449 protein-coding genes, 7 tRNA genes and 7 pseudogenes (2 of these 463 running past the window's edge) are annotated in these 448704 nt (G+C 66.0%); 229 read left to right on the plus strand and 234 right to left on the minus strand.

Annotation, left to right across the window (positions count from 1 at the left end):
- The 8 genes from BOO69_RS08810 to BOO69_RS08845 all read left to right on the plus strand — a co-directional run.
- Window positions 1-934, plus strand: partial view of a methyltetrahydrofolate cobalamin methyltransferase gene (locus BOO69_RS08810; protein ID WP_071971827.1) — the 3' portion only. The gene continues 149 nt to the left of window position 1, outside the view; the window shows 934 of its 1083 coding nt (coding positions 150-1083); its start codon lies beyond the left edge, outside the window; it ends in the stop codon at window positions 932-934.
- A gap of 195 nt (window positions 935-1129) precedes the next feature.
- Window positions 1130-1405: an STAS domain-containing protein gene (locus BOO69_RS08815; RefSeq protein ID WP_172839518.1), complete on the plus strand. Its 276-nt coding sequence runs from the start codon at window positions 1130-1132 to the stop codon at window positions 1403-1405.
- Window positions 1402-1767: a response regulator gene (locus tag BOO69_RS08820; protein ID WP_071971829.1), complete on the plus strand. Its 366-nt coding sequence runs from the start codon at window positions 1402-1404 to the stop codon at window positions 1765-1767. Before BOO69_RS08815 ends, BOO69_RS08820 begins: the two co-directional genes overlap by 4 nt.
- Before the next feature lie 11 nt (window positions 1768-1778).
- Entirely contained in the window at window positions 1779-3947 is a 2169-nt protein-coding gene (locus BOO69_RS08825) for a chemotaxis protein CheA (protein WP_083545481.1), read from the plus strand.
- The gene (locus BOO69_RS08830; RefSeq protein ID WP_071971830.1) at window positions 3944-4399 is read left to right on the plus strand and encodes a chemotaxis protein CheW; all 456 of its coding nucleotides are present in this window, start codon (window positions 3944-3946) and stop codon (window positions 4397-4399) included. Before BOO69_RS08825 ends, BOO69_RS08830 begins: the two co-directional genes overlap by 4 nt.
- A complete protein-coding gene (locus BOO69_RS08835; protein WP_237267594.1) occupies window positions 4396-5244 on the plus strand; it encodes a CheR family methyltransferase in 849 nt (282 codons plus the stop codon). The genes BOO69_RS08830 and BOO69_RS08835 overlap by 4 nt, the downstream gene beginning before the upstream one ends.
- A 49-nt stretch (window positions 5245-5293) precedes the next feature.
- Window positions 5294-5680, plus strand: a complete 387-nt coding sequence (locus BOO69_RS08840; RefSeq protein WP_071971831.1) for a response regulator — start codon at window positions 5294-5296, stop codon at window positions 5678-5680.
- The gene (locus BOO69_RS08845; RefSeq protein ID WP_071971832.1) at window positions 5680-6060 is read left to right on the plus strand and encodes a hypothetical protein; all 381 of its coding nucleotides are present in this window, start codon (window positions 5680-5682) and stop codon (window positions 6058-6060) included. Before BOO69_RS08840 ends, BOO69_RS08845 begins: the two co-directional genes overlap by 1 nt.
- Window positions 6061-6100: 40 nt before the next feature.
- Here the strand turns inward: BOO69_RS08845 and BOO69_RS08850 are convergent, their stop codons facing one another.
- Both BOO69_RS08850 and cheB read right to left on the minus strand, forming a co-directional pair.
- Complete coding sequence (locus BOO69_RS08850) at window positions 6101-6619, minus strand: chemotaxis protein CheD (RefSeq protein ID WP_071971833.1); 519 nt, start codon at window positions 6617-6619, stop codon at window positions 6101-6103.
- Window positions 6616-7707 (minus strand): chemotaxis-specific protein-glutamate methyltransferase CheB, encoded by a 1092-nt coding sequence (gene cheB, locus BOO69_RS08855; RefSeq protein WP_083545482.1) that lies wholly within the window; start codon window positions 7705-7707, stop codon window positions 6616-6618. Before cheB ends, BOO69_RS08850 begins: the two co-directional genes overlap by 4 nt.
- 232 nt (window positions 7708-7939) lie before the next feature.
- On the opposite strand from cheB, the gene BOO69_RS08860 reads away from it, so the two are divergent.
- A complete protein-coding gene (locus tag BOO69_RS08860; protein ID WP_071971834.1) occupies window positions 7940-8203 on the plus strand; it encodes a hypothetical protein in 264 nt (87 codons plus the stop codon).
- A complete protein-coding gene (locus tag BOO69_RS08865; protein ID WP_071971835.1) occupies window positions 8203-8979 on the plus strand; it encodes an HpcH/HpaI aldolase family protein in 777 nt (258 codons plus the stop codon). The genes BOO69_RS08860 and BOO69_RS08865 overlap by 1 nt, the downstream gene beginning before the upstream one ends.
- A 107-nt stretch (window positions 8980-9086) precedes the next feature.
- Here the strand turns inward: BOO69_RS08865 and BOO69_RS08870 are convergent, their stop codons facing one another.
- Genes BOO69_RS08870 through BOO69_RS08880 form a run of 3 tightly spaced genes read right to left on the minus strand, consistent with a single transcriptional unit; the run spans window position 9087 to window position 13189 of the window.
- A complete protein-coding gene (locus BOO69_RS08870; RefSeq protein WP_071971836.1) occupies window positions 9087-11288 on the minus strand; it encodes a PAS domain-containing hybrid sensor histidine kinase/response regulator in 2202 nt (733 codons plus the stop codon).
- 4 nt (window positions 11289-11292) lie between these two features.
- Window positions 11293-12465, minus strand: a complete 1173-nt coding sequence (locus BOO69_RS08875) for an FIST N-terminal domain-containing protein (protein WP_071971837.1) — start codon at window positions 12463-12465, stop codon at window positions 11293-11295.
- A gap of 31 nt (window positions 12466-12496) precedes the next feature.
- Window positions 12497-13189 carry a response regulator gene (locus tag BOO69_RS08880; protein WP_071971838.1) on the minus strand — a complete coding sequence of 231 codons (693 nt, stop codon included), beginning with the start codon at window positions 13187-13189 and terminating at the stop codon, window positions 12497-12499.
- 236 nt (window positions 13190-13425) lie between these two features.
- Here BOO69_RS08880 and BOO69_RS08885 point away from each other — a divergent pair, with 236 nt between their 5' ends.
- Window positions 13426-13938 carry a CoxG family protein gene (locus tag BOO69_RS08885; RefSeq protein ID WP_071973737.1) on the plus strand — a complete coding sequence of 171 codons (513 nt, stop codon included), beginning with the start codon at window positions 13426-13428 and terminating at the stop codon, window positions 13936-13938.
- Between the two features lie 8 nt (window positions 13939-13946).
- Here BOO69_RS08885 and BOO69_RS08890 read toward each other — a convergent pair whose 3' ends face one another.
- Genes BOO69_RS08890 through BOO69_RS08910 form a run of 5 tightly spaced genes read right to left on the minus strand, consistent with a single transcriptional unit; the run spans window position 13947 to window position 20373 of the window.
- Window positions 13947-14528: an amino acid synthesis family protein gene (locus BOO69_RS08890; protein WP_071971839.1), complete on the minus strand. Its 582-nt coding sequence runs from the start codon at window positions 14526-14528 to the stop codon at window positions 13947-13949.
- Window positions 14521-15351 carry a UPF0280 family protein gene (locus BOO69_RS08895; RefSeq protein ID WP_071971840.1) on the minus strand — a complete coding sequence of 277 codons (831 nt, stop codon included), beginning with the start codon at window positions 15349-15351 and terminating at the stop codon, window positions 14521-14523. The genes BOO69_RS08890 and BOO69_RS08895 overlap by 8 nt, the downstream gene beginning before the upstream one ends.
- Window positions 15348-16781, minus strand: a complete 1434-nt coding sequence (locus tag BOO69_RS08900) for a 6-hydroxynicotinate reductase (protein ID WP_071971841.1) — start codon at window positions 16779-16781, stop codon at window positions 15348-15350. The genes BOO69_RS08895 and BOO69_RS08900 overlap by 4 nt, the downstream gene beginning before the upstream one ends.
- Window positions 16778-19525: a molybdopterin-dependent oxidoreductase gene (locus tag BOO69_RS08905; RefSeq protein ID WP_071971842.1), complete on the minus strand. Its 2748-nt coding sequence runs from the start codon at window positions 19523-19525 to the stop codon at window positions 16778-16780. Before BOO69_RS08905 ends, BOO69_RS08900 begins: the two co-directional genes overlap by 4 nt.
- The gene (locus tag BOO69_RS08910; RefSeq protein ID WP_071971843.1) at window positions 19522-20373 is read right to left on the minus strand and encodes an FAD binding domain-containing protein; all 852 of its coding nucleotides are present in this window, start codon (window positions 20371-20373) and stop codon (window positions 19522-19524) included. The genes BOO69_RS08905 and BOO69_RS08910 overlap by 4 nt, the downstream gene beginning before the upstream one ends.
- Window positions 20374-20441: 68 nt before the next feature.
- On the opposite strand from BOO69_RS08910, the gene BOO69_RS08915 reads away from it, so the two are divergent.
- Window positions 20442-20873, plus strand: coding sequence for a MarR family winged helix-turn-helix transcriptional regulator (locus BOO69_RS08915; protein WP_071971844.1), 432 nt, complete (start codon window positions 20442-20444; stop codon window positions 20871-20873).
- A 3-nt stretch (window positions 20874-20876) separates the two neighbouring features.
- Here the strand turns inward: BOO69_RS08915 and BOO69_RS08920 are convergent, their stop codons facing one another.
- The 7 genes from BOO69_RS08920 to BOO69_RS08950 form a co-directional block, all read right to left on the minus strand.
- The gene (locus tag BOO69_RS08920) at window positions 20877-21296 is read right to left on the minus strand and encodes a VOC family protein (RefSeq protein ID WP_071971845.1); all 420 of its coding nucleotides are present in this window, start codon (window positions 21294-21296) and stop codon (window positions 20877-20879) included.
- A gap of 31 nt (window positions 21297-21327) precedes the next feature.
- Window positions 21328-22023 (minus strand): ABC transporter ATP-binding protein, encoded by a 696-nt coding sequence (locus BOO69_RS08925; protein WP_071971846.1) that lies wholly within the window; start codon window positions 22021-22023, stop codon window positions 21328-21330.
- Complete coding sequence (locus tag BOO69_RS08930) at window positions 22023-22715, minus strand: ABC transporter ATP-binding protein (protein WP_071971847.1); 693 nt, start codon at window positions 22713-22715, stop codon at window positions 22023-22025. Before BOO69_RS08930 ends, BOO69_RS08925 begins: the two co-directional genes overlap by 1 nt.
- Window positions 22712-23656 (minus strand): branched-chain amino acid ABC transporter permease, encoded by a 945-nt coding sequence (locus BOO69_RS08935; protein ID WP_071971848.1) that lies wholly within the window; start codon window positions 23654-23656, stop codon window positions 22712-22714. The genes BOO69_RS08930 and BOO69_RS08935 overlap by 4 nt, the downstream gene beginning before the upstream one ends.
- Window positions 23653-24579, minus strand: coding sequence for a branched-chain amino acid ABC transporter permease (locus tag BOO69_RS08940; RefSeq protein ID WP_071971849.1), 927 nt, complete (start codon window positions 24577-24579; stop codon window positions 23653-23655). The genes BOO69_RS08935 and BOO69_RS08940 overlap by 4 nt, the downstream gene beginning before the upstream one ends.
- A 47-nt stretch (window positions 24580-24626) precedes the next feature.
- Complete coding sequence (locus BOO69_RS08945) at window positions 24627-25907, minus strand: ABC transporter substrate-binding protein (RefSeq protein WP_071971850.1); 1281 nt, start codon at window positions 25905-25907, stop codon at window positions 24627-24629.
- Window positions 25908-26021: 114 nt separating this feature from the next.
- Window positions 26022-27398, minus strand: a complete 1377-nt coding sequence (locus BOO69_RS08950; protein ID WP_071971851.1) for a hypothetical protein — start codon at window positions 27396-27398, stop codon at window positions 26022-26024.
- Window positions 27399-27427: 29 nt separating this feature from the next.
- On the opposite strand from BOO69_RS08950, the gene BOO69_RS08955 reads away from it, so the two are divergent.
- The 4 genes and pseudogenes from BOO69_RS08955 to BOO69_RS08965 all read left to right on the plus strand — a co-directional run bounded on the left by BOO69_RS08955 (window position 27428) and on the right by BOO69_RS08965 (window position 31981).
- Window positions 27428-28198 carry a copper chaperone PCu(A)C domain-containing protein gene (locus tag BOO69_RS08955; RefSeq protein WP_071971852.1) on the plus strand — a complete coding sequence of 257 codons (771 nt, stop codon included), beginning with the start codon at window positions 27428-27430 and terminating at the stop codon, window positions 28196-28198.
- A gap of 125 nt (window positions 28199-28323) precedes the next feature.
- Window positions 28324-29669 (plus strand): annotated as a pseudogene (locus tag BOO69_RS08960) (hydantoinase/oxoprolinase family protein); the annotation flags it as partial.
- 39 nt (window positions 29670-29708) lie between these two features.
- On the plus strand, window positions 29709-30311 hold the full coding sequence (locus tag BOO69_RS23410; protein WP_237267607.1) for a hydantoinase/oxoprolinase family protein: 603 nt from the start codon (window positions 29709-29711) through the stop codon (window positions 30309-30311).
- A complete protein-coding gene (locus tag BOO69_RS08965; RefSeq protein ID WP_071971853.1) occupies window positions 30308-31981 on the plus strand; it encodes a hydantoinase B/oxoprolinase family protein in 1674 nt (557 codons plus the stop codon). The genes BOO69_RS23410 and BOO69_RS08965 overlap by 4 nt, the downstream gene beginning before the upstream one ends.
- Here BOO69_RS08965 and BOO69_RS08970 read toward each other — a convergent pair.
- The 4 genes from BOO69_RS08970 to BOO69_RS08985 are packed head-to-tail and all read right to left on the minus strand — an operon-like array spanning window position 31969 to window position 35901.
- On the minus strand, window positions 31969-32700 hold the full coding sequence (locus BOO69_RS08970; RefSeq protein ID WP_071971854.1) for a proteasome-type protease: 732 nt from the start codon (window positions 32698-32700) through the stop codon (window positions 31969-31971). The two genes, BOO69_RS08965 and BOO69_RS08970, sit on opposite strands and share 13 nt — an antisense overlap.
- Window positions 32701-32732: 32 nt before the next feature.
- On the minus strand, window positions 32733-33533 hold the full coding sequence (locus BOO69_RS08975) for a transglutaminase family protein (RefSeq protein WP_071971855.1): 801 nt from the start codon (window positions 33531-33533) through the stop codon (window positions 32733-32735).
- Window positions 33534-34475 (minus strand): alpha-E domain-containing protein, encoded by a 942-nt coding sequence (locus BOO69_RS08980; RefSeq protein WP_071971856.1) that lies wholly within the window; start codon window positions 34473-34475, stop codon window positions 33534-33536. It lies immediately after the preceding gene.
- Between the two features lies 1 nt (window position 34476).
- A complete protein-coding gene (locus tag BOO69_RS08985) occupies window positions 34477-35901 on the minus strand; it encodes a circularly permuted type 2 ATP-grasp protein (protein ID WP_071973738.1) in 1425 nt (474 codons plus the stop codon).
- Window positions 35902-36103: 202 nt separating this feature from the next.
- Here BOO69_RS08985 and BOO69_RS08990 point away from each other — a divergent pair, with 202 nt between their 5' ends.
- Window positions 36104-36589, plus strand: coding sequence for a flavodoxin family protein (locus BOO69_RS08990; RefSeq protein WP_071971857.1), 486 nt, complete (start codon window positions 36104-36106; stop codon window positions 36587-36589).
- A gap of 27 nt (window positions 36590-36616) precedes the next feature.
- Here the strand turns inward: BOO69_RS08990 and BOO69_RS08995 are convergent, their stop codons facing one another.
- Entirely contained in the window at window positions 36617-37108 is a 492-nt protein-coding gene (locus BOO69_RS08995; RefSeq protein ID WP_071971858.1) for a MarR family winged helix-turn-helix transcriptional regulator, read from the minus strand.
- Between the two features lie 19 nt (window positions 37109-37127).
- A complete protein-coding gene (locus BOO69_RS09000; RefSeq protein ID WP_071971859.1) occupies window positions 37128-38288 on the minus strand; it encodes a mandelate racemase/muconate lactonizing enzyme family protein in 1161 nt (386 codons plus the stop codon).
- A gap of 140 nt (window positions 38289-38428) precedes the next feature.
- Here BOO69_RS09000 and BOO69_RS09005 point away from each other — a divergent pair, with 140 nt between their 5' ends.
- The 4 genes from BOO69_RS09005 (at window position 38429) to BOO69_RS09020 (ending at window position 42175) form a co-directional block, all read left to right on the plus strand.
- Window positions 38429-39385: a Bug family tripartite tricarboxylate transporter substrate binding protein gene (locus BOO69_RS09005; RefSeq protein ID WP_071971860.1), complete on the plus strand. Its 957-nt coding sequence runs from the start codon at window positions 38429-38431 to the stop codon at window positions 39383-39385.
- Between the two features lie 61 nt (window positions 39386-39446).
- Window positions 39447-40190 carry an arylmalonate decarboxylase gene (locus BOO69_RS09010; RefSeq protein ID WP_071971861.1) on the plus strand — a complete coding sequence of 248 codons (744 nt, stop codon included), beginning with the start codon at window positions 39447-39449 and terminating at the stop codon, window positions 40188-40190.
- Between the two features lie 30 nt (window positions 40191-40220).
- A complete protein-coding gene (locus BOO69_RS09015; protein WP_083545483.1) occupies window positions 40221-40688 on the plus strand; it encodes a tripartite tricarboxylate transporter TctB family protein in 468 nt (155 codons plus the stop codon).
- Window positions 40688-42175, plus strand: a complete 1488-nt coding sequence (locus BOO69_RS09020) for a tripartite tricarboxylate transporter permease (RefSeq protein WP_071971863.1) — start codon at window positions 40688-40690, stop codon at window positions 42173-42175. Before BOO69_RS09015 ends, BOO69_RS09020 begins: the two co-directional genes overlap by 1 nt.
- A 29-nt stretch (window positions 42176-42204) precedes the next feature.
- Here BOO69_RS09020 and BOO69_RS09025 read toward each other — a convergent pair whose 3' ends face one another.
- Window positions 42205-44364 (minus strand): CHASE2 domain-containing protein, encoded by a 2160-nt coding sequence (locus tag BOO69_RS09025; protein ID WP_216637013.1) that lies wholly within the window; start codon window positions 44362-44364, stop codon window positions 42205-42207.
- Between the two features lie 127 nt (window positions 44365-44491).
- Here BOO69_RS09025 and BOO69_RS09030 point away from each other — a divergent pair, with 127 nt between their 5' ends.
- Genes BOO69_RS09030 through BOO69_RS09040 form a run of 3 tightly spaced genes read left to right on the plus strand, consistent with a single transcriptional unit; the run spans window position 44492 to window position 47715 of the window.
- A complete protein-coding gene (locus tag BOO69_RS09030; protein WP_071971865.1) occupies window positions 44492-45631 on the plus strand; it encodes a tetratricopeptide repeat protein in 1140 nt (379 codons plus the stop codon).
- Between the two features lie 11 nt (window positions 45632-45642).
- A complete protein-coding gene (locus BOO69_RS09035) occupies window positions 45643-46584 on the plus strand; it encodes a FecR family protein (RefSeq protein ID WP_071971866.1) in 942 nt (313 codons plus the stop codon).
- Between the two features lie 6 nt (window positions 46585-46590).
- Window positions 46591-47715: a nucleotide disphospho-sugar-binding domain-containing protein gene (locus tag BOO69_RS09040; RefSeq protein ID WP_071971867.1), complete on the plus strand. Its 1125-nt coding sequence runs from the start codon at window positions 46591-46593 to the stop codon at window positions 47713-47715.
- On the opposite strand, the gene BOO69_RS09045 is transcribed toward BOO69_RS09040, so the two are convergent.
- The 4 genes from BOO69_RS09045 to BOO69_RS09060 form a co-directional block, all read right to left on the minus strand.
- Entirely contained in the window at window positions 47712-48440 is a 729-nt protein-coding gene (locus BOO69_RS09045; RefSeq protein ID WP_071971868.1) for a DUF6065 family protein, read from the minus strand. The two genes, BOO69_RS09040 and BOO69_RS09045, sit on opposite strands and share 4 nt — an antisense overlap.
- Window positions 48437-50158 carry a patatin-like phospholipase family protein gene (locus BOO69_RS09050; protein WP_071971869.1) on the minus strand — a complete coding sequence of 574 codons (1722 nt, stop codon included), beginning with the start codon at window positions 50156-50158 and terminating at the stop codon, window positions 48437-48439. Before BOO69_RS09050 ends, BOO69_RS09045 begins: the two co-directional genes overlap by 4 nt.
- 325 nt (window positions 50159-50483) lie before the next feature.
- Entirely contained in the window at window positions 50484-51245 is a 762-nt protein-coding gene (locus BOO69_RS09055; RefSeq protein ID WP_335743939.1) for an NAD(P)-binding domain-containing protein, read from the minus strand.
- Window positions 51246-51273: 28 nt separating this feature from the next.
- Window positions 51274-53319 (minus strand): NADH:flavin oxidoreductase, encoded by a 2046-nt coding sequence (locus BOO69_RS09060; RefSeq protein ID WP_071971870.1) that lies wholly within the window; start codon window positions 53317-53319, stop codon window positions 51274-51276.
- Window positions 53320-53433: 114 nt separating this feature from the next.
- Between BOO69_RS09060 and BOO69_RS09065 the strand changes: the two genes are divergently transcribed.
- Window positions 53434-54069 (plus strand): TetR/AcrR family transcriptional regulator, encoded by a 636-nt coding sequence (locus BOO69_RS09065; RefSeq protein WP_071971871.1) that lies wholly within the window; start codon window positions 53434-53436, stop codon window positions 54067-54069.
- Between the two features lie 219 nt (window positions 54070-54288).
- Window positions 54289-56016 (plus strand): sensor histidine kinase, encoded by a 1728-nt coding sequence (locus tag BOO69_RS09070; RefSeq protein ID WP_071971872.1) that lies wholly within the window; start codon window positions 54289-54291, stop codon window positions 56014-56016.
- Between the two features lie 111 nt (window positions 56017-56127).
- Here BOO69_RS09070 and BOO69_RS09075 read toward each other — a convergent pair.
- From BOO69_RS09075 to BOO69_RS09165, 19 genes are all read right to left on the minus strand, one after another.
- A tRNA-Ser gene (locus BOO69_RS09075) sits at window positions 56128-56217 on the minus strand.
- Window positions 56218-56287: 70 nt separating this feature from the next.
- Window positions 56288-57007, minus strand: coding sequence for an alanyl-tRNA editing protein (locus BOO69_RS09080; protein WP_071971873.1), 720 nt, complete (start codon window positions 57005-57007; stop codon window positions 56288-56290).
- Window positions 57004-59463 carry a DUF3772 domain-containing protein gene (locus BOO69_RS09085; RefSeq protein ID WP_071971874.1) on the minus strand — a complete coding sequence of 820 codons (2460 nt, stop codon included), beginning with the start codon at window positions 59461-59463 and terminating at the stop codon, window positions 57004-57006. Before BOO69_RS09085 ends, BOO69_RS09080 begins: the two co-directional genes overlap by 4 nt.
- Window positions 59463-60497: a cysteine synthase A gene (locus BOO69_RS09090; protein ID WP_071971875.1), complete on the minus strand. Its 1035-nt coding sequence runs from the start codon at window positions 60495-60497 to the stop codon at window positions 59463-59465. The genes BOO69_RS09085 and BOO69_RS09090 overlap by 1 nt, the downstream gene beginning before the upstream one ends.
- 15 nt (window positions 60498-60512) lie before the next feature.
- A complete protein-coding gene (locus BOO69_RS09095) occupies window positions 60513-61646 on the minus strand; it encodes an NUDIX domain-containing protein (RefSeq protein WP_071971876.1) in 1134 nt (377 codons plus the stop codon).
- Window positions 61647-61650: 4 nt separating this feature from the next.
- Window positions 61651-62091, minus strand: coding sequence for a TrgA family protein (locus BOO69_RS09100; protein ID WP_071971877.1), 441 nt, complete (start codon window positions 62089-62091; stop codon window positions 61651-61653).
- 15 nt (window positions 62092-62106) lie between these two features.
- Window positions 62107-63318: an SAM-dependent methyltransferase gene (locus BOO69_RS09105; RefSeq protein WP_071971878.1), complete on the minus strand. Its 1212-nt coding sequence runs from the start codon at window positions 63316-63318 to the stop codon at window positions 62107-62109.
- 57 nt (window positions 63319-63375) lie between these two features.
- Window positions 63376-64800: a cryptochrome/photolyase family protein gene (locus BOO69_RS09110; protein ID WP_071971879.1), complete on the minus strand. Its 1425-nt coding sequence runs from the start codon at window positions 64798-64800 to the stop codon at window positions 63376-63378.
- A gap of 67 nt (window positions 64801-64867) precedes the next feature.
- Complete coding sequence (locus BOO69_RS09115; protein WP_071973740.1) at window positions 64868-66094, minus strand: aminotransferase class V-fold PLP-dependent enzyme; 1227 nt, start codon at window positions 66092-66094, stop codon at window positions 64868-64870.
- 93 nt (window positions 66095-66187) lie between these two features.
- Window positions 66188-67834, minus strand: a complete 1647-nt coding sequence (locus BOO69_RS09120) for a BCCT family transporter (RefSeq protein WP_071971880.1) — start codon at window positions 67832-67834, stop codon at window positions 66188-66190.
- 117 nt (window positions 67835-67951) lie between these two features.
- A complete protein-coding gene (locus BOO69_RS09125) occupies window positions 67952-69616 on the minus strand; it encodes a BCCT family transporter (protein ID WP_071971881.1) in 1665 nt (554 codons plus the stop codon).
- 255 nt (window positions 69617-69871) lie between these two features.
- On the minus strand, window positions 69872-70291 hold the full coding sequence (locus tag BOO69_RS09130; RefSeq protein WP_071971882.1) for an HIT family protein: 420 nt from the start codon (window positions 70289-70291) through the stop codon (window positions 69872-69874).
- Between the two features lie 51 nt (window positions 70292-70342).
- The gene (locus tag BOO69_RS09135; protein WP_156874901.1) at window positions 70343-70831 is read right to left on the minus strand and encodes a hypothetical protein; all 489 of its coding nucleotides are present in this window, start codon (window positions 70829-70831) and stop codon (window positions 70343-70345) included.
- The gene (acuI, locus tag BOO69_RS09140; RefSeq protein WP_071971883.1) at window positions 70828-71811 is read right to left on the minus strand and encodes an acryloyl-CoA reductase; all 984 of its coding nucleotides are present in this window, start codon (window positions 71809-71811) and stop codon (window positions 70828-70830) included. Before acuI ends, BOO69_RS09135 begins: the two co-directional genes overlap by 4 nt.
- Before the next feature lie 151 nt (window positions 71812-71962).
- On the minus strand, window positions 71963-72472 hold the full coding sequence (locus BOO69_RS09145; RefSeq protein ID WP_237267595.1) for a DinB family protein: 510 nt from the start codon (window positions 72470-72472) through the stop codon (window positions 71963-71965).
- Window positions 72469-73176: a DUF1326 domain-containing protein gene (locus BOO69_RS09150; protein WP_071971884.1), complete on the minus strand. Its 708-nt coding sequence runs from the start codon at window positions 73174-73176 to the stop codon at window positions 72469-72471. The genes BOO69_RS09145 and BOO69_RS09150 overlap by 4 nt, the downstream gene beginning before the upstream one ends.
- Window position 73177: 1 nt before the next feature.
- On the minus strand, window positions 73178-73978 hold the full coding sequence (locus BOO69_RS09155) for a DUF2182 domain-containing protein (RefSeq protein ID WP_071971885.1): 801 nt from the start codon (window positions 73976-73978) through the stop codon (window positions 73178-73180).
- A 92-nt stretch (window positions 73979-74070) separates the two neighbouring features.
- Window positions 74071-75081 carry an LCCL domain-containing protein gene (locus BOO69_RS09160; RefSeq protein ID WP_071971886.1) on the minus strand — a complete coding sequence of 337 codons (1011 nt, stop codon included), beginning with the start codon at window positions 75079-75081 and terminating at the stop codon, window positions 74071-74073.
- Between the two features lie 92 nt (window positions 75082-75173).
- Window positions 75174-76586 (minus strand): aminotransferase-like domain-containing protein, encoded by a 1413-nt coding sequence (locus BOO69_RS09165; protein ID WP_071971887.1) that lies wholly within the window; start codon window positions 76584-76586, stop codon window positions 75174-75176.
- A gap of 99 nt (window positions 76587-76685) precedes the next feature.
- Here BOO69_RS09165 and BOO69_RS09170 point away from each other — a divergent pair, with 99 nt between their 5' ends.
- The gene (locus tag BOO69_RS09170; protein WP_071971888.1) at window positions 76686-76916 is read left to right on the plus strand and encodes a DUF1127 domain-containing protein; all 231 of its coding nucleotides are present in this window, start codon (window positions 76686-76688) and stop codon (window positions 76914-76916) included.
- 85 nt (window positions 76917-77001) lie between these two features.
- Here BOO69_RS09170 and BOO69_RS09175 read toward each other — a convergent pair whose 3' ends face one another.
- Window positions 77002-77430: a PaaI family thioesterase gene (locus BOO69_RS09175; RefSeq protein ID WP_071971889.1), complete on the minus strand. Its 429-nt coding sequence runs from the start codon at window positions 77428-77430 to the stop codon at window positions 77002-77004.
- 57 nt (window positions 77431-77487) lie between these two features.
- Between BOO69_RS09175 and BOO69_RS09180 the strand changes: the two genes are divergently transcribed.
- The 5 genes from BOO69_RS09180 (at window position 77488) to gluQRS (ending at window position 82760) form a co-directional block, all read left to right on the plus strand.
- Window positions 77488-78273, plus strand: a complete 786-nt coding sequence (locus tag BOO69_RS09180; RefSeq protein ID WP_071973743.1) for an enoyl-CoA hydratase — start codon at window positions 77488-77490, stop codon at window positions 78271-78273.
- A 98-nt stretch (window positions 78274-78371) separates the two neighbouring features.
- On the plus strand, window positions 78372-79685 hold the full coding sequence (locus BOO69_RS23595; protein WP_071971890.1) for a cytochrome-c peroxidase: 1314 nt from the start codon (window positions 78372-78374) through the stop codon (window positions 79683-79685).
- A 262-nt stretch (window positions 79686-79947) separates the two neighbouring features.
- A complete protein-coding gene (gene trmFO / locus BOO69_RS09190; protein WP_071971891.1) occupies window positions 79948-81300 on the plus strand; it encodes a methylenetetrahydrofolate--tRNA-(uracil(54)-C(5))-methyltransferase (FADH(2)-oxidizing) TrmFO in 1353 nt (450 codons plus the stop codon).
- Between the two features lie 9 nt (window positions 81301-81309).
- A complete protein-coding gene (locus BOO69_RS09195) occupies window positions 81310-81924 on the plus strand; it encodes a class I SAM-dependent DNA methyltransferase (protein ID WP_071971892.1) in 615 nt (204 codons plus the stop codon).
- Entirely contained in the window at window positions 81921-82760 is an 840-nt protein-coding gene (gluQRS, locus tag BOO69_RS09200) for a tRNA glutamyl-Q(34) synthetase GluQRS (protein ID WP_071971893.1), read from the plus strand. Before BOO69_RS09195 ends, gluQRS begins: the two co-directional genes overlap by 4 nt.
- A gap of 32 nt (window positions 82761-82792) precedes the next feature.
- Here the strand turns inward: gluQRS and hisI are convergent, their stop codons facing one another.
- Window positions 82793-83149: a phosphoribosyl-AMP cyclohydrolase gene (hisI, locus tag BOO69_RS09205; protein ID WP_071971894.1), complete on the minus strand. Its 357-nt coding sequence runs from the start codon at window positions 83147-83149 to the stop codon at window positions 82793-82795.
- 74 nt (window positions 83150-83223) lie between these two features.
- Here hisI and BOO69_RS09210 point away from each other — a divergent pair, with 74 nt between their 5' ends.
- Window positions 83224-83685: an iron-sulfur cluster assembly scaffold protein gene (locus tag BOO69_RS09210; RefSeq protein WP_071971895.1), complete on the plus strand. Its 462-nt coding sequence runs from the start codon at window positions 83224-83226 to the stop codon at window positions 83683-83685.
- Between the two features lie 195 nt (window positions 83686-83880).
- Here the strand turns inward: BOO69_RS09210 and BOO69_RS23555 are convergent, their stop codons facing one another.
- From BOO69_RS23555 to sciP, 5 genes are all read right to left on the minus strand, one after another.
- Window positions 83881-84009 (minus strand): hypothetical protein, encoded by a 129-nt coding sequence (locus tag BOO69_RS23555; protein ID WP_257786734.1) that lies wholly within the window; start codon window positions 84007-84009, stop codon window positions 83881-83883.
- 96 nt (window positions 84010-84105) lie between these two features.
- Window positions 84106-86196, minus strand: coding sequence for an ATP-dependent DNA helicase RecG (recG, locus tag BOO69_RS09215; protein WP_071971896.1), 2091 nt, complete (start codon window positions 86194-86196; stop codon window positions 84106-84108).
- The gene (gene ligA / locus BOO69_RS09220) at window positions 86193-88307 is read right to left on the minus strand and encodes an NAD-dependent DNA ligase LigA (RefSeq protein WP_071971897.1); all 2115 of its coding nucleotides are present in this window, start codon (window positions 88305-88307) and stop codon (window positions 86193-86195) included. The genes recG and ligA overlap by 4 nt, the downstream gene beginning before the upstream one ends.
- Before the next feature lie 87 nt (window positions 88308-88394).
- The gene (gene ctrA / locus BOO69_RS09225; protein WP_071971898.1) at window positions 88395-89102 is read right to left on the minus strand and encodes a response regulator transcription factor CtrA; all 708 of its coding nucleotides are present in this window, start codon (window positions 89100-89102) and stop codon (window positions 88395-88397) included.
- Between the two features lie 96 nt (window positions 89103-89198).
- Window positions 89199-89477 carry a CtrA inhibitor SciP gene (gene sciP / locus BOO69_RS09230; protein WP_071971899.1) on the minus strand — a complete coding sequence of 93 codons (279 nt, stop codon included), beginning with the start codon at window positions 89475-89477 and terminating at the stop codon, window positions 89199-89201.
- A 119-nt stretch (window positions 89478-89596) separates the two neighbouring features.
- On the opposite strand from sciP, the gene mnmA reads away from it, so the two are divergent.
- Complete coding sequence (mnmA, locus tag BOO69_RS09235) at window positions 89597-90739, plus strand: tRNA 2-thiouridine(34) synthase MnmA (protein ID WP_071971900.1); 1143 nt, start codon at window positions 89597-89599, stop codon at window positions 90737-90739.
- Window positions 90740-90833: 94 nt separating this feature from the next.
- Here the strand turns inward: mnmA and lpxB are convergent, their stop codons facing one another.
- From lpxB to frr, 12 genes are all read right to left on the minus strand, one after another.
- Window positions 90834-91979, minus strand: a complete 1146-nt coding sequence (gene lpxB / locus BOO69_RS09240; protein WP_237267596.1) for a lipid-A-disaccharide synthase — start codon at window positions 91977-91979, stop codon at window positions 90834-90836.
- Complete coding sequence (locus BOO69_RS09245; RefSeq protein WP_071971902.1) at window positions 91976-92776, minus strand: LpxI family protein; 801 nt, start codon at window positions 92774-92776, stop codon at window positions 91976-91978. The genes lpxB and BOO69_RS09245 overlap by 4 nt, the downstream gene beginning before the upstream one ends.
- On the minus strand, window positions 92773-93555 hold the full coding sequence (gene lpxA, locus BOO69_RS09250) for an acyl-ACP--UDP-N-acetylglucosamine O-acyltransferase (protein WP_071971903.1): 783 nt from the start codon (window positions 93553-93555) through the stop codon (window positions 92773-92775). The genes BOO69_RS09245 and lpxA overlap by 4 nt, the downstream gene beginning before the upstream one ends.
- Window positions 93552-94022: a 3-hydroxyacyl-ACP dehydratase FabZ gene (gene fabZ / locus BOO69_RS09255; protein WP_071971904.1), complete on the minus strand. Its 471-nt coding sequence runs from the start codon at window positions 94020-94022 to the stop codon at window positions 93552-93554. Before fabZ ends, lpxA begins: the two co-directional genes overlap by 4 nt.
- Window positions 94023-94087: 65 nt before the next feature.
- Window positions 94088-94666, minus strand: coding sequence for an OmpH/Skp family outer membrane protein (locus BOO69_RS09260; protein ID WP_071971905.1), 579 nt, complete (start codon window positions 94664-94666; stop codon window positions 94088-94090).
- Between the two features lie 4 nt (window positions 94667-94670).
- Window positions 94671-96920: an outer membrane protein assembly factor BamA gene (gene bamA / locus BOO69_RS09265; RefSeq protein WP_083545658.1), complete on the minus strand. Its 2250-nt coding sequence runs from the start codon at window positions 96918-96920 to the stop codon at window positions 94671-94673.
- 251 nt (window positions 96921-97171) lie between these two features.
- Window positions 97172-97297 carry a hypothetical protein gene (locus BOO69_RS23560; RefSeq protein ID WP_257786735.1) on the minus strand — a complete coding sequence of 42 codons (126 nt, stop codon included), beginning with the start codon at window positions 97295-97297 and terminating at the stop codon, window positions 97172-97174.
- A 109-nt stretch (window positions 97298-97406) separates the two neighbouring features.
- Window positions 97407-98756 (minus strand): RIP metalloprotease RseP, encoded by a 1350-nt coding sequence (gene rseP / locus BOO69_RS09270; RefSeq protein ID WP_071971907.1) that lies wholly within the window; start codon window positions 98754-98756, stop codon window positions 97407-97409.
- A 4-nt stretch (window positions 98757-98760) separates the two neighbouring features.
- Complete coding sequence (dxr, locus tag BOO69_RS09275; protein ID WP_071971908.1) at window positions 98761-99936, minus strand: 1-deoxy-D-xylulose-5-phosphate reductoisomerase; 1176 nt, start codon at window positions 99934-99936, stop codon at window positions 98761-98763.
- A 3-nt stretch (window positions 99937-99939) separates the two neighbouring features.
- Window positions 99940-100734: a phosphatidate cytidylyltransferase gene (locus tag BOO69_RS09280; protein WP_071971909.1), complete on the minus strand. Its 795-nt coding sequence runs from the start codon at window positions 100732-100734 to the stop codon at window positions 99940-99942.
- Window positions 100735-100750: 16 nt separating this feature from the next.
- On the minus strand, window positions 100751-101488 hold the full coding sequence (uppS, locus tag BOO69_RS09285; RefSeq protein WP_071971910.1) for a polyprenyl diphosphate synthase: 738 nt from the start codon (window positions 101486-101488) through the stop codon (window positions 100751-100753).
- Window positions 101489-101638: 150 nt separating this feature from the next.
- Complete coding sequence (gene frr, locus BOO69_RS09290; protein WP_071971911.1) at window positions 101639-102202, minus strand: ribosome recycling factor; 564 nt, start codon at window positions 102200-102202, stop codon at window positions 101639-101641.
- 244 nt (window positions 102203-102446) lie between these two features.
- On the opposite strand from frr, the gene BOO69_RS09295 reads away from it, so the two are divergent.
- Window positions 102447-103487, plus strand: coding sequence for a PAS domain-containing protein (locus tag BOO69_RS09295; protein WP_083545486.1), 1041 nt, complete (start codon window positions 102447-102449; stop codon window positions 103485-103487).
- 8 nt (window positions 103488-103495) lie between these two features.
- Here BOO69_RS09295 and pyrH read toward each other — a convergent pair whose 3' ends face one another.
- Window positions 103496-104224, minus strand: coding sequence for a UMP kinase (gene pyrH, locus BOO69_RS09300; RefSeq protein ID WP_071971912.1), 729 nt, complete (start codon window positions 104222-104224; stop codon window positions 103496-103498).
- Window positions 104225-104337: 113 nt separating this feature from the next.
- Between pyrH and miaA the strand changes: the two genes are divergently transcribed.
- From miaA to BOO69_RS09325, 5 genes are all read left to right on the plus strand, one after another.
- A complete protein-coding gene (miaA, locus tag BOO69_RS09305; protein WP_071973745.1) occupies window positions 104338-105204 on the plus strand; it encodes a tRNA (adenosine(37)-N6)-dimethylallyltransferase MiaA in 867 nt (288 codons plus the stop codon).
- A gap of 86 nt (window positions 105205-105290) precedes the next feature.
- Window positions 105291-106085, plus strand: coding sequence for a helix-turn-helix domain-containing protein (locus BOO69_RS09310; RefSeq protein ID WP_071971913.1), 795 nt, complete (start codon window positions 105291-105293; stop codon window positions 106083-106085).
- 295 nt (window positions 106086-106380) lie between these two features.
- Complete coding sequence (locus tag BOO69_RS09315) at window positions 106381-107466, plus strand: ABC transporter permease (RefSeq protein WP_071971914.1); 1086 nt, start codon at window positions 106381-106383, stop codon at window positions 107464-107466.
- 12 nt (window positions 107467-107478) lie between these two features.
- Window positions 107479-108945 (plus strand): ABC transporter permease, encoded by a 1467-nt coding sequence (locus BOO69_RS09320; RefSeq protein WP_071971915.1) that lies wholly within the window; start codon window positions 107479-107481, stop codon window positions 108943-108945.
- 145 nt (window positions 108946-109090) lie between these two features.
- On the plus strand, window positions 109091-111181 hold the full coding sequence (locus BOO69_RS09325) for a dipeptide ABC transporter ATP-binding protein (protein WP_071973746.1): 2091 nt from the start codon (window positions 109091-109093) through the stop codon (window positions 111179-111181).
- A gap of 111 nt (window positions 111182-111292) precedes the next feature.
- On the opposite strand, the gene BOO69_RS09330 is transcribed toward BOO69_RS09325, so the two are convergent.
- Together BOO69_RS09330 and BOO69_RS09335 are read right to left on the minus strand one after the other, a co-directional pair.
- Window positions 111293-111820 carry a hypothetical protein gene (locus BOO69_RS09330; protein ID WP_071971916.1) on the minus strand — a complete coding sequence of 176 codons (528 nt, stop codon included), beginning with the start codon at window positions 111818-111820 and terminating at the stop codon, window positions 111293-111295.
- A gap of 158 nt (window positions 111821-111978) precedes the next feature.
- Window positions 111979-112575 carry a lytic transglycosylase domain-containing protein gene (locus BOO69_RS09335; protein WP_071971917.1) on the minus strand — a complete coding sequence of 199 codons (597 nt, stop codon included), beginning with the start codon at window positions 112573-112575 and terminating at the stop codon, window positions 111979-111981.
- Between the two features lie 206 nt (window positions 112576-112781).
- Between BOO69_RS09335 and ssb the strand changes: the two genes are divergently transcribed.
- Window positions 112782-113285, plus strand: coding sequence for a single-stranded DNA-binding protein (gene ssb / locus BOO69_RS09340; RefSeq protein ID WP_071971918.1), 504 nt, complete (start codon window positions 112782-112784; stop codon window positions 113283-113285).
- Window positions 113286-113337: 52 nt separating this feature from the next.
- On the opposite strand, the gene aroB is transcribed toward ssb, so the two are convergent.
- Both aroB and BOO69_RS09350 read right to left on the minus strand, forming a co-directional pair.
- A complete protein-coding gene (gene aroB, locus BOO69_RS09345; RefSeq protein WP_071971919.1) occupies window positions 113338-114444 on the minus strand; it encodes a 3-dehydroquinate synthase in 1107 nt (368 codons plus the stop codon).
- Window positions 114437-115012 (minus strand): shikimate kinase, encoded by a 576-nt coding sequence (locus BOO69_RS09350; protein WP_237267597.1) that lies wholly within the window; start codon window positions 115010-115012, stop codon window positions 114437-114439. Before BOO69_RS09350 ends, aroB begins: the two co-directional genes overlap by 8 nt.
- Window positions 115013-115113: 101 nt before the next feature.
- On the opposite strand from BOO69_RS09350, the gene BOO69_RS23235 reads away from it, so the two are divergent.
- The 6 genes and pseudogenes from BOO69_RS23235 to BOO69_RS09375 all read left to right on the plus strand — a co-directional run bounded on the left by BOO69_RS23235 (window position 115114) and on the right by BOO69_RS09375 (window position 120824).
- Complete coding sequence (locus tag BOO69_RS23235) at window positions 115114-115263, plus strand: hypothetical protein (RefSeq protein ID WP_172839521.1); 150 nt, start codon at window positions 115114-115116, stop codon at window positions 115261-115263.
- Window positions 115264-115303: 40 nt separating this feature from the next.
- Window positions 115304-116851, plus strand: coding sequence for a hypothetical protein (locus BOO69_RS09355; RefSeq protein ID WP_071971921.1), 1548 nt, complete (start codon window positions 115304-115306; stop codon window positions 116849-116851).
- A 5-nt stretch (window positions 116852-116856) separates the two neighbouring features.
- Entirely contained in the window at window positions 116857-117831 is a 975-nt protein-coding gene (locus tag BOO69_RS09360; protein ID WP_071971922.1) for a site-specific tyrosine recombinase XerD, read from the plus strand.
- A 92-nt stretch (window positions 117832-117923) separates the two neighbouring features.
- Window positions 117924-119230, plus strand: a pseudogene (locus BOO69_RS09365) (HlyC/CorC family transporter).
- Between the two features lie 207 nt (window positions 119231-119437).
- Complete coding sequence (gene pssA / locus BOO69_RS09370; RefSeq protein WP_071971923.1) at window positions 119438-120202, plus strand: CDP-diacylglycerol--serine O-phosphatidyltransferase; 765 nt, start codon at window positions 119438-119440, stop codon at window positions 120200-120202.
- A gap of 1 nt (window position 120203) precedes the next feature.
- Window positions 120204-120824 (plus strand): class I SAM-dependent methyltransferase, encoded by a 621-nt coding sequence (locus tag BOO69_RS09375; RefSeq protein WP_071971924.1) that lies wholly within the window; start codon window positions 120204-120206, stop codon window positions 120822-120824.
- Between the two features lie 31 nt (window positions 120825-120855).
- Here the strand turns inward: BOO69_RS09375 and BOO69_RS09380 are convergent, their stop codons facing one another.
- Both BOO69_RS09380 and BOO69_RS09385 read right to left on the minus strand, forming a co-directional pair.
- Complete coding sequence (locus BOO69_RS09380) at window positions 120856-123279, minus strand: GcvT family protein (RefSeq protein WP_071971925.1); 2424 nt, start codon at window positions 123277-123279, stop codon at window positions 120856-120858.
- A gap of 116 nt (window positions 123280-123395) precedes the next feature.
- Window positions 123396-124748, minus strand: coding sequence for a DUF2254 domain-containing protein (locus BOO69_RS09385; protein ID WP_071971926.1), 1353 nt, complete (start codon window positions 124746-124748; stop codon window positions 123396-123398).
- Window positions 124749-124911: 163 nt separating this feature from the next.
- Between BOO69_RS09385 and BOO69_RS09390 the strand changes: the two genes are divergently transcribed.
- Together BOO69_RS09390 and BOO69_RS09395 are read left to right on the plus strand one after the other, a co-directional pair.
- The gene (locus BOO69_RS09390; protein WP_071971927.1) at window positions 124912-127329 is read left to right on the plus strand and encodes a GcvT family protein; all 2418 of its coding nucleotides are present in this window, start codon (window positions 124912-124914) and stop codon (window positions 127327-127329) included.
- A 52-nt stretch (window positions 127330-127381) separates the two neighbouring features.
- Window positions 127382-127990, plus strand: a complete 609-nt coding sequence (locus BOO69_RS09395) for a nucleotidyltransferase family protein (protein ID WP_237267432.1) — start codon at window positions 127382-127384, stop codon at window positions 127988-127990.
- A 15-nt stretch (window positions 127991-128005) separates the two neighbouring features.
- Here BOO69_RS09395 and BOO69_RS09400 read toward each other — a convergent pair whose 3' ends face one another.
- The 3 genes from BOO69_RS09400 to BOO69_RS09410 form a co-directional block, all read right to left on the minus strand.
- Entirely contained in the window at window positions 128006-128380 is a 375-nt protein-coding gene (locus BOO69_RS09400) for a nuclear transport factor 2 family protein (RefSeq protein ID WP_071971929.1), read from the minus strand.
- 156 nt (window positions 128381-128536) lie between these two features.
- On the minus strand, window positions 128537-131422 hold the full coding sequence (locus BOO69_RS09405) for a Hint domain-containing protein (protein WP_071971930.1): 2886 nt from the start codon (window positions 131420-131422) through the stop codon (window positions 128537-128539).
- Between the two features lie 860 nt (window positions 131423-132282).
- Window positions 132283-132366: transfer RNA gene (locus BOO69_RS09410), tRNA-Leu, on the minus strand.
- 118 nt (window positions 132367-132484) lie between these two features.
- Between BOO69_RS09410 and BOO69_RS09415 the strand changes: the two genes are divergently transcribed.
- Together BOO69_RS09415 and BOO69_RS09420 are read left to right on the plus strand one after the other, a co-directional pair.
- Window positions 132485-133063 carry a YqaA family protein gene (locus tag BOO69_RS09415; RefSeq protein WP_071971931.1) on the plus strand — a complete coding sequence of 193 codons (579 nt, stop codon included), beginning with the start codon at window positions 132485-132487 and terminating at the stop codon, window positions 133061-133063.
- Window positions 133060-133527: a disulfide bond formation protein B gene (locus tag BOO69_RS09420; RefSeq protein WP_071971932.1), complete on the plus strand. Its 468-nt coding sequence runs from the start codon at window positions 133060-133062 to the stop codon at window positions 133525-133527. Before BOO69_RS09415 ends, BOO69_RS09420 begins: the two co-directional genes overlap by 4 nt.
- Here BOO69_RS09420 and BOO69_RS09425 read toward each other — a convergent pair.
- Window positions 133519-133944, minus strand: a complete 426-nt coding sequence (locus tag BOO69_RS09425; RefSeq protein ID WP_071971933.1) for an Lrp/AsnC family transcriptional regulator — start codon at window positions 133942-133944, stop codon at window positions 133519-133521. The two genes, BOO69_RS09420 and BOO69_RS09425, sit on opposite strands and share 9 nt — an antisense overlap.
- 109 nt (window positions 133945-134053) lie before the next feature.
- Here BOO69_RS09425 and rocF point away from each other — a divergent pair, with 109 nt between their 5' ends.
- Both rocF and BOO69_RS09435 read left to right on the plus strand, forming a co-directional pair.
- The gene (rocF, locus tag BOO69_RS09430; RefSeq protein ID WP_071971934.1) at window positions 134054-134974 is read left to right on the plus strand and encodes an arginase; all 921 of its coding nucleotides are present in this window, start codon (window positions 134054-134056) and stop codon (window positions 134972-134974) included.
- Between the two features lie 10 nt (window positions 134975-134984).
- Window positions 134985-136031 carry an ornithine cyclodeaminase gene (locus BOO69_RS09435; RefSeq protein ID WP_071971935.1) on the plus strand — a complete coding sequence of 349 codons (1047 nt, stop codon included), beginning with the start codon at window positions 134985-134987 and terminating at the stop codon, window positions 136029-136031.
- Between the two features lie 15 nt (window positions 136032-136046).
- Here the strand turns inward: BOO69_RS09435 and BOO69_RS09440 are convergent, their stop codons facing one another.
- Together BOO69_RS09440 and dksA are read right to left on the minus strand one after the other, a co-directional pair.
- Window positions 136047-137207 carry an FAD-dependent monooxygenase gene (locus BOO69_RS09440; RefSeq protein WP_071971936.1) on the minus strand — a complete coding sequence of 387 codons (1161 nt, stop codon included), beginning with the start codon at window positions 137205-137207 and terminating at the stop codon, window positions 136047-136049.
- A 69-nt stretch (window positions 137208-137276) separates the two neighbouring features.
- Window positions 137277-137732 (minus strand): RNA polymerase-binding protein DksA, encoded by a 456-nt coding sequence (gene dksA / locus BOO69_RS09445; protein ID WP_083545487.1) that lies wholly within the window; start codon window positions 137730-137732, stop codon window positions 137277-137279.
- A 135-nt stretch (window positions 137733-137867) separates the two neighbouring features.
- On the opposite strand from dksA, the gene BOO69_RS09450 reads away from it, so the two are divergent.
- Window positions 137868-138707, plus strand: coding sequence for an AAA family ATPase (locus BOO69_RS09450; protein ID WP_071971938.1), 840 nt, complete (start codon window positions 137868-137870; stop codon window positions 138705-138707).
- 37 nt (window positions 138708-138744) lie between these two features.
- Here the strand turns inward: BOO69_RS09450 and BOO69_RS09455 are convergent, their stop codons facing one another.
- Entirely contained in the window at window positions 138745-139545 is an 801-nt protein-coding gene (locus tag BOO69_RS09455) for a hypothetical protein (RefSeq protein ID WP_071971939.1), read from the minus strand.
- Between the two features lie 348 nt (window positions 139546-139893).
- Between BOO69_RS09455 and BOO69_RS09460 the strand changes: the two genes are divergently transcribed.
- The 4 genes from BOO69_RS09460 to BOO69_RS09475 all read left to right on the plus strand — a co-directional run bounded on the left by BOO69_RS09460 (window position 139894) and on the right by BOO69_RS09475 (window position 143254).
- Window positions 139894-141261: a DUF2927 domain-containing protein gene (locus BOO69_RS09460; protein ID WP_071971940.1), complete on the plus strand. Its 1368-nt coding sequence runs from the start codon at window positions 139894-139896 to the stop codon at window positions 141259-141261.
- 16 nt (window positions 141262-141277) lie between these two features.
- Entirely contained in the window at window positions 141278-141448 is a 171-nt protein-coding gene (locus BOO69_RS09465; RefSeq protein ID WP_071971941.1) for an apolipoprotein acyltransferase, read from the plus strand.
- A gap of 3 nt (window positions 141449-141451) precedes the next feature.
- A complete protein-coding gene (locus BOO69_RS09470) occupies window positions 141452-142639 on the plus strand; it encodes a vWA domain-containing protein (protein ID WP_071971942.1) in 1188 nt (395 codons plus the stop codon).
- A 186-nt stretch (window positions 142640-142825) separates the two neighbouring features.
- On the plus strand, window positions 142826-143254 hold the full coding sequence (locus tag BOO69_RS09475) for an OsmC family protein (RefSeq protein ID WP_071971943.1): 429 nt from the start codon (window positions 142826-142828) through the stop codon (window positions 143252-143254).
- A gap of 15 nt (window positions 143255-143269) precedes the next feature.
- On the opposite strand, the gene BOO69_RS23240 is transcribed toward BOO69_RS09475, so the two are convergent.
- Both BOO69_RS23240 and BOO69_RS23245 read right to left on the minus strand, forming a co-directional pair.
- Window positions 143270-143572 carry a YetF domain-containing protein gene (locus BOO69_RS23240; protein WP_172839522.1) on the minus strand — a complete coding sequence of 101 codons (303 nt, stop codon included), beginning with the start codon at window positions 143570-143572 and terminating at the stop codon, window positions 143270-143272.
- 14 nt (window positions 143573-143586) lie between these two features.
- Window positions 143587-143772 (minus strand): DUF421 domain-containing protein, encoded by a 186-nt coding sequence (locus tag BOO69_RS23245; RefSeq protein WP_172839523.1) that lies wholly within the window; start codon window positions 143770-143772, stop codon window positions 143587-143589.
- Window positions 143773-143866: 94 nt separating this feature from the next.
- Here BOO69_RS23245 and BOO69_RS09485 point away from each other — a divergent pair, with 94 nt between their 5' ends.
- Together BOO69_RS09485 and BOO69_RS09490 are read left to right on the plus strand one after the other, a co-directional pair.
- Window positions 143867-145015, plus strand: a complete 1149-nt coding sequence (locus tag BOO69_RS09485; protein WP_071971944.1) for a cytochrome P450 — start codon at window positions 143867-143869, stop codon at window positions 145013-145015.
- 64 nt (window positions 145016-145079) lie between these two features.
- Window positions 145080-145763: a M48 family metalloprotease gene (locus tag BOO69_RS09490; protein WP_071971945.1), complete on the plus strand. Its 684-nt coding sequence runs from the start codon at window positions 145080-145082 to the stop codon at window positions 145761-145763.
- A 57-nt stretch (window positions 145764-145820) separates the two neighbouring features.
- Here BOO69_RS09490 and BOO69_RS09495 read toward each other — a convergent pair whose 3' ends face one another.
- The 5 genes from BOO69_RS09495 to BOO69_RS09515 all read right to left on the minus strand — a co-directional run bounded on the left by BOO69_RS09495 (window position 145821) and on the right by BOO69_RS09515 (window position 151516).
- A complete protein-coding gene (locus BOO69_RS09495) occupies window positions 145821-146363 on the minus strand; it encodes an RSP_2648 family PIN domain-containing protein (RefSeq protein WP_071971946.1) in 543 nt (180 codons plus the stop codon).
- Window positions 146363-147598 carry an RSP_2647 family RNA methyltransferase gene (locus BOO69_RS09500; RefSeq protein ID WP_071971947.1) on the minus strand — a complete coding sequence of 412 codons (1236 nt, stop codon included), beginning with the start codon at window positions 147596-147598 and terminating at the stop codon, window positions 146363-146365. The genes BOO69_RS09495 and BOO69_RS09500 overlap by 1 nt, the downstream gene beginning before the upstream one ends.
- Window positions 147599-147642: 44 nt before the next feature.
- Window positions 147643-148308 carry a DUF6778 family protein gene (locus tag BOO69_RS09505; protein WP_071971948.1) on the minus strand — a complete coding sequence of 222 codons (666 nt, stop codon included), beginning with the start codon at window positions 148306-148308 and terminating at the stop codon, window positions 147643-147645.
- 137 nt (window positions 148309-148445) lie between these two features.
- The gene (locus BOO69_RS09510; RefSeq protein ID WP_071971949.1) at window positions 148446-148718 is read right to left on the minus strand and encodes a hypothetical protein; all 273 of its coding nucleotides are present in this window, start codon (window positions 148716-148718) and stop codon (window positions 148446-148448) included.
- Window positions 148715-151516 carry a [protein-PII] uridylyltransferase family protein gene (locus tag BOO69_RS09515; protein WP_071971950.1) on the minus strand — a complete coding sequence of 934 codons (2802 nt, stop codon included), beginning with the start codon at window positions 151514-151516 and terminating at the stop codon, window positions 148715-148717. Before BOO69_RS09515 ends, BOO69_RS09510 begins: the two co-directional genes overlap by 4 nt.
- 28 nt (window positions 151517-151544) lie before the next feature.
- On the opposite strand from BOO69_RS09515, the pseudogene BOO69_RS09520 reads away from it, so the two are divergent.
- Window positions 151545-151877 (plus strand): annotated as a pseudogene (locus tag BOO69_RS09520) (YbaK/EbsC family protein); the annotation flags it as partial.
- A gap of 632 nt (window positions 151878-152509) precedes the next feature.
- Entirely contained in the window at window positions 152510-153073 is a 564-nt protein-coding gene (locus BOO69_RS09525) for a hypothetical protein (RefSeq protein WP_071971951.1), read from the plus strand.
- A 2-nt stretch (window positions 153074-153075) separates the two neighbouring features.
- Here the strand turns inward: BOO69_RS09525 and BOO69_RS22835 are convergent, their stop codons facing one another.
- Window positions 153076-153741, minus strand: a complete 666-nt coding sequence (locus BOO69_RS22835) for a S24 family peptidase (RefSeq protein ID WP_083545489.1) — start codon at window positions 153739-153741, stop codon at window positions 153076-153078.
- 87 nt (window positions 153742-153828) lie between these two features.
- On the opposite strand from BOO69_RS22835, the gene BOO69_RS09535 reads away from it, so the two are divergent.
- From BOO69_RS09535 to BOO69_RS09750, 45 genes are all read left to right on the plus strand, one after another.
- On the plus strand, window positions 153829-154080 hold the full coding sequence (locus BOO69_RS09535; protein WP_071971953.1) for a hypothetical protein: 252 nt from the start codon (window positions 153829-153831) through the stop codon (window positions 154078-154080).
- Window positions 154077-154331: a hypothetical protein gene (locus BOO69_RS09540; RefSeq protein ID WP_071971954.1), complete on the plus strand. Its 255-nt coding sequence runs from the start codon at window positions 154077-154079 to the stop codon at window positions 154329-154331. The genes BOO69_RS09535 and BOO69_RS09540 overlap by 4 nt, the downstream gene beginning before the upstream one ends.
- Window positions 154328-154639: a hypothetical protein gene (locus tag BOO69_RS09545; RefSeq protein WP_071971955.1), complete on the plus strand. Its 312-nt coding sequence runs from the start codon at window positions 154328-154330 to the stop codon at window positions 154637-154639. The genes BOO69_RS09540 and BOO69_RS09545 overlap by 4 nt, the downstream gene beginning before the upstream one ends.
- A complete protein-coding gene (locus BOO69_RS09550) occupies window positions 154639-154878 on the plus strand; it encodes a helix-turn-helix domain-containing protein (RefSeq protein WP_071971956.1) in 240 nt (79 codons plus the stop codon). The genes BOO69_RS09545 and BOO69_RS09550 overlap by 1 nt, the downstream gene beginning before the upstream one ends.
- A gap of 37 nt (window positions 154879-154915) precedes the next feature.
- On the plus strand, window positions 154916-155791 hold the full coding sequence (locus tag BOO69_RS09555) for a ParB/RepB/Spo0J family partition protein (RefSeq protein ID WP_071971957.1): 876 nt from the start codon (window positions 154916-154918) through the stop codon (window positions 155789-155791).
- A complete protein-coding gene (locus BOO69_RS09560; RefSeq protein WP_071971958.1) occupies window positions 155791-157914 on the plus strand; it encodes a transposase domain-containing protein in 2124 nt (707 codons plus the stop codon). Before BOO69_RS09555 ends, BOO69_RS09560 begins: the two co-directional genes overlap by 1 nt.
- Before the next feature lie 67 nt (window positions 157915-157981).
- Window positions 157982-158725 carry an AAA family ATPase gene (locus tag BOO69_RS09565; RefSeq protein WP_071971959.1) on the plus strand — a complete coding sequence of 248 codons (744 nt, stop codon included), beginning with the start codon at window positions 157982-157984 and terminating at the stop codon, window positions 158723-158725.
- A 41-nt stretch (window positions 158726-158766) separates the two neighbouring features.
- Window positions 158767-159276 (plus strand): hypothetical protein, encoded by a 510-nt coding sequence (locus tag BOO69_RS09570; RefSeq protein ID WP_071971960.1) that lies wholly within the window; start codon window positions 158767-158769, stop codon window positions 159274-159276.
- Window positions 159273-159647, plus strand: coding sequence for a hypothetical protein (locus tag BOO69_RS09575; RefSeq protein WP_071971961.1), 375 nt, complete (start codon window positions 159273-159275; stop codon window positions 159645-159647). The genes BOO69_RS09570 and BOO69_RS09575 overlap by 4 nt, the downstream gene beginning before the upstream one ends.
- Entirely contained in the window at window positions 159644-159979 is a 336-nt protein-coding gene (locus BOO69_RS09580; protein WP_071971962.1) for a hypothetical protein, read from the plus strand. Before BOO69_RS09575 ends, BOO69_RS09580 begins: the two co-directional genes overlap by 4 nt.
- Complete coding sequence (locus BOO69_RS09585) at window positions 159972-160187, plus strand: hypothetical protein (protein ID WP_071971963.1); 216 nt, start codon at window positions 159972-159974, stop codon at window positions 160185-160187. The genes BOO69_RS09580 and BOO69_RS09585 overlap by 8 nt, the downstream gene beginning before the upstream one ends.
- A gap of 3 nt (window positions 160188-160190) precedes the next feature.
- Entirely contained in the window at window positions 160191-160841 is a 651-nt protein-coding gene (locus tag BOO69_RS09590; RefSeq protein ID WP_071971964.1) for a DUF3164 family protein, read from the plus strand.
- A 3-nt stretch (window positions 160842-160844) separates the two neighbouring features.
- Window positions 160845-161084 (plus strand): hypothetical protein, encoded by a 240-nt coding sequence (locus BOO69_RS09595; RefSeq protein ID WP_071971965.1) that lies wholly within the window; start codon window positions 160845-160847, stop codon window positions 161082-161084.
- Complete coding sequence (locus BOO69_RS09600; protein WP_071971966.1) at window positions 161081-161716, plus strand: HNH endonuclease signature motif containing protein; 636 nt, start codon at window positions 161081-161083, stop codon at window positions 161714-161716. The genes BOO69_RS09595 and BOO69_RS09600 overlap by 4 nt, the downstream gene beginning before the upstream one ends.
- Window positions 161713-161892 carry a hypothetical protein gene (locus BOO69_RS09605; RefSeq protein ID WP_071971967.1) on the plus strand — a complete coding sequence of 60 codons (180 nt, stop codon included), beginning with the start codon at window positions 161713-161715 and terminating at the stop codon, window positions 161890-161892. The genes BOO69_RS09600 and BOO69_RS09605 overlap by 4 nt, the downstream gene beginning before the upstream one ends.
- Window positions 161892-162305 carry a helix-turn-helix domain-containing protein gene (locus tag BOO69_RS23680; RefSeq protein WP_071971968.1) on the plus strand — a complete coding sequence of 138 codons (414 nt, stop codon included), beginning with the start codon at window positions 161892-161894 and terminating at the stop codon, window positions 162303-162305. The genes BOO69_RS09605 and BOO69_RS23680 overlap by 1 nt, the downstream gene beginning before the upstream one ends.
- On the plus strand, window positions 162242-162745 hold the full coding sequence (locus tag BOO69_RS09615; RefSeq protein ID WP_335743916.1) for a gp16 family protein: 504 nt from the start codon (window positions 162242-162244) through the stop codon (window positions 162743-162745). The genes BOO69_RS23680 and BOO69_RS09615 overlap by 64 nt, the downstream gene beginning before the upstream one ends.
- Window positions 162745-162996 (plus strand): hypothetical protein, encoded by a 252-nt coding sequence (locus BOO69_RS09620; RefSeq protein ID WP_071971970.1) that lies wholly within the window; start codon window positions 162745-162747, stop codon window positions 162994-162996. The genes BOO69_RS09615 and BOO69_RS09620 overlap by 1 nt, the downstream gene beginning before the upstream one ends.
- The gene (locus tag BOO69_RS09625; protein WP_071971971.1) at window positions 162993-163418 is read left to right on the plus strand and encodes a hypothetical protein; all 426 of its coding nucleotides are present in this window, start codon (window positions 162993-162995) and stop codon (window positions 163416-163418) included. Before BOO69_RS09620 ends, BOO69_RS09625 begins: the two co-directional genes overlap by 4 nt.
- Window positions 163419-163542: 124 nt before the next feature.
- Window positions 163543-164406, plus strand: a complete 864-nt coding sequence (locus BOO69_RS09630) for an N-acetylmuramoyl-L-alanine amidase (RefSeq protein ID WP_071971972.1) — start codon at window positions 163543-163545, stop codon at window positions 164404-164406.
- Between the two features lie 27 nt (window positions 164407-164433).
- Window positions 164434-164643, plus strand: coding sequence for a hypothetical protein (locus BOO69_RS09635; RefSeq protein ID WP_083545492.1), 210 nt, complete (start codon window positions 164434-164436; stop codon window positions 164641-164643).
- 3 nt (window positions 164644-164646) lie between these two features.
- Window positions 164647-165063 carry a hypothetical protein gene (locus BOO69_RS09640; RefSeq protein ID WP_071971973.1) on the plus strand — a complete coding sequence of 139 codons (417 nt, stop codon included), beginning with the start codon at window positions 164647-164649 and terminating at the stop codon, window positions 165061-165063.
- Complete coding sequence (locus BOO69_RS09645) at window positions 165039-165416, plus strand: DUF2730 family protein (protein WP_071971974.1); 378 nt, start codon at window positions 165039-165041, stop codon at window positions 165414-165416. Before BOO69_RS09640 ends, BOO69_RS09645 begins: the two co-directional genes overlap by 25 nt.
- Window positions 165413-165730, plus strand: coding sequence for a VpaChn25_0724 family phage protein (locus BOO69_RS09650; protein WP_071971975.1), 318 nt, complete (start codon window positions 165413-165415; stop codon window positions 165728-165730). Before BOO69_RS09645 ends, BOO69_RS09650 begins: the two co-directional genes overlap by 4 nt.
- A 4-nt stretch (window positions 165731-165734) precedes the next feature.
- Window positions 165735-166295: a DUF3486 family protein gene (locus BOO69_RS09655; protein ID WP_071971976.1), complete on the plus strand. Its 561-nt coding sequence runs from the start codon at window positions 165735-165737 to the stop codon at window positions 166293-166295.
- Complete coding sequence (locus tag BOO69_RS09660) at window positions 166292-167947, plus strand: hypothetical protein (RefSeq protein ID WP_071971977.1); 1656 nt, start codon at window positions 166292-166294, stop codon at window positions 167945-167947. The genes BOO69_RS09655 and BOO69_RS09660 overlap by 4 nt, the downstream gene beginning before the upstream one ends.
- On the plus strand, window positions 167941-168234 hold the full coding sequence (locus tag BOO69_RS09665) for a ubiquitination-like system serine protease family protein (RefSeq protein ID WP_071971978.1): 294 nt from the start codon (window positions 167941-167943) through the stop codon (window positions 168232-168234). Before BOO69_RS09660 ends, BOO69_RS09665 begins: the two co-directional genes overlap by 7 nt.
- Window positions 168234-168374, plus strand: a complete 141-nt coding sequence (locus tag BOO69_RS23020) for a hypothetical protein (protein ID WP_156874904.1) — start codon at window positions 168234-168236, stop codon at window positions 168372-168374. The genes BOO69_RS09665 and BOO69_RS23020 overlap by 1 nt, the downstream gene beginning before the upstream one ends.
- Window positions 168371-168712, plus strand: a complete 342-nt coding sequence (locus BOO69_RS09670; protein ID WP_071971979.1) for a DUF7694 domain-containing protein — start codon at window positions 168371-168373, stop codon at window positions 168710-168712. The genes BOO69_RS23020 and BOO69_RS09670 overlap by 4 nt, the downstream gene beginning before the upstream one ends.
- Window positions 168712-168915 (plus strand): hypothetical protein, encoded by a 204-nt coding sequence (locus BOO69_RS09675; protein WP_071971980.1) that lies wholly within the window; start codon window positions 168712-168714, stop codon window positions 168913-168915. The genes BOO69_RS09670 and BOO69_RS09675 overlap by 1 nt, the downstream gene beginning before the upstream one ends.
- A gap of 9 nt (window positions 168916-168924) precedes the next feature.
- A complete protein-coding gene (locus BOO69_RS09680) occupies window positions 168925-170475 on the plus strand; it encodes a DUF935 domain-containing protein (RefSeq protein WP_071971981.1) in 1551 nt (516 codons plus the stop codon).
- Between the two features lies 1 nt (window position 170476).
- Window positions 170477-171853: a phage head morphogenesis protein gene (locus BOO69_RS09685; RefSeq protein ID WP_071971982.1), complete on the plus strand. Its 1377-nt coding sequence runs from the start codon at window positions 170477-170479 to the stop codon at window positions 171851-171853.
- Window positions 171854-172171: 318 nt separating this feature from the next.
- Complete coding sequence (locus BOO69_RS09690) at window positions 172172-173239, plus strand: phage protease (protein ID WP_071971983.1); 1068 nt, start codon at window positions 172172-172174, stop codon at window positions 173237-173239.
- A 3-nt stretch (window positions 173240-173242) separates the two neighbouring features.
- Window positions 173243-173632: a hypothetical protein gene (locus BOO69_RS09695; RefSeq protein WP_071971984.1), complete on the plus strand. Its 390-nt coding sequence runs from the start codon at window positions 173243-173245 to the stop codon at window positions 173630-173632.
- A gap of 15 nt (window positions 173633-173647) precedes the next feature.
- Window positions 173648-174541: a Mu-like prophage major head subunit gpT family protein gene (locus BOO69_RS09700; protein ID WP_071971985.1), complete on the plus strand. Its 894-nt coding sequence runs from the start codon at window positions 173648-173650 to the stop codon at window positions 174539-174541.
- A 72-nt stretch (window positions 174542-174613) separates the two neighbouring features.
- On the plus strand, window positions 174614-174895 hold the full coding sequence (locus tag BOO69_RS09705; RefSeq protein ID WP_071971986.1) for a hypothetical protein: 282 nt from the start codon (window positions 174614-174616) through the stop codon (window positions 174893-174895).
- A 141-nt stretch (window positions 174896-175036) separates the two neighbouring features.
- Complete coding sequence (locus BOO69_RS09710) at window positions 175037-175468, plus strand: gp436 family protein (RefSeq protein ID WP_071971987.1); 432 nt, start codon at window positions 175037-175039, stop codon at window positions 175466-175468.
- Complete coding sequence (locus BOO69_RS09715; RefSeq protein ID WP_083545494.1) at window positions 175468-175965, plus strand: phage virion morphogenesis protein; 498 nt, start codon at window positions 175468-175470, stop codon at window positions 175963-175965. Before BOO69_RS09710 ends, BOO69_RS09715 begins: the two co-directional genes overlap by 1 nt.
- Window positions 175962-176420: a phage tail terminator protein gene (locus tag BOO69_RS09720; protein ID WP_071971988.1), complete on the plus strand. Its 459-nt coding sequence runs from the start codon at window positions 175962-175964 to the stop codon at window positions 176418-176420. Before BOO69_RS09715 ends, BOO69_RS09720 begins: the two co-directional genes overlap by 4 nt.
- Window positions 176421-176431: 11 nt before the next feature.
- Window positions 176432-177364 carry a phage tail tube protein gene (locus BOO69_RS09725; RefSeq protein ID WP_071971989.1) on the plus strand — a complete coding sequence of 311 codons (933 nt, stop codon included), beginning with the start codon at window positions 176432-176434 and terminating at the stop codon, window positions 177362-177364.
- A gap of 11 nt (window positions 177365-177375) precedes the next feature.
- The gene (locus BOO69_RS09730) at window positions 177376-177741 is read left to right on the plus strand and encodes a hypothetical protein (RefSeq protein ID WP_071971990.1); all 366 of its coding nucleotides are present in this window, start codon (window positions 177376-177378) and stop codon (window positions 177739-177741) included.
- A 47-nt stretch (window positions 177742-177788) separates the two neighbouring features.
- Complete coding sequence (locus BOO69_RS09735; RefSeq protein WP_071971991.1) at window positions 177789-178103, plus strand: hypothetical protein; 315 nt, start codon at window positions 177789-177791, stop codon at window positions 178101-178103.
- Window positions 178100-180706 carry a phage tail tape measure C-terminal domain-containing protein gene (locus BOO69_RS09740; protein WP_071971992.1) on the plus strand — a complete coding sequence of 869 codons (2607 nt, stop codon included), beginning with the start codon at window positions 178100-178102 and terminating at the stop codon, window positions 180704-180706. Before BOO69_RS09735 ends, BOO69_RS09740 begins: the two co-directional genes overlap by 4 nt.
- Complete coding sequence (locus tag BOO69_RS09745; RefSeq protein WP_071971993.1) at window positions 180703-181122, plus strand: hypothetical protein; 420 nt, start codon at window positions 180703-180705, stop codon at window positions 181120-181122. Before BOO69_RS09740 ends, BOO69_RS09745 begins: the two co-directional genes overlap by 4 nt.
- The gene (locus BOO69_RS09750; protein WP_071971994.1) at window positions 181119-181643 is read left to right on the plus strand and encodes a hypothetical protein; all 525 of its coding nucleotides are present in this window, start codon (window positions 181119-181121) and stop codon (window positions 181641-181643) included. Before BOO69_RS09745 ends, BOO69_RS09750 begins: the two co-directional genes overlap by 4 nt.
- A 63-nt stretch (window positions 181644-181706) precedes the next feature.
- On the opposite strand, the gene BOO69_RS09755 is transcribed toward BOO69_RS09750, so the two are convergent.
- A complete protein-coding gene (locus BOO69_RS09755) occupies window positions 181707-182126 on the minus strand; it encodes a hypothetical protein (RefSeq protein WP_071971995.1) in 420 nt (139 codons plus the stop codon).
- A 77-nt stretch (window positions 182127-182203) separates the two neighbouring features.
- Here BOO69_RS09755 and BOO69_RS09760 point away from each other — a divergent pair, with 77 nt between their 5' ends.
- The 9 genes from BOO69_RS09760 to BOO69_RS09795 all read left to right on the plus strand — a co-directional run bounded on the left by BOO69_RS09760 (window position 182204) and on the right by BOO69_RS09795 (window position 193267).
- Window positions 182204-182620: a C40 family peptidase gene (locus tag BOO69_RS09760; protein WP_071971996.1), complete on the plus strand. Its 417-nt coding sequence runs from the start codon at window positions 182204-182206 to the stop codon at window positions 182618-182620.
- Window positions 182617-185928, plus strand: a complete 3312-nt coding sequence (gpJ, locus tag BOO69_RS09765; RefSeq protein WP_083545496.1) for a TipJ family phage tail tip protein — start codon at window positions 182617-182619, stop codon at window positions 185926-185928. The genes BOO69_RS09760 and gpJ overlap by 4 nt, the downstream gene beginning before the upstream one ends.
- Window positions 185929-185937: 9 nt before the next feature.
- Window positions 185938-188673 carry an exo-alpha-sialidase gene (locus BOO69_RS09770; protein ID WP_071971997.1) on the plus strand — a complete coding sequence of 912 codons (2736 nt, stop codon included), beginning with the start codon at window positions 185938-185940 and terminating at the stop codon, window positions 188671-188673.
- A gap of 12 nt (window positions 188674-188685) precedes the next feature.
- A complete protein-coding gene (locus BOO69_RS09775; protein WP_071971998.1) occupies window positions 188686-189582 on the plus strand; it encodes a hypothetical protein in 897 nt (298 codons plus the stop codon).
- A gap of 167 nt (window positions 189583-189749) precedes the next feature.
- On the plus strand, window positions 189750-190586 hold the full coding sequence (locus BOO69_RS09780; RefSeq protein WP_071971999.1) for a DNA adenine methylase: 837 nt from the start codon (window positions 189750-189752) through the stop codon (window positions 190584-190586).
- A 576-nt stretch (window positions 190587-191162) separates the two neighbouring features.
- Window positions 191163-191312: a YbaK/EbsC family protein gene (locus BOO69_RS23325; protein WP_156874905.1), complete on the plus strand. Its 150-nt coding sequence runs from the start codon at window positions 191163-191165 to the stop codon at window positions 191310-191312.
- A gap of 127 nt (window positions 191313-191439) precedes the next feature.
- Window positions 191440-191850, plus strand: a complete 411-nt coding sequence (locus tag BOO69_RS09785; protein WP_071972000.1) for a DUF2852 domain-containing protein — start codon at window positions 191440-191442, stop codon at window positions 191848-191850.
- 82 nt (window positions 191851-191932) lie between these two features.
- Window positions 191933-192358, plus strand: a complete 426-nt coding sequence (locus BOO69_RS09790; protein ID WP_071972001.1) for an RDD family protein — start codon at window positions 191933-191935, stop codon at window positions 192356-192358.
- An 87-nt stretch (window positions 192359-192445) separates the two neighbouring features.
- On the plus strand, window positions 192446-193267 hold the full coding sequence (locus BOO69_RS09795) for an arginyltransferase (protein ID WP_071972002.1): 822 nt from the start codon (window positions 192446-192448) through the stop codon (window positions 193265-193267).
- A 139-nt stretch (window positions 193268-193406) separates the two neighbouring features.
- Here the strand turns inward: BOO69_RS09795 and BOO69_RS09800 are convergent, their stop codons facing one another.
- From BOO69_RS09800 to BOO69_RS09810, 3 genes are all read right to left on the minus strand, one after another.
- A complete protein-coding gene (locus tag BOO69_RS09800; RefSeq protein WP_071972003.1) occupies window positions 193407-195761 on the minus strand; it encodes a TRAP transporter large permease subunit in 2355 nt (784 codons plus the stop codon).
- Between the two features lie 27 nt (window positions 195762-195788).
- Window positions 195789-196679: a TRAP transporter small permease subunit gene (locus BOO69_RS09805; RefSeq protein ID WP_071972004.1), complete on the minus strand. Its 891-nt coding sequence runs from the start codon at window positions 196677-196679 to the stop codon at window positions 195789-195791.
- A 129-nt stretch (window positions 196680-196808) separates the two neighbouring features.
- Window positions 196809-197900 carry a TRAP transporter substrate-binding protein gene (locus BOO69_RS09810; protein WP_071972005.1) on the minus strand — a complete coding sequence of 364 codons (1092 nt, stop codon included), beginning with the start codon at window positions 197898-197900 and terminating at the stop codon, window positions 196809-196811.
- Window positions 197901-198552: 652 nt separating this feature from the next.
- On the opposite strand from BOO69_RS09810, the gene BOO69_RS09815 reads away from it, so the two are divergent.
- Together BOO69_RS09815 and ilvN are read left to right on the plus strand one after the other, a co-directional pair.
- Window positions 198553-200307 (plus strand): acetolactate synthase 3 large subunit, encoded by a 1755-nt coding sequence (locus BOO69_RS09815; RefSeq protein ID WP_071972006.1) that lies wholly within the window; start codon window positions 198553-198555, stop codon window positions 200305-200307.
- Window positions 200308-200385: 78 nt separating this feature from the next.
- On the plus strand, window positions 200386-200946 hold the full coding sequence (ilvN, locus tag BOO69_RS09820; RefSeq protein ID WP_071972007.1) for an acetolactate synthase small subunit: 561 nt from the start codon (window positions 200386-200388) through the stop codon (window positions 200944-200946).
- A 39-nt stretch (window positions 200947-200985) separates the two neighbouring features.
- Here ilvN and BOO69_RS09825 read toward each other — a convergent pair whose 3' ends face one another.
- Entirely contained in the window at window positions 200986-201339 is a 354-nt protein-coding gene (locus tag BOO69_RS09825) for a hypothetical protein (RefSeq protein WP_071972008.1), read from the minus strand.
- A gap of 223 nt (window positions 201340-201562) precedes the next feature.
- Between BOO69_RS09825 and BOO69_RS09830 the strand changes: the two genes are divergently transcribed.
- The 3 genes from BOO69_RS09830 (at window position 201563) to BOO69_RS09840 (ending at window position 203858) form a co-directional block, all read left to right on the plus strand.
- Window positions 201563-202360, plus strand: a complete 798-nt coding sequence (locus tag BOO69_RS09830; RefSeq protein WP_071972009.1) for a helix-turn-helix domain-containing protein — start codon at window positions 201563-201565, stop codon at window positions 202358-202360.
- Between the two features lie 98 nt (window positions 202361-202458).
- A complete protein-coding gene (locus BOO69_RS09835) occupies window positions 202459-203619 on the plus strand; it encodes an aromatic ring-hydroxylating oxygenase subunit alpha (protein ID WP_071972010.1) in 1161 nt (386 codons plus the stop codon).
- Window positions 203616-203858, plus strand: a complete 243-nt coding sequence (locus BOO69_RS09840; protein ID WP_172839524.1) for a hypothetical protein — start codon at window positions 203616-203618, stop codon at window positions 203856-203858. Before BOO69_RS09835 ends, BOO69_RS09840 begins: the two co-directional genes overlap by 4 nt.
- Here BOO69_RS09840 and BOO69_RS09845 read toward each other — a convergent pair.
- The 5 genes and pseudogenes from BOO69_RS09845 to BOO69_RS09865 form a co-directional block, all read right to left on the minus strand.
- A complete protein-coding gene (locus tag BOO69_RS09845; protein ID WP_071973751.1) occupies window positions 203851-205260 on the minus strand; it encodes an amidase in 1410 nt (469 codons plus the stop codon). The two genes, BOO69_RS09840 and BOO69_RS09845, sit on opposite strands and share 8 nt — an antisense overlap.
- 94 nt (window positions 205261-205354) lie before the next feature.
- Window positions 205355-206479, minus strand: coding sequence for a peptide chain release factor 2 (gene prfB, locus BOO69_RS09850; protein ID WP_071972011.1), 1125 nt, complete (start codon window positions 206477-206479; stop codon window positions 205355-205357).
- A gap of 103 nt (window positions 206480-206582) precedes the next feature.
- Window positions 206583-209135, minus strand: coding sequence for a penicillin-binding protein 1A (locus BOO69_RS09855; protein WP_071972012.1), 2553 nt, complete (start codon window positions 209133-209135; stop codon window positions 206583-206585).
- A gap of 137 nt (window positions 209136-209272) precedes the next feature.
- A pseudogene (locus BOO69_RS09860) lies at window positions 209273-210486 on the minus strand (N-acetylmuramoyl-L-alanine amidase).
- 62 nt (window positions 210487-210548) lie between these two features.
- On the minus strand, window positions 210549-211691 hold the full coding sequence (locus BOO69_RS09865; protein WP_071972013.1) for a pyridoxal phosphate-dependent aminotransferase: 1143 nt from the start codon (window positions 211689-211691) through the stop codon (window positions 210549-210551).
- Between the two features lie 78 nt (window positions 211692-211769).
- Between BOO69_RS09865 and BOO69_RS09870 the strand changes: the two genes are divergently transcribed.
- Entirely contained in the window at window positions 211770-212513 is a 744-nt protein-coding gene (locus BOO69_RS09870) for a DsbA family protein (protein WP_071972014.1), read from the plus strand.
- A 3-nt stretch (window positions 212514-212516) separates the two neighbouring features.
- A complete protein-coding gene (locus BOO69_RS09875) occupies window positions 212517-213008 on the plus strand; it encodes a thioredoxin domain-containing protein (RefSeq protein ID WP_237267434.1) in 492 nt (163 codons plus the stop codon).
- Here BOO69_RS09875 and ispG read toward each other — a convergent pair whose 3' ends face one another.
- The 3 genes from ispG to hemA all read right to left on the minus strand — a co-directional run bounded on the left by ispG (window position 213009) and on the right by hemA (window position 216832).
- Window positions 213009-214136, minus strand: coding sequence for a flavodoxin-dependent (E)-4-hydroxy-3-methylbut-2-enyl-diphosphate synthase (ispG, locus tag BOO69_RS09880; protein WP_071972015.1), 1128 nt, complete (start codon window positions 214134-214136; stop codon window positions 213009-213011).
- A gap of 78 nt (window positions 214137-214214) precedes the next feature.
- Window positions 214215-215486, minus strand: a complete 1272-nt coding sequence (locus tag BOO69_RS09885; RefSeq protein WP_071972016.1) for a helix-turn-helix domain-containing protein — start codon at window positions 215484-215486, stop codon at window positions 214215-214217.
- Window positions 215487-215608: 122 nt separating this feature from the next.
- Window positions 215609-216832: a 5-aminolevulinate synthase gene (gene hemA, locus BOO69_RS09890; protein ID WP_071972017.1), complete on the minus strand. Its 1224-nt coding sequence runs from the start codon at window positions 216830-216832 to the stop codon at window positions 215609-215611.
- Between the two features lie 215 nt (window positions 216833-217047).
- Here hemA and BOO69_RS09895 point away from each other — a divergent pair, with 215 nt between their 5' ends.
- A complete protein-coding gene (locus BOO69_RS09895; protein ID WP_071972018.1) occupies window positions 217048-218244 on the plus strand; it encodes a multidrug effflux MFS transporter in 1197 nt (398 codons plus the stop codon).
- Window positions 218245-218313: 69 nt separating this feature from the next.
- Complete coding sequence (locus BOO69_RS09900; RefSeq protein ID WP_071972019.1) at window positions 218314-219684, plus strand: M20/M25/M40 family metallo-hydrolase; 1371 nt, start codon at window positions 218314-218316, stop codon at window positions 219682-219684.
- 213 nt (window positions 219685-219897) lie between these two features.
- Here the strand turns inward: BOO69_RS09900 and BOO69_RS09905 are convergent, their stop codons facing one another.
- Together BOO69_RS09905 and BOO69_RS09910 are read right to left on the minus strand one after the other, a co-directional pair.
- Complete coding sequence (locus BOO69_RS09905; RefSeq protein WP_071972020.1) at window positions 219898-220152, minus strand: DUF1127 domain-containing protein; 255 nt, start codon at window positions 220150-220152, stop codon at window positions 219898-219900.
- Window positions 220145-220375 carry a DUF1127 domain-containing protein gene (locus BOO69_RS09910; RefSeq protein WP_083545497.1) on the minus strand — a complete coding sequence of 77 codons (231 nt, stop codon included), beginning with the start codon at window positions 220373-220375 and terminating at the stop codon, window positions 220145-220147. Before BOO69_RS09910 ends, BOO69_RS09905 begins: the two co-directional genes overlap by 8 nt.
- 136 nt (window positions 220376-220511) lie before the next feature.
- Here BOO69_RS09910 and BOO69_RS09915 point away from each other — a divergent pair, with 136 nt between their 5' ends.
- Entirely contained in the window at window positions 220512-221432 is a 921-nt protein-coding gene (locus BOO69_RS09915; protein ID WP_071972022.1) for a LysR family transcriptional regulator, read from the plus strand.
- Here BOO69_RS09915 and BOO69_RS09920 read toward each other — a convergent pair.
- Window positions 221415-222371, minus strand: a complete 957-nt coding sequence (locus tag BOO69_RS09920) for a DMT family transporter (protein WP_071972023.1) — start codon at window positions 222369-222371, stop codon at window positions 221415-221417. The genes BOO69_RS09915 and BOO69_RS09920 overlap by 18 nt on opposite strands.
- A 71-nt stretch (window positions 222372-222442) precedes the next feature.
- On the opposite strand from BOO69_RS09920, the gene BOO69_RS09925 reads away from it, so the two are divergent.
- On the plus strand, window positions 222443-223324 hold the full coding sequence (locus tag BOO69_RS09925) for an alpha/beta fold hydrolase (protein WP_071972024.1): 882 nt from the start codon (window positions 222443-222445) through the stop codon (window positions 223322-223324).
- A 74-nt stretch (window positions 223325-223398) separates the two neighbouring features.
- On the opposite strand, the gene BOO69_RS09930 is transcribed toward BOO69_RS09925, so the two are convergent.
- The 3 genes from BOO69_RS09930 to BOO69_RS09940 all read right to left on the minus strand — a co-directional run bounded on the left by BOO69_RS09930 (window position 223399) and on the right by BOO69_RS09940 (window position 225368).
- Window positions 223399-223475: transfer RNA gene (locus tag BOO69_RS09930), tRNA-Asp, on the minus strand.
- 141 nt (window positions 223476-223616) lie between these two features.
- Complete coding sequence (locus BOO69_RS09935) at window positions 223617-224555, minus strand: pirin family protein (RefSeq protein WP_071972025.1); 939 nt, start codon at window positions 224553-224555, stop codon at window positions 223617-223619.
- A gap of 111 nt (window positions 224556-224666) precedes the next feature.
- Complete coding sequence (locus BOO69_RS09940) at window positions 224667-225368, minus strand: VIT1/CCC1 transporter family protein (RefSeq protein ID WP_071972026.1); 702 nt, start codon at window positions 225366-225368, stop codon at window positions 224667-224669.
- A 192-nt stretch (window positions 225369-225560) separates the two neighbouring features.
- Here BOO69_RS09940 and BOO69_RS09945 point away from each other — a divergent pair, with 192 nt between their 5' ends.
- Window positions 225561-225980 carry a hypothetical protein gene (locus tag BOO69_RS09945; RefSeq protein ID WP_172839525.1) on the plus strand — a complete coding sequence of 140 codons (420 nt, stop codon included), beginning with the start codon at window positions 225561-225563 and terminating at the stop codon, window positions 225978-225980.
- Window positions 225981-226039: 59 nt separating this feature from the next.
- On the opposite strand, the gene ureG is transcribed toward BOO69_RS09945, so the two are convergent.
- The 8 genes from ureG to BOO69_RS09985 form a co-directional block, all read right to left on the minus strand.
- Complete coding sequence (ureG, locus tag BOO69_RS09950) at window positions 226040-226681, minus strand: urease accessory protein UreG (RefSeq protein WP_071972028.1); 642 nt, start codon at window positions 226679-226681, stop codon at window positions 226040-226042.
- On the minus strand, window positions 226678-227325 hold the full coding sequence (locus BOO69_RS09955; protein WP_071972029.1) for an urease accessory protein UreF: 648 nt from the start codon (window positions 227323-227325) through the stop codon (window positions 226678-226680). The genes ureG and BOO69_RS09955 overlap by 4 nt, the downstream gene beginning before the upstream one ends.
- Complete coding sequence (locus BOO69_RS09960; RefSeq protein ID WP_071972030.1) at window positions 227315-227800, minus strand: urease accessory protein UreE; 486 nt, start codon at window positions 227798-227800, stop codon at window positions 227315-227317. The genes BOO69_RS09955 and BOO69_RS09960 overlap by 11 nt, the downstream gene beginning before the upstream one ends.
- Window positions 227801-227816: 16 nt before the next feature.
- Window positions 227817-229526 carry an urease subunit alpha gene (gene ureC, locus BOO69_RS09965; protein ID WP_071972031.1) on the minus strand — a complete coding sequence of 570 codons (1710 nt, stop codon included), beginning with the start codon at window positions 229524-229526 and terminating at the stop codon, window positions 227817-227819.
- 69 nt (window positions 229527-229595) lie between these two features.
- Window positions 229596-229901, minus strand: a complete 306-nt coding sequence (locus BOO69_RS09970; protein WP_071972032.1) for an urease subunit beta — start codon at window positions 229899-229901, stop codon at window positions 229596-229598.
- Entirely contained in the window at window positions 229898-230083 is a 186-nt protein-coding gene (locus BOO69_RS09975) for a hypothetical protein (protein WP_071972033.1), read from the minus strand. The genes BOO69_RS09970 and BOO69_RS09975 overlap by 4 nt, the downstream gene beginning before the upstream one ends.
- 12 nt (window positions 230084-230095) lie before the next feature.
- A complete protein-coding gene (locus BOO69_RS09980; protein WP_071972034.1) occupies window positions 230096-230398 on the minus strand; it encodes an urease subunit gamma in 303 nt (100 codons plus the stop codon).
- A 1-nt stretch (window position 230399) separates the two neighbouring features.
- Window positions 230400-231377, minus strand: a complete 978-nt coding sequence (locus BOO69_RS09985) for an urease accessory protein UreD (protein ID WP_156874906.1) — start codon at window positions 231375-231377, stop codon at window positions 230400-230402.
- 38 nt (window positions 231378-231415) lie between these two features.
- Here BOO69_RS09985 and BOO69_RS09990 point away from each other — a divergent pair, with 38 nt between their 5' ends.
- Window positions 231416-232378 carry an aldose epimerase family protein gene (locus tag BOO69_RS09990; protein ID WP_071972035.1) on the plus strand — a complete coding sequence of 321 codons (963 nt, stop codon included), beginning with the start codon at window positions 231416-231418 and terminating at the stop codon, window positions 232376-232378.
- Window positions 232379-232654: 276 nt separating this feature from the next.
- Window positions 232655-233071, plus strand: a complete 417-nt coding sequence (locus BOO69_RS09995) for a DUF4112 domain-containing protein (protein WP_071972036.1) — start codon at window positions 232655-232657, stop codon at window positions 233069-233071.
- 85 nt (window positions 233072-233156) lie between these two features.
- Here the strand turns inward: BOO69_RS09995 and ndk are convergent, their stop codons facing one another.
- The gene (gene ndk, locus BOO69_RS10000; protein WP_071972037.1) at window positions 233157-233579 is read right to left on the minus strand and encodes a nucleoside-diphosphate kinase; all 423 of its coding nucleotides are present in this window, start codon (window positions 233577-233579) and stop codon (window positions 233157-233159) included.
- Window positions 233580-233685: 106 nt separating this feature from the next.
- On the opposite strand from ndk, the gene BOO69_RS10005 reads away from it, so the two are divergent.
- From BOO69_RS10005 to BOO69_RS10015, 3 genes are all read left to right on the plus strand, one after another.
- Window positions 233686-235545 (plus strand): ABC-F family ATP-binding cassette domain-containing protein, encoded by a 1860-nt coding sequence (locus tag BOO69_RS10005; RefSeq protein ID WP_172839526.1) that lies wholly within the window; start codon window positions 233686-233688, stop codon window positions 235543-235545.
- Window positions 235546-235630: 85 nt separating this feature from the next.
- Window positions 235631-236263 carry a MarC family protein gene (locus BOO69_RS10010; protein ID WP_071973754.1) on the plus strand — a complete coding sequence of 211 codons (633 nt, stop codon included), beginning with the start codon at window positions 235631-235633 and terminating at the stop codon, window positions 236261-236263.
- Between the two features lie 61 nt (window positions 236264-236324).
- A complete protein-coding gene (locus tag BOO69_RS10015) occupies window positions 236325-236906 on the plus strand; it encodes a TIGR02281 family clan AA aspartic protease (RefSeq protein WP_071972039.1) in 582 nt (193 codons plus the stop codon).
- A gap of 119 nt (window positions 236907-237025) precedes the next feature.
- Here BOO69_RS10015 and BOO69_RS10020 read toward each other — a convergent pair.
- From BOO69_RS10020 to BOO69_RS10030, 3 genes and pseudogenes are all read right to left on the minus strand, one after another.
- A pseudogene (locus BOO69_RS10020) lies at window positions 237026-237483 on the minus strand (DNA polymerase III subunit chi).
- Complete coding sequence (locus BOO69_RS10025; protein ID WP_071972040.1) at window positions 237483-237881, minus strand: VOC family protein; 399 nt, start codon at window positions 237879-237881, stop codon at window positions 237483-237485. Before BOO69_RS10025 ends, BOO69_RS10020 begins: the two are co-directional and overlap by 1 nt.
- A 33-nt stretch (window positions 237882-237914) precedes the next feature.
- Window positions 237915-239390: a leucyl aminopeptidase gene (locus BOO69_RS10030; RefSeq protein ID WP_071972041.1), complete on the minus strand. Its 1476-nt coding sequence runs from the start codon at window positions 239388-239390 to the stop codon at window positions 237915-237917.
- A 144-nt stretch (window positions 239391-239534) separates the two neighbouring features.
- Between BOO69_RS10030 and lptF the strand changes: the two genes are divergently transcribed.
- The 7 genes from lptF to BOO69_RS10065 are packed head-to-tail and all read left to right on the plus strand — an operon-like array spanning window position 239535 to window position 247528.
- Window positions 239535-240662 carry an LPS export ABC transporter permease LptF gene (gene lptF, locus BOO69_RS10035; RefSeq protein ID WP_071972042.1) on the plus strand — a complete coding sequence of 376 codons (1128 nt, stop codon included), beginning with the start codon at window positions 239535-239537 and terminating at the stop codon, window positions 240660-240662.
- The gene (lptG, locus tag BOO69_RS10040; protein WP_071972043.1) at window positions 240659-241756 is read left to right on the plus strand and encodes an LPS export ABC transporter permease LptG; all 1098 of its coding nucleotides are present in this window, start codon (window positions 240659-240661) and stop codon (window positions 241754-241756) included. The genes lptF and lptG overlap by 4 nt, the downstream gene beginning before the upstream one ends.
- The gene (locus BOO69_RS10045) at window positions 241740-243884 is read left to right on the plus strand and encodes an LPS-assembly protein LptD (protein ID WP_083545498.1); all 2145 of its coding nucleotides are present in this window, start codon (window positions 241740-241742) and stop codon (window positions 243882-243884) included. The genes lptG and BOO69_RS10045 overlap by 17 nt, the downstream gene beginning before the upstream one ends.
- Window positions 243872-245113 (plus strand): peptidylprolyl isomerase, encoded by a 1242-nt coding sequence (locus tag BOO69_RS10050; protein ID WP_071972045.1) that lies wholly within the window; start codon window positions 243872-243874, stop codon window positions 245111-245113. Before BOO69_RS10045 ends, BOO69_RS10050 begins: the two co-directional genes overlap by 13 nt.
- A complete protein-coding gene (gene pdxA / locus BOO69_RS10055; RefSeq protein ID WP_071972046.1) occupies window positions 245110-246111 on the plus strand; it encodes a 4-hydroxythreonine-4-phosphate dehydrogenase PdxA in 1002 nt (333 codons plus the stop codon). The genes BOO69_RS10050 and pdxA overlap by 4 nt, the downstream gene beginning before the upstream one ends.
- Window positions 246108-246950: a 16S rRNA (adenine(1518)-N(6)/adenine(1519)-N(6))-dimethyltransferase RsmA gene (gene rsmA / locus BOO69_RS10060; protein ID WP_071972047.1), complete on the plus strand. Its 843-nt coding sequence runs from the start codon at window positions 246108-246110 to the stop codon at window positions 246948-246950. The genes pdxA and rsmA overlap by 4 nt, the downstream gene beginning before the upstream one ends.
- Complete coding sequence (locus tag BOO69_RS10065) at window positions 246947-247528, plus strand: hypothetical protein (protein WP_071972048.1); 582 nt, start codon at window positions 246947-246949, stop codon at window positions 247526-247528. The genes rsmA and BOO69_RS10065 overlap by 4 nt, the downstream gene beginning before the upstream one ends.
- A 21-nt stretch (window positions 247529-247549) precedes the next feature.
- On the opposite strand, the gene BOO69_RS10070 is transcribed toward BOO69_RS10065, so the two are convergent.
- The 3 genes from BOO69_RS10070 to prfA all read right to left on the minus strand — a co-directional run bounded on the left by BOO69_RS10070 (window position 247550) and on the right by prfA (window position 250343).
- The gene (locus BOO69_RS10070) at window positions 247550-248248 is read right to left on the minus strand and encodes a DUF4167 domain-containing protein (protein WP_071972049.1); all 699 of its coding nucleotides are present in this window, start codon (window positions 248246-248248) and stop codon (window positions 247550-247552) included.
- Window positions 248249-248454: 206 nt separating this feature from the next.
- Window positions 248455-249291 (minus strand): peptide chain release factor N(5)-glutamine methyltransferase, encoded by an 837-nt coding sequence (prmC, locus tag BOO69_RS10075; protein WP_071972050.1) that lies wholly within the window; start codon window positions 249289-249291, stop codon window positions 248455-248457.
- Window positions 249288-250343, minus strand: coding sequence for a peptide chain release factor 1 (prfA, locus tag BOO69_RS10080; protein ID WP_071973755.1), 1056 nt, complete (start codon window positions 250341-250343; stop codon window positions 249288-249290). The genes prmC and prfA overlap by 4 nt, the downstream gene beginning before the upstream one ends.
- A 61-nt stretch (window positions 250344-250404) precedes the next feature.
- On the opposite strand from prfA, the gene BOO69_RS10085 reads away from it, so the two are divergent.
- Window positions 250405-250692 (plus strand): hypothetical protein, encoded by a 288-nt coding sequence (locus BOO69_RS10085; RefSeq protein WP_071972051.1) that lies wholly within the window; start codon window positions 250405-250407, stop codon window positions 250690-250692.
- On the opposite strand, the gene BOO69_RS10090 is transcribed toward BOO69_RS10085, so the two are convergent.
- Genes BOO69_RS10090 through BOO69_RS10105 form a run of 4 tightly spaced genes read right to left on the minus strand, consistent with a single transcriptional unit; the run spans window position 250639 to window position 254180 of the window.
- On the minus strand, window positions 250639-251052 hold the full coding sequence (locus BOO69_RS10090; protein ID WP_237267435.1) for a DUF1499 domain-containing protein: 414 nt from the start codon (window positions 251050-251052) through the stop codon (window positions 250639-250641). The genes BOO69_RS10085 and BOO69_RS10090 overlap by 54 nt on opposite strands.
- A 46-nt stretch (window positions 251053-251098) precedes the next feature.
- Window positions 251099-252046, minus strand: coding sequence for an agmatinase (gene speB, locus BOO69_RS10095; RefSeq protein ID WP_071972053.1), 948 nt, complete (start codon window positions 252044-252046; stop codon window positions 251099-251101).
- Window positions 252043-253008: an agmatinase gene (speB, locus tag BOO69_RS10100; RefSeq protein WP_071972054.1), complete on the minus strand. Its 966-nt coding sequence runs from the start codon at window positions 253006-253008 to the stop codon at window positions 252043-252045. Before speB (BOO69_RS10100) ends, speB (BOO69_RS10095) begins: the two co-directional genes overlap by 4 nt.
- A gap of 2 nt (window positions 253009-253010) precedes the next feature.
- Window positions 253011-254180 (minus strand): M20 aminoacylase family protein, encoded by a 1170-nt coding sequence (locus BOO69_RS10105; RefSeq protein ID WP_071972055.1) that lies wholly within the window; start codon window positions 254178-254180, stop codon window positions 253011-253013.
- 64 nt (window positions 254181-254244) lie between these two features.
- Here BOO69_RS10105 and mazG point away from each other — a divergent pair, with 64 nt between their 5' ends.
- The 4 genes from mazG to BOO69_RS10125 are packed head-to-tail and all read left to right on the plus strand — an operon-like array spanning window position 254245 to window position 257921.
- Window positions 254245-255066: a nucleoside triphosphate pyrophosphohydrolase gene (gene mazG, locus BOO69_RS10110; protein ID WP_071972056.1), complete on the plus strand. Its 822-nt coding sequence runs from the start codon at window positions 254245-254247 to the stop codon at window positions 255064-255066.
- Between the two features lie 58 nt (window positions 255067-255124).
- Complete coding sequence (locus tag BOO69_RS10115) at window positions 255125-256066, plus strand: nucleoside hydrolase (protein ID WP_071972057.1); 942 nt, start codon at window positions 255125-255127, stop codon at window positions 256064-256066.
- Window positions 256063-256512 carry a GNAT family N-acetyltransferase gene (locus BOO69_RS10120; protein WP_071972058.1) on the plus strand — a complete coding sequence of 150 codons (450 nt, stop codon included), beginning with the start codon at window positions 256063-256065 and terminating at the stop codon, window positions 256510-256512. The genes BOO69_RS10115 and BOO69_RS10120 overlap by 4 nt, the downstream gene beginning before the upstream one ends.
- Window positions 256509-257921, plus strand: coding sequence for a protein adenylyltransferase SelO (locus BOO69_RS10125; protein WP_071972059.1), 1413 nt, complete (start codon window positions 256509-256511; stop codon window positions 257919-257921). Before BOO69_RS10120 ends, BOO69_RS10125 begins: the two co-directional genes overlap by 4 nt.
- Window positions 257922-257931: 10 nt before the next feature.
- On the opposite strand, the gene BOO69_RS10130 is transcribed toward BOO69_RS10125, so the two are convergent.
- Window positions 257932-258819, minus strand: coding sequence for a DMT family transporter (locus BOO69_RS10130; RefSeq protein ID WP_071973756.1), 888 nt, complete (start codon window positions 258817-258819; stop codon window positions 257932-257934).
- 136 nt (window positions 258820-258955) lie between these two features.
- Between BOO69_RS10130 and BOO69_RS10135 the strand changes: the two genes are divergently transcribed.
- Complete coding sequence (locus tag BOO69_RS10135; protein ID WP_071972060.1) at window positions 258956-259783, plus strand: DUF533 domain-containing protein; 828 nt, start codon at window positions 258956-258958, stop codon at window positions 259781-259783.
- A 134-nt stretch (window positions 259784-259917) separates the two neighbouring features.
- Here the strand turns inward: BOO69_RS10135 and BOO69_RS10140 are convergent, their stop codons facing one another.
- A complete protein-coding gene (locus BOO69_RS10140; RefSeq protein ID WP_071972061.1) occupies window positions 259918-261177 on the minus strand; it encodes a DEAD/DEAH box helicase in 1260 nt (419 codons plus the stop codon).
- A gap of 379 nt (window positions 261178-261556) precedes the next feature.
- On the opposite strand from BOO69_RS10140, the gene BOO69_RS10145 reads away from it, so the two are divergent.
- Window positions 261557-261970 (plus strand): Fur family transcriptional regulator, encoded by a 414-nt coding sequence (locus BOO69_RS10145; protein ID WP_071972062.1) that lies wholly within the window; start codon window positions 261557-261559, stop codon window positions 261968-261970.
- 81 nt (window positions 261971-262051) lie between these two features.
- Window positions 262052-262753: an NYN domain-containing protein gene (locus BOO69_RS10150; RefSeq protein ID WP_071972063.1), complete on the plus strand. Its 702-nt coding sequence runs from the start codon at window positions 262052-262054 to the stop codon at window positions 262751-262753.
- A gap of 140 nt (window positions 262754-262893) precedes the next feature.
- On the opposite strand, the gene BOO69_RS10155 is transcribed toward BOO69_RS10150, so the two are convergent.
- Complete coding sequence (locus BOO69_RS10155) at window positions 262894-263973, minus strand: AbrB family transcriptional regulator (RefSeq protein WP_071972064.1); 1080 nt, start codon at window positions 263971-263973, stop codon at window positions 262894-262896.
- A 100-nt stretch (window positions 263974-264073) separates the two neighbouring features.
- On the opposite strand from BOO69_RS10155, the pseudogene BOO69_RS10160 reads away from it, so the two are divergent.
- Together BOO69_RS10160 and eno are read left to right on the plus strand one after the other, a co-directional pair.
- Window positions 264074-264942: pseudogene (locus BOO69_RS10160) on the plus strand (DMT family transporter).
- A 106-nt stretch (window positions 264943-265048) separates the two neighbouring features.
- On the plus strand, window positions 265049-266323 hold the full coding sequence (gene eno / locus BOO69_RS10165; protein ID WP_071972065.1) for a phosphopyruvate hydratase: 1275 nt from the start codon (window positions 265049-265051) through the stop codon (window positions 266321-266323).
- A gap of 57 nt (window positions 266324-266380) precedes the next feature.
- Here eno and BOO69_RS10170 read toward each other — a convergent pair whose 3' ends face one another.
- The gene (locus BOO69_RS10170; RefSeq protein WP_071972066.1) at window positions 266381-266806 is read right to left on the minus strand and encodes a PRC-barrel domain-containing protein; all 426 of its coding nucleotides are present in this window, start codon (window positions 266804-266806) and stop codon (window positions 266381-266383) included.
- A gap of 87 nt (window positions 266807-266893) precedes the next feature.
- Between BOO69_RS10170 and BOO69_RS10175 the strand changes: the two genes are divergently transcribed.
- Both BOO69_RS10175 and BOO69_RS10180 read left to right on the plus strand, forming a co-directional pair.
- Window positions 266894-267418, plus strand: a complete 525-nt coding sequence (locus tag BOO69_RS10175) for a GNAT family N-acetyltransferase (protein ID WP_071972067.1) — start codon at window positions 266894-266896, stop codon at window positions 267416-267418.
- 16 nt (window positions 267419-267434) lie between these two features.
- Entirely contained in the window at window positions 267435-267851 is a 417-nt protein-coding gene (locus BOO69_RS10180) for a cupin domain-containing protein (RefSeq protein WP_071972068.1), read from the plus strand.
- Between the two features lie 239 nt (window positions 267852-268090).
- On the opposite strand, the gene BOO69_RS10185 is transcribed toward BOO69_RS10180, so the two are convergent.
- Window positions 268091-269212, minus strand: coding sequence for an anhydro-N-acetylmuramic acid kinase (locus BOO69_RS10185; protein WP_071972069.1), 1122 nt, complete (start codon window positions 269210-269212; stop codon window positions 268091-268093).
- Window positions 269213-269289: 77 nt separating this feature from the next.
- On the opposite strand from BOO69_RS10185, the gene tyrS reads away from it, so the two are divergent.
- The 4 genes from tyrS (at window position 269290) to BOO69_RS10205 (ending at window position 272799) form a co-directional block, all read left to right on the plus strand.
- Window positions 269290-270540 carry a tyrosine--tRNA ligase gene (tyrS, locus tag BOO69_RS10190; RefSeq protein WP_071972070.1) on the plus strand — a complete coding sequence of 417 codons (1251 nt, stop codon included), beginning with the start codon at window positions 269290-269292 and terminating at the stop codon, window positions 270538-270540.
- A gap of 61 nt (window positions 270541-270601) precedes the next feature.
- Window positions 270602-271417 carry a GNAT family N-acetyltransferase gene (locus BOO69_RS10195; RefSeq protein WP_071972071.1) on the plus strand — a complete coding sequence of 272 codons (816 nt, stop codon included), beginning with the start codon at window positions 270602-270604 and terminating at the stop codon, window positions 271415-271417.
- Window positions 271418-271492: 75 nt separating this feature from the next.
- A complete protein-coding gene (locus tag BOO69_RS10200) occupies window positions 271493-272248 on the plus strand; it encodes a 3-hydroxyacyl-CoA dehydrogenase (RefSeq protein ID WP_071972072.1) in 756 nt (251 codons plus the stop codon).
- Between the two features lie 5 nt (window positions 272249-272253).
- Window positions 272254-272799, plus strand: coding sequence for a sugar O-acetyltransferase (locus BOO69_RS10205; protein WP_237267436.1), 546 nt, complete (start codon window positions 272254-272256; stop codon window positions 272797-272799).
- Here BOO69_RS10205 and BOO69_RS10210 read toward each other — a convergent pair whose 3' ends face one another.
- From BOO69_RS10210 to BOO69_RS10225, 4 genes are all read right to left on the minus strand, one after another.
- Complete coding sequence (locus tag BOO69_RS10210; protein ID WP_071972073.1) at window positions 272800-273117, minus strand: DMT family transporter; 318 nt, start codon at window positions 273115-273117, stop codon at window positions 272800-272802.
- Window positions 273118-273164: 47 nt separating this feature from the next.
- A complete protein-coding gene (locus BOO69_RS10215; protein WP_071972074.1) occupies window positions 273165-274973 on the minus strand; it encodes an ABC-F family ATP-binding cassette domain-containing protein in 1809 nt (602 codons plus the stop codon).
- Window positions 274974-275038: 65 nt separating this feature from the next.
- A complete protein-coding gene (locus BOO69_RS10220) occupies window positions 275039-275764 on the minus strand; it encodes a GNAT family N-acetyltransferase (protein ID WP_071972075.1) in 726 nt (241 codons plus the stop codon).
- Between the two features lie 66 nt (window positions 275765-275830).
- The gene (locus BOO69_RS10225; RefSeq protein ID WP_071972076.1) at window positions 275831-276286 is read right to left on the minus strand and encodes an outer membrane protein assembly factor BamE; all 456 of its coding nucleotides are present in this window, start codon (window positions 276284-276286) and stop codon (window positions 275831-275833) included.
- Between the two features lie 91 nt (window positions 276287-276377).
- Between BOO69_RS10225 and BOO69_RS10230 the strand changes: the two genes are divergently transcribed.
- From BOO69_RS10230 to BOO69_RS10265, 8 genes are all read left to right on the plus strand, one after another.
- On the plus strand, window positions 276378-276929 hold the full coding sequence (locus BOO69_RS10230) for a YceD family protein (RefSeq protein ID WP_071972077.1): 552 nt from the start codon (window positions 276378-276380) through the stop codon (window positions 276927-276929).
- 220 nt (window positions 276930-277149) lie between these two features.
- Window positions 277150-277356 carry a 50S ribosomal protein L32 gene (gene rpmF, locus BOO69_RS10235; protein WP_071972078.1) on the plus strand — a complete coding sequence of 69 codons (207 nt, stop codon included), beginning with the start codon at window positions 277150-277152 and terminating at the stop codon, window positions 277354-277356.
- 44 nt (window positions 277357-277400) lie between these two features.
- On the plus strand, window positions 277401-278477 hold the full coding sequence (gene plsX, locus BOO69_RS10240; protein WP_071972079.1) for a phosphate acyltransferase PlsX: 1077 nt from the start codon (window positions 277401-277403) through the stop codon (window positions 278475-278477).
- On the plus strand, window positions 278474-279445 hold the full coding sequence (locus BOO69_RS10245) for a beta-ketoacyl-ACP synthase III (RefSeq protein WP_071972080.1): 972 nt from the start codon (window positions 278474-278476) through the stop codon (window positions 279443-279445). The genes plsX and BOO69_RS10245 overlap by 4 nt, the downstream gene beginning before the upstream one ends.
- 109 nt (window positions 279446-279554) lie before the next feature.
- Complete coding sequence (gene ihfA / locus BOO69_RS10250; protein WP_071972081.1) at window positions 279555-279857, plus strand: integration host factor subunit alpha; 303 nt, start codon at window positions 279555-279557, stop codon at window positions 279855-279857.
- A gap of 4 nt (window positions 279858-279861) precedes the next feature.
- Window positions 279862-281121: a MerR family transcriptional regulator gene (locus tag BOO69_RS23425; RefSeq protein WP_071972082.1), complete on the plus strand. Its 1260-nt coding sequence runs from the start codon at window positions 279862-279864 to the stop codon at window positions 281119-281121.
- Between the two features lie 65 nt (window positions 281122-281186).
- Window positions 281187-281263: transfer RNA gene (locus tag BOO69_RS10260), tRNA-Pro, on the plus strand.
- Window positions 281264-281339: 76 nt separating this feature from the next.
- On the plus strand, window positions 281340-282416 hold the full coding sequence (locus BOO69_RS10265; protein WP_071973758.1) for a 2'-deoxycytidine 5'-triphosphate deaminase: 1077 nt from the start codon (window positions 281340-281342) through the stop codon (window positions 282414-282416).
- Window positions 282417-282458: 42 nt separating this feature from the next.
- Here BOO69_RS10265 and BOO69_RS10270 read toward each other — a convergent pair whose 3' ends face one another.
- From BOO69_RS10270 to BOO69_RS10300, 7 genes are all read right to left on the minus strand, one after another.
- On the minus strand, window positions 282459-282719 hold the full coding sequence (locus BOO69_RS10270; protein ID WP_071972083.1) for a hypothetical protein: 261 nt from the start codon (window positions 282717-282719) through the stop codon (window positions 282459-282461).
- Window positions 282720-282805: 86 nt separating this feature from the next.
- Window positions 282806-283411 carry an SMC-Scp complex subunit ScpB gene (gene scpB, locus BOO69_RS10275; protein WP_083545667.1) on the minus strand — a complete coding sequence of 202 codons (606 nt, stop codon included), beginning with the start codon at window positions 283409-283411 and terminating at the stop codon, window positions 282806-282808.
- Between the two features lie 40 nt (window positions 283412-283451).
- The gene (locus tag BOO69_RS10280; protein WP_071972085.1) at window positions 283452-284249 is read right to left on the minus strand and encodes a segregation and condensation protein A; all 798 of its coding nucleotides are present in this window, start codon (window positions 284247-284249) and stop codon (window positions 283452-283454) included.
- A complete protein-coding gene (gene nagZ, locus BOO69_RS10285; protein ID WP_071972086.1) occupies window positions 284242-285249 on the minus strand; it encodes a beta-N-acetylhexosaminidase in 1008 nt (335 codons plus the stop codon). The genes BOO69_RS10280 and nagZ overlap by 8 nt, the downstream gene beginning before the upstream one ends.
- Window positions 285249-286268, minus strand: coding sequence for an SPOR domain-containing protein (locus tag BOO69_RS10290; protein WP_083545669.1), 1020 nt, complete (start codon window positions 286266-286268; stop codon window positions 285249-285251). Before BOO69_RS10290 ends, nagZ begins: the two co-directional genes overlap by 1 nt.
- A 76-nt stretch (window positions 286269-286344) precedes the next feature.
- Entirely contained in the window at window positions 286345-288090 is a 1746-nt protein-coding gene (argS, locus tag BOO69_RS10295; protein ID WP_071972087.1) for an arginine--tRNA ligase, read from the minus strand.
- Window positions 288091-288172: 82 nt separating this feature from the next.
- Window positions 288173-289345 (minus strand): deoxyguanosinetriphosphate triphosphohydrolase, encoded by a 1173-nt coding sequence (locus BOO69_RS10300; protein ID WP_071972088.1) that lies wholly within the window; start codon window positions 289343-289345, stop codon window positions 288173-288175.
- Between the two features lie 93 nt (window positions 289346-289438).
- On the opposite strand from BOO69_RS10300, the gene BOO69_RS10305 reads away from it, so the two are divergent.
- Entirely contained in the window at window positions 289439-289762 is a 324-nt protein-coding gene (locus BOO69_RS10305) for a HesB/IscA family protein (RefSeq protein WP_071972089.1), read from the plus strand.
- 67 nt (window positions 289763-289829) lie between these two features.
- Window positions 289830-290612 carry an exodeoxyribonuclease III gene (gene xth, locus BOO69_RS10310; protein WP_071972090.1) on the plus strand — a complete coding sequence of 261 codons (783 nt, stop codon included), beginning with the start codon at window positions 289830-289832 and terminating at the stop codon, window positions 290610-290612.
- 237 nt (window positions 290613-290849) lie between these two features.
- Here xth and BOO69_RS10315 read toward each other — a convergent pair whose 3' ends face one another.
- The 4 genes from BOO69_RS10315 to BOO69_RS10330 form a co-directional block, all read right to left on the minus strand.
- A complete protein-coding gene (locus BOO69_RS10315; protein ID WP_071972091.1) occupies window positions 290850-291434 on the minus strand; it encodes an HNH endonuclease in 585 nt (194 codons plus the stop codon).
- A 125-nt stretch (window positions 291435-291559) separates the two neighbouring features.
- Window positions 291560-292225 carry an alpha/beta hydrolase gene (locus BOO69_RS10320; protein ID WP_071972092.1) on the minus strand — a complete coding sequence of 222 codons (666 nt, stop codon included), beginning with the start codon at window positions 292223-292225 and terminating at the stop codon, window positions 291560-291562.
- A complete protein-coding gene (locus tag BOO69_RS10325; RefSeq protein ID WP_237267437.1) occupies window positions 292222-292857 on the minus strand; it encodes a DNA-3-methyladenine glycosylase family protein in 636 nt (211 codons plus the stop codon). Before BOO69_RS10325 ends, BOO69_RS10320 begins: the two co-directional genes overlap by 4 nt.
- Window positions 292854-293582, minus strand: coding sequence for a precorrin-6A/cobalt-precorrin-6A reductase (locus BOO69_RS10330; protein WP_071972094.1), 729 nt, complete (start codon window positions 293580-293582; stop codon window positions 292854-292856). The genes BOO69_RS10325 and BOO69_RS10330 overlap by 4 nt, the downstream gene beginning before the upstream one ends.
- Window positions 293583-293685: 103 nt before the next feature.
- Here BOO69_RS10330 and BOO69_RS10335 point away from each other — a divergent pair, with 103 nt between their 5' ends.
- Window positions 293686-294954 carry an MFS transporter gene (locus BOO69_RS10335; protein WP_071972095.1) on the plus strand — a complete coding sequence of 423 codons (1269 nt, stop codon included), beginning with the start codon at window positions 293686-293688 and terminating at the stop codon, window positions 294952-294954.
- A 17-nt stretch (window positions 294955-294971) separates the two neighbouring features.
- Here BOO69_RS10335 and BOO69_RS10340 read toward each other — a convergent pair whose 3' ends face one another.
- Genes BOO69_RS10340 through cysS form a run of 5 tightly spaced genes read right to left on the minus strand, consistent with a single transcriptional unit; the run spans window position 294972 to window position 300469 of the window.
- Window positions 294972-295736, minus strand: a complete 765-nt coding sequence (locus BOO69_RS10340) for a squalene/phytoene synthase family protein (protein WP_071972096.1) — start codon at window positions 295734-295736, stop codon at window positions 294972-294974.
- A complete protein-coding gene (locus BOO69_RS10345; RefSeq protein WP_237267438.1) occupies window positions 295736-296485 on the minus strand; it encodes a class I SAM-dependent methyltransferase in 750 nt (249 codons plus the stop codon). Before BOO69_RS10345 ends, BOO69_RS10340 begins: the two co-directional genes overlap by 1 nt.
- Window positions 296475-297455, minus strand: coding sequence for an alpha/beta hydrolase (locus tag BOO69_RS10350; RefSeq protein WP_071972097.1), 981 nt, complete (start codon window positions 297453-297455; stop codon window positions 296475-296477). The genes BOO69_RS10345 and BOO69_RS10350 overlap by 11 nt, the downstream gene beginning before the upstream one ends.
- A 3-nt stretch (window positions 297456-297458) precedes the next feature.
- Window positions 297459-299072: a citramalate synthase gene (cimA, locus tag BOO69_RS10355; RefSeq protein WP_071972098.1), complete on the minus strand. Its 1614-nt coding sequence runs from the start codon at window positions 299070-299072 to the stop codon at window positions 297459-297461.
- A gap of 11 nt (window positions 299073-299083) precedes the next feature.
- On the minus strand, window positions 299084-300469 hold the full coding sequence (gene cysS / locus BOO69_RS10360) for a cysteine--tRNA ligase (protein WP_071972099.1): 1386 nt from the start codon (window positions 300467-300469) through the stop codon (window positions 299084-299086).
- A gap of 276 nt (window positions 300470-300745) precedes the next feature.
- Here cysS and BOO69_RS10365 point away from each other — a divergent pair, with 276 nt between their 5' ends.
- Window positions 300746-301924, plus strand: coding sequence for a pyridoxal phosphate-dependent aminotransferase (locus BOO69_RS10365; RefSeq protein WP_071972100.1), 1179 nt, complete (start codon window positions 300746-300748; stop codon window positions 301922-301924).
- Window positions 301925-302012: 88 nt separating this feature from the next.
- On the opposite strand, the gene BOO69_RS10370 is transcribed toward BOO69_RS10365, so the two are convergent.
- On the minus strand, window positions 302013-302612 hold the full coding sequence (locus tag BOO69_RS10370) for an outer membrane protein (RefSeq protein WP_071972101.1): 600 nt from the start codon (window positions 302610-302612) through the stop codon (window positions 302013-302015).
- A 429-nt stretch (window positions 302613-303041) separates the two neighbouring features.
- On the opposite strand from BOO69_RS10370, the gene BOO69_RS10375 reads away from it, so the two are divergent.
- A complete protein-coding gene (locus BOO69_RS10375) occupies window positions 303042-304580 on the plus strand; it encodes a trimethylamine methyltransferase family protein (RefSeq protein WP_071972102.1) in 1539 nt (512 codons plus the stop codon).
- A 105-nt stretch (window positions 304581-304685) separates the two neighbouring features.
- Here the strand turns inward: BOO69_RS10375 and BOO69_RS10380 are convergent, their stop codons facing one another.
- Window positions 304686-304943, minus strand: a complete 258-nt coding sequence (locus BOO69_RS10380; RefSeq protein WP_071972103.1) for an EF-hand domain-containing protein — start codon at window positions 304941-304943, stop codon at window positions 304686-304688.
- A 256-nt stretch (window positions 304944-305199) separates the two neighbouring features.
- Here BOO69_RS10380 and BOO69_RS10385 point away from each other — a divergent pair, with 256 nt between their 5' ends.
- A complete protein-coding gene (locus tag BOO69_RS10385; RefSeq protein ID WP_071972104.1) occupies window positions 305200-305685 on the plus strand; it encodes an RNA polymerase sigma factor in 486 nt (161 codons plus the stop codon).
- A gap of 350 nt (window positions 305686-306035) precedes the next feature.
- Here BOO69_RS10385 and BOO69_RS10390 read toward each other — a convergent pair whose 3' ends face one another.
- The 5 genes from BOO69_RS10390 to pdxH all read right to left on the minus strand — a co-directional run bounded on the left by BOO69_RS10390 (window position 306036) and on the right by pdxH (window position 312238).
- Window positions 306036-309686, minus strand: coding sequence for a vitamin B12-dependent ribonucleotide reductase (locus BOO69_RS10390; protein ID WP_071972105.1), 3651 nt, complete (start codon window positions 309684-309686; stop codon window positions 306036-306038).
- Window positions 309687-310383: 697 nt separating this feature from the next.
- Window positions 310384-310460: transfer RNA gene (locus tag BOO69_RS10395), tRNA-Pro, on the minus strand.
- A gap of 54 nt (window positions 310461-310514) precedes the next feature.
- Window positions 310515-311015 (minus strand): DUF192 domain-containing protein, encoded by a 501-nt coding sequence (locus BOO69_RS10400; RefSeq protein ID WP_071972106.1) that lies wholly within the window; start codon window positions 311013-311015, stop codon window positions 310515-310517.
- A complete protein-coding gene (locus BOO69_RS10405; protein ID WP_418361289.1) occupies window positions 310973-311548 on the minus strand; it encodes a cold-shock protein in 576 nt (191 codons plus the stop codon). The genes BOO69_RS10400 and BOO69_RS10405 overlap by 43 nt, the downstream gene beginning before the upstream one ends.
- An 81-nt stretch (window positions 311549-311629) precedes the next feature.
- Window positions 311630-312238, minus strand: a complete 609-nt coding sequence (gene pdxH, locus BOO69_RS10410) for a pyridoxamine 5'-phosphate oxidase (RefSeq protein ID WP_071972107.1) — start codon at window positions 312236-312238, stop codon at window positions 311630-311632.
- Window positions 312239-312448: 210 nt separating this feature from the next.
- Between pdxH and fabI the strand changes: the two genes are divergently transcribed.
- The 9 genes from fabI (at window position 312449) to gap (ending at window position 321894) form a co-directional block, all read left to right on the plus strand.
- Window positions 312449-313255, plus strand: a complete 807-nt coding sequence (fabI, locus tag BOO69_RS10415) for an enoyl-ACP reductase FabI (protein ID WP_071972108.1) — start codon at window positions 312449-312451, stop codon at window positions 313253-313255.
- Between the two features lie 9 nt (window positions 313256-313264).
- The gene (locus tag BOO69_RS10420; RefSeq protein WP_071972109.1) at window positions 313265-313870 is read left to right on the plus strand and encodes a LysE family translocator; all 606 of its coding nucleotides are present in this window, start codon (window positions 313265-313267) and stop codon (window positions 313868-313870) included.
- 4 nt (window positions 313871-313874) lie between these two features.
- Window positions 313875-314393 carry a xanthine phosphoribosyltransferase gene (gene gpt / locus BOO69_RS10425; protein WP_071972110.1) on the plus strand — a complete coding sequence of 173 codons (519 nt, stop codon included), beginning with the start codon at window positions 313875-313877 and terminating at the stop codon, window positions 314391-314393.
- 98 nt (window positions 314394-314491) lie between these two features.
- On the plus strand, window positions 314492-315670 hold the full coding sequence (locus tag BOO69_RS10430) for an aminotransferase (protein ID WP_071972111.1): 1179 nt from the start codon (window positions 314492-314494) through the stop codon (window positions 315668-315670).
- 119 nt (window positions 315671-315789) lie between these two features.
- Window positions 315790-317598 carry a peptidyl-prolyl cis-trans isomerase gene (locus BOO69_RS10435; RefSeq protein WP_237267439.1) on the plus strand — a complete coding sequence of 603 codons (1809 nt, stop codon included), beginning with the start codon at window positions 315790-315792 and terminating at the stop codon, window positions 317596-317598.
- A 12-nt stretch (window positions 317599-317610) separates the two neighbouring features.
- Window positions 317611-319122 (plus strand): anthranilate synthase component I, encoded by a 1512-nt coding sequence (trpE, locus tag BOO69_RS10440; protein WP_071972113.1) that lies wholly within the window; start codon window positions 317611-317613, stop codon window positions 319120-319122.
- Window positions 319122-320165 carry a succinylglutamate desuccinylase/aspartoacylase family protein gene (locus tag BOO69_RS10445; RefSeq protein ID WP_071972114.1) on the plus strand — a complete coding sequence of 348 codons (1044 nt, stop codon included), beginning with the start codon at window positions 319122-319124 and terminating at the stop codon, window positions 320163-320165. The genes trpE and BOO69_RS10445 overlap by 1 nt, the downstream gene beginning before the upstream one ends.
- Before the next feature lie 55 nt (window positions 320166-320220).
- Window positions 320221-320721 (plus strand): hypothetical protein, encoded by a 501-nt coding sequence (locus BOO69_RS10450; protein ID WP_071972115.1) that lies wholly within the window; start codon window positions 320221-320223, stop codon window positions 320719-320721.
- Window positions 320722-320889: 168 nt separating this feature from the next.
- Window positions 320890-321894, plus strand: coding sequence for a type I glyceraldehyde-3-phosphate dehydrogenase (gap, locus tag BOO69_RS10455; protein ID WP_071972116.1), 1005 nt, complete (start codon window positions 320890-320892; stop codon window positions 321892-321894).
- Between the two features lie 2 nt (window positions 321895-321896).
- On the opposite strand, the gene coaD is transcribed toward gap, so the two are convergent.
- The 3 genes from coaD to BOO69_RS10470 form a co-directional block, all read right to left on the minus strand.
- On the minus strand, window positions 321897-322388 hold the full coding sequence (coaD, locus tag BOO69_RS10460; RefSeq protein WP_071972117.1) for a pantetheine-phosphate adenylyltransferase: 492 nt from the start codon (window positions 322386-322388) through the stop codon (window positions 321897-321899).
- Between the two features lie 101 nt (window positions 322389-322489).
- On the minus strand, window positions 322490-322924 hold the full coding sequence (locus tag BOO69_RS10465) for a CBS domain-containing protein (RefSeq protein ID WP_071972118.1): 435 nt from the start codon (window positions 322922-322924) through the stop codon (window positions 322490-322492).
- 60 nt (window positions 322925-322984) lie between these two features.
- The gene (locus BOO69_RS10470; RefSeq protein WP_071973762.1) at window positions 322985-323860 is read right to left on the minus strand and encodes a LysR family transcriptional regulator; all 876 of its coding nucleotides are present in this window, start codon (window positions 323858-323860) and stop codon (window positions 322985-322987) included.
- A gap of 134 nt (window positions 323861-323994) precedes the next feature.
- On the opposite strand from BOO69_RS10470, the gene BOO69_RS10475 reads away from it, so the two are divergent.
- From BOO69_RS10475 to BOO69_RS10505, 7 genes are all read left to right on the plus strand, one after another.
- Complete coding sequence (locus BOO69_RS10475) at window positions 323995-325494, plus strand: CoA-acylating methylmalonate-semialdehyde dehydrogenase (RefSeq protein WP_071972119.1); 1500 nt, start codon at window positions 323995-323997, stop codon at window positions 325492-325494.
- Window positions 325495-325566: 72 nt separating this feature from the next.
- Window positions 325567-326724: a tetratricopeptide repeat protein gene (locus BOO69_RS10480; RefSeq protein WP_071972120.1), complete on the plus strand. Its 1158-nt coding sequence runs from the start codon at window positions 325567-325569 to the stop codon at window positions 326722-326724.
- 63 nt (window positions 326725-326787) lie between these two features.
- Complete coding sequence (locus BOO69_RS10485; protein ID WP_071972121.1) at window positions 326788-327930, plus strand: acyl-CoA dehydrogenase family protein; 1143 nt, start codon at window positions 326788-326790, stop codon at window positions 327928-327930.
- Between the two features lie 8 nt (window positions 327931-327938).
- Window positions 327939-328964, plus strand: coding sequence for an enoyl-CoA hydratase/isomerase family protein (locus BOO69_RS10490; protein WP_071972122.1), 1026 nt, complete (start codon window positions 327939-327941; stop codon window positions 328962-328964).
- Window positions 328965-328975: 11 nt separating this feature from the next.
- On the plus strand, window positions 328976-329860 hold the full coding sequence (gene mmsB, locus BOO69_RS10495) for a 3-hydroxyisobutyrate dehydrogenase (protein WP_071972123.1): 885 nt from the start codon (window positions 328976-328978) through the stop codon (window positions 329858-329860).
- A gap of 116 nt (window positions 329861-329976) precedes the next feature.
- Window positions 329977-331074, plus strand: a complete 1098-nt coding sequence (locus BOO69_RS10500) for a hypothetical protein (RefSeq protein ID WP_071972124.1) — start codon at window positions 329977-329979, stop codon at window positions 331072-331074.
- 245 nt (window positions 331075-331319) lie between these two features.
- On the plus strand, window positions 331320-331754 hold the full coding sequence (locus BOO69_RS10505) for a hypothetical protein (RefSeq protein WP_071972125.1): 435 nt from the start codon (window positions 331320-331322) through the stop codon (window positions 331752-331754).
- A gap of 60 nt (window positions 331755-331814) precedes the next feature.
- On the opposite strand, the gene uvrA is transcribed toward BOO69_RS10505, so the two are convergent.
- The 8 genes from uvrA to BOO69_RS10545 form a co-directional block, all read right to left on the minus strand.
- Entirely contained in the window at window positions 331815-334691 is a 2877-nt protein-coding gene (gene uvrA, locus BOO69_RS10510; protein ID WP_071972126.1) for an excinuclease ABC subunit UvrA, read from the minus strand.
- Between the two features lie 80 nt (window positions 334692-334771).
- Window positions 334772-335932 (minus strand): MFS transporter, encoded by a 1161-nt coding sequence (locus BOO69_RS10515; protein WP_071972127.1) that lies wholly within the window; start codon window positions 335930-335932, stop codon window positions 334772-334774.
- 3 nt (window positions 335933-335935) lie between these two features.
- Window positions 335936-336496 (minus strand): class I SAM-dependent methyltransferase, encoded by a 561-nt coding sequence (locus BOO69_RS10520; RefSeq protein WP_071973763.1) that lies wholly within the window; start codon window positions 336494-336496, stop codon window positions 335936-335938.
- A gap of 275 nt (window positions 336497-336771) precedes the next feature.
- Window positions 336772-338166 (minus strand): dihydrolipoyl dehydrogenase, encoded by a 1395-nt coding sequence (lpdA, locus tag BOO69_RS10525; protein WP_071972128.1) that lies wholly within the window; start codon window positions 338164-338166, stop codon window positions 336772-336774.
- A gap of 86 nt (window positions 338167-338252) precedes the next feature.
- Window positions 338253-338840, minus strand: a complete 588-nt coding sequence (locus tag BOO69_RS10530) for a DUF924 family protein (protein ID WP_071972129.1) — start codon at window positions 338838-338840, stop codon at window positions 338253-338255.
- Between the two features lie 119 nt (window positions 338841-338959).
- Entirely contained in the window at window positions 338960-340219 is a 1260-nt protein-coding gene (locus tag BOO69_RS10535; protein ID WP_071972130.1) for an MFS transporter, read from the minus strand.
- 74 nt (window positions 340220-340293) lie between these two features.
- Window positions 340294-341358 (minus strand): tRNA preQ1(34) S-adenosylmethionine ribosyltransferase-isomerase QueA, encoded by a 1065-nt coding sequence (gene queA / locus BOO69_RS10540; protein ID WP_071972131.1) that lies wholly within the window; start codon window positions 341356-341358, stop codon window positions 340294-340296.
- A 9-nt stretch (window positions 341359-341367) separates the two neighbouring features.
- Window positions 341368-344736, minus strand: a complete 3369-nt coding sequence (locus BOO69_RS10545; protein ID WP_071972132.1) for a YhdP family protein — start codon at window positions 344734-344736, stop codon at window positions 341368-341370.
- Between the two features lie 95 nt (window positions 344737-344831).
- Between BOO69_RS10545 and BOO69_RS10550 the strand changes: the two genes are divergently transcribed.
- From BOO69_RS10550 to BOO69_RS23035, 5 genes are all read left to right on the plus strand, one after another.
- The gene (locus BOO69_RS10550) at window positions 344832-345293 is read left to right on the plus strand and encodes a peroxiredoxin (protein ID WP_071972133.1); all 462 of its coding nucleotides are present in this window, start codon (window positions 344832-344834) and stop codon (window positions 345291-345293) included.
- Window positions 345290-346099: a ferritin-like domain-containing protein gene (locus BOO69_RS10555; protein WP_071972134.1), complete on the plus strand. Its 810-nt coding sequence runs from the start codon at window positions 345290-345292 to the stop codon at window positions 346097-346099. The genes BOO69_RS10550 and BOO69_RS10555 overlap by 4 nt, the downstream gene beginning before the upstream one ends.
- 194 nt (window positions 346100-346293) lie before the next feature.
- Window positions 346294-347622 (plus strand): M23 family metallopeptidase, encoded by a 1329-nt coding sequence (locus BOO69_RS10560; RefSeq protein WP_071972135.1) that lies wholly within the window; start codon window positions 346294-346296, stop codon window positions 347620-347622.
- Window positions 347612-348121: a bactofilin family protein gene (locus BOO69_RS10565; RefSeq protein ID WP_071972136.1), complete on the plus strand. Its 510-nt coding sequence runs from the start codon at window positions 347612-347614 to the stop codon at window positions 348119-348121. Before BOO69_RS10560 ends, BOO69_RS10565 begins: the two co-directional genes overlap by 11 nt.
- Before the next feature lie 372 nt (window positions 348122-348493).
- Entirely contained in the window at window positions 348494-349378 is an 885-nt protein-coding gene (locus BOO69_RS23035) for a DUF6236 family protein (protein ID WP_156874907.1), read from the plus strand.
- Window positions 349379-349590: 212 nt separating this feature from the next.
- Here BOO69_RS23035 and BOO69_RS10570 read toward each other — a convergent pair whose 3' ends face one another.
- Both BOO69_RS10570 and BOO69_RS10575 read right to left on the minus strand, forming a co-directional pair.
- Window positions 349591-350142 (minus strand): peptidylprolyl isomerase, encoded by a 552-nt coding sequence (locus tag BOO69_RS10570; protein WP_071972137.1) that lies wholly within the window; start codon window positions 350140-350142, stop codon window positions 349591-349593.
- Window positions 350135-350641, minus strand: a complete 507-nt coding sequence (locus tag BOO69_RS10575) for a peptidylprolyl isomerase (RefSeq protein WP_071972138.1) — start codon at window positions 350639-350641, stop codon at window positions 350135-350137. The genes BOO69_RS10570 and BOO69_RS10575 overlap by 8 nt, the downstream gene beginning before the upstream one ends.
- A gap of 129 nt (window positions 350642-350770) precedes the next feature.
- Between BOO69_RS10575 and BOO69_RS10580 the strand changes: the two genes are divergently transcribed.
- From BOO69_RS10580 to BOO69_RS10610, 7 genes are all read left to right on the plus strand, one after another.
- On the plus strand, window positions 350771-351958 hold the full coding sequence (locus tag BOO69_RS10580) for a phosphoglycerate kinase (RefSeq protein WP_071972139.1): 1188 nt from the start codon (window positions 350771-350773) through the stop codon (window positions 351956-351958).
- Window positions 351959-352017: 59 nt separating this feature from the next.
- Window positions 352018-352800 (plus strand): SDR family NAD(P)-dependent oxidoreductase, encoded by a 783-nt coding sequence (locus BOO69_RS10585; RefSeq protein ID WP_071972140.1) that lies wholly within the window; start codon window positions 352018-352020, stop codon window positions 352798-352800.
- 87 nt (window positions 352801-352887) lie between these two features.
- Window positions 352888-353187, plus strand: a complete 300-nt coding sequence (locus tag BOO69_RS10590) for an FtsB family cell division protein (RefSeq protein WP_071972141.1) — start codon at window positions 352888-352890, stop codon at window positions 353185-353187.
- Between the two features lie 152 nt (window positions 353188-353339).
- Entirely contained in the window at window positions 353340-354359 is a 1020-nt protein-coding gene (gene pdhA, locus BOO69_RS10595; protein ID WP_071973764.1) for a pyruvate dehydrogenase (acetyl-transferring) E1 component subunit alpha, read from the plus strand.
- Between the two features lie 177 nt (window positions 354360-354536).
- Window positions 354537-355937 (plus strand): pyruvate dehydrogenase complex E1 component subunit beta, encoded by a 1401-nt coding sequence (locus BOO69_RS10600; protein WP_071972142.1) that lies wholly within the window; start codon window positions 354537-354539, stop codon window positions 355935-355937.
- 9 nt (window positions 355938-355946) lie between these two features.
- Window positions 355947-356204: a hypothetical protein gene (locus BOO69_RS10605; protein ID WP_071972143.1), complete on the plus strand. Its 258-nt coding sequence runs from the start codon at window positions 355947-355949 to the stop codon at window positions 356202-356204.
- A complete protein-coding gene (locus BOO69_RS10610; protein ID WP_071972144.1) occupies window positions 356204-357586 on the plus strand; it encodes a pyruvate dehydrogenase complex dihydrolipoamide acetyltransferase in 1383 nt (460 codons plus the stop codon). The genes BOO69_RS10605 and BOO69_RS10610 overlap by 1 nt, the downstream gene beginning before the upstream one ends.
- Window positions 357587-357687: 101 nt before the next feature.
- Here the strand turns inward: BOO69_RS10610 and cysE are convergent, their stop codons facing one another.
- The 27 genes from cysE to fabD form a co-directional block, all read right to left on the minus strand.
- Window positions 357688-358500, minus strand: a complete 813-nt coding sequence (gene cysE / locus BOO69_RS10615) for a serine O-acetyltransferase (RefSeq protein WP_071972145.1) — start codon at window positions 358498-358500, stop codon at window positions 357688-357690.
- 72 nt (window positions 358501-358572) lie between these two features.
- Window positions 358573-358896 carry a DUF7742 family protein gene (locus BOO69_RS23720; RefSeq protein WP_071972146.1) on the minus strand — a complete coding sequence of 108 codons (324 nt, stop codon included), beginning with the start codon at window positions 358894-358896 and terminating at the stop codon, window positions 358573-358575.
- Window positions 358896-362825 carry a baseplate multidomain protein megatron gene (locus BOO69_RS10625; protein WP_071972147.1) on the minus strand — a complete coding sequence of 1310 codons (3930 nt, stop codon included), beginning with the start codon at window positions 362823-362825 and terminating at the stop codon, window positions 358896-358898. The genes BOO69_RS23720 and BOO69_RS10625 overlap by 1 nt, the downstream gene beginning before the upstream one ends.
- The gene (locus tag BOO69_RS10630; protein WP_071972148.1) at window positions 362825-363259 is read right to left on the minus strand and encodes an NlpC/P60 family protein; all 435 of its coding nucleotides are present in this window, start codon (window positions 363257-363259) and stop codon (window positions 362825-362827) included. The genes BOO69_RS10625 and BOO69_RS10630 overlap by 1 nt, the downstream gene beginning before the upstream one ends.
- Window positions 363256-364143, minus strand: a complete 888-nt coding sequence (locus tag BOO69_RS10635; RefSeq protein WP_071972149.1) for a DUF2163 domain-containing protein — start codon at window positions 364141-364143, stop codon at window positions 363256-363258. Before BOO69_RS10635 ends, BOO69_RS10630 begins: the two co-directional genes overlap by 4 nt.
- Window positions 364143-364775: a DUF2460 domain-containing protein gene (locus BOO69_RS10640; protein ID WP_071972150.1), complete on the minus strand. Its 633-nt coding sequence runs from the start codon at window positions 364773-364775 to the stop codon at window positions 364143-364145. Before BOO69_RS10640 ends, BOO69_RS10635 begins: the two co-directional genes overlap by 1 nt.
- A 15-nt stretch (window positions 364776-364790) precedes the next feature.
- On the minus strand, window positions 364791-365447 hold the full coding sequence (locus BOO69_RS10645) for a phage tail tape measure protein (protein WP_071972151.1): 657 nt from the start codon (window positions 365445-365447) through the stop codon (window positions 364791-364793).
- Window positions 365440-365652 (minus strand): rcc01693 family protein, encoded by a 213-nt coding sequence (locus BOO69_RS10650; RefSeq protein WP_257786719.1) that lies wholly within the window; start codon window positions 365650-365652, stop codon window positions 365440-365442. Before BOO69_RS10650 ends, BOO69_RS10645 begins: the two co-directional genes overlap by 8 nt.
- Window positions 365649-365963, minus strand: coding sequence for a gene transfer agent family protein (locus BOO69_RS10655; protein ID WP_071972152.1), 315 nt, complete (start codon window positions 365961-365963; stop codon window positions 365649-365651). The genes BOO69_RS10650 and BOO69_RS10655 overlap by 4 nt, the downstream gene beginning before the upstream one ends.
- Window positions 365964-365965: 2 nt before the next feature.
- Window positions 365966-366400, minus strand: coding sequence for a phage major tail protein, TP901-1 family (locus BOO69_RS10660; RefSeq protein WP_071972153.1), 435 nt, complete (start codon window positions 366398-366400; stop codon window positions 365966-365968).
- A gap of 35 nt (window positions 366401-366435) precedes the next feature.
- Complete coding sequence (locus tag BOO69_RS10665) at window positions 366436-366846, minus strand: DUF3168 domain-containing protein (RefSeq protein ID WP_071972154.1); 411 nt, start codon at window positions 366844-366846, stop codon at window positions 366436-366438.
- Window positions 366843-367181 (minus strand): head-tail adaptor protein, encoded by a 339-nt coding sequence (locus BOO69_RS10670; protein ID WP_071972155.1) that lies wholly within the window; start codon window positions 367179-367181, stop codon window positions 366843-366845. The genes BOO69_RS10665 and BOO69_RS10670 overlap by 4 nt, the downstream gene beginning before the upstream one ends.
- On the minus strand, window positions 367178-367771 hold the full coding sequence (locus BOO69_RS10675) for a head-tail connector protein (RefSeq protein ID WP_071972156.1): 594 nt from the start codon (window positions 367769-367771) through the stop codon (window positions 367178-367180). Before BOO69_RS10675 ends, BOO69_RS10670 begins: the two co-directional genes overlap by 4 nt.
- Before the next feature lie 171 nt (window positions 367772-367942).
- The gene (locus BOO69_RS10680; RefSeq protein ID WP_257786720.1) at window positions 367943-369130 is read right to left on the minus strand and encodes a phage major capsid protein; all 1188 of its coding nucleotides are present in this window, start codon (window positions 369128-369130) and stop codon (window positions 367943-367945) included.
- On the minus strand, window positions 369123-369695 hold the full coding sequence (locus tag BOO69_RS10685) for an HK97 family phage prohead protease (RefSeq protein WP_071973766.1): 573 nt from the start codon (window positions 369693-369695) through the stop codon (window positions 369123-369125). Before BOO69_RS10685 ends, BOO69_RS10680 begins: the two co-directional genes overlap by 8 nt.
- A gap of 76 nt (window positions 369696-369771) precedes the next feature.
- Window positions 369772-369993, minus strand: coding sequence for a GTA head formation protein, RCAP_rcc01685 family (locus tag BOO69_RS10690; RefSeq protein ID WP_071972158.1), 222 nt, complete (start codon window positions 369991-369993; stop codon window positions 369772-369774).
- The gene (locus BOO69_RS10695; RefSeq protein ID WP_071972159.1) at window positions 369986-371164 is read right to left on the minus strand and encodes a phage portal protein; all 1179 of its coding nucleotides are present in this window, start codon (window positions 371162-371164) and stop codon (window positions 369986-369988) included. The genes BOO69_RS10690 and BOO69_RS10695 overlap by 8 nt, the downstream gene beginning before the upstream one ends.
- Window positions 371165-371348: 184 nt before the next feature.
- A complete protein-coding gene (locus tag BOO69_RS10700) occupies window positions 371349-372719 on the minus strand; it encodes a DNA-packaging protein (RefSeq protein WP_172839527.1) in 1371 nt (456 codons plus the stop codon).
- Complete coding sequence (locus tag BOO69_RS23040) at window positions 372631-372972, minus strand: hypothetical protein (RefSeq protein ID WP_071972161.1); 342 nt, start codon at window positions 372970-372972, stop codon at window positions 372631-372633. The genes BOO69_RS10700 and BOO69_RS23040 overlap by 89 nt, the downstream gene beginning before the upstream one ends.
- A 173-nt stretch (window positions 372973-373145) precedes the next feature.
- A complete protein-coding gene (mltG, locus tag BOO69_RS10710; RefSeq protein WP_071972162.1) occupies window positions 373146-374330 on the minus strand; it encodes an endolytic transglycosylase MltG in 1185 nt (394 codons plus the stop codon).
- A gap of 3 nt (window positions 374331-374333) precedes the next feature.
- Entirely contained in the window at window positions 374334-375590 is a 1257-nt protein-coding gene (fabF, locus tag BOO69_RS10715) for a beta-ketoacyl-ACP synthase II (protein WP_071972163.1), read from the minus strand.
- Between the two features lie 106 nt (window positions 375591-375696).
- On the minus strand, window positions 375697-376107 hold the full coding sequence (locus BOO69_RS10720; RefSeq protein WP_071972164.1) for a hypothetical protein: 411 nt from the start codon (window positions 376105-376107) through the stop codon (window positions 375697-375699).
- A gap of 112 nt (window positions 376108-376219) precedes the next feature.
- Complete coding sequence (locus tag BOO69_RS10725) at window positions 376220-376753, minus strand: GNAT family N-acetyltransferase (protein ID WP_071972165.1); 534 nt, start codon at window positions 376751-376753, stop codon at window positions 376220-376222.
- A 164-nt stretch (window positions 376754-376917) separates the two neighbouring features.
- A complete protein-coding gene (locus BOO69_RS10730; RefSeq protein WP_025048350.1) occupies window positions 376918-377151 on the minus strand; it encodes an acyl carrier protein in 234 nt (77 codons plus the stop codon).
- Between the two features lie 210 nt (window positions 377152-377361).
- Window positions 377362-378099 (minus strand): 3-oxoacyl-[acyl-carrier-protein] reductase, encoded by a 738-nt coding sequence (fabG, locus tag BOO69_RS10735; protein WP_071972166.1) that lies wholly within the window; start codon window positions 378097-378099, stop codon window positions 377362-377364.
- 18 nt (window positions 378100-378117) lie between these two features.
- On the minus strand, window positions 378118-378693 hold the full coding sequence (locus BOO69_RS10740) for a COG3904 family protein (protein ID WP_071972167.1): 576 nt from the start codon (window positions 378691-378693) through the stop codon (window positions 378118-378120).
- Window positions 378693-379625 (minus strand): ACP S-malonyltransferase, encoded by a 933-nt coding sequence (gene fabD, locus BOO69_RS10745; protein WP_071972168.1) that lies wholly within the window; start codon window positions 379623-379625, stop codon window positions 378693-378695. The genes BOO69_RS10740 and fabD overlap by 1 nt, the downstream gene beginning before the upstream one ends.
- A gap of 158 nt (window positions 379626-379783) precedes the next feature.
- On the opposite strand from fabD, the gene BOO69_RS10750 reads away from it, so the two are divergent.
- Window positions 379784-380989 (plus strand): cytochrome b/b6 domain-containing protein, encoded by a 1206-nt coding sequence (locus BOO69_RS10750; protein WP_071972169.1) that lies wholly within the window; start codon window positions 379784-379786, stop codon window positions 380987-380989.
- A 64-nt stretch (window positions 380990-381053) separates the two neighbouring features.
- Here the strand turns inward: BOO69_RS10750 and BOO69_RS10755 are convergent, their stop codons facing one another.
- Window positions 381054-381632 (minus strand): YceI family protein, encoded by a 579-nt coding sequence (locus BOO69_RS10755; RefSeq protein WP_071973767.1) that lies wholly within the window; start codon window positions 381630-381632, stop codon window positions 381054-381056.
- A 155-nt stretch (window positions 381633-381787) separates the two neighbouring features.
- Window positions 381788-382279 (minus strand): hypothetical protein, encoded by a 492-nt coding sequence (locus BOO69_RS10760; RefSeq protein WP_156874908.1) that lies wholly within the window; start codon window positions 382277-382279, stop codon window positions 381788-381790.
- 317 nt (window positions 382280-382596) lie between these two features.
- Between BOO69_RS10760 and rpsF the strand changes: the two genes are divergently transcribed.
- The 6 genes from rpsF (at window position 382597) to BOO69_RS10790 (ending at window position 386388) form a co-directional block, all read left to right on the plus strand.
- Window positions 382597-382950 (plus strand): 30S ribosomal protein S6, encoded by a 354-nt coding sequence (gene rpsF / locus BOO69_RS10765; protein WP_071972171.1) that lies wholly within the window; start codon window positions 382597-382599, stop codon window positions 382948-382950.
- A gap of 28 nt (window positions 382951-382978) precedes the next feature.
- On the plus strand, window positions 382979-383206 hold the full coding sequence (rpsR, locus tag BOO69_RS10770; RefSeq protein ID WP_005852865.1) for a 30S ribosomal protein S18: 228 nt from the start codon (window positions 382979-382981) through the stop codon (window positions 383204-383206).
- A gap of 11 nt (window positions 383207-383217) precedes the next feature.
- Window positions 383218-383892: a 50S ribosomal protein L9 gene (gene rplI, locus BOO69_RS10775; RefSeq protein WP_071972172.1), complete on the plus strand. Its 675-nt coding sequence runs from the start codon at window positions 383218-383220 to the stop codon at window positions 383890-383892.
- 217 nt (window positions 383893-384109) lie between these two features.
- Complete coding sequence (locus BOO69_RS10780) at window positions 384110-384592, plus strand: transglycosylase SLT domain-containing protein (RefSeq protein WP_071972173.1); 483 nt, start codon at window positions 384110-384112, stop codon at window positions 384590-384592.
- Between the two features lie 82 nt (window positions 384593-384674).
- Complete coding sequence (locus BOO69_RS10785; RefSeq protein WP_071972174.1) at window positions 384675-385343, plus strand: alternative oxidase; 669 nt, start codon at window positions 384675-384677, stop codon at window positions 385341-385343.
- 118 nt (window positions 385344-385461) lie between these two features.
- Entirely contained in the window at window positions 385462-386388 is a 927-nt protein-coding gene (locus BOO69_RS10790; protein WP_071972175.1) for a calcium/sodium antiporter, read from the plus strand.
- A 3-nt stretch (window positions 386389-386391) separates the two neighbouring features.
- Here the strand turns inward: BOO69_RS10790 and BOO69_RS10795 are convergent, their stop codons facing one another.
- From BOO69_RS10795 to BOO69_RS10810, 4 genes are all read right to left on the minus strand, one after another.
- Window positions 386392-387069 carry a nitroreductase gene (locus BOO69_RS10795; protein ID WP_071972176.1) on the minus strand — a complete coding sequence of 226 codons (678 nt, stop codon included), beginning with the start codon at window positions 387067-387069 and terminating at the stop codon, window positions 386392-386394.
- A gap of 171 nt (window positions 387070-387240) precedes the next feature.
- Entirely contained in the window at window positions 387241-388572 is a 1332-nt protein-coding gene (tig, locus tag BOO69_RS10800; protein WP_071972177.1) for a trigger factor, read from the minus strand.
- Window positions 388573-388671: 99 nt separating this feature from the next.
- A complete protein-coding gene (locus BOO69_RS10805) occupies window positions 388672-389553 on the minus strand; it encodes a type IV pili methyl-accepting chemotaxis transducer N-terminal domain-containing protein (protein ID WP_216636985.1) in 882 nt (293 codons plus the stop codon).
- A gap of 134 nt (window positions 389554-389687) precedes the next feature.
- On the minus strand, window positions 389688-389972 hold the full coding sequence (locus BOO69_RS10810) for a DUF2312 domain-containing protein (protein ID WP_071972179.1): 285 nt from the start codon (window positions 389970-389972) through the stop codon (window positions 389688-389690).
- A gap of 104 nt (window positions 389973-390076) precedes the next feature.
- Between BOO69_RS10810 and BOO69_RS10815 the strand changes: the two genes are divergently transcribed.
- Entirely contained in the window at window positions 390077-390316 is a 240-nt protein-coding gene (locus BOO69_RS10815) for a hypothetical protein (RefSeq protein WP_172839528.1), read from the plus strand.
- Between the two features lie 49 nt (window positions 390317-390365).
- On the plus strand, window positions 390366-390788 hold the full coding sequence (locus BOO69_RS10820; RefSeq protein ID WP_071972180.1) for a protein tyrosine phosphatase family protein: 423 nt from the start codon (window positions 390366-390368) through the stop codon (window positions 390786-390788).
- 15 nt (window positions 390789-390803) lie between these two features.
- Here BOO69_RS10820 and BOO69_RS10825 read toward each other — a convergent pair whose 3' ends face one another.
- From BOO69_RS10825 to BOO69_RS10845, 5 genes are all read right to left on the minus strand, one after another.
- On the minus strand, window positions 390804-391964 hold the full coding sequence (locus tag BOO69_RS10825) for a FliM/FliN family flagellar motor switch protein (protein ID WP_071972181.1): 1161 nt from the start codon (window positions 391962-391964) through the stop codon (window positions 390804-390806).
- 60 nt (window positions 391965-392024) lie between these two features.
- Entirely contained in the window at window positions 392025-394733 is a 2709-nt protein-coding gene (locus BOO69_RS10830) for an ATP-binding protein (RefSeq protein ID WP_071972182.1), read from the minus strand.
- Between the two features lie 2 nt (window positions 394734-394735).
- Window positions 394736-395023, minus strand: a complete 288-nt coding sequence (locus tag BOO69_RS10835; RefSeq protein ID WP_071972183.1) for a hypothetical protein — start codon at window positions 395021-395023, stop codon at window positions 394736-394738.
- Window positions 395024-395031: 8 nt separating this feature from the next.
- Window positions 395032-395403: a response regulator transcription factor gene (locus BOO69_RS10840; RefSeq protein WP_071972184.1), complete on the minus strand. Its 372-nt coding sequence runs from the start codon at window positions 395401-395403 to the stop codon at window positions 395032-395034.
- A gap of 110 nt (window positions 395404-395513) precedes the next feature.
- Window positions 395514-396809, minus strand: coding sequence for a short-chain fatty acyl-CoA regulator family protein (locus BOO69_RS10845; protein ID WP_071972185.1), 1296 nt, complete (start codon window positions 396807-396809; stop codon window positions 395514-395516).
- A 227-nt stretch (window positions 396810-397036) separates the two neighbouring features.
- Between BOO69_RS10845 and BOO69_RS10850 the strand changes: the two genes are divergently transcribed.
- The 9 genes and pseudogenes from BOO69_RS10850 to aat all read left to right on the plus strand — a co-directional run bounded on the left by BOO69_RS10850 (window position 397037) and on the right by aat (window position 405575).
- On the plus strand, window positions 397037-398380 hold the full coding sequence (locus BOO69_RS10850; RefSeq protein ID WP_071972186.1) for a substrate-binding protein: 1344 nt from the start codon (window positions 397037-397039) through the stop codon (window positions 398378-398380).
- A 90-nt stretch (window positions 398381-398470) separates the two neighbouring features.
- The gene (locus tag BOO69_RS10855; protein ID WP_071972187.1) at window positions 398471-399499 is read left to right on the plus strand and encodes a branched-chain amino acid ABC transporter permease; all 1029 of its coding nucleotides are present in this window, start codon (window positions 398471-398473) and stop codon (window positions 399497-399499) included.
- 4 nt (window positions 399500-399503) lie between these two features.
- A pseudogene (locus BOO69_RS10860) lies at window positions 399504-400711 on the plus strand (branched-chain amino acid ABC transporter permease).
- Window positions 400712-400722: 11 nt separating this feature from the next.
- The gene (locus tag BOO69_RS10865) at window positions 400723-401487 is read left to right on the plus strand and encodes an ABC transporter ATP-binding protein (RefSeq protein ID WP_071972188.1); all 765 of its coding nucleotides are present in this window, start codon (window positions 400723-400725) and stop codon (window positions 401485-401487) included.
- Between the two features lie 22 nt (window positions 401488-401509).
- Window positions 401510-402262, plus strand: coding sequence for an ABC transporter ATP-binding protein (locus tag BOO69_RS10870; protein ID WP_071972189.1), 753 nt, complete (start codon window positions 401510-401512; stop codon window positions 402260-402262).
- Window positions 402263-402357: 95 nt separating this feature from the next.
- On the plus strand, window positions 402358-402903 hold the full coding sequence (locus tag BOO69_RS10875) for a superoxide dismutase family protein (RefSeq protein ID WP_071972190.1): 546 nt from the start codon (window positions 402358-402360) through the stop codon (window positions 402901-402903).
- Window positions 402904-403058: 155 nt separating this feature from the next.
- On the plus strand, window positions 403059-403571 hold the full coding sequence (gene accB / locus BOO69_RS10880) for an acetyl-CoA carboxylase biotin carboxyl carrier protein (RefSeq protein ID WP_071972191.1): 513 nt from the start codon (window positions 403059-403061) through the stop codon (window positions 403569-403571).
- Between the two features lie 10 nt (window positions 403572-403581).
- Entirely contained in the window at window positions 403582-404934 is a 1353-nt protein-coding gene (gene accC, locus BOO69_RS10885) for an acetyl-CoA carboxylase biotin carboxylase subunit (protein WP_071972192.1), read from the plus strand.
- A gap of 5 nt (window positions 404935-404939) precedes the next feature.
- Window positions 404940-405575, plus strand: coding sequence for a leucyl/phenylalanyl-tRNA--protein transferase (aat, locus tag BOO69_RS10890; protein ID WP_071972193.1), 636 nt, complete (start codon window positions 404940-404942; stop codon window positions 405573-405575).
- On the opposite strand, the gene BOO69_RS10895 is transcribed toward aat, so the two are convergent.
- The gene (locus tag BOO69_RS10895; RefSeq protein WP_071973769.1) at window positions 405539-405892 is read right to left on the minus strand and encodes a DUF2155 domain-containing protein; all 354 of its coding nucleotides are present in this window, start codon (window positions 405890-405892) and stop codon (window positions 405539-405541) included. The two genes, aat and BOO69_RS10895, sit on opposite strands and share 37 nt — an antisense overlap.
- A gap of 26 nt (window positions 405893-405918) precedes the next feature.
- Window positions 405919-406302 carry an NADH:ubiquinone oxidoreductase subunit NDUFA12 gene (locus tag BOO69_RS10900; protein ID WP_071972194.1) on the minus strand — a complete coding sequence of 128 codons (384 nt, stop codon included), beginning with the start codon at window positions 406300-406302 and terminating at the stop codon, window positions 405919-405921.
- A 164-nt stretch (window positions 406303-406466) separates the two neighbouring features.
- On the opposite strand from BOO69_RS10900, the gene BOO69_RS10905 reads away from it, so the two are divergent.
- Entirely contained in the window at window positions 406467-408233 is a 1767-nt protein-coding gene (locus tag BOO69_RS10905) for an FkbM family methyltransferase (protein ID WP_071972195.1), read from the plus strand.
- On the opposite strand, the gene BOO69_RS10910 is transcribed toward BOO69_RS10905, so the two are convergent.
- The 3 genes from BOO69_RS10910 to BOO69_RS10920 all read right to left on the minus strand — a co-directional run bounded on the left by BOO69_RS10910 (window position 408230) and on the right by BOO69_RS10920 (window position 410727).
- On the minus strand, window positions 408230-408586 hold the full coding sequence (locus BOO69_RS10910) for a RidA family protein (protein WP_237267441.1): 357 nt from the start codon (window positions 408584-408586) through the stop codon (window positions 408230-408232). The two genes, BOO69_RS10905 and BOO69_RS10910, sit on opposite strands and share 4 nt — an antisense overlap.
- 99 nt (window positions 408587-408685) lie before the next feature.
- Window positions 408686-409951, minus strand: coding sequence for an ATP-dependent Clp protease ATP-binding subunit ClpX (gene clpX, locus BOO69_RS10915; protein WP_071972196.1), 1266 nt, complete (start codon window positions 409949-409951; stop codon window positions 408686-408688).
- Between the two features lie 131 nt (window positions 409952-410082).
- A complete protein-coding gene (locus BOO69_RS10920) occupies window positions 410083-410727 on the minus strand; it encodes an ATP-dependent Clp protease proteolytic subunit (RefSeq protein ID WP_071972197.1) in 645 nt (214 codons plus the stop codon).
- A 167-nt stretch (window positions 410728-410894) separates the two neighbouring features.
- Here BOO69_RS10920 and BOO69_RS10925 point away from each other — a divergent pair, with 167 nt between their 5' ends.
- The gene (locus tag BOO69_RS10925) at window positions 410895-412037 is read left to right on the plus strand and encodes an FAD-binding domain-containing protein (protein ID WP_237267442.1); all 1143 of its coding nucleotides are present in this window, start codon (window positions 410895-410897) and stop codon (window positions 412035-412037) included.
- 30 nt (window positions 412038-412067) lie between these two features.
- Here the strand turns inward: BOO69_RS10925 and BOO69_RS10930 are convergent, their stop codons facing one another.
- Window positions 412068-413561 carry a bifunctional UDP-sugar hydrolase/5'-nucleotidase gene (locus BOO69_RS10930; RefSeq protein WP_156874910.1) on the minus strand — a complete coding sequence of 498 codons (1494 nt, stop codon included), beginning with the start codon at window positions 413559-413561 and terminating at the stop codon, window positions 412068-412070.
- Window positions 413562-413741: 180 nt separating this feature from the next.
- On the opposite strand from BOO69_RS10930, the gene BOO69_RS10935 reads away from it, so the two are divergent.
- Complete coding sequence (locus BOO69_RS10935; protein WP_071972199.1) at window positions 413742-415769, plus strand: PhoX family protein; 2028 nt, start codon at window positions 413742-413744, stop codon at window positions 415767-415769.
- 53 nt (window positions 415770-415822) lie between these two features.
- Here BOO69_RS10935 and BOO69_RS10940 read toward each other — a convergent pair whose 3' ends face one another.
- The 9 genes from BOO69_RS10940 to BOO69_RS10980 all read right to left on the minus strand — a co-directional run bounded on the left by BOO69_RS10940 (window position 415823) and on the right by BOO69_RS10980 (window position 426371).
- Entirely contained in the window at window positions 415823-417052 is a 1230-nt protein-coding gene (locus tag BOO69_RS10940; RefSeq protein ID WP_071972200.1) for an aminopeptidase P family protein, read from the minus strand.
- Between the two features lie 203 nt (window positions 417053-417255).
- Entirely contained in the window at window positions 417256-418446 is a 1191-nt protein-coding gene (kynU, locus tag BOO69_RS10945; protein WP_071972201.1) for a kynureninase, read from the minus strand.
- The gene (locus BOO69_RS10950) at window positions 418447-419274 is read right to left on the minus strand and encodes a tryptophan 2,3-dioxygenase (protein ID WP_071972202.1); all 828 of its coding nucleotides are present in this window, start codon (window positions 419272-419274) and stop codon (window positions 418447-418449) included.
- The gene (locus tag BOO69_RS10955; RefSeq protein WP_071972203.1) at window positions 419271-420890 is read right to left on the minus strand and encodes an AMP-binding protein; all 1620 of its coding nucleotides are present in this window, start codon (window positions 420888-420890) and stop codon (window positions 419271-419273) included. The genes BOO69_RS10950 and BOO69_RS10955 overlap by 4 nt, the downstream gene beginning before the upstream one ends.
- 1 nt (window position 420891) lies before the next feature.
- Window positions 420892-422040, minus strand: coding sequence for an acyl-CoA dehydrogenase family protein (locus BOO69_RS10960; protein ID WP_071973771.1), 1149 nt, complete (start codon window positions 422038-422040; stop codon window positions 420892-420894).
- Between the two features lie 57 nt (window positions 422041-422097).
- Window positions 422098-422898, minus strand: a complete 801-nt coding sequence (locus BOO69_RS10965) for an enoyl-CoA hydratase family protein (protein ID WP_172839529.1) — start codon at window positions 422896-422898, stop codon at window positions 422098-422100.
- Window positions 422888-423352 carry a MarR family winged helix-turn-helix transcriptional regulator gene (locus BOO69_RS10970; protein WP_071972204.1) on the minus strand — a complete coding sequence of 155 codons (465 nt, stop codon included), beginning with the start codon at window positions 423350-423352 and terminating at the stop codon, window positions 422888-422890. The genes BOO69_RS10965 and BOO69_RS10970 overlap by 11 nt, the downstream gene beginning before the upstream one ends.
- Window positions 423349-424083 (minus strand): SDR family NAD(P)-dependent oxidoreductase, encoded by a 735-nt coding sequence (locus BOO69_RS10975; RefSeq protein ID WP_071972205.1) that lies wholly within the window; start codon window positions 424081-424083, stop codon window positions 423349-423351. Before BOO69_RS10975 ends, BOO69_RS10970 begins: the two co-directional genes overlap by 4 nt.
- Window positions 424080-426371 (minus strand): bifunctional salicylyl-CoA 5-hydroxylase/oxidoreductase, encoded by a 2292-nt coding sequence (locus tag BOO69_RS10980; RefSeq protein WP_071973773.1) that lies wholly within the window; start codon window positions 426369-426371, stop codon window positions 424080-424082. The genes BOO69_RS10975 and BOO69_RS10980 overlap by 4 nt, the downstream gene beginning before the upstream one ends.
- A gap of 152 nt (window positions 426372-426523) precedes the next feature.
- Between BOO69_RS10980 and BOO69_RS10985 the strand changes: the two genes are divergently transcribed.
- The gene (locus BOO69_RS10985) at window positions 426524-427405 is read left to right on the plus strand and encodes a 2-dehydro-3-deoxygalactonokinase (RefSeq protein WP_071972206.1); all 882 of its coding nucleotides are present in this window, start codon (window positions 426524-426526) and stop codon (window positions 427403-427405) included.
- Window positions 427406-427473: 68 nt separating this feature from the next.
- Window positions 427474-428889, plus strand: coding sequence for a pyridoxal phosphate-dependent decarboxylase family protein (locus BOO69_RS10990; protein ID WP_071972207.1), 1416 nt, complete (start codon window positions 427474-427476; stop codon window positions 428887-428889).
- Here the strand turns inward: BOO69_RS10990 and BOO69_RS10995 are convergent.
- Entirely contained in the window at window positions 428879-429754 is an 876-nt protein-coding gene (locus BOO69_RS10995; protein ID WP_071972208.1) for a hypothetical protein, read from the minus strand. The genes BOO69_RS10990 and BOO69_RS10995 overlap by 11 nt on opposite strands.
- A 226-nt stretch (window positions 429755-429980) precedes the next feature.
- Here BOO69_RS10995 and BOO69_RS11000 point away from each other — a divergent pair.
- Window positions 429981-430056 (plus strand) — tRNA-Thr (locus BOO69_RS11000).
- A gap of 94 nt (window positions 430057-430150) precedes the next feature.
- Here BOO69_RS11000 and BOO69_RS11005 read toward each other — a convergent pair.
- From BOO69_RS11005 to BOO69_RS11020, 4 genes are all read right to left on the minus strand, one after another.
- Window positions 430151-431695 carry an acetolactate synthase large subunit gene (locus BOO69_RS11005; protein WP_071973774.1) on the minus strand — a complete coding sequence of 515 codons (1545 nt, stop codon included), beginning with the start codon at window positions 431693-431695 and terminating at the stop codon, window positions 430151-430153.
- An 11-nt stretch (window positions 431696-431706) separates the two neighbouring features.
- Window positions 431707-433281 carry a class I adenylate-forming enzyme family protein gene (locus BOO69_RS11010; protein WP_071973775.1) on the minus strand — a complete coding sequence of 525 codons (1575 nt, stop codon included), beginning with the start codon at window positions 433279-433281 and terminating at the stop codon, window positions 431707-431709.
- A 5-nt stretch (window positions 433282-433286) separates the two neighbouring features.
- The gene (locus BOO69_RS11015) at window positions 433287-435278 is read right to left on the minus strand and encodes a TRAP transporter permease (protein ID WP_156874986.1); all 1992 of its coding nucleotides are present in this window, start codon (window positions 435276-435278) and stop codon (window positions 433287-433289) included.
- A gap of 79 nt (window positions 435279-435357) precedes the next feature.
- On the minus strand, window positions 435358-436494 hold the full coding sequence (locus tag BOO69_RS11020; RefSeq protein ID WP_071973776.1) for a TAXI family TRAP transporter solute-binding subunit: 1137 nt from the start codon (window positions 436492-436494) through the stop codon (window positions 435358-435360).
- Window positions 436495-436732: 238 nt separating this feature from the next.
- Between BOO69_RS11020 and selA the strand changes: the two genes are divergently transcribed.
- The 5 genes from selA (at window position 436733) to BOO69_RS23565 (ending at window position 442347) form a co-directional block, all read left to right on the plus strand.
- Entirely contained in the window at window positions 436733-438127 is a 1395-nt protein-coding gene (gene selA, locus BOO69_RS11025) for an L-seryl-tRNA(Sec) selenium transferase (protein ID WP_172839530.1), read from the plus strand.
- A complete protein-coding gene (selB, locus tag BOO69_RS11030) occupies window positions 438124-440031 on the plus strand; it encodes a selenocysteine-specific translation elongation factor (RefSeq protein ID WP_071972210.1) in 1908 nt (635 codons plus the stop codon). The genes selA and selB overlap by 4 nt, the downstream gene beginning before the upstream one ends.
- 13 nt (window positions 440032-440044) lie before the next feature.
- Window positions 440045-440139 (plus strand) — tRNA-Sec (locus tag BOO69_RS11035).
- Window positions 440140-440198: 59 nt separating this feature from the next.
- Window positions 440199-441803, plus strand: a complete 1605-nt coding sequence (locus tag BOO69_RS11040) for a TlpA family protein disulfide reductase (RefSeq protein WP_071972211.1) — start codon at window positions 440199-440201, stop codon at window positions 441801-441803.
- A gap of 22 nt (window positions 441804-441825) precedes the next feature.
- A complete protein-coding gene (locus tag BOO69_RS23565) occupies window positions 441826-442347 on the plus strand; it encodes a UGSC family (seleno)protein (RefSeq protein WP_257786721.1) in 522 nt (173 codons plus the stop codon).
- Window positions 442348-442393: 46 nt separating this feature from the next.
- Here the strand turns inward: BOO69_RS23565 and BOO69_RS11055 are convergent, their stop codons facing one another.
- Window positions 442394-443164: an SDR family oxidoreductase gene (locus BOO69_RS11055; RefSeq protein ID WP_071972214.1), complete on the minus strand. Its 771-nt coding sequence runs from the start codon at window positions 443162-443164 to the stop codon at window positions 442394-442396.
- 116 nt (window positions 443165-443280) lie between these two features.
- Between BOO69_RS11055 and BOO69_RS11060 the strand changes: the two genes are divergently transcribed.
- Together BOO69_RS11060 and BOO69_RS11065 are read left to right on the plus strand one after the other, a co-directional pair.
- Complete coding sequence (locus tag BOO69_RS11060) at window positions 443281-444201, plus strand: SMP-30/gluconolactonase/LRE family protein (protein WP_071972215.1); 921 nt, start codon at window positions 443281-443283, stop codon at window positions 444199-444201.
- A 67-nt stretch (window positions 444202-444268) separates the two neighbouring features.
- Entirely contained in the window at window positions 444269-444808 is a 540-nt protein-coding gene (locus BOO69_RS11065; RefSeq protein ID WP_071972216.1) for a histidine phosphatase family protein, read from the plus strand.
- A gap of 5 nt (window positions 444809-444813) precedes the next feature.
- On the opposite strand, the gene BOO69_RS11070 is transcribed toward BOO69_RS11065, so the two are convergent.
- The 4 genes in view from BOO69_RS11070 to BOO69_RS11085 are tightly spaced (at most 10 nt apart) and all read right to left on the minus strand, a layout consistent with a single transcriptional unit that may run on beyond the window.
- The gene (locus tag BOO69_RS11070; protein ID WP_071972217.1) at window positions 444814-446169 is read right to left on the minus strand and encodes an aspartate aminotransferase family protein; all 1356 of its coding nucleotides are present in this window, start codon (window positions 446167-446169) and stop codon (window positions 444814-444816) included.
- A 10-nt stretch (window positions 446170-446179) separates the two neighbouring features.
- Entirely contained in the window at window positions 446180-446983 is an 804-nt protein-coding gene (locus BOO69_RS11075; protein WP_071972218.1) for an IclR family transcriptional regulator, read from the minus strand.
- A complete protein-coding gene (locus tag BOO69_RS11080) occupies window positions 446983-447705 on the minus strand; it encodes a type 1 glutamine amidotransferase (RefSeq protein ID WP_071972219.1) in 723 nt (240 codons plus the stop codon). Before BOO69_RS11080 ends, BOO69_RS11075 begins: the two co-directional genes overlap by 1 nt.
- A 1-nt stretch (window position 447706) precedes the next feature.
- On the minus strand, window positions 447707-448704 hold the 3' portion of the coding sequence (locus BOO69_RS11085) for a type I glutamate--ammonia ligase (protein ID WP_071972220.1). The gene runs 295 nt beyond the window's last position; only the last 998 of its 1293 coding nucleotides appear in the window; its start codon lies off the right edge, out of view — the gene reads right to left on this strand; it ends in the stop codon at window positions 447707-447709.

Genomic DNA, 448704 nt, shown 5'->3' on the forward strand with positions numbered 1-448704 from the left:
GGATGCGGTGGCGCAGACCAACGCGGGTGCCAACATCCTCGACGTGAACTCCGGTGCGGTGTTTTCCAACAAGATGGCCGAAGACCCGCGCTACGCCGACAACAACTTCGTCGAACCGACGCTGATGCCGAAACTCATCAAGCGGGTGCAGGCGGTATCCGACCTGCCGATCTGCATCGACAGTTCCGTGCCCGGCGCCCTCGAGAATGGCCTTGAGGCCTGCGAGGGCCGCCCGCTGCTGAACTCCGTCACCGGCGAGGAAGAGCGTCTGGAACTGGTGCTGCCGCTGGTCAAGAAGTACAACGTGCCGGTCGTCGCGATCTCCAACGACGACACGGGCATTTCGGAAGACCCCGAGGTGCGCTTTGCCGTGGCCAAGAAGATCGTGGAGCGCGCGGCCGACTTCGGCATTCCCGCCCATGACATCGTGGTCGACCCGCTGGTCATGCCGATCGGTGCGATGGCGACCGCTGGCCACCAGGTGTTCACGCTGGTGCGCCGTCTGCGCGAAGAACTGGGCGTGAACACGACCTGCGGCGCGTCCAACATCAGCTTCGGCCTGCCGAACCGGCACGGCATCAACAACGCGTTCCTGCCCATGGCCATGGGCGCGGGCATGACCTCTGCCATCATGAACCCGGTCGCGCTGCCCGTGAACCAGGCCAAGATCGCCGAGAAGAAGGCCGAGCTCGACGCCCTCGGCGTGGTGCTGCCCGAAGGCATGGACGACGAGACCTTCGTCCAACTGTTCGGCATGGGCTCCACCCTGCCCCGTCCCGGCAAGGAGATGGAGGCGATCCGCGCCGCGAACTTCCTGTTCGACCGCGATCCGCATGGCGGCGCCTGGATCGAGTTCAACAAGCAGGCCCCGAAGGCCGGTCAGGAAGGTCGCGGGCGTGCGGGCCGCACCGGCGGACGCCGCCGCCGCGGCTGATCCTTCCGCGCCTTGAACATCCAGAGAGCCCCGAAGGACATCCTCCGGGGCTCTTTTCGTCTGCCTGCCCGATTTTGCCGCACCGGTGGCCGCCGGTAACGCGGTCTTAACGCACCGCGCGCTAGACCCTCCCCACGTAGCTGAAGCGGAGGTGCACGATGTTTTCCGTCTACTCTTCATATGGCCGGGTCACAGATGCCTGAGCCGCTGATCCCGCAGAGCCGTCTGAACGTGTCGCAGGCCGCCGGCCTCCACGCCGCGCTGCTAGCACGCAAGGGTCAGGATCTGACTGTCGACATGGGCGGCGTCACCCAACTCGGTGCGCTGTGCCTGCAGGTATTCATCGCGGCGGGGAAATCCGCCAGGGCCGCCGGAACCGCGCTGACCTTCGTGAACGTGCCGGATCGCATCCTCGACCAGATGAAGGTCATGGGGCTGTCGCCCGAGGCGATATCGGAGGGGGCGGAATGAGCCTCGCCATCCTCGCGGTGGACGACAGCCGCACCATGCGCGACATGATCCGCCTCGCCCTGTTGCCGGCCGGTTTCACCGTCCACACGGCGGACGACGGCCTTCACGGGATGGAGGTTCTGGAAGGGATCGATCCCGATGCCATCATCACCGACATCAACATGCCCCGGATGGACGGTTTCGGTTTCATCGACGCGGTGCGTGGCCAGGACCGGCACCGCGCCACCCCGATCCTCGTCCTGACCACCGAGGCCGCGCCGGAACTGAAACAGCGTGCCCGCGCGGCCGGGGCAACCGGCTGGATCGTGAAACCCTTCGACCCCGATAAGCTGGTCAAGGCGCTTCGGATGGTCGCAGGTTAGGGAGCCACGGGATGAGCGAACAGAACGATCCGATGGCGGAAATCCGCGCCTCCTTTTTCATCGAGTGCGAGGAACTGCTGGAAGCCCTGCAGGATGGCCTGCAGATCATGTCGGACGACGCCGATGACAGCGAAACGATCAATGTGGTCTTCCGGGCCGTGCATTCGATCAAGGGCGGTGCCGGCGCCTTTGGCCTGGAATTCCTTGTGCGCTTTGCGCACCGCTATGAAACCGTACTTGACGAGGTGCGCGCGGGCCGGCTTGACGTCACGCCTGATGCGCTCAAGGTCTTCTACCGGGCCGCGGACCATCTGTGGGACCTCGTCCGTATCAGCCGCGATGGCCTGCCGGAACCCGAGGCGCACACCGCGGACCTGCTGACGGCGCTCGACGGCCTTCTCGGAGACCGGGGCCCGGCGGATGAGGCGGAGGAAGATGCGCAGATCGACTTTCAGCCCCAGGCCCTGTCGCTGACCCTCGACCTCGCCGGGGGCGGCGATCTTCCCTCTCTCGATCCGCACGGGCCAGGCTGCCTCAGGATCAGGTTCACGCCTCTGGCTGAACTTTTCGAATCCGGCAACGAGCCCGCGCTACTGCTGCGCAACCTGTGCGAGTTGGGACGCGCCACCGTACGATGCGACACCTCGCGGGTGCCGCCCCTCGCCGAACTTGCGCCGGGCGCGCCGCATCTTGGCTGGGAAATCACGTTGGAGACCGACGCGGACGAGAGCGAGATCGCATCGGTCTTCGAATTCGTCGAAGGGCTGTGCCATCTGGAAATCTCGGCGGAAAACGCAGCCGACGACCCTCCGCAACCGCAGGAATTGCCACGGTTCGATCCGGTGTCGGATCTGGATGCGAGCCCCCCGCTTGCCGACGCAGCAAACCCGGCGCCTCGCCCCCTGTCGCCAACGCCTCGCGAGCCGACCGCGCCGGTTTCGCCGAAACCGGCGGCCAGCGCGTCGCGAACCGTCGTCCGTGTCGATCTCGAACGCATCGAAAGGCTGGTGAATCTCGTGGGCGAACTGGTCATCAACCAGGCAATGCTGAGCCAGAGCCTGGAGCGGTCGGGCCTGTCACCACATTCCGACGCGATGAACGGGCTGGAGGAGTTCCAGCGCCTCACCCGCGACATTCAGGATTCGGTGATGATGATCCGGGCCCAGCCCGTCAAATCCCTGTTCCAGCGCATGTCCCGCATCGTCCGCGAGGCCTCCGCCGCGGTGGACAAGGATGTGCGTCTGGTGGTTCACGGCGAGGATACAGAGGTGGACAAGACGGTGATCGAACGCCTTGCCGATCCGTTGACCCACATGATCCGAAACGCCGTGGATCACGGGCTTGAAAGCCGCGCCGCCCGGTTGGAAGCGGGCAAGCCCGAACAGGGACAGGTGCATCTTTCCGCCGCGCACCGGTCGGGCCGCGTGGTGATCGAGATTTCGGACGACGGGGCAGGCATCAACCGGGCCCGGGTTCAGCAGATTGCCATTGAAAAGGGCCTGATCCCCGCCGATGCGGTGCTCAGCGATTCAGAAATCGACAACCTGCTTTTTCTGCCCGGATTCTCGACCGCGCAGCAAATATCCGACCTGTCCGGGCGCGGTGTGGGGATGGACGTGGTACGCACCGCCATTCAGGCGCTCGGCGGGCGGATCACCACGACCTCGCAGCCCGGCGCGGGGACGACGTTCTCGATTTCGCTGCCGCTCACGCTTGCCGTCCTTGACGGCATGGTGGTTGACGTCGCGGGCGAGACTCTGGTCCTGCCCCTGAACCTCGTGGTCGAAACCCTGACGCTGGGCGCCGGCGACGTGCAGATGCTGCGCCCCGGCCGTAACGTCGTGCGGGTACGCAGCGGCTTCGTGCCGCTTCTCGATCTCGGTGCGGCGCTCGGCTATCGGGACCCGCTGACCGATTTCAACGGCTCGGTCGTGCTTCTGATCGCACAGGAGGACGGCAGCACGGCCGCCCTGCTGATCGACAACATCGTCGACCAGCGCCAAGTCGTGATCAAGGGGCTGGACGAGAGCTTTCACCGTGCCCCCGGCATCGCCGCCGCCACCATCCTCGGCGACGGCCAGATCGCGCTGATCCTGGACCCATCCGACATAATCTCGAACGCCATGTCGCCGCACCAGCCCATGGCGACACTGCATCGCGCCGAAGGAGCCATCGCATGACCGATACGACCACGCCAAGCAGCATCGAACTGCTGACCTTTCAACTGGCCGACCAGGAATATGCCATCGACATCATGTCGGTGCGCGAGATCCGGGGCTGGACGAGGGCCACCCCCCTGCCCCAGGCCCCGCGCTACATGAAGGGGGTCATCAACCTGCGCGGCACCGTCCTGCCGGTGATGGACCTTGCCCAGCGGCTGGGCCTGGCACCCCGCGCGCAGGGTGACCGCGCCGTGATTATCGTGGTCAAGCACGAGGACAGCATGACCGGGCTGCTTGTCGATGCCGTATCGGACATCGTCGCCCTGACGACCGACAACCTCCAGGTGCCGCCCGACGGTGCTGCCGGGGCCGGTGGGGTCGTCAGCGCCCTGACCCTGATCGACGACCGGATGATCCGTGTCCTCGACCTCGGCGCGACCGTCAACGTCAGCGAAAGCCTTGCCGCGTGATCGCGGCACGGCTTGCCCAGACCACCCTCGACCCGGACAGTTTCCGCGCCATCGCGGAACTGGCCTACCGGGAAAGCGGCCTGACGCTCGCCGACAAGAAGGCCACGATGATCCAGTCGCGCCTGCGACATCGGTTGCGGGCGCTGGGGCTGCCGGATTTTCCCAGCTACTGCAGTTACCTGAAGTCCGATCAGGGGCGACAGGAACACCGGCACCTGATCTCGGCGCTGACCACCAATGTGTCCCACTTCTTCCGCGAGCGGCACCATTTCGACACGCTCCGCGCCTTGGTGACCCAGCGGTTGCCCGCGCTGCGCGCCGGTGCCAGCCTGCGGATCTGGTCGGCAGGCTGCTCGAACGGGCAGGAGCCGCTGTCGATCGCCATGACCCTTCTGGAATGTGCGCCGGACATGCACGGCCTTGACCTGCGCATTCTGGCGACCGACATCGACCCCAAGGTGATCGCCTTTGCCAAGCGGGGCGTCTATTCCGACCGCCTGATGGAAGGCGTGCCCACGCCGCTGCGCGCCCGCTACTTCACCCATGCGATCTGTCCCGAAACGAACGAGCCCGGCCATGCAGCCGGTGCGCAGATCAGAAAGCTGATCCGCTACAACCCGCTGAACCTGCTGGCGCCCTGGCCGATGCGCGGCCGGTTCGATGCCATCTTCTGTCGCAACGTGGTGATCTACTTCGACCTGCAAACCCAATGCGGCCTCTGGCCCCGCATGCACCAGGTGCTGCACCGGGACGGCGTCCTGTTCCTGGGCCACTCGGAACGCATATCCCCACCGGAGCACTTCGGCTTTCGCGTGGGCGAACCCACGACCTACCGCCCCGCCTGACACCGCACCGCACCGACCGAACCGCGCCACCACAATCGAGGATACCCAAATGGCCCTGCGTGACCAACTCCACATCATGGTTGTCGATGACATGTCCACCAGCCGGGGGCTCATTACGCAGGCGCTGGATTCCTTTGGCGTGCGCCATGTCTTTACCGCCGACAACGGCAAGCAGGCGTTGCAGAACCTCAATGCACGACCGGTCCACCTCGTCATCTCGGACTACAACATGCCGGAGATGGACGGGCTGAACCTGCTTCACAACCTGCGCGCCGGCGCGCGGACAAAGGGGATCGGGTTCATCCTGATCACGGGCCGCGCCGAACAGCAGATCATTGATCACGGCAAGAAGCTGGGCATGAACAATTATCTCAAGAAACCGTTCGAACCCGCGGATCTGCGGAGGTGCATCGAGCAGGTGGTCGGACGCCTGTGATGGAACACGCACCCGTGCAGAACCCGGACCTTGATACCGTCCTGTGCCGGCTTTCCAACCACGCCTCGGTGCTGGCCGGACTGGTCGCGCGGGCCGAGGAAGCGGTCGGTGAGTCTTTTGACCGACATGACGGCGAAAGCCCCGGCACCGTCATGTTCGCGGAACTGCAAACGCTCGATTATCTGCGCCAGTCTCTGGAGGATATGGCGAGGCTGTTGAGTGGACTGGCACCGCCCGAGGGAACGGAAACGGGCGTAATCGCGGCGCACCTTGCCGCGACGCTGAGGCTCGCCGACACGCGCGCCCTTCTCGCCCCTGTCCGCGCGGCCACCTGCCGGCCAGGCTTCCTCGACGGCGGGGGCGCGATCGACCTTTTCTAGGCGCAGGTCCGGGGGGGACGACCCCGGCGCTGAAGCGCGGTCAAAACAATTCGACGTCCTGTCCGGCGGTCTGCCGGGCCCTTTGCGGCATCGCGTCGATCACGGTCGTCCGCGGCTTGGTCTTCTGGCGCGCGACCCCGCTCGCGGGGAGATAGACGACATGCCGCGCCGCATCGCCGCCGACGGATCGCGACAGACAGGGGATGTTTTCGCTCTCGAGGAAGTCGAGCACAAAGGTGACATTGGCCCGGCCGATCTCGGACAGGCCGGAGACCATCTTGGCGCCGCCGAAGACCTTGGCCTGCATGCGCATCTTCTGCGCCCCGAGCTTGAGCATGTCGTTGATGAGCAGTTCCATGGCATACAACCCCTCGGGATCGTACCGGGTCGAAGACTTGGCGTTGGTGGCGATCAGGATGTGATTCATGCCCCCGATCCGGGCCACGGGGTCGTGCAGGCAGCAGGAAACGCAGGATCCCAGCAGGGTCGAGATCACGGCGTCTTCCGCACCCGACACGGCATGTTCACCTTGGGTGATGACGGTTGTTTTCGTGGTCATCGCCCGGGCTCCCCCTGCCGTTGCCGGTACCGTCTCTCGGCGTCGTTGATCCTGCCTGCAAGATCGTCGAGGGCGACCTGTTCCGAGGCCGCGCCGATTTCCCACGCGACGCGGGGCATGCCGTAGACCGTGCTGCTCTCCTCGTCCTGGGCAAAGGTGAGCGCACCTGCATCGCGCAGGGCCTTCAGGCCCCGTGCGCCGTCACGTCCGAGACCGGTCAGGATGGCGGCGATCACATGCGGCGCCCAAGGGACCGCCGAGTGGAACAGCCTGTCGACCGAGGGGCAGTGCAAAGACCGCTCCACGTCCGGGGCGAGGCGGATCTCCCACCTGCCCGATCGGCGGACCACTTCGGCATGTTGGCCCAGGGCGGGTGCCAGCGCCACCTGCCCCGGTGACAGGCTCATGCCCTGTTGCGCAAGGCTCACCTGCCGATGAAAGGTCCGGTCCAGCAGGTTCGAGAAACTGACGAGGTAGGGTCCGGGCATGTGCTGAACGATCACCACGGGCGGCCCCCACGGATCGAGCCCGCCGATCAGGGTATCCAGCGCGGCCACCCCGCCGGTTGAGGCGCCGATCAGGATCACCGGTTCGTTCCCCGGTGATCGGGTCGCGGAGGGTCTGACCGGGGTGTGGGGCGGATGCGGCCGGGATCGCAAACGGCTGAAGGCCGCGGCAAAGACGCGCCGCGCGATCATCGCGCGCTGGCGCGCGTCGGTGCCCGTCATCGGCTTTTCGATGCAATCGACCGCACCGAGCATGAGCGCCCTGACGGTCGCATCGGAATTCGCGCTGGTCATGCCGGAGACCATCACCACGGGCAGAGGATTGAGGCGCATCAGCCGCTCGAGAAAGCCGAGCCCGTCCATTCCCGGCATCTCGATATCCAGTGTGACCACGTCGGGGCGGGTCGCCTTGATCACCTTGCGGGCTGCCTGCGCATCTTCCGCTTCTCCGACGACACTCAGTCTGGGGTGAGCTTCCAGAACCACCCTCAGCCAACGACGTATCAACGCTGAATCGTCCACGATGACCACGCGGCGAGGCCGCTGTGGGCGCGCAGGGCCCTGCCCGTTGGCATGCGGCATCTCCGTCACCGCACGTGTTCCACGAAGCGTCTACTCATCAACCCGTCCTGCTGGATACCTTACCAAACCCTGCGCGATCCGGCGGGATCACACCCCCTCTATGCCTGCAGGGAGTGAACAGGCCTTTAAGGCGGCAGAAACGATGCCCGGCAGGCTGCGGCGCAGGCGAAAAAGGGTGGCATCGGCGGACCGTGTATGAAACCTCTGGGATGCGAAACGAACTGGAATCAGAATGACACTTTCACCGGCCCGGCTGGGCGTGGATATCGGCGACATCAATACACCGGCTGCATGCAACGAGGTCGGCCATGGCCGCCTTGCCGGCATGACGGACGAATTCGGCTCTCCCGATCTCGTGGCTGTGGCGGGGTTCATGGTCGATACCTCGCGCCGGGCCGGGGTGCTGACCTTCAGTGCCGCCGGTGCGGGATACGGACCCGTCGCAGAACACATCGCGACCGTGGAAGAAGTGGGACGCAGGGGGGAGCCTGTCTGATGGAGATGCCGCGCAACCTGTTCACCCACGCCCTTGTAGCGGGCCAAAGCCAGCTTGGGCTCTGGATCACGCTTTCCAGCCCCTTTGCGGCGGAAGTCACCGCGCCATCGGGGTTTGACTGGGTGCTGATCGACATGGAGCACAGCCCGAACGACTATTTCAGCGTGCTGGGTCAGTTGCAGGCCTATGCACCGACACGGACCACGCCCATCGTAAGGGTCGAATGGAACGACCCCGTCGCGGTCAAGCGGCTGCTCGACCTCGGTGCGTCCGGCTTGCTGTTTCCGATGATCCAGAATGTCGAGGAGGCCGAGAAAGCCGTGGCCTCAACCCGCTATCCGCCCCGTGGAACGCGCGGATTCTCGGGCGCGTCCCGCGCGACCAAGTTCGGGCGCATTACCGACTATGCCACGCAGGTGGAGCGGGAAACGACCGTTCTTCTGCAGGTGGAAACCGCCGCGGCCGTGGACCGGGCGGAAGAGATCGGTGCGGTGGACGGTGTTCACGGCATCTTCTTCGGGCCCGGTGACATCGCCGCCGACATGGGCAAGGTCGGCAAGCCGATGGACGAGGACGTGTGGTCGCTGATCCGGCCCGCGGCGGAAAAGCTGATGGCGCAGGGCGTCCCCGTGGGCACGCTTGTGCAGGATCCCGCCTTTGCCGCCGACCTGTTGCGCGAAGGCTTCTCCTTTGTTGCCTGCGGGTCGGATGCCGTGTTGCTGGCGCGGGCGGCGGATGGCCTGCTGGCGGACATGAAGGACCGGACCGGACAATAGGCGTTCCACCGCCGGACAGTGGGACTACGTCCGGCGCGGCGCGCCCTGCAGAGAACCGCGAGGCGACGATTGTGCCAGTGCCCCGGTGGCGGACCGGGTCTGCCGCGTCAGTCCGCGCGGTGCGGGCCGTTCAGAAAGGCGAACAGCCCCTTCTTGTCGATGGGTTTCGGAAGCACGGTCACGTTCAGTTCACGGCACGCGCGTTCGAGGTCCAGCCCGCGGTTTGCCGAAATCAGCCGTGCGGGGATATCGCCGTAGCGCGCGCGGATCTGCTCGATAAGATCGAGGCCGGACATGCCCTCCCCCAACTGGTAATCGACCACCAGAGCGTCTGGCCTGAGGTCGATGTCATCAAGCAGTTTCATCGCCTCCTCGCCGTTGACGGCGTGGATCACCTCCGCGCCCCAGCTTTCCATCATCAGCGTCAACGCGTTGGCCAGCGTGTCGTCATTCTCGACCAGAAAGACGACGTCGCCCCTGCGGGTCAGGTTGGCAGCGTCGGCGTGGTCCTGCTCCTGCGTCTGCGGTGCCTGCCCGCCCTCGACGATCGGCAGGTCCACCCGGAACAGGCTGCCCCGACCCACCGAGGAACTGAGGCCCAGCCGGTGACCGAGCGATTTGCAGGCCCGTTCCACGATGGCCAGTCCCAGCCCGAGGCTATGCTCTGCCCGGTGCACGGACAGGCGTCTGAATTCCTGAAAGATCGCCTCCTGGTCGGTCTCCGCGATACCAGGCCCGGTGTCCCACACCTGAAGCTGCGCCACGCCGCCGCGGCGGCGCACCCCCACCAGCACCCTGCCCGTCTGGGTATACCGCACCGCGTTCGAGACAAGGTTCTGCACGATCCGCCGCAGGTAGCCCGGATCGCTGCGCACGGACAGGCCGCAGTCGACGAACCGCAGGTCGATCCCCTTGGCCTCCGCCACGGGTGTCAGTTCGTCCCGCAGCGGGCCCAGAACGGCCGCAAGCGCGACCGGCTGGATGTCGAAGGTCGGGCGATGGGCGTCGAGCCTCGAGATGTCCAGCAGCGCTTCGATGATCTGCTCGACAGAGGACAGCGCGGTTTCGGCCTTTTCGACGATCCCGCGCTGATCCGGCCCCGCCACCTGGTCCGAAAGGGCGGAAATGAAGAGCTTGGCCGCCGACAGCGGCTGCAGCAGGTCGTGGCTGGCCGCGGCGACGAAACGCGACTTGGAGGCATTGGCGCGCTCCGCCTCGGACAGCGCGATCCCCAGTTCGTGGGTCCGGCTCTGGACACGGCGCTCCAGCATCTCGTTCATCTCGGACAGCGCGCGCGCGGCTGCGCGTTCCGCACTGACATCCGTGAAACTGATCACGAAGCCCCGGTCGGGCATTTCCTGGGCGAAGATGCTCAATACCTGTTGATCGGTGCCCGTCACCTCGAAGGCGATGGGCTGCCGCCCTCCCTCCTGCATCGCCCAGTCGATCAGCATCCGGCTGTCGAAACTGTCGTGGAAGGTCAGTTGCCGGTTCAGCAGTTCCAGCAGCACCACGAAACTCCTGCCAAGGGCGGCGTCACGGGGCGGCAGATCCAGCAGGCGGTCCATTCGCCGGTTCCACCCGATGAGCTTGCGGTCCCGGTCAAAGATGCAAACCCCCTGATCCAGATGATCCAGCGTCGCGCGCAGGATCTGGGCCTGCTCGTCCCGCACTTTCTGGCGCTCTTGCCGTTCCAGCCGGATGATGTTGGTCACGTCCGTTTGCAGGATGACAGTGCCACCGCGCGCGGTGCGGTGCTCGCTGACCTGCAGCCAGCGATCGTGGATGAGACTGACATTGAAGACCACGTGGTCGTCGCGGTGCCGCCCCGTGCGCTGCCGCGCCCAGCCTTCCGGGCTCTGGCCGGGCGGGAGTGACAGAACCCGGCTGCCCGAGACGAGGCTTACATAGGCGTCAAAGGTCAGTCCCTCGCGCAGTTGCGGCACGATATCCGACAGATCGCGGCAGAACCGGCTGTTGAACAGAACCAGCCGGTCGCCGGGATCGAACAGCGCAAAGCCTTCGCTGATGGTCTCGATCGCCTCCGTCAGGTTTTCGCGCGCTATGGCGGTCTCGCGGTTCGCGACCTCCAGCCGGGCATTGGATTCCTGCAGCAGGTCCAGCGTGCGCTCAAGGTCGATGGTCCGCTCCCGCACCTGCACTTCGAGCAGCGCGGCACGTTCGAACTGGGCGTAGGCGGCGCCGGATTGCTCGTTCTTCTGCTCTACCTTGCGCATCAGCGCCCGCGTGATCTGCAGCAGTTTCTCGTTCTGCCGTTCAAGCGAATCCGCCGGATTGATCACCGACATGGGATCAGTCCGTATCGGGCTGGGGCGCGTAGATCGCGACGCCGGTCATCGTGTGATTGACGTGCAGCGCACCGATCTGTTCGCCGTAGGTGGAGAAGCCGATCACCCGGTGATCCGACAGGACAGCCGACATCGCACGGGTGGTCTGCTTCTGCTCCGCCTCGATCCGGCGCAGGACGCAGTCGCAGCCAACGATGTCCGTGAGCGGCCCGGCCGCTTCCAGTTCTTCCAGCTTGCCGCGCAGGTGCGCCACCATGTCCTGCGGTTCGGCCAGGGTCAGGACCATCCCCTCGTCGATGGCCGAGAAGAAAAGCAGCTCTCCGCCCTGTCTTACCTGCTGGATGGCGCGCACGTGGTGATCGCTTCCGATGCGCACGACCACCGGATGCGAGGCAAAGGTGAACTGGTCGAGCTGTTCGGGATCCTTGCCGACAAGGCGCGCGTACTCCCGCGCTGCGGGTTCGGCGTTGATCGACTTGACGATGCGCTTGTCCGGGTCGGCGCCCGTCACGACCATCTGGGTATCCGTCGGCACCAGATGATCGATGCTGAAGACCTTCACCCTGAGGTCCGACTGGATCAGCGTCAGCACGGCGGCGTTCTCGCACGACCGGCCGTTCAGCGCGACACGGGTGTGGCCAAAGTCCATCCCGTCTCCCGCGGAACCGCCGAACAGCGCCATGTCCCGCAATGCGGGTGCGATCGCGACGGTCAGCATGTCCTCGCGCAGCGACAATCCGTCCACCAGCAGAAAGGCGAAGCCATGCCGCTTGTCCGGACAGGACTTCTGCAGCGCGACGCGGTCCAGTGCGATGCGGTCCAGCACCGTCTGCGAGGAATGGTCCTGCAATTCCTCGATCAGGATGGATGTGGTGGCGAAATGCCTCCGGGGAAACCCGATGGCGATGATGGTGCCCTGGGCATAGCCGCCTGCCCCGATCTCGCCTGCCGTGGTGCAGGCGACGACGTCGGCACCGCCGAAGGCTGCGTGCGCCTCGCTCACCAGCCGGTCGAAATCGGCCGCAGGTGACAGGAACAGGGCAACCATTGCCAGCGGCTCGGTGCCCAGTTCCCGCGCCAGCGTGCCGACCGGATCGGCATGATCGGCGTCGACCTGGGCGCGGCGCAACGCGTGCCGTGACCCCGCTTGCGGTTCCAAGTCCTGCTGAATTGCCAAATGAAGTCTCCCTCGCGCCAGAATAGCGGGGCTATCCGTCGCTTGGCAACTGGGATGTGAACCGCGCCTCGTGTGCGACGAGAACCGCCTGTGTCCGGCTTTGGACACCCAGTTTCCGCATAATCGCGGTGACATGCGCCTTGACCGTGGTTTCCGCGATGGAAAGGTCATAGGCGATCTGCTTGTTCAGCTTTCCGGCACAGATGAGTTCCAGTATTCTGGCCTGCTGGTTGGTCAGGGACGACAGGTTTCGCAGGGTCGCGTTTTTTTCGGGCGCGGCTTCGCCGGGAACGAACCCGACCGGCGTATAGACCTGCCCGGCGCGGATGGCGGCGATGGCGTCCTTGAAGATGCCGCGCCGGCTGTGTTTCGGCACGAACCCCGAGGCGCCCGCGGCTATGGCACCGTTGATGACCGTGTTGTCCGTGACCGATGTGACGATGATCACATGCGCGCCAGCCGCCTGCCGCTTGAGCTTGAGAAGACCGTCCAGTCCGCTGACGTCGGGCAGGTTCAGGTCCAGCAGCACGAGGTCCGGCGGCGGTGATCGGTCCAGTTCCGCCAGCGCGCCGGAAAGTGAATTGGCGGTGCGGACATCGCGGTAGTCGGCGACCGAGCGCAGGGTCAGTTCGAGCGCGTCGCAGAACAGGGGATGGTCGTCGACGATCAGCGCCCAGTTGCTGTCGTTCGCAGGTCCGCTCGTCGTGAAATCGTGTGGTATCATACGAATACGCTAGCAGGATTCCGCCTCCGGGTATCTAGCCAAAAAGTCTCACCCCGCCGATGGACCTTCCCCGGTTCTGCGCTTCGTTTGGACGAACGGGATACCCACCAAAGTCGAATTTCGCCGTCGCGGCCCCCCTCCTACAAACAGGGAAAGCCCGGCCGGCCTCTCGGGGGTCGGCACACATGACACCGCTGGCGGTCGAAAACCGTGCCGGCAAGGAAAGGATCAGCGACATGAACCTGAGCGACCAGAAGACGATAGAGGCTGACCGCGAGACGGTGTTCGCGGCGCTGCTGGATCCCGAAGTCCTGAAAGCCTGCGTGCCGGGCTGTCAGGAAATGTCAGGCTCGCCCAAGGACGGTTTCGAGGCGACGGTGGTGCAGAAGGTCGGCCCGGTCAAGGCAACTTTCCGTGGTGCCGTGCAACTGAGCGACATGCACAGGCCCCAGCGGTTGACCATCACGGGCGAAGGCAAGGGCGGCGCCGCGGGTTTCGCCAAGGGCGGCGCGCAGGTCCGGCTGGAGCAGGACGGCCCCCGGACGGTCCTCCACTACGAGGTGGAAGCCAAGGTGGGCGGCAAGTTGGCGCAACTTGGCAGCCGGATCATAGACGGGTTCGCCAAGAAGATGGCGGACCAGTTCTTTTCCAACTTTCAGGATGTCGTGGGCGAAACCGAACCCGATGCGTCCGCCGAGACTCCGGACCAACCGGCCAAAAAGCGGTGGTTTGGCCTCAGCAAGGCGTAAGGCGGCGCTCAGCGAAGCCCGTCCTCGCCCTTCACCTGCCATGTCTCAAGGCCACCCATCCGCGCGTGGACCCGACCGCCGCAGGACATGGCAAGGGCAAACACGATCTCGTCCGCGCGGGGGCCGTCCGGCAGGCCCACCTCGATCCCGTCGAAATGGCTGCGCACGTAGGCCGCATTGATATGGCCCAGCGGAATGTCGAGCCGGCTGCCCACACCGCCGCGCTTCATGCAGGAGGGCACGATGGCGTTCGACTGCCCCAAGAGCCCGCGCATGGCGTAGCCGCCGGGAACATGCCAGAGCGCGCCATGTTCGAGCTCGCCGTTCTCTCCGACGATCGCACCCTTGCCATAGCCGTCGATGCCGTCCGCGCCGCCCAGTGCCGCGATCAGGCGTTCGCTCATCTCCGTGCCCAGTGGCTTGAGGTCCTCCATCGCCGGTTGCAGGTCCGGTTCGTAGCGCCCTGCGAACGGGTTTGATACGCAGGCCAGGATCGCGCCCAGCCTGCGCGGCCGGTCCGGTGCGGGGCCGCCGTCGTGCTGTACCTCTTCCAGGACAAGTTGCATCTTGCGGATGGGAAAGTCAGGCATCGATCATGGCTCCTTGGGAATGGGTGACGTGGACAGTGCGGCCCGCAAGGCAGAGCACGGCCTCGCGGATCAGACCGCGTGTGCACATCGCGCTGGCGAGCGCCTGTCCCCTTGCGAGGGCGGTCGCGATCTCGACCGGGTCGAGCGCCCCGACATAGGTTGTCACGCGCCGATCCCCCAGATCGCTGTCCGGGTCGAGAACCCGGGCAGGCGCCCGGCGGATGGCCGGATGATCGGGCAGATCGACCGCGTTGGCGATCAATGTCGCGGCGACATCAGCGTCGGCGGCAGTCGCGGCGGCGACGGTGACCGCATCCGCGATTCCCAGAGAGTGGCTGCGGCCCTGCCACCCCGAGGTCGCGATGCCGCGCACCGGGTCATCGGCGGTTATGCGGATGGCCCCCGCCGGGCCCTGCGCCATGATCTCCTGCCCCGGTCCGAGGTGGAACGCGACGTCGCCGCCGTTGTTGACGTAGACCTTGCCGGGATTCTGTGCGTCCAGTATCGCCGCCAGCACTTCGTCCGCGACCGATCCCGCGACAGCGGCCATGGGCGTGACGAACACGCCCGAATGGGCGCCGACGGCCCGGACCATGCGGCGGGCCACCGGATCGTTGACGCGGGTGTCCCGATCGACCGGCCTGCGCAGCATCGGCAGTTCGGCCGCAAGTCCGGTCAGGATCGTGCCGAAACGCGCCGTCGCCGCCCTGTAGCATGCCGTGACATCGCCCCCGGTCACCTCGATGATCAGGTCGATGGGACCGTGGTGCAGGTGCAGGCGCCGTCCGTCGGCGAGGATATGTGCCTGTGGTCCGGCGCTCACGACCCGTCCCCTATGACCCGCGCCGCGCGGCCGTAGTCTCCGCCCCTGGCCAGCACATCGTCGAGGTCGCGCACCTTTCCGCTGTGTCCGCCCAAGGCCTCGTAGTCGGCGCGGCGCACGGTGAATTCCAGCGGGGCGACCAGCGCGGGCGTGGGGACATGGCCGAAGGCCCCGGCAGGCACCTGTGTCACGTCCACCATCACCGTGATCCCGCCCCCCGGCCAGCGGTACGTGGGCGCGCCGCCGATTGTGACACGGGTCTGGTCCAGCTTCACCGAGTTGGTCAACTGGATCGGGTTGCGCGTCACCCCCGAGCGCAGCGATCCCCCCGCGCCCCCCATGAAGAGCACGGTGCAGAGCGCCGGTTCGCAATTCTCGGCGATGAGATCGACGGAGGGTTTCAAGGCATCCGGCATCGGCCGTGGTTTCGGCACCAGATCGTCGTTCAGTACGTAGTAGGCCGCGTGCTCGCCCGTGGTCGACACCATGAGCAGCGTCAACCCCGGCCGGGCTCCCTTTTCCGCGCGCCATGGGCCTAGAATGGTCAGGGGATCGTCGATGTCGGTGCCGCCCCAGCCGAGGCCCGGTTCGGCCACCTTGAAATAGCGGCCCGGCGTGGACCGCCTGCCCTTTATCCGGATGCCGGTTTCCGGCCAGTCGATCACCTTGCCCGCCTGGTGTTCCGACACGACGCCGGTGATGTGGTCGTCCACCACCACGACGTCATCGACCAGCCCCTGCCACTGGACCGCGAACATGCCTATGGTAGCGGAACCGCAGCCGACACGCATCCGGTGCTCCTGCTGGCCGTCCACGATGGGCGCCTTGCCCGCCTGCACCACCACGGTCGAGCCGCCGTCGATGGCGAGCTCGACCGCCTCGCCGTTGCACAGCCGCAGGAGCGTGTCGCAGGTCACGCGGCCTTCGGCCTTCTCGCCCCCGGTCAGATGATCGACACCGCCCAGCGACAACATCTGCGAACCGTATTCCGAGGTCATGACGTGGCCCACGGCCTCGCCCTGCACGCGCACGGTCGCGGCTTCGGGGCCGAGGTGCCGGTCCGTGTCGATCTTCACCTTGACGCCGCAATAGGAAAAGATCGCTTCGGTCACCACGGTGACGAAGTCCACCCCCTTGATCTCGCGGCTCACGATGAAGGGCGCCGGTTTGTAATCTGGGTAGGTCGTGCCGGCCCCGATGGCGGACACGATGACGTCATCGCCCGATGCGGTTGTCCCGTCCCAGTCGGCGGCAAGGAACGGTTTGATGGCGTCGCCCTTGGCGATGCGCCGGTCAAGGATGGTCAGCGGATCGCAGCGGATGATCTGGCCGCCGGCGTTCGCGTACCGGTCGCAGGCCCCGGCGCGGCCCTCGGCGATGTAGCACATGACCGGACAGGCATCGCATCGGATCTTGTCCGCGGCGGTCATGCGCGGGCCGCCTGGATCGCGGCCAGCACCCGGTGCGGCAGCGCCGGCACCTTGGTGATCTTCGCCCCGGAGGCATCCCTGATCGCGTTCAGGATCGCGGGTGCGGTGGGGATCAGCACATGTTCTCCCAGCCCCTTCGCCCCGAACGGTCCTTCGGGATCCGGCTTTTCGATCAGGATGGACGTCACCGGCGGCATGTCCCCGATCGTGGGAACGAGATAGTTGTGCAGGTTTTCCGTCAGGCCGGGCAGGTATTCCTCCATCAGCGCGAGGCCGAGACCCTGCGCGATGCCCCCCTCGATCTGGCCCTCCGCCAGCAGTGGGTTGATGGCGCGGCCCACGTCATGGGCGGCCACGATCCGGCGCACCCGCACCGTGCCGAGCGCCATGTCCACCTCCACTTCCGCCATCTGCGCGCCGTAGCCGTAAAGCGCGTAGGGCGTGCCCTGCCCCTCGGCGTCGAGCGCCGTGGTGGGCGGATCGTAGGTTTCTTCCGCCGCGATGACGTAGCCGTTGGCATCCACGGGCATGCCGGACAGGTCGATCTCGCGGTTCTGGCCGCCCTTCGAGACGGACAGCCGCCCCGGTGAGAGCGTGATGGCATCCGCGTCGGCCAGGTTGGTCAGGCGCAGGATCGCCTTGCGAAGCGCGACGCCGGCGGCTTCGGCGGCGCGGCCGGTGATGAAGGTCTGCCGCGAGGCGGAGGTCTTGCCGCAGTCGGGCGTCAGCGCGGTGTCAGGGCCGATCAGGTCGATCGCGCCCAGGGCGACACCAAGCGCGTCGGCGGCGATCTGGGTGATGACCGTGTTCGACCCCTGCCCGATGTCCGTGGCGCCCTGATGCAGCTTTAGCCGTCCTTCGGCGGTGATGCCGATGCGGATGGTGGACGGGTTCGGCAGGGCCGTGTTGCCGCACCCGTACCAGCAGGAGGCGACCCCGATCCCCCGCTTGAGCACGGAGGACCCCGCATTGAAGGCGGCGACGGCTTCCTTGGCTTCCTGCCAGTGCGGCTCCAGCGCCTCGAGGCATTCGACCAGCCCGACGGCCTTCATGACCTGCCCGCAGGGAGACCTGTCTCCGTCCCGCAGGGCGTTTCGGTGCCGGAAGGCCAGACGATCCATGCCGCAGGCCAGCGCGAGGTCGTCGTACAGCATCTCCTGCGTGATGGCCGCCTGCGGCACGCCGAAGCCGCGAAAGGCGCCCGACGTGGGGCCGTGCGTATGAACCGCCCGGCTTGTGGCGCGATAATTGGGCGTTAGGTACGGTCCCGACGCATGGACGGGCACGCGGGTCGCCACCGTCGGGCCCCAACTGGCATAGGCGCCGGTATTGAACTCGCCGTGAAAGATCATCGCGGTGATGCGCCCGTCGGCATCTGCGCCGATGGTGGCCTCCATGGTACCGGGATGGCGTTTCGTGCTCGCCTGCATCGACTCGGTGCGGCTGAACACCATGCGGCAGGGTTTGCCGGTCTTCAGCACCGCCAGGCCGAGCAGCGGTTGCAAGGTGATATCCAGTTTCGAGCCGAACCCGCCGCCCGCCGCCGCGGGAACGATCCGCAGGCGATCCTGCGGCAGGCCCAGCACCCTCGCGGTATCCTCGAGGTCCATGACAGGTGCCTGCGTGCAGGCCTGGATCACCAGCACTTGGCCGTCCATCCATGCGGCCCCCGCCTCGGGTTCGATATAGGCATGCTCGACGTAGGACGTCTCGAACCGGCCCGTCACCACGTGGGCGGCCGCCGCCAGTGCGGCGTCGGGCGCCCCGCAGGCGACCCGGCCCCGGATCAGCGTGTTCTCGGGGCGATCGGCGTGCAGTTGCGGGGCGTCCGGCGTGGCGCCTTCCGCTTCGGTGAGGACATGGGGCAGCGGTGTCCAGGTCACGGGGAACGTCCCCAGGTCCAGCGGTTCGACCGCTTCGGGGTCTCCGACGACCAGCGCCACCGCCTCGCCGCGGTACCGGGCGACCTTCTCTGCCAGCGCGGGCTGGTCGGCCAGCGGCGGGATCACGCCATACCGGTTCTCGCCCCGGATATCGGCCGCGGTGATGACGCAGGCAACACCGGGCGTGTTCGCGGCCCACGCGTCGATGTCGCCCAGTTCGAACGCGGCATGGTAATGGAGGCTGCGTACCGCCCTGACCAGCAGGGCCCCGTCGGGCACGTGATCCGCCCCGAAAACCTCGGTGCCGTCCACCTTGCGCTGCCCGTCGAGCCGGGGCACGGCCCGGCCCACCGACCGACCGGCCGACACCGGTTCCGGCGGCTCTTCGGGCGCATGGACGGACATGACCGCCGAGATGATCTTGCGGTAGCCGGTGCAGCGGCACAGCACCCCGGCAAGCGCGTCCTCGACCTGCGCCGCATCGGGGCGTGGTGTCTCGCGCAGCAGTTCCATCGCAGCCATCATCAGCCCCGGCGTGCAGATGCCGCACTGTGCGGCACCCTTCGACAGAAAGGCCCGTTGCAGCCGGCCCCGCAACGCCGGCTCGGCGGTTTCAAGGGTTTCGATCCGTCTGCCATCCGCCTGCCGCGCCGGCACGAGGCAGGCGCATTCCTGGCGTCCGTCGATGAGGACCGTACAGGCGCCGCAGTCACCCGCATCGCAGCCGACCTTGACGCTTTTGAGGTTCAGATCTTCGCGCAGCACCTCGGACAGGCGTCGCCCCGGCGCGGTCCGGACGCGCCGCGGCGCGCCCTCGATCATCAGCGTGATCGCGTCATGCCCTGTCCGCTGAACGTTCATGCCGCCTCCGCGCAGGTCCGAAGCGCCGCAAGGCACCGGCGCAGCAGTTCCGGCGCACCGATGCCCCGGTATCCGGCGGCGGCGCGCATGTCGTCCATGGGGCGCAGCGCGGCGGCGACATCGGCATCCGTGACGACCGCCGGATCCAGCGGCTTGCCGATCAGCGCGGCCTCGACCCGGGGCAGCCGCACGGCCACCGGTCCGCAGGAACCGACCGCGAGAGCCGCCTGCGCCACCACCCCATCCCGCAGCGCGATCCGGGCGGCGGTCATGGCAATCGAGATCACGAGGTAACGGCGCGCGCCGAGTTTCAGGAAATGGCCCCGCCCCTCCAGCGCCGCCTGCGGGATCAGCACCGCGGTCACGATTTCGCCCGGTGCAAGCGCGGTCAGGCGCGGACCGGTGATGAAATCGGACAGTGGCAGGCAACGTGTGCCGTTTGCGCCGGCGATTTCGACCTGCGCATCCAGCGTCAGCAAGGGCGGTACGCCGTCGGCGGCGGGCGAGGCGTTGCAGAGGTTGCCCGCGATCGTACCCCGGTTCTGAATCTGCCGCGCGCCCACCTCCCGTGCGGCCAGCTTCAGCCCATCGCAGGCGGGGGGCAGATTGGCGCGGATCAGGTCGGTCCAGGTCGTGGCGGCGCCGATGCGCAAACCCGCGTCGTCGCGGTGGATGCCCCGCAGACCGGCGATGCCCGTGATGTCGAGAACCTCGCCCAGCAATGTCTTGTGGTGGCTCAGGGGGAACAGGTCCGTACAGCCCGCGGCGATGCGACAATCCCCTGCCGCCAAATGCGCGAGCGCCTGTTCGAGCGTGTCAGGTCGGTGATATAGGGCGGTTTCGGTCATGGCAGCCCTGATTGCTGGTACACAAGCAGATGTTGCGGGAGGCCACGCAAACTGTCAATAATTTCCCTATGGGTGAAACAGAGATCACGAACGACATCTACCAACTGTCCACGCAGGTCGGATTCAACCTGCGCCGGGCGAACCAGCGGCATGTCGCGATCTTTGCCCGCCATGTCGACGGGCTGACGCCCACGCAGTTCGCCGCGCTCGCCCGGCTTTTTGAACAGGGACCGCTGTCACAGAACCTGCTGGGGCGCGAAACGGCCATGGACAGCGCCACGATCAAGGGCGTGGTGGAGCGGCTGAAAGCCAAGGGGTTCGTCAGTTCGCGGCCCGACATGAACGATCAGCGTCTGCGCCTTGTAGAGCTGACGGACGCGGGCCGCGCACAGTTCCGGAGAGCCGAGGCGCAGGCACTGGCCGCGCGGGCCGAAACGGTTGCGCCCCTTTCCGACGAGGAAGCGGCGCTTTTCGAGCACTTGCTGGCCAAGCTGGTCTGACCGTTACGCGTCATCCCGTCCGGGCTCGTCCGGATCATCCGAAAACAGCGCGATCTTGTTGCCCTGCGGATCCCGCAGGTAGCTGACGTAGAAATGCGGACCATAGGCGGCCCGGAAACCCGGTGCGCCCTCGTCCGTCCCGCCCGCCTGCAGGGCCGCCGCGTGAAGCGCGCGCACCTGCGACTGGCTGCGCGCCTGGAAAGCCGTCATGGTCCCGTTGCCCGCACTGGCCGGTCTGCCGTCGAAGGTAGGCTTGACGTAATAGTCGGGCAGCACGGGGCGCTGCCCGGCCTCGACCGGTAAGGCGTAGCTCAGTCCTTCGGGGCCTTCGCTGACCCCGTACCCCAGGGCAGGCAGAAAGGCGTCGTAGAACCGGCGCGCGGCAGCCATGTCATCCGCCCCGACCGTGACATAAGCAATCATTGAACATTCACCTTTCCCTGACGACCGGGCGTCAGACTCCCACGTATTGCTCGAACAGCCGTCTGTCGGCCCGAAGCCTGTCCGTCGCGACGACCTCGCGGCCATGCCCGTTCTCGATAAAGGCGACACGGTCCGCGATGGACAGGACCGCTTCGATCCGCTGTTCGACCAGGATGATCGCGACGCCTTCGGCGCGCAGCCGTTCGACGGTATCCCGGATCAGCCGGATCATGGAGGGTTGCAACCCCTCGGTCGGTTCGTCGAGCAGCAGCACCTTGGGTTCAAGGCACAGCGCGCGGGCCGTCGCCAGCATCTGCTGCTCGCCGCCCGACAGGGTCTCGGCCCGCTGGTCGAGGCGTTCACGCAGGCGCGGGAACATGTCGAGCACGCGTTCGCGGGTCTCGGCCCCCCGCCCGCGCGCCATCAGGCCGATCTGGATGTTCTCGGCCACCGTCATCTCGGTGAACAGCCTCCGGCCCTGCGGAATGTAGCCGATCCCGTGGCGCGGCACCTCGTGCGCAGGCAGGCTGCTGATCGGCGTGCCATCCAGCAGGATCTGGCCGCCGCCGAGGGGCAGCAGGCCCATGATCGCCTTCATCGCGGTGGACTTGCCCGCGCCGTTGCGCCCCATCAGGCACAGGACTTCGCCCGCGCGCACTTCGAGGCCGAAGTCGAACAGCACCTGAACGGGACCGTAGCCGGTGGATATGCGATCCAGTGTCAGCATCAGCCGGTCCCCAGGTAGGCATCCTGAACGGCCCGGTTCCCGTGAATGTCCGCCGGGGTGCCGGAGGCCAGGATACGGCCCATGTCCAGAACGGTGATCCGGTCGGCCAGTGCCATCACCACGTTCATGTTGTGCTCGATCAGCAGGATGGTGGTCTGGCCCCGAAGCTCACGGATCAGGGCGTTGAAGCCTTCTATCTCGCTTTCGGCGAGACCCTGTGTCGGCTCGTCGAGGATCAGCAGGCGGGGCTTTTGCGCGACACCCATGGCAATCTCCAGCAGGCGCTGGTGGCCATAGGCCAGATCCCCGGTCATCTGGTCGGCGCGGTCGGCCAGCCCGACCCGGTCCAGCGCGGCCAGTGCCGCCGCCCGGTCGCGGCTGCGCAGCGCCAGCGCGAGGTTGTCCGCGAGCGACAGACGCGCATAAACGGCCGTGATCTGGAAGGTATAGGCCATGCCGCGCCTGATCCGGGCATGCGCGGGCAGTGCGGTGACGTTCCGGCCTTCGAACCAGACTTCTCCCGAACTGGCCGGGATCCGCCCCGAGATCATGCCCACAAAGGTCGACTTCCCTGCCCCGTTCGGACCGATCAGCGCGTGAACCTCACCCTGCGGGAGCGAGAAATCGACACCGTCGACCGCTGTCAGCCCGCCGTAGATCCGCGTCAGCGCCTTTGTCTCAAGCAAAATCATGGCAGCCACGCCACCCAGCGCTTGCGGATCTCGCCCACCAGACCGGCCCGCGCAAAGAGCGTCAGCAAGACCAGCACGACCCCCGCGATCAGCATGTAGGCATTGGTCAGCCCGCTGGAATAGTCGATCAGGTAGAACATGAACAACGTTCCGACCAGCGGGCCGATCGTGGTGCCCGCCCCGCCCAACAGAACCCAGAGCAGCGGAAAGATGGAGTACTGCACCGAGGTGAAGGTCGCGCCGACATACCCGAAAAGCACGGCATACCCCGCGCCCGCCGCGCCCGAGATCGTACCCGATATCACGACCGCCGCCAGCTTGTGCCGAAAGACGTCATACCCCAGCATCCTGGTGCGTTCCTCGTTCTCGCGCACGCCGATCAGCACGCTGCCGAAGCTGACCTGCATCATCCGCGCGGTGATCAGCAGCGCGGCGGAGAAGAGTACGAGCGCGGCGAGGTAACGGGTCGTGGGGTCGGTCAGATCGAGGCCGCCGATGGCCCGCGCCGATTGGGCTATGACGAAGCCTTCGTCCCCCCGGGTCCAGGCGCCGAAATAGAGCACGGTCAGATACCCCGCCTGCGCGAACATCAGCGTCACGATCATGAAGGCGACCCCGATGGTGCGAAGGGCTAGCAGTGCCACCACGGTGGACAGGACGGCGGCGCAGATCAGGCCAACGGCAAAGGCGGGGATCACGCCGAGGCCGCCGTACTGCATCGCCAGCCCAAGCCCGTACATGCCGGCGCCAAAGAACATGGCGTGCCCGAGGCTCAGCAGCCCGGCATAGCCGAACAGCACGTTGTACCCGATGGCGTAGGTCGCCAGCACCATGATCCGCGCAAGGTTGCCCTGATGATAGCTGGGCAGCGCGAACGCCAGCACGAACAGCAGCGCAATGAGGCCGAGGTGAAGAAGCGTGGATCTTGCGCCGCTGCTCATGCCGGCTTCTTTCCGAACAGGCCCTGTGGGCGGAACACCAGCACGAGGGCCACCAGCAGGGTCGCGATGATCTTGGACAGGGTCGGGCTGAGAAAGACCGAGATGATGCCGTCGGACATGCCGATCAGCACCGCCGCCAGCACGGTGCCCCGGATCGAACCCAGACCGCCGATGATGACGACGATGAAGCTCAGCAGCAGCGGGTCGTGTCCCATCAGGTAATGCGCCTGCTGGATCGGCACGATCAGCACCGCGGCCAGCGCGGCCAGCCCGGCCCCCAGACCGAACACGACGGAATAGACCCGCGATACGGGTATGCCAAAGGCCAGCGCGGTTTCGCGGTCCAGCTGCGTGGCGCGCATCAACAGGCCTGCACGGCTGCGCGTCATCACCAGCCAGAACACCAGCAGGATCACGATGGCGGCAGCGATCACGAACAATTTGTAGCTGTTCGTGCTCAGCCCCCAGGGATAGAACATGGCGAACCCGTTCTCGCCCCATTCGAACCAGGGCAGCGCGATGCGGTGGCTGAAGGGCGGCTCGACCGGCCGCGCCTCGGGGCCGTAGGTCATCAGTGCCGTCTGCTGCAGGATGTAAAGCACGCCGATGGTCCCGACGATGGTCGCCTCGGGGTCGTACTTCACCGGTTTCAGGATCAGCCGGTCCACGAGGACCGCCACCAGCCCCGCGATCAGCGGCGCAACGGCCAGCGCGGCGACAAAGCCGACCGCCGGTTGCCCGCCGAAGGAGGTGGCGACGAACCACGCGATCACCGCGCCCAGCATGAAGAATTCGCCATGCGCCACGTTGACCACCCGCATGACGCCGAAAACGAGGCTGAGGCCGAGCGCCGTCAGCGCCAGTACCGCAGCACCGACCGCGCCCTCCAGCACGGCAAGAAGCAGGTGAGGTCCGAATTCCATATGTCAGATTGCGCCGGGCCGGGATGCGCACCCGGCCCGAAGTTTCCTCAGAAGGACATGGTCGTGTAGTCGACCTCGTCCGGATAGAGCGTATCCTCGATCGAAGTCGTGTGGACCTTGACCAGTTTCCCGTTCTCCACGCGCGAGATGTACTGCACGCCGAACACCTGGTGGGTCTTGCCGTTGAACCTTTTCGGCCCCTGCGGATGGGCGTCGCTCTCGGGCATGTCGGTCATCGCCTCGACCGCCTCGATCAGCTTGGCCCGGTCCTCTGGCCCCTGGTAGTTCGCGGCCTCCATGCCGGCCTTGATGATATGCAGCGTCTCCCAGCAGCCGAACATGTGCGCATAGGTCGACACATCCTTGGGGTCGGAAACCGACGCGCCGTTGGCATCGACGCCGACCGCCTCGCGGAACAGCTTGTCATGGCTGGTCTGGTCTTCCTGCGCGTAGCGGGGATTACCCTCCCAGAAATAGGTGCCTTCGAGGAATTCCAGCCCCGGCGACGCCAGATCGACCGCTTCGAGCGAGTCGATGAAACCGAAAATCTCGGGCCGCGAGGGGCCAAAGAATTCGCCCAGTTCCTTGACGAAGGTCAGAACGGCGGGGCCGACCATCACGTGATAGACCACTTCGGTATCGCGTGGGATCTTCGGGAAATACTTGGTGAACGAGGTTTCCGTCGGCGGGATCGCGATCATCTCCAGCACCTCGCCGCCCTGTTCCTTGATCGCCGCCGAGAAATAGTCGCGGTGGTCGTGACCGAAGGCGAAGTCGGGATAGATCATCGTGACCTTCTTGCCCAGGTTTTCAGACACGTAGGGGGCCATTGCCTGCACCTGGCTCTTCACGTCGGTGATGCCCGGTTGCAGGGTGTAGCGGTTCAGCATCCCGCTGGCCACGTGGTGCCCTTCGGAGACCACGAAATAGGGCAGCTTCAGCTCGCCCGCCGCGGGCGCCGAGCCGATCACCACGTGGCTGAACAATGTGCCGAATGCCACGTCGCAGTTCGACTGGTTGGCGAATTTCTCCAGCACTTCCGCGCCGCGCTTGGGGTCGGTGCCGTCATCCTCTGCCACGATTTCCACCGGGCGGCCATTGATGCCCCCCGCGTCGTTGATCATCTTGACGGCGGCCTCGGTGGTGCGCCCGTACCAGCGGCCATAGGCGGCGCCGATACCCGTCGAATGCTGCTGAAAGCCGATCCGGATCGGCGCGGCGGACTGAGCACTGGCAAAGCGGGCGGCGAGCGGCGCGGCGGCCAGCAGGCCCCCGGCGGCCGCACCCTTGAGCAAGGTCCGGCGATTGGTCATCGTTCTTGGTGTCATTCCAACTCTCCCTGTTGGGCGGGACCGCTTTCGGTTTCCCATGTGCCCCGAATGTTGTTTGCACACATGCAGTTTGTCCAGAATTTTCTGGGGCGCCGGGGGCAAAGCGGCCGCTCATGCCCCTTTCGGCGCTGCAAGAAGCCACAGACCGAGCATCGTGTAGGCGATCATGAACACGGACAGCGGCAGGGTTGCAAGGGCCGTGCGCGGCCCGTCGCCGAAGAGCCGCAGCGCGATGCGATGGGACAGCAGCACCGACCAGACATGGCCCAGCACGACCACGCCGGCCTGCGTCGTCCAGATCACCCGCACGCTGTCGATGCTGTTGAAGAACCCGGTCGTGACGCGGAAGGGTTCGATGCCCAGCCAGTCCGCCCCGCGTGCGAAGGGATCGCTGAGCGCCGCGACGCTGTACTGGATCTGGACCAGAAACGACGTGAGGTAATGGGCGATGTGATAGGCCAGCGCGATGGGCAGAACGCTCAGGGCCAGCCAGCCGAAAGCAGTGCCGAACCCGGTATCGGCCCGTGCCAGCCGCAGGCCCATCCAGACCGTCAGCGCGAACACCGCGACAAGTGCCTCGCAGGCCAGCAGGAGTCCGGCAAGGGTCTGGCCCACGACGGCAGACCGGCCGGGAAACTCCAGCGGGTTCACCCCGATGGTCCCCAGCCACCAGAACGTCTCGTTCAACCCGTCGAAGCTGCCCACGCCCAGGAGGCAGAGTGCGAAGATGCCTGCCGCGGGCATCGGCTTTTCTGCCAGAAGCCGCCACCCCGGTCCGCCCGCCCCGGCCGGATCGGAAAATCGCACAGGCGCAAGGCTGGCATAGGCGGAAAAGACGGCGGTTCCCAGTTCACCGTGGCGCAGCCAGCCGGGCCCGCACAGCATCATCCCGGCAAAGGTCGCGACCCAGTAGATCGCCACGAAGCGGGCCAGCCGGGCGGGATCGTCCGGCGCGATGTCCGCCAGCTGAAATGCGGCAAATCCCATCAGCAGGACAACCGCGGGCCACATCCCCACCCTTTCGGGCAGCGCGACGATCGGGCGCAGCGGTCCCAACACGCGGTAGAGACCGGTCCAGGGGTTGATCCACGACCACAGGTTGCCCACCACCGGGGCAAGGCTGACCGCGGCCATCCAGCCCAGGGTCCAGAAGCCCAGCGACATGAGGTTCGACAACGGATCGCGGGGGCCGAAGAACCCGAGGTAGACCAGAAAGATCAGGACAGCGAGCGCCGCGAGGCTCGTGATCTGGCGCGTCCGGGCGAAGGCGCGTGCGGCCAAGGCGCGATGCGCGAACAGATCCCGAACCGTCGCGCCGGGCAGCACGAAAAGCGCAAGCACCGTCAGCGCGACCGCCGCCACGCCCGCCGCGGAATAGACCCCGGTGGGCAGCAGCAGGACAAAGCCCTGTTCCGATACATGCGCCTGCGCCGGCAGCGGCAGACACGCCGCCAGCTTGACGGTTATGGCGATCTCACGCAGTCTCATGTGGGCACTCTGGCGACGGGAAAAGGGATTTGAAAGCGGCTTTTGTTCTCATAGGGCTGGCGCTGCTGACCGGCGCGATCTGGATGACCGGCGCAGGCGCGCCGTCCTCCCGTCTGCTGATCGGAAACGCCTTGGGTCAACCGATGGAAAACGGACAGATCGGCGCGTTCCTGAGCATCGACAACCAGGGCGCGCCCGATCGGCTGTTGTCGGTGTCCAGTCCCGTGGCGGATGCAAGCCTGTATTCTCCGGCGGCCGAGGGCGGGCTGCCGGTGCCGACCGGCACCTCCTCCCTCGCCCTCGATGCGGCGCACGTGCGCATCGCGCTGCCGGAAACAGCCGTCGCGCACGGCGACCTGATCCCTCTGACGCTGCGGTTCGAGACGGCGGGCGACGTGGCGGTCAAGGCGCGCGTTTCGGATCCCGCGCAGACCGGCGCCGCCGCAGAGGTCGGGCTGTTCGGCATGGGCGACATCTGCATCGTCGGCGACGGGGAGCCTGCGCCCGAGATCGCCATAGATACCGTGCGCGACGGCGACGGTTGGCTCTTGCGCATCACGGCGCAGGACTTCACCTTTTCCGAAGACCTCATGGGGCTTTACCACGTGCCGGGCATGGGCCATGGCCATGTCTACGTGGGCGGGATGAAACTGGGCCGGGTGTTTGCGCCGACCTACCGGATCGGGGCGCTGCCCCCGGGCGCCCACGAGGTCCGGGTCACGTTGAACACGAACGATCATCGCGCGTACGTGGTGGGCGATGTTCCGGTGACCGCGAGCACGATCATTACGGTTGACTAGACGGGCCGACTTCCGATCTTATTCGTATACAAGCGAGTTTGGCGAAAGGCGGCGGCGTGGTACAGTCCGGCATCAGGGGCAGCATCATCGGCGTGGATGTGGGCGGCACCTTCACCGACCTTGTCATGGTGGACGGTGCAAGCGGCGCCATGCGCATCGCCAAGACACCGACGACACTTGACAACCAAGCCTTCGGCGTGCTGGCGGCGCTCGACGAGGCGCAGGTCGGACTGGCCGGGGTCGGGCTGATCGTCCACGGCACCACCACGACCACCAACGCAGTTCTGGAACGCAAGCTGTCGCGCACCGGGCTGATCACGACGGCGGGTTTCCGCGACGTGCTGGAACTTGGCCGCCGGACCCGGCCCCAGGCCTACGGCATGACCGGGCAGTTCACCCCGATCATTCCCCGCGACCTGCGGCTGGAAGTTCCCGAACGCATGGATGCCCAGGGCAACGTGCTGGTCCCGCTCGACGAGGGCGCTCTGCGCGCGGCGCTGGAACGGCTGGTCGCGGCGGGCTGCGAGGCGCTTGTCATCCATTTCCTGCACGCCTACGCCAATCCCGCGCACGAGCGTCGCGCGGCCGAGATCGCGGCGGAGGTCTGGCCGAACGCTTACGTCACCACCGGCCACAGCCTGTTGTCCGAAAGCCGCGAATTCGAGCGGGGCGTGACGGCGGCGGTCAATGCCTCGGTCCAGCCGCTGCTGGAACGCTACGTGGCGCGCCTGCGCGATGAACTGGCGGCCAAGGGCTATCGCGGCGACGTGCTGGTGATGAACGGCAACGGCGGCATGGTGTCGTCCAGAGTGGTCGCGCAGGAGGCCGCGAAGACCGTGATGTCCGGCCCGGCCTCCGGCGTGATGGCGGCTGCCTATACCGGACGGCGGGCGGGCGAGTTGAACCTGCTGACCTACGACATGGGCGGCACGAGCACGGATGTGGCCCTGATCCGCGACGGCACGCCACCGGTGTCGAACGAGATCGAGGTCGAATACGCCATGCCGATCCATGTCCCGATGGTGGACGTGCGGACCGTGGGCGCCGGGGGCGGCTCGATCGCGCGGGTGAATGCCGCCGGTCTGCTGGAGGTCGGGCCGGAAAGCGCCGGGGCCGATCCCGGTCCGATCTGCTATGGCAAGGGCGGCACCCGGCCGACGATCTCGGATGCGAACATGCTGCTGGGCCGGCTGGACACGGCCAAGCTGAACGCCGTCGCCGGGGGCGTGGGGATGGATGAACTGGCCGCGATCTTTGAGCGCCAGCTCGGCGCGCCGCTGGGCGTCGATGCCTTTGGCGCCGCGGAGGCCGTGATCCGGATGGCGAATGCCAAGATGGCGGGCGCGATCCGAATGGTGTCGCTCTCGCTGGGGGCCGATCCGAGGGACTTCGCGCTCTTCGCCTTCGGGGGGCGGGGCCGCTGCACGCGGCGGCACTTGCCCGTGAACTGGGCGTCCCGCGTGTGCTGGTCCCTGCCCGGCCCGGCATCACCAACGCGCTGGGATGCGCGGTGGCCGACCTGCGCCACGACTTCGTGCAGACCCTGAACCAGCCGCTGGATGATCTGGACGCGGGCGCGCTGCACGCGGTGTTTGCAGACCAGTTGGCCAAGGGCGAGGCCGCGCTGGCGCGGGAGAACGTCACCGTCACGAAAGTCGCGCATCACTTCAGCCTCGACATGCAGTTTCTCGGGCAAAGTCACGTGGTCCGTGTCCCGCTGGAGGACGCGACCCCTTCCGTGGAAACCGTGCGGGAACGCTTCAACGCGGTCTACTGGCAGCGGTTCAAGGTGGATCTGCCGGAGATCCGCGCGAGAATCGTCAACGCGAACTGCTCGGTGATCGGGGTCTGTCCGCCGGTCGACCTCGGGCTGCTGATCGACGACGCCGGTCGCAGAGCGACCGCCGAGGCCACGGGCCGGCGCAGCGTGCGCTTCGATGGTGCCGCGGTTGATACCCCCGTCTTCTGGCGCGATCATCTTCCGGCGGACGTGACGCTCGACGGGCCAGCCATCATCGAGCAGCTGGACTGCACCACCCTGATCCCCCCCGGCGACCGGGTGGTCGGCGGCGTGGACGGCAACCTGACGATCCTGATCGGAGAAGCTCAATGACCGGCACCATCGACCCGATCACCCTGTCGGTCATACAGGCGGGCCTGCAACAGGTCTGTGACGAGATGGACCTGAGTTTTTCCCGCGCCGCCTTTTCCCCGGTGATCGCCGAGGCGAACGACCGGTCCGACGGGATCTATGCCGCCGAAGATGGCGCGCTGATCGCGCAGGGCGCCGGCGGGCTGCCGGTTTTCGTGGGCACGATGCAGTATTCCACCCGGACCCTGATCGAGATGATCGCGGCGGGCACGGCGCCTGCCCCGCAGCCCGACGACATCTACATCGTCAACGACCCCTACCTGGGCGGAACGCACCTGATGGATGTCCGTTTTGCCCGGCCCTTCTACCGCAAAGGCGAAATCTTCTGCTGGCTCAGCAATACCGGCCACTGGCCGGATACCGGCGGTGCGGTGCCCGGCGGGTTTTCCGCCTCCGCTACATCGGTCGAGCAGGAAGGGCTGCGCCTGCCGCCCGTGCGGCTGTTCAAGCAGGGCAAGCTGGACCCGGAGATTTATGCGATCATCTGTTCGAACATCCGGGTGGCCGACCAGCGGATCGGCGACGTCAAGGCGCAGGCCGCCGCCCTGATGGTGGGCGAAGACCGGCTGAACGCGCTTCTGGACCGGTACGGCGACGACGTGGTCCGCGAGGCGATCGCCGAACTGCGCACCCGGGCAGAGGCGCAGATGCGCAGCCTGATCGACGAGGTCGCGGACGGGACCTATTCGTCGACCGCATGGATCGACAGCGACGGGGTCGTGAACGCGCCGCTTGCGATCCGGCTGAAGATCACCAAGACACCGGGGCACATGACCTTTGACTTCGCAGGCAGCAGCCCGCCCTGCGCGGGGCCGATGAATTCGGTCCTCGCGACGACGCTGTCCTCGGTCTACCTCGCGATGCGGCATATCTTTCCGCAGGTGCCGATCAGCGCCGGCGCCTTCGCGCCGCTGGAGGTCATCCGCCCCGTCGGCACGTTCCTCGATGCGCAGTACCCCCGCCCGGTGTCGGGCTGCGCGGCGGAAGTCAGCCAGCGCATCGCCGAAGCGGTGTTCGGTGCGCTGGTGGAGGCGCTGCCGCACCGCGTCACCGCCGCCCCGGCAGGCACCAGCGGCAACTTCGCGCTGGGGGGTCACGACCCGCTGACCGGGCGCGACTTCGTCATGTATCAACTCTCGGGCGGCGGCTACGGCGGCAACGCGGATCACGACGGAATCGCCAACGGCTGTTCGACCATCGGCATTTCCAAGGCCCCGCCGGTCGAGATCATGGAACAGAACTTTCCGGTGCTCTACCATCGCTACGCGCTGCGGGAGGGGTCGGGCGGCGCCGGGCGTCACCGCGGCGGGCTCGGGCTGGATTACGAGCTGGAATTGCGCCGCGGCACGGCGCGCGCCAGTTTCGTCATGGATCACGGCCGGTTCGGCCCGCCGGGGGCCCTTGGCGGCGAAGACGGCGCGGTGAACGAGGTCGAAGTCTGGCGCGGCGGGGTGAAGTACACGCCCGAACACCTGTCGAAGGAACAGGACATCCCCCTGCAGGCCGGCGACCGCGTGCGCGTCAGGACCCCCGGCGGCGGCGGTTTCGGTCCACCGTCGGAGCGTGACGCCGCCCTCGCCCGCGAAGACCTCCGGCTGGGCCGGACCTCACGGTCGGCTCAGACGGAATAGCTGGGAAGCAGCTGGAAGGCGTCGCGCAGCGCATCGCCCCAGCCCGTGGAAATGGACTGGTAGACCGGGTCATCCTGTTCGATCCGCTTTTGTCGGGAGGTGTCGAAGGAGTCGGTCTCGTAGACCATCAGGTCGAACGGCAGGCCCACGGACAGGTTCGACTTCACCGTGGAGTCGAACGACACGAGCAGCAGCTTGATCGCTTCCTCGAAGCTCATTTCCTTGTCGTAGGTCCGCACGAGGATGGGCTTGCCGTACTTGGTCTCGCCGATCTGGAAAAACGGCGTGTCGTCGGTGATTTCGATGAAGTTGCCCTGCGGATAGACCAGATAGACGGTCGGACGCCCCTCGCCGATCTGGCCCCCGACGATGACAGACGCCGAGAACTGGTCGTCCGAGGTCTGGCCGTTGGGCGAACTGTCGGCGATCACCTCCTTGAGGGTGGATCCCACGAGGCGCGCGACCTGGAACATCGTGCTCTGACGCAGGATGCTGGGATCACGTTCCTCCTGCGACTTGGACCGCTCCTCCAGCAGGCTGATCATCGCCTGCGTCGTCGCGAGGTTCCCCGCCGTCATGATGGTGACGACCCGTTCGCCGGGCGTGCACCAGGTGAACATCTTCTTGCTGGTCGCGAAATTGTCCACGCCCGCGCTGGTGCGGGTGTCCGACATGAAGACCAGCCCCCTGTCGATCCTCATCCCGATGCAGTATGTCATCCGATTTTCCGAAAATGGTGTGCGACGCAGGATTACTGCTGCACCTGCAAAGATACAATCAGTTCTTCCTCGGCGCTGCCCATCCGCAGGCCTTCGATCGGCGAAGCATCGCGCGCGTCCCGCCCGATGGCGATGCGGACATAGCGTTCGTCCGGCGAATACCCGTTAGAGATGTCGAAGCCGACCCACCCCAGCCCGTCCACGTGCGCTTCGGCCCAGGCATGGGTCGCGACCTGGTCCACGCGGTCGTTCATCATCAGGTAACCGCTGACGTAGCGCGCGGGGATGCCCGCCACCCGCGCCGCCGAGATGAAGATCTGCGCGTGGTCCTGGCAAACGCCGCCCCCGCCGCCGGTCAGCGCCTGCTCTGCCGAGGTGTGGCTGTGCGTCGCCCCCAGCACGTAGGGAACGCGTTCCAGAATGGCGGCGGACAGCCCGTGCAGCGCCGCAAGCTGGTCCTCCTGCCCCAGGAACTTCGCGGCGATATCGCGGATCGCGGGCCCGGGCGCCGTCGGCGCGGTGGCCTCGCGAAAATGCCAGAGTGGCGCGCGGGTATAGACCTGACCCACGATGCCGTCGGCGCTCAGCGTCTCGACCGTCCCGGTGGCCCTGATCGACAAATCGCTGCCGCCCGGATCGAGGCTGACAAGATCCACGTGGTTCCCGTAATGATCGGTGTACTGGTTCTCGATCTTGCCGCCGCTGACCACGATGGTCCAGTCGACCACGTTCTGCATGGACGAGGTGAGCGGGCGCAGGCGTGCCTTCTGCAGCGCGTAGCCGACCGGCGCACTGTAGCGATACTGGGTGGTGTGGCTGACGTGAAGCTGCATCTATCCGGTGAACCTGTAATCCTGCTCGATCTGCTGGGCGAGCCGTCCGGTATCCACGATCAGCCCGTTGACGAACTGGTGAAGCCCCTCTTCGAAGATCGCGCCGATGTCCCTCCCCTTGAGCCGCGCCAGCATCTGCTCCGCCATGTCGTTGGAGGGCTTGGTGCTGCGATACTCTTCGGACAACAGCGACAGGTTGGCGGCGATCTGGCTGGCACAGAAGTGCAGCGACCGGGGCATTCGCGGATCGAGGATCAGGAAATTCGCGATGGCGGGCGCGGTGAAATCGTCCTCCACGGCCCAGCGGAAAGACCGGTGCGCCGACACCGACCGCAGCACGGTCTCCCACTGGACGTTGTCCATCCTGCTGCCGACGAAGGACGGCGACGGCAGCAGCGAATAGTATTTCACGTCGATGATCCGGGCGGTGTTGTCCATCCGTTCGACGGCGATGCCGAGGCTGCAGAAATCGTAGATGTCGTTGCGCAGCATGGTGCCGTGCAAAGCGCCCCGTACAAGCGCGGCCTGTTGTCGTATCACCGCCAGCACGCCGGGCACTTCGGTTTCCGGCACCGGTTCCTTCAACAGGTCGGAGAACATCATCCAGGTGTCATTGACCGCGTACCAGACCTCTGTCGTCAGCGCGGTACGGGTCAGCCGGGCATTGTCGCGCGCGGCCTTGATGACGGACAGCACGGAACTGGGATTCTGCGGTTCGCGCAGCAGGAAGTTGATGACCCGGGAACTGTCGTAGCCGTCGTGCACGGCTTCGTACGTGCCCTGCACCGCGGAGGTGACGATGACCGACTTCCATTCCGCCTCCGCATCGCTGGAGCGGGTCAGCGCGATCCGGAAGCCCGCCTCGATCAGCCGTGCGATGTTTTCCGCCCGTTCAAGGTAGCGAAACATCCAGTACAATCCGCCTGCGGTCTTTCCCAGCATATCAGTCGTCCAGAACCCAGGTGTCCTTGGTCCCGCCGCCCTGGCTGGAGTTCACGACCAGAGACCCCGGTTGCAGCGCGACACGGGTCAGCCCGCCCGGCGTGATGTCGATCCCCTTGGGCGAGACCAGCGCAAAGGGGCGCAGATCCACATGGCGCGGGGCCAGACCGCTTTCGGTGAAGATCGGCACCGTCGAAAGCGCAAGTGTCGGCTGCGCGATGTAATTGTTGGGCCGGGCACGGAGTTTCTCGGCGAAATCCGCGATTTCGGCCTTGGTGGCGGCGGGCCCCACCAGCATCCCGTAGCCGCCCGACCCGTGTACTTCCTTGACCACCAGGTCGGCGAGGTTGTCGAGCACGAATTTCAGGCTGTCGGGTTCGGAGCAGCGGTGGGTTTCGACGTTCTTCAGGATCGCCCGCTCTCCGGTATAGAATTCGACGATATCGGGCATGTAGCTGTAGATCGCCTTGTCGTCGGCGACGCCTGTGCCGGGCGCATTGGCGATGGTGATGTTTCCCGCGCGGTAGACGTCCATGATCCCGGGCACCCCCAGCATGGAACTGGGATTGAAGGTGAGCGGGTCGAGAAAGTCATCGTCCACACGGCGATACAGAACGTCGATCACCTTGTAGCCCTGGGTCGTGCGCATGGCGATATGCCCATCGACCACGCGCAGGTCGTGTCCCTCCACCAGTTCGACACCCATCTGGTCGGCGAGGAAGCTGTGTTCGTAGTAGGCGGAATTGAAGATGCCCGGTGTCAGCACCGCCACCCTCGGACGCCCGACGCAGGACGCGGGCGCCGATGCCTCCAGCGCGCGGCGCAGGTTCTTGGGGTAATCGCTGACCGGCTGCACCCGGATCGTGCTGAAGAGTTCGGGAAACATCTGCAGCATGGTTTCGCGATTCTCGAGCATGTAGCTGACACCCGAGGGGGTCCGCGCGTTGTCCTCCAGCACGAAGAAGTCGTCCTCCCCGGTGCGGACGACGTCCGTGCCCACGATGTGCGTGTAGACCCCGCCCGGCGGCGTGAAGTCCATCATCTGCGGCAGGAAGGCGTCGTTCCTAGCGATGAGTTCGGTGGGGATGATGCCGGCGCGCAGGATTTCCTGCCGGTTGTAGATGTCGTGCAGGAAGGCATTGAGCGCGGCAACACGCTGTTCGATGCCGCGTGCGAGCCGTGTCCACTCCCGGCTGGAGAGGATACGGGGGATCAGGTCGAAGGGGATCAGCCGTTCTTCGGCATCGGCCTGCCCATAAACGTTGAACGTGATGCCGGTGCGCCGGAAGAAGGCTTCGGCCTCCGCGGCCTTCTGTGCCAGCCGCTGGTTGTCCTGTGCCGCGAACCAGGCGTGATAGTAGTCGTACGGGGCCCGGGCACCCGCGCCTGATTGCATTTCGTCAAAGGCAGAAACCTGTTTCGTCATGAGAATACGATAGGTCAAGGCCGGTGTCGGACAATCCCCGATGCTTGCGGCCGCGGTCACGGCCGCCCAATTCGTGCCCACTTCGGGGCATTTGCCCAAAATACAGGCATCGCGCCCCGGCATCGCGCCGATTTTTCAGGTTGCACCCGGCCCGGTGGCATACCAGCCTCGGGGCGCGGTCCCCGATTAGGAAAGGAATTCCATGCCGAGCCTGCTTGTCGTCTATCATTCCAAGACCGGCGGCAGCCGCCAGATGGCGGAAGCGGCGGCCGATGCGGCCCGCGAGGAGATCGAGACAACGCTGCTGCTAGCTGCCGATGCGGGTCCGGACGACCTTCTGTCGGCCGATGGCTACATCTTCTGCGCGCCCGAGAACCTCGCCGCCATCGCGGGCGTGATGAAGGATTTCTTCGACCGCAGCTACTACCCGGTGCTGGGCCGGATCGAAGGAAGGCCCTATGCGCAAATGGTCTGCGCCGGATCGGACGGCGCGAACGCGGTGCGCCAGACCGCGCGGATCGCACAGGGCTGGCGGCTGAAGCAGGTGCAGGAAGCATTGATCGTCTGTACGCACGCCCAGGGTCCGGAGGAGATCCTTGCCGACAAGACCATACCGGAGGACGACCTTGCGAAGTGCCGGGAAATCGGCGCGGCGATGGGTGCCGGACTGAGCATGGGCATGTTCTAGGTCACCGCCGCCACGCCGGGTGTCGGCTCAATCGGAGGATCCGGCCTCGGGCAACCGCTCGACGATCTCCCTCAGCGTCTCGATGAAGGCCTCCCGGCGGTCGGACCCGATGGTGGCATTGAGCGCCGCGAGATGTTCGCGGCCACGCGCCTCCATCCGGCGTTGCAGCGCGTAACCTTCTTCGGTCGCTTCGCTCAGGTGCGTGCGCCTGTCGTGATTTGGCCGCAGGCGGGTCACGAGGCCGTTGTCCTCCATCCAGCGCAGGGCCTTTGCCACGCTGGACTTGTCGCGCCGCGCGGTGCGGCCGATCTCCGTCTGGCTGATGCCGGGGTTGTTCACGATCAGGGTAAGGATCGTGAAGTAGCCGGGCCGCAGGCGGTCTTCTCCCAGCCGGTCGGCAAAATCCGTGAAGGCGGCTTCGTAGGCCGCACGCAGGTACATGCCGACGAAGTCGTTCAGCACGCCGAGCTTGATCTCGCGCCCGTTCGGGCCGTCGCTGTCCGCCTGCTGATCCTTCACCGTGCCGGTTTCCTTCCGATCATGCCTTGCCGGTGCCCCCGGACAAGGGTCGCTTTGCCAGTTCCTTGACCGCCGCGAGGTCGAGGTCGAATCCGAGACCGGGACGGTCGGGTACCCTGAGCGTCTCGCCGTCGGCTTCGGGCAGGTTGGTGAAGATGGCCTTGCACATCTCGACGGCCACCAGGTGCCACTCCACCAGCCCACCGTGCGCCATGCCCGCGTGCAGGTGCATGTTATGATAAGGAAAAGCGCCGCCGTTGGCGAGCGTGACGTTGCGCGTCTCGGCCAGGGCAGCCACCTTTGCCGCCGCCGTCAGACCGCCGCAGATGACCGCGTTGGGCTGCAACACGTCCACCGCGCCCGCGTCCAGCAGCGACTGGAATCGGAAGAGCTGACCTTCGTTCTGGCCAGCGGCGATGCGCAGGCCGGTGGTGCGGCGCAGTTCGGCCATCTGCGCGGGATCGTTGTCGCGCACCGGCTCCTCGAAGAAGGCGATCTTGCAGTCCGCGATCCGTTCCGCAAGCCAGCGGGCGGACGACGGATCGAGGCTGCAATTGGCGTCGATGTACAGCTCCCCCTCCTCGCCGATGGCGTCGCGGACAGTGCGGACGCGTTCGATATCTTCCCGCAGGATCGCGCGCAGATCCTGTCCCTTGATCCGCTTGTGCAGCCCGTGGTGGCCGACAACCATCTTGAAACGGGTGGTCCCCTCCGCCTTCAGGTGCCGCGCCACGTCACCCAACTGGTCGCGGTCGAAGGCGCCGAAGCCGAAGGTGACATAGAGCGGCACCTCGCGCCGGGCCCCGCCCAGCAGCGCCCAGCAGGGCAGATTGGCCACCTTGCCGAGAATATCCCAAAGCGCGAGGTCGATGCACGAGACCGCGTGGCTGGCGTAGCCGGTCTGCCCGCGCGGCGTCATCAGCCAGTAGAGTTCCTCGGCGATTCGCTCGCGGTCGAGGGCGTTCAGACCCTTGAGCGCGGGCGCCGCGATCGCGTTGACCGCCTCGGCGACGACCTCTTCTTCGGTGATCGCGGTAAAGCCATGGCCGACCACGCCATCGACCGTCTCGATCTCGACCACGACACAGGAAAGACCGGTCTGCGCGCGCGCGCCGGCGATGGTGAAGTCCACCGGAATGTTGATCGGATAGGCCGTGACCTTGGCGATTTCTGTGTTCATCTGTCTCTCACTTTAGGGTCTTTGCGCCGCCGCGCGGTGCGTTGTCTTCCCGTCATGTTAGATTCCCAGCGAACAGTTGACAAGGAAACCTTCTTAACTGAGAGTATTAGGTGGGAGATCATTTTCTGGGAGGAAAAAGAATGTTAAGAACGTTGATCGCGGCGGTTGCCGCCGTATCGCTGCAGACGGGCGGCGCCCTGGCGCAGGACGATTATCCAAACAAGCCCGTGACGATGGTGGTCGGCTTCAGCGCCGGCGGCGGCATGGACACGCTGGGCCGGCTGGTCGCCGAACGCCTGGGCGAGGAACTGGGCCAGCAGGTCGTGGTGGAGAACCGCCCCGGCGCCGGCGGGACCATCGCGCCGGGATACGTCGCGACCGCCAATGCCGACGGCTACACCCTGTACCTTGGCGAAACCGCCGCGATGATCGCGCCCGCCGTCATCGGTGACGTGGCGTATGACCCGCTGGGCAGCTTTGTTCCGGTCGCGCAACTGGCCGTCGCCCCGCTGGCGCTGGTGGCGAACAACGATGTGCCTGCCAGCAACATGCAGGAATTCGTGGACTTGCTGAAATCCAAGCCGGACGAGTATTTCTACGCCTCCTCGGGCGTCGGCACGCTGCAGCACCTTGCGGGCGAAAAGCTCAAGAACGACGCGGGCATCGAGATGGAAGTCGTGCATTTCCAGGGCGGTGCCCCTTCCGTCAAGGCCGTGATCTCGGGCGAGGTCGCCTTTGGCATCACCAGCCTGAACGCCGCGTCCGCGCAGGCGGAGGGCGGGAACCTCAAGGTGCTGGGTGTCACCACGCTGGACCCCGTACCGGGCTTCGAGGACATCGACACCATCAGTTCGGTCGCGGACGGCTTCGATGCGGCGCCGCGCCAGTTCATCATGGCCCCCGCGGAAACACCTCAGGCCGTTCTCGACAAACTGGGCACCGCGATCGAGGCCAGCATGCAGGACGAGCAACTGCGCGCCGACCTGTCGTCCCGCGGCCTTGTGCCGACCTACCTGACCGCGCAGGAACTGGGTGACCAGTTGCCGCAGGTGATCGAGACATGGTCAGAGGTTGCCGGCACGGCGCTGGCCAACTGAACCCCTTCGCCGCCCCGCCGGTGCGGGGCGGCACCCCATTCTCCTGATCGAAGGAAACGTCATGGTGACCCCCGTGATCGGAATGATCGTGCCGCCCGCCGCGGGCGACGTGCCGCCCGAAGCCTACGGGCTTTACCCAGAAGGTGTGCGTTTTGCCGCGCGTGGACTGGCGCTGAACCGGATGGCGATGGACAATTACGCCACGGCGGTGGAACGTGTGCGCGAACTGGCGCGAGACCTGCAACGGCAGGAAGGCGCACAGGCGCTGTCGCTCATGGGAACGTCGCTCAGCTTTTTCCGCGGCGGATCCTTCAACGCGGAACTGGTCGATATCATGCAGCAGGAAACCGGATTGCCCGCTACGACGATGAGCAACTCGGTCCGCGATGCCCTGCACGCGCTCGGTGCGAAGCGGATCGCGGTCGGCACCGCGTATTCCGACGAGGTCAACGAAAAGCTGAGGCTGTTTCTCGAGGCCAGCGGTTTCGAAGTCGCGGCGTTGACGGGCATGGGGATCGTCGGCGTGGCCGACGTTCAGCGCACGACACCCGGCGATGTGACCGAACTGGGCTTGCGTGCGTTCGAGATGGCCGATGGCCCCGTGGATGCGGTCTTCATATCCTGCGGCGGTCTTCCCGCCCTACACCTGAGCGATGCCCTTGAAGCGGAACTGAGCGTCCCCGTGGTCGCGAGCTCGACCGCCGGTGTCTGGGGCGCGGTGCGTCTGCTGGACATTCCGGGCACGGCCCCTGCCCTTGGCGCGCTCGCACGGACAGACGCCTCGGTGGAACCGGCACATCCATGACCAACGGACGACGCGAACGGGAGCCTTCGCATGGCTGAGACACGAGACAGGAAACAGATGGATGCCGCGGCCCTGCTGACCGGTTTGGCCATCGCCGCCGGATGCGCATGGGTCGCATGGGAATCCTGGAGCTACGGGCTGGGATCGCTGCGACGCATGGGCCCGGGTTTCTTCCCCTTCTTCGCCGGGATCGCGGGGGCGGCGATCGGTCTGGTGATCGCGTGGCGCGCCCTGCGCGCGGAAGATGACGCCGGCCAGAGCGTGCCGCTGCGGCGGCTGCTGTTCATCGGGGCGGCCTTCGTCTTCTTCGCGCTGGCGGTGCAGCCGCTGGGGCTGCTCGTGACACTGTTCATCACAACCCTGATCGGCGCCTATGCCGACGCCGAAGCACGTCTGGGCCAGACGCTCGTTCTCGCCACCTGCCTGAGCGGCGGCATCTGGCTGATCTTCGTCCGGCTTCTGGGCGTGTCCATCCCGGCCTTTCCGTCGGGGTTCTAATGGACACCCTGTCGAGCCTTCAGTCCGGCTTCATGGCGGTCCTGACCGTTCAGAACCTGTTCTATTGTTTCGCCGGCGTCACGATGGGCACCTTCATCGGCGCCTTGCCCGGCCTTGGCGCGATGCTGGGGATCGCGCTGCTTCTGCCGGTCACCCTGTACCTACCTGCGGAAGCCTCCATCATCATGCTGGCCGGCATCTACTACGGCGGGGAATACGGCGGTTCGATCTCGGCGATCCTGATCAACGTGCCCGGCACGCCGTCGTCGACCGTGGCAACGCTCGACGGGCACCAGATGGCAAGGCAGGGGCGCGCCGCCGTGGCGCTTTTCGCCTCCGCGCTGGCGTCATTCCTCGCCGGGTCCGTCGGCATCGTCCTGATGATGCTCTTCTCGCCGATCATCGGGCGTTTCGCGCTCAATTTCGGGTCGGTCGAATATTTCGCGGTGATGCTGGTGGGGCTTCTCGGCGCCGCCTCGGTGTCCAGCGGGTCGCGGCTCAAGGCTTACCTGGCAGTCCTGCTGGGGCTGATCTTCGGCACCATCGGGGCCGACGTCAGCACCGGCACGCAACGCTTCACGCTGGGCTTTCCGGAATTCATTTCGGGGATCAGCCTCGTGGCCCTCGCGATGGGGTTCTTCGGTTTCGCGGAAATCGTCTGCGCCCGGACCAAGACGATTTCAGACAAGGCACAAAGCCGGGTGCGGATGCGCGACATGATGCCAAGCCGGGCGGAATGGCGGCGCAGCTTCGGCCCCTTCTGGCGCGGCACCGGGCTGGGTGCCCTGCTGGGGGCGCTGCCGGGTACCGGACCCACCATCGCGTCCTTCATGGCCTACAGCCAGGAAAAGAAGCTCTCGCGCGATCCGGCAAAGTTCGGAACCGGGACGATCGAGGGGCTGGTCGCACCGGAATCGGCCAACAACGCCGCGGCCCAGACAGCTTTCATCCCGACGCTGACGCTCGGCATTCCCGGCACCGCCACCATGGCGTTGATCCTTGGCGCCCTGATCGTGCAGGGCATCCAGCCCGGACCCCGCATGATGGCGGAGAACGCAGATCTCTTCTGGACCCTCATCGCGAGCTTCTGGGTCGGCAACCTGTTCCTGCTGGTCCTCAACATCCCGCTGGTCGGCCTTTGGGTGAAACTGGTGAGCGTGCCCTACCGGTTCCTTTTCCCCTGCATCATCTGCCTGATCTGCGTGGGCATCTACAGCATCGAGCTCAGCGCCTTCAACGTCTGGGTGATCCTGGCGACGGGGCTGTTGGGCTGCGCCATGCGGGCGACCCAGATTCCCGCGGCACCCCTGCTGATGGGCTTCATCCTCGGCCCCCTCATGGAGGAAAACCTCAAGCGGTCGTTGCAACTGGCGCGTGGGGACGCGACGGTGTTTCTCACCTCGCCGATCTCGGCCATCTGCATCGTGCTGGCAGTGGCGATCGTGGTGCTGCCCCTGATCGGAGGCTGGCGGGCGCGCCTGCGCTAGCAACGCGGCCGGGCGGGCCCTGCTGAGGCTCAGGCCGGCGCGGTGGGCGATTTTTCACCCGGGTCGTAGACTCCTGACCAGTCGCCGGGCCGTTGCGCGGCGGCCATTCGCGCCGTCCGCGCGCGCTGCAGCGCCAGAAGCCCCGGCGGCAGCCCGTCAAGGCGCGCGAGCGCCGATTGGGCACCCGCCGCGTCCCACGCCCGCCAGGCACGCAGCCAATCCTCCTGGGCAGTCCCGAGGACCTGAAACGAAGAGGTCCGCGCAAGGTCGGCGTCGCCGATCACCGCGTGCAGTTCCACCGGCTGTTCGCGCCCCTTGACCCGCACGAGATCGACTTCGAGCGTGGCCAGCCCCTGCCCCCGCGCGGTGTCCGCCGCTGCCAGCGTCTCGACCCCGTAGAACCGCGTCAGCGCCTCGATCCGCGATGCGACGTTCACCGGATCGCCGATGGCGGAATAGGCGAACCGCTGGGCGGAACCGAGGTTGCCCACGCAACAGGTGCCCGTGTTCAGACCGATCCCGATCGACAGGGGCGGATGGTCGGCCCCGCGGTTGAGCGCATCCAGCGCGCGCCCCATCGCCACGGCGGCCTCGGCCGCGCGGCGGCGGTGTTCCTCCACCGGCAGCGGGGCATTCCAGAACGCCATGATCGCGTCCCCGATGAACTTGTCGATGGTCGCGCCATGGGCCATCAGAATATCCGTCATCGGGGTGAGAAAACCGTTCAGAAGGGCCGTCAGCGCCACCGGGTCCATGCCTTCGGACAGGCCGGAAAAGCCGCGCAGATCGCAGAACAGGATCGTGATCTCGCGCGCTTCGCCGTCGAGCCGCGCGGCCGACGGGTCGTCGGCCAGCTTCTCGACCACGGTGGGCGCGAGGTAGAGCGAAAAGGTGCGGCGCACGCTCTGGCGCTCCCGTTCGGTCAGCAGCGCCAGCGCAGTCGCACCGGCGAGAAAGGTAGCCAGAATGGCCAGCGAGGGCACGACCGGGTCCAGTACCAGACCCCGCTCGAAGCCCGTCCAGGCGAGCCACAAGGCGCCGACCGCCGCCCCGCCCGAGACAAGCGCCGCCCAGCCCGCGCCGACCAGCGGGATCACCGCCGCCAGAACCGCTGCCGCCAGAACGGCCCCCGTGATTTCCGCGCCGGGCGCCCAGCCCGGCCGCACGAGGCTGGTGCCCGACACGATCTGGTCGATCGCCTCGGCGTGGGCTTCGACTCCCGGCACCACGGTCCCGATGGGCGTCGCGACAAGGTCGCGCAGGCCGGCGGCAGAGGTGCCCACCAGCACGATGCGCCCCGCGATGTCCGATGCCATGGCGCCGGGGTCGCCGAGGATCAGGTCCGCCGCCGAAAGGCGGGGCATGCCCGGCAGCCCGGACCAGTGCAGCCACAGCCGCCCGTCTGGCCCCGTCGCACTTTCGAACTGGCCCACGCGCAATGCTTCGACCCCCGGCCGGGCCTCGCCCTCGCTCACCCGGAGTTGCAGCGCCCCCGCCCCCTGCGCCACGCGCAGGGCCTCCACCGACAGCGCCGGAAACAGCCCGGCCTCGGTCGCGTAGACGAGGGGCACACGGCGGACCACGCCGTCCGGTTCCGGCAGCAGGCTGAAACTGCCGATACCGGCAGCCGCGTCGCTCAGCGCGTCGAGATTGGTAACCGCCCCCCCCAGCCGGGGTAGGAAGCCCGCGGGATCGGCCCCCCTGACGGCGAAACCCGCTTTGACCGCCGGGGGCTGGCCGCGCGCTTCGGGTGTCAGGATCACCCCGGCCACGACCGGGCCCGCCGCAAAGGCCTCAGCCAGCCGCGCGTCGCCATCGCGGACACCGCCCGGAAGCTCGACCGCCCCGCCGGCCTGCCGGACGATCCGGGCTGCCGCCTCGGCAGACAGGCGATCCGGTTCCGCAAAGACGATGTCGAACACGATCGCCGCCGCCCCCAGATCGGTCAGGCGTTCGACCATCAGGGCAATGTCGCTGCGGGGCCAGGGCCACTGCCCGAGGCGCGCGATGGCGCCTTCGTCGATATCGACGATGGCAACGGGCGGGTCCACCGAAACGCGCGGGGCCATGCGCTGGAAGGCGTCGACCACCAGTGTCTGGGCCCGCTCGGCCACGCCGGGCGCGGCAAGAAGCAACCCGATGACCAGAAAACCGGCAACCACACCGCTCGCCGCCGCTTTTCTGCGCACCCTGCCGTGAATGGGTTGTTGCCGCCGCGACACGGGATGCCTCATTTCAGTCCAGATTCATTTTTTACATAATGACACTCGCAGGACGAGTCATAATGCAACCGATTCGTCCATTTCGTTGAGTCCCATGCGTATATTTTATCTTGCCGCGGCCTTTTCCATCGCCGCCGGATCCGTCGCCGCTCAGGCGGTATCAGATCTCGACCATGCCCGCGCGCAGATTGCCGCCGGGCAGACACAGGCGGCGCTCGCGCCGCTCGAACGCCTCCTGCTGACCGACCCCAACGATGACCAGGCCCGCCTGCTCTATGCCCGGACGTTGTACGACCTCGGGGATTACGAGGGCGCCGAACGGGAACTGGCCCTTCTCCAGGGCCGGCTGGGTGCGGGGCAGTCAGCCTATGCCGCCGATCTGCTCGCGAAGTCCAGGGCGCGGTCCAAACCCTTTCGCGGCAGCGGCACGCTGCGCACCGGCCTGCGGTACGCCACAGATCCGACGCTGGGCGCCGGGGCAGCAGCCACCAACGAGGACGACGTGACCGCCTTTGTCGGGATCGACATCCGGTTGCAGCACGATATCGCGGGCACCGGCGGCGGCGCGGCCTTCGCCGAATTCGACCTGCGCGGAGAAGCCCATTCCGAGGCCGATGCCTTCGACGGTTTCTACGGCGGCCTGCGCTTCGGCCTCGAACTGCCGCAGGCCGACATCACCTTCGTCCCCTACCTGACGGCCTACTCCGACCGGACCTTCGATGGCGGTCGGCAGAACAATTACGGCGGCGGTATCGCGCTGCGCCACGCGCTCAGCCGCCGGACCGAGATCACCGCCGGCATCGAAATGCTGGAACGGGACTACGACAACACCGCGCTCTACTCCGACGGGTCGGCCGTCAGGGCCAGTTTCGGGGTCCGCTACAAGGCCAGCGCCGGTCTGACCCTCGGGGCCGCCATCGCGCACGAGGCGCTTGACGCGGATATCGTCGGCGCGGGCTACGATGCGCCCGAACTCACGCTTGAGGCGGCCTATGCGCTGCCGGGCAGCGGGCTGCTTTTCGGGCGGATCGTCCTGATCGACAGGGATTACGACAACGGACGCAGCGAGAAGATCGACGACTTCTTCGTGGGCTACAGCCGCCCGTTGACGATCGGCGGCCTGCGCGACGTGTCGTTGCAGGCCGGGGTGCGGCATGAAAGACGCCGTGGCACGGCATTCGACGGCGACAACACCTCCGTCGAGCTGAGCCTCGTACGCGGCTTCGAGTTCTGAGGATCAGGCAGATGACCGACAAGAAACGACTTGCCCTTGCACTTGCCGCTTCAGCCAGCGCCTTTGCCCTGACCCCGGCTGCCGCCCAGCAGATCGGCACCTCAAGCGCCGTGCGCGGCAGCGTGGTGCTGACACCGGCAGCCCAGCCCACGCCCCGCCCCGCCACCGTCGGCGCGGGGATCGCGCTTGCCGACAGGGTGGAAACCCGTGCGGCCAGCACCCTTCAGGTCCTGTTGCTGGACCGGTCGACCTTCACGGTCGGCGAGAATGCCGCGCTTCTGATCGACAGGTTCGTCTATGACCCCGATCAAAGCCGGGGCGAGATCGCCGCCGAGGTCACGCGCGGGGCGTTCCGCTTTGTCTCCGGCGCGGTTTCGCGGCGCGGGACCGGCGCGCGGATCGCCACGCCGGCGGCCACCATCGGCATTCGCGGCACCTTCCTCGAAGGGATCGTGGGGCGGCGCGCCGTCGAAGCGGCCCGCGCCGCCGGTCTAGACGTGAGCGGATGCGCCGATCCGGATCTCGCGCTCTTCGTGGCCCTGCGCGGCCCCGCGGGCAATCCGGGACGGGGCGGCCAGATCACGGTGACCAGCCGCATGGGCAGCCGTACGCTGTCGCGCCCGAACCAGGCCGTTTTCGTGGGCGGGCCCGACTGCGAGGTGACCTCGCCCACCCGGTATGGCGGCACCGCGCGCGAGATCCTCGACGAGTCGCTGCGCACTGTGCCGACCGGCCGCGCGACGGGACGGATCACGGGCGGTAGCGCCACCGAGACGATCGGCGGCGCACCGGTAGCGCCCGGCCGCCCGGAGCCGGGCGGACTCACGGTCGATCTGGAGGACTTGCCGCCTCCGCCTCCTCCTCCGCCGCCACCACCACCTCCGCCGCCGCCGCCTCCACCGCCGCCGCCTCCGCCACCACCGCCGCCCGGCAGCGGTGTGCCGCAGAACTAGGGGCGCATGTCGCAACGGTCGGTCCTTCTGGGCACCGAAGCTTGGCCGAACGCCGGCCGTGGGCACCATGCCCGGCTGGCCACCGTCGGCGATGCGCTGCGCGCACGTGGTTGGCAGGTCATCCAGCCACCTGCGGACAGCACGCCGCGGCTTGCGCCCCGCACCGACCGGCTGGGTGATGGCAGCTTTGCCGAAACGATGGCGGGGTTCGGGCTCGACGATACCGAGGGCATGAAAGCCCGGATGGAAGGCTGGATGCTGCATCTTGGCGCGGCGCTGCCCGACCTCGTGATCGCCGACCTTTCACCGCACCTGGTCCTCGCGGCGCGGGACCGCTTTCCTGTCCTCACGGTGGGCAACGGGTTCTTCCTGCCGCCGCCCGGCCTGTCACCACTGCCTGCGCTGCCCGGTCTGGGCGCACCACGTATCGATCAGGACCGCCTGCTTGCCGGAATCAACACCGTGCTGGACGATTTCGGTCGGCCCGCCCTTTCGCGCCTGTCCGAGGTGATGTCGGGCGATCGCCCCATGGTCATGGTGCCGGAGCCGCTCGACCCGTATCGGGGGCAAAGGGCGATCCCACGCCACGACGTGATCCTGCCTCCCGGCGTCCATGGGCGGGGCACAGGCGGGTCCGCGATATTTGCCTATGCCTCGGGGTCCACGCCGATGGCCCAACGCGTCCACATCGCCGAGGCCATGACACTTCTGTCGCAGCCGCGCATCGCCGTCCTGCCGGACCTGCCGGCGCAGGTCGCCGGACGGCTTCACGACAGCGGCACGCGGCTCATCCAGCACAACCTGCCGCTGGCCGACATCGCCGCGCAGGCGCGGCTGGTGGTTCACACCGGCAGCCTTGGCCTTGCGGCGGCGATGCTGCACGCGGGCGTGCCGCAACTGGCGCTGCATACAGACGGGGAAAAATCGCTGACCGCCGCCGCACTGGCGGAAATCGGGGTGGGAAAACAGATGCGGCTGGACACGATGCCGCCCGTGCCGGAGGTCGCCGAGGCGATCCGCAAAGCCAGCATGGATAGGTCGATGCAGGCCGCGGCGGCGGCGCAGGCCTGCGCGCCCTGGACCGATCCGATCCCGGCCCTCGTTGCCGCCGCGGAAGACCTCGCCGCCTAGTCGGCAGGCGGCTTGGGACGCAGCCGGGTCCGATGCGGCGGGTCCACCGGCCGTTCGGGGCCACGCATGTAATCCCTCTGCCAACCCGCGCGCCGTGCGTCGCTGCCTTCCTCGCCAAGGTCCGCGATGAACCTTTCGCGGTCCCTTGCCCATGCACGGTGCGCCTGCTGGTCGGGATCGCCGGCGTCCTGCGCCATCACGCGTGGGGTCACCGCTTCGATCAGACCGCGCGGCATCGGAAAGAGATGCGCAAACGGCTCTCCGGCCTCGAAAGCGACTGTCGCCCCCACGGTGGTAAAGCGCCAGTTCATCGTCAGGCCGAACGGAGACCAGTCCGTCTCCACCACGCCGGTCAGGCCCTGTATATGCGGCTTGGGCCGGTTCACCGGACCCTGAAGCCAAAGATCGTACCCCGGCGATGTGCGGATCAGGCCGGGCACCTGAAAGGTCAGGATGCCCGCCCCGAAATGGCTGACGGCCAGCGGGGACCGGGCGTCGTCGAAACCCGCGACCACCACGTCGTCGATCCCCTGCCCGCCTGTCCAGGTCGCCACGAAACGCGTGGGGTTGAGCAGTTCCCAGCCGTGGGCATTCGCGATGGTCAGAGGCAGGCACCGGTTGGCGTAGCCCTGCGGCGTCGCATCCATCCAGTCCCGCCGCGCCGGGGCGGGGCGCAGTTCAATGCCCCACGCGGGGTCGAGCGCGAGCCGCAGGTCGATGCTCATGTCACGATCTCCTCCAGCAGCCCGGCGTCGATCTGGGCCCGCATGTGGGCGTAGCCGATCTCGGCCAGCCGTTCCCCGGCATGCCAGTCCATCAGGCCGAGCTCCGGCGGGATCGGCGGCACCACCAGCACGTTGCCCTGCATGCAGGCCGCGGCATGGGCGCGCCGGCTGGTGACGGCCATCGACTTTTGCAGCAGTTGCATGATGCGCGGGAAATCCTGCGGATCGCGCCGCCGCAGCACGAGATCCCTCGCAAGGTCAAGCCGACCCGGCAGGCTTTCGTAGCGGCTTTGCAACCGCCATTCCTGAAGCTGCGACAGGCCGACCACGATGTTCGGGCCGAGCTTCAGCTCCTGCATCGGGGCGATGGGCAGGTTATCGACGATGCCGCCATCGATCAGCACCTCGCCGCTGTCCGTCACGACGGGGGGCAGCAGCCCCGGCAGGGAGCCGGAGGCCCGCACCGCCTTCCAGGCGTCGCCCGTGCGGTGCAGGTAGATGCCGTTGCGGGTGAGCGACGTCGAGACCGCCAGCACCGGCACCGGCAGGTCCTCGAGCAGGTACATCCCGTAATGTTCCTGCAGCCGCGAGTCGAAGGGATGGTGGTCCAGCAGCGCGTGGATCGGGATCGTGAGCTTCTTCAGCGCGCCCGACCGGACAAAGATGTCCTGTGACCGGCGCAGGACCTCCATCGGGTCCAGCCCCGCCGCCAGCGCGATGGCCATTGCCGCCCCGCCGCTGGTGCCGCCGTACATGTCGATCTGCACCCCGGCTTCGTCGAGCGCACGGGCGATCCCGAGATGGGCACAGCAGAGCGCCCCGCCCCCGGCAAGGATCAGGCCGAGCCCCCGCCCCGACACGAGCCGGCCGGCACGCGAGATGTCCGCTTGCGTGGCCACATGGTGGTGCAGATGCGGTGCACGCGGTTCGATCCAGGCGGCGGTTCCCGAGATCGGTGCCTCCGGCTCCCGCAAAAGGACGAGGTGTCGCGCTTCGGGTCGATAGAGCGTCAGCGCCAGCCGTTCCAGACCGTTGAGCGCGGAGGCGGACCGGACATCGCCGACCAGCATGCAGAGATCGGACTGGCGCAGTGCGGCGACGGCGAACGCGGTCTCCTCCAGCCCTTCGATCCAGATCACACGGGTATCGGCCTCCCCCTCGCGGGCCAGCAGCCATCGTGCGATCCCGCGGGGGTCATCGCGCAGGTCGGCGGGAATGTCCCGCGCGCGCAGGGGGGCCGCGCCCGACAGGGCCTTGGCAAAAGGCTTGGCGAAATCCGCCTCCACCGCTTTGCCGCCCGCCGGGACCAGTACGACGACCTTGGGCGGGGCCGCAGCGAGACGCGGGACATGGGGCACGGCGGCGCCCAGACGCTCCGACAGGGACTTGAGCACGCCGTCCACCACGCCCGGCATTTGCGCCGCGCCCTCCCATGCCGTCCGGTCCAGCGCCAGCACCTCGGAATCCCGGGCCGCGACCACGTCGGCCGTGCGGCGCGCGCCCGAGAAGAAGGCGATTTCCCCGATCGGATCGCCTTCGGAAATTTCCGCGATGACCGCGCCGCCGACGACGACATGAAACCGCCCCGACCGGACGAAATAGAGCGTATCCGCCGCCTCGCCCGCCGCAACGAGGCGCTCTCCCCGCTCGAGGTGTCGTATCTCGCCATGCTGCGCCAAGCGCGTTTCAGCCGCATCGTCGAAAATATTGAGGGTCATTATGATCCCGTCCCGGATTGCGGCGCTCGGCGCAATGGTCAATAAACAATAAAAGTAATCGCCGCGCTCACGGCCAGTCGGTGCAAACACGATAAATGGCGCGACCGTGAAATCAAGCCCGGTGGCGCCACAATGCGGACACACCGGTTCGGGGTCGTATTTTCGGGCATGTGGCGGCGGTGTCAGACGACGTCGCGTCCGTCTCTGCGTCGGCAGGAGAGTCGTCCCTCATTCCGCAAGACACCACGTCACCCGGCCAGGGCAGCGGCGCGCGGACAGGATCGCAATTCGGGCTCGTTTTGCGGCTGTGGTCCGGGCTTCAGGGTCATTCCCCACTCTCCAGACGATCCAGCCCGGCGCGCAGCGTCTCGCGCATTCCGCCCTGTTCGAGCGTCAGACGCAAGCGCTGGTTGTACCCGCCGGGCGTGTTCAGCGCCTCGACCAGCGCACCGACCGCGCTGCTTGCAAGGCTGGAGGAGATCAGGTGCCGCAGGAAGGCCTCGCCCGCCTGCCGGTCCGCGACCCGCGTGCCAAGCCAGCCCGCCGCATCCTCGGCCAGCCGCGCGACGGGGGACAGGACCGCCTGCGCGCAAAGATAGGCCGCGAGTTCCTCTTCCGTATCCACCGCGTAAACCGTGTTGGCAGACGCCACGATATCCTGCACCAGCGCGATGTCGCCCTGCGCGATCACCGGGGAACCGCCCGTCGCGATGCCGGGAAACGGCACCATGATCGCCGCCGCCTGCGCGGGTGCGACCATCGTGGCCACCTGCCCCAGCGTCGCCCCGGCCATCATCGAAATCACCTGCTGATCCGGGCGGAAAGAGAGCGGTGCAAGGATATCGGCCGCCACCTCCGCCATCAGGCCCAGAAGGACGACGTCGCTCCGGTCGATCACGCCCTGGTTGTCGGCAACGGTCACATTCCCGAATGCCTCCGCCAGCGCCTGCGCGTGGCGGGCGCTGCGCTCGGACACCGTGATCAGGTGTCCCTGTCCCGCGATGCCCCGCACCACGGCAGACGCGATCGTGCCCGTTCCCATCACGCCAATCCGCATCACCTGCCCCCCTGTCTGTCCGATGTTCATACCCTGCCCGGCACCCGCCTGAGCGCCCTCAGATGTCCTTCACCAGCCTCAGTGCGTCATAGATCGCGGCATGGGTATTGCGCGCGCTGACGGCGTCGCCGATCCGGTAAAGGGCGAAGGCCCCGTCGGGGTTGCGCGTAACCTCCTGCGGTCGGCCATCGATCAGCGCGTCGTAGTCCACTTCCCCGCCGTTCGACGACAGCGGCTTCAGGTCGAAATAGAGATCGTCCATCGGCAGGGTGCCGTAATTCACCACCACCTGATCGTAGGTCTTGTCCGTCTTCAGGTCGCTGTAATCGGTGCCGATCACCGCCCTGAGCCTGTTGCCGTCCCGCTGCACATCCAGCAGGCGGCGGGTGACGGTAAAGGTCACGTCCTTGTCCTGCAGCGACCGCATGTAGGGCACGAGGTTCATCGCCATGATGTCGGGGGCAAAGGTCCGGTCGGGGGTCATGATCTCGACCGTGCTGCCGGCATTGGCGGCAACCTCGGCTGCCATGAGGCCGGGGTGATCCCCGCTTTCGTCATAGACCAGCACGTTCTGGCCGGGCTTCACATCTCCGGAGATGATGTCCCAGGCGGTCACGACCAGGTCCTGTTCCTTGCCGGTTTCAAAAAGCTCTGTGTTCGGCAGGCCGCCAGTGGCGACGATCACAACGTCCGGGTTCAGGTCGGTAACCTCCTCGACTTCGGCCCAGGTGTTGAAGCGGAACTCGACATCGCGCGCGGCGCATTGCGCCATGCGCCAGTCGATGATGGAGATCATGTCGCGGCGGCGCGGGTTCTGCGCGGTCAGGCGAACCTGCCCGCCCGGATCGGGCTGCGCTTCGAACACGGTCACCTGATGGCCCCGCTCGGCGGCGACGCGCGCGGCCTCGAGCCCCGCGGGACCGGCGCCGACGATCACCACCTTCCTGCGCGTTCTGGCAGGCGCGATGGTGTGCGGCATGGTCAGTTCCCGGCCCGTCGCCGCGTTGTGAATGCATAGCGCATCACCCGCCTGATAGATGCGGTCGAGACAGTAGGTCGCGCCGACGCAGGGGCGAATGTCATCCTCGCGCCCTTCCATGATCTTCCTGACCACGTGCGGATCGGCCATATGCGCCCGCGTCATGCCGACCATGTCGAGCAGGCCTGCCGCGACGGCGTGGCGCGCGGTGGCCACGTCGGGGATCTTGGCCGCGTGGAAGGTGGGCATGCCGGTGGCCTGCTTCACCCGGCCCGCAAAATCCAGATGCGGCGCATTCTTCATACCCTGGACCGGGATCACGTCGGTCATCGCCGGATCGGTATGGATACGCCCCCGCACCACGTTCAGGAAATCGACCATGCCCGACGCGGCAAGCCGTTTCGAAATCTCGATACCGTCTTCTTCGGTGATGCCCCCGGCCTCTGCCTCGTCCGCCGTGTAGCGTAGCCCGACGATGAAGTCGTCCCCGACCCGCTTGCGGATGCCGCCAAGCACATCCATCAGCAGCCGCATCCGGGTGTCGAGCGTCCCGCCGCCATAGGGCCCTTCCAGGTCGTTGGTCAGAGGTGACCAGAACTGATCGAGCAGGTGGCCATAGACCTGCAGTTCGATCCCGTCCATGCCGCCCGCCTTCATCCGGTCGGTCGCATCGGCGAAATCGGTGATGATGCGTTCGATATCCCAGTCTTCGGCGCGCTTGGGAAAGGCACGGTGCGCCGGTTCGCGATGCTTGGACGACGACACGGAGGGCAGCCAGTCGCCCTTGTTCCACGCGGTGCGGCGGCCCAGATGCGTCAGCTGGATCATCACCGCGCAGCCGTGGTCGTGGCAGGCATCGGTCAGCTTCCTGATCCACGGCACGACCTCGTCCTTGTAGGCCAGAATGTTGTTGAATACCGGCGGGCTGTCCTTGGACACCGCCGCCGAGCCTGCCGTCATCGCCAGCGCCACACCCGCCTTGGCACGTTCCGCGTGATAGGCGGCATAGCGTTCCTTCGGCATGCCGTCTTCCGGATAGGCGGGTTCGTGGCTGGTGGTCATGATGCGGTTGCGCAGGGTCAGGTGCTTCAGCTGGTAGGGCTGCAGAAGGGGATCTTTGGACATGGCGTGGCTCCGGTTGGCAGGCGGACGATTCCAGAAATGTTCACATACGTCAATTTAATGTTCACCAGTGACGATTTTCTTGCCCGGAACGACGTGGCGCGGTAAAACGGCGACATGGATGCCAAGGTCGAACAGAACGACAGAAAAGGCGGGTGGCGCGGCTCGCGAGAGGTCTGGCTCGACGCGGCGCGCGAGGCTTTTGTCACGTCCGGGATCGATGCGGTGAAGATCCAGCCACTGGCCTCGCGGCTGAACCTGTCGCGGACGAGCTTTTACTGGTTCTTTCCGGATCGCGCGGCGCTGCTGGATGCCATTCTCGCCGATTGGGAAGCCACCAACACTGAAAGCATCGAACGCGCGACGCAGGAATATGCGGAAACCATCGCGGAGGCCGTGCTCAACCTGATCGGGGTCTTTCTGGATGGCGGCCCCTTCGAGACGCAGCTCGACCTTGCGGTGCGCGGCTGGGCCCATCAGTCCGATGAGGTCGCCGCCCGTGTGCAGGCCGCGGACGCCACCCGGCTGCAGGCCATCCGCACCATGTTCGACCGCTTCGGCTATGCCGCTGGCGACGCCGATGTGCGCGCCCGCACCGTCTATTTGACGCAGATCGGCTATATCTCGATGCACGTGCAAGAGACCATGAACGAACGGCTGGCCCGCGCGCCGGACTACGTTGCGACATTTACGGGGCGGACGCCGACCGGGCCGGAGATCGCCCGGTTCCGCGCACGTCACGAGGACCGATAATCAGCGCATCGCCACTGTTCGAGTTGTCAGAGGGATTGCACGTTCCGAACCACACCGATGGCGCGCGTGCATGCGCAGCAGCGCCCTTTATTCGCCATAATTGCCTGATTACCTGGCTGCGGCGCATTTTGGCCGTTCACGCATCGACGTGTTCTTCAGTAACGGCTTGTCACCACTTTAAACAGGTGAGTGAAACGCACGCAGAGGCGGATCTATGTAATGTTGACCAGGAGAAGCAAGCTTTCGTCGCAGATCTTCGCTTCCTTGTTGATCGTCTTCGGGGCGAGCCTGCTGGGCCTTGTCCTTGTCGGCCAGAACGCGATCAGTCTGGCGGACGGGACGTCCCTTGCACGGCAGGAGCGTTTCGCCGCCCGGCAACTCGAAACAGCGATCGAGGCCATTCCGCAACAGCAGCGCAGTTCGACCGTTTGGGACGAGGCCGTCGAGAAGACCCTCGAACGTGACGAAACCTGGCTCGACGAAAACCTCGGTGCGTGGATGCAGGACTATTTCGGGCACCACGAGAATTACATCCTCGATCAGACAGGTGCCCCCGTCTTTGCCTCCGTCTCGGGAGAAATACGGGTTCCCGCAAGCTACGCCGCCCGCGCAGAGGTCATCGCGCCCGTCGTCGCCCGGCTTCGCGATATCATGGCCCAGGTCAGCGTCGGGGAAGACGACCCTTACAAGTCGCTGGCCGAAGTTGCCGTCGTGACCCCCCTGCGGCTCAGCGACAAGGTGGCCATCGTCAGCGCCGTGCCCATCATCTCCGACTCGGGCGACATCAGACAGGTGCCCGGAACGGAAGCGGTGCATGTCGCCGTGCGCTACGTCGATGCGAAACTGGCCGGGGAAATAGGCCTGCCAATCGAACTTCCGGGTGCGGCTTTCCAAGCGTCACTCGCCAAGGGCCTGGCGGGCATTCCCGTCATCGGACCGACAGGCGACGTCCTTTCCTGGCTGACCTGGAAACCGGTGCGCCCGGGGACGGACCTGCTCATGACCATGCTGCCCGTGTTGCTGGCCGTGGGTCTGGCAAGTGCCACCCTGTTCCTCTGGATGGTCCGACGACTGCTGCGGGTTTCGAACCAGTTGCAGGCCAGAGAAGCGCAGGCACTTCTGGACGTCGCCGCCCTGAAACGGGCGAACCAGGCAGCCGAAGCCGCGGATCGCGCCAAGATGAACTTCATGAGCATCGTCAGTCACGAACTCAGGACACCGCTGACTGTAATCCTCGGCTACGCCCGTCTTGGCAAGAACTTGCGCCAGATGACATCCGCGCGGCGATTGGCAGACCAGCTTCAGCAGCGCCCTGTCGACGCAAACATTGTAAAAAGCGGGATCCATGAGGTTCTCCACTCCGCGGAAACCTCGATGGAAAAGATCGAAAGGTCAGGTGAACACCTTCTGTTCCTCGTCAATCAGCTGCTCGACTACGCCAAGATGGAGACGGGCCGGCTGGAGGTCGATCCCGAGATTTGCGACGTGCGGGACGTTCTCGAGCCTGTGGTGGAGCAGATGAGAATCCTGACCGAACAAAAGGATCTGCACCTGGAAACGCAGATCCCGCCCTGCCTCATGTTGGCGGATGTGACGCGCACGCGGCAGATCCTCATCAATCTGATGGGCAATGCCATCAAGTTCACCGACAGAGGCAAGGTCTCCGTCGTCGTCACGGAATCCAGCGAAAAGGTTCACATCGCCGTAAGGGACACGGGCGTGGGGATCGAGCCGCGAGAACTGGAGAAGATCTTCGAGGCGTTCCACCAGGCCGATCTCACGCTTTCGCGGAGTGCCGCCGGGACCGGCCTGGGCCTGTCCGTGGCAAAGGAACTTGCCCGCCTCGAAGGTGGAACCATCGACGTGCGCAGTGAAGTCGGCGTCGGCAGCACATTCACCCTTTCGTTGCCAAAGGAAACGCCGGCTGTCTGCGAACAGGCAGCCTGATAGTCGGGCCCAAGGCTCCGCATCGGGCGGCCTGGTTCTTTGACTTTGATGTAAGGCCGAAACCGACAGGGCCACGTCATCTCGAAGACTGCCGGAGCGCGGGATGGATCGTGGCGGAGAGACAGGGATTCGAACCCTGGAGACGGTTTCCCGCCTACACACTTTCCAGGCGTGCGCCTTCGACCACTCGGCCACCTCTCCGTGAGGCGCGGTTTAACGTGCGGAGCTACCGGGGTGCAAGAGATAAATCGCGGTTTTCCGGCCCCCGCCCTCAGGAGTCGAGGTGCAGGTATACCCGCCGGTTCTGACGGCCCTTGTTTTCGATCCGACCGAGGCGTAGCGCGCCGATCTCGCCGGTGCGGGCCACATGGGTGCCGCCGCAGGGTTGCAGGTCGATCGGGTCGGCCTCGTCGCCCACGCGCACCAGCCGGATCAACCCCGCGCCGCGCGGCGGCCGGACCGCCATCGTCTTGACGAGTTCGGGATGTGCATCCAGTTCCGCGCCGGTGATCCACCCATCGCTGACCCTGACGTCCCGGGCCACGTAGTCGTTCAGCGCCGCTTCGACGGCGTCCCTGTCCTGGGCCATTTCGGGCATGTCGAAATCCAGCCGGCCATGGGTCGCCGCGATCTGGCCGCCCGTGACGCCATAGGGGATCACGGCGGTCAACAGGTGCAGCGCCGTGTGCAGCCGCATGTGTCGGTGGCGCCGGTCCCAGTCCAGCACCTGAACCACATGCGCGCCCAGCGGGGGGAGCGGCACCGGTTCCGACGGCACAAGCACGATGCTCTCGCCCCGGCCCTTGATCGCGGTGGCCAGCGGGAGCCGCTGACCGTCCCAGTCAAGCCATCCGCTGTCGCCCGGCTGACCGCCACCCGTGGGATAGAACAGCGATCGGTCGAGCACGAGCCCGCCCTCTTCGGTGATCGCCTCGACGCGTGCCTTGGCTTCGCGGGCATAGGCGTCCCGCTGGTAGAGCGGTTCCGTCATGCGATCTCGTCGCCGGTGGCCGCGTCCCGCCCGCTGTCGGGGTCGTCAAGGTCGTCGGCGCGTGGCCGGTCGTTGGCGGTCGGCTCGCCCTGCCTCTCGGCGCCCTTGGACCCGGCGCCGTCATCGCGGGTGCGCAGCACCTCGGGGTTGCGCAGCCACAGGTCGCGCTGGGCAAAGGGAATCTCGATCCCTTCCTCGCGGAAACGTTCCGCGATGGCATGGTTGATGTCGTTCTTGACCAGCATCATCCAGTTCACGTCACGCAGGAAGCACCGGATCTCGAATTCCAGCGCGTCAGCCCCGAAATTCATGAAAAGGACGTTGGGTGGCGGGGTTGTCAGCACCATCGGCTGGTCCTCGGCGATCTCGCGGAGGATGGCGTCGATGCGCCGCGTGTCGGTGCCGTAGGCCACACCGACGGGCACGATCAGGCGGCCCACCGTGTTGCCACGGGTGAAGTTCGTCACCGTGCCGGACACGAGGTCGGCGTTGGGAACGATCACGTCGGTCCGGTCGAATGTCTCGATCCGGGTGGACCGTACCGAGATGTCGCGCACGTAGCCCATCTGGCCGCCGACCTCGATCCAGTCGCCTTCGGAAATCGGCCGCTCGATGAGCAGGATGATGCCCGACACGAAGTTCGACACGATGTTCTGGAGGCCGAAACCGATCCCGACCGACAGCGCCCCGGCCACGATGGCAAGCGAGCTGAGGTCGATCCCCGCCCCGGTGATTGCCGCCAGCGCGGCGAGGAAGATACCGATGTAGCCCAGACCCGACACGATGGCGTTCTGGCCCCCGATGTCGATCTTGGTCTTGGGCAGCACGTTGCCCCGCAGCGCGGATTGAACCAGCCGCGTCAGCACGTAGCCGATGGCAAAGATCACGGCGAACGTCAGGAAATCGACCGGCGAAATCCGGGTTTCGCCGACGGCAAAGCCACGGCCGAATGCCTGCCAGAGTTCGGTGAGGTCGGTGACACGCGCGCCCCAGACCAGCGCCAGCAGCGGCAAAACAAGCAACAGCAGCACGAGACCGAACAGCACGGCCATCAGCGTCTCGCGCGCCGCCTCGCCCTGCCCCGTCAACGCCCCGTAGAGATCGGCAAAGAAACGTTGCAGCACCATCACGAGGCCCAGCAGAACGAGGGTCATGATGTAGGGCGGCATCAGCGCATCCACCGCCTGGAAATATCCCGCCGCAAGCAGAACCGGCGACACGCAGCCGATCACCACGGCACCGGTGCCCAGCCCCCGCACCACGCGGCCAAGAGTGCTCGTGCGGACTTCGGTCAGCGTGCCGTCCGTGGCCGACGACGGTTCGGAATAGCCGCGCAGCAGGACACCGATGCGGTAGAGCATGAGGCTGGAGATCACCAGCCATGGGAATTCCAGCACGGACAGGGTGACCGGGGCGCTTTCGCCGGTCTTGAGGATCTGGCTGATCAGTTCCGTGATGATGATCATCACGGTGATCATCCCGATGTGGAAGCGCGCTTCCTTGCGTTTCTTCTGCGACAGCAGAAGCAGCGCCTCGTCGTCGTCGCGCGAGAAGATCCTTTCGGAAACCCAACGCACACCCAGCATGATCCCGCCAAGAAGGCTGATGATCAGCAGGATGTTCTCGCCCTTGGGGCCCAGCACCTCCGACGAAATCACCGCGAAGGCGAGTGCGACAAGCCCCGCTGCGGGCAGGAAGATCCGCAGCAGCGAAACCACGAAACGCCAGATGCCGAAGCCCCGCGCCCCGTGGCTTTGCAGCGAACGCACGATCATTTCCGCCCAGAAGCGGCCGCGCAGGATCAGGATCAGGCCAAGGACGAAAAGCGCCGCCACGACCGGCAGGTTGTCCCGCAACGCGGACCATGTTCGCGCATTCGCGGCATTGGGTGTCTCGTTGCGCAGCCCCGCGACGGCGGTCGTGAAGTCGGCAAGCGCCGGCTGCCAGTAAGCGGGGTTCAGCGGGGACGGCGTGACCGTCAGCAACTGCTGGGCCTGACGGTCGCGCAGAATGGTATCGATCTGGCCGATCAGACTGTCCGCGCGGACGAATTCCGTCTCGGCGCGCTGGACAGGCACCTGAAGCCGGCTCAGTTCCTCGTTCAGCGCATCGCGCTGGGCCGCGACATCGGGCGGCTCGGCGGGCGCGTTCTCGCCCTCGGGCGGGGGACCGAGCGCCGCGAGCTGCTCGCGGACCGTGCGGATGCGCGCGGAATTGATGCTGCGTGCGTTGTCGAACGCAGTGCGGAACTCGGCGATGCGGTTGCGCATCGCCATCAGCGTCTCGTCTGTGCCGCTGTTCTGATCGATCGCGTTCTCGGCTTCGCGCGCGATTCCTTCCCACCTGTCGAAGGACGGCACCGCGGACTCGAGTGTCGTTTCCTGCGCCTGCACCGTGCCCGTCACGAGGCACAGAACGACAGCCAGAAGCGTGAGGAATCGGGTCAGGAAAGGCATCAGATGTCCTCGAAGACACCCGGAATGGAGGCGGGTGCGCGATCGAGCCAGTCCGGCGTGGGCAGACCCTTTTCCCGAAGGAAGTCGGGGTTGAACAGCTTGGACTGGTAGCGTGTGCCGAAGTCGCAGAGGATCGTGACGATGGTGTGCCCCGGTCCCATTTCCCGCGCCAGCCGCATGGCGCCGGCCACGTTGACGCCCGACGACGCGCCCAGGCACAGGCCCTCGTGCTGCAGCAGGTCGAAGACGACCGGCAACGCTTCGGTATCGGGGATGTTGTAGCTGTAATCGGGCGTGAACCCTTCGAGATTGCGGGTGATGCGCACCTGCCCGATGCCTTCGGCGATCGAACCGCCCTCGGCTTCCAGCTCGCCCGTGGTGTAGTAGCTGTGCAGCGCCGCGCCGTCGGGGTCGGCAAGCGCGATCTTGACGCCCTTGGGCTGCAGCGCCATGGCGACACCCGCCAGCGTTCCGCCGGAACCCACGGCACAGCAGAAACCGTCCACCTTGCCGCCCGTCTGTTCCCAGATCTCGGGGCCGGTCGTTTCGATGTGCGCCTGCCGGTTCGCCACGTTGTCGAACTGGTTGGCCCAGATCACGCCTTCGTTCGTGGACTTGGCCAGCTCGTTGGCAAGGCGTTCCGAATAGCGGACGAAGTTGTTGGGATTGCGGTAGGGGGCCGCGGGCACCTGCACCAGTTCCGCGCCCGCAAGGCGCAGCATGTCCTTCTTTTCCTGGCTCTGTGTCTCGGGGATGACGATGACGGTCTTGAAGCCCATGGACGCGCCGACCAGCGCAAGGCCGATGCCGGTGTTCCCGGCCGTGCCCTCGACGATCGTGCCACCCGGCTTGAGCTCGCCGCGCTCGATCGCGTCGCGGATGATGAAGAGCGCCGCCCGGTCCTTTACCGACTGGCCGGGGTTCATGAACTCGGCCTTGCCGTAGATCTCGCACCCGGTCTCCTCGCTTGCCCTGCGCAGCTTGATGAGCGGTGTGTTCCCGATGGCCTGCGCCAAATCAGATGCAACGTGCATGGATGCCCCCAGTGGTTATGTCCCCTCCGGTGTATCCCCCGGGTCTGGCAACCTCAAGCGGTCCCTGTGCCGCGCCAGCCAGAAGGCCGCCAGCCCCAGGGGGGCATTCGCAGCGCCGAACCCCTCGACCAGCGTCATCAGCGCGTCGAAGGACAGCACGTGCGCGCGAATGTCCTCGCCTTCCTCCGGCAGGCCGCCGATGCCCTCGGCGGCATCCGGCAGATCCGCGATGCCGAGGAAAATATAGTAGAATTCCGTGGAGTTGCCGGGGCTTGCGTAAACCTCCGCGATCGGTTCGATCGCCTCCAGGGTCAGGCCCGCCTCCTCCTGAGCCTCCCTGATCGCGGCCTCGCGCGGGGTTTCGCCGGGATCGACATGCCCGGCGACCGGCTCAAGCTGCCAGACCCGCCGGTCGCCGCGCGCCAGAGGCCCCATGCGCATCTGTTCAACCAGCAGCACCCTGTCGCGGACCGGGTCGTAGGGAAGAACGATGGCGGCATCGGCAGAGATGAAGACCGCCCGGTCCTCCACTGGCGACATTCCGCCGTCGAAATGTTCGAACCGGACCTTCATGTCGTCGAGAGCGAAGAAATGCGCGTAGGACCGCCGACGGTCCTCCACCACCGTGCGCCCCGCTTTCGTCAGCGCGCCGTGCCGCGAGCGTGCCGCGTTCAGGCGGGACTGCGCCCGTTTGCGGATCATCGGAAACATCGCCGCGACCTCTGCCCGGTCCCGCTGGCCGAAGTACCCCATGACCTCGCGCGCCGCCTCGCAGCTCAGAGCGGCCCACCTGGCTTCCCAGGCATCGAGCGACCAGGCGCCGCGCGGTGTCCAGCGGTCCGGCTCGGGCAGGTAGACCTCGGCGCTCTGTCCGTCGGCCAGCATCATCTCGACCAGATCATAGGCGAAACTGCCTTCGTAGAAATCCAGCCGGGCGATGTCCGCATCGGTCAGGCCGCGCACCAGAAGACCTTCCGCCGCGCCGTCGGTGCTGGGAACGATCAGCGGGAAAGGCCCTTCGGCCGCGGCAAAGGTCGCGTAACCCGGCAGGACGGCGGCTTCGGTGTCCAGCCTGTCGGCGGGACGGCCGAGCACGATCGCAAGCAAGGGTTGATGACGCAGGCTGCCATAGAAGAACAGGCTTCTCATCTGGTCACTTCCACCGGTTGCCGGCAAATTCCGTGACCAGTCCGACCACGACGGCACCGATCACGAGCGCCACGCCGATCTGCACGGTCGCGATGATGACCGCGTATTCCGCGCCGATCTGGAACACGGCCACGATGGCCTCGAACGCGTTGTCGTAGCGGTTGCGCATCGCGAGGCGCACCATTTCATTCGCGGCCTGCACGCCGATCCCCCACAGCATCAGGACGAAGACCCCCGTCAGCCCGTTGTTGATGGCGGCGGTCGTGCCCCGGCCCGCGCGGGGGCCCATCACGATCCATCCGCACGCAAGCCCGAGGAAGATGTTGACGGGAATGAAGTATCCGAAATCCGTGCTTTCCGGCATGAGGGGCATCACCATGACCGAAATCACGTAAGCCAGAACCGCGAGCGAAAAGGCGGCGACAAGTCGTGCGGCGGTCGGCATTTCGGTTCCTTCAGATCACCCCGGTCGCCTGATCGTAATCTGCGTCACGTCGCAATTGCCACTGTCAAATGTCGCGGCGCAGGAGGTGAGGTAAAAATTCCACATCCGCCGGAACCGCTCGTCAAAGCCCATCGCCTTGATCTCATCCCACTTCTGGTTGAATGTCTCGTGCCACCGGCGCAGCGTGATGTCGTAGCTCTTGCCGAACTCGACCGACTTGTCGACGATCAGGCCCGCTTTCTCGACCTGTTCGCGCAGGATCGGGGGGCTGGGCAGCATCCCGCCCGGAAAGATGTACTTCTGGATGAAGTCGACGCCGCGTTTGTAGACCGGCCAGCGGCGGTGATCGACGGTGATGATCTGGAGCGTCGCCGCCTTGCCGGGTTTCAGCCTGTCGCGGACGGTGCGGAAGTAGACCGGCCAGTATTTCTCGCCCACCGCCTCGAACATCTCGATGCTGGCGATGCCGTCGTAATGGCCCCGCTCATCCCGGTAGTCCTGAAGCTTGAACTCCACGAGGTCCGAAAGACCCGCCTTTTCAATGCGTTCCTTGGCATACTTGAACTGCTCCGCGCTGATCGTCAAACCGGTCACGCGCAGCCCACGCTCCTTTGCGGCGTACTCCGCGAAACCGCCCCAGCCGCAGCCGATCTCGAGCACGTGATCGCCGGGCTGAACGCCCATCTGGTCCACCATGCTGCGGTACTTTTCGATCTGGGCCGCTTCCAGCGAAGCCTGCGCGCCGTCCTGGAACAGGGCCGATGAATAGGTCATCGTGTCGTCGAGCCAGAGCGCGTAGAAATCGTTGCCCAGATCGTAGTGATAGCTGATGTTCTTGCGGGCCTGGCCCCGGTGGTTGCGTTGCAGCCAGAAGCGGAACTTCTCGAACGCCCGCACCAGCCCCTGACCCGGAAAGCCGTCATAGACATTCTCGTTGCCCGCATGGACAAGGTCCATGAAGGCCTGCAGATCGGGCGTGGACCAGTCCCCGTCGAGGTAGGCATCGCAAAAGCCCAGGTCTCCTTCGCGGATCAGCCGGGCGAAAAGCTCGTCGCTGTGAATGTGCAGTTCAGCCACCGGACCGGGGTTTGCGCCCTCGGCGCGGAACACGCGGCCGTCCGGCAGGTGAAAATCACACCGTCCGTTCTGCATCTGCTGTGCCATGCCGAAAACATGGGCGAAGTATCGTGGCAGGCCTTTCTGGCCCTCGGTACTTGTATGGATCATGTCCACTCCACCGGATTGACCGTCCGATATTAGCCGGAGCGGCGGGATTCACAATTGCTAAAAGTCTCGGTTCTCATAGGCTTGCAGGGCGCGATGGCGTCCGTCAGAGGCGCTGACGATGGGCTCGGGATAATCGTCGTCGGGTGACAACCCCCAGTGGCGCGGCATCGCGTCGAAGAACTTCAGCGCGTCTTCGTGCGGGTTGGCGCGCCCTTCGGCGATCCAGCGGCTGACATAGCTGCGATCCTTGTCGAAACGGTCGATCTGCGTTTCCGGGTTGAACACGCGGAAATAGGGTGTGGCGTCCGGCCCCGAACCGGCCGACCATTGCCACCCCATCGCGTTGCTTGCCGGGTCCCAGTCGATCAGGCAATCCTCGAACCAGTCGAGGCCGATGCGCCAATGCGTCAGGAGGTGCTTGGTCAGGTAGCTTGCCACGATCATCCGGCCCCGATTGTGCATCCGTCCGGTCACGTAGAGTTCCCGCATGGCCGCATCGACGAAGCGGATGCCCGTGCGCCCCCTCTTCCAGGCCCAGACATCCCCCGCGCGGGCATCGTCCTGCCACGGAAAGGCGTCCCAGTCCTCGCGCCAGTTATCGGTCAGGATGCGCGGTGTATGGTGCATGAGGTGATAGGCGAACTCGCGCCAGACCAGTTCCTTGAGAAAGGTCTCCGCCCCGGCCTTGCCCTCTTCGCGGGCGCGCAGACCCGCGTGCCAGCACTGGTAGGGCGAAATCTCTCCCAACGACAGGTTTTCCGAGAGGTTCGATGTGCCGTCCGCGCCGGGGATGTCGCGGCTTTCGTCGTAGCCTTCGACGATATGCGCCATGAAGCTGCCCAGTCGGGATTGCGCAGCACTTTCACCCAGCCGGACGAAGGGCCTGACGACATCCGTGCCCCGGTCCATCGCGGCGCCCATGTTCCAATCCTCGAGCGCATCACTGTCGGGCCAGCTGTCGGGGGCGGGAATCGTGCCCGGCGTGCTGCGGGGCGCGTCGACGTCCCTGCCCTTCACGTTGTTCCAGAACGGCGTGTAGACCTTGTAGAAGTCGCCCTGCTGCGTCTCCACAGTCCAGGGTTCGAACATCAGGTGACCTCCAAAGGAGCGCGCCTCGACGCCCTTCTGCTTGAGCGTGTCCTTGATGCGGCTGTCCCGCGCCACGCTGTCGGGGTCGTAGAGCCGCGACCAGAAGACGGCCCCGGCGCCGGTCTGCTCTATCAGCTTGTCCAGTGCCGCCTGCGCGTCGCTTTCCCGCCGCAGGATCAGGCGGCTGGACTTGTCCCTGAGGGTTTCGGCCAGATGGCCCAGCCCCAGTCCCAACCGCCATTTCGGCGCGGCCTTCAGCCCTTGGGAGAGGGAATCGTGGATGAACACGGGGATCACGGGCCGCCCGCTTTCACAGGCAGCCGTCAGGGCCGCGTGATCGCTCAGCCGCAGGTCGCGGCGGAACCATACCAGGATCGGGGTCTTGTCGCTCATGTCACCGTTCGTGTTGTTCGCTCTCTGGGAGAGTTAGGTCAGACACGGGTGAAGCAAGGCTTTGGTTTCACAAAACATCGTCGAGCGCGTTCAGCAGTTGATCCATCTCGGCCTGCGACGTGTAGTGGGTGAAGCTCAGCCGCAAGACGCCCTTTTCCGAGTCGACGCCCATCGCGCGCAGCGCGCGACCGGCATAGAAGTCACCGCCCCCCGCCATGATGCCGTGCCGCGCGAGATCGGCGGCCACCTCGGCCCCCGGACGGTTCAGGGCCAGCGCCACGGTCGGCGCGCGGTGCGCCGCGGTATCCGGTCCGATCAGGCGCACGGAATTGCGGCTTTTCACGGCGTCCAGCAGCGGTTGCAGCAGCGCGGTCTCGTGCCCGCGCATCAGGTCGTGCACCGCCCCGGCCCGCTTGACCGGTTCGGCGTCGCCGCCCAGATGGTGGCGATACGCGGCATCGACATAGTCCGCCATTCCGGCGCAGGCCGCGATCTGCGCGTGGTCCGGCCCGGCGGGCGTGAAGCGTTTGTAGAGCGTGCCGCCGTTGAAGGCATGGCCCTGATTGGGCAGCAGGTTGCCCAAGGCCCGGCGGATCACCATCAGGCCCTGGTGCGGGCCGAAAGTCTTGTAGGCCGAGAACAGGTAGATATCGGGCCCCAATGCGCCGACGTCGACAAAGCCGTGCGGCGCGTAGGACACGCCGTCGACACAGACGAAGGCACCGGCGGCATGGGCCAGCGCGGTGATCTCGACCACGGGGTTCACCTGCCCCACGACATTGGAACAATGCGGAAAGCAGACCAGCCTGACCTTTTCGTCCAGCAGGGTCTCAAGGTCGTCGGGGTTCAGCGCGCCGGTTTCCGGATCGACACACCATTCGCGAACCTCGATGCCGCGGTCGGCCAGTCGCCGCCATGGGCCTGAATTCGCCTCGTGGTCCTGGTTGGTGACCACGATCGCCTCTCCTGCGTCCATCAGCTGGCCGAAGGCCTGCGCCAGCACGTAGGTGTTCTGTGATGTCGAGGGACCGAAGCTCAATTCGTCGGTGTCCACGCCCAGAAGTGCTGCGAGCCGTTGGCGCGCCTCGTCCATCTCGGCGCCGGCAAGCTGGCTGGCCTCGTAGGGCGCGTAGGGCTGCACTTTGCGCTGGGTGTAATACCGCGTCAGTCGGTCGATGACCAGCTGGCAGGTATAGGACCCGCCGGCATTCTCGAAAAAGGCCTGCCCCTGCAGCGAAGGTTCTGCAAAGGCGGGAAATTGTGCGCGCACCCAGGCGGTATCAAGTCTTGTCATGGGCGCAGAGTTCGCCGCAGGCGTCCCCGAGGTCAAGCCAAAAGAAAAGGGGCGCCCCGAGGGGCACCCCTTCCGTCACGGCGCGTTGCGCGCTCAGCGCGTTTCGGCGCGTTCGCTTTGCAGGCCGCGGAAGATGCAGAAACACATCAGCAGCAGCACGATGGTGAACAGCAGGCCCGTGGAAATGACCATGGACTGCAAGGCAGCCAGCCCGCCCCCGAGAAGCAGCGCGATGGCGACTGCGCCCTCGAAGATGCACCAGAAGACCCGTTGCGGCATCGGCGCGTCGATCTTGCCCCCTGCCGTGATCGTGTCGATCACCAGACTGCCCGAGTCCGACGAGGTGACGAAGAACACGATGACCAGCACGATGCCGATGAACGAGGTGATTGACGCCAGAGGCAGTTGCCCCAGCATCTGGAACAGCTGGCGCGGCAGTTCCGCGTCCTGTGCACCGGTGAAGCCATCGGTCAGCACCTGGTTGATCGCCGTGCCGCCGAAGATGGACATCCACACGACGCAGACCATGGAAGGGATCAGCAGCACGCAGATCACGAATTCACGCACCGAACGGCCACGGCTGACGCGGGCGATGAACATCCCCACGAACGGCGACCAGCTGATCCACCATGCCCAGTAGAAGGCCGTCCACCCTTGGGAGTAGTTCACGTCTTCCCGGCCGAACGGGTTGGACAGCGCCGGCAGGTATTCGACATAGGCCTTGAGGCTGTCCCAGAAGAACGCCAGCAGGAAGGCCGTGGGCCCGACCAGCAGCGTGAACACCGCCAGCAGGAAGGCAAGCCCCATGTTGACCTCGGACAGGATCTTCACCCCGCCATCAAGGCCCCGCACGACCGAAACCAGGGCGACGGCCGTGATCGCGGTGATCAGGATCACTTCCGTCGTGTTCCCGATCGGGATGCCAAACAGCTCGTTCAGGCCGGCGTTGGCCTGGGTCGCCCCGAAACCAAGTGAGGTGGCGAGACCGAAGAGCGTGGCGAAAACCGCGATGATGTCGATCACGTGGCCCGGCCAGCCCCAGACACGCTCGCCCAGCAGCGGATAGAACGCCGAACGGATGGTCAGCGGCAGACCCTTGTTGTAGGTGAACAGCGCCAGGGCCAACGCGACGGTCGCGTAGATCGCCCAGGGGTGCAGAGCCCAGTGATAGATCGTGGCGGCCATCCCGAGGCGCACCGATCCGGGCTCATCGCCGGTGGCGGCACCTAGCGGGGCCCAGTCCGTTCTCAGCCCGTTCTCGCCGACCGCGGTTTCCCCGAAGGATGTCGAGAAGTGGGTCAGCGGCTCGGACACGCCGTAGAACATCAGGCCGATGCCCATGCCCGCGGCGAACAGCATCGCGAACCAGCCGAGATAGGTGTAGTCGGGCGTCGCGTCGACGCCACCCAGCCGGACCGAGCCGAAAGGCGTGACGATCAGCAGAAGCGCGAAAATGACCACGAGGTCCGCCGATCCGATGAGGAACCAGTCGAAGTTCTTGGTGGTGAAATCGAACATCGCGGAGAATGCGCTCGCGGCCTGATCGGGCAAAGCCAGCGTAAAGAACACGAATGCGACGATCGCGATCGCGGATACCGCGAAAACCGGGTTGTGGATGTCGAATCCGAAGCGCCCGAACGAGCCGTCGATGTTATCCTGACCGATCTCGTACTCGGTCTCGATCACATCCGCTGCGCCCTCGGGCACAGGAATGCCGTGGTTTGTGGTTTCATCAACCATCTTGGTCCCCCTTTTTCCTTTTGAACCGGAATGAGTAGCAGGCAGAGCCTGAAAGGCAACCCGGTTTCCTGGCGGCGGGCCTGCCCACCGGGCAGACCCGCCTTTGGTTTCAATGTTTTACTCGGCCGGCATCGCGTCCACGTCGTCCGAGTAGGTATCCACGCCCGAGGCCAGCCGCTTGCTGTCGTTGTAGATCGCCTTGATCAGAGAGATCGCCATCAGCACCATCACGAGCGAGAACGGCAGTGCCCCGATGACCATCGCGGTCTGGATCGCGCCGATGCCGCCGATCAGCAGCAACGCCGCCACCACCGCCCCGAGGGCCACCCCCCAGAAGATGATATGCGGGCGGGCCTTGGGCCCTTCGTCCCCGGCCGCGTTGATCGTGTTCACGATCAGCACCGCCGAGTCCGCCGAGGTCACGAGGTAGGTCATGAGCAGGACCACGATGATCACGGCCATGAGCCACCCCAACGTGCCGCTGCCCAGCAGGATGTCGGTCATGGCAAAGATCTTGCCGCCGTCGGTCGCCTCGAAGATGCGGCCTCCCGCCTCGCCGGTCAGCTCAAGGTCGATGGCCGTACCGCCCGCCCATGCGAACCACACGAAGCACATCAGCGCCGGTACGATGACCGCACCCAGCACGAATTCGCGGATCGTGCGCCCCCGGCTGATGCGGGCAAGGAAGAGCCCCACGAAGGGCGCAAAGGCAACCCACCACGCCCAGTAGAACACCGTCCAGGACCCCTGCCACCCTGCCAGATCCATATCCACGGGGTTCTCTCCGCCGTAGACGGTGAACATCATGCTCGGCAGGGCGATGACGTATTCCCACGTTCCGACGAAAAGCGCCCAGAGCCCGAAGAATGTGGAGCCGAAGATCAGCAGGAAGCCCAGAAGGAAGATCGACAGGACCATGTTGATGTTGGAGAGCCACTTGATCCCCTTGCCGACGCCCGACAGCGCCGAAAGGGTCGAGGCCCCCATGATGACGACGATGGAAAAGATGATCCCCGTCGAGGACGGCTGCCCGTCCACATCGGTCAGCCAGTCGCCGATGCCGATCCGGCTCATCCCGTCGACGAACTGGTTCACCCCGAAGCCGAGCGTCTGCGCGACACCGAGAATGGTCGCCACGACCGCCACGATGTCGATGATGTGGCCCGCCGGACCGGACAGTGATTTGCCGAACAGGGGCGTCAGCGACGACCGGATGGTCAGGGGCAGCCCCCGCCGGTAGGCGAAGTAGCCCAGCCCCAGCCCCGCGATGGCATAGGAGGCCCAGGCGGTGAATCCCCAGTGCAGGTAGGACCACTTGTAGGCGTTCAGGATGTTGTCTTCTCCCCGCGCGCCCGCGAAGCCCTGGATCACGTCGGGGTTGTTGCCGAAATGATAGATCGGTTCCGCCACCGCCCATGTCAGCATGCCCACCCCGATGCCCGCGCCGAACATCATCGAAAACCACGAGAAATTGTCGAATTCCGGCTTGTCGTCCGGCAATCCCATCTTGAGCCTGCCCGCCGCCGGCCATGCCGCCAGCACAATGCAGGTGATCACGAACAGCGCCATGACCCACACGTACCAGGTGGCAAAGTTCGTCAGGATGAAGCCGTTGAAGTCGGACAGGATCCGTCCGGCCTGCTCGGGGAGGGCGACGGCCCAGATCACGAGCAGACCGATGATGATCTTTGCCGTTACCGTCACGTCAACGCTGAAGCCCCGATAAAAACCGCTGTCGGCGGTCTTGATCGGCAGCTTCATCAATGGAGGTTTGAGTGCCATTTAATGTATCCCTGTCATATTGTTATGAGTCAAAGCCTATGATCCGCGACCAAATCGGCAAAGCAAAAGGAATCATTTCAAAACAGGGGCTTGCCGCGAACGCCCCCGTCCGGGCGATGTCGTGTCGCCGGTTTCGGCCTTCGCGCCATAGGTGTGGGGAAGGACGAAGCCGGTTTTCGGCCCCGTCCCTTGCCGCATCTGTCACGAATAGGGTCGCGAATGGTGTGCGATTCGCGGGATCCGCGGGCGCGCCGCCTAGTCCAGTGCCGCCGCGATCCGTTCGGCGTGGCCCTTGATCGCGTCCATGTCGCCCTGCTGACCCGGCGGGCGCATCTGCACGCCCTCGTGGCGCGGATGGACGTGGAAGTGCAGATGGAACACCTCTTGGCCGCCCGCGGTTTCGCTGAACTGCTGGAGGGTGATGCCATCGGCGTCGAACGCCTTTTTCACGGCATTCGCCACCTTGCTGACCGTCGCCATGCAGGCCGCAAGCTGGGCCGGGGTCGCATCGAGAATGTTGCGGCAGGGTGTCTTGGGAATCACGAGGCAATGGCCGTCGGTGCGCGGCATGATATCCATGAAACACAGGGTCTCATCGTCTTCGTACACCTTGAAGCTCGGGATCTCGCCACGCAGGATCTTGGCAAAGATGTTCTGGTCGTCGTAGGCCGTCATCGGGGTCTCCTGAAGTCGTTCGCCATGTTGTAGGATGATCGGCCCGCCGCGTCACCCCTTGCGCAACTTCCATTCGGCGAGACGCAGCAGACCCCGTGCGTAGACCCGATGCAGCGGCGTGAAAAGGTGGACGGCGCGCGGCAGCCCGTCAGGACCGTGCGCCACGACGGCGGAGCCGAACAGAAGTCGGGTCACCCCGCCCTCCTTGGGTGCTACGGCAAGCCACGATCGTGTCGCACCACGGGTATCGCACAGCAGGATCTGCCCTTCGCCGCGCGTCTCCACCTGCCAGACGGCAAAGCTGTCGGCGCCCGCCGCAAGCGCGGCCACCTCGGCATCGCGGATCGGGCGGCGCAGCACCGCGGCGAGCACCAGCCGCTCCAGCCGGAACAGCCATGTGGTGTAGAAGGCGGTGATGAACTCGCCCAGGTCGGCACGGCCCGGAAACATCACCTCGTAGCAGTCGGTATAGGTGGCGCCCTGCCCCACGTAGCGGGACAGGGACGAGTCGCGCGGCACCGGGACCGCGCGCGGAATCATGCCTTCACGTCAACGACGACCCGGCCCTTGACCTGGCCCTTCAGGATGTCTGCGCCAAGCTTGGGCAGATCACCCAGTGTCGCGGGCTGAACCATGGACTCGAGCTTGTCCATCGGCAGATCCTTGGCGATCCGTTGCCACGCACGCAGGCGGTTGTCATAGGGCTGCATCACGCTGTCGATGCCCAGCAGGTTAACGCCGCGCAGCAGGAAGGGAATGACCGTCGCGGGCAGAGCCGCGCCGCCCGCCAGACCCACGGCGGCGACGCTTGCGCCGTATTCCATCTGGCCCAGCACCCGGGCAAGCATGGCGCCCCCTACCGCGTCGACGCAACCGCCCCATGTTTCGCCCTCGAGCGGGCGCTTGGTGGTTTCGTTGATCTCCTCGCGCGGCACGATCCGGCTGGCACCAAGGCTCTTGAGGTATTCTTCGGTTTCCGGACGGCCCGTGACGCCCGCGACCTCGTGGCCGAGATTGGCCAGGATCGCCGTCGCGACCGAGCCGACGCCGCCCGCCGCACCGGTGACGAGCACGGGGCCTTTCCTGATGCCGTGATCCTCCAGCGCCATGACCGCCAGCATCGCGGTAAAGCCGGCAGTGCCCACCGCCATGGCCTGACGCGTGTCCAGTCCGTCGGGCAGCGGCACCAGCCAGTCGGCCTTGACCCGCGCCTTCTGGGCATAGCCGCCCCAATGCGCCTCGCCCACGCGCCATCCCGTCAGGACAACCTTGTCACCCGGCTTGTAGCGGTCGTCGTCCGACGCCTCCACCGTGCCGGCAAAGTCGATCCCCGGCACGTGCGGATAGTTCCGCACCAGCCCGCCGCCCGGCCCGATGCACAGACCGTCCTTGTAGTTCACGGTGGAATATTCGACCGAAACCGTCACTTCGCCTTCCGGCAGATCGTCGATGCCGATCTGCTCCACCGCGGCAGAGGTCTTTCCTTCGTCGTCCTTGCTGACGATCAGTGCATTGAACATGTTACGTCCTTTCCGGGCATTTCACCCTGTCTGAGCCAGGTTTGGCTGGCCTGCGTCCACGCGGCCCCGATGCGGGCTCAGGGCGACAGATTGGCCCTTGCATCCCATCCCGAGGGGCGGATCGCAAGGGGTTTGACCGGCACCGGGCCGCTCAGGCGTCCTCCGGCATGAAGGCGAGGTCGCTCACCGGGGCCGGATGGCCGCCTGCCGTCAGCATGGCGTGAACCTGACCCCGGTGGTGGGTCTGGTGGTTGAACAGATGCGCGATGCAAAGCGCTCTGGGCTTTGACATTTCCGACTTGGTCAAGCCCGAATACCAGGTCAGATCGCCCAGCAGGTCGACGTTCGACAGGGTTTCCGACCAGATCCGGATACGCCCGTCCATCCGGAACCTCTGCGCCTGCCAGACGCCCGTCGTCTCGGTATAGGTGGTGGATTGGTCGCCCCCCACTTCCGGCTTCGCGACATCGTCGCAAAAACGGCTCATCCACATGGTATCGCCCCAGAGCAGATGGTTCAGCGTGCCCCTGATGGTGCTGAAGAATGCTCCATGGTCATGGTCGAGCGCCGCGTCGTCCATCTGCTTGACGATCTCCGTCAGCTGCCGGTTCTGCCAGGCGTTGTAGCGCGCCATCAGCTGAACGAAGCCCGAATCGATCACGGTTTGGGGCCTTTCCAGTCGATCGGGCAGATCTCGGCCGACATGCCGTCGAAGTCCCAGACCCGGCCATAGTCGCGCACCTTGCTGCGCAGGCCACGGGCCGCGATGATGTCCGGCCCCATCCAGTACTTGGAGTTGGAGACCATCACCGGATGCTCCGGATCCTTGCCCGCAAGCGTCTCGATCTCGCCCTGGACCTTGCGGCCGATCTGGATGGCGCGCCGGTTTCCGTCGCGGGTGATCTGGACCGGCGCACGTTCCGCGCCGATGATTTCCGACACCAGCATGGTGAACAGCCCGGTGGTGCCGCCCGCCTGTCCGGAGAATATCTGCAGCAGTCCGTTGTAGGCCTTGCCGCTGGCACGCTCGTCCACGTAGGCGGCGACCTTCCAGTTGCCCTCGCCCATGCGCCCGGGAATGTCGACGAGCAACCCGACGTTCAATCCCGACAGATCCTCGCCCTCGTAATGGCCCGTATCGATCGCGATGGCCATCCAGGCGTGGCAGTGCCCCTCGGTCGGGGGATGCGCGCCGAGGCTGACCACACAGGGGCAGAAGACCGTGCAGGAGCAATTGAGAAACAGCTCTCCCTTGATCGCCCAGTCGGTCGGCGACATCCTGCGCCGTCCGGGGTTCGGCATCCGGCTGTCGATGCGCTGCGAGATCGGCAGGCGATCCGCCTCGGGTCGTCTGGTGAGGGCCATTCTAAATTCCTTGCAGTCCTGTGGTGACCAGGGGCCAGCCGGCAACGACGCAGGCGCCGCATACCAAGGCCAGCCCGAGGGGCTTGGTCACACGATGTCCGATTTGCGGCAGCTTTTCCAGCACCATGAACAGCGTCGCCAGCCCCATCCATGCGAGGTTCATCACGCCCCCGGCGAAGCCGAGCACCATGAAGCCCCAGCAACATCCCACGCAGAATGCCCCGAGGCCCAGCCCCATGCGCAGACCGCCCCCGAACCCGGTGCGCCACCGGCCGAGGAAATACATCATCGGCGAATGGCAGACGCCGTGGCAGAGTTCCTTGGTCCGGGTGAACTGGAACAGGCCGACCGCCAGCAGGAGACCGGCAGCGACCCAGCGCGAACGCGCGATGCCCAGCATGTCGATCACCCCGGCAAAGAGCAGCGCAAGCTGGACGCCCGCGATCAGCGCGGCGAAGGCAAGCCAGACGGCGAAATAGCCCATGAGCACCCCGAGCCAGCCCGCCCGGGTGCCGTCGGCGCTGATCATCAGGTCCTCGTAGCTGCGCAGGGTCGGCACCATCGTGGGAAGCATCATCGCCGCCATCATCGCGCCCCACATCACGAACAGCGGCCAGAAGCTGGCCATGGGCATGAACATGTCCATGCGCGGGTCCATGCGGCGCATCATCTCGCCCGCCTGGCCGGGGCGGCCCAGCAGGTCGAGGTCCATGTCCATCGCCATCATGTACATCGTGACCCACGCCATCAGCACGAGGCCGAAGAACGCCAGCCAAAGGGTAGAACGCACCACAGGATTCATCGCCACACCGTGTCGGGTATCTGTCGTTTCATTTCAGATCCGGCACGCCGGGGCAATCCTGCCGCCCCGACACGCCTGCGGTCGCCGCGCGTTCAGTTGCGATCAAAGGTGATCGACCCTTCGAAGCTGCCCCATTTCGACGAGGTGACACCGTTGGCCGCGCTGCCGGCATAGCTGTCCAGCCCTTTGAGCCGGATCGCGGTGACACTGCCACCCGCCGCGTCGATGACCCCCGCATGGCGCGCGGCGCTGCAGATGTCGCTGTCCGCGGTATAGGGGCCGCTGCCCCAGACCGACTTGCTCACGGGTCCGTTTTCCGGGCAGACGCAAATCAGGCTTTCGGTATCCGGGGGCATGACATCGCAAGTGGCCTGAAGGGTCGTCGACGTCGTCGTAGCCGCCGCGACCTCGAAGCTTTGACCGTAGCTGCCCCAGCGGCTGGTCGTCACGCCGTTTCGGCTGGAGCCTTCGTAGGCCTCCAGCCCGGGTGCCGCGCTGACCCGGACCTGACCGCCGGTCGGCGGGATCGCACCCGCATGCACCGCGGCGCGGCAGACGTCGCTGTCGCCGGTGTAGGGGCCGCTGCCCCAGACGGACCCGCCGCTGTCGCTGCCCGCGGGGCAAGAACAGGTGTAGGGCGCGACGTCGGCGGAAAAGCCCGTGCAGGCGAGGACCGGCCCGCCGGAAGGCTCGGGCGCTGTCCCCTGCCCGGCCACCTGCGCCTGCATCACGTCGAAGCTGGACTGGTAGAGGCCCCAGCGCTTGGTCGAGATCCCGTTCGCCTCGGACCCTTCGTACGCGGTCTGTCCGGGACGGCCGGTCACGGCAAGCGTGCCGCCCTCGTCGCCGATGACACCCGCATGGCGCGCGGCTGTGCAGACGTCGGAATGGCCGGCGTAGGGGCCGCTCCCCCAGACGAAACGCTTGAAGGTCGTGGGCTTGCAGCTGCACAGCTGAACCGTGCCCTCCTCGATCCCGCGCCCCTTGCCGCAGGCGGGCGCGGCGGCGATTTCGGCCTCGGTGAAAACGGCGGCCTGCTGTGCAAAAGCGGGGGCGGATACGGCCGCAAGCACTCCGCCAAGGGCTAGGACGATGGTTCGCATGGCAAATTCCTTTTTGCTGAATGAGGAAAATCTAGCCAGCGCCGGCCCTTCTGCCAAGAAATATCGGTGCCGCGGCCCGCCGCACGCCCGCGTCAGACATTGATCTGTTCGGGAGGATGCTCCAGCAGGTGGCGCAGCCGCTCCATCGCGGCCTCGAAGCTTTTGAGCGACACGCCCGCGTTGATCGCCATGCGCAGGGCATGGGGCGCGTTGGCGTCGCGTGCCGCGAACTCCTCCGCCGCGCGGACCTGCACGCCGACCTTCTCCGCGGCCTGGCAGAAGGCACTGGCACGCCAGCCTTGCGGCAGGTTCAGCCAGACGAAGGGCACGTCGCGTCGCCAGTGCAGGTCGAAGCCGCCCAGCGTGTTGACGGCCACCTTGACGTATCGTTCGACGCCTTCGCGCGATGCCGCCATGATTTTCGGAAGGTCGGGGTGCCGCAGCAGCTTGGCGGTCAGGTCGATCATGGGCGTGGCAAGCCCGAAGAAGCTGTGTTCCGCGGTTCGGTGCAGCGCGCCCGCCATCCCCTTGGGCGGCACCACGCAGCCGATGCGCAAGGCGGGGGTGATTGATTTCGACAAGGAGGAGACATACCAGCCGCGTTCCGGCGCAAGCTGCCTGTACCCTTCCCCTTCGGCCCGCCCCATGCGGTAGCAGTCGTCCTCCAGTATCTGCAGGTCGTACCGGCGGGCCACCGCGAGGATCTCGGCCCGCCGTTCCATCGGCGTGAACCGGCAGGTCGGACTGTGCACTTCGGGAGACGTGCACAGCACCTGCGCCTCGGGGTGGCGCTCCGCCGCGGCGGCCAGTGCCTCGGGGAGAACCCCGTGCCCGTCCATCTCGATCGAGACCACGTCGGCGCGCAGCGCCTCCGCGGCGCGGCGGAAACCTGGATAGCAGAGCGACTCAACGAACACGGTGGGGCGTCGGCCCCGGAGCACGGTCTGGAATGCCAGCATGATTCCGTTCTGCCCGCCCAGGCTCAGCACGATGTCACCTTCGTCGACCGGACCGATCGGAGTGCCCTGCAGCCAATCCGCCATCGCCTCGCGCGCCGCCTGCGCACTGCGACGGGAGGGGTAGTGCATGACCCCCGAAGGCGGATCCTGCGCCACCTCGATCAGCAGCCGGCGTATCAGCTCCGCCTGCCCGCCGTTCGGCAGATGCGGGGAATAGAGATTGACCTCGTCCGTATCGCCGCCGGTGTTGTGCCGGACCGGATCAATCTCGATCAGGTTCAGGGGGCGCCCGACGACCTTGGGCGCCGCGACGAAGGTGCCACGCCCGACCTCCGCGCGCAGGGTGCCGTCATCCGTGAGGATGTTGTAGGCGCGCGCCACCGTACCGGGCGTGATCCCGAGCCGCCACGCCAGATCGCGCACGGGCGGCAGCCTGTCGTCCACCTGCAAAGCCTTTGTCGCGATGTGGTTACGGATCATTGTTACAACCGCTTTGTACTTCGGACCGGCCGATCCCAGCCCCTCCGGCGCCCAAATTGTATCCATTACAATGTTTCCCTAGCGTCCGCTTTCGACGTTTTGTATCAAAATAATGCAGCAATTACCCATATTGTGTCAATACAATAGATCGGAAGGAGTTTTTCCATGGCACAGACGAGACAGATGACACCCGATGCGCTGAGCCTTCTTGCGCAACCCGGCACGCCGATCGCGGCAAAGCTGGCGGTGGCCTTCGCTGTCCGCGTCACGGTATGGGCCACCCGTCGTCGCACCCGGCTCGCCCTCTCGCGGCTGGAGCCATGGCAGCTGACCGACGTGGGACTGACACCCGGGCAGGCCGAGATCGAGGCCTCCCGCGTGTTCTGGCGGGCCTGACGTCCCTGTGGGGCCAGCCAGACCTCTTCACTGGGCCGGAGCGATCCGGCCCATTTTTTTCGGCATATCGTAGGATTGTACCCGCTCAGGCCGCCTTGCGCGGCGGGATGGCGTAGGTCAGCGTCGCCCGCGCCACGGGTTCCGCCATGCCCGAGGAATAAAGCATCACGTCGGTCACCGACAATTGCTTGCCCAGTTTCAGCAGCCGCGCCTCGGCGACAAGATCGACCCCCGCCTTGGGCTTGCGCATGAAATCGATGGAACAATTCGTGGTCACGGCCAGCGCCTGCGGCCCGATCATCGCCAGCGTCGCCAGATAGGCAGACACATCCGCCAGCGCGAACATGGACGGCCCCGAGATGGTGCCCCCCGGCCGCAGGTGCCGGTCCTGGGTCAGCAACCGCATGGTCAATGTCCCCTCGCCCACCTCGTCCACGGCAAAGTCGTCGGCAACCTGCGCGAAGACCTCCTTCATGAAACGGCTCAATTCTTCTGCGGTCATGACGGCGGGCATACTTGTTCTCTCCTGCTATGCAGGGCAAAGTTGTCCCGATTGAGTGCGGAGGGCAAGATGGCAATTCTCGAGACGCGGCGTGACGGCGCGGTGATGAACCTGACGATGAACGCGCCCGAACGGCTGAACGCCCTGTCGGACGAGATGCTGGCGGCGCTCACCGATACGCTGGACGACTGCGCCTCGGATCCGGATATCCGGGTGATCACGCTTGCAGGCAGCGGCAAGGCCTTCTGCGCGGGACACGATCTGCGCCAGATGACTGCCATGCGGCAGGCGGAGGACGGCGGTGCCGCCGCTTTCAAGGACCTGTTCGACCGGTGCAGCCGGGTCATGGCCCGTATCCAGTCCATGCCGCAGCCGGTCATCGCGCAGGTTCACGGCATCGCCACGGCGGCGGGGTGCCAGCTCGTCGCCACCTGCGATCTGGCCGTCGCGGCCGAAGACACCCGGTTTGGCGTGAACGGCGTCAACATCGGGCTGTTCTGCTCGACACCCATGGTTGCGCTCAGCCGCAACATCCCGCGCAAGCAGGCGTTCGAGATGCTGACGACCGGTGATTTCATCGACGCCGACCGCGCCCGCGATCTGGGGCTGGTAAACCGCGTGGTGCCGGCGGAAGCGCTGTCCGACGAGACCGCAGCGCTCGCCGACAGGATTGCGGCCAAGCTCGGTGCCGCCGTCAAGATCGGCAAGGAGGCCTTCTATGCGCAGCTTCAGATGCCGGTGGCCGAAGCCTATGCCTACACCGGGGACGTCATGGTGCGGAACATGCTGCGCGACGATACCGCCGAGGGGATCGACGCGTTCCTGACCAAGCGGAGCCCGAACTGGGACCAGTGACCGTTTCCGCGCCCGCCACGCGTTGTTTCGCCAAGTTCCGGTGGAATCGGGGGTGGAAATTGGGCAGGCTCTTCCCGTAGGCCAAAAAGGGGAAAGCCGTGCGCGCGACCCTCGCGACAGTCCTGAGCGTCCTGCTGGCACAGGCGGTGCCGGCCGACCCCTTGCCGCCCCCTGTCACCGACGCCGACTTTCCCGCCTTTCCGATGGCGCAGGTTCTGCTGGGACGCGATCTATTCTTTGATCCGGTACTGTCGGGCAACCGCAACATCGCATGCGCCACTTGCCACCACCCTACACTCGGCACCGGCGATGGCATGTCGCTGTCCATCGGCGAAGGGGGCCTCGGACTTGGCATCCGGCGCCGCGAGGACGAAGCCAACCGGCCTCACGCCCGCATCCCCCGCAACGCCCCGGCCCTGTTCAACATCGGGGCGCGGGAATTCACCGTGATGTTTCACGACGGCCGGGTGGAGCGCGACCCAAGCGCGATGTTCGGCATCCGCATGCCCGAGGGGCGCACGCTGGAAAAACCCGTCGCTTCCGTTCTCGCGGCGCAGGCCCTGCTCCCGATCCTGTCGGCGGATGAAATGTCGGGCCAACCGGACGAGAACGACGTGGCCGGCGCGGTTGCGGCCGGGCGGATCCACGGCACCGACGGCGCATGGGCACGCCTGACCGCGCGGATCGCGGCGATCCCGGCATACCGCAGTCGGTTCGCCGAAATCGGCGTGCCGGAGTTGCACATCACCGACATCGGGCAAGCTCTTGCCGCCTTCATCACCCAAGAATTCCGCGCCACGGAAAGCCCGTTCGACCGCTATCTGCGCGACGGCACGCCGCTGACGCCGGGCCAGACCGCCGGCATGGCGCTGTTCTACGGCAAGGCGCGCTGCGCCGAGTGTCACAGCGGGCCGTTCCAGACCGATCACGGGTTCCACGCCATCGGCATCCCACAGTTCGGACCGGGCAAGAATACCGACAGCGCCTACGCGCGTTACGCGGATCTGGGCCGGGGCGCGGTTACGGGTGTCGCGGCGGACCATTACCGCTTTCGAACGCCGTCGCTTCGCAATGTCGCGCTGACGGCACCCTACGGCCACAACGGCGCCTTCGCCAGGCTGGAGGACATCCTGCGCCACCACCTCGATGCGCTTGCCGGGCTGACGGGCTACGACCGCAGCGCAGCGATCTTGCCCGGCGCCGCGCGGGATGACGATTTCGCGGCTCTCGACGACACCGAAGAGATGATTCGCATCGCTGCCGCGATCGAGATCGAGGACGTGACCCTGACCGACCCTGAAATCGCGGCGCTCCTGAGTTTCCTTGACGCACTGACGGACGACAGGCCGCCCGAAAGCGCCCTTGGCGCCCCCCTCCGTGTGCCATCGGGTCTCCCGATGGACCAGCCATAGACGGTGTTTCGCAATTCCGGGCATTGTTTCCGAAACGCCCCGTATTGTTGATGGTCTTTTTCCTTTCAAATCTGGCCGAATTGGGGCATAAATCTGACAGCGCACGAAAGTGCCCCTGTATTTGGGTCGCCGCCGGCGGAAGGTCCCTCCAGGTCAGCCTCTCACTGACCGACCATTCCCGCAGCGGCGACCCCAAATCCCCGACATCTTCCACCTTGCGACAGCCATTGCGTGCTGCGTCCGCCTGTCCTACATCCCTGCCATGACACAGACACTTCATATCGTGGGCGGCGGCATGGCCGGGTCCGAGGCCGCATGGCAGGCCGCAAACGCGGGCATCGACGTGGTTCTGCACGAAATGCGGCCCGAGGTCGGCACCTTTGCGCACCAGACGGGCCTCCTGGGCGAAATGGTGTGCTCCAACTCCTTCCGGTCGGACGATGACGAACAGAACGCCGTGGGCCTGCTGCACTGGGAAATGCGCGCCGCGAACGGGCTCGTCATGTCCTGTGGCGACAAGCACAAGCTGCCCGCCGGCGGCGCTCTGGCTGTGGATCGCGACCCCTTTGCCCAGTCGGTCACCGACGCGCTGATGGCGCATCCCAACGTCCGCGTGGAATACGGAGAGATCACCGATCTGCCCACGGAAGGGCACTGGATCATCGCGACCGGGCCGCTGACCTCGGGCAAGCTGGCGCAGGCCATCGCGCAGCGCACCGGTGCCGAGGCGCTGGCCTTTTTCGACGCCATCGCGCCGATCGTCTATTTCGACAGCATCGACATGAGCAAGGCGTGGATGCAGTCGCGCTACGACAAGGGCGAGACGGAGGAAGAGCGGACCGCCTACCTCAACTGCCCGATGGACCGCGACCAGTACGAAGCCTTCATCGACGCGCTGCTGGCCGCCGAGAAGACGGAATTCCGGGAAGGCGAAACGGCCGGCTACTTCGACGGGTGCCTGCCGATCGAGGTGATGGCCGAACGGGGCCGCGAGACGCTGCGCCACGGTCCGATGAAACCGGTGGGCCTGACCAATCCGCACCAGCCCGACGTCAAGGCGCATGCCGTTGTCCAACTGCGTCGCGACAACAAGCTCGGGACGCTCTACAACATCGTCGGCTTCCAGACCAAGATGAAGTACGGGGCGCAAACATCTGTTTTCAAGATGATTCCCGGCCTTGAGAACGCCAGCTTCGCGCGGCTGGGCGGCATTCACCGCAACTCCTTCATCAACTCGCCCACGCTCCTCGACGACCAGATGCGGCTGAGAACCCAGCCCAACCTGCGGTTTGCGGGGCAGATCACCGGCGTCGAAGGCTACGTGGAAAGTGCCGCAATGGGCCTTCTGGCGGGGCGTATGGCGACCGCCGAGATACTGGGCCGTGACATCGCACCGCCACCGGCGACGACCGCGATGGGTGCTCTGGTGACCCATATCACCGGCGGAGCCGAGGCCAAGACCTTCCAGCCGATGAACGTCAACTTCGGGCTGTTCCCCCCCGTCGAAGGGCTGCGCAGCGGCCGGCGCGGGCGCAAGGACCGCTACAAGGCCTATACCGATCGCGCCAAGGTCGACTGGCAAGGCTGGCTGGACAGCATGGCGGTCCCGGCTTAACCTTCGTGCATGGCGAAGACATTTCTCGACAAGGCATACGGCGGCCGGGACACGGCTGACACGCGCCAATTGTACGACGACTGGGCGGCAACCTACGAAGCCGAGATCGGCGAGAACGGCTATGCCACGCCCGGCCGCTGCGCCGAGGCGCTCAGGCGGTTCGCACCCGATCCCTGTGCCGCGATTCTCGATTTCGGCTGCGGCACCGGATTGTCCGGGCTGGCCCTGAAACTTGCCGGTTTCACCACGATCGACGGCATGGACCTTTCCGGCGAAATGCTGGCCGTGGCCCAAGAGAAGAACATCTATCGTGACCTTGTGCTGATCGACGGAACCGGCGCGCCGCCGGTCGCAAAGGGGCAATACGCCGCGATCGCGGCCATCGGCGTGATCGGTGTCGGCGCCGCACCGGTCGGCGTGCTGGATCACCTGATGCATGCCTTGCCCAAGGGCGGCCATTGCGTTTTTTCCTTCAATGACCACGCCTTGCAGGATCCGGTGCATGAAGCGCGCGTGATGGACTGGACCGATTGCGGCGCGGCGCGACTCCTGTTTCGCGAACACGGCGAGCACCTGCCGGGGACCGGTGTGAAGTCCAACGTCTACGTCCTTGAAAAATCGTGACATTCAGGACGAGGTTCGCCCCATCCCCAACCGGGCCCCTGCACCTGGGCCATGCCTATTCGGCCATACTTGCGCATGACATGGCCGTTGCGGCCGGCGGCGATTTCCTGCTCCGGATGGAGGATACCGACATGCAACGCAGCAAGCCGGAATGGGAGGCGCTGATCCTCGAGGATCTTGCCTGGCTCGGTCTTGCCTGGAAAGGGCCGGTTCTGCGCCAGTCGGACAGGCTGGAAAGTTACGAGCCCGCTCTGGACGACCTGCGTCGGATGGGGTTGCTCTACCCCTGCAGCTGCTCACGCAAGGATATCCGCGCCGCCGCCGCCGCCCCGCAGGAAGGCGCGATGCCCGATGTCTATCCGGGCACCTGCAAGCACCGCGACATGGCGTCGTGGCGCCCCGGCGACGCGCTTCGGCTTCACATGGATCGCGCCCTGACCGTCTTTGGCGATGACCTGCCGGGGTTCAGCGAAACCGGCACGAAGCACGCGGGATACCACCGTGTCTCGGCCGACCACGCGCTGTCGCGGATCGGGGATGTGGTCCTGTTTCGCAAGGATGACGGCATCATCGCCTATTTCCTGGCCTCCGCACTGGATGACGTGGCGCAGGACATCAGCCATGTGGTGCGCGGCGAGGATCTGTTCGATTTCACCCCGATCCAGGTGCTGCTGCTTTCCCTGCTGGGGTTACCGGTGCCCGCGTATCATCATCACGGGCTAATCCGGGATGGGAATGGCAGAAGACTGGCAAAGCGCGACGACGCGCGGGCCATCTCCCTGTTTCGCGCAGATGGCAAAACGCCGCAAGATATTCGTTCAATGATAGGGCTTTAGGCGACAGCCTTTATCTTCTGCATGAAGGCCGTTCACATCGGTTCCGCGATCTCGACCACCTCGCCATCTCTTACCGCGCGGTAAAAGCAGTTGCGCCGCCCGGTGTGGCAGGCGGGACCGGACTGGCGCACCATGACCAGCAGACAGTCTGAATCGCAGTCAAAGCGCAGCTCCACAAGCTCCTGCACGTTGCCGCTGGTCTCGCCCTTGACCCAGAACGCCTGACGCGACCTGCTCCAGTACGTCACGCGCCCGGTCGCCAGCGTGCGCCGGATGCTGTCCGCGTTCATCCAGGCCATCATCAGGACTTCGCCCGTCTCGGCCTCCTGCGCGATCGCGGGGATCAGGCCGGCGTCGTTGAAGGTCAGCGCATCGGGACTAAAGGACATGGGCACCTCGCGTAAAATTTTTTGCATCCTGGCTTTCGGTGTTTATGTAAGGACTGAGCGGCAAAGGGAACAGCATGTCGGACGAAACGGACCTGATCAAACTTTACTCCGCACGGATTCTGGCGCTTGCGGCGGATATTCCTCACCTCGGCCGGCTGGACGCGCCGGATGCCACGGTCAAGCGGCGCTCGCCGCTGTGCGGCTCCACCGTGACGGTGGACGTGGTGATGAAGGACGGTCGTGTTGCCCAGCTGGGTCAGGACGTGAAGGCCTGCGCATTGGGTCAGGCCGCGGCAGCCGTGACCGGCGCATCCGCCATGGGCGCGACGCCCGACCAGTTGGCCAAGGCGCGCGATCAGCTGCGCGCGATGCTGAAGGAGAACGGGCCCGTCCCGGAAGCGCCTTTCGACGGGTTCGAAGTGCTGACGCCGGCGACGGCCTACAAGAACAGGCACGCGTCCATTCTGCTGTCCATCGAAGCGTTGGCCGAAGCCGCCCAAAACGCCACAGAGGCCGAGCCGATCAGCGGCGCCTGACCCCCTTCCATCATCTGCAACGAAAAAAAGCGCCGCACATCCGAAGGATGGCGGCGCAGGGATCGCGTTACTCGCGTGGGACCCGGGTACGTTCGGCGGGGTGGCAAACCCCAGGCTGGCAGGACAGGCAAAGCCGCCAGCCGCATCTATTGGGACGGATGCGACGAACGTCCGGCGCGAGAGCGCAGGCAGTAATCAGATGAAAGACGGAAGATGCAGCCCCACGACCAGCATGACGACAAGGGCAGCGGCCCCCAGCGCATCCTGCAGCAGCGTGTCCTGTGACCGTGCGGCGATGGATTTGAGTGTCTTCAGCGTGGTCATCGGTGCCTCCGTCTCTGTTGCCTCTTTGTTCTCATTTTCTTCACGCCAAGTAAAGAACTTTTTAAGAACATTAGCGAACAAAAACGGGGTTTCTTGCTAACCTACTGAAATCAAACGGATCGCTTCATCCTGCCGCATCAGCCAGAGCAGAACACGCGCCGCCCGTCCCCTTGCGCCCTCGAGCGTTGGGTCTTCCGCCAGGAGCTTGCGGGCGTCCGACTGGGCAACCGCCATCAGCCCGGCCTGCCGCTCGAGGTCCGCGACCCGGAACTTCGGCACGCCGGATTGTGCCGTGCCGATCAGGTCGCCCGTCCCGCGCATCTTGAGGTCCGTTTCCGCGATCACGAAGCCGTCTTCCGTCTCGCGCAGCACTTCGAGACGCTGGCGGCCCGTCTCGCTCAGCGGGTTCTGGAACATCAGCAAGCAGGTGGACGCCCCCTGCCCGCGGCCGACCCGTCCGCGCAACTGGTGAAGCTGCGCCAGACCGAAGATCTCAGCACGCTCCACCACCATAATGGTCGCATTCGGAACGTCCACGCCCACCTCGATCACGGTGGTGGCCACCAGAACCTGCGTATCGCCTTGCTGAAAGGCGCGCATCGCCGCGTCCTTGTCCGCCGGCGGCATCTGGCCATGGACCAACCCCACGACCCCTTCACCAAGCGCCGCGCGCAGGCGTTTGAACCGCTCCTCCGCCGCGATCAGGTCGCTGACCTCGCTCTCTTCGACCAAGGGGCAGACCCAATAGCACTGCCGCCCCTCGGCGATGGCCGCGCGGAGCCTGCCGACCACTTCGTCGATCCGGTCGGTGCTGATCAGCGCGGTCTTGATCGGCTGCCGCCCCGGGGGCTTTTCATCAAGGATGGAAACATCCATGTCGCCGTATTGCGCCAGCGCCAGCGACCGCGGTATCGGCGTGGCGGTCATCACCAGCACGTCCGGCCGCTGCCCCTTGCGGCCCAGTTCGAGCCGCTGACGCACCCCGAACCGGTGCTGTTCGTCCACCACCGCCAGCCGCAGATCGGCAAATGCGACATCGGGCTGGAAGACCGCATGCGTCCCCACCAGCACCTGAATCGCTCCATCCTGCAGCGCCGACAGCTTGGCTTGCCGTTCGGCGCCCTTGTCGCGGCCCGTCAGGATTTCCAGCACCACGCCTGCCTCCTCCGCGAGGGGGCGCAGGCCCTGCAGGTGCTGCCGGGCAAGGATCTCGGTCGGTGCCATCAGCACGCCCTGACCGCCCGCTTCGACCGCGCAGAGCAGCGCGAGAAACGCCACGAGCGTTTTGCCCGCGCCCACATCCCCTTGCAGCAGGCGGTTCATACGGTGTTCGCTTGCCATGTCCTCGGCGATCTGGGCCACCGCACGCGTCTGCGCGCCGGTTGGCGCAAAGGGCAAGGACGCCAGCACGCGGGCCCTCAGTCGCCCGTCGCCCCGTGTCACGCGCCCCTTGGTGCGACGTTCCTTCTGCCGGGCCAGGGCAAGGGTGATCTGGTGCGCCAACAGCTCGTCATAGGCCAGACGCGCCCGCGCGGGTGCTGTGGCGGCAATGTCGGCGGGCGACTGTGGCGCATGGGCCATCTCGACGGCCGCGCGAAAGGCAGGCCAGTCCTCGCGGGCCATCTGCCCCGGATCGATCCATTCGACGAGGTCCGGCGTCCGGGCCAGCGCGGCGCGGGTCGCCTTGTACATCAGTTTCTGGGTGAGCCCGCCGGTCAGGGGATAAACGGGTTCGAACGCGGGTATGCCGGCCGCCTCCTCCTCGGGCACGGCGAAATCGGGATGCACCATTTGCGGAATGCCGTCGAAGAGTTCGACACGGCCCGACACGACACGCCGCGCGCCCGGCGGCAACTGGCGTTTCCAGTAGTCGCCGCGCGCATGGAAGAACACCAGTTGAAAGCTGGTCTCGGCATCCGCGACGTGAATCCGGTAGGCACCCCCCTTGCTGCGCGGGGGGTGGTGCGCCCCGACCGTGACCGCCACCGTCACGACGCCGGGCAGGACCGCGTCCCTGACCGTTCGGCGCAGGCTGCGATCGATCCCGGAATGGGGCAAGGTGAACAGCAGGTCACGGGGGGCGATGACAGAGATCTGCGCGAGGGTCTGCGCGGTCTTGGGGCCCACGCCCTCCAACGTTTCCAGACCGGCAAAAAGCGGAAACAGGGCTTCTGGCCTGCCCTTCATGAAGCGCCGATCAGCGTCAGCCACCCGTCCTCGTCGAGCGTTTCGACACCCAGTTCCGCCGCCTTCTTCGCCTTGGATCCGGCGCCGGGCCCGGCGACGAGGATATCCGTCTTGGCGCTGACCGATCCGGCCACCTTGGCGCCCAGCCTTTCGGCGCGGGCCTTGGCTTCGGCGCGGGTCATCTTTTCGAGCGTCCCGGTAAAGACCACCGTCTTGCCCGCGACCGGGCTGCCGGTGGTGTCGGCGCGCTTTGCCTCCTTCACGTCGAGATGGTCCACCAGACGGTCGATCGAGGCGCGCTCGCGCTCTTGCGCGAAGGTCTTGACCAGTGATCCGGCCATGACAGTTCCCACGCCATCAATGCCGATCAGGTCTTCCCAGGCGGCGCCGGTCCGGTCGGCGGCTGCATCCATCGCCTGCACGAAAACCGGCCAGTTGCCGTAATGCAGCGCGATCAGGTTGGACGCGGATTCGCCGACATGCCGAATTCCGAGGGAAAAAAGGAGCCTGCCGAAGGGAATTTCGCGCTTGTCCTCGATCGCCTGGAACAGGTTGCCGGCCGATTTCTCGCCCCAGCCTTCACGGTTCTTGAGCTGTTGCACACCGGAGCCGTAGCGCGCCTTGAGCGTGAAGATGTCGGCCGGCTCCGCGATCCAGCCGTCGGCATAGAACTGCTCCACCTGTTTCGCGCCCAGACCTTCGATGTCAAAGGCCGCGCGGGAAACGAAATGCTTCAGCTTCTCGACCGCCTGCGCGGGGCAGATCAGGCCGCCAGTGCAGCGCCGCACCGCATCGCCGGGTTCGCGCACGGCATCGGACCCGCATTCGGGGCAGGTGTCCGGAAACGTGAATGGCGCGCTGTCCTTCGGGCGCTTGGACAGATCGACGTCGGCGACCTTGGGGATAACGTCGCCCGCCCGATAGACCTGCACCCAGTCGCCCACACGGATGTCCTTGCCGCCGCGGATTTCGCCGCCCTTGCTGTCGAGCCCGCGGATGTAGTCTTCGTTGTGCAGAGTCGCGTTCGACACGACCACCCCTCCGACCGTGACCGGATGCAACCGCGCCACCGGAGACAGGGCGCCCGTCCGGCCCACCTGTATGTCGATGGCTTCGAGCCGGGTCCAGGCCAGCTCTGCGGGGAACTTGTGCGCGGTGGCCCAGCGGGGCGTGGTCGAACGATAGCCCAGCCGGTCCTGCAGCGCCAGGTCGTCGACCTTGTAGACCACGCCATCGATGTCGTAACCCAGTGTCGCGCGCTGTTCCTCGATCAAGGCATAGTGCGCCAGCATTTCCTCGGGCCCGTCGCACAGCCGGGTCAGCGGATTGGTGGCAAAGCCCAACTTTTCCAGCCGGTCGATTCCGCCCATCTGCGTATCGGCCAGCGGGGCACTCAGCGCGCCCCAGGCATAGGCGAAGAACCGCAGCGGACGCGCCTTGGTGATGGCGGAGTCCAGTTGGCGGAGCGATCCTGCGGCGGCATTGCGCGGGTTGGCAAAGGTCTTGGCCCCGGCCTCCGCCTGCCTGTCGTTCAGCGCCTCGAAATCCGCGTGGCTCATGTAGACCTCACCGCGCACCTCGAGCAGGTCGGGTGCGCCTTCGAGGGTCACGGGGATGTCGTCGATGGTGCGCGCGTTGGCGGTCACGTTCTCGCCCACGGCACCGTCGCCGCGGGTCGCCGCCTGCACCAGCCTGCCCCCCTCGTAGCGCAGGGACAGCGACAGCCCGTCGATCTTGGGCTCAGCGGTGTAGCGCAGGGGGTCGGAAGCCCCCAGGCCGAGATACTTGCGGACCCTCGCGTCAAACTCCGTGACCTCTTCGTCGTCGAACACGTTCGAGAGCGACAGCATCGCCACCGCATGGGTGACCTTGGAAAAGCCTTCCGCCGGGGCGGCTCCCACCCGGTCGGACGGGCTGTCCTCGCGTTTCAGATGGGGAAAGCGCGCCTCGATCCGGGCGTTGCGCTGCTTGAGGCGATCGTAGTCGGCGTCGGACATCTGCGGCGCGTCCTCGCCGTGGTATGCCGTGTTGGCATCGGCCAGGGCGCGGGCCAGCTCCGCAAGCGCCTCGCGCGCCTCGTCTTCCGTCAGTGTCTCGATGTCGGATGCCAAACGACCTGCCCCCCGGAACGTCCCCGTGTCCCGCACTAGATAGGTCGACCCGAAAGGCAGGTCTAGAAGATTTCGGACTTCGGCGGCTCAGCCCGTTGCGGCCAGGCTCCGCTGCGTCGGTTCGGGGTCGCGCAGGACGTACCCCCTGCCCCATACCGTCTCGATGTAGTTCTGCCCGCCGGTCGCCGTGCTGAGTTTCTTGCGCAGCTTGCAGATGAAGACATCGATGATCTTCAGTTCGGGCTCGTCCATCCCGCCGTAGAGATGGTTGAGGAACATCTCCTTGGTCAGGGTCGTGCCCTTGCGCAGCGAAAGCAGCTCGAACATCTGGTATTCCTTGCCGGTGAGGTGAACGGCCTGATCGTTCACCGTGACGGTCTTGGCATCCAGGTTCACCTTGATCTGGCCCGTCTCGATCACCGATTGGGAATGGCCCTTGGAGCGGCGGATGATCGCATGGATGCGCGCCACAAGCTCCTCGCGGTGGAAGGGCTTGGTCAGGTAATCGTCCGCGCCAAAGCCGAAACCCTTGATCTTGTTCTCCGTGTCGTCGGCGCCGGAAAGGATGAGAATGGGCGTGTCGATCCGGCTGACGCGCAGTTGCCGCAGCACGTCGTGCCCGTTCATGTCCGGCAGATCGAGATCGAGAAGAATGAGGTCGTAGTCATACAACTTGGCGAGGTCGATCCCCTCTTCCCCCAGATCGGTCGCATAGACGTTCAGATTTGCATGTGTCAGCATCAGTTCGATGCTGCGCGAGGTTGTAGGATCGTCTTCTACTAGCAAGACACGCATTCACAATCTCCGGCTCTGGCTCTTCATTCAGGAATGGATCGTGAACAAGAAAGGTTAACCACACGTTACCGCTTACTGCAGTTTACACCGAACAACTTAAAGTTGTCTATACTTTTGGACCGAGGTCGCCTTCAGCGCCGCCTCCCCGTGGCGGGTGATCGCGCGCAGCCATTCGATGAACTCTTCCTCGCTCAGATTGTAGCGTTCCAGCGCCTCGTCCCGACTGATCAGGCCGTACACCACGCCCCGCACTACCGCAGCCTTGCGGGACGCCACCCAGCGCCCGGTCCCCGGTGGCGGCAGATCTGCGCGGGACATGACCGAACCGTCAGGCAGCGTGATCGCGCGCGGTCCATCGACTTTCTTGAGATACATCTGCGTTTCCCTCGTTACACAGGCTCTCTGTGCCCCGATCCGGTTTAACGCGCAGTGAAGCGCCCCCTTGTGGGTTGGTCGCATTTTCCTATATTCCCCCCGAAACTCCGGAGAACCCGATGCCCCTCGACCAGACCCCGCCCCTCAATTCGCTCGGCTTTGCGAAGGCGCCCGCCGACACGCGCGTCGTGGTCGCGATGTCGGGCGGCGTGGACAGTTCCGTCGTGGCAGCGATGCTGGCCGAAGAAGGCTACGACGTCGTCGGGGTCACGCTGCAGCTTTACGACCATGGCGCGGCCTTGGCCAAAAAAGGCGCCTGCTGCGCCGGGATCGACATTCACGATGCCCGGCGCGTGGCAGAGGACATGGGGTTCCCCCACTACGTCCTCGACTACGAGAACGTCTTCAAGGATGCGGTCATCGACGAGTTCGCCGACAGCTACCTGGGCGGTGCGACGCCGGTGCCCTGCATCCGCTGCAACGAGAGGGTGAAGTTCAAGGATCTCCTGGAAACCGCCAAGGATCTCGACGCCGACTGCATGGCGACGGGCCATTACATCCAGCGCAAGATGGGGCCCAACGGACCCGAACTGCACGCCGCCGCGGACGCGAGCCGCGACCAGAGCTATTTCCTGTTCTCGACCACCCCCGAACAGCTGTCCTATCTGCGATTTCCCCTGGGCCACCTGCCCAGCAAGGACGACACCCGCGCCCTGGCGGCGAAATACGGGCTGGGCGTGGCGTTGAAACCCGATAGCCAGGACATCTGCTTCGTGCCGAACGGCGACTATGCCAGCGTGATCCGCAAGCTCCGTCCCGAGGCCGCCGACCCCGGCAATATCGTGGACATGGACGGAAATGTGCTGGCCCGGCACGACGGGGTGATCAACTACACCATCGGCCAGCGCCGCGGCCTAGGGATCGGCGGACTGGTCGATCCGCTCTACGTGGTAAAGCTGGATCCCGAGCGCAAGGAAGTCGTCGTCGGTCCCAAGGCGATGCTGGCCACGCGGACCGTCCCCGTCAAGGAGATCAACTGGCTTGGCGACGAGCCGCTGACCAGCCGGAAGGAATGGCCGATTGCCGTGCGCGTCCGATCCACCCGGCCGCCGCAGGACGCCATCCTGCGTCCCTTGTCGGAAACGACCGGCGAAGTGGAACTGGTCACGCCAGAGGAAGGCGTGTCTCCGGGTCAGGCCTGCGTGTTCTACGATCCCGACAGCAGCCGCATCTTCGGCGGGGGCTGGATCCACAAGGGCTGACGCCTGCGAGGCGTTGGCCCGCAGCCATCCGCGGGATCGATGGCGCCGCGCATCCGGCATCTCCGGGGTGCCCGCCTACATCGACACGACAGGTTCAGATCGCCGCAAGCACCGAGCGCGCCGCCCGCAGCCCCGGCGGCACGCCGCGGCGGCCGAGACGATCCATGGTGACCGCCATCGCGGCCTCCTGCGCTTCGGGATGCGCCAGCACGGCGCGCAGGCCTTCGGCGATACCCTCCGCCGTGCAGTCACGGCCCAGGTATTCCGGCACGACCCGCGTCTCGCTCACGAGATTGACCAGCGTCACCGTGTCGATCAGCGCGATCGCCTTGACGATGGCGAAGGTCAGCCAGTTCACCTTGTAGGCGATGACCATCGGCGTCGATGCCGCCGCCAGTTCCAGCGAAACCGTGCCGGAGGCTGCCAGCGCCACGTCGGCGGCGCGGAAAGCCGCGCGTTTGCGTGCCTTGGCATCGCCCGGATCGCGCGGATCGAGGACAAGAGGATCGCCCGGCCACCCGGCCACGGCCGCCCGCACGTCGTCGGCCACGGCATGGGCGGCCGGCACGACCACACGGATATCGGGCCTGCGCGCCAAGAGAAGCGTCAGTGCGTCGCCGAAGATGTCGGCGAGCCGCGCCACTTCGGCCTTGCGGGATCCGGGCAGCACCAGAAGGATCGGCGCGCCGCCGATGCCGTTTTCCTCGCGAAAGTCGTTGGCGTCGTCGTCGGAGGCCACGGGATCGGCGACCACCGGGTGCCCAACGAAATCACAGGTCATGCCGGCGGCTTCCATCAACGAAGGCTCGAACGGCAGCAACGCGAGGACGTGGTCGATATAGGCCGCCATGCGCTTGGCCCGCCCCGGGCGCCAGGCCCAGACCGAGGGGGCGACGTAATGCACCGTGCGGATATCGCTGCCCGCCTTGACCAGCTTTGCGACCCGGAAGGAAAAGTCGGGGCTGTCGATGGTGATCAGCACGTCGGGCTGCGCATCCAGTACCGCCTGCGCGGTCTGCCGGATACGGGCCTTGAGCGCGCGGTATTTCGGCAGGATCTCAGCCAGCCCCATGACGCTCAGCTCCGACATGTCGAACAGGCTCTCCAGTCCCTCGGCCTGCATCTCGGGGCCGCCCACCCCTTTAAAGGTGACGTCCGGGCGCAGCGCCTTCAGCCCCGCCATCAGGTCACCGCCCAGCCTGTCGCCCGATGGCTCCCCCGCGACGAGAAAGACTTTCACCCCTCGCCCCCACGGCGGGACCACAGCACCATGCCGAACTGATCCGCAAGGCGCACGCATTCCTCGCGGTCGAGGATGATCACGTCGCCCGCGTCCACGATCACCCCTGCCAAGCCTGCCTCGTGAGCCGCGCGGAGCGTTTCGGGACCGATGGTCGGCATGTCGATCTCCCGGATCTGGCCGGTCTTGGGGCCCTTGCAGAGGATCGCATCCATGTCCCGCGCGCGCGATGGCAAGGTTTCCAGCAGGTGCGCCGTGCCGCCCAGGGCCTCGACCCCCAGAACCTGCTCTGCCCCGATGACGCAGGCCTGCCCGATGTCGAGCGGCGCCAGTCCCGCCAGCACCGCCTCCCCCTTGGCCGCGTCCCGGCGCATCTGCGCACTGGGCCACGACTCAGAAAGGACACCGGGCATGGCGACAAGGTCCGGCACCAGCGTATCGGCACCGACCACGTCAAAGCCGGTCTGTTCAAAGATTTCCTTGATCACCTGCAAAGCGCCGTTGTCGCCAGCGGCAAGGGCGCGTTCGAACATCAGTATCAACGGTTTCGTCTCTTCATCCAGCGCCGTCGGGTCCAGCACGGGCCGGTCCACGCCGCCGCAGAAACAGACGCGCGTCACGCCCCTCTCGCCCAGGGCGATCAGCAGCGACCCCAAGGTTTCGAGCCGGAACGACAGATCAACGGCCATGCTTTCCGGCTCGGACCCCTGCAATGCGCAGATAATCGGCAACCGGTCCTGCGCTTCGGCCACCTGCGCCGGCAGCCTGCCGCGCCCCGCGATCAGCGCCAGTGTCATTTCGGCGTCAGGAAATGGCGGTCGGTTTCCGCCGTGATGAACTCGGCGATCTGACGCACGTAGTCACTTTCCGTTTCCTCGCCCAGCCGGACCGCACGGTCCTGGAACGTGCCCTCGCCCTGTGCCAGCATCTGGTAAGCGGCCCTGAGCGCGGTGATATCTGACCGCGATACCCCCTTGCGCTTGAGCCCGATCAGATTCAGCCCTTCGAGTTCGCCCTTGGGCGCCTGCACCAGCGCATAGGGGATGACATCGTTGGTGATCTTGGTCATCGCACCGATGATGGCGCCACGGCCCAGCCGGACCCATTGGTGCACGCCCGACAGGCCGCCAAGGATCACGTCGTCCTGAACGACGCAGTGCCCCGCGAGGCCGGAATTGTTCACCATGACCACCCGGTCGCCCACGATGCAGTCGTGCGCCACGTGGCAACCCGCCATGAAGAGCCCGTCGTTGCCGACGCGGGTCACCCCGCCGCCGGCTTCCGTGCCACAGTTCATCGTCACGTGTTCGCGGATGCGGTTGCGTTCCCCGATCACCAGCGCGGTCTTCTCGCCCCGGAACTTGAGATCCTGCGGGATCTCCCCGATCACGGCGAAGGGAAATATCACGGTGCCCGCGCCGACCTCGGTGTTGCCGGTCACGACCGCGTGGCTTTTCAGGACCACGTCGGCCTTGAGCACGACCTCGGGACCGACCATGCAGTAGGGGCCGATCTGAACCGACGGATCGATCTGCGCGCCGTCCTCGATGATCGCGGATGGGTGGATGTTGCTCATGATGCCTCTTTCGGAAGATCGACCATCGCCATGAATTCGGCCTCTGCGGCCATTTCGCCGTCCACGGTCGCCACGCCACCGAAGCGCCAGATCTTGCCGCCCGCCTTGCCGCGCAGCGTCCTGACGTCCATCCGCAGCACATCGCCCGGCACCACCTTGCGCCGGAACTTGCAGTTGTCGATGGACATGAAATAGATCAGCATGTCGCGGTCCATGATATCCAGCGCAACGCCGAGCATCACCCCTGCGGTCTGCGCCATCGCCTCGACGATGGTGACACCCGGCATGATCGGCGTGCCGGGAAAATGGCCCTGGAAATGCGGCTCGTTCATCGTCACGTTCTTGAATCCCACGGCAGACGATGTGCCGTCGATGTCCGTCACCTTGTCTACCAGCAGAAAGGGATAGCGGTGCGGCAGGATGCGCTGGATGGTCTGGATATCAGCGCTTTGTTTTTCTTGGCTCATTCGGTGTCCTTCACGTGACGTGCCGGTAAGGGCTAGCAATTCTGCACGAGGGGGGCAACATCGGCTCAACGATCTTCGGCGGCGGTCCCGTCGCCCAGCGTCTCGTTCAGGAGTTCGATCGCCTCTTCCGTGATTTCCACCACGGTCGCGCTGGCAAAGACCGATCTGCGTTCAAGGATGACGGCCGCCCCCGCCTCGCGCATCAGCTGCTCGAACACGGGCGCCGCGGCCTGCTGGAACTTGACCCGCTCGCGGTCGAATTCCGCGCTCATCTCTCGCAGCTTGGTATCCTGCGCATTGCGGGTTTCCTGCACCTTGGCATCGAAGGCGTCGGCGAGAACGCGAAATTCTTCGGGGCTCATCTGCGACCGCCGTTCCGTCAGCGCGCGCTCTTCCTGCTCAAGCTGGGCCTCGATCTCGCGGTTTTCCGCCTCGAGCGCCGACAGCTTCTCGCGCTCTTCCGCCGCGACGCGCTGGCCGAAATCGCTTTGCTGGAAGATGCGCTCAGAGTCGATGGTCAGAACGGGGCTCACGACAGAGCCGCGCTCGGACGTGCTGCCACCCTGCGGCGCCTGCTGCGCAGCCAGAGGCGCGGCGCAGAAAAGCGCCAGCGCCACGGCCACCGTATGGGCCAGCCGCCCCATCAGCTTAGAATTCCGTGCGCAGCGTAAGCTCGAAACTCTGTTCCTTGTCGAAGACTTCCTTCTTGAGCGCCTTGGAGAAGTTGAACTGCAACGGGCCCACGGGCGTGTCCCAGAACAGCGAAACGCCGATGACGTGGCGGAACGAACCGCTCTCGCCGACGACCGTACCGCCGTTGTAGTTCACATCGCTGAGATCCCACAGGTTGCCCACATCGTAGAACAGGCCGCCGGAGATGCCGTATTCCTCCGGCAGACCCAGCGGGAACTCGACGTCGAAACGTGCCGCGATGTACAGGTTCCCGCCCAGCGGATCATCCGCTGCCCCCCCGATATCACGCGGCCCGATGCCGCCCGGCTCGAAACCCCGTAGGACGGAGGGCGACAGCACGAAACGGTCCACCACGCGGTTGTTGCCGCTGCGCCATGCGAGCGCGCCGCCTTCGAGGGTCGCGCGCAGGGTCACTTCCTCGTTCAGGATGCGTTTTTCCCCGATCACCTTGGCGGTGGTCTTGATGTATTCGTTGTCGCCACCGATGCCCGCGAAATCCTGCCCGAACTGCAACAGGACACCCGACGTCGGATCAAGCCCGGTCAACCGGGTGTCGTAGGTGTAGGTATACCCGATGGAGGAGGTGAACTGCGGCCCCGCCGCGATGTCGTCCGCGATGACGAGCCCGTTGGTCGGCGTTTCGCGCTGCAACATCTCGAGCTCTTCCGCCGTGTAGCGCACCTGCATCCGGCTGTTCTCGGACAGCGGGAATGTCAGCGACGGCCGGAAGATGAGGCGGTTGGTGTCGAACGACGTGTAGGACGAGTTCGTCTCGGCGTAGTCGAGGGTCAGGCCGAAGGAAAGGTCACGGCCCAGAAGCCGCGGCTCGACGAAGTTGATCCCGTACCGCGTCGCGTCCTCGGCGGTCGAGACCGTCAGCGACAGCCGCTGGCCCCGTCCCAGAAAGTTCTGCTCGGCAAAGCTGATGGCCACACCGATGCCGTCGTTGCTGGAGAAGGAGCCGCCGAAATTCAGCGAGCCGGTGGGCTTTTCCTCGACGTCCACGTCGACGACGACCTGTTCGCCGCTGCTGCCCTCGCGGGCGTTGACCTCTGCGGTCTCGAAGTACCCGAGCGCGCGGATACGCTCGGCCGCCTGCCGGATCTCACGCGGGTTGAAGGGGTCGCCTTCGACGCTGTCGAACTCGCGGCGGATCACACGGTCGAGGGTCGTGGTGTTGCCCTCGATGTCGATCCGTTCGACAAAGACGCGGGGGCCGCGGCTGATGACATAGGTCACGTTGAGGGTCAGATCGCGGTCATTGCGGTCGATTCGCGGCTCGACGCGCAGGAAATCGACGCCGTCGCGGATCGCCTGGCGTTCGATGCGGGCGATATCGTTCTCGACCAGCGTGGGCGAATAGACGACGCCGGGCCGGACCTTGATGATGTCGCGGTACGCCGCGGCGTTCACGCCGTTCATCTCGGATACCACGTTCACGTCGCCGAACCTGAACTGCTGGCCTTCCGTGATATTGTAGGACACGAAATAGCCGTCACGCTCTTCCGTCAGTTCCCCGTTCACGGCGGTGGTGCGCATGTCGACGTAGCCGCGCGACAGGTAGAAATCCCGCAGCATCTGCTTGTCGGCTTCGACCCGCCCTTCCACGAAGGTGTCACGCTTGACCAGCCGGCGGAAGAGGCCTGCCTGCTTGGTGCCGAGAACCCGGCGCAGACGCCGGTCGGAATAGACGCGGTTGCCGACGAAGCTCAGCCGCTCGATTTCGACGTTGTCGCCCTCGAAGATTTCGAACACGAGGTCGACCCGGTTCTGGTCGCGGCGGATGATCCGCGGCTCCACCCGTGCGGACAGACGGCCCTCGTTGCTGTAGGCTTCGGCGATGGCGGCGGCGTCCGCCTCCGCCTGCGTCGGGTTGAAGACGCGGCGCTCCTGCGACTTGACGATCTGGGTCAGGGTCTCGTCCTTGATGCGCCGGTTGCCCTCGAAGCTCACGCGGTTCAGCGTGGGCAGTTCCGTTACCGTGATGACCAGCGTCCCGCCCTGCGGTTCGATCGCGACGGACTCGAACAGCCCGGAATCCTGAAGCGCCTGGTAGGCGTCGTTCAACTGGCCGCCGCTGACGGTCTGGCCACGTCTGATTCCGGTCCGCGCGATAATGGCGCTGTCGCCGATACGCTCGTTCCCGTTGATCACGACGGAATTGAATTGATATTCCTGTGCGGCCAATTCCGCAGCGGGCGCCATCCAAGCCGCTGACAAGAGGGCATAAACCGATGCACCCCGCATGAACGCCCCAAAGCGCCCCGCCCTTGTCCGCTTTTCAGGACCACCGCCCTTGATCCTCAGTCTCATGGTTCAAACCCAATCTTGCGACATCATTGGGAACCTGAGTACGTAGATTATCCGCCTTTGTCAAAAGCGCAGAACCAAAAAATGCACCACATCATGCAGTGCATTTCAAACTTGTAACATCATTCAGTTGTGGATTGTTCCGCTCAGAGCGAGCCGACAAAGGCGCCGGCCGCCAGGGCGAGCGTGATCGTGCCCACATACAGCGCGCGGTCCCAGTTGAGGTCCAGCAAAAGGCTCAGGCCGCGGTAGGATCTTTGGATGGCTTGCATGGTGCATTCCTCTGGTTACGCCTGACACGTAACAAGGGAATACGGCGCTTTTCTGACGAATTGCGGCTTTTTCGTGGCAAGGCCCCCTTTTTACGCGGGCGCCCTGCCTTCAGGGGCAGAAAAGGTCGTTCCCGAGGGCAAAGACCATCAGCGACAGCACCAGCGCCAGCCCGATCGTCATCAGCACGCGCAGCGCACCGTCGCTGGGCGGTTTGCCCGCGACCGCCTCGTAGGCATAGAAGGTCAGATGTCCCCCATCCAGCGCGGGGATCGGAAAGAGATTGAGCAGACCGACCGCGGTGCTGAGTACCGCGATGAAGTAGATGAAGGACGTCGCCCCCTGGCTGGCCATCGCGCCCGACGCCTGCGCGATACCCACCGGACCGCTGAGGTTGCAGGTGCTGATGTTCCCGACGATCATCTGCTTGAGGCCCGATATGGACCCCGTGATGATCCGCCACGTGTTGGCGACGCCCGCGCTCAGCGCCGCGCCCAGTCCCGGCTTTTCGGTAGCCGGTTCAAAGGACATGCCGCCGGCGATTCCGATGCGCAGGTTGCGCACGAAGGTGCCGTCCGGCTGCGGTTCGTCCGTGGCCTTGGGCGTCATAGTGAAATCCAGCATCTCGCCGTCGCGCCAGACCGTCAGCGCCAGCGCGGCGCCATCCGATCCCTCGACCGCGTCCTTCAACTGGTCGAAGGCGAACACCGGCTCCGAGTCGATCGCGGTGATGACGTCACCGGCCTTCAGCCCGGCGTCGTATGCCGCGGACTGCGGAAGGACCTGGTTGACCAGCGGCGGCAGGATGAAGGGCCCCTCGACGCTGCGTTCGGTGCCGTCGCGCACCACGTCGTATGTCAGCCGCGGCTGGACCGGCAGGTTGTCGAAGAAGGCCCCGTAAGCCGCCGGATCGTCCTGCGGCAGCGCGGTGCCGTTGATGCCGATGATCTCGTCGCCCGGTGCCAGCCCCCGTTCCGCCTGCGGCAGCGGCCGCAACTCTCCCACCGTGAGAGGGGTACGCTCGACCCCGGTCGAGTAGGCGACAGCGAAGAACACGAGGATGGACATCGCGAAGTTGAACGCGGGACCGGCGGCGACGGTCAGGGCCCGCGCCCAGAGCGGCGCACCGTGCATCGTGTGGCGCAGCGCCGCGGGGTCGTCCGCCAGTGCCGCCATCGCCGTTTCGTCCTTGCCCGAGGCCGCGTTGGCATCGCCCGCGAACTTGACGTAGCCGCCGAAGGGCAGCGCGGCGACCTGCCACTTGGTCCCTCTCCGGTCCGTACCGGACCAGAGCACCGGACCGAAGCCGAGGCTGAAGACATCCGCCTTGATCCCGCACCAGCGCCCGACGATGTAGTGACCGTATTCATGGACCGCCACGATCACGGACAGCGCCACGACAAAGGCAAGCAACGTCCAGATCAGCCCGCCGAATTGCGGTATCAGCGCCATAATGTCCAAAACGTCACCCTGCTCTCTTGTCCATCGCGGCTTTTGCCGCCTCTCGTGCCAGATGGTCAACCCGCAGGACGTTATCAAGTGACATCGTGGCACCAATGAGGCCATCTGACGCATTCTTGTCCTCTAGGGTTCGCGCGACGACATCGGCCATCTCGGTGAACCCGATACGGCCCGCGATGAAACCGTCCAGCGCGGTTTCCTTGGCCGCGTTGAAGACCGCCCCGGTCAGCCCGCCCGCTTCGATGGTCTCTCTCGCCAGCCGCAGCGCGGGCCAGCGCCGCTCGTCCGGGGCGCGGAAATCGAACCGGCCGATGGCGGCGAGGTCCAGACGCTCGACCGGAAGATCCCGCCGCTGCGGATGATGCAGCGCGAAGCCGATGGCGTGGCGCATGTCCGGTGGCCCCACATGGGCCATGAGCGCCCCGTCGTTGAACCCGACCAGTGCATGGATCATCGACTGGGGGTGCACCAGAACCTCGATCCGGTCCGCCGCGATGTCGAAGAATTCGTGGGTCTCGATGACCTCCATCGCCTTGTTGAACATCGACGCGCTGTCGATCGTGATGCGCTGGCCCATGTCCCAGTTGGGATGGCTCGACGCCTGCTCCGGCGTCGCCTCGGCCAGCCGCTCGAGCGGCCAGTCGCGAAAGGCGCCGCCGGACGCGGTGATGATGATCCGCTCGACCGTGGCGGTGTCCTCGCCGATCATGGCCTGAAAGATGGCCGAGTGTTCGCTGTCGACCGGCAGAATGCGCGCCCCGTGGGCGTGCGCTGTCCGCAGCATCAACGCCCCGGCGCAGACCAGTGATTCCTTGTTGGCCAGTGCCAGCGTGGTGCCGTTGCGCAGCGCCGCGAGCCCCGGCGCCAGCCCCGCCGCACCGACGATGGCCGACATGGTCCAGTCTGCCGGGCGCGCCGCCGCCTCGCAGATGGCAGCCGCGCCCGCCGCCGCCTCCACCCCGCTGCCTGCCAGCGCGTCACGCAGTTCCGGCAGCAGGTCCTCGCGGCCCGTGACCGCGATCTCGGCCTTCAGGTCGATGGCATCCCGCGCCAGTTGCGCCACGTTTCCCGCGCCCGTCAGCGCCACGACGCGGTATTCCGAAGGCGCTCGGCGGATCAGATCGATGGTGTTCTGCCCGATGGAGCCGGTGGCCCCCAGGATCGAGACTCGCCGGACCACGCGTCAGCTCACACCGAACGGCAGACCGATGAACTGTCCGATCACCAGCAGGAACATGGACGCGCCCAGCATGCCGTCGAAACGGTCCATCAGGCCGCCGTGGCCGGGAATGAGGTTGGAACTATCCTTGACGCCCATCTTGCGCTTCATGCCGGATTCGGCCATGTCGCCCATCTGCGACGCCATGGACAGCGCGACGGAAACACCCACCAGTTCCAGCCCGATGCCGGTGTTGAAGGAGAACAGGAACCCGACGACCGCGGCCCCCACCCAACCGCCGGCTGTGCCGGACCAGGTCTTCTTGGGGCTCACACGGGGCCAGAACTTGGGCCCGCCGATGGCGCGGCCGGCGAAGTAGCCCACGACGTCGGTGGTGACCACAACGACCACCAGCCACAACAGCCAGCCGACGCCGAAATCGTCACGGACCATCATCAGCCCGTAGCCCGCCAGCAGGATCATGGCCGTGAAACTGAGATAGATCGTCCGGTGCTGAGTCAGCTGGCCGAACCCGACCAGCGCGGGCGCCAGCAGGATCGGCAGGGCGAAACCGACTGGCAGATAGACGGATATCAGCACGGCGATACCTGTCAGCCCCCCCAGCTTGAGCGGCAGCCAGCCATCGCCCGGTCGCAGCATGCCGACGAGTTCCCACACCATGATGCCGCAGATCAGCGCCACCAGCAGGTGGAAGACGTGCCCGCCCAGCCAGATGCCGATGATGCCGATCAGGACCATGACGGCACCCGCGCCCATCCGCGCTTTCAGATCAGACCATTGATCGCTTCTGTCGGCCATGTCTTGTTTCCTCGTATCAGGTTTTCACCGCGCCGAAGCGCCGGTCGCGGCCGCCGTAGGCGGCGCAGAGGCTGCCGAATTCGGCCTTCGTGAAATCGGGCCACAGCGTATCAATGAATTCGTATTCCGCATAGGCCGATTGCCACAGCAGGAAGTTCGAAATGCGGGCCTCGCCGCTCGTGCGTATCACCAGGTCCGGGTCGGGCAGGACATAGGTGTCGAGATAGCGCGGCAGGGTTTCCTCGTCCACGTCGGCGGGATCGAGCCGCCCCTCCGCCACGTCCCGCGCCAGACGCTGGGTGGCGCGCGCCACCTCGTCGCGACCGCCGTAGTTCAGGGCGATGGTCAGGTGCACGCGGGTGTTGTGGGCCGTGGCCGCCTCCAGTTCGTTCATCAGGCGGATCAGCTTGGCATCGAGCCGGACACGGTCGCCGATGAACCGGACCCGCACCCCGAACTCGCTCAGGCTCCGGGTTTCCTTGGAGATATAGCGCCGGAACAGGCTCATCAGCCCGGCGACCTCGACCTGCGTGCGCTTCCAGTTTTCCGTGGAGAAGGCAAAGATGGTCAGGTACTCGACGCCGAAATCGGGGCAGGACTCGACGATCTCGCGCACCCGCTTGGCCCCCGCGTGGTGCCCGAACAGGCGCGGCCGGCCGCGCTGCGTCGCCCAGCGTCCGTTCCCGTCCATGATGATCGCGACGTGGCGCGGACCGCCCGTGGCGGGTGATGCTGGTTGCGGCTGGCCGATCATGCGCGGGCTTTCATGGGTTGGTCCTCGTGCTCAAGCCGCGGTGCGCCTCGGTCGTCTGGTGTGATCCTGAGCGGCGCCCTCGCGGCGCCGCCTTTGACACGGCGGGCCCATCCGGCAGGCCCGTGCGATGCCGCTCTCGACGCCCCGGCGTCAGACCTGCATGATCTCCGTCTGCTTGGTCTCCAGCGTTTCGTCGATCTGGGCAATGTACTTGTTCGTCAGATCCTGCATCTCGCTTTCCCAGAGTTTCTGGTCGTCTTCCGACATGCCGTCGGCCTTGGCCTTCTTGATCTGGTCCATCCCGTCGCGGCGGATGTTCCGGATGGAGACACGGGCATGTTCGGCGTAGGTGCCCGCGACCTTGGTCAGCTCGCGGCGGCGCTCCTCGTTCAGTTCGGGAATCGGCAGCATGATGATCGTGCCGTTCATCTGGGGATTGATGCCCAGCCCGCTCTCGCGGATCGCCTTCTCGACCTTGTTGACCAGCGCCTTGTCCCAGACGTTGATGGTGACCATGCGCGGTTCGGGAACGTTCACGGTACCGACCTGGTTGATCGGCGTGGACTGCCCGTAGGCATCCACCATCACGGGTTCCAGCATGGAGGCAGACGCGCGGCCGGTGCGCAGAGAGGCGAATTCGGTTCTCAGCGACGCGATGGCGCCCTTCATGCGGCGCTCAAGATCGTCGGTGTCGAGCATAAAGTCGTCGGACATGTGGTCTCCGGTGGTGGATGGGTCAATTCTCGGTTCGGACCCGATATAACGTCAACCGCCGCGGATTGTATAGATGCGGCATCCGCCGACGGCCATGCCGATGCGATCGGCTGGAAATCCGGCAAACATGTGCCATATTACCCGCAATTGCATTTTTGCGTGAATTAGTTAGCAAGTCTTGACGACGCCAGCCGGGTCAACCACTGGCGACAGCCGATACGCCCAGCGAGGAGAACGCAGCGACATGGCCGATGGCGAAAAGGTCCCCGTAAGCGAAATGCCGACGAACGTGGCTGTCGCCGCGATGACGCGCGCGCCCTTCGCCCTCGTTTTGACCAACCCCCAGTTGCCCGACAATCCCATCGTCTACGTGAACCGCGCGTTCGAGGAGATGACGGGATACCACAGCGATGTGGTGCTTGGGCGGAATTGCCGCTTTCTGCAGGGCGACGACACCGACCAGCGTGGGGTCGCCAAGCTTCGCGAGGCCATCGAGAAGCGGGAGGAAGTGACCGTCATCCTGCGCAACTACCGCGCCGACGGCACCAAGTTCCTGAACCGCCTGATGATCGCCCCGCTTTACGATCAGGAGGACGAAGTCCCCTACTTCATGGGGGTCCAGACTCTCTACGATGACGGCGAACCAGAGGACGAAGATACGCTCGAGGCGCTGGAGGAAGTCCAGCACCGGGTCAAGAATCACCTGTCGATGATCGTCGGGATGATCCGGATGCAGGCCCGCGACTCGAAATCCACCCCGAACCGCGAGTTCGACACGCTCGCGCGCCGGATCGAGACGCTGCAATTGCTCTACGAGGAAATGAGCGCCGACACCGGGGGCAAGAACGCCGGCAAGGACAGGATCAACCTTGGCGCGTACCTGACACGCGTCGCGAACGCTATCGCCTACATCGACGGGCGCAGTGGCGTGCGGGTCAACATCGACGCGGACGAGATGGACGTGCCGCTCAATACCGCCACCCAGCTGGGCCTTGTGCTGTCCGAGATCATGACCAACTCGATGCAGCATGCCTTTGACGGACGCGAGTCCGGGCTCGTGGAAGTCAGGATCAAGAACCTGAGCGAGGGAGTGATGCGGCTTCAGGTGGCGGATGACGGCACGGGCATCCCCGAAGGCGTGGAATGGCCCAAGAGCAACTCGCTGGGGGGGCGCATCGTGTCGCAGCTCGCGCGCAGTCTCGACGCGAAGATTTCGGTGGAAAGGGCCTTGTCGGGGACGATGATCGTGATCGACATCCCCGGCAATCACACCGTGACGGAGTGATCCGCGTCTCAGCCCTGGACGCGGGTGTAGGTGCCCTGCCCGGCCAGAATGCCGCGGAACCCGCCCGGCTCGTCCAGTGAAAAGACGATGATGGGCAAGTTGTTGTCCCGCGCGAGGGCGATGGCGGACGCGTCCATGACGCCAAGCCGCTTCTGCAGCACGTCGTCGTAGCTGACGGTGTCGTAGCGGGTGGCGTCGTCGAACCTTGCCGGGTCCTTGTCGTAGACGCCGTCGACCTTGGTGCCCTTGAAGATCGCCTCGCAGGACATCTCGTTCGCCCGCAGCGTCGCCGCCGTGTCGGTGGTGAAATAGGGGTTGCCCGTGCCCGCGGCAAAGATGCAGACCCGCTTCTTCTCCAGGTGTCGAACCGCGCGGCGGCGGATGTAGGGCTCGGCGACCTCGTTCATCGTGATGGCCGAGATCACCCGCGTGTGGATCCCGAGGCTCTCCAGCGCGGACTGCATCGCCAGCGCGTTCATCACCGTCGCCAGCATCCCCATGTAGTCCGCCGTCGTCCGTTCCATCCCCTGTGCCGAGCCCTGCAACCCGCGAAAGATGTTGCCGCCGCCGATCACCATGCAGATCTCCACACCCAGGTCGTGCACGCTTTGCACTTCGCGGGCGATCCGCTCCACCGTCGGGGGATGCAGGCCGAAGCCGAGGTCGCCCATCAGGGCCTCACCCGAGATTTTCAGCATCACGCGTTTGAAGGTGACGTTGGGCGCGTCCTGGGGCATGAGCGGAACCTTTCGGGAGGGGGTATGGCATTGTCGGTTTTACTTCGCCGCAAAATGTCGCAAATGGAGGGAAGGATCAATGCACGGCGGAAGGGTTCAGACAAGAAATGTCCATGACCGACGCTTTGAATGACCTGCCCGCGGACATGCCCGTGCTGATCGCCGGCCCGACCGCGAGCGGCAAATCCGCCCTGGCGCTGCGGATCGCCCGGGAACAGGGCGGCGTGATCGTCAACGCCGACGCGAGCCAGGTTTTCGACTGCTGGCGTATCATCACGGCCCGTCCGGACCCGGCGGAAGAGGCGTTGGCGCCGCACATGCTGTACGGCCACGTGGCGCCGACCCAGCCCTATTCCACCGGTCACTGGCTGCGCGAGGTCGCGGCGATCCTCGACGGCGGCGCAAGGCCGATCATCACCGGCGGGACCGGGCTGTACTTCAAGGCGCTGACGGAAGGACTGGCCGAAATCCCCCCGACGCCACCGGCCATCCGCTCGGCGGGCGACAGGCTGTCGCTCGACGCGCTGCTGGCGGCGCTGGATGCGCCCACCGCCCGGACCCTCGACACCCGCAACCGCGCCCGCGTCCAGCGCGCGTGGGAGGTGCTGAAGGCCACCGGACGCGGGCTGGTGGCCTGGCAGGCGGACACGCCCGCGCCGCTGCTCCCCGCCAAACGCGCCCGCCGGATCGTCTTTGACGTGGACCGCGACTGGCTGAACGACCGGATCGCCGACCGCTTCGATCAGATGCTGGAGGCAGGTGCGCTCGAAGAAGTGCGCAAGGAGGCCCCCCACTACGACCCGGCCCTGCCCGCTCATCGGGCCATCGGCGTGCCGGAACTGATGGCGCATCTCGCCGGCGACATGACGCTGGACGCGGCCCGCGCGCGCGCCGTCATCGCCACCCGCCAGTTCGCCAAGCGACAGCGCACCTGGATGCGATCCAAGATGGCGGACTGGATACGTGTCACACCCGGTTGAAAACGGCGTGACTTTACATTTTTCAACTTTGCAGGATCCCGACCGGGTGCAAGACTGGGCCCTACCGAAACAAATGCGATAGCACGATGAGCTTTGCCGCCGCCGACATCAACGTGATCACCCTGCCGCAGCTGACCGGCGGACAGGACTGGCGACTGCACCTCGCGCAGGACCGTCCGCACCACCTTCTGATCTGGGTGACCCGTGGTCAGGGCCGTGCGCTGCTGGACGGCCTGCGGCGCGGGGTCGGCACGCACAACGCGCTCTGGGTGCCGCAGGGGTCGCTCTTTGCGCTGGACCTCGGGCGTCAGGGCATGGCGCAGGCCGTGGTGATCCCGCCCGGCACCCCGCTGCGCCTGCCCGAGATGCCGCGCCACCTGCGCATCCGCGACGTGGCGGTCCAGTCGGAACTCAGCGGCCTGATCGAGGCCGCCGCGCGCGAACAGCAAAAGCACCGCCCCCTGTCGCAGGACGCCGCCGAAGCACATGCGGCGCTGATCTCGGTCTGGCTGCGGCGGCAGATCATGCTGGACGAACACGTGCCTCCCCGCCGGAACGCGGCCGGGCGTCTGAGCAAGCTGTACTGCGATCTTCTTCCACACCGATACCGCAGCGGGGCACCGATGGCGGCCTACGCGGAAACGCTCGATGTCACCCCCACGCATCTCACCCGCGCGGTCAAGGCCGCGACCGGCAAGACCGCGGCGGAACTTCTGACGGAACGCGTGCTGGCAGAAGCGCGGCGCCTGCTTCTGGAAACACGGCAGCCGGCTCAGGATATCGCGCGCCACCTCGGGTTCGGCTCTGCCGCCTATTTCACCCGCTTCATGCAGCAGCACACCGGACAGCCGCCCACCGGCCTGCGGGGCCCCGCGCGCTAGGGCCCGTTTTCCGGCATCCGAAGGTCGCATTTGGCAAAGGGTCATGTCGCAAAAAGAGCGCGAAGCGGCGGAACACGACATTGACCTTTCGGTCGCCTTCATGCCTTCATGACTTTGTGGACTAACCGCGAAAGACAGCAGGAACGGGCGGAACGCGTCCTCGCGCCGGGGAAAAGACCCGAGGGAGATTCGTCCCCCACTGGCGTGAAACGGACGGTCCGAACGCCGGACAGGCCGCAAGGCCAAAACAAGAACCGGTGGGGCAAACCCGCCGCGCCACCAACAGGGGCACCAAATGGGACTTTTTATCTTACGTCGTCTGGGCGTGATGTTGCTGACGGCGCTGTGCCTGACCTTTATCGTGTTCTGGCTCACCAACCTCTACCCGAACCTCGAAAAGCTGGCCAAGACCCAGGGCAACTTCCGCATGTCGGACGAAGCCGTGACGTCCTACCTCGAGAACCGCGGCTATCTGCAGCCCTTGCCGGTGAAATTCGGCCAATGGCTGGGCGTGCTGCCCGGCTGGGTCACCGAACGGCCCGACGGCGAAACCTTCGGCCGCTGCTTTGCCGCCGGCACGCCCGAACTCGCCCGCCCCACACGCTGCGGCATCCTGCAGGGAGACTGGGGGTTTTCCACCGTGTTCAAGGAGCCGGTGGGCTCGACGGTGCTCACGCGGCTCGCCCTGACCGGAAAGCTGATGCTCTGCGTGCTGCTTCTGATGGTGCCCTCCGCGCTGCTGGTCGGCGTGCTTGCCGGGATGCGCGAGGGATCCAAGCTGGACCGATCCCTTTCGACCTTTTCCATCGCCACGACGGCGACCCCCGAATACGTCTCGGGCGTCATCTTCATCGCCGTCCTTGCCTCGTCGCGCTTCGGCCTGTCGCCGTTGCTGAACGAATGGGGTTTGATGGAAAGCAAGACTTTGTTCCTCGGCTCCGCCACATCGGCCATGGACGACGCGAATTTCTGGAACTTCTTCCTCCCGGTGCTCACGATCTCGCTTTACGGGATGGGCTACATCGCGCGGATGACGCGCGCGTCGATGACCGAGGTGATGACGGCACAGTACATCCGCACCGCCCGGCTCAAGGGGGTCAAGTTCAGCGACATCGTTCTGAAACACGCGCTGCGCAATGCGCTGATCGCGCCCTTCACCGTGATCATGCTCCAGATCCCATGGCTGCTGAACGGCGTGGTGATCGTGGAAACACTGTTCAACTACAAGGGCTTCGGCTGGCTTCTGGTGCAGGCGGCAGGCAACAACGACATCGAATTGCTGCTTGCGGTCTCGGTGGTTTCGGTGGCGGTGGTGCTGCTGACGCAGCTGATCTCCGACATCGGCTACGTCTATCTCAACCCGCGCATCCGCATCTCGTGAAGGAGCTTTGACATGGAACCATTGACATGGACGGGCGCTCTTTCGGGTCTCAACATCGTCTTCTACCTTCTGGTCGGCCTGCTGGCGCTGGCGATTGTCGTCCAGATCCTCGTCTCCTTCGTGCCGGACAGTTCGGCGCGCGCGGTCAGCGCCGACGGGACGCTGGCGGGGACCACCGGCATCGCGGGAGCCCTGAACCGATTGATCGGCTGGCTTTTCTACGGGGTGATCGCGCTGATCCTCGTCTACCTCGTCGGGGGTATCTTCATGGGGCCCGCGGCCGGCATCTTCGGCGGCATGGCACAACAACTGATCCCTGTCTGGATCGCGCTGGTCCTCACCTTTGCAGTTTCCATCACCTACAAGCGCAAGCTGGGTCTCTATGGCAAGCTGTTCGACAGCACCGTGGGCATGATCGGCTTTGCCATCGTGATGTTCTGGGTCTTCACCGGGGTCTTCGGCGGCGCCTTCGACATGCTGGTCACCCATGACAGCCTGAGCCAAGTCTCGGGCATGAAGAACGAGTTGCCGGGCACGCCACTGGCCCGCGCCGAGGAAGGCGATTACCCTTGGTTCCTGCTGGGCGGGGACAATCTGGCCCGTGACGTGTTCTCGCGCCTGATCAAGGGGTCCTGGGTGGTGGTGAAGATCGCGCCTTTCGCCACCCTCTTCGCCTTCATGGTCGGCATCACGCTGGGTCTGCCCGCCGGCTACTATGGCGGCAAGCTGGACACGATCCTGAGCTTCCTCGCCAACCTGATCCTGGCCTTCCCCGTGATCCTGCTGTTCTACCTTCTGGTGACGCCCGAGATCGTGCTGACCGGCATCCCGAACTACATGGCGCTGTTCCTGTTCATCTTCCCGCTGATCTTTCTCACCGTCTTGCTGAACTCGCGCTACTACACGCAGCCGTCCTTCCGTACGCCGCTGCTGATCGTCGTGCTGGGTGTCGGCGCGTGGTTCTATCTTGCCATGGTGTCGAGCAACGGAACGATCGTGGAAACGCCGACCTACACCATTCCGGGCCTGCCCACCTTCCTCGATCCCTTCGATCTGGGGCCGGGTATCCTCGTGGTCTTCGTCTCCGTGGTCTTCGTGAACGCCCCGACGGTGTTCCGGATCGTTCGGGGCCTCGCGCTCGATATCAAGACGCGGGACTACGTGGCGGCGGCGCAGACCCGGGGCGAAGGGCCGTGGTACATCATGCTGTGGGAAATCCTGCCGAACGCGCGCGGTCCGCTGATCGTCGATTTCTGCCTGCGGATCGGCTACACCACGATCCTTCTCGGCACGCTCGGCTTTTTCGGGCTGGGTCTCGAATCCGAGAGCCCGGATTGGGGCAGCACGATCAACGCGGGCCGGCGGCTTCTGTCGCTCTATCCGCACGCAGCCATCGCACCGGCGCTTGCCCTGCTGACGCTGGTGCTTGGCCTGAACCTGCTGGCGGACGGGCTGCGTGAAGAGAGCTTGAGGGATTGATTGAAACGGTGGGACCAAGGGTTCTACCCGTCGCGCCCGAGGCGCGCATGACAATACGGGAGGATGCGCCGCAGGCGCGACCCCCCGGGCATATTTCCGGAACAGTGAATGCAGGGCGAAGCCGCCCGGCGAGCGGGAGATGAAGATGGCGAAAGAAAAGTATGACGGGCCGATCCTCGAGATCGACAAGCTGTCGATCTCGTTTTTCACCCGGCTGCGCGAGATCCCCGCGGTGATGGATTTCTCTGCCAGTGTCATGCCGGGCGAGGCTTTGGGGCTCGTGGGTGAATCCGGTTGCGGCAAATCCACCGTGGCGCTGGGCGTGATGCAGGATCTGGGAAAGAACGGCCGCATCGTCGGCGGTTCCATCAAGTTCAAGGGCCGCGACCTCGGCGAGATGAGCGATGACGAACTGCGCGACATCCGGGGCAGCGAAATCGCGATGATCTACCAGGAACCCATGGCGAGCCTCAATCCCGCCATGCGGATCGGCAAGCAGCTGATGGAAGTGCCGATGATCCACGCCGGCATGTCCGAAAAGGACGCATATGCGCGGGCCCTTCAGGTGGTGACCGACGTGAAGCTGCCCGACCCGGAGCGCATCCTCAAGGCCTATCCCCACCAGCTTTCGGGTGGTCAGCAGCAGCGCATCGTGATCGCCATGGCATTGATGAGCGAACCCTCGCTCCTGATCCTGGACGAGCCGACCACCGCGCTCGATGTGACGGTCGAGGCGGCGGTCGTGGAACTGGTCAAGGACCTGGGCAAGAAATACGGCACCTCGATGCTTTTCATCAGCCACAACCTCGGCCTCGTTCTGGAAACCTGCGACAGGATCTGCGTCATGTATTCCGGCGAGGCGGTGGAACGCGGCACCATCGGGGACGTCTTCGACAAGATGCAGCATCCCTACACGCAGGCGCTGTTCCGCTCGATCCCCCTGCCCGGCGCGGACAAGAACGCCCGCCCGCTGGTGGCCATTCCCGGCAACTTCCCCCTGCCGCACGAACGTCCGCCGGGGTGCAACTTCGGCCCGCGCTGCGACTACTTCGAGGCCGGCCGTTGTGACCAGGGCTATATCCCGATGGAAACCGTACCGGGGAACGACCGACACGAAACCCGCTGCCTGCGCTTTGACGAGATAGACTGGTCCTCGCCGCCTCAGGCCGCGCAGACCAAACAGAAGGGCGAGGTCGGGGACGTCATCCTGAAGATGGACAAGCTCAAGAAGTACTACAAGGTCGCGGCCAACGCCATGTTCGGCGGCGGCGACACCAAGGTGGTCAAGGCGAACGAGGAACTGAGCTTCGAGGCGCGCGAGAGCGAGACCCTCGCCATCGTGGGCGAATCGGGCTGCGGCAAGTCCACTTTCGCGAAGGTCCTGATGGGTCTGGAGACCGCGACGGAAGGCCAGATCCTGCTGGACAACCAGAACATCGGCGACGTGCCGATCGAGGAGCGAAGCACGAAGAACGTCGCGGACGTGCAGATGGTGTTCCAGAACCCCTTCGACACGCTCAACCCGTCCATGACGGTGGGGCGTCAGATCGTCCGCGCGCTCGAAATTTTCCGTGTGGGCAAGAACGAGAAGGACCGCTGGCAGCGCATGCTGGAACTGCTCGACCTCGTGAAATTGCCCCGCGAGTTCGCTACGCGGATGCCGCGCCAGCTTTCCGGTGGCCAGAAGCAGCGCGTCGGCATTGCCCGTGCCTTCGCAGGCGACGCGCGGATCGTCGTGGCGGACGAACCGGTTTCGGCGCTCGACGTCTCGGTACAGGCCGCCGTCACCGACCTGCTGATGGAAATCCAGCGCAAGCAGAAGACCACGCTGCTTTTCATCAGCCACGACCTGTCGATCGTGCGCTACCTCAGCGACCGCGTGATGGTGATGTACCTCGGCCACGTTGTCGAACTGGGAACCACGGAACAGGTATTCTCGCCGCCCTATCATCCCTACACCGAGGCGCTGCTTTCCGCCGTGCCCATTGCCGATACGCGCGTGAAGAAGAAGCACATCGTGCTCGAAGGCGATGTGCCTTCGGCCATGAATCCGCCGCCGGGATGCCCGTTCCAGACGCGCTGTCGCTGGAAGAGCAAGGTGCCCGGAAACCTGTGCGAGACAGAGGTGCCACCCCAGCGCCGGATGGCGAACGGCCATCAGATCAAGTGCCATCTCTCCGACGCGGAGTTCGATGCGATGGAACCGGTGATCGAGGTGGGCGTCGCCGCGGAATGACCGCAAAAAAATGGCGCGAACCGGGGGGAGACGGTTCGCGCCTGAGGCTTGGGAAAGCCCCTGATCAGGCAGGCGCGGGGAACATGCGCCGGTCTGAATGGCATTGCGGCGTTACTTGGTGACGGTGTCGCCGCTGGTGTTCACGTTGCCGAGCTCGATCGCCACGCGATCAGCGAAAGCCGCGATCATGACGTCGTAGAAATCTTCGGTCGACGGCTGGATCACGTAGGTGCCCTCCGGCACGGGCGTGTCGGCCGCCAGCGCGGCGATGCTCACCGGGAAGGACCGGTTGCTGCTGCTCGTGGTCGGATCCATGATCGACACGACACCCTCAAGCTCGTTGAATTCGCCTGCTTCGTTCAACATCATGTTGCCGTTGAGGGAGATCTTGCGGATGTCGACCTTGATGCGGGGGTCGCCTGCATCGGTGGAGGTGGGCACGCGTTCCGCGATGGCGGCCTGCAGGTCCGTCGTGATCTCGGGGAATTTCTCGGCGGCGTTGGTGTCGGTCGCGGCGGCATAGGTCGTACCCACGTCGATCTCGGAAATGAGCGGCAGCTCGGCTGCGGTGACGCTGCTGGTCAGGGCGAACAGGCTGACGCCGGCGGCAAGACCGAATTTTTTCATGTTGTTGAACATCTTGTGCTCCTATTGTTGTTGCGCGGTGCGAACCGGGACATCCGGACCCGCGGCGCTCTGAGCAGACAACACCGGCATGATCGCAAAGGTTCCCCGAGCGGGGGCCTTTCGCGTTTCAGCTTTGAAACAATTGGTAAAAGCGCAGGTTTAACAGCCAGTTACTGGCCGTAGATCACCTTGACGTAGTTCAGCGTCTCGGCGTAGGGCGGCACGCCACCGTACTTTTGCACCGCACCGGGGCCGGCATTGTAGGCCGCCAGCGCCAGCCGCCAGTCTCCGAAGGTGCTGTATTGCTGCTTGAGATAGCGTGCGCCGCCCTCGAGGTTCTGCGCCGGATCGGCCGGGTCCACGCGCAGGCGCGCGGCCGTGCCCGGCATGAGCTGCGCCAGTCCCAGTGCGCCCTTGTGCGACACCGCGTTGTGGTTCCATCCGCTTTCCTGCTGAACGAGGCGCAGGAACAAGTCCACGGGCACGCCATGCCGGGTCGCCGCGTCGCGCGCGACGGCGAGGAACTGGCCCTTGTACTTGCCGGTATACTTCGGCGTGTCCCACTTTGTCGGCGTGTTGACGGTGGGCGGCTGCAGCCGAACCGAGGCCGAGTACTGCTTGGCCGCGCGGTTATCCAGAAGGCTCTTTTGCGACTTGAACAGCGCGCGCCGGTTGCTGGAAGAAAAGACATCGGCACTCGCCAGCGGCACATTGCCAATCACAAGGGCGGCGGCGCCGAGCGCGGCCACAAAGATCGTTCTGCGCATTCCCCCGCGCTCCCGCCTGTTTGTTTGGGGAACCCTATACCAAAAAACGACCCTCGTGCCAGTCCCTCTTTCAAGGGAAACCGGACCGGCCCGGCGTCGGAAACCTGATGTTAACCATGGCGCACCCAGTTTATAAGCGTCCCGTTGCCCCCTTGCGGATTCGCGCGTGGGCATGCGAAACAGGCTGCGACAACAAAGGGGGCAACATGGCCGGCTCAGTGAACAAAGTGATACTCATCGGCAATCTCGGGCGCGATCCCGAGGTGCGGTCGTTCCAGAACGGCGGCAAGGTGTGCAACCTGCGGATCGCCACCTCGGAAACGTGGAAAGACCGCAATACCGGCGAGCGCCGCGAACGCACGGAATGGCATTCCGTCGCCATCTTTTCCGAACCGCTGGCCCGCGTGGCCGAGCAGTACCTCAAGAAGGGCTCGAAGGTGTACATCGAAGGCCAGCTCGAGACGCGCAAGTGGCAGGATCAGTCCGGGCAGGATCGCTACAGCACCGAGGTCGTTCTGCGCCCCTACCGGTCCGAACTGACGATGCTCGACGGTCGCGACGGCGGCGGGTCGGGCGGCGGCGGCTATGGCGGCGGATCCTCAGGCGGGGACTACGGCGGCGGCTACGAGGGCGGCAATTACGACAGCGGCCCGTCCTCGGGTGGCGGCGGCGGTTCCTCGCGCGATCTGGACGACGAAATTCCGTTCTGAACACAGGCGCCGTTCGCGCCGGGCGGCGCGGGCGGCCCTCCCGGCCGCAGTTCTAGCGCAGGCCGTCTTCCAGCAGCTTCAGCACGCTCTCCCGCGGCACCTCCGCCGTGACAAAGGCATCGCCGATGCCACGGGCGAGGATGAAACGCAGCTGGCCATCCACCACCTTCTTGTCCTGGCCCATCAGGTCCAGCAAGGCGTCCGCGCCCGGCAGTTGCCCCGGTATGTCCGCCATGTCGGTCTTCATCCCCATCTCGCGCAGGTGCGCGCGCACACGGCTGGGATCTTCCTGCGGGCAGATCCCCAGCCGCGCCGACAGTTCGAACGCCAACGCACAACCGATCGCGACACCTTCGCCGTGCAGCAGCCGGTCGGAATACCCCGTCGCCGCCTCGAGCGCGTGACAGAAAGTGTGGCCGAGATTCAGCAGGGCGCGGTCGCCCTGCTCGGTCTCGTCCCGGATCACGATATCTGCCTTCATCTGCACCGCACGGCGGACCGCCTCGACCCGTGCCGCGCCATCGCCGCGCGCCAACGCGGGGCCCTGCGTCTCCAGCCAGCCAAAGAACGCGGCATCGCCCAGCAGCCCGTATTTCACGACCTCGCCATATCCTGCGAGGAAATCGCGCGGCGGCAGTGTCTCCAGCAGCCCCGTGTCGGCCAGCACCAGTGACGGCTGGTGAAAGGCACCGACAAGGTTCTTGCCATGGGCCGTGTTGATGCCGGTCTTGCCCCCGACGGAGCTGTCCACCTGAGCCAGCAGCGACGTGGGGATCTGGACGAAGCGCACGCCACGCCGCAGCACGGCGGCGGCGAAACCGACGAGATCCCCGATCACGCCGCCGCCGAAGGCGATCACCACGTCCTGCCGTTCGACCTTCTGATCCAGCAGCCAATCGACGCAGCGGGTCAGGTTGGCCCAACTCTTGGTCCCCTCGCCCGGCGGCAGCGCCAGCGCCTCCATCGCGATTCCGGCAGCCGAAAGGCCCGCGCGCAAGGCATCCAGATGCAGCCCCGCCACCGTCTCGTCCGAGATGACGGTGACCCGCGGGCGTCGCAACAGCGGCCCGACCAGCGCGCCGGCCTCATGGATCAGGCCGGGCCCGATGACCACGTCGTAGGACCGCCCCGGCAGGGCGACATTCACGGTCTCATGCATCGGGAACCTCCAAAACATCGGGCCGGGCGGCAAGCGCGTCAAGCACCCTCGACGCCGTCGCGTCGATGCTCAGGGACGGATCGCAAATGACCGAGACATCGGCCTGCCGGTAGATCGGCACCCGTGCGCGGTAGATTTCCGCCAGCGTCCCGTAGGGATCGGCGGTGCGCAGCAGCGGACGGCTGTCCTTGTGACGCACCCGCTGCCACAGCAACGACAGCTCGGCGTTGAGCCACACCGAAACGCCATGACGGCTGATCTGAGCGCGGTTTTCCTCGGCCAGGAAGGCGCCGCCGCCCGTGGACAGGATGCAGCGCTCCTGCCGCAGGAGCCGTGCGATCACCTCGGATTCGCGCTTGCGAAAGAATACCTCGCCGTCGCGCTCGAATATCTCGGGCACGCTCAGGTTGGCGGCGGCCTCGATCTCCGCATCGCTGTCCAGAAACGACACGCCCAGACGTGCCGCGAGCGCCCGCCCCACGGCCGTCTTGCCCGCGCCCATCATGCCGACCATCACGACGGTCTTCTTCAGTCGGTATTCGGTGTGGTTCCTCTCGCCGTCGGCCATGCTTTGCTCAATTCCGATCATTTTTCCTTGAATGACGTGATCTCGGCCAAAAGGCCATATATAGATTGCACAACAAATCGGGAACCGAGCGGGCAGAACACATGGGCAGATTGATCAAGTTTTTGATATTCCTACTGATTGTCGGATTTATCGGGCTGGTTGGTTATGCCTACGTCGGTCCTTTCTTCGGCGCCGAGTTCGCACCACCGCAGGTAGAAACCCGTGAACCGGTCACTCTCTCAGGTGAGTAGCCCCGTCCAACGCGGCAGGGTTTCGCGCATCGCCCTGGGCATGACCGCTCTTGTTGTCGCGGCGCTGGGAACGGCGCCGGCCATGGCGCAGACGGCGACGCAGGAGTCGCCATTGTCCGTCATCGATTGGCTGGGCACGCAGCTGAACCCCCAGCCCGCAACGCGCGAACCCGCCCCGCGGCGTGACCCGAACGAAGCGCCGGTGGCCACGTCCGCCCTGCCGCCCAAGGTTACTGTCTCGCCCCTGGGCGAGGGATCGCCGCGCGCCATCGGGCTGGTCCCCGGCACCGTCACCGGCCTGCCGCAGGATCTGTGGTCGGGCAGTCCGGCGGACGCGCTGATCGACCGGATCGAGGCGCTGCCGGAACTGCGCCTGCCCGCGGCGCAATCGCTGCTCTACACCGTGCTGCTGGCCGAGGCATATGCCCCGCAGGGCGGCATCGGGGCGGGCGACGCACTGGCGCGGGCGCGGGTGGAAAAGCTGATGCGCCTCGGGGCGCTGGACCCTGCCCTGTCGCTGATCGAACAGGCCGGCGTGACCACATCGCCCGATCACTACGACCTGTGGATGGAAATCAGCCTGCTGACCGGAACCGAGGATCGGGCCTGCGACGTGCTCGGATCCTCGCCCCACCTGACCCGCAGCTACGGCGTCCGCATTTTTTGCGCCGCCCGCGCGGGCAACTGGGACAACGCCGCGCTCACCTTCGGCTCCGCCCAGGCGCTTGGGCTGCTCCCGCAGGAGCAGCTGGCCCTGCTCGACCGGTTTCTTCATCCCGAAACCTTCGAGGGGCTCGCGCCGCTGCCCGTGCCGCGCAGCATGGATCCGCTCAGTTTCCGCCTGTTCGAAAGCATCGGTGAACCGATGCCCACCGGCACGCTCCCCCGTGCCTTCGCGGTCGCGGACCTGCGCGACATCGCAGGCTGGAAGGCGCAGCTCGAAGCCGCGGAACGGTTGACCCGCGCCGGCGCCCTTCCCGACAATCGCCTGCTGGGCCTTTACACCGATCGCGCACCGGCAGCCTCTGGCGGGGTCTGGGACCGGGTGCGCGCCCTGCAGAGGTTCGAAACCGCCCTCGACACGGGCAGCCCGGATGCCGTGGCCAAGACCCTGCCGACCGCGTGGATCGCGATGCAGGACGCGGGACTGGAGGTCGCCTTTGCCGGGCTTTTCGCGGAACGTCTTGCAGACCTGCCGCTGGAAGGGCGGGCAGCGCGTATCGCCTTCGAGGTCTGCATGCTGTCGCCCTTCTACGAGGCCGCCGCCGCCGACCCTTCAAAGGAGGTGGCGAATACCGACCTGCTGCGTGCCATCGCCCGGGGCGAGGTGCCGCAGACCCGACCCGAAGGCGCCCTGCCCGGCGCGATCTACGACGCCTTCAACGGCGCGGCCCCGCGGGAACACATGGTCGCTGCCGCGCGCGACGGTCAGCTCGGAGAAGTCATCCTGCAGGTGCTGGCCATGCTGCAGAAGGGCTCCCAGGGCGATACCACGGCCATGCGGGATGCCCTGTCCACGCTGCGTGCCCTCGGGCTCGAAGACACGGCCCGCCGCGCGGCGCTCCAGACCATTCTGCTTGAGCGGTGACCGCCATGCCCACACCGACCTTTCACTGGATATCCACCTTTCTCGAGGCTCAGGCCGCTGAACTGGGGGCCGCGACCAACACGCAACTTGCCTACGGGCGCGATCTCAAGGATTTCGACGGCTTTTTGGCCCGCAAGCACCTCGATTTCGCCTCTGCCAACCGGTCGGCGGTGGAAGACTATCTCGTGTACTGCGATTCCCAGGGGCTGGCGAAATCGACCCGCGCACGCCGCCTGTCGGCGATCAAGCAGCTTTATCGTTTCGCCTTCGAGGAAGGGTTGCGCAGCGACAATCCCGCGATCCAGATTTCCGGCCCCGGTCAGGAAAAGCGGCTGCCGAAAATCCTTTCGGAAACCGAAGTTGACGCCCTGCTGGAAGCCGCCCGCGCGTCGGGCCGGTCGCAGTCAGACCAGACCCGCAACACCTGCCTCATGGAACTGCTCTATGCCACCGGCATGCGGGTCAGCGAACTGGTGAGCCTGCCCATCGCGGCGACCCGGGGCGATCCCCGCCTTCTGCTCATCATGGGCAAAGGCGGCAAGGAGCGCATGGTGCCGCTTTCGCCGCCGGCGCGGGCGGCGCTTGCGGAATGGCTGGTCCTTCGCGACGTGCTGGACGAACAGGCGCGCGCCCGCAGGCAGCCGCCTTCGCGCTTTCTGTTCCCGTCGCGCGGCAAGCTGGGTCATCTGACCCGGCATCGGTTCTACCTGCTGATCAAGGAATTCGCCGTGTCCGCCGGCGTGGATCCCAAGAAGGTGACCCCGCATACCCTGCGCCATGCCTTCGCCACCCACCTGCTGGCGAACGGTGCCGATCTGCGGGCCATCCAGACGATGCTGGGCCATGCGGACGTCGCCACCACGGAAATCTACACGCACGTTCTCGAGGAACGGCTTTCCGAACTGGTGCTGGAGCATCATCCGCTGGCCGACGCCGGCACGCCCGGATCGGGGCGCAAGGTGCGTGGCGACGGCCACTAGACGTTTCTTCGACAACCTTGTCTGACGCCCTTGAATGGGGCATGGCGGACCATCATACTTCGACAAACGCATTTTATTGGACACCGACCGACATGGACACCGGCACGACGCTGCTTGACGGCGCATTCTGGGCAAGCTGCGGCATCATCCTGTTTCTGCTCGTGCTCTCGGGCTTCTTCTCCGGCTCCGAAACCGCGCTCACCGCGGCCTCGCGCGGCAAGCTGCGGGCGCAGGCGGACAAGGGTTCGCGGGGGCGGAACGCGCGCTCAAGATCACCGAGGACAACGAACGCCTGATCGGGTCGGTTCTGCTGGGCAACAACCTCGTCAACATCCTCGCGGCATCGCTGGCCACGGCGCTGTTCACCCGGCTGTTCGGGGAAAGCGGTGTCGCGCTGGCCACGTTGGTGATGACGCTTCTCGTGCTCGTTTTCGCCGAGGTGCTGCCCAAGACCTATGCGATCACCAATGCCGAGACAGCCGCCGCGCTGGTGTCGCGGCCCATCGCGCTGGTGGTCCTTGTCTTCTCGCCCATGGTGACCGCCGTGCGTTTCTTCGTGCGCGGGGTTCTCAGGTTGCTTGGCGTGCAGGTGGACCCCGACAGCAACATCCTTGCCGTGCGCGAGGAAATCGCGGGCGCGCTGCAACTGGGTCATTCCGAGGGCGTGGTCGAAAAGGAGGACCGGGACCGCATCCTGGGTGCGCTGGACCTGCGCGAACGCGTGGTCGAGGAGATCATGCTGCACCGCTCGGGGATCGAGATGATCGACGCGGACATGCCGCCCGAGGAGATCCTCAAGCAATGTCTTGCCTCCAGCCATACCCGGCTGCCGGTGTTCCGTGACGATCAGGAGAACATCATCGGCGTGATCCACGCCAAGGATCTGCTGCGGTCGATGTACAAGCTGATCGGCGGCCCGGAAGGCGATGCATCGGCGCTGAAGAACTTCGATGTCGCCACTGTCGCCATGAAGCCCTACTTCGTGCCCGAAACCTCGACCCTCGACGAACAGATGCGCCAGTTCCTGCGCCGCCGGACGCACTTTGCGCTGGTGGTGGATGAATACGGCTCGCTTCAGGGGCTCATCACGCTCGAGGACATTCTCGAGGAAATCGTGGGCGAGATCACCGACGAGTTCGATCCCGATGCGGAACACCCGCTGGCACCGGGCGAAGACGGTCATTATTACGTCGATGGCGCGATGACGATCCGGGACCTCAACCGCGCGACGGACTGGTCGCTGCCCGACGACGAGGCGAACACGCTGGCCGGGCTGGTCATCCACGAGGCGCAGATGATCCCGACGCCGGGCCAGGTCTTCTCCTTCCACGGGTTCCGCTTCGAGGTCATGGGCCGCGACGGGAACCGGATCACGCAGCTCAAGATCCGCCCGCTCTAGAAAATCACGGCCGCGCCGCCGCGTGCCTTAGGCGGGGACCGGGCGGGGCGCGCGCCGGACCCGGAATTGGGGTTGCCCCCGGCGGCGGACGCGATAGGTCTCCCCCCGAAGGCAAGGGGACGGCGCGATGACCGGGGCGGACATCTTCAAGATCAGCAGGCCGGGCCGGTGTCGCCTGTCCCACCGCCCGGACGGGTGGTGCGCGCCATGAGCGAACCGTCCCCTCCTCCGTCCCGCGATGTTTCCCTGCTTCAGCTTCTGCCGAACATTCTGACGATCACGGCGATCTGCGCGGGCCTGTCCGCGATCCGGTTCGGCGTGCAGGGCAATTACGTGCTCGCGGTCCAGTTGATCGTGGCGGCCTGCGTGCTGGACGGCGTGGACGGTCACCTCGCGCGGTTGCTCAAGAGCGACAGCAAGATCGGTGCCGAGCTCGACTCCCTCGCCGATTTCGTGAACTTCGGCGTGGCCCCGCCGCTGGTGCTGTACTTCTGGGCCCTGCAGGATCTGCGCAGCGCCGCATGGCTCGCCGTGCTGTTCTACGCGATCTGCTGCGTGCTGCGGCTGGCCCGGTTCAACGTGGCCTCGCGCGAGCCGCCGTCGTCCGAAGCGCAGGTGCCGCCGGGATATTTCACCGGCATCCCCTCGCCCGCGGGCGCGCTGCTGGTGCTGCTGCCACTGTCGATCTCCTTCGCGTTCGCGAACGGGCCGCTGCTGCCCGATCTCGTGATCTGCCTGCACATGGTGGTGATCGGGCTGCTCATGATCAGCCGCGTGCCCACGTGGTCGATCAAGGCGCTGCGCATCCGTCGTGCGCAGGCGCCCTATGTCACCCTTTGCGCGGTGCTGCTGGCCGCCGCGCTGCTGACCTTCGCCTGGATCACCCTCGTGATCCTCTGCCTTGCCTACATCGCCATGGTGGTCTGGACGCTGATCGCCGCCGCCCCCCGCTTTTCTCGAAAGGACAGTTGAAATGGAACTCGACGCAGTCACCCGCTCCTACGCCCGCTGGGCCCCGGTCTATGACCGGACCTTCGGCGCCATCACGCAGGCGGGACGCAAACGCGCGGTCGCCCATATCAACCGCCGCACCGGCAGTGTGCTCGAGGTCGGCGTCGGGACCGGGCTGTCCTTGCAGAACTACGCGTCGCACCTGTCGGTCACCGGCATCGATTTCTCGGACGAGATGCTGGACAAGGCCCGCGCCCGCGTGAAGGCGCAGCGGCTCGACCACGTCACCGAACTGCGTCAGATGGATGCGCGGCAACTGGATTTTCCGGATGCGTCCTTCGACACCGTGGCGGCGATGCACGTGCTCTCTGTCGTTCCCGAGCCGGAACAGGTCATGGCGGAAATCGCACGGGTGCTGAAGCCGGGGGGCCAGGTGGTCATCACCAACCACTTCACACGGGAAAAGGGCGTGCTGGGCAAGATCGAGCGGCTGTCCGCACCCTTTGCGGACACGCTGGGCTGGCATTCGGATTTTTCCATCGACACCGTGCTGCAACAGCCCACCCTGCGCATCGTCGCGCAGGGCGGGCTGCCCCCGCTGGGCATGATGACATTCCTCGTCCTCGAGAAGGCGGTGAGCTGACCCGAGCCGGGCCACGCCGTCCCGGCGCGGCTCAGGCGCGCAGGCGGCTGCCCTCGGGATCGAAGGGCGGCTGCGCCAGAACGGTCGCGCGGTGCGGGCGGCCCAGTACCATGACCTCAACCGTGTCGCCCGGTGCCGTATCGCGGACAAACCCCAGCGCCAGCGACATTCCCACGGAATAGCCGTAGGCGCCCGAGGTGACGCGCCCGATGCCCTTGCCTTCGTGAAAGATCGGCTCGCCCCCCGTGGCGTCGGCGTTCGAGGCATCCGTCTCGGCGCTGTCCAGCGCCAGCATCACCAGCCTTTCACGCGGTTCCTTTGCCAGCGTCGCGGCCGCGGCGTCGCGGTTGAGAAAGGCCTTGTCCATCTTGCACAGCCTGTCGAGCCCGACTTCCTGCGGCCAGTACTCGGGCGAGTATTCGCGGCTCCATGACCCGTACCCCTTTTCGATGCGCAACGACATGAGCGCGCGGCTGCCCACCGGACCGGCGCCCATATCCCGGCCTGCCTCGAGCAACAGGTCGTAGAGGCGCGGCTGGTCCCGCGCGGCGCAGTGCAGTTCCCAGCCCAGATCGCCGGTAAAGGACACCCGCAGCGCCAGCACCTCGACCCCGCCGATCGTGATCCACTGCGACCGCATGAACGGAAAATCCTCGGTGGCCAGCGACGTGTCGGTCAGGCGCTGAAGCAGTTCGCGCGACCTCGGGCCCGCCACGTTGAACCCGCACCACGCGTCGGTGAGGCTATCGAAGGTCGTTCCTTCCGGCAGGGGAACCTCGCCGAAGAACCGCCGGTGGTAGCGTTCGGCCATGCCGGACCCGATGATCCAGAAGGTATCCCCGGCGGTCCGGGTCACGGTGAAATCCCCCGCGATGCCGCCGCGTCTGCCGATCAGCGGCGTCAGGCACGACCGGCCCACGCTGCGCGGCATCGTGTTGGCGAAGACCGCATTCAGCCAATCCTCGGCCCCCGGTCCCTTGCAGCGGTATTTGGCGAAGTTCGAGATGTCGATGATGCCCGCCGACGTCCGCAGCATCCGCGCCTCGGTGCCGACCTGATCCCACCAGTCCTGCCGGGTAAAGCCATGGGTCTGGTCCAGTGCGCCGACGGGCTGGCCGTAGTACAGCGGATGCTCCCAGCCGTAGTTCAGACCGAAAACCGCGCCCAGTTCGCGCTGGCGGTCATACGCGGGGCGCGTGCGCACCGGGCGGCCCGCGCTGCGTTCTTCGTTCGGGAAGTGGATCTTGAACCGGTTGGCGTACTGGTCGCCCACCCGCGCCCTCGTAAAGGCCGCGTCAGCCCATGCGCCGAAGCGGGCCACGTCCCAGGCGAACATGTCGTACCGGCTTTCTCCCGTCACGATCCAGTCGGCCGCCAGAAGGCCCATGCCGCCGGACTGCGAGAAGCCCGGTATGATTCCGTTACAGCAGAAATAGTTGCGCAGTTCGGGCACCGGGCCGAACAGCACGTTGGAATCGGGAGACCAGATCATCGGACCGTTGATGACCCGCTTGATCCCCGCCTCTCCCACTGCAGGAACGCGGGCGATGGCCCGCATCATGTTCGGTTCGATCCGCTCCAGATCATCGGCGAACAATTCGTGGCCGAAGCCCTGGGGCGTGCCGTCCACGGCCCAGAACCGCATGTCCTTCTCGTAGGCTCCCACCAGCAGGCCCTTGCCTTCCTGTCGGAGGTAGTATTCGCCATCGCGGTCCGCGACCGAAGGCAGCCTGCGGTCCATGCCCGCGATTTCCGCGATCGTCTCCGTCACGAAGTACTGGTGTTCGGTGGGTTGCAGCGGCAGGGCGATTCCCGCCAGCGCCGCGACCTCCCGCCCCCACAGACCGGCGGCGTTCACCACCCATTGCGTGTGGATGTCCCCCTTGTCGGTCCGCACGATCCAGCTGCCGTCCGGCTGCTGTTCCGTCCCGGTCACGGGGCAGAAGCGGATGATCTCGGCCCCGTTCTGCCGCGCACCGACAGCGTAGGCGTTGGTCACGCCGGAGGGGTCCACGTTGCCGCCGTTCTCCTCGAACATGATGCAGCGGATGCCGTCGAAATCGACGAGCGGGTGCAGCGCCTCCGCCTCGGCGCGGTCGATCTCGCGGAAAGGAAGACCGTAGTACCTTGCCTTGGCCGCCTGCAGCCGCAGCTGGTGTTCACGCGCCTCAATCTGGGCAAGATAGAGCGAGCCGGGCTGGAACACGCCGCAACTCTGGCCTGTCTCGGCCTCCAGCGCATTGTAGAGGTCCATCGTGTAGTTCTGGATGCGCGTGATGTTGTTGTTGTCATGCAGCCCGTGGATGTTCGCCGCCGCGTGCCATGTGCTGCCGCTGGTCAGCTCCGATCGTTCCAGCAGCACCACGTCGGTCCAGCCCAGCTTGGTCAGATGATAGAGGATGGAGCAGCCGATGACGCCGCCCCCGATGATGACTGCCTGGGCATGGGTGCGCATGGGTCCGTCCTGCACTTGGGGGTTTCGCCCCCTAGCCTTAGCGGCTGTCGGCCCGGACAATTGCCCGCCAGCGACAAAAGCCGTCGCCCGGTGACATGGGAGACACCGCGAGGGTGTCAACGCTCCATCTCGACCCCGTCATGCGGCGCGTCGCGCCGTTCAAGCTTCTCGGCCACGGCGTCGCGCACACGACGGGCGGCGCTGCGCATCAGCCGGTCGCGGTCCGGCTCGAACGAGATTTCGCTCAGCGCGCGTTCCAGATGGATTTCGGCGGCTTTCGCCGCGGCGTCCCGCAATCCGTCGTCAGGGTGCTGCATCAGCCCCGCCAGTGTCGCCTGAAGGGTCTGCTGCACCTCGACCACGCTGCTGCCGTCGCGCGCCAATGCGCCGAAGGCGTCCTGGATCAGGTCGGCCGGGTCGAGCGGCGCGACGTATATATTGTCGAGCTTCTCGTCGCGATCCTGCGCGATCTCGTCCTTGTAGTTCGTCAGGATCCGGCCGATCCGGGAAATCACGTCGATCGCGGTGCCGGGATCGTTCACACCCGGCGACAGCGCCTTGGATGCGACCTCGCCCATCACGATCAGGCCAAAGCGCGGATCCTGGTCATAGGTGCGCAGATCGCCGATGTTGATGCTGTCCCGGATCCCCCTCTCGAGCGTTGCGTCGGTGTGTTCCTCGTCCACCGGCTCGCCCACCCGCACAAGGCTGAGAAGCGGCTCGTTGATGAAGACGAAACTGCCCACGTTCCGCGTCAGGTAAAGCTCGACGCCATGGTTTTCCGCCACGCGGTTCAGCGCCTCCGGGTAGATCAGCTGCACGTAGCCCGATTGTTCCGCCCGGATCACCTCGGCGTCGTCCGGCACACCATCCGTCAGCGCCCGAGCGCCGAGGCACGGGTTTTCGAGCCTGTCGGTGAACTGCCTGCGGGTCACCTCTTCGATCTGGCGGGTCGTGTCGATCAGGCTGCCGAAACTCTGCAAATGGAGCGTCCAGCGGATCAGGTAGATCACGATGACGGCCAGCACGATCACCGTCATGATGAACAGCACGAAGGCGCGTTCGTCCACGTAGATGCCCAGTTCGCGCATGATGATGGCGATCAGCGCATAGACGTAGGCCCCGATGAAGACCGCCAGAGTGTTCTGCGTGGTCCGGTCCTGTATGATCAGCCGATGGACCCGTGGGGTCCATTGCGTAGAAGACGCGCGGTATACCGACACCATCACCGTCAGCGAGAATGTCGTGACCGCAAGCATGGCGTTGGCGATGATCGACAACAGCCGGTCCGCCGCGCTCCCGGTCAGGGAGGTCGCGAGCTCGTCGGGCACGAACCCTTCGATCAGCTGCGTCAGGCCCAGCGACAGGATCGCCAGAAATCCCATGATCACGACCCTGACCCAAAGCTTGCGCGTGTATTCGCGCGACTTGCGGATGAGGGTCGAGGGGATCAGGAAATCAATCTTCATGTGGTCTTATCTAGCGGCAATTCGCCTGCGTCCAGCGACCTCGGTGCAATGCACGCGCCAATGCACCGGAAAGTGCGAAAATCGACATATCCGGTCGGAAAACAACATGCCGCTGCCGGGACGGGGCGGCACCACTGGGAAAACCACACAGCGGAGCCATGCAATGCAAACCACCACCCGTGTCCTGATCATCGGCGGGGGCGTCGTCGGCGCCTCGTGCCTGTACCATCTGACCAAGCTGGGGTGGTCGGACGTGATGCTGGTGGAACGCTCCGAACTGACGAGCGGCTCGACATGGCACGCGGCGGGCGGGTTCCACACGCTGAACGGCGACACCAACATGGCGGCGCTGCAGGGCTACACGATCCGGCTCTACAAGGAACTGGAAGATATCACCGGCATGTCCTGCGGGCTGCACCACGTGGGCGGCGTGACGCTGGCCGACAACCGCGACCGCTTCGACATGCTGCTGGCCGAACGGGCCAAGCACCGCTTCATGGGGCTCGATACCGAGATCGTGGGCCCCGAGGAAATCAGGAAGATCGCCCCCGTCACCAACATCGAGGGCATCATCGGCGGGCTCTACGATCCGCTTGACGGGCACCTCGACCCTTCGGGTACGACCCACGCCTATGCCCGCGCCGCGCGCATGGGCGGTGCGACGATCGAAACGCACTGTATGGTCAAGGAAACCACCCAGCGCCCCGACGGGACATGGGACGTGGTGACCGACAAGGGCACCATCCATGCCGAGCATATCGTGAACGCGGGCGGGCTCTGGGCGCGCGAGGTGGGGGCGATGGCGGGTGTCTATTTCCCGCTGCACCCGATGGAGCACCAGTACCTCGTGACCGAGGAGGTGCCGATGATCGTCGAGATGGTGAAGGACGGCCGCGAACACCCGCATGTCATGGACCCGGCGGGCGAAAGCTATCTTCGGCAGGAAGGCAAGGGTCTGTGCATCGGCTTCTACGAACAGCCCTGCCGGCCGTGGTCGGTGGATGGCACGCCGTGGAGCTTCGGGCAGGAACTGCTTCAGGACGACTTCGACAAGATCGAGGACAGCATCGCCTTTGCCTACAGGCGTTTCCCGGACCTCGAACGCGCGGGCATCAAGAACGTGATCCACGGCCCGTTTACCTTCGCCCCCGACGGCAACCCGCTGGTCGGGCCGGTGCCGGGGATGCGCAACTACTGGTCCGCCTGCGGCGTCATGGCGGGCTTCAGCCAGGGCGGCGGCGTGGGGCTGACATTGGCGCAATGGATGATCGAGGGCGAACCGGAACGGGATGTCATGGCGATGGACGTGGCGCGTTTCGGAGACTGGATCACGCCGGGCTACACCCTGCCCAAGGTGATCGAGAACTACCAGAAGCGCTTCTCCGTTTCCTACCCGAACGAGGAACTGCCCGCCGCGCGGCCCCACCGCACGACGCCGATGTACGATATCTTTACCCAGATGGGCGCGGTCTGGGGGCAGCAATTCGGGCTCGAGGTCGCCAACTACTTTGCCCAGGGCGACGAGCCGACCTTTGAGACCCCGTCCTTCCGCCGCTCCGACGCCTTCGGCGCCACGGCGCGCGAGGTGATGGCGGTGCGGAACGGCGTCGGGATCAACGAGGTGCAGAATTTCGGCAAGTTCCTCGTGACCGGCCCACATGCCCGCGACTGGCTGGACCGGATCATGGCAGGCCGCGTCCCGGCGCCGGGCCGCCTGTCGCTGACCCCGATGCTATCGGAAAAGGGCAAGCTGATCGGGGATTTCACGATGTCCTGCCTCGACGAGGAGACGTTTCAGCTCACCGCGTCCTACGGATCGCAGGCCTATCACCATCGCTGGTTCCTTGATCACCTCGAACCCGGTGTCGAGGTGCAGAACATCTCGGACAGGCGCACCGGTTTCCAGATCGCCGGGCCAAAGGCACGAGACGTGCTGCAGGCCTGCACGAGAACAGACGTCAGCGGGATGAAATTTCTGGACGTGGCCCGCATGACCGTTGGGCAGACCGCCTGCATCGTTCAGCGCGTCAGCTACACGGGCGACCTCGGGTTCGAGATCTACTGCGACCCGATGGACCAGCGCGCGCTGTGGTCCATCCTCTGGGCCGCGGGGCAACAGTACGGCATGCAGCCTTTCGGCATGCGGGCGATGATGTCGCTGCGGCTGGACAAGTTCTTTGGCTCGTGGATGGCCGAGTTCTCGCCCGACTACACGGCCGCCGAGACGGGGCTGGACCGGTTCATCGCGTGGAAAAAGAACGCCGATTTCATCGGTCGGGCCCCGGCGGAGGCCGAAAGGAACAATCCGCCCGCGCGGGCGCTCGTGTCTTTCGTCGTGGATGCCGAGGACGCGGACGTGCACGGCTATGAACCGATCTGGCTGGACGGCGCGGTGGTCGGTTTCTGCACGTCGGGCGGCTATTCCCATTTCACCGGCACCTCCGTGGCGATGGGCCTGATCCCGCGCGACCGGATCGCGGAAGGCCTGCGGGTCGAGATCGAGATCCTCGGCCAGATGCGTCCCGCCACCCTCGTCACGGCGCCGCTGTTCGACGGCGACGGGGCCCGGATGCGGGGCTGACGGGTTGGCCCTTGCCCGCCGTCGGGCGTAGGGTGGCGGGATGGATCACGCGATGCCGATCATCATTCTCGCCGCCGGCGGCGCGACCCGGATGCGGGGGCGCGACAAGCTGCTCGAGCCGGTGGCGGGCGTCCCGCTCCTGCGCCGGCAGGCGTTGATGGCGCGCGCCGCCGGACAGGGCCCGGTCGTCGTCGCCCTGCCCCCGCGCCCTCATCTCCGATACGATGTCCTTGAAGGGCTGGACGTCCAGTTGCTGCCCGTGGCCGACGCCGCCGAAGGCATGAACGCCAGCCTCCGGGCAGGCATCCTTGCGCTGCCCGGCACGGTCCGATGCGCGATGGTCCTGCTTGCGGACCTGCCGGAACTGACCGCGGCAGACCTCCGCAGGGTCGCGGATGCGGTCGACCTGACGGACGGGAACATGATCTGGCGCGGGGCCACGGCGCAGGGTGCGCCGGGTCACCCCATCGTCTTCCGATCCGACCTCTTTCCGGCGCTCGCCGCGCTGGAAGGCGACAGCGGCGGACGCGAAGTGGTGTCGCAGCAGGCAGACCGCATGGTCCTTGTTCCGCTGCCCGGCGATCGGGCACGACTGGACCTCGACACGCCGGAGGCCTGGGCCGCATGGCGCGCCCGAAACCCCGATGCGGTCCAAGATTGACGCGGCAATGCAGCTCTAGGTGCTCGCGGTGGTGTCCTGCGAGAACACGTTGCGCCACCCGTCGAGCCCCTGCTCCCAGATCGAGGTGATGTACATCGCTTCGGTCTTGCGTTCGCCGGCGCGGACAAAGTCGGCGCGGTAGCACAGCGCGGCGTAGTCACGGCCCAGCCGCTTCACCCGATGCTTCGTCAGCTTGTACCGCGTGATCGTCGGCCCGTCATCGAGTTGCGCCGTGTGATCCGCCTTGGTGGCGAAGCCGGTGGAATACACGCCAAGAAAGTCGGCGTGCAGCATCTTTTCGTCGGTCGAGATATCCCCGTCGACCAGGGCATCCCAGACCCGTTCTTCACAGGCGATCAGGTCGGCCAGAAGTTCTTTGTCGTGTTCCATGCCTTACCGATACTCCGCAACGGGCGCGGCGTCACTTCAAAAAGGAAAAGCGGAATGGTTGCCCATTCCGCCTCCCTGCGCTCTCTGACAGGGTCAAAGCGGCAGCTGCATATTCAGTCCGTGCTGCCCCCTTGGGGGCAGCATGTTTTCAATGGGTTACTTGGTCAGAAGCTGGGCTTCGTGCTTCTTCAGGGACCGGCGCGCCGAGGTATAGGCGTTGATGCCGTCCTGCGTCGCAAGCTCCGGGAACAGTTCCAGGATTTCCTGGCGCTGGGCGTTCCCGATTCCGGCCAGCGACATGTCGCCGGGCTGGAAGCTCTCGGTCCATGCGCCGTCCGACAGGATCACCTCATGCTGGTTGAACATGATGTGGACGTAGGTGGTCGAAGAGACATCGACGATGTCCACGCCTTCCAGCCCTGTCAGGTGCTTGGCCGCAACCAGAACTTCGCGTTCCTCGAAGTAGAGCGCGGTCTTGTCGTTGGCCACCAGCACGCGGTGGTTGGGCGACACCATCATGTCCCGCTCGGGCAGGTCGTTGCCGAGCGCGCCCTGACGGATCAGGACCGGCTTCAGATGCGCCGCCTTCTCGAATTCCGCGGCCGTCATGTCGCGGTGACCGACCCAGCGGATTTCCTGGATGCCGTTGTCGCGGGTGATGACCCGGTCACCGACCTGCAGCTCCTCGACACGACGCTCGCCCTTGGGTGTCGCGATCTTGGTGCCGGGGGTGAAACAGGGGATGACGTTCTCGATTTCCTCGAACACCAGCTGGCCTGTCGCGTTGCCGTCGGCATCGAAGTAGTTGACGATCCCGTCCTCGCGGTCATCCGAGGTATAGGTGACGTTCAGGCTGCCGCCCGGCACGGCGGAACCGCGCAGGTCGAGCGTATCGAAGTCCACCGGACCCGAGCCGCCGTCGACCGCGTCACCGGCGTTGACGTTCACGAAGGTGTCCTGCCCCGCGCCGCCGGTCATGGTGTCGTTGCCAGCACCGCCGTCCAGCAGGTCGTCGCCCTGACCGCCCATCATGTCGTCGTCGCCGTCGCCGCCGTAAAGCTCGTCGTCTTCGCCGCCGCCGTCGAGGCTGTCGTTGCCTTCGCCACCGTAGAGCGTGTCGTTGTCACGATTGCCGCGCAGCGTGTCGTCGCCGATGCCCCCTTCGAGAAGGTCGTCGCCCTGGCCACCTTCCACGCTGTCGTCGCCCTGGCCGCCCAGCAGCGTATCGTTGCCGGTGTTGCCGTCGATGATGTCATCGTCGATCTGGCCATCGATGTAGTCGTCGCCGGAGCCGCCGGAAAGCGAGTCACGGTCGTCGGCGCCGTAGATCACGTCGTTGCCGGCGCCGCCGTTGACGGTGTCCATGCCGTTGTCGGGGTTCCGGTCGGGCGAAACGCCGCCGGTGTCCTCGTCGGTGATGTTGACCACGTCCGGGATCAGATCGGGATCGTTGCCCGCATAGATGGTGTCGTTGCCCGCGCCGCCGAGGATGCTGTCGTTGCCTTCGCCGCCGACGATGCGGTCGTCGCCCGTACCGCCGTCGATGAAATCGTCGTCGATGCCACCGTTGATCTCATCGTTGCCGTCACCGCCATAGATGGTGTCGCGGTCGTCGCCGGTGCGGATGGTGTCGTTGCCGTCGCCACCCTCGACGTAGTCGCGGTCGTTGTCCGGGTCCGCGTCGGGGTCATAGCCAAGCGGATCGGTCGCCGCGAAGGGATAGCCGAGGTCCGGTGCAAGGTCGCCGCCGTCGGTGTCGATGTTGTCGTCGCCGTCGCCGCCTTCGACCGTGTCGTTGCCCTGGCCCGTGACAACGGTGTCGTCACCGCCGCCCGCACGAACGTAGTCGTCGTTCGGCTCGGTGCCGGGCAGGATCGCCTCGGGGTCGTTGACGATGTCGCCGTCCGGATCGCCCAGATAATCCTCGTCGATCAGGTTGCCATCGTCGTCGCCGTCCACGTAGCCGTCCAGTGCCGGTGTCATATCTTCCCCGACGGTCACGGTGGCCGTGCCCTCGTCGGTCAGACCTTCTGGGTCGCGGACCGTGTAGGTGATCGTCGCATCGCCGGAGAAACCTGCGGCGGGCGTGAAGGTGACGGTGCCGTCGCCGTTGTCGACCAGCGTGCCCTGCTCGGCGGGGACGGTCGGATCGACCAGCGTCAGCTCGTCGTTGGTGTTGTCCACGTCGGTGTCATTGCCCAGCAGGTCGATGACGACAGGTGTCTCGAAGTCGGTTGCGGCGGTATCGTCAACCGCAACCGGCGCATCGTTCACCGGGTTCACGGTGACGTTCACGGTGCCCGTGTCGGTGCCGCCGTTGCCGTCGCTCACCGTGTAGGAGATCGTCGTCGCGCCGTTGAAATCCGGATTCGGCGTGAAGGTCACGTCGCCGTCGGGCGTGAAGGTCACGGTACCATCCGGGCTTTCCGCGCCGGTGACGGTCAGCGTGTCGCCGTTGGGATCGGTGTCGTTGACCAGAACGTTGACGGTCTCCGTCGTGTCTTCGTCCAGGATCAGCGTGTCGTCCGCCGCAGTCGGATCGTCGTTGCCGCCGCCAAAGCCGGGGTCGTCGAAGGTCACGTTGTCCACCGCGCCGGAGCCGGGGAAACGGACCTCGAACCGCGCGGTGCCGGGAACGAAGAGCTGCAATGTCACTTCGCCGCCGTCGCCGGTGGGCTGGACGAACTGGTTCTCGATCACGTCGCCGTCCGCGTTGTAGAACACCAGCCGGGTGCCCTCGCCGCCGGTTTCCTCGATGTCTTTCAGGGTGACGGATTTCATCCGCACGAGGTTATCGAAGTCGAAGAAGATGCTGCCGCCGCTGGCGTTGTCGTCGGGATCGCTGCTGTCGCCGTCCTCGGAAACGATCAGCAAGCCGCCCAGCGTGTCGGAGCCGAGATCGTCGTCGCCGCCGGTCGGGTTGGCGCTGTCAAAGATCATCGCCTGGCCGGAACCGCCGGTGGCCGAGATGGTCACACCCTCGTATTCGTCATCGATGACGGTACCGGCAGCGAACGGGTTGAAATCAAGTGTTCTGATCATGGTTCAGGTCTCCTAGGCGTTGCGACGCGCGGCGCGCAGCGCGGCCGGTGCGAAAAATGGTGCGGAATTCAGAAACGGTGTTTCGGTTGGAATCGAAGCGAGGCGTCCCCCGGACGCTGTCTTCTGGATCGGTGGCCTTGGCGCACTTTTCATTTCGGTCTCACTCCATCACAACCTGAGCCCGCAATCGGCAGGGCCGAGTGCACGGGCGATACACACACATTGAGCACCATGAGTGGGGAGACCGCAGCAGGCGGCAGGGACCATGCAAGGCATGATCCGGGCGTGAATACATTCGCTAACGTCGCGGCGTAAACACGTCTCCCGCATCCGAAAAGATGCGCAAATGTGCGGCCGCCCCCGTGACCTACAGACTTTGCCCCCCAGTTGGGCAAGACAATGGATAGCCCTTGTGAAGGATCGAACAAAGCGAAAAATGTCCGAAATATGTTTGCGCCGCCGCGCTGGCGCCCGGATTATGTCTTGGATTAACCAAGGTTTTCGCGTGGCTTAGGGGTATTGTTTCCAATCCGGTCCGGTCGCGGATCAGCCTCATCCATAAGAACAAGGCTTTTCCCGATTTCCCGGCATCGCCAGGCCGCCCGGCGGATCGGCAATTGTTCAGCAATACGAAACAAACGGTGGACCGCGAATTTTTCCGATCTGTCGCCCAATTCTCGCCAAGGTTGTCCGCGCGTTGTTTTCAGGCACGAACCAATCGTTTGGTTTACGCCTGACTAATGCGCTAACGCGGTCCTTTGCATCGAATCAAGCTGGCGTGAAAGGCGCAATAAGGCGACATTGCGCCGCAGGCACCGGCGCAGTCGCATCGGTGCAGTGATATCACGGGCATGTCTGGATGGTACCCGAGGCCGGGCTCGAACCGGCACGCCTTGCGGCAACGGATTTTGAATCCGTCGTGTCTACCATTCCACCACTCGGGCACACCCGACGCTTTAGCCTGCAGCCCGGACCGGGACAAGGGGTTTGTGATCGCCGGCCCCTTGACCGCGACAGCCCCACGTGGTGATGCAGGGTGGAAACCGGACCGGACCCGCACCCATGATCCAACGCCTCTACGACTGGACCCTGAGCCTGGCGCAGCATCCCCACGCGCTCTGGGCGCTGGCCGTGGTGGCCTTCATCGAAAGTTCGGTCTTTCCGATCCCGCCCGACATCCTGATGATCCCCATGATCATCGCCCGGCCGAACCGCGCGTTCCTGATCGCCTTCGTCGCCCTGGTCGCATCGGTACTGGGCGGGCTTCTGGGCTATGCCATCGGGGCCTTCGCCTTCGAGGCGCTGGGCCAGCCGATCCTCGCCGCCATGGGCAAGACGCAGGCGATGGCCGAATTCTCCGACCGCTTCAACGACCTGGGGTTCTGGGCGGTGCTGACGGCAGGGGTGACGCCGTTTCCCTACAAGGTCATCACGATCATGTCCGGCTGGACCGCGATGCCGCTGGGCACCTTCATCGCCACCTCGATCCTCGCTCGGGGGCTGCGGTTCTTCATCGTCGCCGCGCTGCTGTGGCAATTCGGCGCGCCGGTGCGCGTGTTCATCGAACGCAGGCTCGGCCTGATGTTCACCCTGTTCATCGTGCTGCTGGTCGGCGCATTCGCCCTGGTGAGGTACATATGACGCGCAAGAACCTTGTCTTTCTGGCCACACTCGGCTCGGCGGCCCTGCTGCTCGGCGCCTTCGGCTTCCAGCACCTGGGTGGGCTCGCCCCCTGCAAGATGTGCCTGTGGCAACGTTGGCCTCATGCGGCGGCGATCCTGATCGGCGCGGCGGTGCTGGCCGGCGGACCCCGCGTGCTGGCCTGGCTAGGCGCGCTGGCCGCCGCGACGACAGCCGCCATCGGCATTTACCACGCCGGGGTCGAATGGGGCTGGTGGCCGGGTCCGTCCTCCTGCACCGGCGGCGGCATGGACCTCGGCACGATGGCCGGCAGCGACCTTTTGTCGATGGACGGGCCGATGGGCGTCGTCATGTGCGACGAGATCGTCTGGCAGTTCGCCGGCCTGTCGATGGCGGGCTGGAACGCGGTGATTTCGCTCGGTCTGACCGCGCTCTGGATCGTGGCGGCGCGCCGGTCAGCCTGATTTCCGGGTTTTCAGGAACAGGCTTGTCTCGCTCGCCACCACGCCGTCAAGCCGCCGGATGCGCGTCAGGGCCGCGTCGAAATCCTCCAGCGTCTCGCTGCCGATCTCCACGATCACGTCCCAGCGGCCATTGGTGCTGTGGACCGCCCGGACCTGTGGCATGCTGCCCAGTTGGCGGGTGATCCGTTCGGTCCCGCGGCCTTCGATCCCGATCATCATCATGCCGCGCACCGGATCGCGGGTCACGTCCGCGCGCGTCACGACCGTGAAACCCACGATCTCCCCGCTGTCCTGCAGCTTGGCCAGCCGCGCCCTGACCGTGGTGCGGGACAGGTTCAGCGTCAGGGCAAGATCCGACAGCGATGCCCGGGCGTCGTGACGCAGGGCCGAGATCAGGCGATGATCCGTTTTGTCCATTCTACCTGTCCAAAGTGAACACATCACCCTCAATACGGACAGTTTGATCGGTTGTCGATGCCCCGATCCGCCCGATATTTCCACCATGACATTTCAAGGGATAACAGGCATGAGCACGATGAACTGCATTCTGGTCGGGGCACCGATGGATTCGGGAAAGCGCAGCAAGGGGTGCCTGATGGGCCCCGACGCCTATCGCACCGCGGGACTGCCGCAGGCGCTGCGCGATCTCGGTCACAGCGTGGAGGATCGGGGCAACGTCGCCCCTGCCCCGTTCACGCCGAAACCGCACCCCAAGCTGGTGGCGCTCGAAGAAACGATCGCCTGGACCCAAAGCCTCGCCGATGCGTCCGAGGCCGCGATGCGCGACGGGCTGCCGATTTTCCTGGGCGGGGACCACGCGTTGTCGCTTGGCACGGTTCTGGGCGCGATGCGCCATGCCGAAGCCGAGGGACGGCCGCTCTTCGTCCTCTGGCTGGACGCCCACAGCGACTTCCATACGCCCGAGACCACCGACAGCGGCAACCTGCACGGAACGCCGCTGGGCTATGTCACCGGGCGGGCGGGCTTTGACGGGTTCCCACCGGTCGGCACGCCACTGCCGCAGCAGAACGTGGCGATCATCGGCTTGCGATCTGTCGATGCGGCGGAACGGGCGGCCCTGCAGGACAGCGACATCAGCCACGTCGACATGCGCGAGATCGACGAAACCGGGATCGCCCGCCCCCTTCAGGCGTTTCTCGACCGGGTGGAGGCCGCCAACGGCCTGCTGCATGTCTCGCTCGACGTGGATTTTCTCGACCCCGCCGTGGCGCCTGCGGTCGGGACCACCGTGCCGGGCGGCGCCACCGTGCGCGAGGGCCATCTCGTCATGGAAATGCTGCACGACAGCGGGCTGATGACGTCGCTCGACCTTGTGGAGCTGAACCCCTTTCTCGACGAGCGCGGCAAGACGGCGACTCTGATGGTGGATCTCGCCGCCTCGGCGCTTGGCCGCCGCGTCTTCGATCGTCCCAACCGCGCATATTGAGGATACTGCCATGCTGACCCCTTCCGACAAGGCGCTGGTGCCCTTCGTCTCCGTCGACCACATGATGAAGCTGATCCACCATATCGGGCTGGAGGACATGCTGGGTGGTCTCGCCGCCTATATCGAGGCCGATTTCAAACGCTGGGAAAGTTTCGACAAGACGCCCCGCGTGGCCAGCCACTCCGACAAGGGCGTGATCGAACTCATGCCGACATCGGACGGGGCCGACTACGGTTTCAAGTACGTGAACGGCCACCCCAGCAACACCAAGGACGGGTTGCAGACCGTGACCGCCTTCGGACTGCTGGCCGACGTCGCATCGGGCTATCCGGTGCTGCTGACCGAGATGACGCTCCTCACCGCGCTGCGCACCGCCGCCACGTCGGCGCTGGTCGCCCGTCTGCTGGCGCCGAAGGGCGCGCATGTGATGGCCATGATCGGCAACGGGGCGCAGTCGGAATTCCAGAGCCTTGCGATGAAAGCCATCGCGGGTGTGGACGAAGTGCGGCTTTACGACATCGACCCCGCCGCCACCGCGAAATGCGCCCGCAACCTTGCCGGCAGCGGGCTCAAGGTGGTGCCCTGCGACAGCGCCGAAGAGGCGATGCTGGGCGCGCAGATCATCACCACCTGCACGGCGGACAAGCAATATGCCACCATCCTGACCGACAACATGGTCGGCAGCGGTGTCCACATCAACGCGATCGGTGGCGACTGCCCCGGCAAGACGGAGCTGGCCCCGGCGATCCTGCACCGCGCCGGCATCTTCGTGGAGTTCCCCGAACAGACACGGATCGAGGGCGAGATCCAGCAGCTTGATCCGCACCATCCGGTCACCGAGATCTGGCAGGTCCTGACGGGACAGGCCCAGGGCCGCAGCGATGACCGCCAGATCACGCTTTTCGACAGCGTGGGCTTCGCGATCGAGGATTTTTCGGCGCTGCGCTTTGTCCGGGACCGCATCGAGGGCACGGACTTCTACCTGCCGCTGGACCTGCTGGCGGACCCTGACGACCCCCGCGACCTCTTCGGCATGCTGCAACGCGCCCGTGGCTGAGCACGCCCCTGACGCTCAGGGCCGGGTCACGTCGTAACCGTAAAGCCAGTCGAACGCCCCCACCATCAGGCCGGGGGCGACGCGGCTGACGGCGCTTAGCCCGGCGTGTGCGGCAAGGCGGATCGGTCCGGGGCGCAGGTGGTAGCGCCACGCGTTGCGCGATGCCGCGCGGATCACACGCTCCACCCGCGCGTGGCGTGCCGACTGGTACGCGGCCAGCCCCGCCTGCCCCCGTTCGGCCAGCAAACCGGCCAGTACCCACGCATCTTCCAGCGCCATGTTGGCACCCTGAGCGAGGAACGGCAGTGTCGGATGGGCCGCATCCCCCAGAAGCGCCACGCCGTCGCGCTGCCACACCTGCGCCACCGGGTGCCGGTGCAATCCCCACAGCGTCACATCCCGCACCGCGCCGATGAGGTCCGCCGCCGGCCCCGAGAAACCGGCGAAAGCGGCGCGCAGGTGCGCAGGATCGTCGGGGCGGTTCCAGCCTTCGGCCGCCCAGCTTTCGCGCTCCTCCACCGCGACGAGGTTGACGAGGCGTCCCCCCCGCACAGGGTAGCTGACAACGTGGCGTCCCGGCCCCATGCCGACGCGCGCCTCTGCAGGGTGGCCCACCGTATTCTCCACCAGCGCCCGCCACGCCACCTGGCCGGTAAAGGCGGCGCCATCGGCGCCGTTCAGGACGGGACGGGCCACGGAATGGATGCCATCGGCCGCGATCACCACCTCGGCCTGCCGGGTTCCCCCGCCCTGCAGCTGCACCTGCGGCACCGGGCCGGGCCGCACGCTGGCCACGGGTGTCGCGAATTCGAAGCTGACGTTGGCGCGGCGGGCGATGCCGGCCAGCATGTCGACCAGATCGGCGCGGTGCAAGAAGACGTATCGCTGCGTCGGGCGCAGGCGCTCGAGATCGAGGCGGGCCACCTCGCGGCCCCTCTGCGTCTGAAGCACCACGGCGCGCCCGGGGACGGCCTCCTTGCGGGTCAGTTCCGCCTCCAGCCCCAGCGCCCGGAGAACGGCCATGCCATTCGGGCTGACCTGAAGGCCGGCACCCACTTCGCCCAGCCGCTCCGCGCGCTCGAGAAGGGTCACCGCTACACCCCGGCGCGCCAGCGCCGCGGCGGTGGCCAGCCCGCCGATCCCGGCGCCTATCACGATGGCATTGGAAATCCGCATCCCGCCTCACATGAAAACGCCGGGGCGCAGGCCCCGGCGGATTATCGGTCTTTACCTCAGGATCGCCCTTCAGTCGTCGCGGTGGACCTTCTCGCGGCGTTCGTGCTTCTCCTGCGCTTCGAGGCTCATGGTCGCGATGGGGCGCGCATCGAGCCGCTTCAGCGAGATCGGATCCCCGGTCACCGAGCAGTAGCCGAATTCGCCCTCGTCGATCCGCCGCAGCGCCGCGTCGATCTTGCCCACCAGCTTGCGGGCGCGATCACGGGTGCGCAGCTCCAGCGCGCGGTCGGTCTCTTCGCTTGCGCGGTCCGCGACGTCGGGAATGTTCCGCGTGCCGTCCTGAAGCCCCTCGATGGTGTCACGGCTGCCCGCCAACAGCTCGGCCTTCCAGTTCAGCAGCTTGCGCCGAAAATACTCAAGCTGCTTGTCGTTCATGAATGGTTCATCTTCAGCCGGCGAATAATCGTCCGGCAGGAAAACTTCCTGTTTCATCGATTGTCCCTCAACAGTATTTAGCCCTGGCATTTGAGACCTATCTCCCCGAGACCGCTCCCTGCCGCAGCGTCTAACCTAGCCTCCCCGTTTTGTCACTACACAATCCCCTTGATTTTTGGTTAAAGGCATCAAGTCAAACAGCGGATCACAGAGGATTGAAAGCAAATGAAATTTCAAGGCACCGCCGATTACGTCGCGACCGAAGATCTGACCGTCGCGGTAAACGCCGCCGTGACGTTGGAACGCCCTCTGCTGGTCAAGGGCGAGCCGGGCACGGGCAAGACGGAACTCGCCTTGCAGGTCTCGTCGGCACTCGGTCTGCGGATGATCGAATGGAACATCAAGTCCACCACGCGCGCCCAGCAAGGGCTTTATGAATACGACGCGGTCAGCCGTCTGCGCGACAGCCAGCTGGGCGAAGAGCGGGTCCACGACGTCAAGAACTACATCCGCAAGGGCAAGCTCTGGGAAGCTTTCGATGCCGACGAAAAGGTGGTCCTGCTGATCGACGAAATCGACAAGGCGGACATCGAGTTCCCCAATGACCTGTTGCAGGAATTGGACAAGATGGAATTCCACGTCTACGAGACCGGCGAGACGATCAAGGCGCGCCACCGGCCGATCGTCATCATCACCTCGAACAACGAGAAGGAATTGCCCGACGCCTTCCTGCGGCGCTGCTTCTTCCATTACATCCGCTTCCCGGACATCGACACGCTGAAAAAGATCGTCGAGGTGCATCACCCCGGCATCAAGGAGAACCTGCTCACCACCGCGCTGACCCAGTTCTACGAGATCCGGGATCAGGCGGGATTGAAGAAGAAGCCGTCGACGTCCGAAGTGCTCGACTGGCTCAAGCTGTTGCTGGCCGAGGACATGGATGCCGCCGATCTCAAGAAGGACGGCACCACCGCCCTGCCGAAACTGCACGGCGCGCTCTTGAAGAACGAGCAGGACGTCCACCTGTTCGAGCGGCTCGCCTTCATGGCGCGCGGCCAGCGCTGAGAGGTGGCGGCGCGGGCTGTACGCCCGCGCCCGTTTCTCAGTACTGAACGACCTGCAGCGGGAACTTCGGCAAGGCCGTTCCCTGCCGGAAAGGGTGATCCAGCACGTGCAGCGCGTGGAAATTGCGGATCGCCCAGGTCGGCTTTTCCTCGATGATGCGCATCGGGTTGCGTTCGTTGAACTCCGCGATGGCAAGCGGCTCGCCGCACCGGGAATTGTAGGTGATGCAGGTGTTCATGTCGTCGAAATAGAGCGGCATCGCAGGAAGATAGTGCTCGGGCGCCATTTCGAACATCGGGAAAGCGCTGAGCGTGGAGGAGTAGTAATCCACGTCGACCGAAACGAAGCCCATCTTGCGTGACAAGGGCTTGGCCTCGAGCCAGCCGGGGATCGTGTCGGCGACATCGCCCACGATCAGCTCGGCGAACTTGGGCAACTTGGCGCGCAGGATGTCGGGATCGGGCATCTTGAACATGGTCTGCTGCCACATCTCGGGATGGTCGCGGTAATCCTTGGGCGCCGGAAGCCCGGTGGCGTTGTCGAAACCGACGACGCGGATGTCGATGCCGAAGATCGGGCCCAGATGCTCCGCCGCGCTGCACATGTCGAGCAACCCTGCCCCTCCGGCGACCCCCAGTTCGACCGATACCACCTCGTCGTAGCCGCAGTGATAGGCTTGTGCGCAGGTCTGCAACAGAGAGAGCGCGTAATGGACCCGGCCGATCTTGACCTTGCCCTGGCGGATGTCGCGGCCGATCTCGCGGCAGAAATTCTGCAACTGTGCCGTGGTCTTGCAGTCCGAGATCTTGGGCCCAGACGATTTTCCCAGATTATTCATGTTGGTAACTCTTCCGATGGATCGGGCCGAAGTGACCCCGACGTTCCTGACAAGCTGCGAGGACCGGCCTGCCGTATCCGCCACGCGCGGCACTTAATCACGGGCGGCGCGGTGGTGCAAATGCCACATGACGCGCGGCAGCCCCGCCGCAGGCGATTTGCCTCTATTTTGCCTCAATTGCTCCCTACTCAGGTCCGGCTGGCATGAAAGAAGGTCTGAAATCGGCAGCTAACAAAAGCGCAGGCAGGCATCAATGAGCACCAAGACACCACGCCAGGCGGGCGTGTCCACATGCGGAATCACGCGAACATCCACGCGTGACGCCTTGTTCCTGAACGGACTTTCCCTGTGAGAGGGCGGCTCGTCCTGCCGCTGGTGTTGCTGCTGAACGCCTGCGTCCCCGCCTCCAACCCGGATGTCGCCACCCGCGCGGCGATCGGCACGTCGCACAGCAGCCTGCCGCCGATGAAAAACTTCGCCACCAGTCTGCCGGAGGCGCCGGTCCGTTCGAACAATGATCTGGCGCTTGATTTCATCGAATTGTCTTTCCAGATGGAAAGCGGGCGCACCCTGCCCGTGCTGACCCGCTTCGAGACACCGATCACCCTGCGCGTCACCGGAACGCCGCCGGCGACCCTGATGCCCGACCTGCGGCGTCTGATGGCACGGCTGCGCAACGAGGCGCGCATCGACATCTCGGAGACCCGGTCGGACACGGCGCATATCACCATCCAGGCCGTCACCCGCGAGGACATCCGGCGGGTGCTGCCGCAGGCCGCCTGTTTCGTTGCACCCAACGTGTCGTCGATCGAGGAATACCGCACGGCGCGACGCCAGCCAAAGACGAACTGGACGCTGTTGAAAACGCGCGAGAAAATCGCCGTCTTCCTGCCCAATGACGCCAGTCCGCAAGAAGTCCGCGATTGCCTGCACGAGGAATTGGCGCAGGCGCTGGGGCCGCTCAACGACCTCTATCGCCTGCCGGATTCGGTGTTCAACGACGACAACGTCCACACCGTCCTGACCGGTTTCGACATGCTGATCCTGCGCGCCTACTACGACCCCGCGCTGCGGTCGGGCATGACACGGGGACAAGTGGCCGCTGCCTTGCCGGCGATCCTTTCGCGGATCAACCCGCAGGGCGCGCGCCAGCCCGCGCGATACGCCACGCGCACCCCGCCGGAATGGAGCCGCGCCATCCAGACGGCCCTGGGGCGCTCCATCTCCTTCACCAGCAGGCAGACCGCCGCACACGAGGGCATTCGCATCGCCACCGCCATGGGCTGGGAAGACCACCGACGCGCCTTTGCCCACTATGCCATGGGCCGCGTGATGCAATCGACCGATCCCGAACTGGCGCAAAAACACTACCTGATCGCGGACCGCTACTATGCGCTCACGCCGGGCACCCGGCTGCACAGGGCCTACGTGGCAACGCAGCTTTCCGCCTATGCGATCACCAAGGGCGACGGCGCCCGCGCCCTGCGGCTGATCGCCCCGCATGTGCAGACCGCCATGCAGTCGGAAAACGCCGCGCTGCTGTCCACGCTGCTGCTGCTGCGCGCCGAGGCGCTGGAACTGGAAGGCCGCCCCGCGGAGGCCAGTGGCGTCAGGCTGGACAGTGTGGGCTGGGCGCGTTACGGGTTTGGGCCAGACTGGGCCGTGCGGGCCAAGCTGCGCGAGATCGCGTCACTCAACCCGCTGAAAGGCTCGTAGACACGGGCGGAAGACCATGATCGTAATCGTTTTGGCGCTTGTCGGGGCCGGTATCGGCGCAATGACCGCGCGCAAACGGGCCGGCAACGGCAAGGATGTCGCACAATACGCCGCCGGCTATGCCATTGCGTTTGCAATCGTCGGGATGATCCTGACGGTGCTCGTGGACCGGATGCTGGTGGGCTGACGGATGTTCCTGCCCTTCTTCGAACAGCTGCGTGCGCACAAGGTCCCGGTGTCGATGCGGGAATTCCTCGCGTTTCTCGACGGCATGGCGGCGGGGCTGGCGACCTATGATGTCGAGGCATTCTATTATCTCGCCCGTGTTTCGATGGTGAAGGACGAGCGCAACATCGACAAGTTCGACCAGGCCTTTGCGGCGGCCTTCAAGGGGCTCGAGAACATCAGCCTTGACGATGTGCTGGACGCCGTGGAGATCCCCCGCGACTGGCTGGAAAAGATGGCCGAAAAGCACCTGAGCGAGGCCGAAAAGGCCGAGATCGAAGCTTTAGGTGGGTTCGACAAGCTCATGGAAACGCTGAAAAAGCGCCTCGAAGAGCAGAAAGGACGGCACCAGGGCGGCAACAAGTGGGTCGGCACCGCGGGGACATCCCCCTTCGGCGCCTACGGCTACAACCCCGAGGGCGTGCGCATCGGCCAGAAGGAAAGCCGCCACCAGCGCGCGACCAAGGTCTGGGACAAACGGGAGTTCCGCAATCTCGACGACAACGTCGAACTGGGCACACGCAACATCAAGGTCGCGCTGAAGCGCCTGCGCCGCTGGGCGCGCGACGGCGCACAGGAAGAACTGGACCTGCGCGGCACGATCCGCGCCACGGCCGAGTATGGATACCTCGACGTGAAGACCCGGCCCGAGCGGCGCAACGCGGTCAAGGTGTTGCTCTTCCTCGACGTCGGCGGCTCCATGGATCCGCATGTGAAGGTGGTGCAGGAACTGTTCAGCGCCGCCAAGGCGGAGTTCAAGCATTTCGAACACTTCTACTTCCACAACTGCCTGTACGAGGGCGTCTGGAAGGACAATCGGCGCCGCTGGGACGCACAGATCAGCACCCACGAGATCCTCCGCACCTATGGTCCGGACTACAAGTGCATCTTCGTCGGCGACGCCTCCATGTCGCCCTACGAGATCGCCTATCCGGGCGGCGCGAACGAGCATTGGAACCCGGAGAGCGGCGCGACCTGGCTCGGCCGTGCCCGTGACCAGTGGCAAAGCAACCTCTGGATCAACCCCGTGCCCGAGAAATACTGGCCCTATACCCAGTCCATCGCGATGATACGGGAAATATTCGGCCCCGAAGCGATGGTGCCGATGACGCTGGACGGTCTTTCCCGCGGCATCAAGTCGATGACGCACTGAACCGAACTATCATTTTACTACAAACAGTTGCTTCGATACCTTCACGTATCACGTGAACTTCGGCAGTCCGCCCACCGCACTTGCCACCCGCCCTCGCACATATTTGATCCGCACATCTGTCTGTCATGAGGAACGCCTGCCCCTCCTGAGCGTTGAACGACAGCACAAGACTGAAAGGATTCAAACATGGCGATCAAGAAATCAGGCTCCGCGAAATGGTCCGGCGATCTGAAAACGGGCAAAGGCCACGTCTCGACCGAAACGGGGGTTCTGAATGACCAGCCCTACGGCTTCAACACGCGATTCGAGGACGGCAACGGCACCAACCCCGAGGAACTGATCGGGGCTGCACATGCGTCCTGCTTTTCGATGGCCCTGTCGATGATTTTGGGCGAACACGATCTGGTTGCCGATAGCATTGAGACCAAGGCGACTGTCCATCTGGAGCAGAAGGACGGCGGGTTCCATGTGCCGAAAGTGCATCTGGACGTCACCGCCTCCATCCCCGGCGCGTCCGAGGAACAATTTGCCGAAGCCGCGAAAACGGCCAAGGAAAACTGCCCGATTTCCAAGCTGCTGACAGCGGAAATCACCATGGACGCCAAGCTGAAATGACCTGATGCGGGACCGTCAGGGGCGGTCCCGCACCCCCTCCAGCAGGCAAACCTCCACCTCGCGCTTGCCGTGGAGGACGGATACGTCGCCGGTCTGCTCCAGCACCGCGACGCGCACCTCGTCCAGTCTCAGCACATTCGCCTCGCGCAATTTGGCGTAGAGGTCTGCCCGCGTCATCTTTGCGTGGCGCAGGTTGTCGTCCAGTATCGTTTCGCCCCGCATGATCAGCAGCGGGCTGTTGTCCATCAGGCTGCGCACCCCCGCGTGACCCTGTCGAAGCCGCGACAGGATGGCCTGAAACCCGAACAGCGCCGCCAACGCCGCCGCGCCCGTCAGGGCATGTCCTTGCCCACGACCACGCGTGCAAGGACGGACCCCATTGCGACCGTGATGGCAAAGTCGTGCCCCGACATTTTTGAAAACGATGTGAGCTCCGCCAGTCTCGTGAAGGCGATGAGAACGATCACCACGACGACGACATCGACAAAGGGCTCGATCCAGCTTGGCAGTTCGGTCATGCGTTTCTCGGTTCTGCCCAGACAACATGGTGCGGCCCAGCGTGTTCACCAGAAAAGGATTGCCGCAGCGGGAGATCCGACCCTAGGCTGAGGCATGACAGACGCGCCGCATTTTTCCATCGATCCCGCCGCCTTTGCGGCTGATCCATATCCCGCCCTCGCCCGGATGCGGCGGGAGGCGCCGATTGCCTTCGTTCCGGAACTCGGGGCGACCCTGCTGACCCGCCGGGACGACATCCACCGACAGGAAAAGCGGATCGAGGTGTTTTCCTCGCATCAGCCGGACGGGCTGATGTCCGTTCTCATGGGCGAGAACATGATGCGCAAGGATGGCGATGCGCATCAGGCGGAGCGACGTGCGCTGTTTCCGGCCCTCAGCCCCCGGACCGTGGCCCAGCACTGGAGATCCGTGTTCGAGGCAGCCGCAAACGACATTCTGGACGATCTCGCCCCGCTCGGCGCCTGCGATCTGGTCACGGACTACGCGATGCCGGTTTCCGCCGCTGCCCTCATCGCGATCACGGGCCTGTCCGGGATGACCCGTGCCGAGATGGATCGCGTCAGCCAGCACATGATCGACGGCTGCGCCAACTATCTTGGCGACCCGGAGGTGGAGGCGCGCTGCCACGCCGCGACCGCCCTCATCGACAGCCATATCGACCGCAGCTTCGACATGCCGCCCCCGAAAAGCGCGCTCGCGGTGCAGCGGGCGGCGGGCCTGCCGATGCAAAGCCTTCGTGCGAACATCAAGCTGGTGATCTCCGGCGGTCAGAACGAACCGCGCGACGCCATTGCCGGGATCGCCTGGGCGTTGCTGACGCACCCGGACCAGTTGGCGCTTATCCGGCGCGGGGAAAACACGTGGCAGGACGCTTTCGCCGAATATGCCCGCTGGATCAGCCCGATCGGCATGTCGCCACGCATCGTGGCCCGGGCCGACAGCGTCGGCGGGGTGCGTTTCGATCCGGGCGACCGCGTGTTCCTGATGTTCTCTTCCGCCGGACGGGACGAGGCGCATTTCGACCGCCCCGACGCCTTCGACGTGACCCGCGATACCGGGGCCGCAATCCCGTTCGGTGCGGGGCCGCATTTCTGCGCGGGGGCCGCCGCCGCGCGCTGTCTCATCGCGGAAGTCGCGCTGCCGCTCCTGTTCGACAGGCTGCCGGGCCTTCGGCTGGACGGCCCCGTCCCGTTCAAGGGTTGGGCGTTCCGCGGCCCGACCAGCATGCCCGTCGCGTGGTGACGCGGCGCGATCAATCTGCCCTCGGGCCGCTTGCCCCTGCCCGCCGCGCCCCCATATTGACGGCATGATCCGTGTTCTCCCGATCCTCCTTGCCATCCTCTACGCGCTGGCGATGTACCGCTTTTCAACCTGGCGCACCGCGCGGGAGCTGGACGCGAAATCCACGCGGCTGGCGGACCCCGCGCTGAAGGCGGTCTGCGACAGGCTGGCGCGGGCGCTGGACCTGCCACAGATCAAGGTGCACATCTACGAGATCGATCCCGTCAACGGGCTGGCGGCCCCGGACGGGCGCATCTTCATCACGCGGGGGTTCTACAACAAGTTCCGCTCGGGCGAGGTGACGGCCGAGGAACTGGGCTCCGTCATCGCGCACGAACTGGGCCATGTCGCATTGGGCCACGCGCGGCGCAGGATGATCGACTTTTCCGGTCAGAACGCCATCCGCGCCGCGCTGGCGATGGTCCTTGGGCGGTTCATCCCCTTCGTCGGGGTCTGGATCGCCAACATGATCACCACCCTGCTGGCGGCGCGGCTGTCGCGGGGCGACGAATACGAGGCCGACGCCTATGCCGCCGCCCTTTTGACCAAGGCGGGGATCGGCGTGGGGCCTCAGATATCGCTGTTCCGCAAGCTCGAAGCCTTGACGCAAAGCAACCATGGATCCTCCCCGGCATGGCTTCTGAGCCACCCGAAAACGGATGAGCGGGTCGCCGCGCTGCAAAGGCTGGAAGCCCGCTGGAACGGCTGAGCCAGCCGGCAAGGGATCGTCGTCCTCACGCCCGTTAGCCCCAAGCGCCCGACTGCCCTATCGCGTCAGCGCCTTCGCCAGACGCGGCAGACGGGCCTTTTTCAGAAGGGCACGCATGTCCCATGGGTGACCCGACAGCGCCCGCGCGGTGTTCAGGACGTGATCGGCCACAGTGGTAACCTTTGTCGGATGATCCACCCAAAGCGCGGTCAGGTACTGGTCCGGGTCGATCCGGTCCAACCCTTCCTCGGCCAGTGTCCCCTTGGGGAAATCCTTGGCGTTCAGCGTCATGATGGCATCCGCGCTGGAATCGACGGCCACCGCCAGCACGTGGAGGTCGTCCGGATCCGGCAGCCAGAGCCGCGCCTCGATCCCCGGCGCGGCAGCACGTTCCGCCGCGGGCCAGTCGCGGCGCAGCAGCGCGATTTCCGCGCGGGCCTGCACTTCGCCGTCCGCCCCCAGCTTGACCGCCGCGCGGGCCCATTCCTCGAGAATGCGCGCGGACCAGACAGGCTCGAAAAGCCCCTGCGCGGCGACGCCCAACACCATTTCACGCATGACCGTCGGATAGAGGACGCAGGTGTCGATCAGGACACGCATCAAAGGCGGAAGAACAGGGACTTCAAGTAACCGCTTTCCGCCAGCTGCGGCAGTTGCGGATGGTCCGCGCCGGCAAAGCCCGTGTGCAGGAGCACCCCATGCCGCCCGGCGCGCCCGATGCCACGCACGCTGGCCACCCGGAACTGGGCAAGGTCCGCCGCGTGCGAACAGGAGCACAACCCCAGAATGCCGCCTTCGGCGACAAGGGGGGCTGCGAGGCGCGCCACACGCTCGTAAGCGCGCAGACCCGCCTCCAGCGCCGGGCGCGCGGGGGCAAAGGCCGGCGGATCGCAGATCACCACGTCGAATTCAGCCCCTTCCGCCCGCAGCGCCGCAAGCACGTCAAAGGCATCCCCCTGCCGCGTGGCAAAGCGGTCGGCGACGCCCGCCGCCTCCGCGCCACCCTGCGCCAGTTCCAGAGCGGGGCCCGAGCCATCCACCGCCAGCGCGCTCGAGGCGCCGCTGGCCAGCGCGGCGAGCGAGAACCCCCCGACATGCGCAAAGACGTCGAGCACCCGCGCGCCCCGCGACAGGTTGGCTGCGAAAGCGTGGTTCGGGCGCTGGTCATAGAAGATCCCGGTCTTCTGGCCCCCGGTCACATCGGCGAGGTAGGTCGCCCCGTTCATCCGGACCGGAACGGGCTTCTCCGGCGCGGCGCCGGCGAGCACCGCGTTCACGTCGTCGAGCCCCTCGAGGGCGCGGGTGCGCCCGCCGGCGTTCTTCAGCACATTGGTCGCGCCCGTGACCGCCACCAGCGCGGCGCAAAGCGGTTCGATCAGCGCCTCAGCCCAGGCCGCGTTGGGTTGCACCACGCAGGTGTCATCGAAGCGGTCGATCACCACGCCGGGCAGGCCATCGGCCTCGGCGTGGACAAGGCGATAGAACGGTGCGTCGTACAGGCGCTCGCGCAGGCGCAAGGCCCGGCGGATGTGCCGCTCGAACCAGGCCTGATCGATCACCGCCGCCGGGTCGCGGTCCAGCATGCGCGCGATGATCTTGGAATTCGTATTGACCGATACGAGGCCCATCGGCTGACGCTCGGCATCTTCGAGCAGTGCGAGCGCGCCGGGGGTCAGCTTGCGCGTACGTCGATCGGTGACCAGTTCGTTGGCATAGACCCAGGGAAACCCGTGGCGGATCGCGCGGGCGTTCGCCTTCGGCATGAGCCGGACGGCCGGCAGCTCGCTTTCGGAGCCACCGTCGATCGGGCGGGAGGGGGTGAGAGGCGCTGTCATGGCGCCCCGTCTAGAGCTTTCCCGTCTCCTGCGAAAGCCTGTATTTAGGAGCGGAACAGCGACAGGCGGCGTTTCGGCGCGGGCGCGTCGGCGGGTCGGGCCAGTTCCTGCCGGATGACCTGGGCAAGATGCCCGGTGACGCGGACCTTCTGGGTCTGCCCCTGCCGGTCGGCGTCAATCGCCTTCTGGCCGCCGAAGGCCTTCAGGTTGGTCTCCACCGCGCGGGTCGGGCCCAGCGGCTGGCCGGTTTCGGCGGACAGGAGTGTGAGGTTGAATTCCATGTTGTGCACGCCGCCGACGCTGTAGCGGGTCTTTTCGGTGACGGAATGAAAGCGCGTCACCTCCACGTCGAGCACGACGTCGGTCGCGCCGCCGAGGTCTGCCGTCCCCAGCGACAGCGCTGTCTCGAAGATCTCGCGCACCTGGGCGCGACGGTCGCCCAGGGGGTCGCCCCGCCAGACGATGTCGGCCTGCGGATAATAGAGGTTCGCTTCGGAAACCGAGAGGTTTTCGGGAACCCGGACGTTGATCCGGGACACGTGGAACGATTGCGGCAGCGGCGCGGTCTGCGCGACCGGGCCGGCGGGCTGCGTGACGGAGGGCGCGGTAGCCTCGAACGGGGCATTCCGGCTGGCGATGTCGGGCATCGACCCGCAGGCGGACAACAGGGCGGCGATGCCGATCGCGGCGCTTAGTTTAAGTGACTTCATCCGGTCCTCTTTCCGGGCGGCCGTGCGCGCCCCTTGCGACTTCGACACGGTTTTGACGGGAAATTGAGGCGACTTTGGGCCGAAACGGGACTGGATGTGGGGTCATTTGACGGCATGACCCCCGGACTGCGACCGGGTCAGTTCCGGGGCCGCCCGCGCCAGCCGCCCCGGCGCCGGGGCGCGGTCATGCCGCCTTGTCCCTCTCGCAGAACCTGCGTCATCGGGTGGTCCGGCGCGTCTTCACCGTATTGCGCCAGCAGCGTCTTGATGGCCGCACCGGTGTCCTGTTCAAGCGGGAGGCTCAGCGCCCAGTCGAGGAAGATCGTCCTGCACTCCGACAGCGTGATCCCGTCGATCCGATAGCTTTCGTGAACCAATCCCTTGGGATCCTGTTCGCTGCCCTTCTTCATCCGTCCCTCGCTTCCTTCGTGGCCCGCAACGCGCGCTCGATGATCGCCGCCGCCTCGGCATGGCCGCGCTCCAGGGTCGCTTCGAGACCGCCGAGATCCTCCGCGTCCAGCGCGCGGGCAAGGAAGGCCGCCCCCGCCTGCCCCAGCGTGTTTTCGACAAGGGGTTCGGCCGACAGGAGCCGGCCCGCGCATTGCAACGCCCAGCAGCGCGCGTAGGTCCGCTTCAGCATTTCGCTTTCCTCTGCCGTCACCAGACCGACGCCGGCGGCGGCCTCGAAGGCCTGCGGAATATCCCTTGCGGTCTGGCCGGCCAGCAACGCGCCCGCCTGGGCCAGCAGCTCGATATCCTGCAGCCGCCCCGGCCCGATCTTGGCGTCCCAAGGCCCCGCCGGGGCCTTCGCCTGCGCGATGCGCTGCCGCATGTCCGCCACTTCCGACAGCACCTTGGCGCGGTCCGCGGGACGGGCCAGCACCGTGTCGCGCAGCTCGTGGACGGCATCGGCCAGGGCCTCCGGTCCGGCGACGACCTCGGCCCGCGTCAGCGCCAGATGTTCCCAGACCCAGGCCTGTTCGCGCTGGTAACTTTCAAAGGCGGCAAGCGACGTCGCGACCGGCCCCTGGTTGCCCGAGGGTCGGAGCCGCATGTCGATCTCGTAAAGCTTGCCCTGCGACATCGGGGCCGTCATCGCGGTGACCATCGCCTGTGTCAGCCGGGCGTAATAGCTGCGCGAGGCCAGGGGCTTCGGACCCTCCGAGCTTTCCGCGCCCTGCGCGTCGTAGATCACCAGCAGATCGAGGTCCGATGTCGCCGTCAGCCGCCCCGCCCCCAGCGACCCCATGCCGAGGATCACCGCCCCCCTGCCCGGCGGCGGCCCGTACCGGCGCGCGAACTGGTCGACGACAACGGGCCAGAGGCAGGCCAGCACCGTCTGCGCAAGGTCGGCATACTGACGACCGGCGGTGCGCGCGTCCGTCAGGCCCCGCAACAGGTGGACCCCGATGCGGAAATGCCATTCGCGCGCCCAGCGTCGGGTTTCGTCAAGGCGGGCCTCGTAGTCCGGCTCCCGTTCGAGAACCTCGCGCAGTCCCGCGGCCAGCGCCTCGCGACCGGGCCAGGCGCTGAAGAAATCGCCGCCGAGCACGGCGTCCAGCACCTGCGCGTTGCGTGACAGGTGCGCCGCCAGCGCGGGCGACGTGCTCACCACGTCGATCAGCAGGTCCGCGAGCTGCGGATTGGCCCTGAGCAGGGAGAACAGCTGCACCCCGGCCGGCAGGCGCGACAGAAACCCGTCGAAGGCCAGCAGGGCTTCGTCAGGCTTGGCCGCATCCGCCAGCCGCTTGAGAAGTTCCGGCTTGAGCCGTTCGAAGATTTCCGCCCCCCTCACCGTGCGCAGCGCCGGATAGCTCGGCCAACGGTCGAGGACCGCGGCGTCGAACGTGTGCGGCGCTGCCGGTTTTTCCGCACCCTGCCGGGAGGCGGCAAAGAACCCTTCGGTCAGTTCGTGCACCGCGCTGAGACGCCGGTGCAGATCCGCCTGCAGTACCTCGACGTCCATGTCCATCATCGCCGCCAGCCGCTCGAACCCCTCGTCCGTGCCCGGCAGGTCGTGGGTCTGGGCATCCCGCACCATCTGCAGGCGATGCTCCACCGTCCGGTGGGCCCGGTAGTGATCCGTCAGCACCTCGGCCACGTCCGCCGGCACCCAGTCCTTTTCCGCCAGCACGCGCAGCCCCGCGCAGGTGCCGCGCGTGCGCAGGTCCGGGTCGCGCCCCCCCGCGATCAGCTGGCGGGTCTGGGTGAAGAACTCGATCTCGCGGATGCCGCCCCGGCCGAGCTTCATGTTGTGACCCGGCAGGGTGATCGGCCCGCCCAGTCCCTTGTGCTCGCGGATGGCCAGCCGCATGTCGTGCGCGTCCTGAATGGCGGCGAAGTCGAGGTGTCTGCGCCAGACGAAGGGCCGCAGATCGTCGAGAAACCGCGCGCCCGCCGCGATGTCACCGGCGCAGGGCCGCGCCTTGATGTAGGCGGCCCGTTCCCAGGTGCGGCCAAGGGATTCGTAATAGCGTTCCGCCGCCTCCATCCCGAGGCAGACCGGCGTCACCGAAGGATCGGGCCGCAGCCGCAGATCGGTGCGGAACACGTAACCCTGCCCGGTCAGGTCGCCCAGGGTCGCGGCCATGGCCCGTGTCGCGCGCACAAAGGCGCTGCGGGCCTCGTGAAAAACCTCCGGATCGAAACGTGTCTCGTCGAACAGGCAGATCAGGTCGATATCGGAGGAATAGTTCAGCTCCCGCGCGCCCATCTTGCCCATGGCCAGCACCACCATGCCGCCCGCGTCGTCAAGGTCGTCGAGGGTGACACCGGGAAGCTTGTTTCGGCGCACCTGCGCCACCAGCCCGGCACGCAGGGCGGCCGCACAGGCGGCGTCGGCGTAGTCGGTCAGCGCGCCCGTGACCTCCTCGAGCGACCAGGCCCCGCCCAGGTCGGCCAGTGCCGCCATCAGCGCGATCCTGCGCTTGCCCTGACGCAACCCGTCCGACAGCGCCTCGGGTGAAAGGTCCCCCGCCCCGCGGATCACGGCCTGCACGTGGGCTTCGGGATCGGCGACCGCCGCCGCGAGCCAGTCGCGTTCCTTTTCCAGCAGGCCGGCAAGATAGGGTGCCGATGCACCGGCCCCGACCGCCAGATCACGGACCGCCGGGGGCAGATCGCCAGTCAACGCCTCCATGTCCTTCACGAGCCCCCGATCGTGGGGACGCGGACAGCGGGTGACACGGGCTTCGAGCGTGCTTGTCATGGCAGAAGCTTTGCGACAGTCTGCGCGCATGAGCAAGAGCCTGAAAAGAGTCCGCGCCGCCCTCGAAGCGGCGGGGATGCCCGTGGACATTCGCGAAACCGCCCTCGCCCGCACCGCCGCGGATGCCGCCGCGGCCATGCAGTGCGAGATCGACCAGATCGCCAAGTCCATCGTCCTGCGCGGCGAGACCAGTGGAAACGCCGTCGTCTTCATCACCGCGGGCGGCAATCAGGTGGACCTCGACCGCGCCGCGGCTCTCGCGAAAGAGCCCTTGGGCAAGGCCGACGCCGCCTTGATCCGGGCGCAAACCGGCTTCGCGATCGGCGGCGTGTCGCCGGTGGGTCACCTGACACCCTGCCGCATGTTGTAGTGCGACAGTGAAACCTGCAGTTCCCGGTATTATGTGGGATTAGGCGGTGTCAGGCGGGTTTGAACCATATTTTACAGGTGTTTGAGCAAGTTCGCGGAACCCTTGCGTTCTTAACGCCGAAGTCCTGCAAATTCGCGTCAAAGTCGGCCTGTCGCCAAGTCTGGCAAATCTTCAGACAGACATTTCTGCATGGCCTATCCATCTTCGCAAACCCTATAAAAATAGGGCTGCAACTGCCCTCTGAAGATCGGCATATGCCCCATTATCGGCGAAAAATTGGGTTGTGAACTCGGAAGTGCGCTTCCTTCTTCGGTCCCGCGCTTCCGAGAAAGCGATTTATCTATTGATAACAGTCACAAGGGCGAAGTTAAAGGGCATCACACACGTCCCTGAACTCGGAAGTGATTTTGGAGACCGAAAACCAGAAGCGCTCGTGAAGGGCGCAGGTGACATGAAGACGGTGCCATGCGTCGCCTACCCTTTATACTGCCGAAAATGATGTCGCTCTGATTGTACCGCTTGTGTCGGTGCTTGTTGCAAACGACATCGCTCTCAGGTCTAAATCAGATCACAAGGCTGGTAAAGCGTCAGGGCAGATTGTCGAATTTAGGAAAGGAATTTTCATGACCAGATTTCATCTCATCGCGACGATCCTATTCGTCGGCGCGGTCTCTATCCCTGCCCATTCGGATACCATCAGAGGCAAAGGCACCTCGATGAATGTCGACGCTGGTTATGGGATCAAGATCAACCGATATAGCTCTCTCGATCGCGAGTGGATCATTGTGAATGACCCAAGCCTGCCGGTCAGTATGGAAGAGATCACTCCCAGAACAGTAATTGCAGACCGCAATTGGATACACGAGATCACATACCGGCTCAAAGTCGATAAACCAGTTTCAGCAATAGAGGTTCGGTTCATCCCCTTCGATATTTGGGGTGAGAAGAGCCAGACCCTCACTTCCACGACAATCGCTGATCACAGCGCAGGTGAAGTACGCTCGACTGGCAGGTGGAGAATTCTTAGCGACGCAGAAGCTAAGGAGCACTTCGCCCTCGTGGGTTATGTCGCGAGAATCAAACTGGTGACTGGGGAAATTTTAAGGGCGGACGAAGGTGCAGTGGTGAGCGTCGCACAGGAGTTCTCCGGTGATTTCACAACTGGCGACCTAGATGCCAATGACTAACATTACCGCTCAAAGTCATGACCGGCCCAGACAACCTGGCCGATGATTGTCAATTGATCCGCGTCGCGGCCTGACACCACCACCGGATCAACGTCCCGGTTATCTGACTGAAGCACGATGGCGGTATCCAGGACGCGGACGCGTTTGACCTGGGCGTCGCCGTCGGCGTTGACGAAGGCGAAGAGACGGTTCGTGCGCCAGCTCTGCACCTTGCGGTCGATCATGACGAGATCGCCGTCGTACAGCGTCGGCTCCATGCTGTCGCCGGTAACACCTACGATACAGCAGTGCCGCGGGTTCACACCTATCCGCGCAAGCCAGTCCGTGCGGAAAGCGAGTGACGAACTGGGAAGTTCCTCGCTATTCAGCGCTCCTGGTCCGGCCGCTAGTCGCGCATCGTATCTCGGAATTCGCGCAAAATCCGCCCCCACCTTCTGGGCCTCTGCGAGGTCAGGTCTAGGCGGGCCAATGTAAATTTCGAGGCCCAACGCATCACAAATCTCTTCGACACGTTTGAGGCGTGGCCCGGCGTTCTTGTCGCCTCTGCTGACGTTCCGAATGGCGTCGGCAGGAAGACCGTATTTATTTTCAATGGCATACGCATTCTGTTCCAGCTCTGCAAGGCGACTGGTCACAATGGCGGAGAAGTCAATTCGGCGATGCGTCATGATTCGGTATAATTACCGAAAATCGGCATGCTTGACTATCGGTAATAATACCCCTTATAGTATCGGTAACAACACCGAGGCCGATCAATGCAGAAAGATACAATCATCAGGCTTGCAGACGCCTACGTGGAGCAGACCAAGCTAAAGCTATCAACTGTTTCGAGTTATGCGGCTAACGACGGCAAGTTCTTTCGAAACCTGAAGCTGACCTCAGATGTGACCATCGGGAGGGCAAACCGGATCGTTCAATGGTTCAGCGACAACTGGCCCGCTGACCTCGAATGGCCCGATGACATCCCCCGCCCTTCTCCCAACCGCAATGTAAGGAGTGCCTCATGAGCCGTCACCTGACCATCGGTTTGGGATCGACGAGATCGTCGAACCCGTCAGCTCGTTTTCCTGTCATGAAAACCTCCATTTCGGTTCTCCGTCGTCGGTCTGGCTGTCCTGACGACGGAGAGGACCGCGCGGCGACCCACAGTTCCTCCGGGCTGCGCCGCGCGGTCACAATTCTCGGCGATGCCCTTGGCGCCGCCGCCCTGTTTGTCCTGCTCTTCGCAGGGCTGTTTGCGGGGAGCCTGATGCAATGACCCTTCCCGACTGGCTGAACCCAGGATCTTCGCCTGATCTGAGCCCGGCCGAGAAGCTGCGCAGCTTTGAGGCGGCCTTGAGAAACTACAAGAAGGTGCACGACGAGCTGATCGACTTCCGCGCGTTCGTGGCGCGCGAAGGCACCACGGTCTCAGCAGAAGCAGACAGCGACCACACAGATCTCCTCAAACTGAAGGTCGAGGCGGCACGGGATGTCCTCGCGGCAACCGCACTGATCGCCTTCGACGACGGGCTGTTCGAGCGCTGCGCGGAGATCCTCGAATTCGAGACCGCGGGGCGTCCCTGATGCACCACGGGAAGCTCAGTACCAGCCCCCGCTTGCGCCGCGCCCTTCGCGCCTTGCAGCATGCCAAGGGCGAACTCAGCACCCGTGACCTCGCCGAGCAGGCCGACATCTGCGCGGTCAATTCCACGATCGCCGAATTGCGCGCCAACGGCGCGGAAATCACCTGCCGCCAGGAGGTCAAGGATGGCCAGCGGCGGTTCTACTACACACTGACCAAATCACCGGAGACGAAGACCTGATGACAGCCAATCTCAGCGTCCTTGCGGGGGGCGCAGCATGACTACCCCGACAAAACAGAAGATCACCCACCTGCCCCCTGACGCGATCCAGGTCGAGGAACGGCTGCGGGGCGTTTCCGCAGCGGCGGTCGACACGCTGGTCTGTTCGATCCGCGAGTTGGGCCTGCTGCACCCATTGCAGGTCCAGAAGATCAAGGGCGGCTACCGCCTGCTGGACGGGATGCACCGGCTGACAGCCGCGCGCAAGCTGGGCCTGAGCGAGGTCCCTGTCAGCGTCTTCACCTGCAGCAACCACCAGGCTATGAAGATCGAGGTCGAGGGCAACCTTGCCGGCGCGCCCCTGAACCCCCTCGACATGGGGCTTTTCCTGGCCGCGCAGAAGCGGCTGTACGAGGAAGAGCATCCCGAGACCAGAAACGGTGCAAAGGGCCTGAACGCTATCAACGGCGTCCAGACGGACAAAATGTCCATCTGGAGTTTCGCCGCCAACGCAGCAGACGTTCTGGGCAAGAACGAGCGGTCCATTCGCCGCCTGATCAAGGCCGCAACGGACCTCGCGCCCGATGAGATCGCCATGCTGCGCCGTGCGGAGCGCCGGGTGCAACTGAACGACCTCGAATTTCTCGGAAAGCTTGGCGACGCCGGAGACCGCCGCGCGATCTGCGAGGCCCTGTCGCAGGGCACGGCGAAGAATGCCCGCGCCGCGCTGCGCGCGCAGGGGGTGCAGCCCGGCGCTGCGGTCAAGACCAAGGCGGATCAGGACAGCGGCAAGCTGGCTGAAACCTGGGCGCGGGCATCGAAGGCGGCACGCCGCCAGTTCGTGCGCGACCATGCCGTGCCCTTGCGGGAACTGCTGGATCAACTCGACGCCCCCGGCGGCGAGATCGTTTCCTTCGAGAGCCGGAGGAGCTGATGCCGCGCGCCGAACCTGAACAGATCTGGTGGACTGCCGACGAGCTTGTCGCGGCACGCCTGCCCGAATTGCCCGGCACCGCCCGTGCGATCAATCTCCGCGCCTACCAGATGGGGTGGCGTGACATTCCAGGTGGCGCGCGGATCAAGCGCGGCCGGGGCGGTGGTTGGCAATATCACTGGAGCCTGTTGCCGCGGGCAGCACAGCTCGCGCTGCTGATGCAGGACGTCGACAAGGTCAAGGCAAAACCCGACCGGGGCGCAGCCTGGGCCGCCTTCGACAGGCTGCCCCAGCACGTGAAGGACAAGGCAGCCGACCGTCTCCGGACGGTGCAGACCGTCGAGCGACTTGTGAGTGTCGGACTGACACAGGTTGCGGCCGTAGAACAGGCGGCCCAGCTTTGTGGCAACGGCGCGCGCACCATCTACAACTGGCTCGAGATGATCGAAGGTGTTCGGGTCGATGACCGGCTTGCCTATCTGGCGCCCCGGCACCGCATGGCCAAGCGCGAGGCCCCCACCGACAGCTCGGTCGAGCCCTTCATGGAGTTTCTCAAGAGCCTCTATCTGCGCATCGCGGCCCAGACCTTTCGCCAATGCCACCGCGTGGCCCTCAAGGAGGCCAAGCGGCAGGGCTGGGCGGTGTTGAAGGAGCGGACCGCCTACCGCCGGATCGAGCGCGAGGTGCCGCATGTCACGCGGGTGTTCGCGCGGGAGGGGATTGCGGGGCTCGAGAAGTGCTTTCCCGCCCAGATCAGGGACCGCTCCGGTCTCGTCGCACTGGAAGCGGTCAACGCCGACTGCCACAAGATCGACGTCTTCGTCGAGTGGCCGGATGGCAAGATCGACCGTCCCCAGATCGTGGCCTTCCAGGACCTCTATTCCAACAAGATACTGTCCTGGCGGGTCGACCACGATCCGAACAAGGTCATGGTGATGGCGGCCTTCGGCGAGTTGGTCGAGACCTGGGGCATCCCGCGCCGCTGCCTGTTCGACAACGGACGCGAGTTTGCGAACAAGTGGCTGACGGGCGGCACGCCGACCCGTTTCCGGTTCAAGGTGCGGGACGATGACCCATTGGGCGTCTTGGCGCTGATGGATGTTGGGGTCACCTGGGCGCGGCCGGCAAGCGGGCAATCGAAGCCCATCGAGCGGGGCTTCGGCGATCTGGCCAACGACATCGCGAAGGACGTGAGGTTCCACGGTGCCTATGTCGGGAAGAACCCCCAGGCCAAGCCCGAGAACTACCGGTCCCGCGCCATACCGCTCGAGACCTTCCTCTCCGTCCTCGACGAGGGGATTGCCGAGCACAACGCCCGCGAGGGTCGGCTGACGGACAATGCGGCGGGCCGGTCGTTCGACCGGACCTTCGCTGAAAGCTACGCCGACGCGCCCATCCGCAAGGCCACCGAGGAGCAGCGGCGGCTCTGGATGATGGCGCAGCAGGTCGGCAAGCTGAACGCGCTCAACGGCCAGCTTCGGCTGTTCGGTAACTACTATCACTCCGACTGGATGTCCCAACATCCCGGCATGAAGGTGGTTGCCCGGTTCGATCCGGATGCGCTGCACGAGGGCATGTCGATCTATGCGCCGGACGGTGCCTATCTCGGCTTTGCGGAGTGTCGTCAGAAGGTCGGGTTCTTCAGCCTCCTGGACGCACGCCGCACCGCGAAACGCAAGGCGCGCATCCAGCGCGCGGAGCGCGAACTCGCGAAGGCGGTCGCCCCCCTTTCCCCCTCCGAGCTGGCGGACCGGCTGAGCGCATCGGCCGCTCCGGCCCCCGGCGATGCCCTGACGAGCAAGGTGGTGGCGCCGGAATTCCGGCAGGCCACCGATCGCCCGGCACATCGGCGGGCAACCTACACCCCGGCGGAAGCGCCCGAGATCGACGCGGCGCGCGATGCGCTGATCATGCAGTTCCCCGGCAAACAGCCCGCACCGACGACGTCCGGCGAGGGGCCGTCGGATCGCTTCTGGCGCGCCCGGGACCTGCTCGATCGGTCAGATCGAGGCCAGGCTATCGGTGCCGCCGAGGCGCGCTGGGTGAAGGAGTACGTGGAGACCGCCGAGTACCAGGGCCTCGCCCTGATGTTCGAGCTGCATGGCAAGGACGGGGTCGGCTGACCCCCAAAAAGAGTTGCCGCCGCACGGGTGCGACCATGCGACGGCGATTGAGCAGAGTGGAGAGAAGATGACACATCGAAAGAACACCGGCAACAGTATCAAACCGCTGCGCAACGTCGCGGCGCTGGCAACGCTCATCAAGCGGGTCGAAGGCCGCGCCTTCGGCCTGCCCGGCATGGCGGCATTTTACGGTCCCACGGGCCTCGGCAAGACCTTTGCGGGCGCCTATGCCGCCGCCAATCTCGACGCGATTCACATCACGGTCCAGAAGATGTGGACCAAGAAGACCCTCCTCACCGCCATCCTGCGGGAGCTGTCGATCGTCCGCCGGCCCACCATGGCCGAAATGATGGACCAGGTGAACGAAGGGCTGGCCATTGCGGGCCGGACCCTGCTGATCGACGAGGCCGACTACGCGGTCGATCGCGGGATGATCGAGATCATCCGGGACATGCATGACGGCTCGAGCATGCCGGTGATCCTGATCGGGATGGAATTGCTGCCGCAGAAGCTGCGCCGGTGGGAATTGGTCGACGGCCGGATGCTGGCCTGGACGGCGGCCGAGCCGGCAGATTTTCGGGATGCCCGGATGCTGGCGGAGTTCTACGCGCCGGATATCGAACTCGACGACGCACTGATCGAGCGGATCGTCCAGGTCAACAAGGGGTCGGTCCGGCGGATCAGTGTCGATCTTGCCTACGTCAAGGAGCAGAGCCGGCTGCAGGGCGCCGACGCCATGACGCTGGACCAATGGGGAGACGCGCCGTTTCTGCGCGGCGAGGCTCCCGCACCCCGGGAGGGTCTGCTGTGAGCTTGCCTGTTTATACCCCCTCAAACGACCGTGAGAAGGCCATGTGGACCTTCATGCTGTCCCGGGCCCGCTTTACCAATGCGGAGGTGGATGCGGCATGCGGCGTGTCTGAATGGGCCCGGCAGAACTTCACCCGCAAGCTCCGCCGCGAAGGCATCCTGCGCGATGCCGGACGGCAGGGCCCGACGCCCTACTTCACGGTGCTCGACCCGACGCAGGCGCAGGCCTTCGTCTCGCGCCGCCGTCAGACCGGTGACGGGGCGATCTGGGCCGCGATGCGCACCCTGAAGATGTTCACGCCCGACGAGATCGCCCTGGCCATCGGCGTAGGTGACGGCTTGCCGAACGAAGACGCGATCCGCAGCTATGTCTCCCTTCTTCGGGAAGCCGGATACCTGTCGGTGATCCAGAAGGCCCGCCCCGGTGTTCGCGCGGCCCGCTACCGGTTGGTGCGCGATACCGGTCCCCTGCCCCCGAAACGGCAACGAAAAACAGTCCTGATCGACGGCAACGAAGAGCGCGTCGTCCATGTCGCGGGAGAGTTCCTATGAGCCCGAGAATGGATATGGCGCAAGAGTGCTGGGGTGTCCTGCCCGACTGGGTCGAGGCCTTGGTCAATGCCTGCGACGCGGACGGGTCATCCCAGAACAAGGTGGCACGGCGGCTGAAGTTTTCCGCAACCGTGATCAGCCAGGTCCTGCGCAACGAGTACAAGGGCAGCCTCGGCAACATCGAAAGACGCGTGAGGGCCATCTATGCACCGGGCACTGTCCAGTGCCCCGCGCTCGGCCCGATCAGCAGCGAGGACTGCCTCACCTGGCAGGATGACGCCGGCGAACTGCGGTCCTCAGCACCGATGACGGTCCGCATGTTCCGGGCCTGCCGCAAGTGCCCACGATACAACGGGGAGCCCGACACATGAGCAAACATTACGCGTCCATCGTGAAACTGGCGAAGGCACGGGTGCGCCCGGTGCAGATTGCCCAGCAACTCGGTATTCATCCAAACGGCGTCTACGAGGCCATCCGCAAGGCCCGCGCGCATGGCGAGAAAATCGAAACCTTTGCCAGGACACGTGAGACTAGCAACTCGACCGACGCGGTATCCCCGGTCACGCCCCGCAACATCCTGATCCCGATGCGGCTGCACAGCCTGCTGGAACAGGGCGCGGCCGAGCATGGCATGACGACGTCTGAATACGGGCAGCGCCTGCTTGAGAAAGCTCTCCTGGGAACGGTGGTGCGCCATGACTGAAGACGCTCGCTTCAAACCCGAGGAGCTGCTGCGCCTTGCGGGCAGCGGTGTCGCCAAGGTGGACCTGATGGGCCCGCGCGGCACGACGCTTTGCACGATGGACGAGATCGAGGCCATGGCGCTGCTGATCGCTGTCAGTGGTCTCTTGCCGGGGCGGCCGACGGACCCGTCCCGTCAACCCCGTTTTGTTGAAACCGAAAGGACCTGAAACATGACCAACTTCACCCCCGCACCGATCCCGGATGGCCGCAAGGATATCGAAGGTCGTACCTACATGGGCGACGGCAAGGGCGGCTGGCAGCCGATCGAGACGATCAAGGCGCAGCACCTGCTTGAGGACGAAACCGTGCGCAAGATCGTCGGGTACGCAAAGGCGCTATCCGGCCAGGTAGCCCGGTTCAAGGAACACACGTTCGATGACATCGGCGCGTTCGAGGCCATTCTCGCCCAGGAGTACGATGCCAAGCTCGGAGGCAAGAAAGGCAATGCCACCCTGATGACGGTGGATGGCCTCTACAAGGTGACCGTCTCTGTGGCGGACCGGATCGTGTTCGGTCCGGAACTGCAGACGGCAAAGGCGATCTTCGACGAGTGCCTCAACGAGTGGTCGGCCGATGCGCGGGCGGAACTGCGCGGCCTCGTGACGGACGCCTTCAACACCGACAAGGAAGGGACGGTGAACAAGGCGCTGATCTTTGTCCTCCTGCGCCGTGAAAGCGACGATCCGCGGTGGAAGCGGGGCCAGGACGCGATCCGCGACGCCATGCGGGTCGTGGGCTCGAAGACCTATCACCGCGCCTACTGTCGCGATAAGCACGATGCGCCGTGGCAGCCGATCACCATCGACCTGGCGAAGGCTTGACCCATGAAGAACCGGCTGACCGACCTCAACAACCACCTCTTTGCTCAACTCGAACGGCTGTCCGAGGAAGACATGGACCTCGAGCAGATCGAGAAGGAGGTGAAACGCGCCGATGCAATGGTGTCGCTTGCGGACAAGATCACGGCGAACGGCGAGCTGGCCCTGAAGGCCGCGAAGCTCTACGCCGAACACGGTGACAAGGTGCTGAAGCACCTTCCCCAGATTTCCGGTCCGCAGGAATGAAGGGCCGGCGGATCACATACAGCGAAGCCGAGCTGGTGTTCATCGAGGCGCTGCACCAACTGCCGCGCCGCGATCTGCATGCGGCGTTCGTGAAGTGGTCCGGCCGGAGCGATGTCAGCCAGGCGAACCTGACCGCGCTTTGCAAGCGCAAGGGCTGGCTGACGGGACGAACCGGGCAGTTCGTGCCTGGTCAGGTTCCCCCCAACAAGGGCCGGAAGATGCCCTTCAACCCGAACAGCGCGAAAACCCAGTTCAAGAAAGGGGCCCGTCCCCACACGTTCCGGGGGGCGGGGCACGAGCGGATCGACGCAAAGGACGGCTACGTCATTATGATCGTGGACGAGCCGAACCCGTGGACCGGCGCAGCGACCCGGCCCGTCCAGAAGCACCGCTGGCTTTGGGAGAAGGTGAACGGACCGGTGCCAGAGGGCATGTGCCTCAAGTGCCTCGACGGCGACAAGACCAACACCGATCCTTCCAACTGGGAGGCTATTCCCAGAGCCATGCTTCCTCGGCTGAACGGCCGCTTCGGGCGTGGGTACGATGTCGCATCCGCCGAGCTGAAGCCGACGATCCTCGCAACCGCAAAGCTCGAGCACGCCGTCAGGAACCGTCGGAGGGACGAAGAATGAGCATCCTCGCATACAGCCTCGCCGTGATCGCCCAGCTCTTCTCCCTCTGGCTTGCCGTGGGTGCCGGGGGAGCGATCAGAGATGGAAATCGAGAATATGCGCAGATCGGTTGCTACGGTGCGTTGTTGAGCGCAGGTGCTGCGGCCTGTCTCTACATCTTGGCGGGGGATATCTGATGGGTATCGACCGTCTCGACAAACCGTGCGCCGCCCCTGTCCCGACCGCCCTCACGGTCGAAGAAATCACTGTTGCCGTCGCCGATCATTTCGGGATCTCGGTCGATGTATTGACCGGACCGGGCCGAGGGCGGGTAGACACAAGCCGGCGCGCCGTTGCCTACCGTCTTTGCGCTGAGTTCACCGAAACCTCGCTTTTGCAAATAGGTCGATCCTTCGGCGGCCGTGACCACACGTCTGTTCAGTGCGGGCTGGCCAAACCGCTTGATCTGATCCACGAGGCCGCACTCGATTGCCTGCGTACTGCCTTCAGCCATCGCACCGACCATGCCCGCGAGGTAGTCGCACGATGGCCTTTCAAATCGCGTCGAAAGCCCATCAAACCGATGTTCTTCCGCAGGTACACGGCATGACGCGGGCTCTCCAACAACAGATCCACGTGGCCTGTCGTCAGCTGGCCATCGACAGCGATGCGCGACGCGACCTCCAGCTCGCTGTCTGTGGCAAGGCCTCCATGCGCGACATGACCGAAACCGATCTGCGCGCCGTCCTCGATCGGCTGAAGGCGAGCGGTTTCAAGCCGCAAAGCGGCAAGCGCCGTCCCTCCGCCCCTCGCGCGGACTTGCGCCTCATTCACGTACTCTGGCGCAAGCTCGGCGAGGCGGGCGAGTTGGAGCGGCCGGGCCGCGCGGGCCTCAACGCCTTCATCCGCACGCGCTTCGGCGATGCATGGGCATCGGTCCCGGCCGACGTCGATATGCTGCGCGATCCCGGGCAGATCGAGGCTGTCATCGCCGCGCTGCGCGCCTGGGGCAAGCGTACCGGCATCGACTTCGACTGGCGGGGCCGCTGATGAGCCGCGATCGGGATATCGTGACGGATCACGCCGTTCTGCGGTATCTCGAGCGTGTCTACGGCGTCGATGTTAACGCCTTGCGCCGCCGGATCGAGCTGATGACCCGGGAGGGGCGCGGCGTCGGCGCAAAAGCCCAAGTGCACGACGGCGTCCGCTACGTGTTCGCGGAAGGACGCGTGGTGACAGTCCACGGATGCAACGGCGAAATGTCGAACCGTGCTCGGCGGTGGAAGGCACGGCGCAAATGACCTGGCATGCCGGCCTCCTGGACGAACTGGAACGGGATCTCGGTCTTGCGGCGCGCCTGCGCGTGCTGGCGAACGCCGGCGGCCAGCGCCGCTACATCCCCAAGGCGGAACACGTCGAATTGTCGAAACTGGCGAGCGAACTCGGCCTGGACATCTGCATTTGGCTCGCGGGACGTTGCGGCGGTGAGGAGGTTCACTTCCCGTCCCAGCGTGGCTCCGACGCCGAAGAGAGGGCGTCGCGCCTGCGGGCCACCGTACTGGATGCGGGCTTGACCGATCCTGCGAGATCGGCAAACGATATCGCGGCGGAATTCGGGGTGACGGTCCGGCGCGTCCGCCAACTCCGCGCCGAGCTGCGTGGCGACCTGGACATCGACACCGACAGGTCCGTCAACTCCCTCCCCCTCTTCAATCGAAGCTAACCCCTGAACTCCTTCACCGTGAGCGCGTGATTTCGCGGGTGCTATCTGGTTGACCATGGCACTGGCGCAGCGCGCCGAATAACCGCAGCGGCTGGCAGAAGCCGTGAGGGAGATGGAGCATGTAATGAAATTCCGCAATCACATCGCCCAGGATATCGGCTTCAGCCGCGCTCAGAACATCGGCGGCAAGATCACTCCGACCATCGTGGTGCTCCATGATACCGCAGGTCGCCTGACCAAATTCAACTCGGCCAATTACCTGCTCAGCGCACCCAGCGGCGTTTCCGTGCATTTCGTTGTCGAGCGCGACGGCACCGTGACCCAGCAGGTCCCCACGAACCGCCGGGCCGGCCATGCCGGAACGTCCGAATATCACGGCCGCCGTGGGTGCAACAATTTCTCCATCGGGATCGAGATCGTGAACCCCGGCCGCATGACCGATGCGGGTCAAGGGAAGGCGCGCGCCTGGTACAAGCAGACCTTCGATATCGTGGAGCATGATATCTGGTTCGCGCAGTCGAAAGAGCACGGCACCGGCTGGTGGATGGATTACACCGAGGAGCAGATCGATGCGGTCGAGGAGTTGCTCGTCGCACTCTTCGCCTACATTCCGACACTCGAGGACATCGTCACCCACTGGTATGTCTCGCCTGGTCGCAAGGTGGACACGAACCCCCTGTTTCCCCTCGACAGCATCAAGGCACGGGTGCTCGGCCGGGATGACGTCCAGGGCGCAAAAGCCGATGACGCCTCGGATCCCATGGAGGATGCGGGGGAGTTCGTCGAGATCGACGTCAACGGCGACACACTCAATATGCGGCGTTGGCCGTCGTTCAATCCGAACGTCATCACCGCGATCCCCGATGGCGTGATCGTGCCCGTGATCCGTGCCGGTATCTTTGCTGACCGCAGTTGGATCAAGGTGCGCTACGGCGAACAGGAAGGCTGGGTTGTTGCGCGCTACACCGCGCCCATCGTCCACGCCTGAGCTCTCAACACAGGAAAGGAAAGCACCATGTTGACCGATACCAAATCTCCCTTTGCGTCACGCGCCGTCTGGGGCGGGGTTACCGCCGTTGTCGGTTCGGGCCTCGGCCTGCTCGGCTACACGATCTCGCCCGCTGACGCACAGGCGTTGCCAGTGTTGCTGTCCAGTGTCGCGGCCGGCGTCGGTGGTATCGTGGCGATCGTCGGCCGGGTGCGCGCGTCGAAGAAAATCCGCTGATCGATGCTTACCCCCCTCGTCAGGCGGACCCGCGGGTTCCTGTTCGCTGATCCGGTCCGGCTGATCGAGCTCTTCTCGGCGCTCAACCTGCTCTCCTGGGCGCAGCTGCTCGCCCGCCAACCGGAACTGCTGCTGCGCGACAGCTATTCCGGGTTCAGCCACCTCGGAGCACTTAACTGGGCGGCGCTCGTGGCGCTGATCGCGGGCGCGCAGCTCGTCCCGGTCCTGCTTCGGTTGAGACATGGGCAGACCATGCGCTTCCTCGCCATGTGTTGCGCAGCGGGCGTCTGGCTGGTGATTGCGTTGAGCTTCATGTCGGCGGGCGTATCGACGACGGCAACCGCCAATTACCAGCTGTTGTCACTGATCTGTATGGCGTCGGGGGTCTATCTCGGATGGAACTCATCGCGGAATTCCTGAAAGGGGCCTTCGCCCGCGAGGATCTGTGGGGGTTGTTTGCCGCCGCAGCTCTAATCGCGCTCGGCCTCTACCTGCGTTTCAATTCGAGCGGCAAGAGCGAGGAAACCGGTGGGGCAACGGGTTCGAAGTTCGAGAGCGTGGCGGAGCGCATGGACACCTTCGACAAGCGCCTGGCACGCGTCGAAAGCGACATAGAGCATCTGCCCACGCGAGAAGAGTTCCACGAGATGGAGCTGACCGTGGCGCGCCTCGACCAGCGGGTCATGGCGATCGACCGAAACACCGAAAGCACCAGCCGGGCCGTGGGCCGGATCGAGGACTTTCTGATCTCAATGAAGGGGAAAGGCGGATGAGCGGGAACGTGTTCGAGGGGTACAGCGATCATTTCGACGCGGAGGTGCGGCTGGTGATCCTGAAAGCCCTGGCCGATGAGCCGGCGAAGGCCATGAGCGACAGCCTGATCATGGTGGTCCTGAAGGAGTTCGCGGTGCGGCGCAGCCGCGAATACCTTCATACGCAGCTGGACTGGCTGGAAAGACAGGCGGGCGCGGTGCGTCTGCGAAAGGCCGGCACCGCGATCATCGCCCATCTGACCGAACGCGGCCAGGAACATCTTGACCGCGACGGCATGATCGTCGGGATCAAACAACCCTCTCTGCCGAGGTGACCGGATGGCACGCCAAGGACGCGGACGTCTCTCGTCGATCGATCTTCTGCCAGAGGCAGCGGACCCGGTCGTTGCCTGGGCTTTCCAGGAACTGAAGGACCGGGACCGCCTGCAGAAGGACATCCATGCCGAATTCAACGAACGCCTGGCGGTGCTGGGCCTCGGGCCGATCTCCATGTCAGCCTTCAACCGGCATTCGATCAACATCGCTCGGATCAGTCGGCGGCATGAGGAAGTGCGGCAGATGACGGCCGCGCTGACCGAACGGTTGGACCCTGACCAGACTGACGACGTGACCATCATGGCCGCCGAAACGATCAAGACGCTGATCTTCGAGCTGCTCAACGGTGGCGCCGACATGTCGCCCAAGGACGCGATGGAGTTGGCGCGCGCGCTGCAATCCGCCGTGAACGCGCAACGCGTGCCGATCGAACGCAAGCGTGCCCAGCTTGCTGCCTTCGCCAACCAGGTTGATGGCGCCCTCGAGAAGGTCGCGACCGAGACCGGCATGGGTTCGGATCGCATCGCGGAGCTGCGGCGCGAATTCCTCGGTCTGCGGGAATGACCGGGAGCGATCCGGAACGGGTGGCCGGTGCGCCGGTCCTCGCGCGGGATCCGGCCGCCCTGCCCGACCAGCTGACACGCGGCGCGGACATCCCCGAGGATCTCGACCCCTTCGCCGATGGCATCCTGATGCTCCACCAGAAGGAATGGCTCGAGGACAAGAGCGATCTGAAGCTTGCCGAGAAAGGCCGCAGGACGGGGATCACCTTCGCCGAGGCCCTGGACGATACCCTGATCGCCGCCGCCAGCCGGACAGCCGGCGGCAGCAACGTGTTCTACATCGGCGACACGAAAGACAAGGGACGGGAGTTCATCGGCTACGTGGCGCATTTCGCGAAGGTTATCGCCGGTGAGCTGCACCAGATCGAGGAGTTCCTTTTCAAGGATGAACGCGCCGACGGCACCTCGAAAGACATCTCGGCCTTCAGGATCAACTTCGCAAGCGGCTACCGGGTGGAAGCCCTGTCCTCGAACCCGGCGAACATCCGCGGCCTTCAGGGCGTGGTGGTGATCGACGAGGCCGCCTTCCACCGCGATGTGCGCGAGGTCATTGACGCCGTGAACGCCCTGCTGATCTGGGGCGGGAAGGTCCGCGTGATCTCGACCCACAACGGCGTGCTGAACCCGTTCAACGAGCTGATCCGGGAGGCGAAGGCCAAGAAGAACCCTTTCGCGGTGCATTTCATGCCATTCTCGAAGGCCGTTGAAAACGGTCTTTACAGGCGTGTCTGCAGGATGAAGGGGCTGACCTGGTCACAGGAAGCCGAGGACGAGTGGGAAGCACTGATCCGCGGCTCCTACGGCGCCCGCACCGCCGCCATGCGCCAGGAGCTCGACGCGATCCCCGCCGAAGCGGAAGGCGCCGCTCTCACCCGGGTGCAGATCGAAAAGCGGATGGTCGCGGGCATCCCCTTCAAGCGCTGGGTGCGCGACGATCATTTCCGCAATGCGCCGGACCACGTGCGTCTTGCCGATGCACTCGACTGGTGCGAGACCCAGCTGCGCCCGATCCTCGAGGGCCTCAATCCGGACCGCCGTCATTACATGGGCGAGGACTTCGCGCGGTCCGGTGACGCGACGGATATCGTCATCCTCGAAGAAGGCCTGGACCTCGTCCGGCGCCAGAAGCTGATCGTCGAGCTGCGCAACATACCCTTCGATCAGCAGCGCGATATCCTGTTCTATGTCTGTGACCGCATTCCCCGCTTTGCGGGCGGCGCGATGGACAAGACCGGCAACGGTGCCTACCTGGCGGAGAAGGCCGTTCAACGGTACGGCGAGACCGTCGTCGAGGTCAGCTTCAGCGTGGAGTGGTACCGCCAGGAGATGCCCGCCTACATCGAAGCCTTCGCCGATGGCACCATCGAGCTCTGCGAGCACCCGGACGTCCTCCAGGACCATCAATCCCTCCAGTACGTCGATGGCGTGATCCGTGTCCCGCGCGACTTCCGCTTCAAGGGCTCTGACGGCTATGACCGCCATGGCGACAGTGCCGTCGCTTCGGCCCTTGCCTGGTACGCGACCAGCCTCGAGGTCGAGGAGTTCGGCTACCAGGGTGCGGAAACCGTGGACAGGTTTCGGCCCCACGGGGGCGGCGTTGACTTGGATCTCGGCGATGAGCCGATGGGGCGGTTCGGGAGGGGCGCATGGTGAGGGCGATCCAGTTCATCGATCTGACGGACATGCGCAGGATGAGGATCGCCGGATCCTTCCATCTGCGCGCGCGCGAACAGGCGGGCCTTTTCGAGATGCATTACCTTTGCCCCTGCGGCTGTGGTCATGAAGGCCGTCTGCTGATCGGCAACGGACATAAGCCGGGCGGCAAGCGAGCGAGCTGGAAGTGGAATGGCTCGAAGACCGAACCAACTCTGCTGCCGTCGGTGCATCACCAGGGACACTGGCACGGCTGGTTGACCGACGGCTACTGGGAGACGGTGTGATGAGCCTCTGGGACGCGATCTGCATCCACGCCTGCTATCACCTGTGGAACCCCGTCGGACTGATCCTGCGGGACGAATGGGTCGAGACCGTCTGGCGGGAATTCGGGGTGGAATACCCTGGCTGGAGAGCGCTGCGATGATCGGGCCGGTGCATGAACACGGGGATCGGGCCTTCCGCCGGTTCGAGGCCTACGGGTTCGAGGTTACCGTCGACGTGGCGCTCGGCCGTCTTGGTGTCGCGCACGACGGCACCATCACCTGGGACCAGCTGCAGGAAATCAAGAACCTCGCATGGGGCACCGATGCTTGTGCGATCGAGGTCTACCCGGCGGGTGGCAACGTTGTGAACAGCCGGAACATGCGGCACCTCTGGCGCCTGGGCGAGACCGATTTCTGCCCCGACCTTCTGGGTGCAGATCAGGCCCACGACAGCCTGCAGTCGCGCTACGAGCGCGCCTGGGCGGAGGCGCGACGCTGATGTACTGGCGCTGGCAGAACGGCGATACCACTCCAGACGCAGCAACCTACCCCACGCAGGAGCAGGCGCGAGAGGCGGCCTGCAAGTCTCTGGGCCGGATCGGCAACGCCGCCTGGGAACGCATGGATGCCGACAAGCGGGAAGTCATCTGGCGGCTGTTGGAACGGGCCGGGTGCCGGATCGTCTTCGCAGCGGAGCAATAGGAGCGAAACATGGGATTGATCGACATCAACGGCGCGCCGCTGAAGCCGCCCGCCAAGGCAGACCTGGTCGAGGAAACCGGCGGGCCAACCATGGGCGGGGTGCGCCAGATCCAGTCCGGACATCCGGCGGACGGCCTTACCCCGTACCGTCTCGGCGCTCTTCTGCGTGAGGCCGAGACCGGCGACGCCACGGCCTATCTCGAGCTTGCCGAGCAGATGGAAGAGAAGGACCTCCACTACGCGGCGGTCCTCGGCGTGCGCAAGCGTGCGATCCGCCGGCTCCAGATCGTGGTCGAGGCGGGCGCCGAGGATGACGGGTCCGAACGGGCGGCCGAGCTGGTCAGGGCCACGATGAACTCGGCCGCGATCATGGATGACCTTGTCGACATGCTCGACGCCCTGGGCAAGGGCTATTCGGCGACGGAGATCATGTGGAACGTCACCACGAAGCCCTGGACCATCTCCCGGCTGGAGCATCGCGATCCTCGCTGGTTCCGTTTCGACCAGGTGGATGGACGCACACCGCTCCTTCGCGACGAGGACGGCGACCTTCCCCTGCCCGCCTATCGGTACGTCTTCCACTGTGCCCGGTTGAAGTCGGGACTGCCGATCCGTTCCGGTCTCGCCCGGCTTGCCGCCTGGGCCTACGTGTTCAAGAACTACACGCTGAAGGACTGGGCCGTGTTCATGGAGGCCTATGGCCATCCCCTGCGCATCGGCAAGCACGGCAACACCGCGACGGCCGAAGAGCGCGCGAAGCTCTTGAACGCGGTCCGCCGACTGGGCGTCGACATGGCGGCGATCATGCCGAAGTCGATGGAGGTCGAGATCGTCAACGGCAACGTGACCGGCGCCGACAAGATGTTCGAAGGCTCGGCACGGTACTGGGACGAGCAGCTCTCCAAGGCCATCCTCGGCCAGGTGTCCACCACCGATGCCATCGCAGGCGGGCATGCCGTCGGCAAGGTGCACAACCTGGTGCGCGAAGACATTCGCGATGCCGACGCCATGCAGCTGGCATCGACACTCGCGCGGGACCTGGCGCTTCCCCTCACGGTCCTCAACTTCGGCGACGCGGCAACCCCACCGCGCATCCGGTTCGAGGCCGAAGAGGAGCGCGATCCGCGGATGACCCTGCTCGCGATCAAGACGTTTGGCCCCATGGGTCTCAAGATCTCCGAGAAGCAGGTCCGCGACCTCTATGGTCTGCGCGAGCCCGAGGAAGGAGAAACGATCCTGAGCTTCCCGGCCCGGGATACCGGCGCCACACCCGATGTCCCTCCCGACAACCGGATCGCGGCCATGAAGGTGCACACGGCCCAGGGCGAGATCGCAGCACTTGCGGACCGGCTGATCGACAGCGGAACGGCGCAGGACGGGATGGACATGCTGCTCGGCGGACTTCTGGATGCGATCGACAGCGCAGGCTCCCTCGAAGACATCCGCGATATCCTCGCCACGGCGGCCGACGGCGCGCCAGACGAGACCCTGCGCGATCTCCTGGCAAAGCTGAGCCTGAACGCCCGACTTGCGGGTGAGGTCGGCGCGGAGCTCGATTGACATGGCCGAGATCGAGCTGCAGCCGCTGGCACCACGGGAAGCGCTGGAGTTCTTCCGGTCGAAGGGCTTCGCGCCCCAACTGCAGCGCTTCGACTACCGCGATTTCTGGCGCGAGGAACACGCCCGCGGCTTCGTCGTCGCCAAGGCCATGCGCGACGACGTCCTTGCGGAGATCCGGAGCGCGGTGGACGCCGGGCTTGCTGAGGGCACTACCCTTCAGCAGTTTCAGCGGGACCTGGCGCCACGGCTCAGGGCGATGGGCTGGTGGGGCAAGGGGATCGAGCGCGATCCGGTGACCGGCGAACTCACGGAAGTCGAGCTTGGCTCGATGCGCCGGCTGAAGGTGATCTTCGACACGAACCTGCGCACCGCCTACGCGGCGGGCCAATGGGCAAGGCTGCAACGCACGAAGGCGTTTCTGCCCTACCTCGAGTATCGACAGGTCGACCGGGAGACCAAGCGCGAGGAGCATGAACCTTTCGACGGTCTGATCCTGCCGATCGATCATCCGCTCTGGGGGCGCATATTCCCGCCGAACGGATGGTTCTGCGCCTGCTACGTGCGGCCCATGAACGACCGCATGCTGGAGCGGGAAGGCAAGCGCCTGACTACCGACGAGGAGATCGCAGATCTCGAGGCCTCTCCCTGGACCAATCCGCGCACGGGAGAAACAGGCCAGCTGCTCGACGGGCTTGATCCGTCCTTCGCCTCCAATCCGGGCCAGGCCTGGCTGGAGATTGACGATCGGCACGCGGCAAGCGCGCTCGACCTGCCGCCGACCCATGTCGCCGCCGATCGGGGCTACGTGAAGGAACTGGCAGCGCTGAGGCTGCGCGACCCGCGCAACGCGGCCCTGGTCTACGCGCTCGACGCGCCGCCCGAGGACCCACCCGCCGGCCTGACGAGGACCTCGGCAGATGACGGGCAGCCTGCCCCTCTCTCGGAAGACATGCGCGCCCTCCTTGACGGCCCCGGTGGACGCAACGTGCTGATCCGGGCGGAGGGAACGTCGGCCCCGTTCCGCGTCGATGACGTCACGAAGCTGCTGGCGTCCCCTGCCCTCGACCAGGTGGCGCTGGTCTATCCGGACGGTTCGATCTTCCGGATCGGTCGGGCATCGGAGGCGCAAGCCGACCTTGCTGCCCGGTTCGCGTATCTCGACCGCCGGGCGCAGGATGTTGCCGCCGCGTGGCCCGGCCGGGAAACCCTGAGCAGTCTCGAATTGACGCTGGTTGCGCGGCACGCGTTGTTGCGCGCGCTGGCCGAACGCGGCACCCTGAGCTACGCTGCGGCACCGAGTGGCAGGATCGCAAGGTTGCTGGGTCCCGCGGTCGACTTGATCCCGCTCATGGGCGGTCTCATCGACCAGGTGATCTGAGGGGTCGGATGCGCCACACCCCCTCAAATTCCAAGACCCGCAAAAAATCGCCTCTCAGGGCCATCTCTGCAATTCGTGGGGGTCGGGCCGAAAAATCTCGAGCCGTCAATCCTAGGGTATTTAAATGGTATTCGAATGGCCTCCTAATCCGAGGTCTGCGGCGCGATCTGCACCTGACGCGTCAGAGCGCTTGATTTCGGGCCGGATCGCCCCCAATCTGGCCCGGCGCCGGCCACCCGACGGCAAGGCCGACTTCGCACCTCCCCCCTGAAGACCTTCACCGTGGGCTGTGGCCGGCGCACCGCATAATTTCGCGGCATGACCACGAAACGCACCTTCACCTGCACCGCCGAAATCCTGCCGCTCACCGGCGAGGCGCTGCCCGGCCGGATCGAGCTGATGCCGCTCGGTCCCATCCGGCTGCAGGACCGCCGCGGCGAAGTCGGCCGCGTGACCGATGCGGCTGGCCTGATCGCTCGCACCATGGCGGCCGCGAAGGGTGGGATGCTTCCCATCGACTTCGCGCACGGGATGGATGGCCAGGGCAATCGTGATGGACGTGCCGCGGGCTGGATCACCTCGCTGGAGGTGAGTGGCCAGCGGATCGTCGCCTCCGTCGAATGGACGCCTGCGGGAGAAGAGGCCCTGCGCGGCCGGCACTTCCGGTTCATCTCTCCCACCTTCACCGTTCCCGAGGGCCAGTCCGAGGTCGGCCGCATCCTGCGTGCCGGGCTCACCAACGACCCCGCCCTTCCCGAACTCGCACTCGTCGCATCACAACAGGAGAACGACCTGATGCCCCAATGGCTGAAACAGCTCGCCGCCAAACTCGGCATGCCCGAGGAGACGGACGAAGCCAAAGTCCTCGCCGCCGCCGAAAGCGCCATCGACCAGGCGGAGCACGCCGCCGGGATCGTGACCGCCGCCGGCCTCACCGGTGAGCTCACCGAGACCGCCGCAACCGCGATCGCGGCGAAGATCACGGCTGCGCCCGAGGGCGGCGCCGATCCCGACCCTTCGAAGTTCGTGCCCATGTCCGCTTTCCAGGAGCTGAGCGCGAAGTTCACGACCCTGACGGCGTCGGTGAACGAAGATCGCGCCGGCGCGGTGGTCACGGCCGCCATGGAAGCCGGCAAGGTCACACCCGGACTGGAGGACTGGGCGCGCAAGTATGCCGCGTCGGACCTTGCCGGGTTCAAGACCTGGCTGGCCAGCGCCCCTGTCGTCGTCGACGGCAAGTCCGTCACCCCGAAAGGCGCTCCCGAGAACGCCGATCACCTGACGGCCGACGAGCGCGCGGTGATCGCCGCAACCGGCGTCTCCGAGGAGGCCTTCCTCGCCCAGAAACAGGGCAAGCCGCTTGTCCCCGCAAAGAAGGATGCCTGATCGATGGCGAACCTGACCAAGAACCGCACCACGGCCGAGCTCGCCTCCGGCGGCAAGCAGCTCTCCGACCCTGTCGCGGCCGACACGAAGATCTTTCTCGGCGCGATGGTCGGTCTCGATGCCGCGGGCAACGCGGTGCCGGCCGCGCCCGCCACGCCGGTCATGCGCGGGGTCGCGAGTGCCGAGGCTGACAACACGGACGGCGCGGCTGGCGCGATCGCGGCGTCAACCAAGCGCGGCACGTTCCTGTTCAACCAGACCGGGCTCGACCGTACCGACATCGGCTCGGACGTCTACGTGGCCGACGACAACACTGTCGCCGCCACGGGCACCCTGGTCGCTGGCAAGCTCATCCAGATCGAGGCGGCCGGCGCCTGGGTCGAAATCCTCTGACGCAAGGAACCTGACATGGACCTCAACAGCGCAAGTCTTGCCGCCCTGAACCTCGCGTTCACCACGGCCTTCAACACCACCCTCTTCGGCGGGGAGACCACCTACAACCGCATCGCGATGACGGTGAACTCGACAACACGCACCCAAAGCTATCCCAAGCTGTCGGAAATCCCCGGCATGCGTGAATGGATCGGCGACCGGGTGATCAACCGCTTCCAGATCGACGGCTTCCAGATCACGAACCGCAAGTTCGAGAACACGATTGCCGTCAGCGTCGACGACATCAAGGACGACCAGGTCGGCATGTACGCCACGCTGGCCTCGGACTTCGGCCAGACCGCGCGCGAGCTGCCCGATGACCTGGTCTGGGAGAAGCTGGCGGAAGGTTTTACCGAGACCCACTACGACGGGCAGTTCTTCTTCGATACCGACCATCCGGTGGAAGACGAGAATGGCGTAGAGCAGTCGGTCTCCAACCTGACCGCCGGCGCGGGCGCGGCCTGGTACCTGATCGACACCAGCCGCGTGATCAAGCCGCTGATCTTCCAGGATCGCGAACGGCCGATGTTCACGGCCATGACCAACCTCACGGACGCGAATGTCGCTTACCAGGACGAATACCAGTGGCTCGCCAAGCGGCGCTGTGCTGCCGGCTTCGGCGCCTGGCAGACCATCCATGCCTCGAAGGCCGCCCTGACACCGGCGAACTATGCCGCCGCGCGCCGGGCGATGCTGGAAATGCGCGGGCACCGGGGCCGCAAGCTGAACCTGCGCCCGAAATTGCTGGTGGTCGGCCCGAGCAACGAGGGCGCGGCCCGCGAAATCCTGCTCAACGAGCGCGACGCCGCCGGCGCCACCAACACCTGGCGCAACACGGCAGAGCTGCACGTGGAAACCCGCCTCAGCTGAGGCGACGGGTCGATTGCCTGAGCGGTCCGGCCGGACCGGACCGCTTTATTCAACCGATCAAGGAGACGGAAGATGGACACTCGCGAAGAGCTCGAAGCCCGGGCGGAAGCCCTTGGCCTCAAGGTGCCTGGCAACATCGGCGATGAAAAGCTCGCCAAGCGCATCCGGGAGGCCGAAGCCGCCGCCGATGAAGGCGGTCCTACGGTGACGGTGATCTGTGCCGTGCCGGGCGGTCGCAGGCGCGCCGGTCGCCGTTGGGATGGGGGCGAGACCCGGGTTCCCGAAGATGAATTCACGGAGGAGATGGCGAAGGCCCTCGCCCGTGACCCGATGTTCCAGGTCGTCGAGGCCTGAGCCGACATACCCCGCGAGAGAGGGGGTCTGATCCGGGCCGCAAGTCCGTCAGCACCCATAGACCGCCCCGACACGGGCGCAGGGGACCTTCGAAGGTAGGCGCTGAAGCGCGCCCCCGGATGTCGCAAGAGGAAGAGAGCCGTGACCTACGCAACCGTCGACGACCTGAAGCAGACGATCCCGAACCGGGATCTCGCCCTGCTGACCGACTTCGACGGCGCCGGGGACACGGTGGACGACAGCCGCCTCGAGGCTGCGCTGCGCGACGGCACCGCGGAGGTGAACGGGATGATCTCCAAGGTGGTCGCCCTGCCCCTCGACAACCCGCCAGACATGCTGCGGGTAGCCTGCCGCGACATCGCGATCCACAGGCTCTACGCCAACGCCGGCCGCGTCACCGAAACCCAGCAGAAACTGCGCGATGCGGCGATGAGCTATCTGCGGATGATCCGCGACGGCAAGGTGTCGATCGGGGACAGCGAGGGAGGCGCCGAAGTCGAGGCCTCCGAAGGTGCGATGACGATCGAAGGGCCCGAGCGGGTCTTCACCCGAGACAGCCTGAGGCGCTTCTGATGGCTGTCACGCTGACCATGAGCCTCGAGCTCGCGGGGGTCAAATCCGTGCTGAGCTTCTATCGCCAGGCAGGGGAAGACCTGACGCCCCTCATGGAGATGTGCGGCGCCCTTCTCGAGACATCGACGAAGGACCGGCTGCGCGAGACCAACACGGCACCCGACGGCGCCGCCTGGCCCAAATCCTTCCGTGCCGAACTCGACGGCGGCAAGACGCTGCACGACAGCGGCAGGCTGGCCAACAGCATCCAGTACCTTGCCGGCCCCGCCCAGGTGGAAGTCGGAACCAACGTGATCTACGCCGGTATCCACCAGACCGGCGGCACCATCGTGCCGAAGGCCGGGGGTGCGCTGGCCTTCGGCTTGCCCAACGGCGAGTTCGCCGTTGTCGGCAGCGTCACCCTCCCGGCACGCCCCTACCTGGGGATTTCCGATCTCGACCGTGACGACATCGAGGCGGCGGCCGTCCAGTATCTCGACGCCGCGGTGCCACGATGAGCCTCCGTCCCGGCATCCTCGACATTGCTTCCGTGGCAGCGGCAATCCGGACGGCCTTGCCCGACCTGCGCGCTGTCGGCACCGCCGCTTCCTTCGGTGCGCTGTCCGCCGAGACCGTGGCATGGCCCTCGGCCTACGTGATCCCCCTGGCCGAAAGCCCTGGCGCGAACCGGTACCAGACCGAGTACCTCCTGAGCCAGCGCGTCCTGGCGCGCTTCGGCGTGGTCTGGGCGGTCCGCGATATCGGAGACCGGATGGGGACCGTGGCCAACGGCGCGATCCGCGCGGTGCGCACGGCCGGCATCATCGCGGTCTGCCAGCACCGGCCCGAAGACGCCGAGACCGCCTGTGAGCCGGTCTCCGGTCGGCTTGTCAGCGGCATCGACCGAAACGGCCAGTTGTTCTGGCAGGACGATTTCGCCGTCGCACTCAACCGCCACATTCCCATCAGCTGAGGAGCCCGAACATGGCCAGCTACAAATCCCGCCTCATCCGCCTGCTCTCCGGCACACGTACGGTGGTCGCCGGCATCCCCGCCTACGACACTGCCACCGAAATGCTCGTCAAGGACCTGACCACCCGGCGGATCGAAGGCGACTACCAGGCGCAGGACTTCGTCACCGGCTTCGAGGGTGCGCAGGGCGACCGGCTCTTCAACGAGAGCATGGGGCTCGACTTCATGATCGACGCGGCCCTGCCTGACGCCGGGAGCGCCCCCCTCTACGGTGAGCTGCTGAAGGCAACCGGGCTCGTGGAAACCATCGTGGCCGACACTTCCGCAAGCTACGCGTTGCAGCCTGAAGGTTCGGCCAAGCCCGAGATCGCGCTCCAGTATCTCGATGCCCAGTCGATGCAGGTCACCGAAAAGGTGCGCGGTGGCCTCACCTTTACCGCCGAGACGCGCCGGCCGCCGATGTTCGGGTTCAAGTTCATGGGCGAGCTCTTCGATGGTCAGCCAACCGTGGCCGCCACACCGGACTTCTCCATCTGGCCTGATGCGCCGGAATGCTCGCCGCGCAACATGAGCGCCTTCACGGTTGATGGCACGGAACTTTGCGTCCAGAGCTTCACCTTCACCGACGGACGCACGCCACGCCGCGGTCGCTTCATGAACTGCGATGAGACCGACATCACCGAACGAAATGTCACTGGCCGGATGGTGGTCGAGATGCCGCCGGCCGCAACCATCGACCTTCTGGCGCTTGCACGGTCCGGCGCGAAGCAGCCGCTGGTCTGGCAACTGGGCACGGGCGCCGGAAACGTGCTCCGCGTCGCCGCCCCGGCCGTCCAGCTGAAATACGCCGGCGAGCAGAACATCGACGGCACCATCGGCTTGGCGCTCGACCTCGTCTTTTGCCACGACCAGGGCGACGACGAGTTCGCCATCACCTTCAGCTGAGGAGCCGCCCCATGAGCTTTCTGTTCGTCGAAAACCATCCCTTCGAATGGCCTGTGAAGATCTGCGTCCCGACCGGGGGATCGTTCAAGGAGATCGTGATCACCGGGATCTTCGAGGCCATGGACGACGCCGATTTCTACGGAACCGGCGACGACCTCTCGAGCCGCGGCGCCATGATCGAGTTCGAGATCACCCGGCTGATGCAGGTCTTCAAGGGCTGGAAGACCGGCGACGTCCTGGACAAGGCGCAGCAACCGATCGAGCCCACGCCGGAAGCCATCCGCCGCTTCCTCGGCAACCGCCCTGCCCGGCTCGCGGTCACCGACGCCTACACGGAAGCCATGACGCCCTCGAAGGGATACCGCGCAAAAAACTGAGGGCCGCTGCGCGACTGATCTGGGGGCGCGCGGCGGTCGGCGAGGAGATGGCGAAGGATTATGCCGCGTTCCATGGGGTCAGCCTGGACGTGGCAAAGGAACGGCTGATGGACAAGATGGGTCAGAGCTCGGAGGAAATGCAGTTGCCGGTCACGTTTCGGCCGGCAATATCGCTTGCCATCCACAGTCATGACCAGCTGCGAACCATCGCCGGGCTCGGCGGGGCGGCCCATCTGTCGTTCGACCAGACCGCCGTCGAGGCCACGGCCCGGATGCACGGGATCACGCTCACGCCGCGCGACGCGCTGGACCTTTCCATCCTCCAGGCCGAGGGCCTCCGTCTCCTGAGAGACCGGCAATGAGCGTTCTCGAGACATCCCTGATCCTGCAAGGTGATGCGCGCGGCCTGATCATGGCCAGCCAGGCTGGCGCGACCGCACTGGACCGGCTAGACCAGAAGGTCGACCAGACGAGCCGAACCACGAAGTCGGCCCGCGCCTCGGCCGAGGTCTTCAATCGCGAGATCGACCGGCAACGCGCGGCCGTCGATCAGCTGCGCGCGGGCCTCGATCCGGTCTACTCCGCGACCCAGCGCCTGGAATCGGGCCAGGAGACACTGACCCGCGCGTTCCGGTCCGGCATCATCACCGCGCGCGAGTACGACAGTGCGCTCGAGCTGCTGCAGGCTCAGCATCGCCAGGTGGCGGGTGCGGCCGATCTGCAGGCGGCGGCAACAGCGCGGCTGCGCACCCAGACCGCCGGCGGCGCGGGTGGGATGCAGAACTTCAGCTACCAGCTGCAGGACGTGTTCACACAGATGGGCATGGGTGTGCCGATCCTGGTTTCGCTGGGACAGCAAGCGCCGCAGATCCTTTCTGGCTTCGGAACCATCGGGGCAATGGCAGGCGTTGCAGCCGCTGCGATCCTGCCCTTGTCGGCAGCCATCTTCGGATTGGGCTACCAGTCAAAAGATACAGCCGAAAAGGTGAAAACCGCGGGCGAGATGATCGAGGATGCACTCGGCGCAATTGGTGATGCACAGGCCACCCTACGGGCAAACTCTGTTTCCGACCTCGACGGTATCGTTGCCAAGTATGGCGAGGTCACACAAAGCGTCCTGACGCTCATGCAAGCCCAAAACCGTCTCGCGATGCAGGAAGCGATGTCGCGCACACGTGGCGGGCTGAATGCGGTGTTCGAAGATCCGACCTTTAGTGACAGCGCGTTCCGTAAAATGACCGATGTGGTTGCACAGCGAAATGCAGATGTCGCGGAGCTCCGGCGCATTGCGCGCGAGGCCGAGGAAAGCATTGCACTCAACATTGACGTGGAGAACGCAACTGCTGTTTTGGAAACTGTCCGCCAGCAGCTATCTGGCGAGGCATTTGAGATAGAGTTTGGGATTGACGAGACAACGTATCAGAACCTCGCAATCTTTCGGAATGCTATCAAAGCCGCTCTTGCAGCAGAAAATTTCGAGGGTGCGCTCACGGTAGTTACCCAGATGCGTTTGGCACTCGAGGGAACGTCCGATGTTTTCCCGGGCGTAGAGCAGGGTGTGGTCGCGGTCGAAGATGCATTGCGGCAGGCATTGCACACCTCCGAGATGACAGAAGACGAAATCCGGGACATCGAGGCGCTCTTGCAGGATGTCGGATCGATAGACGTCTCCTCCAACCTGGCAGCTGCCGCCGACCAGGCCAGCCGGATCGCTGACGAACTCGGCCGTGCCGTCTCCAATGCCATCGCCCTGGCAAACCAGGGGGTCGGCGATGTCGAACGCGCCCGGATCAACTATGACTTCCGAGACGATCCGATCGGGCGCGCCGGGGCTTTGGCGGGCGCGGAGTTCGATGCCCGCGCCTCTCTTCCAGCGGGCACCGACAGCACGATCCGCAATGCGGTGGAACGTGAGAAGCGGGAGTTCGTCGGCGCTCGCGTCGAGGCCGCACGTTACAATCAGCAGCTCCAGGAATGGCGCAAGCAGCAGTCCGCCGCGGCGCGCTCAGGCAGAGGCGGCGGCCGAGGTGGTCGACGTGGCCGAAGCGATGAGGAGCGGGTCATCGAAGGCATCCGCCGAGAGATGGACCGGCTCGCCCCTTCCTACGCTCGCGACGTCGCGGCGTTGGAGGAATGGCGGGAAGAAGCCCTGGGCGCGCTCGATCCGGCCCGGGCCGGTTACGAGGCTTTCGCCGAGGACGTCGAGTTCATCTTCGGCGAGCGCCTGGCCGAGGCCTACCGCAAGGATCTCGACAACCGCGACGACTGGGCCTCCGGTGTGGAGCGCGCGTTTCTCGACATGAACGAGGACATGGTCACCTTCGCCGATGCCGGCGAGAACATCGCGAAGAAATGGTCGAGCGGGCTCGAAGACGCCTTCGTCGAAATGGGCCGCACCGGCAAGTTCGAGGTGGGCAGCCTCGTGGATTATACCCTCGAGCAGCTGCAGCGGCTGATCTTCCAGCAGGCGATCCTGCCGGGGCTCGAAGGCGGCTTCGACTTCCTGTCGGATTTCATTGGCGGGATCTTCGGAAAGAGCGCAGGGGCGACCGCGACCCAGTCCCATGCCGGCAGCACGATCGGGACCGGCGGCGTGCGCCGGAGCTATGGCCGGAGCGCGCCGCTGCGAGCAGACGAACGCCTGACGGTCACCAAGCTGGGTCAGCGGGTGTTTACCCCCGAGCAGATCGCCAACGGCGCCACCGTGGTCGATGCCCTGGCGATGGCCGCTCAGAACAGCGGCGGCGGCCAGCCGGTGGTCTTCTCGCCCCAGATCAAGGTCGAGAACCGCAGCTCCACACCGGTCGAAGGCCAGATGGAAGAGGAAAGCGACGGCAAGGGTGGCCGGAGCTACCGGCTGGTACTGGCCGACCAGGTCGGTGCGGCGATCTCCACCAAGGGCGGTGGCGCCCGCAAGGCCCTTCAGAACGGCTACAACATCAGGCAACGGGGGACACGGCGATGACCTTGCCCCTGTGGCCTGCCGCCCTGCCCGACCCGCTGCGCGCAGCCTACCTGTCCCAACGGCAGGATATCCGCCTGCGCCGCGCGGCCAACGGGCCGCCCAGCTTCCGGCGCCGGTATTCCAGCAATGCCGAGCTGGTGACTTTGGGGATAGAGGTGACACGGACCGGCAAGGCCCTGTTCGACCAGTTCTACGACCTCGACACCCGCCAGGGCACCCTGCCCTTCAAGATGCCCGACCCGGCCACGGATGGACGCCCCCTGCTGACAGAGGGTGGTCTGCCCCTCCTGACGGAAACCGGGGCGCCGATCCTGGTCTCGGCCAGCTGGCTTTGCGTCTTTGGCGAGCCGGTTCCCTCGGAGCGGATCGTAGGTGGCCGGTTCGAGATCACCTTCAACGTCGCGGTGATGCCATGAGGCGGGTCTCGCTGAACGCGCGCCAGACACATGACGCGCCCTATTCGGATGATCTGGAGATCGCGCTGATCATGATCGAGCATCCGGATCTCGACGCGCCGGTGCGGCTCTCCACCGATCCGACCGAGCGGCTGTCGATCGACCCGCTGGCCTACGGCACACGCAGTGCCTGGATGGGCAGCGATCCGGCCAACGAGCCGTTCCTGTTCATCCTGGCCGCCTCCGACATTCCGGGCGATCTGGAAGATGCGCCAGCGTCGGCCAACATCATCGTCGAGAACGTGGACAGCGACATCGCAAAGCTGCTGCGCTCGTTCGTTGACCGCCCCACCGTGCACATGGCGGTGGTGATGGCCAGCACGCCGGACCTCGTCGAGGTCGAGTTTCGGGACATGGCGATGATCTCGGCCGACGGCAACGCGGGCCAGATCACCCTGGAGATCAGCCGCGCACCGATCGAGGACGAGAGCGTGCCGATGGACCGCTTCACCAAGGAACGTTTTCCGGGGCTGTTCCGATGAGCTGGTTCGAGGTCCCCCTGGATGAAACGCCGTACGTCCGCGCGAAGTTTCGATGCGTCTACACTAGTTCGCGGTTGGGGGCCGAGGCCCCTGTCCCCGAAGTGCGTCCAGTAGGCGCTGCGCGAGGTCCTCAGCTTGAGGCGGCTGAAGAAGATATGTGGTTGGAGGTCCTGCTACATGAAACGTGACCGCCACATCCTCCAGGCCCTCCGCCACTCCAACAGAACACTGGATGACGATTTTCGCGGATCGGACGACTGTCTCGCCGTCAATGCCTCCGAAGGGGTCGGTCTTTTTGCGCTGTACTTCCGCGGCGTTCCCAACCTTTTCGAGCTTGTCGATCAGAACCGCGATCAGGTCGGGAGGCATTCCAATCTCAATCGCACCGTTTTCCGACCCCAACTTGAGGACGGTCTGCGAGGCGTCCTTGTTCATGATCACGCCGACCTGTCCATTGAACACCGGGGGGTGATTGTCTGCCATCAACTCGTCTCCCTAACTCATCCGAATCGTTCTGATCCGGCGTCAGCATCATGGGTTTGTCCTTCGGAGGCCAGAGCATGAGCTGGTCGAACGCATATCTCGGCATTCCCTATGCCGACATGGGCCGCGACCGGTCGGGCTGCGATTGCTGGGGCCTCGCGCGCCTGGTCTACGCTGAAGAGCTGGCGATCCGCTTGCCGGCTTATTCCGAAGGCTACGTCAGCGCAGAAGAACAAGCCGAGGTCGCCTCCCTGATCGGATCGGAGACGCGTGGCTCGGTCTGGCGCAAAACGCTCACGCCGCAGCCCTTCGATCTCCTGCTTTTCCGCCACGGCCGCCACGACAGCCACGTGGGCATCTATATCGCTCCCGGCCTGATGCTGCACATGTCCACCGACGATCAGTCCAAGCATGAGCGGTTCGACCAGGGCCGCTGGGGCCATCGGTTTGTCGTGGCCTTCGCGCATGAAGCCTTGCGGGGGGACCGGCGATGAGCGGCTCCTCCAACAACGTGCTCTGCGCACCACTCCTGGACCCCGGCATGGGCCGCAAGGAGATCGAGGCCCCGCATGGGCTAACGGTCGCCGAGATCGTCGCTCTGGCCCTGCCGGGGTTCCGGGAGCCGCGCAAGGGCCTGCGGGTCCTGCTGGTCACGGACAAGGGCGCTGCCGTGGTCGATCCGGCCTATTGGTCCAGCCTGCGTCCTGCACCGCATGCCCGGGTGGTGATCCGGACCATCCCCGGCAAGGACGCGCTGCGCTCGGTGCTCCTGGCCGTCGTGTCGATCGCGGCCTTTGCATTAGCGCCGTACCTTGCGCCTACCTTGGGCATCACGGGCGAGATCGGGGTGTCGCTGCTTCGGTCGGGGCTCACAATCGTCGGCCAGCTGCTGGTCAACGCGCTGATCCCGCCGACCCAGCCGGAAAGCGAGGAACGGCGGAACGTCTACAACATCGACGGCTGGCGCAACGAGGCACGCCCCGGCGCGCCCGTACCCTACCTGTTCGGCAAGCACCGCTACGCGCCGCCCTTCGCCGCCTCCTCGTGGACCGAAGTCGTCGGCGATCAGCAATACGTCCGCGCCCTTTTCTGTCTCGGCTACGGTCCGCTGCGGATCTCCGACCTCCGGATCGGCGACACCCCGATCAGCGATTACGAAGACGTCGACGTCGAGATCCGCGAAGGTCGGGAGGATGATCTGCCGATCGGCCTCTATCCCGAGCAGGTGCTCGAGGAGAACGCCGGCGTCCAGCTGGTCCGGCCGAAGCCACGCGACCTGACCGGCGAGATCATTCCCGGCTCGGTCGGCGTGGAAACACCTGTCACCCGCTTCACGGCGTCCAATTCGACAGAGGCCTCCGTGATCCTCGCCTATCCCACCGGCCTTTTTGCAATCGACGACAAGGGCCGCGTCGCACCGCGCAGCGTGAGCGTGCGCATCCGGGCCCGGCTGAACGGCGAAGGTGTCTGGCAGGACGTCGTGACCCTCGCCATCACGGCGAAGAAGCAGGAGGGCTTTCTGCGTCAGCATCGGTGGGTGCTGCCCACCCGGGGTCGCTGGCAGATCGAGGTCACCCGTATGACCGACGACAGCACCAGCACGCAGGCCTCGGACAAGGTCGTGCTCTCGGGGATCCAGTCGATCCGTCCGGAATACCCGATCAACTTCGACAAGCCGCTTGCCCTGGTGGCGATCCGCGTCCGTGCGACATACCAGTTGAACGGGCCTTTAAACGCCTTCAATGCCCTCATCGAACGCGAGGCGCTGATCCACGAGGAAGGCGCATGGGTCACTGGCTACGGCCGCACGCCGGCGAGCGCCTACGTGGCTGCCCTGACAGGGCCGATGAACCCCTTTCCGGCCGCTTCCTCCGCCATCGACTGGGACCAGATCGCCGACTGGCACGACTGGTGCGTCGAGAAGGGCCTGAAATACGACCGCGTGCACGACGGCCAGGAGACGCTGGGCGAGATGCTGCTGGCGATCTGCGCGGCCGGCCGGGCGAGCCCGCGGCACGACGGGGTCAAATGGGGCGTCGTGATCGACAGGCCCCAAGCGCTGGTGGTCGATCATATCAATCCGCGCAACAGCGATCAGTTCGAATGGTCCCGGTCCTACTTCAATCCGCCAGACGGCGTGCGCGTTCGGTTCCTGGACGAGACCAACAACTACGAAGAAGCCGAAATGGTCATCCCGTGGCCCGGTCATGTCGGTGAAATCCGCCTCACCGAGACCATGGAGATGCCCGGCAAGACCGACCCGGTCGAGATCTACATCGAGGCGCGCCGGCGCATGTACGAGCTGATCTATCGCCCTGACAGCTTCTCGGCCATGCAGTCGGGCCGCGCCCGGGTGGTGACGCGCGGTGACCTGGTGATGGGCAGCTTCGACGTGCTCGACCGCACCCAGCTCGCGGCGCGAGTGAAGACGGTCACCGGTGCCCTGGTCGAGCTCGACGAGGAGATCGCGGCCGGTGACGCCTACGGGATCCGCTTCCGGGTCTTCGCGGATGCGGAAGACGGGGTCGGCACCTCGGTGATCAGCAAGATCGCCCCGACCGACGCGCCGACACGCGCGATCCGCCTGCTGGATCGCTCCGCCGTGCCGACCGTGGGCGAGATCGTGCACCTCGGCCCCGTCTCCACGCAAAGTCTGCCCCTGCGGGTGCGCGGCATCGAAGGGGCCGAGGACTTCAATGCGCGGGTGATGATGGTGGCGGCCGCGCCGGAGATCGACACGCTGACGGATGCGGAGGTCGTGCCCGAATGGGATGGCCGGATCGGCGAGATCATTGACCAGACGGCCGTCGTCCCGGCCGTGCCGGTATTCGTTTCTGTTGCGTCTGGTGTCGTCGGTACCGGAGACGCGGGCGGCTTCGAGGTTGGGCTGCAGGCAGGCTCCGGGTCGACCGCGCTCGTCGACACCTTCGAACTCGATCACCGGCTCACCAGCTCGGGCGTCTGGACGACCGAGACCATTCCCGCCGCAGCCGGGGGCGTGCGCCTCGACGTCTACGAGGCCGGCGACGAGATCGAGTTCCGCGCCCGCGCCCTGGCAAGCACGACGCCCGGCGCCTACACGGCCGTTGCCACGTTGACGATCGGCGAGGATGACCCGGCCATCCCGGCCGCACTTGACGGTGACGTGATCTCCGTGGCTGGCGCGCTCGGGCACGCGGCCCTGATCGTGGCGATCCCCGAAGCCGACGCGCCGACACAGCTGCAGATCTACCGGGTGCCGGCAGGCAATCCGCTCGACCGCGCGACCCATGCCATCGGCAGCCGCCTGGCGGTCTCCGCCGGCTCTACGCTCAGCTATGTCGACGGCGACGGCACGCGGGTGAACCTTCTCGGCTCGGCCGACTTCAACAGCGCGGACGCCTGGAGCCTGGACAGCGGCTGGACCATCGCGGGCGGCAAGGCGACCTTCTCGCCCGGTTCCGCGGGGAACCTGTCGCAGTCCGTCCCGCTCTCGGCAGGCACGACCTACCGCGTGGCCTTCGAGGTCTCCGGCTATGTCGCGGGCACCGTGAAGCCCCGCCTGATCGGCGGCACCAATGTCAGCGGCGAAACGGTGACGGCCAACGGCCTCTTCCTCGACCGCCTGACCGCACTGAGCGGCAACACCGAGTTCAAGTTCCTTGCCCAGACCACCTTCGAGGGCAGCATCGAGTTCGTCCGGCTCTTCGCCGAGACGCCGAGCTGCGTCGTGGCCGGTGCCTGGGATTACTACGTCGAGCCGCTGAACGACGAGAACATTGCCGGGCCAGTGTCCGGCCCCTTCACCACGACGATCTACTAGGAGCCCCACATGGCAGAAAACGGATTGAAGACCGTCACCCTCACCCCCGCATCCCTTGCGGACGAGCTGATCGGCAACAAGGACGGATCATCCGTCCGGGTCCCGGTGAACAGCCTGGCCCAGCAGCTGCTGGGCGTCGGTCCGGTGGCTGACGCCATCAACTTGCTCGAGGACCGGGTGCTGGCCGGCCTCAGTCCTGCAGCCTCATGGACTGACCTCCAGACGATTGCTCCGGCCGCGGAGAATGTCGGCTCTTCGGTCCCCGACACCGATACCGGCACCCACCTTCAGGCCACGGCCACCGGGTACGATGGCCCTAGCGTGCCCAATGCCGGGACCTATCGCTGGGAAAGCGCCTGGTCGCGCTGGAAACGGGTCGGCGATACCGGCCTTGCAGGCAAAGCGAACGTCATCCATGAGCATGCTGTCGCCGATGTGACGGGGCTCCAGGCGGAGCTGGACGGCAAGGCGGCCCAGGAGGAGGTCGATGCCAAGGCCTCGCAGACGGAGGTCGACGGGATCCAGACCGTGTTGGCCACCAAGGCGCCGCAAACTGCGGTCGATGACCTGACCACCAAGGTCAACGCACTCGACGCTGCCATCGTGTTACAGGACGTCTGGGACGCTTCGGCCGGCAGTTTCCCCGGGGCGGGCGCCGCTCAGCGCGGCAACGTCTGGATCGTCTCGGTCGCCGGTACCGTGGACGGGGTCGAGTTCGGCATCGGCGACCGCATCGTCGCCATCACGGATGACGCCAGCACCGGCACCTTCGCGGCGAACTGGTTCAAGGAGGATTACACCGACCAGGTGCTGTCCTGGAACGGGCGGACCGGCGCCATCGTTCCCGTGAAGTCCGATGTCGGGCTGGGTAACGTTGACAACACGCCAGACGCCGACAAGCCGGTCAGCGGCCCGCAGCAGACCGCCCTCGACGCGGTCAAGGACGGTGCCGTGCCGGTGCAGCGCCAGACACTCTATTTCGGGACCGACAGCGATCTTGAAGACGGCGACGAGGTCGAGGCCACGCCAGATGGCAAGGCGATCCGGCTTTCCGCAGTGTCGCAGATCGCCCGCACCGATCGCGATCTCGAGAGCGTAAAGCTGGCCACGGGCCGCTGGACCCTGACCTTCGATCCCGATCTGGCGGGGTATGACGAAGTCCGCACCGATGCGCAGGGCCGGATCATTTCGGGCAGCACCGCCTTGCTCGACCCCGACACGCGCTGGGTGCTGACCTTCGATCCGGACCTTTCCGGCTTCGACGCGGTCAAGGTCGATCGCGCGGGCCGGGTGCTGTCGGGCGAGACACTGGGCCTCGATCCGCAGCCGACCGACCAGCCGGTGCCTGACCTGTCGGACCGGATGCGCGCCTATGCCTCGATCGGCGTGGCGGACGAGGCCGCGGCCTGGCGGGCCGACATCGACGCGAACGGGGTGCCGGCGGAAGACCCGGACAACAGCCCGGAACTGACCCTGATCACCGATGCCGCGACCATCGCCAGCTATCTGCCGATGGTGAACCGCATGGACCCGATCATCACCCAGTGTCACCGCAGCGGTCGCGTCTGGCGGGCCTACTACGGCAACAACGGCCCGCTGGGCACGGACCCGGAGCACACCGGCTACGACATGTTCATGCTGTTGGAATACACCGAGGACTTCGCGGACGGCGGCATCGCGCCGCCCGAGACCGATGGCAGCACCGACGATGTGACCTGGCAGCCCGTGGCCATCATCCACTACGCAGCCGACGACGACGCGCTGGTGCAGGACGGGCAGTTCTTCTACACGCACCAAGGCTACCTAGTGTTTGCCATGGCCCTTAAGATAAGCGGCAAGCTGCAGGTCAGTCGCGCCTGGGTGATCCAGAACCCGGACACCGGTGAGGCTGCCGACCTCGACGGCGAGGTCGACAGCACCTTTGTATTCGGGCCGCAGACCTTCTTTGGCTATGGCTTCGTGTTCCAGGGCCATGTGATGGGCACAGAGCATCGGTACTTCATGTCCGGGTTCCCCGCCACGACCTTCCCGCGCGACAAGGACAAGATCCCTCGCTACTGCCGCCTGCGCATCCACGAGACCCGCACCCAGGGCACGGTGACCGGCCTGCGCGCCTATTCCGAGGTGATCAGCGAAGTCCCGGCGATGCTCGACAGCGCAGAAGAAGACTTTCCCGAACCCACGGCGGTGCCGGTCGGCGGCGACGAACTGATGATGGTGTTCCGCGCGGACGCCAAGGCGATGGAGCGGCGATCCTACGACGGCGGACTGTCCTGGACCGAGGAAGAAGACGCCTATGTCGAACGCGAACTGGAAAGCACCCGCTCAAAAACCGTGCTGTGCCGCAGCCCGTCCGGTCGGCTGGTCTGGGCTTTCAACAACAACGGCGCGCGCCTGCGGATGTCCGTCATGGTCAGCTACAAGGGCAGCGCGGGCCAGGACAGCCACTGGCTGCCGCCGGTGCTGCTGGAAGAACGCGACCGGCCCCTGAGCACTTATCCGTCCGTTGTGTTCCTGCGGGATACTTTGGGTCGGTACCGGGGCAAGTTCCTGGTTGCCTACGACCGAGGAAGGTCGAGGACATACATCGGCCAGACCGGTGGCGAGGTCGCCGTGGGCACGCCCGGCAGCACGACCTGGAACGAACTGATCACCTGCCTTGTGGACGAGGAAGACGCCGCCGCCGCGGTGGCCGACACCGTCCTGAGATACACCACCAACCCCGGCCAAGCCGTACCAGCCTAAAGGACCATTGCAATGACCGTGAAGCGCATCCTTCAACAGACCGTCAAGAACGCCCTCGTGTCCGCGCCCGCCGGCGCGCCGACCCTGAACACCGCAGCGGAGCGCGGCCTGCTCGATCTGCTCTACCAGCCTGCCTGGCGCGCGAAGAACAAGAGCTGGTTCTCGGCCCGTGCCGCGCGGCTTGGCGGCGACGGCTTCGTGCAGGACGTGGTGGGCTGGCTGCCCGGCCTCGACGGCGAGCCGCAGTACCTGCTGCGCCATCCCGAGGACACGACCAACGCGAACCGCATGCGGCGCGGCACAGGGTCCGATGGCATGGTGACCTTGGGACAGGACGATCCGGTCGCCGCCGCGAACGCGATGGGCACGCTGCTGTCCTCGGCCAACGCCGTGCTGCCGTCCGTCGCCGTGGATCAGTCCGCGCAGATGACCGTCGCGTTCCTGATGCAGCAGCCGCCCGCGTCCGGCGGATTCATCCTGTCTGCCGACGATCTGGGTTCAGGCACGAACCAGATGGCGGTGGGCTTCTCGGGCGGAACCGAAGCAGTCTCGGCCTACAGCCGCCGCAACCCGGCGGCGTTGGCGCAGACGGTCGACGACGTGATCCCTGACGCCCTGATGCTGCTGGTGGTCGAGTTCACCGGCCTCGCGGCGGCAGGCATCTACATCAACGGTGTCAAGCAGACCTTGTCCGGCACGCCCAATTGTGGGGCCGTGCTGGGCGGTCAGCGGTTCCGGATCGGTTCCATCCGCACGGACGCCGGGGCCAGCTTCTCGACACCGGCTGACGGCTATGTCGAGGAAATCTGGGTATTCCCCGGCGTGGACACGGAAGCGGAAAACGCGATCCACGCGGCGCTGCGGGCCTACTGCCTTGAAAAACACTCGGGCATGACCATCGCCAGCTGACACGTCCAGAAGATCCGGCCTCCCCTGACCGGGAGGCCGCCGGGTGCGCCAACACCCGACGACACGGGGCCATAGCTCACACACCTGACCCCGCCGACCAGCCTAAGCCTTGTGGCCGCTCCCTTCCCTGATCAGGGAAAGGCCTTCTTGAGGCGATTCTGCACCACATGAAAACCCCTGTTTTAACCCCCGTTGAAAAGACCCTTCCCGTCGCGCCCTGGTTGGGCGGAAAACGCAACCTCGCCAAGCGCATCACGGCGATCTTGGACGCCACGCCCCACACAACCTACGCCGAGCCCTTCGTGGGCATGGGAGGCGTGTTCCTGCGCCGCTCCATGCGCCCCCGGGCGGAAGTGATCAACGACTACGGCCGAGACGTCGCCAACCTGTTTCGGATCCTCCAGCGGCACTATCCCCAGTTCCTCGAGGTCCTCCGGTTCCAGCTGACGACGAGGGTCGAGTTCAACCGCTTGGTCGACACCCGGCCGGAGACACTTACTGACCTCGAGCGGGCCGCCCGCTTCATCTTCCTTCAGCGCACGGCCTTCGGCGGCAAGGTCTCTGGCCGCACCTTCGGTGTGGCCAAGGAGCGCCCCGCGCGGTTCAATCTGACGACGCTGGAACCCATGCTCGAGGATCTGCACTCCCGGCTGTCGGGCGTGGTCATCGAATGTCTGGACTATGCCGAGTTCATCCGCCGGTACGACAGCTCGGGTACGCTGTTCTACCTCGATCCGCCCTATTGGGGGTGCGAGAACGATTATGGCAAGGCGATGTTCTCGGCCGACGACTTCGGCCGGATGGCCGAGCTGCTCGCGGGGATCAAGGGGCGGTTCTTGTTGTCACTGAACGACGTGCCGGAGGTGCGGGAGGTGTTCGGTCGGTTCCGCATTGAGGCGGTGGAGACCACGTACTCGATCGGGCAGCAGGATCAGGGGAGTGGGAAGCGGGGTGAGGTGCTGATCTCGAGCTTCAACACCCATACCGTCTGGAAATGTAGATGAGGAAGACGTTGGGTTTGGATGTTCGTGCGAGGAGAGTGCTGGCTTCACCTTTCTTCAGCTATGGTATTGTATAGAGCGACGGTGCACGATCCTCATTGTGTGCGACAGGCACAGGGTCGAGTAGCGAAGTCCAGCTAGGGGAGCGCCCGCAATGAAGCTATTGGAAGCACTGCAATTGGTAGCCAGCAAAGGTTTTCCTTTGGAGGGGACAATTGAGGTTCCCGGAGGTAGCAAAACTCTGAGAGGCTTAACAGCTGCGGAGGCAGCTAGCCTCGTCGAAGACAGACGTGGGTTTGCCGTGCGCCATCTCAATTGCTCATTGGATGAATATGAGGAATGGCTTGCACTTGATGGGGCTCCACGATGCGCCGCTAAGACGCGATCCGGCAGTCTCTGCACCAATCAGATTGCGAGCGCGCAGCAAAACATCAAAGATTTCCTCGACCTAAATAGGGCCGGTTATTGTCCAGCTCATGGTGACAGGTAACAAAGGCGCGGCGAACTGAACCATTTTTACAAAATCAGTTGCTGCAAATATCTCTGACAAACATTGCAGAAATCCCTGTCGCGCTACACATGTGGTTCGACCCGCGGCTGATGGACTTCCCCATCGTTTGGGCCGCAGCGGGCACGCCACACCATGTCTTTGGCCTCCCGCCTGCCGATATGCTGCTCGTTTCCGGGGCGCAACTTTCTGATTTCTCACAGATTTCCGAAAAAATGTAAAAGATGTTCACATCACCCCTTGCGCCGGCCGCCACAATGCCCATCTTGGTGGATGTAAAAGGCATTCACATAAGACCTTTTGAAACCGGGGCCGCAATCGGGCCTCCCACCTGGAAAGGCTTGTTACATGACGACCATGACTGAAACCGCCACCTACGGCACCCGCCAGAACTGGTTCACCAAGACCGAAGGCTGGCTGGACGACCGGGGCAAGGGCGCCTGGATCGCCGCCATGGTGCTCGGCTTCATCTTCTTCTGGCCTGTCGGCCTCGCCCTTCTGATGTACATGATCTGGAGCAAACGCATGTTTTCCGGCACCTCCTGCGCCCGCCGCAGCAAACGCACAATGATGTCCAACCGCAACACGGGCAACGCCGCCTTCGACGCCTACAAGGCCGATACACTGCGCCGCCTTGAGGAAGAGCAGAACGATTTCGAAGCGTTCCTCGAGCGTCTGCGCGAAGCCAAGGACAAGGCCGAGTTTGACCAGTTCATGAACGATCGCGCCCGCCGCAACGACGGCCCGGCCGAAGCCTGATCACCGGGCGGCCCGCTTGCGGGCCGCTTCATTTCCTTCCGCCCCGGCGCCGCGCCGGGGCGCTCTGCCTTACAGGTTCCCCATGACTCCCGATCCGACGACACAGCCGGAATTCTACGAGGGCATCCTCGCAAAGCGCTTCTTCGCCTGGGCGGTGGACGGTCTGCTGATCGTCGCGATGTGCCTGCTGATCCTGCCCTTCACGGCCTTTACCGGCGTGTTCTTCTTTCCCGCGCTCATCCTCGTGATCGGATTTCTCTACCGGCTCGCGACCCTGGCAAGCGGGTCGGCCACCTGGGGCATGCGCCTTGTGGGGATGGAACTGCGTGACAGCCGGGACCGTGCGCTTGATGGCGGCATGGCGTTCCTGCACACGCTCGGCTACTCCGTCAGCGTCACGGTGGCGCCCCTGCAACTGGTGTCGGTGGTCTTCATGATCCTGTCCCCCCGCCGTCAGGGTCTGACTGACATGCTGCTCGGCACGGTGCCGCTGAACCGGCGAAAATGACGTCGGGCGAGACGTTACCATTTTATGAATTGGCCCCTTGGCGCATGGTCTGACAGGGGTTATCTTTTCATCAACCAAAGGAACGACATGCGCCATAGCCTACCGCTCACCCCGCAGTTCTACGTGACCGCGCCGCAACCCTGTCCCTATCTGGAAGACAGGATGGAGCGGAAACTTTTCACCGCGCTCCAGGGCGATGCCGCGACAGAGCTCAACGACAGCCTGTCGGCCCAGGGGTTTCGCAGGTCGCAGAACGTGCTCTATCGACCCTCCTGTGCCGATTGCGCGTCCTGCCTGTCCGCGCGGATCGACGTGTCGGCCTTCAAGCCTTCCAAGGGTCAGAAGCGCACCCTCAAGCGCAACGATCACCTTGTGCGCCGTGCGACGTCGCCCTGGGCGACGGAGGAACAATACGCCCTCTTCCGCCGCTACCTCGACAGCCGGCACGCCGACGGTGGGATGGCGGACATGGACATCTTCGAATTCGCCGCGATGATCGAGGAAACGCCGATCCGCAGCCGGGTCATCGAATACATAGACCCCGAGACGGACACGCTGACCGGCGTCTGCCTGACCGACGTGCTCGCCGACGGTGTCAGCATGGTCTATTCCTTTTACGCGCCCGACGATCCGCGCGCGGGCCTCGGCAATTACATCATCCTCGATCACATCGAGATCGCCCGCGCCGCCGGGCTGCCTTACGTCTATCTCGGCTACTGGGTGCCGGGCAGCCCCAAGATGGGCTACAAGGCAAGGTTCTCGGGGCTCGAGATCTATCTCGGCGGCCAGTGGCAGAAACTGCGCGACCCTGACAGCTTCGAGCCCGAGCAGCATCCGCTCAGCAACGATCCGATCGCCGAACAGGTCGCCAACATCGCCCTGCCGGACATGGCGCGCTACCGCCGCTGACCTGCACAAAACTCAACTTATCGCCAGATACACCCTCGGGGGCGTCGTGACGATGCACGCCCGCAGGCCGCCCTTTCGGTCGGACCGGGGGCGCCTGCGGGGCGCCCCGTCCTCCCTGACCTGATCGCAGCAGCGCGGGTCAGTTCGGCATGAGGTCAGGTACGATGGTCACGATCGCGGGGAAGAACCACAGGATCGCCAACCCCGCCACCTGGATCAGCACGAAGGGCACGATCCCGCGATAGATGTGCTGCGTCGTCACGCTCGCCGGGGCCACACCGCGCAGGTAGAACAGCGCGAACCCGAAGGGCGGCGTCAGGAACGACGTCTGCAGATTGACCGCGATCATGATCGTCACCCATTTCGGGTCAAACGTCCCCCCGTAGATCACCGGCCCCACGATCGGCACGACGATGTAGATGATTTCGAGGAAGTCCAGCACGAAGCCCAGCACGAAGAGCACTAGCATCACCAGCAGGAACACGGTGAGTTCATTGTCGAAGGAGCGCAGGAACTGCTGGATGTAATGCTCCCCGCCGAAGCTGATGACCACGAGGTTCAGAAGTTGCGAACCGATCAGGATGGTGAAGACCATCGAGGTCACCTTGGCGGTTTCCCGCACCACCGGGGTCAGCACCCCGGACGTATAGAGCACCCAGCAGGCGAACAGCAGCCCGAACACGGCGTAGATGTAGGCGCCGTAAGCCACGAAGAAGGCGACCCAGCTTTCAAAGCTGACTCCGTCCTGGTTGATCCGCAGGTCGAAGTTCACGCCGACGAGGATGCAGACGATGATCGCCAGCGTCGACCAGATGATGATCTTCGGGCTGCGGTCCTCGTCCTTCAGCTTGCGGTAGGCCGCCAGCATGATCGCGCCGCCGGCCCCCAGCGCCGCGGCGGGCGTCGGATTGGTGATGCCGCCAAGGATCGACCCCAGCACCGCGACGATCAGCATGAGCGGGGGAAAGACCACGCGGATCAGTTCGTTGCGCGCACAGGCACGGGTGGCGTGCACCACGCCGTACATCGCGAGGATGAAGGGGAGCGCCATCAGCACCACCATCACGCCCGGCGAAGTGACCGGACCGATCAGCAGGATGTCCACCAGCACCATCAGCACCAGCCCGATCGCCCCGATGACCAGTGGCCTGCCATCGGAGGTAGGCGACACGCCCCGCGCGGTCGTCAGGAACAGCCCCAGCAGCACGACCATGATCGCCACACCGGTGCCGATGGGCGCTGCGGCCGCGATCTTGGCCGCGCGGTTCTCGGCCAGTTGCTCGTCGGTCAGCCGTTCGCTGGTCTGGACCCCGCCAGCCGCGTCGATTGCCGCCTGTTCCTCCACGGCGCGGTCCCACTCTTCCTGGCCGTGCAGTTCGATCATCGCGGCCTTGCAGTCTTCGCCGACATTGGTGCGCAGGCTCGCCGTCTCGCCGCTTTCGGAGAAGGCGGAGACCACGGTGGACTGGCTGCCCACGACACCGAGGTTGCCCAGCAGGATGGTGCCGACGATCAACAGGACCGGGGCACCGACGAACCATGTAAAGACCTCGCGCCGGGTGATCGGCTCGCTGTTGGTGGTGCCCAGTTCGACCGCCGGCGCCTTGCTGGGATTAAGCAGCGCATAGCAGAAGGCATAGAGCGCATAGAGCAGCGCCAGCAGGATGCCGGGCAGGAGCGCCGCCTGAAACAGCGTGCCCACCGACACGACGGCAGGTCGGCCGAGGAGCGTCAATGCGTCCGTGCAGCCCGCGGACGTCGCCCGCGCCTCCTGCGCGGCGGAATAGAGATCCCCCGCCAGCGTCCCCAGCAGAACGATCACGATCGAGGGCGGAATGATCTGGCCCAGCGTCCCCGAGGCCGCGATGACCCCGGTCGCGAGCTCGGGCGAGTAGCCGCTGCGCAGCATAGTCGGCAGGGCCAGCAGGCCCATGGTGACCACGGTGGCGCCCACGATGCCGGTCGAGGCGGCAAGAAACGCACCGACGACGACGATGGAGACGGCCAGACCGCCCGGCAGCGGGCCAAAGACGCGCGCCATCGTGGTCAGAAGGTCGTTCGCGATCTTCGAGCGCTCCAGCGTGATGCCCATCAGGACGAACATCAGCACCGCCAGCAATGTCTCGATGCTCTGCCCCGCGAGGACACGTTCGTTCATGCGGTTGACGATGAAGCTGACATTGCGGTCGAGCGCGACCTCCCAGCCCTGGGGAAACACGGATTGCGCGACACGTGGCAGTTCGGGGTATCGGAAGATGGAGATGGCATCCGTCTTGACGCCGGAATTGATCAGTTCCCTGTAGGCGTCGGAGGATGTGTCGATGGCCTGGTGGATCAGGAGGCCCGCGGAATCCATCGCGGCGATGATGCCGAAGGAGATGATCCCGGCGCCGCCGATGGCGAAAGCCACCGGAAAACCCGACAGGATGCCGCCGAACAGGCAGATGAAGACGATGAGCAGGCCAACTTCGACCCCGTCCAGACCAAACAGCATGGGATGTCCCCTGATTACTAGCTGAAGTTAATGGGTGCCTTCGAAGGCTTCTTCACCTTCGCCGAGCGTGTCGCGGTCGAGATAGCGGCCCTCGCTTTCCGGGCCTTCGCGGAACTCGCGCCAGGACCGGTACAGCACCGTGATCGCCTGCAGGAAGACCATCACGCAGAACAGGCACAACAGCACCTTGAACAGAAAGTAGCCGTTGAAGCCGCTGGGGCTGAAGCCGGTGGTCTCCACGTTCCAGCGCAGCGCGCGGGACTTGGCCAGCAGCCGGTCCAGCGTGTCGGAGGCCGAAGGGTTCGGCACGATCAGGTGCCGCCACATGAAGTACCAGCCGTAGAGCCACGTCAGCACGGCGAATGGGATCATGAAGAACAGCGCCCCGAACATGTCGAGGATCTTCTTGGTGCGGAACTTCGCCCCGGCATAGATCAGGTCCACCCGCACGTGCCCGCCCTGAACGAAAGTGTAGGCCACGCAGAACACGATGATGAGCGCGTTGTAGAGCTTGAGCTCTTCCGCATACCACGAGATGTCGAACTGCAACGGCACGCCAAAGCCGAACACGATGTCGGGCCGCGCGAAGATGCGCTGCATGAAGACGATGATGATCTGTTGCACCACCATCAGCAGACCCGCCCAGGCAAAGAAGCGGCCCAGCGTGTTGGAAAACCATTCCAGCCCGCGCACCACTCCCCACATCAGGTTCGGCCGCAACATGCAGATCACCGTCAGGATGACCAGCGCGTTGAAGATGACGAAGAACAGTTCGACCGATGCGCCGTAGTAGACGAAGCGCATGACGGCTTCCTTGTTGCTCCAGTCCAGCCAGAGGCCCGGATGGGTCACGGCGTAGCCGAAGTTGTAGAACGCCATGCCGATGTTGGAAAAGAACCACCATATGCCTTCAAGCATCTCGACGGACCCCTCTAGATTTCGCGACCAGATTCAATGCGCCAACAGGGCTGCGGAACCCGCGAGGGGAACCGCAGCCCGTGCCAAGCCGAAGCATCGAGCAGCCCCCGGAACGGGGGCTGCCCTGGATTACTGCAGCGCCGCCAGAACGCGGTTCCGCTCTGCCGAGTACTTGCCGTCGGAGACCGACAGCCACTGGCCGGATTCGCGCATCGACTTCTGGGCGGAGTCGTGGATCTTCTTGAAGAGATCGTCGCTTGTGAACTCCTGCAGGACCTCGACAGAGGCCTGGCCGAAGGCATCCCAGATCTCGTCGGAGAATTCGAGAACCTGCGTGCCGCCGGATTTCAAACGCTCCAGCGCCGGGCCGTTGTTGGCGATGAAGACCGAGTAGTTGTGCTGGTGCGCGTCGGCGCAGGCCACTTCGATGGCCCGTTGCTGCGAGGGCGTCAGACCTTCGAACACATCGAGGTTGGTCGCGACCGACAGCGCCGCACCGGGCTCGTGGAAACCGGCGGGGTAGTAGTAGTCGCAGACCTCCTGAAGGCCCAGCTTCTCGTCCGACCAGGGGCCGATCCACTCGGTCCCGTCCAGCGCACCGGTGGACAGGGCCTGATAGATTTCACCGCCCGGCAGAACCTGAACCGACGCGCCCAGCTTGGACAGCGCCTGGCCACCCAGACCGGGCATGCGGAACTTGAGACCGTTGAAATCGGCAGCCGTCTTCATTTCCTTGCGGAACCAGCCGCCACCCTGCGCGCCTGTCTGACCCGCGATGAACGACCGGATGCCGAAGACTTCGCCAAGTTCATGATGCAGCGCCTTGCCGTCCTGACCGTAATACCATGTCATGATTTCCGGCGCGGTCATGCCCATCGGCACGGCGGTGAAGTAGGCGAAAGCCGGGTGCTGACCGGTGAAATAGTAGTCGGCGCCGTGATACATGTCTGCCTGGCCGGAGGTCACCGCATCGAACACCTCGAACGCGCCGACAAGCTCGCCCGCGCCCTTCGGATCGATGGTGATCTGGCCGTCGGTGATGTCGGAGACGTTCTGCACGACGCGCTCGACCGAATCCCAGACGCCGGCAAGGCCGCGCGGCCAGGTGGTGACCATGGTCAGTGTCCGTTTGCCCTGTGCATAGGCGGGTGCGGCCAGTGTGGTCGCCGCGGCGGCGGTGCCGCCAAGTGCAGACGTCTTCAGAAATGAACGACGGTCCATAGGTAGTATCCTCCCGGTTGGAATGTCCGCTTTGCCTTGGTGGCTGCGGATCGTTTCTGGTGCCAGCACTCTAGCGTCACGGCGGCGTATTGAAACAACTTCTTCCGCCAAGCATGACCCAGGTCGGAAATTTTCTCTCTATGGTTGAAAATTCGCGCCTCTTTGCCCTCGTCATCCTTCGGGATCGCGGGTTTCCGGCCCCGAAAAGGCAAATTCGGCAATTGTCGCGCCGAATCAGTTGCTTGCAGCGCAATTCTTACGAATTGTTACACCAATTTTAGCCAAATGTTACTGCCCGTTTTCGCGACGACATGCGCCCGCCGTGCAGCGCGGGAGGAGTCGCGCGAACGATCATGTATCGGCAGCAGTCCGAAGAGAAAAATTACCAAGCGCGCCGCGCGGGCGAAACGATATGTCGCAAAATTGACCTGCCGCGACATTTTAGAAGATATTTGGCGGTTGACGCTCCGATCAGAGGAACCTAATGTCCACGCACGCTTAAAGGAGCCTCCTGGCATGACCACGCTAGTCGTTATTGTAGGACACACGCGCATGGGCCGGTAACGGTAGACCATAATCTGACCCATGCGCCCCCGCCAGATCGGGGGTTTTTTTATGCGCACATTGACCCTGCTGAAACGGAGACAAGCAGATGACACGCCAGATGACCGGAGCGAAGATGATCGTTCAAGCCCTGATAGATCAGGGTGTGGATACCGTATTTGGCTATCCCGGCGGCGCGGTCCTGCCGATCTACGACGAGATTTTCCAGCAGAATTCGATCCGGCACATCCTCGTGCGCCATGAACAGGGCGCGGTGCACGCCGCCGAAGGATACGCACGGTCCACCGGCAAACCGGGCGTCGTGCTCGTGACCTCAGGCCCCGGCGCGACCAACGCGGTCACCGGGATCACCGACGCGCTGCTGGATTCCATCCCGCTGGTGGTCCTGACCGGACAGGTGCCGACCTTCATGATCGGATCGGACGCCTTCCAGGAAGCGGATACGGTCGGCATCACCCGCCCCTGCACCAAGCATAACTGGCTGGTCAAGGACACCGACAGCCTGTCTGGCGTGCTTCACGAGGCGTTTCACGTGGCCACGTCGGGCCGTCCGGGACCGGTGCTGGTGGACATCCCCAAGGACGTGCAGTTCGCGACCGGAACCTACACGCCGCGCAAGCCGTCCACCTCGCATTACCAACCGCAGGTCAAGGGCGACCTCGAGGCGATCACCGAACTGGTGGCGGCCATCGAAAAGGCGAAACGCCCCGTCTTCTATACCGGCGGCGGCGTCATCAACTCGGGCCCCGCGGCCAGCCAGCTGCTGCGCGAACTCGTCGACGGGACCGGGTTTCCAATCACCTCCACCCTGATGGGTCTGGGCGCCTACCCGGCGTCGGGCGACAACTGGCTGGGCATGCTGGGCATGCACGGGCTGTACGAGGCGAACATGGCGATGCACGGCTGCGACCTGATGATCAACATCGGCGCCCGCTTCGACGACAGGATCACCGGCACGATCCCCGACTTCAGCCCCAAGTCGAAGAAGGCGCATATCGACATCGACCCGTCGTCCATCAACAAGGTGATCCGCGTGGACATCCCCATCATGGGCGACGTGGGGCATGTGCTGGAGGACCTGCTGAAGATCTGGAAATCGCGCGGCCGCAAGACCAACGCCGAGGGTTTGGCGAAATGGTGGAAGCAAATCGAGGAATGGCGCAGCGTGGAGTGCCTGAAGTTCAAGCAGTCCGGCAAGATGATCAAGCCCCAGTACGCGCTGGAGCGGCTCGAGGCGCTGACAAAGGATCGCGACCGCTACATCTGTACCGAGGTCGGCCAGCACCAGATGTGGGCAGCCCAGTACCTGGGCTTCGAAGCGCCGAACCGCTGGATGACCTCAGGTGGTCTCGGTACCATGGGCTATGGCTTCCCGGCCTCCATCGGGGTGCAGATGGCGCATCCCGACAGCCTCGTCATCAACGTCGCGGGCGAGGCATCGTGGCTGATGAACATGCAGGAAATGGGAACGGCGGTGCAGTACAACCTGCCGGTCAAGCAGTTCATTCTCAACAACGAACGGCTGGGCATGGTGCGCCAGTGGCAGGAGCTTCTGCACGGCGAGCGCTATTCGCAAAGCTGGTCCGAGGCCCTGCCCGATTTCGTCAAGCTGGCCGAAGCTTTTGGCGCGAAGGGCATCCTGTGCAAGGATCCCGCCGATCTGGACGACGCGATCATGGAGATGCTCGACCACGACGGGCCGGTGATCTTCGACTGCCTCGTCGAAAAGCACGAGAACTGTTTCCCGATGATCCCGAGCGGCAAGGCGCACAACGAAATGCTGCTGCCCGGCGACCACGAAACGCAGGGCGTCATCGACGCCAAGGGGTCGGTCCTGGTGTGATCCGATACATTCGAAGAGATCGTGCCGGGGCATTCGCATGCTTCGGCACCCGGACGACAGCGCAAAGGAATTGAACCCATGTCTGCACTCAAGATCAAGAAGGGCGCGACGAGCCACTCCGCCTACAACCTACGCCCCAACTTCTCGGACGTGGTCGAACGCCATACGCTGGCCGTGCTGGTGGAGAACGAACCGGGTGTTCTGGCCCGCGTCATCGGCCTGTTTTCCGGCCGCGGCTACAACATCGACAGCCTGACGGTCGCCGAAGTCGACCATACCGGACACCTCAGCCGGATCACCATCGTGACCTCGGGCACGCCGCAGGTGATCGAGCAGATCAAGGCACAGCTGGGCCGGATCGTACCGGTACACGACGTCCATGACCTGACTGTCGAAGGCAAGAGCGTCGAGCGTGAACTGGCCATGTTCAAGGTCGCCGGCAAGGGCGATCACCGGGTCGAGGCCCTGCGGCTTGCGGACATCTTCCGCGCGAACGTCGTGGACAGCACCCTCGAAAGCTTCATCTTCGAGATCACCGGCGCGCCGGAAAAGATCGACGCATTCGCCGATCTCATGCGCCCGCTGGGTCTGATCGAGGTCGCCCGCACCGGCGTTGCGGCCCTGTCGCGCGGCGACTGACGCCAAAGGCGGCCACCCTCCTGCCCGGCCTGACCCGGTTCAGACCTTGCGTCTGAACCCGAGGCCTTCTTCGGCGATCGCCGGCCTTGCGCCGCGGCGGAACGAGAGGATCTTTCTCTCTTCCTCGCGGGGGGGCGCGGTGCGTTGCGGGCTGTCACGAAGCAGCGACGGCAATTCCGTGCAGGCCTGACGTTCAAGCACCGTCACGTCGCGCGCCCGACGCGACCTGCCGGCGGCGTCGATGCTGAAGAGCACCATGTCCCCCGCCTCCATGAAGGCGGCGCCGTCCACGAAGGTGCTGTCGCCTTGATAGAACACGAGGTCGCGCTGGTCCTCGCACCAGAAAACCGCTTTTCGTGAAACGGCGTCACTCCAGAGAACCAAACCGATCATCACAGAAAACCTGACCACGCCCCCGATGACATTTAACTACATCACGCCTGGAACGCCTAAGTGCAAACCTGACGCAAGGAAACCGAAATTGTGTTAAGGGCACTCAAAACTGTCACAATTCTGCGTCAGCCTTGACGCTTCGAAGTTTCACTCCCAGAATGAGCCATAACAGTCGTGAGAATGCGCGCGTTTTCGTGGCGCCTTGATCTACCATAAGATGTAAATGAAACCCGAGAAACAATCACCGGCGCAACTGCGGAACATGTTCGGCGAAAACCTGCGCAAACTCGCGCAGGAATACCGTTCGATTTCCGAGCTGTCCCGGCAACTCGGCATCAACAGGACACAGTTCAACCGGTATCTCTCCGGCGAGAGTTTTCCCCGACCGGACATCCTTGCGCGGATGTGCGAATTCTTCCGCGTGGATGCGCGCGTGCTGCTTCAGCCAGTCGAGGAAATCACCCGGCAGGACGAGTTGCTGACAACCCCCTATCTGCGTGATTTCATCGGCGCGGGCGCGCTCGACGTTCCCGACTCCATGTTTCCAAGCGGCTTCTACCGCTTCTCGCGCCGCAGCTTCGTGGAACCCGAACGGTTCGTCGTGTCACTTGTCCTCGCCAGCCGGGAGGGGCCCCGGACCCGGGTACGTGGGTTCGAGACGGCGCAGGCCATGGAACTGCAGAACTTGCCGCGCGATGGCCGCTCGCGCGAGTTTCGGGGCGCGGTGATGCGCCAGGACGACGGAATCAGCATCCTCGCCGCGCGGCGCAACGCCATGACAACGTCCTTCAACTACCTCGCCCGCGTCCCCTCCTTCGAACAGAATTTCTGGGTCGGTTACGCCACGCGGACGGTCCCCGAGGCCGCGGGGGGTCTGCGGGTGACGCGGCTGGTTTACGAATACCTTGGCCCCGCCGTGTCGGACGCGCTGTCGGTCGCGCGCGATACCGGCTTCACCACCTTCGACGCGCTCCAACCCTATCACAAGCGTCTGCTGCGCGCCGGGATCCCGTTTTCCTGATCGCCGCGTCCGTGTCGCCCCTGATAAAGTCGGGTCGCTGCGGATAATGTACGAAGGCGACCCCGCTGCTAGCCTCTGTCCAGCAACAGGAGAGCAGCATGACCCGTTTTCCCACCGACCTCAGCACTGTCAGACGCCCCATCGCGCAGGCCACCGGCCTACCCAACCCGCATTACATCGATCCCCTTGTCTTTGCCGAGGAACGGCAGGCCGTCCTCTTCGACAACTGGGCCGGGCTGGCCGTGACCGCGGACATCCCCGAGGTGGGCGATGCGGTGCCGATCACCTTTCTGGGCATGCCGCTGCTGATCGTGCGCGACCGCCAGGGCGAGGTCCGCGTGTTCCAGAACACCTGCCGTCATCGGGGCATGATCCTCGTGGAGGAGCCCCGCAAGATCGAGGGCGCGATCCGCTGTCCCTATCACAGCTGGTGCTATGCCACGGACGGCCGGCTGGTCAGCACGCCGCATGTGGGCGGTCCGGGTCAGAACACGCACGCCGGGATCGATCGCGATCTTCTCGGGCTGGTGGAGATCCGCAGCCATATCTGGATGGACGTGATTTTCATCAACGTGTCCGGCCAGGCCCCCGCTTTTGCCGATGCCCATGCCGATCTTCTGGCCCGCTGGGCCGAGTTCGACCAGCCCCTGCACCATGGCGGCGACGACAGCCGCTTTCAGCTTGCCATCGATTGCAACTGGAAGCTGGCGGTCGAGAACTACTGCGAAAGCTATCACCTGCCATGGGTGCATCCCGGCCTGAACAGCTATTCACGGCTCGAGGATCACTACCACATCGAGGCGCCGGGCCGTTTCTCGGGCCAGGGCACGCGCGTCTATCGGCAGTTGAAGGACGAGGCCGGCAACAGCTTTCCCGATTTCGACGGCCTCGGCGACAAGTGGGAGACGGCCGCGGAGTATGTGACCGTCTATCCGAACGTGCTGATGGGCGTCCACCGCGACCACAGCTTTGCCATCATCCTCGTGCCCGAAACGCAGGAACGCACGGTGGAGCACGTTCATCTCTTCTACGCGCGGCCACACACCGATCCGGCCCTGCGCGCCCGCAACACCGCGCAATGGAAGGACGTATTCGTCGAGGATGTCTTCGTGGTCGAGGGCATGCAGCGGGGCCGCCACGCCGTGACCTTCGACGGCGGCCGGTTCTCGCCCGCGATGGATGGGCCCACGCACCTCTTTCATGACTGGGTCGCGGCACAGCTCGAAAGGCACCGCAGCCTGCCGCAGGCTGCCGAATGATCGCGCTGGAGCGGGATCTGCTGGCCGCCCATGCCGCGGGCGACCTCGGCGCGCTCGTGACCCTGTACCAGCGGGCCGCCGCAGAGGCGACCGCACCGGAACGCGCGGCGTTCTACCTGACCCACGCCCATGTCTTCGCGATGGAAACGGATCATCCCGACGCCCCGGCGCTGCGCATGCGCCTCGTCGCACAGGGCCGTGAAAGCGCCCTGCCCCCGCCGCGCCCGCCGTTCAGATGACCGGCGGCCGCGTGCCCGGCCAATCCGTCGCCGCGTGCCACTGCTGCGCAAGCCGCAAGAGCCGCGCATCGCTCCCGCGCGGCCCGATCAGTTGCAGGCCCAGCGGCAGCCCGTTTTCGCCGAACCCGGCGGGGATGTTGACCACCGGCAGGCCGATCAGGCTGGCCGGGATCACCACCTGCATCCAGCGGTGATAGGTGTCCATCTCGTGCCCGGCGATCTCGGTCGGATGGGTCAGCGTCACGTCGAAAGGCCAGACCTGCGCCGATGGCAGCACCAGCACGTCCAGGGTGTCGAACAGCCCGGCGGCGCAACGGAACCAGTCCGAGCGGACCTCGCTCGCCCGGTGCACCGTCATCGCGTCCATCCCGAGACCGCGCGCGATCTCCCATCGGGCGGCCTCTTTCAGGGCATCGCGGGTCCCGGGGTTGAGGTAGATGTCCGCCAGCCCGGTCGCGACGGAGAATGAACGCAGGGTGATCCAGCTGTCCCACATGGCATCCGCCGGGAACGGCGGCGCCGCCGGTTCGACCGCGTGCCCCAGGTCCGCCAGTTGCCTCAGCGCCGCCTCGCTCGGGGCCAGCAGCCCCGCCTCGAACGGCAAGGCACCGCCCCAGTCGCCGAGCCACCCGATCCGCATCTTGCCCGGCGGGTCGAACAGCCCCGGCAGCGTGTCCGCCGCGTCGCGCCCGTGCGGGTGCATCGGATCGGCGCCCGTCATGGTATCCAGCAGGGCGGACAGGTCGGCCGGATTGCGCGCCATCGGGCCCAGCGTGCTGAGCTGGTGCAGGAACATCTCGCGGTCGGGATCTCCCGGCACGGTGCCCCACGACGGGCGCATGCCGTAGACATTGTTCCAGCCCGCCGGGTTGCGCAGCGATCCCATCATGTCGGACCCGTCGGCAACGCCGAGCATCCGCGTGGCCAGGGCCGCCGCCGCCCCGCCCGACGACCCGCCCGCCGATCTCGTCAGGTCGTAGGGATTGCGCGTCGCGCCGTAGACCGGGTTGAACGTATGGCTCCCCAGGCCGAATTCCGGCGTGTTGGTCTTGCCGATGATCAGGGCCCCGGCGGCGCGCAGGCGGCTGACGATCAGGTCGTCCTTCGGCGCGACCGCCCGCTCGAACAGCGGCGAGCCGCTTGTCGTCACGAGGCCCGCCACGTTCGCCAAATCCTTCACCGCCATCGGAATGCCGTGCAGCCAGCCCTTGCGCGGTGCTGCGTCCGCCGCCCGCGCTTCCGCCATCAGGCTGTCGGCATCCCGCAGCGCCACCACCGCGTTCACCCTGCCATTCACCCCGGCAATCCGGGCCAGCGTGGCTTCCATCAGCTCCGCCGCGCCGAATTCCCCCGCCGCCATCGCCGCCGACTGGGCGCGCGCATCCATGTCCAGAATATCCATGATGCCACAGAACATCGCTTCGCCACGGGGCGCAATCCCCCGCTTCTTTATGCCGGCAAATACTCTGGGGGTCCGGGGGCAAAGCCCCCGGCGATCAGCCGCCCTGCGCCTCGGCCCGGCTCTTGCCCGACACGGCAAGCGCCAGCGTCGCGCCCATCAGCCCGTCGAGGTCACCGTCAAGAACCCCCTTGGTGTCGGAAGTCTCGAAATTGGTGCGCAGGTCCTTCACCATCTGGTAGGGCTGCAGCACGTAGGACCGGATCTGGTTGCCCCAGCCCGCGTCCCCCGCGCTTTCGTGTGCCTCGTTCACCAGCGCCGACCGCTTGTCCAGTTCCATCTGGTACAGCCGGCTCTTGAGCGCCTTCATGGCGATGTCCCGGTTCTGGTGCTGCGATTTCTCGGACGATGTCACCACGATCCCGGTGGGATGGTGCGTGATCCGCACCGCCGAATCCGTCGTGTTCACGTGCTGGCCGCCCGCCCCCGAGGACCGGTAGGTGTCGATCCGGATATCGGCCGGGTTCACTTCGATCTCGATGTTGTCGTCGACCACCGGGTAGACCTTCACGCTGGTAAAGGACGTATGACGCTTGGCCGCCGAATCGAACGGGCTGATCCGCACAAGCCGGTGCACACCGCTTTCCGACTTCAGCCAGCCATAGGCGTTGTGGCCCGATATCTTGTAGGTCGCGGACTTGATGCCCGCTTCCTCTCCGGGGCTTTCCGCCTGCAGTTCGACCTTGTAGCCCTTCTTCTCGGCCCAGCGGACGTACATCCGCGCCAGCATCTGGGCCCAGTCGCAGCTTTCGGTGCCGCCCGCGCCCGAGTTGATCTCGAGAAACGTGTCGTTGCCGTCCGCCTCGCCGTCCAGCAGCGCCTCCAGTTCCTTTTGCGCCGCGGTCTCTGCCAGCGCCTTGAGCGCCCGCTCGGCGTCGGCCACGACCTCGGCGTCGTCCTCCATTTCGCCCAGTTCGATCAGTTCGAGATTGTCGGCGAGGTCCTGCTTGATGCCCTCGTAGGTGTCGATGGCATCCACCAGTGCCTGACGGTCACGCATCAGCTTCTGCGCGGCCTCGGGATCGTCCCAGAGGTTCGGGTCCTCGACCCGCGCGTTGAATTCCTCCAGCCGGTGCTGGGCGGTTTCCACGTTCAGCCGCTGCGCCAGCAATTCCAGCGACTTGCTGATTTCATCGACGGTATTCTGAACCTCTGCGCGCATCTTAGCCTGCCTTTGATTGGGTCACCACGAGATAGACCAGCGCCGACACAGGGACAAGCCGTCCGCCACCGGAAAGCCCTGCGGCGGCGGCGAAATCTCCGGTTCAGTACAGCCCGCCGGAGGAAAGCGTGCCGAAAGTCGCCTTGGGGCCGACCGTGGCCTTGCGGCCGGTCGAGGTCGTGACCTGCCGCGCGGACTGGCCGAGCTCTTCCACCAGCGGCAGATCGGCCCCCATGGCAAATCCACCGTCGAAGGTGATGCCGAAGATCGGTTCCTCCCCATCGCGAAAACATTCAGACACCACGTTGGGACCGGACGCGCCGTCGCTCAGGCGCGCGCCGGTGAACCGGTCGATGTTGATGAAGTTGCACAGCTCCGGCACCTTGAACTCGCCGCCGCCGTATTTCTTGACGGCCTCGGTCATGAACCGCTGGAACACCGGCGCACAGAGACGGCCGCCCCCCGCCCCCCGGCCCATGGGGCGGGGCTGGTCGTAGCCGATGTAGCACCCGGCAACGATGTTGGAGGTGAAGCCGACGAACCAAGCGTCCTTCTCGTCGTTGGTCGTACCGGTCTTGCCGGCCGTGGGCACCGGAAGGTTGACGGCGGACCGCGCCGTGCCCCGCTCGACCACGCCGCGCATCATCGACGTCAGCTGGTAGGCGGTGACCGGGTCCATCACCCGCTCCCGGTTGGAGATGATCCGGGGTGCCTGACCCTGCGGCAGGCTGGCGATCTGGCAGTCGTTGCACAGCCGCTGGTCGTGCTTGTAGACCGTCCGGCCGTACCGGTCCTGAACCCTGTCAACGAGGGTCGGCTGCACCCGCTCGCCCCCGTTGGCGAACATCGCGTAGGCGCTGACCATCTGGTAAAGCGTGGTCTCCTGGCTGCCGAGCGCGTTGGCCAGCACCGGCGCGAGGTCGTCGTAGACACCGAAGCGCTCCGCGTAGCTGCCCACCACGTCCATCCCGACCTCCTGCGCGAGGCGGATCGTCATCAGGTTGCGCGACTGTTCGATCCCCGTGCGCAGCGGTGTCGGCCCGTAGTACTTGTTGGAAGCGTTCTTTGGGCGCCAGACCCCCTGCGGCGTGTTGATCTCGATCGGGGCGTCCACCACGATGGTCGCGGGTGAATAGCCGGAATCGAGCGCCGAAGCGTAGACGAAGGGCTTGAAGGAAGACCCCGGTTGCCGCTGTGCCTGCGTGGCCCGGTTGAAGACCGAATCCTGGTAGGAGAATCCGCCCTGCATGGCGATCACCCGCCCGGTGTTCACGTCCATCGCCACGAAGGCGCCCTGCACTTCGGGCACCTGCCGCAGCGTCCAGCGGATGAAGGACCCGTCCGAATCCGATGTCATCCGGCGCACCAGCACCACGTCGCCGACCTCCACGAGGTCGCCGGCCACGTTGGCCTTGCTGGCAAGCGTGCCGTCCGACCGGCGCTTGCGGGCCCACTGCACGTCCTTGGCCGGAATCCAGTGACCGTCCGCGTCTTCCTCGACGCCTTCGATGCCGATGCGCGCATCGCTTTGGCCCACCTCCAGCACGACGGCCGGATACCACTGGTTCTCGAGGTCGATGTCGCGCGGAACGCGGACGTCCGCGAGCGCCGCGCGCCAGTCCTCCTCCGTGGTCAGTTCCTCGGCCGCGATCTTCTTGCCGGTCCCGGTCCAGATGCCGCGACCGCGGTCGTATTGTTCAAGCTGCTCGCGCAGGGCGTTGGCGGCGATGGGCTGCATTTCGTTGTCGATGGTCGCGCGCACGGTCAGACCGCCGGTAAAGAATTCGCCCTCGCCGAAATCGTTGGAAAGCTGGCGGCGGATCTCGTCGGTGAAGTAGTCGCGCGGCGGCAGCTCTGCCTTGAAGCTCTCGAAGTCGCCATTCTGGACCGACCGCAGCGGCATGTTCCGCTCCCGCTCGTATTCCTCTTCGGTGATGTAGCCGTTGTCCTCCATCTCCCGCAGGACATAGTTGCGCCGCGCCAGAAGCCGGTCCTTGCGGCGGACGGGGTGATAGTCCGACGGCGCCTTCGGCAGGGAGGCGAGGAACGCCGCCTCGTGGGGGGCGAGTTCGGCAAGTGTCTTGTTGAAATAGGTCTGGCTGGCCGCCGCGACGCCGTAGGAGTTCTGCCCCAGGAAAATCTCGTTGAGATAGAGTTCGAGGATCTTCTCCTTCGGCAGGGTTTCCTCGAGGCGCGAGGCGAGGATGATCTCCTTGATCTTTCTCTCCGCCCGACGATCGCCCGACAGCAGGAAGTTCTTCATCACCTGCTGGGTGATGGTCGACGCGCCGCGCACTTCGCGCCCGCGCGTCTTGACCGCGTCGATGGCCGCTGCCGCGATGCCGCGCAGGTCGTACCCTTCGTGGGTGTAGAAGTTCTTGTCCTCGGCAGAGATGAAGGCCTGCTTGACGAGGTCCGGGATGGTGTCGGCCGACGCGAAGAGACGCCGTTCCTTGGCGAACTCGTCGATCAGCCGGCCCTGGCCGGAATAGATCCGGCTGATCGTCGGCGGCGTGTACTGCGCGAGGCTTTCATGGCTGGGCAGGTCGCGCCCGTACATCCAGAATATCGCGCCCACGGTCAGGGCCACCATGCCGATGCTCATCGTCAGGGTCGTGAAGATGCCGCCAAAGAATGACAGGATGAATCGGAACACGGCGCACCGCCCTTCTGGTCGCGAGAAAACTGTTGCGCTTATAGACGCTGGGGCCGGGTTGGTCAAAACGACAGAGCACCCGTTTTGGGCCGTTTACCGCCCACCCATGACAATGTGATCGCGGTGTGATCGCGGCCCTACTGCCGGACCAGCGGCGCGCGGGCGGCATCCGCGTCCCGCCAGGCCAGAATCGCGTCCGCGATGCCGTTGACCATGACCGACCGCCACACCGGATCGCGCAGGTTCTTGAGGTCACGCTCGTTGCTGAGAAAGCCGACCTCGATAAGCACCGACGGGATGTCGGCGGATTTCAGAACCGAGAATCCGGCGCGCCGGAGGGGACGGCGGTTCAGCGGTCCGCCCGCCTGCTTCATCCCCTCGATCAGGGCGGCGGCCAACGCGGCGGAACGCGGTTCGGTTTCCTGACGCGCGAGGTCCAGAAGGATGCCCGCGACCTGGTCGTCCGACCCGGTCAGATCGGCCCCCGCGATGATATCCGCCCGATTGTGCCGCGCGGCCAGATGTTCGGTCGCGGCATCGCTCGCCTCGTCCGACAGGGTATAGACGGTCGCCCCCTTGGCCCCCCCTGGCTCAGGCTGTCCGCGTGCAGCGAGATGAACAGGTCCGCGTTCTGTTGGTGGGCGATGGCAACCCGGTGTTCCAGCGCGACGAAGATGTCGTCGTCGCGGGTCAGCACCGCTTCGACGCCTGCCCGCACCAGCGCATCCCGAAGCGCGCGGGCAAAGCTGAGCATCAGGTCCTTTTCCGACACGCCCCCCGCCTCGGCACCGGGGTCGATGCCGCCGTGACCGGGGTCCAGCACCACGACAAAGCGGTCATCAGCGGGTTTGGCCGGCTTCGGCGGCGCGATCAGCGCCTTTGTCCACGACGGGTCGACCGGCGCACCCGCTGCGGCGGCGTATTCGTCGGCGGTGGCTTCCTTCATCGCGATCTCCAGCGTCGCGGTGCCGCTTGCCTCGTCCACCGGCATGCCGATCTCGGTCGGGATCATCGGCACGGAAAGATCGGCCACCAGCCGCGACCAGCCGGGCTGGAACGCGCCGAAACGGACATCCGACACCCGCCCCGGTTCTCCGAGCAGCATGTCGGGGGCGATACCCGCCCAGTCGGCCTCGCGGAAGTCGACCACGAGGCGTGCGGGATCGTCCAACAGGAAAACCCGGAACGGCACCCCCTGGCTCAGGCCGAGCCGAATGTCCGTGCGTCCGAACCAGCCATCGGTGATCCCGCTCCGCGCGCCGTCCACGCGGGCAAGTGCCGTCAGCTCCTGCGCCGACAGGGGCACGGCACAGAGCATCAAAGCCAGAAATGTCGAAAGAACTGCCCGCATATGCCACCGCTTGACGCTGTTGTTGGGCCAAGGGTAGCACCAAAGCGGCAGTGCCGCCAGCCTCAGCGCGCGGCCATGAACGCCTTGAGCCGCGCCAGACCCTCCGCGATGTCGACCGTGCTGCGGGCGTAGGAAAACCGCAAGGTGGACAGGCCCCGCGCCGGATCGAAGTCCAGCCCCGGCGTCACGGCAACGCCCGCCTTTTCAAGGATTTCCGCCGCAAGGAGCCGGCTGTCATGGGTCAGGGCCGACACGTCCGCATAGACGTAGAAAGCGCCGTACGGCGGGGCGATATCGGTAAATCCGGCCTCGGCCAGCCCCTCCAGCATCAGCGCGCGGTTGGCACGGTAGACGTCCATGTTCGCCTGCAGCTCCCCGTCGCAGTCCATCGCCGCCAGGGCGGCGATCTGGCTCGCATGGGGGGCGCAGATGAACAGGTTCTGCGCGATCCGTTCGACGATGCGCACGTGGTCCTCGGGCACCACCATCCAGCCGACACGCCAGCCGGTCATGGAGAAATACTTGGAAAACGAATTGATGACGTAACAGTCGTCGGTCACCTCCAATGCGGTCACCGCCTTCTTCTCGTATTCGATGCCGTGATAGATCTCGTCCGAGATAAAGGACGCGCCCGCCGCATCGCAGGCGCCGACCAGTGCAGCCATGGCGTCGCGGTCCAGCATGGTGCCGGTGGGATTGGCGGGCGATGCGACCATCAGCCCGGCAAGGTCCATGCTCGCGAAATCGGCCGGAACAGGCTGATACCTGTTCTCGGGCGATGTGGGCAGGTCCACCGGATCCAGGGCCAGCGCCTTGAGGATCTGGCGATAGCTCGGATAGCCGGGCGCGCCGATCCCCACCCTGTCGCCCGTGTCGAACAGCGCCGTGAACGCAAGGATGAAGCCGCCCGAGGAGCCGGGCGTGATGACGACCCGCGAAGGGTCCAGATCGACATTGTACCAGTCGCCGTACATCCGGGCGATCCGCGCCCGGAGCGCGGGCAGACCCAAGGCGACGGTATAGCCCAACGGGCCTTGGCCCATGGCCTGTCCCAGCGCATCGACCGCCCCCCGAGGGGCGCCCGTACCGGGCTGGCCGACCTCCATGTGGATGATGTGACGGCCTGCGGCCTCGGCGGCGGCAGCGGCCTGCATCACGTCCATCACAATAAAGGGATCGACAGCCGATCGGGTTGAACTTCGCATGGGCTTGCTCCTAAGGTTGCGCAACTTGTCACCCCGCGCCGGTGCGCCGTCAACCCGCGCCCCCATGAAAGATTTGCCATGATGTTCCGCCTTGCTGCCCCCGTCCTCGCCGCTGCCCTGGCCCTGCCCGCCGCCGCGATGGACCTGACGGAACTGACGGACGCCGAACGCGCCCAGTTCCGGGCCGAGGTGCGCGCCTACCTGATGGACAACCCGCAGGTCATCATGGAGGCGGTCGAGCTGCTTCAGACCCGCGAGGCCGAGGCACAGGCGCAGGCGGACGTGAACATGGTGTCCGACAACGCCGACGCGATCTTTGACGACGGCTTTTCCTGGGTGGGCGGCAACCCCGAGGGCGACATCACGCTGGTCGAATTCCTCGACTACCGCTGCGGATACTGCAAGCGCGCCCACGGCGAGGTCGCCAAGCTTCTGGAAACCGACGGCAACATCCGCATGATCGTCAAGGAATTACCGATCCTGGGCGAAGAATCCCTGCTGGCCTCCCGCTTTGCCATCGCGACGAAGCAGGTGGCGGGCGACGACGCCTACAAGGCGATGAGCGATGCCCTGATGGCCTTCAACGGGTCGATCACGCTGCCCGCCATGCGCCGCATGGCCGAGACCTTCGGCTACGACGCCGACGCCATCGAAGCGCGGATGGACAGCGAGGACGTCACCGCCGAGATCGCCCAGACCCGCGCGCTCGCGCAAAAGCTGCAGATCTCCGGCACGCCGACCTTCGTCATGCAGGACGAGATGCTGCGCGGGTACCTGCCCTACGACCAGATGCAGGCCATCGTGGAAGAAAAGCGGGGCTGATCCTTGCGCCTCGCACGTCTGGCCGCCGTCCTTGTTGTCATGGGCGGCGTCGCCGCGATGGCGGAGACCCAACTGACGGACCTGACACCCGCCGAAAGATCCGCCTTTGGCGCCGAGATCCGCGCGCTGCTGCTGGACGAGCCCGAGATCGTGGACAGCGCGCTGAACCCGCCCGGTCCCGCCGCGCAGGAGATGGCCCGAAAGATCGCGGACGATCAGGCCCTGCTCGCCGCGCTTGAACCCGAGATCCTGAAGGGTGCCCGGATCGCGCTGTTCGTCGGGCCGGAGTGTCCCACCTGCACCCGCGCGTCCGAGGAACTTGCCGCCTTGTCAGCCGAGTACGGGGTGGAGTTCATCCTGCACGACATGAACGACCCGGCAACCGCCCGGCTGGCGGACCAGCTTGGGATGAACGAACTGCCGTTCTATGTATTGCCGGGCATGATCCTGCGGGGGCACATGCCGCCGATCGTCCTGCCACGCTATCTCGACTGACTATTCCGCCGCTTCCGGGGCCGTTTCCGCCTCGATCTGCGCAGCGCGCTTTTCGACCTCTTCCACGATGTGGTCGATCATGCCTTCATTGCCCAGCTTGTGGCTCTGCTTGCCGGCAAGATAGACCATGCCGGACCCGGCCCCGCCGCCGGTAAAGCCCACGTCGGTCATCAGCGCCTCGCCGGGGCCGTTGACCACGCAGCCGATGATGCTGAGGCTCATGGGCGTCTTGATGTGCTCGAGCCTTTTCTCGAGCGTCTCGACCGTCTTGATGACGTCGAAACCCTGCCGGGCGCAGGACGGGCAGGAAATGATGTTCACGCCCCGATGCCGCAACCCCAGTGACTTCAGGATCTCGTAGCCGACCTTGACCTCTTCGACCGGGTCCGCGGAAAGGCTCACGCGGACGGTGTCGCCAATCCCCATCCACAGCAGGTTGCCCAGCCCGATGGCGGACTTGATCGTGCCGGACATGAGGCCGCCGGCCTCCGTGATGCCAAGGTGAATGGGTGCGTCCGTGGCCTCTGCCAGCTTCTGGTAGGCCGCCGCGGCCATGAAGACATCGGACGCCTTGCAGCTGATCTTGAACTCGTGAAAATCGTTATCTTCCAGGATCTTGATGTGAGCCAGTCCGCTTTCGACCATCGCGTCCGGGCATGGCTCGCCGTATTTTTCCAGCAGGTGCCGTTCCAGCGACCCGGCGTTGACGCCGATGCGGATCGAACAATTGTGATCCCGCGCCGCCCTGATGACCTCGCGCACCCGCTTCTCGTCACCGATGTTGCCGGGGTTGATCCTCAGGCAGGCCGCGCCGGCCTCTGCCGCCTCGATCCCGCGCTTGTAGTGGAAATGGATGTCCGCGACGATCGGAACCGTCACCTCGGGCACGATCTCACGCAGCGCCTTGGACGATGCTTCGTCCGGGACCGACACGCGCACGATATCCGCCCCCGCATCCGCCGCCGCCTGGATCTGGGCGATGGTCGCCTTGACGTCCGTGGTAAGCGTGTTGGTCATCGTCTGGACGGAGATCGGCGCACCGCCCCCGACAGGCACGTTGCCCACCATGATCTGACGGCTTTCGCGACGGTAGATATCGCGCCACGGACGGATGTGATTGAGCGACATTGCGGCTCCCTCGGGCTTGCGCGTTCTACAGGAACCTAGACACTCCCGACCCCCTCTGCAATGGGGGGCCGCCCTCGGTCAGCGTGTCTGGCAGGGCATCGCCGCAAGCACCGCCGGGTCGATATCGGTACCGGCAAGATCGGCGAACATCCGGCTCAGGGATTGTTCCTGCGTCGGGTCGACCGGGGCGTAAAGCTCGGCCAGCGCCTCGTGGTGCAGCGGCAGGTTCGACGTGATGGCACCCCGCGCCCCGACAGGCCCCACGCAGTTATCGGCAAGCGCGAAGTAGAGCGCACCGGATTCGCCCGTACGCAGCGTCGCCGGCTCCTCCGTCGCGGGAATTTCGTAGGTCTCGCCCTTGTTCATCACCTTTTCAAAGATGACAGACCCGTCCGCCGCGGTGACCCGCACCCATGACGGGTAGGCCGCGACCATGCGCACGACATCCGCGGCGCCTTCGACGACCTGCGGAACCGGCGCACCGGCCTGGTCAGGGGTACCCGGTACGGCATCGAGATCGAGTTCCGCCGTCCGGACCGCCCCGGCAGAGCGCTCCGCCGCCGTGTCGGCGAAATTGCCGACGGACCTTGGATCGATGGTGGAAATGGGCGCGTCACGGGCCACCAGCACGGGCACGTCCAGCGCCTGCGGGCGGTAGAGACGGTCAAGCGCATCGGCGCGCGGGGCCTCGATGGCCTGCGGTGCGTCCGGCGCTTCGTTGGCGTCGGGCGCGGCCGACAGCGCACCGTCAAGCGGATCGAGGTCCGACAGAACGACCGGGGTCTGATCCACGGGCGCGACCTGAACGCGCTGCACCTCCTGCAACACGCTCCAGCCGCCGAAACCGATCGCACCGATCAGCGCGACCAGCACCAGCATCGACCCGATGGCCGAAGGTTCGATGCGGCTGAAAATGCTGTCGCCGACCGGCGTGAAGGGCATGTTGGGCCGGGCAAAGAGATCGGCCTCCTGAGGGCGTTTCCGCCGTTCCTCGAAGCTGGGCTTCTTGATGACCGAGGCTTCGGCGGACATGCCGTGCGCCACGGCAAAGCCGGATTCCGCGCAGAACGACGCAAATGCCTTGTCGGGATCCATGTTCAGATAACGCGCGTAGGAGCGAACGTATCCCGCGATGAAACCGGGAGTGTCGAAAGCGTCGGGATCCGCGTTTTCGATGGCCGCGATGTACGATGCCTTGATCCGCAATTCGCGCTGAACGTCCAGCAGGGATTTTCCCATCGTGGCGCGTTCGCCGCGCATCACATCGCCAAGGCGCAGCTCAAAGGCATCGAACCCTTTGGGTTCAGCTGTATCGTCTTCTATGATCTTGGAGGACCAACGCCCGATCATATGCCATGCCCCGTATGTTCATTGCCTGCAACCTTGACCCGTCATCGCGCAGCCGATTCGAGTCTGGCCTTTTGTTAAGTCAAACCTAACACAAGGCAACGGGCAATACGAGTTTTTGCTGCCTAGCCAGCGGCTTCGGCACGATTCAGCGCACAATGCGACCACAAACCGTCCATCGCGTGAACAAGCGCATCCATCTCTTTCGGGCCATGCACCGGAGAGGGCGTGAAGCGCAGACGTTCGGTGCCCCGCGGCACGGTCGGGAAGTTGATCGGCTGGACGTAGATGCCGTGATCTTCCAGCAGCATGTCGGACAGCATCTTGGTGTGGACGGGATTTCCGACCATGACCGGCACGATGTGGCTGCCGTGGTCGATGATCGGCAGACCCAGCCCCTTGAGCCGCAGCTTCAGGATCTTGGCCTGCTGCTGGTGCTTCTCGCGCAGTTCCGGGGCACGCTTGAGAAAGGCGACTGAGGCCGCCGCACCCGCCGCCACGGCAGGCGGCAAGGACGTGGTGAAGATGAAACCCGGCGCATAGGACCGGATCGCGTCGCACATCTTGGCGCTCGCGGCGATATAGCCACCCATCACGCCGAACGCCTTGGCCAGCGTGCCGTTGATGATGTCGAGCCGGTGCATCAGGCGGTCGCGCTCCGCGACGCCCGCGCCGCGGGGGCCGTACATGCCGACGGCGTGCACCTCGTCGATGTAGGTCAGCGCGCCGAACTCGTCCGCAAGGTCGCAGATCGCCTCGATCGGGCCGAAATCCCCGTCCATCGAGTAGATCGACTCGAAAGCGATCAGCTTGGGCGCCGCGGGGTCGTCCGCCTCGAGCAGCTGGCGCAGGTGTTCGACGTCATTGTGCCGGAAGATCCGTTTGGCCCCGCCGTTGCGGCGGACGCCCTCGATCATCGACGCGTGGTTCAGCGCGTCGGAATAGATGATGAGGCCGGGAAACAGCTTGGGAAGCGTCGACAGCGTGGCATCGTTGGCGATGTAGGCCGAGGTGAACAGCAGCGCCGCTTCCTTGCCGTGCAGGTCCGCGAGTTCCGTTTCGAGGCGCTTGTGATAGACCGTGGTGCCGGAGATGTTCCGGGTTCCGCCCGAACCGGCGCCCGTGGCCCGCAGCGCTTCTTCCATCGCCTCCAGCACGACGGGGTTCTGGCCCATGCCGAGATAGTCGTTCCCGCACCACACCGTGATGTCCTGCTCCGCCCCGTCGGGGCGTGTCCAGACCGCGTGGGGAAACTGGCCGCTGCGCCGTTCGATGTCGATGAATGTGCGGTAGCGCCCTTCCTCGTGCAGACGCGCAATGGCCTCGTCTAGCTTCGCGGTATAGTCCATGCGCCTCTCCATTTCTTCCAGTCACGACAGCCGGCAAGGCACCCGAAGCCGCGTTCTTTTAGAACGAATATAGAAACGTTCCGGGACATTCAACTTCCACCGGGTGTACTTGGTGTCGCAGGGGCGGACCAGTCCGGAAATCCCCACTCCTCCGCCCCTGTCCGCGCTGCGGCAAAAGCCATTGCACGCAGGACGGGTTTGGGCGAAAGGAACCCATGCAAGTTTCCAGGCCCGCCCCCTCCCCCGTCGAATTCATCATCCTGACCGCCCTGATGATCTCTCTGGTGGCACTGACCACGGACATCATGCTGCCGGCGCTGGACGTGATCGCGACCGATCTGGGGCATCCCGACCCACTCGACGGGCATCTCATCATATCCGTTCTCTTTGCCGGATTCGCCCTGGGGCAGCTTCTGGTCGGGCCGTTGTCGGACAGCTACGGCCGCAAACCCGTGGCACACGCCAGTTACGTCGTCTTCTGCGCCGGCACCGTGATGTGCCTGCTGACCGCCAGCTTCGAGCTGATGCTCTTGGGCCGCCTGCTTCAGGGGCTGGGCATGTCCGGTCCGCGCATCATCGCCGTCGCCATCGTCCGCGACGGCCACGCCGGGCGGCAGATGGCCCGCATCATGTCGTTCGTGATGGCGGTCTTCATCCTTGTGCCCGCCGTGGCCCCCAGCCTGGGACAGGTGCTCATCACCCTTTCCGGCTGGCGCGCCACCTTTGCGCTGCTGCTGGTGATGGCCTGCATCACCTGGACATGGTTCGCCCTGCGACAGGTCGAGACACTGCCCCCAGAGGCGCGCCGCCCCCTGTCCGCGCGCAGCCTGCTCTCGGGCCTCCGCGAGATCCTGACGACCCCAGCCGCCATCGGCTACACGGTCTGCACCGGGCTCATCTTCGGCCCGTTCATCGCCTATCTCAGCCTCGCCCAGCAGATTTTCCAGACCACCTACGACACCGGCCTTAACTTCACGCTGTGGTTTGCCGCGGGGGCCCTTTCCATCGGGGTGGCCGCGATCGTGAACTCGGCGCTGGTGGAACGGCTGGGCATGCGTTTCCTGTCGAACATGGCGCTCTCCGGCGCGCTTCTGGGCGGTGTCGCCTTCGGGGCTGTCGCCTGGGCGAGCGAGGGGCCGCCGCCCTTCGCGCTGTTCATGCTCTGGCTGATCTGCAATTTCTTCTTCATGGGGCTGCTGTTCGGCAATCTCAACGCGCTGGCGATGGAGCCTCTGGGCCATATCGCGGGGCTGGGGGCCGCCGTCGTGGGCGCGTTTTCCACCGGCATCGCCATCCCGGTGGGCACGCTGATCGCGGAAAACTTCACGGGCGGCCTCGGGCTTCTGACGCTGTCCTTCTCGACCTCCGCGTCGCTTTGCCTGCTGCTGGGCTGGCTGATCGACCGGCGCTAGAGACCGGTCTCTGGACACCGGCGATGCGCCTGTTACGGTCGCGCGCAACATCACCAACGGAGCATCCCCATGTCCATTGAAGACGTCCTGAGCCGGATCGACAGCGATCTGCCCGCCGCAACCGAACGCCTGCTCGAACTGCTGCGCATCCCGTCGATCTCCACCGATCCCGCCTACAAGGCGGACTGCGACCGCGCCGCCGACTGGCTCGTGGCGGACCTGCAATCCATGGGCATCGACGCCAGCAAGCGGGCGACGCCGGGTCACCCGATGGTGGTGGGCCACCTCGGCGACGGTGGACCGCACCTTCTGTTCTACGGCCACTACGACGTTCAGCCGGTCGATCCCCTCAACCTGTGGGACCGCGATCCCTTCGATCCGGAAGTGCAGGACACGCCCAAGGGCAAGGTGATCCGGGGACGCGGGTCGTCGGACGACAAGGGCCAGCTGATGACCTTCGTCGAAGCGCTGCGCGCGTGGAAGGAAGTCAAGGGCGACTGGCCCTGCCGCATCACCTTCTTCCTCGAAGGCGAAGAGGAATCGGGCTCGCCCTCGCTCGTCCCCTTCATGAAGGAAAACGCCGAGGAACTGAAAACCGACGTGGCGCTGATCTGCGATACGGGTCTGTTCGAATCGAAGACGCCCGCCATCGTGACGATGCTGCGCGGCCTGCTCGGCGAGGAACTGACGGTCAAGGCGGCCAGCAAGGATCTTCACTCCGGGATGTACGGCGGCATCGCGATGAACCCGATCCGCGCCCTCAGCAAGGTGATCGCGGGCCTCCATGACGAGACCGGCCGCGTGACGATCCCGGGTTTCTACGACGGCGTGCCGGAACTGCCGGACGAGCTGGAGGCGCAATGGCAGGGCCTGGCTTTCAACCACGAGGCCTTCCTGAGCGACGTCGGCCTCGCAATCCCTGCCGGGGAGCAGGACCGCACCCCGCTCGAGATGATCTGGTCGCGTCCGACCTGCGAAGTGAACGGCATCTGGGGCGGCTATACCGGCGACGGGTTCAAGACGGTGCTGCCGTCCATGGCCCATGCCAAGATATCGTTCCGTCTGGTCGGATCACAGGATCCGCTGGCCATCCGCGAGAACTTCCGCACCATGGTCGAGGACGCCCTGCCCGACGATTGCGAGGTCACTTTCCACGGGCACGGCGCCAGCGGCGCCTCGGGAGCCGACATTTCCGGTCCGATGTTCGAACAGGCGCGCCAGGCCCTGTCGGAGGAATGGAACGTGCCCGCCGCCTATATTGGCTGCGGCGGGTCCATCCCCATCGCCGGACATTTCCAGCAGATCCTTGGCACCGAGCCGATGCTGATCGGCTTCGGCAAGGACGATGACGCCCTGCATTCTCCGAACGAGAAGTACGACATGGAAAGCTTCCACAAGGGGATCCGGTCCTGGGCGCGGATCCTTGATGCGCTGACCTGATCGGAGAGGGTCGGAAAAACGGCGACCGGCACGTTCGGGAGGAGGTGAACGTGCCGGTCTGCATAACGGCTTCAGGGAGGAAGCACCGTTAAGGTCGGCATCCGGCGATCTCTGGGAGGAGCGAGGCCGGCTGCCTGGCAATGACGCTTGCGGTCGACGCCGCGCCATTGATGCTGCTGCGCGGGGAACCGCGCGAAATCCTGTGGGAGAGGCTCAGAGCCCGTCGTATTCGTAGTCGACCAGAAAGGCCGCGTGGCGCGGGATGTCCTCGCGGGTGATGCCGATGGCCGCAAGCTGCGCGTCGCTGCGGTCCATGAGGACGGCAACCATGCGGCTGTACTGCATCGCCTTCACGGCGTGGCCCATCATGCGGCCCACGGGCCGAAAGACGTTTGCCGTGGTCGCCCAAAGCCCGGCGAAGTGATCCTGAATTCCTGATTGTCTGTCGATCGTGCCTTGATCAGCCATGTTGTGTCTCCATGTAAGCGGTGTCTCGGGCGGTGCGGCGGATGTGCGAACGCGGGATGCCGATGTCGGCCAGTTCGCGGTCCGTCAGACCGGCCAGTTCGTCGAATGTGCGCCGAAAGATCGCGCGGCGCTTGCGGGCCAGCCCAAAGGCCGCTCGCAGGTGGTCGAATGATGTGCCCAATCGCTGTGCAGTGGATTGGCTGTGATGCGTTGCAGTTGCCATGACGGCCACTCCTCTCGTTGTCTTTGCTGCGATGCAGTATATATGCTGCAATGCAGAGATAGACGGCACACCCTTTGTTTTAAACCCTCTGATGGCGCATAGGGGCTATGCCGAAAAGGAAAGGCACCGCACGGACATGGACGTTTCATCCCAGATGCTCGCATTCGTCAGGGTGGTGGAGACCGGCAGCATTTCCGCCGCATCCAGGGCCAGCGGACAGACGCCCTCGGCGGTCAGCAAGCAGATCGGCAACCTCGAGGACCACGTGGGCCACCGCCTCCTGCGCCGGACGAGGGCCGGGGTGTCGCTGACCCAGCAAGGCGCGCGCTACTACGAGAAATGCCGCGCGCTGGCGGACAAGTTCGAGGAGGCCGAAGACTACATCCAGAGTTTCGGTGACGCGCCCTCGGGGCTTCTGCGGGTGGCGTCGAGCGTGGCTTTCGGAAAGGCGCAACTGATCCACGTGCTGCCGGATTTCCTGGCCACCTATCCCGAGATCAAGTTCTCGCTCGAACTCACCGACCGGACGATCGACATCGAAGAGGAAGGCTACGATGCCGCGATCAGTTTTGCGGAACAGCTGACCGATCCGGACATGATCGTTAGGCGCATCATGCGCAACGAGCGCATCCTGTGCGCCGCGCCGTCGTTCATTGCCCGCCACGGCAAGCCCGAGACCTTCGCCGACCTCACGCGCTTCAACTGCCTGAGAACGTCGAACGCGCGGGGCCGCAACGCCTGGCACGCGGAACTCGACGGTGTCACCTACGCGGTCGAGGCTGACGGCAATTTCGAGGGCAACAGCGCGGATGCCGTCTTCATCGCCGCCCTGTCGGGACTGGGGATCGCGCGGCTGTCTACCTACCTGGTCGAAGACCGCATCGCCTCGGGCGACCTTGTCCGGCTGTTCCCCGAATACACGCAAAGCCACGCGGACGTGGCCGTGAGCTACGCCCAGAAGCGCAACCTGTCTCCCGCCATCCGCGCCTTCGTCGATTTTCTTGTGGACCGGTTCGACCGGCGCGCGACCGCCCCGGCGCTAAAGGCGGCGGGCTGACTTGCGCTCGCCCTCGCGCAGAAACACGTAGATGCCCGACCCGATCACCACCGTCGCCCCGAGAAAGACCATCGGCGCGGGCCATTCGCCGAAGATCGTCCAGCCCCAGAACAGGGCGTAGATCAGCAGCGAATATTCAAAGGGCGCCACCGCCGATGCGGGGCTCAGCCGGTAGGCCTGCGACATCAGGTAGCCGACCGCGGCCGCGACAAGACCCAGCAAGGCGATGGGCAGGACGTCCGCCCGCGGGGGCCATGTCCAGGCGCGCAGCAGAAAGCGGATGCTTTCGTTCTGCGTGCCTTCGGCAAAGCGACCGTCGCCCGCCACGACAAAGACCGTGACGCTGACGAGGATGAAGGCGATCTGCATGTGCAGCGCCAGCGCCGAGGCCCGGCTGGTCGCGCCGAGTTTGCGGGTCAGCACCGACATCGTAGCGTAGCCCGCCGCGGCGAGCACCGGCAGGACCACGACCCACCCCAGCGCGTCCTCTCCGCCTGCCAATTGCGGTGCCATCATCAGCAGCACCCCGGCAAAGCCCAGCCCGATGGCCGCAAAGCGGCGCGGGCCGACAGGCTCTCCCAGAATCGGGATGGACAGCAGCGTGACGAACAGCGGTGCCACGAAATACAGCGCGTTCGCCGTGGCCAGCGGCATCGCCACGATCGCGGCATAGATCATCGAGTTGGCAAAGACGATCAGCAGTGCCCGCAGGACGTGCAGCGCGGGGCGACCGGTACGCAGCAGCCGCCAGCCGCCTTCGAGCCGCAGCAGGAACAATGTGAACACCAGCCCCACGCAGGATCGCAGCAGCACCAGCTGATGCAGCGGATACCCTCCCGAGAGCGACTTGATGAGCATGTCGTTGACGGAAATCAGGAACATGCCCGCCAGCATGCAGAAAATGCCCAGCCGGGCCTGTGGGATCGCGGCGACGTTCATGTCACCCTCTTACAAGGCGCGACGCAGGTTTGTTAGGCTGCAAGTGCGCGAATTTCCCGAAAGGACGGATCATGAGCATTCTCAAGGGGTTCGACACCCATGTCACGCAGGCCAACGGCCAGCGGGTCGCCTATGCGCGCGGCGGCGATGGCCCGCCCGTCCTGCTGTTGCACGGCTTTCCGCAGACCCACGCCATGTGGCACGCGGTCGGCCCGGTGCTGGCGCAGCGGTACACGGTGATCGCGCCCGATCTGAGGGGCTACGGCGACAGCGCCAAGCCCGAAGGCACCGCGGCCTATAGCTTCCACGAAATGGCCGCTGATCCGCTGGCGCTGATGCGTGACCTCGGGTTCGAGCGGTTTCACCTCGTGGGGCATGACCGGGGTGGCCGTACGGCGCACCGCATGGCGCTGGACGCGCCCGAAGCGGTGCGGAGCCTGACGGTGATGGACATCGTGCCCACGCACCTGATCCTGAGCGAACTTACCCGCCATGTCGCGCGGGACTATTACCACTGGTTCTTCCTGGCCCAGCCCGCGCCCCTGCCCGAAAACATGATCGGATTCGATCCCGACGCCTACTTTGAAACGGCGCTGACAGGCTGGGGCGCATCCACGGTGTCCGATTTCGACGCCGACGCGCTGGCCGCCTACCGGGCCGCGTGGCGCGACCCGCAGACCATACGCGGGATGTGCGCCGACTACCGCGCCACGCTGGATGTGGATGTGGACCTCGATGCCGCCGACCTCGGCAGGCGGCTGTCCTGCCCCGCGCTGGTGATGTGGGGCAAGGACGGCGTGATGGGGCGCCGCTACGACGTGCCCGCGACCTGGGCCGACCGGCTCGAGAACATGCGCGCGAGGGAAATGCCGGGCGGGCATTTCTTCGTCGACGAACATCCGGCCGAAACCGGCGCGGCGCTGCTCGACTTCCTGTCGTCGCTCGATGGGTGACGGTCACCGCCCCGGTCCAAACCCTTGGCCCGAAAAGCAGAAAGGCCCCCGATCGGGAGCCTTTCAAGCAGCGGTGGCGCGGTTGACGGGGCTCGAACCCGCGACCCCCGGCGTGACAGGCCGGTACTCTAACCAACTGAGCTACAACCGCCCACTGCGGCTTCGAGGCTGGCCCCGAAGCGTTTGGTGGTAATATGAGCGCAGGCCCGGACCGTCAAGACGCAATCCGGAGGAAAATGCAGAAAAATTCCAGCCTGCCGTTGCCTGTCCGGGCACCCCCCATGTCAGGGCCTCAGCGGGCGGGCGCGGGTATGAATTCGGCATCGTCGTTCGGCGGCAGCTTGAACCGGCCATGCGCCCAGTCGCCGGCCCGCCACGCTTCCTTTGCCGCATCGATGCGGTCCTTCGACGACGCGACGAAATTCCACCAGATATGGCGCGGTCCGTCCATTGTCGCCCCTCCCAGCAGCATGATGCGCGCGCCCTCCTCTCCGGCACGGGCGCTGATCCGGTCGCCCGGACGGAACACCAGCATGCGGCCCGCCTCGAAGTCCTGCCCGCTGACCGTCACGCTGCCGGAGACCACGTAAAGCCCCCTGTCCTCGTGATTGTCGGGCAGCGGGATCGACGCACCGGCCTCGAGCAGTGCATCGGCGTAGAAGGTCTCGGAAAAGACCCTGACCGGTGCGGTCTCGCCGTAGGCATCCCCGAGGATCAGCCGGACCTGTTTGCCCTCGCCCTCCAGCAGCGGCAGATCTTCCTTGGCCGCGTGCTGGAAATCCGCCGCCTCGTCTTCGTGCTTCTGCGGCAGGGCAACCCATGTCTGAAGGCCGAACAGGCTGTGCGGCGACTTGATGACGTCGCCATCCGTGCGCTCGGAATGGGTGATTCCATGCCCCGCCACCATCCAGTTGACCGCGCCCGGTTCGATCCACTGATCGGTGCCCAGCGAATCGCGGTGGTGGATCTTGCCCTTGTAGAGATAGGTCACCGTGGCCAGCCCGATATGCGGGTGCGGCCGCACGTCGATGCCCTTGCCGGTCAGGAACTCCGCCGGCCCCATCTGGTCGAAGAAGATGAAGGGCCCGACCATCTGCCGTTTCGGCGCGGGCAGCGCGCGGCGCACCTCGAATCCGCCAAGGTCACGGGCACGGGGGACGATCACGGTGTCGATGGCATCCACGGCATCGCCAATGGGGCAATCGGGGTCGAGGGCGGGGTTCCAGCTCATGTCGGGCTCCTGTCTTGCTCGCCTCGAAGGTAGGCGCAGCGGGCCCGCTTGCCTAGCCACCGCGCGTGCACATGATCTGTGCGAGGGGCGCGCGCTACGGTCGCTGTCTCGTCAGCCCAGCGACACGCCGAAAAACGCCCCGACGCCGGCGGTCGCCCCCATGGCCAGCGCGCCCCAGAACATGACACGCGCCGCGCCGCGCAACACCCCCGCCCCACCGACGATCGCCCCGAGGCCGCCCAGCACAGCCAGCGCGACCAGCGTCGTCAGGGCGACGGCCAGCGCGATATGGGCCTGCCCGCTCAGCGCGGCGACGATCAGGGGCACCACCGCCCCGGCGGCAAAGGTCACGGCGGACACCATGGCCGCCTGCACCGGCCGGGCGGCGGCGGTATCGACGATCCCCAGTTCATCCCGCAGGTGCGCCCCCAGCGCATCGTGCCGCGTCAACTGGGTCGCGACCTGCCGCGCCAGTTCGGGATCGAGACCGCGCAGCACGTAGATCTGCGTCAGTTCTTCCAGTTCCGCTTCGGGCGCGGCTTCCAGTTCCGCCTTCTCGCGGGCGATGTCGGCATTTTCCGTGTCCGACTGCGAGCTGACGGACACGTATTCTCCTGCCGCCATCGACATGGCCCCGGCGACCAGCCCGGCGAGTCCCGCGATCAAAACCTCGGGCCGGCCCGATCCCGCCGCCGCGACCCCGACAACGAGGCTGGCGGTGGATACGAGACCGTCGTTCGCGCCGAGAACGGCGGCGCGCAGCCATCCGATGCGATGGACGAGATGGGCTTCGGGATGTGCTGAGTAACTCATGGCGGCCTTCGGTTCGACGGATCCGGCAGGGGTCCGCCCTTTCGTGTTAGGCGAACTGCCGCCGCGACACCAGCCCGACATCGCCCACCCGCCGTCTCCGGCGGCACGACACTTGCCAGCGGCGCCGGAGTCATGTTCTTGTAATGACGGGGCCGCGTGCCCCGCGTATTTCCGAACGGAACGAGGTATGTCATGTCCCGTCTATTGAAATCATTTGCCCTGACCGCAACACTCGCCGTATTCAGCGCCAACGCCGCCTGGGCCGCCGACCCGGTGCAGCAGCACAATTCCAACGCCGTCTGGTTCGAGAACTGGATCGGGCTGAGCAACGCCAGCATGGTGGTCGCGGCCCCGAACGGCAAGATCACCGAGATCTTCGCGAAATCCGGAACGCCCGTGTTTGAACTGAAACCGGGCGAGGCTCAGGACGGCGTCTATCGCTACGAACTGCGCGCCGCGACCGAGGAGAAGCAGGAGATCGTTAATCCCGTCGACAACGGCCGTGGCGAGATGCAGACGGAAGCCTTCGTGCCCTTCTACCGGACGGGCGCGTTCTTCGTGGAGCGGGGCGTCATTGTCACCCCCGAACAGATCGAGGAAAGCGACGGCTGACAGGCCGCGCCTTCCCGCACCGTCAAGGGGCCCGCACCACCGTGCGGGCCCTTCGCGTTCTAGACCACCGCGCCCGCGTCCGCCGGCATCTGCACGCCTCCGATCGACATCACCTGTCTCACCACGGCGTCGATCCCCTCGCCATGGCGCAGGGCGCAGAACAGGAAGGGCCGGTCACCGCGCATCCGCGCCGCGTCCCGTGCCATCACTTCCAGCGAGGCACCGACGTGGGGGGCAAGGTCGGTCTTGTTGATGACCAGCAAGTCCGACTTGGTGATCGCCGGGCCGCCCTTGCGCGGGATCTCCTCGCCCGCCGCCACGTCGATCACGTAGATCGTCACATCCGCCAGCTCCGGGCTGAAGGTCGCGGACAGGTTGTCGCCGCCACTTTCGATCAGCACAAGGTCGAGGTCGCGATGCCGCGCGCGCATCTGGGCGATGGCGGCGAGGTTGATCGACGCGTCCTCGCGGATTGCCGTGTGCGGGCAGCCCCCGGTTTCCACCCCGATCACCCGGTCCTGCGGCAGGATCTGCATGCGCATCAGCGCCTCGGCGTCTTCCTGCGTGTAAATGTCGTTGGTGATGACACCGATCGAGAGCGCGGGATGAAGGGCGCGTGCCAGCGCGGCGGTCAGGGTCGTCTTGCCCGCGCCGACGGGTCCGCCGATCCCGATGCGCAAGGGGCCGTTCATGGGGGTCATGATCTGAATATCCTGTGTTCGAGTGTTTCGTGTCGCATCGCGGCAACGTCCGACAGAAAGGCGCTGCTGGCCAGATCGTCGAGGTCCATGTCCCGGCTCTTCTCCACGACCTGCGCCACCAGCGGGCCGAGGGCCGCAAGGCAGGCCTGTCCCTCGGTCTGACCCAGCGGAACCAACCGCACCGCCGCCGAAACCAGATTGCCGGCAAACGCCTGCAGATACATCTGTGCCGTCAGTTCCAGCGGCAGCGACATCCGTCCGGCGGCATAGCCCACCGCGACGGGATGGGTGAGCTCCGGCAGCGTGCCGCCCCAGATGGCGGCGGTGGTCCGGGCAAAGGCCCCCCCCTGCACGAGGGTTTCTGCCAGACGTTCGGCACTGCTGGCAAAGGCGCGGGCGCGGGCATCCACCCCGATCGCTGCGGCCGCGTCATCGCAGGCGTGGGCCGCGCGGATCAGGATGCAGTCGTTCAGGCCGGTGCCATGTGCCAGCACGTCCTGCAACCACGCGAGCAGGCTGTCGGCATCATCGATGCGACCCGCCGCGATGGCCGTCTCCAACCCGTGCGAATAAGCGAATGAACCCAGCGGATAGCTGGGCGAAAACCATTGCGCGAGGATCAGAAGATCGCTGTCAGTGCGCATGCGCCGTATGCCCGTGTTCGTGGCTGTGGGTCCGCCCGTGGCCATAGGCACCGCCCTCCGGCGTGAAAGGCGCCGTGACCTCGGTCAGCGTCGCGCCCACATGTTCCAGCATGTGACCGATCACCGGATCGTTCTGGATCAGCAGATGGTCCTCCGCGATCTGGCAGGGCGTGTGCCGGTTGCCGATGTGCCACGCCAGCCGGGCAAGGCTCGGCCCGGTCACCCGCAACAGCGTTTCCGCCGCCGCGCGGATCTCCACCCGCCTGCCGTCATCCAGCAGCAGGGCATCCCCGTGATCGAGCGAGGTGGTCTGCGCCAGGTCCACCAGGAACGGCTGCCCATCTTCGGTCAGCAGCCGCTTGCGCCGCAGGAAACGGCCGTCGTAGTCCAGCACGCAGCGCTCGGCCGCGCCGGTCCAGGTGCCGGCCTTCAACAGCTCCCGCGCGACAGGCAGGCTCCGGGTCTCTTGGGTCATGACAGGCTCCTTCTGCTCAGAACATGAAATAGCGCTGCGCCATCGGCAGCACCTCGGCGGGTTCGCAGGTCAGCAGTTCGCCATCGGCGCGGACCTCGTAGGTTTCGGGGTGCACCTCGATCTCGGGTGTGGCGTCGTTCAGCAGCAGGTCAGCCTTGCCGATGCTGCGTGTATTGGCGACCGCGACGGTCTGCTTGGCCAGCCCCAGCGTGGCGCGGATGCCGTCGGTTTGGGCCGCTTCCGACACGAAGGTCACGCTCGACTGTTCCACCGACCGCCCGAAGGCGCCGAACATGGGCCGGGTGTGAACCGGTTGCGGCGTGGGAATCGATGCGTTGGGGTCGCCCATCTGCGCCACCACGATGGTTCCGCCCATCAGCACCATTTCCGGCTTCACCCCGAAGAAGGCCGGGCTCCACAGCACGAGGTCCGCCCGCTTGCCCGGCGCGATGGACCCGACGACATGCGAGATGCCCTGCGCGATTGCGGGGTTGATCGTGTACTTCGCGATGTAGCGGCGGACGCGGAAATTGTCGTTGTCGCCCGTCTCCTCGGGCAGCCGCCCGCGTTGCTTCTTCATCTTGTCGGCGGTCTGCCAGGTGCGGATCAGCACCTCGCCCACCCGGCCCATCGCCTGGCTGTCGGAGGCGATGATGCTGAAAGCGCCCATGTCATGCAGGATGTCTTCCGCCGCGATGGTCTCGCGCCGGATGCGGCTTTCCGCAAAGGCGATGTCCTCCGGAATGGATTTGTCGAGGTGATGGCAGACCATCAGCATGTCCAGATGCTCTTCAAGTGTGTTGACCGTGAAGGGGCGCGTGGGGTTGGTGGAGGACGGCAGCACGAAGCTCTCACCGCAGATCTTGATGATGTCCGGTGCATGGCCGCCCCCGGCGCCTTCGGTGTGGAAGGCGTGGATGGTGCGGCCCTTCATCGCCTTGACCGTGTGCTCGACGAAGCCGCTTTCGTTCAGGGTGTCTGTGTGGATCATCACCTGCACATCCATGTCGTCGGCCACCGACAGGCAGCAGTCGATGGCGGCCGGGGTCGTGCCCCAGTCCTCGTGCAGCTTCAGGGCCGAGGCGCCCGCCCTCACCATCTCGACCAGCGCCTCGGGCTGGCTGGCGTTGCCCTTGCCCGACAGCCCGACGTTCATCGGGATCGCGTCGAAGGCCTGCAACATCCGCCCGATGTGCCAAGGCCCCGGCGTGCAGGTGGTGGCAAGCGTGCCGTGCGCGGGACCGGTTCCGCCCCCGAAACAGGTGGTGACCCCGGAATGCAGCGAATCCTCCATCTGTTGCGGGCAGATGAAGTGGATGTGGCTGTCGATGCCACCGGCGGTCAGGATCCGGCCCTCGCCCGCGATGATCTCGGTTCCCGGCCCGATGATGATGTCCACGCCCGGTTGCGTGTCGGGGTTGCCCGCCTTGCCGATGGCATGGATCAGCCCGTCCTTCAGGGCCACGTCGGCCTTGTAGATGCCGGAATGATCAACGATCAGCGCATTGGTGATGACGGTGTCGACGGCGCCACCGGCGCGCGTGACCTGCGACTGGCCCATGCCGTCACGGATGACCTTGCCCCCGCCGAACTTCACTTCTTCGCCGTAGGTGGTCAGGTCGCGCTCCACCTCGATCACGAGGTCGGTGTCCGCCAGCCTGACCCGGTCGCCGGTGGTGGGGCCGTACATGGCGGCGTATTGCGCGCGGGGAATCGAAACGGGCATGTCAGGCTCCTGTCATTGTCGAAGGCGCGGGACAGCGTGCTTGCCCGGCCTTTTGGTCGGCACGCCGGGTCACAGCGCCCCCATCACCTTGCCATTGAAACCGTAAACCACCCGGTCGCCGCCGTAGGGCACCAGCGCGACCTCGCGTCGCTGGCCGGGTTCGAAACGGATCGCGGTGCCCGCCGCGATGTCCAGCCGCCGGCCCAGTGCCGCCACGCGGTCGAAGTCCAGCGCCGGGTTGGTTTCTGCGAAGTGATAGTGGCTGCCCACCTGCACCGGCCGGTCGCCGGTGTTGGCGACCATGAGCGTGATCGCCTCGCGGTCCGCGTTGAGGACGATATCCCCCGCGGCCGGCAGGATCTCTCCGGGAATCATCTGCGCCCGCGCCCCCGGGCCCGGACACGACCGTGCAACGCGACAGCGCCGGCGGCCACGATCAGTGCCAGCCCCATGAAGACCGGCATCCATTCCGCCCCGTGGGGCGCGACATGCAGGCCCGGATGGGCGAGCGCGGGAGGCGCCAGCAGCAGCGCGGGCAGAAGCATCAGATGTTTCATGGCAATTTCCTTTCAGCGGATCGGGTTGTGGACGGTCACCAGCTTGGTGCCATCGGGAAAGGTCGCTTCGACCTGAACCTCGTGGATCATCTCGGCGATGCCTTCCATGCACTGGTCACGGGTCAGTACCTGCCCCCCCGCTTCCATCATGTCGGCCACGGAACGGCCATCGCGCGCGCCCTCGACCACCGTGTCGGTGATGAGCGCGATGGCCTCGGGATGGTTCAGCCTGACCCCCCGTGCCAGCCGTTTGCGCGCGACTTCGGCGGCCATCGCCACCAGAAGCTTGTCCTTTTCCCGTGGGGTCAGTTGCATTCTAAAGTCTCCAGTTCAGCGGCAGGCGGCCATCGTTCAGCAGCAGCAGTGCCGGGATCAGCGCGCGGCGCAGCTCGAAACTGTCCGCCGCCAGCAGCCGCGCCACCAGCACTCCGCCGGGCAGAAGGCTGGCCCCCGCGTCGCGCGGCAACAGGGCGCGCAACGGCGCCAGAAACCCGTCGGCGGCCACACCGGCAAGGACCACGGTCGCGACCGCGCCTGCACCGCCCGCGATGGCCGGACGCGCCAGATGCGCCTGCACATCACCGTCCAGCGCGATCCCGTCGCGGAACAGCGGCGCGCCGTCCCGGTCGATCGCGATGCGGTCCCGCAAGTGGGCGTTGCCCAGCACCTCGCCCATCGCCGCGCGTCCGAAGACCAGCGTCTCGACCATCAGGAACGTCGCATCCCGCGCAAGATCCACCTTCAGCCGACGGTCCAGAGCGGCGTGATCGAACAGGATCGTTTCTTGCGGCAACCAGTTGATACGAGCGCCCTGCCCCACGGTCAGCGTCGTTGCCACCCTGCCGGTCTCGCCCGGCTGCGCGCGATAGATCCGCTCCGCCGCCTGGGTGCTGAGTGTCAGGCAGGCCCCGGGCCGCGCCGTGGCCGCGAGCGCCAGCTGGTCTCCGCCAGTGACGCCGCCCGCCGTGTTGACGATGACGGCTTCGACGTCGGGGCGGAACACGCGGGGCAGGATCAGCTTCATGGCGCCCGACTGGCGCAGCCGGCTCAGCCGCGTGACCCCCTCGGCGTCCGCCTGCACCGTGATCTGCCCGCTGCCCCGCGTGCGGGGCTGAAGCGGCGTGGCGTCGAGCCAGTCCTGTGGTGCGGCGGCGGTAATGGCGTGTCCTTTCAGGTGCGTGCGGGGCCAGCGTAGCGGCGCGTCCGACCGCCGCAATCGAATGCGCGGCGCAGGGCGGCAATTCGCCCTGTTTCGGATCACCGTGATGAATTTTTGTGCAAAGGCCTGCGGCATGGCTTGCCCGCGTGGACATCAGACCGCATCAAGGGCGCATGTCTGCATTTGACCCGCTCATCCTGCGCTCCGACCGTCTGACCGCGCGGGTTCTGCCCTACGGTGCGTCACTGGTCGGCCTGCACTTCGCAGGGCGGGAGGGGAACCTCGTGCTGGGCTTCTCCGACCCGCAGGATCACGCGCTGATCCCCGTCTTTGCCGGGGCCGTCGTGGGACCGGTGGCCAACCGGATCACGGACGGCCGGCTCGTCCTTGCGGGCGAGACCCACCAGATGCCCCGCAACGAGGGCACGAACACGCTGCATTCCGGTCCAGACGGTCTTCACGCCCGCCACTGGAACGTTCTCGCGCAGGACGAGGCACGGTTGCACCTTGGGCTGACCCTGCCGGACGGCGCTTGCGGTCTGCCCGGCACGCGCGAGATCAGCGCGGCATATACGCTCGACGGCGATGCGCTGACCGTCATCCTCCAAGCGCGGACGGACAGGCTGACGGCGATGAACCTCGCCCATCATCCCTACTGGACCCTCGACACCGCCGCCGACGTGTCGACCCACAGGCTGCGGGTGGCCGCCGACCACCTGCTGCCGGTGGACGCGAGCGGGCTGCCCACGGGCGAGATCCGGCCCGTTGCGGAGACGGCACATGATTTCCGCGCCGCGCGGCCCGTGCCCGGTGATGCGCCGCTCGACCTCAATTTCTGCCTTTCCGACACGCCGGCCCCACAACCGAGGACCGTGGCGACCCTGACCGGCGGCGACGGTGTCACGCTCGAAATCGAGACGGACGCGCCGGGCCTTCAGGTCTACAACGGCGCCTTCCTGCCCGACCGGCCCGGCGCGGTTTCCGGCGGGCGCGGGCTGAGACCGTTCCACGCCATGGCGCTGGAACCGCAATTCTGGCCGGATGCGCCGACGCATGACCATTTCCCGTCGATCCTGCTGCGGCCGGAAGACACGTGGCGACAGACGACCCGCTACAGGATCCTGTCGGCAAGATAATACCCCCTTTGCGCCCACTTGTCGGCACGGTTGTGAGCCAACGTAACCTCGGGCGCAGGTCCGCGCCCCCGCAGGAGACGCAACATGTCGCAGACCGATCCACCGCCGGCCCCGCGGCCGCAGGAACCGCCCGAAGCGCAGCAGCCAGCCAAGGATGCGCCCAAGCCGCAGCCCCCGATCTTCACCGACTACGCCAGCATCTGAGGGGCCCTTGCCCCTTGAAGCCGCAAGGCCGTGCGCCACCTTTGTTCCCGAGCAGAGGAAAGGATCGCGACCTTGGAAGAACACGCCCACGCCGATGAACTCGCCCGGCTGCGCCGCCTGGCCACGCGGATGGACACCGCCTTCCGGATCCCGGGAACGGGCATCCGCTTTGGTTGGGATGCGATCATCGGCCTGCTGCCGGGTGTCGGCGACACCCTGGCGCTCGCCCCGTCCGCCTACATCATTCACAAGTCCCACAGGCTCGGCGCACCGAAACACGTGCTGGCCCGCATGGTCATCAATTCGGGCATCGACCTGATCGTCGGCGCGGTGCCGCTGATCGGCGACATTTTCGACGTGGGCTGGAAATCCAAGATCCGCAACGTCGACCTTCTGGAACGCCACCTGCGCGAAGAAGCCGCCCGTGCGCCCCGCACCGATCAGGTCGAAGGGACCCTGTCGTCGCATCACCCGAACCTGCGCGGATGACACCCTGAACGCGAAACGCCCCCGCGGCATCCCGCGAGGGCGTTTGCACTGTCCTGCCGACCGGCAGAGGCCGGTCGATGCCGTTTCAGCCGACCAGTTCGAGGCCCGAGAAGAAATAGGCGATCTCGACCGCCGCGGTTTCGGGGGCGTCCGACCCGTGCACGGAATTCTCGCCAACGCTTTCGGCGAATTCGGCGCGGATGGTGCCGGCTTCGGCGTCGGCGGGGTTGGTCGCGCCCATCACTTCACGGTTCTTGGCAATGGCGCCCTCGCCTTCCAGCACCTGCGCCACGATCGGGGCGGAAGCCATGAACTCGCACAGTTCGTCATAGAAGGGACGCTCGGCGTGCACCTTGTAGAATTCGCCCGCCTGCGCCTTGGTCAGGTGAATCCGCTTCTGCGCCACGATGCGCAGACCTGCGTCCTCGAACTTCTTGTTGATCGCGCCGGTCAGGTTGCGGCGGGTGGCGTCGGGCTTGATGATCGAAAACGTGCGCTCAAGTGCCATGGGACTTGCTCCTTCGGGGGTGTTGAATTTGGCGCCTCCTAGCATGGGGTCCCGGCCTTGAAAAGCCGCGATTGACGGGGCCTGCAACTTGGTTCACACCCCGCGCATGTTACGCATTTCCGAAATCAGCTACTCCGTAGAGGGGCGCCCCCTGTTCGAAGAGGCCAGCGCCGTGATCCCCGAAGGCCACAAGGTCGGCCTCGTCGGGCGCAACGGCGCGGGCAAAACCACCCTGTTCCGCATCATCCGCGGCGAACTGGCGCTGGATGGGGGCGACATCAGCCTGCCCAGCCGGGCCAAGATCGGCGGCGTGGCGCAGGAAGTGCCCTCTTCTGACGTGTCGCTGATCGACACCGTGCTGGCCGCCGACACCGAACGCGCCGCCCTGATGGCCGAGGCCGAGACCGCGACGGAAGCGGGCCGCATCGCCGACATCCAGTCGCGGCTGGCCGACATCGACGCCTGGTCCGCCGAAGGGCGCGCGGCCTCGATACTCAAGGGTCTCGGCTTCGACGACGCGGAACAGCAGATGCCGTGTTCGGATTTCTCGGGCGGCTGGCGCATGCGGGTTTCGCTGGCAGGGGTGCTCTTTGCGCAGCCCGACCTTCTGCTGCTGGACGAACCGACCAACTACCTCGACCTCGAAGGATCGATCTGGCTGGAAAACTACCTGGCCAAGTATCCCCACACGGTCATCATCATCAGCCACGACCGCGGGCTGCTGAACCGCGCCGTCGGCGGCATCCTGCACCTCGAGGACCGCAAGCTGACCTACTACCAGGGCCCCTACGACCAGTTCGCCCGCCAGCGCGCCGAACAACGGGCCGTGCAGGCGGCGATGGCCAAGAAGCAGCAGGCCCGCCGGGAACACATGCAGGCCTTCGTGGACCGCTTCAAGGCCAAGGCATCCAAGGCCAAGCAGGCCCAGTCCCGCCTCAAGATGATCGAGAAGATGGACATGATCTCGACGCCCGAGCAGGCGGCGAAACGGGTCTTCACCTTTCCCGAACCCGAAGAACTGTCGCCCCCCATCATCTCGATCGAGGGCGGATCGACCGGGTACACCGCCGGCAAGCCGGTGCTGTCGCGGCTGAACCTGCGCATCGACCAGGACGACCGCATCGCGCTTCTGGGCAAGAACGGCCAGGGCAAATCGACGCTGTCAAAGCTTCTGTCCGACCGGCTGGTGCTGATGGATGGCAAGGCGGTGAAGGCCAACAAGCTGCGCATCGGCTTTTTCGCCCAGCATCAGGTGGACGAGCTGCACGTGAACGAGACGCCGCTGCAGCACATGATCAGCGCGCGACCCGGCGTGCTGCATTCCAAGCTGCGCGCGCAACTGGCGGGCTTTGGGCTGGGGGCGGACCAGGCCGAAACCGAGGTGGGCCGCCTGTCGGGCGGACAGAAGGCGCGGCTGTCGCTGCTGCTGGCCACGCTGGACGCACCGCACCTGCTGATCCTCGACGAACCGACCAACCACCTCGACATCGAGAGCCGCGAGGCGCTGGTGGAGGCGCTGACGCAATATTCCGGCGCGGTGATCCTTGTCAGCCACGACATGCACCTGCTGTCGATGGTGGCGGACCGGCTGTGGCTGGTGTCGAACGGCACCGTGACCCCCTACGAGGACGATCTGGAAAGCTACCGCAAGATGCTGCTCCAGCCGACGAAACCGGTCAGCAAGAACAGCAAGCCGGCAGAGACGCCCAAGCCCAAGCGCGCCAGCCGCGAGGACATCCTCGCCCTGCGCGCCGAGGTCCGCAAGTCCGAGGCACGCGTTGAGAAGATCAACGACATGCGTGACAAGCTGGCCAAGAAGCTGGCCGATCCGGCACTCTACGAGGACACCAAGGTGGGCGAGCTGGAAGTCTGGAACAAGAAGTACGCCGAGGTGATGCAGGCGCTCGAACGTGCCGAGGGACTGTGGATGACCGCGCTGGAGAAGCTGGAAAAGGCCAGCGCATGATCCCGGCCGCGCGCCATAGCGAACGTTCCGGATGTCCACGGCCCCGGCCTGCGGGACAGGCAAGGCTGCGGCGCGGGGCCGGTGCATGACCTTGGATACCGCCTACATGATCACAGCGCTGGTGACCATGTTCGTGGTGATCGACCCCATCGGCATCGCGCCGCTATTCATCGCGCTGACCCCCGGGATGAGCCGGGCCGAACGCCGGCGCATCGCCTGGCGCGCGGTGCTGGTGGCAGGTTTCGTGCTGACGCTCTTTGCCTTTCTGGGCGAGGCGGTGCTGGGCTTTGTCGGGATCTCGATGCCCGCCTTCCGCGTCGCGGGCGGGATCCTGCTGTTTCTCACGGCCCTCGACATGCTGTTCGAACGCCGCACCAAGCGGCGCGAGGACCGGACCGAGGAGGCGGACGTCACCGATCCTTCGGTCTTTCCGCTGGCGATCCCGCTGATGGCCGGCCCCGGTTCCATCGCGTCGGTCATCCTGCTGACCGGCGAGCGGCCGGGCGCCGAGGGGCTGGTGACCGTTCTCGGCATCACCGCGCTGACCCTGCTCGTCATGGCGCTGGTGCTGCAGGCCGCAAGCTGGGTGGAACACCTGATCGGCAAGACCGGGATCGACGTGATCACCCGTCTGCTGGGCATGTTGCTGGCCGCGCTTTCCGTCCAGTTCGTGCTGGACGGGCTGATCGCCTTCGGCTTCGGCCCCGGCGCGGGCTGACATGGGCCCGCATCCTCCCTATCTATGACGGGGGCCAAGCGAGAGAGAGGGAGCCGACCCGATGGGTGAAACCGACACGATGCAACTGGTCTACCTTTGCGTGCTGGGGGCGGTGCTGGCCGGCTGGTTCTTCCTGCAATCGCGCGAGAATTTGAACCGCAGCCTGCAGTACATGGCGGTCTGGGCGATGATATTCGTCGGCGGCGCCGCTGCCGTGGGCCTCTGGCAGGACATCAGCCGCGACGCGGCGCGCCCGCAGATGGTGTTGACCGACGGTGACCGGATCGTGGTGCCAAGGGCGCGCGACAGCCATTACTACCTGACGCTCGATATCAACGACGCCCCGATCCGCTTTGTCGTCGACACCGGCGCGACGGACCTTGTGCTGACCCGCGCGGACGCCCGGCTGGCGGGGATCGACCTCGAGACGCTGAATTTCCACGGCACCGCCAACACGGCCAACGGCGCGGTGCGTACCGCCTTCGTGCGGCTGGAAGAGGTCACGCTCGGCCCGGTCACGGACCGCAACGTGCCTGCCGTCGTGAACGAAGGCGACATGCGGCAATCGCTCCTCGGGATGGGCTATCTCCAGCGCTGGGGCCGGATCGAGATCGCGAACGACGAACTGATCCTGACGCGGTAGGGCCCGGTGGCCCCCGCCCGCCGGCGGCCCCTACCGCGGTTCGGGCTGACGGGTCGGAATGAGTATTTTTGGCATAAAGAAGCCGGGGGCCCGCCCCTGCCCCGACGCCTCGGGCGGGGTCAGGTCTCGGCTTTCTTTTCCCACCGGCCCGAGTCTTCGGACCAGTACTGCGCCGACACGCCTGCCTGTTTGAGAGTCTTCCATTGATGGCGCGCGCGGTCGAGCGCGGCAGGATCGCTGCCGTCGAACAGGACGCAGACCCGTTCCAGTGCCATGACCTCGGCGGGCGCGACCTCGGCTCCGTGCACGGACATCACGCAGGCCGGTTCGTTGGGGGCGTGGTCCGCGGAGGTGAGCAGCACGGGCTGCGCCGCATCATGCGGCCCCCGGCCATGCCGTGCGGCAGGAAGCTGTCCTCGGGCCCGAGCCAGAGGGCGCGGTCCAGCGCCTCCAGCGCCGCGGGATCGGATCCGCGGACGGCGACACGCCAGCCCTGGGCCAGCGACCGTTCCAGCAGGGTCCGCAGCGTTTCCGCCAGCGGGCGGCGGGTGAGGTGATAGAAATAGGCGGCCCCCATCAGGCCGCCGCCCCCGGATCGTAGTCGCCGAAGGTCCAGACATGGCCCTCGGGATCGCGCAGCGTGAAGCTGGACCCGCCCTGCGGTTGCGCCTCCAGCGGCAGGACGACATCCGCGCCCGCGGCCACGGCCCTCTCGTGGCGCGCGGCGACGTCCGGGACCACGGCGTAGATGGTCGTCGTCTCCCCCCCGGCGCGGTCGGGGTGGACCATGTAGCGCCCGAAGGCATTGTCCCGGTCGGGGCCGAACATGAAGACCCCCTGCCCCAGCTTCAGCTCGACGTGGACCAGCACGCCGTCGTCGTCGCGAAAGACCTGCAAGGGCTCGAACGCCAGCACTTCCGTCAGGAAGGTCAGCGCGGCTTCGCAATCACGGTAGCGGGTCGCGGGAATCAGCATAAGCGGCCTCCTTTGCCACGCCAGTCTACGCCGTCACCTGTCGCCTTCAAACCGGTCCCGCACCAGCCGGTCCAGCGCCGCGACACCCCAGCCCGTCGCACCGGTGGGCGCGAGGGCGGTTTCCGACTTGACCGAGGCGACACCGGCGATGTCGAGATGGATCCACGGGGTGTCCTCCTTGACGAAGCGCTGCAGGAACTGCGCCGCGGTGATCGACCCCGCCGCCCGTCCGCCGACGTTCTTCATGTCCGCGATCCGGCTTTTGAGCTGGTCATCGTAGGCCTGGCCCAGGGGCATGCGCCAGGCGCCTTCGCCCTCGGCCTCCGCCGCCTTGAGGAAATCGCCGCAGAAGCCGTCGTCGTTGGAAAAGACGCCCGCGTTCTCGTGGCCGAGCCCCACGATGATCGCGCCCGTCAGCGTCGCGAGATCGACCATCGCGGCGGGCTTGAAGCGGTCCTGTGCGTACCACATCACGTCGCACAGCACCAACCGCCCCTCGGCATCGGTGTTGATGACTTCGACCGTGTCGCCTTTCATCGAGGTGATGACGTCGCCCGGACGGGTCGCGTTGCCCGACGGCATGTTCTCCACCAGCCCGACAAGGCCCACGACGTTCGCCGGGGCCTTGCGCAGCGCAAGGCTGCGCATGACGCCAGCGACGACGCCCGCGCCGCCCATGTCCATGGTCATGTCCTCCATCCCCGCGCCGGGCTTGAGGCTGATGCCGCCGGTATCGAAGACGACGCCCTTGCCCACCAGCGCGAGCGGCGCCGCATCCTTCTTGCCGCCTTCCCAGCGCATGACCACGACCTTGGACGGGCTGTCGGAGCCCTGCCCGACACTGAGCAGCGTGCGCATCCCCAGCTTTTCGAGATCGGCTTCCTCCAGCACCTCGACCTTCAGGCCCAGCTTTTCCATCGCGACGAGCCGGTCGGCGAATTCGGTCGTGGTCAGCACGTTGGCGGGGGCGTTGATAAGGTCGCGCGTCATGAAGGCGCCCTCGGCCACCGCCATCAGCGGTGCCGCGGCGGCCTGCGCCTCGTCCGGCTTGCTGCACATGATCGTGACCGCGCCCTTGCGTTCCTGCGGGCTGCTCTTGTGATCCTCGAATCCGTAGTCGCGCATCGCGAGGCCGAAGGCCGTTTCGGCCACCCGGCGCAGACCGGCGGCCAGCACCAGCAGGTCGGCAGTGCCGCGCGTCTTGGCCAGCGTCGCACCGGCGCGACGGGCCTCGGACACGCTCACCCGGCGGGGCATGTGGATCACGTCCACCGCTTCGGCGGCAAGACCGGACGGATAGGCCATCGCCACGCCCTGCCCCGGCTTGAGCTTGGCGAACTTGTCGCCCTCCACCAGCCGCGCCAGCGCCCCGCGCATCAGCTTGTTCACGCGCCGCGCGCCCGCGTCCAGCCTGCCTTCCGGGTTGACGAACACGGCGATCCGCCCCTCGTGACCGGCGATCCGGTCGATGTCGGTTTCGGTGAAGGTGATCGGCGTGAGGTCGGTCATGTGGGGGCCCTTGTACTGGTTTTCCGCATAGACCTACCGCGCCCGCCGGCGCATTGCCAGATATCAGTTTTCCCCCTTGTGCTTATGCAGTAATGTCGCCGAAAAGCGCCGTCAGAGCACCGGATCAAACCTTGGGGGAACGCAGTGGCAAGACTTGACCGCTACATGCTGTCGCAGTTTCTGCTGCTTTTCGGCTTCTTCGCACTGGTGCTGGTGGCGCTGTTCTGGATCAATCGCGCGGTCCTGCTTTTCGACAGGCTGATCGGCGACGGCCAGTCGGCGCTCGTCTTTCTCGAGTTCACCGCGCTCGGCCTGCCCAAGCTGATCCTGACCGTGCTGCCCATCGCCGCCTTCGCGGGGGCGGCCTATGTCACCAACCGGCTGAGTGGCGAAAGCGAACTGACGGTGATGCAGGCGACCGGCTGGGGCCCGTGGAGGCTGGCGCGGCCGGTGTTCGTCTACGGGCTCTTCGTGGCCGGGATGATGTCGGTGCTGAGCCATTTCCTCGTGCCGATGGCGCAGGCGCAGCTGAGCCAGCGCGAATCCGAGATTTCGCAGAACGTCACCGCGCGGCTGCTGACCGAGGGCACCTTCCTGCATCCCGGCGAAAACGTCACCTTCTATACCCGGCAGATCGACGCCGACGGGGTGCTGCGCGACGTGTTCCTGTCCGATCGGCGCGATGCGACCGAAGGGGTGATCTACACCGCCGCCGAAGCCTACCTCGTCCGCAACGGCGAGGCCACGACCCTCATCATGGTCGATGGCCTCGCGCAGCGGCTCGACCGGACCGACAAGCGCCTTGCCACGGCCAAGTTCCGCGACTTCTCCTTCGACATCTCCGCGCTGGTCAGCAAGTCCGCGGGGCGGCCCATCTCCGCCTCCAACCTGACGACGCTCTCCTTCTTCACCTCGTGGGAGGCGCTTTCCGAACGGTCGGGCGACAGCCTTGGCACCATCGCCGAAGAGTTTCATTCGCGCTTCGCGCAGCCGCTGTTCTGCATCGTGGCCGCGATGGTCGGGTTCGCCACGCTGCTGCTGGGTGGCTTCTCGCGCTTCGGGGTGTGGCGCGAGGTGGTCATCGCCTTCGGCCTGCTGATCGCCATCGACGGCTTTCGCGGCGCACTGGTGGACGAGGTGCTGACCGATCCGGGCCGGTGGCCCCTGATGTACGTCCCGGCGCTCGCCGGCGGGTTGCTGGTGGCCGCAGAGCTGACCCTCGCCGCCCGCCCCGGCCTGTTGCGCCGCCGCCGACGGGAGGCCGCCGCATGATCCTGCACGTCTATTTCGCGCGCCGCTTCGCGGTGACCTTCATCGCGATCACCGCGATCCTCTTCGCGCTGGTGATGCTGGTGGACGCGGTCGAACAGGCACGCCGCTTCGGCAGCTACGATCTGGGCTGGCAACGCATCCTCGGGCTGACCCTGCTGAACGCGCCGCAGACCATCAACCTGATCCTGCCGCTGATCATGATCCTTGCCACCGTCGCGCTGTTCGTCTCGCTCGCCCGCTCGTCCGAGCTGGTGGTGACGCGGGCCGCCGGCCGGTCCGCGCTGCGGGCGCTCGTCGCCCCCTCCGTGGTGGCGCTGCTGATCGGGGTCATGGCGGTGGGCATGCTGAATCCCATCGTCGCGGCCACGAACAACCGCTACCTGCAACTGTCGGAAAGTTACCGGTCCGACGGCGCGTCCGCCCTGTCGATCAGCGACGAGGGCCTGTGGCTGCGGCAGGGCAACCTCGACGGCCAGACGGTGATCCGCGCCTGGCGCTCCAACGCGGATGCGTCGGTGCTCTACGATGTCACCTTCATCACCTACGAGAACGGCAAGGGCCCCGTGCGCCGGATCGAAGCGGGGTCGGCAGCGCTGGTGGACCGGGAGTGGCGGCTGCGCGACGCCAAGTCCTGGCCGCTGGGCGATGGCATCAATGCCGAAGGCAACGCGACCACGCACGAGCTGCTGACGATCCCGTCGTCGCTGACGCTGGACCGGATCCGCGAGAGCATCGGGGAACCGGGCGTGGTGTCGATTTATGACCTGCCCACCTTCATCCGGCAACTGGAACAGGCGGGCTTCAGTCCGCGCAAGCACCGCGTGTCGTTTCAGGCCGAATTCGCCCGGCCGTTCTTCCTCGTGGCGATGGTTCTTGTTGCGAGCGCCTTCACCATGCGGCATACCAGATTTGGTGGTACAGGGATCGCTGTACTGGCATCTGTGCTATTGGGGTTCGCCTTGTATTTCATTCGCAGCTTCGCGCAAATCCTTGGAGAGAACGGTCAGATCCCCGTCCTGCTCGCCGCCTGGGCGCCCCCGGCGGTCGCGATCCTGCTGGCCTTGGGCCTGCTGCTTCATGCTGAGGACGGGTAAGCACGTGCGCCGCTGGCTGCTGATACTGGCCCTGTCCGTGATGCCGCTGATGACCGCCAAGGCCCAGCAGAGCGCCGCACCCGCCGCCGTGCTCGTCGCGGACCGGGTGTTCCTGACACGCGAGCGCACACTGGTGGCACAAGGCAACGTCGAAGCCTTCCAGGGCGAGACGCGGCTGCGCGCCCGTGCCATCCGGTACGACCAGGCCACCGGCGCGCTGACCATCGAAGGGCCGATCGTGATTTCCGAAGGGGCGGACACGCTGATCCTCGCCGACGCGGCGGAGCTGGACCCCGACCTGCAGAACGGCTTGCTGCGCGGCGCGCGGCTGATCCTGAACCAGCAGCTGCAACTCGCCGCGAACCAGATCAACCAGGTCGACGGCCGTTACAGCCAGCTTTACAAGACCGCCGTGACCTCCTGCAAGATTTGCGAGGACGGGGAGGCCCCGCTCTGGCAGATCCGCGCCCGGCGCGTGGTGCACGACAAGCTCGAACAGCAGCTCTACTTCGACGAGGCGTCGTTCCACATCCGCAACATCCCGGTCTTCTACCTGCCGCGCCTGCGGCTGCCGGACCCCACGCTCGAACGCGCCACCGGGTTCCTGCGCCCGTCGCTCAGGACCACGTCGCGCCTTGGGACGGGGCTCAAGATCCCCTACTTCATCAAGATCGGCGACCACCGCGACCTGACGCTGACACCCTACCTGTCCAGCGCCACCCGCACGCTCGAATTCCGCTATCGACAGGCCTTCCGCAACGGCCGCATCCAGTTCGACGGCGCCTACACGCGCGACGACGAACGCCCGGACAAGACACGCGGCTATCTCTTCGGCTACGGCCAGTTCGACCTTGCGCGCGACTACGTGCTGACGTTCGGGATCGAAGCCACCAGCGACCGGGCCTACCTTACCGAATACGGCTACTCGGCCAAGGACCGGCTGACCAGCCAGCTCACCGTGAGCCGCGCGCGGCGCGACTCCTACGTGCGGGCCAGCATCTACAACTTCGAGTCGCTGCGCGACACCGAGGTGAACGATGAACTGCCCACCGTGGTCCTCGATGGCGACTACGAGCGGCGGATGTTCCCCACGGCCATCGGCGGTGAACTGCGGATGCGGATACAGGCGCACAGCCATCGGCGCACTTCGGATCAGGACATCGTCGGACGCGACGTCGCGCGCCTGCACGGCGAGCTCAAGTGGCTGCGCCGGCTGACCTTCGGCAATGGCCTCGTCGCCGACGGCCAGACCGGGATCAGCTTCAACGGCTTCGACATCGTGCAGGACAGCACCTTTGCGCAGAACCAGTCCGACGTGGTGCCCTTCGCGGCCATCGCCCTGCGCTACCCGATGCTGCGACGCGACGGCGGCGGCGTGACGCAGATGCTCGAACCGGTCGCGCAGCTCGCCTGGATCGGCGGTGACAGGCTGCCGATCCCCAACGACGAAAGCACGCGCGTCGAATTCGACGAAGGCAACCTGCTGTCGCTCTCGCGGTTTCCCCGGCCTGACCGGCGCGAACGGCAGGCTGTCGCGGCGGTCGGGGTCAACTGGTCCCGCTTCGACCCGGCTGGATGGGATGCGCATCTGACGGTCGGCCAGGTCCTGCGCAAGGATGCGGACCCCGAGTTCACCAACACCTCCGGCCTCGCCGGGACCAGTTCGGATTTCCTCGTGGCCGGCCAGATAAAGACGGCCGACGGGCTGTCCCTGACCGGGCGCGGACTTTTCGACGAGAAGTTCGAGTTCGCCAAGGCCGAGTTGCGCGGCGACTGGGATTTCGCCCGCGGGCGGCTCGGCGGCAGCTATGTCTGGCTGGATTCCGACCTGGGCGAGGACCGCCTGCAGGCCGTATCCGAGATCGCGCTCGACGGCGACTACCGCCTCAGCCGGCACTGGACAGCCTCCGCCGACTGGCGCTTCGACGTGGCCGACGAACGTGCGGCATCGGCCGGTATCGGCCTGACCTACGACAATGAATGCGTCTCGGTCGACCTTTCGGTCAATCGGCGCTATTCGACCTCGACTAGTGTTGAGCCCTCGACCAATATCGGTTTTAACATCGGGCTCAGGGGCTTCGCCGCCACCAACGGAACAGAAAGATACGTGCGCTCATGCCGGAACTGACCAGATCCATACCTTCGTTCATCCTGCGGTGGGCCGCGGCCCTTGGCCTGGCGCTGTGCCTGCTGGTGCCGCCGGTCATGGCGCAGAACCTCTATGCCCCCGTGGCGCGGGTCAACGACAAGATCGTGACCGAGTACGAGGTTCAGCAGCGGCAGCGCTTCCTGCAGGTGCTGAACGCGCCCAACACCGACCGGGCCAGCGTGATCGACGCCCTGATCGAGGACCGGCTGCGCATGGAACTGGCCCAGTCCGTCGGGCTCGAGATGACCGAGGAAGGGATCCAGTCCGGCCTTGCCGAATTCGCCGGGCGCGCCAATCTCACGCTGGACGAATTCGTCGCCGCCCTCGGGCAGGCCGGCGTGGCGCAGGAAACCTTCCGCGACTTCGTGGTCACGCAACTGACATGGCGTGAACTGATCCGCGCCCGCTACGGCAGCCGGGTGAACATCTCCGACGCCGAGATCGACCGCGAACTGGGCCGCAGCGGCGGCGGCAGCGGCATCCGCGTCCTGCTGTCCGAGATCATCATTCCCGCCCCGCCTCAGAACGCGGCCCGCGTGAACGCCCTTGCCGACCGCATCGCCCAAAGCCAGTCGGAAGCCGAATTTTCCCGCTATGCCCAGCAGTATTCCGCAACCGCATCGCGCGGGCGCGGCGGTCGCATGCCCTGGACACCGCTCGAAAACCTGCCGCCGTCCCTGCACCCGATCCTGCTGGATCTTGCCCCCGGCGAAGTGACCGCGCCGCTGCCGATCCCCAATGCCGTCGCCCTGTTCCAGCTGCGCGGGATCGAGGAAACCGGCGCGCCTGCCAAGTCCTACTCCGAGATCGAATATGCCGCCTACTACATTCCCGGCGGCCGCACCGAACCCGCGCTCGCGCGGGCGGCCAAGGTGCGGGCGCAGGTGGATACCTGCAACGATCTCTACGGCGTGGCAAAGGGTCAGCCGGAAAGCGTGCTCGATCGTGGCTCCAAGGCGCCGAACGAGATCCCGCAGGACATCGCCATCGAACTGGCCAAGCTGGATCCCGGTGAAAGCTCCACCGCGCTGACGCGGGCGAACGGCCAGACGCTGGTGTTCCTGATGCTGTGCAACCGCACCGCCGAGGCGAACGCGGAAACCAGCCGCGAAACGGTGGTCGCCAACCTGCGGCAGCGCAAGCTGGCGGGCTATGCCGACCAACTGACCGAGCAACTGCGCGCCGACGCCCGCATCATCATGCAATGACCCTGCCCCTCCCGGACGGAGAACCACGGGAGCGGCCCGTCGCGATCTCCTGCGGGGAACCCGCGGGCATCGGACCCGAGGTCGCGGCCCGCGCCTGGGCGGTTCTGGCGGGCGAGATCCCGATGCTCTGGCTCGGCGATCCCCGGCACCTGCCCGGAGATGTCCCGCACCGGGCCGTAACGGACCCGGCCGAGGCGCTGGCCGTCTGTGCCGATGCGCTTCCGGTCCTCGCCCATGACTTCGGCCCTCCCGTGACCCCCGGCAGGGCGCAGGCCGCGCACGCGCAAGGCGTCATAGACATGATCGCAGCGGGGGTGGAGCTTGTCCGCAGCGGCGCGGCAAGCGCCCTTTGCACCGCGCCCATTCACAAGAAGGCACTGAAGGACGGCGCGGGATTCGCGCATCCCGGCCACACCGAATACCTCGCGGCGCTGGCGGGTGTGGACCAGGTGGTGATGATGCTGGCCTCCGACCAGCTCAGGGTGGTGCCGGCGACCATCCACATCCCCCTTTCCGAGGTGCCGCGGCAGCTGACACCGGCCGGTCTGACCCGCACGATCGAGATCACGATCGCGGGCCTGCGCGACCTGTTCGGGATCGCCCGGCCGCGCATCGCCGTGTCCGGGCTGAACCCTCATGCCGGCGAAGGCGGCGCCATGGGCCACGAAGAGCTGGACTGGATCGCGCCGCTGATCGGCGAGCTGCGCGCCGCGGGCCACGACGTCACGGGCCCGCTGCCCGCCGACACGATGTTTCACGCCGCCGCACGCGCCCGTTACGACGCCGCCGTGGCCATGTACCACGATCAGGCGCTGATCCCGATCAAGACGCTGGATTTCGACAAGGGGGTGAACGTGACACTGGGCCTGCCCTTCGTGCGCACGTCTCCCGACCACGGCACCGCCTTCGACATCGCCGGACAGGGGCTGGCGAACCCCACCAGCATGATCGAGGCGATCCGCCTTGCCCACCGCATGGGCAGCGGCACCGCAGCATGAGCATGATCGACGGCCTGCCGCCTCTGCGCGAGGTGATCGCGCAGCACGGTCTTTCGGCCCGCAAGTCGCTGGGCCAGAACTTCCTTCTCGACCTCAACCTCACGGCCAAGATCGCGCGGCAGGCCGGCGACCTCGCCGCTTGCGACGTACTCGAGATCGGCCCGGGCCCCGGCGGCCTGACCCGCGGGCTCCTGTCCGAGGGCGCGCGACACGTCCTGGCCATCGAAAAGGACAGCCGCTGCCGCCCCGCGCTAGAGGAAATCGCCGCCGCCTATCCCGGACGGCTGACGGTCATCGAGGGCGACGCGCTTGCCATCGACCCGCTCGAGCATCTGCGCCCGCCGGTCCGCGTGGCCGCGAACCTGCCCTACAACATCGGCACGGAACTGCTGGTGCGTTGGCTGACCCCGCCCGACTGGCCCCCCTTCTGGGAGAGCCTGACCCTGATGTTCCAGCGCGAGGTGGCGGAACGGATCGTGGCGCAACCGGGCTCCAAGGCCTACGGCAGGCTCGCCCTGCTGGCCCAGTGGCGGTCCGAAGCGCGGATCGCGATGCACCTGCCGCCGGGGGCCTTTACCCCGCCGCCCAAGGTGTCGTCGGCGGTGGTGCATCTGACGGCCCTGCCCGCGCCGCGCCATCCGGCCGATCCCGCGGTGCTCAACCGCGTCGTCGCCGCCGCTTTCAACCAGCGGCGCAAGATGCTGCGCGCCGCGCTGCGCGGTGTCGCCCCGGATATCGAGGACCGGCTGACCGCCGCCGGTATCGCCCCCACCGAACGCGCAGAGCAGGTCTCGCTCGAGGCTTTCTGCGCCCTAGCCCGTGAGGTAGCCAAGCCATGACACGTCTCGTTGCCGTCCTGAGCCTCGTCTGCGCGCTGGCCGCCTGTGCGCCGACCGGTCCCTCGCGCGGGACACCGCAGGATGTGGCGGCGCTGTCCCGCAACCTGCGGGCGATGTCGCCCGCGGTCGATCCGGCCGAGGCCGATCGTGCCGCCGCGCTGTCCTATCGCTATACCTACCAGCTGGCGCAGCAGTACCAGATCACCGATCCGCCGCTCATCCACAATGCCAAGGTGAACGCGGGCCGCAAGCCGCGCGGGCTGTGCTATCACTGGGCCACGGACATGGAACGGCTGCTGAACCGCGAGGGATTCAAGACGCTGGAAATACAGCGCGCCATCGCGAACGCGGGTAATCCGATCCTGATCGAACATTCCAGCGCCGTGATCACCGCACGGGGCGCCCCCATGGAAAGCGGGGTCATCATAGACCCGTGGCGCCAGGGCGGCACGCTGTTCTGGTCACCGGTGCTGAAGGACGGCCGCTATGACTGGAAGGAACGCGGCGCCGAACTGACCCGGCTGGGCAGGGTCACCTACGTCAATCCGGACGGCACACCCTCCCTGCAACCGCAGTAGCAATGCCCCGCCCGCCGGCGGTTACTCCGCCGCCTGGCTCGGGTCGCCGTTGCCGCTGTCATTGCCACTGTCACTGTCGGACTTGGGCTTGCGGCGGTAGGTGCGCTTGGGCTTCGGCTTGCTCTCGGGCGTCTCGACCAGGCCGCTGTCCTGCTCGTCCTCGTCTCCGGACGCAGCATCGCTGCCACCGGTCACGAAATCGGGCAATTGCGACGGATCGTTCGGCGGCGATTTCTTGCTGCGCGATGACTTGGAAGAGCTGGCCTTCTTCGGGGTGTCGGACGCGGGCTGCTCCTGCCCGCCGGACTGCGGCTGATCGCCACCCGACGGGGGCTGGTCGCCCTGGCCGCCGTTGCCCTGCTGGTTCTGGTTGCTCTCGCGTTCCTGCCGTTCGGACCGTTCGCGGTCGCGCTCGGCCTGGCGCTCGCGGTTCTGGCGCTCCTGCTCCTCGCGGCGCTGGTCGATTTCGCGTTGCGCTTCGGAAAGCAGCCGCAGGTAATGCTCCGCGTGCTGCTGGAAATTCTCGGCCGCCACGCGGTCGTTGCTCAACTGCGCGTCGCGGGCAAGCTGATTGTACTTTTCAATCACCTGCTGCGGGGTTCCGCGCACCTTGCCTTCCGGGCCGCTGCTGTCAAAGACGCGATTGACGACGTTGCCGCCGCCCTGCTGCTGCCGGTTGCGGTTGTTCTTGGACCGGGACCGTGATCTGCTGGATTTCATGAAATGATATCAGTCTTTGGTGAGTTGTCATAAGAACCGGTGCGGCTGTCGTCGCCATCTGCATCCGGTTGCGAAAGATTGTTGGGCTTACCGCCGCGCGGGACCGCCAAGGGCATCCACCGCTGCAACACCACCGGTAAAACACGGCGCGCGCCCCGGAGCAAGCGAAAATCGCCAGAAATCCGGATTCAGCGCCGATCCCGCCGTCAGGCGGGCATCGACGCGCTCACGACGCGGGCCCGGCCGCCCAGATCCTGCGCGAGCGTCACGGCGCCCCAGCCCGCCCGGCGAAAGATCTCCTGCACCGCGTCGCCCTGCTGCCAGCCGATCTCGACGAGAACCCGGCCCGCCGCCGTCAGGTACCCCTGCGCCTCGTCCGCGATGATCCGGTAGGCCGACAGCCCGTCGGCCTCGTCCGTCAGCGCCATGCGCGGCTCGTGGTCGCGCAGTTCGGGCGCCACATGGCCCATTTCCTCTGCCGCGAGATAGGGGGGGTTCGCCACGATCAGGTCGAACCGCCCTTCGACAGCGGCAAACCAGTCGGATTGCAGGATCTCCGCCCGCGCCGCGACACCGTGGACGACGGCGTTGGCGCTGGCCTGCAGGCAGGCCCCTTCGGACAGGTCGACACCGATTCCGGTAGCCTCCGCCCGCTCGGCAAGCAGCGTCACAAGAATGCAGCCCGATCCGGTCCCGAGATCGAGCACCCGCTCGAACCGCTCGGACAGGGCAAGCTCGATCAGCGTTTCCGTCTCCGGTCGCGGATCGAGAACCTCGCGGCTCACCTTGAACTCCCGGCCGAAGAAAGCCCGCGCGCCCACCAGCTGGCTCACGGGGACACGCACCGCCCTGAGCGAGACCAGCCGCTCGAACCGCTCCGCGATCTCGGGGGCGATCTCCTCGGGCGCGATCAGCGTGATCCGCCCCGCGTCGACCGAAGCCGCATGCGCCAGCAACAGCCGCGCATCCCGCGCCGGGTCCGGCACGCCCGCCGCCCGCAGCCGGGCCGCCGCCGCTGCCATGACCGCCCCCGCCGTCGTCATGCGTTCATCGCGGCAAGCTGCTGCGCCTGCGCATCGGCGGTCAGCGCGTCCACGATCTCGTCCAGGTCCCCCTGCATCACGGCGTCCAGCCGGTATAGGGTCAGGTTGATCCGGTGATCCGTCATCCTGCCCTGCGGGAAATTGTAGGTCCGGATGCGTTCGGACCGGTCGCCCGAGCCCACCTGCGCCGCCCGGTCGGCCGATCGCTCGGAATCGCGGCGCGATCTCTCCATGTCGAAAAGCCGCGCCTTGAGCACCTGCATCGCCTTGTCGCGGTTGCGGTGCTGTGACTTCTCCGACGAGGTCACCACGATCCCGGTCGGGATATGCGTGATCCGCACCGCGGAATCGGTCGTGTTGACGTGCTGTCCGCCCGCCCCGGAGGACCGCATCGTGTCGATCCGCAGGTCGTTGGGATTGATCTGGATGTCGACGTCTTCGGCCTCGGGCAGGACGGCGACGGTCGCGGCGGAGGTATGGATGCGCCCGCCGCTTTCGGTGCTCGGCACCCGTTGCACCCGGTGCACCCCGCTTTCGAACTTCAGCCGGGCAAAGACGTTCTGACCGGTGACATGGGCCACGACCTCCTTGATGCCGCCCAGCTCGGTCGCCTGTTCCTCGATCAGCTCGAAGCCCCAGCCGCGCTCTTCGGCATAGCGCTGGTACATGCGCAGGAGGTCGGCGGCGAACAGCGCCGCCTCGTCGCCCCCCGTGCCGGGGCGGATTTCCAGCATCGCGGGCCGGGCATCCGCCGCGTCGCGGGGAAGCAGCGCAAGCTGCAGCGCCGCCTCGACCTTCGGCAGCGCCTCCCTGAGGGCCGGCAGTTCCTCCCGGGCGAGTTCGGCCATCTCCGGATCGGACATCATTGCCTTTGCCGCGTCGATGTCCTGCTGCAGCTGTCGATAGCGGTCGATCTCCTCCACGACGGGCTTGAGTTCGGCATATTCACGCGCCAGCGCGGCATAGTCCGCCCCGCCCGATCCGGCAGACATCGCGGCTTCCAGGTACTGGAAACGCTGGGTGATCTGCAAAAGGCGGTCCATGGGTATCATCGTGTGGGATGTCGCCGATGGAAACGCTTTGGTCAAGGGCCGCCGCGTGCTATCGTAGGCCATGTTTCGCGCGATATTCCTCATCGGGCTGATCGCCCTGCCCGTCGTCGCCGTTGCCGATGTGACCTCGCCCAGCGGCAAGACGGTCGATTGCTACTGCACCGACCGCAATCACAACCGCGTGGAAATCGGCGAAACAATCTGCCTGCAGGTGGACGGCCGGATGTTCATGGCGCAATGCCAGATGTCGCTCAACGTGCCCATGTGGCGCGAGGTGCAGCAGGGCTGCCTGTCGTCACAACTGGTCAATCCAGCCCCGGATGCGCTTGCCGTTGACCCCCATATCTGACCGGCCGAACCGCAGCCTGCCGTAGACTTCGAGAATGCCATCGTCCAGCGTGACCGTGGTGTAATCCGGAAAGCCGATCCAGCGGGTGCGGGTGACATAGGTCACCTGCCCGTCGTCGACCGATCCGGCAAGCACCTGCGTGTTGGGCGTGCGGCGGATGATGCCGTCGAGCCGGGCAAGCCGCTCCGGCCCGTTGGCGCCCACGTCCTCGCGCCAGATGAACCCGCCGTCGAGCGCGGTCTCGCCCAGCGGCGCGCGCGTCTCGGCCGCATGATGCCAGCGCATCACGTTGTGCGGTGCGAGCCGGATATAGGCCAGCAGCCCGGCGACCAGCACGATCACGATCCAGAACACGTACATGCGCCCTCCTTTCCTCATCGGTCAAAGTCTGCGCGACGATCCCGCATCAGCGGGTCGCGACCCCCGGCAGCACGCACAAAAGCTCGTAGAGTATGTTCGCGCCCGTCAGCGCCGTGTTCCCCGATGTATCGTAGGGCGGCGACACTTCAACCAGATCGGCCCCGACGATGTTCAGCCCCTTCAGCTCCCGGATCAGCTGCAGCGCCTGCATGGTGGTCAGCCCGCCGATCTCCGGCGTGCCGGTGCCGGGGGCAAAGGCCGGATCGAGACTGTCGATGTCATAGGTCACGTAGGTAGGCAGATCGCCGATATCCCGGCGGATTTCGCCCCCGAGCGTCGAAAGGCTGCGGCCCCAGAGTTCATGCGCCGGGAACTGCTGGAATCCCCAGCCCGCCGCCTCGGTGAAGTCGTCGGCGCCGTACCCGGTTCCCCGCAGGCCAATCTGGTAGACTTTCGAGGGGTTTATCAGGCCTTCTTCAAGCGCGCGGCGGAACACCGTGCCATGGGTCTCGCGTTCGCCGAACATCTCGTCGTTGACGTCGGCATGGGCGTCCACGTGGATCAGCGCCACGGGCCCGTGTCGCCGCGCCATGGCGCGCAGGATCGGCAGGGTGATGGCATGATCTCCACCGATCGCCAGCGGCATGACGTCATACTTGAGGATCGCGTCGTAACTCTCTGCGATAATGCGCAAACTGTCCTTGAGGGAAAAGGTGTTGATCGCCAGATCCCCGATGTCGGCCACCTGCAGGCTGTCGAAGGGCGCCGCCCCCGTCGCGAGGTTGTAGGGCCGCAGCATCGCGCTTTCGCTGCGGACCTGCTTGGGGCCGAACCGGGTGCCGGACCGCCACGACGTTCCGATGTCCATCGGCACGCCCAGCACCGCCACGTCCAGCCCCGCCAGGTCGTTGACCGCCGGCAGCCGCATGAAGGTGTTCGGCCCCGAGAACCGCGCGAGATCGTTGCCGCTGATCGGCTGGTTCTTGTCGCTCATGCCGTCCTCATCCGGTGACCCAGCAGGCACAGGAGCTCGGTCGCGACATGCGCTCCCGCGATGGCGGTGGCCCCGGTCGTGTCGAAGGGCGGAGACACCTCCACCACGTCGCCACCGAGGATGTTGATGCCGGCAAGGTCGCGCAGCATGATGGCGCATTGGCCGCTGGTCAGCCCGCCCCAGACCGGCGTGCCAGTCCCCGGTGCAAAGGCCGGGTCGAGCGCGTCGATGTCGAAGGTCAGGTAGACCGGGTTGTCGCCCAGCACCTCCTTGATGCGTTTCACCGCCGCCGCCGGTCCCTTCTCGTGCACCTCGCGGGCGTCGATCGTGGTCACCCCCATGGTGTCGGGGTTGGTGGTGCGGATGCCGACCTGCACGGACGTCGCAGGGTCGATCAGCCCCGACTTCACCGCCTTGTAGAACATCGTCCCGTGATCGATCCGGTCCATGTCGTCGTCCGGCCAGGTGTCCGAGTGAGCATCGAAGCGCAACAGGCTGATCTTGCCGTATTTTTCGGCATAGGCCTTCAGGATGGGGTAGCTGATGTAATGGTCGCCGCCCAGCACCACGCTGGCCGCGCCCGCGTCGAGGATGCCCTTGATATGTGCGGTCAGCGCCGCCGGGAACTGGCTGACATGGCCGTAGTCGAAGGCCAGGTCGCCGTAGTCCGCGATGGCGCATTCGCTGAGCACGTCGAAATCCCAGCCGTAGGGCGGATCATAGGGTTGCAGGGTGCTCGCCTCGCGGATGGCGCGGGGCCCCAGCCGCGTGCCGGTGCGGTTCGTCACCGCCTGGTCAAAGGGCACGCCGGTCACCGCGATGTCCACGCCGGTCAGGTCCTTGGTGTATTTCCGCCGCAGGAAGGACGTGGCGCCGCCAAAGGCGTTCTCGAAGCTCGGCCCCTTCAGGTCATCGCGGGTAAAAGCCTGATCCACCTGCGTTTTCGCGTCTTCCAGCGCCATGGTCAGCCTCCCGCTACCGGTTGTGCCCGTTCCACCAGCCGGGCGAAGAAGGACGCGCCGATGGGCGCGATCTCGTCGTTGAAGTTGTACTTGGGATGGTGCACGCCCGCGCCCTCGCCCTGCCCGAGCAGAAGATAGGCACCGGGCCGGGCCTCAAGCATGTAGGAGAAATCCTCGGCCCCCATGACCGGCGCGAAATGCGTCTCCACGCCCGCGCTTCCCGCGACTTCCGCCGCCACCTCGGCGGCAAAGCCGGTGCGGTCGGGGTCGTTCACCGTGGGCGGGTAGCCGTATTCGAAATCCAGTTCGCCCTTCAGGTCGTAGCTGGCGGCGTGGCCGTCGACGATCGCCTGCATCCGCCTCACCACCATTGCCTGCACCTCCTTGTCGAAGGTGCGCACGGTGCCGTTGATGTACACCTCCTCGGGGATCACGTTGTCGGTCGTGCCGGTGTGGATCTGCGTGGTCGAGATCACCAGCTGCGCCTGCGGATCGTTGTTGCGGCTCACGATGGTCTGGAGCGACTGCACGATGGCGCAGGCCGCGACCACCGGGTCGATGCATTCATGCGGCCGCGCGCCATGCCCGCCCTTGCCGGTCAGGCGGATGTGAAACGTATCCGCCGCCGCCATGATCGGGCCCGCCGTGGTGTGGAACCGCCCGAAATCGAGGCCGGGCGAATTGTGCAGCGCATAGACCTGGCTGATGCCGAAGCGGTCCATCACGCCCTCGCGCACCATGACCTCGCCCCCGCCGCCGGCCTCTTCGGCGGGCTGGAACAGGAGCGCGACGCGACCGGCGAAGTTCCGGGTCTCCGCGAGGTATTTCGCCGCGCCCAGCAGCATCGCGGTATGCCCGTCATGGCCGCAGGCGTGCATCCTGCCGGGGTGCGTGCTGGCATAGTCGAGGCCGGTTTCCTCGGTGATCGGCAGGGCGTCCATGTCGGCGCGCAAGCCGATGGTCGGCCCGTCCCCACGGCCGTTGACGATGGCGACGATCCCGGTCGTGGCAATGCCTTCGTGCAGTTCGTCGACGCCGAATTCGCGCAGACGTTCCGCCACGAACGCGGCGGTCTGGTGACATTCCAGCCCCAGTTCCGGGATCGTGTGCAGATGCCGTCGCCAGGCGGTCATGTCCGCGCTGAAATCTGCGATGCGGTTGACGACAACCATGGGCTGGACTCCTCGGTCTTAAGTACTCACCCTCGCATCTGACACCAGACAGGACCCGGCTGCAATGGCACAAGACATCATCCACGACCCCGACGCGGGCATCGAAAGGCTGCTCGAGATCATGCGCCGCCTGCGCGACCCCGAAACCGGCTGCCCGTGGGACATCGAACAGGATTTCGACACCATCGCCCCCTACACGATCGAGGAAGCCTACGAGGTCGCGGACGCGATCGACCGCCGGGACTGGCGCGAACTCGAAGGGGAACTGGGCGACCTGTTGCTGCAGACGGTCTATCACACGGAAATGGGCAGCGAAGCGGGGCATTTCAGCTTTCAGTCGGTGGTGCGCAACATCAGCGACAAGATGGTCGCGCGCCACCCGCATGTCTTTGGCGACGAATCGCGCGAAAAGTCGGCCGAACAGCAGACCGCCGACTGGGAGGCGATCAAGGCACAGGAACGCGCGGAAAAGGCGCAGCGCGGCGCGCTCGACGGTGTGGCGGTCGGCCTGCCGGCCCTGCTCCGCGCCTACAAGCTGCAGAAGCGCGCGGCGCGCGTCGGCTTCGACTGGCCCGACACCGGCGAGGTCATCGCCAAGATCGCCGAGGAGGCGAGCGAGCTGGTCGAGGCGCGCGACAGCCTCGGCCACGACGAGATGGTCGAGGAGTTCGGCGACCTGCTCTTCGTCATGGCCAACCTGGGGCGACATTTGGGGATTGAGCCCGAAGCGGCGCTGCGCGGCGCGAATGCCAAGTTCACGCGCCGTTTCGCGGGGGTGGAGGCGCGCCTCGCCGCCGCCGGCAAGCGCCCCGAGGACAGCACGCTCGAAGAGATGGACGCGCTCTGGGACGCGGTGAAGGCGGACGAGCGCACCTCCGCTGCCTGAGCGCGCCCCCTTTCGTTCGCACCGCAAATTGCCTATCTCCTGCGAAAAGGAATGCGCCATGCCCCCACGCCAGATCATCATCGACACCGACCCGGGACAGGACGATGCCGTCGCGATCTTGCTGGCGCTCGCCAGCCCTGACGAGATCGAGGTGCTGGGTATCACCTGCGTCGCGGGCAACGTGCCGCTCGACCTGACCGCCCGCAACGCACGCATCGTCTGCGAACTGGCGAACCGGACCGACATCGGGGTGTTCGCCGGTTGCGACCGGCCGCTGGGCCGCGATCTGGTGACGGCCGAGCATGTGCACGGCAAGACCGGGCTCGACGGTCCGGACCTGCCCGACCCGCAAATGCCCCTGCAGGAGGCCCACGCCGTCGATTTCATCATCGACACCCTGCGCAGCGCGCCGGAAAAGAGCGTGACACTCTGCCCGCTCGGTCCGCTGACCAACATCGCCACCGCCTTCGAAAAGGCGCCCGACATCGTCGGCAGGGTTCAGGAGATCGTGCTCATGGGCGGCGGGTACTTCGAGGGCGGCAACATCACGCCGGCGGCGGAGTTCAACATCTACGTCGATCCGCAGGCCGCCGACATCGTCTTCCGTTCGGGCGTGCCGCTGGTCGTCATGCCGCTTGACGTGACCCACAAGGCGCTGGTGACCAAGCCGCGCAATGACGCCTTTCGCGCCCTGAACAGCAAGGTCGGCGTGGCCGTCGCCCAGATGACGGATTTCTTCGAACGCTTCGACAAGGAGAAATACGGCTCGGAAGGCGCGCCGCTGCACGATCCCTGCGTGACCGCCTACCTCCTGAACCCCGACCTTTTCACCGGGCGGCATATCAACGTCGAGATCGAAACCCGGTCGGACCTGACGCTGGGCATGACCGTGGCCGACTGGTGGCGCGTGACGGACCGCGCGCCCAATGCGCTTTTCATGGGCGATATCGACGCCGACGGGTTCTTCGACCTGCTGACCGAAAGGCTGGGACGGCTATGAGCGCCTCTCTCACCCTTGGCAAGCCGGAGCACCTGGACAAGCTGCTGGCGCTGGTCGCGGCCTTTCACGCCGAGGAGGGGATCGAGCTTTCCGACGAGGCGCGGCATGCGGGCGTGGCGCCGCTGCTCGAAGGGATCCCCTACGGTGCCGCCTACCTGATCGGGCCGCCCCGTGCGCCCATCGGCTACATCGTCATCACCTTCGGCTGGTCGGTGGAATACGGCGGGCTGGATGCGATCATCGACGAGCTTTATATCCGGCCCGGCGTGCGCGGACGCGGCATCGCCTCCGAAGCGCTGATCGCCCTGCCCCGCGCACTGGCGGACGGCGGCTTGCGCGCCATCCATCTGGAGGTGGACCGTACCAACGAAGGCGCCATGAAGCTGTACCGCAGGGCTGGTTTCGCGCCGCGCGACAACTACATGTTCATGTCGAGGAAGCTATGACCACACTCGCCTTCGACAACAGCTATGCCGCCCTGCCGGACGCCTTTCATACCCGGCTGGACCCGACCCCGGTCAAGGCACCGCGGCTGCTCGCCTTCAACGACGACCTTGCCCGTCTGACCGGCCTCGATTCGGTCCCGCCGGAGGAGCGGGCGGCGGTGTTCGGCGGCAACCGGGTGCCCGAAGGCGCGGCCCCGCTGGCGCAGCTCTATGCCGGTCACCAGTTCGGCAATTACAACCCGCAACTGGGCGACGGCCGCGCGATCCTGCTGGGCGAGGTCGTGGGGTCCGACGGGATACGCCGCGACATCCAGCTCAAGGGCTCGGGCCCGACCCCCTATTCACGCATGGGCGACGGCCGCGCATGGCTGGGCCCCGTGCTGCGCGAATACGTGGTCAGCGAGGCGATGCACGCGCTTGGCATCCCGACGACCCGCGCGCTGGCCGCCGTGGCCACGGGCGAGGACATCTGGCGCGAACAGGGCGCGCTGCCCGGCGCGGTCCTGACCCGCGTGGCAAGGAGCCACCTGCGCGTCGGCACCTTTCAGGTCTTTGCCCACCGGGGCGAGATCGACGCCCTGAAGACGCTGACCGAATACGCCATCCGCCGTCATTATCCCGAAGCGACCGGACCGATGGACCTGTTGCGCGCGGTCTGCGCCGCCCAGGCGGGGCTTGTCGCCCAGTGGATGTCCGTCGGATTCATCCACGGGGTGATGAACACCGACAATGCCGCGATTTCGGGCGAGACGATCGACTATGGCCCCTGCGCCTTCATGGATGCCTTTCACGCCGGGCGCGTGTTCAGTTCCATCGATCAGCAGGGCCGGTACGCCTATGCCAACCAGCCCAACATCGCCGTCTGGAACATGGCGCAACTGGCCACGGCGCTGCTGCAGCAACTGGACGACAAGGAGGCCGCCGTCGAGGAAGCGACGGAGGTGATCCACGCGATGCCGAAACAGATCGAACACGCCTGGCGCAGCCGGTTCGCGGCCAAGATCGGGATCAGCGCCCCGACCGAGGCGGACATGCCGCTGATCGAGGGGCTGCTGGCGCTGATGCAGAAGGACGGTGCCGATTTCACCAACACTTTCCGCGCCCTTGGTGACGAGGGCGCCCGCGACCACTTCGTGGATCGCGACGCCTTTGACGCCTGGGCGGAAGGCTGGCGGGCGCGCATCGCGGCAGAGCCCGATCCGCAGAAGGTGATGAACGCGGCGAACCCTGCCGTGATCCCGCGCAATCACCGGATCGAGCAGATGATCCAGGCGGCGGTGGCCGGCGACATGACCCCGTTCGAGCGGTTGACCAAGGCGCTTTCGACCCCCTTCCGGTCGACCGATCCGGCGCTTGCCCGCCCCCCCACGGAGGACGAGATCGTGCCGGCAACCTTCTGCGGCACCTGACAGGGGGACATCAGGCCCGGCGGGGCTTGCGGTTGATCAGGTAGATCCCCGCCGCGACCAGCACCAGCGCGCCCCAGACGGGCAGCGCCACGTGTTCGGACAGCAGCAGCCACCCCAGGATCACCGAGAAGACGGGCGACAGAAAGCTGAACGAGGCCACCGAGGACGCCGGGTAGATCGACATCAGCCAGAACCACGCGAGGAAACCGAGGCTCGCCACCGCGACGATCTGGAACAGCAACCCCGCGATGTGGATCGGCTCGATCTGGCGGATCAGCGGCCCGAATAGCGGGGCGATCAGCAGCAGGATCGGCGCCGAGACCACCACCTGGAACAGGAGCTGCTGCGCCGGCGGCACCTCGGACAGGGGCGTGATCCTGACGCAGAACACGATCCCGGCCCAGCAGAGGGCCGAGGCCAGCGCCAGCAGATCGCCGGTCCAGCTCACATGGGCCGCATCCCGGTCGAGAAGCGCGATGCCCACCCCCACCACCGCCAGGATCAGTCCCAGCACCTTGGTCCGTGTGAGCCGTTCGCCCGGAAAGAGGAAATGCGCGAGGATCGCGAGCCACACCGGCATCGTGTAGAAGATCACCGAGGCGCGGCTGACAGTCGTCAGGTCCAGCGCGGTAAAAAGGCAGGTGAATTCGAACGCGAAGAACAGTCCGGACAGCAGGCCGCCCATCCATGCCCGGCGCGGAATGCGCAGCGACACGCCGCGCAGCTTCATCCAGATCAGCAGGACGACGATCGCGCCGGCCGAGCGCAGGCCGGCGGAGAAGACCGGGTTGAACCCGCCCGCGGTGACCTTGACCACCACCTGGTTGAAGGCGAGGTGAAGGGCGAATGCGACCAGCGCGACGGCGCCGAAGAGGTCCATGTGATCCTTGCGATTCATGCGGACAGAAGCGGTGAGCGAGCGCCGGAAGTCAATGCGCGATCTGGCGCCTGCGCCCTTGCCGCGCGGAAAATAAGTCTCATCTTCAGGGGCAGACATGCCAGGATGTGGCAGGTGATCCAAGAAAGGGAACCGCATGAGCTTGATGAAGACGCTGGCGAAAGTCGCCATCGGTGTGGCCGTGGCCAAGGGGGCGCAGTCCCTGATGAACCGGGGCACGAAGGGAGGCACGTCCGGCGGGCTTGGCGGGTTGCTGGGCGGCCTGACCGGCGGCACGCCGGGCGAAGTGGGGCACGGCCAGCGCGGCACGACCGCCAAGGGCGGCCTTCAGGACATGCTCGGCGGCCTGTTCGGCGGCAACACCAGCATGACGGGGGGTGCCGCGGGCGGCCTTGGCGGCCTGCTGGAAAGCATCGGCGGATCGCGCGGCACCGGCGGCCTTGGCGGCATGCTTGGCGGTCTTGCCGGGGCTGCAGGTGCCGGCGGGCTGCTGGCCGGCAGCCGGAATGCCGTGCGCCGCCATCCGGAAAAGGAGAATGCCAGCTTCGGCGCGGTCCTCAACTCGCAGTTCGACAGCACGCCGGAGCCCGAGATCGAACCGTCGCAGGACCAGGAGGCGCTCGCGGCGCTGATGCTGGCCGCGATGATACAGGCGGCCAAGTCCGACGGTGTCTTCGATGCGGAGGAAAAGGCGCGCCTGATGGAGCACCTGGGCGAGGTCGATGCCGATGACGCGGCCTTCATCGAGGCGCAGATGCAGGCCCCGGTGGACGTGGACGCATTGGTGCGCGAAACGCCCGAGGGCATGGGCCCGCAGATCTACGCCGTGTCGCTGCTGGCGATCGACCTCGATACCCAGCAGGAAGCGCAATACCTGCACAAGCTGGCGCAGGCCTACGGCATGACGCCGGACGCGGTGAACGAGATCCACGCCGACATGGGGGTGCCGTCGCTTTACACCTGAGGCGTTGGGTCGGCCCCGCTGGGCACTGTCGGGCCCTGCCCCGGTAAAAGAAAGGCAGCGAAGGCTTAACGGCCTGCGCTGCCTTTTCGTTTGCGGACGCGCCGCGCGGGGCCGGAACCGGCCCCTGCGACCGGTCAGGCGGCGCGCTGGCCACCGGGCTTGCCGCCCCGGCCGCCGCGCCGGCGGCTCCGGCCAGCGCCCGGCTTGGCGGCACCGCCGCCGCCGCCACCGCCCTGCTTGGGCTTGTCGGGGATTTCCGCCGCTTCCCATGCGCGGCCCGAGGCCACGGGAATGGTGATCCCCATGGTCTTCTGGATCGCTTTCAATTCGCCCATCTCGTCCGGCGCGCAAAAGGCGATGGCCGCACCATCCTTGCCCGCACGCGCGGTCCGGCCGATCCTGTGCACGTAGTTGTCGGGTACGTTGGGCAGATCGTAGTTGTAGACGTGCTTGACGTCGGGGATGTCCAGCCCGCGCGCGGCCACGTCGGTCGCCACCAGCACGGTGATCGTGCCGTCCTTGAACCCCTCGATGGCGCGGTCCCGCTGGCCCTGGCTCTTGTTGCCATGGATCGACGCGGCGTCGAAACCCGCCTTCACCAGTGTCTTCATCAGCTTTTCGGATCCGTGCTTGGTCCGGCCGAAGACCAGCGCACGCTCGCCCTTGTGCTGCGCAAGCAGTTCGATCAGCAGCCCGGTCTTTTCAGCCTTGGCGATGAAGTGAACTTCCTGTGTGACCTTGTCCGCGGCCTTGCCCGGCGGGGTGACCTCGATCCGGATCGGACGGTCGAGATAGGAGTTCGCGATCTCGTTCATCAGCTTGGGCATGGTGGCCGAGAAAAGCATCGTCTGGCGTTCCTTGGGGATCACCGCCGAGATCTTGCGGAGGTCGTGGATGAAACCCATGTCCAGCATCTGGTCCGCCTCGTCCAGAACGAGAAAGGTCGTCTCGCTCAGGTCGACGGCGCGGCGATCCATCAGGTCCAGCAGGCGGCCCGGCGTGGCCACCAGCATGTCGACACCCCGTTCGAGCCGCTTGATCTGCGGATTGATCGACACGCCGCCGACCACCATCTGCGCCTTGAGCGGCGTCTTCTCGCAATACCCCTTGAGATTGACCATGATCTGCTGGGCCAGTTCACGGGTCGGCGCCAGAACCAGCGCGCGCACGCAGCGCGGACCGGGGCGGCGGGGGTTTTCCAGCATCTGCGCCACCAGCGGCACGCCGAAGGCGGCCGTCTTGCCGGTGCCGGTCTGGGCGAGGCCCATCACGTCGCGCCCGTTCAAGGCGTGCGGAATCGCCTGTTTCTGGATCGGGGTGGGATTCTCGATCCCCATTTCCTTGAGCCGCGTCACCAGTTTCGGCGGCAGCTCCATCATGTCGAAATCGCTCATGTCGTCTTCTTTCCGGCGGAGCCTCGGCCCGCGCCCTATCGTCGGGGCGCGTCACGCGCCCGCAGGGTCGTGCCGATCGGATCGCAGGCGCGGGCTGATTGCCACCACACCTGTCCATCGGCACCTGGCCCCACGCGTGATTTTGGGAACATCGGCGGGCCTTTATGAACCTTGTCGCACGTGCGCCCCATCGACTTGTCGGGGCCCGGCGCCGGTACTGCTCACGCGGCAGAAGGCATCGCTTGCCCCTCACATGGCGTGCTGCGCCGCAGAAGTCAACCGCCGCGCCGCCGATCGGCCGCATCCGGCGCCGAAACCCGGTGGCCTAGGCCGCGATTTCCCGCTACATGAGGGGTCCCTGCAGACCGAGAGACCCGGCATGAGCAAACCCATCATCACGCGCTGCGAGGCCATGGGCCTGCGGATGACCGGCCAGCGCCGCACCATCGCGCGCGCCATCGAGGACAGCGAGGACCACCCGGACGTTGAAGAACTGTTCCGCCGCGCCTCGGCGCTGGATTCGGGTATCTCGCTGGCGACGGTCTACCGCACGGTCAAGCTGTTCGAGGAAGCGGGCATCCTCGACAAGCTGGAATTCGGGGACGGGCGCGCGCGCTACGAGGACGCGGAACGCGACCACCACGACCACCTGATCGACATGCACTCGGGCGAGGTGATCGAATTCGTGGATGCCGAGATCGAGGCCCTGCAAGAGAAGATCGCCAAGAAGCTGGGGTACGAACTGCGCGGGCACCGGCTGGAACTCTACGGCGTGCCGCTTCGGAAGCGCTGACGCCCGCCGAAAACCGGTGCTTGGGTTCCCCGCCACGGGGTGCTAGGGAAGCGCGACCCCAGATCCCGCAGGAGCAGGACCATGCCAGAACGCGACCGTCAACTGCTTGCCGTCCTGATCGACGCCGACAATGTGCCCGCCAAACATGCCACCAAGATCATGCGCGAGGTTGCCTCGATCGGGGAACCGGCCCTGCGGCGTGTCTACGGCGACTGGTCGAACCCGCACCTGAAGGGCTGGAAGCAGCCGATTCACGAGCTGGGGCTCGTGGCGCACCAGGAGACCTCCAATTCCACCGGCAAGAACGCCAGCGACATCGGGCTGGTGATCCACGCGATGGACATCCTGCACGGCGGCAAGTTCGACGCCTTCGTCATCGTGTCGTCGGACAGCGATTTCACCGCGCTGGTGAACCGCCTGCGCGAGGACGGCCTGACGGTGATCGGCATCGGCGAGGCCAAGACCAACCCGGCCCTGCGCAACGTCTACAACCGGTTCATCCAGATCGAGAACATCCCCGACCCCGACGCACCTGCGAAGGCCAGGGAAAGCAACGCGAAGGCGGACAAGGCCCTGCCGCTGTTCGAGGAAGCGATGGAAAAGATCGACGCCGAGGACGGCTGGTACAACCTGGGTCAGGTGGGCCAGGCCATTCAGGCCAGCCATCCCGATTTCGACACGCGGACCTATGGCTACGGCAAGCTGAGCGCGCTGGTCGCGGCGCTCACCGCGCTGGAAACGGAAAAGAACGGCAACCGGCTGGTGATCCGGCCGAGGAATTAGCTGACCACGCCACAGGGGGCGCCCTGGGCCGGCTGGATGGAAGACTGACCAAGGGCGTGATCTGCGGGGCCTGAGCCGCGGACAAGGCGTTGATTAACCTGAATTGGGCCTCATCATCCGCCCGCCTGCACGCGTCGGAATCAGCTGCCGTTTTCGGGCGGGGCGTTGCCCTGCAGGTCGCGGGCCACGCTTCGGCCCAGCATGGCGGGCAGCAGGACCGTCAGCACCAGCAGGCGCGCGATGTGGCAGGCGGCCACGAACCCCGGGACCACGCCCAGTACCACCCCGAGCGCGATCATCGTCTCCAGCCCGCCGGGGGCGAAGGCCACGAGCACGTGGGCCAGCGGCATCCCCAGGGCCAGCGCCACGGGAACCGCGCCGAGCGTGGCCACACAGGCCGCCACCGCCGTCACCGTGAGCCCTGCCCCCAGCCCCTGCAGCAGTTGCGTGGGCGTGACACCCGAGAACCGCGTGCCGATCAGCGCCCCGAGCACCAGATAGGCCGGCTGGATCAGCCAGCCCGGCAGCGCCCCGGTGGCGAGGCCCGACAGGTGCCCCGCGGCCGAGGCGACCATGGCGCCCAGCAGCAGCGGGGCCGGCACGGACACCCTGGCAAAGAGCCGGCCCAGCACAACCGCCGCCACGGCCACCGCCGCAAGGGCGCCGGGGGCGATGCCGGGGCCCTGCTGCGCGATGGTGCCGGACACCTCGACCCCCAGCGCGATGGGGATGAAGGGAACCACCAGCGTCAGCGCCAGCAGCCGCACGGACTGCACGATGGACACCCGCGCCACGTCCAGCCGGCTGTCCGCCGCGAAGGCGATGACGAAGCTCAGGTGCCCCGGTGCACCGGCCAGCAGCGCGGAGCGGGGATCGAAGCCGAAGAACCGGGTCAGGATCAGGCGGCTGAGCACGAGCATCAGCCAGAGCACGCAGGCCATGAGCAGGAAGGCCAGCGGCCAGCGCAGCATCGCCCCCAGCGCATCCTGATCGAAGCCCGCGCCCACCGCGATCCCCAGAACCACGAAACACCCGTCGCGCAGCCGCGAATCCATGCCGCTGCGCATCCCGGCGAGCCCGGCAAGCGACACCGCGACAGCCGGGCCGAGCAGGATGAAGATCGGCGCGGACAACGCCCAGGCCACGGCCGCCCCGATGATGCCCACGGCCAGTGTCAAAAGGGTCGCTTGGAACGAGGAGGCGGTATCTGACCAACGCATGGCAGCTGGGTATCACCCGCCCTGTCCGGCCACCATACCTCCCTTGTCCTTTGCCCGGAAAACGGGCATCGGTGCCGGGAACTGGCAAGGAACGGAACCGATGGACAATTTTCGCGGCGCGGCTCTGATGGTGCTCTCCATGCTGGGTTTCGCGCTCGAGGACATGTTCATCAAGCTTCTGGCGGAGGCGCTGAGCGTGGGGCAGATCCTCGCGATGCTGGGTCTGGGCGGGGCGATCGTGTTCGGCGGCGTGGTGCTGGCGCAGGGCCGGCGCCCGCTGAGCCGCGACATGCTGAACCTGCCCATCGCCCTGCGTGGGCTGGGCGAGATCCTGGGCACCATGTGCTTTGTGTCGGCCATCGTGCTGACACCGATCTCCAGCGCCTCGGCGATCCTGCAGGCGACGCCGCTGGTCGTCACGCTGGGGGCCGCGCTGTTTCTGGGAGAGGCCGTCGGCTGGCGCCGGTGGAGCGCGATCATCGTGGGTCTGATGGGCGTGCTGCTCATCATCCGGCCGGGGATGGACAGTTTCCAGGTGCTGTCGCTGCTGGCGGTGGGCGCGGTGTTCGCCCTCGCGATGCGTGACCTCGCGACCCGGCGCACACCCGCGATCTTTTCCACGATGCAGCTGAGTTTCCTCGGGTTTCTCGTCATCGTACCCGCCGGGCTGGTCCTGATGCTGGCGCAGGGCGACGGATTCGTGCTGCCACGCGGGGTGGAATGGGCCTACTTTCTCGGGGGATGAGCATCGGCATCTTCGCCTATTACGCCATCGTCGCCGCGATGCGTGTGGGCGAAGTGAGCTTCGTCACCCCGTTCCGCTACGCGCGGCTTCTCTTTGCGCTGGTGATCGGCGTCACCGTCTTTGGCGAGACCCCCGATGCCCTGACGCTGACCGGGGCCACGGTCATCGTGCTGTCGGGGATCTATACCGTCTGGCGCGAGCGGCGGATCGGCGTGCTGCCCTGAACCGGCGCTGCCGCCGGGGCCCGCGCGCGTTCGCGCAAAGCCGTCTTTCCATCCGCGCGCCGTGCGGCTAGAACCCGCGCAAATCCATTTACCCCAAGGACATCTCATGAGCACGATCATCGACATCCACGCCCGCGAAATCCTGGACAGCCGGGGCAACCCCACCGTCGAGGTCGACGTCATCCTCGAGGATGGCACCATGGGCCGCGCCGCCGTCCCCTCGGGCGCCTCCACCGGGGCCTACGAGGCGGTCGAACGGCGCGACGGCGACAAGGCGCGTTATCTCGGCAAGGGCGTGCTGGAGGCCTGCGCCGCCGTGAACGGCGAGATCGCCGAGGCGCTGGTCGGCATCGACGCGACCGAACAGGTCGAGATCGACGCGATGATGATCGAACTGGACGGCACCGAGAACAAGAGCCGCCTCGGCGCCAACGCGATCCTTGGCGTGTCGCTGGCCTGTGCGAAGGCCGCGGCCGATTTCTGCACCCAGCCGCTCTATCGCTACGTCGGTGGCACGTCGGCACGCATCCTGCCGGTGCCGATGATGAACATCATCAACGGGGGCGAACACGCCGACAACCCCATCGACATCCAGGAATTCATGATCATGCCGGTCGCCGCCGAGAACATCCGCGACGCGGTGCGCATGGGCGCAGAGGTGTTCCACACGCTGAAGAAGGAACTTTCGGCGGCGGGCCTCGCCACCGGCGTGGGCGATGAGGGCGGCTTTGCACCGAACATCAACTCCACCCGGGACGCGCTTGATTTCATTCTGAAATCCATCGAGAAAGCGGGCTACAAGCCGGGCGAGGACATGTACCTCGCGCTCGATTGCGCCGCGACCGAATACTACCAGTCGGGGGTCTATACCCTCGCGGGCGAAGGCAAGAAGCTCAGCTCGGAGGAAAACGTCGACTACCTTGCCGCGCTGGTCGCCGACTACCCGATCATCTCGATCGAGGACGGCATGTCGGAGGACGACTGGGACGGTTGGGCAGCGCTGACCGCGCGGCTGGGCGACAAGGTGCAACTGGTGGGGGACGACCTGTTCGTGACGAATCCGGCACGGCTGGCCGAGGGGATCAAGCGCGGTTCGGCCAACGCGATGCTGGTGAAGGTGAACCAGATCGGCACGCTTACGGAAACGCTCAAGGCCGTCGACATGGCCCACCGCGCAGGGTTCACCAACGTGATGTCGCACCGCTCGGGCGAGACCGAGGATGCCACGATCGCCGACCTCGCGGTCGCCACGAACTGCGGCCAGATCAAGACCGGCAGCCTTGCAAGGTCCGACCGGCTGGCCAAGTACAACCAGTTGATCCGGATCGAGGAAGCCCTGGGCGAAACCGCCGAATACGCGGGCCGCAGCATCCTCAAGTAGTGCCACGAAAAAAGGGAGGGCGCGGTGCCCTCCCCCTGTCTCGCGCCGTGACGGCGGTCAGTCGTCCCACATATCCTCGTCGACTTCGGGCAGGTTGTTCAGCTCGTCCTCTGTCAGGTTGGTGACGTAGTGGATGGTCCCGCCGTTGCCGGCGAAGCGCACGTTCTCCAGCGGCAGGATCACGTCCCGGTCGCCGATGTCGAGGAAACCGCCGATCTCGGCCAGCACGCCGACGATCCGGCCGTCGCGGTCGAAAAGCACGTCGCTGATCTCGCCCACCTGGTTCCAGCTGGCGTCGACTTCGGTATAGCTTGCGTTGTCCGTCCAGACCGTGTCGCCCTCGGTCACGTCCATGCGGTAGACGTTTCCGTCGGTGATCTGCTCTGCCGAGATCAGGCCAGAAAGGTCCATCTGCTGCTGCGCGGCCGCAAAGCCCGAGGTGGCGGCGACGAGGGCGGTGGCGGTGGCGATGGTGTACTTCATGCTGCTTGCTCCTTTGTTGCTGTTTCCCAACGCCGCAGGCTGCTATGGGTTCACCTGCAATCGCAGGAAATTTCGCCGGAGGTCCGGATGCCGGATACCCCCTATTCAATCGCCGAAGCCGACAGTTCCGCAGACCTCGATGCCGTGCGCGCCCTTTGCTGGGACTACCGCGCGGCACTGATGGCGAATTCCGAAAGCGATCGCGTCATAACCGAGACCTTCTACCCGGTGCAGAAGTACGAGGCGCTGATGCGCGACCTGCCGGTGCTGCACGCCCGGCCGAAAGGCGTGATCCTGCTGGGCCGCACGGCCGAGGGCCTTCCGGTGGCCTGCGGCATGACCCACGCCCTCGACGATCGCAGCGCCGAGATCAAGCGCGTCTTCGTCGCGCCCGCCGCACGGGGGCTGGGGATTGCCAAGGCGCTTTGCCGCGCGCTGGTCGCGCAGGCCCGCGCCGACGGCTACGACCGTGTCCTTCTCGACACGTCGCGCCACCTGCCGGCGGCGGCCCCGCTTTACCGCAGCCTGGGCTTCGTCGGCCGTGGACCCTACCAGGAGATTCCGGCATCGGCCCTGCCCCATCTGCTGTTCTTCGAACACGCCCTGAACTGACAGGCAGGAGATCCCCGTGACCGCAGACGAGATCATCGCGCAACTGGACCTCGCCCCGCATCCCGAAGGCGGCCACTACCGCCAGACCTGGGCGGCGGAGAATCGGGGGCGGCCCAGCGGAACCTGCATCTACTTCCTTCTCAAGGTGGGAGAGCGCAGCCACTGGCACCGTGTCGACGCGACCGAGATCTGGCTCTACCACGCGGGTGCGCCGCTGGTCCTGTCGCTGTCCGAAACCGGCGATGGCCCCGCCCGCGACCACCTTCTGACACCGGACCTGTCGCAGGGCGCGCCCCAGGTGATCGTGCCGGAACACCACTGGCAGGCCGCGCGCAGCACCGGCGACTACACGCTCGTCAGCTGCACCGTCTCTCCGGGCTTCCACTTCGACGGCTTCACCCTCGCGCCGCCCGGCTTCGACATTCCCCGCTGAGATCCTGGTCTGGCGCCGCCCTTGCTTGAGCACGTCATGGCGCCGGCCGGCAGGATTGCCAAGCACAATCGCCGAGGGCCCCCGAAGGGGATACGGCTATTGTGCTTGGGAAGCGGGACGGACGGTGCCATGAAAGAGGTCAATCAAGGGTGGCGCCGGACCTTCCTGGGATGGTGGGCCCGCAGCGCAGATCAATAATAAATCAATAATGTTGTCTGCGCGCAGCGCAGGCATTCGGATCACGCCGGATCGGCACCCCCCGGCAGGCTGACCGTGCCGCCCCCCACCGCCGCACGCACACCCGTGGTGCCGGGACAGGACGTGGGCAACCCCCGCGCCACCCGCACCGCGAGGAAGGCAAAGGCCTGCGCCTCCAGCATGTCCCCGTCGAGGCCCACCTCCTCCACCGCAGCCACGGGACAATCGAGCGAGACGCCGAGCATCTGCATCAGGACCGGATTGTGACGCCCCCCGCCGGTCACCAGCACCCGCTCCGGCGGGCGCGGGCAATGCTGCATCGCCTCGGCCACGCCGGCGGCGCACATCGCCGTCAGGGTCGCGGCGGCATCGGCGTCGGACAATTCGCTGACCAGCGCCACCATCTCGGCAAAGTCGTTGCGGTCCAGCGACTTGGGCGGCATTCGCGCGAAATACGGCTCGGCGAGGAACAGCTCCAGCGCACCGGTTTCGACGGTGCCGCGGCGCGCCAGCCTGCCGCCGTCGTCGAAATCCATTCCCAGCCGGGCCTGCACGAGATCGTTCAGGGGCGCATTGGCCGGTCCCGTGTCAAAGGCCAGAAGCGCGCCTTCCGCCTCGGGGGCGTCGATCGCCGGATCGACCCAGGTCAGGTTCCCGACCCCGCCGAGGTTCAAAAAACCCACCGGACCCTCGATCCCGGCATGACGCGCGCAGGCATGGTGAAAGAACGGCGCCAGCGGCGCGCCTTCGCCGCCGAGGTGCACGTCCGCACTGCGGAAATCCCAGACGACCGGCACGCCGAGATCCCGCGCCAGGGCCGCACCGTCGCCGACCTGCAGCGTCCCGTGCGTGCGGGGCGCATGGGCGAGGGTCTGGCCGTGAAAGCCGATCAGGTCGACCCCCTCGAAGTCGCCCAGCAGCGCGCGGTGTGCGTCCTCGACCACCCTTGCGGCGGCCTCGACCTCGGGGCCGTGCCACTTGCCGAACCCCGCGGCGATGGTGCGGCGTTCCGCGGCGGTATAGGCCCTGTAGCCGCTCTTGCCGAATTCGGTGATCTGCCGCCCGTCCGTCCGCAGCAGCGCCGCATCGACGCCGTCGAGCGACGTGCCCGACATCGCCCCCAGCGCGGTCACCACGCCCGTTTTTCCGATGGCCCTGCCCATGTTCTGCCCCTGGGTCTTTCCCTTTGATCCTGCTGGCCCTATAGATGCCCCGCAATCCAAGCCCGAGGCAAGACACCATGACCTACCATCCGAAATCGGAGTTCATCCACACGATGATGCAACGCGGCTTCCTGGCCGATTGCACCGATTACCAGGGCCTGGACGAGGCGCTGGCGGTGCCGGGTCAGCCGGCCTACATCGGCTACGACGCCACGGCGAAATCGTTGCACGTGGGGCATCTGCTGAACGTCATGATGCTGCGCTGGCTGCAGAAGTCGGGTCACAAGCCGATCACCCTGATGGGCGGCGGCACCACCAAGGTGGGCGATCCCAGCTTTCGCGCGGACGAACGGCCCCTGCTGGGGCCCGAGCAGATCGACGAGAACATCGAAGGCATGGGCCGCGTCTTTGCGCGCTACCTCGACTACGGCGAGGGCGCGTCGGACGCGCTGATGCTCAACAACGCCGAATGGCTGGACGGGCTCAACTATCTCGATTTCCTGCGCGACATCGGGCGGCATTTCTCGGTCAACCGGATGCTGTCGTTCGAGAGCGTGAAGTCGCGGCTGGACCGCGAGCAGAGCCTCAGCTTCCTCGAGTTCAACTACATGATCCTGCAGGCCTACGACTTCATGGAACTGAACCGGCGTTACGGCTGCATCCTGCAGATGGGCGGCAGCGACCAGTGGGGCAACATCGTCAACGGCATCGACCTGACGCGGCGGGTGATCGACCGCGAGGTCTATGGGCTGACGTCGCCGCTCCTGACCACGTCGGACGGCCGGAAGATGGGCAAGAGCCAGGGGGGCGCGATCTGGCTCAACGCAGACATGTTGTCGCCCTACGAATTCTGGCAGTTCTGGCGCAACACCACGGATGCCGACGTGGGGCGTTTCCTCAAGCTCTACACCGAGCTGCCGGTCGAGGAATGCGACCGCATGGGCGCGCTGGCGGGGTCCGAGATCAACGAGGCGAAGGTGCGGCTGGCGAACGAGGTCACCGCGCTGCTGCATGGCGCCGAGGCCGCCGCGACCGCGGAGGCGACCGCGCGCGAAGTGTTCGAACGGGGCGGCGTGGGCGACGACCTGCCGACCCTCACGCTGTCCGCCGCCGATCTGGGCGATGGCATTTCCATCGTGCAGCTGATCGTGAAATCGGGTCTCGCGTCCTCCGGCAAGGAGGCCAAGCGCCTGATCGCCGAGAACGGCGCGCGGCTGGATGACCGGCCGCTGACCGACGCGGGGCTGATGCTGGACGCCAAGGCACTTTCCAGCCCGATCAAGCTGTCGGCGGGAAAGAAGCGGCACGCGCTGGTGCAACTGGGCTGAAACGCCCGAATTTCCGGGCGGCGCTAACCTTTGGTTAACCTCGCCCGGACACATTCGCGTCATGTTCGACGCACCCGATCCGCCCGTACAGCCCCTGATGCAAAGTGACGGCTTTGCCGCCGCCCTTCGGCTGCTGGGCCGCCCACCGGTAACGCTGCCCTGTGGTCTCATCGTCCTGCGCCGATCGCTGGCCGGGCTGCCGGTGGCGATGCTGCCCCGCGCGGCGCCACCGCCGGACCTGAACGCGCAGCTTGCGGCAGCCGGGCTGGGCCGGGTCCCGCTCATCCTGTCGCCCGAGGTGCCCTGCGACCTGCCGCGCGCCCTGCGCATCGCGGCGCCGCGCTGGATCGGGGTGCTGCCGCTCGCGGGCGGCGCGCGGGCCCGGCGCGCGCGGATGCACCCAAAGTGGCGCAACCAGTGGCGCCGGGCGCGCGACGCCGGGATCGAGGTCACCCATGCCACCCTGCCGGCCGACCTGTCCCATCCCCTGTTCGAGGCCGAGCAGCGGCAGCGTGCCGCGCGCGGCTACGATGGCTGGCCGCTGGCGCTGACCTGCGCCTTTGCCGCCGCCGCGCCCGATCAGACGCGTTTGTTCAGCGCGCGCCGGGGCGGCGAGGTGATCGCGCGGATGCTGTTCCTCTGCCACGGCGGCGGGGCCACCTATCATCTCGGCCAGACGACCGAGACGGGACGCCGGTATCACGCCCACAACCTGCTGCTCGCCTTGGCCTGCGACTGGCTGGAGGACCGGGGCCACACGATCCTCGACCTCGGTCCGCTGGATGCCCGGACGCCGGAACTGAACCGCTTCAAGCTGCGCAGCGGCGCGCGCGGGCGGCCCACCGGTGGCAGCTGGCTGCGGTGGTGTCCGATCTGACACCGCCGCCCCTTGAACCCGCCGCGGGGCCGTGGTCATCTGAACACCTGTTCAAAAGCACCGACGGAGGGTCACATGCAGCTCGACACCACAGCCGCCATCATCACCGGGGGCGCCTCGGGCCTGGGCGAAGCCACCGCCCGCCACTTCGCCGAGCGCGGCGCGCAGGTGACCCTGCTGGACCGGGATGCCAAGCGGGGCCCCCAGGTGGCCGAGGAGATCGGCGGCCATTTCGCCGAGACCGACGTGACCGACGAGGCGTCGGTGCAGGCGGCCATCGACCTGGCGATGGAGAAGATGGGCCGGATCACCGCCGCCGTGAACTGCGCCGGCATCGCCCTTGGCATCAAGACGCTGGGCCGCGACGGCCCGCACCCCATGGGCGATTTCCAACGCACGGTGGACATCAACCTGGTCGGCAGTTTCAACGTCGCGCGCCTCGCCGCGCAGGCCATGGCGCAAAACGACCCCGAACCGGACGGCGCGCGCGGCGTCATCATCAACACCGCCTCGGTCGCCGCCTTCGATGGTCAGAAGGGACAGGCCGCCTATGCGGCGTCCAAGGGCGGCATCGTGGGCATGACCCTGCCCATGGCGCGTGACCTGGCCAAGGACGGGATCAGGGTGATGACCATCGCGCCGGGGATCTTCCGGACGCCGATGCTGGCGGGCCTGCCCGAAGACGTGCAGGCGAGCCTGGCCGCGGACGTGCCGAACCCCGCCCGGCTGGGCGATCCCGCGGAGTACGGGCGTCTCGCGGGCTTCATCGTCGAGATGGGGTATCTCAACGGCGAGGTGATCCGGCTCGACGGCGCGCTGCGGATGCGGTGACCGCGGTGCAGACCCAGCGGGAGCGGATGGCGGCGGCCGCGTGGTACTCCTGCCTCGATCCCGAGCTGGAAACCCTGCGCGGGCGGGCACGGCGCGCGATCCACGCGCACAATCGCCAGCCACCGGCGGAGCCCGCCACGATGAGCGCGCCGCTGCGGGCGCTTTTCGCCGCCTGCGGACCGGATTGCCTGGTCGAAGCCCCCTTCCACGCCAGCTACGGGTGTCACATTCACTTGGGCGCGCGGGTCTACATCAATGCGAACTGCGTGATCCTCGACAGCGCCCGGGTCGAGATCGGAGACGGCACGATGATCGGCACGGGGGCGCAGATCATCTGCGCCCAGCACCACAAGGACCCCGCCGAACGCGCCCGGGGCATGGAAATCGCCCTGCCGGTGACCATCGGCAGCGATGTCTGGATCGGCGCGGGGGCAATCGTGATGCCGGGGGTGACGCTGGGCCGCGGCGCCATCGTCGGCGCGGGCGCCGTGGTCACGCGGGACGTGGCGGAGGGGCAGACCGTGGTCGGCGCCCCTGCCCGGCCGCTGTGATCAGCCGGACGAGACCTTGAGCCCGATCACGCCGCCGACAATCGCCAGGACCGACACGATCTTGAGCGGGGTCATGGATTCGCCCAGCATCAGCGTCCCCAGTGCGACGGTCCCCAGCGTGCCGAGCGCGGTCCATACCGGGTAGGCGATGGACACCGGCAGCTGCTTCATCGCGAGCGCGAGGAACCACAGGCCGAACACGATGCCGACGATGGTCACCAGCGAGGGCGTAAGTTTGGTGAACCCGTGGGACATCTTCATGCCCATCGCGAACACGACCTCGAACACCGCAGCGAGCGCAAGTAGCAACCAAGCCATCTGTCGATCCTTTCAAACACAAACCCGCCGCGCCGCGGGGGCGCGGTTCAGGTTGCCGCTTTTTCCTCGAGCGTCAACCATTCCTCTTCGGCTGACGACAGCTTTTCCTGACGCTCGGCAAGGGCCTGCGTCGCCTTGTTGAACTTGACCGGTTCGCGGTTGAACAGGTCGGGATCGGCCAGCAATTGTTCCAGCTTGCCGATCTCGGCCTCCAGCCGTTCGATCTCGGCCGGCAAGGCCTCCAGCCGATGCTTCTCGGTAAAGCTCAGACCCTTCTTCTGGGTCTTGGCGGGCTTGTCCTGCTTGGGGGGCTCCTTGGCCTTCACCACGCTTTCGGCGAAATCGTCCTGGCCGCGTTGCGCCAGATAGTCGGTCCAGCCGCCGGCATAGACGGTGGCGCGGCCGTCGCCCTCCATCGCGATGGTGGTGGCCGCCACGCGATCCAGGAAATCGCGGTCGTGGCTGACGAGGATGACTGTGCCGTCGTAGGTTTCCAGCAGTTCCTGCAACAGGTCCAGCGTTTCGACGTCCAGATCGTTCGTCGGTTCGTCCAGCACCAGCAGGTTGGACGGGCGCGCCATCAGCTTGGCCAGCAACAGCCGCGCGCGCTCCCCGCCCGACAGCGACCGGACCGGCGCCCGCGCCTGCGCCTCGTCAAAGAGGAACTCCTTGAGATAGCCCACCACGTGCTTGGGCTGGCCGCGCACCAGCACCTGGTCCGCCTTGCCGCCGACGCGCATGTCCGGGTCACCGGTCAGCGAATCCCACAGCGACATGTCGCCGTCGAGCTGCGCGCGCGCCTGGTCGAACAGCGCGAGTTCGAGGTTCGTCCCCAGCGTGACGGTCCCGCTGTCGGGCTGTTCCGCGCCGATCAGCATGTTGAGCAGCGTCGTCTTGCCCACGCCATTGGGGCCGACCAGCGCGATCCGGTCGCCGCGCTGCACGGTCAGGGAGAAGTCGCCGAGGATCCGCTTGTCACCGAAGCGCTTGGAGATGCCCTGCGCCTCGATGACCTTGCGGCCCGATTTGGGGCCCGCGTCCAGCGCCATCGCCGCGGTGCCCTGGCGCCGGATCTGGCTGGCGCGCTCGGCGCGCAGGTCCTGCAGCGCGCGCACGCGGCCCTGGTTGCGCTTGCGCCGGGCCGAGATGCCTTCGACCGCCCAGCGGGCTTCCGCCTTGATCTTGCGGTTGAGCTTGTGGCGCTGGGTGTCTTCCTCTTCCCAGACCTGGTCGCGCCAGGCCTCGAAATCGCCGAAACCCTTTTCCTGCCGCCGCACCTGCCCCCGGTCGATCCAGAGCGTCGCGCGGGTCAGGTTGCGCAGGAAGGCGCGGTCGTGGCTGATGATGACAAAGGCGGTGCGGGTGGTCCGCAGCTCTTCCTCCAGCCAGCCGATCGCCTCGATGTCGAGATGGTTGGTGGGCTCGTCCAGCAGCATCAGTTCGGGGGCCTGTGCCATCAGGCGCGCCAGTGCCGCGCGGCGCCGCTCCCCGCCCGAGGCGGTGGCGACGGGGCGCGCGGGGTCGAACTTGAGCCCCTCGCCCGCGCGTTCGACCTTGTACATCTCGCCGGGGTCCAGACCGTGGGCCGCGAAATCGCCCAGCGTATCGAAACCGCTCAGGTCCGGGTCCTGCTCCATGTAGCCGACGGAGACACCCGGCCCCGCGATGACCTCGCCGCTGTCCGCCTCGACCAGGCCGGCCATGACCTTCATCAGGGTGGATTTGCCCGACCCGTTGCGCCCGACCAGCGCCACCCGGTCGCCCGAATGCACGACCAGCGACAGGTCTTCGAACACCGGGTCGCCCCCGAAGGTGAGAGAGATTTCATTGAGCTGGAGTAAGGGTGCGCGTGCCATAGGCGGCAGCTATCCCCGCCCCGTGGCAAGGTCAATCGCCCCTGCTTCTTTATGCCAAAAATACTCTAGACCAAGGCCCGCAGGAGGCGCTTGCGTGCGGCCGGAATCGCCCCGATCTCTAGCCCGGTAAAGACATGCAGCGTGTTCATCTGCCGGTCCACCACCGCGTGGTCGCTGACCCAGCCCCCCATCAGCAGGTAGGTGCGCAGCAGCGGCGGCATCCGCCGCATCGCCCGCTTCGCATCCGGCTTGCGCCGCAGCCGCGCGGCAAATCGGAACACGTCGGGCGCCTTGACGCGGGGCAGCCAGCGCGGGGGTGCGAGGTGCCGCGCGCGCAGCATGGCGAAGGAATCGAGGTAGGCTTCGGTCTCCGTCCCCGCGAAAGAGGCGCAGCCGAACAGCATCTGCACGTCCTGCGCATCGACAAGGCGGGTCATCGCGGCCCAGGCGATGCGCTGGATGTCCGGGTCGGACCGTTCGGGGTGGATGCAGAATCGCCCCAGTTCCATCATCAGCCCCTCGTAGCTCTGCAGCGGGCTGAGTTCGTAGAATTGCGCGGCATAGCACTGCGGCAGGTCGGTCCCGTGCAGCGTCAGCAGCCGGTAGCAACACACCAGGTCCCCGGTGGCCGCCTCCTCGATCAGGACATGGGTGCACTGGCTGTCATAGCTGTCGGTATCGAGCGGCACGTCGAGGCCGAAACATGTGGCGCGGAGCCGCTGGGCCGCCTCGACGTCGGCCTGATCTTCAGCGGTTCGGGCCGTGTAGCGTCCCTTCTGCAGTAGCATCATCAGGCTGTCCCCCTTTCCGCACCGCCGTTCGGTCACGACCTGCCAGGGAGATATGACAGCATGATGTCAGCCCGCCAGCCCGGCCGGGTTGAAGCGGCCGATGTTGCCCAGAAGCTGCCGGATGAACGACTTGTCGCTGACCGGCGAGGACGTCACCCGCTGGGTCAGCTGGACCACGCGGCCCTGCTCCAGACCGAAGCGTTCGACGTTCTGGACAACGCCCGTGTCGGAAAAGCTGATCGCGACAACCTGCCGGTCGATTTCCTGCTTGGCGAAGGGTCCGATGGTCCGGGTCCGCATCCGCACGTAGTAGTAGCCCGAGTTGGTCAGCACCCCGGAGGAGGCGGGCACGCCGATCTTTTCGGCCACCGTTTCCTTGGTGTCCGCGCCCACCTGGATCTGTTGCAGGTCTTCCTCGGGCGGGACGTAGCCGTGGTTGCGGTACTGGGCGGAACAGGCGCCAAGGCCCAGCATCGCGGCAAGCGCCAATGCCATCACGCTGGCTCTGGTGGTGGTGTGCATCTGTCCTGCCCTCTTGCCCTTGTTTGGTCTGGCTTTATTTCGCATACACCAAGGACCCCCTCAGGTTCAAGAAACGAAAAGCAGGCCCGCCATGTCTCCCAAGCCTCCCAGTGCCACCGCCCTCCGCGTCGCGGAGCTGTCCCAGGGCAGCGAAAACGTGTTTGCGCTCCGACCGGAGAAGGACAGGCTGGCGCAGATCGCGCAGGAGCTCGACCTGAGCGCCCTGCGCAAGCTCAGCTTCGAGGGAAAGGTCAGCCCGCTTGGCCGGGACGACTGGGAACTGACCGGCACGCTGGGCGCGACCGTAGTGCAGCCCTGCGTGGTGACGCTCGAACCGGTGACCACGCGCGTCGACACGCAGGTGGTGCGCCGTTACCTCGCCGACTACGTCGAACCGGAGGAACCCGAGGTCGAAATGCCCGAGGACGACACGTCGGAGCCGCTGGGCGCGTGGATCGACCCCGGCGCGGTGATGATCGAGGCGCTGGCCCTGTCGGTGCCGGACTATCCCCGCGCCGAAGGAGCGGAGCTGGGCGCGGTGGTCCATACCGAACCGGGCCAGAAGCCGATGACCGACGAGGACGCCAAGCCCTTTGCGGGGCTGGCCGATCTCAAGGCCAAGCTGGACCGCGAAGACCCCTGAATACCCCCTTTTCCCGCCCCCGGCGGGCGGTCGCCGGGCGCGGCAAATACCTGCTTGCATCATCGGGCTTTCCCGCTATTTTGCCGCCCTCACCCCAATTAAGGTTGGACAATGCAAGGCCTCTCGCCTAAAGCGGCGTCACGCCCGAACAGGGGTCGATTGAAACACGGCTGATTGCGCCCATATGGTGCAGAGCCCCGAACCGACAAAGGCACCAGACATGGCTGTCCAGCAGAACAAAGTTTCCAAGTCGCGCCGCAACAACCGCCGTGCGCACGATTCGCTCTCGGCTGCGAACCCCAACGAATGCTCCAACTGCGGCGAGCTGAAGCGCCCGCACCACATCTGCGCCGCCTGCGGCCACTACGATGATGCGGAAGTCGTTGCCCTGACAGACGAGATCGACCTGGAAGACGACGCGGCCTGAGCCGGCACGCCCCATCCGCAGATCATAAAAAGGCATTCGCACCCATGACGGCCCCGACCGATCATACCGCAGCGAAGGCCGGACACACCCTGATTTCCGTCGATGCGATGGGGGGTGATGAGGGCCCGGCAGCCGTCGTTGCCGGGTGTTCGCTGTCTGCAAAGGCCAATCCGGATATCGCCTTCGTGCTCCACGGTGACGAAGCGCAGCTTGCCCCCCTGGTGGCCAAGCGGCGCGAGCTTGAGGGTCGGTGCGAGATCCGGCATGCCGCCGACGTGGTCAGGATGGAAGACAAGCCCAGCCAGGTTGTGCGCACCGGCAAGGACACCTCCATGTGGTCCGCGATCGAGGCCGTGCGCACGGGCGAGGCTGCCGTGGCCGTGTCCTGCGGCAATACCGGCGCGTTGATGGCCCTGTCGATGATCCGGCTGAAGAAGCTGCCGGGGGTGAACCGGCCCGCCATCGCGGTGCTCTACCCTTCGTCCAACCCGCAGGGATTCAACGTGATGCTGGACGTGGGCGCGGACGTGCGCGCCGATGCGGACGACCTGCTGAGGTTCGCGCTGATGGGCACCTCCTATGCCCGCAACGGCATGGACATCGCCCGGCCCCGCGTCGGCCTGCTGAACGTCGGCACCGAGGAGCACAAGGGCCGCGCGGAACTCAAGGAAGCCTACGACCTGATTCGGGACCAGCGCGAGAGTGCCGGCTTCGAATTCGTCGGCTTCGTTGAGGGCGGCGACATCTCGGGCGATGCGGCGGACGTGATCGTGACCGACGGTTTCACCGGCAACGTCGCCATCAAGACCGGCGAAGGCACCGCCAACATGATCGGCAACGGCCTGCGCGAGGCTTTCAAGTATTCGCCCCTGTCCCGGCTGGCGTCGCTGCTCGCCTACACGTCGCTGATGCGCCTGCGCCGCAGGATTGATCCGCGCCGGGTCAACGGCGGGGTGTTCCTCGGGCTGAACGGCACCGTGGTCAAATCCCACGGCGCCGCCGACGCCACCGGCGTTTCCGCCGCCATCCGCCTCGCGGCGCAGCTTTCCGAAAGCCGTTTCAACGACAAGCTCGCCGCGCGGGTCGCCGCCACGCTCACGACCGAAGAGACACCCTCATGACCACCCGAGCAGTTGTCATCGGCTGCGGCCACTATTTGCCGTCGCGCGTCGTGGAAAACGCCGAATTCGAAGCCACGCTGGACACCAACGACGAATGGATCCGGTCGCGGTCCGGAATCGAGCGCCGCCATTTCGCCGCCGAGGGTGAAACCACCTCGCAGATGGCGACAGCGGCTGCGCAGACGGCGCTGGCGGACGCCGGGATGGCGGTGGACGACGTCGATGCGATCATCGTGGCCACGTCGACCCCGGACCTTACCTTTCCCTCCGCCGCCACGATGGTGCAGGCGCAGCTGGGCATGACCCGCGGCTTTGCCTTTGACGTGCAGGCGGTCTGCGCCGGTTTCGTCTTTGCCCTCGCCAACGCGAACGCGCTGATTGTTTCCGGCCAGGCCCGGCGGGTGCTGGTGATCGGTTCGGAGACCTTCAGCCGGATCATGGACTGGACCGACAGGTCCACCTGCGTCCTGTTCGGCGACGGCGCGGGCGCCGTTCTGCTCGAGGCGCAGGAAGGTGAAGGCACGGCGGAAGACCGGGGCATCCTGTCGACCGATCTCAATTCGGACGGGCGGCACCGTGACCTGCTGTATGTCGATGGCGGCACCAGCACCGGTTCCATCGGCCATCTTCGCATGCAGGGGAACCAGGTGTTTCGCCACGCGGTGGGCAAGCTGGCGGCAACCGCCACCACGGCGATGGAACGCGCCGGGGTCTCCGCGCAGGACATCGACTGGGTCGTCCCCCACCAGGCCAACATCCGCATCATCCAGGGCACCGCGAACAAGCTCGACCTGCCCATGTCGCAGGTCGTGGTGACGGTACAGGACCACGGCAACACCTCGGCCGCGTCGATCCCGCTGGCGCTGTCGGTGGGGCGCGAACGCGGCCAGATCAAGCGCGGCGACCTGCTGGTCACCGAGGCGATCGGGGGCGGCCTTGCCTGGGGCGCGGTGGTGCTCCGCTGGTAAGCGGCTGAATTTTCGGCGGAAATTTCCGCCGAAACGGCGCGTTGCAAGTCATTGATATTGACTCCCATTTCCGCCAGCGCCAATGTTGGCGAAAACAACGGGGGATGAAATGTCTAACAAGACCTTGACGCGCATGGATCTTAGTGAAGCGGTGTTTCGCGAGGTGGGTCTGTCGCGCAACGAAAGCGCGCAGCTCGTCGAATCCGTTCTGGAGCATATGTCGGACGCGCTCGTCGCCGGTGAGCAGGTCAAGATTTCATCCTTCGGCACCTTCTCCGTGCGGGACAAGACCGCCCGCGTGGGCCGCAACCCCAAGACAGGGGAGGAAGTGCCGATCAACCCGCGCCGGGTGCTCACCTTTCGCCCGTCCCACCTGATGAAGGACCGCGTCGCGGACGGGAACAAGACCTGATCTCATGGCCAAATCGCCCGACGCGTTCCGCACCATTTCCGAAGTCGCCGACTGGCTGGGCATCCAGGCCCATGTCCTGCGGTTCTGGGAAAGCAAGTTCACACAGGTGAAACCTATCAAGCGGGCCGGTGGACGGCGGTATTACCGGCCCAGCGACATGCAACTGCTGGGCGGCATCAAGAAGCTGCTGCATGACGATGGCCTGACCATCAAGGGCGTGCAGAAGATCCTCCGCGAAGAAGGCATGAACCACGTCGCCGCCATGTCGGCGCCGCTGGACGAACTGACCGCATCGCAGGTGGAGGACATGCCCGAAACGCCACAGCCGCCCACCGCCCCGGTGGAGCCGGAAAAGGGCGTGGTCCTGAGTTTCGAGGCACCGGCGGACAAATCAGGCAAGGACACGCCCGACGCCGCCGAGGCCGCGCAGGAACTCCCCGAAGCGCCCGACGCGGCCAGCCCCGCCGAGGATGCCGTGCCCGGCCCAGCCGACGCCGAAGCTGCGCAGGAGATGGCAAGCCTGCCGCCGGAAGCACCGGCGACACCGGAACCGCAGCCCGCACCGGAAGCGGTGACCGGGCCGGAGACGGAACAGCCCGAGGACGAGAGCGCCACCCCCGCCGACGAGACCGCGCAGGGGGATGACGCCGTAGCGGACGCGTTAGAGGTCGAGGCCCCTTCGGAAGCCGAGACGCAGGCGGTGGAGGCCCAGTTCCACGCCCCCGAGCCGGAGCCCGCCGAGCCGGAACTGGCCGAGGTGCCCGACGCCGACGGCGTGCCCGAGGACGCGCTGCCCGCTTTCCTGCGCCAGCCGCTCGATGCTTCGTCGACGCCGGAAGCCACGGACAACGCCCCTGCCGCGGAAGAGACCGAAGAACCGGCCCCGACGTCGGAGACCGATGCCCCCGCCGCGACGCTGACGGAAGCGGAAGCCTTAGCGTCCGACCCCGAGCCCCCCGCACCCGAAGCAGCCGAGGAAGCGGACGCGTCGGCGTCTGACCCGGAACCCCCGGCGCCCGAAGTGGCACCCGAAGAGCCGGCAGCGCCGCCGCCGCCCCGGCCCCGGATCCTGCCCGATCTGGACCTGACCCCCGAAGACCGCTTCGATGCGGTGCCGGGTGCGCTTGCTGCCGTTTACCGGGCCAGACGGCTCAGCCGCGACCAGGCCGCGCTGATCGCGCCACTGGCCGCGCAACTGGCATCGTTGCGCGATTCGATGGCCGCGCACCGGCGGGGCGGCGGCACGCGCCCGTCAGACAACTGATCGGTGCACACGGCGGCAATTCCCTCTTGCACACGGGGCAAGATCAGGTATGAACCGCCTGAGTTCGGGCTATGGCGCAGCCTGGTAGCGCGTCCGTCTGGGGGACGGAAGGTCGCAGGTTCGAGTCCTGCTAGCCCGACCAAACAAACCGAACGCCCGCACCCGCGATGGGATGCGGGCGTTCGTTTTTGAAAGACCGAGGTCCGATGCCCCAGATGTTGCATGGCGTGATTCCCAACCAGCAGATCAGCCGCATGATCGGGTCCGGCCAGATCAGCGCCCCCCTGCCCGTGATCCCCGGCCAGATCCAGCCCGCCAGTCTCGATCTGCGTCTTGGCAACCGCGCCTTTAGGGTGCGGGCCTCGTTCCTTGCCGGGCGCGGCAAGAGCGTGGCGGAACGGCTGGACGAGTTCCGGATGCACGAGGTGGACCTGACAAGCGGGGCCGTGCTGGAAAAGGGCTGTGTCTACGTGGTGCCGCTGATGGAGGGGCTGGCGCTGCCCAGCGATATCTCGGCGGTGGCCAATGCCAAGAGTTCGACCGGGCGGCTTGACCTGCTGACGCGCACGATCACCGATGGCGGGACAGAATTCGACCGCATCGCGCCCGGCTACACCGGGCCGCTTTACGCCGAGATCTGTCCGCGGTCCTTCTCCGTTCTGGTGCGACCGGGCATGCGGCTGAACCAGATCCGCTTTGGACGGGGCGATGCGGTGCTGGACGACGATGCCTTGCGGAGCCTGCACGAGGAGACGCCGCTGGTGGACGGCACGCCGGTGATCGACGACGGGCTGGGGTTTTCAGTGGATCTCAAGCTTCCCAGCACGACGCTGGTGGGCTATCGGGCGAAACCGCATACCGGGGTGATCGACCTCGATAACGTGGGCCATTACGCGCCGGCCGACTACTGGGAGGAAGTGCACAGCACCAAGGGCCACATCATTCTGGATCCGGGCGCGTTCTATATCCTCGTCAGCCGGGAGGCCGTCACGATCCCGCCCGAGTTCGCGGCAGAGATGGCACCCTACCTCGCCGTCGTCGGCGAGTTCCGCGTGCATTATGCCGGGTTCTTCGACCCCGGTTTCGGCCACGATGCCGCAGGCGGGGCCGGTTCGCGCGGTGTGCTGGAGGTTCGCTGCCACGAAGCCCCGTTCGTGCTGGAGCATGGGCAGGTCGTGGGCCGGTTGCTGTACGAGCGGATGGCAGAAGTGCCCACGCAGCTTTACGGGGCGGGCATCGCCTCGAACTACCAAGGCCAGGGCCTGAAGCTGAGCAAGCATTTCAAGTCTGGTTGACGTGGCCGGGCGGCGTCCGACCCGATGCGGCCGGTCGCCGGCTCAGAACTTGGAAAACCGGCGCAGGGTCTTCATGGATTGCTTGGCATGGCCGGTATCGAGCCGCGCCTGCCGCCGTGCGCGCCGCGCGGCCCGCTCTTCGGGGGTGAGCTGGCGCTGCTGGACCGGATTGCCGTCTTCATCCAGTTCGGGTTGGCGGCGGCGTTTGCCCATCTTGGACGCCTGATCGAAACCGGCATTCACGCCGCGCCGCACCAGTTGGTGCATGACCTGGCGGACAATCATGTTGATGATCTGGTTCATTGACTGATCCCTTCTTGCCTCTGGCCCTATATAGCACGGAATACGGCGAATTTCAGGCGTTTCCACTGAAAATCCGGTGATCAGCGTCAATCCTCGAAGAGTTCGCTCTGGCCTTCGGTGGTTTCCTCCTCGTCCTCGCCATCTCCCGCCAGCGGCAGCGCGCCGGGGGGTGGACGATTCTCGAGCAGGCCGGCGGCACGCAATTCCTTGAGACCGGGCAGGTCGCGCGCGTTCTCCAGCCCGAAATGGTCGAGGAACCCGTCGGTGACGACAAAGGTCACCGGGCGGCCCGGTGTCATCTTGCGGCGGCCGAAACGGATCCATTCCAGTTCGAGCAACTGGTCCACGGTGCCCCGGCTGACCGACACACCGCGGATTTCCTCGATCTCGGCGCGGGTGACGGGCTGGTGATAGGCGATGATCGCAAGGGTTTCGATCGCGGCGCGGCTCAGCTTGCGGGTCTCCACCGTCTCCTTCTGCATGAGAAAGCCGAGGTCTGCCGCCGTGCGCATGGCATAGCCGTCGCCCACCTTGACCACCTGCACCCCGCGCCCCTCGTACCGGCGGCGCAGATGCACCATCGCCTCTCCCGCGTCGCAGCCGTGCGGCAGGCGGGATTCGAGCTCGCGCAGGGTGATCGGCTCGGAGGTGGCAAAGAGGACCGCCTCGATCATCCGTTCCTGTTCTGCCATCGGGGGCGCTTCGAACAGGCTCTGTTCCTTGTCTTGGGTGTCATCCGCCACGCGGTTCGTTCCTTTTTCGTAACTGGATCGGGGCAAAGGTATCGGATTGCCGCAACTCGAGGTGCCCTTCCTTGACCAGTTCCAGCGAGGCGGCAAAGGTCGCCGCCGTCGCGGAACGCCGCCGCACCGGATCGCTTTCCCAGCCTTCGGGCAGGAAGCTCATCAGGTCGCCCCAGTCCCCGGCGTAGCCGATCAGCCCCCGCATCCGGTCGAGCGCCTGTTCCATGGTGTAGACCTTGTCGCGGTCCATGACGAAGGGGCGGAATTCGTCACGGGTGCGGATGCGGGCATAGCCCTGCATCAGGTCCAGCAGGGTCGCGGTATAAGTCACCCGGCGGACCCTCTCGACCTCGTGCGTCTGGCCGCGCGCAAAGAAATCGCGCCCCAGCTGATCGCGGGCCATCAGCCGTGCGGCGGCATCGCGCATCGCTTGCAGCCGTTCCAGCTGGAACGCCAGATGTGCGGCCAGTTCCTCGCCCGACGGTCCCTCTTCGGTCGGATCGGGCGGCAGCAGCAGACGGGACTTCAGAAAGGCAAGCCATGCCGCCATCACGAGATAGTCGGCCGCCAGTTCCAGCCGCAGCGCCTTGGCCTTTTCCACGAAGGCGAGGTACTGGCGCGCCAGTTGCAGGACGGAGACCTTGCGCAGGTCGACCTTCTGCGTCCGGCTGAGGGTAAGCAGGAGGTCCAGAGGCCCCTCGAACCCGTCCACGTCCACGATCAGGGCCTCGGCGGCGCGGCGTTCGGCGACCGAGATCCTGTCTTCCTCGAATGTGGTGTCAGCCATGACCCGCCCCGCCCAAAAGCGCCTCAAGTTCGCTTTCCAGTGCGGGAATGTCAACGTCGTCGGGGGGCCGGCGCATGGCCAGCGCGCGCTCGGCACGGGTCTGGGCGGTGGTCGTCATCTCGCCCGCGGCTTCGGCCACGGCGACACGGTCGGCCAGTGGTTGATTGCAATAAAGCGCCACGTCGCAACCCGCCGCCAGTGCGGCACGGGTGCTGTCCACGTGGCTGCCCTGAAGCGCCTTCATCGACAGGTCGTCGGTCATGATAAGGTTGTCAAAGTCCATCTCGTCGCGGATCAGGGACATGACGGCGGGCGAACAGGTCGCGGGGGCGGTGTCGATCGCGCTGTAGACGAGGTGTGCCGTCATCCCCATGGGCAGATCGTTCAGGGCCTTGAACGGGGCGAAATCCACCGCGCTCAGATCGGCATGGGGGGCATCGACGCGCGGGAGATCGAAGTGGCTGTCCATCGTGGCGCGACCGTGGCCGGGAATGTGCTTGACCACCGGCAGCACGCCGCCGTCGAGCATGCCCTGACCCGCCGCGCGGCCCAGCGTCGCGACGCGCGCGGGCTCCGTGCCGTAGCAGCGGTTGCGCAGGAAGTCATGCGTCCCGGGTCCGGCCACATCGACCATGGGGGCACAGTTGCTGTCGATGCCAAGCGCATGCAGTTCGGCGGCGATCAGGCGGTGGCGCAGGTACATCGCCCGCTCAGCCCCGTCCCCTGCCCGTGCGACGAAGTCGAGCGGCGGCAGCCATTCGCGCCAGTGCGGCGCGCGCAGGCGCTGCACGCGCCCGCCTTCCTGGTCGATGGTGATCACGGCGTCATGGCCAGCCGCCTCGCGCATCTCGTCGCACAGGGCGCGGACCTGGTCGGGCGCGTCGATGTTCCGGGCGAACAGGATGAAGCCGAAGGGCCGCAGATCGCGAAAGAACGCGCGTTCGTCCGGCGTCAGCCGCAGCCCATCCGCGTCCAGAATCGTCGCCCCGAAGGGGGCCATCAGCGGGTCACCACCGGAATGCAGTCCGCGTTTTCGGCCACGAGCGCGGAGCAGAAGCGGCGTGCGTCCGCGATGTCCTCGAACCCCATGGCGCGCAGGCGATAGAACACGCGGCCGCCGCTCGATGCCTTCTGGATCACGCGCTTCTTGTCGCCCATGTACATGCCGAACCGGCCCTGCAACTGGTCCCATTGTTCGCGGGCGACCTCTGCGCTGTCGAAGGCGCCAAGCTGCGCCAGCCGGGTGCCGGTCGGCAGCGTGGCCGGATCGACCTCTTCCGTCGCCGGGGCGGCAGGCGCCGCGGCGGGGGTCGTCAGGGAGGCGCGGGTGATTACGGCCAGTTCGGCGGGCCGCCGCTTGGGCCGCAGCGAGTAGCGCACGCCGGGCGCGTCGATCACCGTGGCCGACCGTTCCTCTTCGGCCTCGACCACCTCGGCGACGACGTCCTCGGTGACTTCGGCCACGATGGCGTCGGTCTCGTCGTCGATGTCGGCCATGGGGGCGACGCCGTCGGTCAGCTTGGCCACCAGATCATCGACGTTTCCGGATTCAAGCGCGGTCGCGACCTCGTCCGCCGAGACAGCGGCGGGCGCCGGGGCGGCGGTTTCGCGCTCCTGTTGCGCATCTGTCACCATCGACGCCTGAACCACCTGGTCTTCCTCGGCAAGGTCGATGGGTTTGGGCGCCAGCCGCAGCTCATCCGCGGGCCTGCCGGCCGTGCCTTCGGCGGCGATCACGTTGACGGAAAGGCCCTGATGATCGGCCAGTTCGCCTCCCGGTTCCTCGGGCCGCACACGCATGTCGCCGCTGGCCGCGCGGACCACCGGAATGCCGCTGACATCCCGCACGAGCAGCTTGTAGCCCCAGACGCCGATGCCCGCGATCAGCGCGAGCGAAACCGCGGCGCCTGCGATGTTCGTCAGCCTTTTCAGGCGCTTGGCCGCCGCAGTTGCACCGGTTTCGGACGCGGATTCAAAAGGGTATTCCCCCGTGGGGGAGGTCGTGTTGAAATCTGCCATTTGTGCCTCACTGCCCGCGAGATACATCGCCGCGCGGGTCTGGATCGGGGTTGCCTGTCAGCGGCGCCGCACGTGCTTATCGCATCTCTTGCGCCGGATTGACCCCGAGAATACCAAGCCCTGCCGCAATTACAATCGCCGCGGACCGGGCAAGCGCGATTTTTGCCTGGCTGGTGGCAACGTCGTCTTCCTGCAGGAAGCGCAGTTCCGGCACCTCGTTCCCCCGGTTCCACAGCGAGTGGAAGTCAGAGGCGAGTTCGTAGAGATAGAAGGCCACCCGGTGCGGTTCGTTGCTGCGCGCGGCAGTCTCCACCAGACGCGGCCATTCGGCCAGCTTGCGCAGCACGGTCTGCTCCGCCTCGTGGTCGAGGCGGGACAGGTCGGCAGCCGCCAGCGTCGCATCCTGCGTGTCGATCCCGGCCTCCGCCGCCTTGCGCAGCACCGACGCCACCCGCGCGTGGGCGTACTGGACATAGAACACCGGGTTTTCGCGGCTCTGCTCCAGCACCTTGTCGAAGTCGAAGTCGAGCATCGCGTCGTTCTTGCGGGTCAGCATCACGAAACGGGTCACGTCCGGCCCGACCTCGTCCACCACGTCGCGCAGGGTCACAAACGTCCCTGCCCGCTTGGACATCTTGAACGGCTCGCCGTTCTTGAACAGCTTGACCAGCTGCGTCAGCTTGATGTCCAGCGGCACCTTGCCCTCGGACAGGGCCGAAACGGCTGCCTTCATCCGCTTGACGTAGCCGCCATGATCGGCGCCGAACACGTCGATCAGCAGGTCGAAACCGCGCTGCACCTTGTCGTAGTGATAGGCGATGTCGGGCGCGAAATAGGTCCAGCCGCCATCGGATTTCATCACCGGACGGTCGACGTCGTCGCCGTGCGCGGTGGAGCGGAACAGCGTCTGTTCGCGCGGCTCCCAGTCTTCGGGCGTCTTGCCCTTGGGCGGCTCCAGCACGCCTTCGTAGATCAGGCCCTTGGCCTTGAGATCGTCGAGCGCCGCCTCGATCCGGCCGGTGCCGTAGAGCGATTTCTCGGAGTAGAACACATCCATCTCGACACCCAGCGCGGCCAGATCGGCGCGGATGAGGTCCATCATCCGATCCGTCGCGAAGTTGCGCACCTCTGCCAGCCAGACGTCCTCGCCTGCGTCGACATAGGCGTCGCCTACCTTGTCCTTCAGCGCCTCGCCCACCGCGATCAGGTAGTCGCCCGGATAGGTGCCATCGGGAAAGGCGACTTCCTGACCGTGCGCTTCGAGGTAGCGCAGGTAGACCGACCGCGCGAGGACATCCACCTGCGCGCCGCCGTCGTTGATGTAGTATTCGCGCGTCACCTCGTAGCCCGCGAAATCCAGCAGGCTGGCCAGGGCATCGCCGAAGACCGCGCCACGGGTGTGGCCGACGTGCAGCGGGCCGGTGGGGTTGGCCGACACGTATTCGACGTTCACGCGCTTGCCCGCGCCAAGGTCGCCGCGCCCGAACGCGGTGCCCCGCGCCAATACCTCCGCCGCGATGCCCTGCCAGACCGACGGCGCCAGCCGCAGGTTGAGAAACCCCGGTCCGGCCACCTCGGCCGAGGTCACGCGCGCATCGGTCCCCAGCTTTGCCGCCAGCGCCTCGGCGATGTCGCGCGGCTTCATCTTCGCGGGTTTCGCGAGCACCATCGCCGCGTTCGTCGCCATGTCCCCGTGCGCGGGATCGCGCGGCGGTTCGGCCGTGATCGCATCGGTGTCGAGCCGGGCGGGCAGCACACCTTCTGCGACCAACTGGTCCAGACAGCTGAGGATCACATCGCGGATGTCGGCAAATAGGTTCATTCTGGGGCTCTTTCCTGTTGGCCCCCATGTACCACTTGGACCGGGCCAGTCAATCGGACTTGGCCCGTGGTCCTGCGGCCGGTCAGGCCGAACCGATCAGGCGCGCGTGTTCTCCGATGGCGAAGCGGTCGGTCATCCCGGCGATGTAATCGGCCACCATGCGCGCCAGCGTCGTCCGGTCCTGTCCCGCTTCGGCGATGTGGCGCGCCCAGTGCTGCGGCAGCAGGTCGGGGTTCTCGAGAAAGAGGGGGAACAGGTCGTTCACGACACGGGTGACCTCGTCGCGCTTTCGCATGACGGAGGGGGCACGGTACATCCGCTGGAACAGGAAGTCCCGGATCGCCCGGATGTCCTGCCACATCCCCTGCGAGAATTGCACGACAGGACGGCCGAGGTGCCGGATATCCTGCGGGCTCCGCGCGGCCGAGGCCGCCAGCGCCGCGCCCGATGTCTCGATCACGTCCGCCACCATCACGCCGAAGACCCGGCGCAGGGCCTCGTGCCTGCGGCGGTAGCTGTCGGTGTCGGGATAGAGCCGGTCGACCTCGGCGTAGGCCGGGCCGATCAGCGGCAGTTCCGCGATCTCGCCTTCGGTGAAGAGACCGGCCCGCAAACCGTCGTGCAGGTCGTGATTGTTGTAGGCGATGTCGTCGGACAGGGCCGCGACCTGGGCCTCCGCGCTGGCATGGGTGTGCAGCTCGAGGTCGTGAATCGCATTGTACTCGGCCAGCGCGTAGGGCAGTGCCGCGGTCGCCGGATCCCCGCCCTGCCCGGCGGTTACCGGGCCATTGTGCTTGGCGATGCCCTCCAGCGTGTCCCAGGTCAGGTTCAGCCCGTCGAAGGCGGCATAGTGCCGTTCCAGCCGGGTGACGATGCGGATCGCCTGGGCGTTGTGGTCGAACCCGCCGTAGGGCTGCATGAGCGCGTGCAGCGCGTCCTCCCCGGTGTGGCCGAAGGGCGTATGGCCCAGATCGTGGGCCAGCGCCACCGCCTCCGTGAGTTCCGCGTTCAGGCGAAGGGCGCCCGAGATCGTCCGCGCCACCTGCGCGACCTCGATCGAGTGGGTCAGCCGGGTGCGGTAGTAATCGCCCTCGTGCTCGACGAAGACCTGCGTCTTATGCTTGAGCCGCCGAAAGGCGCTGGCATGGATGATCCTGTCCCGGTCCCGCTGGTAGCAGGAGCGGAAGGTGCTTTCCTCCTCCGGCACGCGCCGTCCCCGGGCGCGCGACGGATCGGAGGCATAGGGCGCGTGCATGTGGCCGGTCCTTGTAGCCTGTCCTGCGGACTTCTATATTGAAGCTGGCCGGCAATGGAAACCGGCCCGCAATGCCCAGAACGGAGATGTCCGATGAACATGCCGCCCAAAGTCACCTCCCGCGCCTTCGAACGCCTCGCCGAGATCGGCGCCGGCGACCAGGGCAAGGCGCTGCGCGTCGCGGTGGAGGGGGGCGGATGCTCGGGCTTCCAGTACGACATCGCCCTTGACGAGCCCAAGGACGACGACCTCGTTCTCGAAGGCTCCGGCCAGAAGGTGGTGGTGGACAGCGTGTCGCTGCCGTTTCTCGCCAACGCGGTCATCGACTTCTCCGAGGAACTGATCGGCGCGCGGTTCACCATCGAGAATCCCAACGCCACCTCGGCCTGCGGCTGCGGCACGTCCTTCTCCATGTGATCCCCCTTCCCCTTGCCCCCCGGCGCCGGATCGGCGATAGCAGGGACAGCCGGCAGGGAGCGCGCGGATGAAGATAGCCACCTTCAACATCAACGGCATCAAGGCCAGGGCCGAGGCGCTGCCCGCCTGGCTCGACGCGGCCAAGCCCGACGTGGTGGTGCTGCAGGAAATCAAGTCGGTGGACGACGCCTTTCCGCGGGACCTGTTCGAAGACCGCGGTTACAACGTCGAGACCCATGGCCAGAAATCCTTCAACGGCGTGGCGATCCTGTCGAAACATCCGCTGGAGGACGTGAGCCGCGGCCTGCCCGGCGACGATGACGACGACCAGTCCCGCTATATCGAGGCGACCGTCGTGGACGATCACGCGGCGCTGCGCGTCTGCGGGCTCTACCTGCCCAACGGGAACCCGGCGCCGGGGCCCAAGTTCGACTACAAGCTGGCATGGATGGACCGTCTGCGCGCGCGTGCCGAAACCCTGCTGGCCGAGGAAATGCCGTTCCTGATGGCGGGGGATTACAACATCATTCCCCAGGCCGAGGACGCCGCCAAACCCGACAGCTGGCGCGACGACGCGCTGTTCCGCCCCGCCGCGCGCGAGAAATTCCGCCGCCTGCTGAACCTCGGGCTGACGGATGCCTTCCGCGCCCGCACCCAGGGCCCGGGCCATTACAGTTTCTGGGACTACCAGGCGGGCGCGTGGAACCGCAACAACGGGATCCGGATCGATCATTTCCTGCTGTCGCCGGCCTGCGCGGACTGGCTGCGCGACTGCCAGATCGACCGCGACGTCCGGGGCGGCGACAAACCCTCCGATCACGTTCCCGTCTGGGTCGACCTCGATTTCTGACCCTCTCTCCCGGGTCCGGAGCCGCCCTTGCTTGAGCGCCGAAGGGCATGCGGCAGGGGGCGGGGCAAGGAAAATCGCCGCGGGGCCCCGCTTGCGGGGATACGGCTATTTTGCTTGCGCCGACGGCGGCCGCCTGCCAGCACGGGGATCAATCGAGGGCGGCACCGGACCCCGGGGACGGTGAGACCCGCAGCGCAAAATCAATAATCGCCTGCGCGCGCAGCGCGCGCCTTCGGATCACGCTTCCAGTTCCGCGTCCCAGTAGAGGAAATCCATCCAGCTTTCGTGCAGATGGCCCGGCGGGAACTTGCGGCCCATGTTGCGCAACTCCTCCGCTCCGGGCTGGCGCGGCGGCTTGCGCAGCGACAGTCCCGTCTGGTGCAGCGACTTCGACCCTTTCCGCAGGTTGCAGGGCGAACAGGCCGCCACCACGTTCTGCCATGACGTCACGCCGCCCCGGGCGCGCGGCACCACGTGATCGAAGGTCAACTCCCCCCGCGCGCCGCAGTACTGGCAGCGGAATTCGTCCCTCAGAAATAAATTAAAGCGCGTGAAGGCCACGCGCTTTTGAGGTTTCACATAGTCTTTCAGGACGACGACCGACGGGATCCTGATCTCCGTCGAGGGGCTTCGGACCACGTCGTCGTATTCCGCCACGATGTCCACCCGGTCCAGCCACTTCGCCTTGATCGCCTCCTGCCAGGGCCACAGCGACAGCGGGTAGTAACTGAGCGGCCTGTAATCCGCGTTGAGCACCAGCGCGGGCCTGTGTTTCAGCCCCGCCGGCTGCCTGGTGAATTCGGTCCTGAAATCGCCGTCCATGTCCGGTCCCGTCCCCTGCCCGTTTGCCTTGACTATATCTCGTGGTCGAACTCTGGCAAGTCCAACATCGGCACAAGATGTCGCGGGCAGGATTACCCGGCGAAGGTGACAGTTTTATAACCGTCTCACAGACCCAGCTTGTCGCGCATGAAGGCCAGCGCCACGCTCAACCCGTCGGGGGCGATGCCGTGGCCGGTGCCCTTCATCACGTGGGCATAGACATCCTGCCATCCGGCCTCCTGCAGCGCCTCGGCGGCCTGCGGCAGCGACTGCGGCGGCACCACGTCATCCGCATCCCCGTGGACCAGCAGCACCGGCGGACGCACCACCGTCTCGTCCTTCAGCAGGTCGGGCGAGAGCAGCCGGCCGGAGAAGGCGACGATCCCGGCGACGGCGTCCTCACGCCGGGGCGCCACGTGCAGCGCCATCATCGTGCCCTGCGAAAAGCCAAAGAGCACGACCTGCTCCGGGAGCACGTCCTCGTCCACCATCAGCGCGTCGAGAAACGCATCGAGGTCGGCAACCGCCTGGCGCATGCCGCGCTCGGCTTCCTCCTCGGAGCTGCCGTCGATCCAGGGGATTGGAAACCACTGGTAGCCGCTGGGCATCCCCGGCACGGTTTCGGGCGCGTCGGGGGCCACGAAAAGCGTATCGGGCAGGTGTTCGCCCAGCGGGTCCGCAAGGCCCAGCAGGTCGGCCCCGTTCGCCCCGTAGCCATGCAGGAAGACGACGACGGATCTCGTTTCCCCCGATTTCGGCGCGCGGCGTTCTGCGTTCAATACTCGTGTCATCCCAACCCTTCCCTGTTCTTCAGCTGTCGGTAGTAGGCAAATAGCGCGCGGGCCGCAACCGACCGCCAGGGCGACCAGTTCTCCGCCAGCGCGGCGAGCGCCTGTGCCGACGGGCGCGCGGGGAGACCAAAAAGATGTCGCGCCGCCTCCTGCAGGGCGAGATCGCCGGGCGGGAAGCCATCGGCCCGGCCAAGCGCGAACATCACGTAGATCTGCGCCGTCCAGGGCCCGATTCCCTTCTGGGTCCGCAACAGGGCCTCCGCCTCCGCGTCCGGCATTCCGGCCAGTGCGTCGAAGTCGAGGTCGGCCCGCGCCAGCGCCGCGACATAACGTGCCTTCGGTCGGCTGAGACCCGCGGCGCAAAGTGCCGCTTCGTCGACCGCGCGCACGGACGCCGCATCGCCCAGCCCCGCCGCCTGCAAGCGCGCGCGGATCGCGTCGGCGGAGGCAACGCTGACCTGCTGGCTGACGATGATGTCCACCAGCGCGGCGAAGCCCTGCGGTTTCAGGCGCAGCGGTAGCGGGCCGACGGTTTCGAGAACGGGCGCGAAACGGGGCTCGCGCGCGGCGAGCCACGCCGCGCCCTCGGCGAGGTCCGCTTCCGACCTGATGATGCGGCCCGTCCCGCTCACAGCGCCGCGACCCAGTCCAGGACGGCCTCCACTTCCGTGAACACCCGCGCGTCTTCGGGCAGCGCGGGCCGCGCGACCAGGATCACCGGCAGGTCCAGCGCCAGCGCGGCATCCAGCTTGGGGCGGCTGGGACGGCCGCCCAGATTGCGGCAGATCAGCATGTCGACCCGCAGGTCGCGGAACAGGGCTTCTTCCTGCGCGGCGTCGAAGGGTGGGTTGCCGAACACCGGTTCCACGAACTCGTAGGGCGGCACACGCCCGTGCCGCGTCGTCTGGCGCAGCAGCAGCCGCGCGCCGCGAAAGGCCCGGTACTGCGGAAGGCTGTCCCAGCCGGTGGCCGAGAAGACCCGCGCCCCCGTCCCGATCAGCGGCATCGCGGCGGCCACATCGGGCACCTCGCGCCAGTTCGCCGCCTCGAGGCCCCAGCCGGGACGCGACAGGCTCACGAAGGGCCGGCCGGCGATCAGCGCGGCGGCATGGCCGGTCCGGCTCATCAGGCCGTCGAAGCCGTGGCTTGCGTCGATCACGGCATCAACCGATGCCATCTCCGCGGCCAGCCGGCCCGGATCGTCGAAGGCGGTCAGCCGGCAGGGCACCGGCATCGGGTCCGGGCCGCGCGGCGGTTCGGACACCAGCGCCTGCACCACGGCCCCTTCGTCCCGCAGGGCCACGGCGATGCGGCGGGCCTCGGCGCTGCCTGCCAGAAGAAGGATTCTGCGCGTCATGGTCCGACATTAGCCACCGCCGGCGCGGGAGCAAGGGTGCCACCGGGGCTTGCCCCCCCGTTCCCGCAGGAGTACGCCTTGGCCGAAGCAAGGACCGGTACCCATGATCGACGACAGCCGCGCGAAGCGCAATGTAACCATTCTCGTGCTCGCGCAGGCGTTTCTTGGGGCCCAGATGCCCATGCTCTTCGTGGTCGGCGGGCTTGCGGGCCAGTCGCTCGCCAGCAACGTCTGTTTCGCCACGCTGCCGATCTCGATGATCGTTCTGGGTTCCATGCTCTCTGCGACGCCGGTTTCGGCAATCATGCAGAAGTACGGTCGCCGCGCCGGATTTTTCCTCGGCGCGACCGGCGGTGCGCTGGGTGGGGCCGTCGGGGCCTACGGTCTCTACGTGGCGTCCTTCCCCATCTTCCTCGCCGGATCGCTGCTGACCGGGGTCTACATGTCCGCACAGGGGTTCTACCGCTTCGCCGCCGCCGATACCGCGTCCGAGGCCTTTCGCCCCAAGGCGATCTCCTACGTCATGGCTGGCGGCCTTGTCTCGGCCGTGATCGGCCCGCAGATCGTCAAGTGGACGGCAGATGCCTACGTGATCCCCTTTCTCGGCACCTACATCGCCGCGATCGGGGTCAACCTGCTCGGCAGCCTGCTGTTCCTGTTCATCGACATCCCCAGGCCGCCGGTGCCGGCCCATGACGCGCCGCGGGGCCGCAGCCGGATGGAGCTGATCCGCACGCCGCGCATCGCCGTGGCGGTGATCTGCGGCACCGTGGCCTATGCGCTCATGAACCTCGTGATGACCTCGACGCCGCTGGCCGTCGTCGGCTGCGGGCTGAGCGGGGACCTGCTGGGGCCGGGTGCGACCGCCGGCATGACGGAAACCGAGCGGATGAAATCCTTTCTCGACATCGCGTCGAACGTGGTCACGGGTCACGTGCTGGCGATGTTCGCCCCGTCCTTCTTTACCGGCCACCTGATCGCGCGTTTCGGCGTGGAGCGGATCATGGGCCTCGGCATCCTGATCCTTGCCGGTGCGGGCCTCGTCGCGCTTCAGGGCGTGGCGCTGGAGAATTTCTTCATCGCGCTGATCCTGCTCGGGCTCGGCTGGAACTTCGGCTTCATCGGGGCGACGACCATGCTCGCGGGGGCCCATGCCCCCCACGAACGGGGGCGGATGCAGGGCCTCAACGACCTGATCGTGTTCGGCGGGGTGACCATGGCATCGCTCGCCTCGGGCGGGTTGATGAACTGCTCGGGCGGTTCGCCCGTCGAAGGCTGGGCGGCGGTGAACTGGGCCATGATCCCCTTCCTGATCCTCGCGGGCGGCTCGCTGACCTGGCTCGTGGTCCGCCGCGGCACGCAGGCGGCCTGAGCTACCAGCGACCCAAGCTACCAGCGACCGGTCAGGGCGCGCCACGCAAGGCCGGCGTCCGCGTGGGGCAGCCGGCCTTCCGCGACCGCGGACGGATCGTCGATGGCGGCTTTCAGCACCGGCTCCGCCGCGCCGACATGCAGCAGGGCCGCCCCGGCTGCGCGCGATACGCGGCGGCGGCCCTTTCGGGCGCGTTTCAGCCGTTCCAGCGCCGCGCGGGCAAGGTTGCGGACCCCGTCGGCGGTGCCGTCCAGCAGCGGCACGCGGCCCGCCGCCTCCAGCTCGGGGATGGCGCGCAGCCAAGCGGCGATGCCCGCGCCATGCGCCGCATCACGCACCACGGCTTCATCCGCCGCACCCAGACTGCGCGCGGCGACCCAAGCCAGATTGCCGGAGGTCTGGTCCATGTAGCGCGCGAAATGGTCCTCGTCCTCGAAGGCATCGCGGTAGACGTCCCAGCGCCGCGCGGCCACCAGTTCGTCCAGCAGGCGCGCATCGTCAGCCGTGATCGCGTCGGCCAGCGGCGCCGCGACCTCGTGACGCCGGACGGCACCGCCCGCGGCGATCTCCTCGCATACGTCGCGCCACCATTGCAGGCGCATCTCGGCGATCATCGTCTCCTGGGTGACCCAGGGCGCGCGGGCGACTTCGAGGTTGAACGCGTAGAGCGGGAACAACACCCGGCGCGCCGCCACCGGCGCGGCCATGGCGGCGCGGAACCGCGGCGGATCGCCCCGTTCCACCAAGGCCGCGCAGGCCGTCAGATCGGGCCCGAAGGCCATCAGCCCTTCCCCGCGCCGGACCGCGACGCAGGCCGCACCACGCTCAGGAGATAGCCGTATTCATCGCTGTGCGCCCGCCAGCAGGCCGCTTCTTCCTCGGCTTCGTCGAGGACCGCGGCAAGGGCCACGTCTGCACCGGGGCGCAGGGCCGCGATGCGCGCGTCGATCGGTCCGAAATAGGTTTCCCAGGCCGCGCCGGACAGGCGCCGGCTGGCCACGGTCTCGAATCCCGCGGCGGAAATCCGCGCGGCGATCCCGTCGGCATCCGTCATCGCCGGGTACTGGCGCCAATGGGCCACGGCCCTGTCGGACGGCGTGTCCGTGAACCAGCAGGCTTCGGAAAAGGCCACTATGCCGCCCGGTCGCAGTGCCTTGCGCCAGGCGGTCAGGGCTTCGGTGATGCCGATGAAATAGATCGCCCCCGCGCACCAGATGAAATCGTACTCGTTGCGGATCGACGCCATGTCGGCGCGCAGCAGCGTGACGCGCGGATCGTCCAGCCAGCGGGCCCGCGCCGCGTCCACGAAATGCGCGGTCAGGTCCAGCGCCGTCACGTGGCCGCGCGGCGCGGCCTCCAGCAGGGCCGCGATGTCGCCGCCGGGGCCGCAGGCCACGTCCACGATCCGCGCCGTATCCGCCACGCCGGCCCGGTCCGCGGCCCATGCCACGTCGGCTGCCTCGCCCGGCCCCTCGCGCGGGAGGTCGCGGTGCAGTTGAAAGAAGGCGGTCATGTCGTCGTCAGAACTCATCGAGAAACCCTTGTATGGCGGCCTGCGTGGCGGCTGCATCCACGATGCCGAGGTGGCCCGCGCCGGGGACCAGCACATACCGGCCCCTCTCGGTCACGGCCTGCATGGTCGGCTGGTACGCGCCCGCGTCGAAGGCTTCGTCCTCCGTCCCCGCCACGAGCAGAAAGGGCGGCAGCGCGGCCACGTCGGACAGGTAGTCGGCCCGCGGCGCGTAGGAGCTGTTCAGCCGATAGGAATAGCGCGTGGTCGCCGTATCACCCAGCGGGCCATCCAGCACCGTTCGCGGCATGTCGAACTGGATCACCGGCAGGTCGTTCAGTGCCGTGATGCCCACCGCGTTCAGCATGCTCAGCCCGATGATCCGCCGGGTCAGCGGCCTTGCCCAGCCCCCGGAATTCGGACGCGTCGTCGGCGCGTTGTGCTTGAGGAACGGCGCAAGCAGCACCGCACCGTCGATGAGCCCGCCGTGCCGCCCCCCGGCAAAGCGCACCACCAGCCCGCCGCCCGAGGAATGACCGCCCAGGATCACCTTCTGCCCCGGCGCGCGCCGGGCCTCGATCAGGTCGGCGAGGTCGTCCTCGAGCTGCCCGATATAGTCGACGTCTCCACGGTTGCCGGGCCGGGTGCCATGGCCGCGCAGGTCCGGCACCAGCACGTCCGCGGTCGCGCTCAACCGCCGGGCAAGGCCGTCGAACTGGAGCCCGTGCCAGCCGGAGCCGTGCACCAGCACAAGCATCGGCGCGTTTTCACGGCCACTGTCGAAGGCGCGGACCTGAAGCGCGTAGCCATCGCGCATGGCGACGGATTGCAGGGGCGCCGGGTCCGGCCGGGGTGTCGACAGGCTGGCACTGAAATCGAGACCGCCCTTGCCCGGCATGGGGCCGGGACGCTGGGTAAAGATCAGCGCCAGCGCCCCTGCCCCGGCCACGACGGCAGAGGTCAGCGCGATGCGGACGATGGACGACAGCATCCGTCAGGCCCCGAGATCGCGGATCAGTTTCCAGCGGATCGCGTCCAGCAGCGCCTCGAAACTGGCGTCGACGATGTTGGCGCTGACCCCCACGGTGGACCAGCGGTTGCCCTGCCCGTCCTCGCTGTCGATGATGACGCGGGTCACGGCCTCTGTGCCGCCTTGGGTGATGCGCACCTTGAAGTCGATCAGGCGCATGTCCTCGATCAGTGCCGAATACTGGCCGAGGTCCTTGGCCAGCGCCTTCGACAGCGCGTTGACCGGGCCGCGGTCGTTGCCGTCCTCGTCCATCGATTCACTGACCGAAAGGCGTTTCTCGCCGTCGACCTTGACCACCACCACGGCCTCGGACACGCTGACCATGCGGTTGTACTTGTTCTTGCGCCGCTCCACCGTGACGCGGTACCGCTTGACCTCGAAAAGCTCGGGCATCTGGCCCAGTGCCTCGCGTGCGAGCAGCTCGAAACTGGCCTGCGCGGTGTCGTAGGCATATCCCATCGCCTCGCGCGCCTTGACCTCCTCGAGGATCCGCGCCAGCGCCGGATCGCCCTTGGCCACGTCCAGCCCCGCCTCCGTCAGGCGGCGGCGCAGGTTGGATTGCCCGGCCTGGTTGGACATCGGGATGATCCGGGTGTTGCCCACCGTCGCGGGTTCGATGTGCTCGTAGGTGCTGGGATCCTTCAGGATCGCGCTGGCGTGCAGCCCCGCCTTGTGCGCAAAGGCCGACGCGCCGACGAAGGCCGCCTGTTTCTGCGGCACCCGGTTCAGGATCTCGTCCAGCATCCGGCTGGTGCGTGTGAGCGTCTTGAGCGCCGCAGGGGTGATGCCGGTCTCGTACCGGCTGGCATAGGGCTCCTTGAGCAGCAGGATCGGGATCAGCGCCGTCAGGTTGGCATTGCCGCAGCGTTCGCCAAGGCCATTGAGCGTGCCCTGTATCTGCCGTGCGCCCGCGTCCACGGCGGCCAGCGTGCAGGCCACCGCGTTGTCGGTGTCGTCATGGGTGTGGATGCCCAGCCGGTCGCCGGGAATGCCCGCGGCGATGACCTCGGCCGTGATCCGACCGACCTCGACCGGCAGCGTGCCGCCGTTGGTGTCGCAAAGCACGATCCAGCGCGCCCCGGCCTCCAGCACGGTCCGCAGGCAGGACAGGGCGTACTCCGGGTTGGCCTTGTAGCCGTCAAAGAAGTGTTCCGCATCGAAAAGCGCTTCGCGGCCCGAGGCCACGAGGTGGCCGACACTGTCGCGCAGCAGGCCGAGGTTCTCGTCGGGCGTGATGCCGAGGGCTCGGGTGACGTGGAACTCGTGCGCCTTGCCCACCAGACAGACGCTGGCCGTTCCCGCGTTCATCACCGCCGCCAGAACGTCGTCGTTCTGCGCCGAGATCCCCAGCCGCTTGGTCATGCCGAAGGCGGTCATCTTGGCCCGTGTCTTCGGTGCCGCATCGAAGAAGGCATTGTCGGTGGGGTTGGCACCGGGCCAGCCGCCTTCGATGTAGTCCACCCCCAGCGCGTCGAGCGCGCGGGCGATCTGCTGTTTCTCGTCCGTCGAGAACTGCACGTCCTGCGTCTGCTGCCCGTCGCGCAGGGTGGTGTCGTAGATGTAGAGCCGTTCCTTCATGACACCCGCGCTCACAGCACGCCGTCCAGACCGGTGCCGTCAAAGCCCGGCGGCGCCTTCAGCTTGACCCCGTCCTTGCCCATCTGCACCTCGATCCCCAGATCGGTGAGCGCCTTCTTGATGCGGTCCACCTCGGCGAAGTCCTTGGTTTCCATCGCCGTCACCCGCGCATCGCTGAGGAAGGCTTCGACATCCGTCAGGTCGAAGGCCTGCTCCACCGCCCAGTCGGGAATCCTGTCCGTCAGCAGGCCCAAAAGCGTTAGCGCGCCGCGCAGCCCCTCGATGTCGTTCTCGCCCGACAGCCGGTGGCAGAGTGTCAGCACCCCGTGTGAATTGAGGTCGTCCGCCAGCAGCGCCACCGCTTCCTGCGGCGGTTCGCTGGTCTGCGCGCCGGCGACTTGGCCGTACCACTTGCGCAGCACGCGCTCGGCCTCCTCGCGCTTCTTCTCGGTCCAGTCCATCGGCTTGCGATAGTGGGTGGACAGGAAGACGAAGCGGATCACCTCGCCCGGCACGCCGCCTTCCAGCAGGTCGTTGAGCGTAAAGAAATTGCCCAGCGACTTGGACATCTTGCGCCCCTCGACCTGAAGCATCTCGTTGTGCATCCAGACATTGGCAAAGCCGTGGCCCGCGCAGGTCGATTGCGCGATCTCGTTCTCGTGGTGGGGAAAGGTCAGGTCGTTGCCGCCGCCGTGGATGTCGAAGGTATCGCCCAGCAGCGCATCGGCCATGGCGGAGCATTCGATGTGCCAGCCCGGCCGCCCCCTGCCCCATGGGCTGTCCCAGCCGGGGGTTTCCGCATCCGAGGGCTTCCACAGGACAAAATCCAGCGGGTCTTCCTTGTAAGGCGCGACCTCGACCCGTGCCCCGGCGATCATGTCGTCCACCGACCGCCCCGACAGCGCGCCGTAGGCGTCATAGGACCGCACCCGGAACAGCACGTGCCCCTCGGCGTGGTAGGCATGACCCTTCGCCACGAGATCCTCGATCATGGCGATCATCTCGTCGATATAGGCCGTGGCGCGGGGCATGGCGCGGTCGTGCGCTTCGCCCTTCAGCGACGGCTCCAGCGCGCCAACCGCCGCCATGTCTTCGAGAAACCAGCGTGTCGTCTCGGAGGTGATGTCCCCGATGGGCCGCCCGCTTTCTGCCGCCCGCGCGTTGATCTTGTCGTCCACGTCGGTGAAATTGCGCACGTAGCTGACGTGGCCCGCACCGTAGACGTGGCGCAGCAGGCGATACAGCAGGTCGAACACGATCACCGGGCGGGCGTTGCCGATGTGCGCGCGGTCATAGACCGTGGGGCCGCAGACATACATCCGCACGTCATCGGGGGAGATCGGGGTGAAGTCCTCCCGTTTGCGGGTCTTGGTATTGTACAGTCTGATGGTCGTCATCGGTGGTCCTCGGCCATGTCTGGCGCGGGATGCCACATCCGGTTCAGAAAGAAAACGACATGAGCACGCCCGCGAGCAATCTCAGCAGGTAATAATGATACGCGTGATGCAGGTCATCGTGGTCATGGCGATGGGGTACGCCCATGGCCGCCACAGGTCAAGGCTGATTGACAAATCCCGCCGCCTCTGCGCCCTTGCCTCCGAATTGAAGTGGCGCGCGGGCCCGCGCGCCGGCCGACCGCCCGCGCCGGAGCGCGGCAGACAAAGGAGACACCCATGCAGGCATCACATCGGATCACCCATATCCTGGGCGGAGGATCGGACGGCTGGGGCGTGTTTTCCAAGGCGCGCCGCATGATTGCCGACGGCATCCCGGTGACGGAGCTGACCATCGGCGAACACGACATCCGGACCGCGGCGCCGATCCTTCAGGACATGCACCGCGCGGCGATCGAGGGGCACACCGGCTATGCCGCCGTGCCGGGCACGGCATCGCTGCGCGACCGGGTGGCGGCCCGCGTAACCCGCCGGACCGGCGTGCCGACGGCGCGGGAAAACGTGATGATCACCCCCGGCGGTCAGGCCGGTCTTTATGCCACGCATGTCGCCTGCTGCGACGTGGGCGATACCGCGCTCTTCATCGACCCCTACTATGCCACCTATCCCGGCACGATCCGGGGTGCCGGGGCCGAACCGCTGGCCGTCGCCGCGCGCCCCGAAGACGGCTTCCAGCCCCGCGCGGCGGATATCGCCGCCGTCGCGGATGGCGCGACATCGCTGCTTATCAACTCGCCCAACAACCCGACCGGCGTGGTCTATACCCGCGAGACGCTGGAGGGGATCGCGCGGGTCTGCACGGATCACGACCTGTGGCTGATCTCGGACGAGGTCTATGACACGCAGGTCTGGGCGGGCGAGCACATCAGTCCCCGCGCGCTTCCCGGCATGGCGGAACGGACGCTGGTGATCGGGTCGATGTCGAAGTCCCACGCCATGACGGGATCGCGCTGCGGCTGGGTGGTCGGACCCGCCGACATGATCGAGCACCTGACGAATCTCGCCACGCATACCACCTACGGCGTTCCCGGATTCATCCAGGATGCCGCGGTCTTCGCGCTCGACCAGGGGGCGGCATTCGAAGCGGAAATCGGCGAACCCTTCCGCCGCCGCCGCGCCATGGCGCAGGAGATTCTTGCCGGGCAGAACGCCGTCACGCTCGTGCCGTCGGACGGGGCCATGTACCTGATGCTGGACGTCCGCAGCACAGGTCTGAGTGGCGAGGATTTCGCGGATGCGCTGCTTGACGCTCACCGGATCGCCGTCATGCCGGGCGAGAGTTTCGGCAAGGCTGCCGCCGGTCACCTGCGGGTGGCCATGACGGTGGACGATACCCGCTTTGCCGAGGCCCTTCGGACGCTCTGCGATTTCGCGCGGGAAAAAGCGCAACTGGCCTGAGCCGCCGGCGCCCGTAAAGCGGGCGCTGCACGCAAAAAGGCCGGGGTGTCGCCACCCCGGCCCTGATCGCCATTCTGGCAGTCACCGATCAGAAGCGCAGCGAACCGCGCACGGTGAAGGTGGTCGCATCCGCATCCGCACCTGCAACACCGCCGAGGTCATCGAACTTGTGGTGCAGCAGTTCGGCACCAACGGTGTAGCTGTCGGTGATCTTGTAGGTTGCACCGATACCGGCGAAGGGGCCGGTTTCGTCGCCAACGGACGTGTCGGCACGGGCCGCACCCGCGGTTGCGTAGATCAGCGTGTTGCCGAGATCGTAGCCGCCCTTGACCTTGACGCGCGCGACGGAATCAACATTTGCCGCGCCACCGTTCAGGTCGACGTCGGTCTTGTCGTAGTCCAGTTCGCCACCGATCACGTAGTTGCCGAAATCGTAGTCGTAACCGGCGTGGAAACCGTAGGTCCCGTTGTCACCGTCCAGCACGCCGGGGCCGTCGACATCGGCATAGCCCAGCTGGATACCGGTGTAGAAGCCGGTCCAGTCGTCGGACACCGCGACGGGTGCCGGTGCGGGGGCGTAGACCGGCTCTTCGACAACCGGCTCGGCCAGGTTACCGGCATAGGCTGTCCCGGCCAGTGCAGTTGTCGCTGCCAGAGTCATGGCGCTGATCTTGGTAAACTTTTTCATGTTCTGCTCCTTGGCATTTTCTTTTCTTCATCCGCGTTGGGCGGCTGTCGAATGAACTCGGAACATAGGCATAGGTTTCGGAATGTCTGCTCACGCCAGCGCGATCAGCCGGAACCCGCGCAATCCCCGTACCGGCACCGGCAGATTTCAGCGCAGCGTGAAAAACACCGGGAACCTTTTGGCCGCGCAAGAAAATTGCGCGCCTTTGGCAGGTCGCAAACAGGCGGCGCGGTCGCAAACGGAACAGACGAAGAGGCACCTCCTTTGCACGCTTGACGCAAAGGGAGACGCCATTGAACGCTGAACGGTGCATCATCTCGCGCATCATCCGCACGATCGGGGCGGAGCGTGGCCGCGCCGCCCGCGGCGCACCCCGGATCGGCTGATCCTGCTGCCGCCTCCACACCCTCGATCCACCGGAACACCGACATGACAGACACGATGACCACACGCACCGGGGGCCGCGCGGCACGGCGCGCCGCCCGTGCCGCCCCGCTTGCCCAGCACCTGCGCCCCGTCCGGCCCGGACTGGAAGGCGGATTGTACCGCCCGCTCAGCGACAAGGGGATGGCGGACATCCACCAGGCCGCGCTGACCGCGCTCGAAGAGATCGGCCTTGCGGACGCGCCCGCCAGCGGGGTGGCTCACCTGAGCCGCGCCGGGGCGATTCCCGGCACCGACGGGCGGATCCGCTTTCCCCGGGGACTGGTCGAGGATGCCATCGCCAAGGCCAACCGCGAGGTGACCCTCTACAGCCGCGACGGACGGCACGACCTCGACCTGTCCGGCACCCGCGTCCACTACGGCACCGCCGGTGCGGCGGTCCACATGGTGGACGCGCTGGGGCGCCAGTACCGCGAATGCGGTGTGCAGGACCTGCACGACGCGGCGCGGATCTGCGACGTGCTGGACAACATCCACTTCCTGCAGCGGCCGATGGTCTGCCGTGACATCACCGACAACCGCGAGATGGATCTCAATACCGTCTATGCCTGCTGTGCGGGAACGACCAAGCACGTCGGCACGTCCTTTACCGACCCGTCCTTCGTGGCCGATGCGCTGGAGATGCTGCACCTGATCGCGGGCGGAGAGGACAAGTGGCGCGAACGCCCCTTCGTGTCGAACTCGAACTGTTTCGTCGTCCCGCCGATGAAGTTCGCCACCGAAAGCTGCCTCGTGATGGAGGCCTGCATCGAGGGTGGGATGCCGGTGCTGCTGCTGTCGGCCGGCATGGCCGGGGCCACTGCGCCGTCGACCGTGGCGGGGGCCATCGTGCAGGCGGTGGCCGAATGCCTGGCCGGCCTCGTCTACGTGAACGCCGTCAAGCCGGGGCATCCGGCGATCTTCGGCACATGGCCCTTCGGGCTCGACCTGCGGTCGGGGGCGATGACGGGCGGATCGGGCGAGCAGGCGCTGCTGACGGCCGGCTGCGCCCAGATGCACCGGTTCTACGACCTGCCCGGCGGCGCGGCCGCCGGGATCGCGGACAGCAAGCTGCCCGACATGCAGGCCGGATGGGAACAGATGTGCTCAAACGTGATGGCGGGGCTGTCGGGGTGCAACATGATCTACGAGGCCGCGGGGATGCATGCCTCGCTGCTGGGGTTCTGCCACGAAAGCCTGATCCTCGGCGACGACCTGATCGGCCAAGCCCTGCGCTGCGTGCGCGGCATCGAAGTCACCGAGGAGACCCTTGCCGTCGAGGAGATCCGCGCGGTCTGCATGGGCGGGCCGGGTCACTACCTCGGGACCGAGCAGACTTTGGGGCGGATGCAGTCCGATCACGTCTACCCCGCGCTGGGGGACCGGACCTCGCCCAAGGAATGGGCAGAACGCAACAAGCCGGACCTGATCGTGAAAGCCGCCCTGCGCAAGGAAGAGATCCTCGCCACGCGCGCGGCCGCGCGGTTCGACCCGGCGACCGATGCGGCCCTGCGGCGGCGGTTCAACATCCACCTGCCCGCCTGACCAGCTTCGCGGGCGCAAAACGGGGAGGCCCGGTGCCGTGACACCGGACCTCCGGAAGCAGCGGGGCCTGTCGTCTGCCGCGCCCCGACTGCTCCGTTCGCTGGCTCAGCCCTCTTCGCTGGCGGGCAGCATGCCCGCTTCCTGTGCCGTCTGGACTTCGGCTTCGTCGAGCGCGCCATCGGCGTTCAGGTCCATCGCCGAATACTGTTCCGCCGTCACGTCCGGGTAGACGGCCTGAACTTCGGTGACGCTGAGCAGCCCGTCACCGTTCGCGTCCATCTCGGCCGCGCCGGCGCCCATGGCGTAGGCGGGCAGGCAGAGCGCGGTCAGGGCAGCGACTGTGAACTTGGTTGTCTTGGTCATGGGATACTTCCTTTTTATCGAGGTTCGGTTGCGAAGGTCTTGGGTGCCTTCGATGACCTAGATGCGCGCCGCCCGGTTTGCGTTCACCGCGGCAGCCGCCCGCGCGGTTGGCTGCCGATGGGGGCCGTCGCCATGGGCAAGCCGCCGCCCAAAAAGCCCGGATCGGCCGCGTCGGCGGAAACACCCGCATTGGTTATGAGCCCGTCCGGGGGCAGGATGGCCGAAAACCCGACGAGGCAGATCCATGACAGACCCGATGACCGACCGACACCTGCTTGCGGCGCTCCTGCCGCGCCTGCGCGCCCGCGCGCGCAGGCTCACGCGGACCGCCGAAGAAGCCGAGGATCTGGCACAGGAGGTGGCGCTGAAGCTCTGGCAACTGCTGGCGGAGGCGGCCCCGATCGACGCGCCGGACCGCTATGCCATGGTCATGCTGCACAATCTTGCCCGGCAGCGCTGGCGCGGCGCGCGGCGGACGGAGACGCTGACGGAGGACATGCTGGTGACGGCGCCTTCGGCCCCTGCCCGGCTGGCCTGCGCGGAGTTGCGCGCGGCCATCGCGCGGCTGCCGTGCGACCAGCGCGTCTGCATGGAGCTGGTGATGGCCGGCGACACCAGCCCGCAGGTGCTGGCCGCGCGGCTGGGGGTGCCCGAAGGCACGGTGATGTCGCGCCTGGCCCGGGCGCGGGCCAGCCTGCGGCGGCAGATGGCGCTTGAAGGATCGGTGGCGGAATTGCTGTGACCGCGGACCGGGGGCCAGCCCCCGGACCCCCGGTGGTATTTTTGGAACAATGAAGCCGGGGGGCGGACAAGGGGTTCGGTGCGCTTCCCTGCGGACAGAAAAAAGGGAGCACCGAAGTGCCCCCTTGAGTTTCGCCGTTCAAGCTCGATTTGTTAACCGCTCGGTGTTTGTTTGCCTGCGGCCTGAACGTCGCCCAGAGCGCGCGCACGCGCTCCGTGTACGTTGCCCCGGCTGTGCCGGGGCAGCGAGTGGGTGGCAGCGTATCGCGAAGCGATGCGCGAGAACCCAACCGCTCGAGCAATCGGGAGCGGGTCCCGATGACCCGCGCCCCGAAGGGCGCGGGGGTTTCCTCAGCTGCAGCCCGATGTTCCGCCGCAGGTGTTGCACTTCATGCAGGTGCCGTTGCGCACCAGCGTGTAGTTGCCGCATTCGCCGCAGGCCTCGCCTTCGTAGCCCTGCATCTTGGCCTTGGTGCGCGCGTCGAGGCTGGTGGCGCCGCCGGTGACGGCGGTGCTGGCCGCGACGGCGACGGCGGCGTTGCCGTCCACCTGCGGGGTCGCGGCGGCGACGGCAGCGGCCATTTCACGCTGACCGCCCTGCAGGACAACCAGTTCCTGCGGCAGCCGGTTGCGCAGGTAGCCGGTGGAGCTGATCTGGCGCAGCACCTCGAGGCTCTTGGTGGCGGCGCTTTCGGACAGTTCGGTGACATTCGCCACGCCCTCTTCCGCCTCGCCGCGACCGAGGTCGTCGAAGGTGGCGCCTTCGGGTTTGACATGCGCCAGATCGGTCCGGTCGAGGTAGCTGACCGCGAGTTCGCGGAAGATGTAGTCGAGGATCGAGGTCGCGTTGCGGATCGTCTCGTTGCCCTGAACCATGCCAGCCGGTTCGAACTTGGTGAAGGTGAAGGCATCGACGAATTCCTCGAGCGGCACGCCGTACTGAAGCCCGACGGAGACCGCGATGGCGAAGTTGTTCATCATCGCGCGGAAGCCCGCCCCTTCCTTGTGCATGTCGATGAAGATCTCGCCCAGCTTGCCATCGGCGTATTCACCGGTGCGCAGGTAGACCTTGTGCCCGCCGACGATCGCCTTCTGGGTGTAGCCCTTGCGCCGCTGGGGCATCTTTTCGCGGTGAGACTTCACGATCTCCTTCACGATCACCTTCTCGACGATCTTCTCGGCGAGGACGGCGGCCTTTTCCTGCATGGAGCCGCTTTCCAGCACCTCGGCCGCCTCGTCGTCATCCTCGACCAGCGCCGCCGCGAGCGGCTGGCTCAGCTTGGAGCCGTCGCGGTAGAGCGCGTTCGCCTTGATGCCGAGGCTCCAGGACAGTTCGTAGGCCTGTTGGCAGTCCTCGATGGTCGCGTCGTTGGGCATGTTGATCGTCTTGGAGATCGCGCCCGAGATGAAGCTCTGCGCCGCGGCCATCATGTAGATGTGGCTGTTGACGCTGAGATAGCGCTTGCCCTTCTTGCCGCAGGGGTTGGCGCAGTCGAAGATGCCGTAATGCTCTTCCTTCAGGTGCGGCGCCCCTTCCAGGGTCATGGTGCCGCAGACGTGGTCGTTGGCCGCCTCGATGTCCTTGCGCGAGAAGCCCAGCGATTTCAGCAGGTCGAAGGTCGGGTCGTTCAGCTTGTCGGCCGGGATGCCCAGCACGTTCTTGCAGAAGGCCTCGCCCAGCGTCCACTGGTTGAAGACGAAGCGGATGTCGAAGGCCGAGGCCAGCGCCGCATCCACCTTTGCCAGCTCGTTGGGGCCGAAACCGTGCCCGGCCAGCGAGGTGTGGTTGATCCCCGGCGCGTTGCCGATGGTGCCGTGGCCCACGGCGTAGGACACGATTTCCTCGATCTGGGCGGAGCCGTAACCGAGCTTTTCCAGTGCAGCCGGAACGCTTTGGTTGATGATCTTGAAGTAGCCGCCGCCGGCCAGCTTCTTGAACTTCACCAGGGCGAAGTCCGGTTCGATCCCGGTGGTGTCGCAATCCATCACCAGGCCGATCGTGCCGGTGGGCGCGATGACCGAGACCTGCGCGTTGCGGTAGCCGTGCTGCTCGCCCAGGGCCAGCGCCTCGTCCCAGGTGGACATGGCCACGTCGATCAGGCCGGGCTGCGGGCAGTTCGCGTGGTCGAGCGGGACAGGCTTGACCGACAGGAGTTCGTAGCCGGTGTCGTTGCCATAGGCCGCGTTGCGGTGGTTGCGGATGACGCGCAGCATGTGGCTGCTGTTCTTGGCATACCCCGGGAAGGCGCCCAGTTCGCCCGCGATTTCGGCGGAGGTGGCGTAGGACACGCCGGTCATGATCGCGGTCAGCGCCCCGCAGAGGCTGCGGCCCTCGTCGCTGTCATAGGAATAGCCCATGTTCATGAGCAGACCGCCGATGTTCGCATAGCCCAGACCGAGGGTGCGGAAGTCGTAGGACCGCTGCGCGATTTCCTTGGACGGGAACTGCGCCATCATCACGGAGATTTCCAGCGTCACGGTCCACAGGCGCGCGGCGTGCATGTAGTCTTCGACGTTGAACACGCCGTCCTCAAGGAAGGTGAGCAGGTTCATCGACGCCAGGTTGCAGGCGGTGTCATCGAGGAACATGTATTCCGAGCACGGGTTCGAGCCGCGGATCGCGCCGTCCTCGGGGCATGTGTGCCAGTCGTTGACGGTGTCGTGGTACTGGATGCCGGGATCGGCGCAGGCCCATGCGGCATGGCCGACCTGGGCCCAGAGATCGCGGGCGCGGACGGTCTTGGCCACCTTGCCGGTGGTCCGGTCCGTGAGTTCCCAGTCGGCGTCCTTGTCCACCGCTGTCAGGAACGCATTGGTGACGCGGATCGAGTTGTTGGAGTTCTGGCCGGAGACGGAATTGTAGGCCTCTGAATCCCAGTCGGTGTCGTAGGTCGGGAATTCGATGCCGGTGTGACCCTGCTTGGCGTAGTCGAGCACGCGCTTGACGTAGGTCTCGGGGATCGCGACCTTCTTGGCCTCGCGGATCGCCTGCTTGAGCGCGTCGTTCTTGGCGGGGTCATAGGCATCGGCCTGCGCGCCGTCCCAGGCCTTGATGGCGGCGAAAAGCTTGTTCAGCTTTTCCTCGTGCATCTTGGAGCCCGCGACGATGGAGGCGACCTTCTGCTCTTCGAGCACCTTCCAGTTGATGAATTCCTCGATATCGGGGTGGTCGGCGTCGACGATCACCATCTTGGCCGCGCGGCGCGTGGTGCCGCCCGACTTGATGGCGCCGGCTGCACGATCGCCGATCTTGAGAAAGCCCATCAAGCCGGACGACTTGCCACCGCCCGACAGTTTCTCACCCGCCGCACGCAGCGAGGAGAAGTTGGTGCCCGTTCCCGAGCCGTACTTGAAGAGACGCGCCTCGCGGACCCACAGGTCCATGATGCCGCCATCGCCCACCAGATCGTCCTGGACGGACTGGATGAAGCAGGCGTGCGGCTGCGGATGTTCGTAGGAGGACTTTGACCGGGTCAGCTTGCCGGTCTTGTAGTCGACGTAGTAGTGGCCCTGCGCCGGACCGTCGATCCCGTAGGCCCAGTGCAGGCCGGTGTTGAACCACTGCGGGCTGTTGGGCGCCGCACGCTGGCTGGCCAGCATGTGGCGCATTTCGTCGTAGTAGGCACGGGCGTCTTCCTCGGAGGTGAAATAGCCCCCCTTCCAGCCCCAGTAGGCCCAGGCGCCGGCGAGCCGATCGAACACCTGCTTGGACGAGGTTTCGCCGCCCATTTCGGCCCCTTCCGCGGGGACCGAGCGCCACAGGAACTCGGGCACGCCCTTTTCCTTGACCTTCGTAACCTCGGAGGGAACCCCGGCCTTGCGGAAGTATTTCTGCGCGATGACGTCGCTTGCGACCTGGCTCCAGCTGGCGGGCACCTCGACGTTGTCGAGCTTGAACACGACAGAGCCGTCGGGGTTGCGGATCTCGGACACCGTGGTGACGAAATCGAGCTCGGCGTATGCATCCTTGCCCGCGGTCGTAAACTGACGTTCGATCTTCATTTTCTACTGCCTCATTCCAGCGTTAACAAAATTCGGAAAACCGCCCGTCATTGCAGACCGTCCCCACCTCAATCGCCGCCGACAGGGGCACAGATTGACCGGGCGCCGAGAGGAGATTCCCTCCGACGTTCCTGAAGCATCGACCGTTGAACCGTTCTGGTGCCTGTCATCTGCCCTGATGCGCCCTCGGAGCGTTTACCACTACATCTTGTGGCGTCATCGTCGGCCCGCACAACCTGCCGTGTCGGAGGGCCTCTGGTCAACGGCTTTTTTGTCAAAATCGGCAAAGTTTCCGGTTGACCGAAACCGTATTGTTTGAGTCTCCCGACGGGGCGCGATTCATGAACACGATATCCCCAAGTCCCCTGATCGGGGGATGCGACGCGCGGGGCGGCAAACTGCAAAGGCTACGGCGGGTTTAAGTGCGCGTGCTCACCCTTTGGGTGAACTTATCCACAGCCTTCTGTGCGTAATTCGCGGCGGGATCAGGGCACGAAAAATTTCTGCGGAAAAAGCGGGCACCGTCGTGAAACTGTGACCTCGCTCTGGGTCGGTTTCCAGAATCAGTGGCATTTTCGCACCTCATTTCGACACGAACCCCGGACCGGACACCACATGTAGTCGGACCGCGCCGCGAGACGGCGAATCCGGTGCCGCGCCTGCGGACCGTAGAATTCGATAATGATGATTGTGAAAGTGGTCGGAGCGAGAGGATTCGAACCTCCGACCCCCTGTACCCAAAACAGGTGCGCTACCAGGCTGCGCCACGCTCCGACCCGGCCTCTTTAGTCGCTGCACCCGTGAAAGAAAAGGCCTAGATTTGCCGCCTCAGCAAGGCCATGCCGGGGCGTGGGGCGCAAAGGCAGGATGGCGCAGCTGGGTGCCCTCGTCGATGCCCAGCCGCTCGGCCAGCCCGCCATTGATCTCGAGCACGGCCAGCACGTCGTCGCCCCCGTGGATGGGGGTCTCGTCCAGCGGGACCGCACGGTGATGGATGTGGGTGACGACGCCGCTGTCGTCCACGAACAGCATGTCCAGCGGGATCAGCGTGTTGCGCATCCAGAAGCTCGCGCTGCGCGGCGCCGGATAGACGAACAGCATGCCCGAGGACACCGGCATGGCTTCGCGCCCCATGAGGCCCCGCGCCTGTTCCATAGGCTCGTCCGCGATCTCGACATTGAAACGCACAGTTCCCCAGTCGCCCCGCAGCATCACCGTATCCGCGCGACAGGCGCTTTCCGCCCAGGCTGTTCCGCTGGCGGCCAGCCACAGCAGCGCCGCGGCGATCAGTCCCTGTCGTCTTCCCGTTCCGTGAGTACGGTTTCCCATGCCTGCACCTCTGCGGCCATCTTGCCGCGTTTGCCCTCTATCACCCGCATCGCCAGTGCCTCGCCCGGCTGAAGATCGGACAGTCCCGACTGCCGCAGCACCTCTATATGCAGGAAGACATCCTGCGGCTTGCCGAACACGTTGGCAAACCCGAATCCCTTGGATTTATCGAACCACTTTACCCGCGCCGGCACCAGTGGCGCCGCCTCGACCTCTTCGCGGTCGCGGCCGAGGATGTCGGGCAACACGGCGGTCTGGGTGTTCTGGGGCGGCTGGATGGCCCTGACCTCCGTCGCCTGCACGCCGCGTTCCGTGCGATGTGCCAGCACCTCCACCCGCGCGCCGTCCGCGACGGAGCTTTGGCCGAAGTTGCGCAGCACGTTCACGTGCAACAGGATATCGGGCCCGCCCGTGTCGGCCACGACGAAACCGAACCCCTTCACGGGGTCGAACCACTTCACGACTCCGGATACCGCCACCTCGTCGGGTGCCCCGGTCGCGTTACCACTGGGTGTGTCGTGATTGTCCTGCACGTCAGTCCTCTGTCACTGGGTCCCGCGCAGAGTTTGCGGGAAAATGATAACACCGTACCACATGAGACGTCCTGGTGGTACTCAGGGGTTCAGGCGAACCACGTTCCACGACCGGTCGCCCCCTTCGGGCCTGGTCCATCTGAACCGGTTATGGAGACGAAACTCGCCGTCGGCCCAGAACTCGATCTCGACCGGGGTGATCCGGTAACCGCCCCAGAACGGCGGCCGGTCCGGGTCCGTGCCCTTGGCGGCGGTGACCTTTGCCACCTCCGCCACCAGTGCCGCACGGCTCTTGAGGGGGCGCGACTGTTTCGACGCCCAGGCCCCCAGCCGGCTGCCCAGCGACCGGCTCTTGTAATAGGCGTCGGCCTGGGGCCCGTCCTCTCGCGTGATGGTCCCGCGCACCCGGATCTGCCGGCGCAGGGATTTCCAGTGCATCACGAAGGCCGCCTTGCCCGCCCCGTCCAGTTCGATGGCCTTGGCGCTTTCGTAATTGGTGTAGAACACGAAGGCGTCCGCCTCGATCTCCTTCAGCAGCACCATCCGCACGTTCGGCAGGCCGGTCTCGTCGACGGTGGCCAGGGCGATGGCGTTCGGATCGTTCGGCTCGCGGCCTTCCGCTTCGGCCAACCAGTGGCGCGCGATCTCGAAAGGGTCCTGCCCCGCGAAGATGCCGGTGCGTTCTTCCATCTGACGTTCCAATTTCGTGGCCGCACGTCGCAAACCGTGCCCAATGCAACAGCGGTATATCAATAGACATATCGCAACAAGTCAGTCGGCGGATTTTTGTACAACCATACCGGTGGTTTGACGCGGGAATGCGCGGTGCTCGCATCTTGATGGTACCGTCGCAATGTCCTAGAGGTTGTCGTCAAAGAAACAGGCAAAGGGTCGGCGCCCATGGAAAACACTTTGATGCAGGGCAAGCGTGGCTTGATCATGGGCCTCGCGAACGACAAGTCGATTGCCTGGGGCATTGCCCGGACCCTGGCCGACGCCGGCGCGGACCTCGCCTTTTCCTACCAGGGCGAGGCCCTGAAGAAGCGGGTCGATCCGCTGGCGGCCCAGCTTGGCAGCGACCTTGTCCTGCCGTGCGACGTGGGTGACGAGGCCAGCATCGACGCCCTGTTCGACGGCCTGAAGGAACGCTGGGACACGCTCGACTTCGTGGTGCACGCCATCGGGTTTTCCGACAAGAGCGAACTGCGCGGCCGCTACGTGGACACCAGCCGCGCCAATTTCGCCATGTCCATGGACATATCGGTCTATTCCTTCACGGCCGTGATGCAGCGGGCGGAAAAGATGATGTCCGCCGGCGGCAGCGCCCTCACCCTGACCTATTACGGGGCCGAGAAGGTGATGCCGCACTACAACGTCATGGGCGTGGCCAAGGCCGCGCTGGAGGCGTCGGTGCAATACCTGGCCGAGGACTTGGGCAAGGACGGCATCCGCGTGAACGCGATTTCCGCAGGGCCGATCAAGACCCTGGCGGCGTCGGGCATCGGCGACTTCCGCTACATCATGAAATGGAACGAGTACAATTCACCGCTGCGCCGCAACGTGACGATCGGCGACGTGGGCAAGGCGGCCCTGTTCCTGCTCAGCGACCTCGGGTCCGGCACCACGGGCGAGAACCTGCACGTCGACGCGGGCTACCACGTGGTGGGCATGAAGGCGGTGGACGCCCCCGACATGGCCAAGGAATGACCTGAGCCGATGACGCCGGAAAGCCTCGCCGCCTTCAACCTGCTGCTGCTGGCCGCCCTGGCGAGCCCCGGCGCGGCGATGCTCTTTGTCATCAAGACGACCGTCAGCGCGGGACGGCTTGCAGGTTTCCTCAGCGGGATCGGGCTGGCCCTTGCGGCGGGCGGTTGGACCGCGGCGGCGTTTCTCGGGCTTGACCGGCTGCTGGCGCTGGCGCCCTGGGCCTATGTCACGCTCAAGGTGGCCGGGGCGCTCTACCTAATGTGGATCGCCTTGCAGACCTGGCGCCATGCCCGGACGCCGCCGGACGATGCCGGGCCATTGCGGGCCGGGCGCAACCTGCTGGCGGGCGCGCTGGTGAACCTCGGCAATCCCAAGTCCATGCTCTTTGCCGCGGCGCTGATCCTCGTCGTCTTTCCCCGCGACCTCGGCGCCGCGGAAATCGCCCTCGTCGTGGTTAACCACGTGACACTGGAAATCCTGTTCTACGGCCTGTTCGCCCTGCTGCTCAGCGCGCCGCCGGCGCGCCGTGGCTACCTGCGCCTCAAGCCGGTCTTTGACCGGATCGCGGCAATCCTGCTGGGGGCCTTCGGCCTGCGGCTCCTGATCGAAAGATAGACGCATGTCCGACAAACGCGACGCCAACCGCCTGCCCCACGAGAAGGGGTTTCACATCTCCTGGGACCAGATCCACCGCGACAGCCGCGCGCTGGCCTGGCGACTGGACGGCATGGGGCCCGACAACGGCGGCTGGCGCGCGGTGGTGGCCATCACGCGCGGCGGCATGGCGCCCGCGATGATCGCGGCGCGAGAACTGGACATCCGCACCGTCGACACGATTTCGGTCAAGTCCTACGACCATCAGGACCAGTCGGACGCGCAGGTGCTGAAATCCCCCGATGCCGCACTCATGGGCGACGGCACCGGCATCCTCATCATCGATGACCTCGTGGACAGCGGCAAGACATTGGAAGTGGTGCGCAGGATGTACCCGAAGGCCCATTTCGCCACCGTCTACGCCAAGCCCAAGGGCCGCCCGCAGGTCGATACCTTCATCACCGAGGTCAGCCAGGACACCTGGATCTTCTTTCCCTGGGACATGGCGCTGCAATACGTCGAACCCTACCGGGGCCGGGACTGAGGCCACCGCCGGCCCTGCCCGGCTCGCGCCCGCATGCCGGATACATCCGGCGGGCGTGACGACCGGCCCACCCTCTGCCGCTTCCAAAGGATAACCCGATGCCGCTGCCCCGTACCGCCACCACGTTCGCCCCCCCGGTGATGGAAGCGCGCCGCTGGCTGCAGGGCGTCGACTTTGCCGCCGACCGCCCGCTCATCAACGTCAGCCAGGCCGCCCCGGTGGACCCGCCGCCGCAGGCGCTGAGGCAGGCGATGGCCGATGCCGCGCTGCACAATGTCGAGGCGCATCTCTACGGCCCCGTGCTGGGCCTGCCGGAACTGCGGGCCGAACTTGCCGGGGTCACCGCGCGACACTACGGCGGCACGGTCACGCCCGCGCAGGTCTGCATCACCTCGGGCTGCAATCAGGCCTTTGCCGCGGCCATCGCCACGCTCTGCGCCGAAGGGGATGAAGTGATCCTTCCAACCCCTTGGTATTTCAACCATAAAATGTGGCTCGACATGTCCGGTGTCAGCGCCATCCCGCTGGCCACGGAGGCGGATCTGCTGCCCGACCCGGACCGGGCGGCGGCGCTGATCACGTCCCGGACCCGCGCCATCGCGATGGTCACGCCCAACAATCCGGGCGGTGTCGAATACCCCGCCGAACTGGTGCAGGCCTTCTTCGATCTTGCCCGGCGGCACGGGATCGCGCTGATCCTCGACGAAACCTACCGCGACTTCGACAGCCGCAGCGGCCCGCCTCATGCCCTGTTTCAGGACCCGGACTGGGCCGATACGCTGATCCACCTCTATTCCTTTTCCAAGGCGTACCGGCTGACCGGGCACCGGGTGGGCGCGATGCTGACCTCCGAGACGCGGCTGGCGGAAGCGGAGAAGTTTCTCGACACGGTCGCGATCTGCCCCGCGCAGCTGGGGCAGCACGCGGCGCTTTGGGGGATGCGCAATCTGGGCCAGTGGCTCGCCGGAGAGCGGGACGAGATCCTCGCCCGCCGCGCCGCGATCACGGAACACTTCCCGCGGCTGGAACCGTCGGGGTGGAAGCTGCTCGGGCTCGGCGGGTATTTCGCCTATCTCCAGCATCCCTTCGCACAAAGCGCCGCGACCCTCGCGCCGGAGCTGGTGCGCAGCGCCGGGATCCTTTGCCTGCCGGGCACCATGTTCCACCCCCAGGGCGACGACGGCGGCGCGCGTGAACTCCGCATCGCCTTCGCGAACCTCGACGCGCCGGGCATCGGCGTGCTGTTCGACCGGCTGGAAAGCCTGCGACAGGGCTGATCGGGCTGCGGCGACGCCACATAGCTGCTTGCGACAGGCGGGCGGGACACATAGACAGTTGCGAAAGCGAAAAAGGGTGAGGACAAATGGCCAAGGGGTCGAGCATTTCAAGAACCGCAATGTGGATCCTGATGGGTCTGCTGATCCTCGGGCTGGGCGGCTTCGGCGCGGTCAACCTGTCGGGCAACCTGCGCACCATCGGCACGGTCGGCGACAAGTCGATCCCGGTGGATGCCTACGCCCGCCAGTTGCAGAACGAGATCCGCGCCATCGAACAGCAGACCGGCGAAAGCCTGCCCTTCGCCCGCGCGCAGGAAATCGGCCTGGACCGCGCCGTGCTGCAGCGGCTCGTGCGCAACCGCGCCCTTGATCACGAGACATCCCAGCTGGGGCTGTCCATCGGGGACGAGGCCCTGCGCGAAGACATCCTGGACATTCCGGCCTTTCAGGGTGTCGACGGCAGCTTCGACCGCGAAGCCTATCGGTTCGCCCTGCAACAGGGCGGCATGTCCGAGGCGGATTTCGAGACCTCCCTGCGCGAGGAAGCGGCCCGCACCCTGCTGCAACGTGCCGTGACCAGCGGCGTGGTCATGCCCGCCGCCTATGCCGATACGCTGATGACATTCATTGCGCAGGAACGCGGTTTCACCTGGAGCGTGCTGGACAGCGCGGACCTTGCCGAACCGGTGGCGGAACCGACGGAGGATCAGTTGCGGGAATACTACGACTCGCACCAGGACGCATTCATGCTGCCCCTGACCAAGAAGATCACCTACGTCTGGCTGTCGCCCGACGACATGCTGGACGAAGTCGAGGCGCCCGAGGAAGAATTGCGCCGCGCCTACGACGACCGGGCAGCCGAATTCCAGCAACCCGAACGCCGGCTGGTCGAACGCCTCGTCTTTGCTGACCAGGAAGCCGCCGACCGGGCCGCCGCCGCGCTGAAAGTCGACGGGACCACCTTCAACGCGCTGGTGGACGAACGGGGTCTCGAGCTGAGCGATGTGGACATGGGCGACGTGGGTCGCCTCGAACTGGATGCGGCGGGCGAAGCCGTCTTCGGCGCCGAGGTCGGCGACGTTGTCGGCCCGTTGCCCAGCCCGCTGGGGCCGGCATTGTTCCGCGTGAACGGCGTGCTGCCCGCGCAGAACACCAGTTTCGAGGACGCACGCCCCGCGCTTGAAGCGGAGCTCGCCGCGAGCCGTGCGGTACGGGCGGTTGAGGCGCGGGCGCAGGAACTCGACGATCAGCTGGCAGGCGGCGTCACCCTTGAACAGTTAGCCGAAGAGACGAACCTGACGCTGGGCACGATCGACTGGACGCCCGAAAGCACCGAGGGCATCGCCGCCTATACCGCCTTCCGCGACGCGGCCGCCGATCTGACCTCGGACGACTTCCCGCGGATCGCGCAACTGGACGATGGCGGCGTTTTTGCCATGCGGCTTGACGAGCGGCTGGAGGAACGGCCCGAACCCTTCGAGCAGGCCCGTGACGACGTGCAGGCGGCCTGGGTCGCACAGCAGACCGTCGACCAGCTGACCGCGCAGGCGACCGATCTCGTGCAATCGCTGGGCGGCACCGCGTCCTTCGAGGAAGCGGGACTGGACGCGATGATCGAGGAAAACCAGACCCGACGCGCCTTTATCCAGGACACGCCGGACAACTTCATGGAAACGGTCTTCGAGATGTCGCCGGGCGACGTGAGCGTGTTGCCGGGCGACGGGCAGGTCTTCATCGTCCGGCTCGACTCGATCGAGGATCCGGAAGCTGACGGCGAGTCCGCGGCCCTGCGCGATCAACTGTCAGAGCAGCTGGACCAGAACCTCGCGCAGGATCTCTATGCCGTTTTCGCGAACGACGTGGTGCGCCGCGCGGGCCCCGAGGTTGACCAGCGGGCGCTTCAGGCCGTCCACGTCAACTTTCCCTGACGGGACATCGGCATGACACTCACCCCGGCCTTCGAAGAATTTGCCACGGGTTACGGCGCGGGCGAGAACCAGATCGTCTATACCCGGCTTGCCGCCGATCTCGACACGCCCGTGTCGCTGATGCTGAAACTCACCGGCGCCTCAGAGAATGCCTTTGTCCTCGAGTCGGTGACCGGTGGCGAAGTGCGCGGGCGCTATTCGATCATCGGCATGAAGCCCGACCTGATATGGCGCTGCCGGGGCGAGACCTCGGCGCTCAACCGTGCCGCCCGCTACGATGCTGACGCGTTCGAGGACATGCCGGGCAACCCGCTGGACGTGCTGCGCGACGTCATCGCGGAAAGCCGGATCAACCTGCCCGAAGGGATGCCACAGGCAGCGGCGGGACTGTTCGGATACCTCGGGTACGACATGATCCGGCTGGTCGAGCATCTGCCGGACGTGAACCCCGACCCGCTGGGCCTGCCCGATGCGGTGATGGTGCGCCCTTCGGTGATCGCAGTTCTGGACGGCGTCAAGGGCGAGGTCACCGTGGTCTCTCCCGCATGGGTGTCCGAGGGCCAGTCGGCGCGCGCCGCCTATGCGCAGGCCGCCGAAAGGGTCATGGACGCGGTGCGGGACATGGAACGGGCGATGCCCGCCACCTCGCGCGATCTGGGCGACGCGGACGAGGCACCGGCGCCGGTAAGCAACTTTACCCGCGACGGGTACAAGGCCGCGGTGGAAAAGGCGCGCGACTACATCGCGGCCGGCGACATCTTTCAGGTCGTGCCAAGCCAACGCTGGGCGCAGGGGTTCACCCAGGCCCCGTTCACGCTCTACCGCAGCCTGCGCCGCACCAACCCGTCGCCCTTCATGTTCTACTTCAATTTCGGCGGCTTCCACGTGGTCGGCGCGAGCCCGGAAATCCTCGTGCGGGTGTTCGACAACCAGATCACAATCCGGCCCGTCGCGGGCACCCGGCCCCGCGGGGCGACACCCGAAGAGGACCGGGCGCTGGAAGCCGATCTGCTGCTGGATGAAAAGGAGCTGGCGGAGCACCTGATGCTGCTCGATCTCGGCCGCAACGACGTGGGCCGCGTCGCCCGGGTGGGCACGGTCCGGCCGACCGAGGAATTCGTCGTCGAACGCTACAGTCACGTGATGCACATCGTCTCCAACGTGGTGGGCGAGCTGCGCGAGGATTGCGACGCCCTCGATGCCTTCTTTGCCGGAATGCCCGCCGGAACGGTATCCGGTGCGCCCAAGGTCCGCGCGATGGAGATCATCGACGAGCTCGAACCCGAGAAGCGCGGGCTCTACGGGGGCGGTGTCGGCTATTTCAGCGCCGGCGGCGACATGGACATGTGCATCGCGCTGAGGACAGCCGTCATCAAGGACGAAACGCTTTACATCCAGGCCGGCGGCGGCGTGGTCTACGACAGCGATCCGGAGGCGGAGTACATGGAAACCGTGCACAAATCCAACGCCATCCGCCGGGCGGCCGCCGATGCCGCGCGGTTCGGCGGCACGGGCAACCGGTAATGAGCGCCCCCCGCGCGCCTTTCGAGATCGCCGGGCAGACCGTCGCGCCGGGCAGCAGCCTCGGGGTGGACCTGCCCGTCTCCACCCTGCCCGACCACACGCCGGTGCACCTGTCGATCGAGGTCCATCACGGCAAGCGCCCCGGCCCCACGATGTTCGTCAGCGCCGCCGTACACGGGGACGAGGTGATCGGCGTGGAGATCCTGCGCCGCCTGCTCCGGGCGCCACAACTCAAATCCCTGCGCGGCACGCTTCTGGTAATTCCGGTCGTGAATTCCTTCGGGTTTCTCAGCCGGTCCCGCTACCTGCCCGACCGGCGCGACCTCAACCGCTGCTTTCCCGGCCATCCTTCGGGTTCGCTGGGGGCGCGACTGGCGCACATCTTTCTTCAGGACGTCGTGTTGCGCTGCGATTTCGGGATCGACCTGCACTCCGCCGCGATCCACCGCACCAACCTGCCTCAGGTGCGGGTCTCGCCCTCCGACAAGGTCACGCAGAAGATGGCGCTGGATTTCGGCGCGCCGGTCGTGCTGACATCCGGACTGCGCGACGGCTCCCTGCGCGCGGTCGCGGGCAAGCACGGCGTCCCGATCCTGCTCTACGAGGCGGGCGAAGGGCTGCGGTTCGACGAAATGGCCGTCCGCGCCGGGGTTGCGGGCATCCTCAGGGTGATGCGCGGACAGGACATGCTGCCCGCCAAGGGCATCGCGCCCGCGCGGGTCGCCCCCTATCTCTGCACGTCCTCGTACTGGCTCCGGGCCCCGGCTGGCGGCCTGCTGCGGACATTCCGCGCCGAGGGCGAGACCGTCGAGGCCGGCGATGTGCTGGCCACCGTCTCCGATCCCTTCGGCGCGGTCGAGACCGATCTGGTGGCGCCCGAACCCGGCATCCTGATCGGCCGCGCGATCCTGCCCGTGGTGAACGAGGGAGACGCGGTGTTTCATCTGGCCAAACTCGGCCCCAAGGCGGCAGAGGCCACGGTGGGCGACCTTGCCACGCAGCTCGAAAGCGACCCCCTGTTCGACGAGGACGAAATCATCTGATTGCACCCTCGCGATGTCGCGCTACCTGTGGCGCCGACCGTAAAGGAGCTTTCGGATGATCCGTACCGCAACCTGCCTCTTGTTGCTCTGGGCCGGCGCCGCGCAGGCCGACCTCAGCCTGCGCTTTGTCGAAGGGGCGCCCAAGGACCGCTTCGTGCTGACCAACGACGGCACCTGCCCCCTGGCCGAGGCGACACTGACGCTGGATATCGGCGCCGCGCCCGCCGGACTGCTGTTCGACACCACCCCGGGCGGCGCCGGTGTGGATGTGCATCAGCCCTTCGACGTCATCGAGGGGCGCGGTGCCTTGCTGGGCGTGCCGGAGCTTGCGGACGGTGACACGGTGCTGACGCTGAACCTGGCCGGGCTGCCGCCCGAGGGGGTCGTCAGTTTCACCGTCGACGTGGACGACAGCGGCACCGGTCGGCCCGAAACGATCACCGGCAGCGAAATCGCGGGTGCGGTGGTCACCCTCGTGCTGGGGGAAACGACGCTGGAGATGGCCTTTTCCGACCAGGCGGTCGCGGTGATCCCCATCGCGCCCTGCACCAGCTAGGGGCGCCCGCTTTCGCGACCCTTCCGGGCCGGCAGTTTGCCGAACCCGCCGCCGCGCCCGCCCCATCGGCGGATTGTATCGGTACTTGATTCCTCCCCCCGCCTGGTTGACTTGGCCCCGGCGCGGCGCGATCAAGGCGCAGTCTCGATTTGATCAAAAGGTATCGCAATGACCATCAGGCTGGGGATCAACGGGTTCGGGCGCATCGGCCGCTCGGTGCTGCGGGCGCTCATGTCGCGCGCGCCCGGCGACTTCGAAGTCGTGGCAATCAACGATCTCGCGCCGTTGGAGACGGCGGCGCATCTCTTCGAGTTCGACTCGGTCCATGGCACCTACCCCGGCACGGTGACACTGGGGACGGGCACGATGGACGTGGGCCGTGGCCCGATCCGCGTCACGGCCGAGCCGCGGCCCGAGCGGCTGAACTGGCAGGACGTGGACATCGCGCTGGAATGTACCGGCCACATGACGGATCCGGTCCACGCCGAGGCGCATCTGCGGAACGGCGCGGGGCGGGTGCTTATTTCGGGCCCGGCCAAGGGCGAGGCCCGGACGGTGGTCTACGGGATCAACCACGACAGCCTCACGGCGACGGACAGGATCGTCTCGAACGGGTCGTGCACCACCAATTGCCTTGTGCCGATGGTGGATATTCTGCACCGCGCTTTCGGGATCGCACGCGGGATGATGACGACGGTCCATTGCTATACCAACTCGCAAAGCCTGACGGATGCCGCGCACGAAGATCTCTACCGCGCCCGCGCCGGGGCCTTGTCGATGGTGCCGACCTCCACCAGCGCCTCGCGCACGCTGGACCTGGTGCTGCCCCATCTTGCCGGACGTATCACCAGCCACGCCATCCGGGTGCCCACGCCGGACGTTTCATGCTGCGATCTGGTGGTGACCGTTGACCGGCCCGCCACCGTGGAGGCCGTGAACGACGCGTTTCGCGCGGCCGCGGCGCAGGGGCCGCTGAAAGGCGTCGTCGGGGTGACCGACCGCAAACTGGTGTCGAGCGATTTTCGCGGCAACCCGCATTCGGCGGTCTTTGCCACCGACCAGACGCGCGTTCAGGACGGCACCCTGTTGCGGGTGCTGGCCTGGTACGACAATGAATGGGCGTTCTCCAACAGGATGCTGGACACGGCGGGCGTGATCGCCAGCCGCATGTAGGGTCAGCCGAACCGTTCCAAGAGCTTGGCGTTGACACTGGGCGTGACGAACTTGCTCACGTCGCCCTCGAGGCGGGCAATCTCCTTGACCAGTTTGCTGGCGATCGCCTGGTGCGTCGCCTCGGCCATCAGGAAGACCGTCTCGATGCTATCGTCAAGCTGGCGGTTCATGCCGACCATCTGGTATTCGTATTCAAAGTCGGCAACGGCGCGCAGGCCGCGCACGATGATCTGCGCGCCGACGTCGCGGGCGCAGTTGATCAGCAGGTTCTCGAACGGATGAACGACGACCTCGACCCCGGTCTCGCGGGTCAGCTGGGCACATTCGTCCTCGATCATCGCGACCCGTTCATCGAGGTCGAACAACGGCCCCTTGTCGCGGTTGATCGCCACCCCGATCACGAGCTTGTCCACCAGCCTCGAGGCCCGGCGGATGATGTCGATGTGCCCGAGTGTGATCGGGTCGAAGGTGCCGGGATAAAGGCCGATGCGCATGGACTGTCCTGTGTCTGGTCTTTTCTCGCGCGCAAGCAATCATGTGCGCGCGAGAGGCGCAAGCGCTAAAGCGCCCGGTCGTCGCGGGGCGGTACGCCGCGTCAGTGACCCATGATCATGCCTTCGAGCGCGTTCTTCTCCATCGAAAGTTCGGTCAGCCGCGCCTTGACCACGTCACCGAGCGAGATCAGCCCGACCAGCGCGCCGTCCTCGATGACCGGCATGTGGCGAAAACGGCCGTCCGTCATCTTCTGCAAGATCGCGTCGGCGCGTTCGTCCCTGCTGCAGGTGACGAGCTTGGTGGTCATCAGCTTGTCCACCGTCATGTCCATGCATCCAGCCCCCTGGCGGCCCAGTTCCCGCACGATGTCGCGTTCCGACAGGATGCCTCTGGGGGTCTTGCCGTCGTCGGAGATCACCAGCGTGCCGATCCGTTTCTCCGACAACATCTTCGCCGCCTCGGAAATCAGCATCGACGGCGGGCAGGTCACCACCGCATCATCCGACTTCGACTTGAGAATTTGCGACACGAGCATGGCCATCCTCCCTAAAGATGCATTTCCCTAGGGTCAGCGTTGCGACAAAGCGCTGACCTGTCAAGCTTTTGCCTCGAGCCGGGCCAGTTCCGCGCGGATCGCCGCGCCGAACAGATCGGCAAAGCGGCTCAACCTGCGGTTGGACTGGTCGTCGGCGTGCCGGATCAGGTAAAAGGACCGTTTGAGGCTGACTTCGCGGGTCAGGATGCGCTGCACGCCGGGTGCGAACGGCAGTACGAAATCATGCACGACGCCGATCCCCCCGCCGCGCGCCACCATCTGCAACTGCACCGAGACGGAGTTGGAGGCAAGTGCCACCCGCGACAGCCCGAGGTCCGCGAGGTAGTCGAGCTCACGGTCGAAGATCATGTCGGGGATGTAGCCGACGATGCGCGACGCCCTGAGATCGGCCACGGACCGTGGCGTTCCGTGTGCCGCCAGGTAATCGGCGGAGGCCGCGAGGTGCAAATGATAGTCGCTGACCTTCTGCACGATCAGCCGCCCGGCCGAGGGCGCGGAGACGCCGATCGCCATGTCCGCCTCGCGCCGCGAAAGGTTGAACACCCGCGGCAGGGCGACGATCTGGATGTCGACGTCGGGATGATCCCGCCCCAGCGCCGCGCAGACCTGCGGCAGCAGAAAGTTCGCGGCGCCGTCCGGTGCGCCGATGCGGATCTGGCCGCTCATCCGGTCGCTGGGCCCCGCCACGCCGGCGGATGCCAGCCGCATCGCCTGTTCCACCGCCGCCGCACGCTCCAGCAGCTGCGCGCCGGCTTCGGTCAGCGCGTAGCCTTGGGGCGACTTGACGAAAAGAACGACCTCCAGCGCTTTTTCCAGCCGCGCGACCCGGCGACCCAGCGTCGCCGGATCCAGTCTCAGCAGTTTTCCGGCACCCGAAAGGCTGCGTTCACGGGCGACCGCAAGGAACAGGCGCATGTCGTCCCAATTTTCCAAATGCGCCGCCCCCTGCCCTTACCATTTTGCAGAAACGCAAAACCATTTTGAAAACTTGCCCCTTTCCCCTGCCTTTTTGCAAGACTAATCTGCCGCCAACCCAAGGGAGATCCGATATGCAAGAATTGACCCATTACCTCAACGGTGCCCATGTGAAGGGGTCGTCCGGCCGTTTCGCCGACGTGATGAACCCCGCCACCGGCGAAGTGCAGGCCAAGGTGCCGCTGGCCAGCGGCGAAGAACTGGACAAGGCGGTGGAATACGCGCAGGCCGCCCAGCCCGCGTGGGCCGCGACCAATCCCCAGCGCCGCGCGCGGGTGCTGATGAAGTTCGTGGACCTGCTGAACCGCGACATGGACAAGCTGGCCGAGGCGCTGAGCCGCGAGCACGGCAAGACCCTGCCCGACGCCGCGGGCGACGTGCAGCGCGGGCTGGAAGTGGTGGAATACTGCATCGGCGCGCCGCAACTGCTGAAGGGTGAATACACCGACAGCGCGGGTCCGGGCATCGACATGTACTCCATGCGCCAGCCGCTGGGCGTCACCGCGGGCATCACGCCGTTCAACTTCCCCGCCATGATCCCGATGTGGATGTTCGCCCCGGCCATCGCCTGCGGCAACGCCTTCATCCTCAAGCCGTCCGAGCGCGACCCCTCCGTGCCGCTGATGCTGGCCGAACTGCTGGAGGAAGCGGGCCTGCCCAAGGGCATCCTGCAGGTCGTGAACGGTGACAAGGAAGCGGTGGATGCGATCCTGCACCACGACGTGATCCAGTCGATCGGCTTCGTCGGGTCGACGCCGATCGCGGAATACATCTATGCGACGGGCTGCGCCAACGGCAAGCGGGTGCAGTGCTTCGGCGGCGCCAAGAACCACATGATCATCATGCCCGACGCCGACATGGACCAGGCCGCCGATGCGCTGGTGGGCGCGGGCTACGGTGCCGCAGGCGAACGCTGCATGGCGATCTCGGTCGCGGTCCCGGTGGGTGACGAGACCGCCGACCGCCTGATCGAGAAGCTGGTGCCACGCATCGAGAACCTCAAGATCGGGCCCTATACCGCCGGCAATGACGTCGATTACGGCCCCGTCGTGACGGCGGCTGCCAAGGCCAATATAGAACGCCTTGTACAGACCGGCATCGATCAAGGCGCGGAACTGGTCGTCGACGGGCGCAACTTCAAGCTGCAGGGCTACGAGGACGGCTATTTCGTCGGGGCGCACCTGTTCGACCGGGCCACCAAGGACATGGACATCTACAAGCAGGAAATCTTCGGCCCCGTGCTGACTTGCGTGCGCGCCCAGTCCTACGAAGAGGCGCTGGGGCTGGCCATGGACCACGAATACGGCAACGGCACGGCGATCTTCACCCGCGACGGGGACGCCGCCCGTGACTTCGCCAACCGGATCAACATCGGGATGGTGGGCATCAACGTGCCGATCCCGGTGCCGCTGGCCTATCACACCTTCGGCGGCTGGAAGAAATCCGTCTTCGGCGACCTGAACCAGCACGGGCCAGATGCGTTCAAGTTCTACACCCGGACCAAGACCGTGACCGCGCGCTGGCCGAGCGGGATCAAGGAGGGTGGCGAATTCTCCATCCCCGTGATGGAATGATCCGGCACATGGCCTGAACACGGGCCGGGCTGCACCGCGGCCCGGCCGCCGCGTCACCGAAGGGAGGAACGGATGCGCAACTTGGCAAGGACTTTGCTGCTGGCCCTGCCGGTCGTTGCACTGACCGCCGGCGCGCCGTCAGCGCAGAACAGCGCCACCATGACGATGAACGGCGTCACCTTCTCGGTGACGGGGGGGCAGCAGCAGACGATCAACACCATCGACGGCGGCGTCGAAGTAACACTGGACGGTCGCGTCGTCCGGCTGACCGGCACCGAGGTGAACGTGGATGGCACCGCCTACCCCGCCCCGCAGGGCGCGCGCATCGGCATCGACCTGACGGACGGACGGCTGACGGTCACGGCCGATGGCGACGTGATCGTCGAGGAGACGGAAATCGATGAACTGGCCCGCGCGGCCGAGGCAGGCGACACCGGCGCGATGACCACACTCGCGCTCTACCTGCTTGACGGAGTCGAGACCGAACGCGATGTGCCCCGCGCCATCGCCCTGCTGGAGCGGGCCAGCGCGGCAGACGCCGCGCCGGCCATGCGCCTGCTCGCGTTTCTTCTGTTCGAGGGCACCGCCCTTCCCGCCGACCTGCCGCGCGCCTACGACTTGGCACTCAAGGCGGCGGAACAGGGGGACGCACCTGCGCAAAGGCTGGTGGGCATCTTCAATGCCGATGGCCTGCTCGAGGACGCCGATCCGACAGCGGCGGCACAATGGTTCGAACGCGCCGCCCGACAGGGCGATGCGGACGCGCAGAACCGGCTTGGCGAAGCCTACCGGGACGGGCGCGGGGTTGCCCCGGACCTGACCATGGCCGCGACCCTGTTCGCGCAGGCGACCGCCGCCGAGCATCAGGCCGGCACCTGCAATTATGCGCAGGCGCTCTGGGACGGGGCCGGTCTGCCGAAGGATCGCGCACGGGCTTTCCAGACGGCGCTGCAACAGGCGGGCGCCGGTGGCCGTGCATGCCAGTTGCTGCTGGCCAGGGCCAATTACGCGGGCGAAGGCACCCGGCAGGACCTGCGCATCGCCGCGCAATGGTTCTGGGATGCTGCGAACGAGGGCGACGCCGAAGCGGCGCTGCGCCTCGGTCGGATGTACGCCGAAGGCGACGGGCTGCCGCAAGACACCTTTCAGGCACGCCACTGGTTCGAGACCGCCGTTCGGCTGGGTCACCCGGACGCGGCGGCGGCGCTGGCGGCCCTGCCCGAAGACTGACCGGGCGCCGCGCGTCCTGATACCGAAAAAGGCCGCAACGGCCGCTTGAGACTGGGAGAGCAGATGGATTTCGCACCGACAGAAGAACAGACAGCCATCTTCGACATGGCCTACGAGTTCGGGCAGGCGCAGATCGCGCCCCATGCCCACACCTGGGAAAAGGACGGCACGATCCCCAAAGAGCTGTGGCCACGGGTGGGCGAACTGGGCTTTGGCGGGCTTTACGTGTCCGAGGAGTCGGGCGGTTCCGGGCTCAGCCGGCTGGACGCGACGCTCGTGTTCGAGGCGCTGTCGATGGCCTGTCCGTCCGTCGCGGCGTTCCTGTCGATCCACAACATGTGCGCCCGCATGATCGATGCCTTCGGCAGCGACGCGCTCAAGGACCGCGTGCTGGCCGACGTGGTGGCGATGAACACCGTCCTCAGCTACTGCCTCACCGAACCGGGCTCGGGCTCGGACGCGGCCGCGCTCAAGACCCGCGCGGAGCGCACCAACGAAGGCTATCGCCTGAACGGAACAAAGGCGTTCATCTCGGGCGGGGGCTATTCCGACGCCTACGTGGTCATGGTTCGCACCTCGGATGAGGGCGCGGCGGGCGTGTCCACCGTGCTGGTGGAAGACGGCGCGCGGGGGCTGAGCTTCGGCGGGCTGGAAGACAAGATGGGATGGCGCAGTCAGCCGACCGCACAGGTCCAGTTCGACAATTGCGAGGTGCCGGCGGCAAACCTCGTGGGCGAGGAAGGCAAGGGCTTCAAGTACGCGATGATCGGCCTCGACGGGGGGCGTCTGAATATCGCCGCCTGCTCTCTCGGCGCCGCGCAGATCGCCCTCGACAAGACCCTCGACTACATGGGCGAACGCAAGGCCTTCGGCCAGAGCATCGACCAGTTCCAGGGGCTTCAGTTCCGCATCGCCGACATGGAGATCGAGCTTCAGGCGGCGCGCACCTTCCTGCGGCAGGCGGCGTGGAAGCTGGACACCAAGGCGCCGGACGCGACCAAGTTCTGCGCGATGGCCAAGAAATTCGTGACCGAGACCGGCAGCAAGGTGGTGGACCAGTGCCTGCAACTGCACGGCGGCTACGGCTATCTTGCCGATTACGGGATCGAGAAGCTGGTGCGTGACCTGCGGGTGCACCAGATCCTCGAAGGCACGAACGAGATCATGCGCCTGATCGTCGCCCGCGACATGCTCAAGAACCGCTGAGGCCAGACATGAGCGATATCGACATCCGCATCACCGGCCGCGCGGGACGCATCACGCTGACCCGCCCCAAGGCGCTGAACGCCATGACCTACGACATGTGCCTCGCGATCGAGGCCGCCCTAGACGACTGGGCCGGCAATGACGCGGTGGCGCTGGTCGTCATCGACGCGGAGGGCGACCGGGCCTTCTGCTCCGGCGGGGACATTGCCGAACTCTACGCGACCGGCAAGAAGGGGGATTTCGCCTACGGACGGCGGTTCTGGGCGGACGAATACCGGCTGAACAACAAGATGTCCGCCTATCCCAAGCCCATCGTGTCCCTGCTGCAGGGCTTCACCATGGGCGGCGGCGTCGGCATCGGCTGTCACGGATCGCACCGCATCGTGGGCGACAGCAGCCAGATCGCGATGCCGGAATGCGGTATCGGGTTGGTGCCGGACGTGGGCGGCACGCTGATTTTGGCGCGCGCACCCGGCAGACTGGGCGAATACCTGGGCACCACCGGCACCCGGCTGGGGCCGGATGATGCGATCCTCGCCGGTTTCGCGGATATCTACCTGCCGGAAGAAAGCTGGCCCGCGCTGGTGGCGAAGCTGGAAAGCGGCGGCCACCCTTCCGTCATCGACGGGCAAACGCCGCCCCCCGGCACGCTCCGCCCGCAGACCGCGGAGATCGACCGGCTGTTTGCCGGCGGCGATCTGGGCAAGATCCGGGAGAACCTCGAAAACGCGGACAGCGACTTTGCCGCGGACGCGCTGAAAAAGCTCTCCCGCGCCTCCCCGCTTTCGGCCGCCTGCACGATCGAGATCATTCGCAGGCTGCGCGAGGCAGGCCCGACGATGCCCGCGGCGCTGGACCTCGAATACCGGTTCACCTTTCGCGCGATGGAGCGGGGCGATTTCCTCGAAGGGATCCGCGCCGCGATCATCGACAAGGACCGCAATCCCCAATGGCAACATGCCGATGGCGACGTGCCGCCAGCGGCGATCTCCGACATGCTGCACCCGCTGGGTGCGGACGCACTGAAACTTTGAAAGGATACATCATGGCCTCGCTCAACATCGGTTTCATCGGTCTCGGCAACATGGGGGCGCCGATGGCGGCGAACCTTGCAAAGGCCGGGCACAAGGTCCGTGGTTTCGACGTGGCAGGCACCACCGCCGAGGGCGTGGAGCAGGCGCAGACGATACCCGATGCCGTCACCGGCGCGGACGTCGTCATCACGATGCTGCCCAACGGGTCCATCCTGCGCCAGGTCGCCGCCGAAGCCATCGGCCACATGCGCGAGGGCGCGGTTTTCATCGACTGCTCCACCGTGGACGTGGAAAGCGCGAGGAACACGTCGGAAGCCGCTGAAAAAGCAGGCCTTCTTGCGGTTGACGCGCCGGTTTCCGGTGGTGTCGGCGGGGCCGAAGCCGGCACGCTGACCTTCATGGCGGGCGGGTCCGAAGCGGCCTTTGCCGCCGCGGCGCCGCTCTTCGAGATCATGGGGCAGAAGGCCGTGCATTGCGGCGACGCGGGTGCAGGCCAGTCCGCCAAGATCTGCAACAACATGATCCTCGGCGCGACGATGATCGCCACCTGCGAAGCCTTTGCCCTGGCGGACAAGCTGGGGCTGGACCGGCAGCGCATGTTCGACGTGGTCAGCACGTCGTCGGGCTATTCCTGGTCGATGAACGCCTATTGCCCCGCACCCGGCGTCGGGCCGAAATCGCCCGCCGACAACGGCTATAAGCCCGGTTTCGCCGCCGAACTGATGGTCAAGGACCTCGGCCTGTCCCAGCAGGCCGCCGAACTGGTCGATGCCGACACACCGATGGGCGCCCGTGCGCTGGAACTCTACAAGGCGTTCGTCGAGGAAGAGGACGGCAAGGGCAAGGATTTCTCTGCCATGCTGCCCCGTTTCGCCGGACGCGGCCGCGGGAACTGACGCGCCCTCCCCCGGCGGCGGTTATTCGCCGGGGGGCACACGTACCGGAACCTCCTTCCCGCTTCGACGGTTATGTCGCGAAAGGCGCGGCATCGCCGAAGCGGAAGGAAATACCGATGAAACATCTCATGATCGCAGCAGCCCTCGGCACGGGCCTCGCCACGGCGGGCATGGCCGCATCGACCGGGGCCGTACCTGCCCCCGCATCCTCGGCCGTGGCGCTGACAGCAGGCGGTGCCGGCGGCCAAGTATGGCTGGCCCAAGGCAAGGGCAACGGGGCCAAGGGCAATGCCGGCGGGCAGAAGAAGGCTGCCAAAGGCGGCAATGGCAAGGGCGGCGGTCAGCAGAAGCAAGCCAAGGGCAATTCCGGGAATGGCCAGCAAAAGGCCAAGGGCAATGGCCGGAGCGCGGAAAACAAACCCGGCAAGTCGGACAGGAAACAGGCCGCCAAGGCGGACAAGAAACAAGCCGCGAAGACGAACCCCGGTCAGGCCAAGAAGGCTGAAAAGGCGGTTAACCGTTCAGCAGACAAGCGCCCGCCCGGTCGCGCGGACATGGATCGGCGCGCCGAGGAAATCCTGCGCGTCTCCGCCCCGTCGGACCGCGACATGCTGACCGTTCTCGCGGGTGCGGCGCTCGCGCTGGCCGGGCCGCAACTTGTTGTCGCGGACACCCCCGTGGAAGAGCTGATCACCTATCGCAACTGCCCGCCGGGACTGGCCAAGAAGACACCCGCCTGCGTGCCGCCGGGGCTGGCCAAGCAGGGTGTGACGCAGGATCAGTGGCTGGGCTACGATGATGCGGAGTACGATCGGTTGTGGCTGCGCCAGCGCGATGACTACCTGCGCAACGCGCCGACCCCGACCGAGAACCTGTTGCTGCAATCGGCGCAGATCGCGCGGCTGTTCGGCCTTGACCCGGCGCCGAATGGACAACGCTATGCGCTGATCGACGGGATGCCGGTGCTGCTGGACGAGCAGGATTACACAGGGCTCCTGCTGATTAACGAACTTGCGCAGGTCGCCGATCTGGGCAGTGGCGTCAGCGTGGCCCCGACCGCGGCGCTCACCCAAGCGGAACTGACACGGCTGTACCGACTGCCCACGTTGGGAGACGACAGCAACTATGCCGTCCTCAACGGGCAGGTGATCCGGTTGAGCGACAGCCAGTACGAAACGCTGCAACTGATCCGCATCGCCCGTGCTGTCCTCTAAGACCCCGCGCGACCGACGATCCTACCTGTAACCCGCCAAAACGCATGCTCCACCGGTGCTTGCGATTGGCGGGTTACCGCCGGTTTGGCGAACCCACGCCCCCGGCCCCGGTCTGATGTGGTATCATCAACCTGTCGAACCTCCCGCATCTGCCGGGTTCGACAAGCTCAGGGACGCAGACCCAGGACGTTCGCCCGAACGAAGTTGTCCGTAACAACAGACTGAACCGTAACGGGAGTTTCCTGATGAAAGCCTTACTCACAGCCGTCGGCCTTGCCGGCGCCCTTGCGTTGGCGTCGCCCGCGTTCGCGGCACCTTCGACCCCCTGGACAGCCGCGACCGGAATCGAGACCGACACGAACGTCACCCTGATCAAGGACAGACGGGGAAAGGGATACCGACGTCACTACCGTCAGCACCGCGACATGCGGCGCGGACATGGCCACCACGACGCACGCCAGTTCGGATGGCGCCATGGTCGCAGCGAACATCACCGCCCGTACCGCAGGTATGGTCGCGGTGATCGCGTGGTCCGATACGTCATCATCGACCGGCCGCAGCGCTACGGGCTGACACGCTATCCGCGGTATGTCCAGAATGACGGATATGTCTATGCGGTCGATCCCCAGACGAATACGGTGCTGGCCCTGATCGGCCTCGTGAACCAGATCCTGAGATAGACGTGCAAAGCCCCGGTCGGGTCGACCGGGGCTTTCATGCGCTCAGCCACGCGGCCTGCGCTATTCCGCCGCGACCTTGCTGCGCGCCTTGGTCAGCATCGGTTTGAGATACTGGCCGGTGTAGCTTTCCGCGACTTCGGCCACTTCCTCGGGTGTTCCGGTGGCGACCAACCTGCCGCCGCCATCGCCGCCTTCGGGGCCGATGTCGATGATATGGTCGGCCGTCTTGACCACGTCGAGGTTGTGTTCGATCACCACGACCGAATTGCCCTGATCCACCAGTTCGTGCAGCACCTCGAGCAGCTTGCGCACGTCCTCAAAGTGCAGGCCGGTCGTCGGCTCGTCGAGGATATAGAGCGTCCGGCCCGTCGACCGCTTGCTCAGCTCCTTGGACAGCTTGACGCGCTGTGCCTCGCCCCCGGACAGGGTCGTCGCCTGCTGGCCCACCTTGATATAGCCAAGGCCCACGCGCATCAGCGCGTCCATCTTCTCGCGGATCGACGGAACCGCGGCAAAGAACTCCTGCGCATCCTCGACGGTCATGTCCAGCACGTCGGCGATGCTCTTGCCCTTGAACTTGATCTCCAGCGTTTCGCGGTTGTAACGCTTGCCCTTGCAGGTCTCGCACTCGACATAGACATCGGGCAGGAAGTGCATCTCGATCTTGATGACCCCGTCGCCTTGGCAGGCCTCGCAGCGTCCGCCCTTGACGTTGAACGAAAACCGCCCCGGTTTGTAGCCGCGCGCCTTCGCCTCTGGCAGGCCCGCGAACCAGTCACGGATCGGGGTAAAGGCGCCGGTGTAGGTCGCCGGGTTGGAGCGCGGGGTGCGCCCGATGGGGCGCTGGTCGATGTCGATGACCTTGTCGAGGTGTTCGAGCCCCTTGATGGTCTCGCAGGGGGCCGGGGTCTGGCGCGCGCCGTTGAGGTTCATCGACGCGGTCTTGAAAAGCGTTTCGATGGTCAGCGTGGACTTGCCCCCGCCCGACACGCCGGTCACGCAGACGAACTTGCCCAACGGAAAATCGACGGTGACGTTCTGGAGGTTGTTGCCGGTCGCCTTGACGACCTTGACGGACTTCTTCTTGCCCTTGCGGCGGGTGGCGGGCACCGCGATTTCGCGGGTGCCGGTCAGGTACTGCCCCGTGACGGAATTCGCGTCGGCGGCGATCTGGTCCGGTGTGCCGTGGCTGACCACCTGGCCGCCGTGCACCCCCGCGCCGGGGCCGATGTCAAAGACGTAATCCGCCTCGCGGATCGCTTCCTCGTCGTGTTCCACGACGATCACGGTATTGCCCTGATCGCGCAGGTTCTTCAGCGTGCCGAGCAAGCGGTCGTTGTCCCGCTGGTGCAGGCCGATCGACGGCTCGTCGAGCACGTAGAGCACACCAGTCAGCCCGGACCCGATCTGCGAGGCGAGACGGATACGCTGGCTTTCCCCGCCCGAAAGGGTCCCGCTTGACCGGGCGAGCGTCAGGTACTCAAGGCCGACGTTGTTCAGGAAACCAAGGCGTTCGCGGATCTCCTTGAGGATGGCGCGGGCGATCTCGTTCTTCTGCGGGGTCAGCGCATCGGGGACCGTGTTGCACCAGTCGAACGCCTCGCGGATCGACATCTGCACCACCTGCCCCGCGTGCCGCAGGTCGTCGGGTTTGCCGATCTTCACGGCCAGCGCCTCCGCCCGAAGACGGTAGCCATGGCAGGTGCCGCAGGGGCGGTTGTTCTGGTAGCGCTCGAACTCCTCGCGGATCCAGCTGCTGTCGGTCTCGCGATAGCGCCGCTCCATGTTGGGGATCACCCCCTCGAACACGCGGCTCACCTCGTAGACGCGCCCGCCCTCGTCGTAGCGGAACTTGATCTCTTCCTTGCCGGAACCGTAGAGAAACACCTGCTGCACCTTCTCGGGCAGATCCTTCCACCGGGTCTGTTGGTCGAACTGGTAGTGCTTCGCGATGGCCTCGATCGTCTGCTTGAAGTACGGGCTCTTGCCCTTGCGCCAGGGCGCGAGCGCCCCGTCGTAGATCTTGAGGTTCTGGTCGGGCACGATGAGACGCTCGTCAAAGAACAGCTCCACCCCCAGCCCGTCGCAGTCCGGGCAGGCCCCGAACGGCGCGTTGAAGGAAAACAGCCGCGGTTCGATCTCGGGGATCGTGAAACCGCTGACGGGGCAAGCGAATTTCTCGGAGAAGGTGTGCCGCTCGGGCTCGCCCTCCGCCGGGGCGGTTTCCAGCACCGCGATGCCGTCCGCCAGATCCAGCGCGGTGCGCAGGCTGTCGGCCAACCGCGTTTCCAGCCCCTCGCGGACCACGATGCGATCCACCACCACGTCGATGTCGTGGCGGAACTTCTTGTCCAGCGTCGGCGGCTCGTCCAGTTCGTAGAACTGGCCGTCCACCTTGACCCGCTGGAAGCCCTGCTTGCGCAGCTCGACGAATTCCTTGCGGTACTCGCCCTTGCGGTCGCGGATAATCGGCGCGAGCAGGTAGGCGCGGGTCCCCTCCTCCATCGTCATGATCCGGTCGACCATGTCCTGCACCTGCTGTGCCTCGATGGGTTTGCCGGTCGCGGGCGAATAAGGCGTGCCGACCCGCGCGAACAGCAGGCGCATGTAGTCGTAGATTTCGGTAACGGTCCCGACGGTCGAGCGCGGGTTTTTCGACGTCGTCTTCTGTTCGATGCTGATCGCGGGCGAGAGGCCGCTGATATGGTCCACGTCCGGCTTCTGCATCATGTCGAGGAACTGGCGCGCGTAGGCGGACAGCGATTCGACGTAGCGGCGCTGCCCCTCGGCATAGATCGTGTCGAAGGCCAGGCTGGACTTGCCCGACCCGGACAGGCCGGTGATGACCACCAGCTGGTCGCGCGGAATGTCCACGTCGATGTTCTTGAGATTGTGTTCGCGCGCCCCGCGCACTTCGATGTTCTTCAGCTCAGCCATGCAGCACCCCGTTTCCCAGATGCGATATAGGCGCGCGCGGCGGATTCTCCAATGGTAAATCCGGAACCAATAGCGAACATTCAGGCGGCGCGGCGCCGCCCCAGCCACAGATGCACCATCAGCCCCGCCAGGAACGCGCCGCCCGCCATCACCGGAAGCGCCGCATACCCCAGCCACAGCAGACCGGTCGCCATCAGGGGGGTGCCGATGGTGTTGCCCAGGTTGCCCATCTGCGCCATCGCCCCGTTGGCCCGCGCCTGCGCCGCGGCACCCTGATTGAGCTGCGCCACGGCGGCAAAGCTCGCCCCCTGGATCAGCCCCATCGCCGCGGCCAGCGCCAGACAGGCAAGCGGCGCGCCCGGCGTCAGCCAGAGCCAGAGCGCCGCGGCCAGCGATCCGCCGAAGCCGAGTTCGACGACGCGCACCGCGCTGATCCGGCGCAGGAGCGCCACGCCCACGGTCATCGAGACGGCGATGCTGACCAGCGGCATCGCCCCCATCACCCAGCCCCGGATCGCGGGATCGAGATAGGGCGGCAGCACCGTCAGGATGGATACGAAACTGAAGGTGTAGAACAGCCATCCCAGCCCCGCCGCCGACTGCGCGGGCGAGCGATAGATCGCCACGTGGTCTTTCAGCAGCCGCCCGACCGACAGCACGGGCTGCGGCCCCTCGTCCGGCAGGCTGCGCAGCCGTGACGACAGGTACAGCGCACATATCGCCATGTAGGCCCCATGGGCGGCAAAGACGGCCGGCGGCCCGAAGGTCAGCGCCAGTGGCCGCCCCGCCACCGCCAGCACGGCGAAGGCGACGCCGAAGAACGTCCCCCAGAGCGTCAGGGTCAGCCCCCTGTCCTGCGGCGCGCTCAGCTGCGCGATCAGCGTCGGCGCCGCCACGACGATCGCGAGGTGCGAGGCCCCTTCGATCATCCGCGTCGCCAGCAGCAGCGGCAGCGGCGGCAGCAGGGCCTGCACCAGCGACAGCACCGCTCCCAGCCAGAGCGCCGCCAGCAGCGCCCGCCGGTAGCGGATCCGCGCCACCACCAGCCCCGCGACAACCCCGAGCAGGATGCCGACGAAGCCCACCAGCGACACGGCGAAACCCAGCGCGGTCTCGGCCCCCGGATAGACCGAAGGCAACATGTCGAAGATCACCGACACCTTGCCGTATTGCGCAGCCGCGCCCAGCCCCGCGGCCCAGAGCGCCAGCACCAGCGCGAATGAAGTCTGCCGCGCCGCCATGCCTCAGAGCTTCTGGGCCAGCGCCCAGGAACAGACCGGCATCTGCGGATCGTTCCGTATGTCGTCCGTTTCGGCATCGTAGGCGGGCGGCCAGGTCTCTTCGAGGTTGCGCCGCGCCACGTGGCGGTTGCCCCACTGTTCGGCGTGGATCGCATCCTCGTCGAACCCGCCTTCGATCAGCAGGTTCTTCAGGCCCCGCGCGCTCCAGCGGGAATTGTCCTGCGGCGCGGCGTGGAGCGGCACGAAGAACGGCACCGCAACCCAGAAATATCCCCCCGGCCGCAGCATGGCGTGGACATTCCGCGTTGCCGCGTAGGGCCGGTCGAGATGCTCCCAAACCTGGTTGGCCAGGATCAGATCGAAGCTCAGCGGCCTGCCCTCGGTGTCCGTGAAGGGGCCAGCGCAGACATCGTACTCGGGAAACCGGAACTGGCTGTAGGATCTGAACGCGAAACGCTTGCCCCACTTGCCGGAAATCTCGGCGCAGTCCAGATCCGCCGGACCCAGCGCATTGATCATCCGGCGGCTGGCCGGCTGCATGACGACACGATTGAGACTTACCATGTCAGGGTTATGCCACCGGCGGCGGAAACCGTCCAGCGCGCGTGGCAGCCGGGTCAAGGAGGCCGAAGGCCCCGCGCAGCGGCGTGTCCTTGACGCGGCTGACACGGGCAAGATCCTGAGCAAAGGTCGTTCAGGACGCACCGCGCCCTGAACGCCTTCTCGGCGGGATTTGCCCCCCGACAAAAGCGCCCTGCCCCCGCCCCCATGGGCTCAGACCCGCAACAGGCGCCCGTGGAATCGCGTCGCGCCGAAGGCGCGTCCGCCGGATCGGTCGATCACATGTGGATCACGCGCCCGTAGGCGTCGAGAACGCTTTCATGCATCATCTCGCTCAAGGTCGGATGCGGGAAGACGGTGTTCATCAGGTCTTCCTCCGTGGTTTCAAGCTGGCGCCCGACCACGTAGCCCTGGATCAGCTCGGTCACTTCGGCGCCCACCATGTGCGCGCCCAGCAGTTCGCCGGTCTTGGCGTCGAACACGGTCTTGATCATGCCGCCTTCCTCGCCCAGGGCAATCGCCTTGCCATTGCCGATGAAGGGGAACCGCCCGACCTTAACGTCGTAGCCCAGTTCCTTGGCCTTGGCTTCGGAATAGCCAACGGAGGCGACCTGCGGATGGCAATAGGTGCACCCCGCGATGCTTTCGGGCTTCACCGGGTGCGGGTTTCCGCCCGCGATCAGTTCCGCCACCATCACGCCCTCGTGGCTGGCCTTGTGCGCGAGCCAGGGCGCCCCCGCGATGTCGCCGATGGCATACAGCCCCTCGACCCCGGTCCGGCAGTATGCGTCGGTGATGACATGGGTGCGGTCGATCTTCACGCCCAGGTCCTCGAGGCCGAGGTTCTCGACGTTGCCGACGATCCCGACCGCCGAGATCACGGTGTCGAACTCGTGTTTCTCGACCTTGCCGCCCGCCTCGATATGGGCGGTGACCTTGCCCTTGGCCCGGTCCAGTTTCTTGACCATCGCCTTCTGCATGATCTTCATGCCCTGTTTCTCGAAGGCCTTCTTGGCAAAGGCGGAAATCTCCGCGTCCTCCACCGGCAGCACGCGGTCCATGACCTCGACCACGGTCGTGTCCGCGCCCAGCGTGTTGTAGAAGCTCGCGAATTCGATCCCGATGGCGCCCGAGCCGATGACCAGCAGTTTCTTCGGCATCCGCTTGGGCTGCAACGCGTGCTTGTAGGTCCAGACCAGATCGCCGTCCGCTTCCAGCCCCGGCAGTTCGCGCGCCCGCGCGCCCGTGGCCAGCACGATGTTCTTCGCCGTCAGATCCTCGGTGCCCTTGTCGGTCTTGACCGAAACCTTGCCCTTGGCCGGCAGCGTCGCCTCGCCCATCACCACGGTGATCTTGTTCTTCTTCATCAGGTGCGCCACGCCGCTGGTCAGCTGCCCCGCCACCTTGCGCGACCGCTTGACCACCGCGTCCAGATCGAAATCCACCCCCTCGGCCTTCAGGCCGAACTCCTTGGCCCGGTGCATCAGGTGGAACACCTCGGAGGACCGCAGCAGCGCCTTGGTCGGGATGCACCCCCAGTTCAGGCAGATGCCGCCGAGATGCTCGCGCTCCACGATGGCGACGGAAAGCCCCAGTTGCGCGCCGCGGATCGCGGCGACGTAACCGCCCGGTCCGGCGCCGATCACGATCAGATCATAGGATTTCGCAGCCATTCCAGGGGTCCTCGCATGTGACAGACAGAATTGGTTTACCGTTAAACCAGTTTCCACCGCGTCACAACAGCGAGAACCTCGGCGGTTCAGGCGACCGCCGTTTCCCCCTGCAGTTCACGCACCGTCCGGCCGTAGCCGCCATCGGCCACATAGGCCTTCTCGCCCGTGGTATCGCTGCGCGACAGCGCCTCGTTGCGGTAGGGGAAGCGGCCGAAACGTCGTATCACCTCGCGATGGGCACGGGCATGCAACAGGTTGCTTTCGCCGGCTTCGGGCATCCGTTCGCACATCAGGCGCACGCAGCGCTCCTGATCGCACAGGTTTTCCGAATGCATCAGCGGAAGGTAGAAGAATTGCCGCGCCGGTTCGTCGATCTTGAGATCCCAGCCCCGCTCGATCGAGGACTTGGCCACCGCGAGCGCCGCGCGGTCGCTGGAAAACGCCTTGCCCTCGCCCCGGAACATGTTGCGCGGAAACTGGTCCGTCAGGATGATGTAGGCCAGCGCGCCGGAGGGGTACGTCAGCCAGAGCGAGAAACGCCCCTCGCAGGCAGCTTCCCAGGTGTCCAGGAAAAGGTCGCGGATCCTTGTGTCGAGCGCATCGCTGGCCTCGTACCAGCCAGCGGGGCCGACCTCGTCCAGCCAGAACGAAAGTACCTGATCAGGGCCTTGCATGGAACACACTCCTCCGTTTTCACGCGCCGTTGCCTTGCAGCGGGCTGTTCCCACCATAGAAGCAACTTAACCAGAGCATCGACTCACGAATTATATCATTTGCGACATCTTTGCCGCGCTCAGGGCTGGTTTTCGTCATCCTGCTCGCTTTCGATGGCATATTCCTGCGCATACTCCACCGCCACGGGGGTCGCCGTGGGATAGATCGCGACGTAGCTGCCGGTCTCGTCCACCGGAACCGCCGGACGGCGCGTCGCACGATAGGCGGCATAGACCGCCAGCATGACGAAGAGGATCGCGGTGAAGAGATAGAACCCGCCCGGTCCCAGCGTGGTCCCCATCATCCAGCCGGTGATGACCGGCCCGAGGATCGCGCCCAGCCCGTTGATGAAGATCAGACCGCCGGACGCCGCCGCCATGTCCTCGTGCTCGAGGAAGTCGTTGGTATGCGCGATCAACAGCGAATAGAGCGGGTTCGACATGCCCCCGACGATGAACGCCGAGACCAGCAGGAGCCAGAACACTCCGCCCAGCATCATGCCGAGAACGGAGCCCCCCGCGCCGATGGCCGAAACGATCACGATCAGCGTGCGGCGGTCCATCCGGTCGGAGATCCAGCCGATGGGGTACTGCAACACGACCGACCCGACGAAGAAGGTCGCCACGAAGGTCGAAATCTGCGCCACGCTCAGCCCGGCCTCCGCACCGTAGACCGGCGCCATGCCGAACTGCGCCGAGAAGACCCCGCCGAGCAGGAACATCCCGATGCAGCCCAGCGGCGAATAGGTCGCGAGTTCGCGCAGGCTCATCGGTTTGGTGGTGTCGAAGGCCGGCGTCGGGCTGATGGTCAGCAGGATCGGCGTCACGGCCACGCTGACCAGCACCGAGGGAATGACGAAGAGCACGTAGCCCGACGGGTCCGCCGCCAGCAGCAGCGCCTGCGCGACCACCACGCCCATCGTCTGCACGATCATGTAGAGCGACAGCGCCTGCCCGCGGTTGGAATTGTCGGCGGCGTTGTTCAGCCAGCTTTCCGCGGTCACGTAGACCGCCGAGAAGCAGAAGCCGATCAGCACGCGGCCGATGGCCCAGAGCGGCACCGCCGGAAAGGTGGGATACAGGATCATCACCGCCGAGATCAGCGAGGCCAGCGCGGCGAAAACCCTGACGTGGCCCACACGGCGGATCATGTGCGGCGCCAGCCGCGACCCCCCGAGGAAACCAACGAAATAGGCCGACATGACGATGGACATCTCGAAGGTCGAAAACCCTTCGAGCGCGCCGCGGATACCCAGCAGGGTGCCCTGCATGCCGTTGCCGACCATCAGCAGACACATCCCGAGCAGGAGTGCCCATGCGCTTGAAAGAACCTGTATCATCGCTGCGAATCCTCACTGCCGGTGGTTCCCTCCCTGAACGTCTTGGAGCGTGAGGTCACCCCTTTAGACGACATTCACCATATTTTTTTCGACGCCGGGATCAGCAGCGAAGCGTCTCCGTAAGAAAAGAACCGGTATTTCCGGTCGATCGCGTGCGCGTAGATGTCGCGGATCGCCTGCTGGCCCATCAGGGCCGATACCAGCATCATCAGCGTGGAGCGCGGCAGGTGGAAATTGGTCATCAGCGCGTCGGTGACGTTGAACCGGAAACCCGGCGTGATGAAGATGTCGGTATCGCCTTCCCATGGGCCGATCTCTCCGTCGCGTGCGGCGGTCTCGATCAGGCGCAGCGCGGTGGTGCCCACCGCGATCACCCGGCCGCCCGCCGCCCGTGTCGCGGCGATCTCGGCGGCGGCGTCCGCGTCCACCCTGCCCCATTCCGCGTGCATCCGGTGTTGGGTGATGTCGTCCACCTTGACCGGCAGGAAGGTTCCGGCGCCCACGTGCAGCGTGACGTGCGAAAACGTGACCCCCTTGGCCGCCAGCGCCTCCAGCAGCGGCTGGTCGAAATGCAGCGACGCGGTGGGGGCCGCGACCGCACCGGCGTGGCGGGCCCAGACCGTCTGGTAATCGGTCCTGTCCTGCGCATCGGCGGGGCGTCTGGCGGCAATGTAGGGCGGCAGCGGCATCGCGCCCGCCGCGTTCAGCGCCGCGTCGAAATCGGCCCCCGTGCAGTTGAACCGCAGATGCGCCTGCCCGTCCGACACCGCCTCCAGCGTCGCGTCGAGATCGCGGCTGAAGACCACGCGCTCGCCCTGCCTGAGCTTGCGCAGCGGTTTGACCAGCGCCGCCCAGGTGCCATCGGCGCGCGGTTCCAGCAAGGTGACCTCGATCCTGGCGCTGACGGCGCCCTGCGCGGACTGCCGCGTGCGCATGCCCGTCAGCCGCGCGGGGATCACCCGCGTGTCGTTCAGCACCAGCCTGTCGCCGGCGCGCAGCCATTCGGTAAGGTCCGTGACGACGCCGTCATGCAGCGCGTCCCCTTCCGCGACCAGCAGCCGCGCCGAGGACCGGGGCACCGCGGGACGGGTCGCAATCAGGTCTTCGGGCAGATCGAAATCGAAATCGGAAAGTTTCATGGCCGCGCTTTACCGGCCCGGCGTGCTTCGGACAACGGGATTCTGGGGCTGTGGCGCGGGGTCGGGCGCACGGGGCCGGCCCGGTGCGCGCGGCACCTCGGGCGGGGGCCGGCGAAAGATGTCGCGGAACATGCCCGGTGTCAGCGCGGACAGCGGGTTCACCCCGACGCTCGGCTGCTTTGCCGGCCCGGTCAGCGTGTAGTTGAACCCGATCAGGCCCTCCCCCTTCCGGGTGAGGACCGACCCGATGCCATTCAGCAGGTACACCGGGGTGATGACGCCCTGCATGTCGATCGTGCCGCTGTCGAGCGCATAGATCCCGTCCATCGACAGGCCCATGGATGCCCCGACCGCGCTGGCCTCGGTCAGGGTCAGGCGGTTCGGCGTCAGACGGAAACGCCCTTCGACCTCGTCGAAATAGATGCCGTCGCCGTTGAGTTCGTTGATCAGGCCCACCACCGAGATGGAGTTCACCAGCGCCGCGATACCCGGCGCGTCCTTGATGCGCACGTCGGTCACGTCGAGGCTGCCGTCGAAGGCACCGCCGCTGCCCACCGGCAGCAGGGTCAGCGACAGCTCTCCGCCCACCACCTGCCGCAGCAGCCCGGCCGAGCGCAGCACGCCGCCCGCGTCAGAGGACACGAGCCGCACCGCGGACCGCCCGTTCTGTGGCAGCACCCGGCCCTCCACCGGCGTGCCGCCATTGAGCCGCGCCCGGAACGATCCGTCGAGCCCGCCACCGGTGCCGAAAGCGCCCTGCATGTCGGTCAGAGCGATGGTGTCGGTGATCTGCAACCGGTCCAGCCGGACCTGCATGGATGTCCCGGGCCCGGTGCCGCCGCCCTGACCACCGCCCAGTTCCGCGCTGCGCAGGTCCAGCAGGCCGCCCCGGATCACCAGCTGAACCGGGTTGCCCGGCCCCTGCCCGACCACGTCCACCGCCGCATCCAGCCAGTCGCCCGCGCGCAGCGTATCGAACCGGACCCGGTCGAGCGCGCCCCCCTCGCGCAGGTCCACCGCGCCTTCGGCGGTCAGGCCCGCCGCGGTCAGCGACAGCCGGTCCACCGCCGGAACCGCGCCCAGCCGCCCGCTGACCCGAAGACGGCCCGAGGTGCCCGCCGCCTTGCCCCAGCCCAGTTGCGGCACCGAAAGACGCAGCCCCGCGAGGTCCGACTGCAGGTCGAACTGCGGCGCGCCGCCTTTCGGCAGATCCACCTCGATCCGCGCGGGCGCCTCGCCCGATACCGTGCCGGGCGGCAAGGCGATGCCGAACGTCTCCAGCGCCTCTTGGTTCAGGCTGACATCTGCCCGCAGGCCGCTGGCGCCGGCGTCCGGGCCGATCGGCTGCACGAAACTGCCGTCGAAGCCGATGCCGTCGAGGCTGCCCGCACCGCTGAGGATCACCCGCTCGTTGTCGACCGTCAGGTCCAGCGTTTGCGTCCTGAGCGCGCGGTCGCGGATCAGCACCTCGCTGCCGAGATCGCGCAGCGTCCCGGTGAAGTCGAAGACGACCTGATCCTCGGTCCCTTTCTGCAGCGGCAGCGCGATCTGGCCCTTCAGCGCCGCGCGTCCCCGGGCGAGATCCACCGGCAGGTTCGCCTTGTCCATCACGCTCAAGGGCTCCCGGTTGAGCAGGGACAGGGCCGCGGTGATCGAAGACTCGGTTTTCAGCCGGATCACGGCCGGCGGACCATCCTTCACCCTGACATCCGGGATGATGAAGGAGGAATTGTCGATCCGCACCGCGCCGCCCGCATCGGCGGCCACCGTCGCCGCGTCCACCGCCACAACGAGGCGGTTGTCCAGCAGGCTGAAATGCCCCTTGCCTCCCGTCAGGGGCGGCATCGTTTTTAGGAACCGGACATCCGCCTTGGCGTAGTCGAAGGCGACATAGGTCTGCGGTGCCGCGTCGGGCGTCAGGCGAAAGGCCAGGTCGAGGTTGCTGACCTCTCCGCCGTGCACGTTCTCGACCAGCCAGTCGCGGGTCTTGGTCTTGAGCCCGCGGGGCCACAGCTCCAGCAGGCGGTCGGGCGACAGGCCGTCCATGCGGCCGTCCAGCGCCACGCGCCACCCGTCCAGACGCGCCGACATGGTCCCGTCCAGAAGCAGCGTGCGGCCCTGGTCGCTGATCTGCATCCGACCCAGTTCCAGCCGGAAGGGATTGAGCCGCAGGCGGAAATCCACGTCGGTCTCGGCAAGGCCCACCGGGGCGTCGTAGATGTCATCGGGGTTCGCGCGCAGATCGCGGATGGTGAACTGCCCCACGAGGTCGTTCAGCTTGCCGTCGGGCGTGAGACCCAGCGCGGCGCTGCCCGAGCTTTCCGCGCTGACCCACTTGCTGCGCAGGCGCACGTCGGCAAAGCGCAGCAGCGCCTCGGCGGGATCGTAGCTGAAGTAGCTCTGCGCGCCGTCGAAGGGGATCGGCCGGGTCTGCGGGTTGGGCTGCACGACACCGGCCCCGATCTGGAGCGTGGCGTTCAGGGGCTCGAACGTGCCCGACTGGTTCAGCCCGCTGCGGACCGACCCGGAGATCGGGGCCCGCAGCACCCCCAGCCACGCAAAGGCCGGTCCCTGCGTCGCGATGTCCGCCGCCGACACGCCTTCGAAGCTCACCCCGAAATCCGCGGCGGTCTGACCGATCCGGCTGGCATAGTTGGCCGAGAGGGTCGCCGCCCCGGACCCGCCGCTGAGCAGCGCAAGATCCGCCGTCAGCCGCAGCATGCCGTCCTCGCGGGACAGCAGGAGCCTGCCGCCGTCGATGGTCCAGCTGCGGCCTGCGCGCAGGTCGTCGAACTGCAAGGTCACGGCCCGCAGGTCCGCCTCGGCAAGGGCCCGCAGCGCGGGGCGCTGCAGGACGTCATCCAGTTGCGCGATCAGTTGCGGCAGGGTCGCGGCCTCGCGGCTGAAACTGCCCGGCCCGAGGCCCGCGCTCAACGCCACGCGGCCCTCGGCGTCGCGGCGCAGGGTCACGACGACCCCCGAGATGGAGATGGACTGCGGCTGCACCACGCCGTCCAGCAGCGGACGCAGGGCAAACCCGGTCTTGAATTCCGTCAGCCTGAGGATCTCTGCCCCCTCCGGCGTGTCGATCTCGACGTTGCGCAGGCGCACGCGGGGAAACCAGCCCTCCTCGACCACGAGCTCAACCTCACCGAGGCTTACTCGGACGTCCGGAAGCTCGCGCGCGATGCGCGTCTCGATCCGCTCCTGCAACCAGCCCGGCGCGCGAAGCGGCTGGCCCATGGACAGCCAGACCGCCCCCACCAGCGCACCGGCCGCCAGAGTCAGAAGGACCACCGACCAAAGGCCGAAACGGGCGGCGTGCTGGTGGACCTTGCGTCTGGGGCGTGGCGTGGTGCGTTCGGCTGGTTCGGTCATCGTCGTCCCAAATCCGCGGGCCCTCTTGGCACGCGCGGCAATTGGCCTACTATGACAGCCCGACATTCGGCATCCAAGTGAAAGAGACGTGATCCATGCCCGAGATTTCCGAGCCCGCACCCGACTTCACCCTCCCCGTCACCGGCGGCGGCGAGATCAGCCTTTCCGCCCTGAAGGGCAGCCCGGTGGTGCTGTTCTTCTACCCGCGCGACGACACGCCGGGCTGCACCAAGGAAAGCATCGGCTTCTCCGAGCGCCTGTCCGACTTCGAGGCGGCGGGCGCGAAGGTCTTCGGCATTTCCCGTGATACGATGGCCAAGCATGACAAATTTGCCGCCAAGCACGACCTGACCGTGCCCCTGCTGTCGGACGAAGGCGGCAGCGTCACCGAGGACTACGGCGTCTGGGTCGAAAAGAACATGTACGGCAAGAAATCCATGGGGATCGAGCGCAGCACATTCCTGATCGACGCCCAAGGCAGGATCGCGCAGATCTGGCGCAAGGTGAAAGTGCCGGGCCACGTGGACGAGGTGCTCGAGGCGGTGCGCGCCCTGTGATCGCGCTGGCGCAGATGGCCGAAGCCGTGCTGCGCTGCGCGGACGGGCGGGAGAAGACGGCGCTGTCCCGCCGGTACGCCGCCGAATGGCAGGCGGCCCGCGCCGCCGGGGAAACGCCGGAGGTGGGCCGCGCCAGCCCGCCGCTGCATCCCGCCCGCCCCGCCACGCCCGAACTGCTGAGCCCGCGCGACGTGCCGCGCAGGCGCCCCGGCACGCCCGAGGGACGCATCGCGTTGCTGCACGCGGTCGCCCACATCGAACTGAACGCCGTCGATCTGCACTGGGACATCGTCGCCCGCTTCACCGACACCCGGCTGCCGATGGGGTTCTACGACGACTGGGTCAAGGCGGCTGACGAGGAATCCAAGCATTTCAACCTGATGGCCGACTGCCTGGAGGAAATGGGCAGCCACTACGGCGCGCTGCCGGCCCATGCCGGGATGTGGCGCGCGGCGGAGGACACGGCGGACGACCTGATGGGCAGGCTCGCCGTGGTGCCCATGGTGCTCGAAGCGCGCGGCCTCGACGTGACGCCGGGCATGATCGATGTGTTCCGAAAGGCGAAGGCGGACATCGCCGTCGCCGCGCTCGAGACGATCTACGCCGAGGAAGTCGCCCACGTGGCCTATGGATCGAAGTGGTTTCACTTTCTCTGCGGGCGCTTCGACGAGGATCCGAAGGAGCGCTTCCACGCCCTGGTGAGGACCTATTTCCACGGCGATCTGAAACCGCCCTTTAACGAGGAAAAGCGCGCCGAGGCGGGCATCCCGCCGGACTTCTACTGGCCCCTCACCGGGACCGATTGAGGGCCCCAACCTCAAGACCAAACCTCAAGTTCTTGGTATCGGCGGATTTTTGCCAATTTGTCGCAAACGGGTGGAATGCCGCCGCAGGGGGACCTACAGGGTTGCCCCAGCGGCACGGGGTGGCTAAGAAAATCTGAATTCGGGCGCGTATGGGGATTATCGCGCCCGTTTGGGGACGGAAAAAGGAATACAACTTGCGCTCTACGCTTGCCATCAAGGTCCACGCGACCCTGGAAAGATATTTTCCCGAACGCCGCGTGTTTCTGAAATCCGACAGTGATACACGCTTCATCCGCCTGCGCCCCGGCACCCAGATCGTCGCCTTCGCCGGATGTGCCGCGCTCGTCGCATGGGCCATCGTGGCGACCGCCATCATCCTCATGGACAGCATCGGGTCGGGCAACTTCCGCGAGCAGGCCAAGCGGGACCAGCGCACCTACCAGGCCCGGCTCAACGACCTGTCGGCGCAACGCGACAGCCGCGCCGAAGAGGCGCTGGCGGCGCAGGAGCGTTTCAACGCCGCGCTCAAGCAGATTTCCATGATGCAGTCCGAACTGCTGGAATCCGAAACCCGCCGCCGCGAGCTGGAAACCGGGATCGACGTGATCCAGGCCACCTTGCGCGACACCATGAAGGACCGCCAGGCCGCGCGCAGCCAGCTCGCCGCGCTGCAGGGCTCCATCGCCGAAGGCGGGGCCGGCACCGTGCAGACCGCCGCGTCGAGCGCGCCCATCGAATTCCTTGCGGAGGCGCTGGCCGAAACCGCCAAGGAGCGCGACCAGGTGATCGTCGATGCGCAGGACGCGCTGCTTCAGGCCGACGAGATGGCCCAGCAGATCGCGCTGATGAAGGATCAGAACGACGCGATCTTCCGCCAGCTAGAAGAGGCGATGACCGTCTCCGTCGCACCGCTGGACAAGATGTTCCGCAACGCGGGCATGTCCACCGACAACATTCTGGCCACCGTCAAGCGGGGCTACTCCGGCCAGGGCGGCCCGATGACCCCGCTGTCCTTCACCACCCGCGGCGAGGAGCCTTCGCCCGACACCCTGCGCGCCAACCGGCTGCTGAACCAGATGGACCGTCTGAACCTCTACCGCATCGCGGCCGAGAAGGCGCCCTTCGCGAACCCGGTGAAATCCGCGTTCCGCTTTACCAGCCAGTTCGGCTATCGCCGCGACCCCAAGACCGGCGGGCGGCGCATGCACTCCGGCGTCGATTTCGCCGCCGGCATCGGCACGCCGCTTTATGCCACGGCGGACGGCGTCGTGACCCATGCGGGATGGCAATCCGGCTATGGCCGCCTGGTCAAGATCCAGCACGAGTTCGGGATCGAGACGCGCTATGCCCACCAGTCGCGCATTCGCGTGAAGGTCGGACAAAGGGTCTCGCGCGGGCAGCACATTGGTGATATGGGAGCATCTGGACGTGTCACCGGCGTTCATCTCCACTACGAAGTCCGTGTCGGCGGCAAAGCTGTAAACCCCATGATCTATATCAAGGCTGCAAACGATGTTTTCTAAGAGCAAAATCAACGATCCCGCCCCGAACAAGGACGCAGAAGGCCAGCGCCAGACGACTCCTCAGACCCCGGCGCAGTCCACATCGTCCCAGCCCAAGCCCAGCGAGTTCAAGGCATCGGCGCCCAAGGCGAAGCCGCCCGCGTCGGTTCTTTCCGCCGACCTGCATGTGACCGGCAACATGAAGACGACCGGCGACATCAACGTCGAGGGCACGGTCGAGGGCGACATCCGCGCGCATCTGCTGACCATCGGCGAGACGGCGACGATCAAGGGGGAAGTGGTGGCCGACGACGTGGTGATCAACGGGCGCATCGTGGGCCGCGTGCGTGGCCTGAAAGTCCGCCTGACCTCCACCGCGCGGGTCGAGGGCGACATCATCCACAAGACCATCGCGATCGAGTCCGGCGCGCATTTCGAAGGCTCCGTCCAGCGTCAGGACGACCCGCTGAACCCCGGCGCCAAGAACGCACCGACCCAGAAGCCGAACCCCGCCTCCTGAGGCATCGGCAGTCGGATTTCAAAGGGCGTCGCAGATTTTGCGGCGCCTTTTTGCTTTGGGGGGTGATGTGATCACGGCGGTGGACGACAAATCCGCGGATCGCCACAACGCGCGATCGCCCCGGCAGAAGCCTGCCAAGTCCCTTTCCCAAACCTCAGGTGCGACGGGCGGCGGCAACGAAGTGCGATATCCGCTCTGCGGGACTTTTTTGACCGTCGCTCATTCGCAAGTGATGATCGATAGCAGCCCGATTAAGACTTTGCGAAACGCCAGTTAAAGCACCGCTGCAGGCGGTCAATTCCCAGAATTGAGCGACTATTGGCAGAAATCGCCGTGACACTGTTCGTGTAGCCAAGCTACTGTGGAGTTCTCATGAGCGGGGATGGAAGGGCTATCACGATGTTGCGTGGGGTTATGTTGCCTCCAATAGGCACGAAGCGAGAGGATGATGGAAGAACGAGCTTCTTCATTAGTGGTGACGGAGCATTCCTGAGTACCGTTCCTGCTGCTGTTTTATATTGGGATAGGCTTTATGCCCCCATCGCCATTAGAGGGATGGCTCCTCATTATGATGCAGCCGTCGAAAGCCTCGTGGCGCTCGGCATTGCAGAAAGCTTCGATTTGAAATCTGAAAATGAGTTTTCATTAGGTGATATACCATCGATGATTTCTAAGTACGCGGCTTCGCTTGACGAACTTGACTCAAGAGATTCCCAAGTTTGGTCGGTAATGCCATTGCATCCGGATCAAAAATCTACACTTGCCGCTCAGTCTTCGCCCTATTTTCCTAAGCCCACTGCAACTATTGCTTCAATTGAAGTGCAACTGAGGAATGCTCTACCAGTACCAGATCGGGAGGTACCCTTCGAAGATCTTCTAGAGTTTAAGAACTCAAGGAAGGACCAGATAGGCCGGCTTCACGCAGAACTAAGCCAAGTTGCGTCAAGATATGTCGGAGCAATGGATGACGAAAAAGCCCTTTCATCCGCATTGATTGATGTTAACACAGCGGTCTCAGAGCTTCATCGTGTCTACGAGGAAAAGTGGATTAAGAGAACAACCAAGAGTCTTACGTCTGCATTTGCTTTTGAAGGCGCATTACCGGCTGGGGTAGCTTATTTACTGGGTGTTGAGATAGACAAAGCTTTTCTTGTCGGGGCCGGCGTTGCGATTGCCAAGTCTGCTGTGACGGCGAGCGTTCCCGACAAACACAAAGATCATCCCTATTCCTATGTACTGGGTGCGAGAAACATATAGGCTTGGTCCTTATATGCGCACACATCATTTGATAGTCTTTTTGGTCCCTCAGTTAATTTTCGAAGAATTTGCAAAATTCGTTAACTGAGCAGAACCGCCGCTCGCGCCAACTGCAGCGCTTGTTTTTGTCGTCTCAGACCGGGTCATTCGCTCCCCCCCCAACGCAAAAGGGCGGGCCAGACGGCCCGCACCTTGCTTGAATTCATCCGCGGTCACTCGGTGACGGTGACCTTGCGCATCACGTCCGGCGTGCCGTCGACCGCGCCGTTGCCGCCGGTGCCGCGCTTGATCGCGTCGACCACGTCCTGCCCGCCGGTCACCCTTCCGACCACGGTGTACTGACCGTTCAGGAAATACCCTTCGTCGAACATGATGAAGAACTGGCTGTTGGCGGAATTGGGGTTCTGCGACCGGGCCATGCCCACGACGCCCTTGTCGAACGGGATGTCGGAGAATTCGGCAGGCACGTCGGGCAGGTCGGAGCCGCCCATGCCCGCGCGCGACAGGTCGCCGCCTTCCTTGCCGAACTGGACGTCGCCGGTCTGCGCCATGAAGCCGTCGATCACGCGGTGGAACACGACGCCATCGTAGGCGCCCTGCTCCGCCAGCGTGGTGATCCGCTCCACGTGCTGCGGTGCCACGTCCTCCAGCAGGTCGATGGTCACGGTGCCGTTCGCCTCGCCCTCGACCTCGATCTCGAGGCCGGTCGCGCCGGCGGCACCGGCCGTGAGGACGGCTGCGGTTGCGATCAGGAACTTACGCATCGGCGGCCACCTTGACGCGGATCATGCGGTCGGGTTCGGCCGGCGGCTCGCCGCGGGTGATGGCATCCACGTGCTCCATCCCGCTGATGACCTGGCCATAGACCGTGTACTGGCCGTTCAGGAAGTCGTTGTCCTTGAAGTTGATGAAGAACTGGCTGTTCGCGCTGTCGGGATTGGCCGACCGCGCCGCGCCCAGCGATCCACGGGCGTGCGGCACCTTGGAAAATTCCGCCGGCACGTTGCCGAGGTCCGAACCGCCGGTTCCCGCGAGGCGCAGGTTGAATCCGTCTTCCATGTTCCCGTGCTCCACATCGCCGGTCTGGGCCATGAACCCGTCGATCACCCGGTGGAACGCGACATTGTCGTACTTGCCCGCGCGGGCCAGTTCCTTCATCCGGGCCACGTGCTTGGGCGCCACGTCGGGCAGAAGCTGGATGGTGACGGTGCCGCCCTTCAACTCCATCAGGATCGTGTTTTCGGGGTCTTTGATCTCGGCCATGCGGGTCTCCTTCGCAAAATGGGTTGGGCGATACCTAAGTCCGATCGTCGGGATTGCCAAGCAGATGCATTGACCCCCGCGCCGGATATGGCAAAAGACGGCCATCGCACCGCAAACCGGAGGAACGGCATGGGCTGGAAGACACTGGATGACATGGAACTGAACGGCAAGACCGTGCTGGTGCGTGTCGACATCAACGTGCCGGTCGAGGACGGGCGCGTGACGGATTCCACGCGGATCGAGCGCATCGTTCCGACCGTCACCGACATCCTCTCTGCCGGTGGCACGCCGGTGCTGCTGGCGCATTTCGGCAGGCCCAAGGGCAAGGTGGTCCCCGAGATGTCGCTGAAGCCGCTGCTGCCCGCGCTAGAGGACGCGCTGGGGCGCAGCGTCACGCTGATCGACAGCATCGATGCGGCGGAGGCCGGGCTTGATCCGGATGCCGAGGTCCTGCTTCTGGAAAACATCCGCTTCGAGCCCGGCGAGGAAAAGAATGACACCGCCCTCGCCCGCCGTCTGGCGGCGCTGGGGGATGTGTATTGCAACGACGCCTTTTCGGCTGCACACCGTGCCCATGCCTCGACCGAGGCGCTGGCGCGGCTGTTACCCGCCTGCGCGGGCCGGCTGATGGAGGCGGAACTCTCCGCCCTCGAGGCGGCGCTGTCCACGCCCGAACGCCCCGTGGGGGCCGTTGTCGGCGGCGCGAAAGTATCCACCAAGATCGAATTGCTGGAAAACCTCGTCAACCGGCTCGACGTGCTGGTGATCGGCGGCGGCATGGCGAATACCTTTCTCGCCGCGCTGGGGGCCGACATGGGCGCATCGCTGAAGGAGCCGGACTTCTACGGCACCGCCTGCGACATCCTCGCGCAGGCCGACAAGTCGGGGTGCCGCGTGATCCTGCCGGTCGACGGGCTGGTCGCCCGCGAATTCGCCGCCGGGGCCGCGCACGAGGTCATTGCGCTGGGGCCGGACACCGCGCTGGCATCGGACCAGATGGTGCTGGATGCCGGCCCGGACAGCATCGCTCTGGTTGAGGCCGCCTTCGAGGGGTTACGCACGCTGATCTGGAACGGGCCGATGGGCGCGTTCGAGATCGCCCCCTTCGACACCGCCACGGTGGCCGCCGCGCGCGCTGCCGCCCGCCAGACGCGCGACGGCACGCTGACCTCCGTCGCCGGGGGCGGCGACACCGTCGCGGCGCTGAACCAGGCCGGGGTGGCCGACGATTTCACCTACATTTCCACCGCGGGGGGCGCGTTCCTCGAATGGATGGAGGGCAAGGAGCTGCCCGGCGTGGCCGCGCTCGACAGCTGACGCTGGCTTCGGACCGCCGAAACGGCTAGTCTTCCGGGCAGGCTGCAAGGGGGGCTGGCATGGCTGACTGGACACTCATCACCGGGGCATCCGACGGTCTGGGCGCGGAATTCGCCAAACTGGCGGCAAAGCATGGCCGCAACGTCGTCCTCACCGCGCGCTCCGAGAACAGGCTCGAGGCCCTCGCCGAGGACCTGCGCGCCGACGGGGTCGACGTGGTGGTTATCCCTGCCGACCTGAACGACCTGGCCGAGGTCGACAGGCTCTGGTCGGCGGCGACGGATGGCCGGCGGATCGACTTTCTGGTGAACAACGCGGGCCTGGGTCGCAACGGCCCTTTCGGGACCGACGGCGGCGCGGGCTGGGACATGGAACTAAGCAGCATCGACGTCAACGTGCGCGCCCTCACGCGGCTCATGCGGCTGGCCATCCCGCACATGACCGAGGCCGGGTCGGGACGGATCCTGAACGTGGCGTCGGTGGCGGGGTTCCTGCCCGGCCCGAACATGGCGGTCTATCACGCGACAAAGGCGTTCGTGCTGCATCTGTCCGAAGCGGTGGCGCACGAACTGCGCAACACCCGCGTCACCGTCACCGCGCTGTGCCCGGGCGCCACCCGTACCGGGTTCTTCGGCAAGGCGGACATGAACGGGGTGCGATTGCTGAAGCTGGCGCCGCCCGCCAATGCGCACGATGTCGCGAAGATCGGCTGGCAGGCCGCGCTCGGCGGGCGGCGCGTGGTCGTACCGGGGGCGATGAACACCCTGTCCAGCCTGCTGCCCCGTGTCGCGCCGCGCGGTCTCGTGACCGCCCTGACCGGCAAGATCATGTCGAAAAACTGATCCGCCTGCACGCAGGGGATTCACATGCCGAATCGCCTGTGTCATAGTGCTGTCACGTCCACCAAGAGACGACACGAGGCAGACCAGATGACACGCACCGCACGCCCGGCCTTCGGCACCCTGCTGTTCTTCGCGATCGCATTCGCGCTCAGCCTCTATTTCACCTTCGCGGCCGTGCAGGGCGACTACGGCCTGTTCCGGCGGGCAGAGATCGTGGCGGAAAGCCAGGATCTGCGCAGCCGACTGGCGGAAGTGCGGATGGACGTGGCGCGGATGGAGAACCTGACGCGCCGGATGTCCGACGACTACCTCGACCTCGATCTGGTGGACGAACAGGCGCGCAAGGTGCTGGGCATGGTGCGCCCTGATGAAATCGTGATCAGATAGGGTCGAAATCCGGCGCGACATCGGTCACCCTGGGCCGGCAGGCGCGCGCTGGGAAAAGGCCTCTACACTTCCGGGCGCGAATCCGCTACAGAATAGTTTAACGCTAAACTAATTGCGCCGCCCGCTTGCTCGCGCGCACCGAGGAGATGCTCATGGCCGCCAGAAAAGCCACCCAGAAACCCAACGTTTCAGCGGACGAGCTGAAAGGCTACTACAAGGACATGCTGCTAATCCGCCGGTTCGAGGAAAAGGCCGGCCAGCTTTACGGCATGGGCCTGATCGGTGGCTTCTGCCACCTGTATATCGGTCAGGAAGCCGTGGTTGTCGGCCTCGAGGCCACCGCCAAGGAAGGCGACAGCCGCATCACCACGTACCGCGACCACGGGCACATGCTGGCCTGCGGCATGGATCCCAACGGCGTGATGGCCGAGCTTACCGGGCGCGAGGGGGGCTACTCCAAGGGCAAGGGCGGCTCCATGCACATGTTCTCCAAGGAGAAGAAGTTCTACGGCGGCCACGGTATCGTGGGCGCCAACGTGCCGCTTGGTGCGGGGCTGGCCTTTGCCGACAAGTACAAGGGCAACGACAACGTCACCTTCACCTACTTCGGCGACGGCGCGGCGAACCAGGGCCAGGTCTACGAGACCTTCAACATGGCCGCGCTGTGGAAACTGCCGGTGATCTTCGTGATCGAGAACAACCAGTACGCCATGGGCACCGCGCAACAGCGGTCCACCTCGTCCGCCGAGATCTGGGAGCGCGGCAAGGCCTTCGGCATCCCCGGCGAAGCGGTGGACGGCATGGACGTGCTCGCCGTCAAGGAAGCGGGCGAGAAGGCGGTCAAGCACTGCCGCTCCGGCGATGGCCCGTACATCCTCGAGATCAAGACCTATCGCTATCGCGGACACTCCATGTCGGACCCGGCCAAGTACCGCACCCGCGAGGAGGTGCAGAAGATGCGCGACGAACGCGATCCGATCGAAGGCGTGCGCAAGATGCTGCTGGACGGCAACCATGCGACCGAGGAGGATCTCAAGGCCATCGACAGGGACATCAAGAAGGTCGTGAACGAGAGCGCCGATTTCGCCAAGGAGAGCCCCGAACCCGAGGTCGATGAACTCTGGACGGACATCTACGCGACCGAAGTCCCGCAGGGTGAGGCCACCGCCTGATGCGGCAGTCCGCACGCCATGTCACCGCGCTGAACGCGGCCCAAAACGGGCGGATCGCACCGCCGCAGAATAAGACCATTTCCGAAATCATGGACACGGCCGGCGAGGCCCGCTTCGCCTCTGCCTTCCGCGCCGCGACTGTCCACTGTTCCGCCCAAGATCGATAGGGGAGCCGCAATGCCCACAGAAATTCTCATGCCCGCCCTCTCCCCGACCATGGAGGAAGGCACGCTTGCCAAATGGATGGTCAAGGAAGGCGACACCGTCTCCTCCGGCGACATCCTGGCCGAGATCGAGACCGACAAGGCCACGATGGAATTCGAAGCCGTGGATGAAGGCACCATCGGCAAGATCCTGATCGACGAGGGCACCGAGGGGGTCAAGGTCAACACCCCCATCGCCGTGCTGCTGGAAGAAGGTGAAAGCGCCGACGACATCGACACCGCGAAGGCGAAGGACACCGGCGCCAAAGACGCACCGGAGGCAAAGAAGGCGACGAAAAAGGACGCAGACGAAGACAAACCGGCCCCCGCCGAAGGCAAATCCCACCCCGAGCCACAGGCCGACGTGACGCCGGACTGGCCCGAGGATACCAAGCTGAAACAGCAGACCGTCCGCGAAGCGCTGCGGGATGCCATGGCCGAGGAAATGCGCCGCGACGAGAATGTCTTTCTCATGGGCGAGGAAGTCGCCGAGTACCAGGGCGCCTACAAGATCAGCCAGGGCCTGCTGGATGAATTCGGCTCGAAGCGGGTGATCGACACGCCGATCACGGAACACGGATTTGCCGGGATCGGCGTCGGCGCGGCATTCGGCGGCCTCCGCCCCATCGTCGAATTCATGACATGGAACTTCGCGATGCAGGCCATCGACCAGATCATCAACTCCGCCGCCAAAACGCTGTACATGTCGGGTGGCCAGATGGGGGCGCCCATGGTCTTCCGCGGACCCAACGGCGCCGCCGCGCGTGTCGCGGCACAACACAGCCAGGACTACGCCGCCTGGTACATGCAGATCCCCGGCCTGAAGGTCGCGATGCCCTACTCCGCCTCCGACTACAAAGGGCTGATGAAGACCGCGATCCGCGACCCGAACCCGGTGGTCTTCCTCGAGAACGAGATCCTCTATGGCCGCAGTTTCGATGTGCCCGAGATCGAGGATTACACCGTTCCCTTCGGCAAGGCGCGCATCTGGCGCGAGGGCGACGACGTGACAATCGTCAGCTTCGGCATCGGCATGAGCTACGCGCTGGAAGCCGCCGACAAGCTGGCGGAGGACGGGATCATGGCCGAGGTGATCGACCTGCGCACCCTGCGCCCGATGGATACCGACGCGATCCTGAAGTCGGTCAGGAAGACCAACCGCTGCGTCACGGTCGAGGAAGGCTGGCCGCAGCCCTCCGTCGGCAGCTACATCTCCAGTGTCATCATGCAGGAGGCTTTCGATTATCTCGACGCCCCCGTGATCAACTGCACCGGCAAGGATGTTCCGATGCCCTACGCGGCCAATCTCGAGAAACTCGCGCTGGTGACGACCGACGAGGTCATCGAGGCCGTGAAAAAAGTCACCTACAGGTAAGGCCAGGTCATGGAACCCAATCAAATCGAAAGCCGCAAGGCCGGCAAGGAACTGGTGCTCATGATGCAGGTGGATGGTCGCCAGTACCGTCTCACCGCGCCGGAAGAGTTGCTGGACGACGAGTGCGGCGACGACGCAGACGAGGCCACCCGCACCGCATGGGTCCGCAAACACCTGCCCGGGATCGTGTCGGCCATCGGCGCGCGCGAGGACGGTGGCTGGCTCAAGGCGCCCTACAACCGTATCATGGTAGAGGAGATCGACTGATGCCCACTGAAATCCTCATGCCCGCCCTTTCCCCCACCATGGAGGAAGGCACCTTGGCCAAATGGCTGGTCAAGGAAGGCGATACTGTCTCCTCCGGCGACATCATGTGCGAGATCGAGACCGACAAGGCAACGATGGAATTCGAGGCGGTGGACGAAGGCACCATCGGCAAGATCCTCATCGGCGAAGGCACCGAGGGGGTCAAGGTCAACACCCCCATCGCCGTGCTGCTGGAAGAAGGTGAAAGCGCCGACGACATTGGCGAGCCCTCTGCCGCCGAGCCGGACGCGGACAAGTCGAGCCATGCCGCACCGGCGGCGTCGTCATCAGACACCGCCCCCGAAGGCGGCTACGGGCGCGGCGCGACGGACGCCAACGCGGAGAAATCGGAAGACGGCGGCAAGGACGCCGGAACCGCCCCCCCGGCGGGAGAGAACGACAAGGGCGAACGCATCTTCGCGTCCCCCCTCGCCCGCCGCATCGCCGCGGACAAGGGGCTGGACCTCGCGCAGATCAAGGGGTCAGGCCCCAAGGGCCGCATCGTCAAGGCGGATGTCGAGGGCCTGTCGAAATCCGACGCGCCCAAGGCCGACGCACCAAAGGCCGAGGCATCGCAGGCCGCCGCACCGGCAGCCGCGGCAGCCCCGGCAGGCCCTTCCGCCGATGCTGTCGCAAAGATGTACGAAGGCCGCGAGTACGAAGAGGTCAAGCTCGACGGCATGCGCCGCACGATCGCCACGCGCCTGACCGAGGCCAAGCAGACCGTGCCGCACTTCTACCTGCGTCGCGACATCCATCTCGACACGCTGATGGCCTTCCGCGCCCAACTCAACAAGCAGCTCGAACCGCGCGGCGTGAAGCTCAGCGTGAACGACTTCATCATCAAGGCCTGCGCGCTCGCGCTGCAGGAGGTGCCTGACGCCAACGCGGTCTGGGCCGGCGACAGGATCCTCAAGCTGACGCCGTCGGACGTGGCGGTCGCCGTCGCGATCGAAGGGGGTCTTTTCACCCCCGTGTTGAAGGACGCCCATCAGAAGACGCTCTCGACGCTCTCCGCCGAGATGAAGGATCTTGCCAGCCGCGCCCGTGACCGCAAACTGGCTCCCCACGAATATCAGGGCGGCAGCTTTGCCATCTCCAACCTCGGGATGTTCGGGATAGACAACTTCGATGCGGTCATCAATCCGCCGCACGGCGCCATTCTTGCCGTCGGCGCGGGCGTTCAGAAACCCGTGGTGGACACCGACGGCCAGATCACCGTGGCGACGGTCATGTCCGTCACCCTCTCGGTGGACCACCGTGTGATCGACGGCGCGCTTGGCGCCGAACTGCTCGGCGCGATCAAGGCGAACCTCGAAGCGCCGATGACCATGCTCGCCTGAAAGCGCGCCCTCCGCCCTCTCCGGAAGGCGGGGGGATGCGGCACGCAAGAAAGCCGGGGCAACACCCCGGCTTTTTAGGTTCTACAGATTTGAATGGCGGCTCAGGCGATCTTGGGACCGAACATGTGGTCCATCAGCACCGACGGCTGATCACACCCCGCCTCGCCCACGATCTTGGCCGGGATGCCTGCCACCGTCTTGCAGGGGGGCACTTCTTCCAGCACGACCGATCCGGCGGCGATGCGGCTGCAGTGGCCCACCTTGATGTTGCCAAGCACCTTCGCACCGGCTCCGATCAGCACCCCGTCCGCGATCTTGGGGTGGCGGTCTTCTTCCTCCTTGCCGGTGCCGCCCAGCGTCACCGAATGGAGCATGGAGACATTGTCGCCCACGACGGCGGTTTCCCCGATGACGATGGAATGCGCATGGTCGATCATGATGCCCTTGCCGATCCGCGCCGCCGGGTGAATGTCCACGCCGAAAATCTCGCTGACCCGCATCTGCACGAAATAGGCAAGGTCGCGCTTGCCCTTCTTCCACAGGTGATGGCCGACCCGATAGGCCTGCACCGCCTGGTAGCCCTTGAAGTAGAGAATGGGCTGCACCAGCCTGTGACAGGCGGGGTCGCGCTCGTAGATCGCCACGAGGTCGGCGCGCGCCGCCTCAACCAGACCGGGATCTTCGGCAATGGCTTCGTCCACGATCTCGCGCACGACCATCATCGACATTTCATTCGATGCCAGCTTTGCCGCGATCCGGTAGGACAGCGCCTTCTCGATCGACTTGTGATGCAGGATGCAGGCATGAACGAAACCGCCAATCAGCGGCTCGTCCTTCACGGCCTGCTGCGCCTCGTGCTGGATCTGTTCCCAGACCGGGTCGACGCTGGAAATCTTTCTGCTGGGTTCGGCCATAGATCACGTCCTTTGCTGCCGTCAGGCTACCTCATGCCGCATCAGAAAACCAATGGCAAACCCGTGATGCAACTAAAATCCCATGTGTGCGTGTAAGCCCCGCTTGCAAGAGTGCGCCCTGCATTTTTCGGCCAATGCCGCGGCAACCATCTGCAGACACTCGCAAAATTCAGGGTCGTCGAACCGGCCGGCACCAACCGGGCCATACGCCTCCGCCGCGGCCTTCAAGGTGCCGTTTCCCCACGCCGCATGAACCTTGCCCAGCCTTCTGGTGTGCCGATCGGCCCAGTGGGCCTCGCGCAGCATGCGCGCGCAAACCACAGCGCGACCAGACGCGGGCACCCCACGCAACGCCCGGGCGGCGGCAATCACGTCGCTCAACAGCACCGCGCGCATCAGGCGCCGACGATCCTCTTGGCGGCCGGACCGGGCCCGTACAGCGCCGAAACCTGCGCCACCGACACCTCGAACGGCAGCACCAGACCATCGTTCTGCTGATCGGTGACCGTGTAGGTCCAGCGGGGCCTCGCGATCTCCTGCGTCCGCAACAGGCTGCCCTGCGCGCTGATCCGCAGCAGGTAACGCTCGCTTTCCTCGCCCAGTGGCACCTCCGGCGTGTCCCAGCCCTCTCCCCCCACCCGCGTTCGCCTGATCCAGTTCAGGTCGTAGGCGGAGTCAGGCCGCTTCATCACCTCCAGATGGCAGGGGCTCAGCGGGCGCAGGCCATTTCCGTCAAAGGCTTCCACGAAGTGACGATACGACGGATCGTCGTAGCCGCGCCGCGCCGGGCCGATCCGGAAATGCTGCGCCACGCGGCGCAGGCTCGGTGCGAGGTCGATCTGTCGCGGCCTGCCGTCGAGCAGGACAAAGCGCGACCCGGCTGGCCAGACGGGCTGCATGAGTGCATCGCTCCCCGCCTGCCCCCGCAGCCGCATCGACAGCCAGTACGTGTCCGGCGCAACGAGCCGGGTCTCCGCGAATTGGAATACCTCCCAGTTGCCCGGCGTCCCGTCACCGATAGCGGCGAGGTTGGCGCCTCCCAAAAGCGCCTCCTCACCGACAGATTGCAGGACCCCGGCGGTCAGCCGCACCTCCAGCGGCCCGCCCCGATCCAGCAGCCCGGGTGCTGCGGCATCCAGATCGTTCAGGGTGACGCCCAAGGTGCCGCGCGCGGGCAGCAGCGTGTCGAGCCGGTAATCCGCGTCCGACTCCGAACGATAGACGGCGACGGCCCCTGGCCACGGCTGCGCCGTCGCCACGACATGGGGCGCATGGGGGATCTCGTCCCCCCGCAGAAGCGGCAAATCCAGGAACTGCGCCGTGACCGGCGTCGGTGCCACGAAGGGCCGTACCGGCACCTCCACGTCATCGAGGTCGGATGGGGTGTATACCTCCGGCTCGATCCGGACCGCGTCGACCACCCGCGCATCCAACTGCTCGACCCGGTCGATGCGATACCGCCCCGGCCCCTCCTGCCCCTCGCCGGGCAATTCGATCACGTCGCCCGCGCCCAGCGCCCATAGCGACGGCGGCAGAGCGATCCGCAACTGCTCACGCGCCACGCGCGCCTCCGTCAGCCAGCGTTCGGCGACCTGCCGTCCCTCCGTCCGCGTCAGGGCCATGTTCAGTTCCGATGCCGAAACCGCGTGTGTCGTCTCGTCCGGAGACACCGCTTCTTCGGCGATGACGTCGAAATCCCCGTCCGCCTGCACGAACCGCAGACGGACCCGGCCCGACACCTCGGCCTCCGCCTCGCGCAATTGTTCGATCACGCCGTCCAGTTCGCCGCTCACCGCAAGCCGCTCGGGCACAAGTGGCCGCGCGCCCAGTCCGTTCCGCTGGCGGAAGGAAAGGATGCCGTCCCGTTCCACCGCGTCGAACCCGTGGCGCAGCATCAACGGCTGCAGTGCCGTCCGCGCGTCAGCGACCTGCTCGAACGCGTAGCCCCGGACGTAACCATGCAGACCTTCGGTGCTGAACGCCCCCAGACCCGCATCTCGGCAAATCTCGCCGACGACCGATGCAAGCGTGCGGGCCGTGGTGCGCCCATTGATCCAGTGCCCCCGTGCATGGTGTTCGCCGTCGCTCCACAAGTCACGATTGTTGGGAAAAACCGGATAGGGGCGCACGTCCCAAGCCCAGACGAAGGCGCGGCGCATGTCCAGCATCCGTCCGGCATAAGCGGTCGCCACGGGGTTGCGCGCCGGATCGTCCCAGTACGATGAAATCGCCCGCAAATATTGCAACTGCATCAGGTCGTCCCTTGCGCCTGTCGAATATCGCGGCAGTGCGCTTTCCGAACTTCTCAGATCGAGGAACTTGTTCGGCTCGTTCGCCCCCTTGTCCACCGCCGCGCAGCCGTACTCGGTAAACCAGATCGGCTTGGAACCGGGCAGCCATGCCGTCGGCGCCTCCTGCCGCACCCCGCCCCGCCGCTCGTGATGCGCGTTGCCCCACCAGTTGCGGATGTCCTTGAAACGGAACACCCAGGCTTCATCGTATGCGTTGTCGGTGATCGGCGTGCGGATCTGCGCCGCGCGGGCTTCGGGCGAGTGGTAGTACCAATCATACCCCTCTCCCCCTTCGATATTGCCACGCAGGTACTCCAGATCGTAGATCGCAGCGTACCTCTCGGCATCGATGTGCGCCTGCCCCTCGCGCCAATCGGCCAGCGGCATGTAGTTGTCGATCCCGATGAAATCGATGTTGTCATCGGCCCAGAGCGGGTCGAGATGGAAAAACACGTCGCCGCTGCCGTCCTGAGGCTGATAGCCGAAATACTCAGACCAGTCGGCAGCATAGCCGATCCTGACCTGCGACCCGAGAAGCGCGCGCACCTCTGCCGCCAGCGCCCGCAGCCGATGCACGGCCGGAAAACTGTCACCGGCCCCCCGTATCCACGTCAGCCCACGCATTTCCGAACTGATGCAAAAGGACTCGACACCGCCCGCCGCCGCGCAAACTGCAGCGTAGTGAAGAATGAACCGAGAAAGGGACCATTCATCCGGCCCGCTGTATTGCACGCTCCCCGCTTCGACAGCAAAGTCGCTTGCCGTCACGCTGCCGAAGAACGCATCGACCTCGGCCGCCGCTTGCGCGGTGCCATCCGGGCTCCCCGGCCGGCCGGGGGCCACGGACAGGGTGATCCGCCCGCGCCACGGCAGATGCGGTTGCGTGTCCGCGTCGCTGTAGGGATCGGGCAGCGTGTTGCCGGACACCTGATCCATCAGAATGAACGGATAGAACATCACCGCCTTGCCGGCGTCGGTCATCGCCCGGATGGCCTCGATCACCGACTGGTCGGTCGGCGTACCGCCATAGATCGGCCGGCCAGCCTCCCGCGCGATCACTTCAGCGTCGTTCCGGGTCTGGCCGGAGACTCTCCAGGGCATGTTCTCCCCCTCGATCGTCCGATCCTCGACCTTGGGCCGGATCGTGCAACTGCCGCAGCGCAGGTCGTTACCGAACCACGAGACCACGAGCGACGCCGCTTCCACATTCGGCAACGCCGTCTCCAGTGCGTCCAACGACACGGCGAAGTCGGACTTGCCCTGGGGTGTGTTCACGTTTGCGCTCCACCGGCCTTGCGCCGCGTCGATGTAGGAGACCTCGGTCGTCGCCAGCGCGTATTCGCCCGTGCCGGGGATCAACGCGACGCCTCGCAGGCCGTATGTCGGCACATGTTCCCATCCCGGTGCTCCGGGTTGTTCAGGGCGCAGCACCTCGAATGAAAACTGCGGAACCCTGTTGCCGAAGGGCGCGAGTTGCAGGTCCTCGAAGACCACGTAGGCGGTCCTCCGATAGGCCGGGACCTTCCCCGTGCCCTCGACCGCCTCCATCACCGGGTCCGGCAGTTGGTCCGCCGTCCCGGTATAGACCCGCATGTTCAGGTCGTCCGTGGCGATCTCTTCGCCGTCTGCCCAAACCCGGCCGATCCCCGAGATCACGCCCTTGCAAACGGCGACGGCGAGGCTCACGGCATAGCTGTACTCGGGGGTCTGCGGCGTGGGCCGCGCGCCCTTGCCGCCGCCCGACACGTTCACCGTCTCGCGGAAGTCCGAGACCCAGATCACCTGCCCGCCCAGCCGCATCCGGCCGAAAACCCGTGCCACGGGTTCGCCCTCGCCGGAACGGGTCAGGCGAAAGCGGTCGACCTTGCCGGTCTCCACCGCCTGTCCCCCCTGACCCAGCAGTCGCTGGTCCACGACCCTGCCGAGCGTGGCACCAACCGCCCGCCCGATGGCGACAGAGGACAATCCCGCCAGCGTACCGCCGACCGAGCCACCCAGCGCCGCCCCTGCGGCCGAAAAGATCACCGTTGCCATCACTCGCCTCCCAAAGGAAATTCGAAACGCGCCACCACCCGTCTTGACCAGGGGACGCTCAGCGGGCTTTCCACCACACCGTGTCCGGCGTAGGCGTGAATGAAGCTGGGGCTCTCACCGACGCACGCCTGGATGCCAAGATGCTTTGCCACCGCACCGCTGCGCATCCGGAAAAGCAGAACATCCCCCGGCGCCGGCGTGTTTGGCCGCTTCGGACGCAGATGGCGCGCAGTCGCCTGCCACAACCGCTCCTCTCCCTGCGGCTCGCTCCAGTCCATGGAATATGCCGGCACCGCCTCCGGCTCCGCCCCCAGCACCTCTCGCCAGACACCCCGCAGAAGGCCAAGACAATCGCACCCGGCGCCTTTCACGGTCTGCTGATGCACGTACGGTGTTCCGATCCAGCTCCGTGCCGTGTCCACGATCCGGCTCACCGCAGCGATCCACCCGTGTTGGGTGCGGTGGATCTCGGAACCGCCACAATCCAATCCTCACCCGGCAGATCGGGAAAGCCCTGGAAGTTCACGATATTGTCGAACTTCAGGCGGCAGGTCTCCATCCTCTTGTCGCAGCCCGCAACCAGTCTCACCAGCGTACCCGATCCCACCGGACCATGCAGCGGCTCCCACAGCTCGACCACCCGCTGCGGCCCGTCGAAACGGTCGTGCTTCACGATGCCCCAAAGACCCTGCGCGGGACCATCCAACACTTCCAGCCGGCCGCGGGTGAACCAGCCCGCCTCGAAACCCTGAAACCCGTCCCACATGAAGGATCGCATGTCGGAGACATCCTGCACGGGACGCGCCTCGGCATATCCGGGCGTGTCGAGCGCGAAACGGCAATCGCCGTCCCCCAGCACGGCGGTGCAGGGCTTCTGGTAGACCCGTCCATACGATCTGTTCAGCGTTTCCGAGAGCCCGCGCAGCTCCGCCCGGAAGGCGCCACCGGCCCGGCGTATCTCTCCGATGTGCCCTCGGAAAAGAACCTTGCGCTGCGCCACATCTGTCCAGTTCACCAGCCAGCACACCACTTCCGCGCCGTCGAACCGCCCCTGCTCGATCTCGTCCTCGCGCAGGGACATGTCGCTCAGCGCGCCCAAAGCCTCGGTATTGTCAACCGAAAGGCCGGTCGTCTGCACCAAGGCCCGCGCCGTCAGCCCCGTGTCCGCGCGATACTCGGCCCCCTCCATCACCAGTGGCAGGTCGTGGTCGGTAAAGGCGAAAGTCACGCCATCGGACCGCGTGATCCGCCAGGCGTGGCACAGGGTCGTGTGCCCGCTCTCGAGATGCTCCTGCAATGCCGCGTCAATCCCTGCCATCACAGACGCACCTCGATCACCGGCACGTCGGGCACCTGCCCAGCCTGGAAACTGGCGACTGACGTGAGGATGCGATCCGTGTCGAACCGTACCGGCACATCGAACTCGTACCCGGCAAGGATCTCTATCTCCGGGTCCGGCGGATGCGGGAAGTGGACCAGCCCCGTGGTCAGGTCGACCTCGTAGTCCAGTCCCTCTTTCAGCACGTCCTGCGCCAGGCCGACACGCACGGTGCCTGCCACGGGCTTCTTGATGGGACGGCGATAGCTCTGGGCCCCCGACCGGTACGTCTTGACAAGCTGAAACCTGTCGATCTGCCCATCCCCATGGCCGATCACCTGGTCGTCGAACGAAGGCTCGCGCGACGCCGCGCACGACTTGTAGTCCGCCCAGTCCTTCCACCGGAAGCCGTGAAGCTGGCCCATCCGCGCTTCAAAGAAGCCGACCAGCCGCTGCAAGTCGTCGATCGACCGCATGCCGAGGCCCGCATCGTAGACCCGGCGCGAATGCGCCCAGGGCGTGTTGCGTTCCTCGAACCCGTTGGCCAGGGTCACCACGTCCGTGCGCCGCTGCGGCCCTCCCATCGCGCCGAAACTGAGGCTCTCTGGAAACCGTACCTCGTGAAATGCCATCTCGCTGCTCCTGTCCTAGCTGTTGCGATTGCCCGCACTCAATGCCCGGCTCACCTGCGCCGCGATCTGTGACTGGCTGCGGCGGAAACCCTGCACGTCCGGCGTCGAAATGTTCATGACGACGGTCGCGCCGCCGCCGGTGCCCCGGACCCCCAGCTTTCCGTCGTTACCCCGTGCCAGCGGCATGATCGCCTCCGGACCGGCCTCTCCCATGAGGCCGACGCCCCCCCGCATGGGAAAGGCCGTGGCCGCACGTACCACCCCACCATCGGCAAAGGGCATCACCCGTCCCCGGCTGAAGGCCGCGCCGTCGGCGAAGGGCAGTATGGTCTGAACCACGTTTCCCAGCCCTTGCGAAATCAACCCGCCGAAGTGATCCGAAACCGGTCGAAGTGCCGCGTTGTAGGTCGTGCGCATCAGCGCCTCCGCGACCGTGCCCAGCGCATCCGACAGCTTCATGCCGTCGAACACGACACCGTCGAACGCCCTGCGCAGCCCCCGGCTCAACCCGCGCTCCAGCGTCGACACATCCTTGCCGGTCGCCGTCAGCGCGGCGCGCATCCGCACCAGTTCGGCATCGAACGCCGCGACCAGCCCGCTCGTCGCGGCCAGTGTTCCATTCAGGCTTTGCGCGCTGTCATCCAGATCGCCCATGTCATCGAAATCAGGCATTGCCGCTTTCCTCCTTCTGATCGGGGTATGCTGCCATGAGCGCCGCCAACCCGTCGCTGAGCATCGGCGCTTGGCGGCCCTCGCAGCCCAGCATGATCCGCAGTTCCGCCGGGGTAAGCGCCCAGAACGTCTCCGGCGCCAGCCGCAACCCGTGCAGGCCGGCCCGCATCAGCTCCGCCCAGCCAAGACCACGCTGCACGCTCACTCGGGCACCACGAATGCGCGCGCCAGCAGCTCCGCCGCCGCCCGTGCCGCCGCCATCGGCCCCCCGCCGATATCGGCTCCGGCCAGCGCCGCATCGCTGATCCGCGCGCCACCGCCGCGCAGACCCGCTCCCAACAAAGCGATCACGTCCCGGCCGGTAAATGCGCCCCCCTCGAACCGTTCCACCATGGACAGCAGCGACCCCGTTTCCAGCGTTTCCTCAAGCTCGGCCAGGGCCCCCAGGGTCAGCCGCGCCACGTGCCGCTGGCCATCCACGACAAGGGCCACCTCGCCCCTCCAGCGATTCACCATCCTCAGGCCTCCGGGGCGACCGGGGCATCGGGAGTGAACGTCAATTCACCCGCCGACATCAGGCTCACTTCAAAGGTGGCCTCCCCGTTCAGGCTCCCCGCGTACTCCAGGGCGGTGACCTGAAACGGCCCCTGGATGACGCCGAAATCGGGCACGATGATCTGGAAGTCCGGCGTGAGACCGTCAAAGAAAAGCTGGCGCGCGCGTTCATCCGTTCCCGCGTCCCGAAACACGCCCGACCCGCTGACCGCAGCCGATCGCACACCGGCCCCCACCAGCAACTCCCGCCATCCCCCTGCACTGTCGAGAGAGGTGACATCGACCGTCTCGGCATTGAAACTCACCCGCGTCGCGCGCAGACCGGCAATCGTTTCGAATTGCCCGTCACTCGTCATGTCGACCTTCACGAGAAGGTCCTTTCCTGCTTGAACAGCCATCTGGCGTCTCCTGTTGTGACCCGAAATTTCTTGGCTCAGTCGCCCTGCACCAGCGCGGCGAACCGCAGGTCGATCTGCCGCGCCGATCCGCTGTCGATCCTGCGCGCGTTCGCCCGCTCGAACCGCAACGAGACAAGGCGCCCCCGGCTCAGCGGCAAGGCCGCATCCTGCAGCGCGTCGCATATGGCCGACGCCGCCTGCTTGGCGTTTGCGAACCCCGGTTGCAGCGAGACGACCGAGACAGTGAACCGGTGCAACGCGCCTGCGCCGCTCACGTCCGAGGCGTCGCGCACCGTCTCGCTGCCAAGCCGCACGAAGAGCGGCGGAAGATTGCCCGCCGGCTCTGCATCGTAAATCGCAGACCCCACGACGGCGGCCACCGAGGCATCCGCGCTCAGCGCATCGAATACCGCCGCCTGAAGCGGCCCGGACCCCGCATAGCTCATGCCACCTGCTCCTCTTCCGCGTGACAGACCAGGTATCGCCCTTCCGGATCCCGTTCCGTCACCGCCGTGATGTTGAATATCCGGTGGCCGTCCCGCAGCCGCTGCCGTGGCGCGGGCCGCTCCGGGCTGCCGAAAGGCGCACCCCGAACCGTGATCCTGAACACCGTCCTGCTGACGAAGGCGCCTGCGGATGCCGTTTCCCGACCCGTGCGTGCATCCACTTCGGCCCAGAGCGTCCCTATCGCCAACCAGACCTCCACGAACCCGCCCGCGCCGTCCGGCACACGCTCCGGCGTCTCCAGAACCAGCGCATGGCTCAGGTTCGGCAGGCTCATGCTCCCAGCCCCAGTCGAACCGGCCGGTAGCGCTCGATCAGGCTGCTGACGCCGAAAGGCATGCATCCGCCGCTCAGTCCCGTGTCGTTGCGATACTCGTAATAATGCGCCGCCAGCATCAGTACCGCCTGTCGCAGATCGGCAGGCACCCCTGCCCAATCCGAAGCGAAGCCCGCCTCGAAGGTGATGCTGACGCTGCCTTGCGGGGGCACGGCGGGCAGCAGGCTGCCCACGGGGCGCAGCACCGGGGCCTGCATGTCGGGCGCCAGCCAGTACCGCTCAGGATCGACCGACACTTCCCCCCCATGCCGGTCAACCAGCACAAGCCCGCCGACGGCCTGCACCGGCGCCAACGGCAGTTCCTGCCCCGCTGCATCGCGCCAGGCCGTCAGGTCCAGCCGGAACTGCCGCCGCAGGATCGCCTTGCCCGTGCGGGCTTCCACCGCCGCCAGCGCCGCCCTCAGGAATGACAGGATCACCCCTTCCTGCACGGTCTCAGGGCCAAAGCCGCTGCCGAACCGCAGATGCGCCTTGAAAGCATCCACGGGCAGCGCGGCGTCCGGGACAGGCGTTTCTTCGATCAACATCATCCAACATCTCCAACTTTTGCCCCGCCCTTCCGGGAGGGCCGTCATCATACCGGGAGCGCACCCGCCTGCACCGCTCGGTCAGGGGGAGCAGCTGGGCGATGCGGGGGTCTCTTCGGGCGCGCACCCGGGCCGGGGTCAGGTCACCCCGGCCCCGGCATCCGTCACGACCCGTCAGGCCATGCCGAATTTCAGCAACTTGATCGCGGCGAAATCGCTGACGTCACCGCCCACGCGCTTGGTGGCATAAAACAGCACATGCGGCTTCGCGCTGAATGGATCGCGCAGGATGCGCAGGTCCGGCCGCTCGGCCACGGTATAGCCGGCCTGGAAATCCCCGAAGGCGATGGACATCGAATCCGCCGCCGGGTCCGGCATGTCCTCGGCCACCAGCACCGGATAGCCCATCAGCTGCGCCGGTTCCCCCGCCGCAAGGCCGTCAGACCAGAGGAAACGTCCGTCCGCGTCCTTGAGCTTGCGCACCAGAGCGGTGGTTCTGGAATTCATCACGAAGGATCCGTTCGCGCGGTACTGCGCGCCCAAGGCATAGACCAGTTCGATGATCGCATCCCCCGTCACCTCTCCGTCAAGGCCAGTGGGCACGTATCCCAGGTTTCCCCAGGCCCAGACATCGTTGTCGACGGCGGCATGGGTCAGGAAACCCTTCGGCTTGTCCACGCCGTCCCCCACGATGAAGGCCTGCGCCTCTGCGCGCGCGAACTTGCTTGCGATGCGCCCGGCAAGCCAGCCCTCGATGTCGAAGGCGCTGTCGTCCAGCAACCGCTGCGACGCCTTCGGCAGCGCCGACAGCTCGTGCAGCGGAATGGTGATACGGTCGATCTGAGGCGTGTCCGTCTCCGCCTGCGCACCTGTCTCCGTCGCCCAGCCGGCACCGACTTCGGTATGGTCCACAAGGACGTCGTAGGACGTGGCCTCGACCCGCACGACACTTGCGATCGCCCGGATCGACGCGGTGGCGTTCAGCACGGACTGCACGGTCGCAGAGGTCTGCGGATCGACCAGGTATCCACCGTCAGAATTCACGGCGGAGGACAGGGACTTGCCCTCCACTTCCAGCCCCCGCAGCCCATCGTCGTCGCCGTTGCGCAGGTAGGCGCCAAAGGCCTTCTGATGCGGTGCGGCACTTTCGACGCCCGCCGCCAGCGGTGTCCGTGTCATCATCTTGCGATCCAGCATTGTCATTCGCTCTTCCGTTTGTTGAAGTTTCGTCTCGATCTCGCTCTGGAACCCCCGAAAGTCGGTAACGAAACCCGTCACCGCCCGGCGCACCTCTTCAGCCGGGGACAGCGCCCCGTCGTTCGTGTCTGTCTGTCTCATGTCCTGTCCTCTCGCTTCAGCCACGGGATGCCCCGCGCGCCAATTCCGCCCGCGCGCCGTCAAAGGCCGCCGCCATGTCCTGCAGCACGCGGTCCAGGGGGCTGACCTCGGCCTTTGCACCGACCCGCGCACTCGGCAGCATGGGAAAGGTCACCAACGACACCTCCCACAGGTCCAGTTCCGACAAGAGCCGCCGGCCCTTGGTGGTGCGCCCCGCCCGAACGGTCCGATAGCCGATCGAAAGCCCGTCGATGGCCCCGGCGGCAACCAGCGCGGCCGCTTCACGCCCTTTCGCCACCTCCGATAGGATGCGCCCCTTCACCCAGAGACCCCGTTCATCCTCGCGCACCTGCTCCCAGACGCCGATCGGCTGGGCCGGATCATGCTGCCACAGCATCTTGATGCTGCGGCCTGCCGCCGCGGCCGCTTTCAGGCTTGCGGCATAGGCACCGCGCTCCACCACGTCTCCGCCCTGGTCGGGGTCGCCGAACAGGCTCGCATAGCCGGTGATTTCCGTGCCCCCTTCGACCTCCACCGCGCCGCCGAACCGGGCGAACTTGCGCTCAAGGACCGGCACCGCGCCGGGCATACCCTCTCCGTTCCCCGGAACCGCGCCGGGGCCGCCTTGCTCATCTTTCATGTGGTCTCCTGTGAATTTCAGTGACTCAGGGTGTCACCGCCAGAAATGACTGGACCGCCTGCGCCAGTATCACCGCGGCCACCCCGTAGACCGTCAGCCAGAGCCGCTTTTCCATCCGCGCGATCACCTCTTCCATCTGGTCGAGCCTGCGCAGCAGGTTCTCGCGATGAATGCGGCTGACCTCCTCGTGCGCCTGAAGCCGCAGGCCCGGCGCGCAATCGAAACGGTCCATCCCCGTTTCAAGCATCGTCGGCCACCGGCGGCAGGCCCAGCAGACCGCGCTTTTCGGCCTGGGTCAGAAAATCTGCCTGCGCCACCCGCACCCATTGTGCATCCCGCTCCGCCGCCAAGGCGGGAACCTGATCGAGATCCGGCTTCAGCTCGGTCGCCTCGCCGCTGAATCCGGCCAGCCACGCCGCCAGTGCCGCGGTGACCCGCGTGGCAAGCGGCAGCACCGTCAGGCGATAGAACGCCCGATGCGCCTCCTGGTAGTTGGCATATGTGGCATCCCCCTGGATCCCCAGCAGCATCGGCGGCACCCCGAAAGCCAGCGCGATCTCGCGCGCCGCCGCTTCCTTGGTCTTCTGGAATTCCATGTCGCTGGGCGAGAACCCCATCGGCTTCCAGTCCAGCCCCCCTTCCAGCAGCATCGGTCTGCCGGCGTTCCGCGCGCCCTGATGATGGTTTTCCATCTCGGCGACCAGCCGCGCGTACTGATCCTCCCCCAGCTTGCCCTGCCCCTCCGCACCGCGATAGACGATGGCGCCGGAGGGCCGGGCAGCGTTGTCCAGCAGCGCCTTCGACCACCGCGAGGCAGCATTGTGCACGTCCAGCGCCATCGCCGCCGCCTGCATCGGCGAAAACCCGTAATGATCGTCCTGCGGATGGAAATTGCGGATATGACAGATCGGCATGGCACCTTCGCTGGCCGCGAAACGGTGCTTCGATCCGCCCAGCGCGTATTCGTAGGCGACCGGCCAGCCGTCGGCCCCCGGCACCACCGACATCCTGTCGGACCGCAGCACGTGCAGTTCGACCGGAAGATCGACCGTCCCGACGACGGCTTCCACATAAGCGTTCCCGCTCAACAGAAGCTGGGCATAGAGCGCTTCCAGCAGTTCCGCCCGCCCCTGCGCCCCGTTGGGCCGGGCCAACAGGTCCGCCAGCGGATGGCTGTCGTAGCGGCGGTGACAATCCTGAACGACGAGCGGCAGGGCCGCCGCCGCCTCGGCAATCAGCTTTACCGACCGAAAGCCGACGGGGTTTCCGCAGAACCCCGTGCGGGTGAGACTGGCCGTATCGCGCGCGCTCCATGCCACGCGACCGGAGGTCTGGTAGGCCACGACGGGCCCCGTCGCCGATGCCTTCTGCTCGGATTGGCCCGCCACCGCATCACGTCGCAGAAAATCAAAAACCATGCCATCGCTCCTCATCTCGCCTGCCGCCGGTTCCCGTCTCACCCGACATGCAGACACTTTGCCTCAAACGCGTTAAATTCCCGGAAGGCCACCGCGCGGTCGATGCGCAACAGCCCCGCTCTCGACGCCGGAATGCCACCGCGCCGATCCACCGGCGAGGCGACGCTGCATCCATGGATGATCGCTAGAGGCTGCGCACCGCCGGCGCGCGCCACTTCGCCGCCGGCTCGATCATCAGCTCGTGGAGCGCCCAGACAAGCGCATCGACCCGGTCCGGCGACCCGCCGCCCTCGTAGCCCCGCGCGGTCATCCGGCACATCTGTTCTTCCAGCCGGCCCAGCCCCCTTGCGTGGCGGACCCGGCCCTGTTCGTACAAGGCCGCCACCGGCTCCGCCCGAGCGACCTTTCCGCGGCTGGCGTGCACGGATTTCAGCGGGACCAGCGGATCGACCCCGCGCAGGACCTCACCCACCATCTGGCCCCCCTGGTTCACCTCCGCCACAAGCCGGTCGGCACCGAACCGTTCCATCGCCGCAATCGCCGCACGTGCCCAGCCCGAGGGCGTGGCCCCTTCGACCGTCGCATCGGCCAGCACGAAAGCGCGCCAGTCCTGAACCGGCCCCCGTGTCTGCGCACCAACGACGACGATCCCGCAGGCATCCGACCCGGCGCCCGCGGAGGCTGCCGGATCCAGACCCACGACGATCCGGTCCATTTCGGGCAGGATGTCGATGTGCGCGGCCTCCAGCATCGCGGACGTCCAAAGCGCCCCTTCCGCATCCACCAGCAGGACACCCTCCAACTCCTGCTGGGCCAGCCGCGTACCCGCATAGCGCGCCATGACCTCTTCCAAAAAAGACTGCGCAAGGTTGGCCGAATTCGCCTGCGTCGGTGCGTGGGTGGTAACCGTGGAGGGCGAGGCAAGAAGCCTTTTCAGCACCGGCACGTTGCGCGGGGTCGTCGTGACGCAGACACGCGGGTCGTCACCGAGCCGCAGCGAAAACTGCACCTGGTCCCAGGTTTCCTCCGCCTTCTTCCATTTGGCCAGCTCGTCCACCCATGCGGCATCGAACTGGGGCCCGCGCAGCCCTTCCGGGTCGTGGGCCGTGTGTACCGTCGCCACGGCACCATTGGGCCAGACCAGCCGCTTGCGCCCCGCTTCCCAGATCGGTCTGCGATCCTCCGGCGAACAGGCGAGGATACCGCTATCCCCGAATATCATCACCTCCCGCGCCTGGTCGATGGTTTCGCCCACCAGCGCGATCCGGCGGCATTTGCCGGGGTCCAGCGGTCGCGCGCCCTCCACCATGGCGCGGACCCACTCCGCACCGGCGCGCGTCTTGCCCGCCCCCCGGCCGCCCATCACCACCCAGGTCCGCCAGTCGCCTTCAGGCGGCAACTGGTGCTCCATCGCCCAGAACTCGAATAGGAAGGGCAGCGACAGCAGCTCTTCTTCCGAGAGGGAGTCAAGAAACCGGTTTTGGAGGCTGACATCGGCGCAGGCGATCCAGCTTGCACCCGATCTCAGCCCGGGCCCTGTCCAGGTCGAGGGCATGATTTCCGTTGGCAATGCCTGCTTGCTTGTTTCTGCTTTCATTGAGAATGTTCTCCGCCTTTGCACATTGCGGGATCAGCGCCAGAGCGTCCCTGAGGCTCTGGGCCATCGCCTTCGTGTCGATGTCTTCAAGGCTGCCTGCCTCCCGTGTCAGCGTCTCGATCCGCCGTCGCAGATCCCGGACAGCCTTCTGGAGGGCCTCAAAAACTTCGGTGTTGTATGCTACCTCGTCGTTCAGCGTCGTGCCTGACATGCCGCCTCAACCTTTTCTGGGGGTCCCCGACCGAACAGACATCAAAAAGGCGGCTCCCGGGTCATCCCGGGGCCGCCTGACGCCTGTCCTAGCATGACAGGGTTTGTACTTCAGACCGTGCGCAAAGTCAAGTTTTTCTTCTTTAACAGATACTTAACCGACGGCGCGTTGCGTCAGTTCCCGCCTGTGGATGCGTTGCCGGCCGCCGCCGCTCCGCGTTCGGCCTCGATCTGGCGCCAGCGCGCCACGTTCCGATTGTGTTCTTCCAGAGTGGTGGCAAACGCGTGGCCACCGGTGCCGTCCGCGACAAAGAAGACAAAGTCGGTCTCATCCGGCTGGGCCGCGGCCATCAGGCTCGCGCGACCCGGGTTCGCGATGGGCGTGGGCGGCAGACCGGTAATGACATAGGTGTTCCACGGCGTCTCCGCGCGCAGTTCCGACCGCCGCAGGCCGCGTCCCAGCACGCCTTTTCCTTCGGTGATGCCATAGATCACGGTCGGGTCCGTCTGCAGCCGCATGTTCTGGTTCAACCGGTTCACGAAGACCGAGGCCACCTGACCGCGCTCTTCGGGCACGCCGGTCTCCTTCTCCACGATCGATGCGAGGATCAGCAGGTCCTCCGGGCTCCCGATCGGCAGATCGGGATCACGCGCTTCCCACGCCTCGGCCACCAGCAATTCCTGCCGGGCCGCCATCTGCGCGATGATCGTCGCCCGGTCGTCACCGGGACGCACCTCGTAACTGTCCGGGGCGAGCGCGCCCTCGGCCGGGATCTCCGCGATGTTGCCCTCCAGCAGGTCGATCCCCTTGAGCGCCTCGGTCACCTGCCAGCTTGTCACGCCCTCGGCGACAGCCACGCGGAACCGGGTATCAGCCTTCTCCTTGGTGGTAGCGAAGATCTCGGGCACCTCGTCCTCGCCGGGCGTGAACTCTGCCCGCTCGACGAAACGGTTGCTCGTCGGATCGAGCTCCCGCACCTGCACCGAGATCCGGTTCACGCCGACGCGATAGACCACCTCGGTTCCGCAGGTGCTGGCACCTCCACGGGTGACCACGTCCACGATCTGCGACATCGACGTCCCCGGCTGGACAAGGAAACTGCCCGCCTTGAGCTGCGACGTCTTTTCCTCGTAATCCGCACCGATCCGAAAGATCGCGGCAGAGGAGATCGCGCCCTGATCGACCAGCTTCTGGCTGACCCGGCGCATGTTCGAACCCCGCTCGACCTGCAGGCAAATCGCCTGATCCAGCGGCCCCTCGGCCTGGTATTCGCCCTTGCCCCAGAGAATGACGCCGCCCAGCAGGAACAGCCCCATGATGAGGAAGGTCACCGCGTTGGACGCGATATGTCGCCACATGCCTCAGACCTTCCCGAACAGGACGGATGCATTGGTTCCACCGAATCCGAAGGAATTGCTCAGCGCCACGTTGATCTCGCGCTCCACCTTCCGGTTCGGCGCAAGGTCGATGGCCGTTTCCACCGCCGGGTTGTCCAGGTTGATGGTCGGCGGCGCCACCTGGTCGCGGATCGCGAGGATCGAGAAGATCGCCTCGATCGCCCCGGCCGCGCCCAGAAGGTGCCCCGTGGCGGACTTGGTCGACGACATGGTGACCTTCCCTGCCGCGTCGCCCAGCATCCGCTCGACCGCGCCCAGTTCGATGGTGTCCGCCATGGTCGATGTGCCGTGCGCGTTGATGTAGTCGATGTCCGAAGGCTCCAGCCCCGCACCGCGCAGCGCACTGCGCATGGACCGTTCCGCGCCGTCGCCGTCCTCGGCCGGGGCGGTGATGTGATAGGCGTCGCCCGACAGGCCATAGCCCAGCACCTCGGCATAGATCTTGGCGCCGCGCGCCTTGGCGTGTTCGTACTCTTCCAGCACGACGATCCCGGCACCCTCGCCCATCACGAACCCGTCGCGATCGGCGTCGTAGGGCCGGCTTGCCTTCTTCGGATCGTCCCCGCGCTTGGTGCTCAGCGCCTTGCAGGCGTTGAAGCCCGCGATGCCGATCTCGCAGATCGCCGCTTCGGCACCGCCGGCGATCATCACGTCCGCATCGCCATGCTGGATCAGACGCGAAGCATCCCCGATGGCATGCGCGCCGGTCGAACAGGCGGTGACAACCGAATGGTTGGGCCCGCGGAAGCCGTACCGAATGGACACCTGACCGGAGATCAGGTTGATCAGCGCACCGGGCACGAAGAACGGGCTCACGCGGCGCGGCCCCTTTTCCTTCATCATGACGGCGGTATTGGCGATGGAGTTCAGCCCCCCGATGCCGGACCCGATCAGCACGCCGGTACGTTCGAGGCTCTCGCGATCCTCCGGCATCCAGCCGGAATCCTCGACCGCCTGCTGCGCGGCGGCCATGCCGAACAGGATGAAGGTATCGACCTTGCGCTGCTCTTTCGGCTCCATGTACTTGTCGGCGTTGAAAGTCCCGTCCGACCCGTCGCCCAAGGGCACTTCACAGGCGTACTGGGTGACGAGATTGCTCGCGTCGAACAGGGTTATCGGACCCGCGCCGGATTGCCCTTCGAGAATGCGTGACCAGCTTGCCTCGACCCCGTCGGCCAAGGGCGTCACCAAACCCAGTCCCGTCACCACAACTCTGCGCATCTCGTGCCCCCTCATGTCTTTGTGAGGCCTATACATTGGCCGGGCCCACGTGTTCAAGAGCGGAGGCTGCGCTCGGCGGGATCAGGCAGGCGCCGCCGCGCGGCATTCAGCGCAGCGAAAGCACCAGCAGAACAAGGCCATAGCTCATGTCGGCCACGAAACAGCCCAGCGCGTCCAGCGACATCAGCGGCAGGCCATGCTGCAACCGTCGCAGCAGGTGCCAGATGCCTTGGGCGAATATGGCGACGACCAGCACCGCCGGCGATGTCGCCAGACCCAGAACAGCCCCTCCGATCAGCAGGAGCGCGATCAGTGTCTCCGGCCCCAGAGGCGTCCGGTGGCCGCTGGTTTCCGTCAGGTAGGACAGGTTGATGTAGATCGCGACGACAGCCGCCGTCAGCCAGACGTGCGGTGCGGCCTGGGGCCACTGCGCGACCATGTACAGCGTAAGGTAAAGCGCCGACACGGAAATCAGCAGGTGTTGCCTGTGTCGCAGGAATTCGGAAAAGGTGACCATATCGAAAGACCTTCAATACCAATACCGGTCAGTAGGCCACCCCCGAAACGGGGCAGCAAGTCAGGCAATCCCTACCCTGCGCGGGGTTCCGCCGTCGGACACGGGATTTCGCTCAGACCGGCGGTCCCTTGCGGGTCAGCAGCAGAACGGGGTCACCGTCCAGCGTCGCCTCGCGCAGCGCGCTGTAGCCCAGCGTCTCGGCGATCCGCAGGGATCCTTCGTTTTCGGGCGTGATGAGGCAGACGGTGCGTCCCGCCACGACCCGATCGAACCAGTCATGTGCCGCCTGCGCGGCTTCAAGGCCCAGTCCCCGGCCCTGCGCGCCCGGCTCGAGCACCCAGCCGGCTTCTGGAAAAGGATCAAAATCCTCTCCCAACCCTCTGGAACCGAAAAAGAAACCGGTCTGCCCGGCCATTTCCGGCTGACGGTGGATCTGGATGGCCCACTGCCCGAAGCCCGCGATCTGCCAATGCCCGGCATTGCGCAGAAAGGCGTCCCATGACCGCGCCTTCGGCCAGGGCTTGCCGGAAATATGCGTGACCACGGCGGGGGTCGCCCAGATTTCCGCGAAACGCGGAAAATCCTCGCGGCGCATGGCACGCAGGGTCAGTCGGCTGGTGTTGATCGTCGGAACGGTGCGGGACATGCGGTGAATTCTTTCACTCTTGGAAACTGCCTGCCCGCACCTAACCAAATGGCGCCGCTGCTTCGCAACCCTCGCCGCACCGCAGAAACGAAAAACGGCGTCAATCCGCGGAGGACGACGCCGTTCGATACTTCGTGCCGTGGTCAGACCTCCGGCAAATGGACTCAGGAAGCTTCCTTGATGAACTTCACCGCGTCGCCGAAAGTCTGGATGTTCTCGGCCGCATCGTCCGGGATCTCGATGCCGAACTCTTCTTCGAACGCCATCACCAGCTCGACGGTGTCGAGGCTGTCTGCGCCCAGATCGTCGATGAACGACGCGTTCTCGGTCACTTTGTCCTCTTCAACACCAAGGTGTTCCACAACGATCTTTTTCACGCGGTCTGCGACGTCGCTCATAATAAGTCCTCATGTCTTCCGGGGATCGGCATGACCCCCCTATTATACTAGCCTCGTGCTGGTCCTCAGCGGTTGGCGAATGCCCCGTTTCCGGGGCGGCTCTGATCCTTGTTCGCACAAGGCCCATGGGGCGCGCAAGCACCCTCGTCTGCGATTCTGCGCCCCCTTTAGCACATGATGCATGGCACGCAAATGTTATAAGGCGCGGTCCTACAACATGGCCATGCCGCCGTTCACGTGCAAGGTCGTACCGGTCACATAGGCCGCTTCCACGCTGCTCAGATACACCACCGCACTGGCGATTTCCGCCGCGGTCCCCATGCGTCCCGCAGGGATCTGGCCCATGATTCCGGATTTCTGATCGTCGGTCAGCTTGTCCGTCATCGCGGTGGTGATGAAGCCCGGCGCAACGGCGTTGACGGTGATCCCCCGGCTTGCCACCTCGTAGGCCAGCGATTTCGACATGCCGACGAGCCCCGCCTTGGACGCAGCGTAATTCGCCTGCCCCGGGTTGCCCGTGGCGCCGACGACGGAAGAGATGTTCACGATCCGGCCCCAGCGCGCCTTCATCATGCCGCGCATGACCCCCTTGCACAGCTTGAAAGTGGCGGTGAGGTTCACACCCAGAACCGACTGCCATTCCTCGTCCGACATGCGCATGAAAAGGTTGTCGCGGGTGATGCCGGCGTTGTTGACCAGAATATCGACCGATCCCATGGCCTCGGCCGCCTGCTTGGGCAGCGCCTCGACCGCGGCCATGTCGCTCAGGTTGCAGGGCAGCACATGCGCGCGCTCGCAAAGTTCCGCCTTCAACGTCTCCAGCGGCTCGGTCCGGGTGCCGGACAGTCCCACGCTGGCACCCTGCGCATGCAGCTGCCGTGCAATGTCCGCTCCGATGCCACCCGAAGCGCCGGTGATCAGCGCGTTTTTCCCTGTCAGATCAAACATGTCTCTTCCTTTTCGTAGTCAGTTCGCGGCCGGCTGCGTCAGCAGGCCATAACGGGCAATCTCGCCCGGCGTCAGTTCATGGATACCGTCCGACGGCGCGGAGGCCAGAGTGAACCAGTAGAACGCGTCACTCCCCAGCATCTCGGCCACGTAGCGGCGCGTCATCTCGTGCTCGGGGGAATTGCGCGGATAGCTGCTCCCCTCGCGGTAGGCGTTGCGCCAACTGTGTACGCCCAGCGATGCGCCCGGCGCCATGGTACGGCGGGTGCCGGCAAGGAACAGGTCCACCCCGCCGCTGTCCACGATACTGCCGGGCGGCAGGTGCGTGTCCATCCCCCGCGCCCGCAGCAGACGCCCCATCCGGATGGTCGCGGCGCCGTCGATGGACCCGTCCACGCGGGTCTGCACCAGCGTCCTGACCTGCGGGTTCCGTGCGAGGATACGCTCGAAATTCGCGGGCGTGCGGCTGGTGATCGTGCCCGACAGGTACAGCCGGTCGCCCTCCACCTGCATCGTCGTGCCGTCGGAGGCATTCTCGATCGTCGCGCAGGAGGCCAGCGCAAGCAGCAGGACAAGGGCGAAGGCGCGGATCATCAGGCGTCCTTCAGCGCCGCCACGTCTTCCGGCGTCCCGATGGCACGGCAGGTGCTGTCCTTGGCGATGCGGCGGATCATTCCCGACAGGGCCTTGCCCGCGCCGATCTCCCAGAACTCGGTCACGCCCTGCGCCGCCATCCATTCGACGGAAGTCCGCCAGCGCACGCGCCCTGTCACCTGCTCGACCAGCAGGTCGCGGATGCGGGCCGCGTCGGTCACGCTTTCGGCCAGAACATTGGCGACCAAGGGCACGGACGGGTCCTTCATCTCGACCTCGCCCAGCGCGCGGGCCATCTCGTCGGCGGCGGGCTGCATCAGCGCACAGTGGAAAGGAGCGGACACCGGCAGCGGCAGCGCGCGCTTGGCACCCGCCTCCTTGGCGAGGATCACGGCGCGGTCGATGGCGGCCTTGCTGCCGGACAGGACGTTCTGACTGGGATCGTTCTCGTTTGCCAACTGGCAGACATCGCCCTGCGCGGCTTCCGCGGCGACCTTCTCTGCGGCATCGGCCTCCAGCCCCAGCACCGCGGCCATCGCGCCTTCACCAACCGGGACGGCCGCCTGCATCGCGCGTCCCCGGATGCGCAGCAGACGCGCCGTATCGGCCAGCGAGAAGGTTCCGGCGGCACAAAGCGCCGAGTATTCCCCCAGCGAATGCCCGGCGACAAAGGCCGCACGGTCCAGCCCGATACCCTCGGCCTGCAGGGCGGCGAGCGCCGCCATCGAAGTCGCCATCAGCGCCGGCTGTGCATTCTCCGTCAACGTCAGGGCCTCGGCGTCGCCTTCCCAGATCAGCGCCGACAGCTTTTCGCCCAGCGCCTCGTCGACGGCATCGAAAACCGCGCGCGCCTCCGGATAGCGCTCCGCCAGCGCCTTGCCCATGCCGATGGTCTGGGCGCCCTGGCCCGGGAATACGAATGCGATGCTCATGAAGCCCTCCAACTGATTGGGACGGGTCTAGCGCGGGCGCGGCGGCGGAACAAGACCGGCCCGCATCGCGCACGACCGCACAGCCCCCCTGCGGGAACGGGCATTGCCCTCGGCGGGCCAATCTCTATCTCTGTCGCCACCCGAGACCGGAGACGCAGATGCCCCTGACCAACACACAGATCCGCTACGGCGCAGTCAGCAAGACCTTCCACTGGCTGACCGCGCTGCTGATCCTGACACTGATCGTGCTCGGCCTCGTGGCCGAAGCCCTACCCTATGACACCGATGCGGAACTGGCCCGCAAGGCCTGGATGTTCTCTTTGCACAAGACCTTGGGCGTGCTCGTGTTCGCCGTCGCTCTTGCCCGCATCCTCTGGGCGCTGACGCAGCCCAAACCGGGACTTCTCAACGCCGATCGCCGGAGCGAGAGCTTTCTCGCGGAATTGGTGCACTGGTTGCTTTACGGCGCACTCGTGGTCGTTCCGCTTTCGGGCTGGATCGCCCATGCCGCGGCGTCGGGGTTTGCCCCGATCTGGTGGCCCTTCGGGCAGAACCTGCCGCTGGTGCCGAAATCGACTGCCGTGGAACACGCGTTCGCCGCGGTCCACTACTTTGCCGGGCGCGTGCTGATCGCCGCCATCCTGCTGCACGTCGCCGGGGCGCTCAAGCATCACCTCATCGACCGGGACGGTACCCTGCGCCGGATGCTGCCCGGCGAGCCGCCGCTCGGCCCCCTTCCCGAACAGCACTCGGCTCTTGTTCCCGCGATCGCGGCGGGAGTCATATGGTGCGCGGCTCTGGGGCTGGCTCTCGGCACCGGGCAGCCGGACGGAACGGCGCAATCCGCCGGCCCTGCCCTGGCGCAGGTCAGTTCCGACTGGCAGGTGCAGGAGGGAGAAATCGCCATCGCCGTGACGCAGTTCGGCTCGGTGGTCGAGGGCAGTTTTGCCGACTGGACCGCCGCGATCACGTTCGACGACACGACGGTCACCGGCGTCGCGGGCGATGTGACCACAACCATCTCCATCCCGTCGCTGACCCTTGGATCAGTCACCCAGCAGGCGATGGGGGCCGACTTCTTCGATGCCGAGACACACCCGACCGCGGTTTTCACCGGGAATATCCGCCATGCCAGCGACGGGTACGAGGCTGTTGGCACGCTGGAGATCAAGGGCAACAAGGTGCCTCTGACCATGCCCTTCCTACTGTCGCTGAACGGCGATATCGCCGAAATGCGCGCCGACATCACGCTTGACAGGCGCGACTTTGGTATCGGCGACAACATGCCCAATGAAGACAGCCTCGGTTTCGCGGTGGATGTCGCGATCCGGCTGACGGCCATTCGCGCCGAACCCGACGCCTGAGGCAGAGGCGCAATGAAAAAGGCCGGGGAATTCCCCGGCCTTGCTGTCTCGCATTGGCGAGGCGTTATTCGGCCTTCATCGCCTCGATCGAAATCATCACCTGCACCTCGTCGCTGACGTAGGGTGCAAAGGCGCCGAGGTTGAAGTCGGAACGCACCAGGGTGGTGGTCGCGTCGAACCCGGCCCAGGGTTTGCCTTCCTGCGGATGGTCGCCCATCTGGTTCAGCTTGGCGTCCAGCACGACGGACTTGGTCACGTCGTTCATGGTCAGGTCGCCGGTGATCAGCGCCGTATCCTCGCCCGTGACCTCGATCCCGGTGGAGGTAAAGGTGATCATGTCACCCTCCTGCGCGCCGAAGAAGTCGCCGGACATGAAGTGATCCTTGCGCTGTTCCCAACCGGTGAACATCGACATCACCGGCATGGACACGCTGACGGACGACGCGGCCGGGTCTTCCTGATCGAACATGATCTCGCCGTCAAAGCCCGAGAAAACGCCGTAGGTCGTGGAAAAGCCCAGGTGCTCGTAGTTGAAGACGACCTGCGAGTGGCTGGGATCAAGGGTATATTTCTCGGCGGCCATGGCTGCCGTGCTGCCGGTTGCCCCGAGTACAAGCGCGGTGGCGAACATCAGATTCTTCATGAGGTACTCCGTGTTGAAGGTGTTTCGTTCCAGCGCCACATGTGCGCCTTCCCGGCCTTCTATCAACTCGACATGTCCTCACATGGTCTGCGCGTCAGCAAACACTTGCCCCTCTGCGCGCCGGCATATGTGCGCGGAGCCGGCAGGGCATCACGTCAGGCGATCTTGCCCGCGTCCCGCAGACCGTTGATCAGGCTGTTCAGAACCACCTTGTCGGTCAGGGTCACCACGGCCAGCAGGCGGCCCCCACCATCCCACAGGCGCACGACGCCACCCGTGATCTCCGCCGCGCCGAGGTCGGCGAAGGCACAGTGCGACAGCATCGCGTGCCGCCCTTCCACACCGGGACGCACGAGGCTCACCGTGCGGCGAATCGTGTCGATGCGGACTTCGGGCGACGCGGGCCTGCCGCTCGCCAGCATCAAGCCGATCCCGGCGATCGCGGCGGCGGCCGACAGGAACAGCCGGAACAGCATCACCTCATGCTGCTCGGTAACCGGGGCCAGCCAGATCACGAAGGCGGCAAGAAACAGACCGGCGCCGAAAATGCGCTGCACGCTGCGCACCAGCATGCGGCCGCCATCCACCATCGACGCGGGCGCCTCCGTGATGCCCCTCCTCGTCATGAAATCCGCGCTAGCCGTCATGGTATCCTCCCTGCCCGATCCCTCATCGGTCCGCGGCAACTCTGCTCCGCCATTCGGGCGAGAAATGGGCGGCTCGGGGGCACGGATCGGACCTTGTTGCGGCGGGGCGGCTCGCTCCGCCGGCCCAAAGGTTGCGGCCGTGCCAGCGCCCGTTGGGTCAGATGCGAAAAAAGGCGCCGGGTTCTTGCCCTGCGCCACAAACCGTGTATATCGGCCATTCCCTTGCAAGACGATGAACCGCGCAGTCTCTCGTGGTGGGGCAGCAAGGGTCTTTCGCCCCGCCTTTGAAATGCGCCTTGATACAAATAGGAGAACGCATGCCGCTATATGAGCATGTCATGATCGCGCGTCAGGACTTGTCCAACACGCAAGCCGAAGGCCTGATCGAACATTTTGGCACCGTCCTGTCCGACAACGGCGGGAAACTCGTCGACAGCGAGTACTGGGGCGTCAAGACGATGGCCTACAAGATCAACAAGAACCGCAAGGGCCACTACGCCTTCCTGCGCTCGGATGCACCCGCAACCGCCGTGCAGGAGATGGAGCGCCTTATGCGCCTGCACGACGACGTCATGCGCGTCCTGACCATCAAGGTCGACGAACATGCCGAACTGCCGTCGGTGCAGATGCAGAAGCGCGACGAGCGTTCCGACCGTCGCGAACGCCGTTGATCAACGCTTGAACAAAAGGACATAACTCATGGCTGCAAAACCATTTTTCCGCCGTCGCAAGGTTTGCCCCTTCTCGGGCGACAACGCTCCTGCGATCGACTACAAGGACACGCGCCTGCTGCAACGGTACATTTCCGAGCGCGGCAAGATCGTCCCCTCCCGCATCACCGCAGTCTCTGCGAAGAAGCAGCGTGAACTGGCCCGTGCCATCAAACGCGCCCGCTTCCTCGCCCTGCTGCCCTACGCCGTCAAGTAAGGAGAGAGCACATGCAAGTCATCCTTCTGGAACGTGTCGCCAAGCTGGGACAGATGGGCGAAGTTGTCGAGGTGAAGCCCGGCTTCGCCCGCAACTACCTGCTGCCGCAGGGCAAGGCCCTGTCTGCCTCCAAGGCCAACATCGAAGCCTTCGAGGCACGCAAGTCGCAGCTTGAAGCCGAGAACCTGGAAACCAGGAAAGAGGCCGAGAAACTGGCGGACAAGCTGAACGGTCAGCAGTTCGTCGTGATTCGCTCCGCCTCCGACGCCGGCGCGCTCTACGGCTCCGTCACCACCCGTGACGCCGCCGACACGATCACCGAGGGCGGGTTCACCATCGACCGCCGCCAGGTGGTCCTTGGCGCACCGATCAAGGAACTGGGCCTCCACGACGTGCAGATCGTCCTACACCCCGAGGTCGACGCGACCATCCAGCTGAACGTCGCCCGCTCGCCCGAAGAGGCGGAGCTTCAGGCGTCCGGCAAATCCATCCAGGAACTGGCCGCCGAAGAAGAAGCGGCAGCCGAGTTCGAAATCCAGGAGCTGTTCGACGATATCGGCGCAGCGCAACTGGACGAACTGGAAACCGAAGTGGAGCAGCAGACCGACGAGCCTGCCGTTCTCGAAAAGGACGAACTGGACGCGAAGCTGTCCGGCGATCAGGAAGACACCGCAGGCCGCGGCTGATCCTTTCCTCATCACATCGAAGCGCCGCGCGGAGAGATCCGCGCGGCGCTTTTCGTTTCTGCCGGCGCCTCGCCCGGTCCGGTCCCTGACGACGATACCCCGTGCGCCGATTCCCGCGCAGCGAGTCGCGATTTCCCGCGCATGGCGGAACCACGAACTTGCCCGATTTTTTCGGCCCGGTAGGGTCTCGCCAGTTTCAACAACTGCGAATCCGATCATGTTCCAGAACATCCGCCGCGTCGCACTGGCCCTGCTCTGCGCCGCTGCTGTCTCCGCATGTGCCGCAACGCCCGAACCGCAGGCCTTCGTCCAGCAGCCCGCCATCCCTCTCCATCCCAACGAAACGCCTGAACTGCGCCAGAAGATCAACTTCTGGGCCGATCACTACGACCTTCCCCGCCCGCTGGTGCACCGCCTCGCCATCCGCGAAAGCACCCACAATCCCGGCGCGCGAAACGGGCCTTACTACGGCCTGCTCCAGATCCTGCCCGCCACCGCCCGGTCCATGGGCTTCCAGGGTGCGCCAAGCGATCTGCTGGATGCGGATACCAACCTCGAATACGCCCTGAAGTACCTGCGCGGTGCATGGCTCCTGTCCGATGGCGATCAGGCCACCGCGATCAAGTGGTACGCGCGCGGCTACTACTACGAAGCGAAGCGCCGCGGCATGCTGGTAGAGACCGGTCTGCGCAAGGGCTGACACCACGGCGCATCTTGTCGCACCGGATTGCGGCGGATGCGCCCGCCCCCCATCTCTCGGACGAAAAACACGGAGATGGAAAATGTTCGACATCGGCAACCGCCACGACGGCGATATCGCCACGCACCGGCCCCCGCGCGACATCCATGATCGCATCGCGCTGCGCACGGTCCGGTTCATGAGGGTCTTTGCCGACGCCTTCTTCTCGAAGCGGTACGGTCACCGCGCCGTGGTGCTCGAAACCGTCGCGGCCGTTCCCGGCATGGTGGGCGGGCTGCTTCAGCATCTCAAGGCGATCCGCTACATCCGCGAGGACGAAGGCTGGATCCGCGAACTGCTGGACGAGGCCGAGAACGAGCGGATGCACCTGATGACCTTCATCCATATCGCGCAACCCTCCCGGCTGGAGCGGGTGCTGATCATGGTGGGTCAGGCGGTCTTCTACAACTTCTACTTCTTTCTCTATCTTTTCGCGCCGCGCACCGCCCACCGGGTCGTCGCCTACCTCGAGGAGGAGGCGGTGATCAGCTACACCCAGTACCTGGCCGAGATCGACGCGGGCCGGGTGGAAAACGTCCCGGCGCCGGCCCTCGCGGTCGATTACTGGGGCATGCCCGCCGACAGCCGGCTGCGCGATGTCGTGATCCAGGTCCGCGCGGACGAGGCGGGCCACCGGGATCGCAACCACGAGATGGCCGACGAACTGGCGCAGGGCCGGAAACCCGCCCCTGACGCCGGCCACCGACCCTGAGCGGCGACGAAATTTCCTGCGGGCTATTGAAGTACGCGCCGCGCGGGGCAATGTAGCAAAGCACCGGGCGACGGGGTGATCGGCACCCTGTCCACCCCGTACCTGGTGGACAATCAACATGATCGACTTTCTGCTCATCGCAACGGGCTTTGCGGGGCTTCTTCTTGGCGGCAACTGGCTGGTGAACTGCGCGGTGGGCCTCGCGACCCGGTGGGGCGTCTCGCCGCTTGTCATCGGCCTCACGCTCGTCGGCTTCGGCACCTCGATGCCCGAACTGGTGACATCGGTTCAGGCCGCGCTTGCCGGCTCCGCGGGGATCGCGATGGGCAACGTGATCGGCAGCAACATCGCGAACATCCTGCTGATTCTGGGTCTGACCTGCGCGCTGAGCCCGATCGCCGTGGCGCGGGGCACGCTGCGCCGGGACGGCATGGTGATGCTGGGTGCGACATTTGCCACCTTCGCCCTCGTGCTCTTCGGCACCGTCAGCCGGCCGATGGGCCTGCTGCTGATATCCGGTCTTGCGCTCTACCTCGTATCGGCGCTGCGCCGGGGGGATGACGCCGCCTCGCAAGAGGCGGAGGCGCTGGCGCCACCGCCGCTGTGGCGGGGGGCGCTGGGGCTGTTGCTGGGGCTGATCGTCACGATCCTCGCGGCGCGGGCGCTGGTCGCGGGCGCGGTATCCGTGGCAGCCGCCTGGGGTGTCTCAGAGGCGCTGATCGGCGTGACCATCGTCGCGGTCGGCACGTCCCTGCCGGAGCTGGTGACCTCGATCATCGCGGCCCGCAAGGGTCAGGCCGACATGGCCTTCGGCAACATCATCGGCAGCAACATCTTCAACGTGCTGGGCATCCTGGGTGTCACGGCACTGGTGCGCCCCATGGAAGTCCCCGCCCAATTCGCGTCACTGGATATCTGGGTGATGACCGCCGCCGCGCTTGCCGTGCTGTTCATGGGCACGACGGGACGGCGTATCAGCCGGGGCGAAGGCGCGGCGCTGCTGGCAGGGTACATTGCCTACACCGGCCTGCTGATCCACGGCTGAACGTCAGTCGAACCCGACGAAGCGCGCCACCTCGTCCACGCTGCGCCGGGTGGACCGCACCGCGTTGGCGGAAAAGCTGTCATCCGGCCAGCCCATGGCGACGCAGGTCAGGATAACCTGATCGTCGGGGATCTGCGCGTGTTCCCGGACGACCGGAGACTGCATGATCCCCTGCCCGTTTATGACGGTCCCGAGCCCCCGGCTCCAGGCGGCCAGCACCAGACCATAGGTCACGGCGCCAAGGTCGAAATGCGCAATCGTGCCCTTCTCGGTCAGGCTCTTGTCGAAACAGACGACGATCGACACCGGCGCGTCAAATTGCCGAAAGCCGCGCATGACCCAATCCTGGCGGCGTTCCTTGTCCTCACGGGCGATGCCCATGGCGCCGAAGAGTTGCTTTGCGATTTCGACCTGCCGTTCGCGGTGCGGCCCGTCGTAGGCGCCATGGTCGCTGATCTCGCGCTGGGGCGGGACGCCGGCCAGCATCCGCGACGAATTGCCTTCCCGCACCCGTTCGAGCGGTTCTCCGGTCAGGACGTGAAGATGCCAGGGCTGCGTGTTCATCGACGAGGGCGCGCGCATCGCCAGTTCGATGATCTCTTCCAGAAGCGCACGCGGCACCGCCTCGCGGGTAAAGCCGCGGATGCTGCGCCGTTCGAGCATCGCTTCATCAAGTTTCATGGAATTACTCCTCGTCTTCATCCGCGCCAACGTCCCGCTTTGCATGGGTCGGGTCAATCGGCGGGAGTGGTAACGTAACGGCAAAGACGTTGAAGTTTTGGAATCACCGGCCCGGAAACGCAAAGGGCCGCGCCCAGTGGACACGGCCCCGCACAGCGTCATGGACGCCGCTTATTCGTCGTCGAGAGCCTCGACGGCTTTCTGAAGCTCATCCTTCGAGATTTCCTTCTCGTCGACCTTCGCCTGCTCGGCGATATGATCGACGACCTTGTCCTCGAACAGCGGCGCGCGCAGCTGCTGCTGCATCTGCTGGTTCTGCTGGACAAACTCGAAGAACTGGCGCTCCTGGCCGGGGTACTGACGCGCCTGGTTCATGATGGCCTGGGTCATTTCGGCATCGGAAACCTGGACCTCGGCCTTCTGGCCGATTTCGGCAAGCAGCAGGCCAAGGCGGACCCGGCGCTCTGCCAGCTTCTTGTGCTCGTCGGTGGTTTCGATCTCGGGATGATCGTGGCCCTGCACGTCGGGGTTGTCCTCGTGCCAGAGCTGATGCGCGATCTGGCCTGCCTCGGCCTCGACCAGCGAGGGCGGCAGGTCAAAGCTGACCATCTTGTCCAGCTCGTCCAGCAGCCCGCGCTTCATCACGGCGCGCGATGCACCGGCGTATTCCGCCTCGAGACGCTTCGCGATCTGCTTTTTCAGGGCGTCGAGATCCTCGGCACCGAACTTGGTCGCCAGTTCGTCGTTGATCTCGGCGGCGACGGGTTCCTTCACATCCTTGATGGTGCAGTCGAAAGTCGCTTCCTTGCCCTTCAGATGCTCGGCCTGGTAATTCTCGGGAAAGTTGACGGTGACGGTCTTTTCCTCGCCCGCCTTCACGCCGACCAGCTGCTCCTCGAATCCGGGGATGAAGGAGTTGGAGCCCAGCACCAGCGGATAGTCCTCTGCGGCGCCGCCTTCGAAGGCTTCGCCATCCACCTTGCCGACAAAATCCATCACGACCTGATCGCCGTCCTTGGCCTTGGCGCCCTTCTTGCGGGATTTGAAATCCTGCGCGTTCTCGGCAAGGTTCGCCAGCGCCTCGTCGATGGCCGCGTCATCGGCCTTGACCACCAGCTTTTCCAGCTTGATCTTCGACAGGTCGACCTCGGGGATCTCCGGCAGGGCCTCGTAGGTCATGGAAACCTCGACGTCGTCGCCCTCTTTCCAGTCCTCGTTGGTCATCTTGACTTCGGGCTGCATCGCGGGGCGGTCGCCGGTCTTCTCGAAGTGCTCGTTCATCGCGCCGTCGATGCTTTCCTGCATCGCTTCGCCCATGACGCGCTGACCGAACTGCTTTTTCAGCAGCGCCAGGGGAACCTTGCCCTTGCGGAAGCCCTTCATCTCGACGTCGGGCTGGGCTTCGGCAAGTTTCTCGTTGACCTTTGCGTCCAGTTCGGCCGCCGTCAGCTTGATGGCATAGCCGCGTTTCAGACCTTCGTTCAGCGTCTCGTTGACCTGCATGTGTGCTCCATAAGAAAGAGGCCGCGCCGAGGGGCGCGGATAAATTTCCGTCCTTCTATGGATGTTGCAGACCGCTTGCAAGGGGGTCGCGCCTGCCTTTCAGAATGAGCCGGAATAGGCCGCCCAAAGGGTAACGGCGGCATTCATCTCGACCAGAATGGCGTCCAGCTGCGCCACAGTGTCCTGCAACTCGGCCTCCCCGATCGTGCCCTGCGCCTGCACCTGCGCGATCGCGGGGTGCAGGGAACGCCACATATCGCTCACCTGTTCCAGCTTTGCCGCGATCCGGGGGGTCGGCGGGGCCAGCAGGTTGGCGGCGGCGTTGCCGTGCAACAGGCCCTCCAGGGTTTCCGAGAACAGCGCCGCGCTTTGCGACAGGTCCTTCAGGCTTCGTTCCCGATCCAGTTCCACGGCGATCAGGCAGAGATTCTTGGCCATGCGCTGGGTCAGCATCCGTTGCCGACCCGCCTGGTTGATCGTGGCAGCAACGACCGGGTTGCTGTAGCCCCGGCCCGCGGTGGCTTCGATTACGCCGACAGCTTCGTTCATCCGGGCCAGCACGGCAAGGTTGCGCGCGATCATGATCTGCATGGCGACCGTATGCAGGTCACGCGACGCCAACTGCTTGACCGACGCGGTGAAGGCGGCGGACACCTCTTGAACAGTCTCCAGCGCCGCACGTTCCTGCGGCGTCTGCGCAGGTGCCAGACCGGCCTCCGGCGACCCCGCGCGCAGCCCTTGCAGCGTTTCCTCAAACGTGACGGCGGCGGCAAGCGCCTGTTCGCGCCACTGCGCATCAGCCTTTCCCGGCAGCGCAAGGCAGACCGCCTTTGTCATCTGCTGGGTCAGCATACGCTGACGTCCGGCCAGATCGATGCGTGTTTGCGCGTTCGCGGCGTGCATCCCGACGAAGTCAGCCGCCTCAACACGCGGGACAAGGCAGGTTAAAACCACGATTGCCAGCCCGAGGACGCGACCCAAGGGTCCGCGAAACGCACTTCTTCGTTCTGTGATTGCTGCCCGCGTCATCCGCCAACCCCCGGTTCTGTCGAACCGGACTTAGGCGCTAAGGCTTTCCATGACGTTAAGCGAGCTCTGCCCGGCCGCCCGGCGGCTCACATCCCCAGCGCTTCCTTGTACATTTCCAGCACCGCTTCTTCCTCGGCGATGTCATCCTTGTCGCGCTTGCGCAGGGCGATGACCTTGCGCATCACCTTGGTGTCGTAGCCGCGGGCCTTCGCCTCGGCCATGACTTCCTTCTGCTGGTCGGCGAGGTCCTTCTTCTCGGCGTCCAGCCGCTCGATGCGCTCGATGAACTGGCGCAGTTCGTTGGCGGTCACCCGGTAGGTCGCATCGCCCACGGTATCCACCACGTCGGGGTTGGTGCCTGTATCACTCATCGCCTGCTCCTGCGCTTGGGGTTGATCGGCACTGACTACAAGCGCGCCGCGCGCCCTGCAAGACGCACTTGATCCGACGCGTCCTTTGGCGTAGCGCAGGCGCCATGGAGACGACCGACATCACAATTCTGGATATCGTGATCTGGACCGGCGCGGCGATTTCGCTTCTGGGCCTGCTGGGGCTCGTGTGGTGCATCATCAGCGTGTCGCGGGCCAAGCGGGCCAAGCTGGATGATGACGCGATGCGCGCGGTGTTGAAATCGGCGATACCGCTGAACCTCGGGGCGCTTTTCCTGTCCGTGATCGGACTGATGATGGTCATCGTCGGCATCTTTCTGGGCTAGGCGCACGGCGCCGCTGGACAGCGGGGCGCGGCCCGGCGTAAATCGTGCCATGGACATGCGACAACTGACCCCCCGCTATTACGTGGCCCCGCAGATCGATCCCTCCGACATGGAGGCTATTCGCGATGCAGGCATCACCCGAATCCTGTGCAACCGCCCGGACGCAGAGGTGCCGCCCAGCCATCAGGCCGAAGCGATGCGCGCCGCGGCAGAGGCGGCCGGCATCGCCTTCGAGGTGCAGCCCCTGACCCATCAGACCATGGTGCCGGACGTGATCGCCCGGAACCGTGCCCTCGGGGCGGAGACCGACGACGTCGTGCTGGCCTATTGCGCCTCAGGCACACGGTCCACGATCGCCTGGGCGCTGGGACAGGCCGGGCGGATGCCCGCGGATGACATCGTCGCTGCCGCCCGCGGCGGCGGGTACGACATCTCGAACATCCGCCCCGCGCTCGACGCATCCTTCACCTGAGCCGCGGCCCGGGTGTCACCCGGCCTTACGCTCCGGCAGACCCTGAGCTTCGGCCAGACCGTCGAATGGCAGCGGATCTTCCGGGTCGGTCAGGGTGAGTTCGGGCAGGTCGGACAGGTCCGGCATGACCGACGCCTCGGCCAGGGTATCGGACGACTCCCATAGCGCATCCCCTTGCGGGGCCGGAGCGCCGCCCAGCGGGACAGGGTCAGGCTGCCCGGCCGCTTCCCGGTCCGTCGCCCGCCGGTGCGGGACGACACCGCCCGTCTCTTCCGGAACGATACGCAGGGCACGGCAGCCGTCGATCTGCCCCAAGACCCCCCGCACCAACCTGCCCCCCGCGGGGCTCAGCACCTCGGCGAGGTCGAACCGGGCACTGTCGAGCGGCAGCAGCTCGCCCACGCGCAGGGCGCTCAGGCGCGCCAGTGGCAGCCTGAGCCGCGCAAGGGCAACGGTCAGATCCACGTTCAGCAGCAATGCGCCGTCGCCCAGCGTTCTTGGCCGGGCTGCCGGATTGCTCCCGGCGTCGCTTGTCGTATCGACCGTGCCGGTGACCGGGGCCTCCTCCGGCAGCGGCAGGCAGAGGAGCATGTGGCCCTGCCGCACCCCGCCCGCGATGTCGACCGCGATACGGATCATCCGGTACCGCGGTTCCTCCAGCGCGAGCGACAGCAGGCGGGGCGTATCCACCCGGCTGCCAAAGCGGTGCCCCTCGATCAGCTGACGCTCCTGCGCGTCGTCGGGCAGGCAGGCGGCGCGCGAGATCATCCCGTCGACGAACGGCGCGGTGACGGCGGCATCGGTGTTGGTCATCGCGCGCGGCGGCCCGCCCAGATCGGGCAGCACCTGCCCCATGGTTTCCTGCTGGATGAGCGCGCCGACCAGTTGCGGGTCCAATGCCGCCGCCGCCGGACGCCCGCCGGGACCGTCGAGCAGCATCAGCAGGTATTCCCCGTCAAAGCAGGTTTCGAGCGCGTCGCCCGCGACTTCCTCCACCCGGATGGACAGGGCCGCCAACGTCAGACCCATCAGATCGTCGCCCGTCTTGGCCAGCCCCAGCCGCAACGCCTTGGCAAGGGTCATGGCGCGCGCCTGATGCAGCGCCCGCCCGCTATCGGTCTTGCGCCGCAGCACCGAGCCACCGCCGATGTCCGATCTTTCCTGCCCCTGCGCCATGGCACCCGTTCGTTCATGAGATGTCCGGGCAGCCCTAGCGCAGCAGTGATTACCACCTCTTTAAGAGGCAGCCACCGACCCGATTTTTTGCGGCTCCCGCACCGTGACGCTGTCGGGCAGGCTGACCCGGAAGGCGGTCCCGCTTTCGGTTGCGAGGTACTGCACCTTGCCGCCCAGACGCGCCATGATTTCCTGACAGATGGCCAGGCCAAGGCCCACACCTTCCGCCTCGGCCCCGTCGACGCGGAAGAACTTCTCGAAGATGACGGACTGCACCTCGGCGTCGATCCCGCTGCCGTTGTCGATGAAGTCGACCCACACCCCTTCTGCGTGCCGGCTGGTGCGGATCTTCAGCCGGGGCTCGGGCGCATCGCAGTACTTGCGCGCGTTGGACACGAGGTTGATGAACACCTGCACCAGCCGGTCGATGTCGGTATGCAGGACAAGGTCCGGCTCCGCGGTTTCGCGGGTCACGGACAGCGCCGGCCCCGCACCTGCAAGGGCCGTCGTCACGGCGCGATCCAGAATGGATTCCAGCCGGTCCTCGCCCATCCGAAGCGTGACCTGCCCGTTTTCCAGCACCGACAGGTCCAGCAGTTCGTCCAGCAACCGGGTGAGCCGAAGTGTCTCCGAATGGATGATCGAGGCGTAGCGTGTCTGGTCGGCCTCCGACAGGGACGCCGCGTCCCGCAGGATCTCCGAGAAGGAGCGAATCGATGTCATCGGCGTGCGCAGCTCGTGGCTGATCTGGCTGAGAAAGCCGTCCTTCTGCAACGAAAGCTGTGTCAGTTTCTCGTTGGCGCTGCGCAACTTGGCCGCGGTTTCCGTCAGCTCGCGTGACTTCTGTTCCAGCTGGCTCGAATACTCCAGCATCTGCGCGGATTCGTCGGCCACCGCCAGCAGGTCCTGCACGGAAACAGAGGTGCCGCCGACGATCTGGCTGACCATCGCGTGCGCGGTGGCGGCCCCTACCGATCCGGCCAGTTCACGCTCCAGCGCCTGCACGAAGGCCGGGGTCGGTTCGGGCAGGCCGCCGGAAAGCCCCTGCGCCTCGGCCTCGCCACGGAAGAAGGCCTGCGCCTCCGCCGCGCCGAGGATGCGCTGCGCCATGATCATCAGGTCCTCGCTTCCCGCGACCGACGCCGTCCAGCTGCGCGAGGGGCCGGAATGATCCAGCACGTTGACGAACTGCGCGCCCTGCAAACGCTCGATCGGGGTGGGAAAGCTGACGATGGAGACCGACAGGAACGCCAGCGTGTTCAGCGACAGGGACCAGACCACCGCGTGCACCGTCGGATCCAGCCCCTCGATCCCGAAAAGCGCTTCGGGGCGGAGCCAGGACAGCCCCCAGAGCCCGTTGGCGAACACCTCGGCCGACAGGGCGGCACCGACGCCGAAACTGGGCAGCAGCATCGTGAAGACCCAGATCGCGAACCCGACTCCGAGGCCGCAAAGCGCGCCGGTCCGCGTCGCGCCGCGCCAGAAAATGCCCCCCAGCAGCGCCGGCAGGAACTGCGCCACACCGCCGAAGGAGATCGTGCCGATGGCCGCCAGTGCAGCGCTGCCGCCGGAGACGCGGTAGTACAGCACGCCCAGCGAAATGATCAGGAGGATCGACAGCCGCCGCGCCAGCAGCACGACGTCCCGCACGTCGCCCGACTGCATCGCCCCGCGCGGCCGTGTGCTGAGCCAGATCGGCATGACGATGTGGTTCGACACCATGGTCGACAGCGCCAGCGTCGCCACGATCACCATGGACGTGGCCGAGGAAAAGCCCCCCAGAAAGGACAGCATTGCCAGCCCGTCCCTGCCCTGGCTCAGCGGCAGGCTGAGCACGAAAAGATCCGGGTTCGACCCCGGCGGGAGCAGGTCGAGCCCGACCACCGCGATGGGCACGACGAAGAGGCTCATCAGCAGCAGGTAGAGCGGAAACGCCCAGGACGCGATCTGGAGGTGTCGTTCGTCGTCGTTCTCGACCACCATGACCTGAAACATGCGCGGCAGGCAGACGAAGGCCGCCGCGGACAGGAGCGTGAGCGCGGCCCAGCGCCCGCCCTCCACCTGCCATTCGCCGATGGGCGACGCATCGACGCGCGCCAAGGTCTGGTCCACGCCCCCGCCAAGGCCCCACACCACGAAGATCCCGACCGCGAGCGATGCGACCAGCTTGACGATGGCTTCCACCGCCACGGCGATCACGACGCCATGATGGCGTTCGTTAACGTTGAGGTTCCGGGTGCCGAAAAGCACGGTGAAAAGGGCAAGCCCGCCTGCGACCCAAAGCGCGGCGCTGACCGGGTTGTATCCCGCGCCCTCGCCGTTGCCGGCGAAGATCGACAGTGACAACACGACGGATTGCAGTTGCAGCGCGATGTAGGGTGTCACGCCGATCACCGCCATCAGGGTCACGATGATCGCCAGGCTGTTGGACTTTCCGTAGCGGCTGGAGATCAGGTCGGCGATGGAGGTGACCCGTTGGCTGCGGCCGATGCGCACGAGGCGGCGCAGGAACCACCACCAGCCGATCATCACGAGGCTCGGGCCCAGATAGATGGTCACGTATTCGAGGCCCGATCGCGCCGCATAGCCGACCGCGCCGTAGAAGGTCCAGGCGGTACAGTAGATCGACAGGGAAAGCGTGTAGACCAGCGGCGATCGCAGCAGCGCGCCGCCCTGCCCCCGCAGGGCCGCGCGTTCTGCGAGGAAGGCGACGAGAAACAATCCCGCCACGTAGGCGAGGCACACGAGGACGAGTTCGTTCAGGGCCACGGTCAGCCCCGCCGGCCAGCCGGATCGACGGCAGCCGCCTCGTCCTGCACGCCGCGGCCCGTCCGCCACCACAATGCCAGCGCACCGAGGATCAGCACGACCCATACGCCAAAGAGATAGCGAAGCGCGGAAGACATGGGCATGGCCGCGCCGCTGTCGTCACCGGAGAGCGGCCAGAGCAGCGGCAACATCCACAGCGCAAGCCCAACGAGCGGCCACATCCGCACCGCGTCCATCAGCCGGCGCCGCCTGTAGCTGCGGCGTTCGAGGAACATGCGGCGATCTGGCATGTCGCGCCTCAGGCCGAGGCCGTCAGTTCGCGCACGGCCTCCAGCATCTCGGCGTTGGAAAAGGGTTTGGTCATGAACTTGCTGACACCCGCCTTCTGCGCCATCTCGCGGTCGCGGCTCTGACCTCGGGCGGTCAGCATCATCACCGGCAGGTCGGCAAGGGCCGGGTCGGCGCGCAGCTCGTGCAGGATCTCGAACCCGCTGCGGCCCGGCAGCATCACGTCCAGAAGGACGAGGTCGGGGTTGGCCTTGCGGATCACCTCCACGGCGTTCAGGCCGTTTGCCAGCGTCTCCACCCGCCAGCCGTCGTTCGACAAGACGAAACGGATGGCCTCGGCGATGTTCAGCTCGTCCTCCACCAGCACGACATGCTTGTTCATGCGCGGTATCCTCTCCCCAGGCGGCCCTCCTCGGCCGCGGTTAAACATGCACCGGAAGATGCAACCTGTCAAAGCCGGGAAAGCGGGCGATGGCGCCCGGCCGGATGGGCCTAGGTTCCGGCGCTGAGGATCGAGGGTTCGCGGCGCGCCACGCAGTGTTCCTGCGGGCAGATCCGGCAGGTGGCCCCCACCGGCACGCCCGGCGTGCCACCCTCGGGCACGGGCAGCAGAAGCATGTTGGCCTGAAGCAGCGGCGGTGCGTTGTACCCCTGCGGCGCCATCGGTTCGCTGACGGCGTAGCACTGGAAGAGCCCCTGCGCGCGGCCAAGCTGGCTGATCCTCTGCGATATGATGGCACCGGGCTGGCCCAACGCCGCGAACAGGGGCCACAGCGGACAGCAGGCCCCGTGGCGCGGCACCGAGAACCCGTCGACCGACTTGCGGAACGTGACGGCCCCGGCCCTGTCGCAGACGATCAGCCCGGCATCCAGTTCGGGCAGCGCCGCCAGCCTGCGCAGCACCCGCCCCACCGGCTGGTCGAGCGCCCGTGCAAGCGCCACCGGGTCGGGCCCCTGTTCCTCGAGCGCGCCGCGCAGCCGGTCCAGGGAGAGCGCGGCACCGTCGCGCGCAAGCTGGCGCAGCACCAGCCGGGCGATGAACCGCGCGGCGGGCGAGCGCAGTGACGGCTCCTCGACCAGCATCCTTTCGATCGTGTCGTCGAAAGGGCCCTTCCCCTCCAGCGCGTCGAAACGGAAATCGTTCGCCGCGAGATAGGCTTCGACCTCTTCCTGCGGGGATCCGGCGGCGTCTTCCGGCCCGGTTTCCGCGTCGAGATAGGCCACCAGTGTCTGCGCGCTCGCGGACAGCCTGCCGCTGTCCTCGTTCAGGTTGGCATGGAAGCGGTCGCGCCATTCGGGCTGGAGGGTCTTGGTCTCCACCAGGATGGAGGCGGTGGACCGGATCGCGGCGGCGGTGGTCAGAAGCTCGTGCATCGACGCGGCGAGATGGGGGTCGTGGCCCAGACGGTCGGTCAGCGCCTCGACCGTGGCCTCCAGCGTGTCGATCCGGCGGCGGGTGCCCGCAAGCACCTCGGCCCAGCCGGGAAAGCGGCCGGCGAATTCCTCGGCCCGATCGGCCTCGGTGGCGCTCAGCCCCGCCTCGTGCGCCGCCTCGCGCAAGGCCGCGATCAGCGTCGCCTCGGCGCCTTCGGTCAGCGTCTGCGGCTCGACCTCCAGCGCGCCGGCGATGTCCAGAAGGAGCTTTCCGCCGATTCTGCGCTTGTTGTGTTCGATGAGGTTCAGGTAGCTGGCCGAGATGCCGATGGCGCGGGCAAGGTCGGCCTGCTTCAGCGATGCCATGACCCGACGCTCGCGGATGCGGCTGCCTGTCAGCCCCTCACGCGGCATCGGGCGGACACTCGGCAAAACTGTGGAATTTCAACGTGTTTCTGCGCTGCAATATCATTATCTTTACCAATCCCCACCGACCTTTGCGAAGATATTTACAGGATTATTCCTAATTTCAAAGGGGTTATTGCCGTGTTTCACAAGCCACGCGATAAAGTATTTGCACAGAAGTGCGATGTGCATCGGAGGGAGGAACCCGGTGCACGTTTACAAATCGGGAGGAATTCATGTCATTTTCGAAACTGACACGCCGTGGACTGATCAAGACCAGCGCCGTGGCGGGTGCGGGCCTTGCCCTGCCCACCTATCTGCGCGCGCAGGAAAGCGGCTTTACCAACGCGCCCACCGGCAGCACGGTCACGCTGGGCTTCAACGTGCCGCAGACCGGCCCCTACGCCGAAGAAGGCCTTGACGAGCTGCGCGCGCAGGAACTGGCCGTTCAGCACCTGAACGGCGAAGGCGACGGCGGCATGATGAACACCTTCAGCTCCAAGGCGCTGAAAGGTAACGGGATCCTTGGCAAGAAGGTCACCTTCGTCACCGGCGACACCCAGACCAAATCCGACGCGGCCCGCGCATCGGCCCAGTCGATGATCCAGAAGGACGGCGCCATCATGATCAACGGCGGCTCGTCTTCGGGCGTGGCCGTGGCGGTGCAGGATCTCTGCCAGTCCGCCGGCGTGATCTTCATGGCGGGTCTGACCCACGCCAACGACACCACCGGCAAGGACAAGAAGGCAAACGGCTTCCGCCATTTCTTCAACGCCTACATGTCCGCCGCGGCCCTCGCCCCCGTGCTCAAGGCCGAATACGGGACCGACCGGACCGCCTACCACCTGACGGCAGACTACAACTGGGGCTGGACCCAGCAGGAGTCGATCCAGGCCGCGACCGAGGCGATGGGCTGGCAGACCGCCAACAACGTGCTGACACCGCTGGCGACCACGGACTTCTCGTCCTACATCGCGCCGGTGCTGAACTCCGGCGCCGACGTTCTGGTGCTGAACCACTACGGCGGGAACATGGTCAACTCGCTGACCAACGCGATCCAGTTCGACCTTCTGAGCAAGGAAGTGAACGGCAAGAAGATGGAAATCGTCGTGCCGCTCTACTCCGAACTGATGGCCGCCGGTGCGGGCGAGAACATCAAGGGCGTGCTCGGGTCCATGAACTGGAACTGGCAGCTTCAGGACGAGGGTTCCAAGGCCTTCACCAAGTCCTTCGGTGAAAAGTACGGCCGTCCGCCCTCCAACTCGGCGCATACCTGCTACGTGCAGACGCTGCTTTACGCAGACGCGGTCGAGCGTGCCGGTTCGTTCAACCCCTGCGCCGTGGTCGAAGCCCTCGAAGGGTTCGAGTTCGACGGCATGGGCAACGGCCCGACCCTCTACCGGGCGGACGATCACCAGTGCTTCAAGGACGTGCTGGTTGTGCGCGGGACCGAAAACCCGACGACCGAGTACGACACCCTCGAGATCGTCGAACAGACCCCGGTCGAGCAGGTCACCTATCCGCCGGATCACCCGCTGTTCGCCGGTGGCGACCTGGGCGAGTGCAACCCGGGCGCCTGATCGCGCAACTCCGAAAAGCAATTTTAGGGCGGGGGTCTTACCCGCCCTATCCTGCCACCTGCGGGTGGCGTGCAGCCTGAGGTGGGGACAATGGACGCAATCCTTCTGCAAATCCTGAACGGCCTGGACAAGGGATCGGCCTACGCGCTTATCGCGCTGGGTCTGACGCTGATATTCGGCACCCTCGGCGTCGTGAACTTCGCCCATGGCGCCCTGTTCATGATCGGTGCCTTCTGCGCGGTGACGCTGCAACGGATCCTGAACATCTCGACCGTGACGATCGACGAGACCAAGAAGGATTTCCTTGGCCGCCCGCTGGAGGTCAAGACGCCGGTGGTCGAGAGCTGGTTCGGCCCGGACCTGGGTGGCGCGATCATCGACTGGTCGGTGCCGCTCGCAATCCTGCTGGCGATCCCCGTAATGCTGCTGATCGGTTTCATCATGGAACGCGGCCTCATCAAGCATTTCTACAAACGCCCCCACGCCGACCAGATCCTCGTGACCTTCGGTCTGGCGATCGTCCTTCAGGAAATCATCAAGGCATGGTACGGGGCGAACCCGATCCCGACACCCGCACCCGACGTCTTTGCCGGCAGCCTCGACATCGGCGCGCTGCTGGGCCTGGACGCGGTGCTGGCCTATCCCTACTGGCGGCTGATCTATTTCGCCTTTTCCGCGCTCATCATCGGGCTGGTCTTTGCCTTCCTGCAGTTCACCACCTTCGGGATGGTCGTACGGGCCGGCATGGCCGACCGCGAAACCGTGGGCCTGCTGGGCATCGACATCGACCGGCGCTTCACCATCATGTTCGGCATCGCCGCCGCCGTGGCGGGTCTGGCGGGCGTGATGTACGCGCCAATCAATTCGCCCAACTACCACATGGGCATGGACTTTCTGGTCCTGAGCTTCGTCGTCGTCGTCGTCGGCGGCATGGGGTCCATGCCGGGCGCGGTGCTTGCCGGCTTCCTGCTGGGCATCCTCGAGAGCTTCGCCTCGATGAACGAGATCAAGTATTTCCTGCCCGGCATCGACCAGATCATCATCTACCTGGTGGCCATCGCCATTCTGCTGACACGTCCGCGCGGCCTGATGGGCCGCAAGGGCGTGATGGAGGACTAAGAACATGCTCGGACTTGGAAAACGCGACCTTTCGCTTCTGCTGATCGTTGCGGTGCTGACACTCTTTGCGCCCTTCATCCTCAACCCCTTCCCCGAGGGCAGCGGTCTGGCGCAGTTCAACGCGGGCTATCCCGACCTGATGCAACGCTTCGTGATCTTCGGGATCTTCGCCATCGGCTTCAACATCCTGTTCGGTCTCACCGGCTATCTCAGCTTCGGCCACGCGGCCTTTCTCGGGGTCGGCAGCTATGCGGCGGTGTGGATGTTCAAGCTGCTCAGCTTCAATGTCGTTCCGGCGCTGATCCTCAGCGTGCTCGTCGCCGCCTTCTTCGCGCTGCTGATCGGATTCATCTCGCTGCGGCGCTCAGGCATCTACTTTTCGATCCTGACGCTGGCCTTCGCGCAGATGATGTTCGCGATTTCCTACTCGGATCTCCTGGGCCGGTTCGTCGGCACAACGATCACCAACGGCGAGACCGGGCTCCAGATCTACACCTCGGACCCGCAAGTGCTTCAGAGCGCCTCCGCCCCGAACTTCCCCAACCTGTTCGGCGCGGCGATGAATTCGTCGACGACCCTCTACGCGGGGTCATGGACCTTCACCTTTTCCGTGGGCTACTACCTCTGCGCGGTGTTCCTGCTGCTGGCGTTCTATCTTGCGATCCGCATCTTCCGCTCGCCCTTCGGCATGATGCTGCGGGCGGTGAAATCCAACCAGCAGCGGCTGAACTACACCGGACTCAACACCCGCCCCTACACGCTGGCCGCCTTCGTGATCTCGGGCATGTACGCCGGTCTCGCGGGGGGCTGATGGCCTGCATGGATCCGCTCGCCGGGGCGGAACGGATGCAATGGACGGCCAGCGGCGAAGTGGTGCTGATGACGATCCTCGGCGGGGTCGGCACCCTGATCGGCCCGGTTCTCGGCGCGGGCTTCATCAAGTACCTCGAGAATATCTTCGCCAAGATCAACGACAACGTGCTGCATGGCTGGTTCGCCTTTCTGCCCGATGGGCTGGAGGACTTCCTGATCACCATCGTGCATCCCTTCGTCGGCAAGGGCTGGAACCTGACCCTCGGGCTGCTGTTCATGGTGGTCGTGATCTTCCTGCCCGGCGGCCTCGTCGAGGGCGGACAACGGATCGGGCGACTGGCACGCGGCAAGCGCGCAAGTGGCAAGACACCCGACGGCAGCAAGACCCCTGCGGAATAAGGACCGGTAAAATGGCAATTCTCGAAGTCAAGGACGTGGGCAAGCGCTTCGGCGGTCTGCAGGCGCTCAGCAACGTCAACCTCAGCGTGGCGGAGAATTCGTGCCACGCGATCATCGGGCCCAATGGCGCGGGCAAGTCCACCCTGCTCAACTGTCTCGTCGGCAAGCTGATCCCGGATACCGGGTCGGTGATGTTCGACGGCCAGTCCGTACTGGGGCGCAAACCCTACGAGATCAACCAGATGGGTATCTCCCGCGTCTTCCAGACGCCGGAAATCTTCGGCGACCTGACGGTCATGGAAAACATGATGATCCCCTGTTTCGCCAAGCGCGACGGTGCGTTCGAGCTCAATGCCGTCACCTCGGTTCACAGCCAGCGCGACGTGATCGAGAAGGCCGAGCAGATGCTCGTGGACATGAAGCTGATCGACAAGCGCGAGATGCATGCGGCGTCGATGTCGCGCGGCGACAAGCGGCGACTGGAAATCGCCATGTGTCTTGCTCAGGATCCGCGGCTGCTGCTGCTGGACGAACCGACCGCCGGCATGGCGCGGGCAGACACGAACAACACGATCGACCTGCTCAAGCAGATCAAGGAAGAGCGCGACATCACCATCGCGATCATCGAGCACGACATGCACGTCGTCTTCAGCCTTGCCGAGCGGATCACCGTGCTGGCCCAGGGCACGCCGCTGGTCGAAGACACCCCCGAGAAGATCAAGGGCCACCCCAAGGTGCGCGAAGCCTACCTGGGTGAATCCCAGGACGCCGCCTGAACCGCCGCCGGAGGACAGAGGCATGAACACGCAAACGCTCGACAAGAACGCCAATCACGCTGCGACCGCACCGGCCTACCTGTCCGTGTGGGACCTCGAGGCCTACTACGGCGAAAGCTACATCGTGCAGGGCGTCAGCTTCAACGTGCACGAGGGCGAGATCCTTGCCCTGCTGGGCCGCAACGGGGCCGGCAAGACCTCGACCCTGAGGGCCATCGCGCGGCTGGCATCGCCCGAAGTGCGAAGGGGCGAGATCTGGCTGGACCACAAACCGCTGCACAACATGAAAGCGCACGAGGCGTCGCAATGGGGGCTGGGCCTCGTTCCCGAGGACAGGCGCATCATCAGCGGCCTGACGGTAGAGGAAAATCTGCGTCTGGCCCAGATCGCGCCGCCGATCGGCTGGTCGCTGGAACGGCTCTATGACCTCTTCCCCCGTCTGGGCGAGCGGAAGAACCAGGAAGGCACGACGCTGTCGGGCGGCGAACAGCAGATGCTGGCAATCGCCCGTGCCCTGGCGCGGGACATCAAGGTGCTGCTGCTCGACGAACCCTACGAGGGTCTCGCGCCGGTCATCGTTGACGAGATCGAAAAGACCCTCGGCATCATCAAGGAACAGGGCATCACCACGATCCTGGTGGAGCAGAACGCGATCCGGGCGCTCAAGCTGGCGGACCGGGCCGTGATCCTCGACACCGGGTCGGTGGTGTTCGATGGCACCGCGAAGGAAGTGCTGGAGAACGCGGAACTGCGCGCGGAATACCTGGCGATCTGACCACGCGTCCGGGGGGCGGTGAAACCGATGCCGCCGCCATGCGTTTTGCCCTTGAACGGCCCCGACGGGGCCGATGCAAACTTAAGGAGCAGATCATGATCCGCACATTTCCCGCCCTCGCCGCTGCAGCCACCCTCGCCGCTGGTGCAGCCATGGCCGAAAGCCACGCCAGCGCGCCACAACCCGCTGCCACCGCCCAGATGAAACTGGCGGACGGCACCTCTGTCGGCACCGCAACGATCACGCCCGGCACGGACGGTGTGCTGGTCCACCTCGAGGTCGAAGGGCTCGAGCCCGGCCCCAAGGGTGTACACCTGCACCAGATCGGTGAGTGCGACGGCGGAACCGACTTCAAGTCGGCCGGGCCGCATATCGGCGACGATGGCAACACGGCGCATGGCCTGCTGCATCCCGACGGTCCCCACGCAGGCGATCTGCCGAACGTCTTCGTCGGAGAGGACGGCAGCGGCCAGATGGAGGCGTTTACCAGTGCCGTGAGCCTGTCCGACACGCCCGACGGGATGCTGGATTCCGACGGGGCCAGCGTGATGATCCACGCGGAAGGCGACGATCATTTCACCCAGCCCGGCGGCACCACTGGCGCGCGGCTGGCCTGCGGCGTCCTCGAACCGGCGTCCTGACAGATCGCACGGTACTCCCCGGCCCGGATCGGGCCGGGCAGCGCCCCATCCGCCGACCGAAACTGTCGGCTTTCATTGCCCGGACCCATGTCATATAAGCGTGCAAAACGGTGCGGCAGCCAAAGCGCCCGACCCGAGGAAACGTCGAGGAAAATATGACAAAGAATACCCATGACGCCGATGTCGCCTTTATCCGGGCGCTTGCCGAACTGCTGAACGAGAACGACCTGACCGAACTTCAGGTCAAGCGCGACTACGCGGAAGACGACAGTCTCAACGTGCGTGTCAGCCGCAAGCCACCGCAGCAGATCGTGGCGCCGCAACAGCAGCTTCAGGCGGCCCCGCCGCAGATGACCTCTCCCGCGCCCGCGCCGATGAACGCGCCGCAGCAGTCCGCCCCTGCCGGCGGCGAAGACGCGGATCCGGCCAACCACCCCGGCGCGGTCGTCTCGCCCATGGTCGGCACCGTCTACATGCAGGCCGAACCGGGCGCACCCGCCTTCGTGTCCGTGGGCCAGCAGGTCGCCGAAGGCGAGACACTGCTTATCGTCGAGGCCATGAAGACGATGAACCACATCCCCGCGCCCCATGCCGGGACGGTCAAGCGGATACTGGTGGGCGACGGCGACGCTGTCGAATTCGGCGCCCCGCTGGTCATCATCGAATAAGGCGCCGGTGATGTTCAGCAAGATCCTTGTTGCCAACCGGGGTGAAATCGCCTTGCGCGTGATCCGCGCGGCCCGCGAGATGGGTATCCAGTCCGTTGCGGTCCATTCGACCGCCGACAGCGACGCCATGCACGTCCGGATGGCAGACGAATCCGTCTGCATCGGCCCGCCCTCCTCGACCCAGTCATACCTTTCCATCCCGTCCATCATCGCCGCCTGCGAGATCACGGGCGCCGAGGCGATTCACCCCGGCTACGGCTTTCTGAGCGAGAACGCGGGTTTCGTGCAGGTGGTCGAAGATCACGGTCTGACCTTCATCGGGCCTACGGCGGAGCATATCCGCATCATGGGCGACAAGATCACCGCCAAGGAAACCATGCGCAAGCTGGGCGTGCCTTGTGTCCCCGGCTCCGAAGGGGGTGTCGCCTCTCTCGAAGAGGCAAAGCGTCTGGGCGAGGAAATCGGTTATCCCGTCATCATCAAGGCGACCGCGGGCGGCGGCGGCAAGGGCATGAAGGTGGCGACCTCTGTCGCCGACATGGAACGCGCCTTCCAGACGGCCCGCGCCGAAGGCAAGTCGAACTTCGGCAACGACGAAGTCTATATCGAGAAGTATCTCACCACGCCCCGCCATATCGAGATACAGGTCTTCGGCGACGGCAAGGGCCGCGCGGTGCACCTTGGCGAACGGGACTGTTCGCTGCAGCGCCGCCACCAGAAAGTGTTCGAGGAAGCCCCCGGCCCCGCCATCAGCGAAGAGGAACGCGCGCGCATCGGCAAGACCTGCGCGGACGCGATGGCCGACATCAACTACATCGGCGCGGGCACCATCGAATTCCTGTATGAAAACGGCGAGTTCTACTTCATCGAGATGAACACCCGGCTCCAGGTCGAACACCCGGTGACCGAAGGCATCTTCGGCGTCGATCTCGTGCGCGAGCAGATCCAGGTGGCCAGCGGCATGCCCATGTCCTTCCGGCAGGAAGACCTCAAGATCAACGGCCACGCGATCGAGGTGCGGCTGAACGCCGAAAAGCTGCCCAACTTCCGCCCCTCGCCCGGACGGATCAGCCAGTATCATGCGCCCGGCGGCCTGGGCGTGCGGATGGATTCCGCGATCTACGACGGCTATTCGATCCCGCCCTACTACGACAGCCTGATCGGCAAGCTGATCGTGCAGGGCCGCGACCGCCCCGAGGCGCTGGCCCGGCTGGGCCGCGCGCTGGGAGAATTGATCATCGACGGGATCGATACCACCGTGCCGCTGTTCCACGCGCTGCTGCGCGAAAAGGACATCCAGACCGGCGACTACAACATTCACTGGCTCGAACACTGGCTGGAAACCAATCTCGGCGACGGCTGACGCCGATGGCGGAACTGACGCCGGAACTGGTGCTGCGCGGCTATGGGGCGGGTATCTTTCCCATGGCCGAACACCGCGATGACCCGGAAGTCTTCTGGGTCGATCCGCGGATGCGGGGGGTGCTGCCGCTCGACGGTTTTCACATCAGCCGCTCGCTGGCCAAGGCGATGCGCCGCGCGGATTTCGACGTGACCATCAACCGGGACTTCGCCGGCGTGGTCGCAGCCTGCGCCGACCGGGCCGACACCTGGATCAACGCCGAGATCACCCGCCTTTACGCCGCGCTCCATGCGCGGGGCAACGCCCATTCACTGGAGATCCGCGACGGGGGGACGCTGGTCGGCGGCGTCTACGGCGTGACGCTGGGCGGGGCGTTCTTTGGGGAGAGTATGTTCTCGCGGCGGACGAATGCCTCCAAGATGGCCCTCGCGGCACTGGTGGATCGGTTGCGCAGCGCCAACTTCGCGCTGTTCGACGCCCAGTTCCTCACGGCGCACCTCGCCTCGCTCGGCGCGATTGAGATCCCCCGTGCCGCGTACCACGAGATGCTGGCTGCGGCCCTGCCCCTTGCGGCGGATTTCACGGCGCCGCCGGTCCGGCCGCTTCAGGAGGTGGTGCAGCGAATGACCCAGACGTCATAGCGGGGATGTTCCAGCGCGGACAACGCCGGGGCCGAGGCGATCATCCAGCCCGAGAACAGGGTGTCGGACTTGTTGATATCGGAGATTTCCAGTTCCGCGTAGGCGTCGCCCGACGGGTCGCCCGCCGGGTAGCGGCATTCATTCAGAACGATGTCGAGATTGCCGAGGCGGGAGGATTGACCGGTGCGCAGTTCCACGTCGAGCGAATGGCCCGAGATCTTGTCCAGCGTCCGCAGAACGGCACCGGGCGCGCTGCTGACCTCTTGCGCGGCAGCGGGCAACGCCAGCACGGCGGCGAAAAGCAAATGTCTGATCATGGCGGTCGCTTTCGCGCAGGCCCGGATCACTCCGGGCTCCAGGCCTCGTAGTCGGACCGGTCCGTCGGGTTTTTCTGCCGGATCGACCCTGCGGGCGCATAGGCCAGCGCGGTGCCTGTCAGGTTCTCGACGTGGGGTTTCTCCCACGCCTTGTGCACCAGTGGCTTGTCGCTCGGCGGTTCGTCCCACGTCCGGTGCAGCCAGCCGTGCCAGTCGGGGCTCACTCGGGACGCTTCCATGTCGCCGTTGTAGATCACCCAACGCTTCGAGTCGTCGGCATTGCGATAATAGATGTTGCCCTGATCATCCTCGCCCACGCGGGTGCCCTTGCGCCAGGTGAAGAACTGGGTGTTCAGGGTCTGACCGTCCCACCATGTCAGCGCCCGGAAGATCGTGTTGAGGATGCCCATGAAACTCTCCGCTTTGGTCGGTGACGTTATGCACCATCGCCGCAGGAGGGTCCAGCAGGTGTTGCAGCAAAGACTCCTCCCGCCGGCCAGAACGCGCTCCTGCCCACGTGCCGTATTGGCCTGTTGGCGGTTGGTCCCTATTCTTCCCAAAACGGAGATCGATCATGGCCAGCACAACCGGTTCGCGCAAACACGTCGCCGAATGTCACGGCGTCAAGGTGCCCGACAGCCCCATGATCACGCCCGAACGGGCCGAGCGGATCAACGCCGCCCGCTACGAAGGGCAGGAGATCGCGGGCGCCCTCGAGGTGATCCGCGCGGGAGACCGGGTGTTGGAAATGGGGGCCGGGATCGGCCTTGTCGGCGCCATCGCGGCGCTCAACGGCAAGCCGGAAAAGGTGCTTTCCTTCGAAGCCAACCCCGGCCTGATACAGCACATCAATGCCCTTTACCGGCTGAACGATCTGCAGGACCGGATCGAGGTCCGCAACGAGGTCTTGATCAGTGCGCCCAATCCGCCCGAGCACATGGCGTTTCACATCCGCAACTCTTACCTGGGGTCGTCGCTGATCGACACGGACAAGCGTGCGACCACGCGGGTGGAGGTGCCCACGGCGCGCTACGACGAGGTCCACCGTGATTTCGCCCCTACCGTCCTGCTGATGGATATCGAGGGCGGGGAGCTGGAATTTCTGCGCCATGCGTCGCTGGAAGGCATCCGCGCCATCGTGATCGAGTTTCACCCCGCGGCCTACGGCAAGGAAGGCATGCGTGAATGCAAGTCCGTGCTGGAGCGCGCGGGCTTCGCCAAGGTGCCCGAACTGTGCACACGGCAGGTCTGGACCTGCACGTTCGACCCTGCCCTGCGCCCGCCGGTGCCCGATATGGGCTGGTCGTGCGCCCGGCAGACGCTTGAAAACGCCGTGGTGGTGCCCCCCGCCGAGACGGGCTTCGTCCAGCCTGCCGGTATCCTCGACCGCTCAGGTAGCTACGTCGGCAGTGGCGCGCTGTGGCGCAATGGCAGGGCGCTGACCGTCGCGCCGGCCCTGCCGGAGGGGGAGCTGCCCCTGCGCGAGGGAACCTGGCTGTGGGGCGGCGTGCTCTGGGCGCATTTCGGTCACTTCCTCGTGGAAAGCACCGCCCGCCTCTGGGCGCTCGATGCACTGGAGTCGGAGATCGACGGCATCCTCTATGTGCCGAAACGGCCCAAGACCGGGGATGAAGTCAAACCGTTCCAGACCGATTTCCTGAAGATGATGGGCTGCGACCTGCCCTTGGTGAGCGTGGCCACCCCCGAGCGGGTGGAACGCCTGATCGTGCCGGGACAGGGTTTCGGCCTCGGCACGATGATCACGGGAACGCCCGCGTTCCGTGCCGCCATGGCCGGCCGCTTCGGGCGCGACGTGGCGCCGGACGGGCCCGAAAAGCTGTATGTCAGCCGCAGCGGTCTGCCCTCCGGCCGGGGCAACCTGATCGGCGAAGCCGAACTCGAAGCACATCTGGTCGAACAGGGCTACACGATCTACCACCCCGAAAAGCACGATCTGCGCAGCCAGGTCGCCACCTACAAGGCCGCGCGCAAGATCATCGCCGCCGAAGGATCGGCCCTGCACCTGCTGGCCATGGTGGCCGATCCGGCCGCACAGGTGGCGATCGTGGTGCGCCGCCCTTCGGGCGCCACCCGGAACCTCGAACAGCACCTGAAATCCTTTGCCGGCATCACGCCGCTCACGGTCACGCAACTGACACGGTCGTGGAAACCGCGGGGCGCGGCCAAACCGCGGCTCTGGATGGGCGAACTGGACATGCCCGCATTGCAGGCGTCGTTGGCCGAGGGCGGTTTCGTCAGCGCCGGCGGAAGCCCGTGGGCGGAACTGAACCCCGAAACGGTCCAGCAAAAGCTGGGAGACCGGTTCGAGGAGGTCGCCTAGGACCGGGCCACCGCCGTCACCTCTATTTCGATCCGGTATTTCGGATCGATCAGCCCGCATTCGATCATCGTGGCCGCGGGCGGGTGCGCGCCGAATGCGGCCTGAAGCGTCGGCCAGCACGGTTCGAACTCCGACCTGTCGGGCAGCATGTAGGTCACCCGGACAACGTCGGCCAGCCCGACACCCGCCTCGGTCAGCGCCCGTTCGATGGTTTCCAGCGCCGATCTGCATTGTTCCACCACGTCGTCGCCCTGCCCGACCGTGCCGGCAACGTGTACGAAACCGCCTGCCACCACCGCCCGGCAATAGCCGATCTTGGGCTCGAAGGCGCCTCCGGAGAAAATCCGCTGCATCGTCTCACACTCCATCCATTCTGCAAGGGCCGTGGCCCCGTCACGAAAAAGGGGCGCGCCCGCGGCACGCCCCATACGAAATTCCCCTGCACCGCCGCGTCAGCCGGCGGTCGCGGATTCCTTTTCAGCCTCGCTGTGTATCATCAGCGGGGCCGCGTCCGACGTCACGGCCTCTTCGTTGACGACCACCTCGTTGACGGAGTCGAGCCCCGGCAGTTCGAACATGGTGTCCAGCAGGATATCTTCGAGGATGGAGCGCAGACCGCGCGCGCCGGTCTTGCGTTCGATCGCCCGCTTGGCGATGGCGGTCAGCGCATCGTCCGTGAAGGTCAGCGTGGTGTCCTCAAGCTCGAACAGGCGCTGGTACTGCTTGACCAGGGCATTCTTGGGCTGGGTCAGGATGGTGACCAGCGCGTCCTCGTCCAGGTCTTCCAGCGTCGCCAGAACCGGCAGACGTCCGACGAATTCCGGGATCAGGCCGAACTTGAGCAGGTCTTCCGGTTCCAGATCGGTAAAGATCTCGCCGATGCCCCGGTCGTCGTTGTCGCGCACGTCGGCGCCGAAACCCATGGCAGACCCCTTGCCCCGCGCCGCGATGATCTTGTCCAGGCCCGCAAAGGCGCCACCGCAGATGAACAGGATGTTGGTGGTGTCCACCTGCAGGAATTCCTGCTGGGGATGCTTGCGCCCCCCCTGCGGCGGCACACTCGCCACCGTGCCTTCCATCAGCTTCAGCAGTGCCTGCTGCACACCTTCGCCCGACACGTCACGGGTGATGCTGGGGTTTTCCGACTTGCGGGTGATCTTGTCGACCTCGTCGATGTAGACGATGCCGCGCTGCGCGCGTTCCACGTTGTATTCCGACGCCTGCAGCAGCTTGAGGATGATGTTCTCCACGTCCTCGCCCACGTAACCCGCTTCGGTGAGGGTGGTGGCATCGGCCATGGTAAAGGGCACATCCAGAATGCGCGCCAGCGTCTGCGCCAGCAGCGTCTTGCCGCAGCCGGTGGGGCCGATCAGGAGGATGTTCGACTTCGCGAGTTCGATGTCACCGCCCTTCTGGGCGTGATTGAGACGCTTGTAGTGGTTGTGCACCGCGACCGAGAGAACCTTTTTCGCGTTCTGCTGGCCGATCACGTAATCGTCGAGCACATCGCAGATGTCCTTGGGCGTCGGCACGCCATCGGTGGCCTTCAGCCCGCTTGCCTTCGTCTCTTCGCGGATGATGTCCATGCAGAGTTCGACGCATTCATCGCAGATGAACACGGTCGGACCCGCAATCAGCTTGCGCACCTCGTGCTGGCTTTTTCCGCAAAAGCTGCAGTAGAGGGTGTTCTTGCTGTCACCGCCGGAATTGTTCGCCATGTCAGCCCTTTCAGGTCTGCTTTTTCGCTCATTCGGCGCGCGGGCGCGCCACTCATCTTCCAACCCTAGGACAGGGTCCCCCGGGCCACAATCGCAAAATCGTCACAGTTGCGAGGGGCCACGGGCCTGTGTTATTTTTTCTTCGGCGCGTCCGGATCGTCCATCTTGCCGCGGCTTTCCACGATCTCGTCGATCAGGCCCCAGTCCTTCGCCTCTTCGGGCGACATGAAATTGTCGCGCTCCAGCGCCTCTTCGACCTTTTTCAGGGTCTGGCCGGTGTGGCGCACGTAGATCTCGTTCAGCCGCTGCTTGAGCTTCTGGGTTTCCTGCGCGTGGATCATGATGTCCGTCGCCTGGCCCTGGTAGCCGCCGGAGGGCTGGTGCACCATCACGCGGCTGTTCGGCAGGGAAAACCGCATGCCGGGTTCGCCGGCGGTCAGCAGCAGCGATCCCATCGAGGCCGCCTGCCCGATCACCAGGGTCGAGACCTTGGGCTTGATGTACTGCATCGTGTCATAGATCGACAAGCCGGATGTGACCACACCGCCGGGGCTGTTGATGTACATGGAAATTTCCTTGGAGGGATTTTCCGCCTCGAGGTGCAGAAGCTGCGCCACGATCAGCGAGGACATCCCGTCATGCACGGGCCCGGAAAGGAAGATGATCCGTTCCTTCAGCAGGCGCGAGAAGATGTCGTAGGCCCGTTCGCCGCGGCTCGTCTGCTCGACCACCATGGGGACGAGCGTGTTCATGTACGTTTCATAGGGATCGGTCATCGTCTCTGCCTGTCATTTTCGTTCGCGGGACCATACCCGCAAAGTTCTTACCGAGAGATTAGTCGTGGCGGTGAGGGGGTTCAAGGGGGGCCGGTGCGCGTTGAACCTCCGCCCCGGCGATCTAGCTGACGCGCATGGCAGAATCCGTTTCATCCTTCCCTCCGACCGTGAAGGCGGCGCACGACCGGCTGTCGGCCTTTGCGCCACGCGCCGGTGCTGCCTATGCCCACGGGCGCAACCATGATCTGGGCGGCATCGAGCGCAACCATGTCTCGGCGCTGTCGCCCTACCTCAAGGTGCGCCTGCCCGACGAGGCCACGATCGCCCGCGCGGTGCTGACGCAGCACGACGCGGAAACGGCGGACCGGTTCCTGGCAGAGGTCTTCTGGAGGACGTACTGGAAGGGCTGGATGGAAATGCGCCCCGCCGTGTGGGATATGTACCTGAGCGATATCAAATGGTTGCGCGACGATGTTCAGACGCAATCGGGCCTGCGCGCCCGGTGGGAGGCAGCCTGCAACGGCGACACCGGCATCGCCCCCTTCGACCACTGGGCCCGCGAACTGGCGCGGACGCACTACCTGCACAACCACGCACGGATGTGGTTCGCGTCGATCTGGATCTTCACGCTGAAACTGCCCTGGCAACTGGGCGCGGATTTCTTCCTGCGGCACCTGCTGGATGGCGACGCGGCCGTCAACACCCTGAGCTGGCGCTGGGTCGCGGGCATCCAGACCCGGGGCAAGACCTACCTGGCCGATCCCGCGAACATCGCGCAATATACCGGCGGGCGCTTTGCACCGCCGACCGGGCTCGCGACACAGGCGCAGGAGGTTCCCTATCCGGAGGCGCCGCCGGCTGCGGATCTTCCGGCGGTCGACGATGCCCCGCCGGCAGGTCGATACGGGCTGATCCTTCACGAAGACGATATCGTCGCGCCGCCTTTCGTGGCCGGGACGCCCCCTCGGGCCGGGTTTTCCTGCAAGCGGGGGCAGCTCAAAGCCCATGGCACATGGCGCCCGAGGTCGCGGCCTTCCGACAGGCCCTCGCGGTGGATGCTTGTCCGGGGCTCAACCCCTCGGACGTGGTGCGGACCGCCCAAGATCTGCACCGCTGGGCCGTGGACAACCGGCTGGAATCCCTCCTTGTGCCCTACGCCCCGGTCGGACCCACGCGGGAGGTGCTGGAAGACTATCGCGCCCTGCGGGATGCCTTGCCGGTGTCGGAACATCGCCGCCCGCTCGACAGCGCGGCCTGGCCGCTGGCGACCAAGGGGTTCTTCAGGTTCCGCAAGCACATCCCCGGCCTGATCGAGACCTTCGTGTCGAACGGCCCTGGCGTCACCCGTTGACGATGACCGGGGACGGAACGGCGGTGACCTGCCGCAGCCGCGCGACATGCTGTGTCAGCGCCTCCTCCAACGGAGTACCGGCATCCTGCCCAAGCAGCGCGACAGGCACCTCTTCCTCAGGGGAAAGCGCCCTGCCCGCGTCCAGGAGTTTCAGATCCGATATCCGCCCGCCCTCGCCCGCACCGGGTGCGATGGCAAAGGAAAGTCCCTGCGTGCGCATCATCCGCGCTTCGCGCCGCGCGACCGGATCGGCGGCAAAGACCGCTTCGGCCGCGGATTCGAGCATCAGCGCCACCGCCGCCCCGGTCAGGCGACGGACCACCACCCGCTGCCCGGCGGCAACCTGACCGATCTGCCGATCGAGGATGGGCTGACCGGGCAGCACGGTCTCGGCAGCGCGGAGGGGAGGTATCAGCGCCACCGGCGCGCCGGTGTGTGCCCGCATCGCCTCTCCGATCAGGGCCTCCCATGTCCCGCTGAAGGTGTCGAGGTGATGCAGCATGTCGGCGGCGGTGCCGACCTCGGCCGCCGCGACATCCGGCAGGCGGCGCGCCACCGCGGCGTCCGGGCGGATCAGGTTGCTGAACACCGGTATCAGGCCGTGGCGCAGGTCGGCGAGCCGACCGTCGCTCACCGCGATGTCCACGCGACTGACGAAACGGCCCTGGCTGCCCGATGCGACGATCCGGGTGCCGCCGATGACCTCCGGTTCCGGCAGGGCATGACCCGAACGGCCCGAGAAGATCACGTCCACGCCGTCGATCCCCGAGGCGATCGCACGGTCCGCCTCGAACCCCAGCCTGGACAGGACGACCACCACGGCCGCGCCCGCGTCACGGCGCGCGGTGACCGCCTGCTGCAAGGCTTCGAGGGAAAAAACGGTGTCGATGCGGTGGGGATCGGCGATGCCGATCACCGCGACCCCCGCCGGGCCCCGTTCAAAGCTGGTGTGGGTCGGCTGACCCTGATGGTTCACGGCCAGCGCGCCTGTCGCGGGCGGGCCGGACCGGCCGAAAGTCGCGGCATCCGGCCTGAGCGTTTGCCGGACGAGCGCGCTGTCGCTGTCGCCGCCGTCCAGCACCAGCGTACCGGGGCGCGCGGCGCGGACCGCGCCGATCACGGCGGCCAGATGCGCCACCCCGCCCATGGGCCCGTAGACGGCCCCGAGCGCGTCGAAGCCTTCGGCGGTCATCGCCGCATCCATCGGGGTACGCCCCCCGATCCCGTAGCGGATGCGCAGCGCCTCGCCGGTGAGATTGGGCACCCGGTCGGGCCCGTGACGCACCGCAGCCGGCCGCAGGAGATGGGGATGGAGCATGCCGTACACGTCGCTGTAGTACAGCAGCGTGATGTCACCCAGCGGCGGGAATTGCAGCAGCGCCGCCTGATCGTACCGGTCCTGCGCCACGCTGCGCCCGGCAGGCAGCGCCAGCGTCAGGCCCGCGGCGATCGTCTGGCCGAGGACAGTACGACGCGTCGGCATCTGCGGCCTCCCGTATTGCGTTGACGGCACCAGCTTGCCCGCTTGGCCCACGGGCCGCAAGCATCCTTTGCCCTGCAAAGAACCGGGACAGGGAATGGAAATTGGGTCAAATTCGTCATGAAACGATTACATATCCGCGTCAAAGACGGCGCAGCGAAACACAGCCAGAGGAGTCCCGCCATGAAGCGCAGCGATATCGTCAATGACCCCAGCATCGGCAACAAGGCGGAGGCCTTCGAAGCCTTCGACGACATCCCGACCAACCCGAACCTGTCCCGCACCATCGGCGACGTGATCAACGCCCGCTACGGCCGCCGCGACCTGCTGCGCGGCATGCTGGGCGTGTCCGCCACGACGGCGCTCTTCGGCACCTCGGCGCTCGTCGCCCCACGCCAGGCCGACGCGGCAGCACATGCGGCCAGCCGCTACGTCTTTGACGAGGTGACGGCGGGCAACGACAAGACCCACCACGTCGCCGAAGGCTACGACGCCGACATCCTGTTGCGGTGGGGCGATCCGATCACCGCCGACGCGCCGGAATTCGACGTGATGAACCAGACCGCGGCGGCCCAGCTCAAGCAGTTCGGGTACAACAACGACTATGTGGGCTTTGTCCCCCTGAACGACGCGGGCACGCGCGGATTGCTCTGCGTCAACCACGAATACACCAACGAGGAAGTGATGTTCCCCGGGATCGGCCGGCAGGACAGCGTCGACTTCGACGGCATGACGCCCGAGCTGATCGACATCGAGATGGCCGCCCACGGCGGCACGGTCGTCGAGATCGCGCGCGGCGACGACGGCAAATGGTCGGTGGTGCGCGACGGCAAGATGAACCGCCGCATCACCCCGCTGGACACCGAGATGACCTTGAGCGGCCCGGCGGCGGGCCACAAGCGCCTGATGACCAACGATGATCCGACCGGCACCCGCGTCATCGGGACCATCAACAACTGTGCAGGCGGCATGACGCCCTGGGGCACCTGGCTGATGGCGGAGGAGAATTTCCACGGCTACTTCTGGACCGACAATGTCGACGCCGACGGGAAGGCCGTGATCGACAGCGGCAACCCCGAAGCGACCTCCTATGGCCGCTACGGCGTGCCGGGCGCCTGGTACGCCTGGGGCAAGACGCACGACCGCTGGAACATCGACCGCGAGCCCAACATGCCCAACAAGTTCGGCTGGGTGGTCGAGGTGGACCCGATGGACCCGACATCGACCCCGGTCAAACACACCGCTCTGGGCCGCTTCCGCCACGAGGGCGCGGAAACGATCGTCGCCTCGGATGGCAGGCTGGTGATCTACATGGGCGACGACAACCGCTTTGACTACCAGTACAAATACGTTTCGGACGGTACCGTGTCCGACGACCGCGCCGCCAACTCCCGGCTGCTGGAGGAAGGCACGCTCTACGCCGCGCGTTTCGACGAGGACGGCACGGTCACCTGGCTGCCGCTGGTGCACGGCGAGGGTCCGCTGACGGCGGAAAACGGGTTCAACGATCAGGGCGACGTGATGATCGACACGCGGATCGCCGCCGACCTGCTGGGGGCGACCCCGATGGACCGCCCCGAGGACGCGCAACCGCGCGGGGACGGCACGGCCTACATCATGCTGACCAACAACTCCCGTCGCGAAGAGGCCAACGCCGCCAACCCCCGCCCCGAGAACAACTTTGGCCACATCATCGAGATCAAGGAGGACGGCGGCAACCATTCGGCCACGTCGGGCACCTGGTCGATCCTGGTCAAGTGCGGCGATCCCGCCGTGGCCGAAGTGGGCGCCCAGTGGAACCCGGAGACCTCGGAGAATGGCTGGTTCGGTTCGCCCGACAACTGCGCCATCGACGCCGACGGGCGGCTGTGGATCTCGACGGACCAGGGGTCCAACTGGGGCAAGACCGGCAAGTCGGACGGGCTGTATGCGCTCGAGACCGAAGGCGACGCGCGGGGAACGTCCAAGCTGTTCTTCCGCTGCCCGGTGGGCGGCGAGATGTGCGGGCCGTATTTCACGGACGACGGTGAAACGCTTTTCCTCGCGGTGCAGCACCCCGGAACCGACGGGACCAAGGACCTCGCGGGCTTCGAGCGCAATTCGACCTTCGAGGATCCGGCGACCCGCTGGCCCGACTTTGACCCCGTCATGCCGCCGCGTCCCTCCGTCGTGGTGGTGACGAAGAAGGGCGGCGGCAAGATCGCGGTCTGATACGGCAGGCGGCCCCGTATCAAGCGGGGCCGCCTGCCCTCGCCCGCGACCTGTCAGCCCACCACGTTGTGGGCCGGGCCATAGGGGAATCCGGTGATGTTCTCGGCGCCGTTTTCGGTGATGATCAGGATGTCGTGTTCGCGGTAGCCACCCGCGCCCGGCCGGCCCTCCGGGATGGTCAGCATCGGTTCCATCGAGATCACCATGCCCGGCTCCAGCACGGTGTCGATGTCCTCGCGCAGTTCCAGCCCCGCCTCGCGGCCGTAGTAGTGGCTCAGCACACCGAACGAATGGCCGTAGCCGAACGTGCGATACTGCAACAGGTCCAGTTCGGCGAAGAAGGCGTTGACGCCTGCCGTCACCTCGGCGCAGCTGACGCCGGGCTTGAGCAGACGCATCCCCAGTTCATGCGCGGCCACGTTCGATTCCCATATCACGCGCGACGCATCGTCGATCTCGCCCACGAAAAGCGTGCGTTCCAGCGCGGTGTAATAGCCGGAAATCATCGGGAAGGTGTTGAGCGAAAGGATATCCCCCCGCTCGAGCCGGCGTGACGTGACCGGGTTGTGCGCCCCGTCCGTGTTGATGCCGGATTGGAACCACACCCAGGTATCGCGGTATTCCGCATCCGGAAAGCGGGAGGCGATTTCCAGTTCCATCGCATCGCGGCCCGCCATGGCGATATCGATTTCCCGCGCGCCCACGGCGATGGCATCCCGGATGGCATAGCCGCCCACGTCGGCCACGGCGGCGCCCGATCGTATCAGCGCGATCTCGGCGGCGGACTTGTGCATCCGCTGCCGCATCGTGTCGGACGAAATGTCGATCTTGCGCACCGGCGCGAGGAAGGCGTCGACCTGTGCCATCTGCGCGAGGGTCATGTGATCGGCCTCGTAGCCGACCGCCTTGCCCGCCCCCGTGACCGACAGGATCGCCCGCCAGTAGTTATCCCGCCGCCAGTCGGTGTAGGTGATGTTGTCGCCGTGCGACCGTCGCCAGGGTTGCGCCGCGTCGATGCCAGCGCTGATCGTCACCGCCTCCGTCGCCGTCACGACGAGCGCATAGGGCCGCCCGAATGCGCAATAGAGAAACCCTGAATAGTAGGCGATGTTGTGCATCGAGGTCAGCACGCAGGCATCGAGGCCGCGGTCGTTCAGGATGCGGCGCAACCCGGCAAGCCGGGCGTCGTATTCGGCGGGGGCAAAGGGCAGTACCTTTTCACCTTGATGGAAGCGGTAGAATTCGGGACGCTCCTGCCCCGCGGTCTGTCTTTCGGCGAGCATCTCGCGTCTCCTGTTCGGGCCGCTGCCGAACCGGAAAGCCACACCTGTCCCGATCCCGCCTTGCGGCAAACCAAGATCCCGGCGTTCAGGATGTTCTGAAAAGGAGCATCTCCGGCGCGTACCGGCGGCGACGCCATCGCCAGCCCCGCCGAAAGATTAGCCGAGCGTCAGCCCCCAATCAATCCCGGAAACGTCGCGCACGCTCACGTGACGCGCCCGCGCACCTTGTAGGCATCGACGTCCCAAAGCTCGTTTTCCATGACGTCGCGCATGATGGCCACGGCGGCGGACACGTCATCGGCGTCAAGGTAGAGCGGGGTGAAGCCGAAACGCATGATGTCGGGCGCGCGGAAATCGCCGATCACGCCGCGGTGGATCAGGGCCTGCATGGCGGCGTAGCCGTGCTCGAACCGGAACGACACCTGGCTGCCGCGCACGGCCGCGTCGCGCGGGCTTGCGAGGGTAAGCTGCGGCACCGCCTTCTCGACTTCCTCGATGAACTGTTCCTGAAGCTCGACGGACGCGGCCCTGAGATCGTTCATGTCGACCCCTTCCCAGACCTTCATCGCCTCCTGCAGCGCCGCCATCTGCAGGATCGGGGGTGTGCCGACCCGCATGCGTTCGATCCCCTTGCCGGGCGCATAGTCGAGGTCGAAGTCGAAGGGCGCGCGGTGCCCCAGCCAACCGCTGAGAGCCGGTTCCGCCTGATCCGCGAGATCGGGCCGGACGTAGATGAACGCCGGCGCCCCCGGACCTCCGTTCAGGTACTTGTAGGTGCAGCCGACCGCGAATTCGCAGTTTGACCCCGCCAGATCGACCGGCAGCGCCCCGGCGGAATGGGCCAGATCCCAGACCATGACCGCGCCTGCCGCATGGGCGGCCTCCGTCATCGGCTTCATCTCGTGCTTGCGGCCAGTCCGGTAATCCACCTCGGTCAGCATGACCACGGCGACGCTGTCGTCGATGGCGTCCGCCACCTCTTCCGGCGCGACCTTCCTGAGTTCGTAGCCCTGGCCCAGCAACCCGACCAGCCCCTCCGCTATATAGAGATCGCTGGGGAAGTTGCCCGTGTCGCTGAGGATGACGCGCCTGTCCGGCCGCATCTTCACGGCAGCGGCGAGCGCCTGGTAGACCTTGATCGACAGCGTGTCGCCCATCACCACGGATCCGGCCGGCGCGCCGATCAGCCGTCCCACGGCGTCGCCCACCTCCGTCGGCATGGCCATCCAACCCGCCTGGTTCCACCCCCGGATGAGCATCTGCGCCCATTCCTCGTTCATGACGCCAGACACCCGCGCGGGCACACTCACCGGCATGGGCCCCAGCGAATTGCCGTCCAGATAGATCACGCCCTCGGGCAGGATAAATTGCTCTTTTCTCAAAACATCAGCCACTTACAGGGCTCCTCTCACGTGCCACAATTCGGGAAACAGCTCCACTTCGAGCATCTTGCGCAGATAGGCGACGCCACTGGTGCCGCCGGTGCCGCGCTTGAACCCGATGATCCGCTCCACCGTGGTGACATGGTTGAACCGCCAGCGGCGGAAATAATCCTCCAGATCGACCAGTTTCTCGGCCAGTTCATAGAGTTCCCAGTGGGTTTCGGGATCTTCGTAGATCTTCTGCCACAGATCCTGAACCGCCGGATCCGCCTGCCAGTCGCCTTCGCCGGGTCCGCCCGCCAAGGACGGGACCCCAAGCCGGTCGCAGACCGCCTCGATCGCCACCTGATAGAGGCTCGGCTGCGCAAGCTCCGCCTTCAGCGCGGCATAGGCGCCTTCCTTGTGCCGGTGCAGCTTCATCAGCGCCCCGATGCGGTTGCCGAGCAGGTATTCCACCAACCGGTACTGGTGCGACTGGAACCCGCTCGAGTTCCCGAGGCTTGGCCGGAACGCCGTGTACTCGCTGGGCGTCATCGTGCGCAGCACGTCCCAGGCGGAATTGAGCTGCTCGAAAATGCGCGCAACCCGCGTCAGCATCTTGAACGCCGGCTGAAGCCTGCCCTCGCGGATCGACGTGCGGGCGGCCTGCAACTCGTGGATCGCCAGACGCATCCACAGCTCCGAGGTCTGGTGCTGCACGATGAACAGCATCTCGTCGTGGGCCGTGCTCAGCGGGTGCTGCGCGCTCAGGATGCCGTCCAGTCCGAGGTAATCGCCATAGGACATGTCCCTGGCGAAATCCATCTTCGCCCCTTCCGAGGCGCTGTCGAAATCGTTCATGTCTTCTCCCGCAGGGCGAAACGCTGGATCTTGCCGGTCGCGGTCTTCGGCAGTTCATCGACGAAACGGATGTCGCGGGGGTACTTGTAAGGCGCGATTTCGGCCTTCACGTGATCCTGCAGCAGCTTGACCATGTTCGCATCCCCCGCCGCTCCCTCGACCAGCACCACATGCGCCTGAACGATGGCACCGCGCGCCTCGTCGGGGGCCGCAACCACCGCGCATTCGCTGACCATCGGATGGCTCAGCAGCGCCGCCTCCACCTCCGGGCCGGCGATATTGTACCCGGCCGAGATGATCATGTCGTCGTTGCGGGCCGCGAAATGCAGATAGCCGTTCTCGTCCATCGAGAAACTGTCACCCGTGATGTTCCAGCCATCCTTGACATAGACCTTCTGGCGGTCGTCGGCGAGGTAGCGGCAGCCGGTCGGGCCCCGCACGGCCAGTCGCCCGACCTCTCCGCGCGGCACTTCCGCGCCATCCTCGTCGATCACCCTGGCCTCGTACCCCGTCACCGGCTTGCCCGTGCAGGCGGCCTTGTGATCGTCGAACCGGTTGGAGATGAAGATGTGAAGCATCTCGGTCGCGCCGATGCCGTCCAGCATCGGCTTGCCGGTCTTCTTCTTCCAGTCGTGATAGACCGGCGCCGGCAGGGTCTCTCCCGCGCTGACGGCGGCACGCAGCGAACTGAGGTCGGCGCCGTCCTCCATCGCCTGCAACATCGCGCGGTAGGCGGTGGGCGCGGTGAAGCAGACCGTCGCATTGAATTTTTCAATGATTTCAATCATGTTCGGCGGACTTGCCGTTTCCAGCAGGGTCGCCGCCGCCCCGAAGCGCAGCGGGAACACCGCCAGCCCGCCCAGGCCAAAGGTGAAGGCCAGCGGCGGTGAGCCGACGAACACATCCTCGGGCGTGACGCCCAGCACTTCGCGCGCATACCCGTCCGCGATGATCAGCAGGTCGCGGTGAAAGTGCATCGTCGCCTTGGGGCTGCCGGTGGTGCCCGACGTGAACCCCAGAAGCGCCACGTCGTCGGCCGAGGTCGCCACCGCATCGAACTTCACCGGCTTCTCGAGCGCGAGCCGGTCAAGTTCCGCATCGTGGTTCGACGTGCCGTCGAACCCCACGACGGTCCTGAGGAAATCGGAGGTCTTGGCGCAGGTCGTCATCTCGTCCATCAGCCGGGTATCGCACAGCGCGTGGCTGATCTCGGCCTTGTCCACGATCGCCGCCAACTCGCGCGCGCGCAGCATGGGCATGGTGTTCACCACCACGGCGCCCGCCTTGGTCGCAGCCAGCCAGCAGGCCACCATCGCCGGGTTGTTGGCAGACCGGATAAGCACGCGATTTCCGGGCCTTACGCCAAGGTCTTCGACCAGCGCACGCGCCAGCTTGTTGGTCCAGTCGGCCAGTTCCTTGTAGGTGCGCCGCCGCCCGTTCCCGATCAGCGCGGTGTGGTCTCCGAACCCCTTTTCCACCATCGCATCCGTCAGCTCCACGCCGACGTTCAACCGGTCCGGATAGGCGAAACCCTCCAGCAGGAAGTCGGGCCAGTCCGCCGGGTCCGGTAGGTTGTCGCGGGTGAAGGTATCGGTATGGGCCGAAGTGCCGAGCATGTCATGATCCTCCCAGTGTCTGGCGCGCGATGACGACGCGCTGAACGTCCGACGCGCCCTCGTAGATGCGCAGCGCGCGAATTTCGCGGTAGAGGCTCTCGACCATCTGGCCATGCCGCACCCCGTCCCCGCCATGCAGCTGCACGGCCTTGTCGATGACCTGCTGGGCATGATCCGTGGCGAAGAGCTTGGCCATCGCCGCCTCGCGGGTGACGCGCGGCGCGCCGGAATCCTTGGTCCACGCGGCACGGTAGATCAGCAGGGCACTGGCGTCCACGTCCACCGCCATGTCCGCGATGTGGCCCTGTACCAACTGAAGGTCGGCCAGGGGCGCGCCCTGCACCTTGCGCGCGGTAACCCGCGCGATCGCCTCGTCCAGCGCCCGGCGCGCAAAGCCGAGCGCCGCCGCCGCGACGGTGGACCGGAAGACATCCAGCACGGACATGGCGATGCCGAAACCCTTGCCGCTTTCGCCGATCAGGGCCGACCCCGGTATCCTGACATTGTCGAAATGCAGCGTCGCAAGGGGGTGTGGCGCGATGGTCTCCAGCCGCTCTTCCACCTCGAGGCCGGGCGTATCGGCGGGCACGACGAAGGCGGACAACCCCCGCGCGCCCGGCGCCTCACCGGTCCGTGCAAAGACGGTATAGACATCCGCGATGCCGCCATTCGAAATCCAGGTCTTGCGGCCGTTCAGCACGAAACCGTTGCCGTCCGTTTCCGCCGTCATGGTGGAGCTGGCCACGTCCGATCCCGATTGCGGTTCGGTCAGCGCAAAGGCCGAGATCGCCTCGCCCGACCGGGTCCTGGGCAGCCAGGCCGCCTGCTGCTCGGGCGTCCCGAAAAGGGAGATCGCCCCGGTTCCCAACCCCTGCATGGCAAAGGCGAAATCGGCCAGCCCGTCGTGGCGGGCCAGCGTCTCGCGGATCAGGCACAGGCTGCGCACGTCCAGCACCTCGTCGCCCTCGGCGCCGGAGTGGCGCAACCAGCCGCCCGCCCCGAGCCGCGCCACGAGGTCGCGGCAGGCCGCATCGGTATCGCTGTGATCCACGTCGCCCAGCGTCTCGCCGGCCCATTGGTCCAGCGCATCCGCCAGCTCGCGATGCCGGTCCTCGAAGAACGGCCAGGTCAGGAAACTCCGGTCAGACATGATGCGCATCCCCCGCTTCTTTATGCCAAAAATACTCAAATGCCCGGCTGGCCATACTCAGTTCCCTTCGAAAACCGGGCGTTCCTTGGCCACGAACGCCTTGTAGGCCCGCTCGAAATCGCCGGTCTGCATGCAGATCGCCTGCGCCTGCGCCTCGGCCTCGATGGCCTGTTCGATGGACATGGACCATTCCTGCGCCAGCATCGTCTTGGTCATCATGTGGGCGAAGTTCGGCCCGGCCTGGATCTTCTTCGCCATTTCCCGCGCCTCGTCCTCCAGCGTATCGGAAGTCACGAGCCGGTTAAAATAGCCCCAGCGCTCGCCCTCCTCGCCCGTCATGGCGCGCCCGGTGTAGAGCATTTCCGCCGCCCGCGTCTGGCCGATGATGCGGGGCAGGATCGCGCAGGCGCCCATGTCGCACCCTGCGAGGCCGACGCGGGTAAACAGGAACGCGGTCTTGGTCTCCGCTGTTGCCAGCCGCAGGTCGGAGGCCATGGAGATGATCGCCCCCGCCCCGGCGCAGACGCCATCGACGGCGGCGACGATCGGCTTGCCGCAGTTGACCATCGCCTTGACCAGATCGCCGGTCATGCGGGTGAACTGCAACAGTTCCTTCATGTTCATCTTGGTGAGCGGGCCGATGATCTCGTGCACGTCCCCGCCCGAGCTGAAGTTGCCGCCGTTGGAGCCGAAGATCACCACATCCACGTCGTCGGCATAGGCAAGGTCGCGGAACCAGTCGCGCAGCTCGGCGTAGCTGTCGAAGGTCAGCGGGTTCTTGCGCTCGGGCCGGTCCAGCCGCACGGTGGCGATCCCGTCCTCGATCTCGCAGATGAAATGTTTCACGTCACTGCGCATCAGCAGTCTCCTTTTCCTTGAATTCGGCGGCGGCGGCAAAGGCTTGAAGCCGTACCGCCATCGCGCGGGCATCGGCCGGGCTGACCCCGGCCAGCAGGGTGTCGATCCAGTCCTCGTGCGCACGGGCCTGACGGGCGAATTCCTTCTGGCCCGCCGGCGTGAGGCGCAGCATGATGGCACGGCGGTCGCCGGGAACGGGCGAGCGTTCCACCAGCCCCTCCTCGCTCAGCCTGTCGGCGATCCCCGTGACGTTGCCGTTGGAGACGCGAAGCACGCCGCTGAGCTGGCTCATCTTGAGCCCCTCGGGGTGGCGCGACAGCGCCGACATCACGTCGAACCGCGGCAGGGTGGTATTGTGTTCGCGACGCAGGTTCTCGCGCAGTTCCTGCTCGATCCCGCGGACGACCTTGAGCAGCCGCAGCCAGAGGCGCACCCGGTCCTTCGCGGCGGTCATACCTCGCCCCCCGAGAGCGACAGGGCGTGCCCGTTCACCGCCGCCGCCGCGTCCGACAACAGGTACATTGCAGCCGCCGCCACTTCGCCGGTCTCGACAAAGCGGTTCTGCGGGCTGGCACTGGCAAGTATCTTGCGGGCCTCGTCCTCGGTCTTGCCGGTGGATTGCACGATGTTGTCGACGCTGCGCGCCAGCAGAGGCGTGTCGATGAAGCCGGGACAGATCGCGTTGACCGTGATGCCCGTCCGCGCCAGTTCGAGCCCCAGCGCGCGGGTCAGCCCCACGACACCGTGCTTGGCCGCGACGTAGCCTGCGACATAGGGATAACCCTTGAGCCCGGCTGTGGATGCGATGGCGATCAGACGCCCCTTGCCCGCTTCCTTCATGTCGGGCAGCGCCGCCTGCCAGACGTTGAACACGCCGGTGACGTTGACCGCCATCATGTCGGCCATGTCCTGCGCAGCGAGCTTGTGGAACGGCGCCGAATGCGCGGCCCCCGCGTTGGCGATGACCCCGGTGATCGGGCCCTGCGCATCGCGCGCAGCGGCGAAAGCCGCCCCGACCGCCTCGGCATCGGTGACATCGCAGGTCTGGAAGGGCAGCCCCTGTTCCCTGAGCGGCCCCTCGCGGCGGCCCATGATGGTGACGGCCGCGCCGCTTCGTGCCACGGCATGGGCGATCTCCGCGCCTACGCCGCTGCCCCCGCCGGTGACGATGACATGGCCCGTCATACCTGTTCCACTTCCGCGGCCCGGTCTGCGAGGCGCCATGCCTGATCCCGGCCGGCTTCGTAGGGTCTGGGCCATTTCGCGTGGCGGTCACCGATCGCGGCACCGGCGTGAAGTGTCCAGTAGGGATCGGCCAGATGCGGTCGGGCCAGGCAGACCAGATCGGCACGGCCCGCCATCAGGATCGAGTTCACGTGGTCGGCTTCATAGATATTGCCCACCGCCATGGTCTTGATCCCCGCCTCGTTGCGGATCCGGTCACTGAACGGGGTCTGGAACATCCGGCCGTAAACCGGCTTGCCGGTGGTGGAGGTCTGACCGGCGGACACATCGATGATGTCGGCCCCTGCCGCCTCGAACATCTTGGCGATGCGAACGGCCTCCTCGGGGGTCACGCCGTCGTCGCCCGACCAGTCATTGGCCGAGATGCGCACCGACATCGGCTTTTCCTCGGGCCAGGCCGCGCGCATCGCCTCGAAGACCTCGAGCGGATAACGCATGCGGTTCTCGAGGCTGCCGCCGTATTCATCCTGCCGCGTGTTGCTGAGCGGCGAGATGAAGGACGAAATGAAATAGCCGTGCGCCGCGTGCAGTTCGATCATGTCGAAACCCGCGCGATCCGCCATTTCGGCTGCGGCGACGAATTCATCGCGCACGCTGTCCATGTCCGCGCGGCTGGCCTCGCGGGGGGTGGCGTTTTCTTCCGACCACGGTATCGCCGAGGCTGAAATCAGCGGCCAGTTGCCGTCTTTCAGCGGCTTGTCCATGCCTTCCCAGCCGATCCGGGTCGACCCCTTGCGTCCCGCATGGCCGATCTGGCAGCAGATTTTCGCGTCGGTCTCGTCATGGACGAAGGTGGTCAGCCGCTTCCACGCGGCCTCATGCTCGGGCGCATAGAGACCGGGGCATCCGGGTGTGATCCGCCCCTCGGGCGAGACGCAGGTCATCTCGGTATAGACCAGCCCCGCACCGCCTTTGGCGCGTTCGCCGTAATGGATCAGGTGCCAATCGGTGGGGCAGCCGTCCACGGCCTTGTACTGCGCCATCGGCGACACCACGACGCGGTTCGCAAGCTCCATGTCGCGCAGGCGGAAGGGCGCGAACATCGGCGCCCGAACGGGGCCGTTGCTGCCCGCGCCGGCCTGCTCCATGAACCACCGCTCCGCGCCTTCGAGCCATTTGGCATCGCGCGCGCGCAGGTTTTCGTGGCTGATGCGCTGGCTGCGGGTCAGCATCGAGTAGTTCAGCTGCACCGGGTCGAGATCGAGATACCGCTCCACGTCCTCGAACCATTCGAGCGAGTTGCGCGCCGCCGATTGCAGGCGCAGCACCTCGAGCCGGCGCGCGTCCTCGTACTTTTCGAAGGCCTTGGCGATGTCACGCTCTTCGTGCACGTGATCGGCCAGCGAAATCGCCGATTCCAGCGCCAGCTTGGTGCCCGACCCGATCGAGAAATGCGCCGTCGCCGCGGCATCCCCCAGAAGCACGACGTTCTCGTGGTGCCATGTTTCGCACAGGACGCGGGGGAACCTGATCCACGCTGATCCGCGAATATGGTTGGCATTCGTCATCAGGGCGTGGCCGTCAAGGTGATCCTTGAACACTTCCTCGCAGATGGCGATGGTCTCCTGCTGGGTTTTCTCGCCGAAACCGTAGTTGTCGAACGTCTGCTGCGAACATTCGACGATGAAGGTCGCCGTGTCCTTGTCGAACTGGTAGGCGTGAACCCAAAGCCAGCCCTTATCCGTCTTCTCGAAGATGAAGGTGAAGGCGTCATCGAACTTCTGGTGGGTGCCAAGCCAGAGGAACTGGCACTTGCGCACGTCGATGTCGGGCCTGAACGTTTCCTCGAACTCCAGCCGCGTCTTGGAATTGAGACCGTCGCAGGCGACGACGAGATCGTAGTCGTCCATGTAGGCGGAGGCGCTTTGCACCTCGGTCTCGAATTGCAGGTTCACGCCAAGCTCGCGTGCGCGCGCCTGAAGGATGATGAGCAGTTGCTTGCGCCCGATGCCGCAGAATCCGTGGCCGGAACTGACGGTCTTCTGCCCCTTGTAGATCAGCGCCATATCGTCCCAGTAGGCGAAATGGCTGCGGATCTCGCGCGCCGATACCGGGTCGTTCGCCTCGAGGTTGGCCAATGTCTCGTCCGACAGGACCACACCCCAGCCGAAGGTATCGTCAGGCTTGTTGCGCTCCAGCACCGTAATGTCCGCGTCCGGATCCCGCAACTTGGCCGAGATGGCGAAATACAGCCCGGCGGGACCGCCGCCCAGACAGATTGCACGCATGGTCACATCCCCTCATCAAAGCTTTGGGGAAAGGCTATGCTCTTTCCCTTTTTGCTTCAAGCAAAAATATTTTAAGGTTGAAGGAAATTGACATCTGAAACCGACGCGGAATTCGAGTGGCCCTCCGCCCCCGATTGCGGCATTGTCGCCCCATGACACAAGACGAGATCAGACCCGATTGGGTGGCCGTGGACGCCGGTTCCGATGCCTTGCAGGCCTGGGCCATGAAGGGCGGTAGCGCCATCGCTACCGCGCACAAGAACGCTTCGCTGGCATCGGCCGGGGGTCTGGGCCCCGCGCTCGATGCGCTCACCGGCGAGTGGATGGTGCCCGACGGTACGGCGGTGGTGATCTGCGGCCCGGTGGACGGAAGTGGCGAGGCCCTGCGCCCGGTGCCTTGCACCCCTCTGCCCGACAGGCTCTCGGCCGTTGCCCACCGTGGCTGGGCCGTTCACGCGGTGCCCGGCCTTGCCCGGAAGACCCCCGCAGATCTGACACAGGGGGCGGAGACCCGCATCGCCGGCTTCCTCGCCCTGAACCCCGGCTGGGACGGCGTCATCTGCCTGACCGGGCCGACCAGCACATGGGCCGAGGTGAGCGCGGGTGAGGTCGTGAGTTTCCAGAGCTTTCTCAGCGGCGAAATGATCGACCTGTTGTCCAGCCAGTCGAGCCTTGCCCGGTTCCCCGAAACGGACGGCATCGACATGGCGGACTTCGCCGAGGCGGTGTCGGACAGCCTGAGCCGACCGGAACGGCTTGCCGCGCATCTGAGCGCGCTGCGCGCCGGTGCGGTGACCGGGGCCCTGCCGCCCGGCGCCGGCCCTGCACGCCTGTCCGGGCTTCTGATCGGGGCGGAACTGTCGGCCGCCCGCCCGTACTGGCTGGGTCAGAACCTTGCACTGGTCGGCGCGTCGGAGGATACGCGCCTCTACGCCGCCGCCCTTCAGGCCCAGGGCGCCGGGGCCACCGTGGCGGATGCCGGTCGCATGGCGCTGGCCGGGCTCACGGCGGCCCATCGGCTGATCCGGAACTGACGGCATTCCCGTTGACGCGTCCTCCGCCGCCCATTACTTAACATGATAAGTTAAAGGGGAGCGGTACGGTGGACTGGGAAGATTTCCGAAAGCGCGGCGCGGACGCGGCGCAATGGGCGGCGGATTATCACCGCGATCTTCGTGACCGGCCCGTCCGCCCCCGGTCCCGGCCGGGCGATGTGCTGGCCCGGCTGCCGCTGTCGCCGCCCGACGCGGCGGAACCCGTCGACGACATTCTCGCCGATCTCGAGCAGACGATCCTGCCCGGCATGACCCATTGGCAGCACCCCCGCTTCTTTGCCTACTTCCCGGCGAACGCAGCGCCCGTATCGGTACTGGCCGAATACTACGTCAGCGCCATCGCTGCCCAATGCATGCTCTGGCAGACCTCTCCCGCGGCGACCGAACTGGAAACGCGTGTCTGCGACTGGATGCGCCAGGCCATCGGCCTGCCCGAGGGATACTCCGGCGTGATCCAGGACAGCGCCAGCACCGCCACGCTCTGCGCGGTGCTGGCCATGCGCGAGCGCACGCTGGACTGGGCAGGAAACCGCAGCGGCCTGAGCGGGCAGCCCGCGCTGCGCATCTATTGCTCAGCGGAGGTGCATACCTCCATCGACCGGGCGATCTGGATCAGCGGCATCGGCGAGGAAAACCTGGTGCGCATCCCGTCGGGCGGGCCCAACCGCGCGATGGATGTCGCATCCTTGCGTGAAGCGATCGCGGCCGACCGCGCGGCGGGTCTGCGGCCCGCGGGCATCATCGCCTGTGTCGGTGGCACCAGCGCGGGCGCGACGGACGATATCGCGGCCGTGATGGACGTGGCCGAGGCAGAGGGGCTCTACACCCATGTCGACGCGGCCTGGGCCGGATCCGCCATGATCTGCCCCGAATTCCAGCCGATCTGGGCCGGGGTCGAGCGTGCGGACTCCGTCGTCCTGAACCCGCACAAGTGGCTGGGCGCGCAGTTCGACTGCACCACCCATTACCTGCGCGACCCGGCAACGCTGGTGCGGACGCTGGCGATCCAGCCGGAATACCTCAAGACCCACGGCGCGGACGGAATCATCAACTATTCCGAATGGTCCGTGCCGCTGGGGCGCAGGTTCCGCGCGCTCAAGCTCTGGTTCCTGCTCCGCGCCCATGGCCTCGAGGGCCTGCGAACAATGATCCGCAACCACGTCGCCTGGACCGAAGGGCTGGCACACAGGCTGGCCGAAACGTCGGGTTTCGAGATCGTGACGCCGCCGATGCTGTCGCTTTTCACCTTTCGCTACGTGCCGCCCGGCTGCGCCGATCCGGACGCGCTGGCGCAACGGCTCGTGAACGCGATCAACGACGACGGACGGATCTACCTGACGCAGACGCGGGTGGACGGCGTGCTGGTGATCCGTTTTCAGGCCGGCGCGTTCACCGCCACCGCGGCGGATGTCGACACCGCCTTCGACGTCATCACCGAATTGGCAGCGGACCTCAGGGCGTGACCATCGTCACCCCGGGAATGCGCTGGATGGTCAGCACGTCCTCGTCGTAGAGCTCGGTCATCTGCTCCACCAGTTCGTCGGTCCAGCCGGGCATGTCCAGCTCTTCCTCGATCTCGTCTTCGAGCGCGAACTTGTCGAGAAAGGCACCGATCACGCGGCGCTTCTGCATCTCGGACATGCCGGGATGATTGTCGAGGTAAGCGCGGAAACGCTGCATGCCTTCCTTGCTCATTATCGCCGCCAAGAGGTCGAAACCGCCCGCGATCTTCTCGTGATGCTCCAGCCCCGCCATCTCGCGGATGATCTGGGACCAGATCAGCGGCATGTCCTCGTTGCACCAGACGGTGATCGGCAGTCGCGGCGCGGCCTGACGGATCGCCGACAGCGTGTCGGACCATTTCACGTCCATCGGTCCCTTGCCCCCCCAGAAGGCGGTGTCCGACTTTTCGAGGGCGACGGAATGCAGGACCGGCAGCAGCGCGGCGGGATTGCGGATGGCGAGAAAGATTTCCAGGTCGTCGTCCGGAAAGAGGTCCGCCATGTTGCGCATCCGGGCCGCCGCATCGGGATAGAGCATGCCCTGCCGCACGGCAGTCCCCGCGGTGCGGAAGAAATTCGGGTCGGACAGGATCACCCGGTCGGCGTCCTCGTCTTCGAGGATCACGTCCAGCAACACGTCCCGCGCCTCGGGCCCTGCCGGGGTGCGGTGCATCGCGTTCAACGTGTCGCGCACCAGCTTGCGGTAATTGCCGGGGGGCGGAATCATCACCCCCCGTTCGCGCAACTGCGGGGCGTTGCGCATCAGCGATTTGATCAGCCTGTCCTGTTCGGTGTAATGGGCGCCTGTGTGCAAGATCAGCTGCATGGTGGTTCCGTCGCACTCTCCAGATTTCGCCTTTCCTTATCCCGTTGGGCGACTTGTGTAAAACCGCAAATGGCCGCGCTTCGGGCCTCTGCCGCCGGTGGCGCGATACGCCCGAATATTTTTCCGCCGCCCCTTGCGACGCGCTTGCATCGCGAAACGCGATCCCTTAAAGAACGCGCACGCTTGCGGGGCCCACCCCCGACACGCGTCATCGCCAAAGGCGAAGGCCCCTATAGCTCAGCTGGTAGAGCAACTGATTTGTAATCAGTAGGTCCGCGGTTCGAGTCCGTGTGGGGGCACCATTTTTCAGCAGACTTCTAAATATTCATGCGCTGCGGCCTAGCGGATGGGACTGGTCCGGGGCGCGGGTTCCGGCGCCCCGGTTCGGACTGGCGGTCAGATGACCACTTCGATCAGGCTCGGGCCCTTGCGGCTCAGCCCGTCGGCCAGCGCGGCCTCGAGTTCTTCGCATTCGGTCACCCGCACCGCGTCCACGCCCATGGAGTGCGCCATCTGGACCCAGTCCAGCGCGGGACGGTCGAGACTGAGCATGTCGATGGCACGGGGGCCGGGATTGCCGACGCCCACGTTGGTCAACTCGCCGCGCAGGATCTTGTAGCTGCGGTTCGCGAAGATCAGCGTGGTGATGTCGAGTTCCTCGCGCGCCATGGTCCAGAGGGCCTGCACCGTGTACATCGCGGAGCCGTCGCCGGTCAGGGCCATCACCCGCCGGTCCGGGCAGGCCACCGCCGCCCCGATGGCGGTCGGAAGGCCATAGCCGATGGATCCGCCGCAGTTGTTCAGCCATGTGTGCGGCGCGGCCCCTTTCGTGGCCGGCGAGAAGGCGCGTCCGGTGGTCACGGATTCGTCCACCACGATCCCGTCGCGCGGAATCGCCCGGGCGATGCAGGCCGCAAGCTTGTCGAGGTCGAGCGGCCCGGTCGGCGCTTCCGGCACGTCCGCTTCGGCCACCTCGGCGGGCGGCGTCTGCTCCGCGCCCAGCGTGGTGCACAGGGCGGAAAGCGCCCCGCCAAGGTCGGCACCGGCTTTTGCCAGGGTCGTGATCTCGGCGCCCTCGCGGGTCAGGACCGCGGGCTTGCCGGGATAGGCGAAGAAACCGATGGGCGCCCGCGCCCCGACGAGAACGATCCGCTTGAACGGCTCAAGCACCTTGAGCGCGATGTCGATGGGGTACGGCACCCGTCCGACGGCGACCCGCCCTGCCCCGCGCTCCATCCGCGCGTTGGACCATTCCGACAAGATCTTGCACCCGGTTTTCGCCGCGATGCGTCCAGCGGTCTCGAGGTTTTCCTCGGTCAGCGCAGTGCCGCCCAGCAGCAGAAGGGTTTCCGGCCCGTCCAGTGCCGCCGCGGCGGTGTCGAGAGCGCCTTCCTCGAAAGGCGACGGCGCGGGAGCCTCGCGCCCCTCCGCCGGGGTGCCGCCGGTGTTCCAGGCGGTGTCACTGGGCAGGATCAGCGTCGCGATCTGCCCCGGCGCCGTCATCGCCGCCTCGACCGCCGCGGCCGCGTCCTTGCCCACCGTTTCGGCGGAGGGTGAGGTCCGGACCCAGTGGGACACCGGACGGGCGATCCCTTCGATATCCGACGTGAGCGGTGCGTCCAGTTCGATGTGGCTCGCCGCATGTTCGCCGACGATATTGACCACGCCCGACCCCGCCTTCTTGGCGTTGTGCAGGTTGGACAGCCCGTTGGCGAGGCCCGGTCCGAGGTGCAGCAGGGTGGAGGCCGGTTTCCGCGCCATCCGGTAGTAGCCGTCGGCGGCGCCGGTCGCGACACCCTCCTGCAGGGCCAGGACGGAGCGCATGCCGGGAATATGATCGAGCGCGGCGACGAAGTGCATCTCGGAGGTGCCGGGATTGGTGAAGCAGACCTCGACCCCGTTGGCCAGAAGCGTATGGACAAGGCTTTCCGCGCCGTTCATCTGATCGTCTTTCACGTCTTTTCCCTTTCTGCGGCCCAGTAGGGCTCACGCAAGTCTTTCTTCAGTATTTTTCCGATGCTGCTGCGCGGCAGGCTGTCACGCAGTTCGACCGCCGACAGCCGCTGGCTCTTGCCCAGCCTGCCGTTGGCCCGGTCGAGGATCTCGGGGGCACCGCGTGCCGCGCCGTCGCGCAGCACGACGAGGCCCAAGGGCGTCTCGCCCCAGGCGTCGGAGGGAACGCCGATCACGGCGGCGTCGGTCACATCCGGATCGTCGAGCAGCACCAGTTCCAGATCGTTGGCGTAGATGTTCAGCCCGCCGGATATGATCATGTCCTTCTTGCGGTCCGACAGCACGAGGTAGCCATCGGGGTCGAGGTACCCCATGTCGCCCGACCGGAAGAAGACGCGCCCCTCCGGATCGCGCCAGATGTAATCCGCCGTCAGGTCGTCGCGGCCGAAGTAGCCGGCCATCATCGTCGGGCCCCGACCGCAGATCTCGCCTACCTCGCCCGGCGCCACTTCGCTGCCGGCCGCGTCGATGAGCCGTATCTCGTTGCCCGGCGCCGGCAGGCCGACGGTGTGCAGCTTGTCGGGATGTTCGTCCGCCACCAGAACGGTCACGCCGCCCCCTTCGGTCAGCCCGTAATATTCGATCAGCTTGCCGGGGAACCGGGCCAGCACATCGCGTTTCACGTCGGCGCGCAGGGGGGCCGAGGTGGAGAATTTCATCTTCATCGAAGACAGGTCGAAGGTGTCGAAATCCGGCAGGTCCATGATGCGCTTGTACTGCACCGGGACCAGCATGGTGTGGGTGATCCTTTCCCGCTGGACGATCTCGAGGTAGCCGCGCGCGTCGAATTTCGGCATCAGGTAGACGGTGGAGCCGCCGAACAGCGTCGGCACGAAGGACACGATGGTGGTGTTCGAATAAAGCGGCGTGGACAGCAGCGTGCGTGCCTCCGCGTCGTAGCCGTTGGGAGACACCCGGTCCATCTGGGCGGCGCGCATCTCGTGGTTGTGCAGGATCCCCTTGGGGGTGCCGGTGGTGCCCGAGGAATAGATGAGGTTGAACGCATCCTTCATCTCGACCGGCACCATGGGATCGGTGGTGTCGGCCGCGGCAAGCGCCGCTTCGTAAGGGGCATAGCCGTCCGCCTCGAAGTCGATGGCGTAGCGGTGAATGTCCATGTCGTGCAGGAACCCGTCCAGCAGATCGCGATAGGTCTCCCCGACGAAGATCGCCTTGGCGCCGCTGTCCACCAGCATTTTCCGCAGGGCTTCGGACGACGCCATGGACGACAGCGGCGTGACGCAGCCCCCCGCCCGAAGTACGCCCATGAACAGCGTCGCGTAGGGGATCGAGTTCGGCGAGAGAATCGCGACGTTGTCGCCCTTGGCCAGACCGATGCCCAGCAACAGGTTCGCGACGCGGTTGATCTGAGCGTCGAAATCGCCCCAGCCAAGCCGCTGGTCCCCGCACACCAGCGCAAGGCGCTCGGGATGGCGGGCGGCGTTGTCCCGAATTCTCGCGACGATGGTTTCGGTGGGGGGTGTGTCCCCGAACGGCGGATGGATATCGATCATGGCGGTCAGGCCGGTCTGGATTCGGAAGACCCGGCCCGCCATGCCACCAGGATCGGCAGCGCGCAGAACGCCGCGCCCACGACGAACGACAGGGCGTATCCCCAGTTCAGAAGGTCGGTATGCGGCTTGGCGATTAGGACGCCGCCGATAAAGAGGAGTATCCGCAACGGCAGTTCGAAGGTGCCCTTCACCGGCCCGACAAGGCTGATGTAGCCCTGCAACGCGGCCGAGATCAGCGCGACACCGATCAGTGCGCAGGTCAGCGCGATGGCGACTTCCATGGCCGGCGCCTGACCGATCAGTGCCGGATTCAGCACGAAGAAGAACGGCGCGATATAGATCACCCCGCCAAGCCGCATCGCCTCGAAACCCGTCGGGATCGCCTTGGACCCTGCCATGGTCGACGCCGCGAAGGCCCCCAGCGCGACGGGTGGCGTGATATAGCTGACCATGCCCCAGTAGAGGATGAACAGGTGGACGGCGAGCTGGTTGAGCCCGCCCGCCTCGAGCGCGGGTGCAAGCACCACGGCAAGGAAGATGTAGCAGGCGGTCACGGTCATCCCCATGCCGAACACGAAGGCGGTAAGCGCCCCCATCAGCAGCAGCACCAGCGTATTGTCGCCGGCAAGGAAGACGAGTTCGTTGACCAGCGTGCCCGCCAGCCCAGTGGCCGAGAACGAGCCGACGATCAGGCCGACACCCAGCAGGATGGCCGTGAGTTCGGCAAGCCCCATGCCGATGCCCACGATCATGTTGCCCAGCCGCTGGCCGTTCAGGCGGAAGCGCGCGCGGAACTGGTTCACCACCAGCAGCAGCGCCGTGGCGTAGAAGGGAGCGGAGGATTCCTGCCGCAGTACGATCATCATGTAGAGCAGCAGCGCGAAGACGAAGATGTAGGGCCAGCCTTCCTTCATCACCTCCTTGAGGCGCGGCAGGTCCGGCTTCGGCAGGCCGCGCAGGCCCCGCTTGGCCGAGTACGCGTCGATCTGGGCAAAGAGGCTCCAGTAATAGAGGATACTGGGAATCGCGGCGGCGAGCGCGATCTCGACGTAGGGGCGCGACAGGAACGACGCCATCACGAAGGCCGTGGCGCCCATGATCGGTGGCATCAGCACCCCGCCGGTGGACGCGCAGGCCTCGGTCGCGGCGGCGGTCTTGGCCGAGAACCCGGTGCGGCGCATCGCCGGGATCGACACGGCGCCGGTCGTCAGCACGTTGGAAATGACGGAGCCCGACATCGACCCCATGAAGCCGCTGGCAAAGATCGACACCTTCGCGGCCCCGCCGCGGTAGCCGCCGACCATGCCGAGCGCGAGGTCGTTGAAGAACTGCCCGCCGCCGGTCCGCTGAAGCACGGCCCCGAAAAGGATGAAGCCGATGACGACGCCGCCGAAGGCCTTCATCGGGATGCCGAAGGAGCTTTCGGCGGAATAGATGTGATACGGCACCGTCTGCATGAACGTGCTCTGGAAGCCCGAGAAGGGATCCGGCACATGCCCTGCGAACGTGGGATAGAAGGCGAACAGCGTCACGATCAGGAACAGGATCAGACCGCCCGCACGGCGTGTCGCCTCGAGTATCAGGAAGAAGAAGACGACGGAAACGTATTGCGCCGTCTCCGGCGCCGCGTATTCCCAGCCCTGCGACAGGTTCATCTGGGCCGTCTGTGTCAGGTACCAGGTGCAGGCAAGCGAGGCCGCGAAAAGCGCCCAGTCCAGCAGCGACGGTACGCCCCCCTTGCCGCCCCTCATCTGGAAGATCAGGAAGGTCAGCGCGAGGAAAATCCCGCCGAGCAGATAGAGGTACCGCCCCTCGATCAGCACCAGCCCGAACAGCTGGGTATTGAACAGCTGGTTGATCACCAGCACCAGAGACAGCAACGTGCCGGTGATGACGACCCAGCGTGCGGGCCCTGTGATGCGCTCTGCCGGGGTTTCCCCGTCGATGGCAACCTCTTCGACCGCTTTTCCAGCGGTGTTCTTCTTCTGCTCGGTCATGGGCTCGCTCATGTCGGTGACGGCACAGGGAAAACCGGCCGGCGAAAGCGCCGGCCGGTCTGTTCAGATGTTCAGGAGATCAGAAAACGACGTCGAAGCCGCCATCCGCGAGCGCCTTGCGGCGCGCTTCGGCCCATGCCGCTTCCCAGTCGTCGGGGTTGGCGGCCTTGGTTTCCTCCCACGCAGCGGCGAGCGCTTCCTGCCGTGCAATCAGGTTGTCGTTGTGGGCCTGCGCCTCTTCGGTCCAGATGCCCTTCTCCTCGAAGAAGCGGATGGCGCCTTCGTGGTAGGGTACCACCCATTCCATGTCCTGCTTGTCCAGCGCCCAGCCGCCGATGCCCGGCGCCTTGCCGTCGTACTGCGGGAACAATTCGACCATCGCCTTGGTCATGTTGTAGACAAGGTCCGCATCCGTCGATTCAATGGCGGTCAGCACCGGATAGGCATAACCCGCACCCTGGTAGCCGTCGGTCCCGTCGATCGTCGCGCCGACGGAGGCCTTGTTCGGGGTGAAGAACGGCGCGATCTTGGTCATCCGCTCGAGCCCTTCCGCGTTGTCGGGGTCGATCGGCGGCCAGAACAGGCCGCGCGGTCCCGCCTCGGCCTCGTAGGCCTTGCCGGAGTTGGTCGAGGCGAAGGCCGCGTCCACCTGCCCTTCGATCAGGCCCGTCCAGCTTGCGCCGAAGCCGCCGAAATCCACGCGCTCGACGTCGTCCCAGGTCAGCCCGCCATAGGCAAGGTAGGCTTCGGTGTTCACGTTGAGCGCGGGCGCGCCGACAATGTAGGCCACGCGCTTGCCCTTCAGATCGGCGTATTCCTCGATCCCCAGATCGCCGGCGACGCCGACCGCGAGGTTGATCGCGCCGCCGTTGTTCGCAAGCAGCACACGGATCGGCTGCGGGCCCCAGTTCTCGGCGCCGAAGTCGAAGACCCCTTCCTGCGCCATGAAGCTGCCGCCCACGCCTGTCGCGGAAAATTCCACCCGGCCCTGGCGCAGCGGTTCGGTGCGCGAAACGTCGTTCTTGCCCGGCAGCACGCGCAGGTTCACGCCCGCGGCGTCCTGCAGCGCCGCGCCGATGGCGACGGCCTGGTTGTACCCGGCAGAGCCGGTGTCATAGGCCGTCCAGCTCATCTGGCTGGGCAGATCCAGCTCCTGCGCGGTGGCCATGCCGGCCGTCAGGCCGAACGCCACGATGGTTGACGTGATGTAATTCATCGATTCCTCCCCGGAATTGTGGACCCGATACATGATGATCCGGGCCCGGACGTGATTTTGATCTTTGGTTCTCCCTCGTGCGAAACGTAATTCCGCCGTGTGGAACACGATACGAAGCATGGCTTCGGGAAGTCAACACCACATCGCCGTGATCGGACGGGTCATGCCGGTGCGATCCCTCGACCCTGCCGCGCCCCTGCCATAAGGAGGGAACACCAACCAGCGAGAGGTGTCACGGATGCCCCCAAGACCCAGCGATCTGCCCCAGATCGAAGCGTTGCTGTCGTACCCGACGATCGCGGCGCTTGTCGACAGCTACAGCCGTGCCGAGACCGTCGCGGCGCTGCGCCGCGAGATCGCGGACCAACGCGCGGCGCTGCTGGGCGACAGCCCGCCGGACACGCTGCCGGACTTTTCCGGCCCGTCCTTTGCCGACGGCATCGCGGCACGGATCGAGGCGGACCGCCTGCCCGCCCTGCGTTCCGTGGTCAATGCCACCGGCGTCATCATCCACACCAATCTGGGTCGCGCCCGCCTCGCGCCCGAAGCGGTGGCGGCGATGGCTGCGGCAGGTGCCGACGCAACCAACCTCGAACTGGACCTGGAAAGCGGCAAGCGGGGATCGCGGCACGCGCACGTCGAGGCTCTGATCCGCGAGCTGACTGGCGCCGAGGCGGCGGTGGTGGTCAACAACTGCGCCGCCGCCGTCCTGCTCGGCCTGATGGCCACGGCGGGCGGCCGCAGCGTGATCGCGTCGCGGGGGGAACTGGTGGAAATCGGCGGCTCGTTCCGCCTGCCCGACGTGATCGCCCAGAGCGGCGCGGCCCTGCGCGAGGTCGGCACCACCAACCGCACCCGCGTGTCGGACTACGAAGCCGCCATCGACGACACCACGGCCGTGCTGCTCAAGAGCCACGCCAGCAATTTCCGGATCATCGGCTTCACCTCGGCGCCGGACCGGCGCGCGCTGGCGCGGCTTGCGCAGGACAACCGCCTCATCATGATGGAAGATCTCGGCAGCGGCGTCCTCGTGGACCTCTCCCCCTATGGCCTGGCCGACGAACCCGTCGTGGCGCAGGTGCTAGACGCCGGCGCGGACCTCGTGATGTTCTCGGGCGACAAGCTGCTGGGCGGTCCGCAGGCGGGGATCATCGCCGGACGCGCAAAGATCGTAGCGCAGCTCAAGGCGCACCCGCTGATGCGGGCGCTGCGGATCGACAAGCTGTCGTTGGCGGCGCTGGAAGCCACGCTGCGGCTCTATCGCGCGCCGCACGATCCGATGAAGGCGGTTCCGGTGCTGCGCATGCTGTCCGACCCGATCGAGACCGTGGCGGCACGGGCTGCAGCCCTGACCGACGCGTTGCGCGCCAAGGGCCTGCGCGACCTGAGAACGGTGGACAGCACCGCCCGTGTCGGGGGCGGATCGTTGCCGGAACAAGACCTGCCCAGCGTGGCGCTGTCCGTCGCGGTCGACGGGCTTTCCGCCGACGGGCTGGCGGCAGCGCTGCGCCACGGCAAGGTGCCGGTGGTGGCCCGCATCGCCCAGGGGCGGGTGCTGCTCGACCTGCGCACGATCCAGGACTGCGAAGTGCCCCAAGTCGCCGATGCCTTTGCCGCGGTGCTGCGGTCATGACGGCAGGCGCCATTGTCGTCATCGGCCACGTGGATCACGGCAAGACGGCGCTGGTCCAGACGTTGACCGGGATCGACACCGACAGGCTGGCGGAGGAAAAGGCGCGCGGCCTGTCCATCGTCGCCGGTTACGCGCATCGTCGCTACACCTGCGGAACGGTCGATTTCGTCGATGCACCCGGCCACGGCGATTTCGTGCAGGCGATGATTTCCGCCGTGTCCGGCACCCGGGCCGCACTGGTGGTGATTGCCGCGACCGAAGGGATTGCCGCCCAGACCCGCGAACACCTCGCCATCGCGCGGCTGATGGGCGTGACCGATGCCGTCGTGGCGGTCACGAAGGTGGACCTTCTGCCCCCCAAGGCCGTGGCCGCGCACCTCGACGCAATACGCGCCGGGCTCGCGTCGGGCCCGTTCGCCCGCGCCCCGGTTGTCGCCTGTTCGTCCGTGAGCGGCGAAGGGATCGAGGCGCTGCACGATGCCATCAAAACGATGCTGCAGCAGGAGCCGCCAGGCAGCGGCCCGCCCTGCGCCTTCCTGCCGGTCGACCGCGTCTTCACCCTGCCCGGCCGCGGCACCATCGTGACCGGCACGCTGTCGGGCGGCGGCGTTTCCGTCGGCGACGCGCTGCGGCTTCAACCCGGCGGGAGGGAGGTCACCCTGCGGGGCCTGCACAGCCGGGACCGGGCGCGGGACAGGATCGCGCCGGGTGGACGCACGGCGGCGAACCTGCGCGGCGTCTCCCCCGAGGAAATCCCCCGCGGCGCCGTCTTGTGCGACCCTGCGGCGGGCAATGCCGCCACCACGATCGACGTGGCGCTGCACATCCTGCCGGAGGCCCCTGAAGTGAAACACATGCAGGAGGTGCGCCTGCACGTGGGCACGGCAAGTGTCGTGGGGCAGCTGCGCCTCTACGGTGGCGGAAGACTGGTACCGGGCGCGGACGGGTTCGCCCAGCTTCGTTTCCGCTTGCCGGTCATGACCTACGCGGGGCAACACGGCATCCTGCGCCGCCTGTCCCCGGCCGAGACGCTGGGCGGCGCCGTGGTGCTCGACCCGCGGGCGCCGCAGGTGCGCGCTGGTAACGAGGCACGTGCGGACGTACTGCGCGCCGCGTGGACGGGGGAAATCGCCGGCATCGCGGACGCGCTGGTGACGGCAGGCGGCGGGGCCGCCGACCTCGCCGATGTGGCGCGCCTTGCGCGCTGCGCGGAAAGCGATCCGCAGGCCCTGCCAGAGCGGGAGTTTCCCCGGATCGCACCGGGCCGGATCACGACGCACCGCGCGTTCTCGGAAAGGCGATCCGCGGTCTGCGCCACCTTGGCAGACATCCACGCCAGCCACCCCGCACGCTCCGGTGTGCCGCTGGCCACCTTCGCGGCACGCGGCGCGGCGCCCGACCTCGTCGACCACGTGGCGCAAAACCTCGTCTCGGACGGACTGTGCCGCCGGAACGCGCGGGGGCTCACGCTGGCCACGCACGATCCGGAGGCCGCGCTCCCGCCCGCTGACCGCGAGCGGCTGGACGGGCTGGAGGCGCAGTTTCGCACCGCGGGGCTTTCCCCGCCCGACGCGGACAGCGTCCTGCGTGACGACAGCGACCGCGAACTGCTGGCGTTGCTGATCGACCTCGGCCGCCTGGTGCCGCTTGCCAACATCGCGCTCAAGCGGACCGTGATGCTGCACGCCGACACCTTGCAGGCCGCCGCCGCCGATCTGCAGGCAACCTTCGCCGATGCCGGCCCCTTCCCGACCGGCGCGGCGCGTGACGCGCTTGGCACCAGCCGCCGGGTGATCGTCCCGGTGCTGGAGCACTTCGACACCCTCGGCGTGACCGCACGCGACGGCGACCTGCGTCGGGTCATCGCCGCTTATCCGGTTTCCCCCGGCAAGCGCGCCCGCTAGTGTCGGCCTTCACGGAGGTGACAGGAGTCTGGTGGCTCCCCTGGTCTTCAAAACCAAGGACGCGTCGCAACGGCGCGTGGTGGGTTCGATTCCCATCCACCTCCGCCACTGGACATCGGCGCGCGATGCGCCACAGTGTGGGCTGATCCAACGGAAAGGGGGCGGGCATGACCGACGACACGACAGAGACCTCGCAACCCGCGTTCACCCTCGACACTTTCGGAGGCGACAGCCGCGCCTTTCCCACGGGCAGGGATGCTCTGGTGTGTTTCGTCAAGGAAGACTGCGAAACCTGCAACACCGCAGCACCGGTGCTTGAAACCTTGCACCGGGCCTTCGGCACCGAGATGGACATCCTGCTGGTCTCGCAGTCGGGCGAAGACACCCCGGTCTTCGGCGCGCGGCACGATCTGGGGATGCCGTTGCTCGACGACCGCAGTTGTCGCACCGCCTTTGCCTGGGACATCGAAAGCGTCCCGTCGGTTTTCCTGTGCGATGCCGATGGCACCTGCGCGACCCGGTTCGAGGGCTTCGTGCGGGACGACTGGCAATCCCTGGCCTCGGACTTGGCGGAACGGACAGGCAAGCCGGCCGCCAAGATCGACTGGGAGGCGCTGCCCGCGTGGCGCCCCGGCTGCGGGTCGAAGCACCTCGACCCCGCGGTTTTCGACCGGCTGCGCGCGGAAGCGGAGGACAGCCCGATCCGGGCCCGCCGGATCGAGATCGCCAGCGGCGACGATGTGGCGGAATTCCTGTTCGATCAGGGGTTTTCGGACGGGCTGCCACTGGTCCCGCCCACGCCCGAGCGCGTGATGCGCATGCTGTCCGGCACCCACCGCGACCCGCAGGACGTGATCGCCGTCGTGCCTCCGAACATGGGTGAGGCCACGGTCGAAAAGATCGCGATCAACGCCGCCATGGCAGGGTGCAAACCCGAATACCTGCCCGTGGTCATCGCAGGGGTCGAAGCGGTCTGCACCGACGACTTCAACATCCACGGCGTCACGGCCACGACGATGGGTGCGGCCCCGGTGATGGTGGTGAACGGCCCGATCCGGGAGCGGATCGGCATGAACATGGGCCTTGGCGCGCTGGGCGCGGGCAACCGCGCCAACGCCACCATCGGACGCGCGCTTCGGATGGTGGTGCGCAACGTCGGCGGCGCGTCGACCGGCGGGGTCGAGCGTTCGACGCTGGGCAACCCAATGAAGTTCACCATGTGCTTCGCGGAATGGGAAGAACGCGCCCCGTGGGAGCCGCTGCACGTGGAACGCGGCTTTGCCCGTGACGAATCGGTTGTGACCGTCTTTGCGATGACCGGGGGGCCGGTGCATATCGTGGACCAGACATCGCGCACCCCCGGCCAGATCTCGGGCTCGCTGGGCATGGGGCTGGAGGGGGTCTTCCTGCCGAAGATGCACAACCTGCCCATCGACGCGCTGCTGGTGGTGTGCCCCGAGCATATAGATACCCTGATGCGCGACGGCCCATGGGACAAGGACCGGCTGCGCGACCGCATCCAGGAGGTGACCGCGCGCCCCCTGCGCGACATGGTCGCCGACGCGAATTCGGGCGCGGGCATCCCGCCCGAGGCCGCCGCGCAGATGGACGCCGCCGCGCTGGACCGTCTCGCGCCCAAGTTCGCGGGCAAGGAATTCATTCACATCGTCGTGGCCGGATCGGACGCGGGCAAGTTTTCCTCCGCGTTTCACGGCTGGGCCACGGGCGAGGTCGGATCCATCTCGGTTTCACGCAAGATCGATCTGGGATAAGATAGGGAAGGAGGAAAAGCCTATGACGACAATTCTCGACCCCACGGACGAAAGGACACCGGTGGCGCGCCAGCTTGCCGAGCGGTCCGGTCGGCTGGAGGGGGTGATCGGCCTCTTGGACATCAGCAAGCCGCGCGGCAACGTTTTTCTGGACGCGCTCGAAGGGTTGCTGGCGGAAAAGGCGCCGGGGATCACCACGCGGCGCTATACCAAGCCGACCTTTGCCAAGCCCTGTCCCGACGCGCTGCGCCAGGAGATCCGGGGAGAGTGCGATTACCTGATCGAAGCGCTGGCCGACTGAGGATCCTGTACGACGTGCAGTATGCACGACAACGTCTGGTTTGAAATCCAGGGGATCCCGGCAGTCGCCGTCGCATCGAGCGAATTCGGCCAGGCCGCCGAATACCAGCGCCGCGCGCTGGGCATGGAAGATGCGCGTTTCGTGCTGGTGCCGCATCCGATCCAGGATGCCACCGACGACGAGATGCGCGCAAAGGCCGCCGAAGCGGCGGATCAGATCATCGCGGCGCTCACCGCCGGCTGAAAATCCTGACGGCCGCCCTCACCGGGGCGGCCGTCATGTTTCAAAGTCAAAGTTTCGTGCCGCCCATCTCGGCTACGCCCACGAAACTGCGGTTCCATGTCGGGCTGATGAGCACCTCGTTCAGGCAGACATGGGGCGGCGCCTCGGCGATGTATCGCACCATCGCGCCCATGTCGTCGGGCTGCAGCATGCGGGCCATGTCCTCCGCCGACGGCGGCACCGGCCGTTTCTGCATGATCGGCGTGGCCACCTCTCCCGGCATCAGGGCGGTGCACCGGATGCCGTTGGCGCCTTCTTCCTGGTTGATGGAATGGCTGAGCGCGACAACCGCGTGTTTCGAGGCGCTGTACGCCGGCCCGGTCACCCGCGATACGTGCCGTCCGGCCCATGAAGACGTCAGGATCAGCGTCCCCTGACCGCGGGCGCGCATGTGCGGCAACACCGCCAGCACGCCGTACATCACCCCGTTCAGGTTGACGTCGACCACCCGCGCGAAATCCGCGGGCGTGATCGCGCTTACCGACCGGTTCGGCACATTGATCCCGGCGTTCGCCATGAAGATGTCGATGCGCGCCCGCCGGGCCGCGATGCCCTCGCAGACCGTCCCGGTCGCGTCGGCATCCATCACGTCGAGCGGCGCGGCCTCGGCACTGCCGCCTACGGCAGCGATGTCGGCGGCCACGCGGTCCAGCTCCTCCTTGCGTCGCCCCGAAAGAACCACGTGGGCGCCGCTGTCCGCCAGTGCCCGCGCCGCCGCTTCGCCGATACCGCCCCCTGCGCCCGTGATCCACGCTGTCTTGCCGTCGAGATGTGCCATGTCGTCTTCCTCGCTCCTGTCCTGTGGGCCAAGACAGGCACAGATGGTGCGGCATGTCCATTGCGCAGACGGGACGGCCTGTGCTGAGATGACCGCGACACGAAGGAGAGAACCGGATGGACGTGACACTGACCAAGGTCTGCGACGGGCTCGATTTCCCCGAAGGGCCGATCGCGATGGCGGATGGCTCGGTCATCCTCGTGGAGATCCGGGGCAAGCGCCTGACCCGCGTCGGGCCCGACGGCGGCAAGGAGGTCATCGCGGAGCTGGGCGGCGGCCCCAATGGCGCGGCCATCGGCCCGGACGGCATGATCTACGTCTGCAACAACGGCGGTTTCGTCTGGACGGAAGGAGAAGAGATCACGCGCCCGATCGGGACGCCCCCCGACTATGTCAGCGGGTCGATCCAGCGGGTCGATCCCGCCACCGGCGCCTTCGAAACGGTCTACGACAGCTGCGAGGGCACGCCGCTGCGGGGACCGAACGACATCGTGTTCGACCGGCACGGCGGGTTCTACTTTACGGATCTCGGGAAATCGACGCGCGATTACGTGCACCATGGCGCGTTCTACTACGCCCTGCCCGACGGCAGTTCGATCACGCGGGTGCATGCCCCGATGATCACGCCCAACGGCATCGGCCTGTCCCCTGACGAGAAGACGGTGCATGTCGCCGAGACCCGAACAGGCCGGGTGTGGAGCTTCGATCTCGTCGAACCCGGCAGGATCGCGCCGCATCCCTTCACCATGCCGGGGCGGCTTCTGACCACCTTGCCCGACTACCAGCTTCTCGACAGCCTCGCGGTTCAGGCGGATGGCGCGATCTGCGTGGCTACCCTGATGCGGGGCGGCATCAGCATCGTGCCCGCGATGGGTGGCGACGTGACCTATGTCGCCGGACCGGGCGATCCCTACATCACCAACATCTGCTTCGGCGGGCCCGAGATGCGGGACGCATGGATCACCGCCTCCGGGACCGGGTGCCTGTACCACGCGCACTGGCCGACGCCCGGCCTGCGGCTGAATTTCAACGGCTGACGCGGCCGCGGCTTGCCTCACCGCCCGAACGACCCACGTACCCCCCGGTACAGGGGAGACACCTTTCATGTTCAGGACACTTATTCTGGCCTGCCTGCTGCTGGCCACCGCGGCACAGGCGAACGACTGGGAGGCGCTGGATCAGCCCGGCGCAATGGCGATCATGCGGCACGCGCTGGCCCCCGGCGTCGGCGATCCGGACACCTTCGCCCTGGACGACTGCAGCACGCAGCGCAATCTCGACGCGCGCGGGCGGGCGCAGACCGAACGGATCGGCGCCGCCTTCCGCGAACGCGGCCACAGCTTTGATAAGGTGCTCACCAGCCAGTGGTGCCGCACCCGCGAAACCGCCGAACTGCTCGACCTCGGACCGGTAGAGGACGCGCCGCCGCTCAATTCGTTCTTTCGCGGCCGTGGCGACAGGGGCGGTCAGACGGACGAGACGCTGGCCCTGATCGTGAATGCCGACGGCCCGCTGATGCTGGTCACGCACCAGGTGAACATTTCGGCCCTCACCGGGCGCGCCACACGCTCCGGCGAGGTTCTGGTGTTTCGGCTGGTCGACGGCGTGCCGGAAGTGACGGGCAGCATCCTGATCGCACCCTGAACCGCTCAGGCCACTGCGGACAGACCTGCATCCAGCGCGTCGAGAATGGTGTCGACATGACCTTCGCTGACCACCAGCGGCGGCGACAGGATGATATTCGACCCCGATATGCGCACCATCGCCCCGTTCTCGTAGGTCACCTGGTGCAGGGTCGCGAGCAGCTTCTTGTCCACGCCTGCCTTGGTCGCAGGGTCCGACGTCAGTTCGATTGCCGACATCAGCCCGTGCCCCCCGCGCACGTCACCGATCAGCGGGTGTTTTTCCGCCAGCCGTGTCAGCCCCTCGAACATCTGGGTGCCGCGTGCGGCGGCATTGTCCTTGACTTGCAGACGCTCGGTTTCCTGAAGGCAGGCGATGGCCGCCGCCGCGCCGACGGGGTGACCCGAATAGGTATAGCCGGATGCGATGGCGCCCTTGCCGGTCTTGTCGTTCTCGAACACCTCGCCAATCGCGTCCGAGATCATGACGGCACCAAAGGGGAAGTAGCCGTTGGTGATCGCCTTGGCGGTGCAGCTCATGTCCGGCTTCACGCCCCAATGGCGCGAACCGGTCCAGTCGCCGGTCCTGCCGAAGGCCGTGATCACCTCGTCCGCGATCAACAGGATCCCGTGCCGGTCGCAGATCTCGCGCACGCCGGGCATGAAACTCGCGTGCGGCGGAATCACGCCGCCCGCGCCCAGCACCGGCTCCATCACGAAGGCCGCGATCGTTTCCGCCCCCTGAAAGGCGATCTCGTCCTCCAGCGCCGCAAGGCAGAGCTGCGCCAGCTTCTCGGGATCGGTCTCGTTGAACGGGTTGCGGTAGGTATAGGGGGCCGGGATGTGAAAACAGCCCGGCATCAGCGGTTCGTACTGGGTGCGGAAATTCGCGTTGCCGTTGACGCTGGCGGCAAGCGTATGGGTGCCGTGATACCCCTTCTTCAGCGACAGGTACTTCACCCGGCCCGCCTCGCCCCGGATCTTGTGGTACTGCCGGGCGAGGCGCAGGGCGATCTCCATCGAATCCGATCCGCCGGAGGTGAAGAAGGCGCGGCTCAATCCGTCGGGCGCGAAGAAGTCCTTGAGCATCTGGCTCAGTTCGATCACGGCGTCGTTGGACGTGCCGCGGAAGATCGAATAATAGGGCAGCTTGTCCAGCTGGGCCGAGATCGCCTCTTTCACCGGGGCGCAGGAATAGCCGAGGTTCACGTTCCACAGACCGCCCACCGCGTCCACGGTACGATGTCCGTCGACATCGGTGATCTCGACCCCCTCGCCGCCGACGATGATCTGGGGCGGATTGGCAAGGCTGTCCGCGGGATGGGTCATCGGGTGCCAGAGGTTGCGGGCGTTGTGCTCCTTGAGGAAGTTCGAATCTTTCATCTGATGTCCTTTACTGATCGGCGCGGGACGGCGCCTTGGCGGCGCCGTTCCTCGCGGTGAATTCGGGGTAGCGTCCGCCGAGGCTCTGCGTCGCCGCCTGGGCGGCGGCACGCAACCGCGGTGTGATATGCGCCATCATCTGCGGCGTGGCGCGGGCGCGTGGCACGGCGACCGACAGTGCGCCGATGACCCGTCCGTGGTGTCCGAACAGCGGCGCGCCCTGAGAGGTCACCTCGGTGTCGAAGGCACTGTCGAGCTGGCTGATCCCCCCCTTTCGCACCTCCTCCAGCATGTCGCGCAGCACCGCCGGATCCGTGATCGTCTTGTCGGTCATGGCGCGCAGGGTCTGACCGAGAACGCGGTCGGTGGTTTCCACCCCGGAGAAAGCCAGCACGGCAAGGCCGCTCGACGTCGCGTGCAGGGGCAGCATCTCTGCCGCGTCGAAGGAAACCTGCGTGCCATGACGCAACGGGTCGAAGTGAAAAACCGACGACAGCATGTCCCCCTGCAGGAGCGACGCGTGGGCGAGTTCGCCGATGTCTTCGGCCAGTTCGGTCACGATCGGCCGCAGAAGGCGGCGCACCGGAAACGCCGCCTCGCGCACTGCGGTAAGCCGCAGCAGCGCCGGCCCCAGCCGGTAGGCGCGCGATATCGCGTCCTGTTCCAGAAACCCGTTCTGTTCCAATTCGGTCAGATGCCGATGCACGGTCGCCTTGTCCCGGCCCGTGAGCCGGACGAAATCGCCCAGACCGATCTCGGACCGGGCCTTGGTGAAATGGTCAAGCAGTTCGAGCGCCTTGGTGATCGTCCCCATCAGGCCGCGCCCCCCCGGGCCGCTGCATGTTCGAAGAAACGCGCGATCTCCTCGGCGAAAGCCGCCTGATCCGCCTCCCGCGTGAGGGAGGCACGGGCCCGTTCGGTTGCCTCCGCGCCAACCTCGTCGGCGTAGAATTCCACCAGTGCGTTCATGAAATCATGGGTCATCTCGGGATGGTGCTGCACCGTCATCACGGTATCGCCGAGCGCGAAGCCGGCGACGGGGCAATCCGGCCCCTCGAATACGACGGTCGCCCCTTCGGGCACCGCACCGACCTGTTCCATGTGCGAGCCGTAAAGCGCGAAGCCTTTTTCCACACCGGCCCAGGGCGTCGGCTGCCCGCGTCGGACAGATAGCAGCCCATGCCCCCATCCGGCGGGATTCGCGACAATCGGCGCACCGAGCGCGGCAGCGATGACCTGGTGCCCGAAACAGGCCCCGAACAGCGGCTGGCGCGCGGCGATCATGTCGCGGATCAGTTCCTCGAGCCGGAGCATCCACGGCGTGCGGTCGTTCACCGACGCGGGGCTGCCGGTGATCATCGCCCCGTCGTAGGCGGCGATGTCGTCGGGAAAGCTGTCGCGGCAGACCCAGAACGTGTCACAGCGCCAGTCCGGGCGGGCGATATGGAGGAGGTCGGCGAATTTCTCTCCGTCGTCGGGCCAGGCGTGGGCAAACACGCTGTCGTCGGTATTGGTGACAAGGATGGCGATGCGCATGTCAGACGAACCAGACATAGAAATCGAGAAGGGCATTGGGTTCCATGTCACGCGTCTTGCGATATTCGCGCTCCTTCATGAAGACCTGATGCGCCACCAATTCGCGGCCCACCGCCTCGGACAGGACGGTGTCCGCCTCGAGATCCCTTGCCGCCTGCCGCAGGTGCGGCGCCACCCCCTGTTTCGCATCGGTCCGGTCGAAACCGTCGCCGGTCTCGATCGGTGGCAATGCCAGCTTGCCCTCGTAGCCAAGGCGCGCGGCCTGCAGCACCGCGGCGGTGGCGGTATAGGGGTTGGCGCTGGCATCCGCCATGCGGTGCTCCAGCCGTGCCTTGGCCCCGCCCTCGCAGGACACCCGCGTGGTGACGGCCCGGTGGTCGCCGCCCCAGTTCTGCCAGTAGCCCGACAGCGACCCCGGTTGCAGGCGCAGGTAGGATGTCGCGGTGGGCGCCAGAAGACCGGCCAGCCCCTTGTGATGATGCACCAGTCCGGCAAGGCAGCCACGCGACAGGTCGTTGAGGTGATCCGGCCCGCCTTTCGGGCCGGTGGCCAAGGCGTTTCTGCCCGTCTCGTCCACGAAGGAGAAGTTGATGTGCATCCCCGATCCGCCCGTCTCGGCGATGGGCTTTGGCAGGAAGGTCAGGATGATCCCGTGGTCGAGCGCGATCTCGCGCGCCATCAGCCGGAACAGCACGATGTCGTCCACCGCCCTGAGCGCGTCGTCGAAGGTCAGCGTGTATTCGAACTGCGGGCTGTCGTATTCCGCCGTGATCATGTCGAGGTGAAAGCCCATTTCCTCGGCCTTGCGCCAGATCACGTCGTTGAAGCGCATCGGGTCCGCGAAGGGACCGGTTCCGTAGACCACACCGCCCGGCGCATCGTAGGGGCGCAGACGCCCCTGTTCGTCACCCTGCAGCGCATAGGCTTCCAGTTCGATCCCCACCTTGGGGGTCAGGCCGTGGCGGCCCCAGTCCGCGATGGCGCGTTTCAACGCCCCGC

Origin of the sequence: Sulfitobacter alexandrii, from assembly GCF_001886735.1 — a bacterium.
GTDB lineage: Bacteria > Pseudomonadota > Alphaproteobacteria > Rhodobacterales > Rhodobacteraceae > Sulfitobacter > Sulfitobacter alexandrii.

Bases quoted from the DNA above. Each gene is read 5' to 3' on its own strand.
- BOO69_RS10340 (WP_071972096.1), bottom strand. From the start codon at position 295,736: ATGGCCTTCGGGCCCGATCTGACGGCCTGCGCGGCCTTGGTGGAACGG.
- BOO69_RS09115 (WP_071973740.1), bottom strand. From the start codon at position 66,094: ATGACAAGACTTGATACCGCCTGGGTGCGCGCACAATTTCCCGCCTTT.
- ureG (WP_071972028.1), bottom strand. From the start codon at position 226,681: ATGACCCCCATGAACGGCCCCTTGCGCATCGGGATCGGCGGACCCGTC.
- BOO69_RS09580 (WP_071971962.1), top strand. From the start codon at position 159,644: ATGAGCAAACATTACGCGTCCATCGTGAAACTGGCGAAGGCACGGGTG.
- BOO69_RS10795 (WP_071972176.1), bottom strand. From the start codon at position 387,069: ATGAAACTTGATGAAGCGATGCTCGAACGGCGCAGCATCCGCGGCTTT.
- BOO69_RS08990 (WP_071971857.1), top strand. From the start codon at position 36,104: ATGCCGAGCCTGCTTGTCGTCTATCATTCCAAGACCGGCGGCAGCCGC.
- clpX (WP_071972196.1), bottom strand. From the start codon at position 409,951: ATGGCGAACAATTCCGGCGGTGACAGCAAGAACACCCTCTACTGCAGC.
- BOO69_RS10520 (WP_071973763.1), bottom strand. From the start codon at position 336,496: ATGGTAAGTCTCAATCGTGTCGTCATGCAGCCGGCCAGCCGCCGGATG.
- sciP (WP_071971899.1), bottom strand. From the start codon at position 89,477: ATGTATCTCAAGAAAGTCGATGGACCGCGCGCGATCACGCTGCCTGAC.
- BOO69_RS11005 (WP_071973774.1), bottom strand. From the start codon at position 431,695: ATGAACGGCGCGGAAAGCCTTGTCCATACGCTTCTGGCCAACGGGGTC.
- BOO69_RS10590 (WP_071972141.1), top strand. From the start codon at position 352,888: ATGACACGCACCGCACGCCCGGCCTTCGGCACCCTGCTGTTCTTCGCG.
- miaA (WP_071973745.1), top strand. From the start codon at position 104,338: ATGACCGACGCTTTGAATGACCTGCCCGCGGACATGCCCGTGCTGATC.
- BOO69_RS10215 (WP_071972074.1), bottom strand. From the start codon at position 274,973: ATGGCACGCGCACCCTTACTCCAGCTCAATGAAATCTCTCTCACCTTC.
- BOO69_RS10790 (WP_071972175.1), top strand. From the start codon at position 385,462: ATGATCGACTTTCTGCTCATCGCAACGGGCTTTGCGGGGCTTCTTCTT.
- BOO69_RS11060 (WP_071972215.1), top strand. From the start codon at position 443,281: ATGGACGTGACACTGACCAAGGTCTGCGACGGGCTCGATTTCCCCGAA.
- BOO69_RS08845 (WP_071971832.1), top strand. From the start codon at position 5,680: ATGGAACACGCACCCGTGCAGAACCCGGACCTTGATACCGTCCTGTGC.
- BOO69_RS11065 (WP_071972216.1), top strand. From the start codon at position 444,269: ATGTTCAGGACACTTATTCTGGCCTGCCTGCTGCTGGCCACCGCGGCA.
- BOO69_RS09165 (WP_071971887.1), bottom strand. From the start codon at position 76,586: ATGGATACAATTTGGGCGCCGGAGGGGCTGGGATCGGCCGGTCCGAAG.
- BOO69_RS10400 (WP_071972106.1), bottom strand. From the start codon at position 311,015: ATGGGAAACCGTACTCACGGAACGGGAAGACGACAGGGACTGATCGCC.
- BOO69_RS09540 (WP_071971954.1), top strand. From the start codon at position 154,077: ATGAGCCGTCACCTGACCATCGGTTTGGGATCGACGAGATCGTCGAAC.
- BOO69_RS09715 (WP_083545494.1), top strand. From the start codon at position 175,468: ATGGCTGTCACGCTGACCATGAGCCTCGAGCTCGCGGGGGTCAAATCC.
- BOO69_RS10420 (WP_071972109.1), top strand. From the start codon at position 313,265: ATGACGCCGGAAAGCCTCGCCGCCTTCAACCTGCTGCTGCTGGCCGCC.
- BOO69_RS09745 (WP_071971993.1), top strand. From the start codon at position 180,703: ATGACCTTGCCCCTGTGGCCTGCCGCCCTGCCCGACCCGCTGCGCGCA.
- BOO69_RS10545 (WP_071972132.1), bottom strand. From the start codon at position 344,736: ATGACCGAACCAGCCGAACGCACCACGCCACGCCCCAGACGCAAGGTC.
- BOO69_RS10980 (WP_071973773.1), bottom strand. From the start codon at position 426,371: ATGCGTGCAATCTGTCTGGGCGGCGGTCCCGCCGGGCTGTATTTCGCC.
- BOO69_RS10685 (WP_071973766.1), bottom strand. From the start codon at position 369,695: ATGCCCGGCGCGGTGCCGGTCCTTGAGCGCAAGTTCGCCCGGTTCGGC.
- BOO69_RS08945 (WP_071971850.1), bottom strand. From the start codon at position 25,907: ATGACACCAAGAACGATGACCAATCGCCGGACCTTGCTCAAGGGTGCG.
- BOO69_RS10930 (WP_156874910.1), bottom strand. From the start codon at position 413,561: ATGCCGACGCGTCGTACTGTCCTCGGCCAGACGATCGCCGCGGGCCTG.
- mltG (WP_071972162.1), bottom strand. From the start codon at position 374,330: ATGTGGCGACATATCGCGTCCAACGCGGTGACCTTCCTCATCATGGGG.
- BOO69_RS10120 (WP_071972058.1), top strand. From the start codon at position 256,063: ATGAGCGCCTCTCTCACCCTTGGCAAGCCGGAGCACCTGGACAAGCTG.
- BOO69_RS09675 (WP_071971980.1), top strand. From the start codon at position 168,712: ATGTACTGGCGCTGGCAGAACGGCGATACCACTCCAGACGCAGCAACC.
- gpJ (WP_083545496.1), top strand. From the start codon at position 182,617: ATGAGCGGCTCCTCCAACAACGTGCTCTGCGCACCACTCCTGGACCCC.
- BOO69_RS23720 (WP_071972146.1), bottom strand. From the start codon at position 358,896: ATGCGCGCGGTGCTGTTGAGCGACGTGATTGCCGCCGCCCGGGCGTTG.
- BOO69_RS09105 (WP_071971878.1), bottom strand. From the start codon at position 63,318: ATGATCCATACAAGTACCGAGGGCCAGAAAGGCCTGCCACGATACTTC.
- cheB (WP_083545482.1), bottom strand. From the start codon at position 7,707: ATGCCGCATGCCAACGGGCAGGGCCCTGCGCGCCCACAGCGGCCTCGC.
- rpsR (WP_005852865.1), top strand. From the start codon at position 382,979: ATGGCTGCAAAACCATTTTTCCGCCGTCGCAAGGTTTGCCCCTTCTCG.
- dksA (WP_083545487.1), bottom strand. From the start codon at position 137,732: ATGCCAGGGCTAAATACTGTTGAGGGACAATCGATGAAACAGGAAGTT.
- rplI (WP_071972172.1), top strand. From the start codon at position 383,218: ATGCAAGTCATCCTTCTGGAACGTGTCGCCAAGCTGGGACAGATGGGC.
- BOO69_RS09315 (WP_071971914.1), top strand. From the start codon at position 106,381: ATGGGACTTTTTATCTTACGTCGTCTGGGCGTGATGTTGCTGACGGCG.
- BOO69_RS10665 (WP_071972154.1), bottom strand. From the start codon at position 366,846: ATGAGCTATGCGGGGTCCGGGCCGCTTCAGGCGGCGGTATTCGATGCG.
- BOO69_RS10675 (WP_071972156.1), bottom strand. From the start codon at position 367,771: ATGATGTTGATCGAAGAAACGCCTGTCCCGGACGCCGCGCTGCCCGTG.
- BOO69_RS09000 (WP_071971859.1), bottom strand. From the start codon at position 38,288: ATGAACACAGAAATCGCCAAGGTCACGGCCTATCCGATCAACATTCCG.
- BOO69_RS09335 (WP_071971917.1), bottom strand. From the start codon at position 112,575: ATGCGCAGAACGATCTTTGTGGCCGCGCTCGGCGCCGCCGCCCTTGTG.
- BOO69_RS08890 (WP_071971839.1), bottom strand. From the start codon at position 14,528: ATGCCTGACTTTCCCATCCGCAAGATGCAACTTGTCCTGGAAGAGGTA.
- BOO69_RS09570 (WP_071971960.1), top strand. From the start codon at position 158,767: ATGTGGACCTTCATGCTGTCCCGGGCCCGCTTTACCAATGCGGAGGTG.
- BOO69_RS09725 (WP_071971989.1), top strand. From the start codon at position 176,432: ATGGCCAGCTACAAATCCCGCCTCATCCGCCTGCTCTCCGGCACACGT.
- BOO69_RS10905 (WP_071972195.1), top strand. From the start codon at position 406,467: ATGGCCAGCACAACCGGTTCGCGCAAACACGTCGCCGAATGTCACGGC.
- BOO69_RS10530 (WP_071972129.1), bottom strand. From the start codon at position 338,840: ATGCAAGGCCCTGATCAGGTACTTTCGTTCTGGCTGGACGAGGTCGGC.
- BOO69_RS09505 (WP_071971948.1), bottom strand. From the start codon at position 148,308: ATGAAGTCACTTAAACTAAGCGCCGCGATCGGCATCGCCGCCCTGTTG.
- BOO69_RS08925 (WP_071971846.1), bottom strand. From the start codon at position 22,023: ATGCTGACACTGGATCGCATATCCACCGGCTACGGTCCCGTTCAGGTG.
- BOO69_RS10570 (WP_071972137.1), bottom strand. From the start codon at position 350,142: ATGCGTAAGTTCCTGATCGCAACCGCAGCCGTCCTCACGGCCGGTGCC.
- BOO69_RS09740 (WP_071971992.1), top strand. From the start codon at position 178,100: ATGAGCGTTCTCGAGACATCCCTGATCCTGCAAGGTGATGCGCGCGGC.
- BOO69_RS08905 (WP_071971842.1), bottom strand. From the start codon at position 19,525: ATGAACGTTCAGCGGACAGGGCATGACGCGATCACGCTGATGATCGAG.
- BOO69_RS10575 (WP_071972138.1), bottom strand. From the start codon at position 350,641: ATGGCCGAGATCAAAGACCCCGAAAACACGATCCTGATGGAGTTGAAG.
- BOO69_RS09915 (WP_071972022.1), top strand. From the start codon at position 220,512: ATGGACGTTTCATCCCAGATGCTCGCATTCGTCAGGGTGGTGGAGACC.
- BOO69_RS11070 (WP_071972217.1), bottom strand. From the start codon at position 446,169: ATGAAAGATTCGAACTTCCTCAAGGAGCACAACGCCCGCAACCTCTGG.
- BOO69_RS09390 (WP_071971927.1), top strand. From the start codon at position 124,912: ATGCAAACCACCACCCGTGTCCTGATCATCGGCGGGGGCGTCGTCGGC.
- accB (WP_071972191.1), top strand. From the start codon at position 403,059: ATGACAAAGAATACCCATGACGCCGATGTCGCCTTTATCCGGGCGCTT.
- BOO69_RS10375 (WP_071972102.1), top strand. From the start codon at position 303,042: ATGACAGACACGATGACCACACGCACCGGGGGCCGCGCGGCACGGCGC.
- BOO69_RS08950 (WP_071971851.1), bottom strand. From the start codon at position 27,398: ATGAGACTGCGTGAGATCGCCATAACCGTCAAGCTGGCGGCGTGTCTG.
- BOO69_RS09135 (WP_156874901.1), bottom strand. From the start codon at position 70,831: ATGATTCCGCGCGCGGTCCCGGTGCCGCGCGACTCGTCCCTGTCCCGC.
- BOO69_RS23235 (WP_172839521.1), top strand. From the start codon at position 115,114: ATGGGCAGATTGATCAAGTTTTTGATATTCCTACTGATTGTCGGATTT.
- BOO69_RS10430 (WP_071972111.1), top strand. From the start codon at position 314,492: ATGCCGCTGCCCCGTACCGCCACCACGTTCGCCCCCCCGGTGATGGAA.
- BOO69_RS10005 (WP_172839526.1), top strand. From the start codon at position 233,686: ATGTTACGCATTTCCGAAATCAGCTACTCCGTAGAGGGGCGCCCCCTG.
- BOO69_RS10010 (WP_071973754.1), top strand. From the start codon at position 235,631: ATGACCTTGGATACCGCCTACATGATCACAGCGCTGGTGACCATGTTC.
- BOO69_RS09070 (WP_071971872.1), top strand. From the start codon at position 54,289: ATGTTGACCAGGAGAAGCAAGCTTTCGTCGCAGATCTTCGCTTCCTTG.
- prfA (WP_071973755.1), bottom strand. From the start codon at position 250,343: ATGATACCCATGGACCGCCTTTTGCAGATCACCCAGCGTTTCCAGTAC.
- BOO69_RS10130 (WP_071973756.1), bottom strand. From the start codon at position 258,819: ATGAATCGCAAGGATCACATGGACCTCTTCGGCGCCGTCGCGCTGGTC.
- BOO69_RS10050 (WP_071972045.1), top strand. From the start codon at position 243,872: ATGCCGGAACTGACCAGATCCATACCTTCGTTCATCCTGCGGTGGGCC.
- BOO69_RS10895 (WP_071973769.1), bottom strand. From the start codon at position 405,892: ATGATCAGACATTTGCTTTTCGCCGCCGTGCTGGCGTTGCCCGCTGCC.
- BOO69_RS10070 (WP_071972049.1), bottom strand. From the start codon at position 248,248: ATGAAATCCAGCAGATCACGGTCCCGGTCCAAGAACAACCGCAACCGG.
- BOO69_RS10655 (WP_071972152.1), bottom strand. From the start codon at position 365,963: ATGGTGAATCGCTGGAGGGGCGAGGTGGCCCTTGTCGTGGATGGCCAG.
- BOO69_RS09975 (WP_071972033.1), bottom strand. From the start codon at position 230,083: ATGAAACATCTGATGCTTCTGCCCGCGCTGCTGCTGGCGCCTCCCGCG.
- BOO69_RS09085 (WP_071971874.1), bottom strand. From the start codon at position 59,463: ATGCCTTTCCTGACCCGATTCCTCACGCTTCTGGCTGTCGTTCTGTGC.
- BOO69_RS09630 (WP_071971972.1), top strand. From the start codon at position 163,543: ATGAAATTCCGCAATCACATCGCCCAGGATATCGGCTTCAGCCGCGCT.
- bamA (WP_083545658.1), bottom strand. From the start codon at position 96,920: ATGGCGCCCGCTGCGGAATTGGCCGCACAGGAATATCAATTCAATTCC.
- tyrS (WP_071972070.1), top strand. From the start codon at position 269,290: ATGACCTACCATCCGAAATCGGAGTTCATCCACACGATGATGCAACGC.
- BOO69_RS08965 (WP_071971853.1), top strand. From the start codon at position 30,308: ATGACCGGCACCATCGACCCGATCACCCTGTCGGTCATACAGGCGGGC.
- ctrA (WP_071971898.1), bottom strand. From the start codon at position 89,102: ATGCGTGTCTTGCTAGTAGAAGACGATCCTACAACCTCGCGCAGCATC.
- BOO69_RS09945 (WP_172839525.1), top strand. From the start codon at position 225,561: ATGTCCCGTCTATTGAAATCATTTGCCCTGACCGCAACACTCGCCGTA.
- BOO69_RS08870 (WP_071971836.1), bottom strand. From the start codon at position 11,288: ATGTCGGTGATCAATCCGGCGGATTCGCTTGAACGGCAGAACGAGAAA.
- BOO69_RS09515 (WP_071971950.1), bottom strand. From the start codon at position 151,516: ATGACAAGCACGCTCGAAGCCCGTGTCACCCGCTGTCCGCGTCCCCAC.
- BOO69_RS10720 (WP_071972164.1), bottom strand. From the start codon at position 376,107: ATGGTCACCTTTTCCGAATTCCTGCGACACAGGCAACACCTGCTGATT.
- BOO69_RS10390 (WP_071972105.1), bottom strand. From the start codon at position 309,686: ATGAAGATCGAACGTCAGTTTACGACCGCGGGCAAGGATGCATACGCC.
- BOO69_RS10500 (WP_071972124.1), top strand. From the start codon at position 329,977: ATGAAACATCTCATGATCGCAGCAGCCCTCGGCACGGGCCTCGCCACG.
- BOO69_RS09555 (WP_071971957.1), top strand. From the start codon at position 154,916: ATGACTACCCCGACAAAACAGAAGATCACCCACCTGCCCCCTGACGCG.
- BOO69_RS11015 (WP_156874986.1), bottom strand. From the start codon at position 435,278: ATGACCGAGCAGAAGAAGAACACCGCTGGAAAAGCGGTCGAAGAGGTT.
- BOO69_RS09435 (WP_071971935.1), top strand. From the start codon at position 134,985: ATGCTGACCCCTTCCGACAAGGCGCTGGTGCCCTTCGTCTCCGTCGAC.
- BOO69_RS10660 (WP_071972153.1), bottom strand. From the start codon at position 366,400: ATGGCTGTTCAAGCAGGAAAGGACCTTCTCGTGAAGGTCGACATGACG.
- BOO69_RS23325 (WP_156874905.1), top strand. From the start codon at position 191,163: ATGTGGTTCGACCCGCGGCTGATGGACTTCCCCATCGTTTGGGCCGCA.
- BOO69_RS09130 (WP_071971882.1), bottom strand. From the start codon at position 70,291: ATGACGGCCTACGACGACCAGAACATCTTTGCCAAGATCCTGCGTGGC.
- prfB (WP_071972011.1), bottom strand. From the start codon at position 206,479: ATGCGCGCAGAGGTTCAGAATACCGTCGATGAAATCAGCAAGTCGCTG.
- BOO69_RS09840 (WP_172839524.1), top strand. From the start codon at position 203,616: ATGATCGCGCTGGAGCGGGATCTGCTGGCCGCCCATGCCGCGGGCGAC.
- BOO69_RS08980 (WP_071971856.1), bottom strand. From the start codon at position 34,475: ATGCTGGGAAAGACCGCAGGCGGATTGTACTGGATGTTTCGCTACCTT.
- BOO69_RS09425 (WP_071971933.1), bottom strand. From the start codon at position 133,944: ATGGACAAAACGGATCATCGCCTGATCTCGGCCCTGCGTCACGACGCC.
- BOO69_RS08915 (WP_071971844.1), top strand. From the start codon at position 20,442: ATGGGTGAAACAGAGATCACGAACGACATCTACCAACTGTCCACGCAG.
- BOO69_RS09005 (WP_071971860.1), top strand. From the start codon at position 38,429: ATGTTAAGAACGTTGATCGCGGCGGTTGCCGCCGTATCGCTGCAGACG.
- speB (WP_071972054.1), bottom strand. From the start codon at position 253,008: ATGGCGCTGGAAGACGCGAAAACGCAGGTGGATCAGGCTTTTACCCGC.
- plsX (WP_071972079.1), top strand. From the start codon at position 277,401: ATGACGGCCCCGACCGATCATACCGCAGCGAAGGCCGGACACACCCTG.
- BOO69_RS09665 (WP_071971978.1), top strand. From the start codon at position 167,941: ATGGTGAGGGCGATCCAGTTCATCGATCTGACGGACATGCGCAGGATG.
- BOO69_RS10940 (WP_071972200.1), bottom strand. From the start codon at position 417,052: ATGCTCGCCGAAAGACAGACCGCGGGGCAGGAGCGTCCCGAATTCTAC.
- BOO69_RS10090 (WP_237267435.1), bottom strand. From the start codon at position 251,052: ATGTACGTGTTCTGGATCGTGATCGTGCTGGTCGCCGGGCTGCTGGCC.
- gap (WP_071972116.1), top strand. From the start codon at position 320,890: ATGACCATCAGGCTGGGGATCAACGGGTTCGGGCGCATCGGCCGCTCG.
- BOO69_RS09010 (WP_071971861.1), top strand. From the start codon at position 39,447: ATGGTGACCCCCGTGATCGGAATGATCGTGCCGCCCGCCGCGGGCGAC.
- BOO69_RS09605 (WP_071971967.1), top strand. From the start codon at position 161,713: ATGAGCATCCTCGCATACAGCCTCGCCGTGATCGCCCAGCTCTTCTCC.
- BOO69_RS10300 (WP_071972088.1), bottom strand. From the start codon at position 289,345: ATGCACGCGCCCTATGCCTCCGATCCGTCGCGCGCCCGGGGACGGCGC.
- BOO69_RS08920 (WP_071971845.1), bottom strand. From the start codon at position 21,296: ATGATTGCTTATGTCACGGTCGGGGCGGATGACATGGCTGCCGCGCGC.
- BOO69_RS09645 (WP_071971974.1), top strand. From the start codon at position 165,039: ATGGAACTCATCGCGGAATTCCTGAAAGGGGCCTTCGCCCGCGAGGAT.
- BOO69_RS09470 (WP_071971942.1), top strand. From the start codon at position 141,452: ATGTTCCTGCCCTTCTTCGAACAGCTGCGTGCGCACAAGGTCCCGGTG.
- BOO69_RS10640 (WP_071972150.1), bottom strand. From the start codon at position 364,775: ATGGCATTTCACGAGGTACGGTTTCCAGAGAGCCTCAGTTTCGGCGCG.
- BOO69_RS10245 (WP_071972080.1), top strand. From the start codon at position 278,474: ATGACCACCCGAGCAGTTGTCATCGGCTGCGGCCACTATTTGCCGTCG.
- BOO69_RS10725 (WP_071972165.1), bottom strand. From the start codon at position 376,753: ATGTCCCGCACCGTTCCGACGATCAACACCAGCCGACTGACCCTGCGT.
- BOO69_RS10845 (WP_071972185.1), bottom strand. From the start codon at position 396,809: ATGCCGCGTGAGGGGCTGACAGGCAGCCGCATCCGCGAGCGTCGGGTC.
- BOO69_RS09440 (WP_071971936.1), bottom strand. From the start codon at position 137,207: ATGCGGATTTCCAATGCCATCGTGATAGGCGCCGGGATCGGCGGGCTG.
- fabI (WP_071972108.1), top strand. From the start codon at position 312,449: ATGGAAAACACTTTGATGCAGGGCAAGCGTGGCTTGATCATGGGCCTC.
- rocF (WP_071971934.1), top strand. From the start codon at position 134,054: ATGAGCACGATGAACTGCATTCTGGTCGGGGCACCGATGGATTCGGGA.
- BOO69_RS10480 (WP_071972120.1), top strand. From the start codon at position 325,567: ATGCGCAACTTGGCAAGGACTTTGCTGCTGGCCCTGCCGGTCGTTGCA.
- BOO69_RS09670 (WP_071971979.1), top strand. From the start codon at position 168,371: ATGATCGGGCCGGTGCATGAACACGGGGATCGGGCCTTCCGCCGGTTC.
- uvrA (WP_071972126.1), bottom strand. From the start codon at position 334,691: ATGGCTGAGCTGAAGAACATCGAAGTGCGCGGGGCGCGCGAACACAAT.
- BOO69_RS08825 (WP_083545481.1), top strand. From the start codon at position 1,779: ATGAGCGAACAGAACGATCCGATGGCGGAAATCCGCGCCTCCTTTTTC.
- BOO69_RS09650 (WP_071971975.1), top strand. From the start codon at position 165,413: ATGAGCGGGAACGTGTTCGAGGGGTACAGCGATCATTTCGACGCGGAG.
- BOO69_RS09825 (WP_071972008.1), bottom strand. From the start codon at position 201,339: ATGATCGGTTTGGTTCTCTGGAGTGACGCCGTTTCACGAAAAGCGGTT.
- nagZ (WP_071972086.1), bottom strand. From the start codon at position 285,249: ATGGCCCCCTTCGGGGCGACGATTCTGGACGCGGATGGGCTGCGGCTG.
- BOO69_RS09830 (WP_071972009.1), top strand. From the start codon at position 201,563: ATGAAACCCGAGAAACAATCACCGGCGCAACTGCGGAACATGTTCGGC.
- eno (WP_071972065.1), top strand. From the start codon at position 265,049: ATGAGCACGATCATCGACATCCACGCCCGCGAAATCCTGGACAGCCGG.
- BOO69_RS09870 (WP_071972014.1), top strand. From the start codon at position 211,770: ATGATGTTCCGCCTTGCTGCCCCCGTCCTCGCCGCTGCCCTGGCCCTG.
- BOO69_RS10740 (WP_071972167.1), bottom strand. From the start codon at position 378,693: ATGATCCGCGCCTTCGCCCTTGTCCTGCTGCTTGCGCTGGCCTCCTGC.
- BOO69_RS09375 (WP_071971924.1), top strand. From the start codon at position 120,204: ATGGAACTCGACGCAGTCACCCGCTCCTACGCCCGCTGGGCCCCGGTC.
- BOO69_RS08970 (WP_071971854.1), bottom strand. From the start codon at position 32,700: ATGACATACTGCATCGGGATGAGGATCGACAGGGGGCTGGTCTTCATG.
- BOO69_RS10225 (WP_071972076.1), bottom strand. From the start codon at position 276,286: ATGCACACCACCACCAGAGCCAGCGTGATGGCATTGGCGCTTGCCGCG.
- BOO69_RS09545 (WP_071971955.1), top strand. From the start codon at position 154,328: ATGACCCTTCCCGACTGGCTGAACCCAGGATCTTCGCCTGATCTGAGC.
- BOO69_RS23035 (WP_156874907.1), top strand. From the start codon at position 348,494: ATGAGCGGGGATGGAAGGGCTATCACGATGTTGCGTGGGGTTATGTTG.
- BOO69_RS10750 (WP_071972169.1), top strand. From the start codon at position 379,784: ATGCCCCTGACCAACACACAGATCCGCTACGGCGCAGTCAGCAAGACC.
- BOO69_RS09060 (WP_071971870.1), bottom strand. From the start codon at position 53,319: ATGTCCAAAGATCCCCTTCTGCAGCCCTACCAGCTGAAGCACCTGACC.
- BOO69_RS10635 (WP_071972149.1), bottom strand. From the start codon at position 364,143: ATGGCAGGGATTGACGCGGCATTGCAGGAGCATCTCGAGAGCGGGCAC.
- BOO69_RS10825 (WP_071972181.1), bottom strand. From the start codon at position 391,964: ATGGCGCAGGGGCAGGAAAGATCGGACATCGGCGGTGGCTCGGTGCTG.
- BOO69_RS10985 (WP_071972206.1), top strand. From the start codon at position 426,524: ATGACACAAGACGAGATCAGACCCGATTGGGTGGCCGTGGACGCCGGT.
- BOO69_RS09835 (WP_071972010.1), top strand. From the start codon at position 202,459: ATGACCCGTTTTCCCACCGACCTCAGCACTGTCAGACGCCCCATCGCG.
- BOO69_RS08935 (WP_071971848.1), bottom strand. From the start codon at position 23,656: ATGAGCAGCGGCGCAAGATCCACGCTTCTTCACCTCGGCCTCATTGCG.
- BOO69_RS09490 (WP_071971945.1), top strand. From the start codon at position 145,080: ATGATCCGTGTTCTCCCGATCCTCCTTGCCATCCTCTACGCGCTGGCG.
- BOO69_RS10370 (WP_071972101.1), bottom strand. From the start codon at position 302,612: ATGAAAAAGTTTACCAAGATCAGCGCCATGACTCTGGCAGCGACAACT.
- BOO69_RS10810 (WP_071972179.1), bottom strand. From the start codon at position 389,972: ATGAGTGATACAGGCACCAACCCCGACGTGGTGGATACCGTGGGCGAT.
- rpmF (WP_071972078.1), top strand. From the start codon at position 277,150: ATGGCTGTCCAGCAGAACAAAGTTTCCAAGTCGCGCCGCAACAACCGC.
- BOO69_RS08985 (WP_071973738.1), bottom strand. From the start codon at position 35,901: ATGACGAAACAGGTTTCTGCCTTTGACGAAATGCAATCAGGCGCGGGT.
- BOO69_RS09970 (WP_071972032.1), bottom strand. From the start codon at position 229,901: ATGATTCCCGGAGAGATCCTGCCGGCCGCGGGGGATATCGTCCTCAAC.
- BOO69_RS10185 (WP_071972069.1), bottom strand. From the start codon at position 269,212: ATGGGCAGGGCCATCGGAAAAACGGGCGTGGTGACCGCGCTGGGGGCG.
- BOO69_RS09755 (WP_071971995.1), bottom strand. From the start codon at position 182,126: ATGGCAGACAATCACCCCCCGGTGTTCAATGGACAGGTCGGCGTGATC.
- BOO69_RS10015 (WP_071972039.1), top strand. From the start codon at position 236,325: ATGGGTGAAACCGACACGATGCAACTGGTCTACCTTTGCGTGCTGGGG.
- BOO69_RS09785 (WP_071972000.1), top strand. From the start codon at position 191,440: ATGACGACCATGACTGAAACCGCCACCTACGGCACCCGCCAGAACTGG.
- BOO69_RS10140 (WP_071972061.1), bottom strand. From the start codon at position 261,177: ATGAGCGATTTCGACATGATGGAGCTGCCGCCGAAACTGGTGACGCGG.
- BOO69_RS09720 (WP_071971988.1), top strand. From the start codon at position 175,962: ATGAGCCTCCGTCCCGGCATCCTCGACATTGCTTCCGTGGCAGCGGCA.
- BOO69_RS09050 (WP_071971869.1), bottom strand. From the start codon at position 50,158: ATGACCCTCAATATTTTCGACGATGCGGCTGAAACGCGCTTGGCGCAG.
- BOO69_RS10865 (WP_071972188.1), top strand. From the start codon at position 400,723: ATGGCAATTCTCGAAGTCAAGGACGTGGGCAAGCGCTTCGGCGGTCTG.
- BOO69_RS09170 (WP_071971888.1), top strand. From the start codon at position 76,686: ATGGCACAGACGAGACAGATGACACCCGATGCGCTGAGCCTTCTTGCG.
- xth (WP_071972090.1), top strand. From the start codon at position 289,830: ATGAAGATAGCCACCTTCAACATCAACGGCATCAAGGCCAGGGCCGAG.
- BOO69_RS10950 (WP_071972202.1), bottom strand. From the start codon at position 419,274: ATGAACGATTTCGACAGCGCCTCGGAAGGGGCGAAGATGGATTTCGCC.
- BOO69_RS09760 (WP_071971996.1), top strand. From the start codon at position 182,204: ATGAGCTGGTCGAACGCATATCTCGGCATTCCCTATGCCGACATGGGC.
- BOO69_RS10150 (WP_071972063.1), top strand. From the start codon at position 262,052: ATGCCAGAACGCGACCGTCAACTGCTTGCCGTCCTGATCGACGCCGAC.
- accC (WP_071972192.1), top strand. From the start codon at position 403,582: ATGTTCAGCAAGATCCTTGTTGCCAACCGGGGTGAAATCGCCTTGCGC.
- queA (WP_071972131.1), bottom strand. From the start codon at position 341,358: ATGAAACTTTCCGATTTCGATTTCGATCTGCCCGAAGACCTGATTGCG.
- BOO69_RS10730 (WP_025048350.1), bottom strand. From the start codon at position 377,151: ATGAGCGACGTCGCAGACCGCGTGAAAAAGATCGTTGTGGAACACCTT.
- rpsF (WP_071972171.1), top strand. From the start codon at position 382,597: ATGCCGCTATATGAGCATGTCATGATCGCGCGTCAGGACTTGTCCAAC.
- pdxH (WP_071972107.1), bottom strand. From the start codon at position 312,238: ATGGAAGAACGCACCGGCATCTTCGCGGGGCAGGACCCTTTCGAGATC.
- BOO69_RS10170 (WP_071972066.1), bottom strand. From the start codon at position 266,806: ATGAAGTACACCATCGCCACCGCCACCGCCCTCGTCGCCGCCACCTCG.
- BOO69_RS09865 (WP_071972013.1), bottom strand. From the start codon at position 211,691: ATGCGAAGTTCAACCCGATCGGCTGTCGATCCCTTTATTGTGATGGAC.
- BOO69_RS09260 (WP_071971905.1), bottom strand. From the start codon at position 94,666: ATGGGGCGGCTGGCCCATACGGTGGCCGTGGCGCTGGCGCTTTTCTGC.
- BOO69_RS09800 (WP_071972003.1), bottom strand. From the start codon at position 195,761: ATGCTGTTTGGTCTGGACGGGGTCGAAGTTGGCCTGCTCATCGTCTTC.
- BOO69_RS09320 (WP_071971915.1), top strand. From the start codon at position 107,479: ATGGAACCATTGACATGGACGGGCGCTCTTTCGGGTCTCAACATCGTC.
- BOO69_RS08975 (WP_071971855.1), bottom strand. From the start codon at position 33,533: ATGCAGCTTCACGTCAGCCACACCACCCAGTATCGCTACAGTGCGCCG.
- selA (WP_172839530.1), top strand. From the start codon at position 436,733: ATGCCCCCAAGACCCAGCGATCTGCCCCAGATCGAAGCGTTGCTGTCG.
- BOO69_RS10850 (WP_071972186.1), top strand. From the start codon at position 397,037: ATGTCATTTTCGAAACTGACACGCCGTGGACTGATCAAGACCAGCGCC.
- BOO69_RS10785 (WP_071972174.1), top strand. From the start codon at position 384,675: ATGTTCGACATCGGCAACCGCCACGACGGCGATATCGCCACGCACCGG.
- BOO69_RS09805 (WP_071972004.1), bottom strand. From the start codon at position 196,679: ATGCTTGAAGGCATATGGTGGTTCTTTTCCAACATCGGCATGGCGTTC.
- BOO69_RS10145 (WP_071972062.1), top strand. From the start codon at position 261,557: ATGAGCAAACCCATCATCACGCGCTGCGAGGCCATGGGCCTGCGGATG.
- speB (WP_071972053.1), bottom strand. From the start codon at position 252,046: ATGAGCGACAAGAACCAGCCGATCAGCGGCAACGATCTCGCGCGGTTC.
- BOO69_RS09360 (WP_071971922.1), top strand. From the start codon at position 116,857: ATGCCCACACCGACCTTTCACTGGATATCCACCTTTCTCGAGGCTCAG.
- BOO69_RS10280 (WP_071972085.1), bottom strand. From the start codon at position 284,249: ATGGCTGACACCACATTCGAGGAAGACAGGATCTCGGTCGCCGAACGC.
- BOO69_RS09680 (WP_071971981.1), top strand. From the start codon at position 168,925: ATGGGATTGATCGACATCAACGGCGCGCCGCTGAAGCCGCCCGCCAAG.
- BOO69_RS10490 (WP_071972122.1), top strand. From the start codon at position 327,939: ATGAGCGATATCGACATCCGCATCACCGGCCGCGCGGGACGCATCACG.
- BOO69_RS09625 (WP_071971971.1), top strand. From the start codon at position 162,993: ATGACCTGGCATGCCGGCCTCCTGGACGAACTGGAACGGGATCTCGGT.
- BOO69_RS09295 (WP_083545486.1), top strand. From the start codon at position 102,447: ATGGCCGATGGCGAAAAGGTCCCCGTAAGCGAAATGCCGACGAACGTG.
- BOO69_RS09385 (WP_071971926.1), bottom strand. From the start codon at position 124,748: ATGAAGATTGATTTCCTGATCCCCTCGACCCTCATCCGCAAGTCGCGC.
- BOO69_RS08860 (WP_071971834.1), top strand. From the start codon at position 7,940: ATGACACTTTCACCGGCCCGGCTGGGCGTGGATATCGGCGACATCAAT.
- BOO69_RS09110 (WP_071971879.1), bottom strand. From the start codon at position 64,800: ATGAGCGACAAGACCCCGATCCTGGTATGGTTCCGCCGCGACCTGCGG.
- BOO69_RS09730 (WP_071971990.1), top strand. From the start codon at position 177,376: ATGAGCTTTCTGTTCGTCGAAAACCATCCCTTCGAATGGCCTGTGAAG.
- mnmA (WP_071971900.1), top strand. From the start codon at position 89,597: ATGCCCCTCGACCAGACCCCGCCCCTCAATTCGCTCGGCTTTGCGAAG.
- BOO69_RS10670 (WP_071972155.1), bottom strand. From the start codon at position 367,181: ATGAGCCTGCCGAACCTGAGCCATGCGCTGGTTCTGGAGACGCCGGAG.
- selB (WP_071972210.1), top strand. From the start codon at position 438,124: ATGACGGCAGGCGCCATTGTCGTCATCGGCCACGTGGATCACGGCAAG.
- ihfA (WP_071972081.1), top strand. From the start codon at position 279,555: ATGTCTAACAAGACCTTGACGCGCATGGATCTTAGTGAAGCGGTGTTT.
- BOO69_RS09395 (WP_237267432.1), top strand. From the start codon at position 127,382: ATGCCGATCATCATTCTCGCCGCCGGCGGCGCGACCCGGATGCGGGGG.
- BOO69_RS09535 (WP_071971953.1), top strand. From the start codon at position 153,829: ATGCAGAAAGATACAATCATCAGGCTTGCAGACGCCTACGTGGAGCAG.
- BOO69_RS09155 (WP_071971885.1), bottom strand. From the start codon at position 73,978: ATGAATCCTGTGGTGCGTTCTACCCTTTGGCTGGCGTTCTTCGGCCTC.
- BOO69_RS23560 (WP_257786735.1), bottom strand. From the start codon at position 97,297: ATGCAAGCCATCCAAAGATCCTACCGCGGCCTGAGCCTTTTGCTGGAC.
- BOO69_RS11040 (WP_071972211.1), top strand. From the start codon at position 440,199: ATGACCGACGACACGACAGAGACCTCGCAACCCGCGTTCACCCTCGAC.
- BOO69_RS09330 (WP_071971916.1), bottom strand. From the start codon at position 111,820: ATGTTCAACAACATGAAAAAATTCGGTCTTGCCGCCGGCGTCAGCCTG.
- BOO69_RS10345 (WP_237267438.1), bottom strand. From the start codon at position 296,485: ATGAGTTCTGACGACGACATGACCGCCTTCTTTCAACTGCACCGCGAC.
- BOO69_RS10995 (WP_071972208.1), bottom strand. From the start codon at position 429,754: ATGCAGCTGATCTTGCACACAGGCGCCCATTACACCGAACAGGACAGG.
- BOO69_RS10605 (WP_071972143.1), top strand. From the start codon at position 355,947: ATGGAACCCAATCAAATCGAAAGCCGCAAGGCCGGCAAGGAACTGGTG.
- BOO69_RS08850 (WP_071971833.1), bottom strand. From the start codon at position 6,619: ATGACCACGAAAACAACCGTCATCACCCAAGGTGAACATGCCGTGTCG.
- BOO69_RS09450 (WP_071971938.1), top strand. From the start codon at position 137,868: ATGAAATTTCAAGGCACCGCCGATTACGTCGCGACCGAAGATCTGACC.
- BOO69_RS09775 (WP_071971998.1), top strand. From the start codon at position 188,686: ATGACCGTGAAGCGCATCCTTCAACAGACCGTCAAGAACGCCCTCGTG.
- BOO69_RS09960 (WP_071972030.1), bottom strand. From the start codon at position 227,800: ATGACCCAAGAGACCCGGAGCCTGCCTGTCGCGCGGGAGCTGTTGAAG.
- BOO69_RS10695 (WP_071972159.1), bottom strand. From the start codon at position 371,164: ATGGTTTTTGATTTTCTGCGACGTGATGCGGTGGCGGGCCAATCCGAG.
- BOO69_RS10875 (WP_071972190.1), top strand. From the start codon at position 402,358: ATGATCCGCACATTTCCCGCCCTCGCCGCTGCAGCCACCCTCGCCGCT.
- BOO69_RS09565 (WP_071971959.1), top strand. From the start codon at position 157,982: ATGACACATCGAAAGAACACCGGCAACAGTATCAAACCGCTGCGCAAC.
- BOO69_RS10970 (WP_071972204.1), bottom strand. From the start codon at position 423,352: ATGACCGCCGCGAAGGACCGGGTGCGCCTCTGGCTGCGGCTGCTCAAG.
- ispG (WP_071972015.1), bottom strand. From the start codon at position 214,136: ATGTCGCTCAATCACATCCGTCCGTGGCGCGATATCTACCGTCGCGAA.
- BOO69_RS09500 (WP_071971947.1), bottom strand. From the start codon at position 147,598: ATGACAGCGCCTCTCACCCCCTCCCGCCCGATCGACGGTGGCTCCGAA.
- BOO69_RS11080 (WP_071972219.1), bottom strand. From the start codon at position 447,705: ATGCGCATCGCCATCCTTGTCACCAATACCGACGACAGCGTGTTTGCC.
- BOO69_RS09415 (WP_071971931.1), top strand. From the start codon at position 132,485: ATGATCCAACGCCTCTACGACTGGACCCTGAGCCTGGCGCAGCATCCC.
- BOO69_RS10435 (WP_237267439.1), top strand. From the start codon at position 315,790: ATGTGGATCCTGATGGGTCTGCTGATCCTCGGGCTGGGCGGCTTCGGC.
- BOO69_RS10610 (WP_071972144.1), top strand. From the start codon at position 356,204: ATGCCCACTGAAATCCTCATGCCCGCCCTTTCCCCCACCATGGAGGAA.
- BOO69_RS10835 (WP_071972183.1), bottom strand. From the start codon at position 395,023: ATGCCAGATCGCCGCATGTTCCTCGAACGCCGCAGCTACAGGCGGCGC.
- BOO69_RS10335 (WP_071972095.1), top strand. From the start codon at position 293,686: ATGATCGACGACAGCCGCGCGAAGCGCAATGTAACCATTCTCGTGCTC.
- BOO69_RS09120 (WP_071971880.1), bottom strand. From the start codon at position 67,834: ATGGTTGATGAAACCACAAACCACGGCATTCCTGTGCCCGAGGGCGCA.
- BOO69_RS10125 (WP_071972059.1), top strand. From the start codon at position 256,509: ATGACCACACTCGCCTTCGACAACAGCTATGCCGCCCTGCCGGACGCC.
- BOO69_RS08820 (WP_071971829.1), top strand. From the start codon at position 1,402: ATGAGCCTCGCCATCCTCGCGGTGGACGACAGCCGCACCATGCGCGAC.
- BOO69_RS09895 (WP_071972018.1), top strand. From the start codon at position 217,048: ATGCAAGTTTCCAGGCCCGCCCCCTCCCCCGTCGAATTCATCATCCTG.
- BOO69_RS09310 (WP_071971913.1), top strand. From the start codon at position 105,291: ATGAGCTTTGCCGCCGCCGACATCAACGTGATCACCCTGCCGCAGCTG.
- BOO69_RS10855 (WP_071972187.1), top strand. From the start codon at position 398,471: ATGGACGCAATCCTTCTGCAAATCCTGAACGGCCTGGACAAGGGATCG.
- BOO69_RS10445 (WP_071972114.1), top strand. From the start codon at position 319,122: ATGAGCGCCCCCCGCGCGCCTTTCGAGATCGCCGGGCAGACCGTCGCG.
- fabF (WP_071972163.1), bottom strand. From the start codon at position 375,590: ATGCGCAGAGTTGTGGTGACGGGACTGGGTTTGGTGACGCCCTTGGCC.
- BOO69_RS10600 (WP_071972142.1), top strand. From the start codon at position 354,537: ATGCCCACAGAAATTCTCATGCCCGCCCTCTCCCCGACCATGGAGGAA.
- ndk (WP_071972037.1), bottom strand. From the start codon at position 233,579: ATGGCACTTGAGCGCACGTTTTCGATCATCAAGCCCGACGCCACCCGC.
- BOO69_RS10385 (WP_071972104.1), top strand. From the start codon at position 305,200: ATGACCGACCGACACCTGCTTGCGGCGCTCCTGCCGCGCCTGCGCGCC.
- BOO69_RS23555 (WP_257786734.1), bottom strand. From the start codon at position 84,009: ATGACCACGCTGAAGACACTCAAATCCATCGCCGCACGGTCACAGGAC.
- BOO69_RS10175 (WP_071972067.1), top strand. From the start codon at position 266,894: ATGCCGGATACCCCCTATTCAATCGCCGAAGCCGACAGTTCCGCAGAC.
- BOO69_RS09620 (WP_071971970.1), top strand. From the start codon at position 162,745: ATGAGCCGCGATCGGGATATCGTGACGGATCACGCCGTTCTGCGGTAT.
- BOO69_RS09195 (WP_071971892.1), top strand. From the start codon at position 81,310: ATGGCGAAGACATTTCTCGACAAGGCATACGGCGGCCGGGACACGGCT.
- pdhA (WP_071973764.1), top strand. From the start codon at position 353,340: ATGGCCGCCAGAAAAGCCACCCAGAAACCCAACGTTTCAGCGGACGAG.
- BOO69_RS09780 (WP_071971999.1), top strand. From the start codon at position 189,750: ATGAAAACCCCTGTTTTAACCCCCGTTGAAAAGACCCTTCCCGTCGCG.
- BOO69_RS09550 (WP_071971956.1), top strand. From the start codon at position 154,639: ATGCACCACGGGAAGCTCAGTACCAGCCCCCGCTTGCGCCGCGCCCTT.
- BOO69_RS09280 (WP_071971909.1), bottom strand. From the start codon at position 100,734: ATGGCCGACAGAAGCGATCAATGGTCTGATCTGAAAGCGCGGATGGGC.
- rsmA (WP_071972047.1), top strand. From the start codon at position 246,108: ATGAGCATGATCGACGGCCTGCCGCCTCTGCGCGAGGTGATCGCGCAG.
- BOO69_RS09350 (WP_237267597.1), bottom strand. From the start codon at position 115,012: ATGGCCGACGGCGAGAGGAACCACACCGAATACCGACTGAAGAAGACC.
- BOO69_RS10780 (WP_071972173.1), top strand. From the start codon at position 384,110: ATGTTCCAGAACATCCGCCGCGTCGCACTGGCCCTGCTCTGCGCCGCT.
- BOO69_RS23425 (WP_071972082.1), top strand. From the start codon at position 279,862: ATGGCCAAATCGCCCGACGCGTTCCGCACCATTTCCGAAGTCGCCGAC.
- BOO69_RS08930 (WP_071971847.1), bottom strand. From the start codon at position 22,715: ATGATTTTGCTTGAGACAAAGGCGCTGACGCGGATCTACGGCGGGCTG.
- argS (WP_071972087.1), bottom strand. From the start codon at position 288,090: ATGAACCTATTTGCCGACATCCGCGATGTGATCCTCAGCTGTCTGGAC.
- ssb (WP_071971918.1), top strand. From the start codon at position 112,782: ATGGCCGGCTCAGTGAACAAAGTGATACTCATCGGCAATCTCGGGCGC.
- mmsB (WP_071972123.1), top strand. From the start codon at position 328,976: ATGGCCTCGCTCAACATCGGTTTCATCGGTCTCGGCAACATGGGGGCG.
- BOO69_RS09885 (WP_071972016.1), bottom strand. From the start codon at position 215,486: ATGATCGGGCGTTGGTCCTCCAAGATCATAGAAGACGATACAGCTGAA.
- BOO69_RS09750 (WP_071971994.1), top strand. From the start codon at position 181,119: ATGAGGCGGGTCTCGCTGAACGCGCGCCAGACACATGACGCGCCCTAT.
- BOO69_RS10320 (WP_071972092.1), bottom strand. From the start codon at position 292,225: ATGACACGAGTATTGAACGCAGAACGCCGCGCGCCGAAATCGGGGGAA.
- BOO69_RS09020 (WP_071971863.1), top strand. From the start codon at position 40,688: ATGGACACCCTGTCGAGCCTTCAGTCCGGCTTCATGGCGGTCCTGACC.
- aat (WP_071972193.1), top strand. From the start codon at position 404,940: ATGGCGGAACTGACGCCGGAACTGGTGCTGCGCGGCTATGGGGCGGGT.
- ureC (WP_071972031.1), bottom strand. From the start codon at position 229,526: ATGCCCGTTTCGATTCCCCGCGCGCAATACGCCGCCATGTACGGCCCC.
- BOO69_RS10690 (WP_071972158.1), bottom strand. From the start codon at position 369,993: ATGCTTGAAACGGGGATGGACCGTTTCGATTGCGCGCCGGGCCTGCGG.
- BOO69_RS09700 (WP_071971985.1), top strand. From the start codon at position 173,648: ATGGACCTCAACAGCGCAAGTCTTGCCGCCCTGAACCTCGCGTTCACC.
- BOO69_RS09150 (WP_071971884.1), bottom strand. From the start codon at position 73,176: ATGGCCCTCACCAGACGACCCGAGGCGGATCGCCTGCCGATCTCGCAG.
- lpxA (WP_071971903.1), bottom strand. From the start codon at position 93,555: ATGAGCAACATCCACCCATCCGCGATCATCGAGGACGGCGCGCAGATC.
- BOO69_RS09210 (WP_071971895.1), top strand. From the start codon at position 83,224: ATGTCGGACGAAACGGACCTGATCAAACTTTACTCCGCACGGATTCTG.
- BOO69_RS09090 (WP_071971875.1), bottom strand. From the start codon at position 60,497: ATGCACGTTGCATCTGATTTGGCGCAGGCCATCGGGAACACACCGCTC.
- BOO69_RS10220 (WP_071972075.1), bottom strand. From the start codon at position 275,764: ATGATGCTACTGCAGAAGGGACGCTACACGGCCCGAACCGCTGAAGAT.
- ilvN (WP_071972007.1), top strand. From the start codon at position 200,386: ATGTCTGCACTCAAGATCAAGAAGGGCGCGACGAGCCACTCCGCCTAC.
- BOO69_RS11055 (WP_071972214.1), bottom strand. From the start codon at position 443,164: ATGGCACATCTCGACGGCAAGACAGCGTGGATCACGGGCGCAGGGGGC.
- BOO69_RS10210 (WP_071972073.1), bottom strand. From the start codon at position 273,117: ATGGCTTGGTTGCTACTTGCGCTCGCTGCGGTGTTCGAGGTCGTGTTC.
- BOO69_RS10465 (WP_071972118.1), bottom strand. From the start codon at position 322,924: ATGCTCGTGTCGCAAATTCTCAAGTCGAAGTCGGATGATGCGGTGGTG.
- BOO69_RS10840 (WP_071972184.1), bottom strand. From the start codon at position 395,403: ATGAACAAGCATGTCGTGCTGGTGGAGGACGAGCTGAACATCGCCGAG.
- BOO69_RS23680 (WP_071971968.1), top strand. From the start codon at position 161,892: ATGGGTATCGACCGTCTCGACAAACCGTGCGCCGCCCCTGTCCCGACC.
- trmFO (WP_071971891.1), top strand. From the start codon at position 79,948: ATGACACAGACACTTCATATCGTGGGCGGCGGCATGGCCGGGTCCGAG.
- BOO69_RS09770 (WP_071971997.1), top strand. From the start codon at position 185,938: ATGGCAGAAAACGGATTGAAGACCGTCACCCTCACCCCCGCATCCCTT.
- BOO69_RS09910 (WP_083545497.1), bottom strand. From the start codon at position 220,375: ATGGCAACTGCAACGCATCACAGCCAATCCACTGCACAGCGATTGGGC.
- BOO69_RS10585 (WP_071972140.1), top strand. From the start codon at position 352,018: ATGGCTGACTGGACACTCATCACCGGGGCATCCGACGGTCTGGGCGCG.
- BOO69_RS10820 (WP_071972180.1), top strand. From the start codon at position 390,366: ATGGACATGCGACAACTGACCCCCCGCTATTACGTGGCCCCGCAGATC.
- uppS (WP_071971910.1), bottom strand. From the start codon at position 101,488: ATGATCGGCCAGCCGCAACCAGCATCACCCGCCACGGGCGGTCCGCGC.
- BOO69_RS10290 (WP_083545669.1), bottom strand. From the start codon at position 286,268: ATGGCAGATTTCAACACGACCTCCCCCACGGGGGAATACCCTTTTGAA.
- BOO69_RS09095 (WP_071971876.1), bottom strand. From the start codon at position 61,646: ATGAGAAGCCTGTTCTTCTATGGCAGCCTGCGTCATCAACCCTTGCTT.
- BOO69_RS10470 (WP_071973762.1), bottom strand. From the start codon at position 323,860: ATGCGCCTGTTCCTTGCGGTCGCCCGTGAACGCAGCCTTTCGGGTGCC.
- BOO69_RS08900 (WP_071971841.1), bottom strand. From the start codon at position 16,781: ATGACCGCCGCGGACAAGATCCGATGCGATGCCTGTCCGGTCATGTGC.
- BOO69_RS10195 (WP_071972071.1), top strand. From the start codon at position 270,602: ATGTTCGACGCACCCGATCCGCCCGTACAGCCCCTGATGCAAAGTGAC.
- BOO69_RS08815 (WP_172839518.1), top strand. From the start codon at position 1,130: ATGCCTGAGCCGCTGATCCCGCAGAGCCGTCTGAACGTGTCGCAGGCC.
- BOO69_RS09735 (WP_071971991.1), top strand. From the start codon at position 177,789: ATGGCGAAGGATTATGCCGCGTTCCATGGGGTCAGCCTGGACGTGGCA.
- trpE (WP_071972113.1), top strand. From the start codon at position 317,611: ATGACACTCACCCCGGCCTTCGAAGAATTTGCCACGGGTTACGGCGCG.
- BOO69_RS08880 (WP_071971838.1), bottom strand. From the start codon at position 13,189: ATGATACCACACGATTTCACGACGAGCGGACCTGCGAACGACAGCAAC.
- BOO69_RS09560 (WP_071971958.1), top strand. From the start codon at position 155,791: ATGCCGCGCGCCGAACCTGAACAGATCTGGTGGACTGCCGACGAGCTT.
- BOO69_RS09100 (WP_071971877.1), bottom strand. From the start codon at position 62,091: ATGCCGACCGCCGCACGACTTGTCGCCGCCTTTTCGCTCGCGGTTCTG.
- BOO69_RS08865 (WP_071971835.1), top strand. From the start codon at position 8,203: ATGGAGATGCCGCGCAACCTGTTCACCCACGCCCTTGTAGCGGGCCAA.
- BOO69_RS08910 (WP_071971843.1), bottom strand. From the start codon at position 20,373: ATGACCGAAACCGCCCTATATCACCGACCTGACACGCTCGAACAGGCG.
- hemA (WP_071972017.1), bottom strand. From the start codon at position 216,832: ATGGACTATACCGCGAAGCTAGACGAGGCCATTGCGCGTCTGCACGAG.
- BOO69_RS09600 (WP_071971966.1), top strand. From the start codon at position 161,081: ATGAAGGGCCGGCGGATCACATACAGCGAAGCCGAGCTGGTGTTCATC.
- BOO69_RS09475 (WP_071971943.1), top strand. From the start codon at position 142,826: ATGGCGATCAAGAAATCAGGCTCCGCGAAATGGTCCGGCGATCTGAAA.
- BOO69_RS11020 (WP_071973776.1), bottom strand. From the start codon at position 436,494: ATGAATTACATCACGTCAACCATCGTGGCGTTCGGCCTGACGGCCGGC.
- BOO69_RS09985 (WP_156874906.1), bottom strand. From the start codon at position 231,377: ATGCCGCAGGCCTTTGCACAAAAATTCATCACGGTGATCCGAAACAGG.
- BOO69_RS08840 (WP_071971831.1), top strand. From the start codon at position 5,294: ATGGCCCTGCGTGACCAACTCCACATCATGGTTGTCGATGACATGTCC.
- BOO69_RS09955 (WP_071972029.1), bottom strand. From the start codon at position 227,325: ATGCGCACTGACAGCGATCTTCTGATCCTCGCGCAATGGTTTTCGCCC.
- BOO69_RS08830 (WP_071971830.1), top strand. From the start codon at position 3,944: ATGACCGATACGACCACGCCAAGCAGCATCGAACTGCTGACCTTTCAA.
- pdxA (WP_071972046.1), top strand. From the start codon at position 245,110: ATGACCCTGCCCCTCCCGGACGGAGAACCACGGGAGCGGCCCGTCGCG.
- BOO69_RS10305 (WP_071972089.1), top strand. From the start codon at position 289,439: ATGAACATGCCGCCCAAAGTCACCTCCCGCGCCTTCGAACGCCTCGCC.
- BOO69_RS09015 (WP_083545483.1), top strand. From the start codon at position 40,221: ATGGCTGAGACACGAGACAGGAAACAGATGGATGCCGCGGCCCTGCTG.
- BOO69_RS10475 (WP_071972119.1), top strand. From the start codon at position 323,995: ATGCAAGAATTGACCCATTACCTCAACGGTGCCCATGTGAAGGGGTCG.
- BOO69_RS10230 (WP_071972077.1), top strand. From the start codon at position 276,378: ATGTCTCCCAAGCCTCCCAGTGCCACCGCCCTCCGCGTCGCGGAGCTG.
- BOO69_RS09125 (WP_071971881.1), bottom strand. From the start codon at position 69,616: ATGGCACTCAAACCTCCATTGATGAAGCTGCCGATCAAGACCGCCGAC.
- BOO69_RS23020 (WP_156874904.1), top strand. From the start codon at position 168,234: ATGAGCCTCTGGGACGCGATCTGCATCCACGCCTGCTATCACCTGTGG.
- acuI (WP_071971883.1), bottom strand. From the start codon at position 71,811: ATGTTCAATGCACTGATCGTCAGCAAGGACGACGAAGGAAAGACCTCT.
- BOO69_RS09160 (WP_071971886.1), bottom strand. From the start codon at position 75,081: ATGCGAACCATCGTCCTAGCCCTTGGCGGAGTGCTTGCGGCCGTATCC.
- BOO69_RS09045 (WP_071971868.1), bottom strand. From the start codon at position 48,440: ATGAGCATCGACCTGCGGCTCGCGCTCGACCCCGCGTGGGGCATTGAA.
- BOO69_RS10515 (WP_071972127.1), bottom strand. From the start codon at position 335,932: ATGGCGGCGCGGCAGACTTCATTCGCGCTGGTGCTGGCGCTCTGGGCC.
- cysS (WP_071972099.1), bottom strand. From the start codon at position 300,469: ATGACGACCATCAGACTGTACAATACCAAGACCCGCAAACGGGAGGAC.
- BOO69_RS10565 (WP_071972136.1), top strand. From the start codon at position 347,612: ATGTTTTCTAAGAGCAAAATCAACGATCCCGCCCCGAACAAGGACGCA.
- BOO69_RS10135 (WP_071972060.1), top strand. From the start codon at position 258,956: ATGAGCTTGATGAAGACGCTGGCGAAAGTCGCCATCGGTGTGGCCGTG.
- BOO69_RS09595 (WP_071971965.1), top strand. From the start codon at position 160,845: ATGAAGAACCGGCTGACCGACCTCAACAACCACCTCTTTGCTCAACTC.
- BOO69_RS23040 (WP_071972161.1), bottom strand. From the start codon at position 372,972: ATGTCAGGCACGACGCTGAACGACGAGGTAGCATACAACACCGAAGTT.
- BOO69_RS10935 (WP_071972199.1), top strand. From the start codon at position 413,742: ATGAAGCGCAGCGATATCGTCAATGACCCCAGCATCGGCAACAAGGCG.
- BOO69_RS09990 (WP_071972035.1), top strand. From the start codon at position 231,416: ATGTCTGCATTTGACCCGCTCATCCTGCGCTCCGACCGTCTGACCGCG.
- BOO69_RS09940 (WP_071972026.1), bottom strand. From the start codon at position 225,368: ATGAGTTACTCAGCACATCCCGAAGCCCATCTCGTCCATCGCATCGGA.
- BOO69_RS09935 (WP_071972025.1), bottom strand. From the start codon at position 224,555: ATGAGCTGGAACCCCGCCCTCGACCCCGATTGCCCCATTGGCGATGCC.
- BOO69_RS09400 (WP_071971929.1), bottom strand. From the start codon at position 128,380: ATGGAACACGACAAAGAACTTCTGGCCGACCTGATCGCCTGTGAAGAA.
- BOO69_RS09905 (WP_071972020.1), bottom strand. From the start codon at position 220,152: ATGGCTGATCAAGGCACGATCGACAGACAATCAGGAATTCAGGATCAC.
- BOO69_RS09180 (WP_071973743.1), top strand. From the start codon at position 77,488: ATGGCAATTCTCGAGACGCGGCGTGACGGCGCGGTGATGAACCTGACG.
- BOO69_RS09655 (WP_071971976.1), top strand. From the start codon at position 165,735: ATGGCACGCCAAGGACGCGGACGTCTCTCGTCGATCGATCTTCTGCCA.
- frr (WP_071971911.1), bottom strand. From the start codon at position 102,202: ATGTCCGACGACTTTATGCTCGACACCGACGATCTTGAGCGCCGCATG.
- BOO69_RS10900 (WP_071972194.1), bottom strand. From the start codon at position 406,302: ATGGGCATCCTCAACACGATCTTCCGGGCGCTGACATGGTGGGACGGT.
- BOO69_RS09690 (WP_071971983.1), top strand. From the start codon at position 172,172: ATGACCACGAAACGCACCTTCACCTGCACCGCCGAAATCCTGCCGCTC.
- BOO69_RS10330 (WP_071972094.1), bottom strand. From the start codon at position 293,582: ATGACGCGCAGAATCCTTCTTCTGGCAGGCAGCGCCGAGGCCCGCCGC.
- BOO69_RS11075 (WP_071972218.1), bottom strand. From the start codon at position 446,983: ATGGGGACGATCACCAAGGCGCTCGAACTGCTTGACCATTTCACCAAG.
- BOO69_RS09590 (WP_071971964.1), top strand. From the start codon at position 160,191: ATGACCAACTTCACCCCCGCACCGATCCCGGATGGCCGCAAGGATATC.
- BOO69_RS10580 (WP_071972139.1), top strand. From the start codon at position 350,771: ATGGGCTGGAAGACACTGGATGACATGGAACTGAACGGCAAGACCGTG.
- BOO69_RS10755 (WP_071973767.1), bottom strand. From the start codon at position 381,632: ATGAAGAATCTGATGTTCGCCACCGCGCTTGTACTCGGGGCAACCGGC.
- BOO69_RS10505 (WP_071972125.1), top strand. From the start codon at position 331,320: ATGAAAGCCTTACTCACAGCCGTCGGCCTTGCCGGCGCCCTTGCGTTG.
- BOO69_RS10365 (WP_071972100.1), top strand. From the start codon at position 300,746: ATGCAGGCATCACATCGGATCACCCATATCCTGGGCGGAGGATCGGAC.
- BOO69_RS09080 (WP_071971873.1), bottom strand. From the start codon at position 57,007: ATGACGGAACCGCTCTACCAGCGGGACGCCTATGCCCGCGAAGCCAAG.
- BOO69_RS09810 (WP_071972005.1), bottom strand. From the start codon at position 197,900: ATGGACCGTCGTTCATTTCTGAAGACGTCTGCACTTGGCGGCACCGCC.
- tig (WP_071972177.1), bottom strand. From the start codon at position 388,572: ATGCAGGTCAACGAGACGCTGAACGAAGGTCTGAAACGCGGCTATGCC.
- fabD (WP_071972168.1), bottom strand. From the start codon at position 379,625: ATGAGCATCGCATTCGTATTCCCGGGCCAGGGCGCCCAGACCATCGGC.
- BOO69_RS10870 (WP_071972189.1), top strand. From the start codon at position 401,510: ATGAACACGCAAACGCTCGACAAGAACGCCAATCACGCTGCGACCGCA.
- BOO69_RS09055 (WP_335743939.1), bottom strand. From the start codon at position 51,245: ATGAACATCGGACAGACAGGGGGGCAGGTGATGCGGATTGGCGTGATG.
- BOO69_RS10025 (WP_071972040.1), bottom strand. From the start codon at position 237,881: ATGCTGATTCCCGCGACCCGCTACCGTGATTGCGAAGCCGCGCTGACC.
- BOO69_RS10550 (WP_071972133.1), top strand. From the start codon at position 344,832: ATGCCCGAGATTTCCGAGCCCGCACCCGACTTCACCCTCCCCGTCACC.
- BOO69_RS09405 (WP_071971930.1), bottom strand. From the start codon at position 131,422: ATGATCAGAACACTTGATTTCAACCCGTTCGCTGCCGGTACCGTCATC.
- BOO69_RS09845 (WP_071973751.1), bottom strand. From the start codon at position 205,260: ATGGATATTCTGGACATGGATGCGCGCGCCCAGTCGGCGGCGATGGCG.
- BOO69_RS10965 (WP_172839529.1), bottom strand. From the start codon at position 422,898: ATGCGCAGTGACGTGAAACATTTCATCTGCGAGATCGAGGACGGGATC.
- BOO69_RS10350 (WP_071972097.1), bottom strand. From the start codon at position 297,455: ATGCTGTCGTCCATCGTCCGCATCGCGCTGACCTCTGCCGTCGTGGCC.
- BOO69_RS10045 (WP_083545498.1), top strand. From the start codon at position 241,740: ATGCTGAGGACGGGTAAGCACGTGCGCCGCTGGCTGCTGATACTGGCC.
- BOO69_RS09790 (WP_071972001.1), top strand. From the start codon at position 191,933: ATGACTCCCGATCCGACGACACAGCCGGAATTCTACGAGGGCATCCTC.
- BOO69_RS09660 (WP_071971977.1), top strand. From the start codon at position 166,292: ATGACCGGGAGCGATCCGGAACGGGTGGCCGGTGCGCCGGTCCTCGCG.
- BOO69_RS09585 (WP_071971963.1), top strand. From the start codon at position 159,972: ATGACTGAAGACGCTCGCTTCAAACCCGAGGAGCTGCTGCGCCTTGCG.
- pssA (WP_071971923.1), top strand. From the start codon at position 119,438: ATGAGCGAACCGTCCCCTCCTCCGTCCCGCGATGTTTCCCTGCTTCAG.
- cysE (WP_071972145.1), bottom strand. From the start codon at position 358,500: ATGGCCGAACCCAGCAGAAAGATTTCCAGCGTCGACCCGGTCTGGGAA.
- BOO69_RS10535 (WP_071972130.1), bottom strand. From the start codon at position 340,219: ATGATACAGGTTCTTTCAAGCGCATGGGCACTCCTGCTCGGGATGTGT.
- BOO69_RS09420 (WP_071971932.1), top strand. From the start codon at position 133,060: ATGACGCGCAAGAACCTTGTCTTTCTGGCCACACTCGGCTCGGCGGCC.
- BOO69_RS08940 (WP_071971849.1), bottom strand. From the start codon at position 24,579: ATGGAATTCGGACCTCACCTGCTTCTTGCCGTGCTGGAGGGCGCGGTC.
- BOO69_RS08885 (WP_071973737.1), top strand. From the start codon at position 13,426: ATGAACCTGAGCGACCAGAAGACGATAGAGGCTGACCGCGAGACGGTG.
- BOO69_RS09380 (WP_071971925.1), bottom strand. From the start codon at position 123,279: ATGCGCACCCATGCCCAGGCAGTCATCATCGGGGGCGGCGTCATCGGC.
- BOO69_RS10815 (WP_172839528.1), top strand. From the start codon at position 390,077: ATGGAGACGACCGACATCACAATTCTGGATATCGTGATCTGGACCGGC.
- BOO69_RS09635 (WP_083545492.1), top strand. From the start codon at position 164,434: ATGTTGACCGATACCAAATCTCCCTTTGCGTCACGCGCCGTCTGGGGC.
- fabG (WP_071972166.1), bottom strand. From the start codon at position 378,099: ATGTTTGATCTGACAGGGAAAAACGCGCTGATCACCGGCGCTTCGGGT.
- BOO69_RS23245 (WP_172839523.1), bottom strand. From the start codon at position 143,772: ATGACCGAACTGCCAAGCTGGATCGAGCCCTTTGTCGATGTCGTCGTC.
- BOO69_RS09615 (WP_335743916.1), top strand. From the start codon at position 162,242: ATGGCCTTTCAAATCGCGTCGAAAGCCCATCAAACCGATGTTCTTCCG.
- BOO69_RS10065 (WP_071972048.1), top strand. From the start codon at position 246,947: ATGACACGTCTCGTTGCCGTCCTGAGCCTCGTCTGCGCGCTGGCCGCC.
- BOO69_RS09525 (WP_071971951.1), top strand. From the start codon at position 152,510: ATGACCAGATTTCATCTCATCGCGACGATCCTATTCGTCGGCGCGGTC.
- BOO69_RS09640 (WP_071971973.1), top strand. From the start codon at position 164,647: ATGCTTACCCCCCTCGTCAGGCGGACCCGCGGGTTCCTGTTCGCTGAT.
- BOO69_RS09815 (WP_071972006.1), top strand. From the start codon at position 198,553: ATGACACGCCAGATGACCGGAGCGAAGATGATCGTTCAAGCCCTGATA.
- BOO69_RS10115 (WP_071972057.1), top strand. From the start codon at position 255,125: ATGCCCCCACGCCAGATCATCATCGACACCGACCCGGGACAGGACGAT.
- scpB (WP_083545667.1), bottom strand. From the start codon at position 283,411: ATGGCAGAACAGGAACGGATGATCGAGGCGGTCCTCTTTGCCACCTCC.
- BOO69_RS09695 (WP_071971984.1), top strand. From the start codon at position 173,243: ATGGCGAACCTGACCAAGAACCGCACCACGGCCGAGCTCGCCTCCGGC.
- BOO69_RS10105 (WP_071972055.1), bottom strand. From the start codon at position 254,180: ATGGTTGTCGTCAACCGCATCGCAGATTTCAGCGCGGACATGACCGCC.
- BOO69_RS10450 (WP_071972115.1), top strand. From the start codon at position 320,221: ATGATCCGTACCGCAACCTGCCTCTTGTTGCTCTGGGCCGGCGCCGCG.
- BOO69_RS09355 (WP_071971921.1), top strand. From the start codon at position 115,304: ATGACCGCTCTTGTTGTCGCGGCGCTGGGAACGGCGCCGGCCATGGCG.
- BOO69_RS10380 (WP_071972103.1), bottom strand. From the start codon at position 304,943: ATGACCAAGACAACCAAGTTCACAGTCGCTGCCCTGACCGCGCTCTGC.
- BOO69_RS10955 (WP_071972203.1), bottom strand. From the start codon at position 420,890: ATGCTCGGCACTTCGGCCCATACCGATACCTTCACCCGCGACAACCTA.
- mazG (WP_071972056.1), top strand. From the start codon at position 254,245: ATGGCACAAGACATCATCCACGACCCCGACGCGGGCATCGAAAGGCTG.
- BOO69_RS09040 (WP_071971867.1), top strand. From the start codon at position 46,591: ATGTCGCAACGGTCGGTCCTTCTGGGCACCGAAGCTTGGCCGAACGCC.
- pyrH (WP_071971912.1), bottom strand. From the start codon at position 104,224: ATGCCCCAGGACGCGCCCAACGTCACCTTCAAACGCGTGATGCTGAAA.
- BOO69_RS10910 (WP_237267441.1), bottom strand. From the start codon at position 408,586: ATGCAGCGGATTTTCTCCGGAGGCGCCTTCGAGCCCAAGATCGGCTAT.
- coaD (WP_071972117.1), bottom strand. From the start codon at position 322,388: ATGCGCATCGGCCTTTATCCCGGCACCTTCGACCCGATCACACTCGGG.
- cimA (WP_071972098.1), bottom strand. From the start codon at position 299,072: ATGAAGGAACGGCTCTACATCTACGACACCACCCTGCGCGACGGGCAG.
- BOO69_RS09575 (WP_071971961.1), top strand. From the start codon at position 159,273: ATGAGCCCGAGAATGGATATGGCGCAAGAGTGCTGGGGTGTCCTGCCC.
- BOO69_RS10920 (WP_071972197.1), bottom strand. From the start codon at position 410,727: ATGACCGATCCCTATGAAACGTACATGAACACGCTCGTCCCCATGGTG.
- aroB (WP_071971919.1), bottom strand. From the start codon at position 114,444: ATGCATGAGACCGTGAATGTCGCCCTGCCGGGGCGGTCCTACGACGTG.
- BOO69_RS10700 (WP_172839527.1), bottom strand. From the start codon at position 372,719: ATGCCCTCGACCTGGACAGGGCCCGGGCTGAGATCGGGTGCAAGCTGG.
- BOO69_RS09925 (WP_071972024.1), top strand. From the start codon at position 222,443: ATGAGCATTCTCAAGGGGTTCGACACCCATGTCACGCAGGCCAACGGC.
- BOO69_RS09980 (WP_071972034.1), bottom strand. From the start codon at position 230,398: ATGCAACTGACCCCACGGGAAAAGGACAAGCTTCTGGTGGCGATGGCC.
- hisI (WP_071971894.1), bottom strand. From the start codon at position 83,149: ATGTCCTTTAGTCCCGATGCGCTGACCTTCAACGACGCCGGCCTGATC.
- prmC (WP_071972050.1), bottom strand. From the start codon at position 249,291: ATGACGACGGCGGGGGCGGTCATGGCAGCGGCGGCGGCCCGGCTGCGG.
- fabZ (WP_071971904.1), bottom strand. From the start codon at position 94,022: ATGAGCCAAGAAAAACAAAGCGCTGATATCCAGACCATCCAGCGCATC.
- BOO69_RS09035 (WP_071971866.1), top strand. From the start codon at position 45,643: ATGACCGACAAGAAACGACTTGCCCTTGCACTTGCCGCTTCAGCCAGC.
- lptG (WP_071972043.1), top strand. From the start codon at position 240,659: ATGATCCTGCACGTCTATTTCGCGCGCCGCTTCGCGGTGACCTTCATC.
- BOO69_RS10155 (WP_071972064.1), bottom strand. From the start codon at position 263,973: ATGCGTTGGTCAGATACCGCCTCCTCGTTCCAAGCGACCCTTTTGACA.
- BOO69_RS10270 (WP_071972083.1), bottom strand. From the start codon at position 282,719: ATGAACCAGATCATCAACATGATTGTCCGCCAGGTCATGCACCAACTG.
- BOO69_RS11010 (WP_071973775.1), bottom strand. From the start codon at position 433,281: ATGATCGATATCCATCCGCCGTTCGGGGACACACCCCCCACCGAAACC.
- BOO69_RS09065 (WP_071971871.1), top strand. From the start codon at position 53,434: ATGGATGCCAAGGTCGAACAGAACGACAGAAAAGGCGGGTGGCGCGGC.
- BOO69_RS09900 (WP_071972019.1), top strand. From the start codon at position 218,314: ATGTCCATTGAAGACGTCCTGAGCCGGATCGACAGCGATCTGCCCGCC.
- BOO69_RS22835 (WP_083545489.1), bottom strand. From the start codon at position 153,741: ATGACGCATCGCCGAATTGACTTCTCCGCCATTGTGACCAGTCGCCTT.
- gpt (WP_071972110.1), top strand. From the start codon at position 313,875: ATGTCCGACAAACGCGACGCCAACCGCCTGCCCCACGAGAAGGGGTTT.
- BOO69_RS09685 (WP_071971982.1), top strand. From the start codon at position 170,477: ATGGCCGAGATCGAGCTGCAGCCGCTGGCACCACGGGAAGCGCTGGAG.
- BOO69_RS09795 (WP_071972002.1), top strand. From the start codon at position 192,446: ATGCGCCATAGCCTACCGCTCACCCCGCAGTTCTACGTGACCGCGCCG.
- BOO69_RS10760 (WP_156874908.1), bottom strand. From the start codon at position 382,279: ATGACGGCTAGCGCGGATTTCATGACGAGGAGGGGCATCACGGAGGCG.
- BOO69_RS09705 (WP_071971986.1), top strand. From the start codon at position 174,614: ATGGACACTCGCGAAGAGCTCGAAGCCCGGGCGGAAGCCCTTGGCCTC.
- BOO69_RS09510 (WP_071971949.1), bottom strand. From the start codon at position 148,718: ATGAAGAAGGGCAGCGAACAGGATCCCAAGGGATTGGTTCACGAAAGC.
- BOO69_RS09325 (WP_071973746.1), top strand. From the start codon at position 109,091: ATGGCGAAAGAAAAGTATGACGGGCCGATCCTCGAGATCGACAAGCTG.
- BOO69_RS09485 (WP_071971944.1), top strand. From the start codon at position 143,867: ATGACAGACGCGCCGCATTTTTCCATCGATCCCGCCGCCTTTGCGGCT.
- BOO69_RS09920 (WP_071972023.1), bottom strand. From the start codon at position 222,371: ATGAACGTCGCCGCGATCCCACAGGCCCGGCTGGGCATTTTCTGCATG.
- recG (WP_071971896.1), bottom strand. From the start codon at position 86,196: ATGAAGGGCAGGCCAGAAGCCCTGTTTCCGCTTTTTGCCGGTCTGGAA.
- BOO69_RS09495 (WP_071971946.1), bottom strand. From the start codon at position 146,363: ATGCGTGTCCTGATCGACACCTGCGTCCTCTATCCGACGGTCATGCGT.
- BOO69_RS10625 (WP_071972147.1), bottom strand. From the start codon at position 362,825: ATGGCAACGGTGATCTTTTCGGCCGCAGGGGCGGCGCTGGGTGGCTCG.
- lpdA (WP_071972128.1), bottom strand. From the start codon at position 338,166: ATGGCTGCGAAATCCTATGATCTGATCGTGATCGGCGCCGGACCGGGC.
- BOO69_RS10030 (WP_071972041.1), bottom strand. From the start codon at position 239,390: ATGACCGACCTCACGCCGATCACCTTCACCGAAACCGACATCGACCGG.
- BOO69_RS09030 (WP_071971865.1), top strand. From the start codon at position 44,492: ATGCGTATATTTTATCTTGCCGCGGCCTTTTCCATCGCCGCCGGATCC.
- BOO69_RS09175 (WP_071971889.1), bottom strand. From the start codon at position 77,430: ATGCCCGCCGTCATGACCGCAGAAGAATTGAGCCGTTTCATGAAGGAG.
- BOO69_RS10085 (WP_071972051.1), top strand. From the start codon at position 250,405: ATGTTTCGCGCGATATTCCTCATCGGGCTGATCGCCCTGCCCGTCGTC.
- BOO69_RS09465 (WP_071971941.1), top strand. From the start codon at position 141,278: ATGATCGTAATCGTTTTGGCGCTTGTCGGGGCCGGTATCGGCGCAATG.
- BOO69_RS10315 (WP_071972091.1), bottom strand. From the start codon at position 291,434: ATGGACGGCGATTTCAGGACCGAATTCACCAGGCAGCCGGCGGGGCTG.
- BOO69_RS10200 (WP_071972072.1), top strand. From the start codon at position 271,493: ATGCAGCTCGACACCACAGCCGCCATCATCACCGGGGGCGCCTCGGGC.
- BOO69_RS10975 (WP_071972205.1), bottom strand. From the start codon at position 424,083: ATGACGGGCCATGTCATCGTCACCGGCGGGGGCAGCGGCGTAGGCGCG.
- BOO69_RS10485 (WP_071972121.1), top strand. From the start codon at position 326,788: ATGGATTTCGCACCGACAGAAGAACAGACAGCCATCTTCGACATGGCC.
- BOO69_RS09455 (WP_071971939.1), bottom strand. From the start codon at position 139,545: ATGAATAATCTGGGAAAATCGTCTGGGCCCAAGATCTCGGACTGCAAG.
- BOO69_RS09245 (WP_071971902.1), bottom strand. From the start codon at position 92,776: ATGACACTGGCGCTGATCGCGGGGCGCGGCAGGCTGCCGGCGCAGGTG.
- BOO69_RS10960 (WP_071973771.1), bottom strand. From the start codon at position 422,040: ATGTCTGACCGGAGTTTCCTGACCTGGCCGTTCTTCGAGGACCGGCAT.
- BOO69_RS10645 (WP_071972151.1), bottom strand. From the start codon at position 365,447: ATGCCTGATTTCGATGACATGGGCGATCTGGATGACAGCGCGCAAAGC.